At 57.3% G+C, this 448704-nt stretch carries 443 protein-coding genes, 5 tRNA genes and 1 other RNA gene (1 of these 449 only partly in view); 238 read left to right on the plus strand and 211 right to left on the minus strand.

Features of this window, described 5'->3' with window-relative positions:
* Positions 1 to 260 precede the first annotated feature (260 nt).
* Both ACR0J5_RS00005 and ACR0J5_RS00010 read left to right on the plus strand, forming a co-directional pair.
* Positions 261 to 437 (plus strand): hypothetical protein, encoded by a 177-nt coding sequence (locus ACR0J5_RS00005; protein WP_480649786.1) that lies wholly within the window; start codon positions 261 to 263, stop codon positions 435 to 437.
* A gap of 207 nt (positions 438 to 644) precedes the next feature.
* Positions 645 to 1889 (plus strand): cation:proton antiporter domain-containing protein, encoded by a 1245-nt coding sequence (locus ACR0J5_RS00010; protein WP_480649787.1) that lies wholly within the window; start codon positions 645 to 647, stop codon positions 1887 to 1889.
* A 361-nt stretch (positions 1890 to 2250) separates the two neighbouring features.
* On the opposite strand, the gene ACR0J5_RS00015 is transcribed toward ACR0J5_RS00010, so the two are convergent.
* Positions 2251 to 2922 carry a DUF3800 domain-containing protein gene (locus ACR0J5_RS00015; RefSeq protein WP_480649789.1) on the minus strand — a complete coding sequence of 224 codons (672 nt, stop codon included), beginning with the start codon at positions 2920 to 2922 and terminating at the stop codon, positions 2251 to 2253.
* A 290-nt stretch (positions 2923 to 3212) separates the two neighbouring features.
* On the opposite strand from ACR0J5_RS00015, the gene rpsJ reads away from it, so the two are divergent.
* From rpsJ to ACR0J5_RS00035, 4 genes are read left to right on the plus strand one after another with little or no spacing between them, the layout of a single operon-like run.
* Entirely contained in the window at positions 3213 to 3527 is a 315-nt protein-coding gene (gene rpsJ / locus ACR0J5_RS00020; protein WP_008756422.1) for a 30S ribosomal protein S10, read from the plus strand.
* An 18-nt stretch (positions 3528 to 3545) separates the two neighbouring features.
* On the plus strand, positions 3546 to 4271 hold the full coding sequence (rplC, locus tag ACR0J5_RS00025) for a 50S ribosomal protein L3 (RefSeq protein ID WP_480649790.1): 726 nt from the start codon (positions 3546 to 3548) through the stop codon (positions 4269 to 4271).
* Positions 4268 to 4885 (plus strand): 50S ribosomal protein L4, encoded by a 618-nt coding sequence (gene rplD / locus ACR0J5_RS00030; protein ID WP_008756644.1) that lies wholly within the window; start codon positions 4268 to 4270, stop codon positions 4883 to 4885. The genes rplC and rplD overlap by 4 nt, the downstream gene beginning before the upstream one ends.
* Positions 4882 to 5178 (plus strand): 50S ribosomal protein L23, encoded by a 297-nt coding sequence (locus ACR0J5_RS00035; protein WP_009176651.1) that lies wholly within the window; start codon positions 4882 to 4884, stop codon positions 5176 to 5178. The genes rplD and ACR0J5_RS00035 overlap by 4 nt, the downstream gene beginning before the upstream one ends.
* Before the next feature lie 89 nt (positions 5179 to 5267).
* Here ACR0J5_RS00035 and ACR0J5_RS00040 read toward each other — a convergent pair whose 3' ends face one another.
* Together ACR0J5_RS00040 and ACR0J5_RS00045 are read right to left on the minus strand one after the other, a co-directional pair.
* Positions 5268 to 5816, minus strand: coding sequence for a hypothetical protein (locus ACR0J5_RS00040; protein ID WP_480649793.1), 549 nt, complete (start codon positions 5814 to 5816; stop codon positions 5268 to 5270).
* Positions 5809 to 6096 (minus strand): hypothetical protein, encoded by a 288-nt coding sequence (locus tag ACR0J5_RS00045; protein ID WP_480649795.1) that lies wholly within the window; start codon positions 6094 to 6096, stop codon positions 5809 to 5811. The genes ACR0J5_RS00040 and ACR0J5_RS00045 overlap by 8 nt, the downstream gene beginning before the upstream one ends.
* Positions 6097 to 6806: 710 nt before the next feature.
* Between ACR0J5_RS00045 and rplB the strand changes: the two genes are divergently transcribed.
* The 5 genes from rplB to rplP are packed head-to-tail and all read left to right on the plus strand — an operon-like array spanning position 6807 to position 9451.
* Positions 6807 to 7649: a 50S ribosomal protein L2 gene (rplB, locus tag ACR0J5_RS00050; RefSeq protein WP_008757664.1), complete on the plus strand. Its 843-nt coding sequence runs from the start codon at positions 6807 to 6809 to the stop codon at positions 7647 to 7649.
* A gap of 3 nt (positions 7650 to 7652) precedes the next feature.
* On the plus strand, positions 7653 to 7931 hold the full coding sequence (gene rpsS, locus ACR0J5_RS00055) for a 30S ribosomal protein S19 (protein WP_005980699.1): 279 nt from the start codon (positions 7653 to 7655) through the stop codon (positions 7929 to 7931).
* A 3-nt stretch (positions 7932 to 7934) separates the two neighbouring features.
* Entirely contained in the window at positions 7935 to 8315 is a 381-nt protein-coding gene (rplV, locus tag ACR0J5_RS00060; protein WP_039538267.1) for a 50S ribosomal protein L22, read from the plus strand.
* The gene (rpsC, locus tag ACR0J5_RS00065) at positions 8315 to 9025 is read left to right on the plus strand and encodes a 30S ribosomal protein S3 (RefSeq protein ID WP_480649797.1); all 711 of its coding nucleotides are present in this window, start codon (positions 8315 to 8317) and stop codon (positions 9023 to 9025) included. Before rplV ends, rpsC begins: the two co-directional genes overlap by 1 nt.
* A gap of 12 nt (positions 9026 to 9037) precedes the next feature.
* Positions 9038 to 9451: a 50S ribosomal protein L16 gene (rplP, locus tag ACR0J5_RS00070; protein WP_058283513.1), complete on the plus strand. Its 414-nt coding sequence runs from the start codon at positions 9038 to 9040 to the stop codon at positions 9449 to 9451.
* Positions 9452 to 9535: 84 nt separating this feature from the next.
* Here rplP and ACR0J5_RS00075 read toward each other — a convergent pair whose 3' ends face one another.
* On the minus strand, positions 9536 to 10000 hold the full coding sequence (locus tag ACR0J5_RS00075; protein ID WP_480649798.1) for a hypothetical protein: 465 nt from the start codon (positions 9998 to 10000) through the stop codon (positions 9536 to 9538).
* 161 nt (positions 10001 to 10161) lie between these two features.
* Here ACR0J5_RS00075 and ACR0J5_RS00080 point away from each other — a divergent pair, with 161 nt between their 5' ends.
* The 4 genes from ACR0J5_RS00080 to ACR0J5_RS00095 all read left to right on the plus strand — a co-directional run bounded on the left by ACR0J5_RS00080 (position 10162) and on the right by ACR0J5_RS00095 (position 12370).
* A complete protein-coding gene (locus ACR0J5_RS00080) occupies positions 10162 to 10710 on the plus strand; it encodes an amino acid synthesis family protein (RefSeq protein ID WP_480649800.1) in 549 nt (182 codons plus the stop codon).
* A gap of 127 nt (positions 10711 to 10837) precedes the next feature.
* Entirely contained in the window at positions 10838 to 11296 is a 459-nt protein-coding gene (locus tag ACR0J5_RS00085) for a flavodoxin domain-containing protein (protein WP_480649802.1), read from the plus strand.
* Between the two features lie 43 nt (positions 11297 to 11339).
* The gene (locus ACR0J5_RS00090) at positions 11340 to 11960 is read left to right on the plus strand and encodes a 2OG-Fe(II) oxygenase family protein (protein WP_480649804.1); all 621 of its coding nucleotides are present in this window, start codon (positions 11340 to 11342) and stop codon (positions 11958 to 11960) included.
* Positions 11961 to 12163: 203 nt separating this feature from the next.
* Entirely contained in the window at positions 12164 to 12370 is a 207-nt protein-coding gene (locus tag ACR0J5_RS00095) for a cold-shock protein (protein WP_480474053.1), read from the plus strand.
* Between the two features lie 98 nt (positions 12371 to 12468).
* Here ACR0J5_RS00095 and ACR0J5_RS00100 read toward each other — a convergent pair whose 3' ends face one another.
* Positions 12469 to 12804 (minus strand): hypothetical protein, encoded by a 336-nt coding sequence (locus ACR0J5_RS00100; RefSeq protein WP_480649806.1) that lies wholly within the window; start codon positions 12802 to 12804, stop codon positions 12469 to 12471.
* A 278-nt stretch (positions 12805 to 13082) separates the two neighbouring features.
* On the opposite strand from ACR0J5_RS00100, the gene rpmC reads away from it, so the two are divergent.
* The 21 genes from rpmC (at position 13083) to rplQ (ending at position 24704) form a co-directional block, all read left to right on the plus strand.
* The gene (rpmC, locus tag ACR0J5_RS00105; protein ID WP_010437082.1) at positions 13083 to 13289 is read left to right on the plus strand and encodes a 50S ribosomal protein L29; all 207 of its coding nucleotides are present in this window, start codon (positions 13083 to 13085) and stop codon (positions 13287 to 13289) included.
* Between the two features lie 4 nt (positions 13290 to 13293).
* Positions 13294 to 13524 carry a 30S ribosomal protein S17 gene (rpsQ, locus tag ACR0J5_RS00110; RefSeq protein WP_008757253.1) on the plus strand — a complete coding sequence of 77 codons (231 nt, stop codon included), beginning with the start codon at positions 13294 to 13296 and terminating at the stop codon, positions 13522 to 13524.
* Between the two features lie 76 nt (positions 13525 to 13600).
* Positions 13601 to 13969 (plus strand): 50S ribosomal protein L14, encoded by a 369-nt coding sequence (rplN, locus tag ACR0J5_RS00115; protein WP_008757934.1) that lies wholly within the window; start codon positions 13601 to 13603, stop codon positions 13967 to 13969.
* A 2-nt stretch (positions 13970 to 13971) separates the two neighbouring features.
* Positions 13972 to 14283 carry a 50S ribosomal protein L24 gene (rplX, locus tag ACR0J5_RS00120; protein ID WP_068340764.1) on the plus strand — a complete coding sequence of 104 codons (312 nt, stop codon included), beginning with the start codon at positions 13972 to 13974 and terminating at the stop codon, positions 14281 to 14283.
* Positions 14276 to 14836 (plus strand): 50S ribosomal protein L5, encoded by a 561-nt coding sequence (rplE, locus tag ACR0J5_RS00125; protein WP_480649808.1) that lies wholly within the window; start codon positions 14276 to 14278, stop codon positions 14834 to 14836. Before rplX ends, rplE begins: the two co-directional genes overlap by 8 nt.
* A gap of 19 nt (positions 14837 to 14855) precedes the next feature.
* A complete protein-coding gene (gene rpsN, locus ACR0J5_RS00130) occupies positions 14856 to 15161 on the plus strand; it encodes a 30S ribosomal protein S14 (RefSeq protein ID WP_068340744.1) in 306 nt (101 codons plus the stop codon).
* Between the two features lie 13 nt (positions 15162 to 15174).
* Complete coding sequence (rpsH, locus tag ACR0J5_RS00135; protein ID WP_039523381.1) at positions 15175 to 15567, plus strand: 30S ribosomal protein S8; 393 nt, start codon at positions 15175 to 15177, stop codon at positions 15565 to 15567.
* 11 nt (positions 15568 to 15578) lie between these two features.
* Complete coding sequence (rplF, locus tag ACR0J5_RS00140; protein WP_170440485.1) at positions 15579 to 16112, plus strand: 50S ribosomal protein L6; 534 nt, start codon at positions 15579 to 15581, stop codon at positions 16110 to 16112.
* 11 nt (positions 16113 to 16123) lie between these two features.
* Positions 16124 to 16483, plus strand: coding sequence for a 50S ribosomal protein L18 (rplR, locus tag ACR0J5_RS00145; protein WP_039523386.1), 360 nt, complete (start codon positions 16124 to 16126; stop codon positions 16481 to 16483).
* A 116-nt stretch (positions 16484 to 16599) separates the two neighbouring features.
* Positions 16600 to 17169 (plus strand): 30S ribosomal protein S5, encoded by a 570-nt coding sequence (rpsE, locus tag ACR0J5_RS00150; protein ID WP_480649811.1) that lies wholly within the window; start codon positions 16600 to 16602, stop codon positions 17167 to 17169.
* Between the two features lie 12 nt (positions 17170 to 17181).
* Positions 17182 to 17370 carry a 50S ribosomal protein L30 gene (rpmD, locus tag ACR0J5_RS00155; protein WP_480649812.1) on the plus strand — a complete coding sequence of 63 codons (189 nt, stop codon included), beginning with the start codon at positions 17182 to 17184 and terminating at the stop codon, positions 17368 to 17370.
* Positions 17371 to 17486: 116 nt separating this feature from the next.
* The gene (locus tag ACR0J5_RS00160) at positions 17487 to 17870 is read left to right on the plus strand and encodes a hypothetical protein (RefSeq protein WP_480649814.1); all 384 of its coding nucleotides are present in this window, start codon (positions 17487 to 17489) and stop codon (positions 17868 to 17870) included.
* 191 nt (positions 17871 to 18061) lie between these two features.
* On the plus strand, positions 18062 to 18277 hold the full coding sequence (locus ACR0J5_RS00165) for a DUF1127 domain-containing protein (protein ID WP_480649816.1): 216 nt from the start codon (positions 18062 to 18064) through the stop codon (positions 18275 to 18277).
* A gap of 174 nt (positions 18278 to 18451) precedes the next feature.
* A complete protein-coding gene (locus ACR0J5_RS00170; RefSeq protein ID WP_480649818.1) occupies positions 18452 to 19315 on the plus strand; it encodes a hypothetical protein in 864 nt (287 codons plus the stop codon).
* A gap of 143 nt (positions 19316 to 19458) precedes the next feature.
* The gene (rplO, locus tag ACR0J5_RS00175; protein WP_480649819.1) at positions 19459 to 19932 is read left to right on the plus strand and encodes a 50S ribosomal protein L15; all 474 of its coding nucleotides are present in this window, start codon (positions 19459 to 19461) and stop codon (positions 19930 to 19932) included.
* Positions 19933 to 20041: 109 nt separating this feature from the next.
* Complete coding sequence (gene secY / locus ACR0J5_RS00180) at positions 20042 to 21406, plus strand: preprotein translocase subunit SecY (RefSeq protein WP_480649821.1); 1365 nt, start codon at positions 20042 to 20044, stop codon at positions 21404 to 21406.
* Positions 21403 to 22050, plus strand: a complete 648-nt coding sequence (locus tag ACR0J5_RS00185) for an adenylate kinase (protein WP_480649823.1) — start codon at positions 21403 to 21405, stop codon at positions 22048 to 22050. The genes secY and ACR0J5_RS00185 overlap by 4 nt, the downstream gene beginning before the upstream one ends.
* Positions 22051 to 22261: 211 nt before the next feature.
* Entirely contained in the window at positions 22262 to 22630 is a 369-nt protein-coding gene (gene rpsM / locus ACR0J5_RS00190) for a 30S ribosomal protein S13 (RefSeq protein ID WP_170332212.1), read from the plus strand.
* 15 nt (positions 22631 to 22645) lie between these two features.
* Positions 22646 to 23035: a 30S ribosomal protein S11 gene (rpsK, locus tag ACR0J5_RS00195; protein ID WP_008757289.1), complete on the plus strand. Its 390-nt coding sequence runs from the start codon at positions 22646 to 22648 to the stop codon at positions 23033 to 23035.
* Positions 23036 to 23151: 116 nt separating this feature from the next.
* Positions 23152 to 24168 carry a DNA-directed RNA polymerase subunit alpha gene (locus ACR0J5_RS00200; protein WP_480649825.1) on the plus strand — a complete coding sequence of 339 codons (1017 nt, stop codon included), beginning with the start codon at positions 23152 to 23154 and terminating at the stop codon, positions 24166 to 24168.
* 116 nt (positions 24169 to 24284) lie between these two features.
* A complete protein-coding gene (gene rplQ / locus ACR0J5_RS00205) occupies positions 24285 to 24704 on the plus strand; it encodes a 50S ribosomal protein L17 (RefSeq protein WP_480649827.1) in 420 nt (139 codons plus the stop codon).
* Positions 24705 to 24761: 57 nt separating this feature from the next.
* Here the strand turns inward: rplQ and ACR0J5_RS00210 are convergent, their stop codons facing one another.
* Positions 24762 to 25745 carry a TAXI family TRAP transporter solute-binding subunit gene (locus ACR0J5_RS00210; RefSeq protein ID WP_480649829.1) on the minus strand — a complete coding sequence of 328 codons (984 nt, stop codon included), beginning with the start codon at positions 25743 to 25745 and terminating at the stop codon, positions 24762 to 24764.
* A 142-nt stretch (positions 25746 to 25887) separates the two neighbouring features.
* On the opposite strand from ACR0J5_RS00210, the gene ACR0J5_RS00215 reads away from it, so the two are divergent.
* From ACR0J5_RS00215 to ACR0J5_RS00255, 9 genes are all read left to right on the plus strand, one after another.
* Positions 25888 to 27273, plus strand: coding sequence for a trypsin-like peptidase domain-containing protein (locus ACR0J5_RS00215; RefSeq protein WP_480649831.1), 1386 nt, complete (start codon positions 25888 to 25890; stop codon positions 27271 to 27273).
* Positions 27270 to 28580: a replication-associated recombination protein A gene (locus tag ACR0J5_RS00220; protein WP_480649833.1), complete on the plus strand. Its 1311-nt coding sequence runs from the start codon at positions 27270 to 27272 to the stop codon at positions 28578 to 28580. The genes ACR0J5_RS00215 and ACR0J5_RS00220 overlap by 4 nt, the downstream gene beginning before the upstream one ends.
* 95 nt (positions 28581 to 28675) lie before the next feature.
* Entirely contained in the window at positions 28676 to 29719 is a 1044-nt protein-coding gene (locus ACR0J5_RS00225; RefSeq protein WP_480649835.1) for an RluA family pseudouridine synthase, read from the plus strand.
* Positions 29716 to 30387, plus strand: a complete 672-nt coding sequence (locus tag ACR0J5_RS00230; protein WP_480649837.1) for an HAD-IA family hydrolase — start codon at positions 29716 to 29718, stop codon at positions 30385 to 30387. The genes ACR0J5_RS00225 and ACR0J5_RS00230 overlap by 4 nt, the downstream gene beginning before the upstream one ends.
* A gap of 4 nt (positions 30388 to 30391) precedes the next feature.
* Positions 30392 to 31099, plus strand: a complete 708-nt coding sequence (locus tag ACR0J5_RS00235; protein WP_480649839.1) for an ATP12 family chaperone protein — start codon at positions 30392 to 30394, stop codon at positions 31097 to 31099.
* A 208-nt stretch (positions 31100 to 31307) separates the two neighbouring features.
* Complete coding sequence (locus ACR0J5_RS00240) at positions 31308 to 32324, plus strand: amino acid ABC transporter substrate-binding protein (RefSeq protein ID WP_480649841.1); 1017 nt, start codon at positions 31308 to 31310, stop codon at positions 32322 to 32324.
* Positions 32325 to 32452: 128 nt separating this feature from the next.
* Complete coding sequence (locus ACR0J5_RS00245) at positions 32453 to 33721, plus strand: amino acid ABC transporter permease (RefSeq protein ID WP_480649843.1); 1269 nt, start codon at positions 32453 to 32455, stop codon at positions 33719 to 33721.
* A gap of 1 nt (position 33722) precedes the next feature.
* On the plus strand, positions 33723 to 35078 hold the full coding sequence (locus tag ACR0J5_RS00250) for an amino acid ABC transporter permease (protein ID WP_480649845.1): 1356 nt from the start codon (positions 33723 to 33725) through the stop codon (positions 35076 to 35078).
* Between the two features lie 12 nt (positions 35079 to 35090).
* On the plus strand, positions 35091 to 35882 hold the full coding sequence (locus ACR0J5_RS00255; RefSeq protein ID WP_480649847.1) for an amino acid ABC transporter ATP-binding protein: 792 nt from the start codon (positions 35091 to 35093) through the stop codon (positions 35880 to 35882).
* Positions 35883 to 35927: 45 nt separating this feature from the next.
* Here ACR0J5_RS00255 and ACR0J5_RS00260 read toward each other — a convergent pair whose 3' ends face one another.
* Genes ACR0J5_RS00260 through argB form a run of 3 tightly spaced genes read right to left on the minus strand, consistent with a single transcriptional unit; the run spans position 35928 to position 37991 of the window.
* Positions 35928 to 36425: a SixA phosphatase family protein gene (locus tag ACR0J5_RS00260; protein WP_480649848.1), complete on the minus strand. Its 498-nt coding sequence runs from the start codon at positions 36423 to 36425 to the stop codon at positions 35928 to 35930.
* Positions 36422 to 37108 carry a ferredoxin gene (locus ACR0J5_RS00265; protein ID WP_480649850.1) on the minus strand — a complete coding sequence of 229 codons (687 nt, stop codon included), beginning with the start codon at positions 37106 to 37108 and terminating at the stop codon, positions 36422 to 36424. The genes ACR0J5_RS00260 and ACR0J5_RS00265 overlap by 4 nt, the downstream gene beginning before the upstream one ends.
* A 19-nt stretch (positions 37109 to 37127) precedes the next feature.
* The gene (gene argB / locus ACR0J5_RS00270; RefSeq protein WP_480649852.1) at positions 37128 to 37991 is read right to left on the minus strand and encodes an acetylglutamate kinase; all 864 of its coding nucleotides are present in this window, start codon (positions 37989 to 37991) and stop codon (positions 37128 to 37130) included.
* Between the two features lie 116 nt (positions 37992 to 38107).
* Between argB and ACR0J5_RS00275 the strand changes: the two genes are divergently transcribed.
* Positions 38108 to 38833, plus strand: coding sequence for an SDR family NAD(P)-dependent oxidoreductase (locus ACR0J5_RS00275; protein WP_480649853.1), 726 nt, complete (start codon positions 38108 to 38110; stop codon positions 38831 to 38833).
* 110 nt (positions 38834 to 38943) lie between these two features.
* Here the strand turns inward: ACR0J5_RS00275 and yihA are convergent, their stop codons facing one another.
* From yihA to rpmH, 8 genes are all read right to left on the minus strand, one after another.
* A complete protein-coding gene (gene yihA, locus ACR0J5_RS00280; RefSeq protein ID WP_480649855.1) occupies positions 38944 to 39597 on the minus strand; it encodes a ribosome biogenesis GTP-binding protein YihA/YsxC in 654 nt (217 codons plus the stop codon).
* Positions 39594 to 40331 (minus strand): MOSC domain-containing protein, encoded by a 738-nt coding sequence (locus ACR0J5_RS00285; RefSeq protein WP_480649857.1) that lies wholly within the window; start codon positions 40329 to 40331, stop codon positions 39594 to 39596. Before ACR0J5_RS00285 ends, yihA begins: the two co-directional genes overlap by 4 nt.
* The gene (yidC, locus tag ACR0J5_RS00290) at positions 40328 to 42151 is read right to left on the minus strand and encodes a membrane protein insertase YidC (protein ID WP_480649859.1); all 1824 of its coding nucleotides are present in this window, start codon (positions 42149 to 42151) and stop codon (positions 40328 to 40330) included. The genes ACR0J5_RS00285 and yidC overlap by 4 nt, the downstream gene beginning before the upstream one ends.
* Before the next feature lie 123 nt (positions 42152 to 42274).
* Positions 42275 to 43819 (minus strand): putative bifunctional diguanylate cyclase/phosphodiesterase, encoded by a 1545-nt coding sequence (locus ACR0J5_RS00295; protein ID WP_480649861.1) that lies wholly within the window; start codon positions 43817 to 43819, stop codon positions 42275 to 42277.
* Positions 43820 to 43891: 72 nt separating this feature from the next.
* A complete protein-coding gene (gene ttcA, locus ACR0J5_RS00300) occupies positions 43892 to 44785 on the minus strand; it encodes a tRNA 2-thiocytidine(32) synthetase TtcA (RefSeq protein ID WP_480649862.1) in 894 nt (297 codons plus the stop codon).
* Positions 44786 to 44830: 45 nt separating this feature from the next.
* Positions 44831 to 45055, minus strand: coding sequence for a membrane protein insertion efficiency factor YidD (gene yidD, locus ACR0J5_RS00305; RefSeq protein WP_480649864.1), 225 nt, complete (start codon positions 45053 to 45055; stop codon positions 44831 to 44833).
* Complete coding sequence (gene rnpA / locus ACR0J5_RS00310; RefSeq protein ID WP_480649865.1) at positions 45052 to 45477, minus strand: ribonuclease P protein component; 426 nt, start codon at positions 45475 to 45477, stop codon at positions 45052 to 45054. The genes yidD and rnpA overlap by 4 nt, the downstream gene beginning before the upstream one ends.
* 26 nt (positions 45478 to 45503) lie before the next feature.
* Positions 45504 to 45638, minus strand: a complete 135-nt coding sequence (gene rpmH, locus ACR0J5_RS00315; protein ID WP_005980833.1) for a 50S ribosomal protein L34 — start codon at positions 45636 to 45638, stop codon at positions 45504 to 45506.
* A 298-nt stretch (positions 45639 to 45936) separates the two neighbouring features.
* Between rpmH and ACR0J5_RS00320 the strand changes: the two genes are divergently transcribed.
* The 4 genes from ACR0J5_RS00320 (at position 45937) to ACR0J5_RS00335 (ending at position 49633) form a co-directional block, all read left to right on the plus strand.
* A complete protein-coding gene (locus tag ACR0J5_RS00320; protein ID WP_480649866.1) occupies positions 45937 to 46668 on the plus strand; it encodes a TVP38/TMEM64 family protein in 732 nt (243 codons plus the stop codon).
* 4 nt (positions 46669 to 46672) lie between these two features.
* Positions 46673 to 48091, plus strand: a complete 1419-nt coding sequence (locus tag ACR0J5_RS00325) for a dihydrolipoyl dehydrogenase family protein (RefSeq protein WP_480649867.1) — start codon at positions 46673 to 46675, stop codon at positions 48089 to 48091.
* Between the two features lie 18 nt (positions 48092 to 48109).
* Positions 48110 to 49492, plus strand: coding sequence for a sensor histidine kinase (locus ACR0J5_RS00330; RefSeq protein WP_480649868.1), 1383 nt, complete (start codon positions 48110 to 48112; stop codon positions 49490 to 49492).
* A 64-nt stretch (positions 49493 to 49556) separates the two neighbouring features.
* Positions 49557 to 49633: transfer RNA gene (locus ACR0J5_RS00335), tRNA-Arg, on the plus strand.
* A gap of 290 nt (positions 49634 to 49923) precedes the next feature.
* On the opposite strand, the gene ACR0J5_RS00340 is transcribed toward ACR0J5_RS00335, so the two are convergent.
* Positions 49924 to 50718 carry a lysophospholipid acyltransferase family protein gene (locus ACR0J5_RS00340; RefSeq protein ID WP_480649869.1) on the minus strand — a complete coding sequence of 265 codons (795 nt, stop codon included), beginning with the start codon at positions 50716 to 50718 and terminating at the stop codon, positions 49924 to 49926.
* Between the two features lie 1782 nt (positions 50719 to 52500).
* Here ACR0J5_RS00340 and ACR0J5_RS00345 point away from each other — a divergent pair.
* The gene (locus ACR0J5_RS00345; RefSeq protein WP_480649870.1) at positions 52501 to 52929 is read left to right on the plus strand and encodes a helix-turn-helix transcriptional regulator; all 429 of its coding nucleotides are present in this window, start codon (positions 52501 to 52503) and stop codon (positions 52927 to 52929) included.
* Positions 52930 to 53173: 244 nt separating this feature from the next.
* Positions 53174 to 57661 (plus strand): beta strand repeat-containing protein, encoded by a 4488-nt coding sequence (locus ACR0J5_RS00350; RefSeq protein ID WP_480649871.1) that lies wholly within the window; start codon positions 53174 to 53176, stop codon positions 57659 to 57661.
* Positions 57662 to 57982: 321 nt separating this feature from the next.
* Here the strand turns inward: ACR0J5_RS00350 and ACR0J5_RS00355 are convergent, their stop codons facing one another.
* From ACR0J5_RS00355 to xrtT, 7 genes are all read right to left on the minus strand, one after another.
* Positions 57983 to 58642 (minus strand): hypothetical protein, encoded by a 660-nt coding sequence (locus tag ACR0J5_RS00355; RefSeq protein WP_480649872.1) that lies wholly within the window; start codon positions 58640 to 58642, stop codon positions 57983 to 57985.
* A 3-nt stretch (positions 58643 to 58645) separates the two neighbouring features.
* Positions 58646 to 60046, minus strand: coding sequence for a selenium-binding protein SBP56-related protein (locus ACR0J5_RS00360; protein WP_480649873.1), 1401 nt, complete (start codon positions 60044 to 60046; stop codon positions 58646 to 58648).
* On the minus strand, positions 60030 to 60353 hold the full coding sequence (locus ACR0J5_RS00365) for a hypothetical protein (RefSeq protein ID WP_480649874.1): 324 nt from the start codon (positions 60351 to 60353) through the stop codon (positions 60030 to 60032). The genes ACR0J5_RS00360 and ACR0J5_RS00365 overlap by 17 nt, the downstream gene beginning before the upstream one ends.
* Positions 60354 to 60423: 70 nt before the next feature.
* Positions 60424 to 61980: an ATP-binding protein gene (locus ACR0J5_RS00370; RefSeq protein WP_480649875.1), complete on the minus strand. Its 1557-nt coding sequence runs from the start codon at positions 61978 to 61980 to the stop codon at positions 60424 to 60426.
* Positions 61974 to 62657, minus strand: coding sequence for a response regulator transcription factor (locus tag ACR0J5_RS00375; protein WP_480649876.1), 684 nt, complete (start codon positions 62655 to 62657; stop codon positions 61974 to 61976). The genes ACR0J5_RS00370 and ACR0J5_RS00375 overlap by 7 nt, the downstream gene beginning before the upstream one ends.
* 153 nt (positions 62658 to 62810) lie before the next feature.
* The gene (locus ACR0J5_RS00380; protein WP_480649877.1) at positions 62811 to 64889 is read right to left on the minus strand and encodes a VIT and vWA domain-containing protein; all 2079 of its coding nucleotides are present in this window, start codon (positions 64887 to 64889) and stop codon (positions 62811 to 62813) included.
* The gene (xrtT, locus tag ACR0J5_RS00385; RefSeq protein ID WP_480649878.1) at positions 64886 to 66340 is read right to left on the minus strand and encodes an exosortase T; all 1455 of its coding nucleotides are present in this window, start codon (positions 66338 to 66340) and stop codon (positions 64886 to 64888) included. Before xrtT ends, ACR0J5_RS00380 begins: the two co-directional genes overlap by 4 nt.
* Positions 66341 to 66505: 165 nt before the next feature.
* Between xrtT and ACR0J5_RS00390 the strand changes: the two genes are divergently transcribed.
* Positions 66506 to 66847 carry a hypothetical protein gene (locus ACR0J5_RS00390; RefSeq protein ID WP_480649879.1) on the plus strand — a complete coding sequence of 114 codons (342 nt, stop codon included), beginning with the start codon at positions 66506 to 66508 and terminating at the stop codon, positions 66845 to 66847.
* A gap of 98 nt (positions 66848 to 66945) precedes the next feature.
* On the opposite strand, the gene ACR0J5_RS00395 is transcribed toward ACR0J5_RS00390, so the two are convergent.
* Positions 66946 to 67869 carry a LysR family transcriptional regulator gene (locus tag ACR0J5_RS00395; RefSeq protein WP_480649880.1) on the minus strand — a complete coding sequence of 308 codons (924 nt, stop codon included), beginning with the start codon at positions 67867 to 67869 and terminating at the stop codon, positions 66946 to 66948.
* A gap of 294 nt (positions 67870 to 68163) precedes the next feature.
* On the opposite strand from ACR0J5_RS00395, the gene ACR0J5_RS00400 reads away from it, so the two are divergent.
* A complete protein-coding gene (locus ACR0J5_RS00400) occupies positions 68164 to 69816 on the plus strand; it encodes a BCCT family transporter (protein WP_480649881.1) in 1653 nt (550 codons plus the stop codon).
* Positions 69817 to 69969: 153 nt separating this feature from the next.
* Here the strand turns inward: ACR0J5_RS00400 and ACR0J5_RS00405 are convergent, their stop codons facing one another.
* Entirely contained in the window at positions 69970 to 70749 is a 780-nt protein-coding gene (locus ACR0J5_RS00405) for an IclR family transcriptional regulator (protein ID WP_480649882.1), read from the minus strand.
* Positions 70750 to 70992: 243 nt separating this feature from the next.
* Here ACR0J5_RS00405 and ACR0J5_RS00410 point away from each other — a divergent pair, with 243 nt between their 5' ends.
* From ACR0J5_RS00410 to ACR0J5_RS00435, 6 genes are all read left to right on the plus strand, one after another.
* Positions 70993 to 71742 carry an SDR family oxidoreductase gene (locus ACR0J5_RS00410; RefSeq protein WP_480649883.1) on the plus strand — a complete coding sequence of 250 codons (750 nt, stop codon included), beginning with the start codon at positions 70993 to 70995 and terminating at the stop codon, positions 71740 to 71742.
* Between the two features lie 15 nt (positions 71743 to 71757).
* On the plus strand, positions 71758 to 72603 hold the full coding sequence (locus ACR0J5_RS00415) for a fumarylacetoacetate hydrolase family protein (RefSeq protein ID WP_480649884.1): 846 nt from the start codon (positions 71758 to 71760) through the stop codon (positions 72601 to 72603).
* Positions 72600 to 73889, plus strand: a complete 1290-nt coding sequence (locus ACR0J5_RS00420) for an L-fuconate dehydratase (RefSeq protein WP_480649885.1) — start codon at positions 72600 to 72602, stop codon at positions 73887 to 73889. Before ACR0J5_RS00415 ends, ACR0J5_RS00420 begins: the two co-directional genes overlap by 4 nt.
* 63 nt (positions 73890 to 73952) lie before the next feature.
* Complete coding sequence (locus ACR0J5_RS00425; RefSeq protein WP_480649886.1) at positions 73953 to 74927, plus strand: sialic acid TRAP transporter substrate-binding protein SiaP; 975 nt, start codon at positions 73953 to 73955, stop codon at positions 74925 to 74927.
* 59 nt (positions 74928 to 74986) lie between these two features.
* Positions 74987 to 75529, plus strand: a complete 543-nt coding sequence (locus ACR0J5_RS00430) for a TRAP transporter small permease (RefSeq protein ID WP_480649887.1) — start codon at positions 74987 to 74989, stop codon at positions 75527 to 75529.
* Positions 75520 to 76803: a TRAP transporter large permease gene (locus ACR0J5_RS00435; RefSeq protein WP_480649888.1), complete on the plus strand. Its 1284-nt coding sequence runs from the start codon at positions 75520 to 75522 to the stop codon at positions 76801 to 76803. The genes ACR0J5_RS00430 and ACR0J5_RS00435 overlap by 10 nt, the downstream gene beginning before the upstream one ends.
* Before the next feature lie 2 nt (positions 76804 to 76805).
* On the opposite strand, the gene ACR0J5_RS00440 is transcribed toward ACR0J5_RS00435, so the two are convergent.
* Positions 76806 to 77864, minus strand: a complete 1059-nt coding sequence (locus tag ACR0J5_RS00440; protein WP_480649889.1) for a LacI family DNA-binding transcriptional regulator — start codon at positions 77862 to 77864, stop codon at positions 76806 to 76808.
* A 181-nt stretch (positions 77865 to 78045) separates the two neighbouring features.
* Here ACR0J5_RS00440 and ACR0J5_RS00445 point away from each other — a divergent pair, with 181 nt between their 5' ends.
* The 7 genes from ACR0J5_RS00445 to ACR0J5_RS00475 all read left to right on the plus strand — a co-directional run bounded on the left by ACR0J5_RS00445 (position 78046) and on the right by ACR0J5_RS00475 (position 85280).
* Positions 78046 to 79362: an ABC transporter substrate-binding protein gene (locus ACR0J5_RS00445; protein ID WP_480649890.1), complete on the plus strand. Its 1317-nt coding sequence runs from the start codon at positions 78046 to 78048 to the stop codon at positions 79360 to 79362.
* Positions 79363 to 79488: 126 nt separating this feature from the next.
* Positions 79489 to 80436, plus strand: a complete 948-nt coding sequence (locus ACR0J5_RS00450) for a carbohydrate ABC transporter permease (RefSeq protein WP_480649891.1) — start codon at positions 79489 to 79491, stop codon at positions 80434 to 80436.
* A complete protein-coding gene (locus ACR0J5_RS00455) occupies positions 80433 to 81371 on the plus strand; it encodes a carbohydrate ABC transporter permease (protein WP_480649892.1) in 939 nt (312 codons plus the stop codon). Before ACR0J5_RS00450 ends, ACR0J5_RS00455 begins: the two co-directional genes overlap by 4 nt.
* Positions 81368 to 81556 carry a hypothetical protein gene (locus tag ACR0J5_RS00460; RefSeq protein WP_480649893.1) on the plus strand — a complete coding sequence of 63 codons (189 nt, stop codon included), beginning with the start codon at positions 81368 to 81370 and terminating at the stop codon, positions 81554 to 81556. Before ACR0J5_RS00455 ends, ACR0J5_RS00460 begins: the two co-directional genes overlap by 4 nt.
* Positions 81557 to 81560: 4 nt before the next feature.
* Entirely contained in the window at positions 81561 to 82658 is a 1098-nt protein-coding gene (locus tag ACR0J5_RS00465; protein ID WP_480649894.1) for an ABC transporter ATP-binding protein, read from the plus strand.
* Positions 82651 to 83646 carry an ABC transporter ATP-binding protein gene (locus tag ACR0J5_RS00470; RefSeq protein WP_480649895.1) on the plus strand — a complete coding sequence of 332 codons (996 nt, stop codon included), beginning with the start codon at positions 82651 to 82653 and terminating at the stop codon, positions 83644 to 83646. The genes ACR0J5_RS00465 and ACR0J5_RS00470 overlap by 8 nt, the downstream gene beginning before the upstream one ends.
* 11 nt (positions 83647 to 83657) lie before the next feature.
* Complete coding sequence (locus ACR0J5_RS00475) at positions 83658 to 85280, plus strand: dihydroxyacetone kinase subunit DhaK (RefSeq protein ID WP_480649896.1); 1623 nt, start codon at positions 83658 to 83660, stop codon at positions 85278 to 85280.
* A gap of 68 nt (positions 85281 to 85348) precedes the next feature.
* On the opposite strand, the gene ACR0J5_RS00480 is transcribed toward ACR0J5_RS00475, so the two are convergent.
* From ACR0J5_RS00480 to ACR0J5_RS00520, 9 genes are all read right to left on the minus strand, one after another.
* Positions 85349 to 87148, minus strand: coding sequence for an NAD(P)-binding domain-containing protein (locus ACR0J5_RS00480; RefSeq protein ID WP_480649897.1), 1800 nt, complete (start codon positions 87146 to 87148; stop codon positions 85349 to 85351).
* Positions 87149 to 87296: 148 nt separating this feature from the next.
* Positions 87297 to 89036: a sigma-54-dependent Fis family transcriptional regulator gene (locus ACR0J5_RS00485; RefSeq protein WP_480649898.1), complete on the minus strand. Its 1740-nt coding sequence runs from the start codon at positions 89034 to 89036 to the stop codon at positions 87297 to 87299.
* A gap of 133 nt (positions 89037 to 89169) precedes the next feature.
* On the minus strand, positions 89170 to 90687 hold the full coding sequence (locus tag ACR0J5_RS00490; protein ID WP_480649899.1) for a mannitol dehydrogenase family protein: 1518 nt from the start codon (positions 90685 to 90687) through the stop codon (positions 89170 to 89172).
* On the minus strand, positions 90687 to 91460 hold the full coding sequence (locus ACR0J5_RS00495; protein WP_480649900.1) for an L-iditol 2-dehydrogenase: 774 nt from the start codon (positions 91458 to 91460) through the stop codon (positions 90687 to 90689). Before ACR0J5_RS00495 ends, ACR0J5_RS00490 begins: the two co-directional genes overlap by 1 nt.
* Positions 91457 to 92461: an ABC transporter ATP-binding protein gene (locus ACR0J5_RS00500; protein WP_480649901.1), complete on the minus strand. Its 1005-nt coding sequence runs from the start codon at positions 92459 to 92461 to the stop codon at positions 91457 to 91459. Before ACR0J5_RS00500 ends, ACR0J5_RS00495 begins: the two co-directional genes overlap by 4 nt.
* Positions 92462 to 92473: 12 nt before the next feature.
* On the minus strand, positions 92474 to 93304 hold the full coding sequence (locus tag ACR0J5_RS00505; RefSeq protein ID WP_480649902.1) for a carbohydrate ABC transporter permease: 831 nt from the start codon (positions 93302 to 93304) through the stop codon (positions 92474 to 92476).
* 12 nt (positions 93305 to 93316) lie between these two features.
* Positions 93317 to 94183, minus strand: coding sequence for a carbohydrate ABC transporter permease (locus ACR0J5_RS00510; protein WP_480649903.1), 867 nt, complete (start codon positions 94181 to 94183; stop codon positions 93317 to 93319).
* A gap of 106 nt (positions 94184 to 94289) precedes the next feature.
* Positions 94290 to 95591, minus strand: a complete 1302-nt coding sequence (locus tag ACR0J5_RS00515; protein ID WP_480649904.1) for an ABC transporter substrate-binding protein — start codon at positions 95589 to 95591, stop codon at positions 94290 to 94292.
* A gap of 95 nt (positions 95592 to 95686) precedes the next feature.
* Positions 95687 to 96712: a LacI family DNA-binding transcriptional regulator gene (locus tag ACR0J5_RS00520; RefSeq protein ID WP_480649905.1), complete on the minus strand. Its 1026-nt coding sequence runs from the start codon at positions 96710 to 96712 to the stop codon at positions 95687 to 95689.
* A 120-nt stretch (positions 96713 to 96832) separates the two neighbouring features.
* Here ACR0J5_RS00520 and xylB point away from each other — a divergent pair, with 120 nt between their 5' ends.
* The gene (gene xylB / locus ACR0J5_RS00525; protein ID WP_480649906.1) at positions 96833 to 98269 is read left to right on the plus strand and encodes a xylulokinase; all 1437 of its coding nucleotides are present in this window, start codon (positions 96833 to 96835) and stop codon (positions 98267 to 98269) included.
* 141 nt (positions 98270 to 98410) lie between these two features.
* The gene (locus ACR0J5_RS00530) at positions 98411 to 99865 is read left to right on the plus strand and encodes a DUF1963 domain-containing protein (protein ID WP_480649907.1); all 1455 of its coding nucleotides are present in this window, start codon (positions 98411 to 98413) and stop codon (positions 99863 to 99865) included.
* A 60-nt stretch (positions 99866 to 99925) separates the two neighbouring features.
* Here ACR0J5_RS00530 and ACR0J5_RS00535 read toward each other — a convergent pair whose 3' ends face one another.
* The 10 genes from ACR0J5_RS00535 to ACR0J5_RS00580 all read right to left on the minus strand — a co-directional run bounded on the left by ACR0J5_RS00535 (position 99926) and on the right by ACR0J5_RS00580 (position 115145).
* On the minus strand, positions 99926 to 102577 hold the full coding sequence (locus ACR0J5_RS00535) for a molybdopterin-dependent oxidoreductase (protein WP_480649908.1): 2652 nt from the start codon (positions 102575 to 102577) through the stop codon (positions 99926 to 99928).
* Entirely contained in the window at positions 102577 to 102909 is a 333-nt protein-coding gene (nirD, locus tag ACR0J5_RS00540; protein ID WP_480649909.1) for a nitrite reductase small subunit NirD, read from the minus strand. Before nirD ends, ACR0J5_RS00535 begins: the two co-directional genes overlap by 1 nt.
* The gene (gene nirB / locus ACR0J5_RS00545) at positions 102906 to 105341 is read right to left on the minus strand and encodes a nitrite reductase large subunit NirB (RefSeq protein WP_480649910.1); all 2436 of its coding nucleotides are present in this window, start codon (positions 105339 to 105341) and stop codon (positions 102906 to 102908) included. Before nirB ends, nirD begins: the two co-directional genes overlap by 4 nt.
* A 4-nt stretch (positions 105342 to 105345) precedes the next feature.
* Positions 105346 to 107025: an ABC transporter ATP-binding protein gene (locus ACR0J5_RS00550; protein WP_480649911.1), complete on the minus strand. Its 1680-nt coding sequence runs from the start codon at positions 107023 to 107025 to the stop codon at positions 105346 to 105348.
* A 5-nt stretch (positions 107026 to 107030) separates the two neighbouring features.
* Positions 107031 to 108113 carry an ABC transporter permease gene (locus ACR0J5_RS00555; RefSeq protein WP_480649912.1) on the minus strand — a complete coding sequence of 361 codons (1083 nt, stop codon included), beginning with the start codon at positions 108111 to 108113 and terminating at the stop codon, positions 107031 to 107033.
* Between the two features lie 72 nt (positions 108114 to 108185).
* Positions 108186 to 109550, minus strand: a complete 1365-nt coding sequence (locus tag ACR0J5_RS00560; RefSeq protein ID WP_480649913.1) for a CmpA/NrtA family ABC transporter substrate-binding protein — start codon at positions 109548 to 109550, stop codon at positions 108186 to 108188.
* A gap of 269 nt (positions 109551 to 109819) precedes the next feature.
* Positions 109820 to 110989 (minus strand): CmpA/NrtA family ABC transporter substrate-binding protein, encoded by a 1170-nt coding sequence (locus ACR0J5_RS00565; RefSeq protein ID WP_480649914.1) that lies wholly within the window; start codon positions 110987 to 110989, stop codon positions 109820 to 109822.
* A complete protein-coding gene (locus ACR0J5_RS00570; protein ID WP_480649915.1) occupies positions 110986 to 111570 on the minus strand; it encodes an ANTAR domain-containing response regulator in 585 nt (194 codons plus the stop codon). The genes ACR0J5_RS00565 and ACR0J5_RS00570 overlap by 4 nt, the downstream gene beginning before the upstream one ends.
* Before the next feature lie 162 nt (positions 111571 to 111732).
* On the minus strand, positions 111733 to 114153 hold the full coding sequence (locus ACR0J5_RS00575; protein WP_480649916.1) for a DUF3857 domain-containing transglutaminase family protein: 2421 nt from the start codon (positions 114151 to 114153) through the stop codon (positions 111733 to 111735).
* Positions 114154 to 114533: 380 nt separating this feature from the next.
* On the minus strand, positions 114534 to 115145 hold the full coding sequence (locus ACR0J5_RS00580) for a TetR/AcrR family transcriptional regulator (protein ID WP_480649917.1): 612 nt from the start codon (positions 115143 to 115145) through the stop codon (positions 114534 to 114536).
* A gap of 146 nt (positions 115146 to 115291) precedes the next feature.
* Between ACR0J5_RS00580 and ACR0J5_RS00585 the strand changes: the two genes are divergently transcribed.
* Positions 115292 to 115756: a (2Fe-2S)-binding protein gene (locus ACR0J5_RS00585; protein ID WP_480649918.1), complete on the plus strand. Its 465-nt coding sequence runs from the start codon at positions 115292 to 115294 to the stop codon at positions 115754 to 115756.
* A 3-nt stretch (positions 115757 to 115759) separates the two neighbouring features.
* The gene (locus tag ACR0J5_RS00590; RefSeq protein ID WP_480649919.1) at positions 115760 to 117937 is read left to right on the plus strand and encodes a xanthine dehydrogenase family protein molybdopterin-binding subunit; all 2178 of its coding nucleotides are present in this window, start codon (positions 115760 to 115762) and stop codon (positions 117935 to 117937) included.
* A gap of 131 nt (positions 117938 to 118068) precedes the next feature.
* Here ACR0J5_RS00590 and ACR0J5_RS00595 read toward each other — a convergent pair whose 3' ends face one another.
* On the minus strand, positions 118069 to 119100 hold the full coding sequence (locus tag ACR0J5_RS00595) for an NADP-dependent oxidoreductase (protein WP_480649920.1): 1032 nt from the start codon (positions 119098 to 119100) through the stop codon (positions 118069 to 118071).
* A 211-nt stretch (positions 119101 to 119311) separates the two neighbouring features.
* Between ACR0J5_RS00595 and ACR0J5_RS00600 the strand changes: the two genes are divergently transcribed.
* The 3 genes from ACR0J5_RS00600 (at position 119312) to ACR0J5_RS00610 (ending at position 121231) form a co-directional block, all read left to right on the plus strand.
* Positions 119312 to 120133, plus strand: coding sequence for a DUF2189 domain-containing protein (locus ACR0J5_RS00600; protein WP_480649921.1), 822 nt, complete (start codon positions 119312 to 119314; stop codon positions 120131 to 120133).
* 105 nt (positions 120134 to 120238) lie between these two features.
* Positions 120239 to 120364, plus strand: coding sequence for a hypothetical protein (locus ACR0J5_RS00605; protein ID WP_480649922.1), 126 nt, complete (start codon positions 120239 to 120241; stop codon positions 120362 to 120364).
* A 144-nt stretch (positions 120365 to 120508) separates the two neighbouring features.
* Positions 120509 to 121231, plus strand: a complete 723-nt coding sequence (locus ACR0J5_RS00610; RefSeq protein WP_480649923.1) for a serine aminopeptidase domain-containing protein — start codon at positions 120509 to 120511, stop codon at positions 121229 to 121231.
* Positions 121232 to 121367: 136 nt separating this feature from the next.
* Here ACR0J5_RS00610 and ACR0J5_RS00615 read toward each other — a convergent pair whose 3' ends face one another.
* Genes ACR0J5_RS00615 through ACR0J5_RS00635 form a run of 5 tightly spaced genes read right to left on the minus strand, consistent with a single transcriptional unit; the run spans position 121368 to position 124974 of the window.
* Entirely contained in the window at positions 121368 to 121742 is a 375-nt protein-coding gene (locus ACR0J5_RS00615; RefSeq protein ID WP_480649924.1) for a nuclear transport factor 2 family protein, read from the minus strand.
* Positions 121739 to 122635: an alpha/beta hydrolase gene (locus ACR0J5_RS00620; protein ID WP_480649925.1), complete on the minus strand. Its 897-nt coding sequence runs from the start codon at positions 122633 to 122635 to the stop codon at positions 121739 to 121741. Before ACR0J5_RS00620 ends, ACR0J5_RS00615 begins: the two co-directional genes overlap by 4 nt.
* Positions 122632 to 123117 carry a flavin reductase family protein gene (locus tag ACR0J5_RS00625; RefSeq protein ID WP_480649926.1) on the minus strand — a complete coding sequence of 162 codons (486 nt, stop codon included), beginning with the start codon at positions 123115 to 123117 and terminating at the stop codon, positions 122632 to 122634. The genes ACR0J5_RS00620 and ACR0J5_RS00625 overlap by 4 nt, the downstream gene beginning before the upstream one ends.
* Positions 123114 to 123791: a glutathione S-transferase family protein gene (locus ACR0J5_RS00630; protein WP_480649927.1), complete on the minus strand. Its 678-nt coding sequence runs from the start codon at positions 123789 to 123791 to the stop codon at positions 123114 to 123116. The genes ACR0J5_RS00625 and ACR0J5_RS00630 overlap by 4 nt, the downstream gene beginning before the upstream one ends.
* Positions 123784 to 124974, minus strand: a complete 1191-nt coding sequence (locus ACR0J5_RS00635; RefSeq protein WP_480649928.1) for an LLM class flavin-dependent oxidoreductase — start codon at positions 124972 to 124974, stop codon at positions 123784 to 123786. The genes ACR0J5_RS00630 and ACR0J5_RS00635 overlap by 8 nt, the downstream gene beginning before the upstream one ends.
* 101 nt (positions 124975 to 125075) lie before the next feature.
* Here ACR0J5_RS00635 and ACR0J5_RS00640 point away from each other — a divergent pair, with 101 nt between their 5' ends.
* The 4 genes from ACR0J5_RS00640 to ACR0J5_RS00655 all read left to right on the plus strand — a co-directional run bounded on the left by ACR0J5_RS00640 (position 125076) and on the right by ACR0J5_RS00655 (position 129320).
* Complete coding sequence (locus ACR0J5_RS00640; RefSeq protein WP_480649929.1) at positions 125076 to 125693, plus strand: helix-turn-helix domain-containing protein; 618 nt, start codon at positions 125076 to 125078, stop codon at positions 125691 to 125693.
* Positions 125694 to 126362: 669 nt separating this feature from the next.
* Positions 126363 to 126704, plus strand: a complete 342-nt coding sequence (locus tag ACR0J5_RS00645; RefSeq protein WP_480649930.1) for a hypothetical protein — start codon at positions 126363 to 126365, stop codon at positions 126702 to 126704.
* Positions 126694 to 127974 (plus strand): type II toxin-antitoxin system HipA family toxin, encoded by a 1281-nt coding sequence (locus tag ACR0J5_RS00650; protein WP_480649931.1) that lies wholly within the window; start codon positions 126694 to 126696, stop codon positions 127972 to 127974. The genes ACR0J5_RS00645 and ACR0J5_RS00650 overlap by 11 nt, the downstream gene beginning before the upstream one ends.
* Positions 127975 to 128108: 134 nt before the next feature.
* Positions 128109 to 129320, plus strand: a complete 1212-nt coding sequence (locus tag ACR0J5_RS00655) for a toll/interleukin-1 receptor domain-containing protein (protein ID WP_480649932.1) — start codon at positions 128109 to 128111, stop codon at positions 129318 to 129320.
* 472 nt (positions 129321 to 129792) lie between these two features.
* Here ACR0J5_RS00655 and ACR0J5_RS00660 read toward each other — a convergent pair.
* The 6 genes from ACR0J5_RS00660 to ACR0J5_RS00685 all read right to left on the minus strand — a co-directional run bounded on the left by ACR0J5_RS00660 (position 129793) and on the right by ACR0J5_RS00685 (position 132919).
* Positions 129793 to 129867, minus strand: a tRNA-Phe gene (locus ACR0J5_RS00660).
* 79 nt (positions 129868 to 129946) lie between these two features.
* Complete coding sequence (locus ACR0J5_RS00665) at positions 129947 to 130129, minus strand: DNA gyrase inhibitor YacG (RefSeq protein WP_480649933.1); 183 nt, start codon at positions 130127 to 130129, stop codon at positions 129947 to 129949.
* Positions 130126 to 131148 carry a ribonuclease E/G gene (locus ACR0J5_RS00670; protein ID WP_480649934.1) on the minus strand — a complete coding sequence of 341 codons (1023 nt, stop codon included), beginning with the start codon at positions 131146 to 131148 and terminating at the stop codon, positions 130126 to 130128. The genes ACR0J5_RS00665 and ACR0J5_RS00670 overlap by 4 nt, the downstream gene beginning before the upstream one ends.
* Positions 131145 to 131723, minus strand: coding sequence for a Maf family protein (locus ACR0J5_RS00675; RefSeq protein ID WP_480649935.1), 579 nt, complete (start codon positions 131721 to 131723; stop codon positions 131145 to 131147). The genes ACR0J5_RS00670 and ACR0J5_RS00675 overlap by 4 nt, the downstream gene beginning before the upstream one ends.
* 11 nt (positions 131724 to 131734) lie before the next feature.
* A complete protein-coding gene (gene infA, locus ACR0J5_RS00680; protein WP_005978431.1) occupies positions 131735 to 131953 on the minus strand; it encodes a translation initiation factor IF-1 in 219 nt (72 codons plus the stop codon).
* Between the two features lie 90 nt (positions 131954 to 132043).
* Complete coding sequence (locus tag ACR0J5_RS00685) at positions 132044 to 132919, minus strand: carbon-nitrogen hydrolase family protein (RefSeq protein WP_480649936.1); 876 nt, start codon at positions 132917 to 132919, stop codon at positions 132044 to 132046.
* Between the two features lie 176 nt (positions 132920 to 133095).
* Here ACR0J5_RS00685 and ACR0J5_RS00690 point away from each other — a divergent pair, with 176 nt between their 5' ends.
* On the plus strand, positions 133096 to 133389 hold the full coding sequence (locus ACR0J5_RS00690; RefSeq protein WP_480649937.1) for a hypothetical protein: 294 nt from the start codon (positions 133096 to 133098) through the stop codon (positions 133387 to 133389).
* Positions 133390 to 133474: 85 nt separating this feature from the next.
* On the opposite strand, the gene ACR0J5_RS00695 is transcribed toward ACR0J5_RS00690, so the two are convergent.
* The 8 genes from ACR0J5_RS00695 to ACR0J5_RS00730 form a co-directional block, all read right to left on the minus strand.
* Positions 133475 to 134068 (minus strand): GNAT family N-acetyltransferase, encoded by a 594-nt coding sequence (locus tag ACR0J5_RS00695; protein WP_480649938.1) that lies wholly within the window; start codon positions 134066 to 134068, stop codon positions 133475 to 133477.
* Positions 134061 to 134459: a ketosteroid isomerase-related protein gene (locus tag ACR0J5_RS00700; protein ID WP_480649939.1), complete on the minus strand. Its 399-nt coding sequence runs from the start codon at positions 134457 to 134459 to the stop codon at positions 134061 to 134063. The genes ACR0J5_RS00695 and ACR0J5_RS00700 overlap by 8 nt, the downstream gene beginning before the upstream one ends.
* A 2-nt stretch (positions 134460 to 134461) precedes the next feature.
* Entirely contained in the window at positions 134462 to 134914 is a 453-nt protein-coding gene (locus ACR0J5_RS00705) for an arsenate-mycothiol transferase ArsC (RefSeq protein ID WP_480649940.1), read from the minus strand.
* Between the two features lie 3 nt (positions 134915 to 134917).
* Entirely contained in the window at positions 134918 to 135397 is a 480-nt protein-coding gene (locus ACR0J5_RS00710) for a UPF0262 family protein (RefSeq protein ID WP_480649941.1), read from the minus strand.
* 99 nt (positions 135398 to 135496) lie between these two features.
* The gene (gene hisD / locus ACR0J5_RS00715) at positions 135497 to 136798 is read right to left on the minus strand and encodes a histidinol dehydrogenase (RefSeq protein WP_480649942.1); all 1302 of its coding nucleotides are present in this window, start codon (positions 136796 to 136798) and stop codon (positions 135497 to 135499) included.
* A 115-nt stretch (positions 136799 to 136913) separates the two neighbouring features.
* On the minus strand, positions 136914 to 137390 hold the full coding sequence (locus tag ACR0J5_RS00720; protein ID WP_480649943.1) for a DUF2948 family protein: 477 nt from the start codon (positions 137388 to 137390) through the stop codon (positions 136914 to 136916).
* Positions 137387 to 138655, minus strand: a complete 1269-nt coding sequence (gene murA / locus ACR0J5_RS00725) for a UDP-N-acetylglucosamine 1-carboxyvinyltransferase (protein ID WP_480649944.1) — start codon at positions 138653 to 138655, stop codon at positions 137387 to 137389. The genes ACR0J5_RS00720 and murA overlap by 4 nt, the downstream gene beginning before the upstream one ends.
* 6 nt (positions 138656 to 138661) lie before the next feature.
* Positions 138662 to 138817, minus strand: coding sequence for a hypothetical protein (locus tag ACR0J5_RS00730; protein ID WP_480649945.1), 156 nt, complete (start codon positions 138815 to 138817; stop codon positions 138662 to 138664).
* An 83-nt stretch (positions 138818 to 138900) separates the two neighbouring features.
* Between ACR0J5_RS00730 and ACR0J5_RS00735 the strand changes: the two genes are divergently transcribed.
* Positions 138901 to 138975: transfer RNA gene (locus ACR0J5_RS00735), tRNA-Thr, on the plus strand.
* A gap of 70 nt (positions 138976 to 139045) precedes the next feature.
* On the opposite strand, the gene ACR0J5_RS00740 is transcribed toward ACR0J5_RS00735, so the two are convergent.
* Positions 139046 to 139840: a carbon-nitrogen hydrolase family protein gene (locus tag ACR0J5_RS00740; protein WP_480649946.1), complete on the minus strand. Its 795-nt coding sequence runs from the start codon at positions 139838 to 139840 to the stop codon at positions 139046 to 139048.
* A gap of 127 nt (positions 139841 to 139967) precedes the next feature.
* On the opposite strand from ACR0J5_RS00740, the gene ACR0J5_RS00745 reads away from it, so the two are divergent.
* From ACR0J5_RS00745 to ACR0J5_RS00820, 16 genes are all read left to right on the plus strand, one after another.
* On the plus strand, positions 139968 to 140876 hold the full coding sequence (locus ACR0J5_RS00745; protein ID WP_480649947.1) for a LysR family transcriptional regulator: 909 nt from the start codon (positions 139968 to 139970) through the stop codon (positions 140874 to 140876).
* A 92-nt stretch (positions 140877 to 140968) separates the two neighbouring features.
* Positions 140969 to 141931 carry an agmatinase gene (gene speB / locus ACR0J5_RS00750; RefSeq protein WP_480649948.1) on the plus strand — a complete coding sequence of 321 codons (963 nt, stop codon included), beginning with the start codon at positions 140969 to 140971 and terminating at the stop codon, positions 141929 to 141931.
* A gap of 22 nt (positions 141932 to 141953) precedes the next feature.
* Positions 141954 to 143030 carry an ABC transporter substrate-binding protein gene (locus tag ACR0J5_RS00755; RefSeq protein WP_480649949.1) on the plus strand — a complete coding sequence of 359 codons (1077 nt, stop codon included), beginning with the start codon at positions 141954 to 141956 and terminating at the stop codon, positions 143028 to 143030.
* A 72-nt stretch (positions 143031 to 143102) separates the two neighbouring features.
* Positions 143103 to 144161 (plus strand): ABC transporter ATP-binding protein, encoded by a 1059-nt coding sequence (locus ACR0J5_RS00760; RefSeq protein WP_480649950.1) that lies wholly within the window; start codon positions 143103 to 143105, stop codon positions 144159 to 144161.
* 10 nt (positions 144162 to 144171) lie between these two features.
* Positions 144172 to 145011, plus strand: a complete 840-nt coding sequence (locus ACR0J5_RS00765) for an ABC transporter permease (RefSeq protein ID WP_480649951.1) — start codon at positions 144172 to 144174, stop codon at positions 145009 to 145011.
* The gene (locus tag ACR0J5_RS00770) at positions 145008 to 145793 is read left to right on the plus strand and encodes an ABC transporter permease (protein WP_170755832.1); all 786 of its coding nucleotides are present in this window, start codon (positions 145008 to 145010) and stop codon (positions 145791 to 145793) included. The genes ACR0J5_RS00765 and ACR0J5_RS00770 overlap by 4 nt, the downstream gene beginning before the upstream one ends.
* Positions 145794 to 145800: 7 nt before the next feature.
* Positions 145801 to 146388, plus strand: coding sequence for a nitrile hydratase subunit alpha (gene nthA / locus ACR0J5_RS00775; protein WP_480649952.1), 588 nt, complete (start codon positions 145801 to 145803; stop codon positions 146386 to 146388).
* A 9-nt stretch (positions 146389 to 146397) separates the two neighbouring features.
* The gene (gene nthB, locus ACR0J5_RS00780; RefSeq protein ID WP_480649953.1) at positions 146398 to 147060 is read left to right on the plus strand and encodes a nitrile hydratase subunit beta; all 663 of its coding nucleotides are present in this window, start codon (positions 146398 to 146400) and stop codon (positions 147058 to 147060) included.
* 25 nt (positions 147061 to 147085) lie between these two features.
* Positions 147086 to 147433, plus strand: coding sequence for a nitrile hydratase accessory protein (locus tag ACR0J5_RS00785; RefSeq protein ID WP_480649954.1), 348 nt, complete (start codon positions 147086 to 147088; stop codon positions 147431 to 147433).
* A 31-nt stretch (positions 147434 to 147464) separates the two neighbouring features.
* Complete coding sequence (locus ACR0J5_RS00790) at positions 147465 to 148109, plus strand: glutathione binding-like protein (RefSeq protein WP_480649955.1); 645 nt, start codon at positions 147465 to 147467, stop codon at positions 148107 to 148109.
* Between the two features lie 96 nt (positions 148110 to 148205).
* Positions 148206 to 148793, plus strand: coding sequence for a hypothetical protein (locus ACR0J5_RS00795; RefSeq protein WP_480649956.1), 588 nt, complete (start codon positions 148206 to 148208; stop codon positions 148791 to 148793).
* Positions 148790 to 149458, plus strand: a complete 669-nt coding sequence (locus ACR0J5_RS00800; protein WP_480649957.1) for an ABC transporter ATP-binding protein — start codon at positions 148790 to 148792, stop codon at positions 149456 to 149458. The genes ACR0J5_RS00795 and ACR0J5_RS00800 overlap by 4 nt, the downstream gene beginning before the upstream one ends.
* A complete protein-coding gene (locus tag ACR0J5_RS00805) occupies positions 149455 to 150624 on the plus strand; it encodes an ABC transporter permease (RefSeq protein WP_480649958.1) in 1170 nt (389 codons plus the stop codon). Before ACR0J5_RS00800 ends, ACR0J5_RS00805 begins: the two co-directional genes overlap by 4 nt.
* Positions 150625 to 150637: 13 nt before the next feature.
* On the plus strand, positions 150638 to 151408 hold the full coding sequence (locus ACR0J5_RS00810) for a DUF4198 domain-containing protein (protein WP_480649959.1): 771 nt from the start codon (positions 150638 to 150640) through the stop codon (positions 151406 to 151408).
* Entirely contained in the window at positions 151405 to 151740 is a 336-nt protein-coding gene (locus ACR0J5_RS00815) for a hypothetical protein (protein ID WP_480649960.1), read from the plus strand. The genes ACR0J5_RS00810 and ACR0J5_RS00815 overlap by 4 nt, the downstream gene beginning before the upstream one ends.
* A gap of 2 nt (positions 151741 to 151742) precedes the next feature.
* A complete protein-coding gene (locus tag ACR0J5_RS00820; protein WP_480649961.1) occupies positions 151743 to 152642 on the plus strand; it encodes a metal ABC transporter substrate-binding protein in 900 nt (299 codons plus the stop codon).
* Positions 152643 to 152693: 51 nt separating this feature from the next.
* Here the strand turns inward: ACR0J5_RS00820 and ACR0J5_RS00825 are convergent, their stop codons facing one another.
* The 12 genes from ACR0J5_RS00825 to ACR0J5_RS00880 all read right to left on the minus strand — a co-directional run bounded on the left by ACR0J5_RS00825 (position 152694) and on the right by ACR0J5_RS00880 (position 164908).
* Complete coding sequence (locus ACR0J5_RS00825; RefSeq protein WP_480649962.1) at positions 152694 to 152861, minus strand: metallothionein; 168 nt, start codon at positions 152859 to 152861, stop codon at positions 152694 to 152696.
* Positions 152862 to 152871: 10 nt separating this feature from the next.
* Positions 152872 to 153198, minus strand: a complete 327-nt coding sequence (locus ACR0J5_RS00830) for an ArsR/SmtB family transcription factor (protein WP_480649963.1) — start codon at positions 153196 to 153198, stop codon at positions 152872 to 152874.
* Between the two features lie 215 nt (positions 153199 to 153413).
* On the minus strand, positions 153414 to 154520 hold the full coding sequence (locus ACR0J5_RS00835) for an asparaginase (RefSeq protein ID WP_480649964.1): 1107 nt from the start codon (positions 154518 to 154520) through the stop codon (positions 153414 to 153416).
* A gap of 99 nt (positions 154521 to 154619) precedes the next feature.
* Positions 154620 to 155606 (minus strand): formylglycine-generating enzyme family protein, encoded by a 987-nt coding sequence (locus ACR0J5_RS00840; protein WP_480649965.1) that lies wholly within the window; start codon positions 155604 to 155606, stop codon positions 154620 to 154622.
* Between the two features lie 144 nt (positions 155607 to 155750).
* Positions 155751 to 156491, minus strand: coding sequence for a maleate cis-trans isomerase family protein (locus ACR0J5_RS00845; RefSeq protein ID WP_480649966.1), 741 nt, complete (start codon positions 156489 to 156491; stop codon positions 155751 to 155753).
* Entirely contained in the window at positions 156488 to 157570 is a 1083-nt protein-coding gene (locus tag ACR0J5_RS00850) for a pyridoxal phosphate-dependent aminotransferase (protein ID WP_480649967.1), read from the minus strand. Before ACR0J5_RS00850 ends, ACR0J5_RS00845 begins: the two co-directional genes overlap by 4 nt.
* A complete protein-coding gene (locus tag ACR0J5_RS00855; protein ID WP_480649968.1) occupies positions 157567 to 159216 on the minus strand; it encodes a hydantoinase B/oxoprolinase family protein in 1650 nt (549 codons plus the stop codon). The genes ACR0J5_RS00850 and ACR0J5_RS00855 overlap by 4 nt, the downstream gene beginning before the upstream one ends.
* Positions 159213 to 161306, minus strand: coding sequence for a hydantoinase/oxoprolinase family protein (locus ACR0J5_RS00860; protein WP_480649969.1), 2094 nt, complete (start codon positions 161304 to 161306; stop codon positions 159213 to 159215). Before ACR0J5_RS00860 ends, ACR0J5_RS00855 begins: the two co-directional genes overlap by 4 nt.
* Positions 161307 to 161636: 330 nt before the next feature.
* A complete protein-coding gene (locus tag ACR0J5_RS00865; protein ID WP_480649970.1) occupies positions 161637 to 162383 on the minus strand; it encodes a porin family protein in 747 nt (248 codons plus the stop codon).
* Between the two features lie 183 nt (positions 162384 to 162566).
* Positions 162567 to 163796 (minus strand): serine/threonine transporter SstT, encoded by a 1230-nt coding sequence (sstT, locus tag ACR0J5_RS00870; protein ID WP_480649971.1) that lies wholly within the window; start codon positions 163794 to 163796, stop codon positions 162567 to 162569.
* Between the two features lie 213 nt (positions 163797 to 164009).
* Complete coding sequence (locus ACR0J5_RS00875; RefSeq protein ID WP_480649972.1) at positions 164010 to 164477, minus strand: cysteine hydrolase family protein; 468 nt, start codon at positions 164475 to 164477, stop codon at positions 164010 to 164012.
* 17 nt (positions 164478 to 164494) lie between these two features.
* Positions 164495 to 164908 (minus strand): VOC family protein, encoded by a 414-nt coding sequence (locus ACR0J5_RS00880; RefSeq protein ID WP_480649973.1) that lies wholly within the window; start codon positions 164906 to 164908, stop codon positions 164495 to 164497.
* A 363-nt stretch (positions 164909 to 165271) separates the two neighbouring features.
* Here ACR0J5_RS00880 and ACR0J5_RS00885 point away from each other — a divergent pair, with 363 nt between their 5' ends.
* Positions 165272 to 165958 (plus strand): endonuclease III domain-containing protein, encoded by a 687-nt coding sequence (locus ACR0J5_RS00885; RefSeq protein ID WP_480649974.1) that lies wholly within the window; start codon positions 165272 to 165274, stop codon positions 165956 to 165958.
* A 369-nt stretch (positions 165959 to 166327) separates the two neighbouring features.
* Here ACR0J5_RS00885 and ACR0J5_RS00890 read toward each other — a convergent pair whose 3' ends face one another.
* The 3 genes from ACR0J5_RS00890 to ACR0J5_RS00900 all read right to left on the minus strand — a co-directional run bounded on the left by ACR0J5_RS00890 (position 166328) and on the right by ACR0J5_RS00900 (position 167984).
* On the minus strand, positions 166328 to 166639 hold the full coding sequence (locus ACR0J5_RS00890; RefSeq protein ID WP_480649975.1) for a hypothetical protein: 312 nt from the start codon (positions 166637 to 166639) through the stop codon (positions 166328 to 166330).
* Positions 166640 to 166652: 13 nt separating this feature from the next.
* Positions 166653 to 167138, minus strand: coding sequence for a Panacea domain-containing protein (locus ACR0J5_RS00895; protein WP_480649976.1), 486 nt, complete (start codon positions 167136 to 167138; stop codon positions 166653 to 166655).
* A gap of 432 nt (positions 167139 to 167570) precedes the next feature.
* A complete protein-coding gene (locus tag ACR0J5_RS00900) occupies positions 167571 to 167984 on the minus strand; it encodes a hypothetical protein (RefSeq protein WP_480649977.1) in 414 nt (137 codons plus the stop codon).
* 123 nt (positions 167985 to 168107) lie between these two features.
* Here ACR0J5_RS00900 and ACR0J5_RS00905 point away from each other — a divergent pair, with 123 nt between their 5' ends.
* From ACR0J5_RS00905 to ACR0J5_RS00915, 3 genes are read left to right on the plus strand one after another with little or no spacing between them, the layout of a single operon-like run.
* On the plus strand, positions 168108 to 169601 hold the full coding sequence (locus tag ACR0J5_RS00905; protein ID WP_480651406.1) for a recombinase family protein: 1494 nt from the start codon (positions 168108 to 168110) through the stop codon (positions 169599 to 169601).
* The gene (locus tag ACR0J5_RS00910) at positions 169601 to 170494 is read left to right on the plus strand and encodes a plasmid partitioning protein RepB C-terminal domain-containing protein (RefSeq protein ID WP_480649978.1); all 894 of its coding nucleotides are present in this window, start codon (positions 169601 to 169603) and stop codon (positions 170492 to 170494) included. The genes ACR0J5_RS00905 and ACR0J5_RS00910 overlap by 1 nt, the downstream gene beginning before the upstream one ends.
* Positions 170491 to 171390, plus strand: a complete 900-nt coding sequence (locus ACR0J5_RS00915) for a plasmid partitioning protein RepB C-terminal domain-containing protein (protein ID WP_480649979.1) — start codon at positions 170491 to 170493, stop codon at positions 171388 to 171390. Before ACR0J5_RS00910 ends, ACR0J5_RS00915 begins: the two co-directional genes overlap by 4 nt.
* Positions 171391 to 172085: 695 nt before the next feature.
* On the opposite strand, the gene ACR0J5_RS00920 is transcribed toward ACR0J5_RS00915, so the two are convergent.
* On the minus strand, positions 172086 to 172877 hold the full coding sequence (locus tag ACR0J5_RS00920) for a dCTP deaminase domain-containing protein (RefSeq protein WP_480649980.1): 792 nt from the start codon (positions 172875 to 172877) through the stop codon (positions 172086 to 172088).
* A gap of 48 nt (positions 172878 to 172925) precedes the next feature.
* Here ACR0J5_RS00920 and ACR0J5_RS00925 point away from each other — a divergent pair, with 48 nt between their 5' ends.
* Entirely contained in the window at positions 172926 to 173390 is a 465-nt protein-coding gene (locus tag ACR0J5_RS00925; RefSeq protein WP_480649981.1) for a deoxycytidylate deaminase, read from the plus strand.
* A 351-nt stretch (positions 173391 to 173741) separates the two neighbouring features.
* Here ACR0J5_RS00925 and ACR0J5_RS00930 read toward each other — a convergent pair whose 3' ends face one another.
* The gene (locus ACR0J5_RS00930) at positions 173742 to 174512 is read right to left on the minus strand and encodes a hypothetical protein (protein ID WP_480649982.1); all 771 of its coding nucleotides are present in this window, start codon (positions 174510 to 174512) and stop codon (positions 173742 to 173744) included.
* Between the two features lie 90 nt (positions 174513 to 174602).
* Between ACR0J5_RS00930 and ACR0J5_RS00935 the strand changes: the two genes are divergently transcribed.
* The 5 genes from ACR0J5_RS00935 to ACR0J5_RS00955 all read left to right on the plus strand — a co-directional run bounded on the left by ACR0J5_RS00935 (position 174603) and on the right by ACR0J5_RS00955 (position 178013).
* Positions 174603 to 174806 carry a helix-turn-helix domain-containing protein gene (locus tag ACR0J5_RS00935; protein WP_480649983.1) on the plus strand — a complete coding sequence of 68 codons (204 nt, stop codon included), beginning with the start codon at positions 174603 to 174605 and terminating at the stop codon, positions 174804 to 174806.
* 390 nt (positions 174807 to 175196) lie between these two features.
* A complete protein-coding gene (locus ACR0J5_RS00940; protein WP_480649984.1) occupies positions 175197 to 175667 on the plus strand; it encodes a ParB N-terminal domain-containing protein in 471 nt (156 codons plus the stop codon).
* Between the two features lie 216 nt (positions 175668 to 175883).
* Positions 175884 to 177242 (plus strand): site-specific DNA-methyltransferase, encoded by a 1359-nt coding sequence (locus ACR0J5_RS00945; RefSeq protein ID WP_480649985.1) that lies wholly within the window; start codon positions 175884 to 175886, stop codon positions 177240 to 177242.
* On the plus strand, positions 177239 to 177622 hold the full coding sequence (locus tag ACR0J5_RS00950; protein WP_480649986.1) for a DUF5681 domain-containing protein: 384 nt from the start codon (positions 177239 to 177241) through the stop codon (positions 177620 to 177622). Before ACR0J5_RS00945 ends, ACR0J5_RS00950 begins: the two co-directional genes overlap by 4 nt.
* Positions 177615 to 178013: a DUF5681 domain-containing protein gene (locus ACR0J5_RS00955; protein WP_480649987.1), complete on the plus strand. Its 399-nt coding sequence runs from the start codon at positions 177615 to 177617 to the stop codon at positions 178011 to 178013. The genes ACR0J5_RS00950 and ACR0J5_RS00955 overlap by 8 nt, the downstream gene beginning before the upstream one ends.
* Before the next feature lie 106 nt (positions 178014 to 178119).
* On the opposite strand, the gene ACR0J5_RS00960 is transcribed toward ACR0J5_RS00955, so the two are convergent.
* Positions 178120 to 178329: a hypothetical protein gene (locus tag ACR0J5_RS00960; protein WP_480649988.1), complete on the minus strand. Its 210-nt coding sequence runs from the start codon at positions 178327 to 178329 to the stop codon at positions 178120 to 178122.
* 230 nt (positions 178330 to 178559) lie between these two features.
* On the opposite strand from ACR0J5_RS00960, the gene dcm reads away from it, so the two are divergent.
* From dcm to ACR0J5_RS00975, 3 genes are read left to right on the plus strand one after another with little or no spacing between them, the layout of a single operon-like run.
* Positions 178560 to 179792, plus strand: coding sequence for a DNA (cytosine-5-)-methyltransferase (gene dcm / locus ACR0J5_RS00965; protein WP_480649989.1), 1233 nt, complete (start codon positions 178560 to 178562; stop codon positions 179790 to 179792).
* A 31-nt stretch (positions 179793 to 179823) separates the two neighbouring features.
* Entirely contained in the window at positions 179824 to 180240 is a 417-nt protein-coding gene (locus ACR0J5_RS00970; protein ID WP_480649990.1) for a very short patch repair endonuclease, read from the plus strand.
* 18 nt (positions 180241 to 180258) lie between these two features.
* Positions 180259 to 181509 (plus strand): type II restriction endonuclease, encoded by a 1251-nt coding sequence (locus ACR0J5_RS00975; RefSeq protein ID WP_480649991.1) that lies wholly within the window; start codon positions 180259 to 180261, stop codon positions 181507 to 181509.
* Positions 181510 to 181774: 265 nt separating this feature from the next.
* On the opposite strand, the gene ACR0J5_RS00980 is transcribed toward ACR0J5_RS00975, so the two are convergent.
* The 4 genes from ACR0J5_RS00980 to ACR0J5_RS00995 are packed head-to-tail and all read right to left on the minus strand — an operon-like array spanning position 181775 to position 186350.
* Entirely contained in the window at positions 181775 to 182959 is a 1185-nt protein-coding gene (locus ACR0J5_RS00980) for a glycoside hydrolase family 88 protein (protein WP_480649992.1), read from the minus strand.
* 17 nt (positions 182960 to 182976) lie between these two features.
* On the minus strand, positions 182977 to 183552 hold the full coding sequence (locus tag ACR0J5_RS00985) for a DUF1349 domain-containing protein (protein ID WP_480649993.1): 576 nt from the start codon (positions 183550 to 183552) through the stop codon (positions 182977 to 182979).
* Positions 183549 to 184565, minus strand: coding sequence for a LacI family DNA-binding transcriptional regulator (locus tag ACR0J5_RS00990; protein WP_480649994.1), 1017 nt, complete (start codon positions 184563 to 184565; stop codon positions 183549 to 183551). Before ACR0J5_RS00990 ends, ACR0J5_RS00985 begins: the two co-directional genes overlap by 4 nt.
* Before the next feature lie 12 nt (positions 184566 to 184577).
* Positions 184578 to 186350 carry a GMC family oxidoreductase gene (locus tag ACR0J5_RS00995; RefSeq protein WP_480649995.1) on the minus strand — a complete coding sequence of 591 codons (1773 nt, stop codon included), beginning with the start codon at positions 186348 to 186350 and terminating at the stop codon, positions 184578 to 184580.
* A 129-nt stretch (positions 186351 to 186479) separates the two neighbouring features.
* Between ACR0J5_RS00995 and ACR0J5_RS01000 the strand changes: the two genes are divergently transcribed.
* From ACR0J5_RS01000 to ACR0J5_RS01070, 15 genes are all read left to right on the plus strand, one after another.
* Positions 186480 to 187493 carry a substrate-binding domain-containing protein gene (locus tag ACR0J5_RS01000; protein WP_480649996.1) on the plus strand — a complete coding sequence of 338 codons (1014 nt, stop codon included), beginning with the start codon at positions 186480 to 186482 and terminating at the stop codon, positions 187491 to 187493.
* A 70-nt stretch (positions 187494 to 187563) separates the two neighbouring features.
* A complete protein-coding gene (locus tag ACR0J5_RS01005) occupies positions 187564 to 188349 on the plus strand; it encodes an enoyl-CoA hydratase-related protein (protein ID WP_480649997.1) in 786 nt (261 codons plus the stop codon).
* 31 nt (positions 188350 to 188380) lie between these two features.
* A complete protein-coding gene (locus ACR0J5_RS01010) occupies positions 188381 to 189568 on the plus strand; it encodes a CaiB/BaiF CoA transferase family protein (RefSeq protein WP_480649998.1) in 1188 nt (395 codons plus the stop codon).
* A 7-nt stretch (positions 189569 to 189575) separates the two neighbouring features.
* Positions 189576 to 191078 (plus strand): sugar ABC transporter ATP-binding protein, encoded by a 1503-nt coding sequence (locus tag ACR0J5_RS01015; RefSeq protein WP_480649999.1) that lies wholly within the window; start codon positions 189576 to 189578, stop codon positions 191076 to 191078.
* A 107-nt stretch (positions 191079 to 191185) separates the two neighbouring features.
* Positions 191186 to 192937, plus strand: coding sequence for an ABC transporter permease subunit (locus ACR0J5_RS01020; RefSeq protein ID WP_480651408.1), 1752 nt, complete (start codon positions 191186 to 191188; stop codon positions 192935 to 192937).
* 3 nt (positions 192938 to 192940) lie between these two features.
* Entirely contained in the window at positions 192941 to 193912 is a 972-nt protein-coding gene (locus ACR0J5_RS01025; protein WP_480650000.1) for an ABC transporter permease, read from the plus strand.
* Positions 193909 to 195390, plus strand: a complete 1482-nt coding sequence (locus ACR0J5_RS01030) for an aldehyde dehydrogenase family protein (protein ID WP_480650001.1) — start codon at positions 193909 to 193911, stop codon at positions 195388 to 195390. Before ACR0J5_RS01025 ends, ACR0J5_RS01030 begins: the two co-directional genes overlap by 4 nt.
* A 1-nt stretch (position 195391) precedes the next feature.
* Positions 195392 to 196546: a fumarylacetoacetate hydrolase family protein gene (locus tag ACR0J5_RS01035; protein WP_480650002.1), complete on the plus strand. Its 1155-nt coding sequence runs from the start codon at positions 195392 to 195394 to the stop codon at positions 196544 to 196546.
* A 13-nt stretch (positions 196547 to 196559) separates the two neighbouring features.
* Positions 196560 to 198065: an aldehyde dehydrogenase (NADP(+)) gene (locus ACR0J5_RS01040; protein WP_480650003.1), complete on the plus strand. Its 1506-nt coding sequence runs from the start codon at positions 196560 to 196562 to the stop codon at positions 198063 to 198065.
* Between the two features lie 8 nt (positions 198066 to 198073).
* Positions 198074 to 198952: an SMP-30/gluconolactonase/LRE family protein gene (locus tag ACR0J5_RS01045; RefSeq protein WP_480650004.1), complete on the plus strand. Its 879-nt coding sequence runs from the start codon at positions 198074 to 198076 to the stop codon at positions 198950 to 198952.
* A gap of 148 nt (positions 198953 to 199100) precedes the next feature.
* On the plus strand, positions 199101 to 200024 hold the full coding sequence (locus tag ACR0J5_RS01050; protein ID WP_480650005.1) for a dihydrodipicolinate synthase family protein: 924 nt from the start codon (positions 199101 to 199103) through the stop codon (positions 200022 to 200024).
* 319 nt (positions 200025 to 200343) lie between these two features.
* Positions 200344 to 200598, plus strand: a complete 255-nt coding sequence (locus tag ACR0J5_RS01055; protein WP_480628390.1) for a DUF3489 domain-containing protein — start codon at positions 200344 to 200346, stop codon at positions 200596 to 200598.
* Positions 200595 to 201020: a DUF2924 domain-containing protein gene (locus ACR0J5_RS01060; protein ID WP_480650006.1), complete on the plus strand. Its 426-nt coding sequence runs from the start codon at positions 200595 to 200597 to the stop codon at positions 201018 to 201020. The genes ACR0J5_RS01055 and ACR0J5_RS01060 overlap by 4 nt, the downstream gene beginning before the upstream one ends.
* Positions 201020 to 202648: a recombinase family protein gene (locus ACR0J5_RS01065; protein ID WP_480650007.1), complete on the plus strand. Its 1629-nt coding sequence runs from the start codon at positions 201020 to 201022 to the stop codon at positions 202646 to 202648. The genes ACR0J5_RS01060 and ACR0J5_RS01065 overlap by 1 nt, the downstream gene beginning before the upstream one ends.
* Before the next feature lie 546 nt (positions 202649 to 203194).
* Positions 203195 to 203506 (plus strand): hypothetical protein, encoded by a 312-nt coding sequence (locus ACR0J5_RS01070; RefSeq protein WP_480650008.1) that lies wholly within the window; start codon positions 203195 to 203197, stop codon positions 203504 to 203506.
* 1276 nt (positions 203507 to 204782) lie between these two features.
* Here ACR0J5_RS01070 and ACR0J5_RS01075 read toward each other — a convergent pair.
* Complete coding sequence (locus ACR0J5_RS01075) at positions 204783 to 205478, minus strand: response regulator transcription factor (RefSeq protein ID WP_480650009.1); 696 nt, start codon at positions 205476 to 205478, stop codon at positions 204783 to 204785.
* 78 nt (positions 205479 to 205556) lie between these two features.
* Between ACR0J5_RS01075 and ACR0J5_RS01080 the strand changes: the two genes are divergently transcribed.
* The 5 genes from ACR0J5_RS01080 (at position 205557) to ACR0J5_RS01100 (ending at position 211626) form a co-directional block, all read left to right on the plus strand.
* On the plus strand, positions 205557 to 207065 hold the full coding sequence (locus ACR0J5_RS01080; RefSeq protein WP_480650010.1) for a sensor histidine kinase: 1509 nt from the start codon (positions 205557 to 205559) through the stop codon (positions 207063 to 207065).
* 769 nt (positions 207066 to 207834) lie between these two features.
* The gene (locus ACR0J5_RS01085; RefSeq protein ID WP_480650011.1) at positions 207835 to 208008 is read left to right on the plus strand and encodes a hypothetical protein; all 174 of its coding nucleotides are present in this window, start codon (positions 207835 to 207837) and stop codon (positions 208006 to 208008) included.
* A complete protein-coding gene (locus ACR0J5_RS01090) occupies positions 208009 to 209037 on the plus strand; it encodes an AraC family transcriptional regulator (protein WP_480650012.1) in 1029 nt (342 codons plus the stop codon). It begins immediately after the preceding gene.
* A 360-nt stretch (positions 209038 to 209397) separates the two neighbouring features.
* A complete protein-coding gene (locus ACR0J5_RS01095; protein WP_480650013.1) occupies positions 209398 to 209799 on the plus strand; it encodes a hypothetical protein in 402 nt (133 codons plus the stop codon).
* Between the two features lie 426 nt (positions 209800 to 210225).
* Complete coding sequence (locus ACR0J5_RS01100) at positions 210226 to 211626, plus strand: MFS transporter (RefSeq protein ID WP_480650014.1); 1401 nt, start codon at positions 210226 to 210228, stop codon at positions 211624 to 211626.
* 191 nt (positions 211627 to 211817) lie between these two features.
* Here ACR0J5_RS01100 and ACR0J5_RS01105 read toward each other — a convergent pair whose 3' ends face one another.
* The 5 genes from ACR0J5_RS01105 to ACR0J5_RS01125 form a co-directional block, all read right to left on the minus strand.
* Complete coding sequence (locus ACR0J5_RS01105) at positions 211818 to 214721, minus strand: autotransporter outer membrane beta-barrel domain-containing protein (RefSeq protein ID WP_480650015.1); 2904 nt, start codon at positions 214719 to 214721, stop codon at positions 211818 to 211820.
* Positions 214722 to 215456: 735 nt separating this feature from the next.
* The gene (locus ACR0J5_RS01110) at positions 215457 to 215846 is read right to left on the minus strand and encodes a hypothetical protein (protein ID WP_480650016.1); all 390 of its coding nucleotides are present in this window, start codon (positions 215844 to 215846) and stop codon (positions 215457 to 215459) included.
* A gap of 162 nt (positions 215847 to 216008) precedes the next feature.
* Complete coding sequence (locus tag ACR0J5_RS01115; RefSeq protein WP_480650017.1) at positions 216009 to 216419, minus strand: hypothetical protein; 411 nt, start codon at positions 216417 to 216419, stop codon at positions 216009 to 216011.
* A gap of 107 nt (positions 216420 to 216526) precedes the next feature.
* A complete protein-coding gene (locus ACR0J5_RS01120) occupies positions 216527 to 216886 on the minus strand; it encodes a hypothetical protein (protein ID WP_480650018.1) in 360 nt (119 codons plus the stop codon).
* Positions 216887 to 217942: 1056 nt separating this feature from the next.
* Positions 217943 to 218551: a methyltransferase domain-containing protein gene (locus ACR0J5_RS01125; RefSeq protein WP_480650019.1), complete on the minus strand. Its 609-nt coding sequence runs from the start codon at positions 218549 to 218551 to the stop codon at positions 217943 to 217945.
* A 355-nt stretch (positions 218552 to 218906) separates the two neighbouring features.
* Between ACR0J5_RS01125 and ACR0J5_RS01130 the strand changes: the two genes are divergently transcribed.
* Positions 218907 to 219098 carry a hypothetical protein gene (locus ACR0J5_RS01130; RefSeq protein WP_480650020.1) on the plus strand — a complete coding sequence of 64 codons (192 nt, stop codon included), beginning with the start codon at positions 218907 to 218909 and terminating at the stop codon, positions 219096 to 219098.
* Between the two features lie 11 nt (positions 219099 to 219109).
* On the opposite strand, the gene ACR0J5_RS01135 is transcribed toward ACR0J5_RS01130, so the two are convergent.
* Both ACR0J5_RS01135 and ACR0J5_RS01140 read right to left on the minus strand, forming a co-directional pair.
* Positions 219110 to 220429: an HlyD family type I secretion periplasmic adaptor subunit gene (locus ACR0J5_RS01135; protein WP_480650021.1), complete on the minus strand. Its 1320-nt coding sequence runs from the start codon at positions 220427 to 220429 to the stop codon at positions 219110 to 219112.
* Positions 220430 to 220440: 11 nt separating this feature from the next.
* A complete protein-coding gene (locus tag ACR0J5_RS01140; RefSeq protein ID WP_480650022.1) occupies positions 220441 to 222159 on the minus strand; it encodes a type I secretion system permease/ATPase in 1719 nt (572 codons plus the stop codon).
* A gap of 291 nt (positions 222160 to 222450) precedes the next feature.
* On the opposite strand from ACR0J5_RS01140, the gene ACR0J5_RS01145 reads away from it, so the two are divergent.
* Complete coding sequence (locus ACR0J5_RS01145) at positions 222451 to 227076, plus strand: glycosyl hydrolase family 18 protein (protein WP_480650023.1); 4626 nt, start codon at positions 222451 to 222453, stop codon at positions 227074 to 227076.
* Between the two features lie 155 nt (positions 227077 to 227231).
* On the opposite strand, the gene ACR0J5_RS01150 is transcribed toward ACR0J5_RS01145, so the two are convergent.
* On the minus strand, positions 227232 to 228260 hold the full coding sequence (locus tag ACR0J5_RS01150; protein WP_480650024.1) for a helix-turn-helix domain-containing protein: 1029 nt from the start codon (positions 228258 to 228260) through the stop codon (positions 227232 to 227234).
* A 388-nt stretch (positions 228261 to 228648) separates the two neighbouring features.
* On the opposite strand from ACR0J5_RS01150, the gene ACR0J5_RS01155 reads away from it, so the two are divergent.
* Positions 228649 to 229578, plus strand: a complete 930-nt coding sequence (locus ACR0J5_RS01155) for a winged helix-turn-helix domain-containing protein (RefSeq protein ID WP_480650025.1) — start codon at positions 228649 to 228651, stop codon at positions 229576 to 229578.
* Between the two features lie 507 nt (positions 229579 to 230085).
* Here ACR0J5_RS01155 and ACR0J5_RS01160 read toward each other — a convergent pair.
* The 5 genes from ACR0J5_RS01160 to ACR0J5_RS01180 form a co-directional block, all read right to left on the minus strand.
* Positions 230086 to 231048 (minus strand): antibiotic biosynthesis monooxygenase, encoded by a 963-nt coding sequence (locus ACR0J5_RS01160; protein ID WP_480650026.1) that lies wholly within the window; start codon positions 231046 to 231048, stop codon positions 230086 to 230088.
* Entirely contained in the window at positions 231045 to 232415 is a 1371-nt protein-coding gene (gene guaD / locus ACR0J5_RS01165) for a guanine deaminase (RefSeq protein WP_480650027.1), read from the minus strand. The genes ACR0J5_RS01160 and guaD overlap by 4 nt, the downstream gene beginning before the upstream one ends.
* A 374-nt stretch (positions 232416 to 232789) precedes the next feature.
* Positions 232790 to 233146: a hypothetical protein gene (locus tag ACR0J5_RS01170; protein ID WP_480650028.1), complete on the minus strand. Its 357-nt coding sequence runs from the start codon at positions 233144 to 233146 to the stop codon at positions 232790 to 232792.
* Positions 233147 to 233742: 596 nt separating this feature from the next.
* Complete coding sequence (locus ACR0J5_RS01175; protein ID WP_480650029.1) at positions 233743 to 233985, minus strand: hypothetical protein; 243 nt, start codon at positions 233983 to 233985, stop codon at positions 233743 to 233745.
* 108 nt (positions 233986 to 234093) lie between these two features.
* Positions 234094 to 235317, minus strand: coding sequence for a hypothetical protein (locus tag ACR0J5_RS01180; RefSeq protein WP_480650030.1), 1224 nt, complete (start codon positions 235315 to 235317; stop codon positions 234094 to 234096).
* Between the two features lie 1983 nt (positions 235318 to 237300).
* On the opposite strand from ACR0J5_RS01180, the gene ACR0J5_RS01185 reads away from it, so the two are divergent.
* Positions 237301 to 238650, plus strand: a complete 1350-nt coding sequence (locus ACR0J5_RS01185) for a site-specific DNA-methyltransferase (protein ID WP_480650031.1) — start codon at positions 237301 to 237303, stop codon at positions 238648 to 238650.
* Here the strand turns inward: ACR0J5_RS01185 and ACR0J5_RS01190 are convergent.
* Entirely contained in the window at positions 238578 to 239018 is a 441-nt protein-coding gene (locus tag ACR0J5_RS01190) for a hypothetical protein (RefSeq protein WP_480650032.1), read from the minus strand. The genes ACR0J5_RS01185 and ACR0J5_RS01190 overlap by 73 nt on opposite strands.
* Before the next feature lie 118 nt (positions 239019 to 239136).
* Here ACR0J5_RS01190 and ACR0J5_RS01195 point away from each other — a divergent pair, with 118 nt between their 5' ends.
* From ACR0J5_RS01195 to ACR0J5_RS01205, 3 genes are all read left to right on the plus strand, one after another.
* Complete coding sequence (locus tag ACR0J5_RS01195) at positions 239137 to 239310, plus strand: helix-turn-helix domain-containing protein (RefSeq protein WP_480651410.1); 174 nt, start codon at positions 239137 to 239139, stop codon at positions 239308 to 239310.
* 398 nt (positions 239311 to 239708) lie between these two features.
* A complete protein-coding gene (locus ACR0J5_RS01200) occupies positions 239709 to 239969 on the plus strand; it encodes a DUF2924 domain-containing protein (protein ID WP_480650033.1) in 261 nt (86 codons plus the stop codon).
* Complete coding sequence (locus ACR0J5_RS01205; protein WP_480650007.1) at positions 239969 to 241597, plus strand: recombinase family protein; 1629 nt, start codon at positions 239969 to 239971, stop codon at positions 241595 to 241597. The genes ACR0J5_RS01200 and ACR0J5_RS01205 overlap by 1 nt, the downstream gene beginning before the upstream one ends.
* Before the next feature lie 183 nt (positions 241598 to 241780).
* On the opposite strand, the gene ACR0J5_RS01210 is transcribed toward ACR0J5_RS01205, so the two are convergent.
* Together ACR0J5_RS01210 and ACR0J5_RS01215 are read right to left on the minus strand one after the other, a co-directional pair.
* Positions 241781 to 241855 (minus strand) — tRNA-Gln (locus ACR0J5_RS01210).
* Positions 241856 to 242060: 205 nt separating this feature from the next.
* Positions 242061 to 242582, minus strand: coding sequence for an SH3 domain-containing protein (locus ACR0J5_RS01215; RefSeq protein WP_480650034.1), 522 nt, complete (start codon positions 242580 to 242582; stop codon positions 242061 to 242063).
* A gap of 138 nt (positions 242583 to 242720) precedes the next feature.
* Between ACR0J5_RS01215 and ACR0J5_RS01220 the strand changes: the two genes are divergently transcribed.
* The 4 genes from ACR0J5_RS01220 (at position 242721) to ACR0J5_RS01235 (ending at position 249224) form a co-directional block, all read left to right on the plus strand.
* Positions 242721 to 243707 carry a 2-hydroxyacid dehydrogenase gene (locus tag ACR0J5_RS01220; protein WP_480650035.1) on the plus strand — a complete coding sequence of 329 codons (987 nt, stop codon included), beginning with the start codon at positions 242721 to 242723 and terminating at the stop codon, positions 243705 to 243707.
* Between the two features lie 108 nt (positions 243708 to 243815).
* The gene (locus ACR0J5_RS01225) at positions 243816 to 245228 is read left to right on the plus strand and encodes an FAD-binding oxidoreductase (RefSeq protein WP_480650036.1); all 1413 of its coding nucleotides are present in this window, start codon (positions 243816 to 243818) and stop codon (positions 245226 to 245228) included.
* Between the two features lie 121 nt (positions 245229 to 245349).
* Positions 245350 to 246582, plus strand: a complete 1233-nt coding sequence (locus ACR0J5_RS01230; protein ID WP_480650037.1) for a hypothetical protein — start codon at positions 245350 to 245352, stop codon at positions 246580 to 246582.
* A 134-nt stretch (positions 246583 to 246716) separates the two neighbouring features.
* Positions 246717 to 249224, plus strand: coding sequence for a GcvT family protein (locus tag ACR0J5_RS01235; RefSeq protein WP_480650038.1), 2508 nt, complete (start codon positions 246717 to 246719; stop codon positions 249222 to 249224).
* Between the two features lie 42 nt (positions 249225 to 249266).
* On the opposite strand, the gene ACR0J5_RS01240 is transcribed toward ACR0J5_RS01235, so the two are convergent.
* The 3 genes from ACR0J5_RS01240 to ACR0J5_RS01250 form a co-directional block, all read right to left on the minus strand.
* The gene (locus ACR0J5_RS01240; protein WP_480650039.1) at positions 249267 to 249602 is read right to left on the minus strand and encodes a carboxymuconolactone decarboxylase family protein; all 336 of its coding nucleotides are present in this window, start codon (positions 249600 to 249602) and stop codon (positions 249267 to 249269) included.
* A 68-nt stretch (positions 249603 to 249670) separates the two neighbouring features.
* On the minus strand, positions 249671 to 250324 hold the full coding sequence (locus ACR0J5_RS01245; RefSeq protein WP_480650040.1) for a DUF938 domain-containing protein: 654 nt from the start codon (positions 250322 to 250324) through the stop codon (positions 249671 to 249673).
* Entirely contained in the window at positions 250321 to 251394 is a 1074-nt protein-coding gene (locus ACR0J5_RS01250; protein ID WP_480650041.1) for an NAD(P)/FAD-dependent oxidoreductase, read from the minus strand. Before ACR0J5_RS01250 ends, ACR0J5_RS01245 begins: the two co-directional genes overlap by 4 nt.
* 119 nt (positions 251395 to 251513) lie before the next feature.
* On the opposite strand from ACR0J5_RS01250, the gene ACR0J5_RS01255 reads away from it, so the two are divergent.
* On the plus strand, positions 251514 to 251909 hold the full coding sequence (locus ACR0J5_RS01255; protein WP_480650042.1) for a hypothetical protein: 396 nt from the start codon (positions 251514 to 251516) through the stop codon (positions 251907 to 251909).
* Positions 251910 to 251912: 3 nt separating this feature from the next.
* On the plus strand, positions 251913 to 253145 hold the full coding sequence (locus ACR0J5_RS01260) for an HlyD family secretion protein (protein ID WP_480650043.1): 1233 nt from the start codon (positions 251913 to 251915) through the stop codon (positions 253143 to 253145).
* A gap of 31 nt (positions 253146 to 253176) precedes the next feature.
* Here ACR0J5_RS01260 and ACR0J5_RS01265 read toward each other — a convergent pair whose 3' ends face one another.
* The gene (locus tag ACR0J5_RS01265; RefSeq protein ID WP_480650044.1) at positions 253177 to 253554 is read right to left on the minus strand and encodes a winged helix-turn-helix transcriptional regulator; all 378 of its coding nucleotides are present in this window, start codon (positions 253552 to 253554) and stop codon (positions 253177 to 253179) included.
* Between the two features lie 181 nt (positions 253555 to 253735).
* Between ACR0J5_RS01265 and ACR0J5_RS01270 the strand changes: the two genes are divergently transcribed.
* Positions 253736 to 254506, plus strand: a complete 771-nt coding sequence (locus tag ACR0J5_RS01270) for a nuclear transport factor 2 family protein (protein ID WP_480650045.1) — start codon at positions 253736 to 253738, stop codon at positions 254504 to 254506.
* Between the two features lie 90 nt (positions 254507 to 254596).
* Here the strand turns inward: ACR0J5_RS01270 and ACR0J5_RS01275 are convergent, their stop codons facing one another.
* The 7 genes from ACR0J5_RS01275 to xdhA all read right to left on the minus strand — a co-directional run bounded on the left by ACR0J5_RS01275 (position 254597) and on the right by xdhA (position 263981).
* Complete coding sequence (locus ACR0J5_RS01275) at positions 254597 to 255670, minus strand: BMP family ABC transporter substrate-binding protein (protein ID WP_480650046.1); 1074 nt, start codon at positions 255668 to 255670, stop codon at positions 254597 to 254599.
* A 36-nt stretch (positions 255671 to 255706) separates the two neighbouring features.
* On the minus strand, positions 255707 to 256627 hold the full coding sequence (locus tag ACR0J5_RS01280) for an ABC transporter permease (protein ID WP_480650047.1): 921 nt from the start codon (positions 256625 to 256627) through the stop codon (positions 255707 to 255709).
* Between the two features lies 1 nt (position 256628).
* Positions 256629 to 257711 (minus strand): ABC transporter permease, encoded by a 1083-nt coding sequence (locus ACR0J5_RS01285; protein WP_480650048.1) that lies wholly within the window; start codon positions 257709 to 257711, stop codon positions 256629 to 256631.
* A gap of 63 nt (positions 257712 to 257774) precedes the next feature.
* Positions 257775 to 259292, minus strand: a complete 1518-nt coding sequence (locus ACR0J5_RS01290; RefSeq protein ID WP_480650049.1) for an ABC transporter ATP-binding protein — start codon at positions 259290 to 259292, stop codon at positions 257775 to 257777.
* Positions 259289 to 260224, minus strand: a complete 936-nt coding sequence (gene xdhC / locus ACR0J5_RS01295) for a xanthine dehydrogenase accessory protein XdhC (RefSeq protein WP_480650050.1) — start codon at positions 260222 to 260224, stop codon at positions 259289 to 259291. The genes ACR0J5_RS01290 and xdhC overlap by 4 nt, the downstream gene beginning before the upstream one ends.
* The gene (xdhB, locus tag ACR0J5_RS01300) at positions 260224 to 262626 is read right to left on the minus strand and encodes a xanthine dehydrogenase molybdopterin binding subunit (protein ID WP_480650051.1); all 2403 of its coding nucleotides are present in this window, start codon (positions 262624 to 262626) and stop codon (positions 260224 to 260226) included. Before xdhB ends, xdhC begins: the two co-directional genes overlap by 1 nt.
* Entirely contained in the window at positions 262623 to 263981 is a 1359-nt protein-coding gene (gene xdhA / locus ACR0J5_RS01305; RefSeq protein WP_480650052.1) for a xanthine dehydrogenase small subunit, read from the minus strand. Before xdhA ends, xdhB begins: the two co-directional genes overlap by 4 nt.
* A gap of 342 nt (positions 263982 to 264323) precedes the next feature.
* Between xdhA and dnaE the strand changes: the two genes are divergently transcribed.
* From dnaE to ACR0J5_RS01320, 3 genes are all read left to right on the plus strand, one after another.
* A complete protein-coding gene (gene dnaE / locus ACR0J5_RS01310) occupies positions 264324 to 267824 on the plus strand; it encodes a DNA polymerase III subunit alpha (protein WP_480650053.1) in 3501 nt (1166 codons plus the stop codon).
* 85 nt (positions 267825 to 267909) lie between these two features.
* Positions 267910 to 268128, plus strand: a complete 219-nt coding sequence (locus tag ACR0J5_RS01315; protein WP_480650054.1) for a YMGG-like glycine zipper-containing protein — start codon at positions 267910 to 267912, stop codon at positions 268126 to 268128.
* Positions 268129 to 268181: 53 nt separating this feature from the next.
* The gene (locus ACR0J5_RS01320; RefSeq protein ID WP_480650055.1) at positions 268182 to 268502 is read left to right on the plus strand and encodes a hypothetical protein; all 321 of its coding nucleotides are present in this window, start codon (positions 268182 to 268184) and stop codon (positions 268500 to 268502) included.
* 9 nt (positions 268503 to 268511) lie between these two features.
* On the opposite strand, the gene ACR0J5_RS01325 is transcribed toward ACR0J5_RS01320, so the two are convergent.
* Together ACR0J5_RS01325 and ACR0J5_RS01330 are read right to left on the minus strand one after the other, a co-directional pair.
* The gene (locus ACR0J5_RS01325) at positions 268512 to 269195 is read right to left on the minus strand and encodes a hypothetical protein (RefSeq protein ID WP_480650056.1); all 684 of its coding nucleotides are present in this window, start codon (positions 269193 to 269195) and stop codon (positions 268512 to 268514) included.
* A gap of 14 nt (positions 269196 to 269209) precedes the next feature.
* Positions 269210 to 269404: a SlyX family protein gene (locus ACR0J5_RS01330; RefSeq protein ID WP_480650057.1), complete on the minus strand. Its 195-nt coding sequence runs from the start codon at positions 269402 to 269404 to the stop codon at positions 269210 to 269212.
* 124 nt (positions 269405 to 269528) lie between these two features.
* Here ACR0J5_RS01330 and hisS point away from each other — a divergent pair, with 124 nt between their 5' ends.
* The 3 genes from hisS to hisG are packed head-to-tail and all read left to right on the plus strand — an operon-like array spanning position 269529 to position 272794.
* Complete coding sequence (gene hisS / locus ACR0J5_RS01335; protein ID WP_480650058.1) at positions 269529 to 271016, plus strand: histidine--tRNA ligase; 1488 nt, start codon at positions 269529 to 269531, stop codon at positions 271014 to 271016.
* A gap of 3 nt (positions 271017 to 271019) precedes the next feature.
* Positions 271020 to 272108 (plus strand): ATP phosphoribosyltransferase regulatory subunit, encoded by a 1089-nt coding sequence (locus tag ACR0J5_RS01340; protein WP_480650059.1) that lies wholly within the window; start codon positions 271020 to 271022, stop codon positions 272106 to 272108.
* Positions 272105 to 272794 (plus strand): ATP phosphoribosyltransferase, encoded by a 690-nt coding sequence (gene hisG, locus ACR0J5_RS01345; RefSeq protein WP_480650060.1) that lies wholly within the window; start codon positions 272105 to 272107, stop codon positions 272792 to 272794. Before ACR0J5_RS01340 ends, hisG begins: the two co-directional genes overlap by 4 nt.
* Here the strand turns inward: hisG and ACR0J5_RS01350 are convergent.
* Entirely contained in the window at positions 272791 to 273222 is a 432-nt protein-coding gene (locus ACR0J5_RS01350; RefSeq protein ID WP_480650061.1) for a DUF1489 family protein, read from the minus strand. The two genes, hisG and ACR0J5_RS01350, sit on opposite strands and share 4 nt — an antisense overlap.
* Positions 273223 to 273350: 128 nt before the next feature.
* Here ACR0J5_RS01350 and ACR0J5_RS01355 point away from each other — a divergent pair, with 128 nt between their 5' ends.
* Positions 273351 to 275633, plus strand: a complete 2283-nt coding sequence (locus tag ACR0J5_RS01355) for an adenosylcobalamin-dependent ribonucleoside-diphosphate reductase (RefSeq protein ID WP_480650062.1) — start codon at positions 273351 to 273353, stop codon at positions 275631 to 275633.
* A 135-nt stretch (positions 275634 to 275768) separates the two neighbouring features.
* Here the strand turns inward: ACR0J5_RS01355 and ACR0J5_RS01360 are convergent, their stop codons facing one another.
* Both ACR0J5_RS01360 and ACR0J5_RS01365 read right to left on the minus strand, forming a co-directional pair.
* Entirely contained in the window at positions 275769 to 277703 is a 1935-nt protein-coding gene (locus tag ACR0J5_RS01360; RefSeq protein WP_480650063.1) for a TniQ family protein, read from the minus strand.
* 189 nt (positions 277704 to 277892) lie between these two features.
* Entirely contained in the window at positions 277893 to 278957 is a 1065-nt protein-coding gene (locus tag ACR0J5_RS01365) for a hypothetical protein (protein WP_480650064.1), read from the minus strand.
* 332 nt (positions 278958 to 279289) lie between these two features.
* On the opposite strand from ACR0J5_RS01365, the gene ACR0J5_RS01370 reads away from it, so the two are divergent.
* Positions 279290 to 280270, plus strand: coding sequence for a DUF2971 domain-containing protein (locus tag ACR0J5_RS01370; protein WP_480650065.1), 981 nt, complete (start codon positions 279290 to 279292; stop codon positions 280268 to 280270).
* Between the two features lie 520 nt (positions 280271 to 280790).
* Here ACR0J5_RS01370 and ACR0J5_RS01375 read toward each other — a convergent pair.
* From ACR0J5_RS01375 to ACR0J5_RS01390, 4 genes are all read right to left on the minus strand, one after another.
* Complete coding sequence (locus ACR0J5_RS01375; protein WP_480650066.1) at positions 280791 to 282734, minus strand: UvrD-helicase domain-containing protein; 1944 nt, start codon at positions 282732 to 282734, stop codon at positions 280791 to 280793.
* Positions 282727 to 285036: an AAA family ATPase gene (locus tag ACR0J5_RS01380; protein ID WP_480650067.1), complete on the minus strand. Its 2310-nt coding sequence runs from the start codon at positions 285034 to 285036 to the stop codon at positions 282727 to 282729. The genes ACR0J5_RS01375 and ACR0J5_RS01380 overlap by 8 nt, the downstream gene beginning before the upstream one ends.
* Positions 285037 to 285650: 614 nt before the next feature.
* The gene (locus ACR0J5_RS01385) at positions 285651 to 287384 is read right to left on the minus strand and encodes a carbamoyltransferase family protein (RefSeq protein WP_480650068.1); all 1734 of its coding nucleotides are present in this window, start codon (positions 287382 to 287384) and stop codon (positions 285651 to 285653) included.
* On the minus strand, positions 287381 to 288562 hold the full coding sequence (locus ACR0J5_RS01390; protein WP_480650069.1) for a sulfotransferase: 1182 nt from the start codon (positions 288560 to 288562) through the stop codon (positions 287381 to 287383). The genes ACR0J5_RS01385 and ACR0J5_RS01390 overlap by 4 nt, the downstream gene beginning before the upstream one ends.
* Before the next feature lie 65 nt (positions 288563 to 288627).
* Between ACR0J5_RS01390 and ACR0J5_RS01395 the strand changes: the two genes are divergently transcribed.
* The 4 genes from ACR0J5_RS01395 (at position 288628) to ACR0J5_RS01410 (ending at position 291692) form a co-directional block, all read left to right on the plus strand.
* Complete coding sequence (locus ACR0J5_RS01395; RefSeq protein ID WP_480650070.1) at positions 288628 to 289527, plus strand: LysR family transcriptional regulator; 900 nt, start codon at positions 288628 to 288630, stop codon at positions 289525 to 289527.
* Between the two features lie 119 nt (positions 289528 to 289646).
* On the plus strand, positions 289647 to 289943 hold the full coding sequence (locus tag ACR0J5_RS01400) for a YciI family protein (protein WP_480650071.1): 297 nt from the start codon (positions 289647 to 289649) through the stop codon (positions 289941 to 289943).
* The gene (locus tag ACR0J5_RS01405) at positions 289940 to 290797 is read left to right on the plus strand and encodes a class I SAM-dependent methyltransferase (RefSeq protein WP_480650072.1); all 858 of its coding nucleotides are present in this window, start codon (positions 289940 to 289942) and stop codon (positions 290795 to 290797) included. The genes ACR0J5_RS01400 and ACR0J5_RS01405 overlap by 4 nt, the downstream gene beginning before the upstream one ends.
* Positions 290790 to 291692, plus strand: a complete 903-nt coding sequence (locus tag ACR0J5_RS01410) for a DMT family transporter (protein WP_480650073.1) — start codon at positions 290790 to 290792, stop codon at positions 291690 to 291692. The genes ACR0J5_RS01405 and ACR0J5_RS01410 overlap by 8 nt, the downstream gene beginning before the upstream one ends.
* 203 nt (positions 291693 to 291895) lie before the next feature.
* Here the strand turns inward: ACR0J5_RS01410 and ACR0J5_RS01415 are convergent, their stop codons facing one another.
* The 5 genes from ACR0J5_RS01415 to ACR0J5_RS01435 all read right to left on the minus strand — a co-directional run bounded on the left by ACR0J5_RS01415 (position 291896) and on the right by ACR0J5_RS01435 (position 296086).
* Complete coding sequence (locus ACR0J5_RS01415; RefSeq protein ID WP_480650074.1) at positions 291896 to 292192, minus strand: hypothetical protein; 297 nt, start codon at positions 292190 to 292192, stop codon at positions 291896 to 291898.
* 5 nt (positions 292193 to 292197) lie between these two features.
* Positions 292198 to 292641, minus strand: coding sequence for a hypothetical protein (locus ACR0J5_RS01420; RefSeq protein ID WP_480650075.1), 444 nt, complete (start codon positions 292639 to 292641; stop codon positions 292198 to 292200).
* A gap of 9 nt (positions 292642 to 292650) precedes the next feature.
* Entirely contained in the window at positions 292651 to 293079 is a 429-nt protein-coding gene (locus ACR0J5_RS01425; RefSeq protein WP_480650076.1) for a hypothetical protein, read from the minus strand.
* A gap of 243 nt (positions 293080 to 293322) precedes the next feature.
* Positions 293323 to 294795 (minus strand): hypothetical protein, encoded by a 1473-nt coding sequence (locus tag ACR0J5_RS01430; RefSeq protein ID WP_480650077.1) that lies wholly within the window; start codon positions 294793 to 294795, stop codon positions 293323 to 293325.
* A 1-nt stretch (position 294796) separates the two neighbouring features.
* Positions 294797 to 296086, minus strand: a complete 1290-nt coding sequence (locus ACR0J5_RS01435) for a M16 family metallopeptidase (RefSeq protein ID WP_480650078.1) — start codon at positions 296084 to 296086, stop codon at positions 294797 to 294799.
* 291 nt (positions 296087 to 296377) lie between these two features.
* On the opposite strand from ACR0J5_RS01435, the gene ACR0J5_RS01440 reads away from it, so the two are divergent.
* Complete coding sequence (locus tag ACR0J5_RS01440) at positions 296378 to 297022, plus strand: DUF928 domain-containing protein (RefSeq protein ID WP_480650079.1); 645 nt, start codon at positions 296378 to 296380, stop codon at positions 297020 to 297022.
* A gap of 2 nt (positions 297023 to 297024) precedes the next feature.
* On the plus strand, positions 297025 to 298929 hold the full coding sequence (locus tag ACR0J5_RS01445) for a CHASE2 domain-containing protein (protein WP_480650080.1): 1905 nt from the start codon (positions 297025 to 297027) through the stop codon (positions 298927 to 298929).
* Between the two features lie 18 nt (positions 298930 to 298947).
* Here the strand turns inward: ACR0J5_RS01445 and ACR0J5_RS01450 are convergent, their stop codons facing one another.
* Positions 298948 to 300639 (minus strand): caspase family protein, encoded by a 1692-nt coding sequence (locus tag ACR0J5_RS01450; RefSeq protein WP_480650081.1) that lies wholly within the window; start codon positions 300637 to 300639, stop codon positions 298948 to 298950.
* A 398-nt stretch (positions 300640 to 301037) separates the two neighbouring features.
* Between ACR0J5_RS01450 and ACR0J5_RS01455 the strand changes: the two genes are divergently transcribed.
* Positions 301038 to 301547 (plus strand): hypothetical protein, encoded by a 510-nt coding sequence (locus ACR0J5_RS01455; protein ID WP_480650082.1) that lies wholly within the window; start codon positions 301038 to 301040, stop codon positions 301545 to 301547.
* 286 nt (positions 301548 to 301833) lie between these two features.
* The gene (gene rpsD / locus ACR0J5_RS01460) at positions 301834 to 302454 is read left to right on the plus strand and encodes a 30S ribosomal protein S4 (RefSeq protein ID WP_170374584.1); all 621 of its coding nucleotides are present in this window, start codon (positions 301834 to 301836) and stop codon (positions 302452 to 302454) included.
* 125 nt (positions 302455 to 302579) lie between these two features.
* Here the strand turns inward: rpsD and ACR0J5_RS01465 are convergent, their stop codons facing one another.
* The gene (locus ACR0J5_RS01465) at positions 302580 to 303041 is read right to left on the minus strand and encodes an Lrp/AsnC family transcriptional regulator (protein WP_480650083.1); all 462 of its coding nucleotides are present in this window, start codon (positions 303039 to 303041) and stop codon (positions 302580 to 302582) included.
* A gap of 102 nt (positions 303042 to 303143) precedes the next feature.
* Between ACR0J5_RS01465 and ACR0J5_RS01470 the strand changes: the two genes are divergently transcribed.
* The 4 genes from ACR0J5_RS01470 (at position 303144) to ACR0J5_RS01485 (ending at position 307454) form a co-directional block, all read left to right on the plus strand.
* Positions 303144 to 304559, plus strand: a complete 1416-nt coding sequence (locus ACR0J5_RS01470) for an aminotransferase class V-fold PLP-dependent enzyme (RefSeq protein WP_480650084.1) — start codon at positions 303144 to 303146, stop codon at positions 304557 to 304559.
* Between the two features lie 65 nt (positions 304560 to 304624).
* Positions 304625 to 305710 (plus strand): histidinol-phosphate transaminase, encoded by a 1086-nt coding sequence (gene hisC / locus ACR0J5_RS01475; protein WP_480650085.1) that lies wholly within the window; start codon positions 304625 to 304627, stop codon positions 305708 to 305710.
* Positions 305707 to 306627, plus strand: a complete 921-nt coding sequence (locus ACR0J5_RS01480) for a prephenate/arogenate dehydrogenase family protein (RefSeq protein ID WP_480650086.1) — start codon at positions 305707 to 305709, stop codon at positions 306625 to 306627. The genes hisC and ACR0J5_RS01480 overlap by 4 nt, the downstream gene beginning before the upstream one ends.
* Complete coding sequence (locus ACR0J5_RS01485; protein ID WP_480650087.1) at positions 306624 to 307454, plus strand: extensin-like domain-containing protein; 831 nt, start codon at positions 306624 to 306626, stop codon at positions 307452 to 307454. Before ACR0J5_RS01480 ends, ACR0J5_RS01485 begins: the two co-directional genes overlap by 4 nt.
* On the opposite strand, the gene ACR0J5_RS01490 is transcribed toward ACR0J5_RS01485, so the two are convergent.
* Positions 307451 to 308452, minus strand: a complete 1002-nt coding sequence (locus ACR0J5_RS01490) for a DUF2125 domain-containing protein (RefSeq protein WP_480650088.1) — start codon at positions 308450 to 308452, stop codon at positions 307451 to 307453. The two genes, ACR0J5_RS01485 and ACR0J5_RS01490, sit on opposite strands and share 4 nt — an antisense overlap.
* Before the next feature lie 67 nt (positions 308453 to 308519).
* Here ACR0J5_RS01490 and ACR0J5_RS01495 point away from each other — a divergent pair, with 67 nt between their 5' ends.
* The 4 genes from ACR0J5_RS01495 to ACR0J5_RS01510 all read left to right on the plus strand — a co-directional run bounded on the left by ACR0J5_RS01495 (position 308520) and on the right by ACR0J5_RS01510 (position 312724).
* A complete protein-coding gene (locus tag ACR0J5_RS01495; protein ID WP_480650089.1) occupies positions 308520 to 309050 on the plus strand; it encodes a gamma-glutamylcyclotransferase in 531 nt (176 codons plus the stop codon).
* Between the two features lie 70 nt (positions 309051 to 309120).
* Positions 309121 to 310299, plus strand: a complete 1179-nt coding sequence (locus tag ACR0J5_RS01500) for a biopolymer transporter ExbB (protein WP_480650090.1) — start codon at positions 309121 to 309123, stop codon at positions 310297 to 310299.
* Positions 310300 to 310302: 3 nt separating this feature from the next.
* Positions 310303 to 311961: a peptidoglycan -binding protein gene (locus tag ACR0J5_RS01505; RefSeq protein WP_480650091.1), complete on the plus strand. Its 1659-nt coding sequence runs from the start codon at positions 310303 to 310305 to the stop codon at positions 311959 to 311961.
* A gap of 361 nt (positions 311962 to 312322) precedes the next feature.
* A complete protein-coding gene (locus tag ACR0J5_RS01510; protein WP_480650092.1) occupies positions 312323 to 312724 on the plus strand; it encodes a BUD32 family EKC/KEOPS complex subunit in 402 nt (133 codons plus the stop codon).
* A 53-nt stretch (positions 312725 to 312777) separates the two neighbouring features.
* Here ACR0J5_RS01510 and clpA read toward each other — a convergent pair whose 3' ends face one another.
* Complete coding sequence (clpA, locus tag ACR0J5_RS01515; protein ID WP_480650093.1) at positions 312778 to 315102, minus strand: ATP-dependent Clp protease ATP-binding subunit ClpA; 2325 nt, start codon at positions 315100 to 315102, stop codon at positions 312778 to 312780.
* A gap of 175 nt (positions 315103 to 315277) precedes the next feature.
* Positions 315278 to 316045: a hydroxyacylglutathione hydrolase gene (gloB, locus tag ACR0J5_RS01520; RefSeq protein ID WP_480650094.1), complete on the minus strand. Its 768-nt coding sequence runs from the start codon at positions 316043 to 316045 to the stop codon at positions 315278 to 315280.
* Positions 316046 to 316106: 61 nt separating this feature from the next.
* On the opposite strand from gloB, the gene ACR0J5_RS01525 reads away from it, so the two are divergent.
* From ACR0J5_RS01525 to ACR0J5_RS01560, 8 genes are all read left to right on the plus strand, one after another.
* Positions 316107 to 316841 carry a methyltransferase domain-containing protein gene (locus tag ACR0J5_RS01525; protein ID WP_480651412.1) on the plus strand — a complete coding sequence of 245 codons (735 nt, stop codon included), beginning with the start codon at positions 316107 to 316109 and terminating at the stop codon, positions 316839 to 316841.
* Positions 316842 to 317143: 302 nt separating this feature from the next.
* A complete protein-coding gene (locus tag ACR0J5_RS01530; RefSeq protein ID WP_480650095.1) occupies positions 317144 to 317704 on the plus strand; it encodes a F0F1 ATP synthase subunit delta in 561 nt (186 codons plus the stop codon).
* Positions 317705 to 319243: a F0F1 ATP synthase subunit alpha gene (atpA, locus tag ACR0J5_RS01535; RefSeq protein ID WP_480650096.1), complete on the plus strand. Its 1539-nt coding sequence runs from the start codon at positions 317705 to 317707 to the stop codon at positions 319241 to 319243. It begins immediately after the preceding gene.
* Positions 319244 to 319258: 15 nt separating this feature from the next.
* Positions 319259 to 320137 (plus strand): F0F1 ATP synthase subunit gamma, encoded by an 879-nt coding sequence (locus ACR0J5_RS01540; protein WP_480650097.1) that lies wholly within the window; start codon positions 319259 to 319261, stop codon positions 320135 to 320137.
* A 20-nt stretch (positions 320138 to 320157) separates the two neighbouring features.
* On the plus strand, positions 320158 to 321582 hold the full coding sequence (gene atpD, locus ACR0J5_RS01545) for a F0F1 ATP synthase subunit beta (protein ID WP_480650098.1): 1425 nt from the start codon (positions 320158 to 320160) through the stop codon (positions 321580 to 321582).
* 12 nt (positions 321583 to 321594) lie between these two features.
* Positions 321595 to 322005, plus strand: a complete 411-nt coding sequence (locus ACR0J5_RS01550; protein WP_480650099.1) for a F0F1 ATP synthase subunit epsilon — start codon at positions 321595 to 321597, stop codon at positions 322003 to 322005.
* 117 nt (positions 322006 to 322122) lie between these two features.
* A complete protein-coding gene (locus ACR0J5_RS01555; RefSeq protein WP_480650100.1) occupies positions 322123 to 322473 on the plus strand; it encodes an H-type lectin domain-containing protein in 351 nt (116 codons plus the stop codon).
* Positions 322474 to 322669: 196 nt separating this feature from the next.
* Complete coding sequence (locus ACR0J5_RS01560; RefSeq protein WP_480650101.1) at positions 322670 to 323848, plus strand: hypothetical protein; 1179 nt, start codon at positions 322670 to 322672, stop codon at positions 323846 to 323848.
* An 84-nt stretch (positions 323849 to 323932) separates the two neighbouring features.
* Here ACR0J5_RS01560 and ACR0J5_RS01565 read toward each other — a convergent pair whose 3' ends face one another.
* Positions 323933 to 324952 carry a ribose-phosphate pyrophosphokinase gene (locus ACR0J5_RS01565; protein WP_480650102.1) on the minus strand — a complete coding sequence of 340 codons (1020 nt, stop codon included), beginning with the start codon at positions 324950 to 324952 and terminating at the stop codon, positions 323933 to 323935.
* A 107-nt stretch (positions 324953 to 325059) separates the two neighbouring features.
* On the opposite strand from ACR0J5_RS01565, the gene ACR0J5_RS01570 reads away from it, so the two are divergent.
* The gene (locus tag ACR0J5_RS01570) at positions 325060 to 325662 is read left to right on the plus strand and encodes a DsbA family protein (protein ID WP_480650103.1); all 603 of its coding nucleotides are present in this window, start codon (positions 325060 to 325062) and stop codon (positions 325660 to 325662) included.
* Between the two features lie 8 nt (positions 325663 to 325670).
* Entirely contained in the window at positions 325671 to 326465 is a 795-nt protein-coding gene (locus ACR0J5_RS01575; RefSeq protein ID WP_480650104.1) for an alpha/beta fold hydrolase, read from the plus strand.
* Here the strand turns inward: ACR0J5_RS01575 and ACR0J5_RS01580 are convergent.
* The 8 genes from ACR0J5_RS01580 to ACR0J5_RS01615 form a co-directional block, all read right to left on the minus strand.
* A complete protein-coding gene (locus ACR0J5_RS01580) occupies positions 326462 to 327496 on the minus strand; it encodes a threonine aldolase family protein (protein ID WP_480650105.1) in 1035 nt (344 codons plus the stop codon). The genes ACR0J5_RS01575 and ACR0J5_RS01580 overlap by 4 nt on opposite strands.
* A complete protein-coding gene (locus ACR0J5_RS01585) occupies positions 327496 to 327969 on the minus strand; it encodes a YcgN family cysteine cluster protein (protein ID WP_480650106.1) in 474 nt (157 codons plus the stop codon). Before ACR0J5_RS01585 ends, ACR0J5_RS01580 begins: the two co-directional genes overlap by 1 nt.
* Complete coding sequence (locus tag ACR0J5_RS01590; RefSeq protein WP_480650107.1) at positions 327966 to 328898, minus strand: bifunctional riboflavin kinase/FAD synthetase; 933 nt, start codon at positions 328896 to 328898, stop codon at positions 327966 to 327968. The genes ACR0J5_RS01585 and ACR0J5_RS01590 overlap by 4 nt, the downstream gene beginning before the upstream one ends.
* A 77-nt stretch (positions 328899 to 328975) precedes the next feature.
* The gene (locus tag ACR0J5_RS01595) at positions 328976 to 329464 is read right to left on the minus strand and encodes a ClbS/DfsB family four-helix bundle protein (RefSeq protein WP_480650108.1); all 489 of its coding nucleotides are present in this window, start codon (positions 329462 to 329464) and stop codon (positions 328976 to 328978) included.
* Between the two features lie 89 nt (positions 329465 to 329553).
* Complete coding sequence (locus ACR0J5_RS01600; RefSeq protein WP_058275996.1) at positions 329554 to 329997, minus strand: MaoC family dehydratase; 444 nt, start codon at positions 329995 to 329997, stop codon at positions 329554 to 329556.
* 100 nt (positions 329998 to 330097) lie between these two features.
* Positions 330098 to 330973, minus strand: a complete 876-nt coding sequence (locus ACR0J5_RS01605; RefSeq protein WP_480650109.1) for a TIGR01459 family HAD-type hydrolase — start codon at positions 330971 to 330973, stop codon at positions 330098 to 330100.
* 228 nt (positions 330974 to 331201) lie between these two features.
* Positions 331202 to 332122: a manganese-dependent inorganic pyrophosphatase gene (locus ACR0J5_RS01610; RefSeq protein ID WP_480650110.1), complete on the minus strand. Its 921-nt coding sequence runs from the start codon at positions 332120 to 332122 to the stop codon at positions 331202 to 331204.
* A 111-nt stretch (positions 332123 to 332233) separates the two neighbouring features.
* Positions 332234 to 333205: a TraB/GumN family protein gene (locus ACR0J5_RS01615; RefSeq protein WP_480650111.1), complete on the minus strand. Its 972-nt coding sequence runs from the start codon at positions 333203 to 333205 to the stop codon at positions 332234 to 332236.
* A gap of 133 nt (positions 333206 to 333338) precedes the next feature.
* Here ACR0J5_RS01615 and ACR0J5_RS01620 point away from each other — a divergent pair, with 133 nt between their 5' ends.
* The 6 genes from ACR0J5_RS01620 to ACR0J5_RS01645 all read left to right on the plus strand — a co-directional run bounded on the left by ACR0J5_RS01620 (position 333339) and on the right by ACR0J5_RS01645 (position 339138).
* Positions 333339 to 334013, plus strand: coding sequence for a DUF2161 domain-containing phosphodiesterase (locus tag ACR0J5_RS01620; protein ID WP_480650112.1), 675 nt, complete (start codon positions 333339 to 333341; stop codon positions 334011 to 334013).
* 152 nt (positions 334014 to 334165) lie between these two features.
* Positions 334166 to 334453: a co-chaperone GroES gene (locus ACR0J5_RS01625; protein ID WP_155144864.1), complete on the plus strand. Its 288-nt coding sequence runs from the start codon at positions 334166 to 334168 to the stop codon at positions 334451 to 334453.
* Between the two features lie 55 nt (positions 334454 to 334508).
* On the plus strand, positions 334509 to 336152 hold the full coding sequence (gene groL / locus ACR0J5_RS01630; protein WP_480650113.1) for a chaperonin GroEL: 1644 nt from the start codon (positions 334509 to 334511) through the stop codon (positions 336150 to 336152).
* Between the two features lie 183 nt (positions 336153 to 336335).
* Complete coding sequence (locus ACR0J5_RS01635) at positions 336336 to 337178, plus strand: DMT family transporter (protein ID WP_480650114.1); 843 nt, start codon at positions 336336 to 336338, stop codon at positions 337176 to 337178.
* A 38-nt stretch (positions 337179 to 337216) separates the two neighbouring features.
* Positions 337217 to 337990 (plus strand): alpha/beta fold hydrolase, encoded by a 774-nt coding sequence (locus ACR0J5_RS01640; RefSeq protein WP_480650115.1) that lies wholly within the window; start codon positions 337217 to 337219, stop codon positions 337988 to 337990.
* Positions 337987 to 339138, plus strand: coding sequence for an alpha-D-ribose 1-methylphosphonate 5-triphosphate diphosphatase (locus ACR0J5_RS01645; protein ID WP_480650116.1), 1152 nt, complete (start codon positions 337987 to 337989; stop codon positions 339136 to 339138). The genes ACR0J5_RS01640 and ACR0J5_RS01645 overlap by 4 nt, the downstream gene beginning before the upstream one ends.
* 60 nt (positions 339139 to 339198) lie before the next feature.
* On the opposite strand, the gene ACR0J5_RS01650 is transcribed toward ACR0J5_RS01645, so the two are convergent.
* The 4 genes from ACR0J5_RS01650 to ACR0J5_RS01665 all read right to left on the minus strand — a co-directional run bounded on the left by ACR0J5_RS01650 (position 339199) and on the right by ACR0J5_RS01665 (position 341797).
* Positions 339199 to 340266 (minus strand): 5-(carboxyamino)imidazole ribonucleotide synthase, encoded by a 1068-nt coding sequence (locus ACR0J5_RS01650; protein ID WP_480650117.1) that lies wholly within the window; start codon positions 340264 to 340266, stop codon positions 339199 to 339201.
* Positions 340267 to 340269: 3 nt separating this feature from the next.
* The gene (locus ACR0J5_RS01655) at positions 340270 to 341025 is read right to left on the minus strand and encodes an NAD(P)-binding domain-containing protein (protein WP_480650118.1); all 756 of its coding nucleotides are present in this window, start codon (positions 341023 to 341025) and stop codon (positions 340270 to 340272) included.
* On the minus strand, positions 341022 to 341507 hold the full coding sequence (gene purE, locus ACR0J5_RS01660) for a 5-(carboxyamino)imidazole ribonucleotide mutase (RefSeq protein ID WP_480650119.1): 486 nt from the start codon (positions 341505 to 341507) through the stop codon (positions 341022 to 341024). The genes ACR0J5_RS01655 and purE overlap by 4 nt, the downstream gene beginning before the upstream one ends.
* Positions 341508 to 341572: 65 nt before the next feature.
* Positions 341573 to 341797: a YdcH family protein gene (locus ACR0J5_RS01665; RefSeq protein WP_480650120.1), complete on the minus strand. Its 225-nt coding sequence runs from the start codon at positions 341795 to 341797 to the stop codon at positions 341573 to 341575.
* 164 nt (positions 341798 to 341961) lie between these two features.
* On the opposite strand from ACR0J5_RS01665, the gene ACR0J5_RS01670 reads away from it, so the two are divergent.
* The 4 genes from ACR0J5_RS01670 (at position 341962) to ACR0J5_RS01685 (ending at position 344453) form a co-directional block, all read left to right on the plus strand.
* The gene (locus tag ACR0J5_RS01670; protein ID WP_058280036.1) at positions 341962 to 342375 is read left to right on the plus strand and encodes an Hsp20 family protein; all 414 of its coding nucleotides are present in this window, start codon (positions 341962 to 341964) and stop codon (positions 342373 to 342375) included.
* Between the two features lie 5 nt (positions 342376 to 342380).
* Positions 342381 to 342605, plus strand: a complete 225-nt coding sequence (locus tag ACR0J5_RS01675) for a DUF1150 family protein (RefSeq protein WP_480650121.1) — start codon at positions 342381 to 342383, stop codon at positions 342603 to 342605.
* 88 nt (positions 342606 to 342693) lie between these two features.
* Entirely contained in the window at positions 342694 to 343581 is an 888-nt protein-coding gene (locus ACR0J5_RS01680; protein ID WP_480650122.1) for a PhzF family phenazine biosynthesis protein, read from the plus strand.
* The gene (locus ACR0J5_RS01685) at positions 343578 to 344453 is read left to right on the plus strand and encodes a hypothetical protein (RefSeq protein ID WP_480650123.1); all 876 of its coding nucleotides are present in this window, start codon (positions 343578 to 343580) and stop codon (positions 344451 to 344453) included. The genes ACR0J5_RS01680 and ACR0J5_RS01685 overlap by 4 nt, the downstream gene beginning before the upstream one ends.
* Here the strand turns inward: ACR0J5_RS01685 and ACR0J5_RS01690 are convergent.
* The 5 genes from ACR0J5_RS01690 to trxB all read right to left on the minus strand — a co-directional run bounded on the left by ACR0J5_RS01690 (position 344450) and on the right by trxB (position 350490).
* Entirely contained in the window at positions 344450 to 345307 is an 858-nt protein-coding gene (locus ACR0J5_RS01690) for a hypothetical protein (RefSeq protein ID WP_480650124.1), read from the minus strand. The genes ACR0J5_RS01685 and ACR0J5_RS01690 overlap by 4 nt on opposite strands.
* A 114-nt stretch (positions 345308 to 345421) precedes the next feature.
* Positions 345422 to 347140, minus strand: coding sequence for a bifunctional sulfate adenylyltransferase/adenylylsulfate kinase (locus ACR0J5_RS01695; protein WP_480650125.1), 1719 nt, complete (start codon positions 347138 to 347140; stop codon positions 345422 to 345424).
* A 216-nt stretch (positions 347141 to 347356) separates the two neighbouring features.
* Positions 347357 to 349027: an adenylate/guanylate cyclase domain-containing protein gene (locus ACR0J5_RS01700; RefSeq protein ID WP_480651414.1), complete on the minus strand. Its 1671-nt coding sequence runs from the start codon at positions 349025 to 349027 to the stop codon at positions 347357 to 347359.
* Positions 349028 to 349085: 58 nt separating this feature from the next.
* The gene (locus ACR0J5_RS01705) at positions 349086 to 349544 is read right to left on the minus strand and encodes an RES family NAD+ phosphorylase (protein WP_480650126.1); all 459 of its coding nucleotides are present in this window, start codon (positions 349542 to 349544) and stop codon (positions 349086 to 349088) included.
* A gap of 4 nt (positions 349545 to 349548) precedes the next feature.
* The gene (trxB, locus tag ACR0J5_RS01710) at positions 349549 to 350490 is read right to left on the minus strand and encodes a thioredoxin-disulfide reductase (RefSeq protein WP_480650127.1); all 942 of its coding nucleotides are present in this window, start codon (positions 350488 to 350490) and stop codon (positions 349549 to 349551) included.
* Between the two features lie 214 nt (positions 350491 to 350704).
* On the opposite strand from trxB, the gene ACR0J5_RS01715 reads away from it, so the two are divergent.
* Positions 350705 to 351205 (plus strand): Lrp/AsnC family transcriptional regulator, encoded by a 501-nt coding sequence (locus ACR0J5_RS01715; RefSeq protein ID WP_480650128.1) that lies wholly within the window; start codon positions 350705 to 350707, stop codon positions 351203 to 351205.
* A 116-nt stretch (positions 351206 to 351321) separates the two neighbouring features.
* Here ACR0J5_RS01715 and ACR0J5_RS01720 read toward each other — a convergent pair whose 3' ends face one another.
* The 5 genes from ACR0J5_RS01720 to lgt form a co-directional block, all read right to left on the minus strand.
* Positions 351322 to 352104, minus strand: a complete 783-nt coding sequence (locus ACR0J5_RS01720; RefSeq protein ID WP_480650129.1) for a Hint domain-containing protein — start codon at positions 352102 to 352104, stop codon at positions 351322 to 351324.
* A 325-nt stretch (positions 352105 to 352429) separates the two neighbouring features.
* A complete protein-coding gene (locus ACR0J5_RS01725) occupies positions 352430 to 352558 on the minus strand; it encodes a hypothetical protein (RefSeq protein WP_480650130.1) in 129 nt (42 codons plus the stop codon).
* Positions 352559 to 352827: 269 nt separating this feature from the next.
* Entirely contained in the window at positions 352828 to 353586 is a 759-nt protein-coding gene (pgeF, locus tag ACR0J5_RS01730; RefSeq protein ID WP_480650131.1) for a peptidoglycan editing factor PgeF, read from the minus strand.
* The gene (locus ACR0J5_RS01735; protein WP_480650132.1) at positions 353583 to 354650 is read right to left on the minus strand and encodes a class I SAM-dependent methyltransferase; all 1068 of its coding nucleotides are present in this window, start codon (positions 354648 to 354650) and stop codon (positions 353583 to 353585) included. The genes pgeF and ACR0J5_RS01735 overlap by 4 nt, the downstream gene beginning before the upstream one ends.
* On the minus strand, positions 354647 to 355534 hold the full coding sequence (gene lgt / locus ACR0J5_RS01740; RefSeq protein WP_480650133.1) for a prolipoprotein diacylglyceryl transferase: 888 nt from the start codon (positions 355532 to 355534) through the stop codon (positions 354647 to 354649). The genes ACR0J5_RS01735 and lgt overlap by 4 nt, the downstream gene beginning before the upstream one ends.
* Before the next feature lie 97 nt (positions 355535 to 355631).
* On the opposite strand from lgt, the gene ACR0J5_RS01745 reads away from it, so the two are divergent.
* The 4 genes from ACR0J5_RS01745 to ACR0J5_RS01760 all read left to right on the plus strand — a co-directional run bounded on the left by ACR0J5_RS01745 (position 355632) and on the right by ACR0J5_RS01760 (position 357890).
* The gene (locus ACR0J5_RS01745; protein WP_170384762.1) at positions 355632 to 355880 is read left to right on the plus strand and encodes an accessory factor UbiK family protein; all 249 of its coding nucleotides are present in this window, start codon (positions 355632 to 355634) and stop codon (positions 355878 to 355880) included.
* Between the two features lie 326 nt (positions 355881 to 356206).
* A complete protein-coding gene (locus ACR0J5_RS01750; RefSeq protein WP_480650134.1) occupies positions 356207 to 356707 on the plus strand; it encodes a type III secretion system chaperone family protein in 501 nt (166 codons plus the stop codon).
* 36 nt (positions 356708 to 356743) lie between these two features.
* Positions 356744 to 357559 carry a pyrroline-5-carboxylate reductase gene (gene proC / locus ACR0J5_RS01755; RefSeq protein ID WP_480650135.1) on the plus strand — a complete coding sequence of 272 codons (816 nt, stop codon included), beginning with the start codon at positions 356744 to 356746 and terminating at the stop codon, positions 357557 to 357559.
* Entirely contained in the window at positions 357552 to 357890 is a 339-nt protein-coding gene (locus tag ACR0J5_RS01760) for a tRNA-binding protein (RefSeq protein WP_480650136.1), read from the plus strand. Before proC ends, ACR0J5_RS01760 begins: the two co-directional genes overlap by 8 nt.
* A gap of 100 nt (positions 357891 to 357990) precedes the next feature.
* On the opposite strand, the gene ACR0J5_RS01765 is transcribed toward ACR0J5_RS01760, so the two are convergent.
* Positions 357991 to 358569, minus strand: coding sequence for a thymidine kinase (locus ACR0J5_RS01765; RefSeq protein WP_480650137.1), 579 nt, complete (start codon positions 358567 to 358569; stop codon positions 357991 to 357993).
* Between the two features lie 354 nt (positions 358570 to 358923).
* On the opposite strand from ACR0J5_RS01765, the gene ACR0J5_RS01770 reads away from it, so the two are divergent.
* Complete coding sequence (locus ACR0J5_RS01770) at positions 358924 to 359385, plus strand: hypothetical protein (protein WP_480650138.1); 462 nt, start codon at positions 358924 to 358926, stop codon at positions 359383 to 359385.
* 118 nt (positions 359386 to 359503) lie between these two features.
* Here ACR0J5_RS01770 and ACR0J5_RS01775 read toward each other — a convergent pair whose 3' ends face one another.
* On the minus strand, positions 359504 to 360325 hold the full coding sequence (locus tag ACR0J5_RS01775) for a hypothetical protein (protein WP_480650139.1): 822 nt from the start codon (positions 360323 to 360325) through the stop codon (positions 359504 to 359506).
* Between the two features lie 211 nt (positions 360326 to 360536).
* Positions 360537 to 361661 (minus strand): beta-ketoacyl-ACP synthase III, encoded by a 1125-nt coding sequence (locus ACR0J5_RS01780; protein ID WP_480650140.1) that lies wholly within the window; start codon positions 361659 to 361661, stop codon positions 360537 to 360539.
* Between the two features lie 169 nt (positions 361662 to 361830).
* On the opposite strand from ACR0J5_RS01780, the gene ACR0J5_RS01785 reads away from it, so the two are divergent.
* Genes ACR0J5_RS01785 through ACR0J5_RS01795 form a run of 3 tightly spaced genes read left to right on the plus strand, consistent with a single transcriptional unit; the run spans position 361831 to position 366384 of the window.
* Complete coding sequence (locus ACR0J5_RS01785) at positions 361831 to 362298, plus strand: MarR family winged helix-turn-helix transcriptional regulator (protein WP_480650141.1); 468 nt, start codon at positions 361831 to 361833, stop codon at positions 362296 to 362298.
* Complete coding sequence (locus ACR0J5_RS01790; protein ID WP_480650142.1) at positions 362295 to 363332, plus strand: efflux RND transporter periplasmic adaptor subunit; 1038 nt, start codon at positions 362295 to 362297, stop codon at positions 363330 to 363332. The genes ACR0J5_RS01785 and ACR0J5_RS01790 overlap by 4 nt, the downstream gene beginning before the upstream one ends.
* Before the next feature lie 10 nt (positions 363333 to 363342).
* Positions 363343 to 366384 carry an efflux RND transporter permease subunit gene (locus tag ACR0J5_RS01795; protein WP_480650143.1) on the plus strand — a complete coding sequence of 1014 codons (3042 nt, stop codon included), beginning with the start codon at positions 363343 to 363345 and terminating at the stop codon, positions 366382 to 366384.
* Positions 366385 to 366611: 227 nt separating this feature from the next.
* On the opposite strand, the gene carB is transcribed toward ACR0J5_RS01795, so the two are convergent.
* Positions 366612 to 369956 carry a carbamoyl-phosphate synthase large subunit gene (gene carB / locus ACR0J5_RS01800; RefSeq protein WP_480650144.1) on the minus strand — a complete coding sequence of 1115 codons (3345 nt, stop codon included), beginning with the start codon at positions 369954 to 369956 and terminating at the stop codon, positions 366612 to 366614.
* Positions 369957 to 370133: 177 nt separating this feature from the next.
* On the opposite strand from carB, the gene ACR0J5_RS01805 reads away from it, so the two are divergent.
* From ACR0J5_RS01805 to aspS, 4 genes are all read left to right on the plus strand, one after another.
* A complete protein-coding gene (locus ACR0J5_RS01805; protein ID WP_480650145.1) occupies positions 370134 to 371261 on the plus strand; it encodes an aminodeoxychorismate synthase component I in 1128 nt (375 codons plus the stop codon).
* A complete protein-coding gene (locus tag ACR0J5_RS01810; RefSeq protein ID WP_480650146.1) occupies positions 371216 to 371863 on the plus strand; it encodes an aminotransferase class IV family protein in 648 nt (215 codons plus the stop codon). Before ACR0J5_RS01805 ends, ACR0J5_RS01810 begins: the two co-directional genes overlap by 46 nt.
* The gene (locus ACR0J5_RS01815) at positions 371860 to 372531 is read left to right on the plus strand and encodes a CPBP family intramembrane glutamic endopeptidase (protein ID WP_480650147.1); all 672 of its coding nucleotides are present in this window, start codon (positions 371860 to 371862) and stop codon (positions 372529 to 372531) included. Before ACR0J5_RS01810 ends, ACR0J5_RS01815 begins: the two co-directional genes overlap by 4 nt.
* 78 nt (positions 372532 to 372609) lie before the next feature.
* Positions 372610 to 374385 carry an aspartate--tRNA ligase gene (gene aspS / locus ACR0J5_RS01820; RefSeq protein ID WP_480650148.1) on the plus strand — a complete coding sequence of 592 codons (1776 nt, stop codon included), beginning with the start codon at positions 372610 to 372612 and terminating at the stop codon, positions 374383 to 374385.
* Positions 374386 to 374614: 229 nt separating this feature from the next.
* Here the strand turns inward: aspS and ACR0J5_RS01825 are convergent, their stop codons facing one another.
* Positions 374615 to 375331: a response regulator gene (locus tag ACR0J5_RS01825; RefSeq protein ID WP_480650149.1), complete on the minus strand. Its 717-nt coding sequence runs from the start codon at positions 375329 to 375331 to the stop codon at positions 374615 to 374617.
* Between the two features lie 134 nt (positions 375332 to 375465).
* Between ACR0J5_RS01825 and mce the strand changes: the two genes are divergently transcribed.
* Positions 375466 to 375870 (plus strand): methylmalonyl-CoA epimerase, encoded by a 405-nt coding sequence (mce, locus tag ACR0J5_RS01830; protein WP_480650150.1) that lies wholly within the window; start codon positions 375466 to 375468, stop codon positions 375868 to 375870.
* Positions 375871 to 375886: 16 nt separating this feature from the next.
* Positions 375887 to 376162, plus strand: a complete 276-nt coding sequence (locus ACR0J5_RS01835) for a DUF1467 family protein (RefSeq protein WP_480650151.1) — start codon at positions 375887 to 375889, stop codon at positions 376160 to 376162.
* A gap of 3 nt (positions 376163 to 376165) precedes the next feature.
* On the opposite strand, the gene ACR0J5_RS01840 is transcribed toward ACR0J5_RS01835, so the two are convergent.
* Both ACR0J5_RS01840 and ACR0J5_RS01845 read right to left on the minus strand, forming a co-directional pair.
* The gene (locus ACR0J5_RS01840) at positions 376166 to 376855 is read right to left on the minus strand and encodes an EI24 domain-containing protein (protein WP_480650152.1); all 690 of its coding nucleotides are present in this window, start codon (positions 376853 to 376855) and stop codon (positions 376166 to 376168) included.
* Positions 376852 to 377430, minus strand: a complete 579-nt coding sequence (locus ACR0J5_RS01845; protein ID WP_480650153.1) for a nitroreductase family protein — start codon at positions 377428 to 377430, stop codon at positions 376852 to 376854. Before ACR0J5_RS01845 ends, ACR0J5_RS01840 begins: the two co-directional genes overlap by 4 nt.
* Positions 377431 to 377567: 137 nt before the next feature.
* On the opposite strand from ACR0J5_RS01845, the gene ACR0J5_RS01850 reads away from it, so the two are divergent.
* Positions 377568 to 377843, plus strand: a complete 276-nt coding sequence (locus ACR0J5_RS01850) for a DUF167 domain-containing protein (protein ID WP_480651415.1) — start codon at positions 377568 to 377570, stop codon at positions 377841 to 377843.
* Here the strand turns inward: ACR0J5_RS01850 and ACR0J5_RS01855 are convergent.
* On the minus strand, positions 377831 to 378079 hold the full coding sequence (locus ACR0J5_RS01855; protein WP_480650154.1) for a hypothetical protein: 249 nt from the start codon (positions 378077 to 378079) through the stop codon (positions 377831 to 377833). The two genes, ACR0J5_RS01850 and ACR0J5_RS01855, sit on opposite strands and share 13 nt — an antisense overlap.
* Positions 378080 to 378201: 122 nt before the next feature.
* Between ACR0J5_RS01855 and ACR0J5_RS01860 the strand changes: the two genes are divergently transcribed.
* The 5 genes from ACR0J5_RS01860 to ACR0J5_RS01880 all read left to right on the plus strand — a co-directional run bounded on the left by ACR0J5_RS01860 (position 378202) and on the right by ACR0J5_RS01880 (position 380140).
* Positions 378202 to 378909 (plus strand): M48 family metallopeptidase, encoded by a 708-nt coding sequence (locus tag ACR0J5_RS01860; protein ID WP_480650155.1) that lies wholly within the window; start codon positions 378202 to 378204, stop codon positions 378907 to 378909.
* Positions 378906 to 379274: a YigZ family protein gene (locus ACR0J5_RS01865; protein ID WP_480650156.1), complete on the plus strand. Its 369-nt coding sequence runs from the start codon at positions 378906 to 378908 to the stop codon at positions 379272 to 379274. Before ACR0J5_RS01860 ends, ACR0J5_RS01865 begins: the two co-directional genes overlap by 4 nt.
* A 69-nt stretch (positions 379275 to 379343) precedes the next feature.
* Positions 379344 to 379595 (plus strand): DUF6455 family protein, encoded by a 252-nt coding sequence (locus ACR0J5_RS01870; RefSeq protein WP_480650157.1) that lies wholly within the window; start codon positions 379344 to 379346, stop codon positions 379593 to 379595.
* 15 nt (positions 379596 to 379610) lie between these two features.
* Positions 379611 to 379883, plus strand: coding sequence for a DUF6455 family protein (locus ACR0J5_RS01875; protein ID WP_480650158.1), 273 nt, complete (start codon positions 379611 to 379613; stop codon positions 379881 to 379883).
* A complete protein-coding gene (locus tag ACR0J5_RS01880) occupies positions 379880 to 380140 on the plus strand; it encodes a DUF6455 family protein (protein WP_480650159.1) in 261 nt (86 codons plus the stop codon). The genes ACR0J5_RS01875 and ACR0J5_RS01880 overlap by 4 nt, the downstream gene beginning before the upstream one ends.
* On the opposite strand, the gene ACR0J5_RS01885 is transcribed toward ACR0J5_RS01880, so the two are convergent.
* Positions 380141 to 380383, minus strand: a complete 243-nt coding sequence (locus tag ACR0J5_RS01885) for a CDGSH iron-sulfur domain-containing protein (RefSeq protein ID WP_480650160.1) — start codon at positions 380381 to 380383, stop codon at positions 380141 to 380143.
* 219 nt (positions 380384 to 380602) lie between these two features.
* On the opposite strand from ACR0J5_RS01885, the gene ACR0J5_RS01890 reads away from it, so the two are divergent.
* Both ACR0J5_RS01890 and ACR0J5_RS01895 read left to right on the plus strand, forming a co-directional pair.
* On the plus strand, positions 380603 to 380800 hold the full coding sequence (locus ACR0J5_RS01890; RefSeq protein WP_480650161.1) for a hypothetical protein: 198 nt from the start codon (positions 380603 to 380605) through the stop codon (positions 380798 to 380800).
* A 91-nt stretch (positions 380801 to 380891) separates the two neighbouring features.
* Positions 380892 to 381248, plus strand: coding sequence for a diacylglycerol kinase (locus tag ACR0J5_RS01895; protein ID WP_480650162.1), 357 nt, complete (start codon positions 380892 to 380894; stop codon positions 381246 to 381248).
* 11 nt (positions 381249 to 381259) lie between these two features.
* Here ACR0J5_RS01895 and ACR0J5_RS01900 read toward each other — a convergent pair whose 3' ends face one another.
* Positions 381260 to 381655 (minus strand): hypothetical protein, encoded by a 396-nt coding sequence (locus ACR0J5_RS01900; RefSeq protein WP_480650163.1) that lies wholly within the window; start codon positions 381653 to 381655, stop codon positions 381260 to 381262.
* A gap of 104 nt (positions 381656 to 381759) precedes the next feature.
* A complete protein-coding gene (rimO, locus tag ACR0J5_RS01905; protein ID WP_480650164.1) occupies positions 381760 to 383148 on the minus strand; it encodes a 30S ribosomal protein S12 methylthiotransferase RimO in 1389 nt (462 codons plus the stop codon).
* A 96-nt stretch (positions 383149 to 383244) separates the two neighbouring features.
* On the opposite strand from rimO, the gene ACR0J5_RS01910 reads away from it, so the two are divergent.
* Positions 383245 to 385212: an AsmA family protein gene (locus ACR0J5_RS01910; protein ID WP_480650165.1), complete on the plus strand. Its 1968-nt coding sequence runs from the start codon at positions 383245 to 383247 to the stop codon at positions 385210 to 385212.
* 36 nt (positions 385213 to 385248) lie between these two features.
* Here the strand turns inward: ACR0J5_RS01910 and ACR0J5_RS01915 are convergent, their stop codons facing one another.
* Genes ACR0J5_RS01915 through ACR0J5_RS01930 form a run of 4 tightly spaced genes read right to left on the minus strand, consistent with a single transcriptional unit; the run spans position 385249 to position 389810 of the window.
* Entirely contained in the window at positions 385249 to 386745 is a 1497-nt protein-coding gene (locus tag ACR0J5_RS01915; RefSeq protein ID WP_480650166.1) for a phosphomannomutase/phosphoglucomutase, read from the minus strand.
* A gap of 14 nt (positions 386746 to 386759) precedes the next feature.
* The gene (gene kdsA / locus ACR0J5_RS01920; protein WP_480650167.1) at positions 386760 to 387593 is read right to left on the minus strand and encodes a 3-deoxy-8-phosphooctulonate synthase; all 834 of its coding nucleotides are present in this window, start codon (positions 387591 to 387593) and stop codon (positions 386760 to 386762) included.
* A gap of 5 nt (positions 387594 to 387598) precedes the next feature.
* The gene (locus ACR0J5_RS01925) at positions 387599 to 389173 is read right to left on the minus strand and encodes a KpsE/RkpR family capsule polysaccharide export protein (protein WP_480650168.1); all 1575 of its coding nucleotides are present in this window, start codon (positions 389171 to 389173) and stop codon (positions 387599 to 387601) included.
* Positions 389151 to 389810, minus strand: a complete 660-nt coding sequence (locus tag ACR0J5_RS01930) for an ABC transporter ATP-binding protein (RefSeq protein WP_480651417.1) — start codon at positions 389808 to 389810, stop codon at positions 389151 to 389153. The genes ACR0J5_RS01925 and ACR0J5_RS01930 overlap by 23 nt, the downstream gene beginning before the upstream one ends.
* Positions 389811 to 390038: 228 nt before the next feature.
* Between ACR0J5_RS01930 and ACR0J5_RS01935 the strand changes: the two genes are divergently transcribed.
* Together ACR0J5_RS01935 and ACR0J5_RS01940 are read left to right on the plus strand one after the other, a co-directional pair.
* Positions 390039 to 390626: a uracil-DNA glycosylase family protein gene (locus tag ACR0J5_RS01935; RefSeq protein WP_480650169.1), complete on the plus strand. Its 588-nt coding sequence runs from the start codon at positions 390039 to 390041 to the stop codon at positions 390624 to 390626.
* Complete coding sequence (locus ACR0J5_RS01940; RefSeq protein ID WP_480650170.1) at positions 390619 to 391407, plus strand: SseB family protein; 789 nt, start codon at positions 390619 to 390621, stop codon at positions 391405 to 391407. The genes ACR0J5_RS01935 and ACR0J5_RS01940 overlap by 8 nt, the downstream gene beginning before the upstream one ends.
* A 32-nt stretch (positions 391408 to 391439) precedes the next feature.
* Here ACR0J5_RS01940 and yghU read toward each other — a convergent pair whose 3' ends face one another.
* Positions 391440 to 392318: a glutathione-dependent disulfide-bond oxidoreductase gene (yghU, locus tag ACR0J5_RS01945; protein WP_480650171.1), complete on the minus strand. Its 879-nt coding sequence runs from the start codon at positions 392316 to 392318 to the stop codon at positions 391440 to 391442.
* Between the two features lie 229 nt (positions 392319 to 392547).
* Between yghU and ACR0J5_RS01950 the strand changes: the two genes are divergently transcribed.
* Positions 392548 to 393066: a YHS domain-containing (seleno)protein gene (locus ACR0J5_RS01950; protein WP_480650172.1), complete on the plus strand. Its 519-nt coding sequence runs from the start codon at positions 392548 to 392550 to the stop codon at positions 393064 to 393066.
* A gap of 63 nt (positions 393067 to 393129) precedes the next feature.
* On the opposite strand, the gene ACR0J5_RS01955 is transcribed toward ACR0J5_RS01950, so the two are convergent.
* Together ACR0J5_RS01955 and metF are read right to left on the minus strand one after the other, a co-directional pair.
* The gene (locus ACR0J5_RS01955) at positions 393130 to 393783 is read right to left on the minus strand and encodes a DnaJ domain-containing protein (RefSeq protein WP_480650173.1); all 654 of its coding nucleotides are present in this window, start codon (positions 393781 to 393783) and stop codon (positions 393130 to 393132) included.
* 192 nt (positions 393784 to 393975) lie between these two features.
* Positions 393976 to 394842, minus strand: a complete 867-nt coding sequence (gene metF, locus ACR0J5_RS01960) for a methylenetetrahydrofolate reductase [NAD(P)H] (RefSeq protein WP_480650174.1) — start codon at positions 394840 to 394842, stop codon at positions 393976 to 393978.
* Between the two features lie 94 nt (positions 394843 to 394936).
* On the opposite strand from metF, the gene ACR0J5_RS01965 reads away from it, so the two are divergent.
* Together ACR0J5_RS01965 and ACR0J5_RS01970 are read left to right on the plus strand one after the other, a co-directional pair.
* Positions 394937 to 395842, plus strand: a complete 906-nt coding sequence (locus ACR0J5_RS01965; protein WP_480651419.1) for a LysR family transcriptional regulator — start codon at positions 394937 to 394939, stop codon at positions 395840 to 395842.
* A 96-nt stretch (positions 395843 to 395938) separates the two neighbouring features.
* Positions 395939 to 396724, plus strand: a complete 786-nt coding sequence (locus ACR0J5_RS01970; protein ID WP_480650175.1) for an inositol monophosphatase family protein — start codon at positions 395939 to 395941, stop codon at positions 396722 to 396724.
* 48 nt (positions 396725 to 396772) lie between these two features.
* Here ACR0J5_RS01970 and ACR0J5_RS01975 read toward each other — a convergent pair whose 3' ends face one another.
* Both ACR0J5_RS01975 and putA read right to left on the minus strand, forming a co-directional pair.
* Entirely contained in the window at positions 396773 to 397516 is a 744-nt protein-coding gene (locus ACR0J5_RS01975) for a rhomboid family intramembrane serine protease (protein ID WP_480650176.1), read from the minus strand.
* Positions 397517 to 397558: 42 nt separating this feature from the next.
* On the minus strand, positions 397559 to 400960 hold the full coding sequence (gene putA / locus ACR0J5_RS01980) for a bifunctional proline dehydrogenase/L-glutamate gamma-semialdehyde dehydrogenase PutA (RefSeq protein WP_480650177.1): 3402 nt from the start codon (positions 400958 to 400960) through the stop codon (positions 397559 to 397561).
* Positions 400961 to 401063: 103 nt separating this feature from the next.
* Between putA and ACR0J5_RS01985 the strand changes: the two genes are divergently transcribed.
* Entirely contained in the window at positions 401064 to 401552 is a 489-nt protein-coding gene (locus tag ACR0J5_RS01985; protein ID WP_480650178.1) for an Lrp/AsnC family transcriptional regulator, read from the plus strand.
* Positions 401553 to 401582: 30 nt separating this feature from the next.
* On the plus strand, positions 401583 to 402146 hold the full coding sequence (locus tag ACR0J5_RS01990) for a tetratricopeptide repeat protein (RefSeq protein WP_480650179.1): 564 nt from the start codon (positions 401583 to 401585) through the stop codon (positions 402144 to 402146).
* A 16-nt stretch (positions 402147 to 402162) separates the two neighbouring features.
* Here ACR0J5_RS01990 and ACR0J5_RS01995 read toward each other — a convergent pair whose 3' ends face one another.
* From ACR0J5_RS01995 to ACR0J5_RS02020, 6 genes are all read right to left on the minus strand, one after another.
* Positions 402163 to 403155, minus strand: coding sequence for an ABC transporter ATP-binding protein (locus ACR0J5_RS01995; RefSeq protein WP_480650180.1), 993 nt, complete (start codon positions 403153 to 403155; stop codon positions 402163 to 402165).
* Positions 403152 to 404186, minus strand: a complete 1035-nt coding sequence (locus ACR0J5_RS02000) for a Gfo/Idh/MocA family protein (RefSeq protein WP_480650181.1) — start codon at positions 404184 to 404186, stop codon at positions 403152 to 403154. The genes ACR0J5_RS01995 and ACR0J5_RS02000 overlap by 4 nt, the downstream gene beginning before the upstream one ends.
* Positions 404183 to 405022 carry a carbohydrate ABC transporter permease gene (locus ACR0J5_RS02005; RefSeq protein WP_480650182.1) on the minus strand — a complete coding sequence of 280 codons (840 nt, stop codon included), beginning with the start codon at positions 405020 to 405022 and terminating at the stop codon, positions 404183 to 404185. Before ACR0J5_RS02005 ends, ACR0J5_RS02000 begins: the two co-directional genes overlap by 4 nt.
* Before the next feature lie 10 nt (positions 405023 to 405032).
* On the minus strand, positions 405033 to 405947 hold the full coding sequence (locus ACR0J5_RS02010; protein ID WP_480650183.1) for a carbohydrate ABC transporter permease: 915 nt from the start codon (positions 405945 to 405947) through the stop codon (positions 405033 to 405035).
* Between the two features lie 66 nt (positions 405948 to 406013).
* Complete coding sequence (locus tag ACR0J5_RS02015; RefSeq protein ID WP_480650184.1) at positions 406014 to 407267, minus strand: ABC transporter substrate-binding protein; 1254 nt, start codon at positions 407265 to 407267, stop codon at positions 406014 to 406016.
* Between the two features lie 21 nt (positions 407268 to 407288).
* Positions 407289 to 408176, minus strand: coding sequence for an N-acetylmuramic acid 6-phosphate etherase (locus tag ACR0J5_RS02020; protein WP_480650185.1), 888 nt, complete (start codon positions 408174 to 408176; stop codon positions 407289 to 407291).
* Between the two features lie 169 nt (positions 408177 to 408345).
* Here ACR0J5_RS02020 and ACR0J5_RS02025 point away from each other — a divergent pair, with 169 nt between their 5' ends.
* The 8 genes from ACR0J5_RS02025 (at position 408346) to ACR0J5_RS02060 (ending at position 417250) form a co-directional block, all read left to right on the plus strand.
* Positions 408346 to 409221, plus strand: a complete 876-nt coding sequence (locus tag ACR0J5_RS02025) for a glucosamine kinase nucleotide-binding domain-containing protein (protein WP_480650186.1) — start codon at positions 408346 to 408348, stop codon at positions 409219 to 409221.
* Positions 409208 to 409957, plus strand: a complete 750-nt coding sequence (locus ACR0J5_RS02030) for a GntR family transcriptional regulator (RefSeq protein ID WP_480650187.1) — start codon at positions 409208 to 409210, stop codon at positions 409955 to 409957. The genes ACR0J5_RS02025 and ACR0J5_RS02030 overlap by 14 nt, the downstream gene beginning before the upstream one ends.
* Positions 409958 to 409976: 19 nt before the next feature.
* Positions 409977 to 411005: an SIS domain-containing protein gene (locus tag ACR0J5_RS02035; RefSeq protein WP_480650188.1), complete on the plus strand. Its 1029-nt coding sequence runs from the start codon at positions 409977 to 409979 to the stop codon at positions 411003 to 411005.
* Positions 411002 to 412138 (plus strand): N-acetylglucosamine-6-phosphate deacetylase, encoded by a 1137-nt coding sequence (nagA, locus tag ACR0J5_RS02040; protein WP_480650189.1) that lies wholly within the window; start codon positions 411002 to 411004, stop codon positions 412136 to 412138. The genes ACR0J5_RS02035 and nagA overlap by 4 nt, the downstream gene beginning before the upstream one ends.
* A 104-nt stretch (positions 412139 to 412242) precedes the next feature.
* A tRNA-Gly gene (locus ACR0J5_RS02045) sits at positions 412243 to 412317 on the plus strand.
* Between the two features lie 128 nt (positions 412318 to 412445).
* Positions 412446 to 414266, plus strand: coding sequence for an ABC transporter transmembrane domain-containing protein (locus tag ACR0J5_RS02050; RefSeq protein WP_480650190.1), 1821 nt, complete (start codon positions 412446 to 412448; stop codon positions 414264 to 414266).
* 156 nt (positions 414267 to 414422) lie between these two features.
* Entirely contained in the window at positions 414423 to 416312 is a 1890-nt protein-coding gene (locus ACR0J5_RS02055; protein WP_480650191.1) for an acyl-CoA synthetase, read from the plus strand.
* Between the two features lie 14 nt (positions 416313 to 416326).
* The gene (locus ACR0J5_RS02060) at positions 416327 to 417250 is read left to right on the plus strand and encodes an alpha/beta hydrolase (RefSeq protein ID WP_480650192.1); all 924 of its coding nucleotides are present in this window, start codon (positions 416327 to 416329) and stop codon (positions 417248 to 417250) included.
* Positions 417251 to 417256: 6 nt separating this feature from the next.
* Here ACR0J5_RS02060 and ACR0J5_RS02065 read toward each other — a convergent pair whose 3' ends face one another.
* The 16 genes from ACR0J5_RS02065 to ACR0J5_RS02140 all read right to left on the minus strand — a co-directional run bounded on the left by ACR0J5_RS02065 (position 417257) and on the right by ACR0J5_RS02140 (position 434676).
* Entirely contained in the window at positions 417257 to 418093 is an 837-nt protein-coding gene (locus ACR0J5_RS02065; RefSeq protein WP_480650193.1) for an alkaline phosphatase family protein, read from the minus strand.
* Between the two features lie 138 nt (positions 418094 to 418231).
* Positions 418232 to 419869 (minus strand): ABC transporter ATP-binding protein, encoded by a 1638-nt coding sequence (locus ACR0J5_RS02070; RefSeq protein WP_480650194.1) that lies wholly within the window; start codon positions 419867 to 419869, stop codon positions 418232 to 418234.
* The gene (locus tag ACR0J5_RS02075) at positions 419866 to 420681 is read right to left on the minus strand and encodes an ABC transporter permease (RefSeq protein WP_480650195.1); all 816 of its coding nucleotides are present in this window, start codon (positions 420679 to 420681) and stop codon (positions 419866 to 419868) included. The genes ACR0J5_RS02070 and ACR0J5_RS02075 overlap by 4 nt, the downstream gene beginning before the upstream one ends.
* Positions 420681 to 421637 (minus strand): ABC transporter permease, encoded by a 957-nt coding sequence (locus tag ACR0J5_RS02080; protein WP_480650196.1) that lies wholly within the window; start codon positions 421635 to 421637, stop codon positions 420681 to 420683. Before ACR0J5_RS02080 ends, ACR0J5_RS02075 begins: the two co-directional genes overlap by 1 nt.
* Before the next feature lie 15 nt (positions 421638 to 421652).
* Positions 421653 to 423239, minus strand: a complete 1587-nt coding sequence (locus tag ACR0J5_RS02085) for an ABC transporter substrate-binding protein (RefSeq protein WP_480650197.1) — start codon at positions 423237 to 423239, stop codon at positions 421653 to 421655.
* A 121-nt stretch (positions 423240 to 423360) separates the two neighbouring features.
* Positions 423361 to 425352, minus strand: a complete 1992-nt coding sequence (locus tag ACR0J5_RS02090; protein WP_480650198.1) for a CocE/NonD family hydrolase — start codon at positions 425350 to 425352, stop codon at positions 423361 to 423363.
* A 51-nt stretch (positions 425353 to 425403) separates the two neighbouring features.
* Positions 425404 to 426507, minus strand: coding sequence for a glycerate kinase type-2 family protein (locus ACR0J5_RS02095; RefSeq protein ID WP_480650199.1), 1104 nt, complete (start codon positions 426505 to 426507; stop codon positions 425404 to 425406).
* Positions 426507 to 426944 (minus strand): D-aminoacyl-tRNA deacylase, encoded by a 438-nt coding sequence (gene dtd, locus ACR0J5_RS02100; RefSeq protein ID WP_480650200.1) that lies wholly within the window; start codon positions 426942 to 426944, stop codon positions 426507 to 426509. The genes ACR0J5_RS02095 and dtd overlap by 1 nt, the downstream gene beginning before the upstream one ends.
* Before the next feature lie 25 nt (positions 426945 to 426969).
* Positions 426970 to 427638, minus strand: coding sequence for a nitroreductase (locus ACR0J5_RS02105; protein WP_480650201.1), 669 nt, complete (start codon positions 427636 to 427638; stop codon positions 426970 to 426972).
* A gap of 95 nt (positions 427639 to 427733) precedes the next feature.
* The gene (locus ACR0J5_RS02110) at positions 427734 to 428819 is read right to left on the minus strand and encodes a TFIIB-type zinc finger domain-containing protein (RefSeq protein WP_480650202.1); all 1086 of its coding nucleotides are present in this window, start codon (positions 428817 to 428819) and stop codon (positions 427734 to 427736) included.
* A complete protein-coding gene (locus ACR0J5_RS02115) occupies positions 428816 to 429358 on the minus strand; it encodes a hypothetical protein (RefSeq protein ID WP_480650203.1) in 543 nt (180 codons plus the stop codon). Before ACR0J5_RS02115 ends, ACR0J5_RS02110 begins: the two co-directional genes overlap by 4 nt.
* Positions 429359 to 429361: 3 nt before the next feature.
* Complete coding sequence (locus ACR0J5_RS02120) at positions 429362 to 430510, minus strand: SPFH domain-containing protein (RefSeq protein WP_480650204.1); 1149 nt, start codon at positions 430508 to 430510, stop codon at positions 429362 to 429364.
* Between the two features lie 22 nt (positions 430511 to 430532).
* The gene (locus ACR0J5_RS02125) at positions 430533 to 431519 is read right to left on the minus strand and encodes a DUF2927 domain-containing protein (protein WP_480650205.1); all 987 of its coding nucleotides are present in this window, start codon (positions 431517 to 431519) and stop codon (positions 430533 to 430535) included.
* Entirely contained in the window at positions 431494 to 432684 is a 1191-nt protein-coding gene (locus ACR0J5_RS02130) for a toxic anion resistance protein (protein WP_480650206.1), read from the minus strand. The genes ACR0J5_RS02125 and ACR0J5_RS02130 overlap by 26 nt, the downstream gene beginning before the upstream one ends.
* A 30-nt stretch (positions 432685 to 432714) precedes the next feature.
* Positions 432715 to 433629 carry a 5-bromo-4-chloroindolyl phosphate hydrolysis family protein gene (locus tag ACR0J5_RS02135; protein WP_480650207.1) on the minus strand — a complete coding sequence of 305 codons (915 nt, stop codon included), beginning with the start codon at positions 433627 to 433629 and terminating at the stop codon, positions 432715 to 432717.
* A gap of 174 nt (positions 433630 to 433803) precedes the next feature.
* Complete coding sequence (locus ACR0J5_RS02140; RefSeq protein ID WP_480650208.1) at positions 433804 to 434676, minus strand: pseudouridine synthase; 873 nt, start codon at positions 434674 to 434676, stop codon at positions 433804 to 433806.
* Here ACR0J5_RS02140 and ACR0J5_RS02145 point away from each other — a divergent pair.
* Complete coding sequence (locus ACR0J5_RS02145) at positions 434675 to 435133, plus strand: nucleoside deaminase (protein WP_480650209.1); 459 nt, start codon at positions 434675 to 434677, stop codon at positions 435131 to 435133. The genes ACR0J5_RS02140 and ACR0J5_RS02145 overlap by 2 nt on opposite strands.
* Here ACR0J5_RS02145 and ACR0J5_RS02150 read toward each other — a convergent pair.
* Positions 435123 to 435815 carry a metal-dependent hydrolase gene (locus ACR0J5_RS02150; RefSeq protein ID WP_480650210.1) on the minus strand — a complete coding sequence of 231 codons (693 nt, stop codon included), beginning with the start codon at positions 435813 to 435815 and terminating at the stop codon, positions 435123 to 435125. The two genes, ACR0J5_RS02145 and ACR0J5_RS02150, sit on opposite strands and share 11 nt — an antisense overlap.
* A 60-nt stretch (positions 435816 to 435875) precedes the next feature.
* Here ACR0J5_RS02150 and ACR0J5_RS02155 point away from each other — a divergent pair, with 60 nt between their 5' ends.
* On the plus strand, positions 435876 to 436526 hold the full coding sequence (locus ACR0J5_RS02155) for a ceramidase domain-containing protein (RefSeq protein ID WP_480650211.1): 651 nt from the start codon (positions 435876 to 435878) through the stop codon (positions 436524 to 436526).
* Here ACR0J5_RS02155 and ACR0J5_RS02160 read toward each other — a convergent pair.
* Together ACR0J5_RS02160 and ACR0J5_RS02165 are read right to left on the minus strand one after the other, a co-directional pair.
* Positions 436523 to 437086, minus strand: a complete 564-nt coding sequence (locus tag ACR0J5_RS02160; RefSeq protein ID WP_480650212.1) for a DUF4202 domain-containing protein — start codon at positions 437084 to 437086, stop codon at positions 436523 to 436525. The genes ACR0J5_RS02155 and ACR0J5_RS02160 overlap by 4 nt on opposite strands.
* 146 nt (positions 437087 to 437232) lie before the next feature.
* Positions 437233 to 437391 carry a hypothetical protein gene (locus tag ACR0J5_RS02165; protein WP_480650213.1) on the minus strand — a complete coding sequence of 53 codons (159 nt, stop codon included), beginning with the start codon at positions 437389 to 437391 and terminating at the stop codon, positions 437233 to 437235.
* A 219-nt stretch (positions 437392 to 437610) separates the two neighbouring features.
* Between ACR0J5_RS02165 and gatC the strand changes: the two genes are divergently transcribed.
* From gatC to rnpB, 5 genes are all read left to right on the plus strand, one after another.
* Positions 437611 to 437898, plus strand: a complete 288-nt coding sequence (gene gatC / locus ACR0J5_RS02170; RefSeq protein WP_170325838.1) for an Asp-tRNA(Asn)/Glu-tRNA(Gln) amidotransferase subunit GatC — start codon at positions 437611 to 437613, stop codon at positions 437896 to 437898.
* A 3-nt stretch (positions 437899 to 437901) separates the two neighbouring features.
* The gene (gene gatA, locus ACR0J5_RS02175) at positions 437902 to 439389 is read left to right on the plus strand and encodes an Asp-tRNA(Asn)/Glu-tRNA(Gln) amidotransferase subunit GatA (RefSeq protein ID WP_480650214.1); all 1488 of its coding nucleotides are present in this window, start codon (positions 437902 to 437904) and stop codon (positions 439387 to 439389) included.
* A 40-nt stretch (positions 439390 to 439429) separates the two neighbouring features.
* Positions 439430 to 440143, plus strand: a complete 714-nt coding sequence (locus tag ACR0J5_RS02180; RefSeq protein ID WP_480650215.1) for a hypothetical protein — start codon at positions 439430 to 439432, stop codon at positions 440141 to 440143.
* A 67-nt stretch (positions 440144 to 440210) separates the two neighbouring features.
* A complete protein-coding gene (locus tag ACR0J5_RS02185) occupies positions 440211 to 440798 on the plus strand; it encodes an N-acetylmuramoyl-L-alanine amidase (RefSeq protein WP_480650216.1) in 588 nt (195 codons plus the stop codon).
* Positions 440799 to 440929: 131 nt separating this feature from the next.
* Positions 440930 to 441329, plus strand: an RNA gene (gene rnpB, locus ACR0J5_RS02190) — RNase P RNA component class A.
* A gap of 9 nt (positions 441330 to 441338) precedes the next feature.
* On the opposite strand, the gene ACR0J5_RS02195 is transcribed toward rnpB, so the two are convergent.
* The 3 genes from ACR0J5_RS02195 to ACR0J5_RS02205 all read right to left on the minus strand — a co-directional run bounded on the left by ACR0J5_RS02195 (position 441339) and on the right by ACR0J5_RS02205 (position 443214).
* On the minus strand, positions 441339 to 441671 hold the full coding sequence (locus ACR0J5_RS02195; protein ID WP_480650217.1) for a GYD domain-containing protein: 333 nt from the start codon (positions 441669 to 441671) through the stop codon (positions 441339 to 441341).
* Positions 441672 to 441735: 64 nt separating this feature from the next.
* Positions 441736 to 442545 carry a DUF2182 domain-containing protein gene (locus ACR0J5_RS02200; protein WP_480650218.1) on the minus strand — a complete coding sequence of 270 codons (810 nt, stop codon included), beginning with the start codon at positions 442543 to 442545 and terminating at the stop codon, positions 441736 to 441738.
* A gap of 33 nt (positions 442546 to 442578) precedes the next feature.
* Complete coding sequence (locus ACR0J5_RS02205) at positions 442579 to 443214, minus strand: DUF1326 domain-containing protein (RefSeq protein WP_480650219.1); 636 nt, start codon at positions 443212 to 443214, stop codon at positions 442579 to 442581.
* 283 nt (positions 443215 to 443497) lie between these two features.
* On the opposite strand from ACR0J5_RS02205, the gene rpmG reads away from it, so the two are divergent.
* Entirely contained in the window at positions 443498 to 443665 is a 168-nt protein-coding gene (rpmG, locus tag ACR0J5_RS02210) for a 50S ribosomal protein L33 (protein WP_010441901.1), read from the plus strand.
* A gap of 199 nt (positions 443666 to 443864) precedes the next feature.
* Positions 443865 to 444371, plus strand: a complete 507-nt coding sequence (locus ACR0J5_RS02215) for a hypothetical protein (protein ID WP_480650220.1) — start codon at positions 443865 to 443867, stop codon at positions 444369 to 444371.
* A 136-nt stretch (positions 444372 to 444507) separates the two neighbouring features.
* Here the strand turns inward: ACR0J5_RS02215 and ACR0J5_RS02220 are convergent, their stop codons facing one another.
* Together ACR0J5_RS02220 and ACR0J5_RS02225 are read right to left on the minus strand one after the other, a co-directional pair.
* On the minus strand, positions 444508 to 445287 hold the full coding sequence (locus ACR0J5_RS02220) for a Bax inhibitor-1/YccA family protein (RefSeq protein WP_480650221.1): 780 nt from the start codon (positions 445285 to 445287) through the stop codon (positions 444508 to 444510).
* Positions 445288 to 445468: 181 nt separating this feature from the next.
* Positions 445469 to 445678 (minus strand): DUF1127 domain-containing protein, encoded by a 210-nt coding sequence (locus tag ACR0J5_RS02225; protein ID WP_480650222.1) that lies wholly within the window; start codon positions 445676 to 445678, stop codon positions 445469 to 445471.
* 127 nt (positions 445679 to 445805) lie between these two features.
* On the opposite strand from ACR0J5_RS02225, the gene ACR0J5_RS02230 reads away from it, so the two are divergent.
* Entirely contained in the window at positions 445806 to 446687 is an 882-nt protein-coding gene (locus tag ACR0J5_RS02230; protein WP_480650223.1) for a LysR family transcriptional regulator, read from the plus strand.
* On the opposite strand, the gene ACR0J5_RS02235 is transcribed toward ACR0J5_RS02230, so the two are convergent.
* On the minus strand, positions 446684 to 447640 hold the full coding sequence (locus ACR0J5_RS02235) for an NADPH:quinone oxidoreductase family protein (RefSeq protein WP_480650224.1): 957 nt from the start codon (positions 447638 to 447640) through the stop codon (positions 446684 to 446686). The two genes, ACR0J5_RS02230 and ACR0J5_RS02235, sit on opposite strands and share 4 nt — an antisense overlap.
* 313 nt (positions 447641 to 447953) lie before the next feature.
* Here ACR0J5_RS02235 and ACR0J5_RS02240 point away from each other — a divergent pair, with 313 nt between their 5' ends.
* Together ACR0J5_RS02240 and hisN are read left to right on the plus strand one after the other, a co-directional pair.
* Entirely contained in the window at positions 447954 to 448325 is a 372-nt protein-coding gene (locus ACR0J5_RS02240; protein ID WP_058280151.1) for a helix-turn-helix domain-containing protein, read from the plus strand.
* Between the two features lie 45 nt (positions 448326 to 448370).
* Positions 448371 to 448704 carry the start of a histidinol-phosphatase gene (hisN, locus tag ACR0J5_RS02245; RefSeq protein WP_480650225.1) on the plus strand. Its footprint extends 458 nt past the window's final position, so the window shows 334 of its 792 coding nt (coding positions 1-334); it begins with the start codon at positions 448371 to 448373; its stop codon lies beyond the right edge, outside the window.

A 448704-nucleotide genomic window follows, 5' to 3' on the forward strand; every position in this document is an offset into this window, starting at 1 on the left:
TCGAGTAAGGCGCGAGGGTGCGGAGATTATTCGTCGAATAATCTCGGACCCAACCGTTGACTCAAAGAAGGCCGTCCCAAACAGGGGCGGCTTTTTTAGTTGGAAAGACAACCTTTGGTCCTGCTGGCGTTTCGCAAATCAATCATCTGCCGTGCAACGTCTGGACGTCTTAATCAAATGCACATGCTTGCATAAGTCTTGGCGCCTATCTCGGTGAGGGAAGACACAGCGCAATTCCCCCAGCACAGAAAGGCTGCAACATGTTTGGCGACACTTTTTTCACCTATGCAACCCGGCTTATGCATAGCGGCGACCTTGATGATATGCAGGATGCCATTTTGTGCGAACCTGTCCCCGAGGCTGAGCATGACCAGAAGGATACCGACACCCCGCAGGAGCCTGAGGACCGTGTCATTCCTTTGGCGCGCTGCGCCTGACATTTGGCTATTTAAAACATGGGGCCGCTTCTGAGGGAGCGGCCTTTTGCATTGGCAAACCTGGCGGGGCTAACCCCTTATAGCACGCGACCGGTCGCGCATGCCTCGACGGCGGGTTGATGGTGCGTTATCGTACAAGGCTACCAAGCCTCGTCGTTGAACGGGGTGTTTCCGTAAGGCACATTTGTTCGCAGTTCTTTGACCCCAATGGAAAATTACCTGCTCTTGTCCTTTGTCCTGCTGGGTGCAGGCATCGCCATCGTGCCAATCGCCGTGTGGCTTGGGCTGGGTTCGGTGCTTGGATTTCTGATCGCGGGTATGTTGCTGGGGCCAACGCTGTCCGTCCTGAACGTGAATATCGAGAACCTCGAACAATTCGCTGAATTCGGCGTCGTCATGATGCTGTTCCTGATCGGGTTGGAACTGGCCCCGAAAAAGCTGTGGGATCTGCGGCGCAGGCTGATTGGATTGGGCGGTCTGCAAATGGTGTGCACGACCCTGGCCATCATGGGGCTGGCCCTTGTCTTGGGTCAACAATGGCAGGTTGGGCTAACGGTGGGCCTGATCTTTTCGCTGTCATCCACGGCCATTGTCCTGCAGACCCTGCATGAAAAGGGGCTGCTTATGGGCAGTGGGGGGCAGTCGAGCTTTTCCGTTCTGTTGATGCAGGACATTGCTGTCATCCCGATCCTGGCATTTCTGCCATTGCTGGCGATGCCTGATCTGGCGGCTACGGGCCTGAACACCGTCAGCCATGGGCCCGCGACAAGCCCGGGCTTTTCTCTGAATCTCGTGCAGGGCCTGCCGGAATGGCTCAGGGCGGTTGTGACGCTGGGGTCGATCTGTCTGGTAATCGTCGGCGGCGCTTACCTCACCGGCCCTGTGTTTCGCTATGTGGAATCTGCCAATTTGCCCGAGCTTTTCACGGCCATGGCCCTGACGCTGGTGGTCGGCGTGGCGGTGCTGATGATGGTCGTTGGGCTCACCCCGGCACTGGGTGCCTTCATCGCCGGTGTTGTTCTGGCCAACAGCGAATACCGCCACGCGCTTGAGAAAGAGATCACGCCGTTCAAGGGCCTGTTCCTTGGTCTGTTTTTCGTCAGTGTCGGAGCGTCCGTGGACTTCCGCCTGATGCTGGATCATCTGGGGCTGGTGGTTGGGTTAACCCTGGGCGTTATGGTCATCAAGGCGGTTGTTCTGCTGGGTTTGGGGCGATTGTTCGGCGTCTCGGGTGCGAACAACTGGCTGTTTGCGTTGGGGATGGCGCAGGCCGGAGAGTTCGGGTTTGTGCTGCTGTCCTTCTCGGTCGCCACCCATGTTCTGAGCGCGGACGTGGCGAACACGCTGATCATTGTGGTTGCCCTGTCGATGGTACTGACGCCGTTATTCTTTGTGCTTTACGAAAAGGTGATCGCGCCGAGATATGAGGCAGGGCAGGCGGTGGAGGGTTAGGGTTTTCGGTCGGGCCCTGCGATAACGTGTCGTTCGGCGTTGAGCTAATCGCACCGATCGCGAAGTAAATCGGTTTTTGCTTCACGATCCGCGAAGGTGGCCGCACCGTCGACGTCGTGTCGAAGACTATTGAATAGCTCTGAAAGAGCAATGAGAGCCTATTCTATTGAAAGAAAGAAGGCCGTCCCACATCGGTGTGGCCTTTTCGATTGAAGCACAACCATTCTACTGGATGGGGCGCTGGAGCGATTAACTTGTAATCTACAATTTGTTCGCTATATTCGAGCTAAAGGTTCCCCCCCGATGATAAGAACCCAAGGGGTTCTCCGTGAGGTAGTTGGGGGGGTCAAATTCTCTAATATTAGTGGCGTATTCCGGTTCGGAATATATCAAATTCGCTTTGAATCAAATGGCGGATGGTTTCATATGTACTGGTATCTCCGTGTTCCCATTTTCTATAGATCGCCCAATTAAGATAGTCTGCAACTTGAAGGCCATAATGTGCTTTGGACGCGTGATGCATAACTCGATAGGGCGTGTCGGCAGGCAGCATTTCTTTGAGGACTGTCTTAAGCCCTTTTTCTATCGCCCTGCGCTTGCGTGCGACGGGAATTGAGTCGGTAATTACCACGAGTTCGCCGATTCCTTCCTGACTTTTACCCACGACATACCTTAGCAGGTACCCTAACATCCGCGGATAGAACTTTTCAGGGGCTTGCAACGCTGGACCAGTCTTTGACTTTTCGACCAGAACTGAGTCGACTGAGTTTTCTGCCAACCCTTGAGCTAGCATATCAAAAACGCGACGCCTCACGTGGGCATTGTCGTCGGCACAATGAAAATGTTGAAGTTCAATACGAGGTTGGATGCGATGTTCGATTAAGTCGTATTTGTAGGTATCCAAACTTGTGTGTAGCCGGAAAGGCCTTCTCATACTGACCGACGTAATACTGAAGAACTTTGTTCCATTTCTGGAAAAGTCGAAATTCCCACCCTCATCGAGAAAAATGTACAGCGTTGAGAGATCTTCCAATGCCCGCTCCTAAAAAGTGCTTTATCTTCTTGTGACGTAACTAAGAGGTTGTGTCGAGAACAGAGGTGTTCGCTTCTCACGCAAGTGACTTATGGCGGGACAGAAACTATCTTTTTCAAACCCACGGAAACCTAATTCCCCCTTGCCAAACCCCACCAACCCCACTATCACGCGCGAGTTCTCGATAAGAACGTCAAGGCGGGGTGATTCCCGCCTTTTGGGTTCGATGAGGGTTGGCGATGCGCGTCTGTCCTCCTCTCAACCTCAACGCCTGATAAAAGGCTGTATCTATGCAAAGCCAAAACATCCGTATTCGGCTGAAGGCATTTGACTATCGCGTTCTGGATGCCAGCACGCAAGAGATCGTCAACACTGCCAAGCGGACCGGCGCGAACGTGCGTGGCCCGATCCCGCTGCCGAACAAGATTGAGAAGTTCACGGTTCTCCGTGGCCCTCACGTTGACAAGAAATCCCGCGACCAGTTCGAGATCCGCACGCACAAGCGTCTGCTCGACATCGTTGATCCGACCCCCCAGACCGTTGACGCGCTGATGAAGCTCGACCTCGCTGCTGGTGTGGATGTCGAGATCAAGCTGCAGTCGTAAGATCGGAGGGTATAGATTATGCGCTCTGGTATTATCGCAAAAAAAGTTGGCATGACCCGCCTGTTCATGGAAGACGGCAAGCAGATCCCTGTGACCGTTCTTCACTTGGACAACCTGCAGGTTGTTGCACAGCGTACCGCTGACAAAGACGGCTACACCGCCGTTCAGCTGGGCGCCGGTGCTGCCAAGGCAAAACGCACCTCGAAAGCCATGCGCGGTCACTATGCCGCTGCCAAGGTTGAGCCCAAGCGTAAGCTGGCCGAGTTCCGCGTCTCTGCTGATGGCCTGATCGATGTGGGCGCCGAGATTTCGGCAGAACACTTCCTGGAAGGTCAGAAAGTTGACGTTTCGGGTACCTCGATCGGTAAAGGCTTTGCCGGTGCGATGAAGCGCCACAACTTCGGTGGTCTGCGCGCCTCGCACGGTGTTTCGATCAGCCACCGTTCGCACGGTTCGACCGGTCAGTGTCAGGACCCGGGCAAGGTTTTCAAAGGCAAGAAGATGGCCGGTCACATGGGTGCTGCCCGTGTAACCACCCAGAACCTGGAAGTCGTCAAAACCGACGCGGACCGGAACCTGGTCTTCATCAAAGGCGCCGTTCCCGGACCGAAATCGGGCTGGGTCACCGTCAAGGACGCCGTGAAGAAGAAAGCACCGGAAGGCCTGCCTTTCCCGGCTGCTGTGAAATCGGCTGCAACCGAAGCACCTGCGGAAGAAGCTCCCGCGGAAGGTGGTGAAGCATGAAACTTGATGTAATCAAACTGGACGGCGGCAAAGCCGGCGACATCGAGCTGAACGCCGATCTGTTCGGCCTCGAGCCGCGCGCGGACATCCTGCACCGTGTGGTCCGTTGGCAGCGCAACAACGCGCAGGCCGGCACCCACAAGGTAAAGACCCGCTCGGAAACCAGCTACTCGACCAAGAAGATCTATCGCCAGAAGGGCACCGGTGGCGCTCGTCACGGTGACCGCAACGCGCCGATCTTCCGTGGTGGTGGTATCTACAAAGGCCCCGTCGTACGTTCGCACGGCCACGACCTGCCCAAGAAGTTCCGCAAGCTTGGCCTGCGCCACGCTCTGTCGGCCAAAGCCAAGGCAGGTGAACTGGTTGTGATCGAGAACGCCGAAGCCGAAGGCAAGACCGCCGCTCTGGCCAAACAGGTTGCAAACCTGGGCTGGAAACGCGCTCTGGTCATCGACGGCGCGACCGTGAACGAAGGGTTCCTGAAAGCGTCCAAGAACATCGAAGGTCTGGATATCCTGCCGTCGATGGGCGCAAACGTCTATGACATCCTCAAGCGTGACACTCTGGTGCTCACCAAAGCGGCTGTCGAAGCACTGGAGGCTCGTCTGAAATGAGCGCGAAGGCAGAACACTACGACGTGATCCGCAAGCCGATCATCACCGAGAAGTCGACCATGGCGTCCGAAAACGGCGCGGTTGTCTTTGAAGTGGCGATCGACAGCAACAAGCCGCAGATCAAAGAGGCCGTTGAGGCGCTGTTTGGTGTGAAGGTCAAAGCGGTGAACACCACTGTGACCAAAGGCAAGGTCAAGCGGTTCCGCGGCCAGCTGGGCAAGCGGAAAGACGTCAAAAAAGCATATGTGACCCTGGAAGAGGGGAACACCATCGACGTGTCCACCGGTCTCTGATCGGATCGCGTTTGTGGAGAGAGCTAAAGGCCCCCGCGAAAGCGGGGGTTTTTTTGTTGGTATTAGTAGTTTTTGAGTGGCGAGCGCGGTCAAAAATCAGCTACTGGCAACCCAAGTTCCGGACCTACTTTCAACTTAACAGCGGTTCTAGCAAGAGCTGCACCGGGGCTGGTGATGAGTACCCAAGTCGCGAAGGCAATTTTGCTATTGGGACTGGCTTCTAGAAGACGTCCAATACTGACTTCTGCGATTGCAACCCACATTCTAGCTTCCTCTAGAGTGGGTCGGCAAGTAGGATCATAGTCCACACGCTTTCTGGCATCCTGCAAGCGAACAAAAGCAGCAGCGAAACCTTCGATTTCTTCCGGAAAGCCGATGGACTTGGCTTTTGAACAGGCATCTTTACACGAGCCATGCGAAAGACCACGGTAGACTTCTACCCAAGCGCGGTTGGGGCGGTCTTCACGGTTTTCGCCAACCAAGCTGTGCGCCGAAACTCGTGCAAGCGCATGGTAAACGGCAAAATATGCTGTGCTGATTGCTCTTCGTAGATCGGTCTGGCTAACGTCTTCGTCCCTGGGGGCGAGCAGTTTGTTTGCAGTTGCCACCAAGCTCTCGGCCAACTGTTCGTCAGGCATGTACCTCGTGTCCAATTGACGGTGTGACTACAGGGAAGAATTTGCTCCACTTGTCGCCTTTTTCGGCAAGTGATCGGCGCATTTTTCCTGTTAGTCCAAAATATCCTTGGGCGAATTCTGTGGGATCCACTGTTGTGCTCACAATAAGAGTAACCCGTATTTCACGGGCTTCAGTGTCGATTATTACGTCTTCAATTTTGATGTCTGCTATCAATTCTGCAGGGAACGCCTCAGTGACAGCAGCTTCTAACCGCTTGAGCACTTGGTTCGGAATATTCATTTGTTATCTCCCTATGACACCACGATTGCATGGCGCGGTGCACATTCAAAGAAAAAAATGATGTGACTCGTTTGTTGACTACGTAATATTGATTTTAGGTATAAACAATAGCTTACCACAGCAAACGTAGGGGCAGATTGTCGCTTGACGCCACACCCCGAAGTATGTTGCTTGGTCTTTGGATGCCCGTCGTCATCTCTATTCCTCTCCGGCTTCTAAGGTGAAGACCTAAGAGGGGTTTTCACGAGCGCAGACTTAAGTCTGCAGTCGTGATTAAGGAGAAATTCTATGACGACATGTAGTTGGCCGAAACCGGTACGCGTTCGCGCGTATACCCGGTTTCGGAACGGGCGCTGGGAATACGTAGTATCCCATTGCCGGAGTTATCCGTCGTAAGGCGCTGCAACGCCAATGACGTTCTGTAGATAAGATGGCGGGCATCTACCAACAATAGACTAAGGTGGCAAGTGAGAATAGGTGAACAACTATTTTGTGAATTCTTCGCAATGTTGCCGTTGTGATTCACTTTCTCCCTATAGACACCCACCCCCAACCCTGTTACACGCTCCCAATCTTACGGCCTCGGATTCGTTCCGGGGCCTCTGATATTTGTAACCGGGGACCTTCGGGGCCCTTCACCTTGGGCACCTACGGGGGCCTATCACATAGCAGGGAAATCCCCTGCACTTGCTAAACGGAAGACAGAAAGCATGGCACTCAAGTCGTACAAGCCGACGACGCCGGGCCAGCGCGGGCTGGTGCTGATCGACCGTTCGGAGCTTTGGAAAGGACGTCCGGTCAAGTCTCTCACTGAGGGTTTGACCAAATCGGGCGGCCGGAACAACACCGGACGGATCACTTCACGCCGCCGCGGCGGTGGCGCAAAGCGTCTCTACCGGATCGTTGACTTCAAACGGAACAAATTTGATGTCGCGGCAACCGTCGAGCGGATCGAATATGACCCGAACCGGACCGCATTCATCGCACTGGTAAAATATGAAGACGGCGAGCAGGCATATATCCTGGCTCCGCAGCGTCTGGCTGTTGGTGACAAAGTCGTGGCATCCGCCAAGGCTGACATCAAGCCGGGCAACGCAATGCCGTTCTCGGGCATGCCCATTGGTACCATTGTCCACAACATCGAGATGAAGCCTGGCAAAGGCGGTCAGATCGCACGTGCGGCCGGTACTTACGCGCAATTCGTTGGTCGCGATGGCGGCTATGCTCAGATACGTCTGAGCTCGGGCGAGCTGCGCATGGTCCGTCAGGAATGCATGGCCACCGTCGGTGCCGTGTCCAACCCCGACAACAGCAACCAAAACCTCGGTAAAGCCGGTCGTATGCGCCACAAGGGCGTGCGTCCGTCGGTTCGTGGTGTTGCAATGAACCCGATCGATCACCCGCACGGTGGTGGTGAAGGTCGTACCTCGGGTGGCCGTACGCCGGTTACGCCTTGGGGTAAGGACACCAAGGGTAAGCGTACCCGCAACAAGAACAAAGCGTCCCAGAAGCTGATCATCCGCTCGCGGCACGCCAAGAAGAAGGGACGTTAATCCATGTCTCGCTCTGTTTGGAAGGGTCCTTTCGTCGATGCTTACGTGCTGAAAAAAGCCGAAGCAGCGCGCGAGTCGGGCCGCAACGAAGTCATCAAAATCTGGTCGCGTCGTTCCACCATTCTGCCCCAGTTCGTGGGTCTGACCTTTGGTGTGTACAACGGCCAGAAGCATATTCCCGTCAACGTCTCGGAAGACATGATCGGTCAGAAGTTCGGTGAATACTCGCCGACCCGTACCTATTATGGCCACGCCGCAGACAAAAAAGCGAAGCGGAAGTAAGTCATGGGCAAGGAAAAGAACCCCCGCCGCGTGGCTGAAAACGAAGCAATGGCGAAAACCCGCATGCTTCGCACCAGCCCGCAGAAACTGAACCTGGTTGCGCAAATGATCCGCGGCAAGAAAGTTGAGAAGGCTCTGACCGACCTGACTTTCAGCAACAAGCGTGTCGCGCAGGACGTCAAAAAGTGTCTGCAATCCGCAATCGCCAACGCCGAGAACAACCACAACCTGGATGTCGACGAGCTGATCGTTGCCGAAGCATGGGTTGGTAAGAACCTGGTCATGAAGCGCGGTCGCCCGCGTGCCCGTGGCCGTTTCGGCAAAATCATGAAGCCGTTCTCGGAGATCACCATCAAGGTGCGTCAAGTTGAGGAGCAAGCCTAATGGGTCATAAAGTAAATCCGATCGGCATGCGCCTTCAGGTCAACCGCACCTGGGACAGCCGCTGGTACGCCGACACCAAGGACTACGGTGATCTTCTGCTGGAAGACCTCAATATCCGTGAGTTCATCAACAAAGAGTGCAAGCAGGCCGGTGTTGCCCGTGTGATCATCGAACGTCCGCACAAGAAGTGCCGCGTTACAATCCACACGGCTCGTCCCGGTGTCATCATCGGCAAGAAAGGTGCAGACATTGAAGTTCTGCGCAAAAAGCTTGCTCGTATGACCGACAGCGAACTGCACCTGAACATCGTCGAAGTGCGCAAGCCCGAGCTTGACGCGCAGCTGGTTGCCGAGTCCATCGCTCAGCAGCTGGAACGTCGTGTTTCGTTCCGTCGCGCCATGAAGCGGTCGGTTCAGAACGCCATGCGCATGGGCGCCCTGGGTATCCGGGTGAACGTCGCGGGTCGTCTGGGCGGCGCCGAAATCGCACGGACCGAGTGGTACCGCGAAGGCCGCGTGCCTCTGCACACTCTGCGTGCCGACATCGATTACGCACATGCCGAAGCGATGACCCCCTACGGGATCATCGGGATCAAGGTCTGGATCTTCAAAGGTGAGATCATGGAGCACGATCCGCAGGCACGTGACCGTAAAGCACAGGAACTCCAGGACGGCCCTGCACCTCGTGGTGCTGGTGGCGGTCGTCGCTAAGGAGGGAGAGATATGCTTCAACCAAAGCGTACTAAATTCCGCAAGATGCACAAAGGCCGGATCAAGGGTCTCGCCAAAGGCGGCTCTGATCTGAACTTTGGCACCTACGGCCTGAAAGCTCTTGAGCCTGAGCGTGTAACTGCACGCCAGATCGAAGCTGCACGTCGTGCCATGACACGTCACATGAAACGTCAGGGTCGCGTCTGGATCCGCATCTTCCCCGACACTCCGGTCACGGCTAAGCCGATCGAAGTTCGTATGGGTAAAGGTAAGGGTTCGGTCGACCGCTGGGCCTGCAAAGTCAAGCCTGGCCGCGTGATGTTCGAGATCGACGGCGTCAATGACGACATCGCCCGCGAGGCCCTGCGCCTGGCCGCGATGAAGCTGCCGATCAAGACCCGCGTCGTGGTTCGCGAAGACTGGTAAGACTATCGGGGGTAACCCTGGTTTCGAAAAAGGCCCCCGGCGTGTTCGCGCCGGGGGCCTTTGTGCTTTCGGACGTAGTGGGTGTTATGTTGGATCGGGCTCGGCCGAGTTGCGCGAGGCCAGCACTTGCCAAACCCATGCCAGGATCAATGTCATCCCGACATGCGCGATAAACGAGGACTGGGTATAGGCACCGAATCCCATCATGAAGCTGCGGCCAACCGCCGGCGCCAAGATGCCTTGCGCAGCAAACCACAGCGCAATTCCCGCCAGCGCGCCGGACGGAATATAGCCCAATCCGGTGATTTTCTTCATGGTCCAAACAACTCCGGCAAAGCCGACGGCACCGATGAGGAAGTGCACCGCAAAAGCGACCCCGTAGGGCAGCGCGAGGCCGGTGAATTGAGCGGTGAGCGCGACGACAAGATTGGCTGGCTGAAGGGCGACGCCAAACAGAAGCGGGGAAACAAGCCAGGCATAGAGCTCAAAGGCAAGTTCGCCGACCAACCCGGCAATAAGAAGGCTTGGGGCAGAGGGAAATTGGGGCATGGCGGTAGATCCGGTATCGTGAGGGCGACAGGCACAGACCATCTATGTATTCAGCTGCGCATTGCTAGCGCTAAAGGTTCAAGAATTAGAGAGGGTTTACAGCACACTTGCCTCTTCTGAGTCAGCGCTTAGGCTACGCGGCACGTCTGAGGGAGGGCTCCATGGTTCAGCTGCGTAAGAAGATGTTCGTCAAAGAAATCATAACCACCGATCAGTTGGGCCAGCCAGGTGAGCCGATCAGCCGGGTTGCGGCGTTGGCAGTGATGCGGAACCCTTTGGCCGGGCGGTTCTTGGATGATCTTTCAGAGTTGTTCGAAATCGGTGCAATTCTGGGCCCCGAACTCGCCGCCGAGGCGATTTCTCAACTGGATGGCGCTCCAGTCTCTTATGGCAAAGCTGCCATTGTCGGCATGAACGGCGATCTGGAGCAGGGCGGGGCGGTGATCCACCCCAAACTGGGGGCACCCATGCGGGCCGCTGCGGGCGGGGGCGAGGCGGTGATCCCCTCGAACGCCAAGCTGGGCGCGCCAGGTTGCGCGATTGATCTGCCGCTGGGGCATAAGGACAACCCTTGGTCTTTCGATCATTTCGACACGATGACGCTGACCATTCCGGACGCTCCGAAACCGGACGAAATTGTCTTGTGCCTTGCCTATGCGGATGGTGGCCGGCCCATCCCGCGCTGCGGCAAAGGTCCGGTGCAAAGCTAAAGGCCACCATTGCTCTTGCAGATAGCCCGCTGACCGCTAATTTGCCCTCTACCGACTCGAGCTGAGGGAGAGATTTGCCCGCTTCGTCGTAGGCAAAATCAATACAGCGAAACTCGGGGCCTATCTCATGCACCTTCATCTTCTTCACGGTACCGAAACCGGTACGTCTGAATTTCTGTGCGAAGACCTTCAAACCGCTTTGCCCGATCAGGTCGACTGCACGGTTCAAAGCCTTGATGATCTTTCACCAGCCGACATGAGCGCGGATCGGCATTATGTTCTGGTTCTGTCGACCTTTGGGTCAGGCGAATTGCCCTTTACGGCCAAGGCGTTCTTTGAAGCCCTGCGCAAGCAGACCCCTGATCTGAGCCACGTGCGCTTTTCTGTGTTCGGATTGGGCGACACGACATTTGATACGACCTTTAACCACGGGTCTGAGCACATGATGAATCAGATGCTGGCCTGCAACGCCCGGATGATCGGGGAGCGTTACCTGTTTGACACGTCCTCAGGCGACAAGGCCGAGGATGTGGCGCTGGACTGGCTGAAAGGCATATTGGCGGACCAGCAGGTCGAGCAGGGCTAGTTCCCCTCTCGCACTTGGGGGCGGGCTGGTTTATAGGCGGGTCATGCCACAGATTGAATCACTCTTCGTGACCCGCCTTTACCGTGCCTCTCTGTCCGAGTTCGATCCCAAGATCGACGCGGAGGAGCTTGAAAGCTCGTGCCTTGTCATCGCCGAAGACGATGAGGCCGGGCAGGAATGGTGTGAAGAGAACGGCTATCCTGGGTATACCAGCTATGCCTCACTGACCGACCTGCCGTGGCGGTTCCCGATCTTTGCCGATCTGGTCGCCGCGCTGGACCAACACGTCGCGGCCTTTGCCAAGGATCTGGAGTTTGATCTGGGCGAGGGGGAATTGAAACTGGAAGACCTCTGGATCAACATCCTGCCCGAGGGCGGCATGCATTCCAGCCACCTGCACCCGCACAGCGTGATCTCGGGCACGACCTATGTGGCGATGCCCGAGGGGGCGAGTGCCTTGAAGCTGGAAGACCCCCGCTCAGGCCGCATGATGGCCGCGCCGACGCGTTTGAAAGGAGGGCGGAGGGATTTGCAGCCATTCATCTATATGAAGCCTCAGGTGGGCGACGTGTTGCTGTGGGAAAGCTGGCTGCGCCACGAGGTGCCGATGAATATGGCCGAGGATGAGCGGATTTCGGTGAGTTTCAATTATAAGTGGGAGTAAGGCTGAGCTGACAATGCGATCACGCTTTTCAGAAGGTTTGGAATAAACCTTGCAATGTTCAGTGGATTGCCCCATGTGAACCATGCATACGTTTTTCTATTTCGACCACTGTCTCCCATTATTTGGCGTTCAGTCTCTCGATCCAGACCGACTACGCCGCGCTGTCGCAATTCCGCGGACGGCAATTCAAAGGAGATACGGATATGGCCAATGGCACCGTAAAATGGTTCAACACAACTAAAGGTTTTGGCTTCATCGCACCGGAGACCGGTGGCAAAGACGTGTTTGTACACATCTCAGCTGTCGAGCGCTCGGGTCTGACCGGTTTGGCCGACAACCAGAAAGTAACATTCGACATCGAACCCGGCCGTGACGGTCGCGAGTCGGCTGTGAACATCGCTCTGGCATAAGTCGCCAGACTTAGGCAGTTAAAGACGCGGTCCTGTGCAAACGGGTCCGCGTTTTGCGTTTGTGGGACACATGGTCATGTTTAACTGGACCAGATCCCTTACCTTAAACCGCATTGCTTCTTGGATAGACGAACGGTTTTCTTGAGCTGGCTATGTGTTTTTCTTTGAGATTGTTTGAGGCTTTCCATTTCTTTCGTGCGGGACTCGCCAGAATACATCGCTTCTGTCCACAATACGTAGAGTTCGGGCGAAAGGTTCTGTTGGGCGATTTGAGCCATGCACCGACATTGATCGATGGACATGCCGTTTAGTCGGTTGTCCGTATTCGCCTTGTCGCAAACCTTGGTGCTCGAGATTGCTTGGGCTTGTACCGAAGCGGCGCCTAGAACCAGGGAAACGACCAATAAACTAGTCTTCATAACTAAGCCTTCCAATTTCCAATGACTTACCTGTATTTCGCACTTTTCAACTACTTTTGCTCGGCACGCAATATCAGAGCATACTGGATGCAGGATGCACCAAATTGAGCGATGAAGTGTGAATTGGACTTACACCAAACTTCCTCTTGCCACCCACCCCCTAACCCCCTATAGAGCGACATCCTGCGATCTCCCGGCGTTGTCGGGCGATTCGTATGTCTATAATTCATCCACCAGGTCCAAGGTGACCCTGTCAGGGGGCCTTCTGGTGTTTTGAGCAAAGGAAAAAGGCGATGAACGCCCAAGAACTGCGTGACAAGACCCCGGACCAGCTCCGCGAGGAACTGGCCAACCTGAAGAAAGAAAGCTTTAACCTGCGCTTTCAACAGGCCACCGGTCAGCTGGAAAACACAGCCGGTATCAAAGCGGCCCGCCGCAATGCTGCCCGCGTCAAAACCATTCTGAACGAAAAGGCCGCTGCCGCGGCATCCGAGGAGTAATCAGATGCCCAAGCGTATCCTGTCCGGCACCGTAACCAGCGACGCCAACGAACAGACCGTAACCGTATCCGTCGAGCGCCGCTTTACGCATCCGGTTCTGAAGAAAACCATCCGTAAGTCCAAGAAATACCGGGCTCACGATGAAAAGAACGCCTTCAAGGTCGGCGATACAGTCCGCATCATCGAATGCGCGCCGAAATCGAAGACGAAACGTTGGGAAGTTCTGGAGGCGTAAGCCCCCGGGATTTTCCCATTTGTCGAAACCCTGGGGGATTTAACTAGACCAGCCCCCACAGGTCGGGAGAAACCACATGATCCAGATGCAGACCAATCTGGATGTCGCTGACAACTCCGGCGCACGCCGAGTTCAGTGCATCAAGGTCCTGGGTGGTTCCAAGCGTAAATACGCCTCCGTCGGCGACATCATTGTCGTCTCGGTGAAGGAAGCCATCCCGCGCGGCCGCGTAAAGAAAGGGGACGTCCGTAAGGCCGTCGTCGTACGCACCGCCAAGGAAGTCCGTCGCGAAGACGGCACCGCGATCCGTTTCGATCGCAACGCCGCCGTCATCCTGAACAACAACAACGAGCCAGTCGGTACCCGTATCTTTGGCCCCGTTGTTCGTGAACTGCGCGGCAAGAACTTCATGAAAATCATCTCGCTGGCTCCGGAGGTGCTGTAATCATGGCTGCTAAACTCCGCAAAGGCGACAAGGTCGTCGTGCTGGCCGGCAAGGACAAGGGCAAAGAGGGAACTATTTCCTCGGTTGACCCCAAGGCCGGTAAAGCTGTTGTCGAAGGCATCAACATTGCCATCCGTCACACCCGTCAGTCGCAAACTTCGCAAGGTGGCCGTCTGCCCCAGGCAAACCCGATCGAATTGTCGAACCTGGCGCTGCTGGACAAAAACGGCAAAGCAACCCGCGTTGGCTTCCGCATGGAAGGCGACAAGAAGGTCCGCTTCGCCAAGACCACAGGGGACGTGATCGATGCTTGATTCCGCAACCTACACCCCGCGTCTGAAAGCTCAGTACGTTGAAACCATCCGTGCCGCTCTGAAAGAAGAATTCGGCTACAAGAACGACATGCAGCTGCCCAAGCTGGACAAGATCGTTCTGAACATCGGTTGTGGTGCTGAGGCGGTCAAAGACTCGAAGAAAGCGAAAGCTGCTGTCGAAGACCTGACTGCGATTGCTGGTCAACAGGCCGTTTCAACCAAGGCGAAGAAGTCGATCGCGGGTTTCCGCGTCCGTGAAGACATGCCGCTGGGCGCGAAAGTGACCCTGCGCGGTGACCGGATGTACGAATTCCTGGATCGCCTGATCACCATCGCGCTGCCGCGCGTTCGTGACTTCCGCGGTGTTAAGCCGTCTTTCGATGGTCAGGGCAACTTTGCCATGGGCATGAAAGAGCACATCGTGTTCCCGGAAATCGACTTCGACAAAGTCGACGAGGTCTGGGGCCTGGATATCGTAATTGCCACCACAGCGAAAACCGACGCTGAAGCAAAGAGCCTGTTGAAAGCTTTCAACATGCCCTTCAACGCTTAAGCGCCGCGAGGATTGAGACATGGCTAAAAAAGCAATGATCGAACGCGAGAAGAAGCGCGAACGCCTGGTGGCCAAATATGCCGCAAAGCGTGCCGAGCTGAAAGAAATCGCGAATGACGAGAGCCGCCCGATGGAAGAGCGTTTCAAAGCGCGTCTGAAACTGGCGAAACTGCCGCGCAACAGCTCGGCAACCCGTCTGCACAACCGTTGTCAGCTGACCGGTCGTCCCCACGCTTACTACCGTAAGCTGAAGGTCAGCCGTATCGCGCTGCGCGAGCTGGGTTCTGCTGGTCAGATTCCCGGCATGGTGAAATCGAGCTGGTAAGGGAGACATAGATATGAATGATCCTATCGGCGATATGCTCACCCGTATCCGCAACGCGCAAATGCGCGGCAAGTCCACCGTTTCCACCCCGGCTTCCAAGCTGCGCGGTTGGGTTCTGGACGTGCTGGCGGACGAAGGTTACATCCGTGGCTATGAAAAGACGACCGGTGAAAACGGTCATCCGGCCATCGAAATCAGCCTGAAATACTACGAAGGCACCCCTGTCATTCGCGAACTCAAGCGGGTTTCGAAACCCGGTCGTCGCGTCTACATGGGCGTCAATGACATCCCGCAGGTCCGTCAGGGCCTGGGCGTGTCGATTGTCAGCACTCCGAAAGGTGTGATGTCGGACCAGAACGCACGCTCCAACAATGTTGGCGGCGAAGTGCTTTGCACCGTCTTCTAAGGAGGTCTGCAATGTCTCGTATTGGTAAAAAACCGGTCGAGCTGCCCAGCGGCGTTTCCGCCTCTGTGTCGGGTCAGACCATCGAAGTCAAAGGTCCGAAAGGCACCCGCAGCTTCACCGCAACTGATGACGTAACGCTGTCGGTCGAAGACAACGTTGTGCAGATCAACCCTCGTGGCATGTCCAAGCGTGCCCGCCAGCAGTGGGGCATGAGCCGCACCATGGTTGCCAATCTGGTAACCGGTGTGACCGAAGGCTTCAAAAAAGAGCTGGAGATCCAGGGTGTTGGTTACCGGGCTCAGATGCAGGGCAACACCCTGAAGCTGAACCTGGGCTACAGCCACGATGTTGATTTCACTGCTCCGGAAGGTGTCACCATCACCGCGCCGAAGCAGACCGAGATCGTTGTGGAAGGTATCGACCAGCAGCAGGTGGGCGAAGTCGCGGCCAAAATCCGCGAATGGCGCCGTCCCGAGCCGTACAAAGGCAAGGGCATCCGCTATAAGGGCGAGTTCATCTTCCGCAAGGAAGGCAAGAAGAAGTAAGGACGCAGACAATGGCAAACAGCAAAAGAACCCTGTTTCTGAAGCGCCGCCTGCGCGTTCGGAACAAACTTCGCAAAGTCAACGCCGGCCGTGTACGCCTGTCGGTTCACCGCTCGAACAAGAACATCAGTGTTCAACTGATCGACGACGTTCGTGGCGTGACCCTGGCTTCGGCCTCGACCCTGGAAAAAGATCTGGGTGTTGTTGGCAAGAACAACGTCGAAGCGGCCACCAAAGTGGGCGCGGCCATCGCCGAGCGTGCCAAGAAGGCAGGCGTCGAAGAGGCCTATTTCGATCGTGGTGGCTTCCTGTTCCACGGCAAGGTGAAGGCAGTAGCCGACGCCGCGCGTGAAGGTGGTCTGAAGATCTAAGACCTGCGGGCAGCCTTCGGGCTGTCCCGATGATCCGGGGGCCCTGACGTCAGTCGGGGCTCACTTGGATTGAAGAAAACGGCGCCGTATGCGCCACATGAGAAAAGGGATGCCAAATGGCAGAACGTGAAAACCGTCGGGGCCGTGGCCGCGACCGTGAAGAAGCACCGGAATTTGCAGATCGTCTGGTCGCAATCAACCGTGTGTCGAAAACCGTAAAAGGTGGTAAGCGCTTTGGCTTCGCCGCTCTAGTGGTTGTCGGCGATCAGAAAGGCCGCGTGGGCTTTGGCAAAGGTAAAGCGAAAGAAGTACCTGAGGCCATCCGCAAGGCGACTGAACAAGCCAAGCGTCAGATGATCCGCGTGCAACTGCGCGAAGGTCGGACCCTGCACCACGACATCGAGGGCCGTCACGGCGCTGGTAAAGTGGTTATGCGCACCGCACCTGAAGGTACTGGTATCATCGCCGGTGGTCCGATGCGTGCTGTGTTCGAAATGCTGGGCGTCAAGGACGTTGTGTCCAAGTCGATCGGCTCGCAGAACCCCTACAACATGATCCGCGCCACCATGAACGGCCTGCAGAAAGAGCAGAGCCCGCGTTCGGTCGCGCAGCGTCGTGGCAAAAAGGTTGCCGACATCCTGCCCAAGCGGGACGAAGCACCTGCTGCTGCTGAAGCAGAAGCATAAGGAGAGCGAGTCATGGCAAAAACCATCGTCGTCAAGCAGATCGGTTCCCCGATCCGCCGCCCCGCCGAACAGCGCGCAACCCTGATCGGTCTGGGCCTGAACAAGATGCACAAAACCCGTGAGCTGGAGGACACTCCTTCGGTGCGCGGCATGGTCAACAAGATCCCGCATCTGGTTGAGATCATCCAAGAGCGCGGCTGAGCGCGATCTCTTTTAAGTTTTGAAAGCGCCTCTGACTGCGGTCAGGGGCGTTTTTTGTTGCGATATGACCAAATAAGTCTAGGTTTGATACTTGTTTTTCAGACAGGAAATTTGACATGAAACTTTATCTGATCGCGATTTGCGCGATTTTCGCCGTAACCGTATCTTTCGCCGACTGCCCCTCTAAAGCCCCAAAAATCAAAAAGGGCTTTCTCTCGGATGGTGACCAGAAAGTGACTGCGGCTTGGCTGCAAAAAAACCTTTCGGGACGCAAAGTGGTCTATCAGGGCAATGAAGTGGAAACCTATTTGGCTAACGGCTCTTACTCTTATAGGGCTGGTGGGCAGTCCTATGACGCGGCTACTTACAAGTTTTATGAGAATGGAATGCGCTGCATCGGATATTCGACTCCGCGATTTGATCTCTACGTCGTTAACAACGGAAAACTGGTCCTGGTAAATGCCCAAAAGCAGCGGTTTGTAGGTCAAATTCGCAAATAGCGCTTGGGGCTTTGCCTTGCGAGACTCAAACGCCGAACTTTCCTCCAATTGACCCATGCAATGATTGCAAGGCGGCTAGACCGAAACATCCGTTGTTAGCGTTACCCATCACCCCTATCTGAGCGTTGTCCCAAACAGGAACGTATCAACTACCCGTGGAATTCGCCTCGGGCTCAGAAAGGAATGAAACTATGGCAAACACTGCAACATTTACCCGCGAAGGCTTTGGCCTGACCGCCCGCATCGCAACACTCGTCGCCCGCGTCAAAGAAACTTACGCGCTGCGTGCAGAATACAACCGCACCTATTCGGAGCTGCAAAGCCTGTCCGACCGCGAGTTGAACGACATCGGCGTCCGCCGCTGCGACATCCGCGATATCGCGCGGGATCACGTTTACTGCTCGTAAGACTGAAAAACACCACTCACTCAGAGGCGCCTTATGGCGCCTCTTTTCGTTTTGGGTGCGGAGATTTGATGGACGCCCCACGATTTTTAGCGGACCTGTTGAAAGGCAAACGGTTATCTGTCAATTGAGGGATGGTCGGCTTGGGCTGATGGCTGTCAGGAAAGGGCGTGCCTCGTGCGGGAATATCAGATCGGTATGCTGTGGATCGATGGCGCGCTGAGCTTTCTGGAACAGCTTTGTATAAAGTCCTTTCTGGATGCCGGTCAGCATGTACGCCTGTACACCTACGGTCCGGTCACAAATATCCCCGATGGTGTCGAACGTCGCGATGCGCGCGAAATCCTGCCCGACAACGAAGTTATTCTGCATCAGCGCACGGGTAGTCCCGCATTGCATTCCGACAAGTTCCGCGTGCAAATGCTGGCTCAGGAAGACGACATCATCTGGGCGGATACCGATGCTTATTGCGTAAAGCCCTTTACCACTGAGAATGGGCATCTGCATGGCTGGCTGGCACCTCATGAGATCAACGGAGGCGTGTTGGCGCTGCCCAAGGACAGTGCCACCCTCTATGATCTGATCGAATACACCAATGATCCCTACAGGATCCCCCATTGGTTGCCGCCAAAACACCGAGGACCGCTGATCCGGGAGGCTATCGCCGGGAACCGGCTGCATGCGGGTGAAATGCCTTGGGGGGTTTGGGGGCCGCGTGCCTTGACATGGCTTTTACAGCAGAACAAGGAAGCGCGGTTCTCAAAGCCGCAAGAGGTTCTTTACCCAATCGGGTACAAGGACAGACGGACCATGGCTCGAGCTTCGGGCGGGGCTGAGAAGTTTTTGACGGACAATACGATGTCAATCCATTTTTATGGCCGACGCATGCGCGCGTTCATTCGCCATAGGTTCGATGGCGTTCCGCACCCCGATAGTCTGGTTGGGCAGCTTGTCGCAAAACACGGTATCGACCCGCATGCGGCCCCGATAACTCGCAAAGTGGCGGATGACATGGAAGAGGTTGCGCAGGACGAACTGTGACCCACGCCACCTATGGGCTTGCCAATTCAGGGTTGCGGGCCTATACGCCTCCGGTGGATTTCCGTCCATGAGAATCAAAACCAAGAAATGCCGTGTTTGGCCCATCACGCTTCGGGGGTCATATCCGGCTAAGGAGAAGCGATATGAAACTGAACGAATTGCGCGACAATCCTGGCGCCAGCCCGAAACGCACCCGTGTTGGCCGCGGTCCGGGTTCCGGCAAAGGTAAAATGGGTGGCCGTGGTATCAAAGGCCAGAAATCCCGTTCGGGTGTGGCCATCAATGGCTACGAAGGCGGCCAGATGCCGCTGTACCAGCGCCTGCCCAAGCGTGGCTTTAACAAGCCGAACCGCAAGGCATTCGCCGTTATCAACCTGGGTCTGATCCAGAAATTCATCGACGCCAAGAAACTGGACGCCAAAGCCGCGATCACCGAGGACGCGCTGGTTGCCTCCGGCCTGGTGCGCCGTAAGCTGGACGGTATCCGCGTTCTGGCCAAAGGCGAAATCAGCGCCAAGGTGAACCTGGAAGTGACCGGTGCTTCGAAAGCTGCCGTTGAGGCAGTTGAGAAAGCGGGCGGTTCACTGACGGTCACAAAAGCTGCTGCGGCAGAGTAAGCGCTTGTGAGCGGGCCAAGACCCGCTTACATAGACCTCAGAGTTTTCCTAGACGCCGCCCGAGCCGGAAAACGGTTCCGGGCGGTGTTTTCATAAGAGAGACCGATTTATGGTATCAGCAGCAGAACAAATGGCAGCCAACACAAGCTGGGCTGCTTTGGGCAAAGCCACCGATCTGCGCAACCGCATTCTGTTCACGCTTGCATTGCTGATCGTCTATCGTCTGGGCACCTTTATTCCGGTTCCGGGCATCGACGGCCAAGCACTGCGCGAGTTCATGGAGCAAGCGGGGCAGGGCATCGGCGGCATGGTTTCGATGTTTACCGGCGGGGCGCTGGGGCGGATGGGTATTTTTGCCCTTGGCATCATGCCCTATATTTCGGCTTCGATCATCGTGCAGCTGCTGACATCCATGGTTCCCGCGCTCGAGCAACTCAAGAAAGAGGGTGAACAGGGCCGCAAGAAGATCAACCAATATACCCGTTTCGGCACCGTGGCGCTGGCCACTGTACAGGCTTATGGTCTGGCGGTTTCGCTGGAGTCGGGCGATCTGGCGACCGATCCGGGCATGTTCTTCCGCATGTCGACCATGATTACGCTGGTCGGCGGTACCATGTTCCTGATGTGGCTGGGTGAACAGATCACCGCGCGCGGCATCGGTAACGGCATCTCTCTGATCATTTTCGTTGGCATCATTGCCGAAGTTCCGGCCGCGCTGGCGCAGTTTTTTGCCAGCGGTCGCAGCGGTGCGATCAGCCCCGCTGTGATCGTGGGTGTGATCGTAATGGTCATCGCCGTGATCACATTCGTGGTGTTTATGGAACGAGCCTTGCGCAAGATCCACATCCAGTATCCGCGCCGTCAGGCCGGTATGAAAGTCTACGAGGGCGGCTCCAGCCACCTGCCGGTCAAAGTGAACCCGGCGGGCGTTATCCCGGCAATCTTTGCCAGTTCCTTGTTGCTGCTGCCGGTGACGATCTCGACCTTCTCGTCAGGCGCGACCAACGGGCCGGTCATGTCGTGGCTGCTGGCCAACTTTGGCCCCGGACAACCGCTGTACCTGCTGTTCTTCGCCTCGATGATCGTGTTCTTCGCCTATTTCTACACGTTCAACGTGTCATTCAAGCCGGACGATGTGGCGGACAACCTGAAAAAGCAGAACGGTTTTGTGCCGGGTATCCGCCCGGGCAAGAAAACCGCCGAGTATCTGGAATACGTGGTCAACCGCGTGTTGGTTTTGGGTTCGGCCTATCTGGCGGCGGTCTGTCTGCTGCCTGAAATCCTGCGCAACCAGTTCGCCATCCCGTTTTACTTTGGCGGCACCTCGGTTCTGATTATCGTCTCGGTGACCATGGATACGATCCAACAGGTTCAAAGCCACCTGCTGGCGCATCAGTACGAAGGGCTGATTGAAAAATCCCAACTGCGTGGCAAGGGCAAGAAACGCGGTAGAAAGGCTCCGTCCCGTCGATGAACATCATTCTTCTCGGCCCCCCGGGGGCAGGCAAAGGCACGCAAGCACGTCATCTGGTTGAAACCCGCGGCATGGTACAGCTGAGCACTGGTGACATGCTGCGTGAGGCCAAGGACAGCGGCACCGAAATGGGCAACCGCGTGGCCGAGGTGATGGCCAAGGGGCAGCTTGTAACAGATGAGATCGTGATCGGCCTCATCCGCGAAAAGCTGGACGCTGGTGCCGAGGGTGGTTTTATTTTTGACGGCTTCCCTCGCACGCTGGCGCAGGCCGATGCGTTGGGCGAGTTGTTGGAGAGTACCGGCAATAACCTTGACGCAGTGATCGAGATGGAAGTGGACGATGCGGCGCTGGTCCAGCGGATCACGGCGCGTTCTACCTGCGGCGGTTGTGGTGAGGTCTATAACGACATCACCAAGCCGATCCCGGCGGATGGCAAATGCACCAATTGCGGCAAAGAGAATGACTTCAAACGTCGTGCGGATGACAATGAGGAAAGCCTCAAGACCCGCTTGATGGAGTACTATAAAAAGACCTCGCCGCTGATCGGCTACTACTATGCCAAGGGTCAGCTGACCAAGATCAATGGTCTGGGCGAGATCGACGAGGTTCAAGAAGCAATTTCCAGCGCGCTGGACGCCTAGGAATACTCGTAGTTGAATATGGGCTTGACGGCGTGGCCAAAAGCCCATATCGACCCCCATCCCTAAAGGGAATCAAGACTGCGTGAGGGATTCGTCCTAACCGCCCCGACCACCTCGAATAATACTGGACCCTCTGGCGTCACTGCCACGGTCAGGTGTTGTGAAAAAAGGTTCCGGAGCTACGGAACCGCAACAAAAAGGAAAGTGACACGTGGCACGTATTGCCGGCGTAAACATCCCGACTGCAAAGCGGGTACCAATCGCCCTCACATATATCACCGGTATCGGCAACACCTCGGCCAAAGCGATCTGCGAAGCCGTGGGCATTGAAGCGACCCGTCGCGTCAACGAACTGTCCGACGCCGAAGTTCTGAAAATCCGCGAATACATCGACGAAAACTTCACCGTTGAAGGTGATCTGCGTCGTGAAGTTCAGATGAACGTCAAGCGCCTGATGGACCTGGGCTGCTATCGCGGTCTGCGTCACCGCCGCAACCTGCCGGTTCGCGGTCAGCGTACCCACACCAACGCTCGTACCCGCAAAGGCCCCGCAAAGGCCATTGCCGGTAAGAAGAAATAAGGGAGGGTCTGACTGATGGCACGTGATAAGACTCGCGTTAAGCGCAAAGAGCGTAAGAACATCGCATCGGGCGTTGCCCATGTGAACTCGACCTTCAACAACACCAAGATCCTGATCTCGGACGTACAGGGCAACGCCATCTCGTGGTCGTCTGCCGGTACCATGGGCTTCAAAGGATCGCGGAAATCGACCCCCTACGCCGCTCAGATGGCTGCAGAAGACGCAGGCAAGAAGGCGCAGGAACATGGCGTCAAGACGCTGGAAGTCGAAGTTCAGGGCCCCGGTTCGGGTCGTGAATCGGCTCTGCGTGCGCTGGCTGCCGTGGGCTTCAACATCACGTCGATCCGCGACGTGACACCGATCGCTCACAACGGCTGCCGTCCGCCGAAGCGTCGTCGCGTCTAAGCGATTTGGAATTAGGCTGGGGCTGTGTTTTTTTGCACGGCCCCAGCACGTCATTTTGAACCTCGGGCGTCTGCACCTTGTTGGTCATGGGGCGCGGACAGGAATGGAGGGATTACATGATCCACAAGAATTGGGCAGAATTGATCAAGCCGACCCAACTGGACGGCAAGCCGGGCAACGACCCTGCACGTCAGGCAACTCTGGTTGCCGAACCGCTGGAGCGTGGCTTTGGTCTGACCCTGGGCAACGCGCTGCGTCGCGTTCTGATGAGCTCGCTGCAAGGCGCGGCCATCACCAGCGTTCAGATCGACAACGTCCTGCACGAGTTCTCCTCGGTCGCGGGTGTGCGTGAAGACGTTACCGACATCATCCTGAACCTCAAGGGCGTTGCCCTGCGCATGGAAGTCGAAGGCCCCAAGCGCCTGTCGATCAATGCCAAAGGCCCCGCAGTTGTCACCGCTGGCGACATCAGCGAAAGCGCCGGTATCGAGGTTCTGAACCGCGATCACGTCATCTGCCACCTGGACGATGGCGCCGACCTGTTCATGGAACTGACCGTCAACACCGGCAAGGGTTACGTCTCGGCTGAGAAGAACAAGCCCGAAGACGCGCCTATCGGCCTGATTCCGATCGACGCGATCTATTCGCCGGTCAAAAAGGTTGCCTATGATGTTCAGCCGACCCGTGAAGGTCAGGTTCTGGACTATGACAAGCTGACCCTGAAGATCGAAACCGACGGTTCGATCACTCCCGAGGACGCGCTGGCCTTTGCCGCGCGCATCCTGCAGGATCAGCTGTCGATCTTCGTCAACTTCGACGAGCCGGAATCGGCTGGTCGCCAGGACGAAGACGATGGTCTGGAGTTCAACCCGCTGCTGCTGAAGAAAGTGGACGAGCTGGAGCTGTCGGTCCGTTCGGCAAACTGCCTGAAGAACGACAACATCGTCTATATCGGCGATCTGATCCAGAAGACCGAAGCCGAGATGCTGCGCACTCCGAACTTCGGCCGCAAGTCGCTGAACGAGATCAAGGAAGTGCTGTCCGGCATGGGTCTGCACCTCGGCATGGATGTCGAGGACTGGCCGCCCGACAACATCGAAGATCTGGCCAAGAAATTCGAAGACGCGTTCTAAGCGCGTCTTCTCAAATGCCCGGGGTTCCGGGGACTGTATGGGCGATGATGCCCCAAGGAGAGCCGGTGACACGCATCGCCGGCCAGACAAAGCAAAACGCAAGAAGGAATTGAAAAATGCGTCACGCACGTGGTTACCGCCGCCTGAACCGTACTCATGAGCACCGCAAGGCTCTGTTTGCGAACATGGCTGGCTCGCTCATCGAGCATGAGCAAATCAAAACGACCCTGCCCAAGGCAAAAGAACTGCGCCCGATCATCGAAAAGCTGGTCACTCTGGGCAAACGCGGCGACCTGCACGCCCGCCGTCAGGCCGCAGCACAGCTGAAAGAAGACAAAGACGTCGCCAAGCTGTTCGAAGTTCTGGGCCCTCGCTACGCCGAGCGTCAGGGCGGTTATGTCCGCATCCTGAAAGCGGGCTTCCGCTATGGCGATATGGCGCCGATGGCGATCATCGAATTCGTGGATCGTGACGTCGACGCCAAAGGCGCGGCTGACAAGGCCCGCGTTGCTGCGGAAGACGCCGCAGAAGAATAAGAAAGCATCGCTTTCAAATGAAAACCCTCGCGTCCTGAACGCGGGGGTTTTTCTTTTCTACCTGATCCATCCTTGTTCCCGATAATACCGCTCTGCACCCGGATGCAGGGGGGCAGGTAAGCTGTCACGGATCATCGCTGATGGCGTCAGCCCGCTCAATAAGGGGTGCTGTTGCTTAAGGTTGTCCAGGTTCTCAAAGGTGAATTTAACAAACGCATAAGCATCTTCTTCTGGCAATTGCGTGTCTGTTAAGAACGCCATTTTGTAAGCTATTGTTTGTGTGTGAGTGTCTTGCGTTAGGTAGGCATTTCTGGGGATTAGACTTTTACTGATGTAGCTGTGGTTCTTGGTCATTGCGTCGATGCGATGGTCCGAAAAGCTGATCAGGCGGATGGGGCAGGATTCTGAAAAATCCTTCATCCAGCCGGAAGGAAAAGTGACCGCTAACGCGACAGCATCAATCCTGCCGATACAGAGCAGATCGCCCAGCTTTTTCGTCCCACCGTGTGGTAAGTTTGAAAAGCCTGAGAAGTTCCAGTCGCGGTTCCGAAGTAGGTCTCTCATCAAAGGGACTGCAAGCCCACCAATGGCCACCGATTTTCCGTTGAGATCGGTGAACCTTTTGATAGGTGCGTCTTCTTTGACGAATATATTTAAAGCCATGCTATGGACTGAGAACAAAGATCGCAGCTCTGTATCCGGCCCCACGTTTTTGTATTGCCTGAACCCAAGCAATGAATCGCGAACCTCATCGGAACGGGCAATGACAATATCGTATTTATCTCGCCGCAAGCCATGTAAATTTTCGACGGATCCGCTGGATCTGGCCGCGCGGCATCTGTAGCCGTCTGCGTGTTGGGCAAATGAGGTGCAGACTTCCTTGCTGACACTGAAGTCCACGCTTCCTTGTGGGCCACTTCCTATTATCAGCTTGGGTCCGGCCAAAGCGGTCAGCGGGAGCACTGCCATCAAACCTGCCGTAAGTATTAGCCGGGATGCCATTGTAACAAGACGTTTAAGTAAATCCGATTTTTCCGACATAATTCAACTGCTTCGTTACTTTGAGGTTCCGCCGACACTTTCAATCCTTCGCATCCAAGTCAACGCGATGAATTTACCAACACGCTTGCATTCCCCACACGGGCCTCGCATATCCGATGGGCAGTCAATCGACGGAATGGTCATGCGAAAAACCCTGTGCTCACTGCTGCTGGCGACACTGGCCATGACAGCCCATGCCGAAACCAAAGTGCCCACATCCCAGGCCGAGATCAGCCTCGGGTTTGCGCCGGTGGTCAAAGAGGCCTCGCCCGCGGTCGTCAATATCTATGCCAAGATCGTGCGGCAGGGGCGTGGCAACACGCTGTTTTCCGACCCGTTCTTTCAGGATTTCTTTGGCCGCGGCTTCAATGAGCCGCGCCAGAGGGTACAGAACTCGCTGGGGTCTGGTGTGATCCTGTCGGATGATGGCTTTGTGGTGTCGAACTATCACGTGGTCGGGACGGCCACGGAAATCAGGGTGGTCACAACGGACCGGCGTGAGTTTTCGGCGCGCGTGGTTCTGGGCGACGCGGAAAGCGATATTGCCATTCTGCAACTGGAAGAGGCCAAAGACCTGCCTTTTCTGCACCTGCGCGATTCCGACCATGTTGAAGTGGGGGAGCTGGCGCTCGCCATCGGCAACCCCTTTGGCGTGGGGCAGACGGTGTCGTCGGGCATTATCTCGGGGCTTGCGCGCACCGGGACGGCCACGGGAAATGGGCGGGGCTATTTCATTCAGACCGATGCGGCGATCAATCCGGGCAACTCGGGCGGCGCGCTGATTGATGTGAATGGCGATCTGATTGGGATCAATACCTCGATCCTGACCCGTTCGGGCGGGTCGAACGGTATTGGTTTCGCGATCCCGGCCAATCTGGTGGCCGAGTTCCTGCGGCAGGCCAAAGACGGCAATGACAGCTTTGTCAGCCCGTGGGCCGGTATGGCGGGCCAGCACATGAGCGCGGACATTGCCGAGTCTCTGGGTCTTGTGATCCCCATGGGCGTGGTGATTTCCGATCTGCACCCGCTGAGCCCGCTGGCCGATGCGGGGCTGCGTGTGGGTGATGTGGTGACCCATGTGGACGGGGATGAGGTCAACTCACCCGCCGAGATGAAGTTTCGCATGTCCGTGGCCGGGGTGGGCGGCACGTCTATCGTGACCCGGCTGCGCGGCGACGCGCAGGAGGATATCGAAATCGCGCTGGTCAAAGCACCCGAGGTTCCGGCGGCCGAGGAAACCCTTCTGGACGACCGAACCGTCATGCCGGGGCTGAAACTGTCGCGGATCAATCCTGCGGTCATTGCCCGGATGGGGTTGCTCCTGTCGCAAACCGGTGTGGTCGTGGTGGATGCGGGCCCCTATGGCGGCCGGTCCGGATTGCGCCCGGGCGACGTGATCGACAGCGTCAATGGCACACAGGTTGAGCGCCCCGCCGATGTGGTGAGCGCGCTGACCGATCCGGGGCGGCGGATCAATCTGAGCATTCTCAGGGGCGGTCGTCAGATCTCGTTGCGGTTCCGGCTGTGAGCGATCTGTTCGACACCGGGGCCGACCAGCCCGCGCCGTCTGCGCATCGTCCGCTGGCAGATCGGTTGCGCCCGCAGACCCTGGCCGAGGTGATCGGGCAGGAGCAGGTGCTGGGGCCTGATGCGCCCTTGGGGGTGATGTTGGCGTCGGGCAGCTTGTCCAGTCTGGTGTTCTGGGGTCCTCCGGGTGTTGGCAAGACGACCATCGCACGGCTGCTGGCGCAGGAGACCGACCTGCATTTTGTTCAGATCAGCGCGATTTTCACGGGCGTTCCCGACCTGAAAAAGGTGTTCGAGGCCGCCAAGATTCGTCGCCAGAACGGGCAGGGCACCTTGCTGTTCGTGGATGAGATTCACCGTTTCAACAAGGCCCAGCAGGACGGGTTTCTGCCGCATATGGAGGACGGCACGATCCTTTTGGTGGGGGCGACGACCGAGAACCCCTCGTTCGAGTTGAACGCCGCTGTGCTCAGCCGGGCGCAGGTGCTGGTGCTGGAACGCCTCAGCCTTTCCGATCTGGAACGCCTGACCCAGCGGGCCGAGAAAGAGTTGGGCCGCGCGCTGCCCCTGACCGGCCCCGCGCGCGAGGCGTTGCAGGAAATGGCCGATGGGGACGGGCGGGCGTTGCTGAACCTGATCGAACAGGTTGCGGCTTGGAAGGTGGATGCGCCGCTGGACCCGGATGCGTTGTCGACCCGTCTGATGCGGCGCGCGGCGAAATACGACAAGTCCGGGGATGAGCATTACAACCTGATCTCCGCCCTGCATAAATCGGTGCGCGGATCGGACCCGGACGCGGCTTTGTACTGGTTTGCCCGGATGCTGACTGGGGGTGAAGATCCGCGCTATCTGGCGCGTCGGATTACGCGGATGGCGGTTGAAGATATTGGGCTGGCCGACCCGCAGGCGCAGGCGATTTGCCTGCAATCATGGCAGACCTATGAACGCCTTGGCAGCCCCGAAGGCGAGCTGGCGCTGGCGCAGGCGCTGGTTTATCTGGCGCTGGCCCCCAAATCGAACGGCGCCTATGTGGGCTACAAGGCGGCGATGCGGCTGGCCAGGCAATCCGGCAGTGAACCGCCGCCCAAACACATCCTGAACGCGCCGACCTCGCTGATGAAGGATCAGGGCTATGGCGCGGGTTATGCCTATGATCATGATGCCGAGGATGGGTTCTCGGGCCAGAACTATTTTCCGGACGGGATCGAGCGGCCCGAGCTGTACCAGCCGGTCGAACGCGGGTTCGAGCGCGAGTTGAAAAAGCGTCTGGACTATTTCGCCAAGCTGCGGGCGCAGCGCAACGGTTGACTCTTTGTCCATGGCGCGCCACAGACGCGCATGTTTTCAAAGGCACCGAATGGCATGCAATCCGCGCGGACCCGCCGCGTGAAGGGGATATCGGTATGAGTGGCGTACAAATGATCACCGTGGCAGAGGGTGACGGCGACCAGCGGATCGACCGTTGGCTGCGCCGCCTGTTCCCGCATGTCAGTCAGGGGCGCATCGAAAAGATGTGCCGCAAGGGTGAGCTGCGCGTTGAAGGCGGACGGGTGAAAGCCTCGACCCGGCTTGAGGTTGGGCAGGTCGTGCGCGTGCCGCCCTTGCCCGATGCGGATCACAAACCGGCTGAGGTCAAGCGCCGTATCTCGGATGCGGATGCAAAGATGATCCAGTCCTGTGTGATCTATCGCGACGATCACGTTCTGGCGCTGAACAAACCGCATGGTCTGCCGGTTCAGGGCGGCAGCGGTCAGACGCGTCACGTGGACAGCCTGTCCGAGGCGCTACGTTTTGGCTATGACGAAAATCCCCGCCTTGTGCACCGGTTGGACAAGGACACCTCGGGCGTTTTGCTGCTGGCGCGCACCCGGGATGCGGCCAAAGGGCTGACGGCGGCGTTCCGGCATCGTGACACGCGCAAGATTTACTGGGCTTTGGTTGCCGGTGTGCCGACCCCCTATCTGGGTGAGATCAAGACCGGTCTGGTCAAGGCTGCGGGTCACGGCAAACAGGGCGAGGGCGAAAAGATGATCCCCGTCCACCTGAACGAGATCAACGACACCCCCGGCGCGAAACGGGCGCATACGCTATATGCAACGCTCTACCGGGTGGCCGGGCGCGCGGCTTGGGTCGCGATGGAGCCGATCACCGGCCGCACCCACCAGTTGCGGGCGCATATGGCGGCGATCGGGCATCCGATCATTGGCGATGGGAAATATGGCGGCTCGGGTCAGGAAAATCTGGGCGATGGCTGGGGTGCGCAGCTGGGCGGGATCATCAGCAAAAAGCTGCACCTGCATGCACGGCAGGCAAGCTTCCAGCATCCGGTAATGCGCAAGACCATCACCGTCACGGCGCCCTTGCCCGATCATATGAAACACAGCTGGGACACATTCGGCTGGACCGAGGATCTGGCCAAAGACGACCCGTTCGAGGAATTGCAATGAGCGCACCCTTGCGCCTGGTCCTGTTCGATGTCGATGGCACTCTGGTCGACAGTCAAGGCAGCATCGTCGCAGCGATGACAGCCAGTTTCAGCGCTTTGTCTTTGCCTGTGCCGGATCGAAAGGCGATCCTGTCGATTGTGGGTCTGTCTCTACCGAACGCGATGGCGCAACTGGCGCCGGAATGTTCAGACAGTGTTCAACACTCTCTGGTCGAGGGATACAAGCACGCCTATCACGCGCACCGTCTGGAACAGGGGGTGGCCAGTTCGCCGCTTTACCCAGGTGCGCGCGAGGTGATCGAGGCATTGCATGCGGTGCCCGAGGTGTTGTTGGGCGTTGCCACCGGCAAGTCTAAACGCGGGCTGGATGCGTTGATCGAAGGGCACGGGCTGGAACGCTATTTCGTCACCCGGCAAGTTGCCGATCATCACCCGTCAAAGCCGCACCCATCAATGATTGATACCGCCCGTGACGAGACCGGGGTTGAGGCCGTAAATACGGTCATGATCGGAGATACCCGGTTCGACATGGACATGGCCCGCGCAGCCGGGGTTGCCGGTATCGGAGTGACCTGGGGTTATCATGGCCGGTCCACTCTGGATGGGGCAGCCCGCATAATCGAAACCTTTGACCAGTTGCCCGCCGCGCTGGATGAAATCTGGACCTGACATCATGAGTGACTGGAAACCCAAACGCTTCTGGACCGAAAGTGCGGTTGTCGAAGCCGAGGGCGGCTATACCGTGGAACTGGACGGTCGCCGCGTGAAGACGCCGGCAAAGGCGGGTTTGATCCTGCCTACTCAGGACATGGCCCAAGCAGTTGCCGCTGAGTGGGACGCGCAGGAAAAGGTAATAGACCCGACCGTGATGCCCTTTACCCGGTCGGCCAACGCAGCGATCGACAAGGTGCACCACCAACACGCCGAGGTTGCGGACATGCTGGCCGACTACGGCGATTCGGACCTGTTGTGCTATCGTGCGACCCACCCGCAAGAGTTGCAGGACCGTCAGGCTGCGCAATGGAACCCCGTTCTGGACTGGGCTGCGGGCGCGCTTTCGGCCCGTCTGATCCCGGTCGCGGGGGTTCTGCATCACCCGCAACCCGAGGCCGCGCTGACCACACTTCGTCAACGAGTTCATGGGCTTAACGATTTTCAGATGGCGGCCTTCCACGATCTGGTCAGCCTGTCCGGGTCACTGATCCTTGGGTTTGCAGCCGCCGAAAGCTGGCGCGATGCGGAACAGATCTGGCGGATTTCACGGTTGGATGAGCTGTGGCAGATCGAACAATGGGGCCATGACGACGAAGCTCATGCCGTTGCGGAAACAAAAAAAGCAGCTTTTCTGCACGCCAAACGGTTCTTTGACCTCTCTGAGTGATCCTTCAGAGCCGGTTTTTCGAACCTCTGACGAGTCATCTCTGGATTGACCCATCGTTTTCCCTGATCGGGGCCTTGACGTTTGTTTATGAATGCGCCCAAACTCATGCCCACTAAAGGGGAGACACCTTTGGGGAAACCTTATCGGTGCCAGAGGTGCCGGACAGAACCGCCTCATGATCGGGGCGGACAATCAGGAAGAGGTAAAAATGAAAAAATCCGTAATCTTGGGCGTGGCAACCATCGCCGGCCTGGCTGCTGGTGCAGCTGCGGCGGGGACTGCCGATGATGTCAAGGCACGCGGCAAGCTGAACTGCGGCGTGGCAAGCGGTGTTCCCGGTTTTGCCAGCCCGGATGCCAACGGTGAGTGGCAAGGTTTTGACGTGGCTGTCTGCCGCGCAGTTGCCGCCGCTGTTCTGGACGATCCGACCGCAGTAGAATTCATTCCGACCACCGGTAAAACACGTTTCACCGCGCTGGCTTCGGGCGAGATCGACATGCTGGCCCGTAACACCACCTGGACCTTCAGCCGTGACGTCGACCTGAAATTCGAATTCGTCGGCATCAACTATTACGATGGTCAGGGCTTCATGGTTCCCAAGGCTCTGGGCGTCAGCTCGGCCAAGGAACTGGACGGCGCGACTGTCTGCATTCAGACCGGTACCACCACCGAGCTGAACCTGGCGGATTTCTTCCGCATCAACAACATGAGCTACGAGCCGGTTCCGATCGAAACCAACGCCGAAGCTCAGCAGCAGTACCTGGCGGGTGCCTGCGACGTCTATACCACCGACGCTTCAGGTCTGGCCGCAACGCGTGCCACCTTTGAAAACGCCAATGATCACGTGATCCTGCCTGAAATCATCTCGAAAGAGCCGCTGGGCCCGCTGGTCCGCCACGGCGACCATGAATGGGGTGATGTTGTCCGCTGGACTCTGAACGCGCTGATCGCGGCAGAAGAAATGGGTGTGACCTCGGCCAATATCGATGAGATGGCCGCTGGCACCGACAACCCCGAAGTGAACCGTCTGCTGGGCAGCGAAGGCACTCTGGGTGAGATGCTGGGTCTGGACGCAACCTGGGCACAGCGCGCGATCAAAGCCGGTGGTAACTACGGTGAAGTATTTGCCAAGAACATCGGTGAAGAAACCCCGATCGGTCTGGCACGCGGCCTGAACGCACAGTGGACCGATGGCGGTCTGCTGTACTCGCCGCCGTTCCGCTAAAACCCACGGAAAAGGGCGCAGGGCAACCTGCGCCCTTTTTCCATCCATAACAAACACGCCCGCATAGATTGAACGAAGAACAACTTCGTCGGCTAATGAAACGGGATGCACGGGGAAAAACATAGGTCATGACGACACTCACTGACCCGCCGAAGGAGCACTTCCGGCTGTCGATGCTCCTTTACGATACGCGGTATCGATCTGCGACCATTCAGGTCATTGCTCTGATCGGTTTCATGCTTTTGGCAGCCTGGCTTGTTTCAAACGCTATTCACAATATCGAAGCATTGGGCAAACCTGTTGGCTTTGACTTTTTCAGCCAGCCAGCCAGCTACGATATCAACCAGCGGCTGCTGGAGTATGACTCGCGCGATACCCATTTGCGCGCAGCGCTTGTTGGTCTGTTAAACACGCTGGTTGTTGCCGTGCTGGGCTGTATCACCGCGACGATCCTTGGTGTGATCATCGGTGTTCTGCGCCTGTCCAACAACTGGCTGATTGCGCGCATCATGACGGTGTATGTCGAGATGTTCCGCAATGTGCCGGTCCTGCTGTGGATCGTGTTCGCCATGGCCATCCTGATCGAAAGCCTGCCCGCGCCACGCGCGTTCCGGGGCGAGGACCCCGAGGCAACGATGAAGCTGTTCGACTCGGTCGCCATTACCAATCGCGGGGTTTACATCCCCGAGTTTCTGTTCTCGCGCAGTTTGGGTGACATCCACTTCTTTGGCACCTCCAGCCTGCGCTTTGACGTTTCACTGGACCTGATCGCGTTTCTGATCGTGATTGGCGGCAGCATCTTTGCCATGCGCAAAGTGTCGGCCTGGGCCAATGCAACGCAGGAGAAAACCGGCGACCGTCCGACCACCTGGCATATCCAATTGGGCCTTCTGTTCGTACCATCAGCCATCCTGCTGACCGCGCTGGGTTTCCACCTTGGTTATCCTGAGCTGAAGGGGTTCAACTTCACCGGTGGCACTCATCTGCGGAACTCGCTGATTGCCCTATGGCTGGCCTTGTCGCTGTACACGGCGGCGTTCATCGCCGAGATCGTCCGTGCCGGTATTCTGGCTATCTCGAAAGGTCAGACCGAGGCCGCATCTGCGTTGGGTCTGCGCCCGAACCGCACGATGCGTCTGGTGATCCTGCCGCAGGCGCTGCGCGTGATCATCCCGCCGATGATCTCGAACTATCTGAACCTGACCAAGAACTCGTCTCTGGCGATTGCGGTTGGATATATGGACATCACGGGGACGCTGGGCGGCATCACCATGAACCAGACCGGCCGCGAGCTGGAATGCGTTCTGCTGCTGATGCTGATTTACCTGTCCATCTCGCTGAGCATCTCGGCGGTGATGAACTGGTACAACAACCGTGTCAAACTGGTGGAGCGGTAATATGAGTGATGTTTCATTTGTCCGCACGGAAATGCTGCCGGAACAGGCACCACCGGCCTCTGAGGTTGGGGTGCTGGGCTGGATCAGGCATAACCTGTTCTCAAGCTGGTTGAATGCGATCCTGACAATCCTGTCGCTGGCTCTGATCTACTACGTGCTGTCGAACATCCTGTCGTGGACGTTCGAATCCGTCTGGAATGCCAATTCCCTTTCGGAATGCCGCGAGATCATGATGGCCACATGGGGCGACACCCACGGCCATGCCTGCTGGGGCGTAATCAAGGACCGGTGGCTGCAGCTGCTTTATGGTTTCTACCCGCCTTATCCGGCGCATCCGGATGCAACATGGTCGAACCCGCCTGAAAGCGGTGGCTGGCCTGCCTATTTCCGGCCAAACCTGACCTTTATCCTGCTGATCGTTGCCATCGCACCGGTGCTGTTCACCAACGTGCCGCGCAAACTGCTGATCGTCACAGCGGCCTATCCGTTCCTGTTGCCCTGGCTGATGTGGGGCGGATCGATCTGGGGGCCGCTGATGGTCGCTGCGGGACTTGCTATCGGTTACTTTGCCTACAAGCTGGCGCTGCCAGTTGCAGGGTCGCTGATTGCGCTGATCCTTGCTGTGGCTCTGCCGATCCTGTGGTGGTTGTTTGCGGCTGGCGCAGTGGCGGATGCCATCAATTCGGTCATCCCGATTGGCATCGCCACGGTCGAAAGCCGTGATTTTGGTGGCTTCATGCTGGCGATCCTGCTGGGGGTTGTGGCCATTGGTGTCTCGCTGCCCATCGGCATCGTACTGGCGCTGGGCCGTCAGTCGGATCTGCTGATCGTCAAATACCTGTGCGTGGGCTTTATCGAGTTCATCCGGGGCGTTCCGCTGATCACGCTGCTGTTCGTGGCTTCGCTGCTGCTGAACATCTTCATGCCGCCGGGCACCAATTTCGACATCATCCTGCGGGTGATGATCATGATGACCCTGTTTTCGGCTGCCTATATGGCCGAGGTGATCCGGGGTGGTCTGGCCGCCCTGCCGCGTGGACAGTATGAAGGGGCCGACAGTCTGGGCCTGAACTACTGGCAGGCGCAGCGGCTGATCATCATGCCTCAGGCGCTGAAAATCTCGATCCCGGGCATCGTGAGCACGTTCATCGGTATCTTCAAGGATACGACGCTGGTGTCGATCATCGGTCTGATTGACGTGATTGGATTGTCCAACGCGATCCGCGCCGATACCGCCTGGAATGGCGTCTACTGGGAGCTGTTCGCCTTTATCGGCGTCCTGTTCTTTGTCGTCTGCTTCTCCATGTCCCGTTATTCCATGTATCTTGAGCGCAAGCTCAATACTGGCCACCGTTAAGGAGTTCAAACTATGTCTGAACTTGCAATTGAACGCGAAATTGACCGCTCCAAAATGCAGGTGAGCGACGAGGTCGCCATCGAAATCACCAACATGAACAAGTGGTACGGGTCTTTCCACGTGCTGCGCGACATCAATCTGACCGTCAATCAAGGCGAACGGATCGTGATCGCGGGGCCATCGGGGTCAGGTAAATCCACTTTGATCCGCTGCCTGAACGCTCTGGAGGAACACCAGCAGGGCACGATCATGGTGGACGGGACTGAGCTGTCGAATGACCTGAAGAACATCGACAAGATCCGCTCCGAGGTTGGGATGGTGTTTCAACACTTCAACCTGTTCCCGCATCTGACCATTCTGGAAAACTGCACGCTGGCCCCGATCTGGGTGCGCAAGACGCCCAAGAAAGAGGCCGAAGAGCGCGCGATGCACTTCCTTGAGAAGGTGAAAATCCCCGATCAGGCGCTGAAATACCCGGGTCAGTTGTCGGGTGGTCAGCAGCAGCGAGTGGCGATTGCGCGGTCCTTGTGCATGATGCCGCGGATCATGTTGTTCGATGAACCGACATCGGCACTGGACCCCGAGATGATCAAAGAGGTGCTCGACACCATGATCGAACTGGCCGAGGAAGGCATGACCATGCTGTGCGTGACCCACGAGATGGGCTTTGCCCGTCAGGTCGCCAACCGCGTGATTTTCATGGATGCCGGTCAGATCGTGGAACAGAACGAACCAGAAGAGTTCTTTAACAACCCGCAGAGCGAACGGACCAAGCTGTTCCTGAGCCAGATTCTGGGTCACTGATCCGGGCGAAACAGATGAAAAGGCGGGGTTTTGCCCCGCCTTTTTTCATTCCAGCAAGTCACGTGGGATAGTGAACCCCAGCACGTCACCGCTGTTCCAGCGCACCCGCGCCCATTCTTCGACATCAAAGCGGATCACGGTGGTGGCACAGGTTGGATAGTCGTGAAACCGGGGATGATCCGGCGCGCGCTGGACAATTCGGTTTGCAAAGTAGCCAATTCCGGGATTATGCCCCAGCATCAGCACGGTTGGCCCAGTCGCGTCGGACAATTGGCGCAGAATATCTTCAGCATCAGCGTGATACAGGGTGCGATCAAAATGGACGTTTTCGGCCTCTAGCCCCATCTGCTCCCATGTTTCTCGGGTGCGGGTTGAGGTTGAACTTAGCACCTCATCCGGCAGCCAGCCGTTTTGGCGCAGCCAAGCCCCAATAGCTGGGGCTGATTTGCGCCCACGCTTGTTCAGGGGACGGTCATGATCGCCGAGGGTGGGGTCACCCCAACTGGATTTTGCGTGGCGGGTCAGGATCAGTGTGCGGGTCATGACGGGTGAAAGGCGCGCATGTGATGGGCGGATTGTTCCGGGTCACGACCGGCCCCAGCGCTGACCGGGCAGGACAGGCGCGCCAGGCAGCCGCTGGTCAGGCAGGTTTGTCCTTCGGCAGTGGAGAGATGGCCGTGGCAGGCATTAACGTCATAGAAATCTTGGGTGTTCAGCGCTTGGACCGGGCAAGATGTTGCACAGGGGGCGGGACAATCTGTGCAAGGTGACGTGCCGCTGCCTTCGGGGATGTCGAATTCCCGTCCGAAATGCAGCGCCCCCCGGTATGAGATCATCATCCCCACTGTTTCATGCACCAAAGCGCCAACCGGGCTGTTGAACGTGCGGCCGGATTTCAACGCCCAGTCGATGAAGGGGGTGTAAGGTGGCCCGCCAAACGGAAAATATGCCTGCGCGCCCAGATTCTGCGCCATCTGTCCAATGACGCGACTGGACCAACGGTCAACCGGGTCGGGCCCCGACCATTCTGCGGATGTTTTCAAGACGGGCCAGAAAGCCGCACCCGCGCCCAAAAGAACCAGAGTTCCCCCGTCCAGACCCTTGGCGCCACTCAGTCGTGGATGCGTTGCGCCCATGACGATCAGGCCTGCTTGATGCGCCGCACGCATGACCCAGCCATAGCTGACTGCCGCCGCGTAAGAGGATGGGGGGGGATATCCGGTCATCTCTCCTCGGCGGGTTACGTCAATCGGGCCGGATCAGGGATCCGGCGCCGTGCTCGGTGAACAGTTCCAACAATACGGCATTGGGCGCGCGCCCGTCCAGAATGACAACAGCCCGTACGCCGCTGTGCAGCGCGTCCAGCGCCGTTTCGGTCTTTGGGATCATCCCGCCTGCGATCGTGCCGTCCATGGTCATCTCGCGGATCTGACCGGCCTTGAGCTCGGTCACGACCTCTCCGCCTGCGTTTTTCACGCCCGAGACATCGGTCAGCAGCAACAGCCGGTCCGCCTTGAGGGCCGATGCGATGGCACCCGCGGCGGTATCGCCGTTGATGTTGAAGGTTTCCCCGTTCCTGCCCGCACCCAACGGCGCGATGACCGGGATCACATCATGTGAAAACAGGTTGTGCAGAATGGCCGGGTTCATTTCGGCAGGCGAGCCGACAAACCCCAGCGATGGATCGGCCTGATCGCAGACAATCAGGTTCGCATCCTTGCCCGACAGCCCCACAGCAGTACCGCCCTGACCGTTGATCGCCTGAACGATACGCTTGTTCACAAGACCGGACAGGACCATTTCAACCACTTCGACGGTGGCTTTGTCGGTCACCCGCTTGCCGTTCACGAACTCGGACTGGATATTCAGTTGGTCCAGCATCGCGTTGATCATCGGTCCACCGCCATGCACGATCACCGGGTTCACGCCGACCTGACGCATCAGCACCACGTCGCGGGCAAAGCTCTCCATCGCTTCATCGCTGCCCATGGCGTGGCCGCCCAGTTTGATAACGACAACTGCACCGTCATAGCGCTGCAGATAGGGCAAAGCGCTGTTCAACGTGGCAGCGGTGGCGATCCAGTCTCGGTTCATGTCTCGTGTCTTCATGTCATGTCCTCTTCTTCACGTGTTAGGCGTTTTGGCGGCGTAAGCCAAGATCGCTGTTGTGGGTCGCAATGGCGCTGCTAGGGTGCCGGTGCGCCCTGAATCAGGAGGCATGTCCGATGGAACAGAAAACTCTTGTCTTGACGGGGGCAAGCCGGGGGATCGGTTTTGCGACGGTACGCAGGTTCCACGCCGAAGGCTGGCGGGTGATCACATGCTCGCGCCATCCTGTGCCCGACGACTGCCCTTGGGACGGCAAGGAAAATCATGTGCAACTGGATCTGAGCGACCCGGCCGACACGATCAACGCGGTTGGCCTGCTGCAAGAGATGACAAACGGCAAGCTGCACGCGCTGGTCAACAATGCCGGTGTATCGCCCAAAGGCCCGAACGGAGAGCGGCTGAGCACCCTCAACACCGACCTCATGACCTGGGGGCAAGTGTTTCATGTCAATTTCTTTGCGTCGGTCGTTCTGGCGCGCGGGTTGAAAGAGGAACTGGCCGCCGCACGCGGGTCCGTGGTGAACGTGACATCCATCGCCGGATCGCGGGTGCATCCGTTTGCAGGTGCAGCCTATGCCACATCCAAGGCGGCGCTGGCGGCTTTGACCCGTGAAATGGCGCATGATTTCGGACCGATGGGTGTGCGGGTGAACGCGATTGCGCCGGGTGAGGTCGAAACCTCGATCCTAAGCCCGGGCACAGATAAAATTGTGGAAAAACTGCCGCTGGGCCGGTTGGGCCAACCCGAAGAGGTCGCGGCGGCCATCTATTTCCTGTGTTCGCAGGAAAGCTCATACATCTCGGGCGCGGAAATTGAGGTGAACGGCGCGCAGCACGTCTAAAGCGCTTCGGGTTTTACCTGAATCACTCTGTGACACGAATGTCCCGAGAACGCCGCAGGCGTGGCAGGGTATTCGAGTCTCAAGTTAAACCCGAAACGCTTTATGGGGCTTTATTCCAACCCTGCGATGATTGAGCGGAGTGTCGGCACTCCGTCCCCTTTTTCCGATGAGGTCAGCACGATTTCAGGAAAGGCTGCGGGATGTTTCGACAGTGCGCCCCGGACCTGTTCCAGCACCTTTTCGCGATCCTTGGTTTTGACTTTGTCGGCCTTGGTCATCACGCATTGGAACGTCACCGCGCTGGTGTCCAGCAGCTTCATAATTTCTGCATCCACCGGTTTGACCCCGTGGCGCGAGTCGATCAGAACAAAGGCACGGCGCAGGGTCTGACGGCCGCTGAGATATTGTTTCAGCAGGCGCTGCCATTTCTCAACCACCTTAACCGGCGCATTGGCATAGCCATAGCCGGGCAGGTCCACCAGATATAGTTCGGGGCCTTGGGTGAAAAAGTTGATCTCTTGCGTCCGGCCCGGCGTGTTCGACGCGCGGGCCAGACCCTTGGTGCCGGTCAGCGCGTTAATCAGGCTGGATTTCCCCACGTTTGAGCGGCCTGCAAAACAGACCTCAAGACGGTCGGGCGCGGGCAGGCCGTTCATGGCGACCACGCCTTTGACGAACTCGGATTCGCCGGCGAACAGCTTGCGGCCCCGCTCAAGCGCGAAGTCGTCCGGTTCATCGGCTAGGGGGAAGGGCAGGGTGCTCATAGCAGTTGAACCTTGTCTCCGACTGAGATTGCGCCGCCTTTGACAACCTCGGCATAGATGCCGAAATCCTGATGGCCCCAGCTGTTCAGCGTGCCCAGCGTGTCGGCATCCCGCACACCCGTTTCGGGGTTGGCGGTTGTGGCCAGACAGCGGGTGATGCGTTCGCGCACGTCGAATACGGCCTCACCGATCTGAACCTGACGGCCCAGCCAGTCGAATTCTTCCCACAGCGGCAGGCCATCGAACCAGATATTGCCTCGCCAGCGTTCGGTCGACAGGTCTTGCCCCAGCTTCTGTTCCACCGCGCGGTGCGAGGCCATGTTGCACAGGCTGATCGAGGGGAAATCGCTGTCGGTCATGCCGCGCCCGAGCACCCGAATGATCCGGGCCGAGGCCGCCCGATCCGCGGGCATCAGGGGTTTGACCCAGTCCAGAAATACCTCTTGGTCGGTATCGGGTTGGAAGTTCAGATCAGGGCGGTCCGGATGGGTCAAGGTCACCCGATCCCCGTCCAGACGCGCAGCAATGGCCATCAGCATCGGCGCCTTGGCCCCTCGGCTGAAATTCGGGCAGGGCACCCATTCCGAGCCATCCGCCTTGGACGCCTCATGCGCGACCGCCCAAACGCGATCCCCGGGCATGGTCTGCCCGGGGTTCACGGTTACGGTTTCGACGGCTTCACGACCATGGCTTTTGATCGGATGCCGCCAAAGCTGGGTGACTTGGCCCGTCATTTGTCATCCGCTTTTGGTGTGCGCTTGAAGCTGGACTTTATGTTGCCAAACACGTCCGGCTTATAGCCCTGGCTGCGCATGATTAGGTATTGCTGGGTGAAGGTGATCGTGTTGTTCGCGATCCAGTAGACCACCAACCCACTGGCAAAACCACCCAGCATGAACATGAACACCCACGGCATCCACGCAAAGATCATCTGTTGCGTCGGATCGGTTGGTGCCGGGTTCAGCTTTTGTTGCAGCCACATCGAGATACCCAGCAGCAGGGGCAGGATGCCGATAAAGATCAGCGCCATAAAGCTTTCGGGTTGCGGCGCAGCCCAAGGCAGCAGACCAAACAGGTTCATGATCGAGGTCGGGTCAGGCGCACTCAGGTCGCGGAACGGGCCAAACCAAGGGGCCTGACGCAGTTCGATGGTGACAAAGATCACCTTATACAGCGAGAAGAAGATCGGAATCTGCATCAGGATCGGCAGACAGCCCGCAGCGGGGTTCACCTTTTCCTTCTTGTACAGCTCCATCATGCCTTGCTGCATCTTCTGACGGTCATCGCCAGCGGCCTCTTTCAGGGCCTCCATCTGCGGCTGCAGTTCCTTCATCTTCGCCATCGAGACGTAGGATTTGAACGCCAGCGGGAACAGGATCGCCTTGATGATCAGGGTCAGGCCGATGATCGACCAGCCCATGTTGCCGATCAGCAAATTGATATTGTGCAGCAGCCAGAAGATCGGCTTGGTCAGGAAAAAGAACCAACCCCAGTCGATGCTGTCGATGAACTTCTGAACGCCTTCCGACTGGTATTCACGAATGGTTGCCCATTCCTTGGCACCTGCGAACAACTGCGTGGTCACCTCTTCGGTCGCGCCGGGGGCGACGGTCAGGGTCGGCAGAACGGTTTCGGTTTGATAGATTTTGCGGCGCGAGTCGTATTTCGCGGCGGCTTTGAAAGGTGTGCCCGGCTCAGGGATCAGGGTGGTCATCCAGTAGTGGTCGGTGAAACCGATCCAGCCGTTTTCCTTGACCTGATACACCTCGGCCTGCGCGCGTTCGTTCGGGTCGATGTCGAAATCGCGGACATCGCCATAATCGATCTCGGCCAGGGTGCCGTCGGCCATGCCGATCACGCCTTCATGCAGGATGAAGAAGTTCTTCAGCCCCGGCAGGTCGCCGTCTTCGCCGATGCCGTGGCGGGCCAGAATGCCGTAGGGGGCCATCCCGACCTCAGCGCCCGAGTTGTTTTCGACCGATTGCGTGACCGAGAACATGTAGTTCTCATCGACCGAGATCGTACGGCGGAAGGTCAGACCCGTGTCGTTTTCCCATTTCAGGGTAACTGGCGTGTCTACGCCCAGTGTCTCACCGTCTTCAACCGTCCAAAGCGTGTTGGGTCCGGGGACATCCGCGCCACCCACGCCTGCGCCGGGGGCCCAACCGTATAGGGCGTAGTAGGCAGATTCCGATCCGACGGGATAGAGCAGTTCGACAATCGGTGCACCTTCGTCGATCGAGACTTTGTAATCCTTCAGGAACAGTTCATCGATGCGACCGCCGGACAGCGAAAGGCTGCCTTGCAGGCGGGGGGTGTCGATCTCAATACGCGGGGCTTCGTCATCAGGCAGGGTTTCCTCGGCCGCCGCAGTCGCTTCGCCCGTGGTGCCGGCGGCGCTGGGGGTCTGAACCTCATCACCATCAACAGCAGCGATTTCCGACCCTTCCGGCAGGGTTGTCTGTTCCGGAGGCGGGAACAGGACGAACCAAACAAGGATCACCAGAAAGCTGAGCGCGGTTGCAAGGATAAGATTCTTGTTCTGATCGTCCATCGGGGACAGCCACCTTAAGCAGTGAAACACACCCGGTGGGTTCAACAGAGTGCGGGCCCAAAGGTCAAGCGGATTCGCCTGTCATTTCGTCACGGATCGCGTTTCTGTGGCGTAAATCGACGATTATGGCCCGGTCTTGCGCCCGATCTTGGGCATCCCGATGACCTTGTTCTGATGCGCAGCTATCCAATCCAGCGTCTGTTCGAAGGGCATCGGCTTGCCAATCCCAAAGCCCTGAACATGGTCGCATCCCAATTGGGCCATCAGCGCGTGCTCTCCCTTGGTTTCGACGCCTTCGGCCAGAGTCTCGAGATTCAGCCGCTCGGCCATGGTTAGGATGGCGCTGACCAGTTGTTGCTGGCCGGAGTCCCGATCCGCCTTGGCAACAAAAGTCCGGTCAATCTTGATCCGCGAGACATTGAAGCGCTTGATCGACGCGATCGAGGCATGACCGGTACCAAAATCATCCAGATCGATGCAACATCCCAGATCAGACATGCTGACAACGTTGCGGGTGATCACATCGTCCGGGCGGCGTGAGAATACGGTTTCCAGAATTTCAACCGCCAGACGGTCCGGTGTCAGATCATTCTGGTCCAGTTCCCATTTCAGGCGATCAATCAGGGCCGGGTCGCGCAGCTCATCTGACGAGAAGTTCACCCCGATCCGCGGCACAACAACTTCGGCGCGGTCCCATTCACGCATGGCTGCAAATGCGTGGTGCCGCATGGTTTGCCCGAGCCGTTCCATAAGTTCGGCCTGTTCCGCGAACGGTAGGAAAATCTGCGGGCTCAATACACCCTTTTGCGGATGTTCCCAGCGCGCCAAAGCCTCAAATCCCGTAACCCGGCCGGTATCGGTTGAAATCTGAGGTTGAAACCACGGGCGGATTTCCCCGTTATCCAGCGCCGCCAGGAAGTCCTTGCGCAGGTTGGCGCGGATATGCGAACGGCGGCGGGTTTCGTCGGAATAGGCGCGAATGGTTGATGGTCCGTTTCTCTGCGCTTCGCTAAGGGCGGCTGAGGCCGCGTCGATCCAGCCCTCGTAGGCGCCATCCGCCACGCTGGACAGCAGGCTGAAACCAATTGAGCAGGACACATAGACACCTGCGCCATTCAGCGTAAACGGTTCTTCGACGACGGCCTGCATGCGTCCTGCCATCTGAATGCAGGCCTCAAGGTCCAACTGTCCTGAGGGCTGCAAACCGATTGCGATCTTGTTCTGATCCAGTCGTGTTACGATGTCATGTGAACGCAGGATCGAAAGAATCCGGCGACCGAATTGCTCGGACAAATGATTGGCCGCCGCATTCCCATGCAAATCCTGAAACTCAGCGTAGTCATCCAGCGCCACAAGAAGGCAGGCGGAATCTGTGACATCTGTCGTTGATGTCTTGAAAATCTGCTCCAACTCGGTGGCGAAACTGTCCAGCGCCATGATCCCGCCGGGTGGGTTCCGGCGCTGATATTGCCGGTCGGCGCGCGCCTCAAACGCGGCGACACCCATGAAAACAAGAGGCAGACCCAGTGCGGCCATCACCAGAGCCCTTTCCCCGCCGATCCAGAATGTGGCCAGGGTTATCGCGGGAACAAAGGCCAGTGCAGATGGCCCGCTGAGCGCGGAGAGTATAGTATTGAGAACGCGTTCGACAGTGAGGTGTTTCCACATCGGTTTTCCGGGCCTCTACGTTTCGGCATAGAACGATAGAGGTGACCGTAGAAAACCAATCTGAGTCAGACGTTAACGCAACTGTGGAATTTCGCCTGAATTTTCGTCTTTTTTGCCGGGTTTCAGCGTTAGGTTGGCAAAATCGAACAATTTCGGGTCTAAAAGATGTGAGGGGCGCGCATTGGTCAGGGCCCGGAACATGACTTGACGACGACCGGGGCTGTTCTTTTCCCACTGATCCAGAATCTGTTTCACCTGCTGACGCTGCAGCCCGTCCTGACTGCCGCACAGATCGCAGGGAATGATGGGGTAGTTCATCGCATTGGCGAATTTCTCGCAATCGGCCTCGGCCACATGGGCCAGCGGGCGGAACACGAACAGGTCGCCTTCTTCATTCACCAGTTTTGGCGGCATGGTCGCCAGACGCCCGCCGTGGAACAGGTTCATGAAGAAGGTCTCAAGAATATCGTCGCGGTGGTGGCCCAGCACGACGGCGGAACACCCTTCCTCGCGTGCGATGCGATACAAGTTGCCGCGGCGCAAGCGTGAACACAGCGCGCAATAGGTGCGGCCCTGCGGAACCTTGTCCATCACGACAGAATAGGTGTCTTGATATTCAATGCGATGGGGCACCTGCATGCGTTCCAGAAACTCTGGCAGGACGGTTGCGGGAAAGCCGGGCTGACCCTGATCCAGATTACAGGCCAGCAGATCGACGGGCAGCAAACCGCGCCATTTCAGCTCATACAGCACCGCCAGCAGGGTATAGCTGTCTTTGCCACCCGACAGACAGACCAGCCAGCGCGGCGGTTTGCCGTCCTTGTCATGGGCTGCAGGGTCCACCATCCCATAATGCTCGATCGCCTCACGGGTCTGGCGCACGATGCGCTTGCGCAGCTTTTTGAACTCGGTGGTCGAGGGCGCGCCGGAAAAGAGCGGGTGGATATCGTCAGCTTCGTCAAACATGGGCGGGGCCTATCGCAAAATGGGTCAACCGGGCAAGGGGCGGGGTTATTCGTCGGGCACCGGATCATAGCCGTCACCGCCCCAGGGATGACAGCGCCCGATCCGCCGGGCGGCCAGCCACGCGCCCTTGATTGCGCCGTGTTTTTCGAGCGCTTCCAACGCATAGGCTGAACATGTGGGCTGATACCGGCAATTGAAACCGACCCACGGACTGAACACCAACCGATAGGCTTTCACGGGCAGGGCAAAGAGGCGGGCCAGCAGGGTCATTTTCGATCGCCATGCAGCTTGCGCAGGGCATAACGCAGATCACCCAAAAGCGACTCATAAGGCCGGTCTGCAGTGACCTCAGCACGTCCGATCAGCACGTAATCCCAGCCGTCCAGCCCGTGATTGGGCAGAACAGCCCGTGCGGCCTCGCGCAGGCGCCGCTTGGCGCGGTTGCGGGCCACGGCATTGCCGACCTTCTTGGAGCAGGTGAACCCGACGCGAATCCCCGCGGCCTCATCCGACGCGCGCTTGCGGGCTTGTACCATCATGGACGAGGTGCCCTGACGTCGCGCCCGTGCTGCCTTCAGGAAATCGGACCGGTTTTTGAGGACAGTCAATGCATCAGGCGCGCAAACGGACGCCGCCGGGGGCTGTACCCTCGGCTGGTGTTTACCATCCTCAGGGGCCTCCGGCGGCGTCATGTTCATAACCTGAAAGGTCGAGCGGCTTACGCGCTCAACGATTTGCGGCCACGTGCACGGCGCGCGTTCAGGATCTTGCGGCCGGCCTTGGTGGCCATGCGCGCGCGGAAACCGTGGCGGCGTTTGCGAACCAGGTTCGAAGGCTGATAGGTGCGTTTCATCGCTCCGTCTCCAATCTAATGCGGTGGGGTGCGGCGCGGATTCGCCTGGCCCTAGTGTTCGAAGCCCGTCCTCTACTGTCTGGCGCGGGGTAAGTCAAACCCCTAGGTGGGGGTTTTGACGCCTTTTGCAACAATTCTGTAGCCGCACAGGGCAAAAGGTTTCAAAATAGCGGTTTTGATCCCCCAAACCCTCACATTCCCTGTCGGAAACATCAAGGCCGCGTGAGGCCCCTGTTGTGCTGAACCCGGAAAGCGCATGTTGATCGCAGACATGAAACGCACGAAACCGGACGATCCCATGAGCGATACATCTCAGGCCCCGCGCAACGGGCTTGCGCGCCATATTCCCTTGCTGGTGATTCTTGCCGTCGCTGCGGCGGGGTTTTTCACGCTGGGCGACTATCTGACCTTTGAGACCCTGCGCGACAATCGCGAATCCCTGCTGGCATGGCGCGACGCGCATTACGGGTGGATGGTCGCCGCCTTCATCGCGGTCTATATCGTGATCGTTGCCTTTTCGCTGCCGGGTGCAGCTGTCGCCTCGATGACCGGCGGGTTCCTGTTCGGTCTGTTTGCAGGCACCGTGTTCAACGTGGTTGCCGCCACCATCGGAGCTTCGGCCATTTTTCTGGCGGCACGCTGGGGGTTGGGTGAATCCCTAACAGCGCGGCTGGAATCCTCGGAAGGCACCATCAAAAAGCTGAAAGACGGGCTGCGCGAGAATGAAATCTCGGTCCTGTTTCTGCTGCGTCTGGTTCCCGTGGTGCCGTTCTTTGTGGCCAATCTGGTGCCTGCTCTGGTGGGTGTGAAATTCCGCAACTTCCTGATCACAACGGCGCTGGGCATCATTCCGGGGGGCATCGTTTATACCTGGATCGGCGTCGGACTGGGCGGCGTGTTTGACAGGGGTGAGACACCAGATGTCTCGCTGCTGTGGGAGCCCTTCGTGATCGGCCCGATCATCGGCTTGTGCGTATTGGCTGCTTTGCCGATAGTCATCAAAGCCGTCAAAGGCAAAAAGGACGCCTGATCCCATGCAAGACTTGAAAACAGATATCCTGGTGATCGGAGCCGGGTCGGGCGGGTTGTCCGTTGCGGCCGGGGCCAGCCAGATGGGTGCCGACGTGATCCTGCTGGAAGGTCACAAGATGGGCGGCGACTGCCTGAATTTCGGCTGTGTCCCGTCCAAGGCGCTGATTGCCAGTGGCAAGGCGGCTTATGGTCAGGCGCATTCCTCTGCGCTGGGCGTGGCGGATGTGGTGCCTCAGGTGGATTATGCCGCAGCCAAGGACCACGTACACGGTGTGATCGCCCAGATTGAGCCGATGGACAGTCAGGACCGGTTCGAGGGCTTTGGCGTCAGGGTGATCCGCGAGTATGGCAGTTTTGTCTCGCCCACCCAGGTGCAGGCAGGGGATCACCTGATCACCGCGCGGCGGGTTGTGATCGCGACAGGTTCATCGCCCTTGGTGCCGCCTATCCCCGGTCTGGATCAAGTGCCGTATTTCACCAATGAGACGATCTTTGATCTGCGCGAAAAGCCCGAGCATCTGTTGATCATCGGCGGCGGCCCCATCGGGATGGAGATGGCGCAGGCACATATCCGACTGGGCAGCAAGGTCACCGTGATAGAAGGCATGGCTGCGCTGAGCAAGGATGACCCCGAGGCGGCGGCTGTCGTATTGGACACCCTGCGGGACGAAGGCGTTGCGATCCATGAACAGGCGATGGTCGCGCAGATCAGGCAGAATAACGGTGCGGTCGAGGTCGTGACCGAGAATGGCGATATCTTCGCGGGCTCGCACTTGTTGCTTGCCGCCGGGCGCAAGGCCAACATCGACCGTCTGAACTTGCAGGCTGCGGGGATTGAGCCGACCCGGACAGGTATCAAGGTCGACGCATCCCTGCGCACCACAAACCGCAAGGTCTATGCCATCGGGGATGTGGCGGGCGGGCTGCAATTCACCCATGTGGCGGGGTATCATGCGGGTATCATCATCCGCTCGGCCCTGTTCGGGCTGCCGTCCAAGGCCAAAACGGCGCATATCCCTTGGGCCACATATACCGACCCCGAACTGGCGCAGGTTGGCATGACCGAAGCGCAGGCGCGTGATCAGCATGGCGACGGGGTGGAAATCGCGCGCTTCGATTATCATCACAACGACCGCGCCATTTCCGAGCGTAAGACGAAAGGCCTCATTAAGGTCATGGTCGTAAAAGGCCGACCGGTCGGGGCCACAATCGTAGGGCATCAGGCCGGGGAGCTGATCAACTTGTGGTCGCTGGCGCTGGCCAATAACCTGAAGATGGGACAGATCGCCGCGATGGTTTCACCCTATCCGACGATCGGAGAGCTTAACAAACGGGTGGCGGGTGCCTATTTCTCGCCAAGGCTATTTGAGAATCAAACGGTTAAACGCGTGGTGGGTTTCGTCCAGCGCTGGATACCCTGATCAGGAAGGGAGAGCAGATTGAACTCACTGTCGGGCCGATTTCTGATCCTGACGACGGTCTTCGTGATGTTGGCCGAGATTTTGATCTTTGTTCCTTCCATCGCGCGCTTCCGCGAAGACTTTCTGCTGAACCGGCTGGAACGCGCGCAGATCGCCTCATTGGCTTTGCTGGCCGATGACATGCTGGCCGATGATCTTGAGGCTGAGCTTCTGGCCAATGCGGGTGTCTATAACGTCGTGCTGCGGCGGGACGAGGTGCGGCAGCTGATGCTATCCTCGCCCATCCCTGATCAGGTCACTAATACCTACGATCTGCGCGACGCGACCCCATGGATTTTGATCCGGGACGCCGTGGCCCGCCTGTTCACCCCCGAAAACGAAGTGATCCGCGTGATCGGGGAACCGGTCAAAGGAGCCGGCTTGTTGATCGAGGTCACGACAGACAGTGAACCCTTGCGTATGGCAATGACCGACTATGGGCTGCGCATTCTGGGGCTGTCCTTTGTCATTTCTATCATAACCGCGTTCTTCCTGTTCCTTGCCGTGCGGGTGGTGCTGGTGAAGCCAATCAAAGGCGTCGTCGGCTATATGCAGCGCTATGCAAGCGCGCCCGAGGATGCGCGCGGCATCATCACGCCCAATTCCAAAGTCACCGAGCTGCGCGAGGCCGAAGAAGCGCTGGAGCAGTTGCAAAAGGAACTGACCCAGGCCCTCAAACAGCGCGAGCGTCTGGCCCAACTTGGCGGCGCAGTTGCCAAGGTCAGCCACGATTTGCGCAATATTCTGACTTCGGCCCAGTTGTTTACGGATCGGATCGAATCGAGCGATGATCCTTTGGTCAGTCGCATGGCGCCGAAACTGGTGAACTCGATCACGCGCGCGGTCTCCTTGTGCGAAAGCACGCTGGCCTTCGGTCGCGCCGAGGAGCCTGCACCGACCCTGACCATGGTCCCCTTGCACAACGTGGCCGAGGATGTCGTCGCCAGCGAGCAGCTTGCTGTTGCAGATGCCTGTGTCGAAATCGTCAACGAAGTACCCGACGATCTGATCGCCCGCGCGGATCCCGAGCAGATTTTCCGGGTGATGATGAACCTTGTACGCAACGCGCGCCAGGCCCTTGTGGCGTCCGGCAAGCCGGGCAAGATCACGATTGCAGGCTGTACCTATGAAAACGACTGGTGCCTGGAAATCAGGGACAATGGCCCCGGATTGCCCCCTAAAGCGCGCGAGAATCTGTTTACTCCGTTCCAGGGCGGCGTGCGCAAAGGCGGCTCGGGTCTTGGTCTGGCGATTTCACAGGAACTGGTGCGCGGGCACGGCGGCGATCTGGTTCTGGCCGAGACAGGGCCGCAGGGAACGACCTTTGAAATAAGGCTCCCGCGGGGCGACGTGACTTTTTAAAATATTTTTGCAGAATCGACTTGCACGTCCTTCGGGGTAGGTCTAAACACCGCCTCACCAACGCGGACCGATAGCTCAGCTGGATAGAGTACTTGACTACGAATCAAGGGGTCGGGGGTTCGAATCCTCCTCGGTCCGCCATTGGTATCTTGTTGTATATCATGACACAAACTCGACCCAACAGTCATAGTGCGACCAGAGCAGGGTGTAATCTCAGCATAAAATGGCGGGCCAGGTAGAAAAGCCCTCATGCAACGAAATAGGGATTGAGCTGCAGATCTGCACGATGACGTGTTTCAGAAAATGTCGGCGGAGAGCCCAAGTTGCAAAACGCTGCGCAGTATCGGAATGGCTATTGTATACGCAAAGCGGTCAATGAAGGCTATCGATCCAGTCGATCTACTGGCATGAAAATAGCGTCTCCTAGATGGTTAACGTCGTACCCTATCATCGAAAACGACCATCATCGCATTTCTCAATCTAGACACATCCTCGTCTACAGAAGCGGACGGATCGCATTCGAATGACGGCAAAACCTCGACCCGGATCGTTCCACTTTTAGGCAGGTGTTTGCCGCGAGGTAACAAGCGATCGGAATCGTGAATGACGATCGGCCGGATTGTCCTACCCGTACTGCGCGCGGCCAATACGGCACCTGCCTTGAATGCGCCAAGACTTTCGGACCGGGTGCGCGTGCCCTCGGGAAACAGCACGACAGAGCATCGTGCAGGCATTCCGTGGATGGCGGCAGTAAGTGTTTCAAGCGCTACACGGCCGCTCCTGCGGTCAACTTCAACAAGCCCGGCGCCTTTGAACCCGCGGCGCAAAAGGGCCGCGTCACAAAGTTCCTTTTTGGCGGCAAAGGTGATCCACTTGGCGTCCGGCAAAGCATCCATCAGGGCGAAGCCATCCAGGTGGCTGCGGTGGTTGATCACAATGATGCTGCCGGTGTCAGCTGCCAACATTGCCACTTCTTCCTGTGTCATCTCAGTTCGGATGCTCAGCAGCCACAAAAGCCGCGAACAGGCACGTTTGACCAGCCGCCAATACCAGCCGCGAAAGCCTCGCCGTTTTGCACAAAGCAAGGGTACAAACGCAACGTAAAGGAAGTAAACAGGGCCCAGCAGGAATAACGCTGTGCGCTTTATGATGCGCAAGCCGGTCGAGCCTATCGCCGCTGGTCCGGCGCCTTCGTCCAGAGATTGGGGTGACATGGGATCCGTCACAAGTGTCGCTTTCCTAGTGATAGTCACGAGGGTCCTTCTTTTGGCTTTCGCAGCCTGCCCTCTGCGCGCGTGGCCCAATATGCACCCAGCGTATTGCCTCTATGAGGCAATGGCGAAGGTACATCAACAGTAAGTCGCGTATTGGTGATTGGCCTCATTGGTTGGTTTGAGCCCAACAAGTGCACTCCATACCTTGCACGAATAGCTAGACAGCGCTTGTTGTGGTGGTTCGACCCTAGAACGTGTACGTCTGATTTGTCCCGCGTCACGAACGCCTGCGCCACCAACAGCAAAGGTGAGGTGTTAGTTAGGTCCAAATTGGGGCGAGTTAACGACTGTTTCGGTGACATGCGCTGCATGGCAACAAGATGTGTGCCAAGACTGCTAAGATATGCTGCGTCAGCACAGTCCAGAAAGTGAACTGCGGCTCTGTCCGCGAGGCAACCTTTCGTGCTCGTTCCAATGAACGGCCATCACTCAACAAGAGATCACTTCACCTAGAACCGCTTCAAGGATTCTCGAAAACTGCCATCGCATCATCAAACATCCAATGGTTGCGGAATCCGTCGCTCGTTTCATTGCTCTCCGTAGACCGCGAAGCGGACAACGCTGACCTTTTCAGCGCTTACTTCGGTGCGAGGTTTCTGAAACTGATGGCGCAACGCAACAACAATGCCCGGATCTTATACTCTGCCAATCCGGTAAGCGTGTCGTGAAGTATCTGAGGAGCCGGACTGCAAACAGCCGTTTCAGCGTGGATTTCAAGACAAGGCCCAAGCCGACGGTAGCCGATGTCTACGCCGCCGGTCAGGTCAAAGAACGCACATCGGTAATGCAGAGCAAAACACAATAGCCTGTTCGGTTCGAGATCACTGAAGGCACCGGGAAATTGCTCGCGAGATGGATGGAGGAGTCCCCAATGGTCGGGCCCGACTGCTTCTGGCCAGAAGACTCCCATGAGCGCCAGAATATATCTATACGTCATTGCGCTCAGCTTGTTCGCGATTGGGTCAAATCTATTGGCTTGGAGCCGAGCGACTGCGGCACGCATTCGATGCGCAGAACCATGGTTTCAAACACTTAACAAAAGACCGGCGATCTGAGAGCAGTTCAATTCTTGCTCGGACATACAAAGATGGGCCGCACGGTGCGATATCTTGGCAATCTCGGGAACCGTTGAAGTCTAAATAAGTGGGCAGTCTTCGTAGGTGGTCTTTTGCTGTCCGTCATCGATCAGTTGAGATGCAGTGGCTACAGCCCACTATTGGGACATGTGCCGCAAGTGCAAACAAATCGATCGAATTTGCGGAACGCGGACGATGCCACTACTTGCGACCTTACTATGAATGGCTTTTGTCTGCGCTTTGTCGCCCCACGAGAACTGGCAATAGCGAAAAGGTGTCATTCGTCGCTATTGCGGGAGTGAAAGGGGTGCCCTCAACAAAGGGCGTGCATGCACCATGGAAAATGCTGTCTTCGCAGAGCCATAACGCCTAGTGATGTTCCCACCGCGCGCGCGAATCAAGCCACTTAGTGAAATCTGAATTTGATTTGCAGACTACCGTGTTTTTCCCTCGAAGCGGGTGGCGCTATAGGAATGACCGAGGTTTTTAGTGAAGACATAAAGCCCGAATGTTGAGCACAATGCCATTCAAGGGCTTGCGCGCTTTTCAGGTTTTACATAGGCAGCCGCGACACTTCTCAACTGCCTTGGTTCCTCTGATGCCTTCGAAAAAACGTCTGACTTTCTCGTTCTTCGCCTCTCTGTTTTGCGCTTGCGTAATGCTGTTTGAAGATATTGGCGAAGCGATGGGTGTGGCCTGGATCGATGAATGGGATGACATCCACGTCTGGGAAGTGCTGATCATGCTGTCCCTGTTCGGTGCGATCATGGTGTTGGGGAATGAGGTCCTGAAAATGCGCCGCTATCAGGAGACCTTGGAGGACAAGATTGCCCGCGCGTCCGGCGCGTTCGAGGACCTGTTGAATGCCTATTTCGAAGAATGGTCTTTTTCGGATGCCGAACGCGAAGTGACCCGGCTTTTGATCAAGGGATGCTCAACCGCAGAAATGGCCGAGATTCGCAACGCCAAGGAAGGCACGATCAAGGCTCAGACCAACGCGATCTACAAGAAATCAGGGTATGCCGGGAAAGCCCAACTCCTGAGCGCGCTGCTGGAAGACCTGACCGATGGCGGGTCTGTTGCATGACGGTCTTGGTGGTGTTCGGCGGCAAATCCAGCCGATTGCAGGCATTACGTCTCAAAATGGCGCAAGAGCCAACGAAATAAGCATAAACTAAAGTTCTAAAGTGCTGTCTCAGCCATAATCCTGCCTCTATTCGTCCTTTAACCGCTGCCTTGCGCATGCCTAATACAGGAACGCAATTAGGGTGCACTTCGGGGCAAACCGAGGGCACGGGGAATGGAAACATAGCCAGGTGAGGCGGGGTTTTATGCTGACCGAGCAGAAGAAACGCGCGTTTGCGCGCAGTGGTCGTTTGACGAAATTCAAAGGTAGGGTCGCCAGCATCGCGCCCTCGCTTTTTCTAAGCACAGTGTCCGTTGTGGCGCTGTCGGTTGGCAGCGGCAGCGCCCAGGTCGTCTCGACCGCGCAAACCACCCCCTTGGTCAGCGCTTTGGATCAGGACATTACGATCACAGATACCGGATCGATCACAGCAGACCCTCTGTCGGGGCCGGGCCTGGTCGTCGTCAACGTGCCGGATTACACCAGCGACCTGACCAATGACGGGCTGTTGTCGGCACCGGAAGGGCTGAACCGGACCCGCGCCGGAATTGACATAAACGGGAACCTGTCCGGTTCGGTTTTGAACTCGGGCACGGTCACAATGGGCGCAGCCCTTGGCGATTCCGCGAATTTGAAGGGGATCGATATTCAGGATGACGTTACCGGCGCCCTGCAAAACACCGGCACAATCCGCATAGAAAACTCTGCGCTGACCTTCGCGACGGCTGCCGGCATTCAGACGGGTGCTGTGGCCGGATCGCTGTCCAACTCAGGCACGATTGAGGTCAATGCCGACGCAAGCAGCCGGGTAGCGGCAGATGGTATCCGGTCAACCAGCGTAGACGGGACACTAAAAAACACGGGCAGCATCGCGGTTACGGCCTCGACCGACGGTTTTAGCGCCAATGCCGATGGTATTCAGGTCGATCAGGCTGCCGGTCAGGTCGTCAACTCAGGGCCTGTCCACGTTGCCGCGTCAAGTTTGACCGGAAATGCAGGTGGAGACGGGATCGAGATAAACGATCTTTCGGGACGCCTGAACAACACCGGAGCAGTCACTGTACAGATTAGCGGCGGCACAAACGCAAACGCCGACGTCATCGAAGTTCTGAGACTTTCGGGTCATTTGGAAAACAGCGGCGCCCTGACGGTTGGCGTCAACACAGCGAATGGCAGCGCTTTTTTCGATATCATAGAGGTCAGCGACGGCGGCAGTGGCATCACCGGATCGGTGAACAATACCGGAGCTCTGAACGGGGTGGCCAACGGCTCAAGGGTCAGTGTCGATGGGTTTGACGTTGGGGACATTGCCAGTGCCGGCACATTTGCCAACAGCGGTACAGTGAGTGTTCAGGCGATTGCCAATGCAAGCAGCGCTTTTGCCGATGCGTTGAACTTTGTTGATGTGTCGGGAACTGTGACGAACACAGGCACGCTGGACGTAAGGGCGGATGGTGTCACAAGCGCAGGTGCCCGCGGGATCTGGGCCAGCCACATTGATGGCTCTCTGTCAAACAGCGGCAGCATTTCCGCCCGGGCCGAAGCCACAAGCGGAAGTGCAAAAGCAATCGGGATTCTGGTCGATGACGTAAGCGGAAGCGTCACAAACACCGGCACGCTGACTGTTTCAGCCATCGCGTCGTCGGGCGCGAATGCCATAGGTATCGAAGCCGGCGACTTGACCGGGACACTGCAAAACAATGGCACGATGACAGTCACTGCGACCGGGGACAGCCCGGACGCACAGGGCATTTTGGTGCAGGACATCGGCAGTTCAGGGATTCTGAGCAATTCCGGGGGGCTCACGGTCAGCGCCCTGAACGCATCCAGCGGTGAAGCCTATGGCATTGTCGCCCAAAACGTCGCGGGTACGCTGAACAACTCGGGTACACTGGATCTGACGGTCTCTGCCACAAGCCACGCGACAGCCTACGGGATCGACACCCGGGATGTCACGGGCAGTCTGACGAATTCGGGCACAATCCAAATGAAAGTGCAGGGTTCCAGCATCGAGGTCAGCGGCTTTCGCATGTCGAATATCGCCGGGTCCGTGACCAATAGCGGTACAATCGCAATCAACACTGACGGATCCGATGCGCGTGTCGAAGGTATCTCGGCGAACTCGGTTTCCGGTGCCCTGCTGAACAGCGGCTCGATCAGCATCAGCGCCAGCAATGCGACACAGGCCAATGTCCAGGCAATTGGGGTCGGCAATATCTCGGGCCGGTTGCAGAATTCCGGCAACCTGACGGTTTCCGCCTCGGCCACGTCGTCGGCAGCTGCCGTTGGCATCAATGTCGGTGTTGTTTCGGGCAAGTTGATGAACTCGGGTACGATTGCCGCGATGGCAGATGGAACCAGTGCATTTGCAGAGGGCATCAATCTGCGGGACGTATCGGGTACACTCGAAAACACCGGTGTCATTCAGGTTCGTGCCGTTGCCGGGTCATCGGCACATGCAAATGGGATCGACATGAACGATCTGACCGGGCAGGTCACAAATTCAGGCGCGATACAGGCCTACGCAGAAGGCGCTTTTGCCTTCGCGGATGGCATCGAAATGGATGATGTCACGGGTCAGTTCCATAACTCGGCGGCCATCACAGTCGCAGCAGTCGGAACCTCATCTGCCAATGCGGCGGGCCTGGAAATCAATGACATCACCGGTAGCGTCAGCAACTCGGGCGCGATTCAGGTCAGCACCATCGGCAGGTCTTCGTCCGCCTATGGTGCCGGGGTCCAAATGGATGTGCTTGCCGACGGTGGTTCGTTTTCGAATTCGGGGACGGTCTCTGTCGCAGTTGAATCACGCGGGGCATTTGTCACCTCGGCGTTTGGCGTAGAAGGAGGTGACGTCGACGGCGCATTCTCAAACTCTGGCTACATAGATATTGCTTTGCAAACTCAGGGCGGGTTTGTCGCCGAAGCTTTTGGTCTGGATCTGGGCGACATCTCTTCAACCGGTTCCTTTTCCAATGCCGGAGCGATCCGGGTCGGGGCAACAGTTCAGAGCGTGGCCATCGCCTCTGCCTACGGGATAGACATAACCGACATTGGCGGAAGCTTTCAAAACTCCGGCAATGTAACGGTATCGCTTGATGTGGATGGCGCGTCGCAGGCAGAGGCTGTGGGCATCGAACCAAACACTATCCTGACCGGGGGGACCTTCAGCAACAGCGGCTCAATCGCGGTCAGCGCAACCACGCGATCTGCGCTGGATACGGTTGCGCTGGGGATTGATGCCGATGACGTCAATGGAACCCTGGAAAACAGTGGCAACATCAACGTCTCAGCATCCGCAGAAGAAAATGCCGTCGCAATCGGGATTTTTGCTGAACAGCTGTCATCTGACGGCGTGATAACGCATAGCGGCGCGATTGAAGTATCAGCGGATGGCCCCGTTGCCGAAGCGCATGGCCCCGTTGCCGAAGCGCATGGTCTCTATGTCGATGTTGCAGAGGGCACCGTCAACATAACCGGTGATATCTCGGCCACGTCCTCTGGCGAAAGCTATGCGGTGTTTTTGGGCGATGGCGGCGGCACGCTGAACGTCGAGACGACCGCGGATATCGACGGAACACTCAGGGTCAGCGACCACGACGTCAACCTGACAAACACAGGTGGCAGAGTGGTCTACCAATTTCAGGACGACGACACCGCGCAGGGTACGTTTACCACCCGCGTCACCGATCCCGGCCAGGGCTGGTTTGTGGACGGCGAAGGCGGTGCAGCGCCCGTCTACGCCTCTTTTGATGCAGACGAGGTTCAACCGAACCTGAACCAATCCTTTGAAATTGCAGGCTTGTCCTATGACCTTGCCCGTCAGGTGCAGGGGGCCTCTGGCCTGAGCAACGCTGAAGGAACCGCGCCCGGTACAAGAGGGAGCGGTCTGATCGAAGAAACCCGCCCCTATTTCCTGATCAGCGGCAGCCAAAGTGACGCGGACGCGGGGTCGGACACGGCAGCTTTGTCCTCGAACATGTGGAGCGTCAGCGCAGGCGTGACGCGCGACCTGGGGGCAGGTCTGCGATATGGGTTTGGGGCCAGCTACCTTGAAAATAATGGGTCCTTTGGCACTGCATCCTTCGACACATCCGGCGTTTTTCTCAGTGGTATAGTCGCCCAGAACTTCGGGTTTGCCGATCTGAGTTTTGGGCTGGGGTACGGTCATCTTGACCACAAAGAAACGCGCGCCATTGAAGGTTCCGATGCAGACGCCGACTATTCCAGCAACATGCTTACGGCTCTGGTTGTGGCGCAGCGGGACTATGCGCTGGAAAACGGTGCTGTAATCACGCCCCGGGCGAGCTTCCTCTATGGTCGCCAGGACTTGGACGGATACACTGAAACGGGTGCGCCCGCCAATGCGACGGTCGGAGAGCGAGACGTCAATTTCAGTGAAACACGGTTGGGCGGAAGCTATTCGACGTCTGTAGCAGGCGGAGTGCTATCAGCATCGGTCGCTGCCGTTCACCGTGACGCGGATGCGCCGTCTGCGGTTGATGTGACAATCTTCGGCAATACGCTTGTTTTGGCGTCTGGTGGTAGCGGCAATGAAACCTTTGGCGAGGTTGGCCTGAGTTACCAAATGGACTTTGATCACGGTGGCACCTTGAACCTTGAGGCCCGGTCGACCCTCGGCGCCGATGTGTCAACTCAGGCGGCCTGGGCATCCTACGAGTGGCGGTTTTAGTCGGTTGCTGATCAACACCGCATGCTCCCTTAAAGGCTGGTCTGTCGACCGGCCTTTTTTATTCTGGTTACTGCCAATCAATGCCGAATTGCCTTTTCACCCAATGTATCGATTAGGGGGTTAAGCCATTGAAATACAAAGCCGTTGAGTCGCCGCCAAAGGGTGGCACAGGCCGGTCATCCGACTTGTGCGGTCACGCTGCAGTGCGGGCAAACTCAAGCGTTTCCTGAGGTCCGCTGTGCGAACACAGCAACCCTACAACCAAACGCGGCTGAGAAGTCGCGTTACGGATTATTCGACCCTGCAACTCAGCTTGGCAGCTTAATGAGTGAGCAACAACGAGATCGACCCCACAAGGATCAAGCTCAGCGCCCAAACTATGTCCAAGTTGAACCACCCTTTTGAGAGAAACCGCAAGCCCAGCCAATGATACACGCCGAACGCAAGCAGGCCGCCTGAGGCTGTCATGGCCAAGGTGTGGGCCAATGCGACACCAACAGCGATTTTGGCGTTTCCAGTCATCAGATTGGCCGCCGCCGCGTGGCCTGCGTCAGTGGCTATCGTGCGACAGATGCCCAGGTAGATTGGGACCAACATCAGCCCTGCACCATGTGCCATCGCGGCCAAAAACGACCAGAGCGCAAGCCGCGACGGAGGCACCCGCGCAAGAATCCTTGGATGGCGACGGTTGAACAACAGGTAGACGCCCAGGCCGATCACGAGAAAGGCCGCGAAAATCTGAATCTCACGCTGCCATTCGGCCAGAAAGAGCAGCGCAGTGAAGGGGAAAAGAATGGCGCCCATCGCAACCAGATGCCCGGCTGCCAAAGCGATCAATGCCCTGAACAGACTGTTGCGGCTTTTGTCCATCAGCGCCGCAGACACCGCCAGAGGCCAACCCATGCCCGGATTGACCCCGTGGTATATGCCTGAGGCGACAACAGCCCACCAAAGGGCTGTTGCCGTATCTAATCCGTCCACGCGTCAGACGGAAGGATAGCAGAAGCTATCGGTTGAGCAGTCTCCGCCTTCCAGGCGGATCTGGTGGCTGCGGTAGCCTTTGGGAAACTCGACAAAGAAATCCTTGTCCAGTTCCAGACCACCGTTTTCTCCGACATTGGCCATGACCATCTGTCCGCCCTCATCGTCTGGGTAGAACTGATCATCCCACGTAGAATACAGCGAGTTGGTCCAATAGACCCGCTTACCGTCGCGGCTGATCTCGACCATCTGGGGGCCGTAAACAAAATCCTTGCCGTTAGGATGTTTCGCACCGCGCGCAATCCCGCCAAGTTCGACCTTGCCTGTCAGCTTGGGATTCATCGGGTCGGACACATCATACTGATGCATTTCGCCCTGACCCCAGCACGCGACGTAGAGATACTTGTCGTCCAGGCTCAGGTCGATATCGGTGACCAATGGAGGGACAGCTTCAAAGCCCTGCAACAGCGGCGGAAGGTTTTCAGCCTTTTCTGGCCGGGGATCAATCGTGATCGTCTTTTTTGCCTCGAAAGTCCCGTCATCCTTCTGCCACCATGTGAAAATCGCGCCTTGCAGATTTGTGGTGTCCACGACGACACCGCAAAAGCCATAGTCTTTTGCCGGATCATGGGCAGGCCTGATTTCCAAGGCCATCTGGTGATTTTCACCCAAGTCTATGGTTTGAACGTTGCGGCGTTCGCGCAGGTTCCAGAAATGGATCTTGTGCCCGTATTTGTTGGACAACAGATCCTCGGCCACAATCCCGTTTTCAAACTGTGGCGGCAGCCCCCATTCAGAACTTACCATGTAGTCGCGTGGAAGGTTCCACCAAAAGTCATAGTGCTTGTCCTGTTCACCGCGGTCCATTTCGTAACGGCCAAGAATATCAAAGGTCTCGCAATCCATGATGAAGATGCCCGGAGGGCCATCCGTGCCGTCTTTGCCGCCTCCGCCAAGCGTTGAAACATAAATCCCTTCGGGACCGCAGTGGATTGTGTGTGGGCGGGAATAACCCGTTTTGGCGAACACCTCTTCGGGTTCGATGATCTTGTGAATCTTCGCCTTCAGAGGTTCCTTCACGTCGATCACGTAAATGCGCGAGGACCGAATACCCGGTACGATCAGATACCTGCGTTCCAGAAAGGCATGCCCTGTCAGGGGCGAAAGTGCAGAAGAGCACGCGTTCCAGCCAAAGTGATGAAACTCATCACCTTTGTTGGGCATAATGAGTTGATGGACGATTTGGCTGTAGGTCTTCGATTTCGGATCAACATCTACGACGGCCAGACCATCCGGCTGTGAGCCGTCCGGGCTGAGCATCAATGTGAAGGCGAGCGTTTCCGCTGGCGCTTCCATAGCAAGCTTCGGTGTCGCATGAAAAGTCGGGTCAGGTCTCAGGTTCATAGCTGGCTCCTCCCAGGCCACAGGCGCCAAATCTGAATTTGTCTGGCATAGCCCCCGGCAGAGCATGCCACATATTCAAGATTCGTAAAAACGCCTCAAGCTCAGCGTCTTGAGTTTGTTCTTTTGAAGCGGCTCTACCAATGGCCGTATAGAACGCTTTTTCAGTCCTCAGAGCCGACGCAATATAGGCCCGGCCCAAGGCCACCCGCTGCAGCCACGCAGCTTCCCAAAACCGGAAATTTACAAGCAGCGGCTTCCTTCGTTTGGTGGGACAGGTCGCATGGTTAAAACCAACCGGCTCTGCCACGATTATCGGTTCCAACCTGATTAGCGATGTGCACCTGATCGCAGAGGCTGTGTTGGTGCCTCAAAAAGACTCAGAACCTTATCCGAAAACTCGCGCCTTGCTTTGGCGTCATGACTTCGATCACAGCGTCCGCCCGATTCAGTACAGCCGCGACAATGGACAGGCCCAAACCAGTACCACCCTGATCCCGTCTGGTTGTGAAGAAGGGGTCAGTAATACGCGCACTGTTTCGCGCGGATATCCCCTTACCGTTGTCGGCGACAATCAGGCTGTTCGAAGCCGCGTCAAAGCGTATGTCGACGCGCGTTGCGCCGTTCTGGAACGCGTTTTGCAAGAGATGGTGCAAAACAATCTGCCCCTGGGCTTTGGACAAAGGCAGCTGGGTTTCCGGTGGGGCATGCAACTCGACTTCGCATTCCGAAAACTCGGCAGATGCAGCTTGTACAATATCCGTAAGTGGCGTCGGTGTCGGATCGGACTGAATACTGGCCCGCGCCAGTTCGCGCAGACGCACCAGCAAAGCGTTCATGCGCAAACCTTCTTCCTGAATGTTTTGAACCAGTTTCTGATTGCGCTCTCCGGATACTGCAGAAGGCCCGTCCGACAGCAGCTCAGCTGCACCGAGAATTGCGGTGACCGGAGATTTCAGCTCATGCGTGACATGGCTCGTGTAGGTCTCGATTGCGGCAGACCGCTCCGACAAGGTCGCAGCCATCGAAACGACGTTGTGGCCCAGATCCGCCAGTTCCTGCACGCCATAGTGTTCCACCGGGTCCGGTGTCGGTTTCAGCCCGCTGGCGACATCCCGGCTTTGGCTGCTGAGATCACCAATTGGTTTCGAGATCAGGCGCCACAACATCCAACCTACCGCAATGGCAGATAACAGCATGAATGCCGCAACAGAGGTCAGCGTGAACCTTTCTTGAAACAGGAACTTCCTCAGGTCCATAGGCGTACGCGAAAGATAAACGGCCCCGATGACCCTGTCGCCCAGGATCACGGGATGGGCGACAAACACACGGTAAGACGTATCCCGGCTGATCGAATTCAGCACATGCTGCCCAGAGGAATCATCCCGATACCGCAGCACCGAAACAGTGTGGCCCAACAGGGCTTGAGACACCTCTGGGACGTGCGAAAAAGACCCGCTGACTGATCCGCTGCTGGCAACGACCTGACCTGCGTAATCCATGAAGACATAACCCGAAAGAGTGGTCTTTTTTGCCGATGTTGCCAGCCGCGACAGCGATCGCGAAACTGCTTTGTACGGCGCGATGAGAGGGTCCTCAGGTGAAACCGGTTCGGGCCGGGGTGGGGCGACGGCACCGCGCAGCAGGTCCAAGCTGGGTGGGATAGGGTGAAAATCCTGTTCCAGGCGCTTGATCTGTTCGGGTGACAAGCGATGGCCAACGTCTGGCGCGGGCTGCAGTTCCGAGAAAGCCGCAGCATACACCTCGGCAAAGATGACTGCCTGAGACAGCAGGCTGCGCTCAGTCTCACGCGCGAACTGGTTGCTGGACAAACGAGCCCCAAGGACGCCGATGATCGGAAGCGTCACCAAAGCAATGCAGACCATTGCAATGACCAGCGCCAGTGATGGCCGCCATTTTTGCTTGATGCTCAGCACTGACAGACGCCCAGTTTCACGCCAACTCCGTGGACGGTCTGGATCATGTCGGGATAACCCAGAGCGCGCGCTTTTTGACGGATATTGCGGATATGGCTATCGACCGTTCGCCCGGACAGGTAGGTGTTGTGACCATAGACCAGTTCGATCAGTTGCGTGCGTGAATAGACCCGGTTTGGCGTTTTGGCCAAGATCGTCAGGACCGAGAACTCTATTCCGGTCAGCTGCATCTCGGCATCCCCAAGGAGGCAGAGATGTGCGTTGTGGTCCAGCCGCAAGTCCTGAAAGATTGTCACGTCATCCGGAGATTTTGTGTCAGATGCGCGGGCAAGGATGGCCTTGATCCGCAGCACCAGTTCACGCGGGCTAAAGGGTTTGGTCACATAGTCATCGCCACCAAGCTGAAACCCAAGGATGCGGTCGATCTCATCATCCCGGGCCGTCAGAAACAGGATCGGCACGGTTGAGCTTTTGCGCAATTCCTTGCAGGCCTCTAACCCGTCCATGTCAGGCATGCCGATATCCAGAACAACCAGATCAGCAGGGGTTTTGCGAAACTGCTCCAACGCTGCTTGACCGGTGGCTGCCTCGGTGGTTTGAAAACCGGAATCTTCCAGCGCAAAGCGAACGACATCGCGGATACGGGCATCATCATCTACGATCAGGATGGTGTTCACAGTATGGGTCCGCCATAGAAGTTTTACCGAGGTCACGTTCAGAGATCATACTGCCCTTGGCTGGGTCAAGTGGGGCGTGCACCAGCGGTCTGTGCCATTTGAAATCATCGCTCAGCCACCAGGCATCCGTGCGTAATTTGTAAGGGACGTTCCTCATGCCGCGGTCCTCCGCCCTCGGGTCAAACGCAGTGCGCCCAGGGCTGCAAGGACGATCAGCCCTAAAATCGTCTGAGGTTCAGGTGTGGACGATCCGCTGAACGCGGTCTTGGGGTAGGCATTGGCGTCGACGCCCGCTACCTGAGGCAAGGCCACCCTAGTGGTGCCTGCCGGCGCGTCGCCTTCATTCACAACTTGTTTTGACACCGCAACAAAAGAGGTGAACCGCGTCTGAAGATTGAACTTCAACCCAAGATCGGTGATCTGCGCCTCAAGCGTCTTGGGATTGCCCGCCTGCACGGCCATCGCCCGGTCCAGATCGGCTATTTTGGTCCGCGCCCATGTCAGCGGGATCGCAGCACCCTGATGCGTGTCACCTTCGGGATCAGACACGGTGGGCAGAACTGTTGAGAGTGCCATCTGCGCCTTTCTGCCCTGCACAAGGCCATTGATCTTGATGTCGGCAGGCCCACCGCCTTCGTAGCGCGCCAGAACCCGCACCGAACCGCCGTCGAACAGATCGGGTATCTGTTTGGGGACCACTTCGCTGACAGTCAGCCCGCCCCAATCAATGGAAATATCTGTCAACACAGGCGATTTCAGATCGCGGGCCAGAGTGTCCGCGACATCTGAGGCGCGCTGTGTCGGATCGACATAGCGGGCATAGCCACGGCCTTCCTCGGCCATCGCGTCCAGAAGGTAGCGATTGACAGCCGTGCCCACGCCAAAGGCATAGATGCGTGCGTCTCCGATTTGGTGCCGGATCGTGCGTATGACATCCGCTTCACGCCCGATGTAGCCATCGCTGAGGAATACGACGATGCGCAAAGTGTTCTCGGGTTGCCGCGTTGCAAAAGCGTGACGGATGGCATTGTCTATTTCGGTGCCACCCCCTGCGCGCAGGCCCTGCACATAGCGCAAGCCAGAGCGGATATTGCCGCGCGTGGCGGGAACGGCCTGAGATGCGAAGTCGGAGGCGTTCGAAGAAAACCGGATCACGCGAAAGTAATCCTCGGGGCGCAGACCCTTTAATGCGGCTTCCATAAAGCGCTTGCTGGCATCCAGAGGCGCACCGCCCATCGATCCCGAGGTATCCAGAACAAAGACCAGTTCCCGTGCAGTGATTTGATCTGGCTGTGGGACCTTCGGCGGTTCGATCAGCAGTGATACAAAGCCGCCTTGTTCATCGTGATGGGCCAGAACACCGGCTGTCGTTTCATCGCCACCAAGTTCATAGCGCAGAACAAGATCGCGGTTATCGATCACCCGCCCGTCCTGAAATGTTGCGCGCAATACTCCTTCGGATCGCTCGACCTCAAGATCGTGGGTCGCGCTTATGAGGTTGGATACCGGAACCGCGCCGCGCAGGTTCAGGTCCAGCGACACGCGTGCCGGTTCAATTGCATCCGGGTTCGACAGACGCGGAACCTGCGGGTATTGCGGCAGCTCGGCAACCGTCCAGCCATCGATCTGAGTTGCGGTGGCCAGGGCCTCGTTTTCGAAATCCGTCAACACAATGTCGTCGGAGATCGGGTCGAAATCCTTGGCCCCCTGATAGCGCGGTCCAACGATCAGGGGCAGCACCAGCTCATACGCGTCGTCGATCTTGGGAACGGCCTGCACATAGCTGAGCGTCACCGTAATCGGCTGCCCCGGCATCAGATTGGCAACTTTCTGCGTAAACATATTGGGACGGTGCTGGGTCAAAAGCGCTGCGGCCTTGCCGTCTTGCTTTGCGGTTTCAAAGGTCTGTTCTGCCCGCTGTTTTTGTTGAATCTGAGCCTCGACAATTTCGTCCCCGACCTGCATCTGCATCGCGTAGACGGCAGCATTTTGGTTAAGCGGGAACAGGTATTCCGCCGAGATCGGAACGTCCGAGGGGTTTGCGAATACCTGTCGCACCTGCACGGTTGCCATGTCGCCCTGAACATCCACGGACAGGTCCGATTTCAGCATTGGCAGGTCCAGTTGACCGGCTGCCCCGCTGCCGACCAGCCGACCGGCGATTTCGTCGTCAGGCTGAGCGGACGCAACTCCCGGCAGTAGCAGAAAAACAAAAGCAATGTGGCGTATCATATGTCCGTTCCTTTGATGGTTTGAATGTCCAGGGCTGCAATCGTGGCAGCGTCGAGTTGCGCGCGTAGCGTTGTGTCCAGCGCCCATGGGGTGATCCTTTGCACGCTGCTCCAGGTGCCGCCGGAGCCGTTCAGCCAGCGCCAGATCGCCTCACCAACGCTGGGAGTGACATGTCCGTTTTGTGAGACGTAGCTGACCGCAACCAGCCACTGGTTGCCGTCCGGGCCGGTGGCCTTGTAATAGGCGCTGGGAACCCCGTCGTAGCGCGTGCCCAGAAACCGAACCTTGTAGCCAAGGCCCCGCAGGCAGATTTCCGGAGCATGCAAATGCCGCAGCGGTGCGCGGGTGCTGACAACGTTCAATCCCAGTGGACCAAACTGAGCTTTCTGCGCCTGCCCGCCATAGGCTTCGAAGAAGTAAGCCTCCATCGCGGTCAGAGGCTCGTATCGCGCGAGATGCCCGTGGATTTGTGCGGGCAGGTTCGGTGTTACCACATTGCCCGAAACATCCACGGGGTTGGCTTTGAGAGAAACGATTGCCGCGCTGCTGATCAGACACGCAACCCCGGCCAGCGCTTTGATGGGCTTTGGCAGTGCCATCTGTATGGTCCGAGATCGGCCTTTTTGCGACCCCGCATTGCGGGGGCGGTAGAACAGTGCGAAAGGTGCTATTGTCAGGCCAAGTGTCCCCAGCCCGATAAGGCTGTGCCATGGCTCGGCCATGACATCCAGATCATGCGCAAGCCCAACGGCCAGAACCGAAATGCGCAGGCTATTGCCCAAAGTGGCACAAGTGATCACGGCCAGCAGGCTGAGGCCACCAACTTGCCAGCGCGGTCTCAACACGGCGTTTTGGGTGACCACAAAAGCCAGCGACAGCAAAAGCCCCGACGCGCCAGAACACGGCAAGTCCACCAGAATATCCCGTTGTTCTAAGGTGATGCGCACCCCGTCGCAGACAATATCTGAATACAGGGCGCTAAGTATGCGGCAGGACACGTCTGCTGAAACCATTTGCAACGGGAATCCAAGGGTGCGTTGCAAGACCATTTCGGTTGGGAGGGAAAACAAGAACAGCGCCGCCATCCAGAAGGGCGACAGTGCGAAGGGACGCCGATTGAGATGCAACACTCCAACCAGCGCAAACACATCCAAGGCAAGGGCGAGTGCGCTGAGGATGTTGACCGCCAAGACCTGCCCAAAAAACCGGATCAAGGCTGCCAGTAACAAAAGGGCAATGGCCGGTATCTGAGAGCTTGTGCCGTTCGGTCGTCCGCTCAGCAGGCTCGCCCCCGCAAGGCCAACGATCAGCAGGACATAAACATAGCCGTACGACCCGTAGGCGGGGCTAAGCCAACTTCGAACAAGCCATTGCGCAGGTTGCGCAGCAAGAATGACCGAAGCAATCGCAAAGGCACACCAAGCCAAGGTATCTGTGGTTAAATGTTTCATGCCGCCAGATGTGACCGGCGAATACGCATTTCCCCTGCCCAAGATGTGCAGTTTTTGATGAGACGCTCTGCGGCTCAGGGTGCAATGGTTTTCACCGCGCAGCGGGGGTCAACGTCCGAAAACCAAGTGGGGCCATGAGCGTTTTTTGGGCGGAGGGATGTCCAGATGGCCAACTCTGGACGTGTTCTTGCTGCTTCGCTCCCTAGGTTGCGGTGCTGTCAAGAACGAGCCATACCGGACGTCGTGTCGCCACCAGCTGCGCTGCAAAACATCACGACGCTGACACCGCCGTTGGTCGAAAACATGAACCTGCGTGTTTTGGAGCTTTTGGTCTCGGGCCTGTCGCGAATGTTGATGGTTTTTGCCAGAGAGCAAGGGCTTCAGAACCTGCCAAAATCAATTGCCGAGCTCAGCGGAAGAATTCTGTTTGAGAAAACCACCAAACACATAAGACGTGTTGGTGAGAAAAACGTGCAGTGGACCACGGATCATCATCTGGTTTCTTAACAAGAGCCATGGCGAAAACACCTACGGTCCGCTTCCGTGTCGCGGTTGGCATGCGGGCTTAGGGGTTAACTTAGACGGTCGCTCTGGCGATCTGGTTCTCACGCCCGGATTTCACCAAGAATCCAGTCACGCAACTCACGCAGCTTGGGCGAGGCGTCTGGTCGGACGGTGGTAATGAAATACCCGCGTTTCGTTTTGTAAGTCTGTTCCAGCAATGGGGTTAACTCGGCATCGCGAACCAGATCGTCAATCAGGCCGTACCACGCTAATGCAATGCCCTGCCCATCCTGAGCGGCACGGATCACCATCTCGTAATTGTTGAACACTGTGCCTTTCCCAATGTCTGTGGCGTCTACATTCTGGGCGTTTAACCATTCTTCCCAAGTGCACCAGTCACTATCGCGCGAAGGTGGAACAAGATGCAGCAATTGTGAGGCAGTCTTCAGGTCGGCGGGGGATCTGATATGCGCATTTGCGTTTTTGAACGCAGGGCTGCAAACAATTCCAACTGTCTCTTCGAACAGCAACTGCATGCCGGGCTCGATCTGGTCCAGATTAGCCATATGGACAACCAAATCGGTTTCGTGCACCGCCGTCTGACGCGGTTGATCCGAAGTGAGAATACTGATCTCGACATCGCCAAGGCTTTGGCGGATCGCCGGAAGGCGCGGCAAGAGCCAAAAATACGCAAACGCGAAATCTGATGAAATCAGCACCCTCTCTTGCTTTCCGTTTTTCGAAAGCGTGTTGAACTTGTTTGCCAGCTCGGCCATCGGATTCTTGACCCGCCGGTACAGCGCGTCGCCATCGCGGGTCAAGGTGACGCCCTTCGCGGTACGTTCGAACAGGGTTGTGCCCAACGCGGTTTCCAGATTGCGGATACGCTGGCTGAGACTGGGCTGGGAAACTTTCATGTCACGCGCTGCCGCTGAGAGCTGGCCCCGTTGGCACACGACCATGAAAGCGCACAGGTCGGCTGCACTACGGGCCAAAAGGCTATAGGAATTTCCTTTATCGTCCATCAGATATTTGCACTTTTGTCATAAATTTTTCTGTTTCATCCTTCGTCTCTATAGTCAAAGCCTAGAGCCAACCTGGCCGTGGGCGATCTGAGCGCGTCTGCCACTCATGTGTCAAGGAGCGAGTGCGGAAGGCTGAAAATGCGTCATGTGCCAGACTCGCACGGCGCCCGCGCTCAAAGATGTGAACGGCGAAAGGATGAAAGAGTCTGTAGGGTTGTCAAACCTTTCGGGCAAAACGGCAAGCAGCGTGAAAGGATAATCGCGCGCTTCAATTGACGACATGGGAGGACCTAAATGTCAATCAAACCACCCTTAACCGACCTGCCGATCAAGACGGCAGATAGCGGTTTTTATTCGGGGTTCAGCGTCGATGTGACGGTAACGTCGAAGATCATTGTGGGCCTTCTGGTCATCTGGGCCGTTGCCTTCCCCGAGCAGGCAGGTGCCGTGCTCAGTGGGTTCAACAGCTTTATCCTGTCGAACTTTGGCACGTGGTACATCTATGTGATGGCCTTGTTCGTAATCGTCTGCATCGTTCTGGCCATCTGGCCAAGCGCGGGCCGACTAAAGTTGGGGCAGGATACGGATGAGCCCGAGTTTTCAAATTTCTCGTGGTTCTCGATGATGTTCGGCGCGGGTATCGGTGTCGGCATGCTGACATGGGCCGTGGCCGAGCCGGTCTATCACTTTCAGAACAACCCCGAGGTGATCCAGGGAATTGTCGAAGGCGGGACCGAGGAAAACTTTCTGAACGCCTATAAGTACTCTTACCTGCATTGGGGCTTCTCGGCCTGGGCGTCTTACGCCATCGCCGGTCTGGCGCTGGCCTTTTTTGCCTATCGCCGGGGCCTTCCGCTGACCATCCGGTCGGCGCTGACGCCGCTTTTCGGGTCCAAACTGTCTGGCCCTCTGGGCAGCCTGATCGACATCGTGGCCGTGATTGCGACCATTCTGGGCGTGGCGCAGACGCTGGGCTTTGGGGTCGAGCAATTCGTGGCAGGCATGAGCCGCATTGGCATCGGCAGTTGGCTGTTGAACAGTGAAGGTAACGCCTCGTCGCTGGGAATCATCGTCGCCATCGTGGTGATCATGGGTGCGTCGACCCTGTCGGCGCTGTCCGGCGTCGGTAAGGGCATCAAATGGCTGTCGAACCTGAACATGGGTCTGTCAATCTTCCTGCTGGCCTTCCTGATGATCTTCGGATCCACATGGTTCGGTCTTCAGGCACTGATCCTGGGTACCTGGGAATATCTGATCGCCTTGCCGGGCATGATGTTCCGCGTCTATTCCGGTGACGGAGCGGGCGGTGTGGCAGACAATCTGGAAGGCTGGCAGGGGGCTTGGTCGGTCTTCTACTGGGCTTGGTGGGTTGCGTTTGCTCCCTTCGTCGGCTTGTTCCTGGCGCGTATTTCGCGCGGACGCTCCATTCGCGAGTTCGTTCTGGGCGCGCTGATCGTTCCGGCGATCATGTGCTTTGTCTGGTTCTCGTTCGCTGGTGGCACCGCGATCGAGATGGAGCTGAACGGCGGCGCCAATGGCGAGATTTTCGGCGCCACGGATGGTGACAAGATCTTTGCGATGACCGGCCTGATCCTGGGCGAGGTTCTGGGCTGGGCGATGGCTGTCATCATCGTTGTGCTGCTGATGACCTATCTGGTGACCTCGGCGGACTCGGCGGTGCTGATCGTCAACACTATCAACGCGGCGGGCGATGAAGGACCCAAAGCGCGTCCGCACATCATCTTCTGGGGTGTGGCACTTGGGGCGGTTGTTGCCGCACTGTTGCTGGTGGGTGGTCTGACGGCCATTCAGACGGCGATGGTGATCGGGGCGCTTCCGTTCTCGTTGGTCATGGTGCTGATGTCAGTGTCTCTGATCAAGGCGATCTATAATGATGGCAAGCGCGAAGCAGCGAATATTCCGACCACGGCCAACGCGGCGGAATAGGGCCTGATACAGACTGAAAGCAAGCCCGGCATTGTCCGGGCTTGTTGCATTTTGGGTGCTGTCGCCAAACAGTTTGGAACGCTTGTTCACCCGGCGGATACCGTCTGGCTTGGCCGCGCGCATAATGGTTAGGTATTCGTTCGAAAAAACAGCTTATGCCGACCGACCGGCGTAGAAATCGGTCAGTTCGTCAGCCAGCGCCTTGTACATCTCATGAACTTCTTCGATGTCGGGGACCTCAAGCTGGTCAATGCGCTCCACAAAGGGGCAGTTGATGACGCAAATTGACATGCCTTCCTGATTGAAGACGGGGTAGGCTAGGTTCGTAACGCCGATGGCCGTCGCCGAAGGCATCCGTTCGTAGCCCACTTCGCGGATACGGGCCAGGTGCTCAAAGAATTCGGGCCGATCAATCTCGGGCTCGCCCTGCGCAAGCCGGTGGCTGTCGAGAAGGGCTTCGATTTCATCGTCGCTTCGGAACGCGGCCAAAACGCGGCCGGTGCCGGTGTTGCCCAAGCCGACCACGGTGCCAACACGCAGCGAAAAAACCCAGTTTCCGGGGGCGGCGACCGAAGTGACAATGACGATGTCACCATTGCTTTCCATGCCCAAATGACAGGACTGCCACGCGCGCCGGGTCACGGCCCTCATGCGCGGCGTCGCGACTTCGAGCAAACGTTCTACCGGCGGGTGCCGCTGAGATACGGCGTACATTTTCAGGCTCAGCGAATACAGGTCGTTGTCTTTGGAACGAATGACATATCCGCGCCGTACCAGAGTGGACAGCATGCGGTAAATCTCGCTTTGTGAACGGTCAAGTGCCCGCGCGATATCGCCCTGCGAAACGCCTTCCCCGTGGGATGATAAAAGCTCGATGATATCAAGCCCTTTTTCAAGGGCTGGCGCGCGATATTTGTCCGCTGTCTCAGCCACGGTTTTCTCCCTCAGCGGCGCTTGAATTGACTTCTTAAACCATCTTCCGGATAGCCGCACAAAGTCAATGTTGATTTACAAATGAATTTGTGATTTGCATATGAATTGAAAAATGGGAGCTACCGAATGGGGCAGGGGCAAGGAGGACCGGGCCGCCGCTTTTCGAAACGTGTTAAAAATAACGTCGCGCGCCAGGTTAAGCCTGAGAGTTGCGCGGCAGAAAATACGAAGACCGAGGATGACATGACGCATGCACAGGGCCGTTTGGCCGGTAAGAAAGCTTTGGTAACGGCGGCGGGTCAGGGCATTGGCCGCGCCAGCGTCGAGAAATACGTCACTGAGGGCGCGCAGGTTATTGCCTGCGACATCAACGACGCGATGCTGGCTGAGCTGGCGCAGATCGACGGTGTGACCGCGCTCAAGCTGGATGTGACCGATGCAGACGCGGTGGCCAGCGCGATGGCGCAGGTCGGTCCGTTCGATGTGTTGTTCAACTGCGCGGGGTTTGTGGGCGCGGGCTCGATCCTGGACTGTGATGAGGCGCAGTGGGATTTCAGCTTTGACTTGAACGTTAAGGCGATGTTCCGTCTGGCCAAGCTGGTGCTGCCGGGCATGTTGGAGAATGGCGGCGGGTCGATCGTCAACATGTCGTCGGTGGCCTCGTCGATCAAAGGGGTGCCCAACCGTTTCTCGTATTGCGCCTCGAAGGCGTCGGTGATTGGGTTGACCAAGTCCATCGCAGCCGATTTTGTGACGCGTGGCATCCGCTGCAACGCGATCTGTCCGGGAACCGTGGACAGCCCCAGCCTGCATGACCGCCTGCGTGCGATGGGTGATTACGATCAGGCCCTAAAGGACTTTATCGCGCGCCAGCCCATGGGGCGTATCGGCGATGCCAACGAAATCGCGGCGCTGGCGGTTTATCTGGCCAGCGACGAATCTGCATTCACGACCGGACAGACTTTTGCCATCGATGGCGGCTGGACCGTTTGAACAAGGAGACTTTTGATGAAACTGCTGCGTTACGGTACGACAGGACAGGAAAAACCCGGCCTTCTGGATGATAGTGGCGCGATCCGCGATCTTTCCGGTGTTGTGGGCGATATTGCAGGTGATGTGCTGAGCGATGACAGCCTTGCGCGCCTGCGCGATCTGGATGTGGCCACCCTGCCGGTGGTCGAGGGCAACCCCCGCATCGGAGCCTGTGTCGGGCAGGTGGGCAAGTTCATCTGCATCGGTCTGAACTATGCCGATCACGCCGCTGAATCCGGCATGGCCCTGCCCGAGGAGCCGGTGATCTTTTTCAAGGCCACCTCGGCGATTATGGGCCCCGATGACACGGTGGAAATCCCCCGCAACTCGGTCAAGACCGATTGGGAGGTCGAGCTGGGCGTGGTCATCGGAAAAGAGGCCAAATACGTCTCGGAAGAGGACGCGCTGGACCATGTGGCGGGCTATTGCGTGGTCAATGACCTGTCCGAGCGTGACTTTCAGCTGCACCGCTCTGGCCAGTGGGTCAAGGGCAAGTCGGCGGATACGTTCGGCCCCATCGGCCCGTGGCTGGTAACGCGGGATGAAGTGGCGGACCCGCAGAACCTGCCGATGTACTTGGAGGTGAACGGGCATCGCTATCAGGACGGCTCGACCAAGACGATGCATTTTGGCGTGGCGACCGTCATTTCGCACCTGTCGCAGTTCATGTCGCTGCAGCCGGGCGACGTGATCTCGACCGGCACGCCTCCGGGGGTTGGCATGGGGCAGAAGCCGCAGACCTACCTGAAACCGGGTGACCGGATGGAGCTGGGCATCGAAGGGTTGGGCGTGCAGCGTCAGGCGGTTGAGGCCAGTAAATGACACGTATCACGGGCATTCGGACCGAAGACCTGCGCTTTCCGACCTCGGAGAGTTTGGACGGATCGGATGCAATGAACCCCGATCCCGATTACTCGGCAGCTTATGTGGTGCTGGAAACCGATGGCGATCACGAAGGCCACGGGCTGACCTTTACCATCGGGCGCGGCAATGAAATCTGCGTTGCCGCGATCCATGCGCTGGGGGCTTTGGTCAAGGGGCTGGAATTGGACTGGATCGCCGAGGATATGGGCCGGTTCTGGCGCCATATCACCGGCGACAGCCAGCTGCGCTGGATCGGGCCGGACAAGGGTGCGATCCATCTGGCCACCGGCGCTGTGGTCAATGCAGCGTGGGATTTGTGGGCCAAGGAGGCCGGCAAGCCCGTCTGGCAACTGGTCAGCGAAATGAGCGCCGAAGAGATCGTGCGCCTGATCGATTTCCGCTATCTCACCGATGCGATCACCCCGGATGAGGCGCTGTCCATGCTGCGCGCCGCCGCGCCGGGCAAAGCCGTCCGCATCGCCACGCTGAGGGCCGAAGGCTATCCCTGCTACACGACTTCGGCCGGGTGGCTGGGCTATCCCGATGACAAGCTGCGCCGCCTGTGCCAGGAGGCCAAGGATGCCGGTTTTACCCACACCAAGTTCAAGGTTGGCCGCGATCTGGACGACGACATCCGCCGCCTGACAATCGCGCGCGAGGTGTTGGGTGAAGACATGAACATCATGATCGACGCCAATCAAGTGTGGGAGGTCGATCAGGCCATCGATTGGGTCAAGGCCCTGTCCTTTGCGCGGCCCTTCTTTATCGAGGAACCCACCAGTCCCGATGACGTGTTCGGCCACAAGGCGATCCGCGAAGGTGTTGCGCCGGTCAAGGTCGCAACCGGCGAGATGTGCCAGAACCGGATCATGTTCAAACAGTTCATCAAGGAAGGCGCGATTGACATCGTTCAGATCGACAGTTGCCGGATGGGCGGGTTGAATGAGGTGCTGGCCGTGATGCTGATGGCCGCGAAATACGACCTGCCGGTCTGGCCCCATGCCGGGGGCGTGGGCCTGTGCGAATATGTGCAGCACATGTCGATGATCGATTACGTCGCGATCTCGGGCGAGAAAGACAGCAAACGTATCGAGTATGTCGATCACCTGCACGAGCACTTCGTCGACCCCTGCGTGGTGAGGAACGGGGCTTACATGGCTCCGACGCAGCCGGGCTTTTCGATCGAAATCAAACCCGAAACACTCAGAGATTTCCGCTTTTCACAACCATTGGCAGCGGAATAACCCCGACCGCCCGATCGGACGCAAGAAACCGACGGGCGTTTTCATAGAAACATGGAGGAAAATATGTTCAACTTTGGCAAAACGGCCTTTGGGGCCGCCTGTATTGTTGCGCTCAGCGCAACGGCTGGATTGGCACAAGAGACACTGCGCTTTGGCCATGTTTACGAGGCGTCGACCCCGTATCACGCCGCAGCTGTCCGCGCGGCAGAACTGCTCGAAGAAAAGACAGATGGCCGTTACAAAATGGAAGTGTTCCCGGCCTCGCAACTGGGCAAAGAAGCGGCGCTGAACGAGGCGCTGTCGCTGGGCACGGTCGATGCGATCTATACCGGCGTGGCGTTTCTGGGTCAGTCCTATGGTCCGATCAGTATCTCGGATTACCCATTCACCATGCGCTCTTACGATCACTGGAAGGCCTATGTGAATTCGGACCTGTTTGGCGAGATGGCGGATGAATACAAGAACATCTCGGGCAACACGATTGCGACGATGACCTATTACGGCGCCCGCCATGTCACCTCGAACAAGCCGATCCTTGCGCCGGGCGACATGGAAGGTCTGAAAATCCGCACGCCGAATGCGCCAGCCTATCAGATGTTCCCCGAAGCCACGGGTGCAAACCCCACGCCGATGGCCTTTGCCGAAGTGTATCTGGCCCTGCAGCAAGGCGTTGTGGATGCTCAGGAAAATCCGCTGCCCACCATCCAGTTCAAGAAGTTCTACGAGGTGCAGTCAAACATCAACCTGACCGGTCATATCACCAACTCGCTGGCCGTTGTGGTTTCGCCCGTGACGCTGGGCAAGATGGGGGATGACGGTCAGGCGCTGATTGACGCGCTGGCCGAGGCCGCGTCGGCCACGTCGGATGAAATCGTGCAATCCGAGGCCGAACTGGCCGACTGGTTCCGCGAGCAGGGCGTGACCGTCAACGAAGTGGATCGTGCGCCCTTTATGGCCGCAGTTGCACCGCTGCTGAGCAGCGACTCGGTTCCGTGGGATGCCGAGACTTTTGAGCGTCTGCAGGCGATTCAGGAATAAGCCAATCTGTTGGGCCCGGTTCTGCACCGGGTCCGACCACTATTCAGAAGGTGTGCCTGATGACTCAGACCGAGACCCCGCCCGAGATTGATTTCGACGCGCTGGCCGCAGAAGACGATGCGCATTTCCGAGACTATCGTATCACCGTGCCGGATTATGGCTTGCTGGCGCTGTTTGCGGTGTTGTTCGGTGTGGTGTTCCTGCAGTTCTTTACGCGCTACGTTCTGAATGATTCCATCGCCTGGACGGAAGAAGCCGCGCGGTATCTGCTGATCCTGCTGGGCTTTGCCGGGGCAATCCGGTGTCAGGCCGTGGGTAGCCATATCGTTCTGGAGTTTGTTGACAAATACTACGGCCGGGGCCTCGGTTGGGTGCATCTTTTTGCCTTAATGGCCACTATTGTCCTGTTTGCTGTAATCATCTGGTCGGCGTTTGAACTGATCCAGCGCACCTCGTTCCAGCAAATGGTCTCGCTGCCGTTTCCGAAATACTACCTGCACATCGCCGTTCTGGCACTGGCGATCGGCAATCTGGGCGTTGTTGCCTACCAAATCGTCTCGCGGCTGAAACAAATCGCAAAGGGGGGCGATACATGGGCCTGATCATTCTTTTTGTCACGCTGTTCGGCCTGATGCTGCTGCGCGTGCCGATTGCGTTTTCGCTGGCGATGTCTTCCTTTGCCTACATCCTCTATTCCGGTCTGCCACCTGTGTTGTTGATGCACAATATGGTCAATGGCATGGACAGTTTCCCGCTGCTGGCGATCCCGTTCTTCATTCTGGCCGGGGCACTCATGAACTCAGCTGGGATCACCGCACGAATCTTTGGGTTTGCCCGTGCCATTGTCGGCTGGATGCATGGCGGGCTTGGGCATGTGAACGTGGGCGCCAGCATCATCTTTGCCGGCATGTCCGGCGCTGCGGTTGCCGATGCGGGCGGTCTTGGCGCGATTGAGATCAAGGCCATGCGCGAAGCGGGCTATGACGATGACTTCAGCGTCGGTGTGACGGCTGCCTCGTCCACCATCGGGCCGATCATTCCGCCCTCGCTGCCTTTGGTGATCTTTGGCGTCATGGCGTCCGTGTCGATTGGCAAGCTTTTCGTCGCCGGGATCGTTCCGGGCCTGCTGATGGCCGCTGCGCTGTCGGCAATGATCTGGTGGATGTCCCGCACGCGGAATTACCCGCGCGACGTGAGCTTTAGCCCTGCGGTCATCGCAACGCGGTTCAAGGCGGCCTTTCTGCCGCTGATGACTCCGGTCATTATCGTGGGTGGCATCGTCTCGGGTGCTTTCACTCCGACCGAGGCGGCCATTGGGGCTGCCGCCTATGCGCTGATCCTTGGGACAGTGGTCTATCGCACCCTGACCGTTCGGAAACTGGCGGTGATTTCTCTGGAAACCATCGAGACAACAGCGGCGATCATGATGATTGTGGGCGCGGCGTCGGTCTTTGCTTGGATTTTGACGGCCAATCAGGTCGCCGCACATTTTGCGGAATTCGTGCTGTCCTTCACCGACAGCAAGGCTGTTGTATTGCTGCTGATCATGGCGGTTGTTCTGATCGTCGGCCTGTTCATGGAGACCATCGCCGCGATCTCGATCCTTGTGCCGGTCTTGATGCCCGTGGCCGCGCAGTTTGGCATTGATCCAGTGCATCTGGGTATCATCGTCATCCTGAACCTGATGCTGGGGCTGTTGACCCCGCCGGTCGGAATGGTGCTGTTCGTGCTGTCCCGAGTGTCCAAGGTGCCGTTCGAGCAATGCGTGCGCGCCACCCTGCCGTTCCTTGTGCCGCTGCTGGGTGTTCTTCTTCTGCTGACCTTCGTGCCCTCGCTGGTCCTGTGGTTGCCGGAACAGCTGTACGGCGCGCCTTAGGATCAGGGGGCGTTCGCTGTGCCCGAGTGCTGAGCCGGGAGGAGATTTTCCTGGATCAGGATTTCTATACGGATCTGCTCTTGCGATCTCATGATCTCTCGCTTGTCACAGCGCGCCCGTAGCAACCGAACCGAACTGCGTACCAGGTGGCCCGGGTTTTGAACGATCAGGGCATCCACTTCACCTGCCAGCAGAGCTTGGCGCGTGCGCCGCGTCAGCTCGTGAGCGACGACCGTAAGCTCTTTTGGGTCGGTTTTTTCGCGCAGAGCGTCGAGAGGCGTCCGGGCCTCGGAGCTCATGATGTAAGCTGCGACAATGTCCGAATTGTTGTTCAGAGTATTCGCAATAATCTCATGCGCGCGGGTTTCGTCCCCATGCGTTTCCAGCGAGGGCAGGGCGATCAGATTTGGATAATCGCGTGTCAGTACCTGATCAAAGCCCCGACGACGTTCGAGGCTGTCGCGGGCGTTCATCGTTTCCGACACAACCACTATTTTCCCTTCACGCCCGCAAATGAAGCGGCCCAAAAGACGGGCAGCGGTTGCACCGGCTGCGTGATTGTCGATTCCCACAAAATCGGTCCCTGACAATTTGCGCTGGCCGGAAATCAAGTGAACCACCTGCACGCCTTTTTCCTGCAGTCTTATCGTTGCGTCGCGCACTTGCGGAGATTCCGGCGCCATCAACGCAATCCCGTCCACGTCTTCCGGTCTGACCTTCAACAAGGTCTGCGCGATCAGATGTGGATCTGCCTGAGAGATTTCCCGATGCGCAATTTCCAAGCCTTCAGCCGACAGACCCATGTTGGTTTCTGAAATACGGTCACGCAATTCGGATATGAACAAATCTCCGCGGCGAGGTAGCAGGAACTGAAACCGGTAGTGTTTGCTTTTGGCCAGGTTGGCGGCTGAAAGGTTGCGGACGAACCCGATTTCCTCGATCGCCTTATTGACGGCCTCCACCGTCTTTTTTCGCACGCCCGGGCGTTCGTTCAGAACGCGGTCGACCGTTGCAAGGCTGACGCCTGCAGCTTTTGCCAGGTCTTTGGTTGTCGGGCGCATGATGTGATCTTTGCTTAGAATTCCAAGGGAGTATTTGCTGAAACACAAGGGACATGCAAGTGAATTGAGGTACGTGCCTCAGAAATGTCTTGATCTGAGGTACGTACCTCAAATATCAATACTCCCACAAATGAGTCGCCGCCTGAAACATCGGCGCAGGTCAGTTGGGAGGAACTACCAGATGAAAGCGAACTTGAAACACACCGTGGCTGCAGTGGCATTGATGGGCGCGGCAGGGACCGCACAGGCCGAAGATCTGACACTGTGCTGGGCGTCATGGGACCCGGCAAATGCTCTGATCGAGTTGAGCAAGGATTTCGAAGAGAAATCCGGCCACAGTATGAACTTTGAATTTGTGCCCTGGCCCAACTTTGCGGACCGGATGCTGAATGAGCTGAACTCGGGCGGCAAGCTGTGCGACCTGATGATCGGCGACAGTCAGTGGATCGGTGGCGGTGCCGAAAACGGGCACTATGTCAAACTGAACGATTTCTTCGACGCCGAAGGCATCACGATGGATGACTTCATTCCGGCAACTGTCACGGGGTACGCGGAATGGCCTAAAAACACCCCTAACTATTGGGCTCTGCCGGCGTTCGGGGACGTGGTTGGGTGGACCTATCGCAAAGACTGGTTCGAACGGCCCGAGCTACAGGCCGAATTCAAGGAAAAATACGGTCGCGATCTGGATGTTCCCAACTCTTTGGAGGAACTGAAAGACATCGCGCAATTCTTCCAGGGGCGCGATATTGACGGGACAACCGTTTATGGCGCCGCAATCTATACTGAGCGCGGATCCGAAGGCATCACGATGGGTGTCACGAATGCGCTCTACAATTACGGTTTTGAATATGGAAATCCCGATAGCCCTTATGAGTTGGACGGTTTTGTAAACTCCGAGGACGCTGTGGCGGGGCTTGAGTTTTACAAGGATCTCTACGATACAGCCACGCCTCCGGGCTCATCGAACTGGTACATGGGTGAGAATATCGACGCCTATAAATCCGGTCAGGTCGCCCTGCAGATGAACTTTGCCTTCATCTGGCCGGGGGTTGAGGCTGACCCGAACGTGGGCGGCGGCAAATCCGGCTACTTCCCGAATCCCGCAGGCCCGAATGGGCAGTTTGCGCAGCTGGGTGGGCAAGGGATTTCAGTCGTGTCCTATTCGGACAAGCAGGACGCAGCCCTTGAATACATTAAGTGGTTCGCGCAGCCCGAAATCCAGGCCCGCTGGTGGGAACTGGGTGGCTATTCGGCCCTTAAGGCCGTGGTTGAAGATCCCGATTTCGCGACCAGCCAGCCCTATGCGCAGACCTTCCTCGACTCGATGGCGATCGTAAAGGATTTTTGGGCTGAACCGGCCTATGCCGAATTGCTTCTGGCGATGCAGCAGCGGGTGCATGACTATGTCATCGCGGGCAATGGCACCGCGCAAGAGGCGCTGGATGGTCTGGTAGACGACTGGACGGAGACCTTCGAGGACGAAGGCAAAATCTAAGCCTGTCTTCCTGTCGGGTCTCTGCTCGGGCCCGGCTCTCCCTCTCCCGGTTGGTGTCGCATCAACCGGGAGCAATCCGTCAACTTCGGTGGCCATCTGCCTGCCCGCCGATGAAGGACCAAAACCATGATACACACTCCGATGGATAAGATCGCCGACGCGACGCCCGAGCCGATGGCCCGGAAAGTGCGGGGGCTGTCAGATCGGGCCATCGCCTGGATTTTCGTTGCGCCGTCCATCTTCCTGCTGCTGGCCGTCAACATCTTTCCGCTGATCTGGACCATCCGGCTGAGCTTTACCAACTACAAGGTAAACCGGCCCAACCGTGAAATCGACTTTGTCGGCCTGCGCAACTACGAGCGTATCCTGACCGATAGCGATACGTGGATGACGATGCAGGCAACCGCGCATTTCCTGATCTGGACAATCGTCTTGCAGGTTCTGATCGGCTTTGCGCTGGCCTATCTGCTGAACATGAAATTCAAGGGCAACGACATGTGGACCACGATCATCGTGTTCCCGATGATGCTCAGCCCCGCCGTCGTAGGGAATTTCTGGACCTTCCTGTATCAGCCGCAGATCGGCCTGTTCAACTATGTGGTGACGTTCTTCACCGGTGGTGATCCATCCAGCTTTTCGATGATCGGGGATGTGAACCTTGCCCCCTGGGCGATTGTGATCGCCGACACATGGATGTGGACGCCCTTCGTAATGCTGATCTGTCTGGCGGGTCTGCGGTCTATCCCGGACTCGATCTATGAGGCGGCGGAATGCGACCGCGCCAGCAAATGGCGACAGTTCTGGACGATCACGATCCCGATGGCGCTGCCGTTTCTGATGCTGGCCGTGCTGTTCCGTGGCATCGAGAATTTCAAGATGTTCGACCTTGTGGTGCAGCTGACCGGCGGTGGTCCGGGCAACACGACCACCCTGACCTCGATCGACCTCAAACGTGAAGCGTTCGAGAAATGGCGCACCGGCTATTCCTCGGCCTATGCGGTCATCCTGTTCGTCACCGTCTTTGGACTGGCTTCGATCTACGTCAAAGCCCTGAACAAGGTAAAAGAAAGATGAGCTTTTCAGTCACAGAGCCGTCCAACCGGACGAAGTGGGTCGCAGGTACCGCCGTGATACTATACGCGGTCATCACGATCCTGCCGCTGATGTGGATCATCGCCACCGGGTTCAAATCCCCTGCGGACTCAATCGCCTATCCGCCCAAAGTCGTGTTCGAGCCGACGCTGGAAGGCTACGTCAACCTGTTCACCCAGCGCACGCGCCTGAACCAGGAAGATCTGGCCGCGCTGCCGCCACCAGAGACATGGTACGATGAAATGGTGCGCGAGCAGGGGCAGGTGATCACCGGCGCATCGCGCTATGGCGAGCGGTTTCTGAATTCGGTCATCATCGGGTTTGGTTCGACCTTCCTGTGCATGGTGCTGGGCACTGCTGCGGCCTATGCGTTCAGCCGGTTCCGGGTGCCGCTCAAGGATGATCTGCTGTTTTTCATCCTGTCGACCCGGATGATGCCGCCGATTGCGGTGGCGATCCCGATCTTTCTGATGTTCCGGCAGTTGGGGCTGAACGACACGCATCTGGGCATGATCCTGCTGTACACGGCGGTCAACCTGTCCCTTTCGGTCTGGTTGCTAAAAGGGTTCATCGACGAGATCCCTGTGGAGTATGAAGAGGCCGCATTGATCGATGGATACACCCGCTTTCAGGCTTTCTACAAAGTGGTGCTGCCTCAGGCCGCAACCGGTATCGCCTCAACCGCGATCTTCTGCCTGATCTTTGCGTGGAACGAATACGCTTTTGCTGTCCTGCTAACCTCGGGCACTGCGCAAACCGCGCCGCCCTTTATCCCGACCATCATCGGTGTTGGTGGCAAGGACTGGCCCGCCGTGGCCGCCGGGGCGACGATCTTTCTGGTGCCGGTCATGGTCTTCACCATCCTTTTGCGCAAGCATCTGTTGCGTGGGATCACATTCGGAGCGGTACGCAAATGAGTAGCTTTATCAACGGCCTGCTGCGGCTGCGCCGTGGTCCTTGGGAAATGGTGGCCTCGATCCTTATCGCGTTGGGTGTGATCATGCTGATGCAGCCTTTCGTGCTGGCCCTGTTCTCCTATTCCTTCATTGTCACGCTGATTGGCACGGTGATGTTCATCATCGTCAGCCACTTCCCGGAGTAAACACATGGCACAGATCAGAATTGAAAACGTGCGCAAAGATTTCGGGACGTTTACGGCCGTGCAGTCCTCAAGCTTCACCATCGAAGACGGCGAATTCTTCATGCTGCTTGGCCCTTCGGGTTGCGGCAAGACCACGACTTTGCGCATGATGGCGGGGCTTGAGTTGCCCACCAGTGGAGAGATTTACATCGACGGCGAAGAGGTGGGTATGAAACCCGCCAGCCAGCGCGATATTGCCTTTGTGTTCCAGATGTTCGCGCTCTACCCGCATATGAATGTGGGCAAGAACATCAGCTATCCTTTGCTGAGCCAGGGCATGCCCAAGGCACAGGTGAAAAAGAAGGTGGACGAGGTCGCGCAGATTTTGGGGATCACCGATATCCTGAAAAAACCGGTCGGCGGCCTGTCTGGAGGCGACCGCCAGCGCGTGGCGCTGGGGCGTGCCATCGTGCGCGACCCCAAGGCGTTTTTCATGGATGAACCTCTGGGTGCGCTGGATGCAGAATTCCGCGAACATATGTCCGAGGAACTGCGCGCCCTGCATGACAGGATGGGGGCGACCACGGTTTACGTGACGCATGATCAGTTGGAGGCGATGCAGATGGGCGACAAGATCGTGGTCATGAACCACGGCGTTGTCGAACAATTCGGTGTGCCGCAGGATATCTATGACTGGCCCGCCACGATGTTCGTGGCCAGTTTCATCGGTTCACCAGCGATGAATTTCCTGAGTTTTCATGGCATTGTTGGCAGCGGTACCCAATCGGTCGATCTGGGGGGCAGCCAAATCCGCATCCCCGAACAACATGGTGGCGCGCGTGGCGATCTGGCGCTGGGCGTTCGGCCTGAACATGTACACCTGGACGACAGCGCGACTTACCGCGGTGAGGTGATGGCGACAGAATATCTGGGCACCACGCAGATCGTAACGCTGGATACGCCGAATGGTGAAATCAAGGCGCGTATCCCGTCAAGCACTCGCGCAGAGGTGGGCGAGAAGACCGGATTGCGTTTCGATGAACGCACGATCACCGTGTTTGAAACCGAAAAGGGCAGGGCGCTGTTGTCCGCCGGAAACGAGGGAGTTCTGCATCATGGCTGAGGTCGAGCTTCGCAATGTGACAAAAACCTATGGCGATACGGTTGCGTTGGACGGCGTGTCGATGACCATTCCGGACGGGGCCTTTGTCGTCCTGCTTGGGCCGACCGGCGCAGGCAAGACAACCACACTGCGCATGGTTTCCGGACTGGATAAACCGGATAAGGGCGACGTGTTGATGAACGGCCAATCGCTGAACGGGCTGACCCCGGCACAGCGCAACATTGCCATGGTGTTCCAGCAATACTCGCTCTACCCGCATCTGACGGTCTATGAGAATCTGGCTTTCCCGCTGCGCTCGCCGTTGCTGAAAACCCCCGAGGATCAGATCAGGGTAAAGGTCCAGCGCGTGGCCGAGACGTTGCAGATTGCGCATAAGCTGGACAACAAGGCGACGGCCTTGTCCGGCGGCGAAATGCAGCGTGTTTCTATCGGACGCGCCCTTGTACGTAACCCCGAGGTTTATCTGATGGACGAACCGCTCAGCTCGCTGGACGCAAAACTGCGCGCCGATTTGCGGGTCGAACTGAAAAGCATTCAGGCCGATAGCGGCGCGACGCTGCTGTATGTGACACATGACCAGATCGAAGCGATGACCATGGCGACCCATGTGGGTGTTCTGGATCACGGCAAGCTGGTTCAGTTCGGCACCCCGCGCGAGATTTACGAAGATCCTGTCAGCATCTATGCGGCCAGCCGCTTGGGCCAGCCCCGGATCAATATCCTGCCCGCCGATATCTTTGGCCACGCCCCAACAGGGGCCAAATCCATCGGTCTGCGCCCCGAGCAAATCGGGCAGGGCGATGGACAGGACAGTCTTGTGACGCGGGTCGAGCATCTGGGCGATCAGACGCGTCTGCATCTGTCCTTCAAAGATCACGATCTGATCACGGTCACAGATGCACATACCCCGCTGAAGTCAGGCGATATTGTTAAGATCGCCCCCAATAAACCATTTTTCTTTGACGCCTCAGGCGCCCGGATTCAGTGAAAGAGACCGACATGACCCACTTCATCAACAAAAAAGAAGACATCGTCGCCGAGGCCGTGGATGGCGTGATCGCTACCTCTGGGGGCCGTCTGGCGCGGTTGGATGGTTACCCGCATATCCGCGTAGTCGTTCGTACCGACTGGGACAAATCCAAGGTCGCGCTGGTATCGGGCGGCGGATCGGGGCATGAGCCGGCTCATGCGGGTTTCGTTGGCGAGGGCATGCTGACGGCTGCGGTTTGCGGTGATGTGTTCGCCTCGCCGTCGGTCGATGCGGTTCTGGCTGGGATTTTGGCCGTGACAGGCCCGGCAGGGTGCCTGCTGATCGTAAAGAACTATACCGGAGATCGGCTGAACTTTGGCCTTGCCGCGGAACGTGCCCGGGCCTTTGGCCTGAACGTGAACATGGTGATCGTGGATGATGATGTTGCCCTGCCGGACCTGCCGCAGGCGCGCGGCGTTGCGGGCACGCTGTTCGTGCACAAGATTGCCGGCGCGCTGGCCGAGAATGGCGCTGATCTGGATGCCGTGACCACGGCTGCAGAGCGGGTGATTGCGGGGACGTCATCCATCGGCATGTCTCTTGATACCTGCACTGTACCGGGTGCCCCAAAAGAGGATCGCATCCCATTGGGCAAGGCCGAGCTTGGTCTGGGCATCCATGGCGAAGCAGGCATCGAACAGGTCGATTATTCGGACGCGAAAACGGCCATTGCGATGATGGTCGAAAAACTCAGCTCAACCATGAAGCCGGATCAACGCTATGTGGCGCTTTTGAACAACCTCGGTGGAGCGTCGGTTTTGGAGATGTCCATTCTGGCGCATGAGTTGGCGAAGTCAGACATCGGCCCTCAGATCAGCCACATGGTTGGACCGGCGGCGATGATGACGTCCCTTGAAATGCGGGGCTTTTCGATTTCGATCTATCCGGCCCCGGCCGAGGATCTGATGGCGTTGCAGGCCAAAACCCCGCTGAGCGCCTGGCCCGGAGTGAACGCCGTGGTTGAGGTGCCTGTGCTGGATTTGCCGGATGGGCTTAAGCCAATCAAGCCGCTTGCGTCCGATCACCCCGAAACCCGATCCTTCCTGACCCGCTGTTGCGAGATATTGATCGCGGCAGAGGCCGACCTGAACGCTCTGGACGCCAAATCCGGGGATGGCGATACGGGCTCGACCCTGGCCGGTGCCGCGCGCGCCTTGATCACAGCGATGGACAGGTTGCCTCTGGCGGATCACACGCAGCTGTACCGCGCAATAGGGCAAGAGCTCAGCCAGACCATGGGCGGGTCTTCGGGTGTGTTGCTGGCGATCTTCTTTGCGGCGGCTGGGGATGCGGCGTCCAGCGGTCAGACGATGCGGGATTCCCTGCACGTTGGTCTGAGCCGTATGCAGGAAATCGGAGGCGCGCAACCGGGCGACCGAACGATGATTGATGCGTTGAAACCCGCGCTGGACAAACTGGAAAGCGGGTTGCCGGATGCGGCAGTGGCTGCCCGTGCAGGTGCTGACAAAACCGCGACGATGCTGCGGGCGCGGGCAGGTCGCGCGTCCTATATCAATGCCGACCAACTGCGCGGCCACGTCGATCCCGGCGCCGAGGCTGTCGCACGGTTGTTTGAACGGTTAGCCGGATGACCAGACGCCCCGAGCCGCGATGACGGCTTGGGGCCTTTCTTTAAGGCGCAGGTCTCACTCCTGCCAATCTAACTGAGATGGTACACCTCTTGGAGGTCATAGACAGGTGTTGGGATACCCTCCATCCGGGCCTTTATCTGCAACGACAGGAACTGTGAGTAATGTCGGGACTGATGCAGGTTTCCACCATGCATCCAAAGGTTTGAAACCTGAGTCGGCTTCCACATGTTACGCTGCTCGCCTTCCCATGGTCCCGGGTCCTTGGTCGTGTCAGAGCCCAGCCCCCAGCATTTTCCAAGCCGATCCGCCATATCCTGGCCCATCAGATCGGCGACCCAGCCGTTCATCGAATTGTACCCGGTCGCATAGACCACCAAATCGGCATCCAGATGTGTTCCGTCGTCAAGGATTACTCCGGTTTCATCAAGCGCTGTTACCTGACCGCGTTTCAACTTGATCTCGCCATCAATGATTAACTGGCTGGCCCCGATATCGATGTAATAGCCCGATCCGCGGCGCAGGTATTTCATGAACAGCCCGCTGTCGTCATCGCCCCAGTCCAGCCAGAACCCGGCCTTTTCCAGCCCGTCGTAGAACTCTTTGTCTTGCTCTTTCATCGCGGCATAGGCGGGAATCTGAAACTCGTGCAGAATGCGATAGGGCAGCGATGCAAAGATCAGATCGGCCTTTTCAGTGGTCATGCCAGACTGCACCGCGCGTTCGGAATAGAGATCGCCCAGCCCGATCTCCATCAAACTGTCCGAGCGCACGATATGGGTCGAGGACCGCTGCACCATGGTCACGTCGGCGTCGTTTTCCCAAAGCGCTGCGCAGATGTCATGGGCTGAGTTGTTGGACCCCACCACGACGACTTTCTTGCCCGACCATCTGTCTGGCCCGTCATGTTCCGAGGAATGAACCTGCTCACCCTTGAACACATCCATGCCGGGGAAGTCGGGCATACGTTTCTTGCCGGACATCCCTGTGGCCATGATCAGTTGCTTGGGCCTCAGCACCACCTCTTCACCGTCCCGGTCCACAATGATCGTCCATTCACCCTTGTCTTCGTCGAAGGTGGCGGATTTGGCCGTTGTGCGCGTCCAGTAGTTCAGCTCCATCACCTTCGTGTACATCTCAAGCCAGTCACCGATCTTGTCTTTGGGTGAGAAGACGGGCCAGTTTTCCGGGAACTTGATATAGGGCAGATGGTCGTACCAGACCGGATCGTGCAGGCAGAGGGATTTGTAGCGATTGCGCCAACTGTCGCCGGGCCGGTCATTCCGTTCGATGATGATCGTCGGAACACCAAGTTGGCGCAGCCGTGCACCCATGGCGATACCGCCCTGACCGCCGCCGATGATAACGCAGTAGGGCTGGGTCTCGTAACCCAGTTCGGCCTCTTCCTGCGCTCGTTCTTCGGCCCATGTGGTCCGGTGTTTGCCAGCCCCATGCTTGGCGCCCAGCGGACGGTTGAATCCTTTGGGCTCTTCATGTCCTTTCAGCTCGACCATCGTGGTCAGCAAGGTCCATATCTTGCCATCCTTGAGGCGGATCAACCCGTAGCCACGCGCCACTTCGGTCTCGAATTCGATCCATGCGGTGGTCACGCCGCCATCCTCGGTGGGCATTTCACCTTCGGCTATTGTCCAACCGTTTGGCTTGGTTGTGGCCAACTGGTGCGAGAGCATATCTGCAACCTGCGCCTTACCTTCGACTGTTTTGATGTTCCAGGTAAAGCTGACCAGATCGCGCCAATAGCAATCGTCCTGAAACATCTCGCAGGCGGCATCGATATCACCTTTGGACAAGGCCGCCCCGAAATCGTCCAGAAACCCCTGCACCTGATCCGAGAGTGTTGTGTCGAGCATGTCATCCTCCCTATCTCCACAGAGCAGAAGGCTGGCAAATCAGCGCCCCGTCGGGCAAGCGGATTTGGCGGTTCAACACGTGGTCCGGCCCAAAAATGCCATGGCTTGTTGCGCGTGCAACAAGGGCGCAACACGGGTGCATGTGCGTTCAAGCGGGTGGAACAAGCCCGGCCTTTCGCATCCGACGCAGGATTGTCGACCGGTTCACACCAAGCCGCCGCGCCACCTGGGACATGTTCCAATCGCAAGCGCGCAAAAGCGCTTCCAGATCATCGGAGTCCTGCGTTTGCGTGTGGGCAAGCGCCGGTGCGGGCAAATCCGTTAAATCGATGATGTTGTCCTCACACAGGGCGACTGCACTGTGCAGCAGATGCTCCAGTTCACGAATATTGCCGCGCCACAGCCGTGATTTCAGATCAGCGCGCGCGACTGTCGACAGGCGAATATCATGGCTGGCAAACCGTCGAAGCAGGCGATCAATCAGCCAATCCAGATCCGCCCGGTGGCGCAAAGGCGGCAGGGACAATGTGGCCCCTGCAATCCGGTGCAGCAGATCTTCGCGCAGACTGTCGTGCAATCCCGCCGGGGGCTGCCGGCATGAGGCGATGATCCTCAGATCGGACCGCCGTTCCAGTACTGCCAACAGAGAGGACTGCGCAGGCTTGCTCAGGTCTTCGACACCGCGCAGAAACAGCGTGCCGGGATCGACGGCATGGCAGAAATCGAACGTCTGAGTGTCGCAGCAGATCACAGTGTGGAAATCCTGTGTCGCAGGATCGGCCATGTGGATTGCGCGTGCCAGCTTGGTCTTGCCTGTGCCGCTTTCACCAGTCAGCAACAGCGGCAGGTTGGTCGGAGCAAGGCGGGCAGCAGTGTTCAAAAGCTGCTGAAGGTCCGCATCCGGCCCCGCAAAACTGCCAAGGGCGCCGGGCAGAATCTGTTCGCGTTTGCGCAGGGCAGCCGTCATCTGTGGCGTCTGCGGTGCCACGGCATGACCATAAAGCGCGCGCCCGTCCTTGAGGTGCAGAACACGGTCTTCGGACGGTCTGCCGCGCATGAATTCGGGCATGTCATCCACACTGATTTCAAGCCAGTCCTGCAAGTGCGACCCGATCAGGTGACCGGAACCGTCCGGGTCCAGCGCGCGGCGGGCGCCCGAGGTCATACCGATGATCTTGCCGCTGCCGTCCACGGCAACCGCCGCTTCGGGATCGACCTCAAGAAACTCGGGGCTGGCTGAAAACCGCAGGACCCAATCGCGCCGGGTCGACGCCATCAGGTTTGCCATCTCGACGCGGCGGGCGGAATTCGTCACCAGCGTCATAGCAAGATTCTGCGAAGCCTTGGGTGAAGGGCCCCGCAACAAAGACACATCGAGAACCGCAGCAAGCCCGCCCTTGGTGTCAAAGATGGGGGCCGCCGTGCAGGACAGCGGTGTATGCGTGATCGAAAAATGGTCGCCCTGATGGATCGTCACCGGTTGGCCTGTGACAATGCACGACCCTACACCGTTCGTTCCGGCCAATTCCTCGGTCCATTTGAAACCCAGGTGAAGACCCGCATTTCTAAGTTCATCTTCGAAGTTCCGATCCCCAAAGAAATCGACGCAGACGCCCTCTGCATCCGCAAGCAGCAAGACATAGTTCTGCCCCGCCACCTGCGCAAACAACGACTGTAGCCCCGAGCGTGCCGTGGCGATCAGCCGTTCGGATTGCTCCAGATGTTCGCGGAACTGGGTGTCCGGAAGGATATGCGCGGGTTCTTGTCGCGTCGGGTCCATGCCATAGGTTTCGACGCAGCGCTGCCAGCTATCCGCAACAAGACGATCGCGTCCTGTGTCGAACCCATTCAGAACGCGGTCAATCTCGTGTGTATGGTGGCGATCCAACGGTTTTTGATCCTCTCAACCCAACAGCAAAGTAACATGGGGAAGGATTCGCGCCTACGGGCAGGTTTCGCAGGCACTTTCCCCGCGGCTCAGAGGTGGCTACGGGATGTCTGTGAGTCGAACTGCACTGCCTTTAGGATTGCGATCCCTCAGATGGTCGGCCGTTGGTCAGGTATTCCGCTATGGCCGCGCGGCATCCGCGCTGCCAGATCGTCGTCAACCATCCGGCAAAGGCGTTGGAAAAGCCTGTGTCCCGGCCAAGCTCTCCGTAATACTGGCGCTGTCCCACCCAGTGGGCAGGATCGCTTTTGGCGGCCAAAGCAGCGTTTTGAAGAGTTGCCCATTCGGGGTCATTTGCTGCGATTTCCGAGCCGTCTTCGCGTATCCCGGCGCACATCCGGCACCAGAATGCCTCGGCCAGGGCCAGCCCGCTTGTGGAAGACCCTGTTGCCAGCCCATCGCGCAGCGACGGTAGAAGGAACCCGGGATGTCGAGAGGACCCGTCGAATGCAACGCGCCGGGTGGTGTCGTGGATTGCTGTATTGGCAAAACGCGTCTCAACCAGCGAAAGATATTCCTGCGTGCTTGTCCCGGGGACAGTCTCGACATGTGGCAGAATTTCCTCTGCCTGAACCTTTCCGAAAAAGGCTGAAATGTCCGGGTCCTGCATGCAATCGGCAATTGTCGGTATGCTGAGTATCTCACCGACATTGGCAAGCAATTGATGGCCGCCATTCAGAATGCGCAGCTTCATGGCTTCGTATCGGTGGACATCCTGAGTCAGCGTGACACCAACCTCTTCCAGCGGTGGCCGCCCTGCGCAGAAGTTATCCTCGATCACCCATTGGCGAAAGTTCTCGTGCGAGACCGGTGCGCGATCATCGACACCCAGATTTCGGCATTGCGATAACACCTGTTCTGTCGTCGCAGGGACGATGCAATCGACCATCGAATTGGGGAAGGTGACGTTTTTCTCGATCCAGCCGGCCAGTTCGGGGTCAGACAAGCGGGCCAATTCGACAACGCAGCTGCGCAAGATTGCCCCGTTGCCCTGAAGATTGTCGCAGCTCAGCGCAGTGAAGGGTTCGATCCCTTTTTTGCGCCGCTCATGGAGGGCGGCGACAATGGCGCCAAAAACGGTGCGAGGCTGCGCGGGGTTCGCTGCATCATGCAGAATATCCTTGTGATGTCTGTTGAACGCGCCGGTGTCAGATTCCAGATAATACCCGCCTTCAGTCACCGTCAGCGATACAATTCTGATCGTGGGATCAGCCATTTTGAGGATCAGTGCTGCATTGTTTTCCTCAATGGGCAGATAGTCGATCATTGGGCCGATCACCTCGGCGGACATGCCGTTGGGGTCCAGCTCGATCAGCGTCGTCAGATGGTCCTGGGCCTGCAGGCGTTCTCGCATCTCGGCGTCATAGCTTCGCACACCGGCACCGATGATCGCCCAGTCAAGGGCCTGTCCTTTTTGCATCAGTCGATGAATGTACCACGCCTGATGCGCGCGATGAAAATTGCCCAGACCGATATGGACGATGCCAGCCGTCAGATCTGCTTTGCGATACACTGGCCGTTTGATGCTGTTGGGTAACTCATCAAGGGTCTCACGTGTAAGCCTGATTGCTGTGTTGGCCAGAGGTTCCATCAGCTCATCCAATTTCCGCCATCCACGTTATAGGTTTGCGCCACGATATATTCCGCCTCATCCGAGGCCAGAAACACCGCCATACCGGTCAGGTCTTCGGCCCGCCCCATGCGGCCATAAGGGACGGCCGCGCCAACCTCGCGTTTCTTCTGACCCGGCGCTTTGCCTTCGTGCCTTGCAAAAAAGGCGTCGACCCCGTCCCAATGCTCGCCGTCGACAACGCCGGGTGCGATGGCGTTTACGTTGATGCCGTGATTGATAAGGTTCAGCCCGGCCGATTGGGTGATCGAGATCACTGCGGCCTTGCTGGCGCAATAGACGGCGACCAAAGGTTCCCCCCGTCGACCTGCCTGCGAAGCCATGTTGATGACGCGCCCTTTGACCCCGTGTTCAATCATGTGTCGCGCAACCGCCTGCAAAGTAAACAGGGTGCCTGCGACGTTGATGTCAAAGACCCTCTCATAGTCAGCGCGCTGGATGTCCGTGATCGGAGCAGCAGTGAAGATCGCGGCATTGTTGACCAGAATATCGATCGGTCCGAACCTTTCGGATACGCGGGCTATGGCGGTGTCTATGCTGCTCTGGTTCGTTACATCCATGTCAACGGCCATTGCGGCGGCCCCGATATCTGTCGCAGCCACCTGTGCCCGCTGATCATCGATATCGGCTATGGCGACACGGGCACCTTCGGCCACATAGGCTTTGGCAAAAGCCAGCCCAATGCCACGCGCGGCCCCGGTGATCAGGGCGGTTTTGCCTGCCAGACGAGTCATGCGATCCGCAGGCCTTTCGCATCAAACCGGTGGATCACATCAGCGCGCGGGGTCAGGTGAATGCGGTCGCCATGGCGAAACCCGACCTCGCCATCTGCGCGCACAGTGATCGTTTCGGCCAGTCCGGTTTCGTGGACGTGAAAGAAAGTGTCCGAGCCCAAATGTTCGGAAACGCTGACCACCCCGGACCAATCCCCTTCGGTTTCTGACACTGCGATGTGCTCGGGCCGTATTCCGATGGTTTGGGCGCCGTGTTTCGCGGCCTCGGGCCCTTCGATGAAGTTCATCTTGGGGGACCCGATGAACCCGGCGACAAACAGGTTTCGCGGTGTCCTGTACAGCTCGAGCGGGCTTCCGACCTGTTCGATCACCCCGGCCTGCAGGACGACGATCTTGTCGGCCATGGTCATGGCTTCGACCTGATCGTGAGTCACATAGATCATCGTGGTAGCCAGACGTTCGTGCAGCTCGCTGATTTCCAGCCGCATGCCAACGCGCAAGGCCGCGTCGAGGTTTGAGAGAGGTTCGTCAAACAGGAACGCGGCGGGTTCGCGGACAATCGCACGCCCGATGGCCACCCGCTGACGTTGCCCACCCGACAATTGGCCGGGGCGGCGGTCCAGATAGTCGGACAGGTTCAGCACGCTGGCGGCACCTTCAACGCGCTTGTCGATCTCGGCCTGATCCAGCTTGGCCATGCGCAGCGGAAAGGCGATGTTCTTGCGCACGGACATATGCGGGTACAAAGCGTAGGACTGGAACACCATCGCCAATCCGCGCTTTGCAGGCGGCACATCCGTCGCATCAGAACCATCAATGTCGATGGAGCCGCTGGTGATGTCCTCCAACCCCGCGATCAGCCGCAGCAAGGTAGATTTACCGCAGCCCGAGGGGCCGACAAAGACCGTGAACTCGCCATCTTCGATGGTCAGGTCCAGTGGGGGGATGACCTGCACATCGCCGAAGCTTTTGGTCACGGACTTGAGTTGGATATGTCCCATGTGTCGTGTTCCTTATTTCACAGCGCCGAAGGTCAGGCCGCGGACAAGTTGTTTCTGACTGAACCAGCCAAGGATCAGGATCGGAGCAATCGCCATGGTCGAGGCCGCGCTGAGCTTGGCAAAGAACAGGCCCTCGGGGCTGGAATAGCTGGCGATGAAGGCCGTCAGGGGCGCGGCGTCTACAGCTGTCAGGTTGAGGGTCCAGAACGCCTCGTTCCACGCAAGGATGAAGTTCAGAAGCACGGTTGAGGCGATGCCGGGGATGGCCATGGGGGTCAGCACATAGAGGATTTCCTCTTTCAACGTCGCCCCGTCCATCCGCGCGGCTTCCAGAATTTCACCCGGAATTTCGCGGAAATAAGTGTACAGCATCCAGACGATGATCGGCAGGTTGATCAGCATCAGGACAACGACCAGACCTCCGCGTGTGTCCAGCAGACCCAGACGGATGAACAGCAGGTAGATCGGGTAGAGAACACCGACCGCCGGCAACATCTTGGTGGACAGCATCCACAGCAGAATGTCCTTGGTCCGTTTTGACGGCACGAATGCCATTGCCCATGCGGCGGGAACGGCGATGATGACACCCAGAATGGTGGAGCCGCCTGCAATGATGACCGAATTCCACAGGAACCGCATATAGTCCGAGCGTTCCTGCACAACGGCATAATTCTCCAGCGTCCAGTCAAAGTTCAGGAACAGGGGCGGGCTGGCAATCGCCTGCGCCTCGGTCTTGAAGCTGGTCAGGATGGTCCAGAGGATCGGGAAGAAGATCAGCAGACCAACAGCCCAGGCAAGGACTGTGTTCAGCGATTTACGGCGGGGTGTGACGGCGCGGGCCATGGGTTTACCTCCTCACGCGTCCAGGTTCTTGCCGACGATGCGCATCAGGAAGATCGCAACGATATTGGCAAGGATGATGGCGTAGACACCTCCGGCTGATCCAAGGCCGACATTCTGGCTTTCCAGCACGCGCTGGAAGATCAGGTAGGTGAGTGTACGGGTGCCGAACGCGCCGCCGGTGGTCACGAAGATCTCGGCGAAGATCGACAACAGGAAGATCGTCTGGATCAGGATCACGATGGTAATCGCACGGCTGAGATGCGGCAGCACGATGTGATAGAAGCGTTTCAGCGGGGGCGCGCCATCCATCTCGGCCGCTTCCAGCTGTTCACTGTCCAGCGATTGGATCGCGGTCAGCAGGATCAGCGTCGCGAAGGGCAGCCACTGCCATGAGACGATCATGATGATCGAGGTCATCGACGCCTCGGACAGCCAGGAGATCGGCTCGGCCCCGAAAAAACGCCACAGATGGGCCAGCAGGCCATTCACCGGATCCATGAACATGTTCTTCCAAACCAGCGCGGATACGGTGGGCATGACAAAGAACGGGGCAATTACAAGGATGCGCACGACGCCCTGACCCCACATCGGCTGGTCCAGCAGCATTGCCAGAAGAATGCCCAGAACGACCGTAATGACCAGTACGCCGCCGACAATCACCAGCGTCGCCTGTACGGCAGGCCAGAACGAACTGGAGGACACGAAACGGACGTAGTTGTCGAACCCGACCCAGCCCAGATCGCCACCGCGCAGCGGCAGGTATTTCTTGAAGGAAAAATACAGCGTCATCGTCAGCGGTACCAGCATCCAGCCAAGCAAAAGGACCACAGCAGGTGCCATCATCAGGCGCGCAACGGATCGGGAGTGTTGAGTTGCCATAACGCAAACCCTCTCTTTTCAGGCGTAGCTTAGCCTGCGAGAAAAACGCGAGTCGTGGAAGGGTGGGGCGGGGGCAGATCGCTGCCCACCCGCCGGGGAGGAGGCCTTAGTACCCTGCGGCTTCCATTTCTTCGGCTGTGAAAGCCTGCGCTTTGGCCAGCGCTTCCTCAACCGTTTGCTGTCCGGCATAGACGGCCGAGAATTCCTGGCTGACCTGCGTCGCAATACCTGCAAATTCCGGGATCGCCGCGAACTGGATGCCAACATATGGCACCGGTTTCACCGTTGGGTTGTTCGGATCAGCTGACAGGATCGAATCCAGCGTCTTCTGGGCGAACGGAACCTTCAGGTATTCGGGGTTCTCATACAGAGAGGTCCGCGCACCCGGTGGCACATTGGCCCAGCCCTCATTTTCGGCAACCAGTTCGATATAGTCTTTCGAGGTCGCCCATTCGATGAACTGCTTGGCCGCGTCTTCCTGCTGGGTTCCGGCCGGAACCGCCAGCGCCCAGGCCCACAGCCAGTTGGACCGTTTGCCCAGACCGGTATCCGGTGCCAGCGCAAATCCAACGCTATCCGCAACCGTTGAGTCCTCGGGGTTGGTCACGAATGACGCCGCAACCGTCGCGTCAATCCACATGCCGCATTTACCCTGCTGGAACAGCGACAGGTTTTCGTTGAACCCGTTGGTCGCATAGCCTGCCGGACCGGATTCGTTCATCATTTCGACGTAGAAGTTCAGCGTATCGGCCCATTCGGGCTGGTCGAATTGCGGTTTCCAGTCCTCATCAAACCAGCGCGCGCCGAACGAGTTCGACATGGCCGTGATAAACGCCCCGCCTTCACCCCATCCGGCCTTGCCGCGCAGGCAGATGCCGTTGATGTCATTGTCGCGGTCCGTCATGGCCGCTGCGGCCTCTTTGATGAACTGCCACGAGGGCGCGTCAGGCATTTCCATGCCCGCCTTGTCCATCAGGTCGGTGCGATACATGATCATCGAGCTTTCGCCGTAGAACGGTGCTGCATACAGCGTGCCTTCGTGGCTGAGGCCCCCTGCCATCGCGGGCAGGATGTCATCGACATCGTATTCCTCGGACATGCCGTCCAGTGGCACCAGCCAGCCATTCGCGCCCCAGATCGGCGTCTCGTACATGCCGATGGTCATGATGTCGAACTGGCCGCCTTTGGTGGTGATGTCGGTGGTCACGCGCTGGCGCAGCACGTTTTCTTCCAGCGTCACCCATTCCACATCAATGCCGGTCGCTTCGGTGAATTTGTCCGTATAGCCCTGCATCCGGATCATGTCGCCGTTGTTTACGGTGGCGATCGTTATGGATTGCGCATGGGCTGCTGCCGTGGCGACGAATGTCAATGCAGTCGCCGCACGAAGTGCGTGTTTCAGATACATCCCTGTCCTCCCTGAGCTTGGATGTCGTGCAGAGAGACTAGGATTTAAATTGTCGCGGCGTCAATAAAAACTTTACGCGCGTTAAAAAATGAAAGTCACGCAGAATCCCGCAACACCAACCGCGCAGGGAAAAGGGTCTCTGTCCGGGATGAGAGTTTCCCACCGTTTTCAATAAGTTCGAAAAGGGTTTCGACACTTCGTGCGGCTACATTGTCATAGTCATGCGCGGCGGTGGTCAGAGACGGGCATGTAAACTTGGCAAACGGGTGGTCGTCATTTGAGGCGACGCGAAGTGTGCAACCTTCTCTGCGCCCGACCCGAATCCCCTGTTCGTAACACGCCGCAAGAAAGCCGATTGCAAGACGATCGTTGCTGCACAAGACCGAGTCTGTCTTCAGCCCCCGCTCGTCCAGCACTTTCAGGGCGCCCCTGTGGCCGATCTCTTCAAACGCCCAGCCCTTGCCATCGACCTTGATGATATGAGGTTCGAACCCCAGGCGTTCCATAACGTCGATATACGCCTTTCTGCGCTTGTTGGCATTTGGGTTCGCCGGTGTGCGCATCTCAAAGAAAGAGGGGGGTTCGCCCGTCCGGGTCATGTATTCGACGGTCCGGGACACAAAGCTGAAATTGTCTGATCCGATGAATGCGGCCCCCAGTCCATCCAGGTTACTGTCAAACAGGACGGTCGGCACATTGGCGCAGAATTTTTCAATTGCCGATCGGTCCGAAATCCGCCCCAGAGGGGCCAACAGAACGCCTGCGGGTTTCAGAGATTGCAGCCCGTCCAGAATGTCGTTCTCGAGCTTTTGTTCGCCATGAGAACTGAAAAGAGACGGGCGATACCCGGCCGCGATACAGCTTTGTTCTAGAAAGCGCGCGATCTCGGCAAAGAATGGGTCGGCAAGGTAGGGTACGACAATACCAATGTTCTTGGTCAGCTTTCTGTTCTGGTTCACCGCATAAATATTCGGGCGATAATCGAACCGTTCCAGGGCCTCTTCGATGCGGGCCCGCGTCGTAGGGCGGACGCTGTCGGGATCGTGAAAGTACTTGGATACCGTGGGCCGCGAGATGCCGCTCAGGGCCGCAAACTCTTCCATATTCTTAATCTTGGTCATGCCGTTCTGCCTGCGGGTTCTGTCCGTCTTGATCTTATCATAGTTTTACATATTCTTTCCGCGCGCTAAAAAATCAATAGCCAGACAAGACACAAGTGTTTGTGTGGGCAAGGGGTTCGAATGTATCTGGGGATCGATATCGGAACGTCGGCGGTCAAGCTTGTCTGTGCGGATACGGATCGCATTCTTGCGACATCATCAACGGGGATGGACACGTCCTCGCCGCAGCCCGGATGGTCCGAGCAGCACCCGGACCTATGGTGGCAAGCGACGCGTGACGCATTGCGTCAGCTTGCGGAACACATCCCACTGTCCGAGGTCAAAGCCATTGGGTTGTCTGGTCAAATGCACGGGGCGGTTTTGCTGGATCGGGATCTGCGGCCGATCCGACCGGCAATCCTGTGGAATGATAGCAGGGCGGCACTCCAATGTGATGACCTGCGCGCCGCCGTGCCGCAGATTGGTCAAATCGCAGGCGTCCTGCCTCTGCCGGGATTTACCGCACCCAAGATTGCCTGGTTGAAGCAAAACGAACCGGATCAGTATGCAAAACTGGCTCATATTCTGCTTCCCAAAGACTACGTCGGCTTGCGGCTGCACGGAGCGCTTGCGACCGATACCTCCGATGCCGCCGGGACATTGTGGCTGGATCAGGCATCGCGGTGTTGGAATGCTGAAATAGCTGAGGCCACGGGGGCGTCGTCCGAGTGGTTGCCGCAGGTTTTCGATGGCCACAGTGTTGTTGGTGCCGTAACCAAACAGGCAGCGTCTGAGACAGGATTAAAACCCGGCGTGCCCGTCGTCGCCGGAGGCGGGGATGCGGCGACCGGAGCAGTGTCGTTGGGGGCTACTGAGCCGGGGCGGGGTTTTATTTCACTTGGAACGTCGGGGCAGCTTTTCGTGGCGGACCGGGTCTACAAACCCAATCCTGAACGCTATGTGCATGCCTTCGCGCATACACTGCCCGACCGTTGGTACCAGATGGCGGCGATGCTGAACGGGGCCAGACCGATTTCCTGGATTGGCGGTCAACTGGGGCTGTCCGCTGCCGAGGTTGTCGCGCTTGCCGAAACAGCGGGTGGGGATCGCGTGCCGATTTTCCTGCCTTATCTGACGGGCGAACGCAGCCCTCTGGGTGATCCGCACATCCGGGCGTGTTTCTTTGGTCTTGAGGATGCGACAACCCGCGCCGATATCTGCCGTTCCGTGGTAGAAGCGGTTGCATTTTGCTTTGCAGATGCCGTGCAAAGCTTTGGCGATACCATGGATAACTTGCCAGAGTTGGCCGCCATCGGAGGAGGTAGCCGATCGGACCTGTTGTTGACGCTTATCGCAACGGTCACCGGAAAACCCATCGTTCGTTCGGATGGCGCAGAATCCGGCCCGGCCTATGGCGCGGCGCGGTTGGCAGCCTTTGGTCGCGGTGCGTTGGGCAGAAATGACCTGGCCGAGCGGCCAGTGACCACAGACAGGTTTGACCCACAGGACGTGCCCGCATTGTCAGAAAGGCTGACGCGATACCGCCGCTTGTATAGTGCAGTTAAGAACGTGAATTGAGCCTTGCGGATCGCTCAGCCAATACCTTGATTCCACGTCTATTTCCTTCGAACACCTCTTGCCACACATGTGTTTTCCCGTGCAGGTTGTTGCAAATGGATCCTTTACTGGTTCTCTGTTTCAACAAGGTAAAGAGGCACAATGCCCGAGCACAACAAGCTGGCTTTGAGACTAAAGCACTTCTTGCAGAAAACACTGGGTCGCAAGTACAGCAGCCCAAGCACCTCTGACACGGGCAGGGATTTCGTTACCGATGCCGCCAAAGGAATAGTGGCGCAAGTTCAGCACGAGTCCAGCTTGCGAACCGCGCGTGGAAAAGAGCCGGTATCCGTCCGCCTTGTTCCACAGGTTCCGGTCAGAGATGTGGATGCTGCGGCGGGTTGGATCGGTGGCGGGGCGTGTTTGCCTGCTGGAACAAGCTGGCCAGTTATCGACTCCCCCACACAGCTTTTGGCCCAGATCAATTGTAGCCAGTTGCCGGACGATCTTTGGCAGGGGTTGGGGCCGCGCGAAGGCTGGCTTGCCATCTTTCTGGATCCGTTAAGCTTTAAGCTGACGGCGCTTCATTTCGAACACGTTGGCCCCTTTCTTCCCTCACCCGAGGTTGATGAGACATGCTATATTCTCGGCATTGATACCAGCCGAAGATCGCCGAACCAAACCTGGCGTTTTGCGCGGTGGCCCGTGGATATTGTCCCCGTTCGGGATGGGCAGGACGATCCGCGATCATCAGGGCGTTGCAAAATCGGCCATGAACGTTACCGGGAGCGGCACGACATCGTTGAAAAACAGCGCGTGCCTTTCGATTGGCCAACAACGCAGATTATGATCACAAAAGCGCTTGCCTTTATCGAACCTAGGGTCGGTTCGGGTGATCTGCCAGATCATTTAAATCCATCGAGTCTGGAACAGAAAAAGCTGCAGATTGAACAAGCCCGAAGAGACGGCGCATCCGAAGAGGAAATCGCCAGAATGTCGCTGGATTACGACGAGGCGCTGGCTATGGTGGCCTCACATGAATTTCGGTCGGAAAATGGCCCGCGCGTTCTCAGCGCGTTGAGGGCGATAAAGGCCAAAGTCGATGCAATTGCCGTGAACGACGTCTTCTCGCAGGAAAAGATCGCGCCGCTCATGACCGAACTGCAGCAACTGACCTGGATGCATATCAAGACACCTCCCTGGACCATGTCCCAGGTGGAACGTTTGAAGGTCGGTATTCAGGCTTTTGAAATCCCTCTCACGACACATGACCCAAAACCGACAAACGGCTGGATTTATGAGTACGAGCAAGAGTTGTTGGATGCAGCAAAAGTCGCTTACTTAAGACGTGACGATGCATTGCCGGACGCGTTAGTCTCGGACTGCGAAGAGGTTTGGAAGGCTCAGGCCCGTCATGAAATGGGGGGGATGGGGCACACGCCTTGGGGCTTTGTTCACGAGTTCAACCCCAGAACTGAGGTTACGTTGCTCGAACTACCATCCAGCGACTTGATCGGTTGGATGTTTGGGGACGTAGAGAGCCTGGTTATCACCATTAAAAAGAGCGCCCTGAAAAGGGGGGATTTTTCAGATTTGCATTTGCAGCTTACGAACTAGCACAGCGAAGATCGAAAAACGTTAACAGGCCCTTCTTTCCCGGCGGCGGGATTGCCCCCCTTAGTCTTGTCGACAATTTTCAGGCTCTCTGTTCAGAGGCTTGGCATGTTTCGAGATCAAATCGGCCAGTTCTGGGCGGCATGAGCCGCAGTTCGTTCCGGCCTGCAGCGCTGCGCCGATCTGGTCCACTGCGATAAGCTGTTGGTTGTGGATGGCCCGGACGATGGATTTAAGTCCCACCTGAAAGCATGAACAGACGATCGGGCCCGCGTCTTGTGACCCGTCGGCTGATCGACCGGACAGGACATGGCCGGGTGGGACGTCGGGCAGGGTGGCAATATAATCCCGCATCAGCGTGACAGGCGTACGCGACACAAAAAGCGCGGCCAATAATTGCTGGTCGTCTGAAAAGGCAATTCGGAACCATCCACGTTCGGTGTCTTCGGCTGAAACCGATGCGGCCCGGGGCAGGCCGAACCATTCACGGGCGCACGCCTCCCAATCTTGGACGGTCTGATAACCGGCAAGTTCCGCTCGGTAGCCCTTTTCCGTTTTGGTCGTCGCCCAGTAGTCTGCTTTTGGCGCAATGGCCGCGGTCGATACTGCAAAACCGTACCATTTCGCTTTCATGGGGCGAATGGCCACGGCGGTTGCCTTGCTTTCCGGTTGGCCCGAGATCGGGTCGGTCACACTTGGGATCAGGGCATCCACGCGCGCACTTGGCGCCGTTTCACCTGTCCAGTGAATCGGCGCAAAGACCTGACCGGGTTTGACGGTGTCTGTGATGCGAATTCGAAAAATACCCTTTCCGACAGCGCTTTGCACTTCGACCAAATCGTCAGGACCAAGGTTCAAACACTGCGCGTCTTTGGGGTGAACCTCGACAAAAGGTTCAGCCAGATGCGCTGACAGGCGAGGCGACTGACCGGATCGGGTCATGGTATGCCATTGATCGCGGTTACGTCCCGTGTTCAACAGCAGCGGGTACCGTTCGGACAAGTCTGCCTTGGCTGGTGTGTAGGTCACGGCCACAAAGCGGGCTTTTCCGTCGGGATGAAAAAATTGCCCATCGCCGAAAAAGCGTTCGCTTTCCGCCTGTGGCGCAACGGGCCAGCGCGTTGGTTCCAGCGCGGCGTATGCGTCATAGTCGATATCCGCAAACCCGGAGATATCGAAATCTCGACCAAAGGATTGTGAAAGGGCTGACAGTCTGGCGTATTCCCGGAATATCTGGGCTGGCGCGCTATAGTCGAAAGCCGTTTCCCACCCCATGCGGCGGCCCACCTCTGCAAGGATGTCCCAGTCTGCACGCGCCTGCCCGGGTTTTGCCAAAACGGCGCGCTGTCGGCTGATCGTGCGATCCGAGTTTGTGACCGTGCCATTTTTTTCCGCCCAGCCCGTCGCCGGAAGAACCACATCGGCAAGGCGTGCGGTGTCGGTGCGAACAGTCAGGTCACTTACGACGGTAAAGGGACAGTTCGAAATTGCGGTCCTTACGCGATCCGCATCGGGCATTGTGACAGCAGGGTTGGTGTGAATAACCCAAAGCGCCTTGATCTTTTGATCTTCGACGGCGCGAAACAGGTCGACGGCTTTCAGCCCCGGTTTGTCTGGCATGGACGGGGCGTTCCAGAATGTCTGAACCGCCTGTCGGTGCGCTTCGTTTTCGATGTCCAGATGGCAGGCCAGCATGTTGGCCAGACCGCCGACTTCTCGCCCGCCCATCGCGTTGGGCTGCCCGGTGACCGAGAAGGGGCTCATCCCGGGGTGCCCGATCCGGCCTGTGGCCAGGTGGCAGTTCAGGATCGCATTTACCTTGTCCGTGCCGGATGACGATTGGTTCACGCCCTGGCTAAAGATCGTCACCACGCGTTGGGTCTTGATCCAGAGGTCGCAGAACGTGTCGATTTCTGCTTGGGTTAACCCCGTGACCTCGGGGTCATCCTGACGCGCCGTTCGCAACGCATCCGAAAACCCGGCGGTCCGTTCCAGAAACTGCCTGTCGAAATGCCCCCCTGCTTGAATCTTGATGAGCAGCTGATTGAACAGGGACACGTCACTGCCGGGGTTCAGCGCCAGATGCATATCCGCCTGATCGCAACTGGCCGTCCGGCGCGGATCGATCACAACTATCTTCGTGCCACGCGCCTGACGCGCCGCCAGAATACGCTGATAGAGAACCGGGTGACACCAGGCGAGGTTCGATCCCACGAGCACAACCAAATCGCACTGATCCAGATCCTCGTAATTTCCCGGTACGGTATCTGTCCCGAAGGCGCGTTTTTGCCCGGCCACCGTTGAGGCCATGCAGAGCCGCGAATTGGTATCGATATTTGCCGAGCCCATGAAGCCTTTCATCAGTTTATTGGCGACATAGTAGTCCTCGGTCAGCAATTGGCCTGAGACGTAAAAGGCAACACTGTCGGGCCCATGAGTTCGGATAGCCGAGGCAAAGCGATCTGCAACCAGTTGCAACGCATTGTCCCAAGTCGTATCCGCGCCAGACACCTTTGGTGCCAGCAAACGGTGATCAAGCCCGACTGTTTCGCCCAAGGCCATGCCTTTTGAACATAAGCGGCCTCGGTTTGCAGGATGTTCGGGGTCACCCCGAACGGCCAATCCACCGGCGCCGTCCGGACGCAGCAGGACACCACAGCCGACACCGCAATAGGCGCAGGTCGATCGAATCTCGGGCAGGCCGGTGCCGTCCATCAGGCGGCGCTCCGCCGTGTCACGGTGCTGTCGTCCAACAGGATGCGACCGTTTTCCAGACGCACGGGGTAAGTTGTGATCTGTCCATCGTCAGCGCCTTGTGCTTTTCCGGTGTTCAGATCAAAGACCCAATTGTGCAAAGGACAGGTCACGGATTGGCCATGCAAGATCCCTTCGGACAGAGGGCCGCCCTTGTGCGGGCAGCTATTGGTTGCTGCGAATATTTCGGCCTCGGCGGTTCGGAAGACGGCGATGCACCCGATATGGGTTTTCACCAGCCGCGCCCCGCGCAGGGGGATATCGTCGATATGCCCGATGTCGATCCAGCTCATTCTGCGGCCTCCAGTGTGAAATCTGCAATTGGCGCGTAGGTCTGCGCCTTGTCCTTGACGTGTTCCGCCCATGGGTCCTTGCGGTAGATGCTTTGCGACAGCTCGAACCGGTCCACCAAAGCGGCACGGTTTTCAAGATCGTCGACGACCTGCACTTTGACCCAGTTCATGCCGACCTTGCCCAACCATTTGTACAGCCGGTCCAAATACTTACCGCCTTCGCGATAGGCTTGTGTGACGGCCATCACCACCTCAATCGCTTCGTCTTCGGTGGGCACCTGACACAGCAATTCGGTTTCGCGCACATCCATCCCGGCGGCCCCGCCAATGCTGATCTGAAAGCCAGAATCCACGCAGACCACGCCAATGTCTTTGCACGTCGCCTCAGCACAGTTGCGCGGGCAGCCCGACACGGCCAGTTTCAGCTTGTGTGGCGTCCATGATCCCCACAGGATTTTCTCAAGCTTGATGCCAAGGCCAGTGCTGTCCTGCGTGCCGAACCGGCAGTGATCGGTGCCGACACAGGTTTTGACCGTGCGCAGGCCCTTGGAATAGGCGTGACCCGAGACCAGGCCGGCATTGTTCAGATCCGACCAGATCGCAGGCAGGTCCTCGCCCTTCACCCCCAACAGGTCGATCCGCTGCCCACCCGTGACCTTGACGGTCGGCACGTCATACTTGTCGGCAGCATTGGCAATGGCGCGCAACTCTTCCGGTGTCGTGATCCCTCCCCACATGCGGGGCACGACACTGAATGTGCCGTCCTTCTGGATGTTTGCGTGTTTGCGTTCGTTGACGAACCGGCTTTGTGGGTCGTCTTGGTATTCCAGTGGCCAATCCGCCAGCAGGTAATAGTTGATCGCCGGACGGCAGACATGGCAGCCGTTGGGCGTGGTCCAGCTGAGTTCCTGCCAGACAGCGGCCTGGCTTTTCAGTTCTTGCCCCTTGATCAGACGACGTACATCCTCATGCGTCAGATCGGTGCAACCGCAGATCGATTGCGCGGCAGGCATTTGAAAGTCGTCGCCCAAAGTGACCTGCAATACCTGTTCCACCAGTCCAGTACAGGTGCCGCAGGACGCACTGGCCTTGGTGCCTGCACGAACCGCGCCCAAATCATTGGCGCCTGCGTTGATCGCCTCGACAATCTCGCCTTTGCATACGCCGTTGCAGCCGCAAATCTCCGCCTCAGGCGGCAATGCTGCAACGGCTGAGAGAGGGTCCGCAGTGTCGCCTCCCTGATAGGCGGGTCCGAAGATCAGCGTCTCACGCATCTCGTCGATGCTGGTGCCGTCCTTGATCAACCCGAAGAACCAGCTGCCATCGGCGGTGTCGCCATACATGACTGCACCAACCAACCGATCCTCTTCGATAACGAGGCGCTTGTAGACGCCGCGCGAAGGGTCGCGAAACACGATATCTTCACGCCCCGGCCCGTCAGCGAAATCGCCGGCACTGAACAGATCGCAGCCCGTGACCTTCAGCTTGGTCGAGAGGGTTTTCCGCGCGAATGCGGAGTCTTCTTCCAACAGAGCACGCGCCGCCACTTTCGCTTGATCGTAGAGCGGAGCGACGAGGCCAAAGATCTCTCCGCCATGTTCGACGCATTCACCCACGGCATAGACATCCGGGTCCGAAGTCAGCATTTGATCGTCCACATGGATGCCGCGACCGGTGGCTAGCCCGGCCTCATGCGCCAGCGCCGTGTTGGGACGGATACCCACCGCCATAACCAACAGGTCACAGGGCAGTTCGGTCCCGTCATCCAGCAGCAGAGCGCGAACCTTGCCATCTTGCCCCAGAACTTCCTTGGAATTCGCCTGTAGGCAGATCTTGATGCCTTTGTCTTCCAGCGATTTCTTCAGCAAGTAGCCTGCGGCCTCGTCCAACTGACGCTCCATCAGGTGGCCCATGATATGCACCACCGTAACGTCAACGCCATGGGCGGCCATGCCTGCTGCGGCCTCAAGCCCCAGTAAACCGCCGCCGATCACGACCACCTTGTTGTCAGGCCCCATGCCCATCATCCGCTGGGTGTCTTCCAGATCACGATAGGCAATCACACCGTCCAACTCGTGACCGGGCAGAGGGATCATGAATGGGTCAGACCCGGTCGCAATCACCAGCTTGTCGTAGGGAACGTGACCGTTCTCACCCTCGACCACCTTCATGTCGCGGTCTATCTTCGCGACCTTTTCACCAAAGCGACAGGCGATGCCGCGCTCGGCATACCAGGCGTCGTCATGGGTGACGATCTCTTCATAGGTTTTCTCACCCGACAGAACCGGGCTCAGCATGATGCGGTTGTAGTTCCCGCGCGGCTCGGCGTTGAACAGGGTGATGTCGAACGCATCGGGCGCGACGTCGGTCAGGTGTTCCAGCACCCGACCCGAGGCCATTCCTGCGCCAATGACGACCAGTTTTTGTTTCATGGGTTCACTCCGCTGCAATCGCCTTTGGGGCGGGTGTTTTTGGCTTGGCGCCGTGTTCGTATTCTTCAAGGAAATCGAGGACTTCCTGCCGGTAGGCATAGTAATCCGGGTGCTCCAACAACGCCTTACGGGTCCGCGGACGCGGAAGGTCGACCTTGGTGATCTTGCCGATGGTCGCCTGCGGGCCGTTGGTCATCATCACCACGCGGTCGGCCAGCAGGATCGCCTCATCCACATCATGGGTCACGCAAATCGCGGTAACCTTGGTGCGGGACCAGACCTCCATCAGCACTTCCTGCAATTCCCAGCGTGTGAGGCTGTCGAGCATCCCGAAGGGTTCGTCCAGCAGCAATAGCTTAGGAGACAGAGCAAAGGCGCGGGCGATGCCGACGCGTTGTTTCATCCCGTTCGATAGATCAGAGGCGGATTTATCCATCGCATCGGCCAGACCGACGCGTTCCAGATAATACTCCACCACATCCTGACGCTCGGCCATGCTGGCCTTGGGGTAAACCTTGTCGACTCCAATCGCGACGTTTTCCTTGGCGGTGAGCCATGGAAACAGGTTGGGCGATTGGAACACCACAGCGCGTTCCGGATCGGCTCCTTCGACGTGACGACCATCCAGCTTGATCGCGCCTTTCGAGATATCGTTCAGCCCGGCCGCCATGGTCAGAACCGTGGACTTGCCGCAGCCCGAATGGCCGATCAGCGAGATGAACTCACCCTTGTCGATCTTCAGGTCAAAGTCCTCGACCACGGTCAGTGGACCTTTGGGTGTCGGGTAGACCTTGTGCAGTTGTGAGAAGTCGAGGAAACGGCTCTCAATCATCCCTCTTTGGGCCTCGGCCACCGCTGTCGGCACGCCGTGGATCGGGGTAACATCCGGCAGGATGCGCGAGCCTTCGACCTTGGCCTCAATCCCCACATCCATCAGGTATTTGGTGACATCTGCGCGCAGGCGTTTGAACGTCTCGTCGTTGTTCATCGCCCCCCGCTCGCGCGGGCGCGGGATCGACACGCGGAACTCTTGTCCCAATGTCCCGTCAGGGTTCAGTGCAATGATACGGTCGGCCAGAATGATCGCCTCATCAACGTCATTGGTGATGAGGACGCAGGTCTTTTTGTCGGCCTCCCAGATATGTTCGATCTCATCCGCCAGATTGGCGCGCGTCAGTGCGTCCAATGCCGACAGAGGCTCATCCAGCAACAAAACCTCGGGGTTCATAGACAATGCGCGCGCTACGTTGACCCGTTGGCGCATCCCACCCGACAATTCCGCCGGGCGGCGCATTGCGGCGTGGCTAAGGCCCACCATCTTGACGTAATGCGCCACTTTCTCAGCTTTCTCGGTCTTGCTGAGGCTCGGGAAAACCGTATCCACCGCCAGACCCACGTTGCCGCTGACCGTCAGCCACGGCATCAGCGAATAGTTCTGAAAGATCACGCCACGTTCCGGTCCGGGGCCTTTGATCGGGGCGCCTTTGAAAGTGACCTCTCCGCTAGTCGGGGTATCCAGTCCTGCCATCAGGTTGATCAGGGTGGTTTTGCCGGTGCCGGAAAAGCCGAGGATGACCAGAAACTCACCCTCTTGCACATCCAGATCGATGCCTTTCAGCACATCCGCGCGTGCAGTGCCTTCGCCAAAGGATTTCGAGGCGTTTTTGAAACTTAGTATGCTCATCACGCTCACCGGTTGTTGGTAAAGGTAAACAGGGATTGCAGCGCATACATCACCCGGTCCAGCAGGAAGCCGATGATGCCGATGGTGAAGACCGCAACCATGATCTTGGCGAGCGAACTGGACGAGCCGTTCTGGAACTCATCCCAGACGAATTTGCCCAGACCGGGGTTTTGCGCCAGCATTTCCGCTGCGATCAGAACCATCCAGCCGACACCCAGCGACAGGCGCAAACCGGTAAAGATCAGCGGCAGGGCCGAGGGCAGCACCAGCTTGGTGATCTTGGTGTAGGTGTTCATCTTCAACACCTTGGACACGTTCACCAGATCCTTGTCGATCGAGGCAACACCCAGCGACGTGTTGATCAATGTCGGCCACAGCGAACACAGGGTCACCGTGATGGCCGAGATCAGAAAGGACTTGGCGAACCAGCCGTCATTGGTCACGTAAACGGCTGAGACGATCATTGTCACAATCGGCAACCATGCAAGCGGCGAGACGGGTTTGAAGATCTGGATCAGCGGATTCAACGCGGCGTTAGCGGTCGGCGACAGGCCGGCAGCGATCCCAAGAGGAACGGCCACGACAGTCGCGATCAGAAAGCCGAAGAATACGGTTTTGATCGACGTCCAGATTTGCTGGTAGTAGGTCGGAGCCCCGGTAAAAGCGACGTCTTTCACCTTTTCGGGCTGGCCGGCATCTATGAATTTCTGATTGCGCTTTTCAACCATCGCCTCGAACTTGGCGCGTTTGGCGGCCTTCGCCTTGGCGTCTTCGTTCAGGCTGACCATTTCGCTCCAAACCTGCGCAGGGCCGGGAACCGCACCCAGCGAGGTTTGCACTTTGGGCGCCAGTGTCGCCCAGAGCAGCAGGAAGGCGCAGATTGACAACAGGGGAACGATCAGCAACCGCCAAATCTCGGTCATCTGTGCGCGCGGGTTATCCCCGGCGGCAGCCTTCAGGACGGGCGTGGCCCAGCTGAGGCCCAGAACCTGAAACCATTTGTCGGCGGTATTGATACGGGTGAAAAGGCGGGCGCGACGTTCTTCTTTGGCGGCGTCTGCGTTGAATTCGGGATCGACCGTTGTCATTTGTTGTGTCCTTGCGATGGCGGGGCACTTGTGGCGCCACGCCCGACCGCAGCCGGGCGTAGCGGTTCCGGGTTAGCCTTGTACGTCCGAACCGACGATCTTCTGTTCGCCCTTCAAACCGATGGACAGGCTTTCGAGATAGGCGTTGGGGGTGCGGCCGTCATAAGCGATGCCGTCGATGATATCCTCGGCCGGCGTCGGGGCTTTGTAGCCGTCGCTGTCCCAGGGGAAATCGGCCTCATTCGCCAGGCCTTCATCGACCAGCAGGCGGGCGGCTTCCAGATAGATATCGGGTTTGTAGACGGACTTGGCGACCTCATCATACCAGCTGTCGGGCTTGGCATCCGCGATCTGGCCCCAGCGGCGCATCTGCGTCAGGTACCAGACAGCGTCCGAATAGAACGGGTAGGTGGCGTTATAGCGAAAGAACACGTTGAAATCGGGAACTTCGCGTTTGTCGCCCTTTTCGTATTCGAACGTACCCGTCATCGAATTGGCGATAACGTCATAGTCCGCGCCCACATATTCCGGACGGCTGAGGATTTCGACCGCTTCGGGGCGGTTGGCGTTATCGTTTTCATCCAGCCATTGTGCTGCGCGGATCAGCGCCTTGGTCACGGCCAGAGTGGTGTTCGGATATTCTTCGGCAAACTCCACGGTGATGCCAAACACCTTCTCGGGATTGTTCTTCCACAGCTCATAATCGGTGATGACCGGAACGCCGATGCCCTTGAACACGGCCTGCTGGTTCCACGGCTCACCCACGCAATAGCCATAGATCGTACCGGCCTCCAACGTCGCGGGCATTTGCGGCGGCGGGGTCACGGACAGGAACACATCCGCGCCGATCTGACCGGTCACGTTTTCAGGGCTGTAGTAGCCCGGGTGCAGACCACCTGCGGCCAGCCAATAGCGCAGTTCGTAGTTATGCGTGGAAACCGGAAAGACCATGCCCATGTTGAACGGCTTGCCTTCGGATTTGTATTTCTCAACAACCGGAGCCAAGGCTTCGGCGCTGATCGGGTGCTGTGGGCGACCATCTTCCATCACCGGGATGTTGGGCTTCATCTCTTCCCAGATTTCGTTTGAGACGGTGATGCCGTTGCCGTTCAGGTCCATCGAAAAGGGCGTGATGATATGTGCCTCGGTCCCGTATCCGATGGTTGCGGCCAAAGGCTGCCCGGCCAGCATATGTGCGCCGTCCAGCTGCCCGTCGATCACACCATCCAGCAGCACTTTCCAATTGGCCTGCGCCTCAAGCGTCACGAACAGACCTTCGTCCAGAAAATACCCCTGCTCATAGGCCACGGCCAGCGGGGCCATATCTGTCAGCTTGATAAAGCCAAAGGTCAGTTCGTCTTTTTCCAGCTCCAGTTCAGCAAAAGCCGGAGAAGCAAGCGCCGTGGTTGCAGCAAGGCTCAGAAGTAGCTTTTTCATCTCGATCCCTTTCGGTTCAGCCCAACCTTGTGGGCAAACAAAAAAGCCGCCGACACACACCGCCGGGAGGAGTTGGCGGTTGGTCGAGCGGCTTTGCTCTTGTCAGATGCCCGGGATTGCGGGCGAATTCCTTCGGTGGGCGTCGTTGCCTTCCGATGTAGTGATTAAGCCACCCGACCTGCGCGGCGTCATCACTTTTCGCTAGTTCCGGGGAGATTTTCTGCGATGCAGCAAGAAATAATGCTGCACTGCGAAAAAAATGGGCACAATTAGGCCGTCGGTTCGAAAATACGGCGGTCGAAAAACACGTTTCGGGGTAGAATCAGGCTGCCATTGACCGAAGCCACCGCAGTCGACTCGGTGAGCGCACCCTCCAGTTTTTCCGATGCACCGGGCGTTTCGACGCCCAGTGATTTGAGTTCCCGGCGGTACAGGTCGCTGCGAAAGACTTTGGCGGCCTGTCGCTCAGCGGTGCCTGTGTCCAAACCGTTTCGTCTTGCAAGTTGGTGGGCGACCCACTTTGCCTGACTGCGCCATGGAAAGGTCGCCGCGCCATCGAAGAATTCGACGAATCCTTTGACCGAGCGTTGTTCTCCACCTGCGGAAATCGTGAATTCGCCCAACAGGGCGCGATCGATCAGCTCGGGCGAAAGGTTGAGGTACGCTTTGCGTGACAACATATCTGACGCGGTCGCTCTGCTTTCCGGATCGGCAAGCCATCGGCCGGCACGCCAAACGGCCCGCATCAGGCTGCCAAGCAGATGTGGCTCTGTCTCGGCCCAGTCTGTTCTGACAGCCAGAACCTTTTCTGGCGCACAGGTCCAGATCGCCTGCCCAGGCAGCAACAAACGTCCGACATTGTCATCAACTGCGACAGAGCCCCAGGGCTCTCCGACGCAAAACGCGTCGATCTCACCGCTTGCCAGCGCCTGTGCCATGAGTGGCGGTGGGACAGTGCGGATTTCGACCTGTTTCGATGCCAGTGCGGTGCCTGCAACCCAATAGCGCAACAGTTCAACATGCATTGAGAAAGGGAAAGGCACCCCAAAGACCAGAACGTCACCGGCGGCCTTTGCCAGCGTCGCTCCGGCAGTTTCGGCATCGTTAAAGTCGAACTCATACCCAAGATCGACCAGCCGAGCCGCCAATTTGGTTCCAACACCAATGACATTGCCATTCAGGGAAAGAACGGACACAGCCGACAACGGTGTCGCGATGCCACCAAGACCCAAAGCCATTGCCACAGGAACCGGAGACAACAGATGTGCCGCATCGACATGGCCAAAGGCCAGCATATCGCGCAACGATGACCATGAGGGGGCAGGCCGCAGATCAAGCGAGATCCCCTCTGCACGATCGAACCCCATCTCGCGGGCCACAATCAAGGGCGCAGCGTCGACCAGCGGCATATAAGCGACGGGCAGGCTGACGGTTCTCATGACAACAACCCCGATGCTGTCACCAAAGCCTCAGCGACATCCGCCACGCGCCGGTTCTGGTTCATCGCGGTTTTGCGCAACAAGGCATAAGCTTCGTCCTCCTGAAGGTTTTTTGCCTTCATCAGCAAGCCCTTTGCCCTATCTATCAGCTTACGCTCTTGCAGTGCGCGGCGGGTCTCTTCCAATTCCACACGCATCTGACGCAGCATTTGGAATCGCGCGATAGCGGTGTCCATCACGGGTTTCAGGCGCTCGGTCTGGAGACCGTCCACCACATAGGCCGAAACCCCGGCCTCGACTGCGGCCTTGGCCAGACCGCCTGCGGCACCGGATACAAACATCGCCACCGGACGCTCCATCGGGCCTGAGGCAACGGTCAGCTCCTCCAACATGTCCCGGGATGGGTTGTCGATATCGATCAGCACGATGTCGGGGCTGTGGGTGGCGATCTTGCGCGCAAGCCCCGATACGTTGCCAATCACAAAGACGTCCACATCACCGGAATCCTTCAAGGCATCGACAATAGCAAGCGCGCGGTCCTGATTTTGTTCGACCACGACAACGGTCAGATTTTGGGTCATAGCCAGTCAGGTGGGCCGAGGGGGTGCCCGGGACAATTTCAAAAGCGCTGATCTTATTGCTGATCGGCGCTTCTGCTTAATAAATCGGCGTTTCCTGGGTGCATTGCAGAAAGACTGCGCAAATGGTTTGCAAGATCGACCGGAATCTGAGGCGCGCACAATCTACAGGCTGGGGTCCATGATGATCAATGCGATCATGGCATAGAAAGGCGCGCACAAAACAAGTACGCCAATGGCGGGCCAGCCGAATCTGGAGTTCTTGCGAATGACGACCGGGTAATCGGAATTCAGCTTTTTCACCTGCACCACCATCGGAAGCCAGGCCAGCAGGGTTGCGCATGTAAAGAGCAGAAGCCAATCCGATACATCCGAGTCCAAATCGGGTTCGTACCACGAAAAGATAGTCCCCACGAGCAGGATTGCAGCCAGCCCCATTGCCGATCTGTGATGGGTTTTAGTCTTGTCCGACCAGGCCGCGATACGGGCAAACAGACTGAAATTTGTGACTGGGTTAAAGACAGCCCGCCAGAACGGAGATACAGGCTGTTCCCCGACATCTCGGATCCATTGCCAGTTCTTAAAGCTCCAGAAGGTCGGATAGACACCTATTGTTCCGATCGTCATCACGATGAATTTGGTAACTGATACCGGGTGATAGACCTGATCCTTGCGCCATTCCACATCCCTGTTTCGTGTCAGAACGGCACCGGTTAACGCTATCAGGCCAACCCCAAAGAAATACACATAGACGGCCAGCATGCCGTCTTCGGTGTCGTCCAACCAATTGTTCGCAGCGACGGCGTCATGCGAAAGGTCAATTGTAAGAGAAACCTGTGTGTCGTTCCGGGCGTCTCGAATGTCTGCCATGGAAGCAGGAAAATCGCTCGCGGTAATCCTGTCTGCTTTTGAGATATAGGTTATTTCTTTGGTATATACGTCGTTCAGGAAGTGCTCGGTGCGATTGTATTCAAATGCTGGTTGCTCAAAGCTTTGCTCGGCAGCGTCTATGGCCCAAGTGTCGTCCAGCAAAAAACGCATCGATTGTCTGGTCCGCGTTGGATGCGAAAGTGCATACGGCATGGTGCGCGCAGCGCCTACAAAATTGGGCATGTCGAAAAGCAGGTCACCCGTATCGGCATAGAACTCGTTGACATCAGGTGTGTCGCTGTCTTTCCAGGCCCCCGGAATGCGGTATTGCCCCGTAATGACCAGCTCACCCGCGGTTTCGTCAATGTCGACCTGCAGATCGGCAATTGCTTCGGTTTGTGGACGGCTGTTCTGGTAGAATTCCAGGAAGGACTTGTTGGCTGCCTTTGGTCCCAGCTTTTGGTACCAGGACAGCATCGCGTCCGCAGAACCCATGCGGTATCTGGAAACGCTGGTCAGTGTTATCGTGTCGGGGTCAGACACCACGTCGTACGTGTCGGTGAAATCCCTGTACAGCTCGGGCTTGGGCGCTTCGACTGGAACAAGGCCGGGGCCATTTTCTGCAACGACAAGACCTTTTCCAAAATCGGCCTGCTGAAGGTGATCAAGATCGCCCAGTTGCACACCGCGCGTCGGATCAAGGAAATAGGTTCGGCCCGCAAGCACAGCTGACACAATGACATGATCGAATGCACTGTGAGAGGGCGGAAAATCCTCAATCGCGTGCCGGCGGTCAAAATCAACCAATACCGGAGATGCCTCAATCCCAAGCTCGGCCAACAAAGCGATAAGAAGGACGACCATGTCCTTGCAGTCACCAAACCGGTTGCGCAGAACCTGATCTGGCTGACGCGGTACAAAGCCACCCGGTCCGATTTCTATGCCAAGATAGCGGATTTCACGTTGGACGAAATCCAGGGCCGCGCGCAGACGGTCTTTGTTGGAAACGTGCTTGTTTCGGATTTCGGTGGCAATTTGCTGCAACTCGGCGGATTGCAGGTTGCTGACGTCATAGAAGGGCGCGAAATGTGCACCGACTGCCGCCCAGCTGTCATAGCTGCTGAGGTATGTCGTAGGGTATGGTATATACCAGCTGGGCAAGTCGTCATCGACATCAATCGCCGGAATGTTGTCCTGGACCCAAAGGTATTCGGTCTCATCCCCAATGTCCGAGATGGCGGGGAGGCGAGGGTCTCTGAAAGACCGATCCTGTATTTCGGTGTGGTCAGGGACGAGTACGCGTTTGTATTGGTATTGAACCGGTGCGCCGTATTGCAGTTGCACACGGGCTGAAAACTCTGAACCCAGCGCAGGGTTCCGGCCGTGGATGGTGTAGGAATAGTCCAGAATGTCTCCGGCGCGCACATCGGGGACTAGGTAGGACAGCACCATTTCGCCGTTGTAAATCAGCTTATCACGGTCGACTTCCGCGCGATACATGTCGAACAGTGAGCGGTCCAGTATATCTGACACTACGCCATCACGTACGCGGTGCAGGTGGTGGAACGAAACAACCTGATAACTGGGATCAAACCTTATCGAGAGGGATGAGTTTTCTTCCACCGCGTTGGGGGTCGTCAGTTGTTCGGCGTAGTGCAGAAAGGCATGGGTATCGGATTCGCTATGCCTGATTTGGGTGTCGACCAGCAAATACATGACTTCGCGGTCCCGGCCCAAAGGAAACTCTGCTTCTGGGCGATCTATCTTGTTGATCCAGGATGCAGGCGGTTCAATTGTCAGGTAACGCGTGACGTTCTGTGCCCATGCTGACGAAGTGCAGAAAACGACGAGCAAAAAAGCAAAAATACGTGCCATTCCAACAGGAATACCTTCTTGTTTTCAATGCAGTGGTTTTAACAACCTTGTTTTGGTCCGAGAAAGAGGTCTCGTGCGTTTTGTAAAACTGGCATGTCGCGTGTGACGAAAATACCAAGGGTTTCGGCTATCGACTTAAGCGAGAAATGCAGGAACAGGGGATGGTATTGAAGCCGTCTGCGGTGGGCGGCATTTCGGGCATGAAGGCCGCCATTCATGATCTAAGGGCCGTATACCCCATACCGGCACAACACCATTTCCACGGTGCTGTCGATCACCTTTTGCATATCTTCTGCACTGATAACCGCGTCCGAGAAGACATACGGCCAAAAGGCACGTGCTTTCAGCAGGCCCACAAATTCCTGGGCCGCGGCATCCGGGTCTTCGATATGCAGCGCACCTGCTTTTGCGGCGTCAGACAGGAACTGGCTGAACACGCTGTGGGCATCGATTTTCATCTGGCTGTTTTGGACCACCTCGGGGTTGCGCAGGTTTTCGCTGATCAGCATCCGCGCGGTTCCCATGACCTCGTACGAGACGAAAAGCCGGCCCTCGGCTTCGGCCAGTTCGGTCAGTTGCTGCCGGATGTCACGCGCGGGCGAATAGGTTATGTCCAGTTCGGCCGCCATCCGTCCCCACATCAGTTCCACGATGGCGGAGAACAAGTTCTCTTTGCTTTCAAAGTGCTTATAGACCGTCCGCTTTGACACTTCGGCACGTGTTGAGATGCGATCCATGCTGGCGTCACTGAATCCCCGCTCCTGAAATTCGGCAATGGCAGCTTTGATGATCTGCTCTCGTTTGAGCTGGGTCAGAGAAGTGGGCGTGTTCATGTCGTTCCGGCTTTGGTCTGCGGGCAACCTACCGGCATTTTGGCAGGCTGTAAACTTTGGCGTTTACTTTGCGATCTTTTGCGCTAAGGTACACTCTTGAGTTTACACCAGACAGGTCGTCTTCCCCCAACAGGAGATCCCCATCCATGACCATTTCCCTGAAATTGAATGGCAAGACCCATCAGGTCACGTCCGAACCGGGCACCCCGCTGCTGTGGGTGATCCGGGATGAGCTGAAACTGACCGGAACCAAGTTCGGCTGCGGTGTCGCCTCGTGCGGGGCGTGCACCGTTCACCTGAACGGGGAACCCGTGCGGTCGTGCCAGACCTATATCGAAGATGTCGAGGGTGGCGAGGTGACCACCATCGAAATGATGGAGCAGGACAAGATCGGTGCTGCTGTTCAGCAGGCCTGGCTTGAGCTGGACGTTGTCCAATGCGGATATTGTCAATCCGGCCAGATCATGAGCGCCGTGGGACTGTTGCGCGAAAACGCGTCGCCCACGGCGGAAGAGGTCGACGATTACATGCATGGCAATGCCTGCCGCTGTGCCACCTACCAACGCATTCGCGCAGGCGTTCTGCGCGCATCTGAAATCCTGGAGGCGTAAGAGATGACATCCACTCTATCCCGCCGCGGCTTTCTGAAATCCGCCGCCGCCGCAACTGCCGTTCTGTATGTTGGTGCAAATGCCCAAGGGGCTTTGGCCGCCGGTTCATCTGCCGATGCCATGCTCAACCCCTTCGTCAAAATCGGTGAGGATGGCCGGGCCATCGCGATTGTCAAACATGTGGAATTCGGGCAGGGCGCGGCCACGGGTTTGACAGCACTGATCGCCGAAGAACTTGGCGTCACCATGGACCAGATCGACTATGAATTCGCGCCGTCCAACCCGCAGGTTTACAACAATCTGCTCTTTGGCCCGTTCCAGGGCACGGGTGGCTCGACGGCCATTGCAAACTCTTACCAACAATATCGCAACGCCGGTGCCGCCGCGCGTGAGATGTTGATCGCGGCTGCGGCCGAAGCGTGGGATGCTGATTCTTCAAGTCTTGATATCGTCGACGGTATGATCACCGGTGGCGGTAACTCCGCCCCATTGGGCGCGTTCGTGGCTGCCGCCGCCACGCAGGCAGCCCCGGAAGCGCCGCGTTTGCGCGAGGCCTCTGAATGGAAGATCATCGGCAAGGATCAGACGCGCCGCGTTGACAGTGCCGTCAAGGTCAACGGCAGCGGCCAATATGCGATGGACCTGCAGTTGGACAACCAGATGGTTGTCATGATCTCGCGCGCTCCAAACTATGGGGCAACCGTGGCCGGTTTTGACGACAGCGGCGCGAGTGAGGTCAAGGGCTTCATCATGGCGCAGGCGCTGCCCAACAAAGCAGGCGTTGCGGTTTATGCCGAAAACACCTGGTCGGCGATGCAGGCGCGGGACGCGATTACCGTGGATTGGGACATGTCGGGCGCAGAAACACGCTCGTCGGATGAGATCAAGTCCGAGATCATGGCCGCACTGGCGGCAGAGCCCGAACTGAACGTGAACAAGGCCGATGCTGCGGCTGTGTCCGCAGCGATTGACGGGGCCGCGACAGTGCTGGAGAAAGAGTTCTATTTCCCATTGCTGGCCCATGCTCCGATGGAGCCGCTGACCTGCACGATTGAACAAACCGCCGATGGGGACATCGTTCTGCATGACGGGGCCCAGATGCCCACCGGTCCGCATATGGCTTATCAGCAGATCTTTGACCTGCCTGCCGAGAAAATCCACGTCAACTCCATGTTGGCAGGGGGATCGTTTGGTCGTCGTGCCACACCGGATGCGGATTATCAGGTTGAGGCCGCGCTGGCCTTTGTCATCACCGACCGCTCGCGCCCGGTCAAACTGGTCTGGACGCGCGAGGATGACATTCGCAGCGGCTATTACCGCCCGGCCAATGGCCACAAAGTGCGCGTCGGGCTGGATGCGGATGGCAATATCATCGGCTGGGATCACCGCGTCGCGGGCCAGTCGATCATGATCGGCACTGCGTTCGAGGCGTTCGCGGTGAAGGATGGCGTTGATGGTTCGGTCGTTGAGGGTGTCCACGAAAGCCCCTATCAGATCCCGGGCCTCGCTATTGGTTTGACCTATACGAAAAAGGCAACGTCTGTTCTGTGGTGGCGGTCGGTCGGGCATACCCATACGGCCTATGTGATGGAAACCATGATGGATCTGGCGGCGCGGACGGCGGGCCGCGATCCGGTTGAATACCGTCTGGGGTACCTTGGCGGCGACGCCCGCAAAGCCAACGTTCTGAAAGTCGCCGCAGGGAAGGCGGACTGGGGCAATGCCAAAGCGGGCATCACTCAGGGGATCGCGGTGCACAAATCATTCGGGTCCTATGTCGGCATGGTCGTCGACATTTCGGGCAATCTTGAAGATGGCATTCAGATCGAAAAGGTCACCGCTGCGGTCGACTGTGGCGTGGCTGTCACCCCTGATCAGGTCAAAGCTCAGATCGAAGGGGGCATCGGCTATGGTATCGGTCACGTGATGCGCGGCCAGATTACGCTGGATGGTGGTGTGGTCGAGCAGTGGAACTTCCCAGATTACGAGCCGCTGCGCATTTCCGACATCAAGGCGATTGAGGTGCATGTCGTGCCGTCCGCCGAGGCTCCGACCGGTGCCGGTGAACCCGGTACGCCGCCGGCCGCGCCAGCCTTGGCAAACGCGATCGCGACCCTGACGGGCGACGACCTGTTTGTGTCGGTCCTGCCGATGAGTGAAAACGGCGTTTCTTTCGCCTGATCAGGCGGAAAGGAAGGTTGCGCAATCAACAATGAAAGGGGCGGTGCCATGTGTGATGGCGTCGCCCTTTTTCTGTTCGTGATGTTCTTGGCACGGATATTGCTGCTACATCGGCGCAAGGGCGTCCGACCCTAACCGACCTTCACAACCATTTTGCCGAAATTGCCGCCATCCAGAAGTTGGTTGAAGGCGTCCGGCGCGTTCTCCAACCCCTCAACGACGTGTTCCTTATAAGCAATCGAGCCGTCTTTGAGCCACCCGGTCATGTCGCGCACAAACTCTTGGTACACATCGGGGCCAAAACTGTCGAAGATGATGAAACCCTGCATCTTGACCTTCATCCGCAGCAGCGTGCCCATGATGGCGGGGGCCATATCCGGCCCCTCGGGCAGGCCAGGCAGGTTGTACCACGCGACAATCCCGCAGACAGGCACGCGGGCAAACGGGTTCAAAAGCGGCAAAACCGCATACAGAACCTTGCCGCCAACATTTTCGAAATAGACATCGATGCCATCGGGGCACGCACCGCGCAGCTGCTCGGCCAAATCCTCTGCCCTGTGGTCAACGCACGCATCGAATCCAAGGTTTTCCACAACATGCGCGCATTTTTCGGGCCCGCCCGCGATGCCGACCACACGGCAACCTTTGAGCTTTGCAATCTGGCCAACCGTTGCACCCACCGGTCCCGCCGCAGCGGCGACAACCACTGTCTCGCCTGCCTTGGGCTCTCCGATCTTCAAAAGGCCCGCATAGGCGGTATAGCCGGGCATACCCAAAATCCCCAACGCCCAGGATGGGTTTTCCGGCGTCTTGCCCAGATTGACCACCTGTGTGCCATCCGAGACGGCATAATCCTGCCAGCCGCTCATGTTCAGCACATAATCACCGGCCTCAAACCCGTCCAAGTGGGATTCGACCACTTGCGCCACGACCTGAGCCGTCATGACGCCACCGATGGCGACAGGCTCGGCATAGGATTTTGCATCATTCATACGCCCGCGCATATAGGGGTCCAGCGACAGAAACTCGGTCCGTACCAACATCTGGTCTGGGCCCGCTATGGGGATGTAGGTGGTTTCAAGGCGCAGCGTATTGGCGTCGGGCCGTCCTTTCGGACGTTCGGTAAGGACGATACGGCGATTGATGTCGGATGATTGTGGCATTGGATATCCTGACTGAATACTGAGGCGCTGTGTAACAATGCAAGATCGTCCGAAACTGTCCAGAGTGAAAGAGGACTGGTATGCTTCAAAGGCTGCCGCATGAGGGTTCGACGCCAAACCGCAAAACCCGCCACAGGGCGTTTTCATCGACCGATACTGCACCCTTGCCCAAAAACGGCGTGTGACGCACACTTAGCTCAGGAGGACCGCCGTGACATCCGAAACCGCAAAAACTTCGCCAGTGAAAGAGCAAAACCCGCAGCAGCGCGGATTGCCCGTAGTGAACCGTGTAACGGCTGATGATATCGCGGCATCGCTGAAGGCCGGATTTTCCGACTTTCTGTCACGTCCTGTCCTGAGCGGCTTTTTCGGTCTGTTCTATGCGATTTTCGGCCTGCTGTTCGTATGGGGCCTTGTCTGGCTTGGTCAGATTTGGATGATTATTCCCGCCGCGGTGGGCTTTCCTCTGATCGCGCCATTCGCCGCAGCCGGGCTTTATGAAATGTCCCGCCGCTTGCAGACCGGCGAAAGCTTTGGCTGGTCCGAGATTCTGGGCGTCATGGCCAATCAGCGCAAACGAGAAATGGGGTGGATGGCCTTTGTCACGCTGTTCGTTTTCTGGGTGTGGGTCTATCAGGTGCGGCTTTGGCTGGCGATCATCCTGCAGAATGCCTCTTTTTCGAATTTCGACGGGTTTCTGCACACGGTGTTCTTCACCCCGCAAGGATGGATTTTTCTTGCCATCGGGACCTGCATCGGCGCGTTTTTGTCGGCTGTTTTGTTCTCGGTCACCGTTATTGCCATGCCCATGCTGCTGGAGCGGGAAACCAACTTTGTCTCGGCCATGCTGACCTCCCTTCGTGTTGTCGCGGAAAGCCCTGTTGTCATGCTCGGCTGGGCCGCCATTATTTCGGTCACCATGTTGCTGTCGATGGTGCCCGCATTTCTGGGCCTGATCTTCACGCTGCCGATCCTGGGCCATACAACCTGGCATCTGTATCAGCGCGCCGTGCAGCTACCGGCAGAGGACTGATCACAGCACTGTCACACAGGTTTGACCCAGGCGTCAGCCGTGCTGTGTTACGCAAGATCGGCAGCCCTGGGGTTGCATCCTTGCAACGAATGTAAAGGCAAACACATGATCCGAGCCGCCCTTATCACCGCCAGCCTGTTCTTTGTGGCCGCCTGCGATGGCCCAACCGGTGGCAGCGCCGAAAACCAAACACGCGAATTCGAAGACAGCTTTCGCAACAGTGGCAGCTAATGCCATCGCGTCGGGTTGAACACGGTTTAGCCCGGCGTTTTGAGAACCCGATCTGTCCGTAAAAATGGTCCCGGCTCTGACGGGCGCGCCGGAGCATCAAACGGAAGATCTGTTGCCCTGTCTGCCAATCCTCACGGTGTTCCCATGATCAGATCATTCCTTATCTTTGTTTGCGCAATGCTGGTAAGCGCTGCTGCCGCTGCCGAAACTGTACAGTTCAAGGCCCAAGATGGGGTTGTTGTCACCGCCGAATTCCAAAAGCCCTCCAAAACCTATGACACCGTTCTCGTCCTGTTTCACATGGCCGGGGCCAGCCGGGGTGAATATACCGAGATTGCCCGGCGCCTGAACGGGCTTGGTTATGCGACGCTAGCCGTCGATCAGCGGTCCGGCGGCAGGTTTAGCGGTGTCAAAAACGAAACAGCAGCCAGGGCAGGGGGCAATGTGGCCTACACTGCCGCCATCCCCGACATGAAGGCAGCAGCAGCCTGGGCACGTCAAAACGCAAACGCGCGAAAAATCGGGGTCCTTGGGTCTTCTTACTCTGCGGGTTTGGTTCTTGTGCTGGCTGCGGAAGATGCAGGTTTCGCAGATGCCGTCATGGCGTTTTCTCCGGGTGAGTATTTCGGTGGCAAAGACTATGTCTCAAAACGGCTTGGCACGCTGAATGCACCCGTGTTTCTTACATCGGCTCGAAATGAAACGGGTCAGTGGAAGCCATTCGCGGCGAAAATCGACGGCCCCGTCACCGGGTTTACGCCAGCAGGCCGGGGGCGTCACGGCGCATCCGCGCTTGTTAGTGGCAATGGCAAGGAATACTGGACAGCACTGACCACGTTTCTCGAGACACATTTACCACCCGGCTGAGCGCGCATCGGTTGCTAGGGACAAGGTATCCGACCCTGATTGGGCACCAAGGTTCTTGAAACGGCGCAGCGTTATGTCCGGGTGGGAACAGAGCGACGATAACGCTGCGTGGTCAACGGAGGGCTAAGGCGGCTCGTTAGCTGGTTCGCTGTTTATAATACGTGTCTTTGTGTACGATCAGCCCGTCGCGATAGGTCAGGATATCGACACTGAGAAACTCTTCTTTTGTGCCATCCTTATGCGTCGCGGTGCGGCGGTATTCACAATAGGCTTTGTTGCCGGAAATTGCGCAATCCAGCGTTTCCCAGTGGACGTTCTCGACTTTTTCGAACAACGCGGAAAAGGCCCCGCGGATTGTCTCGGCCCCTTCAAGGCGCACGCCATGCTCTTCGGGGCCGACGGCGTGGTCAAATGTTGCATCTTCGGCGAAGTGCTTCATCACGGCGTCGATGTCATTGGCGTTGAAGGCATCACCGACAGAGTCGACGAGATCTCGGGTCAAAGCAGTCATGCGTGTGGTCCTTTTCCTTGAAGCATAGAGCACGTGTGTTTGAAGAAGGGGCTTGCCGGGTCAACCAGCGTGTTCAGTTCGTCAAAATGATCGACGTCGGGCACGACATAGAGGCCAATCTGGCGGTCTGCGGTTTCGTATTTTTCGACATACATGCGCGCTTGACGGTGGAATTCGTCCGTTTCTGCGCCACCGACAACGACCAGTTGCGGTGCATTTGTAACTGGGGGATGGCTGGTCATCGGGCTTTCGGCCTCGGCCTCTTCGGGGGTCATCCGGATGCCGGCATTGAGCGCTTCTGTCAGACGCACCGGTTCGAGGTAGCTAAGCGGTGACACCGGGATGCCGGATTTGAGCAGATCCGTAGGAAGATCATCGTCAAACGCAGGCCAGTTGGTCGCCATCATCATTTGAGTGATGTGACCTCCGGCCGAGTGGCCCATCACGGTGATATTGTCCGGATTGAGGCCCAGATCACGCGCATTGCGCCAGATAAATGCCAAGGCTTCGCGGATTTCTTCGGAAATACGGGTGATGGTCACCGATGGGCAAAGATCATAGCCGATGACCACAACATTGATCCCAGCCGCGACAAAGGGCGGAGCGATGAAGCTGTAAATCGACTTGTCGCCACGCTGCCAATAGCCGCCATGCACATAGACCAGCGTTGGCGCATCCACATACTGACACCGGAAAACATCCAGCTTTTGCTTCTCGCCTTCCCCGTAACGGATATCGAGGCTGCAATCGGATGAGGCGCGCGCGGCCTCGCTGTCGCGGCTCCAGGCCGGAATGACGGTGGCTTCGTAATCCGGTCGTCCGGCCCGCAGGTTGTATTGCGCGTCGAACTCATCGGGGCCGAAACGGGTGTGGTAGGTCAGATGATCGCTCATGACAAAGCCTCGGGTTGGGGCGCAGAGAAGAATGCGCCACGGCAAAAGACAAGTGGTGGAACGGGCACATGGGTGTAGTTGATGACGCGGCCCAGAAGGATCTCATGATCGTCTGCATCGACCCTGCCGTGAACCGTGCATTCCAATTGCGCCGAGGCACCTGGGATCAAAGGCGTCTCGCTGCCCGGTGTCCACTCGGTGTCGGTGAACCGGTTTTCGACATCGCTGGCGAAGTGCATGGCAAGGTTTTTCTGATCGGCCGACAGGATGTTGACCGCGAAATGAGCCGATTGCGACAGCGTCGGGAACACCCGGCCTGACTTTGCGATGCAAACCGAGATCACCGGCGGCTGCAACGAGACCGAGGTAAAGGAATTGGCCGTCAGACCCCATGGCGCGCCGTCCGCGTCATAGGCGGCGACAATGGTCACCCCTGTTGGAAAGGCGCCAAGGGCGCGGCGATAGTCTCGGATATCCATCATAGCACTCCTTCGCTGGCACAGGCTTTTTCCAAAGCAGCCCATTCATCGGGGTTGGTCCCGAACGGGCGCATGACGTGAGCCTGATAGGCGGGGCGCTCTGCCAGCCGTTGATACCATGCCTCAACATGCGGCAAGGGCGGGCGGTCGACTTCGACATTGAAATAGCGGTAGGCCACGCATCCCAATGGGATATCCGCCATCGTAAAGCTGTCGCCGCAGACATAGGTGCGATCCGTAAGATGCCGATCCAGAATGGTCAGGGCCTCATGCGCTTCATCGCGCAGCTTGGCGATCTTTTCGGGATCACGCTGATCGGGTTGCGTGCGCACCGTTGCAAAGAACAGATAGATCACCGGCCCAAAGGCGCGGCTGGCCGACCACTCCATCCACTGATCCGCAATCGCGCGGGTCTGAATGTCGGCGGGGCTGAGCGTCCCTGCGCCGTAGCGGTCACAGAGATAACGCACGATGGCGAGGCTCTCCCACAGCGCAAAATCCCCGTCACGGATCGCCGGGATCATCTTGTTGGGATTGATCTGTGCGTACATTTCGGTGTCCAGCTTGCCAAAGCTGCCCCCGGCCAATTGCAGCGTATACTCCAACCCCAGTTCATTCGCGGTCCAGATCACCGGAATGACGTTTGATGAATAGGGACGCCCCCAAATCTCAAGCATGTTCCAGAATCCTTTTCTGGGCGATGGACTGCGTGCCAAACCTTGGGACGACGTGTTCGAACAAACGATGCCAACTGGCCAGGATCTTTTCGTAGGGCACACCGGTGTATTGCTGCATCAGCATAAGGTGATCGAGGCCGATGGTTTCCTGCCGTTCCGCAAACCGATCCGCGACGTATTCGGCGTCGCCCACCACTATGATCCCGCGTTTATTGAGGAAGTCGAACCAGTCCATATCCTCATCTTCGGAGGTCATCTCTTCGCCGACATCCAGGTAACCGTGCTTGGTCCATTCGCCCTTGGGACGCGAGCCGCCGAGGAATTCGTAATAAGCATTGATCGGACCGCGGATCGTGTTCACCGCTTCTTCCATGCTTTCACCGACGTAAAAGGCTGTACAGACACCAACGCCTTCGCCCAGCTTCACCTCGCGCCCTTCGCGTTTCGACAGGGCCTGACGATAAGGTTCCCAACAGGCCAGCGTCGCCTTTGGTCCTGCCGCCATCGAAATCACACCCCAGCCACGCTCGCCAGCCAGTTTGAATGTCGGCGGGGCATTCGACATCAGCCAGACCGGCGGATGCGGGTCGGAATATGGGCGCGGATGCACATACATCGCTTTGTATTCGCCATCCTCACCGTGATAACGCGGGTCCAGAGGGTCAAAGAACCGGTTGGTCTCTTTCCAGCCGGGGACGGGAAACTGATAGAATTCGCCGCGATGGGTGAATGCCTCGTTGGTCCAGGCTTTCAGGATAATCTCAAGGCTCTCCTGATACAGCCGCATCACCTTGGCATTGTCGCGCCGGTCCGCATCCTTGTTGAACTGGAGGGTCGAGCGTTCGTTGATGCCCTTGGCAACGCCGAAATCGAACCGGCCTTGGGTCATATTGTCCAGCATCGCGGCATCTTCAGCCACGCGCAAAGGATGCCAGTCCGGCAAAATGATGGGGGCTGTTCCGACCCGCAGTTTCTTGCAATGTGCGGCGACATGGGTGCCCATCTGGATCGGGTTGGGCGGCGCATTCATGTACCCGTTGTGGGCAAAGTGATGCTCGGTAAACCATGCGGTTGTGAAACCAGCCTGCTCGGCCAGCGAACACTGTTCGAGGATCATTTCCAGCGTACGAGCCCAGGGAATCGTCTCACCAGGGCTAAAATTAGCAATCAGATCAAAGCGCATGGTGTCCTCCCAAACAGTGGCGATTAGTTGATTTTTTGTTCGCTTTTCAACTAAGTTGATTTTCTCTCGAAAAGTCAACTGAAAACCATTAGTGGAGTGTTATGGATCAGGATGTCGACCAGAGTGATGCCCAACGGCTTGGCAGTGAAATCCGCGAGGTGCGCAAAGCCCGCGGTCTGACCTTGCAGGATCTTTCAAATGAGGTGTCCTGCTCAAAAGCCTACCTCAGTCGGATTGAATTGGGATCGGCGAAGGTTTCGTCAGAGTTACTGGGCGAAATCAGCAAAGCGCTGTCCGTTGATCCAAGTTGGTTTTTCCCTAAAAAGACCGGTCAGGGGCCGCTTGAGCGCAAGCATGTTGTAAGGGCCGAAAATCGCCGCGCGTTGTCAGGAATGTACACCCGGTCGACCGAAGAGTTGGGGTTCGAGGATGAGCTTTTGTCCAGCACGCTTGCGGGTGATTGCTACATGATACTGTCCCGCTTCCGCCCGGGCGCTGGCACCCCACCTGAGCCGTTAGAAGGCTATTCCTTTGAGGGTGAACAACACGCGATTATCTTGACCGGCGAGGTCGAGTTGCACTTGGGTGACGAGGTGATCGTGCTGCGCGAAGGGGACAGTTTTTCTTACCCCTCACGGATCGCGCACCGTTTCCGCAACCACACGGACAAAGAGGCAACAATGGTCTGGGCAATGTCGCCGATCCGGATCACCTGGTGACGCATAATTGGGGATCGTCTGAACGACGAAATACGTGTGGTTATAGTGGTGCCGGGGGCGTAATCGAACCGCCGACACAAGGATTTACAATTTTCCTAGGTTCCTATGCAAGCACTACCAAGTCGGTTCATTCCATCGCAATAGGCATTTCCATTGAACGGCTTGCAGTCTTCAGAGCCAATATCTGCCCGCTAAGTCATTTCATCCTAGCCTCGGCGCCCTCGGCCCCCATCCTACATGCCGCGCTGTCACGAGCGCATGCGAGGGAACGGCCCTGACCGTTGACAGGGCGGCGCGTCCGGCCAGAACGCGGCCCCTACTTTCGAAAACGAACAGGAAGACACCTGAAGACCGTCACGCACCAAAGCGCGAGGGATCAAAGCCGCATGGCCGAGACCGCTACAAAAGCGGGCTTGGTTTACGAGAGCCCGGTCCTGCTATGCCAAAGGCCACGCAGGGCGCGCCCTACCGGATTTATCCGCAGAAAGTATCAGATTCTGATACTTTTCGAGTTCGGATCAGGATTTGTCCAGTGAATCGCTGAAAACTGCTTTATATAGCGACTTACGACGCCAAAAGTGCTTTAAAAGGCATTTTTTTGACAATATCTGCCAATAAGTGTATGCTTTAAAAGGCAGTAAAATAACGATAAGAGGCTTTAGAAAGCACATGGCAAGAAAGAACCTTCTCCTGGAAGCACCGCCCTATGAGGTCGAACAGGCCATCAGACGGCTGGGCACCAATCTCCGCACAGCACGGCTGCGCCGCAACCTGACCATTGAGCAGGTCGCCGAAAAGATTGGCACCGGCCCGCGCGCCGTCATGGACGCTGAAAAAGGCAAGCTCGCGACCGGCATGGCGGTCTATACGGCGCTGCTATGGAGCTATGACCTGCTGCACCCGTTCAAGGAGCTTGCCGACCCGCTAACCGACAGCGAGGGCCTTGCTCTTGACCAACTAAGTGGCCGCGAGCGGGCACGCTCCGGCAAAGGGCTCGACAATGACTTCTAAGCCCGGCGCTAGCGAATGCTTTGTCTATATCATGCTGCCCGGAACGAACAGCTTCGTAACAGCGGGGCGTTTCGTGCTGGAACCGGACCGGACAGGTGTGCCGGTCGGTCGTTTCGTCTATGGCAAAAGCTATCTCGATAACCCGGATGCAGTGCCGATCGATCCGATCGAACTCAAGCTGACGGGCACGACCTATCAGACCGCAGCCCTAAAAGGCGTGTTTGGCGCGCTGCGTGATGCCGGGCCCGACTATTGGGGGCGGCGCGTCATCGAAAAACACGCGGGCATGCCGCAGCTGGGCGAGATCGATTATTTGCTCTATGCGCCTGATGACCGTGCTGGAGCGCTCGGCTTTGGTCTGGGAGCAAAACCGCCCGCACCGCAAAGAAAGTTCAACAAGACACTCGATCTGGAAAAGCTGATCGGGCTCGCCGATGCGATCATAGACGGAGAGGACGTTCCTGACGGGCCGGAAGCCGGACAGGTCGAGGACCTGATGTTGATCGGTACCTCAATGGGCGGTGCCCGTCCGAAGGCCGTGGTCGAAGATGATGAGGGCCTGTGGATCGCAAAATTCAACAGACCTGATGATAAATGGAACTACGCGCGCGTGGAGCACGCGATGCTTGAGCTCGCCCGTGCCTGCGGCCTCCAGACGGCACAAAGCCGCGTCGCCAGCGTTGGTGATCGCGATGTTCTGCTGGTCAAACGCTTTGACCGCGAACGCACTGATCAAGGTTATCTGCGCGCCCGCATGATGAGCGGCCTGACGATCCTGCGCACAGAGGACACGCATCAGCATCGTGACCGCTGGTCCTATGTGCTGCTTGCCGAAGAGCTGCGCCGCCTAAGCGCGCGGCCCAGGGATGACGCGCGCGAGCTATTTGCGCGCATGGTCTTCAACGCGCTGATCTCGAATACTGACGATCACCCGCGCAACCATGCAGCGATTGCGAGAGACAAGGATTGGCGGCTTTCAGCGGCCTACGATCTGACACCTTCGATACCGATCAGCGAAGAACGGCGCGACCTTGCTATGACCTGCGGAGACTATGGCCGGTACGCGAATGCGGAGAACATGCTTTCGCAATCCGCCCGCTTCCACCTCACCTCGGACGAAGCCACAGCGATTATCGACGGGATGGAAGAGCAGATCAAAGCGACCTGGTATGAAACCGCGCGCCGCGAAGGTGTCGCTGGGGCGCACTGCGAGGCCATCAGCAAGGCTTTCGCCTATCCGGGCTTTCGGCTGAAGCCGCAGGACCCGTAAAACCGCTAGGACATCACTTGTTCAACCAGAAGATTAAGTGATAAAATTCAAGCAAGTATGGTTGTCTGAATTCTCGGCAAAGAGCCAAGGCTTCTGTATGTTTTCAACAAGAAAAAGAGAGGCCTGGCAGAGTAATGATTAGTTTCGAGATCGGCGGTCGCCGCGTCAAACCTGAGAACATTGCTGACGCACTGGAAGCGGCAATGCTCGAAGCCATTGCAGGACAGATACGGGAAAAGATTGGCTCGATCCGCGATCCGAAGACGGGAGAATTTCCGACAATCGTCATGCGCGGAGAGTCCCTTGATAGTCTCTCTATGCATGTTGAAGGCTCACCGGCCCTTATCGAGGCCGTGCGATCCCGGATGGAAGATGATGAGATGCTGGAAGAGCAAATTGACGCTGGCGATACGACCATTCCAAAGGTTTTCCTGTCCTACACCCATGAGAACATGGAACTTGCCCGCAATGTTGCACAGACCCTGCAATCAAACGGCATAGATACCTGGTGGGACCAGTGGTGTATCAACGCTGGTGACAGCCTGCGTCAAAAGATCGACGAGGGTCTTGGTGAGTGCACTCACTTTCTGGTCTTGCTAACGCCTGAATCCATCAAAAAGCCCTGGGTCAATCAGGAAATGGATGCAGGACTGGTACGCAGGCTCAATAGCAAATGCCGGTTTCTGCCGATACGCTATCAGCTTCCAGCATCGGAGCTGCCGCCTTTATTGTCCGGCATGCATGCACCCGAGATTGGCGATGACGGCGATATTTCCCAGCTGATTTCTGATATTCACGGTGTTACCCGCAAACCGCCAATCGGCCCCAAGCCGGATGCAGTTGTGTCCTCAGAAGAGACTGAGACTGGCTATTCTCCCGCAGCCAATGCCGTTGCCAAGCTGTTCGTGCGACAGTCCCGGCATGGCAGGTTCGCAGACCCGCAGATCAACGCTGAGGACATAGCAGAGCAAACCGGTTTGAGCCTGGACGACACGCAAGACGCGCTGTTTGAACTCTCGCCATTCTTTAAAGACACATCCATCCATGTTCTGGTAAAGGGCGCGCTGTTTGCAGAATTTGATCGCCATTGGATGGAGTGGGACACGAGAGACGATGCCCTGCGGCTCGCTGCGGACATTATGAATGATGAAGACTTTCCATCTGATTGCGGCGAAATAGCAGAGCGTTATGGCTGGGAGGCGCGCCGTCTGAACCCGGTTGCCGCCTATTTGCACGAGCGCGATTTGATCATGGACTACAATGTCATGGGGAACGGCAATTTTGACATGATCCGCATCGTTGGCAAGGAAGGCCCGCTCCGCCGCTTCATAAAAAGCCGTCGGTAGCAGCCCTAGTATTTTGTATCGACAAGAAACCCCGTGCGCCCGCCGCACGGAAATGCAGCCTGCAAAGCATCATAAGCACCCCTTCATGCCGCGCGGCTTAAACCGTCGCGAGGCGGCGTACTACGTTGGCGTGTCGGCGCGGTCTCGCACTTTGGTTCCCAGGGTGTTCTCGATGAACGCATCAATAGATTCATACGGTTGCTTGTCGTCAGGCACATGCTCCTCCAATTACTTGATGTTAAAGTGAAAAAACAAGACTATACAGCATCCCGCCTTACGTGAATGGACGACGTCAAAGTTATCCACAGGACGAGATATGGAACGAAGGCCATTGTACACGACAGGACACCGCGAGAAGGGTTCGGAAAAGCCCAAACCAAGAACAAAATTGTCCCACTTTTCCCGCCCGCACATAGCGGTGGGACAAAAAGCCCATCTAAGCCATTGATATTATTCAATCTGGAAAGTGTAGTGGTGCCCGGGGGCGGAATCGAACCACCGACACGAGGATTTTCAATCCACTGCTCTACCCCTGAGCTACCCGGGCACGGGAACGGCGACTGCCGATGGGTGGAGGCGTTCTATGACTTGCTACCGGCAGTGTCCAGAGGCTTTTTGACATTTTTTCAATGTGGCCGAACTTGCCCGGTTTCTTCATCCGAAACGTCACTGTCCATCTCTTCTTCGCGCTGGGATGGAACGGCGTAAGACCCGTTCAGCCATTTGGCCAAGTCAATGTCGGCACAACGTTTTGAGCAAAACGGGCGGAATTTGACGACAGCCTCGTCGCCGCAGATCGGGCAGCTCATTTCAAGATCTCCGCAAGGGGGATACGGGCCCGTTTCCGCTGCAATTCGTAGTTCCCCAACGGGGTCCAGCCGGCCAGAGTGGTTTCGATACCATCGACTTTGAATGCGGCGCGCAGTGCGGATTCGAAGCCGCGGCGGTCCTTCTTGGGCATCGGAGCTGGGTCCAGGGTTATCTGCCCGCCAAGGCCGCGGATGCGCAGCGCGCGGGCCAGAGTTTTGGCGCAGGCAAAATTGGCTTTGACCCCCGCCGCCAGCGACGTGTCTGACCCTGTGTTCACGTCAACAGCTACCATGGCGCGTGTGGGTTGGATATAGAGATGCCCGCCGCCGGGAAGCGGTTCGGTGATACCACGCGCCACGTCCAGCGCTTCAAGCACGGTGTGGGTTTCGAACCCTCCGGACTGGGTCACAACCTCGGCCGGGTCGGTCCAGTCGCGCCAGGCCAGAACATGGGGGCCGTCGCCCGCCAGCAACATCCCGGGCTCGGTACCGGCGTCGTTCAGCACCTCTTCGGAGTGGACCAGCATCGCGTTGATATCTTCGGCGATTTCACCTGCGTCCTCACCTGCGCAGCAGGACCGCAGGATCAGGCCATAGTCGCTGCCCTCCATACACTCATGCGCGATCTCAAGCAGGCGGTCACGCTCATCCTCATCCCGAATGCTGCGCGAGATATTCAAACCCGGCGCATCGGGGGTGACAATCGCATAGCGGCTTTTGAACAGAATGCGATCCGTGACCGGTAGCGCCTTGCCCGGTTCGGCATAGCCGGTCACCTGAACCAGTTTCATTGCGCCGGGGGGCAGGCCCTTGACCTGTCTCAGAAAGGCGGGGCCGTCCGGGGTTGTCAGGAACATACCGCCCTGACCTTTGACCGGACGGTCGGCGCGGGCGCGATAGATAGTGCCGGGGGCAGGGGCGTCTGCGGCAATCAGGAAATCGTCCAGCTTGCCATCCACCATCAAGGCAGCGGCTTCGCGGTTGTCGATATGGTCCAGAACGATGGTGCGACCCTTCATGATGCCTCACGATACAGGGGATAGCCGATGCCTTGCAAAAGGGCGGCGGTTTCAGACAGGGGCAGGCCAACGATACCGGTGAATGAGCCCGAAATCCACGGGATGAAGGCACCAGCGGGGCCTTGGATCGCATAAGCGCCTGCTTTGCCCTGCCAATCGCCGGTTGCCAGATAGGCGTTGATCTCAACATCCGACAGGCGCTTGACCTTGACCTGGGAAACCACTTCGCGTTGCAGAACCCGATCGCCACGGCGCACAGCGACCGAGGTGATCACACGGTGCCGACGACCGGACAGGGCATGTAGGAATTCCGCCGCCTGACCGGCATTTTCGGGTTTTCCCAGAATACGGCGACCCAACGCAACCGTAGTGTCGGCGCACAGGGTGATGTCATCGCCATCGGCCTGAACCGCCTGAACCTTGGCGCGCGTGATGCGGCTGCAATAGGGTAGCGGCAGCTCGTCCTTCAGGGGTGTTTCGTCGATGTCGGGCGCGCGGATGGCATCGGGCTGCACGCCAAGCTGGGCCAACAGGTCCAGCCGTCTTGGGCTGCCCGATCCTAAGATAAACGCCATTTTGGCAGGCGTTACTTGAAGCGGTAGTTGATCCGACCCTTGGTCAGATCATAGGGGGTCATCTCGACCTGAACCTTGTCGCCGGCCAGAACACGGATGCGGTTCTTGCGCATCTTGCCTGCCGTATGTGCGATGATCTCATGGCCGTTTTCCAGCTCGACCCGAAACGTCGCATTAGGCAGGAGTTCCTTCACGACACCGGGAAATTCGAGCGTATCTTCCTTGGCCATGTTGTCTCCACATTTACGTTGCACTCGCAGAATCTGCGAGGATGTGCGCTTAAATGAGCCTATTTCGGGCTTATTTCAAGGCCGGAATCGCTAAACGGCCGAGATTGTGACCGATTCGACTCGGGGGGATTGTTCCTCCCAATGGGTTCGGTTCAGGACATGGCCATTGGCGCGAACCTCGGCAATGGCGGACAGGTCAATGTCCGCATAGGTCCAGCCGGGCTGGTTCAGAGTACCTTCGGCCAGTACCCCGGTGGGGGGGAAGCCTTTGTCTGGCGGGCCAAAGATGCCGCCAGTGCCGGTGTTCATATCCACGGCTTCGGACCAGTCATTGTTCCCGACCAACGATGCCATCACCGTAACGCATTGATTTTCCAGCGCCCGTGACATGGCCCCAATCCGAACGCGCCAATAGCCCGCTAATGCCTCGGTACACGAGGGGACGAGGATCAGATCAGCCTCGCGCAACGCGCGGCCCAGCAGAGGGAATTCGCTGTCGTAACAGATCAGAACGCCGATCCTGCCCAGCTTTGTGTCGAACAGTTTCAACGGGCCACCGGCGGCGATGTCCCAGTCCTCACGCTCGAACCGGGTCATGATCTGCTTGTCCTGATGGTCCTGCCCACCATCGGGCGCGTACAATTCGGCCCGATTCACCGGACGCCCCGGCCCATCTGTAACCGGAGCAGACGCGCCCAGAATGTAGGTGTTGTATTCGTGCGCCAAACGCCGATGCAGCGCTTGGGCGTCTTCCATCCTGTCAGAGACCGCGCGGATCGACCGCTCCAGATCGCCCGCGACCTCAGCCCCATCCAGCGTCGACAACTCCATCGCGCCATATTCGGGGAAGACCAGCAATTCGGCCCCCTGTTTGGCGGCGTCGCTGACCCAGCGATCCAGCTTGTCCTCATACTGGGCCCAACTGTCGAGCCAATCGAGGGTGTAGGCAGCAGTTGCGACTTTCATAGGGTGTTCCTTGCGGTTCAAATTTTCGGGCAAAATTTAGGTGTGAGTTTGCGGGCTGTATAGCCCAATCCCGACCCTGAGGGTTTTGAATGACCGATTCCGCTTTGGGCCCGGTTTTGGCATTGCTCGGAGCTGACATTCGTGCGACTGGATGAGGCATATGCTGAGGTGAAACAATGGCGAAACTCGTTTTTGAGATATGGAAATGCGAAAAATACCACAGCTTTGAATGCAGCCCGGTAAGTGAAGCCAGTGACAAGCTGCGCGCTAGTGTAAGTCCGAATGCCGAGCTGCTGTATTCGTTCTCGGCAGAAACGGATCACGAAGCCATGCAAAAAAACTACGATTTTCAAGAGTTAGGGCTATATAAACCCGGCGGATTTCCAGATAGGTGCTTTACAGAACAAGAAGAAAGAGAACAGCAGATCTATTTGAACTTGCGGAGTAATAAGTCAGCAGAAATTGGCTAATACCCCAAGAGGTTTGCATAGTTTATCTCCGCGGCGCCGATCCGGAAACATGGGCGGCAAAGTCTGCGTAGCAGACAAAGAGTACCTACAAATCCCGTATCCAAAACTGCAGCGGCTTCTGGGTCTCGGCCTGTTCCCCTACGTCCTTCCACGAAAACTGCGCGACCACACCGGGCAGCGGCCCATAACCTCGCGCGTGCCAGAAGGCATCCAGAGGTCGGTAGTTTTCGGGCCGCATCGGATGATCAGCCGGGCGCTGGACGCCGCAGAAGGCGCATTTTTTGAAACCCAGCGCACGGGCATGACCCTCGCGCAGGTCAAAGAACTTATGGCCCACGCCTTGTCCGCGATAGTCCGGCAGCAGAACGGATTCGGCGCAGTAGAAAATCTCGGACAGGTCCAGACCTGTTCCTTCGAACGCGGCGGCGAAATCGTCGGCATGGTCGGTCAGGGGCGCTCCGGTTGAGGCGCCGATCAGGCGGTCGCCGTCGAACGCCCCGACGACAATGGCGCGCGCGCTGTCGCGATAGGATTGCAGATACTTCCGCTCATACTCCAGATCGCCGTCGTAAAGGTACGGCCAGACGCGAAACACCTCAATCCGCAGGCGGGCCACATCGTCCAGAGCGGTCTCAAGCGCCGCTCCGGTCAGGGGGCGGACGTCAGTGACCTCAGCCATTTGAGACCTGTTTGGTCCAGTCGGCGAGGTTGTAGAAGGTGGTCACGCGGGTGATCTTGCCGTCCTTCAGGTCAAAGAATGACCCCGCGGGCAGGCGGTAGGTCTGGCCATGCGCCTCGGGCAAGCCTTCGTCGGTTTGCAGATAGGTGCCGTTCACGATGAATTCGGCCGCCGCGCGGGTGCCGCTCTGGGCGTCGAACACCACGATGTCGGTCAGGTTTTCGCGGTAGCAGCGGTTCATGTGGTCGCAGAAGGCTGCGAATTTCTCTTTGCCGACACGAATCTGGCCTTCGTTGACGTGATGGGCCACGTCGTCGGACAGGCAGGCCAGCATGCCGTCAACATCACCTGCGTTGAAGGCTTGGAAATAGGTTTCGACGGTCTGGTTCATGGTCACTCCGTTGGTTCGCCCCAGCGGTCTTTGAGATGCTTGATGATCTGATCGCGGGTTTGTCGGTAGTGATTTAGCTTTTCTTCGCGGCTCTCGCCCAGTCCGGTAGGGTCCATTATTGGCCAATAATCGACATCCAGGTGAAAAATCCGGGTTAATTCCAGCGCACGGCGCTGGCTGGCAGGCGACAGAGCCACCACAAGGTCGAACGAGCTGAGGTCATCGCCCCATTCCTGCATCTCATCAAAGGACCGGGTTCTGTGGCGCGACAGCTCGACATTGATCTCATGACACACCGCGATGCAAAAACCGTCGATCTCAAGATCGTTGCGGACACCGGCAGATTGCACATAGGTGCCGGTGCCATAGAATTTCTTCATGATGCCTTCGGCCATCGGGGACCGGACCGAGTTGTGGTCGCAGCAAAACAAAACCGACTGCGGCAGAGGCGTCACCCGTCACCCCCCGAAGTGCAGCACGCAGATCAGCGTGAACAGGCGGCGGGCGGTGTCTGTGTCAATCTCCGCTTTTCCTTCCAGGCGTTCCTGCAACACGCGGCTGCCTTCGTTGTGGATGCCGCGCCGGGCCATGTCGATGGTTTCGATCTGACTGGGCGGCAGGGATTTCACCGCGTCGAAATAGCTTTCGCAGATCTGGAAATAGTCTTTGACCACCTGCCGGAACGGGCCAAGGGACAGGTGGAATTCGGCCGCTTTTTCTGCGGCCTCGGTGGCGATGTCAAAAACCAGCCGTTTGTCGCGGATCGACAGCTGCAGGTGATAGGGGCCATCCGGCACGACACGCTCATCCCGTTGGGGCAGGGCAAAGCTGTTGTCTTCCAGCAGGTCAAAGATGGCGACCTTGCGCTCCTGCTCGATCTCGGGGGTCGGCGGGGGCAGGTTTCTGTCATCCAGTTCGATATGCGAAATGCGGCTCATCTTTACGGTCACAGTTTTTCGGGTCTGCCCAGACCTATAACACGGTCAGGCATTCGGCAACGCGCAGAAACGCCACATTGCACGCGCCTTTGCGTCACATCAGCCGTTGAGACGTTTCAGCCGCGCGGTCACGGACAGGCCATGTGCCTCAAGGCTTTCTGATGTCGCCAGTTGCTCAGCCGCAGGGCCGATGGCGCGCAGGGCTTCGGGCGTCATCTGGCTGAGGGTCGTGCGTTTGAGGAAATCCATGACGCTGAGACCGGAAGAGAACCGGGCGGATCGTGCAGTGGGCAGCACGTGATTGGGCCCGCCCACATAGTCACCGATGGCTTCGGGCGTGTACTGGCCCAAAAAGATCGCGCCTGCGTGAATTGTCTTCTCACTCAGTGCAACGGGGTCCGCGACGCAAAGCTCAAGGTGCTCGGGGGCGATACGGTTTGACAGGGCGGCGGCCTCGTCCAGATCACGCACGGTGATCACGGCACCAAAGTCGCGCCAGCTGGCCCCGGCGATGGCGCGGCGCTGCAGGGTTTCCAGCCGCTTGTCGACAGCCCCGGCCACGGCCTGGCCAAAGGCGGCATCATCGGTGATCAGGATCGACTGCGCGCTTTCGTCATGTTCGGCCTGGCTCAGCAGGTCCAGCGCGATCCAGTCTGGATCGTTGTCCTTGTCGGCGATGACCAGAATCTCGGACGGACCCGCGATCATGTCGATCCCGACCTTGCCAAAGACCCGACGTTTGGCTGCCGCGACAAAGGCATTGCCCGGACCGGTGATCTTGTCCACGGGTTTCACGGTTTCAGTGCCATAGGCCAGTGCCGCAATCGCCTGTGCGCCGCCCATCCGGTAAATCGTATCCACACCCGACAATTGCGCAGCCAACAGGACCAGAGGGTTCACGTGCCCGTCCGGTGTCGGCACTGCGATGGCCAGCCGCTCAACGCCCGCCACCTTCGCCGGGATGGCGTTCATCAGAACCGACGACGGATAAGAGGCCAGCCCGCCCGGCACATACAGCCCCGCCGCCGACACCGCCGACCAACGCCAGCCCAGGGTTGCCCCGGCTGCGTCAGTCCATTGCTGATCTTCGGGCATCTGCTTTTCGTGATAGGCCCGAATGCGGTCTGCGGCCAGTTCCAGCGCGGCGCGGTCAGCGTCCGAGACCTGCGCGACCGCCTCGGCCACTTCGGCTGCGGAAAAGGCCAGGGTTTCCGGAGTCAGGTCCAGCCGGTCGAATTTCGCGGTCAACTCCAGAACGGCGGCATCGCCCCGGCTGCGCACATCCTCGATGATTTCGGCGACGACGGCATCCACATCCGGGCTGTCTTCGCGCTTGGCCGAGAGCAGGTCTTGGAAAGCGGCTTCAAACTCGGATGAGGTGGTATCAAGGAAAACGGGCATTGTCTGGCTCTCCGGGGGCGTTTCCCCCCGGACATATCGCCGGGGTTGCGTGGTCTCAACCCTCGCTATGTGTCGCAGGTTGCAAACGCGCAGTATTGGCGCGCTTGTACTTCGTTTATTCAGGATGATGCGGGGCCTGACCGGAAGGGGCCTGATAGGGGCGCGTCACATCCTTGAGCGTCGCGTCCACCGCCTCGACCCGCAGGCGAATGGCCCCGTCACCGGCCAAAGTCAGCAACACCTGACCTGCGCCATCTTCGCCGGGTTCGAAATCCACGGACAGCAAGGACAGGATCATGTCCTTGTCGCTGCGGTCGATCCCCTGACTGGCCACTGACAGCACTGAATCGAAGACCAATACTGACTGCACACGCTCGAACGGGCGGTCGCGGCGGCTGGCGGCGTCTTTGTCTTCCCAGCGAAAGCGGTTCAGCAGCAGGCCAAAGCGGCGCTGCGATGGATGCCATGTCATCTCGGTCACCGGGAAAACGGCATCCTGCGTCAGGGTCGAGATCACCTGCAGGTCATCCGCATCCTCGGCCCCAAGGTTCAGCGGGGCCTCGCGCCCATCGTGAAAACTTGCGTCTGTCATTGTCCCTTGATCCGTTCGATTTTGGCACCCACGCCTTCCAGCTTGCGCACCACATGCTCATATCCGCGGTCCAGATGATAGACCCTGCTGACCGTGGTTTCCCCTTCGGCCGCCAACCCGGCCAGAATCAACGAGACCGAAGCCCGCAAATCCGTCGCCATCACTGGCGCGCCTTTCAGGCGTTCAACACCTGTTACGGTGGCGGTGCCACCATGCACCTCGACATTCGCGCCCATACGCACCAGTTCGGGCGCGTGCATAAAGCGATTCTCGAAAATGCGTTCTTCAAGAACGGACACACCTTCGGCAGTGCACATCAGCGCCATCATCTGCGCCTGCAAATCGGTCGGGAAACCGGGGAAGGGCTCGGTCACCACATCCACAGCACGCACGCGGCCGTTTTTGCGTGCAACCTTCAGCCCTTTTTCCGTTTCCGTCACGCTGACCCCGGCAAGGTCCAGCTTTTCAGCAAAGGAGTCGACCAACCGCATCCGTCCGCCCAACAGCTCAACCTCGCCGCCGCAAATGGCAGGGGCCAGCATGTAAGTACCCAGCTCAATCCGATCTGTCACAACCTGATGGGTCGCTCCGTGCAGGCGATCCACGCCCTGAATTTCGATGGTCGAACTGCCTTCGCCCGAAATCTGTGCGCCCATCTTGCGCAGGCATTCGACCAGATCGACGATCTCAGGCTCGCGCGCAGCGTTTTTCAGAACCGTGGTGCCCTTGGCCAGCGTCGCCGCCATGACGATATTCTCGGTCGCCCCGACCGAAGCAAAACGCATCTCATGCACCGCGCCTTTCAGCCCGCCGGGCGCCTTGGCATGCAGGTAGCCGTCCTTCAGTTCGATCTCGGCCCCAAGCGCCTCAAGCCCTTCGACATGCAGGTCCATCGGGCGCGCACCGATCGCGCAGCCACCGGGCAGGGACACAACGGCCCGACCAAAGCGTGCCAGCAAGGGGCCCAGAACCAGGTTGGAGGCCCGCATCTTGCGCACAATATCGTAATCCGCCCGCTGGCTGGTCAGATCATGACTGGACATGGCAATGACCTGACCGTCCTGCAGCGCCGAGACCTCGGCCCCCAGCGATTGCAGCAAGGCTGTCATTGTCTTGATGTCACTCAGCCGGGGCGCGTTCGTCAGTGTCAGCGGTTCTTCGCTGAGCAATGTCGCAGGCATCAGCGTCAGACACGCGTTCTTGGCCCCCGCGATCGGTATCTGACCGTTTAGCGGCCCGTTGCCTGTTACCAGAATCGAATCCATCTGCTCTTATTCCTCGTCCTTATCAGCTTTGTCCTCGGATACCGCCCGCGCCTTGGCCTGCGCCTTGCGCCGCGCCATATTCGCCTTTAGCGCAGCCTTCAGCCGCGCTTCGCGCGCATCCCCGGATTTGCTTTGTTTTTTTGGTGAATTTTTATCTGTCATAATCTTTCTCTACAGGAGGCGAAAAAAACCGTCCAGACACCCTTGCGCCCCGTTTCGTTTGAGTCTAATCACCCGCCCACAGCGCTGCTGTAGCTCAGAGGTAGAGCACTCCCTTGGTAAGGGAGAGGTCGAGAGTTCAATTCTCTCCAGCAGCACCATTCCCCAGAAAATTTTAGGTTTGGCGCAGGGTCGATCCTTTTGGTGGTCTCTGAACGGTCATGCGCAGCGTCACGGGCGCGCCAGCTCAAGCGACAGCGTATCGGACAGGTAAGGGTTGTCCGCACGGGATTTTGCATATTCCTCAGGATCGATCCGGGCTGAGATAAGAGCGGCTGAATCTTGCGGTGCAAAGGCCAAACTTTGCCCGTCTGGGGCCACGATCGAGGACATGCCCTGATAGCTATAGCTTTCATCGATGCCCGCATGATTGACGTAGACAATGAAAACCTGATTTTCAAAGGCGCGCACTGGAACAACATGTTGGGTAATGAACGCGCCAGCAGGTCCTTCGGCCATGGCGGTCGGCACGATAATCACTTGCGCGCCAGCCTGTGCCAGCCTGCGGGTGTTTTCCGGAAACTCGACGTCATAGCAGATCAGAAAACCCAGTTTCAGGCCGTGCATGTCGGCCAGGATAGTTGACCGCCGGGGCGTGTGGAAAATCCCTTTCTCGTAATCGCCGTAAAGGCAGTTCTTTCGATAGATCAGCGGTCTATCTGGATCTGCGCTGTTGATGATGACGGCACTGATGTACCGCTGGTCGCCGTCGGCTTCGGGGAACCCGGTGACAAGGCTGATGCCGAGATCACGCACCAGCTGCTGCAGCTTTTGCACCCAGAGGCCGTCTTTTGGTTGCGCCAGGGTCCGCAACGCGGCGCCGCGACCATATCCGGAAATGGCCAGTTCGGGTGCGACCAGCAAATCTGTGCCGTCCGCTTTGGCATCGCGCATGGCCTGTTCCAACTGAGACAACCGGTCATCGGGGGTGCCGCCCGCCTGCATCTGAAATGCGGTGATTTTCATATCCGGCCCCTTACTTTGGCGCTGTTGGATCAAATTTTCAGCTTTTCTTCGCGCGACCGTATTCAGAAAGGCAATATTTACAAATAGCGCGTTGCAAACGGATACATTTCTCGGGCTCAATGCAAGGATGAAAATCACCGGCTCAGACATCCATTTATTGACAGTGTTCGACAGTGTTGTGCGTAATCGGGGCTTTTCGGCCGCGCAGGTGGAACTTGGCCTGAGCCAGCCCACGATCTCGAACCACATTACCGCGTTAGAGGAGCGTTTGGGCGTGCGCCTATGTCAAAGGGGACGGCGTGGGTTCCTGCTGACCGAGAAGGGGCAGATGGTGCATCAGATCGGCATGGCTTTGCTTGGGTCGCTGGATGAACATTCGACCCATCTGGCCGCGTTGAAAGGCAATCTGGTAGGCCGTTTGAAGCTGGCGGTGGTAGATGCCACCACAAGTGACGCGAATTTCAAGCTGCCGCAGGCGATCAAACGGTTCACCGAGGCCGCGCCAGCCGTTCGGATCGACCTTACAATTTCGGAGCCGCAAGAGATTTTGCAGGGTATTCTGGATGGAAGTTATCATATCGGATTTGGCAGTTTTGACAATGTCAGCAACGGGTTAGGCCTGACGGATTTATACCAGGAAAACCACGCGCTGTATTGTGCGGATGCGCATCCCTTGTTTGATGCCCCGGCGGAAATGATCACCGAAGATGTCATTGCGCGCCAGGCCTGGGTGCATCGCGGATACTGGAATCAGCAAAGGCGGAAGACCCTGAATCCGTCCGAGCGGGACCTGTTCGTGCAAGAGATTGAGGCACAGCTGATCCTGGTTCTGAGCGGCGCCTATATCGGCCTTTTGCCCCTGCATCTGGCCATCCCGCTCGAACAGCAGGGTCGTGTTCGGCGCCTGCCCAACGCCAACGAAGACTATACCTGCTCCATGCAGATCGTCACGAGATCGGGAAGCCTGCCCAAAGTCAACGAGCTGTTTGTTTCACTTCTCGAAGAGATTTATGAGGGGGATTACATTGCCAAATGACAATGTAAGAGTTTGCGTAACGGTATTTTTTGCCCGCTCACGTCTGGCTAGGGTGCGAGGGAAATCGAATGTTCAGCGTGACAGGACCCACAATGCCAGACACCGCAAGGCCGCATTTCAATCAACCTCTGGGCGGGAACGAAATGCCGCGTTTCGGGGGCGGGACCACGATGATGCGGCTGCCGGCGCAGGACACGGCACAGGGGCTGGACGCTTGTTTTGTGGGGATACCGATGGATATCGGGACCTCAAACCGGACCGGAACGCGGCATGGTCCGCGCGCGATCCGCGCCGAAAGCTGTATGCTGCGGCCGTTCAACATGGCCACGGGGGCTGCGCCCTTTGCCAATATGCAGGTGGCCGATATTGGCGACGTGGCGATCAACACGTTTGATCTGAAGAAAACCATGGACATCATTACTGATGCCTATGATGAGATCCTCAGCCACGATGTCGTTCCAATCACGCTGGGCGGTGATCACACGCTGAGCTATCCGGTGTTGCGGGCCATTGCGCGCAAGCACGGGCCGGTGGCGTTGATCCATGTGGATGCCCATGCCGATACGAACGATGAGATGTTCGGCGAAAAGATCGCGCATGGCACCCCTTTCAGGCGGGCGGTCGAAGATGGGCTGCTGCAGAATGACAAGGTGTTTCAGATCGGGTTGCGCGGCACGGGCTATGCGCTCGACGATTTTGACTGGGGCCGCAAACAGGGCTTTACCGTCATTCCGGCCGAGGAGTGCTGGCACAAGTCTTTGGCCCCTCTGATGAAGGATATCCGTGCCAAAGTCGGCGATACGCCAACCTATCTGACCTTTGACATCGACAGTCTGGACCCGGCCTATGCGCCCGGAACCGGGACTGTCGAAATGGGTGGGCTGACCAATATACAGGCGCTTGAGATCGTGCGCGGCTGTGCCGGGCTGAACCTTGTCGGAACTGATCTGGTCGAAGTTTCACCGCAGTATGATGTCAGCGGATGTACTGCGCTGATCGGGGCGAACCTGGCCTATGAAATGCTGTGCGTCCTGCCCAAAAACCGGGCCAACTGAACAAAACCAACAGGAGATCACAATGCCAAAAACCTTTTCACGCCGCCGATTTCTGGGAACCGCTGCCGCAACCGGCGCTGTCGCGCTGGCTGCGCCGGCCATCGTTCAGGCGGCGCAACCGCTGAAGGTCGGAACTTATGGCGGCTTCTTTGAAGACAGCTTCAAGCAGTTCATCTACCCTGAATTCACCAGTGCCACTGGGATCGAGGTGAACTCGGTTGCCGTACCTACCGGTGAGACGTGGCTGGTGCAGATCAAGAACGCTGCTCGCGCCAAAACCGCCCCGGCGGATGTGTCTCTGATGGCAGGCATCCCACGCAGCCACGGGGCAGATCAGAAAGTGTTCAAAACGCTGGACGATTCCAAAATTCCGAACCTGTCGAACATGCCTGATCGGTTCAAGGACCGGTATGACGATGGTACCCTGTACGGCGTTGGCGCGGTGTCGTGGTACATCACACTGTGCACCAATTCGGACGAAATCCCGCAGGCCCCGGACAGCTGGGCCGCGCTGTGGGATGAGACCTACAAGGACCAAATCGGCCTGCTGGGTCTGGCGTCGAACTCGCACATGCTTGAGGTGACGGCGGCCACTTTCTTTGGTGGCACGGATATTCTGGACACCAAGGAAGGTATCCAGCAGGTGTTCGACAAACTGTCCGAACTCGTCCCCAATGTGCGGCTTTGGTACAAGGACGAAGGCGCGTTCCAGCAAGCGCTGCAGGACGGTGAGATTCCGATGGGTCAGTATTATCACGATGTGGCGGGCCTTGCTGCCGCCGAAGGCTTCCCGGTTGTGTCCACCTTCCCGAAAGAAGGTGCGGTTGTGGACTCGGGCTATTGGATCGTGCCCGAACACGCCCAGCCGGTCGACGAGATTCACGAATTCATCAACTTCATCTCGGCGGCTGAAACGCAGGCCCTGTTGTCGCGCAACGTAGGCACCGCGCCGGTCGTCGATCCCGCCCTGACCGATTTGACCGAAGAAGAACTGGCCGCCGTCAGCAGCCCCAAGGCGCCGATTGTGCCGCGCTATGACATCTACAAAGATCACGCGAACTGGATTTCCGACACCTGGAACCAAATGATCGCGGGATAACACCACTCACGATACTGGCCCGTCCCGCGCAGGTGGGGCGGGCCGTTTCCCTTGTTGAAAGAAAAGACCCATATGCCAGGTTTAAGCATCGAAAACGTCACCAAAAAGTTTGGCACAGTGACGGCCGTTACAGATGTGAACCTTCAGTTCAATACCGGCGAGATGATCTGTTTTCTGGGGCCGTCTGGTTGTGGCAAGACCACTCTGCTGCGGATGATCGCGGGGCTGGACGAACCCACGCAAGGTACGATCCGGTTCGAGGATCAGGACCTGACCGGCGTGCCCGTCCATCAGCGCAATATCGGCATGGTGTTTCAGTCTTTTGCGCTCTTTCCGCATTTGAATGTGGGCGAAAATATCAGCTATGCGATGCGCATTCGGGGCCATTCCCGGTCAGAATGCGAAGACCGCGCACGGCAGTTGCTGGACATGGTTCACCTGCCGGGGCTTGAGGATCGTAAGATCTCGCAATTGTCCGGCGGTCAGCGTCAGCGCGTCGCCATCGCGCGGGCCTTGGCCCTGAATCCGCAGGTGTTTCTGCTGGATGAGCCGATGTCGGCGCTGGATGCCAATCTGCGCGAGGTCATGCAGATCGAGCTGCGCAAACTGCAGCAAGAGCTTGGGATCACCACCGTCGTCGTCACCCATGACCAGACCGAAGCGATGACGATGGCTGATCAGATCGTGGTCATGGGCAAGGCGCAGGTGCTGCAGACCGGCACCCCGATGGAGATCTACAAGACCCCGGTCGACAAATTTGTCGCCGGTTTCATCGGCACCAGCAACCTGTTGCCCGCAAAAATGTCGGGACCTGACAGCGTGCATGTAAACGGGACCGATCTTACGGTGGGCGGCAACACAGGCCATTTTGCCCAAGGTGATGACGTTTTACTGATGACCCGACCCGAAGAGGTGTTCGTGCATCACCCCTCGGACGTGGATTTGGCCAATTCGGTCACCGGCACAGTGACATTCGTGCGTGATATCGGGGCCACGATCGAAATTTTGGTGGATTGCGCCGGGCACGAGGTGATCTCGGTCCTGACGCCAAAGGACTGGCCCAATGTGAAAGTGGGCGATCAGGTCCACGTGGAAATGCCCGCTGCGGCCTGCAGCGTGCTGGCGGTGTAAGGGGGGAGGGATGCAGACAAGCGCGCTTTCCCGCTATATCGGGCTGATCCCGTCCTCGGTGATGATCGGGGCGTTTTTCGTGATCCCCTTTGTCCTGATCCTGCTGACCAGCGTGTCTACCCCGACCGATGACGGAGGCTATGCCACCAGCTTTGACCTGCAGCATTTTGAACGGTTCCTGACGTGGTTCTATATCGAACGGGCGCTGTTCTCGGCCGGTCTTTGCGCGCTGATCGCGGTGCTGAGCTTGCTGATCGCGTATCCCTTCACCTATTTCCTGACCACGTTCCCGCCGCGCTCGCAAACCTTTTGGCTGATCTACATTCTGGCGCAGCTGTCGCTGTCCGAGGTGCTGATCGCGTTCAGCTGGCAAATCCTGCTGTCCCGCACCGCAGGCGTGGCCAATATCCTTGTCTGGATCGGGGTGATTGAGAAAAGCTTTGCCATGACGCCCTCGGCGGGCGCTGTGGTGGCCGCGCTGGTCTATCTGACCGTGCCGTTTTCGGTTCTGCTGCTGTTTCCCGCACTCAGCCGGTTGGACAAAAGCCTGATCGAGGCTTCGCGCACACTGGGGGCCTCGCCCTTGCGGACGTTTTTCACCGTGATCATTCCGGTTACGCGGCCAGCGATCATCTCGGGCGGGGTGACGGTGTTCGTGCTGACGCTGGGCGCCATCATCGTCCCGCAGGTGCTGGGCAAGCCCGAACACTGGACGCTGTCGGTGCTGATCACGGATCAGGCGATTTTCAACTTTAACATGCCCTTTGCCTCGGCTTTGGCAGTGGTGTTGCTGGTTCTCAGCGCGACTGTGATCTGGCTGGTCACGAAATTCTCGGGGAAAAAGGCATGAGGGCATTGCGCAGCATCTATCTGGCGCTGTTTGCGCTGTATCTGATCGGGCCGATCCTTGTGATCGCGGCCGTGTCTTTCAATGCCAAAAAGTTCCTAGCCTTCCCGCCGCGCGGCTTTTCTTTCCGCTGGTACGCTGAGGTTTTCGTGGCAAATGATTGGTTCACAGCGTTGAAAAATTCGCTGTTCATCGCCTTTGCCTCGGCCAGCCTTTCGGTTCTGATCGCGATGCCGGTGGCCTATTTCGCGTGGCGCTATGGGCTGCGCTATGCCAAGGCACTGCTGGCGCTTGGGGTGGCACCGTTCATCCTGCCGCCCGTCATCATGGCGCTGGCCTTCCTGCTGTTTTTCACCGGAATTGGTCTGAACGGGCTGATGATCAATGTCATCATCGCCCACGCGGTGTTCCTGCTGGCCCTGCCTTTGGTGACGATCTCGCTGGGGTTGGAAAGCGTCGATCACGCGCTGATCGAGGCCAGCCAGACCATGGGTGCCTCAAACGCCGTCGTCTTCCGCACGGTGATCCTGCCGATTGCCGCCCCTTTTGCCTTTGCGGGGTTTGCGTTCTGCTTTGTCCTCAGCCTGAATGAATACATCATCGCGCTGATGACCGTGGGCTTCTCGGTCGAGACCTTGCCGATCAAGATTTTCAACGCCCTGCGCTATGGGTACACGCCGGTCATTGCGTCGATTGCGGTGATCTTCATGGTGATCAACATTGTAATTTTCGCCCTGATCGCGCGGTTCTCGAACCTTGCGCGCATTCTGGGCGCGATGGAGTAACCGCCCCATGCCCCATGATCACGACCCGCTGGAAGAAGGCCCCGCCTTGCGCGTACGCGCGCTGGAAGAGTTGATGGTGGCCAAGGGATTGGTCAAACCCGAAACGCTCGACAGTATTGTCGAGTATTATGAACGCGAAACCGGTCCGCGCAATGGCGCGGCTGTGGTGGCGCGGGCCTGGACAGACCCGGACTACAAAGACTGGCTGCTGCGCGATGGAACCGCCGCAATCAACGCAATGGGGTTCAGTGGGTTTCAGGGCGAACATATCCGCGTGGTCGAGAATTCCGCTACAGTTCACAACGTGATCGTTTGCACCTTGTGCTCCTGCTATCCATGGCCGGTACTGGGCCTGCCGCCCACATGGTACAAAAGCCCCGCCTACCGATCACGCGTGGTGCGGGAACCTCGGGCCGTTTTGGCAGAGTTCGGCGTCACATTGCCCGAAGAGGTGCAGGTCAAGGTGTGGGACAGCACCGCAGAAATCCGCTATCTTGTTCTGCCGCGTCGGCCCGACGGGACAGACGGGCTGTCCGATGCGGACTTGGCTAAGCTTGTGACCCGTGACGGCATGATCGGCACGGCGTTGGTTTAGGGGCGGCGTATGGATGGCATTCACGATATGGGCGGGATGCACGGGTTCGGGAAAATCCCGCGCGACAAGGACCGTGCCTTTGATCATGACTGGCAAAAACGCGCCTTTGCCCTGACCGAAGCCTTGGCCTGGTCGGTTCCCTTTTGCGCCGATCAGCACCGTTATGCGATTGAGCGTCTTGCACCCGACGACTATCTGCGGCTGGACTATTTTGAGAAATGGGCAATTGCAGCCACTGCTCTGGTTCGGGAGGCGGGTCTGGTGGACGCGCAAGAGGTGGCTTTGGGCCGCAAGACGTATGACATCCCGCATGATGACCATCCCGCAGTTGGCCCGGCTGAGGTTCTGGCCGCGACCAAGGCGGGGGCTGAGATGACATTCCCGTCCGCCACGGCTGCTCCGCTGTTTTCTGTTGGCCAAACGGTACGTGTTCTGGCCAACAGCCCCGCCGGGCACACCCGTGTCCCGCGCTATGTACGCAACCATCTGGGCAAAGTCATTGCTGATAACGGGGTTTTCCAATTCGCCGATGCAATGGCCGCAGGGCAGGGTCCCCAGCCACAGCATTGCTATACAGTGGAGTTCCTGGCCTCTGATCTTTGGGGCGACGCGGCAGAGCCCAATGGCCGCGTCTGTCTGGACCTGTGGGAGAGTTATCTTGCAGCCGTTTGAAGACCATAAGCACGCGCTTGCATCGATGCGCCAATCGATCCCGGGCTTGGGCGAAACTGGGCCATTGTTCTGGGTCCCATGGCAAACCCGGGTTTTTGCGCTTGTCGTGGCTATGGTTGAACAGGGGTTCTTTCCCTGGGCCGTCTTTCAAACCCGGTTTGCAGCTTTGATCACAGAAATGGAAAAGCATGAGGCCGCGCATACGGCCAGATCGGTTGAAAGCCGGTATTTTGAATGTTGGCTGCAGGCGGTAGAGGAAACGCTGGCCGATCAGGGAATGCTGGGGGCTGCGGACATCGATGATAAGATGGATAGCTTGCGCCACTCAATCGCTGAGATCAGAGCCGCCCAGACACATCACGCGGACGGGTGAACGGCTGAAAATGAAACGATAGGAAAAGCAGATGGCGATCCTGTATCATGCACCCCTTACATGCTCATTGGCAGCGCGGTTTGCGGCGGCAGAGGGCGGCGTTGATCTGAACATTTCCCCCGTCAACCTGTCGACCAAGAAACTGGCCTCGGGACAGTCGCTCTTTGACATCAACCCGATGGGGCAGGTGGCGGTTCTGGAGTTGGACGACGGGAGCAGGCTGACCGAAACCTCGACCGTGATTGCCTGGATTCAGGCGCAGTCGGCCAATGATTCTTTTCGGATCGATCCTTTGGACCCTTCGTATTTTCAAATGCTGCGCTGGTTGACTTTTTGCGCGACGGAACTGCACAAAGGTCTGTTTCGCGTCGTCTTCTATCAAGAAGCCACCGAAGAGGTAAAACACCGCGTTCGCGCGTTGGTGCCGAGACGTTTTGAAATCCTTGAACGTCAGCTGAGCGAACACGACTTTTTGCTGGGTGACAGGTTTTCAGCCGCAGACGCCTATCTGACCTGGTTTTTCGTTTTGTCCGATTACGCTCAGGTCGATCCGTCCCCGTTTCCGCAACTGGACGCATACCGCCAGCGCGTATTGGGGCGTACGGCGATTCAAGAGCTGATTGAGGCGGACAGGCAACTGGATCGGGACCTGAAACAGAACCTTTTCGCCGGTTGAAGCCACGCGACGCACGACAATTGCTGAAATGGTCAGGCTAAAATAGATCCAAACCGCAATTCTTTACGTATTCGAATTAGTTTGGGACTGAGATTAGTGCGTCAAGAATTTCTGTTAGCCGCGGTGTTCTGTCTGGGCGTCGGCATTTTTGCCGGTGTTTTTCTGTTGTCGTCAGAAGGTGCGGGTCGCGCGTCAGACACAACGGCCTATTCCGTATCGGGCATGCCCGGGATGACGGTCGCCGTGGCGCATGAACTGTCGGACGAACTGACACCAGCCTTGTTGTTGGTCGTGTACAGCGCGTTTGCCGAAACGCAGGAAGACGCAATCTATGACACGCTGGCCGAGGTCACGCATGGGGATGCGCTGGAATACCTCTACCTTGAGCGGGTCGGCGCAATGGCAGGCGGCGGGTTGGAGGAGGCGGATCAGACGATCCACGAAATTAACATGGTCAGCAGCGATGTAGCGCGCGATGGCGCGACGCTGGCCATTGACGCCACATGGCAGGTCATCGGCACAGTGGGACATGCGGAACACCTGCACGTGCGGGGTAACACCTACAGCGCAGATCTCTCGATCTCTCCGGTCGAAGGGGCGTGGCGCATAACCGATTTCAAACTGCGTGAGGTCAATCGCGATGCGGCAGGTGAAACGTTCCTGGCCCCGGAAGATGATCAATGATCCGCATCGATGACCTTGCCTTTGAATACGCGTCAGGCGGGTTTCGCCTGCACATTCCCCGGTTGGAACTGACCGAGGGCGAACGGCTGGCCATTGTGGGCCCAAGTGGCAGTGGCAAGACGACCCTGTTGAACCTGATTGCCGGAATTCTGCCGCCGGATGCGGGGCAAATCTCGGTCGCTGGTGTGGACGTTGCCACGCTGACCGATGTCAGGCGGCGTCAGTTTCGCGCCAGTCATATCGGTTTTGTCTTTCAGGATTTCGCGCTGCTGGACTATCTGACCGCCCGGCAAAACATCCTGTACCCCTATCGCATCACTCCGGCGTTGCGACTTGATGCCAGCGCCCGCAACCGGGCAGAGGATTTGGCCAATGCCTGCGGGATTGGTGACAAATTGGACAGGCATCCCGCCGCGCTTAGCCAGGGCGAGCAGCAGCGGGTCGCGATTTGCCGGGCATTGGTGACGCAACCCAGCCTCATCCTTTCAGATGAGGCGACGGGCAATCTTGATCCCGAAAGTAAAGGGCGCATTCTCGATCTGTTGTTCGAACAGGCGTCCCATGCGGGCGCGACCCTATTGGCCGTAACCCATGACCATGAACTGCTGCCACGTTTCGATCGGGTGATTGATTTCGCGCAATATCGCGAGGTGGCGGCGGTATGAATGCGGTGTTTCTTGCCTTTGCCTATCTGCGGTTTCACTGGGCGCGCAGCCTTGTTCTTGTGGTCACTGCCGCCCTGATCATGTTCGTGCCGATTGCCACGCAAATCCTGTTGGCCACCAGCCAAACCGCCCTTGTCGCGCGAGGCGAGGCGACCCCGCTCTTGCTGGGCAGCCGTGGGTCGCAGCTGGATCTGACCATGGCTGCGCTCTATTTTTCCGACGAACGGCCCGATCCGATTGCCATGCGCGAAGTGGACGCGATCTGGGATGGTGGGTTGGCCTTGCCGATACCGGTGCATACTGCCTTTTCCTCGGACGGGTTTCGCATTGTCGGCACCACGCTGGACTATTTCGACTTCCGGGGCCTCACCCTGTCCGACGGGCGCGGCCTTTCATTGCTGGGCGATGCCGTGATTGGTGCATCGGTGGCCGAGGCGCTGGGCAAGGGCGTTGGCGACAGTCTGGTATCGGCCCCCGAAAACCTGTTCGATCTGGATGGAACCTATCCACTGGAAATGCCAATTGTCGGTGTTCTGGCCCCGACAAATACACCCGACGACCAGGCGATCTTTGTCGATATCAAAACGGCCTGGGTGATTCAGGGGATCGGCCACGGGCATGAAAACGTGGTCACTGCCGCAGATGTCGCCGCAGGAACTGCAGCGCTGGCAGATGCCGCCGTGGTTCAATACCAACGCATCACGCCTGAAAACATTGACAGATTTCATTTTCACGGCACGCAGGCCGGTTTCCCGGCCACTGCGGTCATTGTCGCCCCCTATGACACACGGGCATCCACGATTTTGAAAGGTCGTTATCTGGATCGCGACAACCCAAATCAGTTGGTCGAGCCTGCCCGCGTCATTCAGGGATTGGTCGATCGCATCTTCCGGATCAAAGCGCTGTTGAACGTCGTCACCGCGATCATTGCCGTTGCGGCAGTCGCAGCGGTCGGGCTGGCCGTTTTCCTCAGCTATCGGCTGCGTGCACGGGAAATCGCGACGGCTGTCAAGCTGGGGGCCCGACGGGGGATGGTTCTGCGCCTATTGGCGGCAGAGACCGTGACGTTGCTGTGTGTGTCAGGGTGTATCGCGGCCCTTGGGGCCGTATTGGTTTCACGAAATGCCGAGACGTGGGTGGGTTGGCTGCTCTCGCTTGGTGCATGAGAAAGGGAGAATAATGGGAAGACATATTGTTTTAGCGGCTTTGGTCAGCAGTATCGCAGTGTCACCGGCGCTGGCCCATTACGGCATGATTATTCCCAGCGATCCCATGATCAGCCAGGAAGACGGGCGCAGCCTGTCGCTGATCATGTCGTTCTCGCACCCGTTCGAACTGGACGGTATGACACTGGACAAGCCCGCGGCCTTTACCGTCACGCATGAGGGGAGCACGACCGACATCCTGAGCAGCCTTCAGGACGCAACGGTCATGGACGAACAGGGGTATACGCTTGACTACCCTCTGGAACGTCCGGGCACTTACATTTTCGCGATGGAGCCCGAACCTTATTGGGAGCCTGCCGAGGATGCGTTCATCATTCACTACACGAAAACCTATGTGACGGCCTATGGCGATGATGAAGGCTGGGACACCGAACTTGGCCTGAAAACCGAGATTGTACCCTTGTCCAAGCCCTTTGGACTGTGGGAGCACAACGTGTTTCAGGGCATTGTGAAAATGGACGGTGAGGCGGTTCCCTACGCCGAGGTTGAGGTTGAATTCCTTAACGACGGAGCAGGCGCCACCGTCCCTGATGAGCTGATGATCACCCAAACCGTAAAGGCCGATGCCAATGGCGTGTTTACCTATGCCGCGCCGTCTGACGGCTGGTGGGGGTTCGCGGCGCTCAATACCGCGGATTACACCTTGCCGCAGGATGGAGAAGACAAGGCCGTTGAGCTGGGCGCGGTGATCTGGGTTCATTTCGAAGACTGGACCGGCCAGTGATCCGCGCGTTTGGTTTGGCGGCGCTTTGTGCCGCTGCCCCTGTGGCTGCGGTCGCACACGGTCTTGTCGTTTTTGCGTCTGTCGACTGTGACGTGGTAAATGTCGAAGCCAAATTCTCGAATGGCAAGCCAGCCCGCAAAGGCGATGTGCGCGTGTTGGATGGCCAAAACGACGTGTTGGCGACGTTAACGCTCGGCAGTGACGGCACCGCGCAGATCCCGCTGGCCAATGTCGACCATTCCACCGGTTTGGTGATCGAGGTCGATACCGGCGGGCATGACAATTACTGGATTGTAACGCCCGAGGATATTGCGCGTAAATGCGGGAGCTGAGGATGAAGCGTTTTTGGGGCCGCGCTGTAGCTGCCTTTTCCATGCTGATAGCAGTGGGTGCAGCGGCGCAGGAACGACCGCAGGTGGTCGCGGTCAACTACCCTTTGACTTATTTTGCCGAGCGTCTACTGGATGGATCCGCTGATGTTGTGTTCCCGGTGCCCGACGGGGTTGATCCGTCCTTCTGGCGGCCCTCGATCAGCGATATCAGTAGGGTACAATCGGCGGACCTGATCCTGTTGAACGGTGCGGGGTTTGCAACATGGGTTGATCGCGTATCGCTGCCGCGATCCCGTTTGGTGGACACATCTGGGGCGATCAAGGATCAGTTCATCGTCACCGAAAGTATCACCCACAGCCATGGCGACGGTGGCGAGCATTCACATGAAGGTCTTGCCGCGTACATCTGGCTGGATCCGACTTTGGCGGCTGCTCAGGCCGAAGCGATTGCGCAGGCGATCGTGTCGCGCAATCTTGCCCCGCCCGACGAGGTGTCAGCGCGTCTGGAAACGCTGCGGGATGATCTTGAGGCATTGGACCAGAGTGCCCGGAATGCGGTTTCCCAAATTGGCGGGAGTGTCGTGATCACGACGCATCCGCGGTACCAGTATTTCGGGCAGCGCTACAATCTGCGGATTAAATCGCTGGACTGGGAGGCCGGTGCCAGCCCTGATGCGGAACAGCTTGCCGTGCTGCGTGATCTGAAACAACAGACCGGGGCGCGAATTTTGATTTGGGAAGCCAAACCAGATGCTGCAGCCCTGCAGGCCGTTAGCGCGTTGGGTCTGGAAAACGTGGTGCTACCGCCATTGGCGCATCCAGCGCCCGACGGCACGTACCTAGAGGTCTTGGCCCAGGCTCTCTCTGATCTCTCGGAAATTGGCCAGCGTATCAACAACTGACGGGGGGGCATCCACACTTTAGAACAGCGTGGATGCCGCTGAAATCAATACTCACGCGTCGCAGGCACAACCGCTGTGGCCACATCCAACGCCGTCAGGGTGGCCATTCGCGCAGTTGTCACTGCAATAGTTGCGGTCGTTTTTCTTGACCGCATCCTTGATGTCCACGATGCAAACGCAGGTGTCGCAGGCGCATTTCTGTTGGGTAACTGTCGTCATAGTTCTTCTCCTATACGATGTCGTCCATTGGGTCTTGGGCATGTGTGAAAACATGCTCGATCATGATCGTCAGAACGCGGCGGACACAGGCATCTGCCATTGTGTAAAAAACCTGCTTGCCGCGTCTTTCCGATTTCAGAATCCGGGCCGACCGCAGCAGCCTCAGATGATGACTGGTCAGTGACGGAGACGTGCCAAGCTTTGCGGCGATGTCCCCCGCGGACCGCTCTTGTTCCATACAAGCGATTACGATCGACAAGCGCGTCGGGTCGGCGAGGAGCCCGAAGGTCTCCGCCAACTGAGTCGTTTGGTCAATATGCAGGTCTGCGCTTGTCATGGAAACATTTAAACACTTGTTGAATTGTTGTCAATAACAGAGGCAACTTGAGGCTGTCCGACCGAACTCGCAATAGCGCAATCTGCGCGCTATTTGTGGTGAGAAAAAGCACAGCTGCCCAGCGGTGAAATCGGGCGCAACCTTTGCTGGTGCCCGTCGGTTCGAGAACACTCCGGCTTGCGCTGGAACCGGCCTGCTTAGCCCGGTATGGGTGTCTATTGCTTGAAAAGCTTCTTCAACGCTTTGGTGTCCGGCCCGTGATGCAAAAGACCGGCGATCAGCAACAGGCGCGCTTTGGCTGCGGGTAAGTCTCCGGCCAGAATAACGCCGGCCTTTTGCAGGGTTTCACCGCCCCCGGCATCTCCGTAAACGGGTTCGACATTGCCGTGATAGACACGCGTCGCGATCACCACCGGAATGCCTTTTTCCAGTGCGTATTTGATCGCGCTGAACATGTTCGCATCCACATTGCCCGCACCGACCCCGTTAACCACAAGCCCCTGTGCGCCGGTGTCAACCGCGTGGCGCAGCAATCTGCCGTCCGATCCTGAATAGGCCATGATCACCGGCACATCCGGCAAAGAGGATGGTAAAGGATCGGGCAGGGGGACATGCACGCGGTGCAGGCGATCATTGAGCCTTTGCACCTGACCGTTGAACACATAACCCAGATACCCTTTTTCCCCTGAATTGAAGGTCTGAACATTGGTTGTCTGGGTCTTACGGACATGACGGGCCGAGTTGATGTATTGGTTCAACGTAACCGAAACCCCCCAATCCTGCGCGTTCGGAGACAGCACCTGTACCACGGCGTTGTACATGTTTCCCGGGCCATCGGGGTTGGGGCTTGAGGCGTTGTTCATCGCACCTGTAAACACCACTGGTTTTTTGCTTTTCAGCGTCAGATCGACGAAAAATGCGCCTTCGGACATGGTATCGGTTCCATGCGTGACCACGGCCCCCTGAATGTCATCGCGCGACAGGATCTGGTCCAACCGCACACTTAGCTGCGCCCAGTCCATCGGTGTCATCTGCGACGAGTCGATATTGCTGAATTGGTCTACACCGATATTGGCCAACTTTGACAATCCGGGGACCGCGGCAACAAGGTCCTTGGCCGAAACGGCGGGCACGGCGCCACCTGTGTCGGGATCGATCCGTTCGGCTATCGTGCCGCCGGTTGCTACGATGGCGACGGAGTATAGATCTTCGGACTGCGTGGCGAATTGCAGTTCTGGGCTGTGTTGTTCGGCTTGCGCCGGTACATTTGTCAGAACGCCGAAACTCAGAACGAACGGTGTCAGGTTTCGCAGGATATTCATTGTCAGCCTTTCAAAGAACAGGACCGCACGCTTGGGGTCGTGCCCCCAAATAAGTCATCCATTGTCGAAAGTAACAACGAATTTCTGCTGTTTGCGGGCTCAGTTCGTCTGAACGTCTTTGACCACGCGAAAGCCGATATGATTGGTGCCCAGGCTCAGCTCAGCCGGTTGGCGCCCGGCGGGGCGGTAGCGACGGCAGAAGTTCGGGGCACACAGCCATGACCCTCCTTTGACAACCCGCATCGGCCCCATGGCCGAGTTGGCATAACGTTTCGCAAACTGCGCATCGGGCCCCTGAGGGTCGGGCTCTTCAGAGGGGATATGGCCTGGAATCCACCAATCCGATACATGCTCCCACACATTTCCGGCCATGTCATGCAAGCCAAACCCATTGGGCGCAAAGCTTGCAACCGGAGCCGTGCCTGGATGACCGTCCTCGGCCAATTGCTCATTGGGGAAGCGGCCCTGCCATGTGTTGGCTTTCCAGCCTTGCGCAGGGTCGTACGAGTCGCCCCAGGTATAGTTCGCGCCCTCTAGCCCACCGCGTGCGGCATATTCCCATTCGGCTTCGGTCGGAAGACGTCCTCCGGCCCATTTGGCATAGGCGGCGGCATCTTCTGGTGAGATTTGCACGACCGGGTGGTCGTCCATCCCATTAATGGAGCTGCCGGGGCCGGTTGGGTTTTGCCAGCTAGCACCGGCCACGTAGCGCCACCACAGATTGGGGTTCTCGCGGTCGACATGTTCCGAGGGTTGCGCAAAGACCATGGATCCAGGGGCGCGCAAATCGTCGGGAACGTTTGGAAACTTGTCCTTGTCCAAACCCTTTTCAGCGGTCGTTACATAGCCGGTATCCGCCACGAATTCCGCAAACTGGGCATTGGTGATTTCCGTTCGACTTATGCGGAAACTGCTGACATCTACCGGATGCACGGGGGTTTCTTCGGGCCGGTAGCGTTCAGACCCCATCAAAAATGAGCCAGCAGGAATATCGACAAAACCGTCGTCACGGGACCAATAAGAGTAGCCGGCTGTTGCCAGCACACCAATGATTGCGACACCCGCGACCGCTTTTGTTTTCCACATACCGCAAACCTCTCTGGCCTGAATTTTCGGGGAGCTCAAAATCTCAAGTATTTGTATATCTTGTTTCAATTCGATTTTCGGGTCATGCGCAACCCAATTCGCCGGGTCCGGGTTGGGTTTGCCATCAGCTTTGAACCTTGCAATCTATCTGCAACGTTGCAACAGCTGACCGAACCCTGTGATGGGATCCGCAAGGCCCACCATCTGCAGCGCCTGAAACATTATCGCCTGGTTTGATGTGATCACAGGTTTGCCAACTGCCTGTTCCAGCCGGTCGATGGTTTCAACGCTGCGCATGTCGGTGCAGGACAGGACCAGTGCCTGAGCGTTTGGATGATCCGCTGAACGGCCCAACTCAAAAACGGCATCCGGGTGCAACGCGCCCTGGCCTTCGTTGTCCAAAGCCTCGGCAATCTCGGACCGGTGGACTGTTTCGAAACCCAAGGTCGCGAGAAAATCCACCGCCATGTCGTTAATTGCGGGCACATAGGGAGAGGCGAAACCGATGTGTTTCACCCCCAACGTGTTCAGCGCATGGGCCAGCGCCCCGGCGGCAGTCACCGTTTTGGCCCCGCTATTGGCGCTGATGCGTCGGGCAAGGTCCCGGTCAAAAGCTGGACCATGGGTCAAGGTCGCCGACGTGCAGCCATAGAGAACCACATCCGGCTTCGCCCCGGCCAAAAGGCGCAAGGGCTCCTCCAGATCGGCGGCCCCGAGATCGTGCATTTGGGCCTCATCGGGAATTTCATCTTCGTCATACCCGCCCATCCGGGCCACGTGCAGTGAAATGCCCGCCGGGGCTATCAGGGCCAGATCGGGTTCGAGATTGGTGTTGGTGAACGGAACCAGCACCCCCAACCGGGCGCGTCCTCGGGATATGGTCATGTCTGGCCCTCTGATTTCCAGCGTTTCAGGATGGTGATTGCTTTGCCCATCGCCTCGCGTGGGCCGACGGTCATGCGCAAAGTGTGCGGCAAGCCCGCGCCCCCTTGAGGGCGTAGGAAAACGCCCTCGGATCGTAGTGCGTTGTCCGCACTGGCTGCGGCCTTGGGACTGCCCATGTCCAAGAGCAGGAAATTGGTGAAACTGGTGTACGGGCAGAAGCCCGCATCCTGCAAATCAGTGGCGGCCTGATCCCGAAAGGCGGCGGTCATCGCGCAGGTCTCGCGCACATAGCTGTCATCCTGCACCGCCGCTATAGCCGCAGCCTGTGCGCTAGCCGGAATGTTGTTCGGGTTCATGGCCTTGCGCATCTCAGCCGCAATGGCGCTCGGAAACAGCCCCCATCCAACGCGAAACCCGGCCATGCCGTAAGCTTTGGAGAAGGTGCGCAGAACGACCGTGTTGCCCTTATCCACCATATCGAAACACCGTTCACTAAGGTGGTCGGCGAATTCGCCATAAGCTTCATCGATCACCAGCAGGATGTCAGGCCGTAATCCTTCTCGCAGGCGGGTGAGCTCGGATTTGGGAATGCGCGTCCCGGTCGGGTTTCCGGGGTTTGCAACAAAGACGATCCCGGTATCCGGCTGGACTGCGGTCAACAGTGCTTCCACGTTGACAGTGGCATCCGTTTCCGGGGCCGTGTCAAACCGAGCAGCCGCCAGTCGCGCGGCTGTCTGAAAGAAAGGATAGGCGTGGGCAGGGGCCAGCACCGCCCGATCCGACCCGGCGAACACCCGCGCCAGACATCCAATCAGGTCGAGCGATCCGTTCCCGCACAAGATATCCCCGGGGTCGATCCCGTGCCTGTTGGCCAAAGCGTGGCGCAGGTCGCTCCAGTCAGGGTCGGGATACAGCATCGACGTGCCCATGGTTCCCATCGCGGCCTCTTGCACCTTTGGGCTGGGCGGGCGCAGGCTTTCGTTTTGCGACAGTGAGATCAGCGGTTTGTCGGCGGGCGCGTTCAGATCGGCCAGCGCGTAGGGCGACATGCGCGCGATATGCGCGTTTGGGTGGGTCATGAGGGCCTCCGATACAACGTGCGTGCGGCCTTGTCGCTGACAAGCCCCGCGCGGATATCGGCTTGCAGCGCTTCGTCTGATCGGTCCTGCGGCGGTCCGAAACCACCGCCACCCGGCGTTTCGAAAACCAGCGTCTCACCAGCCCTGATCCGAACCTCGCCTTTGCCCGGAAGCGGTCGGTGTCCGGGTTGCACCGTGATGCGCCCGGGGGCACCGTCCAACCCACCATCCCGACCCTGCGCAGGGTTTCTGATCCGCTCGACCGACAGAAACAGCATCAGGTCCTGATCCTTTGCGGCGCTGAGTTCGATATGCTGGCCCAACCCGCCCCGCAATCGTCCGGCACCGCCAGAATCAACCCGCAGCTCTCGCCGGTGAAACAGGACCGGGGCTGTGGCCTCGGTCGTTTCGACCTGACTGCCCCAGACGCCGCTGGGAAAGGCCGTGGCGGACAGGCCGTCCAGATGCGGGCGCGCACCGGTGCCACCATTGAAGACCAGTTCCAGCGCAAAGAGATCGTCGCCGCGATCCACCGCCTCCGGCGCGTGGCGCAGGGGCAGGTCGTACATGCAAGATGCGCCCTCAGCCGGAACTTTGTCGGGCAGGGCTTGCGACAGGCAGCCATAGACCAGATCAGGCGTCATCTGCCCCAGCGTGTGCCGCATGGCCACCGGGGCCGGAGGTTGCGCGTTCAGGATACACCCCTTGGGCCCGGTCACACGGAACAGGTCAAGCGAGCCTGCATTGTTCGGGATGTCCGCCCCGATAATGCAGCGCAGGGCAAAGACGGAATAGGCGGTCGCATAGTTCAGCGGCACATTGATCCCCTTGCCCACACAGCCTGCGGTGCCGTCGAAATCCAGCAGCAGGTGATCGTCGGCAATGGTAAGGGCAGCGTGCAATTCGATCTCATCTTCGTACCCGTCGACCGTCAGCACATGCCGCCACGTGCCCTTGGGCAGCGCAGCGATGGCGTCCAGAGTGCCACGACGTGAGGTTTCGATGATGTAATCCGACAGGGCGCGCAGGTCCGATAGCCCGAATTCCTGCATCATCTGAACCAGCCGCACCGATCCGGCCTCACAACAGGCAATCAGCGCATAGATGTCTCCCTCATTGGCGATGGGCTCGCGCGAGTTCGCTTTGACGATCTCCAGCAACAGGGCGTTCACCTCGCCCGCGTCGACCAGTTTGCACGGAGGGATCAGCAGCCCTTCGTCGTAGATGTCCGCGCCTTCGGGCCCCATGCCCAACCCGCCCAGATCGACCAGATGCGAGGTGCAGGCCGTGTACCCGATTACCGCCCCCTCAAAGAACACCGGCATCATCAACAGAAAGTCGTTCAGATGGCCCGAGGCGATCCACGGATCGTTGGTCATGTAGATGTCGCCGGGCTTCATCTGGCTTTGGGAAAAGCGGGCGCGCAGGGTTTTGACGGCCTCGGCCATGGTGTTGATGTGCCCCGGCGTGCCGGTTACGGCCTGTGCCAGCATCCGGCCCTGCGCGTCAAAAATCCCGGCCGAGATGTCGCCGCATTCACGGACAATGGGGCTAAAGGCCGCGCGGATCAGCGCCTGTCCCTGTTCCTCGACCACGGCCAGAAGGCGGTTCCACATCACTTGCAGGCGGGTATCTGATGGGATCATGGTTGAACCTCCGTGGGCCGGGTCAGCCAGATATTGCCCTGGCCATCAATGGTGGCGCTGAAATCGGCGCTGACGAATGTGGTTGTTTGGGCCTCGATGATCAGGGCCGGGCCGTTGAGCGTTGCGCCGGGCGTCAACTTGGACCGGTCGAACACGCCCGCTGCACGCCATTGTCCGGTGACATCGCACAGGATTTGGCGGTGTTCGGTTGCCGTGACCTGCTGTCTTGCCGGTGGGTCAGGATACGGCTCATGCGCTGGGGCGGGAGAGGAGACGGACAGCCCCCAGTTCAGGATTTCGATGCTCATGCCCGGCACGATCCGGCTGAATTGTCGGCTGTATTCGGTTTCGAACGCCTGCCGCAAAGCGCTAAGGTCCGCCGGGGTCAGCGCGCGGTCGGGCAGGCGGATTTCGATCTCATGCCCTTGCCCATGATAGCGCATATAGGCCACCCTTCGTTGCAACAGCGTGCCCATGGGGGCTCCGGCGCGGACGACCTGTTCGGCCTCTGCCTTCATGTTTTCAAAGAAACGGTTCAGCCCGTCTATGTCCAGGTCATCCAGCCGGGCATAGCGGGATCGGATCACCTCGTAAGAGACAGGAGCGAACAGGAACCCAACGGCCGAGCCGACACCCGGATCACGCGGGACCAGTATGCGCCGCATTTGCGCGCGCCGGGCCACGCGTGTGGCGTGCAAGGGGCCGTTGCCACCGAATGCGATCATCAACCGGGCGCTCAGGTCTTTGCCGGATTCCACGGCATGCATGCGGCCTGCGCTGGCCATGCTTTCATCGACGATCTCGCTCACCGCAAAGGCTGCCTGATCGGGGCTTAGGTCCAGCGGGTTCCCAACATCCTGCGTCAGGGCCTGCGAAGCCGCATTCGCGTCGATCCGCAGGCGCCCCTCGGCAAAGCGCCCCAGTTCGATCAGACCCAGAGTCAAGTCGGCATCAGTGACAGTTGGCGTGTTGCCGCCTTTGCCAAATGCCGCAGGGCCGGGATCGGACCCCGCGCTGTGGGGGCCGACCTGAATGCGGCCCAGACGGTCGACACTGGCGATTGAGCCGCCTCCGGCACCGATCTCGATCATCTCGATCACCGGGATGCGCACCGGCATGCCCGAGCCCTTGATGAACCGTTCCGCGCGCGAGATTTCAAACTTGCGTGCTGTCTGAGGGCGAAAACCGTCGATCAGGCACAGCTTGGCTGTGGTGCCGCCCATGTCAAAGGACAGAACATCGGTTTCGCCGGTTGCTTCGGCGATGCGGGCGGCCAGAACGGCCCCTCCGGCGGGGCCGGATTCCACCAGACGTATCGGCAGCCGGGCGGCAGTGTCCAGCGTGGTCATGCCACCGCCTGCCGTCATCATCAGGATCGGACAGTTAAGACCAAGCTGGCGAAACCGAGCTTCAAAATCCTGCAGGTAACCGGCCATGAGCGGTTGCACATAGGCGTTGGCGATTGTGGTGCACAAGCGGTCAAACTCACGCGCTTCGGGGCTGACCTCATGGCTCAGCGAGACGACCAGATCGGGCATGTGCCGGGCCAGCAGGTCGCGCAGGGCCAATTCATGCGCGGGGTTGGCATAGGCGTGCAGCAGGCAGATGGCGACGGCCTCAACCCCTAGCGTCTTCAACGCCTCGACCAAAGGCGCAACGCCTGCCACGTCCAGCGGCTCCAACTCAAGCCCCGTGGCATCCATGCGCCCGCCGATGGTCAATGATCGGGTGCGGGGTACGATCAGGTCCGGCTTGACCAGATCAATCGCATATTGGCTATAGCGCCGCTCATACGCGATTTCGAGGATGTCGCGAAATCCGCGCGTGGTGATGGTGGCTGTAGCGGCTCCGCGCCGCTCGATGAGGGCGTTGGTGGCCAGTGTCGTGCCGTGGATAAATCCGCGAACCTGCGCCCAATCGGCCCCCGCGCTGTCCAGCACATGGGTTGCGCCTGCAACCGCGCCAAGCGCGGGGCGCTGCGGTGTGGTGGGGGTCTTGGTGGTCGCCGCCACGCAAGAGGCATCGTCCAAAAGGACGGTATCGGTGAACGTCCCACCGATGTCGATTGCCATACGCAATCCATCTGTCATGGTCATTGAGGTATCAGCCTGAAGAAGGGAAACAGACCCGCGCCGGGTCAGATGAAAACGGTCTGTTCCGGCGGGTCAGGCGACCAGATCGCACCCGGTTTCGCGACGCATCATCGGTTGTCGAAGCGTGGGTCTCACTGCCTTGGGTCCTTATCTTCTGACAGAATGGACTGTGGGCGAAACCGCCCCCGTTCGTCAACAATTCTTTGGCGAGTGGGGCGGCACGGCGAAAAATGCAAGACGTTGCGCCGCCCCTCACGTCGCATGGTGCGATAGGTCATCTGCATCCATGATGCATTGGAGAGATGGATAGTGGGCCGATCCGTCCCCTCAGAACCGGTAGGCAGCCCCGATCAGTGGCCCGGACTGGTCAAAGGAATAGTCGCTGCCGTCAATGTCGTGATCAAATGAGATATAGCGGTATCCGCCGCGCAACAACCACCTGTCGTTGATCTCATAATCCGCCGTCAGCAGAACGGACCACGTCTCGCTGCCGCTGCGAAAGCCGCCATAGTCGACATAGGCCGTACCGCTCCAGGCATCGGAAAGGGCAACGCGGGCGCGAACACCGACAACAGGGTCGAACCAGCTGTCATCGGCGGTGTTGCTTTGCGAGGCTCCGCCTCCTGTGGTCAAGGCGAAATCTGTATCGGTGCTGTACCACCTGAATCCACCTGCCAAATCAACCTGCATCGCCTGGTCGTCGCGCACCCGGTAACCCAGCAGACCGGTCAGAAACTGCGTTTTGACCGAGCTGTCCAGGGATCCTCCGGCAGGGCCGCTGCTGCCGAAAGACAGGTTGGTGTAATTGTAGTCGGCCAGAACGCTCCATTGACCGTTGGTCGCTGAGATTGCGCCCATAAAGGCGAAATCCAGGTTTTCCAGCGCGTCCGAAAAGCTGAGCGTGGCGTCCAGAGTGCCCTGGGGTGTCTCGAAACTGGTCTCGGTCTCGGGCATGAACAGATAAATCGTCGCCTCATAGGACCAGTCGGAATCTTGGGCCAAAACGGAGGAACCGATCAGCGTGAAAAGTGCCGCGCCAAACGCTTTTTGCCCTGTGCGATGAAAATGTGCCATTCTATCCCTCCGGTTTCTATTGCTTTGATTTGAATGTGTTTTGGCCGATAGACTAACGGCTAATATATTGCAATATTAACATTTTTATCGGTGTCCGCTCAAGCAGTCACTGTGAACTTCTTTGAAGTTGGCCCGCAGCGGCTGATCTGTTTCGGCCGCTGCAGGCCAGTTTTTGTCGGGCGTTCAGGCCGCGACCTGTTCCATCGGCAGTTTACTTGGGTAGGGATCCCCTTGCTTGTACGACCCGGCCGCCGTGAACAGCACATCGGTGGAAGAGTTCAGCCCGGTTTCAGCCAAGTCCTGCAACACGCCGATGATAAAGCCGATGCTGACCACCTGCATCGCGGTTGCGTTGTCGATGCCAAACAGGCTGGCTGCCATCGGGATCAGCAAGAGCGACCCGCCCGCAACGCCCGATGCTCCGGTCGCGGCAATGGATGCGATGATGCTGAGGAACAGCGCCGAGAGGAAGTCGACCTGAATACCCATCGTGTGCACGGTTGCCAGCGTCATCACCGTGATGGTAATCGCCGCGCCAGCCATGTTGATCGTCGCACCGATGGGGATGGTGACCGAATAGGTTTCCTCATCCAGACCCATGCGGCGGCACAGTTCCATGTTCACCGGAATATTGGCGGCCGAACTGCGCATGAAAAACGCGGTGATGCCGGATTCCTTGAGGCAGGTGAAGACCAGCGGATAGGGGTTCTTGCGGATGCGCAGGAATACGATCAGCGGGTTCATCACCAGCGCCATAAACGCCATGCAACCGATCAGAACCAGCAGCAGGTGACCATAGCTGGCCAGGGTCGCAAATCCGGTTTCTGCAATGGTCGACGCCACGATGCCAAAGATACCAATGGGGGCAACTCGGATGATGGCCGCGACGATCTTGGTTATGGCACTGTCCAGATCGGACATGATTGTCTTGGTCGTGTCGCTGGCATGGCGGAACACCAGCCCAAGGCCCACAGCCCAGGCCAGAATGCCGATGTAGTTCGCCTGTGCCAGCGCGTTCACCGGATTGTCGACGATTTTCAGCAGGATGTTCTTGACCACTTCGGCCAGACCGTCCGGGGCCTCAAGCAATTCGGGTGTGCCGGTCAGGTGCAGGGTCACCGGGAACAGATAGCTGGCGGCCACCGCTACCAGAGCGGCGGCAAAGGTTCCCAGGATGTACAGCAGTACAACTGGCCCCATGCGGGCCTGACTGTCTTTTTTGTGGTTGGTGATCGCGGCGCAGACCAGGATCAGCACCAGAACAGGTGCAACCGCTTTCAGCGCATCGACAAAGAAGTCGCCCAGCAACCCAACGGCCGATCCAGCGGCTGGCCAAAATGTGGCGAGAAGGGCACCAGCCACAAGACCGATGATGATTTGCGTAACCAGGCTACCGCGCAGAATGAAATTCATGGGGACCATCCTGTATGAACAAGGGCCTGCCGGGCTCGTCCGTTTCGGCAGACACGGTTAAAAATGAAGGGATGAGGGGAATATGGCCGCTCTGAAACCGATTTAAACGATGGCGCGCTTTACGTATCGTAAGTCCAATTACCTGTTCGCACCGAACTGCGCTGAAATTAGAATAAGTTTCAGTGGTATATAAGAATTTTATCCTGTCCCATGTCAGGCGATTTCTAAATGATTCTTCATGATCTGACCAAAGTGATGACGCCATAAATCCAGCCCAAGCTTACCGCTGCGATCAAGGGAAGACCCGACAACTGCATCTGCGATCATGGTCGGCTGAAGCCCCGCATCGAACAGAGCGAACCCTGCGGCCAGCACACAGGTTTCTGCCTGAATACCGCACACCAGAACGCGGTCGATATTCCAGGCGCGGAACTGTTCAATGACCTCTGGCGGCGGCCCGTACCCGTATTTCAAGACGGTCTTGTCTGTATGAACAAGGCTGTCATCGATCGAGCGGGGCTTCCATCCAAGCTGTTTGAAAAAGGGTACCTTTGCTTCGTCATTGCGTTCGACCGTAGCGATGGATGGAAAGCGCGTCGCAACATGCTGGCAGCGTTCGACCAACCAGTCCGGCGGGTCAAAGCTGGGTTGAACATCTACGACCAGTACAGCTTGTTTCAACTGCGGCTCCTTTGGTTTCAGACCGCTTGGTGAACCTCGATGATATTGCCTTCGGGGTCGTGAAAGAACAGCTGATGCCATTCCTTGGCAAAGGCGGTTCCGTAGTCCGAGTAGTGAATTCCGTTGTCGTCCAATAGCTTTTTGAACGCCTCGATATCATCGGTGCGAAAGGCGATATGGCCGCGCTCAACCGGGTTGATCGCCTCGCCATGTTTGAACGCAACATCCAGATTTCTTTCGGCAAGATGCATTTGCATCGTGCCATCGGTGGCAAAGCGGATTTTACCGCTGTAGCCCGAGCTTTCGGTTTCATCCGAGCGGGGGAAATTCTCGATCGGAATATCCGCAAGCCCAAGGACCTGAGTATAAAAACGGTGCAACCGCTCGACATTATCCGAGACATAGTTGATGTGGTGAAATTCAAGCTTCATGACGCGCGAGCCCTTAGGTTGCCAAGTGTTGCTCACCAAATCCCAAGAACCACAGGCTGGCAAGTCATGACTATCTGGCCAAGCAGCGGCACTTTGGAAGAATGAAGCCAAAAAGGAACCATGGCACTTTAGAGTGTTTGCAGCTGGGCGGTCCTTCCCAAAAGCTATTTGAAAGCAGGGACTTCCACGTGAGAAACGTACCGTTTAGACGTGCTTTAACGTCGATGGGACGGAAATCCGAAGGCAGATCAGCAGCTTTTCGAAGAGTCTCCTTTTTTCCAAGTAAGGTATTTCGCGACCCAGTGTTGATGTTCGCTACTTGTTCACGATCCTGCTATATTGCTCACCATGCAGCTACTCTTGATGCCTGACGAACGTACTGATCGTTTGATCGCAATCCATCGACGGCTTTCTTGCTGTTTTGGCCAGCCCGGGCCGTATTTCCTGCTGGAGCCTGTGTCACAACTGGTCGTGGGTCTAATTGGTGGAAGGACCCGCGGGGAGGTATCGGCTGCGGCCTTTCTCCGCCTTCGCGAAGGATTTAGGAATTGGGAAAGCCTTCGGGACGCGCCTGTCGACGAAATTCGGCGTTTAATCTCTGAGGTCACGTTTTCTGACGTTAAGGCAGCAAGGCTGAAAAAAGCACTTCAGGCAGTCACCGCTAGCCAGGGTGCGTTAACGCTCGATTTTCTTGAGGTGTTTTCGGTGAATTATGCCCTCGGTTGGTTGGAGCAGCTGCCGGGCGTTGGCCGGAAAACAGCCGCGGCTGTCCTGAACTTTAGCACCCTAAGAAAGCCTGCTATCGTTCTGGACACCCATCATTTGCGTGTTCTCTGCCGTCTTGGCATGATCGGGCGTTACGATAGCACTGTCGAGGTCTACGAACGACTGGTTCCAATACTGCCCCGCGACTGGAACGCCAAGGATATCGATGACCATCATCAGCTCGTCAAAATGCTTGGCCAAACGCTGTGTCGTCCAACACAACCGGTGTGTTTTCTGTGCCCATTGCGTGAACTTTGCATGACTGGTTCGGCTAAATCAGGCTAGTTCGAAAGCGAAGGCAAGACAGGTTGTGAAAGGCCGCGGTCAGGTACTGTTGCTGTGTTCAACTCAAATTCTCAGCGCGAAGATCACTGAAATGCTTCGTCACTTCTCTGCACTTTGATCTATAGACTCATCCAAAGCCACCAAACTCGTACCGCCGGAATCGCGAACTGAGACTGCGGCCGGAAATCAACCATTGTTGCGCTCACATTCGGGTCTCAGCTCAAAACGCCAAAAGCTAAGTCTCTGAAAATTTGCTACAATCGGCGGCTTATTATTCAGTGCGTGATTTTAGGGAAAATCATGGCTGGGGTGGTAGGATTAAAATTTTTCAAAAATACATTAAATTACAGATAGTTACGACCGTACACCTCAAAGAATGTTGCGGGATTTGTTGCGGGAAATTCCGCGCTGCAGCATCCGAATTTTCAATCTGGTTTCCGTCTGCAACTGTTCGAGAGTTGGCGGAGGAGACAGGTCTAGACCACGTGTCACACCGTAGATGTTTGGAATTGCTCGCCGGAATTGCTCGTATGAACTCATCCGACCACCGGCCAATGCTCTATCAAGATAGGTGCGGAGATGATCTTTTCGCATCGCCACTGGTTGAGCCATCGCAACCGCGAGATCAACAAATTGGATTCTACCTAGAAGGCCTTTGACCTTCCTCATTTTTCTGCTCAAGAGATACCTCTTGCTACTCGGTTATGCCTTCAAACCTTTCGGCAATGGTCCGGTTTTCGATTCTCATGCCGACGTTTACCCGTACCTTAGCATCTTCCATGGTTTGTGACCAAGGTGTACCGGGCTGGTGTGTCATCTCAACTAACTCAAAACTGGGTACATCGAGATACAATGGAAGGTGCTTTTCGATTGTATCAATCGCGGCGTTGTCTGAGATTTTCGGGAGTTCTCGTTTTACGCGCTTTATGGGATCAAAAGCACTCGCCAGTTCGCGTATTGGCTGATCGCCAAACTTCTTGAACGACCCTCTTAATACTCTCTGTACCGGTCCATAATCCCACGCTTCAAATTCTGTCGAGATGAGCGGCGCACCGTGCTCAACTAGGTGGTGCCCATGAAGAAAATAGCAGATTTTTTGGATGTCGATCTGCGTAAGGTCATATCCCGCTTCCCAAGCTCTCTCGAGGACATAGTTCGCAACTGCTCTGGCATCATACATTTGTTTTTCCTGTTTTTGCCTGCGCGCAGCCTAGGCGAAGATGAGTGATTTGCCTAGGTGGGCTGATTCTTCACGTGTGAGAAAAGTTGCTCGAAAACAGCTACAAAAGGGTTGGAATCCGTACCTGTGAGCCATCAAAAATGTTGCGGGATTGTTGCGGGATCCCTCAACATTTTTTATTCAATAAAATTAATTACTTACGTGAAAATGGCTGTGCAGGCAGTTTGCAGCTAGCCAGTCTCACCCAAAATTCCCTGAAAACAGGGAATTTTACAGGGAAAACGCACCGTTTTGGCGCTACTTGAGGTCCGTAGGTCTGAAATCTGCAAACAGATCAATGGTTTGTGGGCGAATTCCCTGAATGTCCAAACAGGGAAGCTTTTGCGCCTTTTCAGTGAAAACTCAGGGTACTGCAGGGAAAGGGTGGCTCTTTCAAGTTTCCTTTCCCATGATTTCGTCCGTCGTTGTCAGCATTCGAACAAGAGATTTCCGGAGACACGCAAGCTCTAAAGATATGCAAACTTCGCTTCGGCCGCAAAGAGCCATAACAGTTATAGCGACTTCGTCTGAATGCCGCATGAGTTCAATCAGGTGTTCGCCAGCGGGTCCATTGGCTCCGGCAAGCCAGTTCTTTGCGGTTCGCTCTGAGACACCTGCCCAGTTCATTGACGCTTTTACCGCCCGGTGTGATCCTCCAAGTTCGCGTTTCAGCGCCGCCGCTAATTCCAGTCGATAGTCTAATTTGTTCATCTGCCAATGTCCTGGTTTGGAAAAGTGTTGCCCATCTTCGGAAATACTTTTCCGAAGATGGGCGATTAAGCTTTGGCGCACAGGAATCACGGCCATTCCCGACAGTTGTGTAATTCGACGAATGGAGGTGCGTTGCACTTGAATTGGCGCGACGATTTTTACGAGAGCTCCGACGCTCCTGAAACGCGGCGCGCTATCCGCGGGGCGCAATACGTGCGCATGTCGACGGAACACCAGCGCTATTCGACTGAGAACCAATCCGATGCCATTGCTCAGTATGCCCGACAACGAGGTATTGATATCGTTCGAACATACTCGGATGAAGGTAAGAGTGGCCTGCGAATCCAGGGGCGCGACGGGCTGAAACAGCTCATCGACGATATACAGTCCGGGCGTGCCGATTTCGAAACAGTTCTCGTCTACGACATCAGTCGCTGGGGTCGGTTTCAGGATGCTGATGAAAGCGCCTACTACGAGTACATCTGCAAACGCGCCGGTATTTCCGTCGTGTATTGCGCTGAACAATTCGAAAACGACGGCAGCCCGGTCTCGACAATTGTCAAAGGCGTTAAGCGCGCCATGGCCGGCGAGTATAGCCGGGAGCTTTCTCAAAAAGTATTCACCGGACAGTGTCGCCTGATTGAAAGAGGGTATCGGCAGGGCGGGCCACCCGGTTTCGGTCTGAGGCGTATGCTGATTGACGAACATGGCGAACCGAAAGGCATTCTCAAACAGGGACAGCACAAGAGTATTCAGACGGACAGGGTCACTCTGGTTCCGGGCCCCGCGGAGGAGGTTGCCATTGTCCAGGAGATATTCCGATCATTTGTCGACGATGGGAAATCGGAAGCGGACATTGCAGAAAGCCTGAATTCCCGTGGAATTCTGACCGACCTGGAGCGCGCCTGGACCCGCGGTACCGTGCATCAGATTTTGATCAACGAGAAATACATCGGAAACAACGTCTGGAACCGAAGTTCTTTCAAGCTGAAGAAACATCGCGTTCAAAACGATCCAGATATCTGGGTCAGGGCAGAGGGTGCGTTCGAGGCGATTGTCGATCCAGAACTTTTTGCTGCAGCAGGAGCAATCGTCGTAGCGAGATCAGCCAGACTGACTGACGATGAAATGCTGGAAGGCTTGCGCGATATTCTTCAGGCTCAGGGATATCTGTCAGGCCTGATCATCGATGAAGCAGACACGCTTCCTTCAAGCGGCTCATACCGTACGCGTTTTGGCAGCCTGCTTCGGGCTTATCAGCTTGTCGGCTTTCAGCCTGATCGCGATTACAGATATGTCGAAATCAACAGACGCTTGCGGGACATTCATCCTGACATCGTTGCACATACGATCGCAGGAATTGGCGAGGTTGGCGGAAATGTGGAACGGGATCCCGTTACGGATCTTCTGACAATTAACAACGAGTTCACTGCGTCGCTCGTCGTTGTGCGATGTCACGAAACCAACGCCGGGTCTCTCCGCTGGAACATCCGTTTTGACACGAGTCTGAAACCCGACATCACTGTTGCCGTCCGGATGGATCGGCCCAACAGGAAACCACTCGACTATTACCTGCTCCCGGGTATCGACATTACATTGCCACGCCTTCGGCTTGCTGAAAACAACGGCCTGTCACTTGACGCCTACCGTTTCGACACACTCACTCCGTTGTCTGAAATGGCGGTTCAGGTCCCAATTCCGGAGGCCGCTTGATGACTTACCGTGCTTCTCAGATCGCGGAATTGATCCCCATTGATCTGATTTCAGTCGTTAATCCCCGCATTCGCAACCGAAGGGCCTTTGAAGCTATGGTCGACAGTATCGCAGAGCTGGGGCTGAAGCGGCCAATCACGGTTGCAAAAAGAGATGGCGAGGATGGACTTCGCTATGATCTTGTATGTGGTCAGGGTCGGCTCGAGGCTTTTAAGGAACTGGGCCAGGACGAAATCCCTGCAATTGTGATCACTGCAAGCAACGAAGATTGCCTTGTTATGAGTCTTGTTGAGAATCTGGCGCGACGCCATCATAAGGCCCTGGATCTACTCCGTGATATCAAAGGCCTGAAAAACAGAGGATATTCAGACGCGGAGATCGCGAAAAAAACTTATCTTTCAATGAAATATGTGCGGGGTGTTCTCCGGTTGCTGGAAAGGGGGGAACACCGGCTGCTCAGAGCAGTAGAAAGTGGCAAAATTCCTGTGAGTGTTGCCGTCGATATTGCGGATGCGGAGGACAGCAATATTCAGGTCATTCTGCGTCAGGCTTACGAAAACAATCTGTTGCGCGGTGGTAAACTCCTTGCCGCAAAACGTTTGGTAGAAGCTCGCCAAAAACATGGCAAAGGGCAGATTGGTACAGATAAACGGCAAAGGCGATCATTGTCCGTCGAAAGCCTGCTGCGCACATACCAGAATGACGTTGAAAAAAAGCAGGTTTTGCTTCGTAAAGCGACGGCAACCCGCAATGAACTGATGTTCATCACAGAAGCTCTTCGGACTTTGCTGAACGACGAGAATTTCGTGACGCTGTTGCGGGCGGAGAGTCTTGCGACACTTCCCAAAAAGCTAACGGACAGGCTTTCTTCAAGGACGGGAGAGATACAATGATGCGCGATAAGCTGGAAAAACCCATCGAACTGGCGTTCGAAAAGGAGCTGGTTCGGATCGCGCTGGATCGTATCTGCCCGCTCTACGCCGTTCAGAAAGGTACAAAGGAGACGGTTAAGTACGCTCAGGTTGCTGCATCAATCAGGGAAATTGGTCTTGTCGAGCCTTTGGTCATCGCGCCTGACAAATCCGACCCTGAAAACTACATTTTGCTTGATGGGCATCTCCGGCATGCGATTCTGCTGGATCGCGGTGCGAAAGACGTGCTTTGTCAGATCTCCACTGACGATGAAGCCTTCACCTACAACAAACGCATCAGCCGGCTCGCTACGATCCAGGAACACAAAATGATCCTGATGGCTCTTAAGCGAGGCGTTCCGGAAGGGCGACTGGCGCGCGCTCTCAATATCAACGTTAAAACACTTCAGGAAAAGAGGCGCCTGCTGGACGGGATTTGTCCGGAGGCGGCCGAATTGCTGAAGGACAAACAGGTTACACTGACGAGCTTTCGAATTCTCAGAAAGATGAAGCCGCTGCGTCAAATCGAGGCTGCGGAATTGATGGTGACAATGAACAAATACACGGTGAACTACGCACGTTCGCTGTTGGCAGCAACACCTGAAAGTCAGTTGGTTAATCCCGATAAACCCAAGGCTGCGAAAGGTGTTTCACGCCAGCAGTTGGAGTTGATGGAGCGCGAGTCTGCCAATCTGGAACGTGAGCTGCGATTGGTTGAAGATACCTACGGATCCGATCATCTCGATCTGGTTCTGGCACGCGGATACGTTTCGAAACTCGTCAGCAATGCTCGGATTACGCGATACATTGAAATGCACCACGCCGAGTTTCTGCCTGAGTTTGAAAAGATAACGGAGACGGAGGCCCTGACTTCCTGATCTGAGTGGTTTTGGTCAATTAGGGCCGGATCACGACCGGGGACCCGGACCCAATGAAGCGCGGGGACCGCAGGAGACGCCGCACGGTGGGGCGGATCGAGTGCGGAGGTGGGGATGGCGGCGACCCCGTGCGGAGCCCACTATTCCGGTATTGTACACCCGGCTGATACTGTGAGTTTGCTCACAAATTTGCAGCGCGTTGGATAGTCAACCCACCAACGCGCTGCATTTTGGCTGGATAAGGGCCGTTATGTTAAATCGTGAAGTTACAGCCTAGATTTCCTCCGGTTCGCTGGTCGCTCGCGATGTATTGGCCGCTGATGTGTGCCCAGAAATCTGAGGTAGCATTCGGCAGATAGCCAGCCAGAAGCGGTCATTCCACGGCCACCACTTTTGGGAGAAAGCAGACGTTCTGTGCTGATCAAAGTTTGTAAAGTCGGTCACAGAGCCATCGTTTGCTGCATACAAAAAGCCTGCTGCAAATGTGAAGTTTACAACACCAATCCACCCCACGTGCAGTGGGCTGCTGCTCAGCAGCGCCTGAGATCGCCGAGCTGATGTACCAAAGACCAATCACGCACTGGCTTTCTATTTGGACCACTCAAATTGGCATGTTTTCAGTCTACTGATGAAAGCTACAGACTGCTGTGGAATTTATGATCCAACGTGAGCCTGCATCGGTGGACGTCGTCTTTTCACTTGGTGGGCTCAGACTTGGCATCGTTGGGATCAGTTATGTTATCTAAGGGAGCAATTTCACCTTCCAACGAAGCAGCCTCAGTGTTTTGAACCTTGTGTGCGAGGGACGCTACCTGCGCTATTAGCTCAACTATTTCTTCCCTCAACTGCGAGGTCGTTTGTCTACTGTCGAAGACAGCGGGCAAGACCCAAGATACAGCAAGTTGCAGAAGCGCAAACATAAGCGCAGCCAGGCCCACCCAAGTGAGCGCCGAATTGCGCATCTTTTCCATCGCAACTTCTCCTGCCTTGTCAGCCACCTTATCGGCATTCAAGAACTGACGCCCAAAGGTCGTCATAGCGGTCTTGCGAACTTCGTTTTCATAGTTTTCAACGGTGGGCCCTTGTTGGAGCTCCGACACTGGCGAATGCTTGAAGAGTGAAACCCGCAAAAATACATCGCCCTTACTGATTGCAAAGGGAACCTTGCTGAAGTTGAAGAGGGTAGTGGAGACAGGGCAATCCCACCCCGGGTCCACGACACCGACGGTCAACGCCCAAATACCCTTGTGCGTCATGCTGGTTTTGTAGGATACGTGCGCGGTAATGTCAGCGGGAAGGCTAAAGACCTCAGCCGAAGTCACCTGAACCATCTCATTGGGTTGCAGGTTGTATGGGCCAACGATCTCTTGGCCCTCATCGTTGAAAATGCTGCCAACCGTGAGGTCGAAGCTGGATGCGCGCTTTTTGGGGTTACCCTCTCGAAAGAACTTCTTATTATCTAGTTCTTTTCCCGCAAGTAGTGTCATTTGGTCCTCTAAAAGTGACTTCGGCTTCAATACCTGGAACGATATGCCATGGAACTGATGAAATTTGACAAAGACTTTTTACGACGGTGCAACGAACTCCACGAGTTCAGCCACGACCCCCACCGTCAAGTCGGTGCGGTCATCATCGATGCTGATGGGCAGATATTGTCAGAAGGTGCAAACGCGCCCCCCAAGTCCTTAGGGCTGTCACCGGCCGATAGCTTACAGGCTATCGAGGGCGATCCAGATTGGAAGTACTTCGTGCTGGAACACGCGGAGCGGAACGCCATTAACTCGGCGCTTGCGAAGGGCGTAACGTTAGATGGCACAACAATGTATGCTTCACTGTTTCCATGTGCGGACTGCGCCCGAGCAATCGTCGCAGCAGGTATAACCCGCCTAGTGGTGCCAAACCTCGGAGGCGACACCGAGCGGGATAAAAAATGGAAGACGCACTACCTCTACGCAAAAGAAATCTTTCGCTTGGGGGGCGTAAAAGTCGATTTCGAATAGCAACGCACAATATTCGGGTTCTCATGGAAGTTTTAATACCTGTCTATCCGGCAGTGAAGTCTTGAGATAACGCGGGCTTGGGCCGGACGATCATGCCTTGTTTGCAAACTCGTGAAATTGGAGCAACGGCAGCAATGGGCTCTTCTGTCCGAAGTTTTTCAAGGCGTGAAGGTCCGCTTTCAGGAAGCGGCCTTGAGAACTGCTATACTCGCTGTCTGCGCGTTGCTGCCCTATGTGGTCGGTGTCGTATTTTGTGATCGGCTGACCTGAGGCCGCCGAAGACATTGATTGTAGGCGCCATTTAGGTTCGGATTTTTGGGGGTCGTAAACTGAAGACTAGGTTCAGTCGTGTCAGCGAGTTCTTTCCCTAGTCCAGACTGCATAATCCAACTGTCGTGGCGACCAGTCGCATCCTCGTATAGCCAGCACTGAGATCACGTTTTGCAGCAGCGATCTAGCGAACTCCGGCGTGACGCGTTCAGGTTTCATGTTCGTCGCATTAGCGATGTAGCGCTGAACCATCCGGTCCGGTTTGATCAGGTTGTCGTCACCTGCAAGCATCCGAAAGTAGTCAAATGAAATCCCGCTTCCCTGACCCGGAATGTCGCGGACCTGCTTTTCGACCAAAGTCAGCCGGGTTTCGGTCATGTCCCCAAAATCTTCGATCCCGTTTTCTTTCAACACTTCAGCAAATTGACGCACTGCTACTGCTTTTAGAATGCCAGAGCGAGTCGATGTGCGCTGCCGGTTGCTGAAGAGGTCATCAGCCATCTGTTCCGGCGTCAGGCCATCAAACAGCGCCAGAAACTCACTGATGGTGTGCTCGCCGGTTGAGCGAGGCGCATCCGGCGCCAGCGACTTCGTCCAGCCCTGGCGCTCGCAAAACCCGGCCACCGTGTTTGCGGTGGAGGTGTATGTGACGCCAATAGAAAACACCGCATCGATTATACAAAGCGGCAGGGAGGCGTAGAAGAACTCCGCGGGCAGGGGCAGCGGCTTCAGACCGGTTTCAATGATATAGTTCGCGACCAGATTTGCCTGGTCTTCAATTGTCACCCCAGGCTCGCCAACCGCTGTTTCTGAATTCAGCATATCAATTCCTTTGTCGTCGATCAGTGACATCGACAAATGCTTTCTGAAGGGTGGAAGTCAACATAAAATGTCACTGATCGTCTGTAGACGGATCGACGACATCCCGTGCCTTTGGGGGTCATGGATGTTCGTGACCGTCTCAGTGGAAACATGCGGCGTCTGCGCCGGTCGAAACACTGGTCGCAGGAAGAGCTCGCGCATCAGTCCGGCATCCACAGAACCTACATCAGTGATCTCGAACGCGGGGCCAGAAATCCCACGATAGAAGTGGTGGACAAGATAGCTGTTGCGCTGGGCGTACCCTGCGGCGAGCTACTGGACTGAGCCGAAGCCGAATCACGTCAGGGTTGAGAGGCCGCGGTAGGGCCCCGAGTGAACCGTTTGCCCGGTGCGAAATCACGGCGAAACCGGCCTGAATGTCATTTTTGTATAAGCCATTTATAATTCTGGCATCTCTACCAAAAAAAGTTCTTGAAATTCCCGCCGGACTTTCCTTTCTGGTGTTCAGCAAGACGCATCCACCGGGTGATCTTGCCTATCAACGGAAGCTGGCAGGTTTGCTGAACCTGCCGGATGTCGGGCTCAGACCCGGCAATTCCGTAAGCGCCTATGAGGCTGCTTACGCATCAACGGAGTTAAGCGGTGACTATCACCGCATGAAATTTCGAAGCCGCCGGATGGTCCGGAGGCAAATGGTGTGTGAGGAGTACTCTGATGCATGCTTCAAAACTGGAACTGCAGGTTCCGAAAATGCCGGTGACAAGCCGGTGGAAAACAGAGCAGGTTTCTCCAAAGAAACTTGTGGATTATGGTCGCGAATACATGCCGCTTCACAGCGGCGAGCAGATCAAGGTGATCGCTGATACGATCCGTAAATTTGGTTTTGCTCTGCCAGTTGTGACAGATGGCCGGGACTCCATTATCTGGGGACCTGGTCGTGTGAAGGCGGCAATAAGACTCAGGTATTCGACGATTCCGACTATTCCACTTCAGTGGATGACCGAGCAGGAAAGGCGCCTGCTGAGTATTGGCATGATCCGCTTTGCCCGTCTCGGAAACTGGTCGCCGGAGATCCTGGATATTGATGTGCGTGGCCTGAGAGAAACGCAGCTGAACACCGAATTCAAGATCAATGGTGGCTTCTGTGACGCGCGTGGAAACATGTACTATCCGAAGCTGCGCTAAACAGCCTGACCTGAACAAGCGCATACTTTATTAGCTTGTTCACGCGCACAGCGAAGTGATCGGTGGGGGGCCTGCCGATCTTGTGCCGGGAGTTTCCGGCCCTTCGCAGGGATCTGTTGATCCGGCCTCTTCCTGAAACAGCGCAGACCGGTTCCCCGAACGGGGATCTGATCTCTGTCAGGGCGAGCCGGCTGCGCGCATTTGAAAGGCCCCGAAATGGCTGACATTAAATCTCTGCCGGAGGGAACCCGGCTGAAGATCGTATATCGCAAAACGGTTGATCTGATCCCCTATGCCGGCAATGCCCGCACGCACAGTGACAAGCAAATTGATCAGATCGCAGCGTCGATCCGACAGTTTGGCTTTACCAATCCTGTGTTGATCGACGAAAAAGGCGGCATCATTGCCGGCCATGGTCGTGTCGCTGCAGCTAGACGGCTTGGCACTGCCGAGGTGCCGACAGTTGTACTGGCGCATTTGTCGGACGCAGAACGTCGTGCCTATGTCATTGCTGACAACAGACTGGCTGAACTGGCCGGCTGGGATCGCGACATCCTGAAAATCGAATTCCAGGCGCTGGAAGAGCTGGAGCTGGATTTCGATCTGGAAATCACCGGCTTTGAAACGGCCGAACTGGATCTGTTGCTGGATGACGATGATGAAGAAACAGCGGACCCGGCCGATGAGGTGCCGGAGCCCGCTGCAGAACAGGCAATCACGAAGTCCGGTGATGTCTGGATTCTCGGCACGCACAGACTGATCTGCTGTGATGCACGTGATCCCGAGACATATGCAAGCCTGATGGGCGACGATCGTGCGCGCGCTGTGTTTACCGATCCGCCTTACAATGTCAAAATCGATGGTCATGTCTGCGGCTCCGGTGCCGTGAAACACCGTGAGTTTGCAATGGCAGCCGGTGAGATGGATTCAAGTGCCTTTACAGCCTTCCTGGAAGCGTCACTCGGCGCTATGGCTGGTGTCAGTGTCGATGGTGCTATTCACTTTGTCTGCATGGATTGGCGCCACATGCCGGAGCTGCAGTCAGCCGGTTCCAAAACCTATTCAGAGCTAAAAAATCTGATCGTTTGGGCCAAGACCAATGGCGGCATGGGTACGTTTTACCGGTCGAGACATGAGCTGATCTACGTCTGGAAAGTCGGAACCGCTCCACATCTCAACACCTTCGGCCTTGGTGAGAAAGGCAGATACCGGACGAATGTCTGGGACTATCCTGGTGTGAACAGCTTTGGTGGCAATCAGAAAGATCTGGAACTGCACCCGACGGTTAAGCCTGTGGCGCTGGTGGCGGATGCGATCAGAGATGTCACTCGACGCGGTGATATCGTGCTGGACGGCTTTGGTGGCTCCGGCACGACCCTGATAGCTGCGGAGCGCTGTGGCCGCAGAGCCCGCCTGGTGGAACTCGACCCTATCTATTGCGACGTTATCTGCCGCCGCTTTATGGCGCAGACAGGGCAGCAAGCCGTTCTGGAAGCCACCGGTGAGACATTTGCCGAGACGGCCGCTCATCGCGCTGAAGAGGCAATGGCTCTTGCCATGGAGGCTGCAGAATGAGTGACCAGACCAAAACTCAGGTGGGCTATATGCGCCCGCCTGAACACAGCCGCTTCAAAAAGGGGAAATCCGGAAACCCAAAAGGCCGACCCAATAAACAGGATGATATTCTGTCTCTGACGCAAAAGGTGCTGAAGCGTAAAGTCAGGCCTAAAGGAGCAGAAAAGCAGATGCCGATCAGCGAAGCCCTGATCCGTAAACTGAGGGAACTGGCGCTGTCCGGTGATCGGCGTGCCATGGACCTGCAGCGGCGTATCCTGGAAGAGGCTGGTGCCGCCCAAGCTGCTGAGTTTGATCCGAAGGAGAAAAAGCAGCGGACCCTGAATGCGCTACGGAAGATGGGTGTCAATGTCATCGACGATGGAGGTGGAAATGACTGACGCCTACGATATCGGCTATGGCAAACCCCCGAAATCCAGTCAGTGGAAAAAAGGACAGTCTGGCAATCCGAAAGGTCGGCCGAAGACCCGTTCCGATCTGGTGAAAGACGCTGCAGCGATCCTGTCGGAGCCTGTTGCAGCCCGCACACCGGATGGCCGGACTGTGTCGCTGGACGGATATGAAGCTGCCTACCTGGCGCTCTGTAAAAAAGGTCTCAAAGGTCATGTGCCGTCCCTGATCAAAGCGATCAACATTATGCTGGAGGTTCAGCCGGAAATGGATGCCAGAGAAAACCAGGACAAACAGCGCCGCGAAGAGATACTCGCCAGGCTGGAAAAAATGGGTGTCGATGTCAGTGGCGCCAGGCGCGCATCTGCGGATGCTGGCTGAAAAGTTATGCCACTGGTTTTAGCGTCCAGACACGACCCGGATCAGGGGCGGCTGTGTTTTACCCGTCGCCCCTATCGAACACAGTCCCAGGTGTGTCGACCGGGTATCAGCGATTCTGGCCAGCCAGTCGCGCTATGGCCCGTATGCGGGCGTCAGCGTGGTTCAGCAAGGTCTGAATGGACCGTATCAGCTCGTCGGCCTCTTCCGCACCTATCTGCGGGTGCTGGCCCTTCAGGGCCAGCGAGGCCGCATCCTCCAGATTGCCGGTCAGCCTGGCAAAAACAAAACTGAGCTGTTCCCGGGTTACGTCGTCCATGACTGCAGTACGGCTTGCCGGGCCATGGAAGTCGAGCGATATCTGCACTACCTTCGGATGTATCGCAAAATCGCGGCGAGCATCCTGATGAGCCTCAGGTCCCGACCTGCGTTAACTTCAGATTCATCCCGATGTTTCCAGAATGTTCTTGCTTCGCGGGACCCTGGTCGCCATAGTGACAAAAAAATTCCCCGCGGGTATCTGAAGCGCGGGAGCAGAGGGCGAGCAGAATGACCGAATTTGAATTGTTGTTGCAGAAAACCGGGCATTCGGTTTCTGAGGCCGCGGAAATACTGGGTTATTCTGAAAGTCACATCTACCGCTGGAAACGCGGAGAGGAAACCCCGCGTGAGGGGGTGATGAACCTCCTGCGAATGGAGGCCGAGGCGCGCCAGCCAGACACGTCCGGCACGGCTTTTTCGTTCATTGACCTGTTTGCCGGTATCGGCGGCCTGCGAAAGGCGATGGAGAGCGTGGGCGGGCGCTGCGTGTTTACGTCTGAATGGGACAAATACGCTCAGCAAACCTACGATGCAAACTTCGCAGATAATCGCCCCATCGCGGGCGACATCACGAAAATCGGAGCCGAAGAAATCCCGGAACACGATGTTCTGGTTGCGGGCTTTCCCTGTCAGCCATTTTCGATTGCAGGGGTGTCAAAAAAGAACGCGCTGGGCCGCGCCCATGGCTTCGACGATGAAACTCAGGGCACGCTGTTTTTCGATGTGCTGCGGATCCTGAAGCATCACCGTCCGGCGGCATTCATGCTGGAAAACGTGAAAAACCTGCGCAGCCACGACAAGGGCCGGACCTTTGAGGTCATCATGAGGAAACTCCGGTACGAGCTGGGCTACTTTGTGCCCGACCCCCGGGTGATTGATGCAGCCCACTTTGTGCCCCAGCACCGGGAGCGGATCGTTATTATAGGATTCCGCGAGGAGGTATCGTTCAGCTTTGATGATGTTGCTCTGCCGTCACGCGGGGCGCGTCGAATGCGGGACATTCTGCATCCGGAGAACGGTCTGGAGAATCCTGAAGGGCATTTCACGCTCGGCAATGATGCCACCGTCAGTGACAAATACACGCTGACTGACAAGCTCTGGAAATACCTGCAGGACTATGCTGCCAAACACAAAGCTAAGGGCAACGGGTTTGGCTTTGGTCTTGTAAACGGCGACAGCATCGCCAGAACTCTGTCCGCCAGATACTACAAGGACGGATCCGAAATTTTGGTGAGCCGTGGCGAGGGGAACAATCCCCGCAGGTTGACGCCGCGCGAGTGCGCCCGCCTGATGGGCTATCCTGAGGACTTCCGGATCCCGGTCTCGGATACACAGGCCTACAAGCAGTTTGGGAACTCGGTGGCCGTGCCGGTATTTGCCGAGGTGGCGCGGATTATGGAGCCGCATGTCCGCGCAATCCTGGAAGGGCAGGGGACGGTACCTGTTCGCGAAGCTGGCTGACGTCCACGACCGGCAAACCCGCAGCCGCAACATGGCGGCAATCCGGGGTGCGGATACCAAACCGGAACTGATCATCCGGCGCGGGCTTCATGCCCGCGGATTCCGCTATCGCCTGCACGGCCGCAAACTGCCCGGGTGGCCGGATCTGGTGCTGCCAAAATATCAGGCCGTGATCTTTGTAAACGGGTGTTTCTGGCATGGTCATCAATGCCCGCTGTTCAAATGGCCAAAAACGCGCGAAGAGTTCTGGAGGGGCAAGATCGGCGGGAATGTGCAGCGGGATCAGAAGAACTTTGCTGCCCTTCGGGCAGCGGACTGGCGCGTAGCAATCGTGTGGGAATGCGCCCTGAAAGGAAAAGGCAGGCTAAACATTGCGGATGTGATTGACACGCTCTCGCAATGGTTGTCCTGTGGCGACGCGGAGCTTGATATTGAGGGGCTCCGGTAGCCATTCAGGGAGCAGTATTTGTCCGGGCACGGTTTTCTGTCGAAGTATTTTGTTGGTGCCGGTGCAAAAGTCCTGCGCGGCACGGAAGTTGATCCCAAAGTCTCCCATGGCCATGAGTTCCAGGGCGTTGATGTGTTCCGGGCATTTGTCGGGACCCCGGAAGACCGGGAAAAGATCCCGGTCACCTATATCTGGATCGACGACAGTGGAGATGATCCCATCAGGCTGAACCTGGCCGGCTCCTGGTACAACAGCCGAAAGCGGCAACCACACCGAACAGCGGAGTACAGGCTGTACTATCCGGCGGCTTCGGAGCCGGTTGTCTATCGCGCGTCTGCCGGAGACACTCTGTTTCTCTGCATGACCGCTCAGCGCCACGTACTGGCCGTTCTCTGCCCTGCTGGCAGTTCAATTGAACAACAGCTCCTGTGGCTGTTTGGACTGGCTCTCACCGGAGACTATGAGCTCAGCCAGCGGGACATTGGCAACGAAGGGGGCAGGGACGTTGATTTTGCCGCCCGGATCATTCTGGATGCGTTGGGCATTGAGCAAGAGGACGTCGAACCGCCTGCCTTCGAGCGGCTCGTTCGCAAGTTTGGTCTGGCGTTCCCGTCGACTGCGAAATTCTCGAAATTCGCGCGTGACAGTCTGTCCGGTGTTGATCCCGTCGGATCTCCGGACGAGGCCCTGTTGGCCTGGATGGAGCATGAAGAAGCGCTGTTCCGTTTCATGGAACGCGAGATCGTCGCGGATCGGTTAAAGACAGGGTTCTTCGATGAAAGCGGTGCTGATGTGGAGGGCTTTCTGAAGTTCTCGCTAGGGGTGCAGAACCGCCGCAAGTCACGAGCCGGATATGCGTTTGGCCATCATACCGAAGCCATTCTTCAGGCCCATAGCCTGCGCTACAAACGTGAAGCCACGACTGAAAAACGCAATGCCGCTGACTTCCTGTTTCCGGGCGAGGAAGAGTACGCAAATAACAGCTATCCGGAAAGTGGTCTCACGATGCTCGGTGTGAAAACAACCTGCAAAGACCGTTGGCGCCAGGTTCTGGCTGAAGCCAAACGGATTTCTGAAAAACACCTGCTGACACTTGAGCCCGCGATTTCCCGCGCGCAGACAACAGAAATGCAGGCTCAGAACCTGCGCCTTGTTTTGCCGCAAGGGTTGCACGGGACATATCACGCGGACCAGCAACCCTGGTTGTTGAGTGTCACCGGCTTTCTCGATCTGGTTCAGAAGCGCGGATCCGGAGATGTATTGCTATGACGGATTCACCGGTAGTGCTCTATGCCGGGCGCACGAGGGATAAGCGGGGACTCGCATCTCCCTTTTAGACCTCTCGCCTACATGCCTTCCGGCCCAGAGCTGACCTTGCGTATAAAGGCTGAATGCTGCGTATGCAGCCCGCATTGCCGGCTTTCGCTGCGGGCGCATGATCTCAGTTTTCTTTAGCCCTAAGGCTGCAGACAATGCGAGTATTTTCTGAGGTCAAGCAAAAGTGCGCCAACCAAATTGATACTCCGTTCAAGCGCTACGACAACTTCCCATACTTCTCGATGAATTTGCCAGGGAACGCGATCCGGTTCAGGGCTTCAGCAAAGAAATAGTCCCCAAACATCACTGCAGCGTCTGGGCCGATCTTGTGCGGCTCCGAATAGCAGCCATGCTTGAGAATGCCGCGATGAGCATCTTCCGTCGCCAAATAACCCTCACAAAGTCCCTTGATCAGGAATTCTGCCTTGCCACGCCAATAAGCGGCAACGCCTTCGTCAGGGTGCATATCGGCAAGGTCCAGCAGACCCGCAGCCATGATCGCACTTGCGGCGGAATCTTCAGGCACATCAGCACCAGTCGCGTCATAGTCGTAGGGCGGTACGGCTTTGTCTCCGAGGGCTTCGAACCATTTTTCAGAAATCGCGATTGCCTGGTTGAGGTAGTCAACATTCCCAGAGTTGGCAGCAGTGACTGCAAGCCCCATAACAGCCCAACCCGTTCCGCGAGACCAATAGCTGTCATCATGGGCGCCTTGGAACGTATAGCCGCGGAGGCGTTCGCCGGTCGTTGTGTCGTATTCAACGGCGTGGAACTGGGTGTTGTCGTCACGGTTGAAAGACAGCATCGTCATTTTGGCGTGTTCTTCCGCGGCAAGACGGAAACTTGCGTCGTCGGCCTCTTTGCCAGCCCAGTAGAGCAAAGGAATATTCGCCATTGTATCGATGGCTGAGGCAGCACGACCACGAGGGTCGGTCATCGGACCCCAGGATGACACGTAAGAGCCGCGTTCGGTGACGACCAGTCGCGATCTCAGCTTGTCGGCCGCGCGCAATGCAGTCGCACGATGACGTTCATCACCGGTAATCCGGTAAAACGGCATGGCGGAGCTGAGGAAAATGAAGCCGATATCGTGCGTGTTTCCATCGCTGGCGCGCTCTTCGACCAAAACCATGCGATCGGCAGCAAGTTTGAGATACTTGTCATCGCCTGTGTGCAGGTAACTTGTTAGCAGCAGGCCAACCCAAAACCCGCAGAACCAGTTGCCGTGGCTCCAGTTTTCTCCGGTATATCCTGCAGAAATGCTCACGGACATTGTGTCCCATGACCCGTCGGGATGCGTCACATAGGGAAACGCAGCACCAATCGTGGTTTCGTCTTCAAGTGTCTTCTTCGCGATCAGGTCGAGCGCTTTAGTGATGTGAGGAGCCACAGTGTCTGACATTTTGCTGTCTTTCTTGTTTATCCGTGTAGCGGATTTTCGATTGGAGATGAGAGTGAGAAGTTGATGAAACGAGCTTTGAAACCAGCTCGTTCCGGTGAGCAGGCCATCGGGCCAATCATGGCTTTGTCTGACATTGGGAAATCGGCCACTCGCATCAGTTGCCACGTACTGTCCGGCGTCAGAAAATGAGCAATAACTGCGTTGTTTTCCACCGTAAGCCGAACCGTTTGCGGGCCCGATATCAAGGGCTGGCCTACCACGGACCAGTCGGAATTGCCGCGTGTTACAACTATCGAGAAATTGGTCATGCCGTCGGAGTGCTCGATGCCGCACTTGATCCAGTTTTCATGATCCACCCGCAGCATGACACCGGCTTGATCGTACAGCGTTTCGTAATCACCTTCGAAGGTCAGTGTGGCCGTGAAAGACCTGGGTGCTGAAAGCTGCCAAAAATGCCCACTGTCACGCACAAACCCATAATGCGTGTGCCGCCAAAAATCGGTTTTTGCGCCGGTCGTGACGCGCAAAGTACCGTCTTCAAGCGCCCAATCGGCAGGTGGATTGAGCCAGCTGCCCTTAAACAGGTCAGTCATAGTGCAGTTCCGCAGCTTTCACGTACGACCAACCTGGGCGGGTACGTGATGTCCAGGGGATTGCCATCGCTTCGATCAAGCGACCAGTTTTGCAGGGCTTGCCCCACCATCTCGCCGAGTTTCGCGGCTGGGGTCGCGACGGATGTCAGTGGCACGGGCTGTAAAGCTGCTTCGGGAATGTCGTCATAACCGATAACAGCCAGATCTTTTCCGACCGTGAGCCCCGCGGCACTGATTGCGTCCATCATGCCAATTGCGACAAGGTCGTTATAGGCGATCAGAGCAGTTGGTGTGTCATCCCCTTCCAGTAGCGCTTCAACCGCAATGCGACCGAAATCTCGCGTCGAGCCCCCGTTGCGAATGTAGTTTTGCTGAAGATCCAGCCCATGGCTCATCAACGAAGAGGCAAAACCAGCATAGCGTTCAGAATACGCAAAGTTCTTTTGATAGCCCCCGATGAAGCCTATTTTCTCATGACCGAGAGCGACGAGATGCTCTGTGGCAAGTTGCATACCCACCATTGGGTTGGCGCCCACGTAGTCAAAAGGCGTTTTTCCAATGCGGCGGACTGCCATGAAAAGCGGGCGGCGGCGGTTCTCAAAATCGGCAAGATCCACATGAGTGGTGCCAGTCGCAGGCACAAGTACCACGCCCGCGATATCAGAGTTCCATAGATCGCTTAGGAGTTTGCTTTGACGCTCCACAGAGTCATGAGATGACAGAATAGATGTGTATGCGCCTGCATCGACAAGAACCTGGTCCAGACCTTCGTATAGCTCGTGAAAGTAAGGATTGGAGATATCATCGACAACCAGAGCGAACTGTCGGCCCTTGGAGTTTCTTATGACGGGGGTTTTGCGAGCATAACCTGAAGCCTCAATCGTTTCGATGACGGCTTGGCGGGTTTCGTCCTTCAGGTTGCCCTTTCCCTGAACGACGAGGGATACGGTGGCGGGTGAAACCCCCGCCATTTCCGCGACATCCCTGAGTGTTACTTTTTTCGATCCCGCCATCCTGACGCCCCACTATGCTGGTTCGGCGGCAGGGAAGAATGTTCTTTTTGGAACCTCTTGATGCAGGGGCGGTTCGCCCAAAATCATGGCTGCCGCCTTCTCGCCGATCATAATCGCAGGTGCGTTGGTATTTCCACTGTTGAGGTAGGGCATGATTGAGTTGTCACATACGCGAAGGCCCTCAAGACCATGTACCTTCAGTTCTGGGTCGACCACGGCCATGTCGTCTGTGCCCATTTTGCACGTGCCAACTGGGTGATAATCTACTGACGCAAATTCGCGCGCGTATTCCAGTATTTGTTCCGGCGTTGTCGCATCTTTGCTTGGATAGCGCTCGCGCTTGATATGTTGAGCAATCGCCGGTTGCGCCAGAATCTCGCGCACATGTCGTACAGCCTGCACCGACATGTCGCGGTCGAATTCGGTGTCATGGTAATTGGGGTCGATAACAGGCATATCATCCGGGTTCGCCGAACGCAGGGTAACTTCGCCCCGACTTGTTGGCCGCATGTGACACGTATTGATCGTCAACCCGTGGCCGGGGACAAATGTCCTTGCGCCGTTGACCACATACGCGGGGAGGATATGCGTCTGAAGGTCGGCACGACCTGTGCCATGCACGTCGATAAAACAGCCGCCCTCGGCCACAGGAGACGTCGGCGCTCCGGTTTTGTAGAGCGCGTATTGGATGCCATGTTTGATATTTTGGGGGAATTTATGCTGCCCATCGTACGAAATCGGTTTCTGCAGATCACAAACCACGTAAGTATTCAGGTGGTCCTGATAGTTCTTGCCTACACCATCCATGTGATGCTGCATGTCGATGCCGTGGGTCTTAAGTTCGTCGGTCGGGCCGATGCCTGACAACAGGAGTAGCTTTGCAGTGTTGATTGTGCCCGATGTGATAAGCACCTCACGATCACACCGAGCCGTCTCGACCTTGCCATCCTTGATGTACTCAACGCCAACAGCACGGCGGTTCTCCACGATGATCCGTTTGCTCTGAGCGTGCGTGATAACCGTCAGATTCGACCGCTTCATTGCCGGATGCAGATAACAAACTGCGGCTGACGCACGACGACCTTCGTGCTGTGTCACCTGGTACAAACCCGTGCCAAGCTGATCATCCCCATTAAAGTCCGGGTTCAGCTTATGGCCCGCTTGCTGCGCCGCTCGAATATAGTCTTTGCAGATGATGTGTGGAGATCTTTGATTGGAAACCCGGAGCGGCCCGTCTGTTCCGTGATATTCATCAGCTATTGTATCGTTATTCTCTGCGCGGCGGAAATAAGGCAGCACGTTTTCGTAGGACCAACCTGCATTTCCAGCTTCGGCCCAACTGTCGTAGTCTTCTTTCTGTCCCCGGATGTAGATCATACCGTTAATTGAGCTGGAGCCCCCGAGGGTCTTCCCGAGCGGGAACCATAGTTCTCGGTTGTTGAGGTGTTTCTGCGGAGCGGTCGAGTAGCAGTAGTTGACGCTTGGCTTTTGCAACATGGCAAACCCGCCCGGCATGTGGATCATCGGGTCTTTATCCGGACCTCCCGCCTCGAGGACGAGCACTTTGTTGTCGGGGTCCGCAGACAGTCGGTTCGCCAGGACACAGCCTGCTGATCCAGCACCAACAATTATGTAGTCATACATCTCGAACACGCCTCCCATCGTGAAGAGTTTCCCAGATGTATAGAAACACTTCATCCCGCGCGCAAGAAATTTAGTAAACAAAAGAAATTTAATTATGAAATATCCGCAGAAAACCTCAACAATCTTGGAGATATTTTCCAAATTTTAAGGATTCTTTATCCAATATTGTTTAGTAAAAAATTTAGTATTTAGTTGACTGGTGAAATCGAATTGGTAGGGTCATCGCGTCAGGTCGATTCGTGATCGCTTGTTTGCTTTGGGAGGAGCATCGTGCGTCAATCGGGACAAGCAGGCGAGCTGACAGGGCGCAAAATCAAATTCCTAAGGGAGGAAATCATGATTAACAGACGGAAACTTCTGTCTTTCTTTTCGACCGCAGCGCTGGGTCTCGGTCTGGCTGCGGGCTCTGCCGCGGCAGAGGGTTGGACGATCGGCTTCAGCCAAGACACGATGGATCACCCCTGGCGGGCTTACATGGTGACGTCCGCTGAGGCGCAGGCGAAGAAGTACCCTGAGATCAAGGAATTCATCTTCACTGATGCGGGTGGATCGAACGAAAAACAAATCGCCGATGTTGAAGACCTGATCTCGCGCGGCGTTGACCTTATCATGATGAGCCCGCGTGAAGCACAGGCTCTGGTCCCCGCTGTTGAGGCGATCAAGGAAGCTGGCATTCCGCTGGTTGTGCTCGACCGGGAAATCGTGGGTGAGGACTACGACGTTTTCATCGGCGGCAACAATCTCCAGATTGGCGATGAGCTGGGCAAGTACACCAAAGCAAACGCACCAGCGAACTTCAAATATCTGGAACTGGAGGGCATTCCCGGCGCAACCCCGACGATTCAGCGCCATGAGGGTTTCACAGCTCAAATTGAAGGCGGCGCAGAGCGGCTTGATGCGCAGCCTGCCAACTATGATCTGGCACCGGCCATTCCAATCATGGAAGACTGGCTGACCAAGTATAAGGGCGAATTCCAGGTGATTTACGCCCACAACGACCCGATGATTCTGGGTGCGATCAACGTGCTCAAAGAAGCGGGTTACCAACCGGGCGAGGTTTTCCTGGTCGGCGTTGACGGTCAGCGCGAGGCGTTCGAAGCGATCAAAGACGGCTGGCTGCAAGCTACCGCAATCTATGCGACTGGTGGTTCTCTCGGTCTGGACATGGCCGTGCGGGTCTTGAAAGGCGAGTCCGTCCCAAAACGGATCATTACGGAAACACCTGTCATCACTGCCGAAAACGTTGATGACTTCTACGACCCTGACTCCCAATACGTTCGCTAAGAGCGTATAAATTCAGGTCCCCTCCTAAATGGTGGGGGCCTGCTTTCCCACCAATCTCTGGAAGAAGTCTATGTCCGACGCCGTCGATAAAACGGTGGTGAAAACCGCTTTGTCTGACAACATCGTCAGCTTGCGGCTAAACCGACCCTCAAAGCGCAATGCCATAAACAACGAGATGCTGCAGCTGCTTGCAGACGAGATCCGAGCGGCTGAAGCGAACGGTCATATTCGCTGCATTATCCTGTCGGGCGGGCCAGAGTTCTTCTCGGCCGGCGCAGACATAAAGGAAATGCAGGCAGACGGGATCGTTGCGATCCAAAATCGGTCACGGATGGAAAATTGGTCGGTTCTGGAAACGACACGAATTCCGATGGTCGCAGCCGTAACCGGTATGTGTCTGGGCGGAGGTCACGAGTTGGCGATGCTCTGCGATGTGGTTGTAGCTTCAGAGAAAGCGACGATCGGACAACCCGAGATTAAACTGGGGCATATTCCTGGTGACGGAGCGACACAGCGTTTGCGCAGGCTTGTGGGTAAATATGCCGCCATGCAGATGATCCTAACTGGGGAAGCTGTGGACGCAAATACCGCTCTTTCCTTGGGTTTGGTGTCCGAGGTTGTCACACATGATCAATGCGAAAGCCGGGCACGAGAAATTGCTGAGTTGATCGCGCGCCATTCTGGAATGGCCCTTGGTTTGGCGAAAGATGCGGTCAAGGCGGCAGATGAATTGCCTTTGTCCTTGGGACTGGAACGGGAACGTCGCAACATTGCATTGGCTTTCACAACGAAAGATCAAAAAGAGGGTTTGGATGCCTTCTTCGAGAAACGCGCACCTGATTTCAAAGATCAATAAGTAACAGCGCACAGAAACAGGAACCTAAATCATGCAGCTCGATGGTATTCGAATTGTCAGCTTCAACCACTTTCTCATGGGACCTCTGGGCATCCAATTCCTCGCAGATTTGGGGGCCGAGGTCATAGCGATTGAGCCAATCAAGGGTGCATTTCAACGACACTGGGGCGGTAGTGATGCCAAGAAAGCGGGCGGTGAAACAACCCTCGAACTGGTTGCAAATCGAAACAAGAAGAGCGTGTGTCTTGATCTGAAAGACCCCGAAGCGCTTGAGATCGCGAAGAAGCTTGCGGCAAGTGCAGATGTTGTAGCCGAGAATTTCCGTCCGGGTGTCATGGACAAACTTGGTTTGGGCTATGATGCGCTAAAAGCAGTGAATCCCAATGTGATCTTCGCCTCCGCCAGTGGGTTTGGACCCGATGGTCCCTATGTCAACCGACCCGGCCAGGACATGATCGCGCAATCCCTTTCAGGGTTAGCCTGGATCACGGGCAAGGAAGGTGAGGTACCGCGGCTTGTGGGCACCTCTGCTATTGATCATCACGGCGCGATGATCTTTGCCGCAGGCATCCTTGGCGCTTTGGTCAAAAAAGCTCGTACGGGTGAAGGCGGTCGGGTTGACGTCAATCTGTTCTCTGCCGCGCTCAACCTTCAGGCTGAATCGCTGGTTTGCTACTTCAACGGGGACAAACCCGAAGGATCGCAGCAGCCCAGCCACGTTGGTAGCTGGTACCATGAGGCTCCCTACGGTATCTACGAGACGGCGGACCGCTATATCGGATTGTCTCTTGGCAACTTGCCTCTCATGCTTGAAGCCATTGGTGCGACAGGTGAGTTTCAGGCCGAGCAAAACGAAGCCTACGCGCGGCGCGAGGAAATCTCGAAATTCTTCGCTGGTAAACTCAAAGCAAAAACCTTTGCGGAATGGGCTGAGATTTTTGAGGCGCGCGATATCTGGTTTACACAGGTGAACGACTATGACGATCTCGCCGATGATCCTCAGCAACTCCATAACGGAGACCTTATGAAGGTCGAGGCGTGGACCGGTGAAGAGATCACATTGGTGGCCAACCCCGTGCGCTATGATGGGAAAACCGCACCGGTGACCTTGGCACCACAGAAACTGGGGGCACAAACCAATGAGGTCTTAACCGATCTGGGGTTGAGCCAGGAAGAACAAGACGCGCTTTCCGAAAAAGGCGCGATAGGGTTGGGGTAAACAAGAAATGCTTCTGGAAGCAAGAAGCGTCAGCAAGTTCTATCCGGGGGTGAAAGCGCTCAAGGATGTGGACTTTAGCATTGACGCCGGAGAAGTTGTGGCAGTCGTTGGTGAAAACGGCGCAGGCAAATCAACGTTAATGAAGATTCTGGCAGGGGCGATTGAGCCAAACGAGGGTGAGCTGCGCCTCGATGGCAAACCCGTGCAATTCGATGGACCACTCGACGCCCAGAAACGCGGTATCTGCACGATCTATCAAGAGCTGATGATCGTGCCGGAGCTGTCCGTCGTCGAAAATGTATTTCTCGGACACCTCAAGAAGAAAGGCGGCATTCTGGATTGGACCGCAATGCGCAGCGAGGCCCGAGAGATTCTGACACGGCTTGGCTTGACGGCTTCGCTGGATGCAAAGGCTGGTGACCTGAGCGTTGCGGAACAACAACTTATCGAGATTGCCAAATCCATGAGCCGTAAGTCTCGGCTGCTGATCATGGATGAGCCGACGGCATCACTTTCAAAAGAAGAAGTCGCAAGCCTGTTTGACCTCGTGCGGTCGCTCAAGGCCGAAGGTATCGCAGTCATTCTGATCACGCACCACCTTCACGAGATTTTCGAAATCTGCGACCGGCTCATTGTGTTGCGGGACGGTGACTACGTCGGCGCGTCGGACATAGACAAGATAAATGAGGCCGGGCTTGTTGAGATGATGTTGGGCCATGCGGTCGAAACCTACGACGACAGTCACCGCGACATGGTTAAAATGGACGAGGTGGTTCTGCAGGCGCGAGGCTTGACCCGAGCACCGGATATCAACTCGGTTGATCTGACATTGCATCGCGGCGAAGTGCTTGGGATCGCAGGCCTTATGGGGGCGGGCCGTACCGAACTGGTGCGTGCTATTTTCGGTGCGGACAACCTGGACAGCGGCACTATTGAGATAAACGGCACTGTCTCCTATGTCTCCAATCCGCGAAAAGCGCTTGATTTTGGCCTTGGACTGGCGCCGGAGGATCGCAAGACGCAAGGGCTGGTTCTGTCTATGCCGATCGGACAGAACGCAACGCTGCCGTCTCTTTCGGATCACGTCGGACCATTGGGTTTGAACCTGCGCAAGGAAAACGCGACCGCAAAGGACCTTTGCGAGAAACTGTTCGTCAAATATGCCAGCCTTTCACAACCCGTAGGCAATCTAAGTGGCGGCAATCAGCAAAAGGTGGTTTTGGCCAAACTGCTGGGTGCAGGAACCGACATTTATCTGTTGGACGAACCGACCCGCGGCATCGACATCGGCGCGAAAGAGGCAATCTTCGATCTAATCTGGGATCTTACGGCACAAGGCAATTCCGTGATCATCATATCTTCGGTCATAGAAGAACTGATCCGGGTCTGCGACCGCATCGTGTGTCTGCATCTGGGCCATGTCACCAACACCTATGAACGCGGGGACTATGATCTCAACCGGATCATGCTGAACGCGATGGGCAAATCCGAAGCGGGAGTAGCCCAATGATGGACGTTGTCAAAACCTTTGTATCCCGAGGGAACTTTGTCATTCTCGTCGCTTTGGTGGTGGCGGCCGGGCTTGTGTCTGAACACTTCTGGACACTTGAAAACATCATGAACGTGATCCGGGCTGCCTCGCTGATCGGGATTATCGCGATCGGGATGAATGTGGTCATCATTGGCGGCGGCATCGACTTGTCGGTGGGTTCAGTGGTGGCGCTTACCGGTGCGGTTGCGGCCAGTTTCTGGGTCGCAGATGCGCCTTTCATCTTGTTTATCCTTGTGCCGCTGCTTGTTGCTTTGGCCGTCGGATTCGCCAACGGCGCGCTGGTGAGCTGGGTTGGGCTGCAGCCCTTTGTGGCGACACTTGTTTTGATGACTGTCGCGCGCGGGGCCGGCCTGGTCTATACTGGAGGTCAGCCGATCTATGCTAACTATCCTGACGTCTTCATGATCCTGTCGCGCGGTGTTGTCTTCGGCATCCCTGTGCCGTCTGTCATCTTTTTGGCCGTCACGATCCTGACTTGGTACATCATGCGATGGCGCGTGTTTGGTCGCGAGGTCTACGCAATTGGTGCAAATGAAACGGCAGCACGCCTTTCTGGGGTCAATGTCAGCCGCGTGAAGTTCAAGACATACCTGTATTGTGCCTTACTTGCTGGGCTTTCCGGGTTGGTTTTGACCAGCCGGATGGAATCCGGCGAGCCGGGACAAGCAGGTATCTTTTGGGAATTGGACGCCATTGCAGCCGTAGTCATTGGAGGTACGTCCATCCGCGGTGGCAGCGGGTCCGTTTGGGGTGCTTTTGTTGGCGCGCTGATCATCGGGATCGTTGCCAACCTGTTCAACCTGCTTGGTGTTGGCCCCGCCTGGCAACAAGTGGCAAAAGGCGCGATCATCATTCTGGCCGTGATGCTCCAAGCAATCAGCGACCGTGGGGCATCAAGCCTGAAATGGCGGGATTTTATCCCCGCATTGGGTGGGTTCAGCACATGGCTTAAGCCCCTTGCCGCACTGGTGGCGCTGCTTGTGGTCCTCAACGGGACACTCTATGCGACGGTCTCACCTCTGTTTCAAATCGACTTGGCAAAGGCGCCGTATACCCGTGCCAACAATCTGGAACTGACACGCGTCTATCACCGTGCGATCCCGCTCTATGAGGAAGTGATCGAACGGTTTCCCGACAGCGAATATGCGCTCTTGTCGCGTGTTGGTATTGCGAATTCTGCACGCGGTGGGGGTGACCTCGAATTGGCCGAAACATCTTATGCGACCCTTTTAGAAGAGGTGACATCTGGTGCGATCCCCGAGGATATGAAGTTTGACATTCTCAGAAACTATGTCGCCCTGTTGCAAGAAACCGGGGATGGCGAAAAGTTTGAGGAAGTTTTCGCACTTCTCGAGGCTGGATTTCCAGATACCGACGCGACGCGTGAAGGTCGGGTGTATTTGGAACAACTGCAAGCCGCAGCCGAAGCAGCCGAAAGCGGTGGTATCCCAGAAAATGCACCGGTTGTTGTGACAGCGGAAGGTGTGATCCTGCCGGAAACGGTCAAGTTGGGCGAGCGTTTCGACATCGAAATACTGGTTGAGCCAAATGGCGATCAGGCTGCTGACTTTTCGATCATGACGGCGCTCAACTTCTGGAAAGGGTTTCAACTCGTAAAGGCTTCGCCCAACCCGCGCTCAAACACCGAGTTCTGGGGCCGGCGCGCTTGGACATATGGGCAGATCTTCGAGCCGATGACCATAACGGCGACTTTGGAAGCCATCAAAGCCGGAGAGTACCAGTTGGATCTCGACATCGAACGCAGCTTCGACGTGCTGGAATTCGGTATCGTGAAAAACATCACGGTGGAGGAATAAGAAATGACTAAGTTCTTCAAAACATACCCTTTCGTCGTGGTGCTGGTTCTAATGGCCGCAGTGTTCGGCGTCCTTTCACCAACTTTCCTCGACCCGGGCAATCTGACAAATATTCTGAAGCAGGCGTCGCTTTTGGGATTTGTCGCGCTTGGAATGTGCTTTGTGCTTATCGGAGGAGGGCTTGACCTCTCGGTCGGTTCGGTTGTTGCGCTGTCATCGGTTCTGATTGCAGGGCTTTCCGCAACGCTACCCCCAATCGTGGGCATCCACGTCGCCCTTCTCGCGGGAGTTCTTGTAGGTGTCTTGAACGGCTATTTCGTAACAGCTTTCAACTTTCAACCGATCATCGTGACCATTTCCACAATGGCTATTGTTCGCGGTATCGCCATGGCCTACTCGGACAGTCGTCCGATATTCGGAACACTGCCTGATGAGCTGTTTCTGCTCGCTGACGGCGTCGTCCTGGGGCTGCCAGTTCCCGCCGTGTTGTTCTTCGTCGCATGTGCGATTTCCATCTTCTTCCTCCGCTACACCGATCTTGGTCGGCAGATATATCAGGTCGGTGGTAACGAAGAGGCCGCACGCCTTGCGGGCATCAATGTCGCGCGAGTGAAGATCATAACCTACGCGATCAGTGGCTTTCTGTCCGCGTTCGCAGGCCTCATGCTGGTCGCGCGTATGCAATCGGGCGAAGCCGTACGAACAGGTATCGGTTGGGAGTTAGATGCAATTGCTGCCGCTGCGATCGGTGGTGTTTCTCTAATGGGAGGCATCGGAACAGTCGTTGGCACGCTTTGCGGAGCACTCATCATCGGCATGATGGCGAACGCATTCAACCTTCTTGGCGTCAATCCTTATTGGCAGCGGATCGTGATTGGTATCGTCTTGGCGGTCGCCGTCGCCAGCTATTCCAGCGGTAAATTGAAGGACCTGATCAAACGCTTTCGCCCCAACTCAACAAAGGTGAACTCATGACACAGACACTTCCGGTTAGCATTCGAGAAAATAGTTTCTTCATAAACGGTGCTTGGCAAGAGGGTAGCGATAGAGAGCGTTTGGAACGGGTCAGCCCGGGGCATGGCGTGGTCGTGAGTTCAGTTGCGCTGTGCACGCAAGCCGATGTGGATACTGCTGTCGCAGCCGCGCGTGAAGCGTTCGAGGCAGTTTGGTGTGAAACCCCCGGCGCAGAACGCGGCCGTATTCTAATCAAAGCTGCACAGGGCATCCGCGACCGTCTGGATGAGATGGCGTATTGGGAGACGTTGGAAACCGGAAAACCGATCAGCCAGGCCAAGGCCGAGATTGAAGCAGCCGCAGATCACTATGAAGCGGCGGCTGGTATGGCTCGCATGGTGACAGGAGAGACCCACAACGCCTATGGCGAGGGGATGATTGGGCTTGTCACCAAGCAGCCAATCGGCGTCGTTGGGCTGATCACACCCTGGAATTTCCCGTTTATCGTGCTCGCAGAACGTCTGCCCTTTATTCTCGCTGCTGGTTGCACGGTTGTTCTGAAGCCTTCCGAAATGACCTCGACCACCAGCTTGATCTTCGCCGACATCCTGACCGAGGCAGGTTTGCCCGACGGAGTTTACAACGTGGTGACAGGTACCGGCCCCGTCGTTGGCGAAGCCCTGTCGAACCATCTGGACATCGATATGATCTCGTTCACTGGGTCTACTGCCGTGGGTGAACGCGTGCTTGCGGCATCCAAATCAAATCTCAAAAAAGTAGGGTTGGAACTGGGCGGGAAGAACCCACAGGTCGTTTTTGCGGACGCAAACCTGGATGACGCGGTCGATGGTGTTGCCTTTGGGCTTTGCTTCAACGCTGGCCAATGCTGCGTGTCCGGGTCCCGACTGATTGTTGAAGCATCTGTTGCCGAGGATTTTAAGACAAAGCTGATCGAAAAACTGTCTCGGGTGAAAATCGGTGATCCGCTTGATCCGGATACGCAAATGGGTGCGATAGTCACACCGCAGCACTTCAACAAAATCCTCGGGTATATCGAAAAAGGGCAATCAGAAGGCGCAACACTCGATACCGGCGGCGACACCACGTCGCCATCGGGTGGCGAATTCATAGTGCCCACCGTTTTTTCCGGCGTCACGCGGGATATGGCAATTGCACGGGACGAGATTTTTGGACCGGTTGTGTCGGTGATGACCTTCGAAACCGTGGAAGAAGCCATATCGATTGCGCTCGACACGGACTACGGCTTGGCAGCCTCCGTCTGGAGCAAAAACATCGACAAAGCGCTTGGGGTGATCCGCAAGATGCGCGCGGGCCGGTGCTGGGTGAACACAACTATCGTAGGTGGGCCTGAACAGCCCATGGGTGGGTTCAAGCGATCTGGAACGGGCCGGGAATGCGGCATGATGGGTGTCGAGGAATATATGGAAACCAAGTCGATCCATGTCGCTTTAGGTGATCGCGAGCATTGGATCGGTTGACATGGTTAGTTCGAATTTGAAGGAGATTTCCGGTTCATTCGTAGGCCGTGTTTGGGTGCCGAATGTCGGGCCAGTGTTGGTCGCCTTGCGCGATGGAGATCTGTTCGACATCACCTCGCGAGAGGTGCCTACCATGCGTGATCTACTGGAGATGGATGCCCCAGCGGCTTATCTTGAAACCGCAGATGGTAAACATCTTTCATCGCTGAACCAGCTTGAAGCCGACAGCATTGCGGCTGAATGTGACTCGCTTCAAATGCACTTGTTGGCGCCGAACGACTTGCAAGCGGTCAAAGCTGCCGGCGTCACTTTTGCGAGGTCAATGGTCGAACGAGTTATTGAAGAACGTGCCGCTGGCGATCCACAGGCTGCGGAGGCCATTCGCTCTCGCATCGGCGATCTGATCGGTGCCAGCTTGTCAAATATCAAACCGGGTTCTCAGGAAGCAGAGAAGGTCAAACAGGCGCTAATCAAAGAAGGGCTTTGGTCGCAATATCTGGAAGTTGGCATAGGACCCGATGCAGAGGTCTTTTCCAAGGCCCAGATACTTTCCGCCGTGGGTTGGGGCGCGCCGATCGGGCTTCATCCAAAATCAGTTTGGAACAACCCAGAACCCGAAATCGTATTGGCTGTGAACAGCAAAGGAATTATCCAAGGGGCCACCATTGGCAACGATGTGAACTTGCGAGATTTCGAAGGCCGCTCTGCTTTGCTTCTGTCCAAAGCTAAGGACAACAACGCGTCCGCTTCCATTGGCCCATTCATCCGTCTTTTTGATGACGGTTATTCGCTGGATGATGTCCGTTCCGCCGAGTTGACGATGACTGTCACGGGTCAGGACGGGTTTGTGCTGAACGGACAGTCGCGGATGTCTGAAATCAGCCGTGACCCGGCAGATATCGTGGCCCAAACCATCAATGAAAACCACCAATACCCCGATGGCTTCATGCTGTATCTCGGGACGCTTTTTGCTCCCACCGATGACCGGGACGTCCCGGGCGAAGGTTTCACACACAAGATGGGCGACCGGGTTGAGATTTCTGCGACCGGCCTTGGCACGCTGGTGAACGATGTTCGCAAAAGCGGACAGTGTATGCCTTGGACCTTTGGCCCCTCCGCCCTCATGCGCAATCTGGCCGCGCGCCACCTGATTTGAGGAACTTACCTAAATGCTGACTGGCAAACACTATATTGCAGGAAACTGGGTTGAAACCGATGGGCGTTTCTCATCGCAACCCGTGACCGGTGAACCCAATGAGTTTTCGGTAGGCACCCCTGCCTTGGTCGAACAAGCGGCTCGGGCTGCGGAAGATGCATTTGAAATCTACGGTGCAACGTCGCGCGAAGACCGCGCAGTTTTCCTTGAAAAGATTGCTGACGAAATCGACTCACGTGGTGACGCCATCACTGAAGTAGGCAGCGCAGAGACTGGTCTGCCAGAAATGCGGCTACAAGGCGAACGTGGACGTACCGTGGGCCAATTGCGCCTCTTTGCCAGCCACATTCGGGCCGGGGATTATCTTGATCGCCGTCATGATGAAGCGTTGCCAGATCGTGCGCCAATGCCACGTCCGGAACTGCGTATGGTGCAGCGTCCTATTGGGCCTGTAGCGGTGTTCGGAGCCTCGAACTTTCCGCTTGCCTTCTCGGTCGCTGGGGGCGACACCGCCAGTGCCTTGGCGGCGGGCTGCCCGGTCATCGTGAAAGGGCATTCGGCGCATCCTAGAACATCCGAAATTGTCGCCCAAGCCATCGCCGCAGCCATAGAGACTTGCGATATGCCGAAAGGCGTATTCTCCCTGATACAGGGAGGCCGGCGCGATGTCGGCGAGGCTCTGGTCCAGCACCCGCTGATCAATGCCGTAGGCTTCACGGGCTCTCTCGGTGGGGGACGTGCGTTGTTTGATCTATGTGCGGCCCGCGCTACACCGATCCCGTTCTTTGGTGAGCTTGGCTCCATCAACCCGGTGTTTGTGCTTCCAGAAGCTGCCAAAGCACGTGCGGCCGATATCGGTGCGGCATGGGCCGGATCGTTGACCATGGGTGCTGGTCAGTTTTGCACTAATCCCGGCGTTGTTTTTATCCAAGACAGCGCGGCGGATGCGTTCATTACTGCCGCTGCTAAGGCACTTGCCACCACTGATGAACAGGCCATGCTGACGGATGGCATTGCTGAAGCTTATCGTCAGGGGGCAGCACAGGTCCAACGGATTGAAAGCCTGCGTGAAGTGATCGGCACCCATTGCGAGGGGCGCGCGGCATCACCCTATCTGTTCGAAACCACATTGGACACATGGGCGGCAGAACCGCACTTGGCCGAGGAAGTCTTCGGTCCACTTGGCATTGTAGTGCGCCTACCATCGCCTGAGGACTTTGCACCTACTGCACGGACATTCGTCGGACAGCTCACCGCAACATTGCAGATGGATGCAGGCGACACCGACTTGGCAGCATCGCTTGTTCCAATCCTGGAGCGCAAAGCGGGACGCATCCTCGCCAACGGCTTCCCGACCGGTGTCGAAGTCAGTGACACGATGGTTCACGGCGGTCCGTACCCGGCATCGACCAACTTCGGCGCAACCTCGGTCGGGACCCTCTCAATCCGCCGGTGGCTTCGCCCTGTCTGCTACCAGGCGATGCCAGACAGCATCTTGCCAATAGACGCCATAGGATAGGAAAACTCATGCAGATCGACGTTCTTCTTGATCTAAAGACCACTCTCGGTGAAGGCCCACACTGGGACGTCGATCTGCAGCGGTTGTTCTTTGTCGATTTGGCGGACGGTCGGATATTCTCCTGCACGGCAGGTGGAACCGAGATCAGAGCCTGGGACGTACCCGGGAAGGTCGGTGCGCTGTCGCTCCGTAAAGATGGGTCAGGTGCCGTTATTCTGCTGGACAACACATTCAGCTTACTGGATTTCGAAACCGGTGATGTGGAAACAATTGCATCGGTTGAAGAAGACAAACCAAACAACCGATTGAACGATGGCAAGACTGACAGGCTTGGTCGCTTCTTGGCGGGGTCAATGGAAATGGGCGAGGAAGAAGCGTCTGGGGCGCTCTATCGCCTTGATCCTGATTTCAACATCCAGAAACTGGACGAGGGTTTTGTCGTCTCAAATGGCCCTTGTTTCTCGCCTGATGACAAGACGTTCTATTTTCAGGATTCCTGGGCGGGCGAAATATGGGCCTATGACTATAATCTTGCCCAAGGAACAATATCGAACCGACGGGTCTTTGCAACGCTCGACACTTCGGATGGTGGAGGAGCCGATGGCTCGACGGTGGATGCCGAAGGCTTTCTCTGGAACGCCAAGGTTTATGCCGGAAAACTCGTGCGATATACTCCTGATGGCGACATCGATCGTGTGATCGACATGCCCGTGAAGAAAGTCACAAGCGTGAACTTTGGCGGGCCAAACATGGACGTACTTTACGTTACATCAATGGCAAAACCACCTTTGCCCCGTTTTCCCGGAGACGGTGTTTTGCGTGGTTCGCTCTTCGCCGTTCGGGGCCTTGGGATCCAAGGTGTTCCAGAGCCCAGGTTCGGGGCTTGACCGGCATGAACAAGCGACAAAAACCAAGGGGTCTCTTTGCTGTTTGGCGACGGTTCCGTGTCCAGCTTCGCCTTATTGATCGCCGAATGAAACGTAACTCAGAGGCCGGCATCAAACCTGTAGAAATCGAATACTGGCGGAGTTTAATGTGAGTGATATATCGCTGACGGGCGTAATCCCGGCCACTTTGCTGTGCTTCAACGAAGACCTGTCAATTGATGAGGCAAGCAGCCGAAAACACCTGGCAGATGTTGCCAAAGTTGAGGGTGTTTCAGCGATCACCGTAAATGGCCACGCCTCAGAAGTTGGAAGCTGCACGTTCGATGAACAGGCCCGCATTCTCGACTTCTCGCTGGACGAGGTGGGTGACTGTGTCCCGATCATCTCGGGCGTATACGCAGATGGTTCTCTCGAAGCGGCCAGACTGGCGAAAGCTTGGGACAAAGCAGGTGCGTCGGCTTTGCTCGTCTTCCCGTCGAACGTTCTTGGCATGGGAGGGTATCAGAGGCCAGAGATGGCAATTGAGCATTTCAAGTACATTGCTGATGCTACGGATTTGCCGCTCATCGCGTTTGTTTACCCTGTGCAGTCCAACCTGCATTTCACCTTCGAAGGGTTGGAGCGGCTTTTTGACGAAGTTCCGACTGTCAAAGCAATAAAGGACTGGTGCAACGATCCGAAACGGCATGAACGCCACATTCGCGAATTTCAGTCGCGTGCAAACCCTGTGAACGTGCTTACGACCCATTCGTCTTGGCTGATGAGTTCTCTTTCTTTGGGTGCCGCAGGTCTTTTGTCTGGGGCAGGTAGCGTTGTCGCACCGCTTCAAGTTGCGCTGTTTGAAGCAATCCAGAATGGCGATCTTACGGGCGCACGCCAGGTCAACGACAGACTTTACCCCTTTCAACAATACTTCTATTCGGACCCGTTTCTGGATATGCACAACCGAATGAAGCACCTGCTTTACCTCAAGGGCAAGGTTCCAAACTCTTTTGTTCGTCCGCCACTTGTTTCGCTGAAGGAGCAGGAGATCAGTCAGGTGAAGGCTCTGGCCAATCTCAAGCCCGATTAACCAGAGCTGGACTAACTTTCAGTGGCGTCAATGTCCGCATTGTGGTTAGAACAACTGTTCAAAACTTGCTGCAACATTCCGAACTTGAGTTATTTCCCTAAGTGAGCCACTCAATGTCTGTTGATGACCGCTTTGACCAAATCAATTTCACGCATTTGCCAATGCAGCGAATGACCGCTTCTCGCCATGTTACCTTAAACAACTGGACTTTGGGCTGTTTGGAAGCGGTACTGACGACGGTCAAGATTCGCCCGGGTCGCCCGGGCTCCACTCAGTACAGGGCGCAGGATCAGTCTGTGTCTGCAAAGTGGAGATAACGATGACAATTGCATCCGGAACAAAAACCAAAACGTCACCTGTCAGATTGGCCCGAAGTGGCCCCACGCGTCAGCAACAGTTACAGAAACTGCTGTCCCGTAAGGCAGGTGCCACAATTGCGCAGATTCAAAAGGCCTTTGGCTGGCAACCGCATTCCGCACGCGCGGCGATTTCGATGATGCGCAAGGCGGGGCATATTGTTGAGCGATCTGGATCTGACAAAGGTACGGTCTATCGGATTGTGAAGGAGGCGTGAGCATTGTGGATGCAAGCCCCACTATTAGCGACCTTACGCAAGTACTCGCTGACATCGAAAATCTGGACCGTTCTGGCTGCCTTGATCAGTGGCGGGAAGTGTTCGGTCGGCCGCCCCCAAAATACCTGTCCCCGCAGTTTATGAAACGGGTACTGATCTGGGCGCAGCAGAACCGGGAACTGGGTGGGTTGTCTGTGAAGACAGAACGCCGGCTGCATCAAATCGCGCTGGGAAAAATACCGCCACCTGCTCTGAAACCGGGATCACATCTGATGCGGGAATGGAACGGACGAACCTATCAGGTTGAAGTGGTCGATGGTGGTTTCGTCATGGACGGCAAAACGTGGCGTTCCCTGCCAGCCATTGCAAAACACATTACCGGAGCGCACTGGTCAGGCCCGCGCTTCTTCGGGGTTCAGTGATGCGACGTATCCGCTGCGCCATCTACACTCGGAAAAGCTCGGAGGAGGGGCTGGAGCAGGACTTCAATTCGCTGGATGCCCAGCGGGAAGCTTGCGAAGCTTATGTTGCCAGCCAGAAACATGAAGGCTGGGAGTTGCTGCCGGATTACTATGATGACGGTGGTATCTCGGGCGGCCATCTTGACCGCCCGGCGTTGCAGCGATTGATGCAGGCTGTTGACGAGAAACACGTGGATCAGATTGTTGTCTATAAGATCGACCGGCTGACGCGCTCGCTTGCTGACTTCGCAAAGCTGGTCGAACGCCTTGATACGGCAGACGCGTCTTTCGTGTCCGTTACCCAGTCCTTCAATACGTCTACCAGTATGGGGCGCCTGACACTCAACGTGTTGCTCAGCTTCGCTCAGTTCGAACGGGAAGTCACGGCTGAACGTATCCGGGACAAAATCGCAGCCTCTAAACGCAAGGGCCTGTGGATGGGCGGGAATGCTCCGCTCGGGTATCAGGCTGACGGCCGGACGCTCAAAATCGACGAAGAGGACTCGGCAACAATAAGAGTGCTCTACGAACTCTATCTGGAGCATCAAACCATTCTTGATGTCAAAGAGCGGGCGGAGGCACTGGGGCTCCGGTCCCGGCGCCGGGAACGCCCGGGCGGACGCGTGACAGGCGGTAAGTTTTTTGACCGCGGACACATCCATCATTTGCTCAGCAATCCGATCTATGCCGGCCGTATCCGACATAAAGGACAGGTCTTTGAGGGGCAGCACCCTGCCATTATCGACCCGGAAGTCTGGAGCCACGTGCAACAGCTACTTACAGATGGTGCGGCCAGGGAGCGTGGAGTAAAGCAGAAGGCAAAGCAGTCCCTGCTGGCCGGAAAACTCTTTGACGAGACCGGAGATCGGCTGACACCCAGTCATAGTCGCAAAAATGGGAAGCGTTTGCGGTACTACATCTCCGGGCGACTGGTGACTGATCGCAGTCAGAAGCATCCTGATGCATGGCGGTTGCCTGCAGAGCAGCTTGAAAACGTACTGGCCGAAGTGGTCAGACAACATCTGAGCCGACCGAATGCAGTGATATCAATGGCGCTGGATATGTCGGCGGTCGAAATTGCTTCAGCAGCAGAGCATCTCAGAGATTGCCAGTCCGTCAGGAAATGCCTCGACCTGATTTTGCGGGCAGATCTGCGACAGGGGTCCCTGACCGTGCAACTGGATCCCCGGGCACTCGCCCGAACGATGGAGTGCAGGGCGGATCAGGTTGATGCCGAAGAACTAACTATCAAAGCGCCATTCCGTATGCGCCGCAGAGGTGTGGAGCTGAAACTGCACCTGGGCGATGCACCGCCTGAGATCGATCAAACACTTGTCCGCAATGTCATCAAAGCGCGCCGGTGGTTGGCGATGATCATTGATGGCAGAACGTTTCCAGAAATCGCGGAAGAAGAGGGCACGTCCAAACGCCGGGTGCAGGATGTCGTCGATCTGGCAATGCTGGCGCCTGATGTTCTGGAGGCCATCGCTGCAGGCGAACAGCCTGACGGTCTGACCACGGATTACCTGATCAAGTCCGGCTTCCCGGCTATCTGGTCAGACCAGCGCAAGCAGTTCGCTGCGCTCTGATCTACAGACTCTCCCAAAGTCACCAAACTCGTACCGCCGAAATCGCGAACTGAGACTGCGGCCCGAAATCGACCATTGTTGCGCGTAAACTCGGGTCTCAGCTGGAATAGCCGGATGATAACCTGCTGAAAATACGCGCCAATAGGCCGCCAAATATTCAGTGCGTGATTTTAGGGAAAATCATGGCTGTGCACGCAGTCTCGAGCTGTCCAGTCTCGAGCAGAATTCCCTGTTATCAGGGAATTTACAGGGAAAGCTTGTGAATTCCGCCATTTTCGACGCGGTGGATTCGCAAGTTGCTCGTCAAATCATTGGCTTGCGTGAGTTTTTCCTAGATCACTTAACAGGGAAACTTTGATCAAAAATCAGGGATTCTTTAAACGCCAACAGGGAAGAAAATAGTGGGAGTGGGCCAAATTAATTGTGGTCCTAGCCGGAAACCTACATTCACGCGAAATGCAGCGAATGGCCGTAGCGAGCCCATCGCGATTATTGCTATTTCATGCTGCGTGCGCATTTGCGAACAGCCAAACGCCAGCGTTTCGGTTGATCTGGTTCATCATTGCAATCGTCATTTTGATCTATACGCGGTTCGCGGTGGCAAACCCCTTGCCGCACTTCTTTGCGCCAATTGCTACTTTGACCTCGCAAAGTCAGGTTTGTCTGGACTTCGCCAGCTACCTGATCTTATCAGGCATTTGGATGGCCTGGCGGGGAAGGCTCACAGCGGGCAATATAGCACTTGGCATTCTGGCACCGCCATTCGTCATCTTCTTCTTTACTTTCCAACTCACAAACTTGATCGGAGAGACAAGCGGCGTTGCGCAGAAGTTCGTCCTAGGAACTCATGCGAATTGAACACCGAGAAACTGGCTTGAGTTTGCACGATACAGGCGAACAAGAGCTGTCGTTCTAGTCAAAAAGAACAACAGGTTGGATTGCCCCGATTCGAGAAAACTCATCCGAAAGTCATACATTCGATGTCAGTTTTGAGCGATGGAAAGCTAGTATCCTCGCCAATCGCAAAGCTGGCTAAGCAACTTAGGAATTCATGTTTGCGTCCAAAACAACATCAAATCCGGCTCAAGACTCCGTATCGCAGAAGTCATATGCTTCTTCGTGAAGCTTGTTGTTGTCTTTCACATGAACCCAGAAGTGAGAAGCACTGCTTTGTTTTGTGAGCGGGCTGCCGCCGCCATTTGACTTGAATCTAATCTTACACTTGTCGGTAGAGCAAGAGAAGGACTCGGTTGTTCCGGTATGAACTTTGCCGGAGTCTGTCTCTACATCGTTTTTGTTGCCCCCGTAGTCATAGACTTTGACTTTGAGGACGTGGTGTGAGTTCGAGCAACTCGTTACTTTGAACGAACCCGCATTTGCCATGGTGCCTGCGCATACGATGAGAACAAAGGGTACAACAAACCGTAAATTGATCGAATTGGTATGTAGATCAGTCACTTTCAATATCCTTTCGCTATGCAGTTCGGGCAAGGAGTGCCATGTATACGCCCTGATCCGCATCACCATGTTCGAGTTCACTCAACTACGGAAACGGCGGTTGAGATGAGGCAATCAGGTCTCAGACATTGGGATCGAGCCATACCTGTAATAATTCATTGTTCGGCGAACCTGTCCATGGATGTAAGTCTCGGATACCTTAGACTAAATGTATCATGCGCAATCTCTGCCTTGGCCGTGGCCGTTTAGTAAAATGCCAGGCCATTTTGGTAGGGTGCAGTCGCTACGGAAACGTACTCTATATGTTTCATTCTGCTGACGAGCTTGATCAGTTTGTCGGGCTTTTGATACAATATCGATTGCTCGAAAGATTGGTCTGCTCGACCAGTCACCGAGTCCAAAATTGAAACAGATGTGAATCGGAGCAACCCAAAAGGGGGGGTGGGAAGGCGTAACCCTCTTAAGTTTAGAACACTTAGTCTCTATTCGTCACGCCAACCGAATACCTTCTCGAACACTGTAGTCTTGCAGCCTTAGGAGGCTAAGGCGCCTTCTTTTGGAACAAGCGCAATCGAAGACGTTAGCGTTTCGGATTTCTCTTTTCAAACCTTAGTGTGAACTCGACACCCGCGCGAACTTACAATTGGTCAAGCAATGTGTTTTGAACTCACGCGAACTACGGATCCAGCCGGTATCCCTTACCCCAAATAGTGACGATATGACGGGGGGAACTGCTGTCTTCTTCGACTTTTTTACGCAGCCGATTGATTAAGTTATCTATTGCTCTGTCATCTGGGCCGGCATGTTGGCGCATCCGCGAAACGGCCAACAGATCGTCACGCGTGAATACGGTCCCGGGACTTGCGATCATAAAGCGAAGTATCTCGGTCTCGGATGATGTCAGGCTTACTGTAAACCCTGTCGAATGGCGCAAACGTCGTTCTTGAGCTTCAAATTCCCAAGGGCCCAATTTTGTGCCGGCAATGGCTTTAGGGCTCGCTTTGGTGTTCCGTCTTAGTACGGCCCGAATGCGCGCGTGCATCTCACCCATATTGAATGGTTTGATAATGTAGTCGTCAGCGCCCAGCTCCAAAAGCGCGATTACGGTTTCGCTGTCGGATAGTGCGCTTACTATAATAACCGCAGAGTCGGACTGATCGACGACTTCTTTACAAAACACTCTTCCGCTGGCGCCGGGAAGAATGATGTCTATCAGGCAAAGGTCCGGTGCAAAATCGCGCAAGGCGTCACGGCCCGAGCGTGCGTCGATTACATGGGTGACAGCAAAGTCCTGCTCTTCTAGGAACTTCACAATCTGTTCAGCAAGATCGCCGTCATCTTCGACCAAAAGTACTTTAGTTCGGGTGGACATGCTTTCTCCAATAGCATCTTATTCGGTCAAAGATGCAGGCACTTCCACGAATTTGGAAGCAGAAAGGTCAGTTACCTAATGTTCAGATTGAACCTCGGAGTGCAACTCGCACTCATTCTTGCCGGAGCAATGATGGTATCGCTATTGGCCGTTGTTGCGGTTGATCGGATCAATGACAACTTCCGCCAAGAAAACGATTACTTTGGCGAGGCGGATAGTTTGGCAGCCACCCTTTTGTACCAACACTCGCGCTTATCGCGAAGAGACTTTGAAACAGCGGTTTCGCTTGCACAACATCCAAGCAATTGGGTGTATTACGGGCCTTGGGACGGTTTGCACTGGATGGACGAACGCGACGAAGAATGGGAAGGTTCTTTGTCGGATTTTACCTGGTTGAGGGATCTGGGGCTCGCGGAAATTCAAGTTGGCGCTCGCACTTTTGACTTTTTGCCAAAATTTGCACCCCTTGCACGTGGCGAAATGCCCCCAGTACGTCATGCGCCTCAAGTGCTTTCTCTAGGAAATGCCCCGCGCCGCATGATGCACCCCCCACCTGAGGATGGGAAACCGCGGCCGTGGGTCTATGAGCCGTACATGGAAGGCACTCCCGAAGCAGCTGAAGCGGCTGCGTACGTACACCCATTAGGCTGGCAACCCGGCGAAGTATCTGTCTATACCATCGCGCTAAAACCAAAAGATGACGTCAATTGGATTGTTGTTCACAAGTTCTTGAGGCCACCGCCTTTAGGTGGAACTATCAGTCTTGCGGTTTTCTCGCTGATTGCTGGAACCATCGTTGCGGGTGTTGCATTGCTTGTCGGGGGCCGCGTCATGAGGCCATTCCGACGCCTGGCAGCGGATGCAGAACTCTTGGGTCGTGGCGAGTCTGTCCCCGAGATACCTGTGACGGGTTCGAAAGATACGCGCGAAATCGTTTCTGCATTCAACAACATGAACACACGCCTGAACCAGTCGATCGACTATCAAATGGGATTGCTACGTTCGTTGGGGCACGATCTGGCAGGACCATTTGCCGAAATCGGCCGTCTTTCTGAGAATGTTAAGCCGAATGAAACACGCACCCGGATCGAGCAGTGTCTTGGACGCGTTCAGTCAATCGTAGAGGCGATTTTGTCCTTCTCACGCGCCGTTATGCGAGATGGGGAAATGGAGCAAACCGACATGGCCGCGTTGGTCAACACCATTATCGACGAACAATCAGACAAAGGCGCAGACGCGATTGCCACAACTCCTGAGCGCCTGATCGTGACGTGTAGAACCAACGCCATAGAACGCTGTCTGCGCAACCTGGTCGAGAATGCAATAAAATACGGCGGCTCGGTACATGCGAGTCTGACGGTCGAGGGCCGGGAGGCGGTGATCACTGTTGATGATTCAGGCCCCGGAATTGCAGAAGAGGAAATAGAAAGCGCCTTTCGCCCCTTTGTTCGCCTATCACATGATACCAACGGGTCCGGCCTTGGCTTGGCGATTGCCAGGACAATTGTCCTTGATCACGGTGGATCGATCTCGCTTTCGAACCGCCAAGAGGGCGGTTTGAGATCTGTTGTTCGTTTGCCAATTTGAAGATCTGCTAGCGGGACATGCTGAAATTCAAACAAGAAACACATTTTCCTAAATATCTGCACTTTAAGCACTAGAAAAGTATTACTTAAAGCGTCCTCGCACGTTTGGTTTCCAGCAACCTTTCGATAGGTTTTTTACGCTTTTTCAGCAGCATTGGCGATTTTTTTCCTTGCCTTGCGGCCGTGATGCGCGCTGCTACTACGTGCGATCTGAGTTTGTCAGAGTACCTATGTCGGGCGCTCGTCTTTTAGTGTGTGTCCAGCAGGGTTGAGACCCGCGCGTTTTGCAACGCTCGTCTAAAGGCCCTATGTCATCCTTTTCGTTGGGTTTACCCCTTAACCTGCGCGATCACCGCATCGGATTTTCGCCGAGCCCGAGTTATTTTGATAACCCTATGACTGTCCTCGATGAATTGAGGGTTAAGATGAGGCTTGAATACAAGCAAAGATTGCACGCGATCTAACGAAGAACTCGGCTCCGGCGTACCATTCGTCTCTTTTAGAAGCATCTAGCCTTGACCGATCCGGCAACGAAGTCCGACGCTTAGCTCCCTGTGTCAGAGCCATAGCCACGTGGTGATAGGCGTTTCCCTTCCGTCGCCTACATCGTGAGAAAACAACACATAAATCACACCATTACAATTTGTTACATTTGCTTTCCGATCGACTGCGATAGCTTTCAGGCAACAGATAAATACCTAATCGGACAGGCAAATCGAATTGCGATCTATGCGGAACAGCGAATCGTAGTTCGCAACAAGGTGGCAAAAATGCTGACCACTGAACGGGCAATGATTGTGGCTTTAGATTCACCCTCAGGTAGATCGTTTTTTTCTCAATGTGCCCGTTGGTCTGAAGCCATGTTCAAGCAAGCGGAAGTGGATCAAAACGCCGACGATCAGGTGACTGCCTACCAGAAGCACTCAACATACCAGTGGCAATAAATGACTCAGACATCGCCTATACCAACTCTTCAAGTGAATGCTGATACCACCGGATCCATGAGGTCATTTGAAGCTTGGAGACAAGCCGTCAAGTCGATCTATGAAGTGGATCCTCACGTCGACTCTGAGATTGTAAGAGAACAAGTGAATGGGTGGTTGCTGGATGACCTCGTTTTTACTGAAATCAAGTTCTCGCCACAGAGTCTTCGACGTGATCTATCCCTTTCAAGGGATGCTAACTTCTTGTCCTTGCAGATCTACACGAAGGGTGGATGCAGCGCCATTGTTGACGATCAGACAATCAACGTGTCGCCCGGGGAAGTCCACGTGTTTGACTTTTCTCGCGAGTTTCATTCGATCGCTCAAGAATCTGATATGGTGGGTGTATTCATCCCACACAAAATGATCGGCTATGATCCATTGCGGCATCCGCCCCATATCTGCTTTTCGCTTCAATCCTCGATTGGCTCTTTCTTGTCGCAGATATTCTTTTCAATTTTTGACAAGCTGAGTGACATCAAAGAAAGCGAAGCAAAGACTTTGGCTTATAGTTTTTGTGGGGTAATTCAAAAACTGGTCGTTTCAGAAAATCTGCCATCTACGAGCGTTCAAAAAACACGGCATGACAGGCTATCCGAGATACGGACCTATATAGCAAGTAACCTCTCCGATACTGAGCTGGGCGTGGATAGAATTTGCAGTGTTTTTAACATGTCGAGACCTACTCTTTATCGGGCGTTTGGCCCTTTGGGTGGTGTTGCAAATTACATTTCGCAACGTCGTCTGGACAAGGCGTATCATATTCTGGCTTCGGGCTCGGTTGGGGACAATCGGGTTAAGCATGTCGCCGAACGCGTCGGTTATCACGATCCGGCCCACTTCAGCAGACTCTTTAAGAAGCGTTTCAGTTTGACGCCGACAGATGTGGTGAAGAAAACCGACATAGATTCTGCAAGCCTGTTGCCGTCGGATACTCTCATTTTAGATGCTGAGCATGGGGAGCTGAGCCGTTGGCTAAGACGAATTTAGGCGGCTTCGTAAAACTACCAGACAGCTGGTGAATTGAGCCCGTTTCAGGGGCGAAGCGGTTGCGCGCGGTCTGCCAAAAAAAACGCCAATTCGAAGGGCTTCAAGCGATTTCAGTTCAGGATCGCCTCGTACAAATTTCCAAGTTTGATCCGCTACTTGGCGAGATAGCCTGGAACCCAAAATGTGCATGAGACAAATCGCCAGCATAAGATGAAATATGCATCCATCGACAAACTCTACGGTGTCGTTTGAATGTGAACTTGGTGCGCAGGACATCCAAACAACATTCAAAAATGGAACCGCACCGCGGTAGCCCGGCTATCAGGTATAGAAATGATGCGCTTCGAGGAGTTAAAGACAATGAAAGTTACTTCGCCTGTTTCAACGAAGAAGAATCGTAATTCCAGTGTGGCAGGATACGCTGCAGCACTGACGCTCTGTGTTGCCCTTCTTCCCGCAAAGAGTTTTGCGTTTGATGGCCACATCGATTTTCACAACTGTTCCGGTTCAGGTGATTACTTCAAAGCCTATTTGTACAACGGTGTTGATCTTTCGGACGAAACCTACGTGACGGAAGGAAAAGTTGAGGTCGGATCTAGTAAGGATCTGCATTGCAACGACCCCTCCGGCTGTACCGTAAAGCTGAAGACGAACGCAAATGAAGAAAAGATCACAAACTACGATCATAAGAACATGTACGTCCTCACCGACTCAAGTGGCGAGGTGAAGGATCATGGTCATGAAAGCTCGATTTGCGACTGAAGGAGTACTCTGGTTGTAGGTTAGCGTTTTGGGGATCGAACTAACGTCAACGGTCTGAGAGAACTCCGCGGGACATCAAACCAGTGATTTGGTGTCCCGCGACATAGCAGGAGTACGAGTTCTGACGCGTACAATCACTCTTTTCAGAATGACCGGTTGCACAACTTGGGCAGAGCTTTAGCCCAAGCCGTACGAAACCAAAAAACGACTCCACATCGGTTCTGAGCGCATGAATGACATGCGGTGCCCGGTATCGTTACAAAGGTGTGTTGCGGGCAGTTTTTGGAGCTTGGAGCCACTTTTTTACATAGATGCAATAAGTTGTACCTGCGTTCGTTTCCATTTCAGTGAGTGCCACCGGAAAATTGACTTCTAACAGTGATACAAAAATCCAATTGGGAATGAGACATACGTCCATAGACAGGCTTGGCGCATTTCAGCCGCTATCTTGGCATGATGGATAGTCGCCGGGTAAAAATAACGATCGCGTTCGGAAGCCTTTGCGGTCTTGTTCTGTTGGATGAAACCATCCTCAGTGTAGCCTTACCGTCAATCCGCGAAGAATTTCAGCTCTCAACTTCCGCTACGCATTGGATTGTCAACGCCTACATGCTGGCGTTCACGTGCCTTGCAGCGGTTGGGGGCAAACTTATGAACATCTTTGGTCTCAAGCCAACGCTGTTTGTAGCAGGCCTCGTATTCGCAGCAGCTTCAATGGCGGCGGGCTTCTCCCAGGATGCTGCCATGCTCTTAACCATGAGAACACTTCAAGGCATTTGTGCTGCTGTATTCTACCCGCTTTCGTTTGCTGGTGTTGTGAGTATTTTCCCGGCTGAACAGCATGGAAAAGCGATTGGATTTTTGGCGTCGGTCGCCACCGTGTTCCTCGCCTGCGGTCCGGTCGTCGGTGGCGCCATCGCAAACTATCTCGACTGGCGTTGGATCTTCTGGATCAACATACCGGTTGTCGTGTTGACCACAGTGGTCATATGCGCGACGTGGAAGAAGCTTGACCACGAAAATGGCCCAAAGAATGTCGACGGTGTCGGGCTCGTCTTTATGCTTATCGGTATGCTGGGTTTGATTTTTGGTCTCATGGAGGGGGCTGACTACGGTTGGAGCAATCCGATGATACTGGTTTGCTTGGTTCTCGGCTCGGCGGCATTGCTCTTTTTCTGGCGCTTCGAAGGCTCACATCCGGACCCGCTGATTGATGTCGGATTGTTCAATACCAAAAGGTTCGCAGCTTGTGAGATTTCGATCCTGGTAGGACAGTTTTCAAAGATGACTGTTGCACTTTATGTGCCGCTCTATCTTGTGGATGAGTTAAAAGTTTCACCGATGCTGGCAGGTTTCAGTGTACTTTGTGCCGTGGGTCCATTCCCAATTCTTTCGCCCCTTACCGGCAAGATTGCTGATAAATACGGCTCCGGCGTTCCGATTGTCTTTGGGACGTTCTTTTTGAGTTTGGCAACCATTGCTATCGGCGCGTCAATGTACTTTGAGAGCTTTCGGATGCTGTTGCTGGCCCTGGTATTTTGGGGCGTAGCAATACCTTTTGCGTTTATTGTTCCGTCTCGCCTAACAACTATTTCCGTACCAGTTCAAAAACAGGGTGAACTCAGCGGCTTGACCACAACTATGCGTTTGATCGGGTCAACACTTGGTGTGACTGCAGGGAGCGTTTTTCTTCGGAGCGGTAGCGGTTTTTCTACCGTCTTTTGGCTGTCCGGAGCCCTATTTTTGGCGACCAGCATCTTTTGTGTGTGGGCTCTGAAAAAATCTCCGCATTTACCGGATCAAATAAGGGCCACGCAAAACAGGTAAAACACTAGGCGGTGGCGCAATCTTTGCAATGAGTAACGATCTTGTACGTCCGCTTGTTCGCATGCTGTTGCGTCTGACGCATGGATTGCAGGAAACTTGGGATTGCAATCGGCGCAGCAATATCCGCCAACGGTAAACCCGCCCCCGTGATTGACAACATTCTCGTCAGACTTGGTTCAACGAGCTAGGCGTTAGAAGTTGAATTCCCAACCGAAGAGACCGCCGAATGAATAGTTGTCCGAGCCGCTTCCAAGGCCGGTCTCGCCGCTTAACTCAACAAAGAGTGTGCTTCGTGGTGAGACGTTGACGTTTCCACCTAGTGTAAGTCCAGCGGTATTTTCAGCCCGCTCGGTTATGATGGCGTTTTGGGCGAAAGTGACGCTCGTTTGGTTGTCGAAGGAATGGTAGTAGTCGAACTGACCATAAATAATTGATCCTGACCTCAGCTCTTTTTCTGCACGCAGGCCAAACCGGGCAGTCAACGTTTCGCTATCGTCAAAAGATCCGGCCTGACTGCTCCCGACTAAGTTAAAAACGTCGTCTGAGCTGACATCACTGTACATTAGCTGTGCTTGTGGAACGAGGGTAAAACCCGCATCGAATACAATCGGCTTTCCAACTTCGATTGACAAACCATAGCCACGTCCGTCTGTGTCCACAGATGCCCCACCTTGCGGTTTGATTGTGCTATCGAATAGGGCGTATTGGAATTGACCATCGACGTAGAGCTGATCGTTCGAGATCCATAGCGCGCTTATGGTTGCACTATATGCTTCGGTATCGATATCGGCGCTGGTTAAGTCTGTGCTAAGGTGGGTGGACAAGGTAGATGCAGAGACTTCGATCCCCGCTACAATTCGACCGTTCGCCGCCTCGATCACCGGCAATGCCGCACCATAGCGCAAATCGCCACTGTTTGTTGTCACCCTTCTATCATCAATCGAATAACGATCGCGCTGCCCTTCAGCTTGTATCCAAATGATAGGGCGCTTTGCCGTGGTTAGCTCATTGAGCGCTCTGGTGACCGTATTCTCATTAAACCCGCTCTGCCGGCCAGCACTCATCAGCCGTCCCAAAGCTGTGCCAAAGGCAATGTGATCACTGAATTGTTGTGCGGCAGTTGCGTAAATCGCTCCGCCCGGATTACTGAGTAGTTCCCCACGTGAGTCAAAAGGCGTCAGCCGAAAAATGCCACTGGCTGCGTCATAGTTGAGACGATACACCATCAGACCATCGCTGATGGCTTGTTCCCCGGTGTTGGTTACAAAATCGGCATTGACAAGCCGGAAGTCATTTTCCGAACTCTCGCCAGAAACGCTTATCAAATCATATGTTGTTGCGGTGCCGTTCCCACTTCCCAATTTAATTACCCACAGCCCCATGGACGTCCCGGTGCTGCTACCGGATAGTTGAAGTGTGTCGCTTGCCTGGTTGGTCAAGTCGACATCTAAGGCTATCACCCCGTTACCGGTTAGATCTGTGTCGAATGTTAAATTGTCACCTGCTTGGCTATTGGCAAGCGCGACTATTCCGTTGTTAACAACCGAACCGCCAAGATAGAAGTCTCCCAATTTGTCGGTGTCAAAGATGAAATACCCACCGGACGCAATATTGACATCGCCTTCGAAGGTGAATTCTGCATCTTGCGATGTGATAGCGCCGCTCTCGATTTCGATCCGATTAAGCTGGTCTGCAACAGCTGTCTCAAGTCTTAGATCGGCATTCTCACGTACTTTCAGGATCTCCCAATTGCCGAACCGATCTGCGTCAAGCACATTCCGGTAACCCGACAGGATGAGCTCATCCTGCTCTCCGGCTCCGCCATCAAAAACACTGGCTTGACTGATGTCTGAACCGCCGTGAATCTCTAGGACATCCCGACCTTCACCAAGCCTTACAGCGCCCGCTAAGGATGAGCCAGAGTGTAACGTTAAGTGGCTATTGGCGTCGAGAACCTGAATTGCTTCGCCTGAATCTGAAAACACCGATGCACCATTCAACAAGTCAATATTTATTGAATGACCCAACTGGCCTTGCGCGAAGAAGGCTGCGCTGTCCTCGCTTGTCAATGCCCCTGAAATGTTGGCAGTCGTTGTCCCAGCACCGAAGTTTGTAACGTTGATACCGCTGTTGCGGCCATGCGTTCTACCTGTAGCTTCGATCAACAAATCGCCGCCATTGTAGTCTACATATGCTTGAATGCCATTTTGTTCGTTGCCGATCGTATCGACAGAGTAAATCTGAAAAATCCCTACTCCGTTTTGCGTCGCAGATATACCGTTTGAATCTCCGCGAACCGTGCCGGATGAACGGATTATAAGGTCGCCTCCGCTGTTTGCGGCGTAAATCCCGTGGTCAATGGACCCTGTTACCGTACTCACATCAATCAGAGTTGACCCGAAGCCCCGGTTTTCCGCGTAAATTCCATTTTCATAACCGAGGATAGTCCCATCAGATGCGACAGAAAGGTTGTCTCCGTCCGGAAGCACAAACGCCAAGATACCGTCGCTATCCAAACTGTTAACGTTACTGGCTGCGATGTTGATACTACCTTCTCCACGTTGAAATGCTGCAATGCCTTCAGAGGTCCCGGTAACAACCCCATTCGTTTGAATCGTGACATCGCCCGAAGTGCCGGGTTGGTTTATGGCTCCGATCCCATAACCTAATGCAGCCGAGATCGTAGAATTGTTTGCATCCACAAACGTGATTTCATTGCCAATCAAGATAAATGCACCCGTAAGAGGGCGAGAACTGACCCCTGGGGTTTCGATGCCAAACATAGGTGTCGTAGAAATGTTGAGTGAGTTTCCCACGATAAATTGTGTGCTATCCGCTCCTGGGTCCGCTGCGTTGGAACAAACGTACCTATCGCCACCGATTTGAGAGCAACTCCCGGCAATAGCCTTGCCTTGTCCGAAAGGGAACACCGTTAGCAAGGCTCCGAGCGCTGTGCTCGACATAAAGACTGCAAAAAACTGAGAAGTAAAAAAACGTATTCTATCGGGTGCTAATGCTGCAGTGCTACGGGCTTGGGATTCTAAGTGCTCCGATAGGGTGATATGACTTGTATTGCTTTGCATGAAGTCCACCATTTTGAGGAAAATGCGCAGTCTTTGTCAAAGGCTTGAGGCGGCCCTGATGAAGGTGCAATTGGGGGGGTCGGCACCATTTGGTGTACACCTTATCTGACAAAGACTGCTCTCATATTGATACGAAATGCCATGTCACAACTGGGCCAATCATGTGAAAATGCCAAGAAATACAAAGGTTTGCTGTGATACGAATGTGCTAGTAATTTTGAACTATATATCGGCCCTGCGCACGAATTTTGAGCGTGATCAACAAGTTAGCGACTGCCCAAATTTGACGAAAAAGTGCTATTCTGGGCAATTCACTCGCCAATAGTCTTGTATAGATCTAGCTGAGAGGCCCGTTTCGGTTTCTCATGCCCAAAACGTGTTTGTAGCCAGCGATTTTAGAGGATTTGTGAGACAAACCTGGACTGCCCCAACCAGCATGGCAAACCACCAAATTTTGGAACCTGAGGAACGCGAATTGCAAATCAGGTTTGTAGATTAAATAGATGATCTCAAGGACAAGGGAGGTTGCATTTATGATGCCACACGGCATGTCGCTTCGTAATTAGATCAGACACGCTGTCGTTGTGAAGTGAAACTACCGTCACAAAAACACACGAGTCTTGATCAGCTGAAACGGTTCTATCAGGTTGAAATCCGACCGGATTCAAACTGATCCTGACAGTTCCTGCGTTAAAACGCTTAGTGTATTGCAAGCATCCTGCAGTTTGTTGTTTCCAAATGAAACTACTATTCCGCGCATTTCACGGTGACTTCGATATGCATAGCTGAGACATCGCGGTTCGAGCATTTGCACGTCGCATTGTCATCAGTGTATTCTGCAGTATCGCATGAGCCGTCAAAAACGTTTTCTTCTCTTTTGCAGTGCAAATACGTTGGCGCCGCAGAAGATGAAGCGCTGCAAGTCGCAGTAATTTCCAATTTTTTAGTATCAGTTAGCGATCCTGAGCTAAGCTTTTCTGTTGTTGTACACTCGGTTGAGGCGCATGTGACGGATTTGTGCTTCGTCGCCAGGGCCGGGCTCACTGAGGCGGCAACACCAAACAGAAAGAAAAGAACGAATTTAAACCGAACAGGGTAGAGGAAAGGTTCAGCCTTTATCAACTTAGATTGGATCATCCGCTTTTCCTTCTTGATGCAGTAAGCTGGGAAACGCTGGTAAATGGCGTCTGGCCAAAGCAGGCAGTATCTGCAGCAGGGCGCTTAACGCGGCGAAGTATGGTATGCTCGACAGTATCACCGCTGGCGTTTGCAATACAAATCCAGCCTTTTTCGGTTTATCTAGTTGCAAATGCTCGCATCCAAGCTGATGTCCATTTTGTGACTATCATGTACGTGGACGTACCACGGAGACTGGCTCGTGTCTTTTTCCTTGGTGTCAGACCCGCTGTGAAAGGTAATTTTACACTTTTGCGCTTTGCAATAGAAATCACCCGCAGTGCCTGAATGGAGTGTCTTGCTCGTATAAGGTTTAGATACGGGCGTGATGGGATTATCGTAGTTAAAGGACTGAACCTTAACTTCATGATGAGAATTGGAACAGTTCTTTACGAAGACCTGAGTATCTACAGTGATCTCTTTCTTTTCATCAGCCAGAGCTGCTTCTCGAACTGCAGAAAGCCCTAATACCAGAGCTACAGATATCGCCAAAGCCGCAAACTGTGTGGTCTGGAGTTTTCTGCGAAAAACCATACGAGTGACCTCCGATACTGCTTCTGGCTACGGTGATTTATCATCAACGCTATTCTGCCAGACAAAAATCGGCATGGCTGTGCCGAAAGACCAATACATTCAGGACGCTACTTGCAAGCGCTGTTGGAATCTTCGACATGCGTAAATGACTCTGCGTCTACATAAGTAGAAACACTGGTGCTACTAGTTGTTTTTTTGACAACACTTGCGTCAGTGATAAAAACCAGAGTGCATTCGCTCGTAGCGCAGTTCGCAACGGTGCTTTCCCCAGGATCGATCTGAGCCTTAATTGTTGCCGTTGCTGAACCGATGAAATGGTCAAAGGTTGCAACCTCGACGGGACGAGATGAATTCGCACAGTTCAGGATGTCTATTTTTGTATTTGCCGTTGCCTGTGTCCCGGCCAGACAAATCAATAAGGCAGCGCCCTTAAATGCGATAACATGCTGTTCCAGTGATTGATGCATCTTTGTCTTTTCGCCTGTACGCTTAGTGTAATTCTGTTTTTATCACATCGCCGAACTCAACAAGGCTCGTGATATAAGCGAACCTCTCCAAGTTCCGAGTTGAAGCTAAAACATTTCACGGGACACGCGAGTTGTCGATGTACAGCTGTCTCGACTTTATCGGGATTATTGTATCTTCAGTCGAGTTATCGGACGACGGCTGCTCGAAATAGTGTACGAAATCTGACCTTAGGGTCGACCTGCTCCCCGAAACCTCCATCTTTCCGATGTAGAGTCCGTTTAACCTTTCGAAGGAAAAATCGAACCCGAAAGAGCCGTTTAACTGAGACACAATCATCAGGATTTTCGAGAAAGGCGAAGCCGGGCCAGCCGACTTGTCGATGTCGAGCCGAAGACCGCCAGGCAGACAACCCCCGGACAAGCTTGGTAATGAAGGCCGTTGAAACAAATCGACCGAGCGTTGGCTGCTGGCGGATAGGGTTGCTGCTCGAACACCCCAGCATATCAAAGACTTGGTGCCAAATCTGCCGACTATCCCGCACATAGGATGTAACATCATTCCGAAGTTTTTACGGTGGCTAGTTCTCCAGCCGGTCGATCCTTAGATGGGCGGGCAACAACAGCATCAACTGGCGCCAATTTGGTTCAGGATTGCCGCGATAAAGCGCCTTCAAAAAGAGTTTCAACGGCAGCCTGCATGATAAACTTCGGAACGAAGAGAAATGCGACAGTCTGGACGACGCCCGGCGCATGCTGCCGCTCTGGCGCGATGACGCCAACTCGCACTCAACACCTGGCGACCAGACGCTCGTACGAGCTCGTCGAATGCTTGAACAAATTGAAGGCTCCGCGCCCGCCTCGAAACCAAAGGTTATGGAATCCAAGCCTGCAGACTCGCGTTACGAATTGGAGAGTCGTGGGGGCAGGTCAGACTTGATGCTTGAATCCTGAAGCAATTGGTTTCCAAAGGTACACCCCAGTTTCAGTGCTTTAGGCTAGGATCTTCATCTCTTGAACAAAAAAAGAAGACCGACGAGGGCCGTTTGCATTCCCAACTTACTTTTTGACTAAAAAGGCAAGAGAAGTTCTTGCACAAGGAACTCTGACGACGCACTGAGCCTCACTCTCTAAAAACATGTTTTTTACATCGACCTGGAGATCCTCGGAATCAGCGCATTCCGCTCTTTGCATTTCTTGTAAAGCTCTGGGTCGTCTACATGTGTGAATAACAGTGCAAAGCGACCCACCCAACTTCGTGATACGCAGCAACTCTGAGAATGTGGCCCGCAGACCAGTCAAACTGCTATAATCCTGGATACATGCAACTACGTCAAATCTACTGTCGGTGAAGTTTAGCCCTTCAATTGTGCATTGCCCCGTCATTCTCGATAGTTTTTGTTCACGGTTCAGGTATTGAGTGAACGACCCGATCTGTGTTCCAGAAATGTCAAAGTCTATATCATCGTGCAGTTGATCTAGTGTGGAGTCCGCTTCTGTCCCAATGACGAGCAGGTGATCACTTGGATTCAATCGGGATCTCACAAGGGCTCCAAGTACGGCTTTTGAAATCGTTGAGCCTCGTATTGATGAGAGTTCGATTTGTGATGACCCACCCTGTGCCAAAATAGCAGACAAATCCGCCCTATAGACTTCATTCGAATCCATACGATGTTAGCTCCTTCAAGACTTGGGAAAAATAATGAAATTCTCAATACTGTATCGGAATGCGAACTATTTCAGTTGTGCACTTCAGCTCTTTTATGGCTTTGAAAGTCAGAAGTATTGGTATGTGAGGCCTTGCATCATCCAAACAAGGCCTCACATTGGGGCGAGGGGGTTGGCCCCTATCGTGAGTGGTTATTCAGGTACTCGAGAGCCATTTATAGCGACTCTTAATTGCTGCGCGTTTTGATATTCGCGTTAGTACTTCTTTGTACCCAATCATCTTGTATTTAGAGTATTTCAATCAAATCATAATATCTATATTTGATCCATAGACTGTCGTCTCGAAGTTCAATAGATGCCTGTCTCAGCTCGCAAAGTGTTTGCGCTGAAAAATATCACTAATTTTCTTGATGACATCGGAGATTTATTGACTGATTTCCATTTTCATATGGCAGTTATTTTTATTTGCCAAGATACGATTTTACTTTTTGCGCTGGGTCTGGATGTTTGGATACTTAGATTTAGCGCTGTTGATCAGGGGCTTTGATTTTCTGCGCTCTAGCTCTCTTTCATCGAGTGTGCGATTTGATCCAGGATCGGTTTGGAAAGATAGGCCAGAACTGTTCGTTGCCCTGTTGAAATGAAGGCTTCGGCAGGCATGCCGGGGATCAGATCAGTATCGCCCAATTTGGCAAGTTCACCCTCGGTCACTTGCAGTCGGACATGATAATAACCACGCTGTAGCGCGTCGTCGAAAGTCTGATCAGCTGCAATAGTGTGCACCTTCGCTGAGAGCTTGGGGGTCTGGCGCTGATCAAGGCTCGGGAGGCGAATGGTGGTTTCCTGGCCAAGATACACTTGGTCGATGTCAGTTGGATCGACTTTGGCATCAATTACCAGCTGATCATTCTTCGGAACGATTTGGAGGATTGTCGAAGCAGGCGGGATGACCCCGCCTACAGTATGAGCATCAAGTTGATGCACAAAGCCAGCCAGAGGGGCGCGAACGTCAAGCCGACCCAACTGATCTTCCAGAGAGATTCGTTGCAGATTTTTCTCGGTGATCTCGGCTGTCACACTCTGCAATTCATCTAGGATTTCTTCTCGGTTTCTTTCTTCATTTTGCAGCCACTTCATGTTTGTTTCGCTTATTGTTTCATTGAGGCCTGCGATTTGAGAGCCTAACTCACCATATTCGCCAGACAGGCGTGTCTGATCTCTTTTCAGTTGTGTGATCCTGTTTTTGGTTACGAGGTTCTTTTCAAACAGTTTCTGAGAATCTTTCAGTTCCTCATCTACCAGCTCAAGCTCACGTTGTTTCGTTTCAAGCCTTGTCTCCAATCCATTGATTTGCTTTTCAAGCTGTTCAATTTGCTCTTTAAACTGGCCTCTGAGCTTGTCCAGACTCCCGCTGCGAGCGGTCAACAACTTTAGCTGTGTGGTTTTGATTTCTTCATAGGAGTCATGGCTCATGTCGTATTTTCGGTCAGGAAAGTTGACGGTGCTCTCTTCTTCGAACTCGGCTTTCAATCGAGCGCTTTGTGCCTCCAGTTCGATAAGTTGACTGGTGAGGATGGTATAGTTGTTTCGGACAAGTGTATCATCCAAGCGAATAAGCACTTCACCTGCAACAACTTCTTGACCTTCTTCTACCAGAATCTCACCCACAATACCGCCCTCTCGGTGAGAGATCTGTTTAACGTCACCTTCGACAACCACCTGTCCATGTGCAATCACCGCACTTGAGATTTTTGTCGATGCAGACCAGAGGCCCCCAATTCCAACCAGCAGGAAAATGGTTGCGCCAGCCAAAATCACATGCCGTCCAATGCTCTGTTCGAGCAGCTGATTTTTTTGAGCCTTGTCTTTCGTTTTCATGTGGAGGGTCATTAGGCAGCCCTTTCTGATTTGAAGGCCACCAGCGAATTGCCCATGATTTCGTCTTTCGGCCCGTTCGCCACGATACGCCCGTCTTTCAGGCATGCCACTTTGTTCATCGATGCAAGAACCTGAGGTCTATGTGCGACCAGGACCACAATGGACCCTTGCCTTCGCATCTCAAGCAGTGCTTTTGCCAGAGCCGCTTCGCCAAAGGTGTCCAAATTAGAATTGGGCTCATCGAGCACCAGAAGGAACGGCTTTCGAAATAGTGCGCGGGCCAAGGCAATGCGTTGTTTTTGACCGCCGGATAGCTGATACCCGTCTGATCCGATGGTCGTGTCATAACCTTCGGGTAAATCAAGAATCAAATCGTGGACATTTGCGGTTATCGCAGCTTCGATAACCTCCTCAGATGACGCGTTGAGATCAAAGCGTGAGATATTTTGCGCCACTGTTCCGTCGAACAGGCTGAGCTCTTGCGGGAGATAACCGATAAACTGACCTCTTTCAGTGTCGCTCCACTGATCAAGGGTCGCGCCATCAAGGCGGATGTCCCCCTTGAAGGTGCCGGCACTGCCGGTAATCGCTTTGACCAGAGTCGATTTGCCGGAGCCAGACGGCCCCAAAATCGCCATGCCATCACCTGCTTCGAGCTCTAGTGAAGCGCCTAGAATCACGGGATCTTTCGCCCCGGCAGGCCCACAGTAAACTTGTTTGAGTTCCAGTCGATTCTGGGGACGCCCTAGTTTTGTAGTTGGTACAACAAGACGGTTTTTACTCATGAACGCGTTCAGCCTTGCAAAGCTTTGACGCGCTGAAACGAAGCCACGCCAGTTGGCTACGGCCTGCTCAACCGGAGCCAGCGCGCGCGAGGTCATAATTGACGAGGCAATCATCACCCCGGGTGATATCTCTTGCCTTATTGCAAGCCAGGCACCAGCCGCCAGGATAGTCGACTGTAGGATCAACCTGATCGTCTTGATCGCCGAGCTGAAAAAACCTGTCCAGTCTGCTGCGATGCGCTGTCCCTGAAGCTGCTCTAGATTGGCTTGTTCCCATCTCTGCGCCAGCGCTTGAGACATTCCCATTGCGTGTATTGTTTCGGCGTTTCGGCGACCTTCTTCCACCAGTGCCGCGCGTTGTGACCGCAAGAACGCGGCAACGCTAGCCGGCTTGTGCGCCACCACTTCGTTGAGCACCATAAGCAAGCAAATCACCGCTGCGCCACCGAGTGCGACATAGCCCAAAATCTCATGAAACATAAAGACGATGCAGAGATAAAACGGAAGCCACGGGACATCGAAGATTGCGGTAGGTCCCTGTCCCGAAAGGAAGGTTGTTGTGCTTTCCAGGTCTTGGACTGGCGTAACTCTCTTACCTCCATTGTCAGGGTCAAGAGGTTGTAGGTTAGAAAGTGTGTAAACGGTTGCAGACAATTGGGCGTCGACTTGCTGACCCATCCGAAACAATATCCGCGCGCGCAGTGCCTCAAGGAAGCCAAAAAACAGATAAAGAACTAATGCCAATCCTCCGATGGCAACAAGCGTGGGAACAGAGCCGCTAACCAGAACTCGGTCGTATACTTGTAGCATGAATATCGGGCCGGTGAGCGCAAGAACGTTTACGACAAAACTGATTCCAGCAACGCTGAGAAACCAACCGCGAAGAGAAACAATAGAGTCCCTTATGCTTAGTTGGTTCTTGCCTGGTTTACTTTTATTACGCATTGCTGACTCTTCCCAATATTGACATATTTAATACGATCCGTATTGATACATTTTGAGACATTTAGAATCAAAACCAGTATCTAATTTCGGTTTCTTTATTTCTTTGATTTCGAACTCAAATTAACTTTTATTTATAGTTTCTTAATCTAGGCAACTATTTGCTAATCCGTTCCAATTGAAGCCTTTTGCCGCTCACAATTAGGGTCGGGCGCATTTTCCATTGCGAGGTCAATTACAGATTCGTACCGCTTTGTGCTGTTAAGGAAAACCTCACGATGGGATGAGCCAGAGATGGAAAACACTTTTGAAGAATTTCTCGACGCACTTCTTGCTTTTGAATCAGGATGGGATCGGGATCGCTATGATGCAGGGGTGATTCAGGATCACCAACTTGATCAATGGGCCAACGGAACCGTGCAACAGTTCTTTCCGCAATATTCAAGTTGGTCTGATTTGACGGCCGATGAATGGGAAGCGATGGCGTATCGGTCTTTGAACAGCTTTGGGTTTGTGGGCTACCAGTTTGGAGAGGCGTTGCTGATTGACTTGGGTTACTACGATGACGACCTCTACTATGGTAACGGAGCTGCGACCAATACTTGGGATGGTACCTGGACAGGCAAGAATGGGGTGGAGTCTCTTGAAGACTTCATGACCAAGGACGCCCAGGATGTCGCAATTCGTGAAGCGTTTGGTCACAATCTGGAAATTATTAATGAAGGTCTAGCCGCAGCCGGCCGCACGCTGGACGAATTCATCGGTACGACGATCGACTATACGACTGAAGGCGAAACAACACCGGTTCCTGTTACGCTCACGGGTATTCTGGCCTCTGCGCATCTTCGTGGCGCGCCTGCGGTTGTCGATCTGTTCTTAACGGGTGGCTTAAGCAACGATGAGTTTGGGACATCAATCCTGCAGTATATGCAGCAGTTTGGCGGCTTTGATGCGCCGCAAAGCGATGAGCTGATCTCGTATTTTCAGGACCGTCTAACCGGAGATGAGGGTCTTGGCGTTCCGGGTGAACCGACCATGGGCAATTCTGAAACCGGGTCGGCGGGTGTCGATGCCGGTAGTGCGGATGTGTCTATTGATTGGGCCTGGGGCAGTAACGCAGTTGAAACGGATTTCGATCCGGCATCGGATACCATCTTTGTCGGGTGGTTCAACGCAGATCAGATTGATCTCACTGAAGTTGATGGGAATGTGGTTTTCTCTGTTCCATCGAACAACCAGACAACAACACTTCAGGGAATCAGCCTAGCAGATCTGACCCCTGAGAACTTTACAATCATGGACGGCACCGCCGCAGCCGAGATCCTGTCATTGATAGGCCGGACCACCGATGAAAGCACGGGCGACGATATCGATGATGCGTCAAACGACGACGACGGCAGTCAGCCAGATACAGACACTGGTGGAGAAAGCGGGGGCGATACGGGCGGCAGCACGGGTGGAAACACCGGAGGCGATTCCTCTGCTGGCGCACCCATTATCGCTGCCTATTTCCCGGAATGGGGAATATACGAGCGCGATCACAATATGACGGATGTGCAGGCGCAGAACATTACGAATCTCATCTACTCGTTTGTAAACGTCAACAGCGCATTCGAGATCGAATTGCACGATCCATGGGCCGCAACAGGCGTCGCTTTCTCTGCTGAGGATAGTATCGACGGCGTCGCGGATACCTGGGACCAACCGGTTGCTGGCCATTTCAATCAGCTTGCTGAGCTGAAAGAAGCAAACCCTCATCTGACGACCCAGCTTGGGATCGGAGGCTGGACGCTTTCCGGAAATTTCAGCGACATGGCTGCCACGGCTGAGGGGCGCGCAACCTTCATCAACAGTGTTTTGGACTTCCTTAAGGAAAATACGATGTTCGATGGCATCGATTTCGATTGGGAATACCCGGGAGGTGGAGGCCTCAGCACCAACTCTGTTCGGTCTGAGGACGGCGCAAACTTTACATTGCTTGCTGCAGAAACCCGCGCAGCTCTGGATCAGCTGGAGGCGGAAACCGGGCGTAGCTACACCATGTCGGCAGCGCTTCCGGCGGGGCATGACAAGATCGCCAATCTCGACATCCCCGGGCTGGCTGCGAGCCTCGACTACATGAATATCATGACCTATGACTTCTACGGTGCGTGGCAGAACACGACCGGGCATCTGGCTGGAATGTATGATCTGACTGGTGCCAACTATGATGTCACAACAGCGATCAATCTCTATCTGGAAGCGGGTGTTGACCCAAGCCAGATTGTTCTTGGCCTGCCTGCCTACACACGTGCCTGGCAGGGTGTGTCGGTCGATAATCCGATAGATGCCTGGAATGGCCCAAGTGGCGGTGGTGCGCCCGGCACTTATCCCGGATCAGAGCCAGCCTACTATGAATACAGGGACTTGCTCGATGAGTTGCAAGCCTTGGACAGCGACTGGGGGCTTTACTATGACGACGACGCCCAGGCGGCATTCCTGTACAATCCGACGCTGGGTATCTTCAGCTCGTTCGAAACACCGTCAACCATCGCGCTGAAATCCGAATGGGCGCAGTCTCTGGGATTGGGTGGCGTCATGTTCTGGGACACGTCCGGCGACAGCAACGGCTCAGAAAGCTTGATCACCGCGGCCTATAACTCTTGGTTCGAAGGCATGACCTTCGACGAGATTTCGGCCGCGTCTTCGTTGGAGTTCGATGACGTGTTCGGGGGGGACGGTGTTGTCGCCCCGATTGCTGAAACAGGCACAGCGCCAAGCGATTTGCCTGACGGACCCGGGGCCGGCGGCGACGATACCGATGCAGACACTGGCGGCAGTGACGCAAGCGACGGTGAGAGCGACAATGACGGAGAGGCCGGCAACGGTAACTCCGGCGGTGATCAAGTCAGTCCATCCTCGGTGCAGGTCGTGCTCGACACGGTTTGGGCCGGTGCCCTCAGCGCCACTCTTAGTGTTCATGCACAAGACGACATGGACGGTTGGACCCTCAGCTTTGAATATGCAGGTGATATCCAGGATATTCAGGGGGCGACCATCATTTCGCATGAAGGCAACGTCTATACCGTTCAACCCACTGGCGACAACGCAGAGGTGGAGGCGGGCGAAACCGTGAACTTCAGTTTTTACGGTGTCGGATCGTCCACGGAAATCACGCCGGTCGGTTTGGATGCCGATGAGGGTGATGCCAGTGACAGCCCTCATGATGACTCGGGTGATCACACGGGGGACGACATGGGCCATGGCGATGACGGTGCCACCGATGACGGTATGGATCATGATGATGGCATGGATCATGATGATGATATGGATCACGATCACAACGGGGACGACGGCGCTGTAGACCACGGCGATATGGACCACGACGATATGGATCATGGAGGCGGGTCCGGGTTTACGGACATCACGGCCTTTGGATCTCATCACGATGCCAGCGATCATACAGAGCACTCTGAGCTTGAAGGCGGACGCACTGCCATCACCACGGAAGCCTTGGTTGCCTACAACGCCCTTCGGAATTTCCTGGGAATCGAAGATACCGATCTGGAAACAATCGGAAACTGGGCATTTGCCAATGATCTGACCAACAACGACACGGCCTGGGATATGGACGTTTTCGGGGTAGGGCTGTTCTATGCGATGCAAGGCGCCAAAGTGGGCTGGATCGCGGATGAACACTTTGATCCCCTCATTCTTGCCGATGTTCAGCGGACTGCCCGTCTAGGGACAGTTGAAGAAACCATGGCAATCGTTGACCAGTATGACCACGATGGCTTTGTCGAGTATCTTGCCGAGAACAATCTGGTCGATCACTTCGTCAATACCCTAAAGATGGAACCGCACTATGGCGGGTGGATGCATTCTAGAACGCATGGCGATCTGGTGTTCCCGGAAAGCGAGGGTGCAACCGCCCATGACGTGAACCATCTTACGATCCTGGACGACAGTCAGACCGCTGTATTCATGAATGACACATTCGAGTATCCGCAATGGCCCGCGTTGAACGTCGCGGAAGAGGTCGTGATTGACTACTTCCAAAGCATGGTCACACTTTCGGATCCTCTTGGGGAAGGAATAGCAGAAGGAACAGGAGGTGATCCGGTTGACAATCATCAGGACGACACTGATGCCGATGATGGCAGCGGTCAGGAAACAGGTGATGGCTCCAATCCGGGCTCTGACTCCAATGGAGACTATGGCAATGGCACTGCAAATGTGACTGCAGCCACGGCAACGGTTGCGATAGACTGGGATTGGGGAGTGCACAGCACTGAGACTGGCTTTGATCCTCTAACAGACACAATCTACATCGGATGGTTTGGCGCCGATGCGATCGACGTCTCAGAGGTGAACGGAAGCACCGTGTTTTCGATCCCGACAAACAACCAAAGCGTGACCCTGCAGGGGGTCTCTCTGGATGATCTGAGCCTGGAGAACTTTACCATCATGGACGCCGAAGCGGCCTCGGAAATCCTGTCACTCGTTGAAAACGGAGCTGGAGAGAACATTTTTGCGCCGGACGCCACCGAGGGATCAAATCCGGCCGACGATTTCACGGGGGCCTCGGGCAGTGAAGATGGCGATTTAGTGCCAATGGATCAGGATGATCCCGGAAATGGCGTTCAGGACGTTGTGAGCATTGAATGGGCCTGGGCCGCTGAAGAGTTCATTTCGGGCTTCAATGCCGCAGAAGACGTTTTGGATTTCGGAGCAATGGCGGCAAGCAGCATTGGCATAACCGAGGTTGATGATGATCTTCACATCGAAGTTCTTGGGAATGGGGGTCAGAAGTATATCCTGGAGGACACCCAAGCCGAAGACCTGACCTCAGAGAATCTTTCTGCATCCGATTGGAACGGCGATGTACTTAGCAGCGTAGCCCAACAATTGGCAGCTCTTGGGAATGATGAGATTCTGTAAGGCGCTGCCAAGAGCTCAGTAGTGTGTCTATGGATTTGCAGGGCAAGTCGTAGATAAAAAAGATAAAAGCAAAATGTGGGCGATGCCGAACTTCGGTTTCGCCCACACTTTTCAACGTTGGACTGTCAGAAGGGTCCTCATACTGTGATGCTACATCACATGTTCGACAGCCATTGATTGAGACGCCCGAATTCAGTTTCTGTTCCCGAAACGATCTCGGGCTTAAGTACATTTTCTACTGAGATATAGTTTGTCATTATCTGAGTTGGGGTTGAACCGAAGCGCCGACGAAACAAGCGGCTGAAATGAGCTGAATCCTGATAGCCCAGCCGATCCGCTACGTCCTTTATCCGGCTTTGTCCGTGAGAGCCCGAGGCGAGTAGGTAATAGGCTCTATCCAGGCGACGTTGTGAAATATAGTTAGCCACGCCACCAGAACGGGCGAATATGCGGTACAGAGACGGCCTGGAGATATTAAAGGTTCTGCATAGGTGTTCAGCGCCTAAGTCCGCCTGCGACAGATTGCGAGCAATATAGGACTGCATCTCGGCAAGTCGTTCCTCACGGTTTTTCTTCGATTCAGTCTCGATGCGCTGTTCTGGTAGCAAAAGCCCTTGCAGCAAGGCACAGAATCCTTCGGAAAGAGCGCGGGCATCGCTTTGCTGAACCTGATCCAATTGATCAAACAACGCGGAAAAAACCTGCCACAAAAAACGTCCGACGTTTGATGTGCGAGAGAAACACATGTGAGGGGCATGTCTGCCGGGATCATAGCCGATCATTTCGTGCGGAACGACAACCCCGACAACATCTGAAGCTTCTGCAGTCGAGTAAAACTCGCGCGAAAAGTCCAGTATATGTATCTCATCCGGTCTGATCTGAATTGAACGATCATCAATGATGGCGTCGCACCCACCTTTCAGATAGACCTGCAGTGATACAAAGTTTGAATCGCGCGCATGCAACGCATCGTGTTTGAAGCTTTGCTTTGAAAATCGCACATCAGAAAAGACAAGTTCATCGAACAACCATGCGTTGACGCTTTCTTTTGTGCCGTCTGCGTCCGAGTCCGGATCGACGGCGTACACCGGCCTTACGGCCTCACGCCAGGCATCAAATATCTGCGCCGAGCCGAACAGATCAGAATTGATCTGTAAAGAAGGGATAAGTGTGTCCTGCACCATGGCAATTTCGCCTCTTCGCTACTTTTCTTTGTTTGCCTGTTCGTGTTCATGTGCCTTCGTGAAAATACTACCTGCGCGTGTAGGCTTGGACATCAAAATGCCTCTGTTTTCCTTGGTTACGTCGCGACCTGGTTCCAAAGGCGACTGTATTTGAGCATTTTGCCTGCCTGCCGCCGCCATCGTGGGTAAGTTCACGGGCTTGATAGACTCTCATTGCGATTGCAGAGCATCTGATGTGTCGTCGATTTCCTTTAGGGTATGTTGCACTGGCGCCGATTAAGGCTCTCCCCTCAAAATTCCCAATTCTCCAACTTGAAGTTGAGTTGGACAGGAAACATCACAGAAACTACATATAATTTACAACTAAAGTCACATGGAGTTGCGAAACATGCGGACTGATCCTCAAAAGATCAGCTACGGGCGATGGAGCTTCGAACCCAATCGAAACCTACTTTTTGTTGACGGCGAAATTGTCCGGCTGCAGCGCGGTGTTTTGAGCTTGTTTCAGTACCTCGTCCACCATGAGGGTCGTGTCGTAACGAAGGAAGAGCTTATTGAGGCCGTGTGGGACGGCCGAGAAATTTCCGATGCCGCATTGTACAACCGTGTTGGCGCATTGCGAAAGGCACTGGTGGATGACAACAACTCGGAGCGCTGTATCCAATGGGAATACGGTCGGGGGCTGCGCTTTTTGCGTCCAAAGGGGTCGCACATTGAAGCCGAACCCGAGGCGCGTTCGCCGCTTCAGCCTACGCCTCCTGAACACAAACTCCCGACTTCTACTTATCGTACCCTAGCAACCAGTCCGATCGAGAACTGGCGCTACATACTCGGAACGTACAATACCTTCTATCGGACACCATCATGGCCCGGAATGATCAAGGTCGGCGTCACTGTGTTGAAAGAGTCCGACGATCACGTCGCTGTTTGGACGTCGGAGCGGGGCGAAGATCCACAAGTTGGTATTCGTCAGAGAGCGCGCTATCAAGGTTCGGCGGTATTCATTAACGGACGGGTATACGTTACGGAACAAAACTCGGAACCACCGCATTCTGTATGCCTTTCGACGTTGGATGCGCCACATGCGTACAGGCCTGACATTATGAAAGGTTTGATGCATGGTAGCTCTTGGAGGTTAGGGGGTGCGCCTTACGCAACAAGAGTTGTTTGGCAGCGCGTTCCTCCGGAAGAGGGTCTACGCGGGGCACTTAAAAAATCGGGCCCTTATCCCAACGATACGCACCTGATCGAGCCAGCTATCTTGAAGAGCGTTGGTCCCGACTGTCTAACTTTCCACGATCAAACGAGCGAACTGTGAAGGGTGCTGGGGGCAGGACCTGCTAATCTTGCGCCAGGTATTTGGGTTTGGGCAGTTCAGTGAAGATACAGTCTGACGCCAAATGTTGAGACGATGATCCATCGACAGCCAAGGGGAGCTGTGAAAAACCGTATGGACGAGCAAGACCTCAACTCAAAGACCCAAATGAGAAAAAAGAATGTATCTAAATCTGAACGTGCCCGAGCAGAAACGAACTAAAGCTGCAAGGTATATAATGAGATTTCTACAGGTCTTTTTTGGCTGAACGCTCGTCAAAACAGTCACTCTGCCAGCGGCACCTTTCGTATCTTGAACGTTTTTTACCGGAGTTTTGGTAGGACGAGATTTTTCTTTGGCGGGAGACAGCGGAAGCCGACCTTCTCATGCGGAATATACAGCCTGGCCCTGGGAAAATCGGATTTGTGACTGTGTTTCAAGGCTGAGCGCCCAAAGCGAAATCGCGGTTTGGCGAAACAGGCTACTTTTGGGTTTTCTTGCACACCGCCGCTAGTTATCGATGAAACCAGATCCCGCCGAATAGAACAGCGCGACGAACAAGATGTAGAACAGAATATTCAAACCAAAACCTATGAATGACTTCATCCGATCGTTGGCGTTCTTGTGGTCGAGCCAAAAGCTAAGGACGCGGGTCACCACTGGTAGCAATAACCACGTCAGAATTACGACACTCATCACGTTCGAAACAAACATAGAAACGGCGAACGGAGTGTTACCCATCAAGGGCATGACATAGAGCGTGAGCACCATCACAGTTGGGTAAAGGACCAACAAAACAACCATCGCCATTCTGAGCTGTGTAGGCCCAGTGTCACTGGTTCCAGCGGCGTTGGAAATCCATTCATTCATTCCGGTGCCCATTCGCCTTACCTGAACCCTTCTGAAAAATGGCTGGGCCTTTTTTACAAGCTGTTCATGTGCACTGGACGTAAACCAATTCTCAAGGTGCTCCACTGTATCGAACCGGAAAACCACCACCCACTCGGACTGAAGATCAGAAACTGGTTCGATCAACTCTGTCGCGAGGAAACCGGGAAACTTCGCCGCCGCAGCGTCAACTTCTTTCTGCCAATTCCTGTAATCGTTTTCGAAGCCGGGATTGAGCGAATGTGAAATCACAACAGTAACTTGTGAATCGTCGGTCTTTTTGTAAACAAAAACCTGTTCTGTGACAGCATGCCCAAATTTGATCTCAGAATCCGCAATCGCTTTGCGATATGAAGCGTCTTCCAGTAACGATCTTAAGCTTTCAACGCTGCTGTAAGACAAAACCTGGACCCATTGATCTTTTTTGTCATCAATAGGCTTCAGGAAGTCACCGGAAAGAAAATTATCGTATTTGCCCGCGATACTGATCAGTTCTTCGTGCCATTGCAGGTATTGCTCTTCATCAAGGCCGCTGGACGGCAGCGAGAGCAATACTGTTCCTGTTTTTCCAGTATCCTGCATCATAGACTAGGCCGCGACGCCCAAGGTGTTTCTTTTTCGTACAGGCATTGGCCGCTTACATATGTTGCTTCGACCGAACGCTCATCACCCAACATCATCATGCCGAACGCCTCTGTCTCCAGGGTTTGCAGCTCCTGAGCACTGGGTGATAGGCTGGAATCCACAGCAACACTCTCGGCTCGGAATGACAGGACAGGTGTTGATCGTGGGTTCAGGACTACAAAGTCTGCATATTTCCCAATATCAAAACTACCGATCTCGTCATCAAGTGCGAGGGCCTTGGCGCCGCCGAGGGTGGCAAGATACAGACCTTTGAAGGATGAAAGTTTCTGTGATTGTAACGCAGAAACTTTGTACGCGTCATTCAGCAGTCTCAGCATCGAGAAACAGTCGCCTGCGCCCACATCCGTTCCAAGGCCAACATGTATCGGAGTTTCGGTAGACTTGGCTTTTTCAATCCTAAACAGCCCACTACCCAGAAAAAGATTGGATGAGGGGCAAAATGAAATTGAAGCGCCAGAACGCGCCATTCTTTGGAACGCGTCATCGCTAAGGTGTATCGCGTGCCCGACGGAAAACTTTGGGCCGACTATTCCTGCACGTTCATATACGTTCAGGTAGTCCTTGGCTTCGGGAAACAACTCAGCCACTCGAGCTATTTCACTATGGTTTTCCGACATATGGGTGTTGACCCACGTGTCCGGGTATTCTGCTTTGAGCTGCCCAGATTTCTCAAGTTGCTCTCTTGTAGAGCCAAGGGCAAACCGCGGGGAAATCGCGTATTTGTTGCGGCCTTTCATGTGCCAGGTTTCGATAAGCTTCTTGCTGTTGGTATAAAAGGACTCGGGCGTGTCGAGATATTCAGTTGGAGCCAGCCCCGGGCGATCCATACCTGTGAGCCCTGCAATCATGCAGATGTTCTTAGTGCTGCACGCTTCAAAAAACGCATCGACAGACTGAGGAAACGTGGTTGTAAAGACCTGAGCCGTGGTCGTGCCGTTCGCGAGCATTAGGTCAAGAAATCGATCAGCTACTTCTCGGGCATAGGCCTTTTCGCGAAATTTCATTTCCGTCGGAAACGTATACTTCTCCAACCATTCAAGTAACTGCTCACCAAAAGCGGCAATCATTTCCGTTTGCGGATAATGTATATGTGTATCGACAAATCCGGGTAAGATGACACGGTCTGTGTAAACGGTTTTAGGAATATTTTCGTATTTGCCGCCAATATCCGAAAAGGGACCAAAGTCTACGATCTTTTCGCCGTCAATGATCAATAAACCATCTTGCAAGTATCGAATAGACTCCTCGAAGTCCCGGTAAAAAGGGTCACCAAGAAAGTCTAAAAATGATCCTCTTATCGCCTTCATGCAAGTCTTCCCAGTACATTAGATGGACTAGGGTTGTTTCATCGCATCCAACTTGTCGATGGATGCTTGTCTCAGATTGTTATGGATATCTGGATCTCCGAAAAAGGCGACGGTCATCGGACAATTATTGAGGCACCAAAGGAGATATTGTATTTATCGGCGGGTGAGCTTTCGGCATCATTTTCTAGAATGATCCAGGCCTGTTTTGCTTGCGGGGTTTCTGCCCAACTGAACTCTCTGACATTAGACTTTGGAGCATCCGGGATGCTTCGGTACTGACGTAAGCTAAGTCTAGTTGCCCCGCCTTATCATATGAGGAGCTAGCTCTGCTCCCAATAGTCCGCCGTTCAGATCTGAATTTAGATCCGCATAGATCAACCGCATACTTCTGATTCAGAAGTGCTGGCTTCTATGTTGTGTTTACTTGAGACATACACATACCATGGGCTTCGGCTCGTATTTTTATTCAACCGCCCGACGTCGCTATACAACAGCACGTCACATTTATCATCGCTCTTGCAATAAAACTCTTTTTCACTGCCCGAGTGAACTTTGCCCTTCGAGTCAATACTAGTTTCATGAACTGCGGAAACCTTAACATGTAAAACATGATGAGAATTGCTACAGTTATAAATCGTAATATAGATCTTGTCAGAAGCCTGCGCAAAGGTACCAGACAACACACCCAGAGAGGCAACAGCCATCATCAATGGCTTTTTCAGATTTGGCATATTGAGTGTCTTTCGTTTTTCATTTGAGTTCGTCGTTTCAGTGATCGCTCAAAGTTGCTGGACGATGATATTTGGGTTAGCACCAGACTATGCCGAAGAAGCTTTGCGGCCTCTGACAGGTTCAGACGCACCTAATCTGACATCACGTTAGTTACATGCTGCTCCAATTTTGAACTTTGCCTTTTCGGTGCTTCCGTTCTGGCAGACACACTCTCTGGAGTCCGGGTGATTTTGAATTTCGATTGAGCAATTTGCCAATTTGTTTGAAGACTCGCAGGTCAGTTCTTCCTCATTCGGGTATTTCGGATTGGTACATGTCACTTTGAACGTTTTGGGTGTTAAGGCGTCGACAGTGTCTGAATAGGCGCACGTGGCCTCGTTGCAATGATAAACATGTGTATTTCCATGTGCATAGGTGGCAAACATGAATGCGCAACACAGTGCTGAAAGTGTCAATGGAAGTTTCATTTCTTTCTCCTGTATTCAGCACCTTGCTGAGCTGAAAGGGTAAAGAAATGCATGCGATCTCTCACATTTTTGCGTGGATACATTACTATCCTTAACCCTTCCGCACAGGTGCATCGGCCTTTTTTTGATCAGGCCTGTTTTCCTCGGATTAGCCAAGCATGGCCTTCTAGCTTCCTCCGGTCGATGGATTGTCGTTTCAAAAAACCGATGATGTTTGTTCCACGGATCAGCTGAAAAAATAGTTTTTTATCCACGCCGAACTTAGGTTCAAACGGAGTTGTTGCGTGAAGATCTGGCCCATTCGGTGAAGGCCGGATTACCGCCGCTGAATTCCAATGTAAGGTGGGTGGTGTTGGTGTCGGTTGGGCCATCCGCGATCCGTGGGAATCGCTGAGGGCAAGAATGCAAAGTTACATTATGATTGTTTCAAGGTAGAGTGACACAAAAAGGGATTACCGATCTTTAGACTAACCAGGCTCCTATTCGATTACCACTCGAGTACTGCTGGCAGGCAATTGACTATCTGAAGTGTTCAGCGAAACGATATCCTTGACGATACTCATCGCCATGAAAGAGAAATGGGAGCTTGCGTCTCTGAGATTTTGTTTTGGAATCCAATAGTTTTCACCGTCAACCTTTGCAGAAATCGCTGCCTCTCGGGACGATCCTTCATTTAACAAAAAAATTGGAGCCGACGATCCATCCGGAGCAGCCAGCGTTAGAACTCCACCGTCTAGGTCCAAAAAGTTCTGACGAACAATCTCTCCTAGATAGCCAATCGTTTCATGTGGGGAACGAAGTTCGATGCCAGTTTTGTCCTGTGAGAACAGCGTGATGTTACTACGAGCGGGATCAAGAATAAAATTCAAGCCAGTATCATCGCTGACCACAATTTGCGGCTCGGCGACCCTAAGCGCTTCGACAAAGTACTTAAAACTTGCGAACTCACAAATGTTCGTAGGGTCATTTTTGAAGCTTGCAAATGGTGCCGAACGCAAAAGCGTCAAGTGATCGGGACACTGACTGGGGGGCTGATACGACTGCAAGTCTCTACAAATGCCCTGGCTTTCGATCGACAGTCTACCGCTTTTTTCCTGGCACGTTTTCGTGGCCAAGCTAAGTGTTTGCTGAAACTCGGTTTTGGTGATCGCTAGTCGGTTTACTAAGACCATCAGGATGAGGCTTAGGCTTCCTCGGTTTCTCCCTTGGGTGAAAAACAATAGGGTTTGATCTGAAATCCGAGTATTCATCGCCACAATAAAGTCGTCCGTCTCCAATGAGGTGGCGTTAGCGTTTACGTCCCTTGATATCCCGACCGAAGGACTAACGGATAGTTCAATCCCTTCTTCATCGGCGCTTAAACCAAATGGAATTTCGATGTCGGGATCAATATCGAACTCAGAACCGAAATCTGCCGAATAGTCTCCAAGAGCCGAGTAGTAGAGTGGATAGCGTTTGGCGGCACGAACAATATTCATCAACAATACACTGTTGTAAGACTCAGCAAGGCCTTCGTTGTAACTTATGCCGGTTGTAGCAGCGATGTTACCACATGCAGAGATACCGCTGAGCGCTAACCCAAGCGCCAACGATACCAGGCTTTTAACTGAGTGCCTTTTAGTTGTATCAGCGTAGGATTTATCGCTCACGCCGCCAGTTTGCTTCGCTCGAATGCTTGGCGTTCGCAAATTCGTTCTTTGCATTTTCTGCCCGTTTTTTGCTCAACTTCAGCAGGATTTAATGCTCGCTCTTACTCGGTTTGCTTAAGATGCTGCTAAAGTGACTACTGCTCTGCCTACTTCAATTTATTGCGACAAATTGGGACCCCTTGTCGATGGACGTATGTCTTGTTCGGCCCTGTAAATCTGTATCATCACTCCAAGGTCCGGAGTGTCGCTCAAGCTCCTCCGCACCAAGCCGGCAAATTGAGCCGCTAGAAGTGGCGTCCGAGCCGCAAGGAGATGCGACTCGGCTATTGTTCTACTTGTTGCAGGTCGAGCTGTTGTGACCGTGCGCAGTGATTTTTTTGTCTGAGTCAACCAAAACATACATGTTTTTGTGGCTATAGTTCTTTACGTCAACGACATCTGAAGCAGTCTTTAGTCTGGCGGTACAGTTAGGCTGCGTCTGACAAGACAAAGTGTCACTCGCGCCTGCCGAGATGTTTGCATCTTCAGTCGCGACCAAAAATGAAAGGTCATCACTATTATAGATGTAAGCGTGAACAGAGTGCTCTGACTCAGAGCAGTTCCTGAAATCAATCGAACCGTTGTTAGCATAACCCTTTTCGGGCACTAAAACGGCGCTAAGGGTTAGCGCAGCAGCTAGGCCGGGCGCAACGTAACATGAACTGCTCTTTCTAACAGCTGCAAGCAAAGTGCTCTTCATTTTTTGTCTCCTCGAAGCACATCAATGTAAGGCCCCTTGGTGGGGCAACACCGGACAGTTCTCTTAAACGAGAAGTTATGGGATTCACGTCCAATGCCTCGAGCATTCTCGGGCTTGGTTCTTGGTTCTGTCGATGGATCAGGATTGCAACTTTTGTGCGACGATTGTCTCAGGCATTGACTGTCTTTTGGAGGATGCGCCCACGGCTTGAAGGCGCAATGCTGCTAGGTGGGACTTCTATCGACACAGGTAGATCGCGACATAGTCTTTTGCCCGAAACGCATTGGCTGCACTCAGGGTTAACAAGGGCGTAATGGACTATAGCGTCATTGCTACCTAAAGCCATTTGCGGCCGGTAGACGGACCAATTCCGATACAATACCCGGGTCTAAAATGAGAGGCCCGTCCATGGTCAGATTTCGTCTTTGGCATAATATGGCCCCATATCTGTAGTTGGACTTCAAAGAAAAAGAGAGGCAAAATCATGTCAGGTGTTCAAAGTCTGAAAACTATGTGCTTAGCAGCTACGATTACTATTCTGGCGAACAATGTTTCGCAGGCCGGTAGCACTGATGTAAAAGCTAGAAACTGCTCTCAATCTACAACGTCTATAAACGTCAAGACTAAGTACTCTGTAAACACGACAGGGGACGATCCTTATAAATACGATTCTGTGTCTGGTTTAGCACCTGGTTCGGAACACTCTTTGAAATGCGGCAGCCCCTGCGATGAAATAACGATCACAACGAATGCTGGCGGAACCGATACAAAAAAGAAATACAGCCATAAGAATTTATACGTGCTAGCAGATGGCGACAACGTGTCGGCAGGTCACGATTCAAGCACATGTAACGGATAATCGGACCCACGTTTCCTGTCTTGTGTCACACCGACCAAGAAAGGAAGTTGAGGTGTCCAATTCTACGCCAACGTTGCCTTTTCGGGGCGCATGTTCGATTTTCCAGCGCCTCTCCTGGCCAGCCAAAAAACGTGCGTAACTCGGTCAGTAGATCTGAAAACAAAGAATTTTGGCGCCCAAACTGCAAGTAGCCTCCGCAGCTCTATCTGGTTTGTTCGGTATTGAATCTATCACAGCGATAGTTACATTGATCTTAACTATAAAATGGCCGGAATGATCTTGACGTTGATTGAGATTGAACCGGGACAGCGCCTGGCTGAAATACGTGCCCAGACATATATCACGTTAGAATGCGCTTACGTGGACCCGAAGTGAAACCCGGGGCCGCATTGTATCTGACGTTTTGACTTCGGCTCCGTTTATGTGAGGAGCTAGGTCATTGACTGCGCTGAAGATAGTTTATCAATCCCCGAGATCACTGCAGCCGAGGGACAGGAACCCTCGAACGCATTCGAAAAGCCAGATCCGGCAGGTGATGCGCTCGATTGAGCATTTTGGGTTTACCAACCCCGTTCTTGTTGATGAGGGCAATCAGCTCATCGCGGGACATGGCCGTGTTGAGGCAGCCAAACAGATGGGTCTGGAGCAAGTCCCAACGATTTGTCTGTCAGGCATGAGCGAAGAGGACATTCGGGCTTATATCATAGCGGATAACAAGCTTGCCGAGAATGCAGGCTGGGATGCTGATCTTCTGGCGCTGGAATTCCAATACCTCGATGAGTTGGAAATCCCATTTGATCTCACACTAACGGGTTTTGAATTGCCTGAAATTGATCTGAGCATCCAAAAGCTAAGGCTGGGTGATACAGAAGAGCAGGATACGTTGGATCAAATTCCGACCCCAAGTGGGAATTCGCCGGTAACCCGCGAGGGTGATATCTGGCACATTGGCCCTCATCGCCTGATCTGCGGTGATAGCACCAATGCGGAGACCTATGCGGCTTTACTGGGGCCAGAACGCGCGCAGGTGGTCTTTGCAGATCCACCTTACAACGTTCCCATAAAGGGTCACGTCTCGGGCTTGGGGTCGGTGCAGCATCGAGAGTTTGCGATGGCGTCCGGTGAAATGTCGCCAGAAGGGTTTCAGAGCTTTTTGACCTCTGTATTCCAACACCTTGCCTCTTATAGTGAAGACGGTTCCATTCATTTTCAGTGCATGGACTGGCGCCATATGCGAGAAATCCTCGGGGCAGGGGAGGTGGCTTACTCCGAACTGAAACATCTCTGTGTCTGGTCTAAGACAAATGGTGGGATGGGATCGCTATACCGGTCACAGCATGAGTTGGTGTTTGTATTCAAGTCGGGGGCCGGCAAACACATCAACAATGTCGAGCTTGGCAAGAATGGCAGGAACCGGACAAATATATGGACCTATGCCGGGGCCAATAGCTTTGGTTCGGGGCAGGGCGACCTTGAGATGCACCCTACCGTCAAGCCTGTGGCCTTGGTGAGGGATGCCATTCTGGACTGCTCGCATCGCGGCGGGTTGGTGTTGGACCCATTTTGCGGGTCGGGATCCACGCTTATTGCGGCTGAGCAATCGGGTCGTCGTGGATATGGGATCGAGATTGATCCAGCCTACTGTGACGTGATCCTGCGCCGCCTGACGGATACATTTGGCCTGATCCCGCGCCTTGGTGAAGACGGGCCGGTGTTTCAGGAGGTGGCGAGCGAACGCGAAAATGATGGCGCCAGTGCGGCGGCAGAGCAGGAGTTGGCCAATGTCTGATAAAGGCTACAACGTTGGCTACGGTCGGACAATTCAATCTTGTCGCCCGCAAGTGCCCACCACAGATGCCCGCGAGCCATCGTGATCCAAAGTGAACCAGAGGGCAGGTCGTAAAAATCCTTCAGTTCGCGAATGTCTTCTTTTGCAGCCTGAATTCCGCGCCCGGCCTGGGTCATCGTTGTCATAAGGAAATCCCAGTCGTCTGTCAGACACAGCGCATGATCGGCTAGGTCAAAGTCGACAGGGATGACCGCGTTCTCCAGGGCATAATCAACATGTTTGCCGCCAGAGCCTAGCTTTACATATCGCACATCTGGTGGGTTCAACTGGTCTTGCATGTGCCGCGCTTTGTCGTCGATCGGTGACATAGAAACGCTTCGTTTGGGAGAGAAGTCAACAGAGTATGTCACTGATCGTCTGTAGACCGATCATCTGCATCACTGTCCAAGACATAATATGGATGTATGTGATCGCCTGGCAAAAAACATGCGACGCTTGCGGCAGATGAAAGGCTGGTCGCAGGAGGAGTTCGCGCATCAGGCGGATGTTCACCGGACTTATATTAGTGACCTTGAACGTAGCGCGCGCAACCCGACGATCACCGTTGTTGATAAGCTGGCTGTTGCGCTTGGTGTCTCGCTAGGTGAGTTGTTGGACTAGGTCTACGGATTGACTGGACATCGATCCAGCACAAGCCCGTTCGTCCACTTTGCGCAATCCAAAGTTGGTGTTTTGCTTCAGGTTCGCCCGTTCTGACGGGCCAAATGCTCAATCGCCCGCATGCGCGCGGCCGCGTGGTGCAACAGAACCTGAAGGGACTGAACAAGCTCTAGTGCTTCTTCTGGTCTAATCTCCGATCGTTGACCTCTGAGAGCTTGCGATGCCGCGTCCTCCAGACTACCCGTTAACTTTGCAAAAACGAAATTGAGCTGTTCCCGGGTTGTGTCGTCCATGGCGGCAGTACCGCTTGCCGAGCCATGGAAGTCGAGCGATTTCTTTAACTATCTGCGGATGCACGCCAAAAAACGCTTTGAGCAATCCACATCAATTTTTGGCACATGGCACAACTAATTGAAGTCGCAAACTTGTCTGTGAAGACAGAACGCCGGCTGCATCAAATCGCGCTGGGAAAAATACCGCCACCTGCTCTGAAACCGGGATCACATCTGATGCGGGAATGGAACGGACGAACCTATCAGGTTGAAGTGGTCGATGGTGGTTTCGTCATGGACGGCAAAACGTGGCGTTCCCTGCCAGCCATTGCAAAACACATTACCGGAGCGCACTGGTCAGGCCCGCGCTTCTTCGGGGTTCAGTGATGCGACGTATCCGCTGCGCCATCTACACTCGGAAAAGCTCGGAGGAGGGGCTGGAGCAGGACTTCAATTCGCTGGATGCCCAGCGGGAAGCTTGCGAAGCTTATGTTGCCAGCCAGAAACATGAAGGCTGGGAGTTGCTGCCGGATTACTATGATGACGGTGGTATCTCGGGCGGCCATCTTGACCGCCCGGCGTTGCAGCGATTGATGCAGGCTGTTGACGAGAAACACGTGGATCAGATTGTTGTCTATAAGATCGACCGGCTGACGCGCTCGCTTGCTGACTTCGCAAAGCTGGTCGAACGCCTTGATACGGCAGACGCGTCTTTCGTGTCCGTTACCCAGTCCTTCAATACGTCTACCAGTATGGGGCGCCTGACACTCAACGTGTTGCTCAGCTTCGCTCAGTTCGAACGGGAAGTCACGGCTGAACGTATCCGGGACAAAATCGCAGCCTCTAAACGCAAGGGCCTGTGGATGGGCGGGAATGCTCCGCTCGGGTATCAGGCTGACGGCCGGACGCTCAAAATCGACGAAGAGGACTCGGCAACAATAAGAGTGCTCTACGAACTCTATCTGGAGCATCAAACCATTCTTGATGTCAAAGAGCGGGCGGAGGCACTGGGGCTCCGGTCCCGGCGCCGGGAACGCCCGGGCGGACGCGTGACAGGCGGTAAGTTTTTTGACCGCGGACACATCCATCATTTGCTCAGCAATCCGATCTATGCCGGCCGTATCCGACATAAAGGACAGGTCTTTGAGGGGCAGCACCCTGCCATTATCGACCCGGAAGTCTGGAGCCACGTGCAACAGCTACTTACAGATGGTGCGGCCAGGGAGCGTGGAGTAAAGCAGAAGGCAAAGCAGTCCCTGCTGGCCGGAAAACTCTTTGACGAGACCGGAGATCGGCTGACACCCAGTCATAGTCGCAAAAATGGGAAGCGTTTGCGGTACTACATCTCCGGGCGACTGGTGACTGATCGCAGTCAGAAGCATCCTGATGCATGGCGGTTGCCTGCAGAGCAGCTTGAAAACGTACTGGCCGAAGTGGTCAGACAACATCTGAGCCGACCGAATGCAGTGATATCAATGGCGCTGGATATGTCGGCGGTCGAAATTGCTTCAGCAGCAGAGCATCTCAGAGATTGCCAGTCCGTCAGGAAATGCCTCGACCTGATTTTGCGGGCAGATCTGCGACAGGGGTCCCTGACCGTGCAACTGGATCCCCGGGCACTCGCCCGAACGATGGAGTGCAGGGCGGATCAGGTTGATGCCGAAGAACTAACTATCAAAGCGCCATTCCGTATGCGCCGCAGAGGTGTGGAGCTGAAACTGCACCTGGGCGATGCACCGCCTGAGATCGATCAAACACTTGTCCGCAATGTCATCAAAGCGCGCCGGTGGTTGGCGATGATCATTGATGGCAGAACGTTTCCAGAAATCGCGGAAGAAGAGGGCACGTCCAAACGCCGGGTGCAGGATGTCGTCGATCTGGCAATGCTGGCGCCTGATGTTCTGGAGGCCATCGCTGCAGGCGAACAGCCTGACGGTCTGACCACGGATTACCTGATCAAGTCCGGCTTCCCGGCTATCTGGTCAGACCAGCGCAAGCAGTTCGCTGCACTCTGATCTACAGACTTTTCCAAACACACCAAACTCGTACCGTCGGAATCGCGAACTGAGACTGCGGCCCGAAATCGACCATTGTCGTGCGCACGTTCGGGTCTCAGCTAATAGTGCCAGCGGATAACCTTCTGAAAACACGCCGCAATCGGCGGCCAAGTATTCAGCGTGCGATTTCATGGAAAATCATGGCTGGGGTGGTAGGATTCGAACCTACGATACACGGTACCAAAAACCGCTGCCTTACCACTTGGCTACACCCCAACGGTGAGGCGCTATCTACGATTGTTGGTTGCAGGGTGCAAGGGGCTTTGAGCGAAAAAATTAGGCTGGCCGCAAAAATAATTCGGAGGTCAAATTTCAGGATTTGCGTTGCTGGTTTCAGGGAATGGAAAACCCCGCATCTTACCGATCTCAGACATCCTGCGTCGAGACGGTTGAGGCCAGTCAACACGCCCCTACAAAGTTGCTATTCGCGGATTTCCGACGGATCAACGCCCCATAGGTTGGATTTCAAGGTCCAGCCACGGTAGCCGCCGGCCGAAATATGGCACCAGTCCAGGGTGCAACTGCCCAGGCGAGCCACAACGCCGGATTCGAATTTGGCACTGACCTGTGAATTGGGGTCGGGGCTGGTGTAGACGGGCAGCAGCTCGGATTCGATCAACACGGTGCGCACGCCGGACAACAAGGCGTAATGCACCCACCCACCGGCACCGTCGCGGTCCTGAACCTTGCGCCAGTTTCCATACTCGGCGGTGATCTGCAGGGGCATCCCGCGGCGTTTGAAGACCCAGTCGATTCGATGCGTCAATGACGGACCCCTGCGCACGTTGCCTTCGGCGGCTTTCATCGAGACGTAGCGCGGCAAGGGGAGGTTGGTCACTGGTCCACGATTGTCCTGTGCCGTGGCCACGACACTGCCCAACAGGACCAAAAATACGGACAAAACCACCAAAAGGCGGCGATTTACCGATAGAAGACCACTCACTGACTGCCTGCTCTTGTGCCTGTTGTTCGGGTTTCGAAAAAAGGTCGTCTCAATGCGTTGGGGGTTCTTGTGCCCCGCCTTAACCTGCGCCACGATGCCATGGCGCGCGAGTGATTGCAAAGCGGTGGGAGGACGAAGGTGCCAAGAGAACGTCTGAGTGTTGTTGTAACGCGACGGTTGCCTGAGGCAGTAGAGACCCGGCTCAGCGAGCTGTTTGATGTGAAACTGCGCGATGACGATACCCCTATGTCTCGCGAAGAACTTGTCGCCGCAGTGCGCGAGGCGGATGTTCTTGTGCCAACAGTGACCGACACGATTGACGGTGGTCTTCTGGGGCAGGCGGGGGAAAGGCTGCGGCTGATCGCCAATTACGGGGCAGGGGTCGACAATATTGATGTGGCCACGGCCCGTCAGCGCGGCATTCTTGTGTCCAACACGCCGGGCGTGCTGACCGATGACACCGCGGATATGACCATGGCGCTGATCCTGTCAGTGACCCGTCGAATCCCCGAAGGTCTGTCGGTGATGCAAAAGGGCGACTGGGGTGGATGGGCACCCACTGCCTTGTTGGGGGGGCGGATCGGCGGGCGTCGTCTGGGCATTCTGGGCATGGGTCGGATCGGTCAGGCTGTGGCGCGCCGTGCGGCGGCCTTTGGCATGCAGGTGCATTATCACAACCGCCGACGTCTGCGCCCCGAGATCGAGCAGGAGCTTGAGGCGACCTATTGGGAAAGCCTCGATCAGATGGTTGCGCGGATGGATGTGATCTCGGTCCATTGCCCGTCCACACCATCGACCTTTCACCTGATGAATGCGCGGCGGTTGAAGTTGATGAAGCCGACAGCAGTGGTTGTGAACACCTCGCGGGGTGAAGTGATCGACGAAAACGCGCTGACGCGGCAGATTCGCTCTGGCGACATCGCGGGGGCCGGGCTGGATGTGTATGAACACGGCACTCAGGTGAACCCGCGCTTGCGGCAATTGCCCAATGTTGTGTTGCTGCCGCATATGGGGTCGGCCACGTTGGAGGGTCGGATCGAAATGGGTGAAAAAGTCATCATCAACATCAAAACATTTGAAGATGGCCACCGTCCGCCGGATCAGGTCGTGCCATCCATGCTGTAACGCCCTGAGGTCCTTGGCTGACTTGGTTGAACCCCAATTCAGTCCCTCTAGATACTAGCAATGTCGCGAGGGCGGCGCGCTGGGCGAATAATGTAAGGGAGAGACAAGATGGTGCAGGCAGTTGCGTTGCCCCGGAATGAAACAGGGATTGAAACAGCTGTCAGTATCCTCAAGCAGAAATTCGGGGATCGGCTGCAAACCGGGCAGGCGATCCGCGAGCAGCACGGGCACACCACGACCTGGATCGACAACCAGTCGCCGGATGCTGTTGTATACCCGCACACGACCGAGGAAGTCTCTGAAATCGTCAAGACATGCGCCCAGCATAAAGTGCCGGTGATTGCCTTTGGCACCGGTACCTCGCTTGAAGGGCATGTAAATGCGCCTGCGGGCGGGATTTCCGTCGATCTCACTCAGATGAACAAAGTGCTGGCGGTCCATGCCAGCGATCTGGATTGCGTCGTCCAGCCCGGTGTCACGCGTGAGGATCTGAACACCTATCTGCGTGATCAGGGCCTGTTCTTTCCCATTGATCCGGGCGCCAATGCCTCGTTGGGGGGGATGGCGGCGACGCGGGCCTCGGGCACCAATGCGGTGCGCTATGGTACGATGAAGGACAATGTCCTCAGCCTTGAGGCGGTGATGCCGGACGGGCAGATCATCCGCACCGGACAGCGGGCCAAGAAATCCTCGGCCGGGTACGACCTGACCCGCCTGCTGATCGGGGCCGAGGGCACGCTGGGCATCATCACGGAACTTACGCTGCGCCTTCAGGGTATCCCCGAGGCGATCACCTCGGCCCGGTGTTCTTTTTCAACCGTCGATGCCGCGTGTCAGGCCGTGATGATGACGATCCAATACGGCGTGCCCGTCGCGCGGATTGAGCTGCTGGATGAGCTGTCGGTCAAGGCTGCGAACGCCTATTCCGGGCTGGACCTGCCCGAAACCCCGCTGCTGTTGCTGGAGTTCCACGGGTCCGAGGCGGGCGCGGTCGAACAGGCCGAGACCTTTGGTCAGATCGCCGAAGAATTCGGCGGTTCAGATTTTGCGGCCACGTCGACGACCGAAGAGCGCAACAAGCTGTGGCAGGCGCGGCACGACATGTACTGGGCCAGCCTGCAACTGCGCCCCGGCGCGCGGGGCATTTCCACCGATGTCTGTGTTCCGATCTCGCGTCTGGCGGAATGTGTCACGGCCACGCGTACCAAAGCGCAGGAGCTTGGCCTGCTGGCCCCGATCGTCGGGCATGTGGGCGATGGCAATTTCCACACGTTGCTGCTGATCGACATGGACAACGCGGATGAGGTCTCAAAGGCCGACGGGTTCGTCGGTTGGCTGAACGATCTGGCAATCTCGATGGACGGCACCTGTACGGGCGAACATGGCATCGGTCAGGGCAAGCGCCCCTATCTGGTCAAGGAACTGGGTGGAGCGGTGACGTTCATGAGCGCGATCAAAGCGGCGCTGGATCCTGAAAACATCATGAACCCGGGCAAAATCCTGCCCCCGGACACAGTGTAACGGGTCGCACAAATCTCAGACCCAAGCCATAAGGCTGCCCCAATTTGAGTCTAGCCGTTGCGCAAAAGAGCAGCTTTGAATTCGGATTGAAAAAATGGACTTTCTGAGGGTTTTGGGATTTGTGATGATCCTTGTCCTGGTCATCACGGGCCTGGACTATTACCAGCAGTACAAAAAGCACGACGGGACGTTGTCGGCGACCGGCTATGTGGACACGATCAAGGACCGTTTCGCGCAAATTCAGACCGGGCGTGATGCCAAGACGGCCGAGGCCGAGCGCAAGCATCAATGGGAGCTGGGTGCAAAACCCTATTTGCCTGCGCCTTCCGACCAATGGGCGCGCTTTGAGCTAACCGACGCCTCGAATGCGGCGGTTGCATCAGTGCTGGCCGAATACAAGCCGACGCCGCTGATCAGTTCGGTTGCAAATACGGCTGAATTGCTGCGCCTGTCGGGTGGCGACAAACAGGACATCCTGCGCAAACTGAGCGAAACCGGCGCGGTCTATTCCAGCGGTGACGAACTTGCCTGGTTTGACATCAGCCTGAAACCCGCAGCGGCACGGAACACGCTGGCCGGGCTGGCCTTGGCCCGCCAGCAAAGCTTTATGGATCTGGCGGTGATCAAAAATGGTTTTGCCGTTGTCGATGGCGTGGCCTTTATTGAGATCGAACAGGACCTGACCTCTCCGACCGAGGCGCTGGGCTATCGCAAAATCACAGGTCGGATCGGAATCGACGAAGAGGTCGTGATCCGACTGCACACAAATGCTGACGATGCCTCGATCCGCGCGCTGCTGGAAGGGCTGGACTACGCTGCGCTGAACGCGCTTTTGACCTATCCGTCTCCGGTCGTGGGGCAGGGGTACGTGATCCCCGCGGACCGCCAGTCCGACCTCGCGGATCAAATAGATCGACTTTATGCCGAAATGAAGCTGGTGCAGGAGAAAACAACGGACGACAAGCTCAAGAACCTCGATGTGGCGGCGCTGATGGTGAACCAGATGACGGCCTCCGGGTTCGAAAGCGAAGGGCTGATGGACATCACTGGCGGTGAGGTCTTTGAGAATCAGGACGTGCTGCAAATCGGTTATGGTCGTGCGCTGCAATTGCTGTTCGAGTCCGAAGAACGGCAGGCCGCTTTGGAGGATGACATCACTTCAGAAGCGCCGGGTTTGTTGGGTTTTCTGCAAGATCAGGTGCCCGCGCAAACACCAACAGACGCCGCAGAGCCCGCAGAGAAACCTGCCCAAGAGGAACCGACACCCCAGCCCGTGCGGGTCCATAAAGGGGGTTTGGGCGACTCCTGCGCAAAGTTCGGCAGCGGCAAGCGCTGTTCAGCATCAGGGCAATAGGTGCAGGCAGTCAGTCGCACGGTCCATTTGCGACAACACGTCGTTTTCATATCACCACTGGTCGGGTGAATATCGCGCTCGGTGTGCGAACTGAGTCATATGGTGTCAACTGAGTTCAAGGGGAGACACCCGGTATGAAAACCCAAGTCAAAGCACTGGTTGTTGGCGGCGGCGCCGTTGGGACCTCGATTGCATATCATTTGGCCAAGGCGGGCTGGGATGATGTGATGTTGATCGAACGGGATGAACTGACGTCTGGTTCGACCTGGCACGCGGCTGGCCTGCTGCCGCTGTTCAACATGTCTTATGCGACCACCCACATTCACAAGTATTCGGTCGATTTCTACAAAACGCTTGAGGAAGAAACCGGCCTGAATGCGGGCTTTGCCGTCGTCGGCAACCTGCGCATGGCGCAGACGCAGGAACGTATGGACGAATACATGCTCTATGCGTCCACTGCCGAGACCTGCGATGTCGCTTACGAATGGCTGACACCTGATCAGATCAAAGAGCGCTGGCCGCTGATCGAAACCAGCGACTTGAAAGGTGCGATCTACCACACCGAAGATGGTTATATTAACCCCGCCGACGTGACGCAGGCGATGGCCAAGGGTGCCCGTCAACGCGGCGTCGATATCGTCCGCAAGATGCAAGCCGATGCGTTCCACTGGAACGGTACCCACTGGGAAGTCACCTGCACCAAGATGGTCGAGAAAGGTGGCAACCTCGTGCCGTCGGATGAGCAGGTCGTGATCACCGCCGAGCATGTCGTGACCGCGTCGGGTAACCACGCACAGCGCACCGCCAAGATGCTGGGCATCAAGATGCCTGCAATCCCGGTCGAGCATACCTTTATCGTCATGGATAAAGACCCCGAGCTGGTAAAATGGCGTGAGGCAGGCAACCCCGAACACCCCGTTGTTCGCGACGCCGACAACGAATCCTACGCGCGTGAAGAGCGTGGCGGATGGATTCTGGGTATCTACGAACACGGCGCGCCTGCGCAGTTCGAACATGGCGTGCCGGACAGCTTCCGCGCCGACCTATTCCCACTGGATCTGGACCGGATCGCTGATCAGTACATGGCGATGGCCGAGCGCGTGCCGTCCTGCGCCGAGTCCGGTCTGAAAGACGACTTCAACGGCCCGATCTGCTACACGCCCGATGGCAACCCGCTGGTCGGCCCCGCGCCGGGTCTGCGCAACATGTGGCTGGCCGAAGGTTTCTCGTTCGGGATCACCGCCGCGGGTGGCACCGGCTATTACCTGGCGCAGATGATGGTCGATGGCGAAGCCGAGATCGACATGGCCTCACTGGACCCGAAACGCTACTCGTCCAACTGGATGACCACCGAATTCGCGGCGCGCAAGAACGAAGAGTGCTATGAGCACGTTTACATCCTGCACCACCCGGATGAAGAGCGTGAAGCCTGCCGTCCGCTGCGGACTGTTCCGGCCTATGACCGCCAGAAAGCGCGCGGGGCTCAGTTCGGCTGGGTCAACGGCTGGGAACGTCCGAACTATTTCGGCCCCGTTGATGCGCCGGACAATTTCGACAAGGAAAGCCGTTCGTTCCGCCGCGGTGGCTGGTGGCAATATGCCGTCGAAGAGGCCAAGGCGATACGCGAAGGCGTTGGCCTGATCGACGCGTCGGCCTTTACCAAGCATGTCGTCAAAGGCCCCGGTGCGACCCAGTTCCTGGATTGGTTCACCTGCAACAAGCTGCCCAAGGTCGGTCGTATCAACCTGACCTACGCGCTGACCTCGCACGGGACCACCCGCACCGAATACACCATCGTCCGCAATGGCGAGAACAATTATTACATCGTCTCTGCCGGTGCCTGGACCGAGTATGACGCCGACTATCTGCGCAAGGCGGCCGAGGACAAGATGGAGGAGTTCGGCTATATCGAAATCCAGGACGTGACCACCCAGTGGGGCGTCTTTGCCATCGCCGGACCCAAGTCGCGTGACGTTCTGAAAGAGGTCATCATAGACGCCGATCCGGAAACCGCTCTGTCCAACAAGCGCTTTCCTTGGCTGTCGGCGCGTCAGATCGAACTGGGCATGTGCCCCGTGAACGCAATCCGTGTGGCCTATACCGGTGAGCTGGGCTGGGAACTGCATCACCCGATTGAGATGCAGAACTACCTGTTCGACCTGCTGGAAAAGGCCGGTGAGAAGCACGGTATGAAACTGGTCGGTGCCCGTGCACAGAACTGGCTGCGTCAAGAGAAATCCTATCGCGCCTTCGGCACCGAACTGGGCCGCGATGCTACCCCGCTTGAGGCCGACCTGCCGCGCTTTGTCGATCTGTCCAAGGATTTCTACGGCAAGGCCAAGCTGGAAGAGACCGGTGTGCGCGTCAAGTGCTGCACCCTGCTGATCGACGGACCGGAGGATGCCGATCCGTGGGGTCGCGAGGTACTGTACACACCCGAAGGTGAGCGTGTGGGTCGTCTGACTTCGGGCGGCTATTCGGTCGCCTTCGAGAAATCCATCGGCATGGGCTATGTGAAGCCTGAGCTGGCGGTCGAAGGCACCAAGCTGCAAGTTAAAATTCAGGACAAGCTGTGGGATGCGGTCGTCACCTGCGACAGCCCCTATGATCCAAAGAACGAGGTCATCCGCAAGGACGGTTGATCAAGCTGAGGCCCCGGTAATAACCGGGGCCTTTTCGTTTATTCAGGCAGACAATTCGTCAAAACATTCCAGCGCTTTGGCGGCATACATCATCGATGGACCGCCGCCCATCTGCACCGCCATGGCAAGAACGTCTGATACCTCTTCCCGCGTTGCACCTGCTTTTGCCAAAGCCTCCGTATGTAATGTGATGCATGGCTCACACCGAATGGCGATGGACATTCCTAACGCGATATATTCCTTGGTTTTGTAATCGAGCGTTCCGCCTTCTTTGACGGATTTTCCCAAGGCTCCGAAAGCTTTTGCGGTGTCCGGAATCGCCCCGTTGAGGTTTCGCAGACCTTTACGGGTGTTCATCAGTTTGTCTTGCCAGTTCATGTTAGTCCTCTCATCACATATTGTAAGTGGAATATGATTTGAGAGGCTGGCCCGGGCTTTGATCTTGATCAGGTACCCGGTTTTTCGGCGATGAATGCGATATTGTTTGCGGGCATCTCCACCACTTTCAGGATCGTCAGGCCCTGCGCCTGGATATAGGCGGCAATGTCCTTGTCATTCTTATAGCCAATATCCGCATCTTGCTGCACCAGCGCATCGTGGAACCGCTGATCACCGTCGCTGGTGAGCTGCCCGGATCGCTTGAAGGGCCCATAGAGCACAAAGCGCCCGCCGGGGTTCAGCGCCATCGCAGTTTCGGTCAGAATCGTTTGGGTTTCTGGCCAGCTGATCAGGTGGGTCAGATTGATCAGGACAATCAGGTCGTGGTTGCCGAAATCCTTGTGCCACCCTGCCGCTATGGCATCCAGTTCTTTTGCAGGCGCAGTATTTCCCAGTTCGGACCCATAAGCGTCGATACTGACGCGGCGCTCGGGTTCGATTTCTGTAGGTTGCCAACTTAAGCCCGGCAGGCGCTGGGCAAAGGCGGCAACGTGTTGACCGGTCCCGCTGGCGATTTCCAAGGCACGACCAGAGTGCGGGGCCCATTCTTCAAGCAGATCACATAACACGCCCGCATTGCGTGTTGCGGCAGGGGCCACCATGCGGCCGTTCTGACCTTCGGTGGCAACACTGGCGTTGGAGGGCAGGGATCGTTTGGTCATCGGCGCAGTCTTTCCGGGCTGAGGGCGGCAATTACATCATGATCCAAAACCGGGGCTGTACCGGTTACAAGGTCTGAGACCAATTGCGATGCGGCCGGTGACGTCAAGAACCCGTACCCTCCCTGACCTGCGCTCCAGACAAACGAGGGGTCATCGGGGTCCGGCCCCAGGACAAGGGTTCCATCCGGTGCAAAGCTGCGCAATCCGGCCCAGTTTGTTTCCACCCGGGTGACGGGTTCGGTGACCATCTCTTCGTACCGGGCCAGACCTTCGGCCAGCACCATATCGTCGGCATAGGCGTCATGGGGCGGCACGGGGTCGGCCTCGGATGGCGACACCAATAGCTTGCCCGCATCGGGTTTGGCGTACCATGTCTCGCCAGCACCCAACATCATGGGCCAGCCGGTCACATCATGCCCGCCGGGTGCGGGCAGGCGTGCCATTGATCGGCGCTTGGGCGTTATCCCGATCGGCAAAATTCCGGCCAGAACGGCGATTTCGTCCACCCACGCACCTGCGGCGTTGACAAGGGTCCTGGCCTCGATAGTTTCGTTCGCGGTGACCACCCAATTCCGGACCTTGCGGATGGAAGTGACTCTTTGCCCCGTCAGAATCTGACCACCGGCGTTGCGGATTGCCCGGGCGAAATCCTGCAACAACCGGTCGGTATCGATGTCAAAGGCCACGTTGCTGATCGCGGCAAAACCAAGTGTCCGGGGATTTAGGATCGGCACGCGGTCTCGCGCCTGATCCACCGAAATGACCTGCATATTCAGATCCGCCGCATCGCGCTCGAATGTCTCGGCTTGGGTCTTATGACCGATCAGCATCAACCCGCGCGGTGTCAGATACCCGCCATTCTCGGATCGCAAGAAATCTGCGCCGGCTTTGTTCAACTGCACAACAGACGAAGGGCCATAGCTTTCTTCGAACAGAGCGGCAGATCGGCCCGAGGCGTGGTACCCCAGCGCATCTTCGGCCTCCAGAACGGTCACGCGCCCATGCTGCGATAGGCGGGCACCGGCGCTCAGGCCCGCGATCCCTCCGCCGATGATCAGAAAATCTATCATGTGGTCCCTGTTGGTTGCGTGCTGCCTGTCACGCGCGACTTTGTCGGTAAACATTAAGCAGGCTTGAATTTAAGCATCAACCCATCCAAAGAAGAGACAAGCAGAAACAGGAGGGCAGGGTGAGTACCGCAGATCTACACCCGATGGCCACGGGGCATATTCCGTCCTACGTGACCCAGGCGGACGGAAGTGACTATCTTTTGACGTTCATGTTCATTTTCACCGTGATCGTGATCATTCTGATCGGGGTGGGATATTTCACCTTGCATTCGATCCCCGAAAAACTTGCACATGAATCCAATCACCCGCAGTTCCAGCTGGTAGGTATATTGGCTCTATTGGCGCTGTTCACCCATAACGGGTTGTTCTGGGTCGCTGCAATATTGGTTGCCGGGTTCCAATTCCCGGATGTGGCCGCCCCGCTCAGGGCCATTGCAGATGCTATACGATCCCTGGGCAAGAACGACGTCGAACCGGCGCAGCCCTCAGAACCCACCGCGCAGCAGGAGCAGTAAGACATGCTTGAGACACTGATCTGCGCGCTGGTAACGGTGCTGCCTGACTACCTGTTTCGCCGGTTTGTTCAGGGCAAACGGATCGGCCATGAAATCACGCTGTTCACCATGTGGTATGAGCTGCGCTGGGGCCTGACCACCTGTGCCATTCTGGCGCTGACCGTGATCACCACCTTGTTCTATTTCCATCCGGCCAGCAAAACGGCGGCGTCGTTTTTCCGGACCGTAACGATCCTGCCGCAACTGGGTGGGCGGGTGTCCGAGATTTATGTGCAAAACAACCAGCTGGTTGTTGCCGGGCAACCCATTTTCCGGATCGAGGATTTCACCCAGACCGCCATGGTCGAAGCCGCCCATGCCGAGATCGCGCAGGTTCAGGCCTCGTTGAAAGTGGCAGAAACCGATCTGGCTGAAGCCGAGGCCGGGATCGCCGGTGCCCGTGCCGCGCTGGACCAGTCGCTGGAGGACCTTGAGCGCAACACCACCCTGCGCGACGAAGGGTCCAGCGCGGTGAGACTGGCCGAGATCGAACGGCTGGAAAACCTTGTGGCCCAGCGCGAGGCGCAGTTGACAGCAGCGCAATCGCAACGCGCCGCGGTGGTTCAACAGATCGAAGAGCTGATCCCCGCGCAACTGGCCAGCGCCAATGCGCAGCTGGACGCCGCCTTGACCGAGCTGGACAAAACCGTGATCAGTGCGGGCGTGACGGGCCGGGTTGAACAGTTCGGCCTTCAGGTCGGGGATTACGTCAGCCCTCTGCTACGTCCGGCGGGTATCCTTGTGCCGTCCCATTCCGGCCATGACCGGTTCCAGGCCGCGTTCAACCAGATGTCCGCGCAGGTCATCAAACCCGGCATGATCGGAGAACTGGGCTGTATGACCAAACCCTTCACCGTCATCCCCATGGTCGTGGTCGAGGTACAGGACGTGATCCCGTCCGGCCAGATCCGCCCCTCGGACGAGCTGCGCGATGTGCAGACCAACACGGTGCCGGGCTCAATCCTTGTTTATATGGAGCCCTTGTACAAAGGCATGGCCGATGACATCCCTCCGGGCAGCAACTGTTTGGCCAATGTCTATACGGACAACCACGAACGGTTGGAGCATGAAGATCTGGGCTTTTGGCAATCGGCTGCCCTGCACGTGATCGACACGATTGGTGTGGTCCACGCGGCGGGCCTGCGGCTACGCCTGATCCTGATGCCGGTGAACACGCTGGTTCTGACCGGGCATTGATCCTTGCGCAGCGTCCTTTGGTAGGGGGCGCTTAGCTTTCCTGGGACCGCTCGTATTCCATGCGGGCGGTCCGCACCTCATCCATCTGTTCATGTGACCAGTAGACCAGCGGCTTTAACCGCTCCAAAAGGCTGCGGCCCAAGGGCGTTAGCGCGTAAGATACGGCCACCGGTGGTCCCGGATCGACCGTTCGCGTCAGGTACCCATCGCGCTGCAGGCCGCGCAGGTTTTCCGTCAGCACGCGTTGTGTCACGTCACCGATACAGCGTTTGAGTTCCCCAAAACGCTTGGGCTCATCCTCAAGCGCGAGGATGATGATCATGCGCCACTTACCCGTGACATTGGACAGGACGGATCGGATACAGCAATCCGATGCCTCGGCTTTTGAGTTTACGCCTATTGGCAGCATTCCGACCTCGGGTGCGAAAGTAATACCAGCTTCAACAACTGTACCAGTCTTATGAAGGATAATTCCTGAAAATCATAGTAGTTACTTCAAGGTAACCAAGTGGGCTGAACGTGCGTAATTGATATGTGGTGCGAAAATAATACTAACTATCACGGCAACGCGAATCAAAAGGACGCCCTCAATGACACCCAAGGAAATCGTACTCGCCTTGTTTTCGGCAGCATTTGTCGAGCATGACCCCGAAGCCGCCCGCGAATTGGTGACGCCGGGCTATATCCAGCACAATCTGCAAGTGCCCACTGGTGCAGAGGGTTTGATGGGTTTGATCCCTTTGGTGGAACAATCGGGAATGACAGTCACGACACACCGCGTGATCACTGAAGGTGACATGGTTGTGCTGCACAACACTTATGAGAATGCCGACGCTTTTGGCGCATCCTCGCTGGCGGCATTTGATATCTTTCGGGTGGAAGATGGAAAAGTGGCCGAGCATTGGGACAATTTGCAACCGGTGCCGACAACCACGGCGTCTGGCCGGGGCATGACGGACGGGCCGACGGAAATTGTCGACCATGATCAGACGGAAAAGAACAAAGAGCTTGTTCTTGGTTTCGTGCGCGATGTTCTGGCCGGTCAGGCACCGGAGAACGTCACGAACTACATGAACCCCGAGGTTTATATGCAGCACAACCCGTCAATCGATGACGGTCTGGATGGCCTGATGGCCGCAATCGAGGCATTCGCGGCACAGGGACAGGTCATCACCAAGTTCGAGCCGCAGTTTGCCGTGGCCGAGGGGAACTTTGTATTCGTCGCCACAGACGCCATCATGGGCGGGCAGCCGTGGGCCTTTTTCGATCTTTGGCGGGTCGAGGACGGCCTGATTGTAGAACATTGGGACGTGGTGTCGCCCATCCCCTCGGAAATGGCTCATGAAAACGGAAAGTTCTGACGGTGGGATGACCCGTACAGATCACAATGCGCCCTGAATGAAAAAGGCCCGCGATAGCTGCGGGCCTTTCTGTTCTGATTATGCCGTGGCTTACTGCGGGATTTCGCCTTCCAGCCCTTCGACATAGAAGTTCATGCCTGCCAGCGTGCCGTCATCTGCGGTCTCGCCCTCGGCCAGCCAATCGCTGCCGTCCTGCTTTTTCAGCGGGCCGGTGAAGGGGTGGTATTCACCTGCGGCCATAGCGGCCTTCAGGGCCAGAGCCTCTTCTTTGACATCGGCCGGAACGGCGTCCGAGATCTCGCCGATGGCAACCATACCTTCACGGATGCCATCCCAGGTGTTTGCGCTTTCCCATGTACCGTCCATCACGGCCTGCGTGCGCGCAATGTAGTACGGCGCCCAATCGTCAATGATTGACGACACGCGCGGGAAGGGGGCATATTCGCTCATGTCAGATGCCTGACCGAAGGTGACGACATTTCCTGCCTCTTGCGCGGCGGCCTGCGGCGCGGTCGAGTCGGTGTGCTGCAGGATCACGTCCGCGCCCTGTTCGATCAGAACGGTGGCGGCGTCGGCCTCTTTCGCTGGGTCAAACCATGTGTAGGCCCAGACGATCTTGAACTCGACATCCGGGTTCACTTTCTTTGCGTGAACATAGGCCGAGTTGATGCCGCGGATCACTTCGGGGATCGGGTAGGATCCGATGTAACCGATGATATTCGACTTGGTCATGTTGCCCGCGATATGGCCCTGAACGGCGCGCCCTTCGTAGAAACGGGCCGAATAGACCGAGACGTTGTCGGCGGTTTTATAACCGGTCGCGTGCTCGAATTTCACATCCGGGAACTTCTTGGCCACGTTGATGGTCGGGTCCATATAGCCGAACGAGGTGGTGAAAATCAGATCAGCCCCTTCCAGTGCCATCTGCGTCATCACACGCTCAGCATCCGGGCCTTCAGGAACGGATTCGACAAAGACGGTTTCAACCTTGTCGCCAAAATGCTCTTCGACCGCGAGGCGGCCTTTGTTGTGCTCATAGGTCCAGCCGCCGTCGCCCACCGGGCCGACATAGACGAAGCCGACCTTGGTCTTGTCTTCGGCCACGGCACCCGTCGCCAGACCCAGCGCCATGGCGGCGCTTGCCAGTAGAGTGGTGAATTTCATGTGTTACTCCCCAAGTTGGTTCAGTTTGTTTGGCCTCTAGTGCGAGGCATGGAAGGTCCGGCCCAGTGAGGCAGGTGCGCTGCTCTTGTCGGCCGAAAGGATCACAAGCACAAGGATCGTGATGATGTAGGGCGACATTGCCAGATACTCGACCGGAATGGCAACGCCCGCTGCCTGCAAATTAAGCTGCAACACGGTGATGCCGCCAAACAAATAGGCACCCAGCAAGGCCCGCCAGGGCTTCCAGCTGGCAAAGACCACCAGGGCCAAAGCGATCCAGCCGACACCGGCGGTCATCCCTTCGGTCCATTGGGGGACGCGGATAAGGCTGATATAAGCGCCACCCAGACCCGCGCAGGCCCCACCGAACAGGATCGCCATGATGCGGATCTTGATGACCTTGTAGCCAAGCGCATGGGCGGCATCGTGGTTTTCCCCCACCGCACGCAGGATCAGGCCGACGCGGGTGTATTTCAGCGTGGCCCAGACCGCCGCAGTCAGCGCGATACCGACATAGAGGATCGGATCATGCTGGAACAGGATCGGGCCGATCACGGGCAGGTCGCTCAGCACCGGGATGTGGATTTCATCCATGCTGGGCGGTTTGATACCCACATAGCTCTGGCCCATCAGCGCACTAAAGCCGAGGCCAAACAGCGTCAGGGCCAACCCGCTGGCAACCTGATTGGCCAACGCCACCTGCGTCAGCAGGACAAAAAGCAATGACAGCACCGCGCCCCCGATGGCGGCGGCGATAAAGCCCAACCAGGGCGAGCCGGTCTCGACCGAGATCGCGAACCCGCTGATCGCGCCAACGATCATCATCCCCTCGACCCCAAGGTTCAGAACGCCTGCTTTCTCAACGACCAACTCTCCGATCGCTGCCAGCAGCAACGGGGTTGCGGCCACCATGAGCGACGCGATCAGAAGGACGGGATTGATTTCGCCTAGGTCCATGTCATGCCACCTCGCTGCGGGCCGCACGGATGCGGTAGTTTGTCAAAAGGTCGAAAGCCAGCAGGAAGAACAGCAGCATCCCCTGAAACACCTGAATGGCGGCGGCAGGCAGGCCCAGCTGAGACTGCGCGATCTCACCCCCGATATAGGTCAACGCCATCAGACCTCCGGCCAGCAAAATACCCACCGGATGCAGGCGGCCCAGAAAGGCAACAATAATGGCGGTAAAGCCATAGCCTACGTTGAAATCGATGCTGACCACGCCGGATGGGCCCGAGACCTCGAACATCCCCGCCAGACCGGCCAGCGCACCGGCCAGACCCAGGCAGAATAGGATCAACCGCGCCGGGTTCACGCCTGCGAATTTAGCGGCACGCGGGGCCTCTCCGGTCAAACGGATGTGAAAGCCCAACATGTGCCGGTTCAGCAGCACATAGGCAAAGATCACCGCGATCAGAGCCGTCACGACACCCCAATGCATACCCGATCCTGCGATCAGTTCGGCGTTATGGGCGCTGTCATAGGATTGTAGGTTTCGTGAACCGGGAAAGCCAAATCCTTCGGGATTTTTCAGCAATCCCAGTGAAACCGAGGCCAACATCTGCTCGGCCACATAAACCAGCATCAATGAGACCAGAATCTCGTTGGTGCCAAAACGGACCTTCAGAAAGGCCGGGATCATCGCCCAAAGCCAGCCGCCAAAGGCACCCGCAAGCACCATGATCGGAAAGACGAACCACGCATCAAGCGGGTAAAAGGCCAGACCGGCCCCGGCGCCAAAAATAGCACCCATGATGTATTGCCCTTCGGCCCCGATATTCCAGATGCCGGCCCGAAACCCCAGCGACAAGCCAATGGCGATCAGCACAAGCGGCGCCCCCTTCACCAGCAACTGCGGGCGATAGTAGAACGCAAATTCACCAAACAGCGGTTCCCAGAAAATGGTGCCAATGGCCTCGATCGGGTTCTTGCCCAGTATGGCGAACAAAACGCCCCCGAACACCATCGTTGCCAGTACCGCAACCAGAGGGGTGGCATAGGACCACGCCTTGGATGGCTGCGGCCTCTTCTCCAACACAATCATCTGCTCGTGCCCCCCGGCTCTTCTTCTCGTTGCAAATACGGCCGCCGGAGGCGGTTCAGCGCGTCACACATGCGCCACCTCCATGCCATGCGCGCCACCCATCATCAGGCCGATCTCATCCACCGTCAGACCCGTGGTCGGGCGGGGGGCGCTGAGGCGGCCTTCGTTCAGGGCCGCAAAACTGTCCGAGATTTCCATCAGCTCATCCAGGTCCTGGCTGATGCAGATCACTGCTGTCCCTTTGGCCGCCAAATCCAGTATGGCTTGCCGGATCGCGGCTGCGGCCGCTGCATCCACACCCCATGTCGGTTGGTTCACCACCAGAACATCGGGGTTCTGCAAGACCTCGCGGCCGATCACGAATTTCTGCAGATTGCCGCCCGACAGCGACCGGGCCGCATTGTCCGGCCCCGGCGTGCGCACGTCAAAAGCGCTGATGATCTTCTCGGCAAAGCTCTTACTCTCGGCCCATTTCAGGAACCCGTTGCTTTCCAGCCCTTCGCGCACCGACCCGGTCAGCAAGGCGTTTTCCGTCAGGCTCATGTCCGGGGCCGCTGCGTGGCCCAACCGCTCCTCGGGCGCGGTCAAAACGCCCAGTTTACGGCGCGCCGTCGGACCCAGTTTGCCAATGTTCTGGCCGTTGAACTTGATCGCGTCGGCGGTGGTCGTGATCTCACCCGACAGCACACCCAGCAGTTCATCCTGCCCGTTCCCGGCGACGCCGCCGACGCCCAGAACCTCGCCTTTGCGGACCGTCATATGGACATTCTTCAGCGCCGTACCAAACTCCGAGGGCGACGGCACCGACAAGCCGCTCACATCCAGCGCAACTTCGCCGAACTCACGCCCGGACCGTTCGGGCGTTTGCAGGGTCGAGCCCACCATCATCTCGGCCATATCCCGCGCCGAGGTCTCGGAGGGCACGCATTCACCCACATTCTTGCCCAGGTGCAGGATCGTGGCATGGTCGCACAGGGTTCTGATCTCTTCCAGCTTGTGCGAGATATAGAGGATCGAGGTGCCCTCGGACCGCAATTTGTTCAGTGTTTCGAACAGAATTTCGACCTCTTGCGGGGTCAGAACGCTGGTCGGTTCATCCATGATCAACAGCTTGGGGTCCTGCAAAAGGCAGCGAATGATCTCAACCCGCTGACGCTCACCTGCGGACAGATCACCAACAGTGCGATAAGGGTCCAGCGGCAGGCCATAGGTCTCGGACACTTCGCGGATGCGAGAGGCCAGATCGCCCATCTTAGGCGGGTTCTCCATCCCCAGCGCAATATTCTCGGCCACGTTCAGCGCATCAAACAGGGAAAAATGCTGGAACACCATCGCGATCCCGTCTGCGCGTGCGGCGCGGGGCTCGGGTGGCGTAAAGGGCTGGCCGCGCAGCAACATTGTGCCGCTGTCGGGTTTCACCAACCCGTAGATCATTTTCACCAGCGTGGATTTGCCCGCACCGTTTTCCCCCAGCAGGGCGTGGACCTCGCCCTCGCCAATGTCAAAGGACACCTGATCATTGGCGACGACGCCGGGATAGGCTTTGGTCAGCCCTTGCAGGCTAAGGAGTGGAGGGGTCACGCGCTCAGGTCCTTCTTCAACTCATTCTGCCGGGCAGGGCGCAGCAATTGTGCGGCGACGCCCACGGCGATCATCTGCGGGTGCTTGCCCAGTGTTGGATCCCCAATCGGGCAGGTAATCCGACCGATTTGCGCGGGCGCATGCCCAAGCGCCGCCAGCCGCGACCGGAATCGCGCCCACTTCGTAGCCGAGCCGATCAGGCCAGCAAAGCGGAAATCATGCGAAAGCAGCCGGTTGCACAGCTCTAAATCCAGATTGTGTGAATAAGTCAGCACAAGATGCTCGGCATCGGGGGGGGCGTGACGCACCAGTTCGGCCGGTTTGGCAGCCGGAACCGGGGTTACACCGGCTGGAATGTCGGTTGGAAAACGCGCGGGCCCTGTGTCGATCCATGTGATGGCCAGATCGGGCAGGGGGGCGAGAACACCCACCAGCGCCCGCCCCACATGGCCTGCGCCCCAAATCCACAGATTGCGCGTGGGCTTGTGAACCGGTTCCACCATCCAGCCGTCGATCAGCTGCGGTTCAGGTGCGATGCCCTGTCCGCGCGCGGTTGCCAGCAGGCGTTTGACAGACAGGGGCATAGTTGAAGTCCCGGTCGGGCGCGCAATGACCTTGTCATCCAGCGCCTCTACCGCTGCTGCGTCGTAAATTTCGCTCAGCAGGGAAACCGCGCCGCCGCAGCACTGGCCCAGTTCCGGGCCAAGCGCATGGTGCGTCAGGCGCATTGGTGCGGATTGCTTGCGCGCGGCCTCGGCGGCCTGAAACTCCAGCGTTCCACCACCGATGGTTCCGCTTTGCCCGGTTCCCCAGACCAGCATGGCTGCACCGACCTCGCGCGGGGATGACCCTTTGATCGCTGCGATGACAACCCGGGTGACTTTCCCGTGGGTTTTGACCGCCTCCCTCAACGTCTCAAGGTCAAGTCCCATCAGGCCCCTCCCTTTACCCTTTGGATGCCGTGCCAGACCTGCTCTGCCGTAGCGGGCGCATCCAGCGCCGGATAGTTGTCGCCGCAGGCCGCCACCGCGTTGGACAGGGCCAGCCAGGCCGAGATACCCAGCATGAAGGGCGGCTCCCCAACCGCTTTTGAGCGATAGATCGTGTCCTCGCGATTCTCACCATCCCAGAGTGCGACGTTGAAAATGTCAGGCCGGTCCGAGCAGGCCGGGATTTTATAGGTGGATGGCGCGTGCGTGCGCAGGTTGCCCTTGCCGTCCCAGACCAGTTCCTCGGTCGTCAGCCAGCCTGCGCCCTGCACATAACCGCCTTCGACCTGACCTATGTCCAGCGCAGGGTTCAGCGAGGCCCCCGCGTCATGCAGGATGTCAGTACGCAGGATGCGGTTTTCGCCGGTCAAAGTGTCCACGGCAACTTCGGTGACGGACGCGCCATAGGCGAAGTAGAAAAACGGGCGGCCTCGACCTGCGATCCGGTCCCATTCGATCTTGGGGGTTTTGTAGAACCCGGTTGCCGACAGGCTGATGCGGCCCTGATAGGCCAGTGCTGCGGCTTCGGCGAAGGTATAGCGTTCCCCGCCAACCGAGACGTGCCCATCCGCGAAAGTAACTGCCGATGGATCAGCCTGATGCCGCTCGGCCAGATAGTCGGCCATCCTGTCGCGGATCGTGTCGCAGGCAGCCTTAACGGCCATCCCGTTGAGGTCGCTGCCCGACGATGCCGCGGTGGCAGAGGTGTTCGGCACCTTGGCAGTATCGGTCGCGGTGATTTTCACCATCTCCAACGGGATGCCGAACCGCGATGCGGCGACTTGCGCGACCTTCTGAAACAGCCCTTGCCCCATCTCGGTGCCGCCATGGTTCAGGTGGACCGAGCCGTCCTGATACACATGCACCAGAGCGCCCGCCTGGTTCAGGTGGGTCAGCGTGAAGGAAATCCCGAACTTGACCGGAGAGAAAGCGATGCCCTTTTTGATCACGCTGTTTTCGGCATTCCATTTCGCGATGGCGGTCTTGCGCGCAGCATAGTCGCTTGATTTCAGGAGTGCGTCCGTCATGCCGTGCAGTTCGAAATCGCTGACCTCCATACCGTAGGGCGTAGTGTTGCCACCTGCGGGCAGAGGGCGAACCGGGGCGTCACCGGTTTCCACAGCGCCCCGGCTGGTCAGGTCTTCGTGCGGGTCGGGATGGCTCAGTGGTTTCTCATGCGGCGCCTGATCAGCCACTTTGTGCGCCGGTTCATAATAGTTGCGACGGCGCAGTTCGATCGGGTCCAGACCCAAGACATGCGCCGCGTGGTCCATCACGCGTTCAATGCCGACCATGCCCTGCGGGCCGCCGAAACCGCGATAGGCAGTGGCGGATTGGGTGTTGGTCTTTAGCCGGTGGCTTTCGATCCGCGCGTTGGGCAGCAGATAGGCGTTATCCGAATGCAGCATCGCGCGGTCGGCCACGGGCAGAGACAGATCCTGCGCCCAGCCACAAATGACGTAGTGGTGGAACGAGACGCCCTGAATGTGGCCGTTCTGGTCAAACCCGGCCTTGTAAGCGATGCGAAACGCATGACGCTTGCCGGTGATGATCATGTCATCGTCGCGGTCATAGCGCATCTTGCAAGCCTTGCCCGTGGCACGCGCAGCCACCGCGCAGGCGACGGCCAAAGCGTTGCCCTGACTTTCCTTACCGCCGAACCCTCCGCCCATGCGCCGGGTTTCGACGCGGACCGCGTGCATGGGAACGCCCAGAGCATCCGCCACTTTGTGCTGTATCTCGGTCGGGTGCTGGGTTGAGCTGTGCACCAGCATATCCGCGCCCTCATGCGGCACGGCCAAAGCGGCCTGGCCTTCCAGATAGAAATGCTCTTGCCCGCCAAGCTCGAAACTCCCTTCGATGACATGACGCGCGTTGGAAATGGCGGCATCTGCATCGCCTTTGGCATAGATGCGCGGGCCGTCCTCGAACCGGCTGTTGGCGGCAAGGGCCTCTTCGACCGTCAGGATCGGGGTTTCTTCTGCATAGTCGATCTTGCCCAGACGCGCGGCTTTGCGCGCGGCCAGATGGCTGGTCGCGACGACCAGAAACACCGGCTGGCCGATATAGTGCACGGTGCCATCGGACAGCAACGGCTCATCATGGATTGAGGGCGAGACATCGTTTGCAAAAGGCAGGTCATCCGCCGTCATCACCTGCACCACGCCATCGGCGGCCTTGACGGCGGTCAGGTCCATCGCGGTGATCGTTCCCTTGGCAATCGGGCTGAGGCCAAAGGCCAGATGCAGTGTGCCTTTGGGCGTTGGAATATCGTCGACATAGCGCGCGGCACCTGCCACATGCAGCGGGGCCGCATCATGGGGGAGGGGTTTGGCGACGCTCATGCCGACACCTCCAACACGCTGGTGACTTCGCCCTGATCTTCGAGGAAATACCGCTCCAGCATCGCTTTGGCGCTTTCCAGACGATAGGTTGCCGAGGCGCGCATGTCCGTGAGTGGTGAATAATCGTCGGCAAAGGCAGGCAGCGCGGCGTCAATCGTCTCGCGTGTCCAGGGTTTGCCGATGAGTGCGGCCTCGACATGGGTTGCCCGTTTCGGGATGCCAGCCATGCCGCCAAACGCGATGCGCGCGTGGGTGACGGTGCCGTCCGAAACGGTGATGTTGAAGCACCCGCAAACGGCCGAAATATCCTGATCGAACCGTTTGCTGAGCTTGTATGCTTTCAGGCGATCCGCCTGACGGGGAAAGCTGACGGCTTCGACGAATTCGCCCGGTGCTTGGTCTTGCTTGCCGTAGTCGATGAAAAACGCTTCCAGCGGAAGAGACCGGCGGGTGTCGCCCTTGCGCAGATGCAAGGTCGCGCCCAAAGCGATCAGGGCGGGTGGGTTGTCTCCGATGGGTGAGCCATTGGCGATATTGCCCCCGACGGTCGCCGCGTGGCGGACCTGAACGCTGGCATAGCGGCGGATCATTTCGGCGTAAGAGGGATGGTGGTTTGCCAGCACGGCGCCCATGCGGTTCATGTCGACCATCGCGCCAAAGCGGATTTCCTCATCGGTGACAGTGATCTGTTTCAGATCCTCGCATCGGTTGAGGAAAATCACAGGTTCCAGATCGCGCAGTTGCTTGGTGACCCAAAGGCCGACATCCGTTGCGCCGGCGACCAAAGTCGCATCCGGGTTTTCCGCGTAAACAGCGGCCAGTTCATCGGATGAGCCCGGCAACATCGATGCGGTTGACGCAGCAATTGGTTTGTCTTTCACCCAAACCGGAACGGGGTGTTCTTCGGCGGCTTTGGCGGCTCGGATGATCGGCGCATAGCCCGTGCAGCGGCACAGGTTGCCCGCAAGCTGGGTGTCATGATCCGTCGCGCCGTTCGTGTGGCTGGCAACCATCGACATGACAAAGCCCGGCGTACAGAAGCCACATTGCGAGCCATGCAGGTCGACCATGGCCTGCTGAACGGGATGCACCTCGCCATTGGGGCCGCTTGCGCCCTCGACGGTGCGGACGGCCTTGCCGTGCAATTGGGGCAGGAACAGGATGCACGCGTTCAGCGCTTTTGCCCCGCCCTCGTCCGTCACCATCACGGTACAGGCCCCGCAATCGCCTTCGTTGCAACCTTCTTTGGTGCCGGTCAGGCCGCGATCCTCGCGCAGCCAGTCCAGCAGGGTGGCCGTCGGATCGACATCCGCCAGTTCCACTGTCTCTCCGTTCAGAAGAAACGTGATGTTCATTCGTGAAACCCGTCGCGTTACCCGGTTGCGCCCCTGCGGCCCTCCTTCGATGCGACGTAGAAAGAGTGGCGGGCGTAAAGCTTGCCGTCAGATGTTAGAAACAGCGCCCCTGATCTGGCAAGAAAAACTGTATATATTATACAGTATTATAGCCAATTCATCTGTCACTGCCCGGTTCAAGCGCCGTTCAGTTGGTTGGAATTGCAGCGCTTTTGCAAATGGCGCCATGTCCTTCCTGAAGCACCTTCTTGAAATTTCGAATAATCGCTGTCGATTTTTTAGGCGATCCAAATATGCGGTTGGTGCTTTTGCAGCCTGTCCACCTGCGATAGCCTGAGCGGTATGAGCAGTACCCCCCGATTCATTCATCTTCGTGTCCATACGGAATACTCTTTGCTGGAAGGCGCTGTGCGGCTGAAAAAGCTGCCTGGCCTGTGTGAGAAGGCAGAGATGCCCGCCGTTGCGGTGACCGACACCAACAGCATGTTCTCGGCCCTTGAGTTTTCGGTTACGGCCAGTGGGGCCGGAATTCAGCCGATCATGGGGTGTCAGGTTGATCTGACCTATGTGCAGGCGCAGCCGGGGGAAAAGCCCAAAGCGCCCGCGCCTTTGGTTTTGTTGGCTCAGTCTGAGGTCGGGTATGAGAACCTGATGAAGCTCAGCTCGTGCCTTTACGTGGATAAGGGCGGGCAGTTGCCGCAGGTCACTCTGGACGAATTGGCCGAGCGGTCGGATGGTTTGATCTGTCTGACCGGTGGGCCGGACGGACCGGTGGGGATGCTGTTGCAACAGGGCCAACGCCCGGCGGCTGAGGCGCTGGTGGATCGGCTGGCGGCGATGTTCCCGGATCGGCTGTATATCGAGTTGCAGCGTCATCCGGGCGAAGGTGGCCAGCCCGAGGCGGAACGCCTCACCGAGCGTGGTCATGTTGAGATGGCCTATGCCAAGAACCTACCGCTTGTCGCAACCAACGACGTCTATTTCCCGACGACGGACATGTATGAGGCGCATGACGCGCTGATCTGTATTGCCGAAGGCGCTTACGTCGATCAACAAGACGGCCGTCGCCGTCTGACCGCGCAACACTATTTCAAGTCGCAGCAGGAAATGGTGACGCTGTTCGCCGATCTGCCCGAGGCGATTGAGAACACGGTTGAGATCGCGCGCCGTTGCGCCTTCATGGCGTATCGTCGCGACCCGATCCTGCCGAAATTCGCGGATGATGAGGTGGCCGAACTGCGCCGCATCGCCAATGAGGGCCTGCAGAAACGTCTTGCGGTGATCCCGCATGCGGTGACGCCCGAGGAATATCAGGAACGGCTGGATTTCGAGCTGGGCATTATCGAAGGCATGGGCTTTCCCGGCTATTTCCTGATCGTTGCGGACTTCATCCAATGGGCCAAGGATCACGACATTCCGGTGGGGCCGGGGCGCGGGTCGGGTGCGGGCTCGCTGGTGGCCTATGCGCTGACGATCACCGACCTTGATCCGCTGCGCTATTCCCTGCTGTTTGAGCGGTTCCTGAACCCCGAGCGGGTTTCGATGCCCGACTTCGATATCGACTTTTGCATGGACCGCCGCGAGGAAGTGATCCGTTACGTTCAGCAGAAATATGGGCGCGACAAAGTGGGGCAGATCATCACCTTTGGTGCTTTGTTGTCGAAGGCCGCTGTGCGCGATATCGGGCGGGTGTTGCAGATGCCTTACGGGCAGGTGGACCGCCTGTCCAAGATGATCCCGGTGGAAGGGGTCAAACCCGTCTCGATCGAAAAGGCGCTGAAAGACGAACCCCGCCTGCGCGAAGAGGCGCGCAACGAAGAGGTCGTTGACCGGCTGTTGACCTACGGCCAACAGGTCGAGGGGCTGTTGCGCAATGCCTCGACCCACGCGGCAGGGGTTGTCATCGGGGACCGTCCGCTGGACGCCTTGGTTCCGCTCTATCAGGATCCGCGTTCGGATATGCCCGCGACCCAGTTCAACATGAAATGGGTGGAACAGGCCGGTCTGGTGAAGTTCGACTTTCTGGGCCTTAAGACGCTGACGGTGATCCAGAACGCGATGGACATCATCTTCAAATCCGGGCGGCCTTTGCATATCGCTGCTGATGGTACGGAGCTCTACGAACCGGCCGAAGGGGCCGAGAACCAGATCAACGCCATCCCGCTGGATGATGAGGCGACGTACAAGCTCTATTCGGCGGCCAAGACGGTTGCGGTGTTTCAGGTGGAATCCTCGGGCATGATGGATGCGCTCAAGCGGATGAAGCCGGACTGTATCGAGGACATCATCGCCCTCGTGGCGTTGTATCGGCCCGGCCCGATGGAGAACATCCCCAAGTTCTGCGAGGTCAAGAACAAGCTCAGCGAACGCGACACGCTGCACCCGTCCATCGACCATATTCTGGACGAAACGCAGGGCATCATCGTCTATCAGGAACAGGTGATGCAGATCGCACAGGAAATGGCGGGCTACAGCCTTGGCGGCGCCGACCTGTTGCGACGCGCGATGGGCAAGAAAATTCAAGAGGCGATGGACGCCGAGCGGCCCAAGTTCCTCAAAGGCGCTGCCGAGAATGATGTGGACGAGGCCAAGGCGACCGAGGTTTGGAACCTGTTGGACAAGTTTGCCAATTACGGCTTCAACAAATCCCACGCCGCCGCCTATGCGGTGGTCAGCTATCAGACCGGCTGGCTCAAGGCGAACCATCCGGTTGAATTCATGGCCGGTGTCATGAACTGCGATATCCATCTGACCGATAAGCTGGCGGTTTACTTTGAAGAGGTCCGCAAAGGGCTTGAACTGCCCTATGTCCCGCCCTGTGTGAACCGATCGCTTGCGACCTTCGACGTGGTGAACGGAGAGTTGGTCTATGCGCTGGGCGCGTTGAAAAACGTGGGCGTCGAGGCGATGAACCTGGTCGTTGAAGGCCGGGCCGATAAGCCGTTTGTCAACCTGTTCGATTTCGCCCGCCGGGTCGATCTGAAAAAGGTCGGTAAACGCCCGCTTGAGATGCTGGCCCGCGCGGGGGCGTTTGATCAGCTCGACAAGAACCGCCGCCGCGTGTTCGAAAGCCTCGATCCGCTGGTGCAGTATTCGGCGGCGATCCACGAACAGAAGAACTCGAACCAGGTGTCGCTGTTTGGGGAGGCGGGCGATGACCTGCCTGAACCGCGCCTGTCGCCCACGCCCGACTGGCTGCCTGCCGAACGGCTGAGCGAAGAGTTCAAGGCCATTGGGTTCTATCTGTCGGGCCATCCGCTGGATGACTATATGCCCGCGCTGAAACGCAAGCAGGTGATGACGCTGGACGAGGTGACCGAAAAGGCGCGCTCGGGCCCGTTCATAGCCAAGATGGCCGGCGTAGTTGCCGGTCGTCAGGAGCGGAAATCGGCGCGCGGCAACCGGTTCGCTTTTGCTCAGCTCTCGGACCCCAGTGGTGCGTATGAGGTCACGCTGTTCTCGGAAACGCTGGAGAAATCGCGCGAGTACCTTGAGACCGGCGCGCAGGTGGTCCTGACCGCCGAGGCCACGATGGAGGCGGATCAGCTGAAACTGCTTGGTCGCTCTGTCGGGCCGGTGGACACCGTGGTGGCCGATGCGGGGGCGACGGGGCTGCGGATTTTCGTGGACACGCCCGGCGTTCTGGCAACTGTTGCAACCGTGTTGGAGGAAGCTGCGGGTGCGGCCAAGCGAGCCTCGAAAGGGCCGATCCATATCTGTCTGATCGACCCCGGATTACCCGGAGATGTCGAGATGGATCTGGGGCAGGATTTTCCGATCAATCCGCAGATCAAGGGCGCGATCAAGTCGTTGGACGGCGTTACCGAGGTACAGGAAATCTGACCTTCCCGGTTGTTGCCTCAGCGTTTTTACACCGCTAGGCTGAGGTCATGCCCGTTTTAGAGGCGTGCCACGGGAGGGCACTGATATGGCAATTTCGACCATTGGTTTCAAAACGCTAACTCTTGCAGCGGCGGCGTCGCTGGCGCTGGCTTCGGCATCAGCGGGTTTGGCGGACGATAAAAAGAAGAAAAACACGATCGAAGGCGCGGTGATCGGGGCCGGTGTCGGCGCTTTGATCGGCGATGGCAAAGGCGCTGCGATCGGTGGCGTGGCCGGGGCCATTATCGGACATAACTGGAAGTGATGACGATGCGGTTTAACAGTTTGAAAACTCTGGCTTGTGCTACAGTTCTGACGATGCCGGGTCTGGCGGTGGCCGATGAGGCAGCTGACCAGATGGTGCAAGAGGCTCTACCTGTGATGCACTACACTTGCGCTTCAATCGCCGAAGAGGCGGACGGGGACGAAGCCTTTGTCGTGACGGTTGTCGAGAAAATGACGGCCCTGTCGCTCTATAACCGTCAGATCAATATCGAGGATCACGCGACCACGGATGAGGAAAAGGCCCAGTTGCGCGAGACTTTCATTGCAGCGCTGTCAGAACGATGCGCTGCTGACAAGGATGCCTTGTTGGGCGGCGTGGTCGATAGTGCGGTGAAGTCAACGCTGGGGCTCTAGGCGCGGACGCTAGAGCGTGCCCACCGCGCAGCGCACAAGTCCCCAGCCTTTGTCCATCCCGGCCTGTTTGAGGCCGGTGACGAGGCGGTCGGACAGGAACAGCAGCGCGGGCACTTTCGGGTCCAGCCAGAGATCGGGTCCGGTGAGGGCCTCGGGGACGACGACAAGTTCGTTCTCTTGATCGCCTCTCGGCAGGTAAACAAGGCCGCTTCCTATGTTGTTGAGAGGCGCGCGGTCATCCCCCTCCGGTCCAAGCGCCTCATAATTGCCCATCGATCGTTTATTGCCGACATTCAGCAGGAAATAGGGCTCGGGCGTTGTCAGTTGGCTTTCGTCCGGGGACAGGATGGTCAGGGGGTGGAATACTGTTTCGCCCAGATCAAACTGCTCCAAAACCGCTTTTGCGGTTTCAGAGATAAGTGGATAGCCGCCACCGCTCATAAAGGGTGGCGGGCAATACCCAAGAGTATTGTTGTAGTACCAGACTTCCCCAACTTGCTCGGTCGTTAGAATTTCCCCGCGTTTCCAACCCAGGTCGGATTCTCGAACCATCTGTTTCGACCATTCGACCCGTTCGGGTGTCTGGGTCAAACGCCACTCGCCGAACTCTTTGCGGCTCAAGGCATGAACGGAATTGATGTCGTTCAACGTCGTGGCAATCCACACGCAGGGTTCGTTTCTGTCAGCATCCACCAACGGTGCACCCTTCAATAGTGCGGCGGGCGTTCGTCGCCGAAGATGACCCCGCCGGACCCCTCCTGCGCCCGTTCGGCCTCGCGCTGCAACAGCATCTCGACGCGCCGGGTCAGGCGGTCGATCTCGGATTGCTGGGCCGTGACGACCGTGTTCAGTTCTTCGACCGTGCGGGTCAGGTGGGCGATCTGTTCTTCCAGATGCTGCATGGGGCTCTCCTTTGGGCGTGGTCATAGCGGCACGGGCGGGCCATGACCAGTCAAAGCGCGCCTTGCCCCGATGCGGGCCATGGGATAGACCGCGCGCGGAAGATGACCGCGAAGGACGCCCCACATGGCCAAGCCCAAGAAACAGCCCCGCCCCAAGGCCGTCACGCCGAAAGGGTTCCGCGACTATTTCGGCCAGGAAGTCTCGCAGCGCACCGAGATGCTGCGGACGATTGCGGATGTCTATCATCGCTATGGGTTCGACGCCTTGGAGAGCAGCGCGGTTGAGTCGGTCGAGGCGCTGGGCAAGTTCCTGCCCGACGTGGACCGCCCGAACGAGGGCGTGTTTGCGTGGCAGGAGTTTGACGAAGGCGGCAATGGTGACTGGATGGCCCTGCGCTATGACCTGACCGCGCCTTTGGCTCGCGTTTACGCGCAGCATCGCAACGACCTGCCAACGCCCTATCGCCGCTATGCGATGGGTCCGGTCTGGCGCAACGAAAAACCGGGGCCGGGGCGGTATCGTCAGTTCTATCAATGCGATGCGGATACGGTTGGGACGGCTTCGATGGCCGCGGATGCCGAGATTTGCGCGATGTTGTCGGATACGTTGGAAACGGTTGGTATCCCGCGCGGCGACTATCTGGTGCGCGTGAACAACCGCAAGGTTCTGAACGGCGTGCTTGAGGCGATGGGTCTGGGCGAAGACGCTGCCGCCCGAGACAACGTTCTGCGCACGATCGACAAGTTCGACAAGGTGGGCGAGGCTGGGGTGCGTGAGCTGCTGACCAAGGGCCGTCTGGATGCCTCGGGCGCGTTTATTGACGGTGTTGGCCTCAGCGATGATCAGGCCGAGCCGGTGATTGCCTTCCTGACCTCGAAGGCTGGGGATGCCGCCGGAACGCTAGCCAATCTGCGCGCGGCCGTGGGCGACAGCAAGATCGGCGCGGACGGGATCGCAGAATTGGAACAGATCGGTGCGCTGCTGGATGCAGGCGGCTACGGTTCGGACCGGATCGAGATTGATCCTTCGGTCGTGCGGGGCCTCGGCTATTATACCGGGCCGGTTTATGAAGCCGAGCTGACGTTCGAGATTTTCGACGAGAAAGGCCGCAAGCGGCAGTTCGGCTCGGTCTCGGGCGGGGGTCGCTATGACGATCTGGTCAAGCGCTTTACCGGGCAGGAAGTGCCTGCCACCGGAGTGTCCATTGGTGTCGATCGCCTGCTGGCGGCTCTGCGCGAAAAGGGGCGGATCGCGGCGCAGGCGACAGGCCCTGTGGTTGTCACCGTGATGGACCGTGACCGCATGGCCGACTATCAGGCCATGGTCGCCGAACTGCGCAATGCGGGCATCCGGGCTGAGGTTTATCTGGGCAACCCCAAGAACTTTGGCAATCAGCTGAAATATGCGGACAAGCGGAACTCGCCCATCGCTGTGATCGAAGGTGGTGACGAAAAGGCCAATGGAATCGTCCAGATCAAAGACCTGATCCTTGGGGCCAAGATCGCCGAAAGCGCCACGCTTGAGGAATGGAAAGAACGCCCCAGCCAGTTCGAAGTGCCGCGCGGCGATCTGGTCGCGAAAGTGCGTGAAATTCTGGACAGTCAGGACTGAGCCATGCCCAACCGTTCCCAGATACAGGCCCGTGCCGCGATGATGCGTGTCCGGTTCGAGGCCGCAGGCGCGCAGATCGTGGACCCGCCGCTGCTGCAACCGGCGGGTACGCTGCTGGACCTCTACGGTGAGGATATTCGCGCGCGCGCTTATGTGACTTCGGACGCGCTGCGGGGTGAGCAGATGCTGCGCCCCGACTTCACGCTGCCCGTGGTGCAGATGCACATGCGCGAGGGGGCCGAGCCCGCGCGCTATACCTATTCCGGTGAGGTGTTCCGGCGGCAGGAACACGACCCGGACCGTTCGAACGAATATATCCAGGTCGGGTATGAGGTGTTTGACCGCGAAGATCCCGCCGGGGCCGATGCCGAGGTGTTCTCGCTGATCGCCCTGCAACTGCGGGGGCTGCCCTTGCGCGCGGCGACCGGGGATATTGGCATTCTGACGGCTGCGGTTCAGGGGCTGCGCACGACGGACCGCCGCAAGGCGGCCTTGATGCGGCATCTCTGGCGTCCCCGTCGGTTCCGTGTCCTGCTGGATCGTTTTGGGGGCCGCAAGCCTGACCTGGAAAGCCGGGCTGCGTTGCTGGATGCGGATGATCCGCTGAACACCGACGCGCCAATGATCGGCAAGCGCACTGCGCCCGAGATACTGGAACGGATCGAGGCCCTGCGGATCGACCGTGATACAGGCGTGATTTCCGAGACCGAGATGGGTGGTCTGGATTCCCTGCTGGCCGTGCGCGAGACGATGCCCTTTGCATTGGAACAGTTGCGGGACGTGGCCGTGGACCTGCCGCAGATCACCCCCGCTTTGGACCGTCTTGAGGCGCGGGTGGCCGCCCTGCAGGCGCGCGGCGTGGATGTTGAGCGGCTGGATTTCGAGGCGTCGTATGGCCGGACCTCGATGGAGTATTATGACGGCTTTGTCTTTGGCTTTTACGCCGAGGGTCGCCCGGACCTGCCGCCGATCGCAACCGGGGGGCGCTATGACGCGCTGACCCGGCAATTGGGCGACGGGGCCGAAATCCCGGCCATTGGCGGCGTGATCCGCCCTGACCTGATGCTTGAGATCGAGGAGGACACGCAATGAGCCTGAAACTGGGCGTGCCCTCAAAAGGCCGGTTGATGGAAAAGACCTTTGGCTGGTTCGAAAAGCGCGGCATCACCCTGTCGCGCAGCGGGTCAGACCGGGAATATGCGGGCAAGGTGGATGGGATCGACGGTGTGTCGCTGATTCTGCTTTCAGCCGGTGAAATCCCGCGTGAACTGGCCGCAGGGCGCATTCATCTGGGTGTGACCGGCATCGATCTGGTGCATGAAAAACTGCCCCGGTGGGAGCAGCAGGTCGAAGAAATCTCGCAACTGGGTTTTGGCAAGGCCGATCTGATCATCGCGACACCTGCCTGCTGGGTGGATGTGGATACGCTGGACGATCTGGATGCGGCGGCGGCGGCCTTTCGCAAGACGCATGGCCACCGTCTGCGGATTGCCACCAAATACCACCGGCTGGTGCGTGAGTTTCTGACCGATGCGGGCGTGGCCGATTACACTCTGGTCGACAGCCAGGGCGCGACCGAGGGCACGGTGATGAACGAAACCGCCGAGGCGATTGCCGATATCACCTCGACCGGTGAGACATTGCGGGCGAACCACCTGAAAATCCTGTCGGACGGACTGATCCTGCAATCGCAGGCGACGCTGTGGCGCAGCCGGGCCGCGAAATACGAGGCCGACGACAAGGCCGTTCTGACCGAGTTGCTGGATCGGCTGCGTTAAAGCACGCCGATCTCGGCCAACGCGCGGTTCAGATCGTCGGGCAGGGCGTCATCCTGCTCGCGGCCCTTGGGCAGGTCGGCGGGGGTGTCTTCTGGTTTCAGATAGCGCCAACCCTGAAATGGGCGTTTCAGGGCGTTCTGTGTGCGATGCACTTCGGGGTCCAGAACGATGGCGCAGCGGCGGATGCCGTCCTCACCCCGTACCTCGTCCAGTCGCAGGATACGCTGGCGGCATTGGATCACGCCCTTGATCACCCAATAGATTGATCCGCCGTTCAGAATCTCGGCCTCTCGCTTGGGCCACATGCGGGTGACATGGCGCGGACAGCCGTCCTGATACAGCGGTTTGCGGCTGTCCTGCCACGCCATCAGCGTGTCGACGCTTTCCGATCCAACCGACAGTTTGATGAGGTTCACGTACTTATCCACAGCTTTCCCACAGAGTCGTCCCAAGGCCACCTTTATATTGTAGCTTGTCGCGCCCCATCATCAAGGAGTTGTGGTTTGGATGCGGTTTGCGGTACTGTGTCCGCCTCACAGCAAAATAGGATTCGCCAATGAGCCGCTTTGCCGCCCCCATCGCCGAGCAGATCTGGGACATGAAATACCGCTTTAAACAGGCGGATGGCACACCCATAGATCAGACGGTCGAGGACAGCTGGCGGCGCATCGCCCGCGATCTGGCGCGAGTGGAAAAAGATCAGGATCATTGGGAAGAGAAATTCTATGCCGCGCTGGAGGATTTCAAATACCTTCCTGCGGGCCGCATCACCGCGGGTGCAGGCACCGCGCGGCAGGTGACCCTGTTCAACTGCTTTGTCATGGGCACCGTACCCGACAGCATGGGCGGCATCTTTGACATGCTGAAAGAGGCCGCGCTGACCATGCAACAGGGCGGCGGGATTGGCTATGACTTCTCAACCATCCGCCCGCGTGGTGCGGATGTAAAAGGCGTTGCGGCGGATGCGTCTGGGCCTTTGTCCTTCATGGATGTGTGGGATGCCATGTGCCGGACGATCATGTCCGCCGGTTCGCGCCGGGGGGCGATGATGGCCACCATGCGCTGCGATCACCCGGACATCGAACAGTTCATCACCGCCAAGTCCGACCCCGCCCGCCTGCGCATGTTCAACATGTCCGTGCTGGTGACCGATCCCTTTATGGAGGCGGTCAAGGCCGATGGCCCGTGGGAGCTGGTCTTCGATGGCAAGGTCTATCACACCGTGCAGGCCCGCGATCTGTGGAACAAGATCATGCAGGCCACCTATGATTATGCCGAGCCGGGCGTGATCTTCATCGACCGGATAAACGCCGCCAACAACCTGAGCTATGTTGAAACCATCGCGGCCACCAACCCCTGTGGCGAGCAGCCCCTGCCGCCCTATGGGGCCTGCCTTTTGGGATCGATCAACCTTGCCCGGTTGGTGGCGGAACCGTTTGAAGATGCCGCCCATCTGGACGAGACCGCGCTGCAAGAGCTGGTCGCCACAGCCGTACGCATGATGGACAATGTGGTGGATGCGTCGAAATTCCCGCTGCCCGAACAAGAGGCCGAGGCGCAAGCCAAGCGCCGCATCGGTTTGGGCGTGACTGGACTGGCGGATGCTCTGCTGATGCTGGGCCTGCGCTATGGCTCCGACGAGGCGGCGCGTCAGACCGAGCGCTGGTTGCACGCGATCGCCCGCGCCGCGTACCTGGCGTCGGTCGATTTGGCAAAGGAAAAGGGCGCGTTCCCCCTGTTCGATGCCGAGAAATACTTGGCTAGCGGCACGATGCAGCAGATGGACGAGGACGTGCGTGATGCAATCCGCGAACATGGTATCCGCAACGCCCTGCTGACCTCAATTGCGCCGACCGGGACGATTTCCTTGTACGCGGGCAACGTGTCTTCGGGGATCGAGCCGGTCTTTGCTTATGCCTACACGCGCAAAGTTCTGCAAAAGGATGGCTCGCGCACCGAGGAAGAGGTCGTGGACTATGCCGTGCAGATGTGGCGTGACAAGTTCGGCGACAAGGACCTGCCCAACTACTTCGTCAACGCGCAAACGCTGTCCCCGTCCGATCACGTCAAGATGCAGGCGGCAGCGCAGAAATGGATCGACAGTTCGATCTCCAAAACGATCAACTGCCCGGAAGACATCAGCTTTGACGCGTTCAAGGATGTGTACATGCAGGCCTGGGATCAGGGTTGCAAAGGCTGTACCACCTATCGCCCCAATGACGTGACCGGATCCGTCCTGACCGTGTCGGAAAGCGCAGATACCGCACCGGGCGAAAGCGCGGCGGCCCCGCATGAGGTGGATGGAGGCGAGGTCGTCTACATGTCTGAACCTCTGGACCGCCCGCAATCGCTGGAAGGATCGACCTACAAGCTGAAATGGCCCGACAGCGAGCATGCGATCTACCTGACCATCAATGACATTGTCATTGGTGGCCGCCGTCGCCCGTTCGAGGTGTTCATCAACTCGAAGAACATGGAGCACTATGCCTGGACGCTGGCGTTGACCCGCATGATCTCGGCCGTGTTCCGGCGGGGCGGGGACGTGTCCTTTGTCGTTGAAGAACTGAAGGCCGTTTTCGACCCGCGCGGCGGGGCGTGGGTGTCCGGCAAGTACATCCCCTCGATCCTGGCGGCGATCGGCGGGGTGATCGAACAGCACATGATCAATATCGGCTTTTTGGAAGGCGAGGGCACAGGGCTGAAATCCGACCCGCAGGCTCAGGTCGTCAATATGGACGCGCCCCGCGGCAAAGCCTGCCCGTCTTGCGGGCAGTTTGAAATGGTCATGGTCGAAGGCTGCATGACCTGCCGCAGCTGCGGCCATTCGAAATGTGGGTGAAACGGGCGCCGCTAGTGTCACGAAAGCATAAGAGTGCCAATTTAAGGCATAAGAATGCTAGATCGCTGTCAAGACTATTTTGGCAGATGTTCAGCATTGGACAAAAGGGCGGTTGGGTGTTTCCTTGCCGCTTTTCTATTTTGGTGGATCACCGAGGGCTTTAAATACGGCTTCCAGCCGGTATATCGGTCCGAAATTTTCGGCCTCTGTTCTAAAGGGCTTCACGCCTGCACGCTTTAGTTCGACTAAGAGGCTCTGCCAGTTACGACGATAGAGCCCAGCCATTAATCGTGGAGTAGCAAACTCGCGGTGGAAGGCAGACATATCTGAGGTAGTGAAGTAGGTCTGGAGCCGTCGGGTTCGGGGGTTTCGGCATTCGCTGACCTGTACATAACCGCAAGAGATCAGGCGCTTCAGGTTGCTTGGTCGGCTGAAACCCACCTGTTTTGAGAATTCTTCTATCGACATCGCCTCCAAAGGCGAAGCTTGCAGCATCGAGGAAACTTCTTCATGATCCACGAGAAGCGCTGCATAGCCTTTGAATGAAACAAGTTGACCTACGCGGTGCAATTGCCCGTTTTGGATCGCTCGGACGATTTCTGCCGGGTTGATCTTCAACCTTTGAGCGGATTTTGCAATAGAAACCCAAGGGGCCGTAGCTTGTATGAGCGGACATGATCTTGAGAACAGCGAAGTGAGAAAAGCTGCACCAGTGTCAGGATCCCAGATTGTTTTTACATCATCAGTGCTCAAGCTCGGCCGCAGTATTTTACCCCGGACGAGAAGGTCGAATTGCGAGCGGCTCATGTGCAGGCTGGCGGCGAACTCCTTTGCTGACACCAAGCGCTTCAGTTTGCGCAGCAGGTTTTCGGAACCATCAGCGTCAAAAACCTCCCACACATCTGGACGAGCGGATGGTGCGTCTGATGCAGGTATTACTTCGGCGGCGGCAAGCATTTTACGCATGCGACGCTGATCGATCTGATATTCTCGGGCTGCGGTGCGAACGGAATGCAGGCGGCGTTTTGTGGGCGTCGCTCCCAGTAAGTTTTCGCCTTTGGTAAGTGGCCAGGTCTCAATCATGTGCTCTCGCAGAATTTCTCGAAAGGGAGCGAAATCTGGATCTTCCATCGTGTCATAGGTCAGTCGTTCAAATAGCTTTGGGTAGATTTTCTTGGCGCCAGCTTGTGGACCGAGCGGCAGATAATGGAGCTTTTGCAGGGACTTCTTGATGCTTTCTGGCCCAAATTTCGCGACTTCAAACCCGCGGGCGTAAGGATGCCAAGCCCTAGAATTTTCTTGATCAGGCAGGCGTTGAAGCGCATATCCCAGAGCCTGACAAAAGCTTGCGGCAGCATGCAAGGGATGGTCATCCAACCAGTTTTCTTGTTTGTGATAGTTCAGTCTTTCTGCGAGCCAAACATCAAAATCTGTGGGTTCGCAGGTGGAATATCCGGGAGGGCTAGCAAGGAGTTTTGGCAGGATTTCTTTGAATCGGGGGGGTGAGTCGTATCGCAGTGTCGGCTTTGGCTCGTACCAAAGGGGCACAAGGGGAGTTTGGTGGCGCAGGCAAATTTGAACGTGAGGTATCGACCATTCGCCTCGCAAAGCCATAGCGTGCTCTATAGGGCCTGAAGCCGATTTTGCATCCTCGGCAAGACAGGCCAGGCACCCACGGACTTGCGGACCTTTTAGTGTTTTGGAGCTAAATAGATGTCCTCGAAAATCCATAGACCGATGCCGAGCTTTGCGCGGCGTCCAAGCTTCCAATGCCTGGGCGGGTGCCTTCGCCAAGGCGGCGATTTGGTATAGGCAATCGGTGTTGCCATCGATGGCGGACTGGAAAGATATCCCATGGTCGCGGCAGAATTCAGCGGCGCTTAAACCATTGCATGCTGCCAATCGGGACGTGAAAGAAGCAAGGGATTCTCCGGGCCGGACATCGCAAGTAAGAGGGAGATTCATCGGGATAGCGTCTTCCGCCAGTTGAAGATTCGAATGTTGTAGAGTTTTGATTTGTTCGCCGCAGGTCTGAAGCAGAAGTCCTGCTTGGTTTAATCGCGGTTGCATGGTCGTCTGAACCTGCCAGTTTCAGCCCTAACCCTGATGGTCAACCGTGCAACTGATACGAGCAGCATAGTTTTCCCTTTTTGGCAGAAAGATCTTCCTTTTTTAGTCGAAGTGGTCATTTGTCCATCGCGTAGAGAATGGCAAAATAAAGCTCATTCTAGTCGATGCGGCCTTTCGTATGAGAGGCGGCTATCTGTCGAGAAATGCGCGCACTAGTGGATTCGTGAAAACGCTGTCCGGCATACTTTCCCGCCGGTATGGGATATCGAACTTAATCAACTTGTCGGACTCGCGTGAAGCAACGATGCCAATGCTCTCGCTCATGTCCTCTAAAATATCACCGATTGCCTCAAAAGCCTCCAACGCCTTCCATTTCCCAAATTCACTCCAAAGCGCTTCGTGCACCTTGATCAAGCTTTCATAGAACGGAGCAAACCATGCAAACTCCGTCCCTTCGGTGAGTGCAGTCGGATGTGTTTCTGGGGTCTCCTGCGCAGCGGCTGCACCCAAGTAGTACGAAGAATACTTTAGCAGGTCGCCTAGCTTACCATACACTTCTGCAGAAACTTTCCCGACATCTCCATGAGTTCGATATGCCTTGATCATCTCGTAGCATTGGCTTCTGGTATCGCTCAGCACCTCAATCAAGGTTTCGAGATACCCGTCTGAGGGGTCATAGCCGATCGAGCCCGTGATACGGCATACTGCGTATTCATCCCATGCGGCCAGAATTACCTGCCAGCGCATGTTGTCTAGGATGTTTTTGTGCTTTTTCTGGAGAAGATAGCCAGGGAAAGACCTGTCAAATGCTGCCGTCACCTCCACATGTGCGCACTCGTGCGCAACTAAATGAAGTGATTGCCAAAAGTACTCAGTTTCCTCCCCCGGCTGCTCAAGGATGCTGAGCGCGTAATTCGCATTGAGGACAAGGTGCGTTTTGATAACTCCGTTGCGAATGACTGCGGGTGCCATTGCGACGCCGATAGCGGCACCTTTAGTAGCGGTGAGTTGGTAGGTAGTCTCATATCCGCGATCAAGCTCCGCCAATGCCATGTCGTAGTCGAAAGCAATCGTCACTCCATCCAAGTCGGTTAGGTCAATGGATCGGCTGATTACGCTGAGGATGGAGTGCAACTTTCCCATTGCCTCTTTGGCGTAGCTCTCATCTACAAACCCCCTAGCGATAAACTGAAGGTTGCTCGGAATTGTAATATCTTCCGGCATCTCGTCAGCCGTGCCCTCTTCATCTTGCATGAATAGTTACCTCCTGCCTGCAAAGCTCAAATTGCCTCTCTACATCAAGATATGGAAAAAAAACGCAGGTACGCAACTGCATCTAGGCAAGTAACTAGGCGACAGTGAGGACGCCCTTGTTATCAATATTGTGCCAGAAACCCACACCAAACAAACTCCGCCACATTGAATTGTCTCAGGGGCAACGAAGCACCCATCGACGCAGTAGTCCGAGTTGAGTGCGGCAGGTGGCTGCTTTGAGTCCAAATAACCCAATGTGCCGCATAGCCCAACAAATAGCAGACCATTAAAAACTGAACGTAAAACAGATTCGTACTAGAAAGGAATTTTCATTGGAAACTTGGAAGCGACAGTTCATAAAAAAACTTTTTCATTATGACGTCGATCGCTTGGATATCGAAGGTGCCTACATGGTCAAGCACCCCCATGTTCCATCCTCTCTTTATAAATTTCGATCATTTACCGAATCCCACAAAGACGCGTTTCTCAACAATACACTTTGGACAGCATCGGCTGGCAAGCTCAATGATCCCAACGAATGCGGGGCATTTTTCCGCCCCGATGCGATGGTCGTTGACGATCTAAGTAGAGAAGAGCTCGAAGCTCGGGTTAAAGAACTACGAACAAATAGTTCCAAGGTCTCTCAGCACTATAATGCAGGGATTCGGCGACCAATTACGTCATCTGAATTCATGGAGAAGCTAATGGATGAGGTTTTTCTAACTCATCCGCATGAACATGAGGAAGAGGTAAGAAAAACTCTAAAGTTTGTGCAGGATTGGGCAAACCATAAGCTGGTTCAAGAAACCTCTGAAGGTATGAGAAAAAACGTTGGCGTTTTGTCTTTATCAGCAACATTGAGATCAACACTCATGTGGTCGCACTATTCAGATTCGCACAAAGGATTCGCAATCGAGTATGATTTTGGGGCGCTCAACTACAGCGATTTGAGACGTAGAATGTGCTATCCTGTCTTTTATTCAAAGAAGCAGAGGGACATTACGAACTATTTGCGCAAGAGGCCGGGAGAGGAGCGGTTTAACAACTTATTCGGTCATTATATTGCGATTATCAAGGAAGACGACTGGGCTTATGAAAAAGAATGGAGAATTGTAACGCTAATTGGTGAGTCTTACGCAACGAGGCCACTACCAATGCCAAAACCTAGAAGTGTTATTCTTGGTAGGAATTGTTCAGATGAAAACAAAAGATGGATGCATGAAATCTGTTCGGATCGTAGCATCCACTTGACGCAAGTGTCGGCAAGCGACAGGGGTGGAAATTTAACGTTGGAAACGATAGCGAACCGATAAAGGCGTGTGTGCTTGTAGGAAGTTTTGAAGAGTTTGGCATGCGATCTTCTGAAAAGAGCCGTTTGAATAGCCACCTTGAATGACCCGTTCGTTGCGCGTCTCGGACACTCACGGAGGTTACACCGAACGGCGGCCGTGATGGCCTGGAGAAACCCCAAGCCTTCAGATCGTGACCGGGCTTCCATCCAAACGCGCCTGCACTGGCTAACGGACTGAAAAGGGGCGCCATATTCTCCCTGCTGCCCGAGTGCACAGAATTTTCTTTTTCCGAGCTAGCTGATCAACGCGGTCGCAAGTCGACGAACCACCCCGTTTCCGCCTCAAAGGATCACGTTCTATATTGCCCAGGTCTAACCTAGGGAAACACTAAGCCACCAAAAAGGAAACTCACGTGCATTCGCGAGAAACGCTTGCTCAGTTTCCCCGCGGTGTCTTGATAGCGCCCCTAAGATATTTGCTACTTAGCCGGGTGCCAGCGTGCAATTTGGTTAGAATTTCGAGTATCCGCTCACTAGATATGTCATTCAATCAAGACCATCTCTTCCTCTTTAAAAAGCCCGCCATCAAGAACTGTAGCTTGAACAGCCGCCGGATTGTCTGTGTATGCGACAATAGCCAAACTGTCTTTTGCCCTGCTTGCGGTCACATAGAAAAGCCGACGAGTACGATCCAAAGCGTTGTCAATTCCAGCCGTTTCGTTGTCGATATCTCTTTTACTTTTCTCCTTTGCGCCGAAAAGTTTATCGTAGCTGAATAAGAATCCCCTTGCCTCAGCATCGTTAATAACGACCATAACGCGTGGAAACTCCAAACCTTTTACACCCTGGTGCGTGTCAAACCCCGTCAAGCCATTTACATACGAAATATACAATCGGGCTTGGCTCAATGGTGCAGCAAGTGCCGCGCGCCAGGCTGCTATTTCTTTTTCCCACTCATCCGGTTCCCACTCGTCCGGGTCTCTATCTTCATACTCAGACGGTCTCCCTCCAACAAACGGTGTGAATGCTCGAGGCACAGAAAACATTCTCACCGCAGCAGTCAAATTCAACAACTCTTGCAATGAAGGGTCAGGATTGACCTGTATTAGTTCACGAAATTTCTCAACTGCATCTTTTGCCTCTTGCAGAACACCTTGTTGCCGTTGGCCGGCACCCTTGAGCGCTTCTTTTGAAAGAAGGGGTGATCTATCTTGTAGAATTCTGGATATCGCGAACTCATCCCCTTCAGTTATTGCGTCAATCAGATCGGAAATATCAGAGCAAAAAAACCGTAACCCCGGCAACGACCCTTCAAGAAGACCAGTTCGAAAGGCGTCATTGTTTACCTGATAAAGAGGATCGAACAGATCGCTGAAACCCATTCTTGCCGCAGCCATATGATGTTCAAGTATGAGTGTTTTGACTGAAGAGCTTCCATTACTCGCATCTGCGGTCCATAACCCATCGCCGGAGGCTTGCGCCATCAACATACGTACTTCATGCTCCAAATCGAGAGGATGTTCTTGCTTCAAGCGGTTTACGATGAATATCCTAACGCACCCACCAGGTTTATCTTCCCTCGCTCTCTGACGTTGCTTATCAACCGGGGAACGAATTTGATTTATCAAATCAACAATCCGAGATCGGCTTCTGTGGTTCATTTTCTTCGCAGGTTGCGCCCACTCTGCCGGAATAAAATCTTGCTTTCCCAAGCCCTGATGCCCATCAGCATAAATCCTCTGCATTGTATCCCCTAAAAGACCGACACAGAAGCTACCACGATGATTTTCTTCAGTATGCAATATCGCTTCTAGAAGATGACGATTGGTATCTTGGCTTTCATCAATCAATAAAACCGGAAAGCCATCGACGAGTACCTGCTGGATCGTGGGTTTCTCTAATAGTAAGCTGGTGACTATCTTGAGAACTTCCCCGTGGCTGAGCGAGTCTCTGCCACTGTTATCGCCTGATGGATTATAGACAAACTCTGGAATCTCGTTGAGCGTGGATAGCCTTTCCATTTTTGACGAAATTGAGCGTTCGGTATCCACGAAAATTTTTGTATCTCGGCGTCTTCGGTTTGCTTGTTCTGCCTCCATAGTCGCAATGGATGAAGCGAGATCATTTTCCAACCACTCACGTATGTCGGACTGATGATCGCGAATTAACTGCCATGCGAACGAATGTATTGTATTAACAACTACTAATGGGTCTTGTTTAGTTCTTTCAACAATCTCGTCACGGGCAGCCTTAGTGAACGTGATGACAGCAACTTTTTTGCCTCTCACTTGTAGCCACCTACGATTAGCCAAAGAGGAATCGTCAACCGACCGAAGGTAATCAATAGCCTTCACAAGAGATTTAGTTTTACCCGAGCCAGCTCCCGCAAAAAGGAAAAAACTTTTTAGAGAATCGAGATTTAGGCAGTTTTGTATTTTCTCATCAACCGCATCGTCCACATTGTCATCGTTCACTTGCTCAGTCATTGTCGGCTTCTCCAGCCAATACGTCTGACTTTTTGGTTTGAAGTCGCTGTTCCAGCCATCCCAAACCCTCTCCGATATAATTTGGAGGATTTATTTTTTCGAACCCATCACCACTCAGTACATCAAGTGCAAATGAAGCCTTGCTTCCATTTTCGAGCGCGCAGAACATCTCCTTTGCAACTGCGTTCCAGTCAGGCAGGTATGCGAGGGCTTCTCGGAATTTTTTTGTCATTCCGTACCCGTCAAGGCTTTTGAAATATTCTTCATTCTCAAGCGCGAGCGAATCTTCAAATGTGCTGGGGATTATCTCAATGGTGTTATCCCCCTGTTTTTTCTTGATTGCAGTTTGATATGCAACACGAACGGCAAACAGAGGGTCTGAACACTCAATTTTCTTTTTGGATGGTAGATTTACCAACTCATCTAGACTTGACTTCTTCGGAAGCCATTTCTTGAGGGTCGCATTAGTCGTGACTTGTTCATCACCCATTTGAGGCAATACAGATTTTAGCTTCGCATTTTCACCCTCACCTTTTTTTGAAGCATCAATGTCCGTAATCACTAGCGTCAGTAAACCAAGCTTGTTGATTAACTCTTCGAGCCTATGTGCGTGGCTACCGTTGATTTCCAAGAGTGTGACGAAGCACTGATGTAAAAAGGAAAAATGTTCCCTGATAAAGAGAGGAACTAACATTCTTTCTGCTGAACCTTCTATAAGTATTGCAGCATCGGCAAAAAAAAGGTCTGAGTGCTGAGTCCGGAGATATCTTGTGACAAAGTCCTGGGTGTCTTTTTCGTTGTCCCCGAAAACCTCCTTGAGGTTTACCACTGTCGAGGTGGGCACTTTTGTTACCATGCCTGCTGGTAGCCGACGAAAATACCTCAAGCAATTGAACGGAGTTTCGTGCGCGACATGACTTGAGTGAGTGCTGATAACGAGTTGAGTCGTTAGGTGAGGGCTCTTGCGCAGTCGATCATGATCACGCAGTACTTGATAGGCTTTCTTAATGAAGACTTGTTGAACTTGAACGTGCAGGTGTGCCTCTGGCTCTTCAAGCAACACTAGGTGAATTGGTTCAAAAACAGTATCATCAGATTTCTCTGCCTTTCCAACTCGCATCCAGGCATCCCGGAAGCGCATAAGTTTGAAAACCATTGAAATCAAGTTTTGATAGCCCAGCCCATTTTGATTTTCTGGAAGTCGCATCAACCGGTGCGACGAGGACGGTCCCATCGCATAGGAGACTGTAGTTCTATGCTGAAGAATTTCCCCAGCCTTTAACTCGGAAGAAACTTGAATATGCGGGTCAGTGACACCTGGATAGTTCATTCCTTCGACTTCTTTAAAAGCCGGTTTGAATGCTTCGTCTATCCTCTGATCGAAAGCTTTCCTCGCTGTATCAATGGCTTCTAGTGCGCCAAGATCATCTGGTGACGGATTCTCAGTAGGATCAAGGTGCTTTTCATGATAGTAGCTCAGTTGACTGGAGAGCTTTCTTCCCGGAAATGCTTCTGACCTATCGTCCGCACCACTCACTTCTCCATCGTCGCTCATGCCACGCTGTGCGGGTTCAAAATTCACCCTGATTAACTTATCTAATGGATCTTCTTTCAATTGTCGTGCTGATGGGTTGAGCAGCTGAGGGCGTGCGCGCATTGCCTCTGGTTTCTCTATTTTCTTCGGGTCAAGAGGGTATACGCACAGTTTAAAGCGTTTGGGTATTTGGCGTTCCAAATACTCTGGAAGGTCAGACGGCCAAAACGGCATCTTGGGCTCGACATATTCGCTATTGCATTCTTCAGCTTGAGCTTTTGCCCTCGCAACTGCGGCCTCGAAAAGCTCTTTCGCCTCACCTCTTGCTTTACGGAAATCGTCAAAAAGCTCTTCGATATTCGATGGCTCAAGCCTTAGGCGAATTCCAATCAAACCACCTGACCAATTCAGGTTGGGCATCATTGAGCTAACATAGTGAAATTCACCGTCTGAAACTTTTAGCCATAGGTCCAGATGAGGAAGTAAAGAAACCCATTCTTCCAAATTTGCTGGTGCAGCAACGCCGGAGGTTGGGTCATAATTCTCCCAGATATCGCCAATCTTCTCGAGCTCGGGAATGTGGCTCAAAGTGAAGTCATGAATTCTGAATGCTCTTCCGGACTGGCTCAGAAATTTTCGCATCGCGAGCATAGCGGAAGTCTTTCCGCTGTTGTTCGCCCCGACAAAGATGGTTTTTTCCGGAGAGAACTCTATCCTTGTTGCAAGGAGTTTTCGAAAATTTCCAACCTCAATAAAATCAATTTTCATTGGCTAACCTCTTGTGTTGTCAGCATTTTAGGGGATGTGAAGTCGTGCACAACTAAAAAGCGCCTTCTGTGGGCGGCATTTTTTCACATACGAGATTCGGCACATTGCGCAATCGCTGTCACCGCCGAGTTGGATCACGAACCGGAGCATCAAATGTTTCGTTGAGCGGGAAGCGCAGCTCTTTGTCACCCAGATTTGCCGCTTCCAAATGTGTTACCAGTTTCACGTATTCATCCTTTGAAACAGTGAGGCCGCAACCAACAGGGGCCTTCGACCCTTTCTTGAACACAACTGTCCCACGTCCGACATCCTGTCGGCTTGGCCGGCGTAAGAAGCGGAAACACCATCGGGGTATCAAAATAGCCTTGAGATTGATGGGCAGATTTACAGCGACGACGCCGGATGCAACTTCCAAGACTGTCCGAACGCACAACCCTGCGCTGATTTCTTGGGCTGTAACGGACCGCGAACATCGCTGAAGGGGTGTTATGTGAAGCGATCTCTGGTTGAGTAGGGCATCCGGCACCAAACGGCCCCGGAAAAGTTGAGCAATTGACGATAGCCGGAAATTCAACGTCGGTCAGATAAGGCTAGCGAAGCCCAAAGGGCAAAGACTATTGAGCTGCTATGCTTTGGCTGACCTTAGCAGCTTCGACCCCTTTGCGTACCACGAATGGCCCCAATGCCAAAACGTCTATGCCGGTAGAATAAAAACAACGAAGGGCATCGGTTGGCGACTCGACAATCGGCTCTCCCATAACATTGAAACTTGTATTCAATAGGACAGGATGGCCCGAAATTTCGCCAAAAGCCGAAATCAAGCGATGATATTCCGGGGCTACTTTCGAATCTACCGTCTGGAGGCGGGCTGACCCATCCACATGAACGATTGCGGGAATGTGGGCTTGCACGTCATCGCGCACGGGTGCAACTTTCAGCATGTAGGGAACGTTAACATCGATATCAAAGTACTCCTGTGCTCTTTCTTGGACCACCGAAGGCGCGAATGGTCGGAACGGTTCCCGATGCTTCACCTCTGCATTGATTTTTCGTTTCATGTCCGGCTTCGTCGGATCGGCTAGAATGCTACGTGCGCCAAGGGCGCGGGGGCCAAATTCCATTCTGCCCTGAAACCAACCGACAATCATTCCATCATGCAATACGCTCGCAATCTCGCCGTAGACATCGTCCGATTTTTGATACGGTACCTTTGCTGACTGCAAGGCCATTTCAATTTCTTCTTCCGAATAAGCGCGCCCCAGATATGGTGTGCTGTGTATTATTCTTTTCTCTGACTTCAGCGTTTTTGAATGCACATACGCGGCTGCCCCAATACTAGTGCCATTGTCTCCGGCGCCCGGCATCAGGAAGATATCTTCGAAAATTCCTTCTCGGACAATCCTGCCATTAACCACGCTATTGAGAGCCACACCGCCAGCAAAAACCAGATGTTTCTCTTCAGTACGTTGTCGAAGCTTGCGGGCAATCTTTAAGATTGTTTCTTCAAGAACCAACTGGAACGCGGCAGCAACATCAATATGATGTTGTAGAATTTCTTGTCCTGGCAGGCGTGGCGATCCGAACTGCTCAAGAAACTGTCGGCTGAACAGGCGTCGCCCGAGAGCTGGGAAATCAAACCATTTCAGGTCCAGCCTGACGCTCAGATCGTCTGATACGTCAACCATGGACGCAACCACGTCATAAAAGCGAGAAGGATCTCCACACGGGGCGAGCCCCATGGTTTTTCCCTCATCATAGTTTGCTTGGAATCCACAAAACTGAGTTGCAACAGAATAAAAGACTCCGAGTGAGTGAGGGAAAAAGCTTTCCCCGAAAGCCTCAACTTCGTTCTTTTGAGCTCTACCTACCCATGTTGTTGACCATTCCCCCCAACCGTCAATTGATAGTAATGCTGCCCGCTCCCACGGCGATGCGAAGTAGGTCCCTGCTGCATGAGCCAGATGATGATCAATGAAATGGACTTTGGGGCGATGTGCCGACCATTCTGGCCAGGTGTCGTTGTACCAATCCCAGAACGTCAGATGGCGCTGCTTCAGGCGTTCAAATTCGTAGTCAAGAAAATCGCCCTTGCGTTCTTGCAGTGCCGAAGCGTAGGCCAATTTTGCGTGATCCGCTTTTCCCGGATTTATTGAAACTGCAATATGATGGATTTCATCTGGTGATGTACCGGTTTGCTCCAGAGTTTCATTGATCGATAAATTCGGGAAGCTCTGCGTGTGCTTGGATCGTGAGAGCCGCTCCTCTTCAACTGCGAATGCTATTTCGCCATCCTTTATCAGACATGCCGAGGAATCATGAAAAATATAGTTCAATCCAAGAATATTCATTGCGCAGCCTCCAATGATCTTTTTGAAAGAGTCGCTCGCCTTACAAATTCGCTATAGAATTCGAAGCCTTCTTCCGAGCACGTAAGGTTCTCGTAACCACTGTTTCGCTTGTCTTGCTTTGCCTGAGCTTGCTCCAGATACCTCAGGAATTCTTCGCTCAAATTGATGCTGAATTGCTTGTAGATCCGCGTGGTCGTCCCTTGAATATCTGTTGTAAAGTCTTGAAATGATACGAGTATAGCCTGACGGCGCAGCCGATACTCGTTCCAGAATTCGACAAACTGGCGGCATTGATCGCGCCTAAACGCTGTGTTCATTTGGTTCCAGCCAATACGGGGCGTTGGGTCGACCCCATGCTTGACTTGAGTGCATGTCACAGACATCGTCAGGTAGGAATTGAGCATCGGCTGCGGCTCACGGCAAATCATCAAGAGCCGGGCGTCCGGCAGCCTGTCGATCACAGATCGACAAAACTCAACCGACTCGTTTTCTTTTGCGAGAAAAATCTCTTCATCGCCACGATAAAAGTACACCTTTCGGATGACGCGCAAAAAGGTCGAAATCATTATGTCTTTGTCAGCGTTGGAAAGGCTGTCAAAGCGAGAGACTCGATCCAAAACCGGTTTGAATGGGAACCTACGAAAAACAAAGTAATGGTGGAAAAACCGCTCTTCCAGGAAGATGCCAAATTCTTCGTAATTCCCAAGCACATGTGCATGGATTTTTTTACAGGTGTTTCCCAGCTCAGTATTTGGCCAATAGCTTCGATTTTCCAACCAGGGGCGAAGGCCCAGCCAGTCCATCAGAATCCAAAATGTTATGTAAGGGTACCGCCACTCCAGATGTTTGACGCTTAGAAAGCTATCCTTATCTTCGGATAACGTGCGTAATAAAAACGTAGTTCCGCTTCGAGGTTGCGAAATAATGAATATGGGCTCTCGAATATTCTGATCGTGATAGGTCGCGAATAAGACTTCATCCGCCACCCAGAACAAAGCCCATACCGGCAAGAGCGCTACCTCTCTGAGCAAATATAGAAGCATACTCATTCGTTGCCGGAGTGTGATTTCCGGTGCGGTCAAAGTTGCGATAATTGCTACCCGGAATGACGTCCAGTTTGGAAACGGTAGGACAGTAGCTGAAACAACATACGTTAAGATCAATACCAAGAAGATCATTGACGACCTCTCAAAATAAGTTTCATGACATGGGTAGCGCTCGCGCTAGAGATGAGGAGCCCGAAATGGCGCAACCCCCTATTGCAGGAATTCATGCTCAGATTGACTGGCGATCGCTGCGAATCGTCCTTGAGGTTGCGCGATCCCGATCACTCAAAAGCGCCGCCACCAATCTTGGAATGACCGAAAGTACAGTTTCCAGATATGTGAGTTCCGTTGAGAACCGCCTCGGCCTGGACCTATTTGAACGAACTCCCAAGGGGATGATGCTGACGAATTCAGGAGAAAGCTTGTTTGAGCGACTGCAACAGGCCGAATTCGAAGTCGAGGCCGGATTGGAGCAAGCACTGGGCACCCAAGCCCTTCCCGCCGGGGTTGTTCGCCTAACCACCGTACCGTTGATCTCCAATCGGCTATTGACCATGCACGCGCATAAACTGCTGAAGCAAAACCCAAAATTGAAGCTGGAATTGGTCGGCGTGCCAGCAGATCTGAGCATGATGAGCCGAGAGGCGGATCTGGCAATCAGGTTGTCCCGGCCTGTGACAGAACTGGATGTTCTGACGCGAAAAATTGGCACTCTCGAATATGGTGTATATTCGGCAAATCCCGAATTGCACCCTAGAAATGATGCAAGCGCTTTACCGTGGTTGTCTTACGAAGCTGACATGACCCAACTCCCTAACGCCAAGTGGATCAGCAATTACTCTGAAGTGTCTGGGGAAGCCGTTAGTAACATCAGCTTTAATGATGCAGAAGGCTTGGTTGGCGCGGTGATGGCGGGTCTAGGTAAAACGTTGCTTCCCAAAATAGTTGCGGCCGACATTTCTCAAGTCTCTGAGCTAACTGGGTATCGAGATCTGCCAAAGCGCGAACTGTGGCTCCTGACGCATCCGAACCTTGTCAAAACGCAACGTGTGCAGGTGGTGACGGCTTGGTTGGAGCAAATATTCTCTGAGGTATAGGGGCTACAAACCAAAGCCTGAGGCTCTGGGGCAGCAACAATTGCAATCCCTACTTTCAGTTCTTGATGTTTTAAGAACCGCGGCCATCGCCATAGTCTCGCCGAAAAGGGAGATGTCAGATGCGGTTCATCGTTCAATTCACAGACAACGAAGATTTTGCCCACAAGCGACAAGAACACATGAAAGATCACTTAGCGTTTCTCGGGCGGAACAAGGAAACGGTCCTCAGCGCGGGTCCATTGTTCGATCTGATTTCGGGTGCAGGAGCTGGCGGTCTGTGGGTTGTGGAAGCGAAGCACGAGGCTGCGGTCCAATCCCTGGTTGAAGAAGACCCATTCTACCCGACGGGCTTACGGCAGGATATCAGGATATTGCAGTGGAAAGTTGTCTTTGAAAATGGCGAGGCTCAACTATGAAAACTGACTTGAGCAAGAACAATCCGTTTTCAAGCTATCAATCAAACTTCGCAGAAAATTTCACATTTGGCCCCAAGTTCGACGACTGGGTGTGTGAAACGATGTTACCAATTCTTCATGGGGAACAAAGAGACGGAAAGCAACAGTCTCTCGCGGATGTTGGTGCCGGGCCCTGTTATTGGGCAATGCTGTTTTTGGAACGCAGCCCTGGCATCAGGATTACTGCGATTGATCCGTCACCCGATCTTATAGACGTGCAAGCCCGACAAGTTGCGAACCGAAATCCTGACGCTGCCAATCGATTGTCCAGAAAATGCCAATCAGCACAGGAGTTTGCCAAGAGAGTTGGCGATTCCGGAGAGCCGGACTTATTTGACTGTATCTACTTCATGCAATCCGCCCATTATGTGGGACATGACGAATTCAAAGAAGTCTTCGGAGAGTTGGCTTCCTCGCTACGCCCGGGAGGCAGAATTGTAATTCAGGCAAGGAACATGACACCTGAATGGTATCCTTGGGCATTTCCGGATGAATGGCTACCGGCAGTCGAGAATGAGTTGCATGCTACGGACATGTTTTTTCGTGCGGATCGTTACGCGGATGCATTTGAAGCTATGCGGGACACTTTTTCAAAAGTCGAAGTTACTGAATCTGTCACAAACGTAGAAGTGCCAGCGGACAATTATTGGCAAAGGCTGGAAGATCGTTGGATCCCCACGTTTATGAGTGAACGGATAATCAACTCTTCGGTGCATCGTTTGGGGATTGATGGCATGAAATCGCGCTTCAAGAGTGAAGGGCGCGAAAGTGTTTGCTGGACAGAGAAATACGCCGTGGTCAGTGCTCATGTCTAATTCTGCCACGGTATTGCCCGGGCGCCAGGACAATATCCTGCTCGGTTCTATCTACATTTGCATCTCTGCGGCAATGTTCGCAGCGGCTGGCGCGGCAGTGAAGCTTGCATTGCAGGATATTTCACCGGTGCAACTGGTTTTTTGGCGCAATCTCCTGAGCATGCTGATATTCGGAGGCTTTCTAGTAGCGTTTCGCCCTTCAGCTTTTAGGGACCTGAAAAGCAAGCGAGTTGGACTTCATTTGCTCCGGTCGTCACTTTCTCTTGCAGTATTGTATTGCTATTTCTACGCAGTGTCGCAGATCGAACTCGCTACCGCAGTGTTGCTGCTTTCTACCAGCCCTGTGTTTGTGCCTATCCTAGCACTAGTATTCCTGCGGCGAATTTCTGCAACTACGGTTTGGATGGGAGTACTAGTGGCATTCTTTGGTGTTGCCCTCGTCGTCGACCCAACGTTGCAATATAGCTTTGACCTCAGAAACTATTTCGGAATGGGTGCCGGATTGATGTCCGGACTGTTGGGTGGTGCAGCGACTGTCGTGATATGGAAAATGTCCGACACCGAGTCTCCGGATCGCCAGATGGTCTACTTCACAATAGTCAGCTTCGTTCTTTCCATCCCGCTTTGCTTGCTCAATTGGCAAACACCGCAACCGGAAACATTCCTGCCAATTATTGCCCTTGGATTTGCAACAACGTTTGCCCAGTACTACTTGTCTAAAGGTTGCGAAGTGGCACCCGCAGACAAGATCAACACGTGGAATTACTTGTCGATCGTGATTGCGGCTCTAGCAGCGTATGTCGGCTGGAATGAGAAATTAACAATGCCGACTATTATTGGTATGTTGTTCGTAGTCATTGGGGCGCGAATAGCTAGTAAGACATTTAAGAAATAGTGACACTCGAAATTGACTTGCGGCTCTAGCAATTGCAACAGGATTTCGTAGCACCGTAAGAATACGCAGGGCGCACCTAGTGTTAGCCGGACAAAGCCGCGAATTCGCAAGCGAACAATGGGCCAGCGACAATGTTTCGAAAATTCTGTTTTTCAGAGCGACTTGGGCTGTCTTACAAGCGCGAACGCTACAGAAATTGCCTGTTACTCCGGGACCGACATCTTTTTGAATTCCTCGACCGGCATTATCACAAACTGTCCGTGGTCATCATCCGTAACAAATATCGGCTGACGATCGTAGGCTGCGATCAACAAATCCATGTTTTCTTGCAACTGCGGTGTGGTGATCTCCAGTGGGTCCTCATTGGTTGTACTGGGCGAGAGGGCATCATTCAGCACCTGCATTGCCTGCTCCACTATAGAAACGTCATTTTCCGCCGCCAGCCTTTGTAGAAAATCAAAGGACGCTTTGGGCAGCTTGTCCAGGGGTAAGTCGCTCATGCTCGCTACCTCCCTAGCTGATAATACTGGTTGATCGCGATCCGGCCATCATGATCCGCGGCCAGTCTCCGTTTTTGCCAAAGATAATAGGTAGACCGTGCAATACTGGGGCCAGCGATGTTCTTTATAGCTTGGTGGATTTCCAACCCAGAAAAGCCCGCTTCGAGCATTTTGGTGGCTAAGGCTACGCGATCGGGAGTCTTACATACTCGGCGTCCTGGCTTGGCGCCATTGGAGCGCGCATAAGATATATGCAGTTTGTTTTGATGCGTGCCGATCTGCCTTTCGATCTCAGTCAAAGAGCGTAACGCTGTGGTGACTTGTTGACTAGAATATACAGTTTCATGGCCCAAAGGTTGCTCGGAAACACGTTTTCGCAAGTTTTCAATATAAGCAGAGGCCTCTATCTCAAAAGCACGGGTCTTCGTACGATCTCTTTTCTTGGTCATTTTAAGGCTTCACAGCAACTTTTTGAGTGATTGAACTGGGAATACGTAACTATCGTCAAACAAAGCAGCGCGAATTTTTCGACGCTGGATGAACGCTAGTACTTTTCCAAGCTTCCCCGAAAACCAGGGATGATTGGCTGCCGCAGGATCTAACGAAACAATTTTGTTGAATATCTTCCATTCTCGACGACTGAACGCAAAGAGAACGCAGTTGGCGATGATGCAGGCTAAGAGAGTGACCAGCCACCCGAGCGCGACGGCAACCTTTAGGGGGCCGGTTGGCAAAGTCACAATGAGAATGGCAAACCCAATAAGCGCTCCGTGCAAGAAACACGTCCAGTCTTCAAATAACGCACGTCTATTGCGTGTTGACGTCCATTCGTCCCCAATTTTTGTCCACAATTTACTTTTTTGGAATTTCTCTTCAACCGAATGCATCTGTTAGCCTTTGAGTAAACCAAGCAAAAAATCAAATTCAGATCTCAGAGATTTTCTACCTTCGCGAAGTGTTTCCAACCACTTTACAGCGAGGCGGTTTTTTCTGTCTGTTTTCTGGCCCGGGAAGTTCTCTGAATAGTGTTTGTCCAACTCTTCCAGAAATTCGTAAAGAGCTTCGCTTTCTTCGCCTTGGCGAGGCAATCCTCGGCCTAACAAAACCCACTTTCCTTGAACTTGGCATGCTTATGGCTTTACACGAATGTTGGGAAATTTTTCCTTTAAAAACCAAATAGTTGAGCGCGATTCGTTTTTAGGGGTCCCAATTTTGGCACTCTTATGCTTTTCCGACATCTGGACGTTTGACAGCCGATCAAGACAATAGCTGAGCCGGGCGCTTTTGGGCAGGGCGCAATAGCCGGACGATTTAAGGGGGGTTGCCGGTGCGGTACCCCCTCCGATCAGGATGAGAAGATAGTCATCCAAAGGCGGCAATAGCTTGTCTGAATCTGCGGCGACTTCGGTCAGAGAGATCGTTCCGAACGCCTGAAAAAGCGGGAGACTGATGCTGCCGTCAACACCTTTGGGGTGCTCGTGCAGGTACTGCCATGCAGCCCAGACAGGATCGCTGTAGAAATCGCTGTAGTACGTTCTGTCCAGCCTCCCGAACTGTATCTGCAGACCTTCCTGATCGATAGATCCGCTGCGTGTCTCGCCGTAAATTTGCTGCATTGTACTGTAGACCGTCGGCCAATTGGGAGCTTCGACAGTTGCGCTGAGCGACATAATCGCTCTGTTTTTACCCATTACGATGAAATCCGTCCGCGGATCGTAAGCGGCGCGCATTTCCTGCCGAATAACTCGGAACATTTCCGAGCCTTGATTGGCCCCCACGTAATCCAACAAGACGTTAGCGCCAACCTGACTGGTCTCATCCGTGAATTCTTGCGCCTTGACGAGCAAGATCAGCATTTCGCTGGAGTCAGGATCGGGGAAATGAATGGTCCCTTTCGGCAGGGCAAATTCCTGTTCCCCTTCACCCGACAATAGTTTGGCCCATTTCGAGAAGGGCAGTTTCCATTCTGCCTTTGGAAGCTTTTGGATCAGCCTTGTCATGCGACGTTCCACTTCGGGATTTTCTGAGCGCAGAATGGCCTGAGAGGGGCGCCCAAATCGGACGTCTTCGCCGTTTTTTGCTTCGCCGTGCGGGTGCTCAAGATACACCGAGATTTCGCCGAGAACATGGTCTGGCCGTCTTGTTATGATTGAATCGATTGGGCTGACATATTGAAGTTGCCGCGCGTACCAGCCGCTGCTGTACGCGGGTTCCAGCAGGATATTCTCAAGGTGCACAAGGGTTTCGGGAAAAACCTCGTTTGGGGCCGAGACCGTCAGCAGAAGATGACGTTTATCGGAATCGACATGTTGCCTGACCCCTTTCAAGTCCAGAAATGTGCCAATTTGAAAGGAGGAGCGGCTGGACGTCCCCCCTGTTGCGATGCTCGCAAGGCTCGCCCTCAGCGCCGAGACACGTTCCAGTGTTGGCTCGTCGATATCCCACACCAGGGTCAATGCCGACATACCATTGTGAAGTGGATTAAGAGTGGCGGTGCGTGTCTCGCCCGTCGCCGCGATCAGTTCTGCCGCGGCCTGCTGTGTGTGTAAAAGGCTGGTAAGGGCAAAGGCAAACGCGACGAAATGGGTTTTGATCGTTGTCATTCTAGTTCACTTTTTCAGCCAGAACGACGGAAATGGCCGAGGGTTGCATAACCTTTTCCGCGAAATCGATGACTTCCTGATCCGTCGTCATGCTTAGTATTTCGGAAAATTTCGAAGGGGTGATCGGTGGAAAGCCGTCAGCCGCCAGGTTTTTGAGAAAAGACATGAACGCCACCGGACGGCGCATGGCGTTTTGGGCATAGACGATATCTTGTTGGCGGGCCTGGCGTATCTCTTTCCTGGTGATTGGCTCATCCAGCAAGGTCGCCATGGCATTGTTAAAGCTTTCATGCGCTTCGGCCAGGGTGAAACCCGGCATCAGCTGCATATCCACTGTCAGTTCAAGATCGGCATTTTTCGCAAAGAACCAATCTGCGTCGATGTTCAGAAACCGTTCGTCTTCATGGTAGAGCGCCTTGGCAAGACGGTCGCCAATAATGGTGGACGTTATGAAAAACGCCCCCTGCATATCAAAGCTGGAGGGGTGGTCCTGAAAGTCCACGAATTTCGCAATTTGAATCGTGTCGTGCAGCAATCGATCCGATTCCAGCCTTTCAACAAACTGAAGTTGCGGATCGGGCTTATGATCCAGCCACGGCTTTGGTGGCACGACCGAAGGTTCGGTATCGCCAAATATCCGCTCGATAAGTTCGGCGGCGGTCTCGGGTTCTATCTTGCCCGAAACAATCAGGGTCACGTTGGAGGGCGCGTAATGCTCTTTGTGGAACTGATAGGCCGCCTCAAGGCTCAGCTTGGGTAGGTCATCAATGGTGTTGTTGGCACGTCCACGAGGGGTTCCGTAGAGGTTCTGCAAGGCGATCCGTCTGAGCCACCGAAACGGAGACTGCCTTTCCCGCAGCAGTGTTTCGCGCTGAACGATCTCAATTTCACTTTTTGCAAAACCTTTTGGCAATTCGGGGGTGTCCAGAACAGCACGGGACAACCTAAGCAGCTTTTCTGTTTCATCAGGCATGCCAGAGTTTATGTAGACTGTTGCGACATTGTATGTGGTGGCAAAGATATCGCGTTCTCGGGGCCGTCTCAGTACCGCAGAATCCGCAGAGAATGCGGCCAGATGCTCGGTCAGGTGGGCTGTACCGGAAGGCTTGGGGTCATCGTAGGAACCGGACAGAACGATCAGTTGAACGTCCACGCGGTCGAAGGCATCGGTGGGCACGACATAAGCGGCGTAAAGGCCGCCCTTTTCCGGCAGTGAGATGACGCGCTGAGCGTGGGCCGTGCCAGCTAAGGTTAGAAAAACAAGAAAGAATACGAAAACAGCGGCGCGCATCATGAGCCTTGGCAATATGTCATAAGAATTTGTCAACCTGCGCCCATCTATCCTTTGAATCTGCAAATGGATTGCGCACCGCATGACGACAGTTGTGGGGCCAATCCAGGCAGGAAAAGCATGTTGCTTTCGGGCAGATTGTGCAAGTTAGAAAAAAACTGCCAAGAGTTGTGTTGCCCTGTGTGACACACTCCAAACCCTTCGAAAACTGGACTTACAGTGTATTCCGGCCTAGGCTGAAGGTCGATTTCATTTCATTTTCGCTTTTTCGAGAGACGCAGTGTGTCTTGTTTGAATGTAGCCATAACGGGTTTTGTTCTGGGGCTGGTTTTGAGTTTTTCGACTGGTCGGAACGCCCTTGCTGATGCCAATTCGGAAACGGATGAAAGCTCAGAAAGCGTCGTTTTCGTTCCCCCGGACATAGGTGTTCCCCAAGATCGTATGGGTGCAGGGACCAGAGGGGGATCTGCGACCGAGAACGCCGAAAACCTCAAGCTCTTGGTTCCGCAAGGTGGCGGGCTTACCACCTTGCCCTGGCCGCCTTTGGTCTGGCGTTTGCAACAGGGTCACCGAGGTGACCTGATTGTCGGTTTGAAACCCATTGATTCAACCGGTGTGGAACTGATGCTCACCGGGCCGTTCCCGCCAGGAGACTTTGGACTGAACCTAGAGCGCGTGGGTTACCAACTGGAACCTGATCGGGTTTACGAATGGTCTGTCGCGCTGCTTGATCAAAACTCTAACGCAGTTATTGCCCATTCAAAAAGCCTGATTGAGCGTGTTCCAGACCGGTTGAAAAACGACAACCCGGCTGCCGCCGGAATATGGTTCGATGCGTTGTCAAACGTGGTTGAGATAAGCCTGAGCGGTCGGGTGAATGCGCTAAACCCCGGGCACCTGGATTTGCTACTTTCGACCGCTGGTGTTGATCGTTGACGGTGAACTCTTCGTGGAAGCTGACATCGTCTTTGATGCCCTTGTGGCGACGTTGGGCCGTCGTAGGGATCATTACGATCCTTTTGGGTGGTCTGTTGGTCGGTTTGCGCAGCAAGGGCAAGTTAGAGCCGTTGGAGCTGTTGCAATATGACTGGACCACCTCGGTCTTGGCAAAAGGCCAGAGTGTTCCCGATGTTGTCCTTATCTCAATCTCGGACAACGAACTTGGCAAATGGGGCTGGCCGGTTGCAGACATGCAGATCGCCCAATTGGTTAAGACAGTCCTAGATGACGGCGCTGCGGCTGTCGGCATAGATATCTACCGCGACCGTCCTGCCGGAGAAGGGCGCGAGGATCTGATCGAAATTCTGAAATCCCCTCGGGTCTTTGTGGTGTCGAAACTGCCAAGCGGCAAAGATGCCGGGATCACCGCACCAGAGGGCGCGCAAGCCGGGTTTTCGGACATTCCCATAGACCCGGACGGGGTGGCGCGGCGCGCACTGCTATTGGTCAACACGGCGGACGGGATCGCGTTGTCTCTGCCGCTTAGAATGGCGTCGGCTTTTTCAAACAGACAGGCGTTGCAGACTAGCGCGTCGAACCCTCGTAACCTGTCCTTCGGGGACACCGACGTGGGCCCCTTGGAGCCCGGGACAAACCTGTTCCGAAACGTTGATACGGCGGGGTATCAAATCGTCATCGACTATCAGAACGCTTTGCCCGTAGTGCAACATATTCCAGCAATGGACGTGCTGGCAAAAGGTGCCGCAGGGCAATTTGAAAACAAGGCTGTGATCATTGGCGTCACCAGCCACTCGGTCAAAGACTATTTTTTGACACCGCTGAATCGGTCAACCGGGGCCGATTTTGCATTCGGGGCCGAATTGCATGCAGCCATCGTTCAACAACTGATCGATTACGCAAGGGGCGCGCGTCCGGTCTTGCGCTCGCTGAACGATCAGGCCAGTGCAGTATTGGTTTTCATGTCAGTCTTTCTGGCCGCTAGCCTTGCAGTGTTTATGCGCAAGACACTCTATGCGATGGGATGTGCCGTGTTGGGGGGCACGGTCTTGTTCCTTGGCCTGTCGTTGTTCCAGAAGAATGCGCTATTGATGCCGGTTTCCGCTTCCTTTTTGGGTTGGGCTATTGGATTTCTGGCCGGGTTCACTGTCATCGCAGTGGTGTCTCGCAACCAGCGAAGGGTCATCGCACAGGTGTTTTCCTCACACCTGTCGGACGCGCTTTCGCAGGAAATCTGGCAGCAGCGTAAAAAGCTGTTATCTGGTGGTAAGCCGAGATCGCAGCGCCTGTTTGTCACCGCGCTGCTGGCGGATATCGAAGGGTCCACCCGCATCGGAAACGCGATGAATGCCGGTGACTTCATGGCTTGGGTGTCGCGCCTGTTGGACCGCTTGGGCGAAGTGGCCCGCGATCATGGCGGTTTTGTCGAGAAATTCACGGGGGACGGGATATTGGTGATCTTTGGCGCTCCGGTGCCGAGTGAAACCGATGCAGAGCATCGCGCCAACGCTTTGGCCGCGCTGCGCTGCGCGCATGCCTTGCGCGCGGCAACACTCGCACTGAACACGGGCGATGGCCAGCCGCCGCCCTACCGGCTGCGCGTCGCACTGAACAGCGGTGAGGCGATCGGCGGTACGCTAGGTGTCAGCGGTTCGCTGCATTACAATGTGATCGGCGACACCATCAATGTTGCTGCACGTCTGGAAAACCGGATCAAGACACTGTCCCCAGACGCCGAAGGGTTTCGCCCGGTTTGCATGACACAGGCGACCGCCGATCTGATTGATGCGCAACGGGATTGGCCGGTCCTCAGCAGCTTTCGCCATGACGACGGCGCGACAGAGATTTTGGTTATCGAGGCCAAAGCCCCCAAGTCCTTACTGTAAAACGCAATGGCTAAATAGTCACCGCCGGGTGACTTTCACATCCACGAACCAATTCTTGTCAAACCTGCCGGCAGTGAAGGTCAGGGACTTTCCCTTTTTGAAACTGGCAGGCAGGGTGTGATTGATCGAAAACGGCTTGACCGATGAGCTTTTAAACAAAAAGTTGGTGCGTCCTGAAACACGCAAAGCCCCTGTATCCGACAGAGACGACTTATAGTTCTTGGATCGTGATGACCCGCCCAACGCGTATTCTCTGGCGTTGATCAGGCGAAAGCCGTTGGCAGACTTGCGGTATTGCAATTGCAGGACAAGCTTGGTGCTTGATCCCGCATCACTGCCCTTGGGATCCGGGCGTCGCCTTATGTCGACGATGTAGTCCCCGTAGAAAGGGTTCGCGCTGCTGGTGCCCGAATTGGGCAGAGCAGCGAGCGTTGTGTCTTTCTTCTGGGCTTCGCTGCGCGTCACCGGTTCGGGTCCGGCTGCGTTCTTCAGCACGGTAAAGCTCTGAGCCGTCAGGTATCCAGTGCGGTCCGTGCCACTTTGGGCCTGAAACCGTCTCAGCGCGTCGCGTGAGCGGGTTCCGAAAATGCCGTCAACAGGCCCGGCGGAATAACCTAACGCATTCAGACCGCGCTGGATGTTGCGGTAGTCAGTTCGGCCAAGGTTCAATGCGGTTTCGGCGCTTTGGGCGGTATTGCTCTCGTCTTTTGCCAAAGCCGCCTGATCTTCGGCAGAATCTGAAGGCTCAGAAGCCGACTGCGCCGCGGGTTGCGTGGCTGCCGGGTCCGGTTGCCTGTCGAGGTTGCGTGCCATTTCCGCCGCGTCCCGCCCCGCCTGCGTTTCAGGATAAAGCTGGGCGATCATCTCGAGCGCGCCTTTCCTTACCGCATCGTCATCCAGACCTGTCGCTTCGTTCAAAATTCGCCGGGCGGATTGCTCCCTCTCATCCGTCGGGGGGGCTGTGTTTTGATTTGTCGCGGCCGAGGGAATCTCAACGGCCGCTGGGACAAGGAAAATATCATGCCCGGGTAAAGAGCCGTAAGTGAACGGTTCCTGATACCCTTCTGTTTGGTCAAAGACTGAATCCCGGACTTTCCGAAATAGTTTCCCAAGCTCCAGACCCGGAACCTCGATGTGTTCCAGAATGGCTTGCGCATACGGGCTGTTGCGGCCGTCCCCATCAAGCGCCAGAGTGCTGCCACGTGCGGAATAGCCGACAAGTACGCCACCCGGATCGATACGACCCAACCCCTGACCAATGGATCGGGTTGCCGTGGTACGAACCATATCCGAGACAAAGGGGTTGTTCCGGCAGGCATCGACAAGGACCAGTTTTAGCCCCTTGGATGACGATACCGCATTCAGCATCGTTTCCAGCCGGATGGCTTCAAACTCCACGTCTTTATCGCTTTTCAACTCAGCATTCGTCGGGATGAGGTAATTGGTGTTGTCAATCTCGATCCCGTGCCCTGCGAAATAGACCAGCACCACCTCAGCATCGGTGGTTTTTTCAGAAAAATCCCGTAGCGAAAGCCGCATTTCGCGATAGTCCAGATTGTATTTCTCTGTAACTTCGAACCCGATCCGGCCGAGCGCATCTGCGATGTCCCGCGCGTCGTTGACCGGGTTCGGTATGTTCGAGACATGCTCATATTCCGCATTGCCAATGACCAGGGCGATGCGCTTTGCATCAGAGGCAATCGCTGTCATCAGCAAGAACGCAATCGCAAGAATCAGGCTTTGGCGAAGCCGACCCCGGCAACAGGCTGAATGATTTTGACGCGTAATCATGGCAAATATCTGAGCTAATTCTTCCGATACTATACCAGATTTACTGTTTTGCGGCGATGTGTTCGACGCCAAGGTGTCCCAATACATGATTCTCAGGGGCTTTGGGCGCCGATTGCGTCAGCTTGGACCGGCTTTGATGTGAAAAAGTCTTAATGTGATTTCTTATTGGCTGAATTGGCTTGCCGCCTTTGACTATTAGCTGAATCTCTTTGGCAACAATTTCGTGAACGTCGCTGAAAGGTCTCTTTTACGCCTTATTCTTCGTTGATAAGGAATGCTCAGTGAGCATGTGTGTGTTGATAGTGCAGGCGGGTACAATGAGAACCGGACAAAGCGGTCGAGCAGCAATTTTCTGGAACCAGACGGAAATAGACGGGCTGGAGGCAGCGCCTTTGTCCTTTCTTGAGATTGGGGCTGCGTGGTCATGGCGCGGACAGGCGCGTTACCTGGTCGAAACATCCGGACAAGCACCCGAATGGACCGGCGATGATCGCGGCAACAGCGCGGCAACACTGGATCATTGCGCTCGGGTTGAGGACCTCTCGGCAGAGGCAAAGGGTCTGTTGAGCCTGACCAATGGTGCGCAGACGTTTACCGCAGCTTTGTATCCTGTTTTGGGTCAGGCTGTTCCCATGCTGATTTTCGAAGGAGACTGCCCCGAGCGGGATCAGGACTTCTGGATCAGTGATATCCGAGAGAGCAGTGTTCACGCCGGTGGTTTGTCCTCGGCGGCTGGCACAGTAGTTGCGTTTCCGACCCGGCATGCAGAGGGCGCAAGCGGCTCAGAACAGAAAGTTGCGGCGACAAGCAGGTTCGCTGCCGAATAGTCTGCGCCTGAATTGGCGTATTCTTCCCTAAATTTAGCAGTGGCACGGTATGGTCTGTTGACTCTGCCGATCCCATGGATATAAGCGCGGCTTCATTGGTGTTGGTGGCCCCCGTAAGGGGATGCCTGTCATGGGGGAAACCTCAAGAGGACAACGCCCTTTATAACCCGGCATGATGCTGGTCTGAACTGTAACCATACGGTCCGAGCGGAGACGCTATTTCGGCCCGAAAAGTGGGAACCGGTTTTCGGATCAAGCTGAAATGCCACAATAAAGGAGATCAGCCGTGACCAAACGCACGTCTGCCAAGTACAAAATCGACCGCCGGATGGGCGAAAACATCTGGGGTCGTCCGAAATCCCCGGTCAACCGTCGTGAATACGGCCCCGGCCAGCATGGCCAGCGCCGCAAGGGTAAACTGTCGGACTTTGGTCTGCAGTTGCGTGCCAAGCAGAAGCTGAAAGGCTACTATGGCGACCTGACCGAGAAGCAGTTCCGCCGCATCTACGCCGAAGCCGAGCGTGTCAAAGGCGATACCGGTGAAAACCTGATCGGTCTGCTGGAGCGCCGCCTGGACGCTGTTGTGTACCGCGCTAAGTTCGTACCGACCGTTTTTGCCGCACGTCAGTTCGTGAACCACGGCCATGTCAAAGTGAACGGCAAGCGGGTCAACATCCCGTCCTACCGTGTCAAAGAAGGTGACGTGATCGAAGTGCGTGACAAATCCAAGCAGCTGGCTGTTGTTCTGGAAGCTGTTGCGCTGGCCGAGCGTGATGTGCCTGACTACATCGACGCCGACCATTCGAAAATGACCGCGACTTTCGTTCGCGCACCGGGTCTGAGCGATGTGCCTTACCCTGTCATGATGGAACCGAACCTGGTCGTCGAATTCTACGCGAAGAACTGATCTTCGCTGACAAATGTGATCCAAAGGGCCGCGCTTTCAGCGCGGTCTTTTTTTGTTTGTGGGGGGCTCTGCCCCCGTCGCGGTGCGACTCCCCCGGGATATTTGGGGACAGGTGAAAATGCGGATCAGAGGGGAAGGGGGCGGCCTTCGGCGATGGCCTCCATCGCGAAATACGATGTGACGCTGTCCAGTTCGACCTTTTCGATCAGGCGTTGGTAGACCTTGTCGTAGGATGCCATATCCTCGGTCACGACTTTCAACTGATAGTCATAGTCGCCGCCGATGCGGTGGAAATCGACCACTTCGGGTATGGTCAGCACGTGGTTGCGGAAGGCTTGCAGCCAGTCCGCCGAGTGGTGCCGGGTGCGCAGCATGACGAAGACCACAAGGCTGAGCCCCAGCTTTTCGCGCGCAATCTGTGCGGTTGATCCAGTGATCACGCCGTTTTCGTTCAGAGCCTTGAGGCGACGCCAGCAGGCGTTTTGGGACAGGCCGACCCGGTCTGCCAGTTCGCGTTGGGATAGCGTGGCGTCGGTTTGCAGCTCTTGCAGGAGGCGTTTGTCTATATGATCTATTTTTTCTGACATTTCTAATCATATGACACAAAATTTTCGGAAAGTGTGAGAAAAAATGTGAAATTTTTCCAACCAGAGTCAATCATATTAGTCCGGCAATATGGAGCCTGGATCATGACCTTGTCCAAATTTCGTGCAGACCTTGAGACTGCCAATCGTATGTCCCGCCTGCGCGACGGGTTGATCGGAGAGAACGTTCTGATCCCGGGTCTGCATGGGGATGTACCGCTGGTTTATGCGGATTACGTAGCTTCGGGGCGGGCGCTGCGGCAGGTGGAAGACTTTGTTGCCGAACATGTGCTGCCTTTCTATGCCAACAGTCATACCGAGGCGTCATATTGCGGTTCCTACATGACGCGTCTGCGCCGCGATGCGCGGGCTGAGATTGCCCGCATCGTTGGGGCCGCTCAGGAGGATGCCGTGATCTTCGCCGGGTCTGGCGCGACTGCGGGTTTGAACCGTTTAGTGAATTTGCTGGGGGTTGAGGCCGCTGACGCGCCGGTCGTCCTGATCGGACCGTATGAGCATCACTCGAATATCCTGCCTTGGCGCGAAAGCAAGGCGCAGGTGGTTGAGATACCCGAAGGTTCAGAGGGCGGTGTGGATTTGCAGGCGTTGGAGCAAGCTCTGGTTGCGCATGCAGGTGCGGATCTGATCATCGGAGCGTTTTCGGCCGCATCAAATGTCACGGGGATTATCACGGATACTGACCCGGTGACGCGCCTGCTTAAGGCGCATGGGGCCCTATCTGTGTGGGATTACGCCGGCGGGGGGCCGTACCTGCCGATCGATATGGGGCCTGCGGATGCGCGCAAGGATGCCATTGTGGTATCTCCGCACAAGTTTCCGGGCGGGCCGGGCGCGTCTGGGGTGCTGGTCGTCAACCAGAAAGCGGTGACGCGGACATGCCCCAGTTGGCCGGGCGGGGGGACGGTCAGTTTCGTCTCGCCCTGGCGGCATGATTATAGCGCGGATTTGGCCACGCGAGAGGAGGCCGGGACACCCAACGTCATTGGCGATATTCGGGCCGCACTGGCCTTTATTGTCAAAGATGTGGTTGGCACGGATGAAATCGAACGGCGCGAGGCGCGGTTCAATCGAATGGCGGTTCAGGGGTGGCAGGACAACCCCAACCTGACCTTGTTGGGTGCCAAAACTTCGCATCGGCTGCCGATCTTCTCATTCCTTGTGGGGGACAATTCCGGGCGGCCGGTTCACCAGCAACTATTCACCCGAATGCTGAGCGACATTTATGGCATTCAGGCTCGCGGTGGGTGTGCCTGTGCGGGGCCTTACGCGCATCGTTTGCTGGGGATTGATCGCGACGCCTCGGATCAGTTGCATGCGCAGCTGTCGGCGGGGGAGGAGATGAAGAAGCCCGGCTGGGTGCGGTTGAATTTCTCGTATCTGATGAGCGAGGAGACGGTTCAGCTCATCATCGACAGCGTCAATGAGCTGTCCCGCAGGACCGAGGAATTCGCGCCGCTATACAGCGCCGACCCGGCGACGGCCCGCTTCAAAGCGGCGTGACGGAATTGCCGCTTTTCTCAAGGCGTTGAGACAGGTATGAGAGGCTTCAATAAACGGAGCCTCTTATGACAAAGATCACCCCTCAACCAGGCATTATGGACATCGCGCTCTATCAGGGCGGCCAGTCGCATGTGGCCGGGGTTGAGCATGTGATCAAGCTGAGTTCGAACGAAAATCCGTTTGGTCCCAGCCCCAAGGCCATAGAGGCGGTGCGCGACAGTGCGGCCACCCTGCATCGTTATCCCAGCACCGATCACGCTCCTTTGCGGACGGCAATCGGGTCACGCCACGGGCTGGACCCGGCGCGGATCATTTGCGGTGTGGGCAGCGATGAGGTGCTGCAATTCATCGCCCAGGCTTATGCCGGGCCGGGGGATGAGGTCATCTATACCGAGCATGGGTTTTCCATGTACCCGATCATCGCGCGGATGGCGGGTGCAACGCCCGTGGTGGTGCCCGAAAAGGACCGTCATGTAGATGTGGACAATATCCTGTCTGCTGTCACTGCGCAGACGCGGATCGTGTTCGTGACCAATCCGGGCAATCCGACTTCGACCATGATCGCTGAGGCTGAACTGGTGCGGCTGGCCAAGGCGCTGCCGCAAACCTGCCTGATGGTGATCGACGGGGCCTATGCCGAGTTTGTCGACGGGTTCGATGGCGGTGCGTCGCTGGTGGATCGGTTCGAGAATGTGATCATGACCCGGACCTTTTCCAAGGTGTATGGCCTGGGCGGTATGCGTGTCGGGTGGGGCTATGCGGCGCAGTCCATCATCGATGTGCTGAACCGGGTCCGCCAGCCGTTCAACCTGTCGCTGACGGCTTTGGCCGCGGCAGAGGCGGCGGTGAATGATGTGGAATTCCTGTCCTTCTGTCAGGCCGAAAACGCCCGCTTGCGAGCTTGGTTGTCTGACGAACTGGCCAAGGTCGGTGTGCCGTCGGATGCGTCCTGCACCAATTTTATTCTCGCACGGTTCGCCGATCGGGTCGAGGCCGAGGCCTGTGACGACTACCTGAAAACTCAGGGTCTGATCGTGCGCCGCGTGGCGGGGTACAACCTGCCCAATGCACTGCGCATTACCGTGGGCGATGAAGACGCTTGTCGCCGCGTCGTCGCGGCGATCACCGCATTTAAAGGGGGCACTGCATGAGCCAGGTTTATGATCGTGTCGCCCTGATCGGTTTGGGCCTGATCGCGTCGTCCATGTTCTGGGCGATCAAACGCGCTGGACTCGCAGGTGAGGTTACCGGTTATGCCCGGTCCGAGACGACGCGTGAAACAGCGCGGCAGATCGGTTTATGTGACCGGGTGTGCGACACCGCGAGAGAGGCCGTGGAAGGCGCTGATCTGGTGGTGCTCTGCGTGCCTGTTGGCGCAATGGGTGCTGTGGCCGCTGATATCGCGTCGGTTTTGAAGCCGGGCGCCACGTTGACCGACGTGGGGTCCGTTAAGCGCCATGTGATCGAGGCGGTATCGCCTCATATCCCCGAGGGCGTGCACTTCATCCCCGCACATCCGCTGGCCGGGACAGAGCATTCCGGCCCTGAATCGGGCTTTGCCGAGCTGTTTGACAACCGCTGGTCCCTGCTGGTTCCGGTTGTGGGCTCGGACCCTGAGGCCATTGCTCGCCTGCGGGCGTTGTGGGAAGGCATGGGTGCCAATGTTGATGAGATGGATGCCGATCACCACGATCTGGTTCTTGCCGTCACCTCGCACGCGCCGCACCTGATCGCTTATACGATGGTGGGTGTGGCCGACGATTTACGCCGTGTCACCGATAGCGAGGTTATCAAGTATTCGGCGGCGGGGTTTCGGGATTTCACGCGGATCGCGGCCTCGGACCCGACCATGTGGCGCGACGTGTTCCTGACCAACAAGGACGCCACGCTGGAAATTCTGGGGCGCTTCACCGAAGAGCTTTTTGCCCTGCAACGTGCGATCCGAACCGGGGATGGGGAGCAGCTGTTTGACTATTTCACCCGAACTCGTGCGATCCGACGCGGCATTATCGACGCGGGTCAGGATACGGATGCGCCGGACTTTGGGCGTGGGGCTAAAAGTTCATGAGGCATGTTTGGGCAGGGTTGGTGATCGGATGTCTGGCAGCCACGGCGGGCCTGTCCCAATCCTCTCCTCCTGAACAGTCGTTGATTCCTGTCGCGCGGCCCTCAGCGCCGGTGGTTCTGGCCTTCGCCAGTCCCGATGCTTCTGCGAATATTCGGCCCGTCTTGCGGCCACAATCCCCACAGGTACTGGCCGTGGCGGCGCGCCCGCTGGATGTGCCCCTGCTGGGGCCCGATACGTCACTGATGCCTTATCTGCGCCCCAAAGCGCTGGAGCAACAGGCGTTTCTGAAGAAACGCAAGCTGCGCAAAAGCTCGGTCTGTGGCGACATCGATGTTCAGGGCAAGCCCGTCGGCAATGTGCCGGGCCGGATCAAGGCCTGTGGTATCAAGGATGCGGTTCAGATCACATCGGTCTCGGGCGTAAAGCTGAGCCGCCCGTCGACAATGGATTGTGGCACCGCCATCGCGCTGAACAAATGGGTCGACAAATCGGTCAAGCCAACGTTCAAACGGCGTGGTCCGGTGGTCGAACTACAGGTTGCCGCCCATTATGCCTGCCGGACCCGCAACAACCGCAAAGGCGCGAAAATCTCGGAGCATGGCAAAGGCCGGGCCATCGATATCTCGGGCTTTAAAATGGCGGATGGAGAGGTCGTGACCGTCCTGAGCGGCTGGCGCAAGAACCCGTCAAAGCGTCAGCTGACCAAGATCTGGCGTGCGGCCTGTGGCCCTTTTGGCACCGTTCTGGGGCCGAATGCCGACCGGTATCACAAGGATCATTTCCATCTGGACACCGCGCGCCATCGTCGCGGGCCATACTGTCGCTAACGCAGGATCAGACGCGGGGCAGGTCCCAGCGGCAAAGGTCCGAGCGCAACAAAGCCGTCGCGGAAATTCAGTTGCAGGTCCAGCGCGTTGGGATTGCCGCCCAATCCTGCCATGAAGTTCAACGCCCGCGTGACCGGATCAACCGCCTGGTCGGGTAGGGCACCCGCCGCGTTGGCCATGGCGATCATGTCGCGCCAGTTTTCGGCCTTGATGGCGATCTCGCCCGTGGGGATACCCTGTTGGTCGACCTCCAACTCGCCAGCAGCGAACAGACGCAGGGCGCCCCATTTCATCTCGGCCAGACGCAGATCAATATGGGTGGGTTGTGGCCTGCTTTCCTCCAGCGCCGAGCGATCCCAAGGTTTGTCGAAGGTTGCGGTCATGTCCAGCTCAAGCGTCTCGAACGCTTGCGGCAGGGTGGTGGCCGAGCGCATCAGCTCTCGCAGGTCGTCGCCGGGGGTAAAGCCGTCGATCCGGGCGCCGATCACGTAAGCCTCGGGGGTTTCGGTCTGTTCCATAACCAGCGCCAACGTTTCCCCGCCCGCCAATGCCTCGGCGTCATCGGTGACGGACCATGGGCCTGCGGTCAGCGCCATTTTCTCAAGCACCAGCGCGACGCCGGGTTGCAATTGCAATTCTGCCTGCAGATCGCCTGCTTGGATGGTCGCTGTCTGATCGTAATAGGACAAACGCTGCGGTGTTTCGGCAAAACGCAGCACCTGACGACCGGGCCAGATTGCGGGGCTTTGAAACTCGATCCAGTCCGCGCTCCAGGCGGTGCCGTTCACTGGATCAGCCAGCGCGGGGCTGTTCAGACGTGTCATGTGGTGGAACGGATACCCAGCGGTTTCCACATCCGAGAAATCCGCCTGCCAGCCCTGTTCCTGCTGTTTGTCGAACCATGTGGTGATCGCATTGCGCAGCCCGAACCCGGCGACGAACCAATAGGCGCTCCACGCAACAAAGATGAAAATGATAACCCGCACCAGACCGCGCATGACAGATGGCCCTTTTTCCCGCCTTGGAATTGATGTTTATAGGCCGAAACGGGCAAGGACCAGTGCTATGACGATGTGGGTTTTCGGATATGGATCGCTGCTGTGGAATCCGGGCTTTCCGGTGGCCCGCAGCGAACGCGCCACGTTGCACGGCTATGCCCGGTCTTTCTGCATGAGCTCGATTCACCACCGCGGGACCGAGGATCATCCCGGCCTTGTGCTGGCGCTGGATGAACAGGCAGGCGCGCAGTGCAAGGGGCTGGCCCTGGCGGTTGAGGCGGGGCACGAGGAGCGCACCCTGCACGAATTGCGCGAACGCGAGCTGATCTCATCCGCCTATGTTGAAAAGATGCTGGATGTGCATCTGAACACGGGCGAAGTTGTGAATGCCGTGACCTATGTGATCGACGCGGATCACGTTCAGTATTGCGGCGGCATGCCGCTTGAGGAACAGGCCCAGATCATCGCCCATGCTGTCGGCGGGCGCGGGCCGAACACCGAATACCTGTACAATACGGCCGAACATCTGGCCGAGATCGACCTGCGCGATCCCGATCTTGAGTGGTTAGCGCAACGGGTGCGCGACATCACTTCATAAACCCTTGGCGTCACCGGCGTTATTTCGCTAGATTCAGCGCAGAGCAGGCAAAATACCGGGAACCACGCGCATGGCGCAGGCACATCAGGGCGCGAGACCGCATTTCTCGCAACCCATTCGTCAGATCGTTACGATGCTGGTCGCAATCGGTCTGGCGGGGTTCGGGGTTTTTATGGCGCTGCCCTATGTTCTGCCGGTTTTCTACGCCAACCCTTACCTGAACGGCTTTATCCTGCTGGTGTTTTTCGTCGGTGTGCTGGCCTGTTTCTATCAGGTAACACAGCTGATCGGGTCGGTGCGCTGGATCGAAGCCTTCGTCGGCGGAGTCGTCCGCGAAGACGCGCGCACACCGCAATTGCTGGCGCCGCTGGCATCACTTCTACGTGTGCGGGGCGCGCGGTCGCAGATCAGCTCGACCTCGACCCGGTCCATTCTGGATTCCGTGGCCGAGCGGATTGAGGAAGAGCGTGAGATCACGCGCTATATCACCAATGTTCTGATTTACCTTGGCCTTTTGGGTACGTTCTTTGGCCTGGCCACAACCGTGCCCGCCATTGTCGACACCATCCGCAGCCTGAACCCGCAAGAGGGTGAAGAGGGGCTGGCCGTCTTCAACCGCCTCATGGTCGGGCTGGAATCGCAATTGCAGGGCATGGGCGTGGCCTTTGGCTCGTCGCTGCTGGGTCTGGCCGGATCGTTGATCGTTGGCCTGTTGGAGCTATTCGCGGGACACGGTCAAAACCGGTTCTATCGCGAGCTTGAGGAATGGCTGTCCTCGATCACCCGTGTCGGTTTTGCCGGCAGTGATGAGGGCGGAGCCGAACTGGCCGTTCTGACCCCGGTGCTGGACGCAATGTCCGAACAGATGAACGCGCTTCAGGATCTGTTCACCGCGCAAGAGGCCGACCGCGCGGCAGTGTCGTCGCGGCTGGGGCAGTTGGCGGATTCCATCGGTGAGATGAATCAACGCCAGTCGAACAACGATGGCGTGACGGCCGCGCTGGAACGGGTGGCTTTGGGACAGGACGCCTTGTTGGATCACATGCGCGAACAGGGCACCGGCGACGGCATCGACGCCGAAAGCCGCATGCGCCTGCGGTCGATGGATGTGCAGTTGCTGCGTATTCTCGAAGAAATCTCGGCCGGTCGCCAGGAAAGCATGAGCGAGCTGCGCAAAGACATCGAACTGCTGGTCAAGGCGCTGACCTTGCCCCGAGGCGCCGTGCGCACCGCTCCGGACGGAGAGTAAGCTATGGCTCTTTCCCGCCGCACAGGTCAGCGTTTCCAAGGCTCGGTCTGGCCGGGTTTTGTGGATGCGATCACCGGGTTGTTGATGGTGCTGACCTTTGTGCTGACCATCTTCATGGTGGTCCAGTTTGTGCTGCGCGAGACGATCTCGGGTCAAGAGGATGAGTTGACGGCCCTGTCGGACGAGGTTGCGGCGCTGGTCGGGGCCCTCGGTCTGGAAGAGCAGGAAAATAGCCGGTTAGAGGCGCGGCTGGGGGTTCTGAACTCGACCTTGTCGCAGGTGGAAGGCGAATTGGTGCAAACCCAAATTCGCCTGACGGATTTCGAAGATCAGGTGGCCGCGCTGTTGCTGGATCAAGAGCGTGCGCAGGGTGAGATTGCCGATTTGCAGGATCAGCGCGAGGCGTTGAACCTTGCCCTGGCCCAAAGCCGGGCCGAGATTGACGAACAGACCGAGGCCGCGCGCCTTGCCGCCGCCCAACGCGAAGCGCTTGAGGCTCTGGTCGCCGATCTGGAACAAAGCGATGCCGCGCAAGCGACCCAAATCTCAGAGCTGGAAGAACAGCTGAGCGCGGAAGAGGCCGCTAAGCTGGCCGAAGCTGCCGCCGCCGAAAACCTGCGCAACCGTCTGCAGAACGCGGATGCTGAACTGACGGCCATGACGCTGGCCTTGGAAGCGCAGCGCAGAGAGGCCGAGGAAACCCTGACCCTGCTGGCCGCAGCGCAAGCCGCCAAAGAGGCTTTGGAGCAGCAATTTGGTGAGTTGAACGGCGAAGACCTGCGCGCCCGGCTTGACGCCGCCCTGGCCGCCCAAAGCGAAGCACAGGCCGAGGCGCAGGAACAGCGCACATTGGCCGAAGACCGTGCGGCCCTTTTGGCCGTGGCGCGCGATACGCTGTCGGCAGAACAGGCAATTTCGGAAAAAGCGCAACGCGAAACGGCCTTGCTGAACCAGCAGATGGCGGCGCTGCGCGAACAACTGGGTGGATTGCAGGCGCTGCTGGACGACTATGAAGAGCGCAACGCGGCCGCCGATATCCGCATTCAATCGCTGGGTCAGGACCTGAACGCAGCCCTTGCGCGGGCCGCGTCCGAGGAACGCCGTCGCCGTCTGCTGGAAGAGGCTGAACGGATCAGGCTGGAGGCCGAGGCCGAAGAGCTAGCCGCCCAAGCCGAGGATCTGGCGGCGCAGGCAGAAGACTTGCAGCAATACCGGTCCGAGTTTTTCGGCCGCCTGCGCGAGGTTCTGGGCGATGAAGACGGCGTGCGGATCGAAGGCGACCGCTTTGTCTTCTCATCCGAGGTGCTGTTTGACACCGGATCGGCCGTATTGTCCCCGGTCGGCCAGCAAGAGGTCGCCAAGGTTGCCGCCATCCTGCGCAGTGTCGCGGCGGAAATCCCCGAGGGGCTGAACTGGGTGATCCGGGTGGACGGGCATACGGATAACGTGCCTCTGGCCGGAACAGGCCGGTATCGCAACAATTGGGAGCTGAGCCAGGGGCGTGCCCTGTCCGTGGTGCGTTATATGGTCGAGGCGCTGGGTATTCCGCCCAACCGGCTGGCAGCCAATGGGTTCGGTGAATTCCAGCCCGTCAACCCGGCGGACACGCCAGAAGCGCGCGCCCAGAACCGGCGGATTGAGTTGAAACTGACCGAAAGATAGCGGCGGGGCTCGGGTCTGCTGTATTGTCTTGAAACGCGCCGGTTTCAGACGTTTTTGGCCCGCGCGCATGATGAAAAACGAGAGCACAGCCCCTATATCTGCACCATAGGTTGAACAGGTGCAGATGGTGCAAGAAGACACTTCAGATCTGGAACAAGCTGTGAAAGACGCCCTGCGCGCGCCATACCAACGCATGGCGCGGCATCAAACCCGCAATGGTTCAGCGTTCTGGCTGAAACGTGTGGAACGTTCGAGCCCCTTTCTATGGCTGGTAAAGGGTCTGCCGCAAAAGGCGTTTGACCGGGATCGGCGCTCTCACCGTCTGCTGTGGAGTTGGGGAGCTCCCGTTCCCGCGATCCTGATGGAAGGCGACGGCTTTCTTGCGATCGAAGATGCGGGCACCAGTTTGACCAAGCTTTGTCAGGTCATTTCCGTTGCGGAAAAAGAAAAAGCATGCAGCGCGGCGGGACAAGCTTTGGCCCGTCTGCACGCAGCCGACCTCGCCCATGGGCGACCCGCCTTTCGGGACATGTGCTGGGACGGGCACCGCATCCGGTTCATCGATTTTGAGTATTTCACTCCTGCCAAAGCCGGGCGGATCAGAAAAGCGCGGGATATTGGCATAGCGCTTTTGTCTGCGATGTCTCAGGGCCTAAAGGGGCCGCGCTATGCCTATCGGTTGGCGTCTGCGTATTACCGGGCTGCGTGGAGTCAAAAAGCAGCTCGCATAAGATCGCCAATTTCCGATCCCGGCTTTCGCTAGCACGGTACGTTAAAAAACCCGCCTCAGAGGGCGGGTTTTCTTTGTCTACCGGATCAATCCGCCGTCAACAGCGGAGGCTTGTCGCCCGGAATACGCGGCTGATCTGGACCGAAGATTTCCAGGTTCAGTTCACCCTTCTTGACCGAGACACGCACCACACCGCCTTTGGCCAGCTTGCCGAACAGCAGCTCCTCGGCCAGAGGTTTCTTGATGTGCTCCTGAATGACACGGCCCAGCGGGCGGGCGCCCATCTTGTCGTCATAGCCCTTGTCAGCCAGCCATTCGGCGGCTTTGCGGGTCAGGTCGATGGTCACGTTGCGGTCCAGCAGCTGCGCTTCCAGTTGTAGAACGAACTTTTCGACCACCTGCAGGATCACCTCTTTCGGCAACGGCGCGAAGGAGATCACGGCATCCAGACGGTTGCGGAATTCCGGCGTGAACGTGCGTTCAATCGCGGCGGTGTCTTCGCCTTCGCGGCGGTCACGGGCAAAGCCGATAGCCGCTTTGGCCTGTTCCTGCGCACCAGCGTTCGAGGTCATGATAAGAACCACGTTGCGGAAATTCACCGTGCGGCCGTTGTGATCGGTCAACTCGCCATGGTCCATCACCTGCAGCAGGATGTTGAACACGTCCGGGTGCGCTTTCTCGATCTCGTCCAGCAGCAGCACGCAATGCGGATGCTGGTCGACGCCGTCGGTCAACAGACCGCCCTGATCGAACCCGACATAGCCCGGAGGGGCACCGATCAGACGGGAAACTGCGTGTTTCTCCATGTATTCCGACATGTCAAAGCGCAGAAGTTCGACGCCCAGCGTATCTGCCAATTGCTTGGCGACCTCGGTTTTACCCACACCGGTCGGGCCGGCGAACAGGTAGTTGCCGATGGGTTTTTCAGGCTCGCGCAGACCGGCACGGGCCAGTTTGATCGCGCTGGACAGCGCCACGATGGCATCGTCCTGACCGAACACCACCCGTTTCAACGAGGTTTCAAGGTCCTTCAGAACCTCGGCATCATCCTTAGTGACATTCTTGGGCGGAATGCGGGCGATCTTGGCCACGACGGCCTCAATCTCTTTGACGCCGATGGTTTTGCGACGCTTGCTTTCCGCGACCAGATGCTGCGCGGCACCTGCCTCATCGATGACGTCGATGGCCTTGTCGGGCAGCTTGCGGTCATTGATATAGCGCGCGGCCAGCTCCACCGCGGTTTTGATCGCGTCGGCGGTATATTTGATCTCGTGATGCTCTTCGAAATAGGGTTTCAGACCACGCAGGATTTTCACGCTGTCTTCGACCGAAGGTTCATTCACGTCGATCTTCTGGAACCGGCGGCTCAGCGCGCGGTCCTTTTCGAAATGCTGGCGGAATTCCTTATAGGTGGTCGAGCCCATGGTGCGCAGCTTGCCGCCCTGCAGCGCAGGTTTCAGCAGGTTCGAGGCGTCCATCGCGCCGCCCGAGGTCGCACCGGCACCGATCACGGTGTGAATTTCGTCGATGAACAGCACCGCGTCGGGGTGATCCTCCAACTCGGTCACGACCGCCTTCAGGCGTTCCTCGAAATCGCCGCGGTAGCGGGTGCCTGCCAGCAGCGCGCCCATGTCCAGCGAGTAAATCGTGGTCTCGGACAGCACATCGGGGGCCTCGCCCGCGACGATCTTATGGGCCAAACCCTCGGCGATGGCGGTTTTGCCAACGCCCGGATCACCCACCAGCAGCGGGTTGTTCTTGCGGCGGCGACACAGCACCTGAATGCAACGCTCAACCTCAGAGGCGCGGCCAATCAGCGGGTCGACATCGCCTGCGCGGGATTTTGCGTTCAGGTCAACGCAATATTTCGCAAGTGCGCTTTCTTTCTGCTCACCATCGCCCGAGCTTGCCTGAACCTCATCCTCGACTTGATCTGCGCCCGAAACCGAGCGATTTTCGCCATAGGCCGGGTCTTTGGCGACGCCATGTGCGATGAAATTCACCGCGTCATAGCGGGTCATATCCTGTTCCTGCAGGAAATAGGCCGCATTGCTTTCGCGTTCGGCAAAGATGGCGACCAGAACATTCGCGCCGGTCACTTCGGTCCGGCCCGAGCTTTGCACGTGGATCGCCGCCCGCTGAATGACGCGCTGGAAGGCGGCCGTGGGCACAGCCTCGGACCCGTCGATGTCGGTCACAAGGTTTGAAAGGTCTTCGTCAATGAATTCGACCAAAGTGCCGCGCAGTTCATCCAGATCGACACTGCAGGCCTTCATGACGCGAATGGCGTCCGGTTCTTCCAGCAGCGCCAGCAGCAGATGCTCTAGCGTGGCGAATTCGTGTCGCCGTTCGTTCGCAGCCGCCAGGGCCGCGTGAATGGCTTGTTCTAATGTGCTCGAGAATGAAGGCACGCGGGTGCTCCTCTGTCTTGGGTCGGAAGGGGCGCGGGCTTTAGGCCGGATCCCCATCCCAACCATGTCCTCATACTATTAGAGTTTGGTTGATCGCGGCCCGGCTTCAAGGGTTTTCTTTCACTTGACAGTCACATTTCTTGTGACCGTGGCCGCGAAGTGGGGAAAATAGGCATCAGAATCTGTCTTTTCTAGCCCTGATTTCCGCAAACACGGCAGCAGGGTCTGCACCGACCATCCCAAGATGGGTCTGAATCGATGGATCGGTGGCGCGTAAAAAGGGGTTTGTCGCCTTTTCCAACGCCAGAGTCGACGGAACCGTGGGCCTGTTTTCGGCGCGCGCTGCATCGATTTCGGCGGCACGTTTCTGCAGTGCGGCGTTGTCCGGATCCACCGTCAGCGCGAATTTGGTGTTTGATTGCGTGTATTCGTGGCCCGAGCAGACCAGCGTATCGTCGGGCAGGGCGGCCAGTTTTGACAGCGACGCCCACATCTGCGGTGCGGTGCCTTCGAACAGGCGACCGCAGCCCATGGCCATCAGGCTATCGGCGGTGAAAACAGCCGCGCTCTGCGGCATATAGAATGCGATATGGCCCACAGTGTGGCCCGAGACATCCATGACCTGGACGGGTTCACCACCCACCTCGAACGTGTCGCCATCGCCAACCTGCTGGTTCAGCGGCGGCAGGCGGTGGGCGTCTGCGGCAGCCCCGATCACTGTGGCGGGGTGTTTTTCCAGGATCGCGGCCAGGCCGTCCACATGGTCATAATGGTGATGCGTCAGCAACACGTGGCTCAGGGTCCAGCCACGTTTGTCCAACTCGGCCAGAATCGGTTCGGCTTCGGGCGCATCGATCAAAGCGGTGTTGCCGCTATCGGCATCATGCGCCAGAAATGCGTAATTGTCGCTGAGACAGGGGATTGTGACGATCTCAAGAGGCATGGTATTTTGCCCTTTCGTTGCTAGACTGCGCTCAGCTAAGCCGATTGACCGGGTGTCCGCAATGCATCTTGATGTGCAGGATCTGAGGAATTTCTACTACCGCAGCACATTGGGTCGCGCGGCGCAGGCGGCCATTCGTGGGCGGTTGCTGGAAATCTGGCCCGAGGCCAAGGGGCAGACAGTTGTGGGGTTCGGTTTTGCCGTACCTCTTTTGCGCCCCTATCTTGCCGATGCGCGGCGTTTGATCGGCCTGATGCCGGGACCGCAAGGGGTGATGCCCTGGCCTGCCGGGATGCCGAATGTATCGGTTCTGACCGAAGAAACCCTTTGGCCTGTTGAAACCGGGCATGTCGACAAGCTGGTTGTGATGCATGGGCTTGAGACCTCGCAGCGGCCAACGGAACTGTTGAACGAATGCTGGCGGGTTCTTGGGCCTGGCGGTAAGGCGCTGTTCATTGTGCCCAACCGGGCCGGGCTGTGGTCGCGAACAGATAGGACGCCGTTTGGCTTTGGGCGCCCTTATTCTGCCTCGCAACTGGAAAATCAGCTCAAGGCGCATCACTTCCTGCCGGAAAGCCACTGTTCGGCTTTGTACATGCCGCCGTCGTTCCGGCGGTTCTGGCTGAAATCCGGCAGCTTGATTGAAAAAACCGGACAGCGTGTGCCAACCGTCATGGCGGGAGGCGTGCTGATGGTCGAAGTCACAAAACACATCCGCCCACCCAGCGGCAGTGTCACGAAAGATGCGGTGCGGCGCCCGATCAAAGCGCTGGATGGGTTGTTGAAGCCTGCCTAAGAAGCCAGCATCGTTGGGGTGCAAAAGTTGCGGGAAAAAAGTCACAGGAATCGCAAAAACCTGCATATTCGTAACATTTTTCAACTGGGCTAGGGGGTTCAAACCGTCGCACTTGGCGTAAGTGCATGAAAGTTAACGGTTTGTGGATAATTCTGTTACCGCTATAGCGTATTGCTTGGTTGGAACACCTCTGCTACATCCCCGGTGATTTTGATCCCCGCCCTTCATGGACGGGGTTTCCTCACGCCCCAAGGTAGCGGCCGCTACTCAAAACAGGGGCCTCAAATATCGGAAGGGTGGACGTGTCCGAACCAGCTTCGATTTCCACAGGCATCGCCGAGCGCTATGCCACCGCAATCTTTGAGATTGCAAAAGAGAACAATGACCTTGCAGGTCTGGAATCCGGCATCAATGATCTGGCAGCCGCTTTGGGCGACAGCGCAGACCTGCGCGACCTGATCGCATCCCCGCTGGTTTCGCGCGCTGAGCAAGAGGGCGCGATCACCGCAGTTGCCGACAAGATGGGCCTGAACGCCATCCTGCGCAACACGCTGGGTCTGATGGCACAGAAGCGCCGCCTGTTTGTTGTGCCACAACTGGTGCAGGTGCTGCGCGATATGCTGGCCGAAGAGCGTGGCGAAGTGACCGCCGATGTCGCCTCGGCCAAGGCGCTGACCAAAACCCAACTGGAAAAACTGTCCAAAACGCTGTCCGAGCGTGTGGGCAAGACCGTGACAATCAATGCGACCGTGGATGAAAGCCTCATCGGCGGTCTTGTCGTTAAAGTGGGCTCGAAAATGATCGATAGCTCGATCCGTTCGAAGCTGAACTCCCTACAGAATGCAATGAAAGAGGTCGGATAAATGGGAATCCAAGCTGCAGAGATTTCTGCAATCCTGAAGGACCAGATCAAGAATTTTGGTCAGGAAGCAGAAGTGGCCGAGATCGGCCGCGTGCTGAGCGTCGGTGACGGGATTGCCCGTGTATACGGTCTGGACAACGTGCAAGCCGGTGAGATGGTCGAATTCCCCGGCGGCATCATGGGCATGGCGCTGAACCTGGAAAGCGACAACGTTGGTGTCGTTATCTTTGGCTCCGACCGTGACATCAAAGAAGGTGACACTGTTAAGCGCACCAACTCGATCGTGGACGTTCCGATTGGTGACGAACTGCTGGGCCGCGTTGTGGACGGTCTGGGCAACCCGCTGGACGGCAAAGGCCCGATCAATGCCTCCAAACGTGGCGTTGCTGACGTCAAAGCCCCCGGCATCATCCCGCGTAAATCGGTGCACGAGCCGATGGCAACCGGCCTGAAATCGGTTGACGCGATGATCCCGATTGGCCGTGGCCAGCGAGAACTGATCATCGGTGACCGTCAGACCGGTAAAACCGCCGTGGCGCTGGACACCATTCTGAACCAGAAAGTCTACAACGACGCAGCAGGCGACGACGAGTCGAAGAAACTGTACTGCATCTACGTGGCTGTTGGTCAGAAGCGTTCGACCGTTGCGCAGTTGGTGAAGAAACTGGAAGAGTCCGGCGCGATTGAATACTCGATCGTTGTGGCTGCAACCGCGTCCGACCCGGCGCCGATGCAGTTCCTGGCGCCTTACTCGGCGACCGCGATGGCCGAATACTTCCGTGACAACGGCCGCCACGCGTTGATCATCTATGATGACCTGTCGAAGCAGGCTGTTTCCTATCGTCAGATGTCCCTGCTGCTGCGTCGTCCGCCCGGACGTGAAGCGTATCCGGGTGACGTTTTCTACCTCCACTCGCGCCTGCTGGAGCGTTCGGCGAAGCTGAACGAAGATTTCGGTGCAGGCTCGCTGACCGCTCTGCCGGTTATCGAAACGCAAGGTGGTGACGTTTCGGCGTTTATTCCGACCAACGTGATCTCGATCACCGACGGTCAGATCTTCCTGGAAACCGAACTGTTCTACCAGGGCATCCGCCCTGCTGTGAACACCGGTCTGTCGGTTTCGCGTGTGGGCTCGTCGGCCCAGACCAACGCGATGAAATCGGTTGCGGGTCCGGTTAAGCTGGAACTGGCTCAGTACCGTGAAATGGCAGCCTTTGCGCAGTTTGGTTCCGACCTTGACGCTGCAACCCAGCAGCTGCTGAACCGTGGTGCGCGTCTGACCGAGCTTATGAAGCAGCCGCAGTACTCGCCGCTGACCAACGCGGAAATCGTCTGCGTCATCTTCGCGGGCACCAACGGTTACCTCGACAAGATCAGCGTCTCGGATGTTGGCCGCTATGAGGCCGGTCTGCTGGCGCATCTGCGCGGCAAGCACGCCGACCTGCTGAAGTGGATCACCGACGAAGATCCCAAGATCAAGGGCGAGGCTTCCGACAAGATCAAGGCTGCGCTGGACGAATACGCCGCAACCTTCGCTTAAGGGAGAGGCGGGCATATGCCAAATCTTAAGGACCTTAAAAACAGGATCGAGTCGGTCAAATCGACCCGCAAGATCACCAAGGCCATGCAGATGGTCGCGGCTGCAAAACTGCGCCGCGCCCAGGAATCTGCCGAAGCCTCGCGCCCCTATGCCGAGCGGTTCAATGCCGTGATGGCGGGGCTGGCGGCGTCGGTCGGGGGCAGCGACAGCGCCCCCAAGCTGCTCCGTGGTACGGGCAGTGATGATGTCCATCTGCTGGTTGTGATGACAGCTGAACGCGGCCTGTGCGGCGGCTTCAACTCGAACATCGCCAAGCTCGCCCGCCAAAAGGCGGAAGAGCTGCGCGGCAAGGGCAAGACGGTCAAGGTTCTGACCGTCGGCAAGAAAGGCCGCGACGCGCTCAAGCGTGATTTGGGCGATCTATTCGTTGGACATGTCGACCTGAGCGAGGTCAAGCGCATTGGCTACACCAACGCGCAGGACATCGCCAAAGACATCCTGTCCCGCTTTGATGGGGCTGAGTTCGATGTTGCCACGATCTTCTACTCGAAGTTCGTCAACGTCGTGACCCAGATCCCGACGGCACAGCAAATCATCCCCGCCTCGTTCGAAGACGAAGCGGCTGGTGACGACAGCGGTGCCATTTTCGACTACGAGCCCAGCGAAGAGGCCATTCTGGCCGACCTGCTGCCCAAGGGGGTTGCGACCGCGATCTTCTCGGCTCTGCTCGAAAACGGAGCGTCTGAACAAGGTGCACGGATGTCCGCAATGGACAACGCGACACGCAACGCGGGTGAGATGATCGACAAGCTCACGATCCAGTTCAACCGCTCGCGTCAGGCCGTGATCACCAACGAGCTGATTGAAATTATTTCCGGCGCTGAAGCGCTGTAGAGACATACCGGAGACGAAACATGGCGAATGCAAAAGGCAAAGTCACACAGATCATCGGGGCCGTCGTTGACGTGCAGTTCGAAGATCAGTTGCCTGAAATTCTGAACGCGCTGGAAACCACCAACAATGGCAAGCGCCTGGTGTTGGAAGTTGCTCAGCACCTGGGTGAAAACACCGTCCGCACCATCGCGATGGACGCGACCGAAGGTCTGGTCCGTGGCGAAGAAGTAACCGACACCGGCGCACCGATCTCGGTTCCGGTTGGTAACGCAACTCTGGGCCGCATCCTGAACGTGGTCGGCGAGCCGATCGACGAAAAAGGCCCGGTCGAAGCATCTGAGGCCCGCGCGATCCACCAGCCCGCACCCGAGTTCGACGAACAGTCGACCGAGTCGGAAATTCTGGTTACCGGCATCAAGGTTGTTGACCTGCTGGCCCCCTACGCCAAAGGCGGTAAAATTGGCCTGTTCGGCGGTGCCGGCGTTGGTAAAACCGTTCTGATCATGGAACTGATCAACAACATCGCAAAAGTGCACTCGGGCTTTTCCGTGTTCGCGGGTGTTGGTGAACGGACCCGTGAAGGGAACGACCTGTACCACGAGATGATCGAATCGAACGTGATCAAGCCCGACAACCTGTCGGAATCGCAGGTTGCGCTGGTTTATGGTCAGATGAACGAACCTCCGGGAGCGCGTGCACGTGTTGCTCTGACCGGTCTGACCCTGGCCGAGCAGTTCCGCGACCAGTCCGGTACTGACGTTCTGTTCTTCGTCGACAACATCTTCCGCTTTACGCAGGCGGGTTCCGAAGTTTCGGCTCTGCTGGGTCGTATTCCGTCAGCCGTGGGTTACCAGCCGACGCTGGCCACCGACATGGGCGCCCTGCAGGAACGCATCACCTCGACCAAGTCGGGCTCGATCACCTCGGTGCAGGCGATCTACGTGCCTGCGGACGACTTGACCGACCCCGCGCCGGCAACCTCGTTTGCGCACTTGGACGCGACCACCGTTCTGAACCGTGCGATCTCGGAAAAGGGTATCTACCCGGCTGTTGACCCGCTCGACTCGTCGTCGCGTCTGCTGGACCCCGCAATTGTGGGTGAGGAGCACTACGCAGTTGCGACCGACGTTCAGCAGATTCTTCAGCGCTACAAGTCGCTGCAGGACATCATCGCCATCCTCGGCATGGACGAACTGTCGGAAGAAGACAAACTGACCGTGGCTCGTGCCCGTAAGATCGAACGCTTCCTGTCGCAGCCGTTTGACGTTGCCGAAGTCTTCACCGGTTCGCCGGGCGTTCAGGTTCCTCTGGACGTGACCATCGCCTCGTTCAAAGCTGTTGTGGCTGGCGAATACGATCACCTGCCCGAAGCGGCCTTCCTGATGGTTGGCGGCATCGACGAAGTGATCGCCAAAGCGGAAAAGATGGCCGCAGAAGCCGCCTAAGGAGTATCCCTGATGGCAAACACGATGCAATTCGACCTCGTCAGCCCCGAGCGGAGCCTTGCTTCGCTTGAGGCCACCGCGGTCCAGATTCCCGGCGCGGACGGCGATATGACGGCGATGCCCGATCATGCCCCCACCATCACCACACTGCGCCCCGGTCTGCTGAAGGTTGAGGCACCTGCAGGAGCCAGCGAATACCTGGTTACCGGCGGGTTTGCCCAGATCAACGGCGACAGCCTGTCGGTTCTGGCAGAAAAGGCAATTCCGGTGACCGAAGTAACCCGGTCCCATCTGGATGACCTGATCGCCGAGGCTCGCGCCTCGCACGAGGCAGCCAAAGCAGGCGATGATCAGTCCATAGTCGACGACGCTGCCAAGCTGCTGGCCGATATGGAAGCTCTTGGAACGCATATGAGCCTGTAAGGTTCATGCAACTCTGATGAATTAAGACGGCCCTGCGAGATCGGGGCCGTTTTTTTATGCTGATTTCGCCTGAATCGCGGGCTAGGATTCAGGAATTGAATAATAAAGATGATGTAGATGAGAATATTTCGAACCCACCCGGTCGGAATCGACCAAGGCGAGGCAGTGCTATTTTCCGATTTCGCCGATGGTGGCGAGATGTGGACGGGTGACGGGCCCCGGGAACGGCGTAAACAAATCACCTTCGGTCAAGCCTTTCGGTCTCCACCGGTCGTGCAGCTGAACGTGTCTTTGTGGGATGTCGACACAACATCCGCTTTGCGCGCTGAAGTGGTGGCCGAGGACATCACCGCTGAGGGGTTCGCCGCCGTTTTTCGAACATGGTCCGACACACGCATCGCGCGGATACGGGTTACGTGGACCGCGATGGGGGACGTGGCCCATTTGGATGATTGGAATATCACCTGACGCTATTTGCCCACGCAACGAATGGGCATAAGCCTAAAATGCAACTATAGCGCACAGCTATGATTACCGGGACGGGCGCAATTGACGGCTCATCCTCTTGTGCATATGAGACGGTTTTGACGGCTTTGGGCGCGCGAAATAGATGTTTTCCGGTGGCCCCCCTTGCCAGACGTTGCTGACCCAGGAGATCGCGCCCTTGAAACTGCTTCTACATATCGGGACCGAAAAGACCGGCACGACGCTGTTGCAGCAATGGCTGTACCACAACAAGCATGCGCTGTCGAAACAAGGCGTTTTTCTGAGCAAAGTCTGTGGGTTTGGCAATAACCGCAAGCTTGTGTCGTTCTGCCAGACAATACTTGATGACTATAGCCAAATGGAAAAACTCCAGTCTATGGAGGAAAAAGCACTTTTTTTTCAGAGCTTTGCTGAGGATTTCAGGGCCGAAGTTGCCGAGGGTGCCAAAGATCACAAGATCATGGTGATCACGTCAGAACATTTTCACAGCCGTATAAAGACATCCCAAGAGCTTGAATCCCTCAGTGTGCTTCTTGAAGACATTTTTGAGAGCGTGAAAGTCATCTGCTATCTTCGCCCGCAGTGGGACCTGAGAGAAAGCTTGTATTCCACTTCGGTCAAGGGCCGAAACGCGTCGTCGCTGGAACAGTTCCAAAGGGATATCGACACAGAAGATCATTACTACAACTATTTTAATCTTGTAAACTTTTGGGCCGGAGCGTTTGGCAAAGACAATATCGATCTGCGCTTATTCGATAGGTCTAAGTTCGCCCAAGGCGATCTGCGCAAGGACTTCTTGACAGCGCTGCCAATCGAAATCGATCAATCTGAGCTGTCCTTTGAGATAGAAAGCGCCAATGAAAGCCTGACGTTCCTGAAAAGCTGCGCCTACCGCGGGGTTAACCGCTCAATCCCCTACCAGAAAGAAGCAGGCGACATTAACCCTGCGAACATGCAGTGGAAGAAGACGCTTTTTGAGTGCGGGGCTTTGGATCAGGGAAAGCTACTGGATCCGGGGCGTGAGGACTTTTTTCGCCAATTTGAAGAGAGCAACCGGCGCCTGGCTGAGGCGTATTTTCACGACCGTGACGTTTTTCCGAAACCGGAAAAGCGACACAAAGAAGAGACTGTGTTCACACTGGAAGACGTGGGCAAAATTGTCGAAGATATCGCTGCCACAACCGCCGCAGACTTCGCCGCGGTTTATGAATCGGCCAAAGTGCCAGATGACGGGCTGCAGATCGAAAGCCCGCTGAATGCCAAGCTAAAGGCTGCAATCCGGGAGCGGGATCACGCCCGACGCTATCCCTGGAAATACCTGGTGTCGTCTCTTAAGGCGCGTCTAAAAGGAAACTAGCAGGGCAGAGTTCTTACAGGCGTCCCGCGGGGATTGAACCCAACCCGCCCCAAAGGTGGGGTGGGCAATGCCACCCCAGCCATTTTAGTCCATATGGTACAGCGACTCGTAGATCGGAGTCAGGGTCTTGTCCTCGAACAGCGAAGACACGGAAGTGCCGTTCCAGATGTTCAGGATGGCCTGCGTAAAGATCGGCGCGGTGGGAACGATGCGGATGTTCTTGGCTTTCGCAACTTCCGGTGTCGGCTGAATTGTGTCGGTCAGCACCAGCGATTTCATCACCGAGTTGGTCACACGTTCGACCGCAGGGCCGCTCATGACGCCATGGGTGATGTAGGAGTGGACCTCTTTCGCACCGTTGTCCAGCAACACCTGCGCCGCCTTGCATAGCGTTCCCGCGGTATCGCACATGTCATCGACGATCAGGCAGATCTTGTCTTTCACGTCACCGATCACGGTCATCTCGGCCACTTCACCGGCCTTTTCACGGCGTTTGTCAACAATCGACAGCGGCGCCTCGATCCGCTTGGCCAGCTCACGCGCACGCGCCACGCCGCCCACGTCGGGCGAGACGACCATGATCTCATTCATCTGGTCCTTGAACTGGTTTTTCACATCCAGCGCAAAGATCGGCGAAGCATAGAGGTTGTCCACCGGAATGTCGAAAAAGCCCTGAATCTGGGCTGCGTGCAGGTCCATGGTCAGAACCCGCTCAATCCCCGCGCCGGTCAGCATGTTGGCGACCAGTTTCGCGGAAATGGGCGTACGAGCCTTAGTGCGGCGATCCTGACGGGCATAGCCGAAATAGGGGATCACGGCAGTAATTCGCTGGGCTGAAGACCGACGCAGCGCGTCGGCGATGATCAGTAGCTCCATAAGGTTGTCATTGGCGGGGTTCGAGGTCGGCTGGACGATGAACATATCCTCGCCGCGCACATTTTCGAAGACTTCGACGAAAATCTCGCCGTCATTGAACCGTTCGACACGCGCATCGACGAGGCCCTGATCGACACCGCGATACAGGCTCATGCGGCGGGCAATGGATTCGGCAAGAGGAAGGTTTGCGTTCCCAGCGATAAGCTTGGGTTCGTGGAGTGTCGGCATCGGCTGAGGTCCCCGGGCAGCAATAGCAATGTGACAGATTCGTGATGTTGACACCGCTTAGCATGGCCTTAACGTCCAGCAAAGGTAACGCAGCGGAGAAAGTGAACATGGCCACCATTGACTACTATTTTGCGACAATTTCGCCATTCACATATTTGGCAGGAGGACGGCTGGAAGAGGTCGCAGCCAAACATGGGGCTACAATCAATTACAAACCGCTGGATATCATGGCACTGTTCGGGCGTACCGGTGGGACGCCTCCCAAGGATCGGCATATCTCGCGCACCGAGTACCGCGCACAGGATTTGCAGCGGCAGGCCAGGAATCTGGGCATGGACTTCAACATTCAGCCTGCGCATTGGCCGACGAATATGGCGCCGTCCTCATATGCGGTGATCGCCGCTGCCCAAGACGGATCGGGCGACGTGGGCAAGCTGGTACAGTCCCTGCTGCGGGCCTGTTGGGCCGAGGAAAAGGACATCGCACAGGATGATGTGATCCGCGATTGCCTGTCGCAGGCCGGATTTGACCCAAACCTTGCCGATAGCGGTCTGTTGGTAGGCGCGGATACCTACGCGGCCAATCTGGAAGAGGCCGTGGATCGCGGTGCCTTTGGCGCGCCCTTCTATGTCACTGAGGACGGTCAGCGGTTCTGGGGGCAGGATCGGTTGGACGATCTGGATCGGCATCTGGCTGAGACCAAAGGGTAACGGGCCGCTTGTCCCCCATCCATGTCCGCACGTTGGGGCAGGGCGCACGAAAGGTGCTGGCCCTGCACTGCACTATTGCGCATTCGGGCGCGTGGACTGGTCTGTCTAACGCGCTGCAAGATGAGGCGACGCTGTTCGCCCCCGATATGCTGTCGCACGGTCGCAGCCCCGATTGGGACGGGCAGGGACAATTCTTTGACCTGTCAATCGAAATGGCCGCTGCGCAACTGACTGAGCCGATGGACATCATCGGCCATTCCTTTGGCGGTATGCTGGCCTTGTATCTTGCGATCACCCGGCCTGACCTGATCCGTAGTGCAGTACTGATCGAGCCGGTGTTCTTTTCCGTGGCCAGACAGGACGTCCCGGATCTGGTCGAACAACATGACCGTGCGGCACAGCCCTACACTGAGGCTCTGGCAGGCGGAGATATGGAACTGGCCGCGCGTCTGTTTAATCGGATGTGGGGTAACGAAGGTGGGCCCCGATGGCCGGATCTGCCCGAACGGACGCGCGCGGCGATGATCCGGGGCGTCCATGTCGTCCCCGCTTCCAAAAAGGTGTTGTTCCAAGATCAAAAGGGGCTGTTGGAACCTGGCGTTTTGAATCAGGCATCCATGCCGATACTGATCCTCAGCGGGTCTGAGACGATCCCGGTCATGCCCGCGATAAGTCAGGGATTGCAACAGCGTCTGCCCAACGCCTGCACCGCCGTGATTGAAGGTGCAGGTCATATGGTTCCGATTTCACACCCTCAGGCCACGGCGGACGCCATACGGTCCTTCTGGAATCGCATGAGTTAAAGTAGGGCGATGAAACGGTCGATTTCCGCCGCGCTGATCGACCAGTCGCAAACCAGCCGGCAGGCCAGAGTCTCGGTGTCATCCGCGCCTTCCAGTTCTCCACCCCAAAGGTGATAGACGGCCCCGGCCTCGTGCAACTGTTTGTGCTGTGCGCGTGAGAATTTGGCGAAGATCATGTTCGCCTGCGGTTCGTGCAGAAACGATGCGCCCTTGGCACGCAGTCCATCGGCCAGTCGGGCACCATTGTCATTGGCCTGACGCGCCATCTGCAGCCACAGGTCATCCTGTAAATAGGCTGCCATCTGCGCCGACAGATACCGGTGTTTCGAGAACAGATGCGCCCCCCGTTTGCGGCGCAGTTCAAACTCCCAGGCTTTGGCCTCGTCGAAAAAGACCACCGCTTCGACCCCCATCAACCCGTTCTTGGTGCCGCCAAAGCTGACCGCATCCACACCCGATTTCCATGTCATCTCGGCCGGAGAGCAGTTCAGTGCCACCAGCGCATTGGTGAATCGCGCGCCGTCCAGATGTACCGGAAGGCCAAATTCCTTGGCCACGCCACACAGCGCCTGCAATTCCGCCAGCGAGTAGACCGAGCCCCGCTCGGTCACCTGCGTGATCGACACCGGCCCGCGCTGAGGCCCGTGCACGCCGCGGGTCTCTTCGGCCATGATGGCACCGCGCAACGCCTCAGGCGTCATTTTGTCCCCGCCGGGCACCAGCGTCAGCTTGGCCCCGCTGTAGAATTCCGGCGCGTTGCACTCATCCTCGTGGATATGGGCGACAGGCGAGCAAAAGATCGTCTCCCATGGGTTGGAGAGTGTCGCCAATGCCAGAGAATTCGCCGCCGTCCCGGTTGCCACTAGGTAGACCGCCGCGCCGGGGGCCTCAAAGATGCCGCGAATACGGTCGCGCACCTCGTTCATAAGCGTGTCTGCCCCATAGGCCATCTGATAGCCCTCATTGGCGGCGTTCAGCGCGGCCATGACCTGTGGGTGAACCGGCCCGGAATTGTCAGAGGCGAAATACATCAGTTGGGCTCCTCGATGATATAGTCTTCCCACTCTTCAAGCGGCGTTTCGAACTCGGACACCGTGCGGCCCTGAACCGAAACTCCGGCGGCATGCACGCTGTCCGGCGTACCAGATATCAAAGGGTGCCAGTCGTAAAGGGGTTTGCCCTCCCACAGCAGGCGATAGGCGCAGGTCTGTGGCAGCCAATAAGCGTGCTGGTCGATATTGTCGGGCTTCATCACGATACATTCCGGCACGAATTGGTGGCGGATGTCATATTGGGTGCAGCGGCAGGTTTCATCATCCAGCAGACGGCAGGCAACGCAGGTCAGGGCGACCTCTCCGGTATCCTCATCTTCCAGCTTGTTCAGGCAGCATTTGCCGCAGCCGTCGCACAGCGCCTCCCACTCGCGCTGGTTCATTTTGGTCAGCTTTTTGCGTTCCCAGAAACGGGAGCTCAGGCCGTCGCGGTCAATCGGGTCGGTGGTCATAGCGCTGCCAGCAGGGTGCGTGCCTTTGCACAATCGGCATCCATCTGTGCGATCAACCCGTCCAGACCGTCAAAGGTCATCTCGGGGCGCAGGTATTCCACCAGCCCGACAGACAACGTCGCGCCATAAAGGTCGCCCGAGAAATCGAACAGGAAGGTTTCGATATTGGGAATCTCGCCATTGAACATCGGCCGTGTCCCGACCGAGGCCGCGCCGAGATAGCTGCCCTGATGCGGTCCATCCAACACGTCGACCAGCACCGCGTAGACGCCGAATTTCGGTGGGTGCAGGCCCTCGATGGACATGTTGGCCGTTGGAAAGCCCAGCTCGCGCCCGCGCTGTTCGCCGCCAATCACCTCACCCTCGATACGGTGCCAGTGCCCCAGCATCGCCGCTGCGTCCTGCGGGCGACCTTCGCTCAGCGCGGTGCGGATCGCGGTCGAGGATACAACGCTCTCGGTGCGCTCCATCAGGGGGGCGATGGTAACGCCAAACCCCATCTCTTGCCCAAAGCGCCGCAGATCGTCCGCCGTTCCGGCGCGACCTTTACCAAAGCAGAAATCGGCACCGACCACCACATGCGCCAGACCCAGCCCGTCGCAAATAACGCTCCGCGCAAAGTCTTCGGGTGTCAGGCTGGCCAGGGCCGCGTTGAAGGGCAACTCATACAGTTTCTTCACACCCAATTTTTGCAAACGATGCGCGCGGGTTGCGCCGCGCATCAAGCGAAAAGGGGGGGTGTCGGGGGCGAAATACTCGCGCGGATGCGGCTCAAACGTCAGTACACCCAGCGGTGCATCGGGGGCAGCACTGCGCGCCAGTTCGATGACCGAGCGGTGGCCGATATGGACGCCGTCAAAATTGCCGATCGCCACGCTGGCGCCGCGGTCCTGAGGTTCGATAAACTGATAATCCCGGATGATCTGCATGCGCAGTGGGTACTGTCCCTCAGCCCTATGTTCAAGCGCTTGATGTCAATAATACGCACCAGGCCAGCCGGTTCCAATCAAGACCTAAGCCGACCCCGTATGTATTTCGCCGCCGATCTGAAATGACTGGCTCCGGCGGCCTCGGCCCATCGGCCCGGTGTCCAGTTGTTTTTGGCACCTTTCATGGGCCCGCCATACAGCTGCGCGTCCGAATGCGTTTCGATGAAATCCATCAGTCTGCGATTGCCCGTATCAAGTGACTGGACCGCGTCTTCCCACGAAAGGTCTGTCTGCGTCCGGCGCAGCTGGGCATTGTAACGGCGAAGCTCGTTCCATTTGTACCCTTTGGCCGGGAAATGCACCTCTTTTCCCGCTTGCCCGTCCGCATACCAACCCAGAAACAAGTCGATCCAATGTGCCCGGTGGCCGATGATGTCCTTGATGGATGTATCTTCTTCATCCTTATCCAGGGCCTTCTGGGCATCCAGTGTCCCGATCAACGCTTGCAGTTTGGCGTATTCCTTAGCGGTGACTGCCTGAAGGTCTGCTTTGTTTGACGCGGCCATGATACACTCCTTGGAGGTTCGATCCCCGTCCAAGTGTATTGTGTCGCGCCACAACAAGTATGATGTATGTCAAAGGTTGCAGGGATGGCTCAGTCGAACTTGCGTGACGGGGCCAGCACCATAGCCTCGCCCACCAGCACTTTCTTGCCGTCCACAGCGCAGTGACAATCCAGCTTCACCCGACGTTTGGCGAAATCGATGTCGATCACCTTAACCTCGGCATAGACCATGTCACCCGGGCGGACCGGAGCCAGAAATTTCAGCGACTGCCCCATATAGACCGTGCCGTGACCCGGCAATTGCTCACCAATCACGGCCGAGATCAGCCCCGCCGTTAGCATCCCATGCGCAATTCGCCCCTCAAAGATCGTGTCGCGGGCATAATCGTCATCCAGATGCACCGGGTTCCGGTCGGTCGAAACCTGCGCGAACATCTCAATATCTTCGTCCGTCACCACTTTGCGCAGGTGGCGGGTCATGCCCATTTCGATGTCTTCGATACAGATCGTGCCGCGCGGAAGATTGTCCAACATGTCGCCCTCACTTACATCTTGCGGGCAACAAAAAAACCAAAGCTACCCAAGTTCGGTAACTTTATTACTTCGCAGTCGCAGAAAATCAAGCTTTTTCTATCTACCGCAAGCGACCAATTGTATATGTTGGATTGATATTTTCCCTTTTGATGTAATCGGTTAGGGACTCGTGATGGGGGTGGTGCGACGTTTTGGTCTCGGCCGCAGCCAGTCCGCCTGAAATGAACAGAGAATCAATCCCCTCTCCCATGCCGCCCAGAATGTCGGTGTGGGGGCCATCGCCGATCACCATAATATCGCCATCGGGGATGTCATGGCCCAACTCTTGCAGTCGACGGCGGGCCAGATCGTAGATCGGCGGATGCGGCTTGCCGAAATAGAGGCTCTCGCCGCCCATCTCGGTGTACAGCTTCGCCAGTGCCCCGGCGCACCATTCGCGAACCTCACCCCGGTCGACAACGATGTCAGGGTTGGCACAGAGCAGCTTCATCCCCTTTTGCTTGGCATAGAGGAAATCCGCGCGGTTGACGTCAGGGTCCGCCATAGGATCGAACGGGCCGCAGCAAACGATCCCCTCTGCCTGATCCAGCGGCACACGCTCAATGTGAATCGGGTGGTCCAATAGTTTCAGCGGCTCAAAGAACCCGGCATCGCGTTGCCATTCGCCCATGAAATAGACCTTTTCGCCAACCGCCCCTCGGAACATGGCCGAGCGTGCGGAATCCCCGCTGGTGGCGATGGTGTCATAGGCATCTTCGGGCACACCGAACTGCGCCAGCTGATCCGCAACGCCCGCGCGCGGTTTCGGAGAGTTTGTCACCAACACGACAATTCCGCCTTTGGCGCGATAGGCTTGCAGGGCGGCGACAGCCTCGGGGTAGGCGGTGATGCCATTGTGAACGCAGCCCCAAAGATCGACAAACAGCGCTTTGTAGCGATCAGAGACTTCGGACAATGCGTGGATGATCTGCGTCATGATGGGCCCCTGTTGGCACGGCTGGAAACGTGCCTAAGCCTATGGCAGAGCCTGAGCCGTTTGGCCAGTAGGGGGCGTTGCCCCCGCCGCCCGTTGCGGGCGACTCCCCCGGGATATTTTCAGACAGATGAAGCAAGGGATCCTTCATTCATCTGTCCTCAAATATCCCGGAGCGCGAGGCAGAGCCTCGCAAGAAAAAGGCGCCCCGCAGGGCGCCCTTGGATCGGATCAAACCTTGAGGTTCGGAATGATCTGCTTCTTGCGGCTCATGATGCCGGGCAGAACAACCGCGTCGCCGTCAACCGATGCGCCAAAGCTTTTTTCGGCGACCCCTTTGACCAGATCGTTGGGGACCAGCAGGGTGGCTTCTTCGTTCAGGATGTCGACAACAAACAGCAGAACCTGATCGACGCCGTCTTCTTTGGCAACATCGACCATCGATGTGGCAAGGCTGTCTTTGCGGTCCAGTACGACGCCCGGCGCGGTGGTTTCCAGAACCGAGACGCGGAACTTGGTTCCGTCGACCTCATATTCCTTGCTGTCCATGCGGATCAGTTCAGCGTCCGAGAAAGACGACACATCCGATTTCGCCGCAAACATGTCAGCCGCATAAGCCGAGACGTCCAGACCCAGCTCAGCCGCCAGTTTTTCGGCCACTGCGCGGTCATGCGCGGTGGTGGTGGGCGAGCGGAATTCCAGCGTGTCCGACAGGATGCAGGTCAGCGCTGCGCCTTTGATGGCGTCGGGCATTTTGGCGGCGTCGTCGCCCATCAGGTCAACCATGATGGTCGCGGTGCAGGCCAGCGGGCGCACGGTGATGTCGATGGGGCCTTTGGTTTCCAGACCGCCGACCAGCTTGTGATGGTCGATGATCGCGCGGATGTCGGCGCTGTTGACGCTGGCGGGCAATTCGGCGGGGTTGTTGGTGTCGACGATCACGACCGGGGCATCCGCGTCCACGTCCTCGATGATGCGCGGCTTGGGCAGGTCCCAGCGTTGCAGCATAAAGGCGGCTTCGGTGTTGGGTTCGCCCAGCAGAACGGGCTCGGCCTGTTCGTTTTTCACTTCGTTCAGATACCAGGACCACAAGATCGGTGAGCCAGTGGAGTCGGTGTCGGGGGATTTGTGGCCAAATACAAGGGTTGTCATGTCAGCGTCCTGCGGATGATAAATTTGCGCGCCTTATAGGGCGGACTGCCGGGGTTGTCACCCGGCAGAGTTTACGCTGCGACGGTTGGTCTGGATTCTGCCAGCTTTGGCTCAGAAAGGTGCGCGGGTCAGAGAATATCCGGCCTGTTGCAGCTGGTTCAGTAACCCATGCGTGCCACTCAGATGTCCGGCCCCAACGGCGATTACGGCGGTTTGGTCCTGAATGCCCAGGATCCGAGGCATCCAGTTGTTGTTGCGGGCGATCAGCAGATGATCCTCGAACGCGCTCCATTCTTCCCGGAACTCTGCTTCGGTCAGGTCCGCATATTCGCGAGCAATAAGGCGGGACACTTCGACGGCCTTCAGGTGTTGCTCATCGAAATAGGCCTCGGCCAAGGTGGCCAGTTGGTCGTCGCTGTTTTTGAAGGTGCCGACCATGCGGGACAGCGATTGCACCTGTTTTTCCAAAGGGTGGAGATTGAACAACCCGATGATATCATCGACGCTTTCCAGCGAATGCTGGGGAATGCCGTGTTCCAGGGCCAGATCGGCGAGGCGAGAATCCATGCCGTGATCCGCGTTTTCCTCGCCTGCCAAACAGGCGGGCATCGCCAGCATCATCCCCAAAAACCATGGGCGCATTTTGGCCGCCATCCAACCGGGCACGCCCCGTTCAGCCAATGAGACGGACAGCGCCTGCCAGTCCTCGGGCGTCATCAGGTCGATGAGTGTCGGCCCGGAGGTGATCATGACCGGGCTGAAATCCTCGGCCAGATTCCGTTGCCAGGCATCCATCTCGTCCTGAACGATCTCGAAGTAAAACGCATCTGCCTGGCTCAGGGTTGGTGTCAGGCGTTCGATAATGGCGGTCATGCGTGCATCATTCAGGTGCAGGGTTCCAATAAGATGCAGGACCGTTTTGTCCTTTTGGGCGATCCAGTGGTTGCCTTGGGGGAAAGGCGTATTGGTCAGGGTGTTTTCCAGCTCGGCCTGGGCTTCGGGGGGTAAATCCTGGGTCAGGTCGCGCCCTTCGCATGCAGCAAACAGGGTGGATGGAAGCAACAGACTGAGTGCGAGCAACATGAGGCGCATTTGGAATTTACCTTTGAAATCAGCATTGCGGCAACTCTGCCTCGCACGTGTTCGAGGCGCAAGTTCGATCTGATTGCGGGGCTTATCGGCTGGCAATCTGTGGCAAATCGCCTAGCATGCGGCCATGGACCGCGAGCAGGACCTTTACCCTCCAATCAAGGCGCTGTTGCAGCGTCAGGGCTACCTTGTCAAAGGCGAGGTCGGGGCCGCTGACATTGTTGCCGTGCGCGATGACGACGACGTTGTCATTGTTGAGTTGAAGCTTAGGTTCTCCTTGGCTCTGTTCCATCAGGCGATCACGCGTCTGAAAGTGACCGATCAGGTCTATATCGGTGTCTGCAAGCCCACAGGCCGCACCGCGCGGCGCGCCTTGAAGGACAATTTGGCCCTTTGCCGTCGTTTGGGGCTGGGCCTGATCACAGTTCGGGCCGATGGCGCGGTCGAGGTGCAATGCGATCCCGGCCCCTATGCGCCGCGCAAGAACAAGGCCAAAGCGGCGCGCCTGTTGCGTGAGTTTGACCGGCTAGAGGGCGACCCGAATGCAGGCGGGGCCACGCGGCACGGCATCGTCACCGCGTATCGTCAGGATGCGCTGAAGTGCGCCGCACATCTGGCCGAGTTTGGCGCTACCAAAGGGGCCGAAGTGGCCAAGGCAACCGCCGTACCCACCGCGACGCGCCTTATGCGTGAAAACCACTATGGCTGGTTTGAGAAGGTTGAAAAGGGTGTCTACGGCCTGACCGACGCGGGGCAGGAAGGGTTGAAACACTGGGCCTATAGTTGGGAACAGCCGGACTGACGGCTCAGATCAAAAAATCTTTCACAGCTTGTTGACTCGGGGATTTTGACCCCCTAGCTATGCGTCGTTATCACTCGGCAAGCATGAGTGCTAACGCCTCGCCAGTCGGCGAGGGGAGGATAAACAAACTTTGAGCCCAAGGAGCTGCAAAGATGGCATTGAAACCGCTTCATGACCGCGTGCTGGTTCGCCGTACCGAAAGCGAAGAGAAAACCGCAGGCGGCCTGATCATTCCTGACAGCGCTAAAGAAAAGCCCAGCGAAGGCGAAGTCGTTGCAACCGGCGAAGGCGCACGCAAGGACAGCGGCGAGCTGATCGCAATGGCTGTTAAAGCCGGTGACAAGATCCTGTTCGGCAAATGGTCGGGCACCGAGGTCAACGTCGGTGGCGAAGAGCTGCTGATGATGAAAGAAAGCGACATCATGGGGATCATCGAGTAAGCCGCGCGCTTCACTCTGATCTTCATCTCAATACATTTTCTCAAGGAGAAACGATATGGCTGCTAAGGACGTCAAGTTCGACACCGATGCCCGTAACCGTATGCTGTCCGGTGTGAACATCCTGGCCGACGCGGTAAAAGTGACCCTGGGCCCCAAAGGCCGCAACGTGGTTCTGGACAAATCCTTTGGCGCGCCGCGCATCACCAAAGACGGTGTTTCGGTTGCCAAGGAAATCGAACTGGAAGACAAGTTCGAAAACATGGGCGCGCAGATGGTGAAAGAAGTCGCCAGCCGCACCAATGACGAAGCCGGCGACGGCACCACCACCGCAACCGTTCTGGCACAAGCCATCGTTCGCGAAGGTCTCAAGCAGGTTGCAGCTGGCCTGAACCCGATGGACCTGAAGCGCGGCATCGACCTGGCCACCGCCAAGGTTGTTGAAGGCATCAAAGATGCATCGCGCGAAGTCAAAGACTCGGCCGAAGTTGCTCAGGTTGGCACCATCTCGGCCAACGGCGAAGCCGAAATCGGCAGCCAGATCGCAGACGCGATGCAGAAAGTTGGCAACGAAGGCGTTATCACCGTCGAAGAAAACAAAGGTCTGGAAACCGAGACCGACGTTGTCGAAGGTATGCAGTTCGACCGTGGCTACCTGTCGCCTTACTTCGTCACCAACGCAGACAAGATGATCGCAGAGCTCGACGACTGCATGATCCTGCTGCACGAAAAGAAACTGTCCTCGCTGCAGCCGATGGTTCCGCTGCTGGAGCAGGTGATCCAGTCGCAAAAGCCGCTGCTGATCATCGCGGAAGACGTTGAAGGCGAAGCGCTGGCAACTCTGGTTGTCAACAAACTGCGCGGCGGCCTGAAAATTGCTGCTGTCAAAGCACCGGGTTTCGGCGATCGCCGCAAAGCCATGCTGCAGGACATCGCAATCCTGACCGGCGGTCAGGTCATCAGCGAAGATCTGGGCATGAAGCTCGAGTCCGTCACCATGGACATGCTGGGCACCGCCAAGAAAATCGAAATCACCAAAGACGAAACCACCATCGTTGACGGTGCAGGCGAGAAAGCCGAGATCGAAGCACGTGTTGCTCAGATCCGCACTCAGATCGAAGAAACCTCGTCGGATTACGACCGTGAAAAGCTGCAAGAACGCGTTGCCAAACTGGCAGGCGGTGTTGCTGTTATCCGCGTCGGCGGCATGACCGAAGTGGAAGTGAAAGAGCGTAAAGACCGTGTGGACGATGCTCTGAACGCAACTCGCGCTGCTGTTCAGGAAGGCGTTGTTGTGGGCGGTGGTGTTGCACTGGTTCAGGCCGGTAAAGCGCTGGAAAACCTGGAAGGCGCAAACGCTGACCAGAGCGCGGGCATCAACATCGTTCGTAAGGCAATCGAAGCGCCGCTGCGCCAGATCGCCGAGAACGCAGGTGTCGACGGTGCGGTTGTTGCGGGCAAAGTCCGTGAATCGTCCGACGCAGCATTCGGCTTCAACGCACAGACCGAAGAATATGGCGACATGTTCTCGTTCGGTGTGATTGACCCTGCCAAAGTTGTCCGGACCGCTCTGGAAGATGCGGCATCGGTTGCTGGCCTGCTGGTCACCACCGAAGCGATGGTTGCAGACCGTCCGGCCAAAGAAGGCGCGGCACCTGCCGGCGGCATGCCCGACATGGGCGGCATGGGCGGCATGATGTAAGCACGGCGAATTTCCGTCAGGAAATTTTGCCGATCCCGACAGGCGCTTGGTCCATGGGGCCAAGTTGCCGAATGGGAAGCCGCAGAGCTTATGAACGGGGTCGCCTTCGGGCGGCCCCATTTCGTTTCGCAGCGCGCCAGAATGTGAGTGTGCAAACGCGGCAGAACCCGGTATGCGGTTGATATGAAACTGTTCCTGCTGACCGCTTTGACCATGGTTGCCTTTGCCGCCAATTCGATCCTGAATCGTCTGGCTATCGACAGCGGGGCAAGCGACCCTGCGGGGTTCGCCGTCATGCGGGTTCTGGCCGGTGCCGTTGTTCTTGCTGCTTTGGTCTGGCTTCGCGGCGGGGGGATGCCACTTGGCAGTCCGCGCCGGATTGCAGGGGCGGGGTCACTGTCGCTCTATATGATCGGGTTTTCGGTCGCGTATCTGACGCTGGATGCGGGTCTTGGTGCGCTGATCCTGTTTGGCGTTGTGCAGATCACGATGTTTACGGTGACGTCGGCGACCGGAGCCACGCCAACCTTGCGACAGGTCGCGGGGGCCGCAATCGCGCTGGGCGGGCTGGCCTTTGTGCTTTGGCCGTCGGGGGCGGTGCAGGTCGATTTGACCGGAGCCCTTCTGATGATCGCGGCGGGTATTGGGTGGGCGATCTACTCGCTGGTTGGACGCTCTGAACCGGACGCCCTGGCGGGAACGGCGGCGAATTTTGTCGTGGCCTTGCCAGTGACCGGTCTGGCGCTGTTGCTGATCGGTGGGGCGTGGCACATGACCGCTGCGGGCTATCTGCTGGCGGCTCTGTCTGGCGGCGTGACTTCGGGACTGGGATATGCGCTATGGTACCGCGTTCTGCCGCAGCTTGCGGCCACGACAGCGGCGGTCGTGCAACTGAGCGTTCCGATCATAGCAATTCTGGGTGGTGTTCTGCTGTTGGGGGAAACCGCCAGCTTGCGCCTTGTTCTTGGGGCGGTACTGGTTCTGGGCGGCATCGGGCTGGCGGTGCTGCGCCTGAAAGCGCGCTAGGGGTTTCATCGACTGCGCATAGCGCTTATCTGGCGGCTATGAGATACGTGCTCGCCCTGTTCCTGTTTCTTGTTCCAGCCGTGGCCCAGGCTAAATGCGTGGTGCTGCTGCATGGGCTTGCCCGGACCGAGGCGTCGTTTACCGTCATGGACCAACTGTTTCAGGCGCATGGTTACACCGTGGTTCGGCCGGGCTATCCCTCGACCGATCTGCCCATTCCAGAGCTTGCAGAGCAGACCCTGCCGGATGCGTTTGCAGGTTGCGGTGATGACACGGTGAATGTGGTGGCCCATTCCATGGGTGGTATCCTGTTGCGTTACTGGTTGCAGGACAACCATCCTGAAAACCTCGGTCGTGTCGTTATGCTTGGCCCGCCCAACCAAGGCAGCCAACTGGTGGACGAACTGGGCGCATATGAAGTGTTCGGTATGCTCCACGGCCCGGCAGGGCTTGCGCTGGGCACCGGGCCCGAAGGCATTCCCAGCATGCTGCCACCGGTGGATTTCGAGCTGGGCGTGATCGCGGGCGAGCATTCGCTGAACCCTGTGTTTTCCTCGATGATCGAGGGTAAGGATGACGGAAAAGTCTCGATCGAGACCACCAAGGTCGAAGGGATGGCGGATCACATTGTCTTGCCGGTGACGCATACATTCATGATGAACAACCCCCGCGTCATGGCGCAGGCACTGCATTTCATCGAGTTTGGTCAGTTTGACCCGCAGATCACATGGCTGGACGGGGTGTTGGATGTAATCGACGAAATCTGTATCGGGCAGGATTGCTCGGAGCCCGCATCGGAGCCTTCTGAATGACCGCATTGAACCTGACCCTGACCGGCGCAGAGGTGCTGCTGCCGGACGAGGGCCTTGCGCGCGCTGAGCTTTCTATCGCCGAAGGTGTCATTCAGGTTGATCGCGCGGGACGCGAGATCGACCTCTCGGGTTACCTCGTGCTCCCTGGCATCATCGATCTGCATGGCGACGGGTTCGAACGTCATATTGCGCCACGCCGTGGGGCGATGAAGCAGATGGACGAAGGTATCCTCGCGGTCGAGGCTGAGCTGGCCGCCAATGGTATCACCACCGCCGTTCTGGCCCAGTTCCACAGCTGGGAGGGCGGCGTGCGCGGCCCGGAATTCGCAGGGCAGGTGTTTGATGCCATCGCCTCGGTCAAGGGGCGAGTGGTCACGGATCTGATGCCCCAGCTGCGGTTTGAAACCCATATGTTGGACGATTATGACGGGCTGCCCGACCGCATCACCAAATGGCAGGTGCCTTATGTGGTGTTCAACGATCATCTGCCGCATGACCGTCTGTCTGAAGGGCGCAAGCCCCCTCGTCTGACCGGTCAGGCGCTAAAGGCCGGGCGCAACCCAGAGGCGCATTTTGAGATGCTGCTGTCGATGCATGCGCGCGGGTCAGATGTTCCCGCTGCGCTGGATCGCCTTTGCGCAACACTGGCAAGCCAAGGCGTGCGGATGGGCAGTCACGATGACGCCACCGCAAAAACCCGCGCGGACTGGCGCGCGCGGGGCGCGCGGATCGCCGAATTCCCCGAAACGCTTGAGGCGGCCGAGGCTGCGCGGTCCGCAGGTGACCATATCATACTGGGTTCGCCCAATGTGGTGCGGGGCGGCTCACATAAGGGCAATGTCAGCGCGCTTGATCTGATCTCGATGGGCTATTGCGATGCGCTGGCCTCAGACTATCACTATCCCAGCCCGCGCCGAGCGGCGTTAATGCTGGCCAAATCCGGTCTGGTCGACATGGCCGGGGCTTGGGCGCTGGTTTCATCAGGCCCGGCACGGGTCCTTGGTCTGGATGACCGGGGGACTCTGACCGCCGGAAAACGCGCCGACCTGACCATACTGGACGCCAATACACACCGCGTCGCCGCGACGCTGGCAAATGGCCGCATCAGCTACATGGCCGGAGATATAGCGACGCGGTTCATCCGCTGATCCGCGCTTCATCTGGCTAAAAATATCCCCGCCGGAGGCATCGCGCGTCAGCGCGAGTCCCTAGCGGATCACGCGGTTGAAATGGCCCATCTTGCGGCCTGCCTTGACTTCGGCCTTGCCATAGAGATGCAGCGCCACGTCCCGTTCCTGAGCTAGGTCCGGCACGCGGTCCATATCGGCGCCGATCAGGTTTTCCATCACCACATCCGTGTGGCGCTGCCCATCGCCCAAAGGCCACCCGGCCACGGCGCGGATATGCTGTTCGAACTGATCCACGGCGCAGCCATTCTGCGTCCAATGGCCCGAGTTATGCACGCGCGGCGCAATCTCGTTCACGATCAGACCGGCGGGCGTGACAAACAGCTCAACCCCCATGACACCCACATAGTCCAGCGCGTTGAGGATATTGGCCGCAAGCAGCACCGCATCCGTGCGTTGCGCGGGGCGCAGGCGGGCAGGGACAGTCGTGGTGTGCAGGATACCGTCGCGGTGCACGTTCTCGCCGGGATCGAAACAGGCGACCTGTCCGTCCAGCCCGCGCGCGGCGATGATCGACACCTCGTGGCTGAATTCAACAAACCCCTCAAGGATTGCAGGGGCCCCGGCCATATCGACCAAGGCGGTCTCGGCATCCTCGGGTGCGCGCAGTCGGGCCTGACCTTTGCCATCATAACCAAATCGACGGGTTTTCAGGATCGCAGGGGTTCCGATCTGATCAATCGCGGCTTTCAGGCTGTCCAGATCGGTGATGTCCGCAAAAGGCGCGGTTTGCAGACCAAGCCCTTGCAGAAAATTCTTCTCGGTCAGCCGATCCTGACTGACCCGCAGCGCCTCACGCCCCGGACGGATCGGGCGATGCGCCTCAAGCAAGTCCAGCGCTTCAGTCGGTATGTTTTCAAACTCATAGGTGATGACATCGACGGACTCGGCAAAAGCTTTCAGCGCGTCGGCATCGTCATAGGCCGCTGTGGTCACACGGTCGGCGACCTGCCCGGCAGGCGGGTTGGCGCCGGGTTCATAGATATGCGTCACAAACCCCAGACGGGCCGCCGCAACGGACAGCATTCGGCCCAGTTGTCCACCGCCAAGGATGCCAATCGTGGCACCGGGTGCAAGCATGTCGGTCATTCTTCAGGTCTCCAGCCGTTTGCCGATTGCCGTCAGCGCGTCGCGCAGCGCCTCATGGGCCTTGTCTGTTTGCAGGGCCTGCGTCATCTGCAGGCTCAGGGTACCATCCGTTGCCAGCGCATCGCGCTCTGACGCCAGCCGTCCGGCCTGACCCTTGTCCATGGTCGCAAGAAAGCCTGCGATCAATTGGGTTGTATAGAATTCCGCGCCGTCGGCATCACCGGTCTGTTCGGCCAGCCAGCCCGCGCCGGTGGCCAGCAGGTCCAGAATACCGGGAACCATCGCGCAGATCGCGAAGTGAGCATTCAGAGAGGCTTCGCTGGCCACTTTCACTACCGGGTTCTCGGGCGATAGCAGATCGACCAACAGCTGATCGTTTCCGTATGCCGCCATGGGGCAGCCGCCCTGTTCCAAAAAGCCCAGCGGGATCGTTTGCACAAAATCCCCGGCAGGCGCGCAAAGTGATCTGAGCTCTGCTTCGGACACTGCAGCCATGACCGATATGATCCGGTGGTCCGGGCGAAAGGTCAGGGGCTCAAGCACATCGGGCGCGATATGGGGGCGCAGGCACAGGAACACGATATCGGATTGATCGATCACCGATTGCGGATCACCGACCGTCGCATTGATGTCCGACTTCAGCGCGGCTGAGACCGAGGCGTTGCGTTCGGTCACATGGATCTCGTGCCCTTTGCCTGCCAGCAGGCGCGCAATCGGCGCGGCGATATGGCCCGTGCCAATGAACCCGATGCGGCTCATCCCTGCGGCTCTTCCGGGATCGAGGCTGACAGGGCCTCGCGCCACGCATCCAGTCGCTGGGCCAGAGCGTCATCTTGCAAAGCCAGAATGCCTGCGGCCATCAGACCCGCATTGGCCCCGCCAGCGGCGCCAATCGCCATGGTTGCGACCGGAAAGCCCTTGGGCATCTGCACGATGGAATAGAGCGAGTCGACCCCCGACAAGGCACGCGTCTGCACCGGCACACCGATCACCGGCACGCGGGTTTTCGAGGCCATCATACCCGGCAAATGCGCGGCCCCACCGGCCCCGGCGATGATCACGTCCAGACCGCGCGCAACGGCAGTCTTTCCATACTCCCACAAACGATCAGGGGTGCGGTGGGCCGACACGATGCGTTTTTCATACGCGATGCCCAGCTCGTCCAGAATATCTGCGGCCTCTTTCATGGTGGGCCAGTCTGACTGGCTGCCCATGATGATCCCCACTTTCACATCGCTCATCCGCTTGAATCCCTGCCTTCTGAGAGAGCGCGCACTATAGCCAAATCCGACTTCGTGGCAATGCGTCAGGCGATGATGTCAGGGGTCAGGCGATCTTCGATCAGGCGAATGATGTCCTTGAGCCGCAGTTTCTGCTTTTTCAACCGCTTGATGGTCAACTGGTCGGCCGTCCCGGTGGATTGCAGCGCCTCGATCGCTTCGTCCAGATCGCGGTGCTGGCGGCGAAAAACCTCCAGTTCGACCCGCAAGACGTCGTCTGTTTTCATCGAAATATCGGTGGGCGCGTTCATGAGCGACTCAGTGCCTTTTGTGGTGCTTGACACACAAGATAGTGTGTCAGGCTTTATCCGGCCAGACCTTGTGGACATCCCGGCATATTCCCATATTCTATTCTACGCGGTTGCCAGAACGGGGCCGCACCCACACGTCGCTTTGGCAAAAAAGGACGAAATACGTGTCAAAACTTACTCTGGGCTCATACCCGCATCTTTTGGGGTTCGAGCAGCTGGAACGCCTTCTGGAACGGTCTGCAAAGGCCGGTAACGAAGGGTATCCGCCCTATAACATCGAACAGACCTCGGATTTTTCGTACCGCATCACTCTGGCGGTGGCTGGCTTCGCCGAGCAGGATCTGTCGATCACCATCGAGGATCGCCAACTGGTGATCCGGGGCCGTCAACGCGACGACAGCGAGGGGCGTATCTTTCTGCACCGTGGCATCGCGGCGCGTCAGTTCCAGCGCATGTTCGTGCTGGCCGACGGGGTCGAGGTGGGCGAGGCGATCATGGAAAACGGTCTGCTGCATGTGGATCTGACCCGCGCCGTGCCTGAAACCGTGGTGCAAACGATCAACATAAGAAAGGGGTAAGAGCAATGAATACACCGATTGAACTGAACACCGAAGGCGACCGTATCGTCTATGTGAAAGCTGTCGATGTCGCTGATCTGCCTTTGGAAGTGCGTGAGCAGGCGGGCGATCTGGATCAGCTTTATGCGGTCCACGATTCCGATGGTCAGCAACTGGCGCTGGTCGCCGATCGCAAGCTGGCCTTCAACCTCGCGCGCGAGCATGACTTTTCCCCGGTGGCCGTGCACTGATCTGCACGATTTCCCCGTGACATCTGCCGCCCCGCAGGCGAGATATGCGGACCTGTGACGGTTCGCATATCAGATAGGGGCAAGACTAATGAGTTGGTTCGACTTTGACTGGGTGGACGCCTTCAGCGACCGCGCCTTCGGCGGCAACGGCTGCGCTGTCGTCCATGGCGGGGCCGGTCTGCCCGACGATGTCTGCATGGCGTATGTGCGCGAGACCTCTCTGGTCGAATGCACCTTTACCGGCCCGTCCGAAGTAGCGGACATTCGGGTGCGGTATTTCCTGGCCAGCCGCGAGATTCCCTTTGCCGGACATCCGACTATTGCCACAGTTGCCGCCATGCGGTCGCGTGGGGTGTTTGAGGGTGACGCGCTGACGCTTGAAACAGGCGCGGGGATCGTCTCGGTCCGCCTGGTTGGGGATGAGATTGAGATGACACAGGTCGCGCCGCAATTCGGCGAGGTTGTCCCGGTTGATCTGGTTGCCGCTGCTGTGCAACTGCCCGAGGACGCCATCATCGCGCCCCCGCAATTTGTGTCGACCGGTTTGCCCTTTTGCATCACGGTTCTGCGCGATCACGACGCCCTGCGTGCGGCAAAACTGGATACCGGCGTCTTGCCCAAGATCACCGCAAAGGCCGGGTTTTCCGGCTCTGACATGGCTGAGCCCTTTCTGGTCACACTCAACGGCGCGACAGATCAGGGCGATACGTTCTCGCGCCTGCTAATGGCGCCGCCGAGCCCGCCCGAAGACCCGTTTACAGGGTCAGCCACCGGCGCGATGGCGGCTTATCTGTGGAAACACGGGTTGATGGCCAAAGACAGCTTTGTGGCTGAGCAAGGCCACGATATAGGGCGTCCGGGACAGGCGACCGTGACGCGGGTTGGTCCGCCTGAGGCGATGACCGGGATCAAGGTCGCCGGTCGCGGGTATGTTCTGATGCGCGGTCAGGTCGATTTACCGAGCGCTGCATCATGACCCAGCCCGCGATTGCCATCCTGCCTTACGGGCATCGATTGGGGCCAAAACTGGCCTCGGTTCCTTTGTCCGATCTGATCTGGCCCGAAGGGTGCCCGGATCGCCTGACCGGCAAAACCGTGGGCGATCTGGAATCCACCGATCACCTGATCATGTATCCCAATTCCACCGTGCATCTGCGCCTGCGCCGCGGCACCCGTGCGCGGATTTCGCTGATGATGGGGGAGCCCTCGGCCATCCACGCCAAACACGACCGTATGTTGCGCTGGACCTGGCGGCGGTTTTTTCGGGTGCTGACCTTTCACGACGTCCTGTTGCAGACGTTACCCAACGCCGTGTTCCTGCCCTATGGCGTCACTATGGTGCCCGACTGGCGCGACGTTGATGTGCAGAAAAGCAAATCCTGCTCGCTGATCGCCTCGGCCAAGCGCGATCTCGAAGGGCACCAACTGCGACATTCGGTGATCGATTGGGTGCGAGAGACCGGCGCGGATGTCGACATCATGGGGCGTGGCTATACGCCGTTTGAACACAAGTCCGACGGGCTGGCGCCATACCGTTACTCTGTCGTGATCGAGAATGTGCGCGAGCGGAATTATTTCTCGGAAAAGCTGACGGATGCGATTCTGTGTTCGACTGTTCCGATCTATTGGGGCTGCCCGAATATCGGTGATTTCTTTGACACCTCCGGCATGATTATTTGCGAGTCCGAGCAGGATATTCAACGCGCGCTTCAATCTGTGTCCGTTCAGGATTTCGACAAGCGCTTGCCGGCATTGCAGGCGATCCAGTCCAAAGCAGATGACTATGGTGATTTCCACGCCCGAGCGGTGCGAACCTTGCGTGCGCAGCTGTCCGGCGGATCGACCTAGTCGGAGGGCGCAGCAGGGGCCAGCCAGCCGACGCGCCGGATCGGTTGGTCGGCAGGATCAAGCCCGTGTCGCTCGCACAGCCTGTGCAGGTAAGAACCGGGGACAGGCAAGCCATTGGTTTTCTGCGCCATAAACCTCTTCTGATGCCCATAAATGTGGACAGAATTGACGGCGCTATGCTCAATTTCTGCGGTCTGTATGCGCGGATCATGCAATTTCCACAGGTCATGCTTGGATAGCGGATAGAACGTATCGGTCGGCATGGCGTGGTGATCCTCGCCGGTTTTGCGCAGAAAATGCTCAAAGGCTTTGGGGCCGGAACTGCCCCAGGGCAGGGCCTCAATCCCCCAGGTTTCACTGTTTCTGACACGCTGCCGGTTGCGGCGGTGCAAGGGGCCTCCGCGCCAGGGCTGTGTTGGATTGGGTGATGTGAGAAACTCCAACATCTGGGCGAGGGTTTCAGAGTTCGGGGGCAAACGCAGGACGCCGGTGGGAAAGGTGCCGGTATGTGCGGTCGCGAACACAAAGGGGGCGGTGAAATCGAACGCCCGGACGCAATAAGCATCCTGATCCACCCAGATGAAGTCGGTTTTCTGCGACAGGTGCAGGCGGAAGAGGTCGGAAAACACCGCGACCCTTAGTCGGTCGCCTGCAGGCATTTCGAATGGGGCGGGCCAGAGGATGTCTTGGGCCGGGCGTTGTTCAGCCCCCTTGGGGACGCCTTTGACCTTATCGCCGGTATAAAGGATGAACCTGTGGCCCCGGTCCAGATAGGATTGGATGCACAGCGCCTCAAGCCAGCTGAGGTCTGATCCGAACCAGAAACTGGCGATGGTGGGCAGGGTGGTGGTCATGAGGTCCGTGCGCTTGCGTCGGGCCACTGCAGCAATTGCGCTGCGGCTTGTCAATCACGGCCAATAAAAAACGGCCCCCGGAAACCGGAGGCCGCTCGCAGTTCTCAGCAGTTCTTAGGACCCGGCGATCAGGCCCATGCTTTCCAGCTTGAGCAGCACCTGATGGGCGCAGTTGTCGACATCGACATTCTCGGTCTCGACGCTCAGCTCAGGGTTCTGCGGCACGTCATAGGGGTCTGAGATGCCCGTGAATTCCTTGATCTTGCCTTCACGCGCCAGCTTGTACAGGCCCTTGCGGTCGCGGCGTTCGCATTCCTCGATGCTGGTGGCGACGTGAACCTCGCAGAAGGCACCGAACTGTTCGATCTCTTCGCGCACGGCGCGGCGGGTGGTCGCGTAAGGCGCGATCGGCGCACAGATGGCGATACCGCCGTTCTTGGTGATCTCGCTGGCCACGTAACCGATGCGGCGGATGTTCAGGTCGCGGTGCTCTTTGGAGAAGCCCAGCTCAGATGACAGGTTCTTACGAACAATGTCGCCATCCAACAGCGTGACCGGACGACCGCCCATCTCCATCAGCTTGACCATAAGCGCGTTGGCGATGGTGGATTTGCCCGAACCCGAAAAACCGGTGAAGAACACGGTAAAGCCCTGCTGGCTGCGCGGCGGTTTGGTCTTGCGCAGCTCGGCCACAACCTCGGGGAAGCTGAACCATTCAGGGATTTCCAGACCCTCAGACAGACGACGGCGCAGTTCGGTGCCCGAGATGTTCAGGATCGTGACGTTGTCCTTATCTTCGATCTCGTCATTCGGCTCGTACTGGGCGCGTTCCTGCACATAGACCATGTGTTTGAAATCGACCATTTCGATGCCGATCTCGTCCTGGAATTTGCGGAACAGGTCCTGCGCGTCGTAGGGCCCGTAGAAATCTTCACCGGCCGAGTTCTTGCCCGGGCCTGCGTGGTCACGACCCACGATGAAATGGGTGCAGCCATGGTTGGCGCGGATCAGGCCATGCCAAACCGCCTCGCGCGGGCCAGCCATACGCATTGCAAGGTTCAGCAGTGACATCGAGGTGGTCGAGGCCGGGTATTTGTCCAGCACCGCCTCATAGCAGCGCACGCGGGTGAAATGGTCGACGTCGCCCGGTTTTGTCATGCCGACAACCGGGTGGATCAGCAGGTTTGCCTGCGCCTCTTTCGCGGCGCGGAAGGTCAGTTCCTGGTGCGCACGGTGCAGCGGGTTGCGGGTTTGGAACGCAACGATGCGGCGCCAGCCCAGCTTGCGGAAGAAGGCGCGCAACTCGTTCGGGGTGTCGCGGCGGGCGCGGAAATCATAGTGCACAGGTTGCTGGATACCGACCACGGGACCGCCCAGATAAACTTTGCCTGCAGTGTTGTGCAGGTAGTTGACCGCCGGGTGCGCATCGTCGTCGGCGCCAAAGACCTTTTCGGCCTCGCGCGCTTTGTCCGGGGTCCAACGGTCGGTCACGGTCATGGTGCCAAGGATGACGCCCTCCTGATCGCGCAGGGCGATGTCCTGACCCAGTTCGATGCTGGCGGCAAAGTCTTCGCTGACGTCCAGCGTGATCGGCATCGGCCACAGGGTGCCGTCGGCCAGACGCATGTTGTCGACGACGTTGTCATAGTCTGCCTCGGTCAGGAACCCTTTGAGCGGGTTGAAGCCGCCATTCATCAGCAGTTCCAGATCGCAAATCTGACGCGGGCTCAGGTCCCAGCTGGTCAGATCGGCAGCTTCTACTTTCAGTTTCTGCGCCGACTCGTATGAGACATATAGTTCTGGGATCGGAGCCAGATTGCTTAGCATCGTCATTAGAATACTCTTATCGAAGTTCGGTATAACCGGTGGATCAGGGATGTTTGTGGGCCATGTGCCCCGACTGTGGGGCGAAGTCCATATAGGTGCACGAAATAAAGGACGATATGCGCGGTTTTCATCCGGAATAGAAGGATTTTTCGGTTAAAATGGCATTATGCGACAAAATTTCCGCAATCGGATCGTCATCGCCGAGATTTAGTACATTCGTTCCTACTCGGCTGGGGTCCGCTCAAGGTCCGAGGCACGCGCTACCGGCAGGGCGGGAATCGGGCGAGTTACCCCGCGCAGATCGAACGATTTGATTTTGTCTGTATCGCCATCAAACCCCGCGGCCTGCAGCAAGTCTGAGGATACCAAAAGCTCAACCCCAAGTGCTTTGGTCTCACCCTCCAGCCTGCTGGCTACGTTGACTGCATCTCCGATGATCGTGCGGGCGGCGTTTCCGGCTGCGCCGATCTCACCCAGAACCAGATCACCCAGGTGCAGACCCATCCCAATGCGAATGCGCGGGCTGCCTTCGCCAGCTAACTGTTCGTTGAACCGGTCCAGCGCTTTGCTGACATTGGCGGCGGCTTCTAGCCCCGCGCGGGCCGAGCTTTCGGTATCGGGCGTTTCAAACACGGCTAGCAGACCATCGCCCATATACTTGTCGACGACGCCCCCATCGGCAGTGATCGCAGGGACGATCGCATCAAAGAAGCGGTTCAGCAAAAAGACGATGTCATAGGGCAATTGACCGGTTGTGCGCGAGGTAAAGCCGCGCATATCCAGAAACAGAACGGCCAGCTTGCGCTCTTGCCCCTGGCTGGCATGGGCGCGCTTGCGTCCGCCATCGGGGCGAAAGATGCGAAAGGCGGTCAGGGCCTCGGTCGGACGGATTTGACAGGCCAGCCGCGCGCTGTTGGGCGCACCGACTGCGGCCAGGCTGCGGGCTTCGACTTCGCTGGGGTCGGGCAGGGCGTCTGCCCCGTCCTCAACAATCACGCGGCAGGTGGTGCACCGGCCTTTACCGCCACACAGGGCCGTATGCGGAACGCCATTGGCCTGCGAGATTTCAAGCAAGGTCATGCCTTTTTCGGCAACAACCTCGGGGCCTTCGACGTATTTCACGCGCACCGAATGCCGCCGTCGCCACAACTTGCGAATCCCGAACACTGTCATTGAGACGCCCAATGCGATCCAGAAAGCCGTCAGCGCGTTGTCCGTGACGCTGAACATGGATTCGAATTCTTCCGGGGTGGGCCAGTTATAGTGATCGATATATTGCTCGCGCAGGAATGGGTCGCCGAAATCGACCCAGATGCGCCGGCCCTCGGTCAAAAGCCCTGCCAGCGCGAAAGAAGGGACAAAGACCGCTACGCCGATCAGGTAGGGGACTGTCGCGGCCCACCACCGGGTCAGCCGCAACCACATATGCAGACCGATGCACCCGTGCAGCCACACGATCAGCAACAGCAGGCTTTGCATCCAGACCGCAGGTCCGGGCCACATCAGGGCGATGATATAGCCCATCTCGTCATTGACGTCATAGACCTCGTGCGCATAGCGCGTCTGAACGATGTGCGAGATCAATTGAAGCGGGATCAGCAGGCCTAGAACCACCTGAACTGCGGTGCTGAATGGCATGCGCATCGTGCGGCGCTGGCTGATCGAATAGAGCGCCAGCCCTGCGTGGACAAACAGGGCCAGATACAGGATCACGCTGCCCAGATCGTGCCGGGTTACCGCGTGGCGACCCTCTTGCATGTTGTGCAGATAGTCGGTGTGAAACAGCCCCAGCCCGATGTTAATGAAATGAAAGAAGGCAAAGGCGAACAGGATCAGACCGCTGCCGATCCTCAGCCGGGTTGCCCACCCGCCTTGCCATAAAACGCTTTTCAACCAGGTCACCTGCCGTCGCTTTGCCTAGGCCCGAGTCTGATACGCGCGCGCCGGTGGGTCAAGAATAAGACGGAACCCAAGGGGTCGGTGTGCCATCGGTGTGGATCAGAGATGGTGTGACGTTGAACAGCACCAAGTGGCTGAGTTCAGGCCGCGAGCGGGAACTGTAGAGCATGCCATCCGCCCCGGTCGCCCGCGCCGCATCTGAAAACTGCCATGTCGGGGAATACCCCTGCGCTGCATGACTGTCTTGCCAGACGATTGAGGCATCGCGCCGACCGCGCAGGTCGACCAGCCGTGCGCCGGTTACGATGGCCTTTTGCAGCACCCTTGGCGGGTCGCTATCCGTAACATAGCGCCGGATCGCAACCCCGGCCCCTTCGGCGCTGAGTGAGGCATAAAGCGCCGTCTGCCCTGCATAATGAAAACGCCCCTCTGGCGCCTTTGCAGGGGCCAGAGGGGCGTTGATTTGCGATTGATACAGAATTCTCCAGACCGGGCCGGAGAATTCCAGCACGGTGTTATTCCTGCTCCGCCAGGAACCGCTCGGCATCCAGCGCGGCCATACAGCCCATGCCGGCGCTGGTAACGGCCTGACGATAGATGTGGTCGGTCAGATCACCGGCGGCAAAGACACCGGGAATCGACGTCTCGGTCGAGCCCGGCTTGGTCACGACATAGCCGCCCATATGGGTGTCCAGCGTGTCCTTGACCAACTCGTTGGCGGGCGCATGGCCGATGGCAACAAAGACGCCTTTACACGGGATCTCGGTGACTTCTCCGGTTTTGACGTTTTTGACGCGCACACCCTCAACACCCAGTGGTGCGTCGGTTCCCACGACTTCTTCGAGTTGATGGAACCACAGCGGTTCGATCTTGTCGTTCTTCATCAGCCGGTCCTGCAGGATTTTCTCGGCCCGCAGTTCATCGCGACGGTGAATCAGGGTGACCTTGCTGGCAAAGTTGGTCAGAAACAGCGCCTCTTCCACGGCGGTGTTGCCGCCGCCGATCACGACGATTTCCTGCCCGCGATAGAAAAATCCGTCACAGGTGGCACAGGCAGACACACCAAAGCCCTTGAACTTCTCTTCAGACGGCAGACCCAGCCATTTGGCACGTGCGCCGGTGGCGAGAATAACCGCGTCGGCAGTGTAAATGGTGCCGCTGTCGCCCTTGGCGGTAAAGGGGCGTTTGCTGACATCCAGATCGCTGATGATGTCGCCGATGATTTCACACCCCATCGCCTTGGCATGGTCCTGCATGCGGACCATCAGATCGGGGCCCTGAACTTCGGTGTCACCGGGCCAGTTCTCAACCTCGGTTGTGGTGGTCAGCTGACCGCCGGGCTCAATGCCCTGAACCAGAATCGGTTCCAGCATCGCGCGGCTGGCATAGACGCCCGCAGTATAACCGGCCGGTCCCGACCCGATGATCAGAACCTTGGTGTGACGTGTTTCGGCCATGGTACCCCCAACTCGATTTGCCTGACGGGGGCGCGTGGCCCCTGGCGGTTGGATATAGCGACCCGTGTGCGGCGCTTAAAGCCCCTTCCTGTTTCACGTCCGCGTTGCGCGCTGCGAATGGCTCGCGTGGCGCAAACAATATTGCGCAACCGTGAAAGATTATTGCGCATCCTCTGGGTGCTGATATAACAACCGAAAAAATCAGGAGCTTTTGATGGTCGCGATACGGCTGGATGAGATTGACCGTAAGATTCTGGCAGAGTTGCAGGCCGATGGCCGAATGACCAATGTCGAGCTGGCCAAACGTGTGGGCATTTCGGCCCCTCCGTGCTTGCGGCGGGTGCGTACGCTGGAAGAATCGGGCCTGATCCGTGGCTACCACGCCGAGGTCAACGCGCGCGAACTGGGCTTTGAGGTTCAGGTCTTCGCCATGGTGGGCCTGGAAAGCCAGGCCGAATCCGAGCTGAGCGCGTTTGAAGAACGTTGCCGCGAATGGCCGCTGGTCCGCGAATGCCACATGCTGAATGGCGAGGTGGATTTCATTCTGAAATGCGTGGCCCCCGACCTGAGCAGCTTTCAGCAATTCCTGACCGGAGATCTGCTGACCACGCCGAATGTAGCCAGCGTCAAGACGTCGCTTGTTATCCGCGGCGCCAAGGACGAGCCCGGCGTTCCCTTTGATGTTCTGGAAGAACGAATGAGCCGGATGGCATAGCCACTGCCGATTTTGAATGCGGTTTTGTCGGTGGCAGAAAGGCTGCCACCGCTGTGTAGATCATCCAACTGATTATTAACTGCATACTGCCCCCACATTGCAGAATTTGATCGGTTTCAGGCGCTTATGGCGTCCACCTCTCCGTCACCGGCACGCGGCATGACCAGCGGCCCAAAATCGCTGAGCGTTTCCACATGCGCAAATAAGTTCAGATAGATCGACTTCAATGATCGGCTGACCTTGCGGATTGTGTTTTCACCGGGGTGATAGGATTCGAACTGCAGCCCATCGACCCGGATCACAGCGTGTCGCTTCAGACAGATATGAAACAGCTCGATCGGAGTCGGCGGCAGCGTCTCGATGACACTGGTGCCGTCCTGAAACTCGTGAACCGGGGTCAGTACCTGATCGTCGCCGTGCAGATGACGCAGATGCGCGGGTGTTCCCAATAGCCGTGCAGCTGGACCTGCGATCACACCGGACATGGGTTTCTGCATCCCGAACGTATCCGCCATGATCCGCGTCAACGGGCGCGTCCGACCCCGCGAATCCTCGCGTCCGGGCACAAGGGTGACAGACCCCTTCCACAATACAGTTTCCGATTTTCCGTTTTGCGTCAGAACCGTGTCGCCGGGCATCAGGTCTTCGATGGCCATCGGGCCGAATTCGGTTTCAACCAGTGACCCGCGTGTAAAGGCGCAGAACGCGTCTTCGAACATCGGCAGGGCGGGCGCGATGTGGCGGGTCTGAACGACGTCACCATTTTTCATCAACGTGCTGACCTCATAGCGCCGCAGCTGCGCTTTTTTCTGGGTCGTTGGTCTTGGTGTATCGCGCAGCAACGCCGACGTTTCGACAGCGTTTCTGGCAGCGCGCGATAACGAACGTGGAATATCCATTCTTATTCCGTCCCCTCTAACATCCGTTTGGGCAAGCTGAACCCCCGCACAGGCCCGCCCACTCGGCTTTTCTTTTGTCTTGAAAGAAACAGGTAATCGCAGGGCGACGCGTGTTCAGGACACATGTCGATACGCAATTCCCTACGATTCTGGTCACCAACCTGACCCCCCAGACAAACTCACACAAACGCAGGCTAAATTGCCAGCGCACACACGCCCCGGTATTGCGCCGCGCAGAAATCTGCGACGCGATGCATATCGGATCGGAGCACCCCTCCGACGCACATATCCCCTGAACCGGCAGCTTGGTTCAGGGGTCTTGATGTCAGCGTTGCGTTGCCAAACGGCGCGCGACCCTGACGGAATGGCTGGATACCTTTTTCCAAGGCATTTCCAGCTTTTGCTCTCTGGTGGCCGCAACAACGGCGCTGAGAAAGCGGGATTTCATTTTCATTTTATGTCCTGCTCGTTTTGGGCCTGATGGCCTGTTTTTCCTCTGGAGCCTTAATGTGAACGGCCATTGAGGCGGCGATAAGGCTGATAAGGGATGAATTCAGGACATAGAACGGTTCGCATTTCCTTTGTTTTGGATTTGTCACGGACTACCTGAGATTTCGCGGGTAACCGCATGAGACCGGACAATAAAAGTAAAATTGTTGCGACTCAGATAGCCAAAAAAATGTGGCGAAAAAGCGGCGTTTTCGCCGCATTCTGGGCGTGGTCTTAAAGTTTTATGGCAGAAATCAGGCGACCGTAGTCTGCCTCTTTCGCGTGGGTCGACCGGCGGTACGAGTAGAATCTGTCCGGATCAGAGTATGTGCAGTGCCGTGTCCATTCGGCCTGACCAACCCCGGCTTGCCGCAATCTGTGCAACCCAAAAGCGGGCAGGTCGAATTGCAGCCTGTCCCCCTCGCCATTGGCGAAGAATTGCAGGTTTTCCACTGAATCCGCGGCGAATTCCTCAAGGAATTCAGGCCCGACCTCATAAGCGCGCTGCGAGATGGACGGGCCAATAACGGCAACCGTGTTTTCCCGGTTTGCCCCAAGCGCCTCCATCGCGTCCAGCGTGGCCTCAAGAACGCCGTCCAAAGCGCCACGCCAACCGGCATGCGCAGCCCCGATCACGTTTGCGTCAGAATCCGCAAAAAGAACCGGTTGGCAGTCGGCGGTCAGAATCGTCAGGGCCAGACCGGGGGTCGCTGTGACCACTGCATCGGCCCTGGGCTTGTCGCCATTGATCGGAGAATCGACGGTCAGAACGGTTGGAGAGTGAACCTGATGCACGCCAACCAGTGCGTCGGGGGTGACATCCATCGCCTGCGCCACCCGGTTGCGGTTCACAGCGACCGCCTCGGTCTGGTCGGACGAGCCATACCCACAGTTCAGCCCTGCAAAAACCCCGGATGAGGCCCCGCCGCGACGGCTGAAGAAACCATGGCGCATGGGGGACAGCAGGTCTGAGGTCAAAATTTCCAGAGTCATGATTCCAGTCCCGGTGGTGGCGTGGAGGATGCGGGGTAGAGGCCCAGCACTTTGAACAGATTTCCCATTTCTTCGGGATGGGTCAACCGGCGATGTGCGGCCACCAGCGCGTCCAGCTCAGACCCGCCGACAGAGCGTGCTAATGCCTGCGCGCGTGTACTGATACCCAGCCGTTCGAGAAACACGCCCTGCGGCGTCAGGCGCGTATGGGCGCATCCCGCAGCGCGGCTTGTCGCGGCCAGCGGCTCGAAATCCACATGCGCCGTCAGGTCCGCCTGACCCGGTGCGTCCAGCGGGTCAGCGCGGGTATGGGCCTGCAACGCCTGAAACGTATCGCCCAACGAACGCCAGTCGCCATAGTCAATGATCAGACCGGCCCCGCCATGGGTCGCGATGCGTCCTGCAAGGACGGCAATGACAGGGATTGCAGCCGCGCATAGTTCGACCAGATCACCGTCTTTGGTATCCTCCAGCCGGTCCGTCAGGGCCACCTGGTCCGCCTGCGGCCCCAGCCCCCAGACCAGCGCGTCGTTATCCCGACCTATCAACCTTTCGCGCCAGCCGGGTCCGTCGCGCAGGAATTGGCGGATGGGCAGGGCGTCGAAGAACTCATTCGCGACCAGATACAGGGGCGCTTCGGGCAAATCTGTGACCGAGTCGATCCACCGGTGCGCAAAGCCCTCCAGTGTCTTGGCCTGACGGGTCCGTAGTGCGGGGGATGCCTCAAACAGGACAATCTCGGCCGCGTCGTGAAATCCGGGGACGCGGGCCGTGGCGCGCAGCATGTCTGCCATGAGGGTGCCGCGTCCGGGCCCAAGCTCGGCCAGAACAAAGTGGTTTGGTTGCCCCTGATCCAGCCAGCTTTGCGCCAGAGACAGACCGATCAGCTCTCCGAACATCTGGCTGATTTCAGGGGCGGTGATGAAATCCCCCTGTTGGCCCAGCGGGTCACGGGCTGTGTAATAGCCATGTTTGGGGTGCAGCAGGCACTCGGCCATGTAATCGGCCACGGTCATCGGGCCGTCCTGAGCGATCCGCGCCAGCAGATGCGCGTGCAGGCTCATTTCGCGGCTCTTGCTCGCAGCACGAACCACAGGCCCAGTGCGATCATCGGGAGCGACAGCAATTGACCCATGGTCAGGCCATATCCGCCCAGATGAAAGGCCAGACCCAGCGGATTACCTGCCGAGACGAACTGCGCATCCGGCTGTCGAAAGAACTCGACCACAAAGCGCGAGGCCCCGTAGCCGGCCATGAACAGGCCCATGATCAGGCCGGGCTTGCGAAAGGCCCCGCGCCGGTAAGCCAGCCAGAGCAGGGCGGCCCCCAGAAAAAGCCCCTCAAGCGCGGCCTCATAGAGTTGCGAGGGATGGCGGGCACAAAAGCCCGCGACCACGCCGGGGCAGTCCTGAGCAGCGGCACCGGGAAAAATCACGGCCCACGGCAGTTCGCTCGGGCGGCCCCAAAGCTCGGCATTGACGAAATTCGCCAACCGCCCCAGCAACAATCCCGGTGGCACAGCATGCGCAATCAGGTCGGCCAAAGACAGAACGGGGATTTGGTGACGTCGCGCATAAAGGTACGAGGCAACGACCACACCCAACAGCCCCCCATGGAAGGCCATGCCGCCCTGCCAGACCTTCAGGATGTCTGCCGGGTTCGCAAGGTAATAGGCGGGCTGATAAAACAGCACAAAGCCCAGCCGCCCGCCCAGAATCACGCCCAGAATGATCCAGGTGATCAGATCTTCGAGCTGTTGGGGCTTCATCGGCGGCGTATTGCGCGGCCACAGAGCGGGGCGGCGCAGCGCCATCACGCCCAGCCGCCATGCAATCAGGATACCGGCGATATAGGCCAGCGCATACCAGCGCAGCGCGAACTCCATCCCGAACAGTGAGATCGAGAAAAGCTCGGGCGACAGATCGGGGAAATTCAGAACAGCCTGCATGTGCGTCTCATTGCCCGGGGTTTACAGGGCAAGTCAACCTTGAGCCTGACGCAAAGTTTACCCATATAGAGATCAACCGCGATTTCGGAGAAAAGCCATGCAAACCCGCAACAAGATCCTCGACGACGTATCTCAGCTGATGACCAACGCTATGGGCGTGGCGCAGGGCGCGCGGGAAGAGGCCGAGAATGCGATGAAGTCCATGATCGACCGCTGGCTGGCCGACCGCGATTTCGTCACACGCGAAGAGTTCGACGCTGTTCGCGCAATGGCCCAGAAAGCGCGCGAGGAAAACGCCGCGCTGGAGGAGCGTATTGCCGCGCTTGAGGCCAAGCTGGACAAGTGACGCCAGCGGTCGGGGCATCCTGACTGAAAATTTCGGCTAAAGGTTTCCGCCGCGCAATCCGGGCTTGGGTTGTGCGGTGTTGTGTATCTTGCCGCCTTGCAGAATTTAATCAAGACAAAGCTGCGGCCTGCGCCAATATTTTGATCGCCGTTGCCATTCGTCCACAACTTATTGCTGTTATCCCCAAGAAATAGGGTTGCCAGAACCCATCTCGCGTCGCACCATATTTAGTACAGGCCCACGGGGGAAGCCCGGCTTGTAGAGCAGGCAACTAGCGCTGGGGCGCTGCCAGCCCCAACAATGCTAGAGATTAGTGAGGTGGCATTATGGCCCTTTCCGAGCAGTTTCTCGAAGAAGACCTTCATCCGATCGATATTGTTGAACATCTTGCCGAACATCACGACTGGGATTTTGACCGGATCGGGGATGATCAGATTGCCATGGCGGTCGAAGGGCAGTGGCGTACCTATTCGATCACTTTGGCCTGGTCGAACTATGACGAAACACTCCGCATGGTGTGTTCCTTTGAAATGGAGCCGCCGTCCGAGCGTGAGAGCGAGCTGTATGAGTTGCTCAACAGGATGAATGATCAGTGCTGGGCCGGGGCGTTTACCTACTGGGCCAATCAAAAGCTGATGGTCTACCGCTATGGTCTGGTTCTGGCCGGTGGTCAGATGGCCAGCCCCGATCAGATCGACACGATGATCACTGCCGCCGTGCTGAGCGCCGAGCGTTATTACCCCGCGATCCAATTGGTCACATGGGGCAACCGCACGCCAGAAGACGCGATGCAAGTCGCCATTGCAGAGGCGTATGGCCGCGCGTAAAGCTTTGCCCCAAACCGATTAGGGGGAGGGGCAATCATGGACATGTCACGCGTCGCGGAACAGGGGCTGGTGCTGCTGGGCTGCGGCAAGATGGGATCGGCCATGCTCGCCGGATGGCTTGAGCATGGCCTTCCTGCGTCAGCGGTCTGGGTAATTGACCCGAACCCTTCGGACTGGCTGAAGACGCAGGGTGTCAACATCAACACTCCGCTTCCCGAAGCCCCCGCCGTGGTGCTGGTGGCCGTCAAGCCGCAGATGATGGGTGAGGCCCTGCCAGCGATCAAGGCGCTGGGCGGGGGTCGCAGCCTTTTTGTGTCGGTCGCGGCGGGCACGTCGATTGCGACTTTTGAAAACGTTCTGGGGGCAGGTACGCCGATTGTGCGGGCCATGCCCAATACACCGGCTGCCATTCGGCAGGGGATCACGGCGCTGATCGGCAATGCGGTCGCGTCAGACGGTGATGTGGCGCTGGCTGAAAACCTGTTGTCGGCGATTGGTGAGACTGTTCTGCTGGAAGACGAGGCACAGATGGACGCCGTCACCGGCCTCAGCGGGTCTGGCCCGGCCTATGTCTTTCACCTGATCGAAACGCTGGCCGCCGCGGGGCAGGCACAGGGGTTGCCGCAGGAACTGGCGATGAAACTGGCCAAGTCCACCGTGGCCGGGGCAGGGGCGCTGGCTATGGCGGCCGATGAAGACCCTGCACAGCTGCGCGTCAACGTGACCTCGCCCAACGGCACAACGCAAGCCGCGCTTGAGGTGTTGATGCACGAAGAACAAGGCTTCCCCGACCTGCTGCAACGCGCCGTCAAGGCCGCCACCGACCGATCTAAGGAGCTGTCTCGTGAGTGAGATCACCTTCGACGATTTCCTGAAAGTCGACATTCGTGTGGGCGAGGTCATCCGCGCCGAACCCTACCCCGAGGCACGCAAACCCGCGATCAAGATGTGGATCGATTTCGGGGACGAGATCGGTGAGCGGAAAACCTCGGCCCAGATCACTGCGCATTACGATCCGGCGACTCTGGTGGGCAAGCAGGTCATGGCGGTGGTGAATTTCCCGCCACGCCAGATCGGCAAGTTCATGTCCGAGGTTCTGGTGCTGGGTCTGCCCGACGAAAACGGTGAGATCGTCCTGATCGGTCCCGACGGCGCGGTGCCCGTCGGTGGGCGGATGCACTAGAGCGTTTCGGGTTTTACCTGAATCACTCTGTGACACGAATGTCCCGAGAACGCCGCAGGCGTGGCAGGGTATTCGTGTCTCAAGTTAAACCCGAAACGCTTTAATGGCCGACGGCCTCGCGCCAGTGTTTGCGGCAGAGTGAGACATAGGTCTCGTTCCCGCCAATCTGAACCTGAGCGCCTTCGGTGATGGTGTTTCCGTCTTCGTCCTGACGAATCACCATAGTCGCCTTGCGGCCGCATTTGCAGATGGTGCGTACCTCGCGCATTTCATCGGCCAGGGCCAGCAGGGCGGCTGATCCAGGGAAAAGCTGCCCCTGAAAATCCACCCTCAGCCCATAGGCCAGCACCGGCACGCGCAGATCATCCACCGCGCGGGCCAATTGCCAGACCTGATCTTCGGTCAGAAACTGTGCCTCATCCACGAAAACGCAGGCAACCTTGCCACGGTTGAGGCGGGCTTCAATCATCGTGAACACGTCATCGCGCGCCGAAAACGTATCGGCGTCAGCCGAAATCCCAATGCGCGAGGCGATCTTGCCCACGCCTGCGCGTCCGTCCAGTGCGGCGGTCATCAGATAAGTATCCATGCCCCGTTCACGGTAATTGTGCGAGGCCTGCAGCAACACGGTCGATTTGCCCGCGTTCATGGTGGAATAGTTGAAATACAGCTTTGCCATGGGGCGGGTCTAAAACGCCTGCCGGGCGACGGCAAGATGTCATAGCTTGTCGAAAAACTGACGTCGCCGATGCCTTTGCAGAGGCTGAGCCGTAGCTCAAAGGGGATGGATCCTCTGCGTTAACACCAACGACGCCATCGGCCTATATGTGGCCAATACAGAGCGAGGATAAAAATTCCCCCGCAAACACTCACTACCAGCCGGAACGGCCGCCACTCACTCACAAAACCCCTGCATATCTGAGGGATAGTCAATTTATGACATTTGAACTAAAACTCAGGTATGGGAAATTTTCTGACCCTTTCCCCCACAGTGGCAGATGTTGTGGGTGGGGCAGGTAACAAAGGGTAAAAGATGGCAGATATCGGGGCCTATCTCAAAAAACACACCGAAGCGTTGGTGAAGGACGTGGGCATTGAAGCCGCGTGTGAAATTACCGGCAAATCCAAGGCGACCTTGGGCCGCTACTATTCGGACAATGCCGAGCATGCAGATCGTTTCATGCCGGTGGACGCCGTTGCCCGGCTTGAGGCAGTGTCGGGCTTTCCGCATGTCACATCGGCGCTGGCGGATCTGAAGAACATCACGCTGTCTTATGACGGGCGTAACACGGATACTCCGCGCACAGGAGGAGTGAATTCGGACGTCATCGCGCTCAGCCAGCGCTTTGCCATGCTGATGACGGAATACCAGGCCGCCATCGAAGACGGCATCATCACCGTGAACGAGGCCAAACGTCTGCTCAAGGAAACCAGCTTGTTGCAGCAGGTCTTGATTGAGATGAAGCTGCATCTGGAAGAAGAAAGCGTGAGTTAGGGCTACTCACCAACCTTCTGGTTGCGGATACCTTCTGACACGGGCTTCAAAGGTCTGGATTGCGGGACAAACCTGCCATTCACTCTCAAGAGCCGGATGTCTGCGCAAAAGGGTACAATCAGTTCTGCTCAATCCAGCTGAAAACGACGTCGCGGACGTATTGATCAATCGCGATCCAATTCATGGGTCTGGAGTCTTCTCCGACCCAAATTTCATAAGAAAAATTTAGATTTTGCTCCAAAAGGTAGTGAACCTCGCAAGTCGGACTGACGCAGGTCATTCGAATTCTGGAGCCAATTGGACTCAGGTAAGCTTCAGGAAACAACCAACCACCGTCGATAGGAAATGGGCTTTCAGCAACTCGGTGGACAAACCCGTCATTTACCTCCACCCCTTCTGAAGAAATAGTTTGCCCCCAGAATGCCTCACTATCTTCGGCAGCTTTTGTCCCAATTGTAGACAGTCTAATGGAACGGACACGCACACCTTCGACGCCGGGGACTCCAAATTGCCCGTGACCTAGCCTTGGGTCCATGAACCCTCCCCAGAGGCTGGAAGCGATTATCGGTTCTGTCCTGCAGGATAGAGTTTCCAATCGGTTCCCGCTAACTAACCAGCCGCTCGGATTTGGAAGCAAAAATACCGTTCGGGCTAGTACGGTCCCATCTTCACTTACCTTTGAACGAAGTGAGATTTCTACTTCATCACCGTAACACTCAGCGAGATCAATTTCATTGGAAGAAGCTGTTACAATCATCTGCTCAGAAGCAGCGTCCTCGGCTAGTGCCCCAGTTTCGATTTCTGCTGGGAAAGCCTGCCCACTACCTTCGTATCCGAGTGTATTTGACAGATATGCATATGCCTGTTGGCCCCCAAGCCAAATAAACACCGTACAAAATGAGAGCAATGCACGCCTCCGGCGTTTTTTCAATAAATTCAATTTCGTGCACTCCACTGGAAGTCGCCACGGCGATCCAGTTGATGCATGCATGGATTGATAGTGCGGTCAATGTTGTTCTTAATAGTTGCTCATGTGATTGTGCCTGTAAGTTGATTGCAAAGCCGACATTTATCCATCGAGCAGCATTGGTCGAATTGGGCTCAAAGCAGACAGTCGAACATTCCTTCGTGCGAGTTCTGGAAACAGCCCACTACCCGTGCCGCTTTACGATCACAGACCCAACCGAATACCCGGCGCCGAAGGAGCAGATCAGGCCGACATCTCCGTCCGTCAGATCGTCGGAATACTTGGAAAACGCAATGATCGACCCGGCTGAGGACGTATTGGCATAGTCTTGCAGGATATTGGGTTGCTCGCCCGCCTCGGGTTCGCGGCCCAGAACCTTTTTGCCGATGAAATCATTCATCGTCTTGTTCGCCTGATGCAGCCACAGACGTTTCAGGTCGGTGCTGGTGATGCCCTCGGATTCCATGTGGTCCGAGATATGCTTGCTGACCATCGGCAGCACTTCCTTGAAGACTTTGCGCCCGTTCTGCATGAACTGCATATCGCGGCGGTCGACCACCCCATCGGGGCGCGAGCGGCGCAGGAAGCCGTTATTGTTGCGGATATTGTTCGAGAATGACGTCGCGCAGCGGGTCGAGAGAATCTCGAAATGCGGGCCTTGCGCGTCGTCCATCCGCTCGATCAGGGTGGCCGTCGCCACGTCGCCAAAGATAAAATGGCAATCCCGGTCGCGCCATTCCAGATGGCCCGAGCAAATCTCGGGGTTCACCACAAGGGCCGAGCGGACCGAACCGGACCGGATCATGTCGGCCGCCGCCTGAATGCCAAATGTGGCCGAGGAACAGGCGACATTCATGTCAAAGCCAAAGCCGTTGATCCCCAGCGCCTGCTGAATCTCGATCGCGATCGCGGGATAGGCGCGTTCGTGGTTCGATGCGGCGCAGATCACCAGATCGACGTCGGCAGCCGTGCGCCCGGCCTGCGACAACGCCTTGTTACAGGCATCAATCGCCATTTCGGTCATGATCCCCGGCTCATCATCACTGCGCTGACGCAGCATGGGGTGCATCACATCGGGGTCCAGTACGCCTGACTTGTTCATCACATAGCGGTTTTCAATGCCGGACGCCTTGACGATGAACTCTTCTGACGAATGCTGCATCGGCTCGACCTCGCCTGCGGCAATCGCGGCGGCATTGGCAGCGTTCTGCTTGTCGGCATAGGCATTGAAGGCGGCGACAAGCTCGGCATTGGTGATGACGTTTTCGGGGGTGAAGACACCTGTGCCGGTGATCGCGGGCGTATACATGGCTGGTCCTGGACGTTTCGAATCCGCCTAAAATGCAGCCCAGCGCGGATTTGATCAAGAGATACTGACCTAACGGAACGCTGCCCCCCCCAGTTCTGTTATCACTTCAAATCTTGAATAGTTCGAAAAACGAAGTATATCTCACGCCAAACCAAGCCGGAGCCTTTCCATGTCCGATGACATCAGCGCCAGACTGGGACGTCTGAGCCCCGAAATCCAGGCCATCATGGGTGTCTATGCTTTGTACTGGAAGCTGGAAGAGACCTTTGACTGCGCCGAGACGGATCTGACCCATGCCGAATCCCATCTATTGATCAAGCTGGATCAGCCTAAACGCATGGGTGTTCTGGCCGCAGATATGCTGAGCGTGCCCTCGACCATAACGGCAACGGCTGATGGCTTGGAAAAACAGGGGCTCATCACCCGCCAACGCGACCCCGAAGACCGGCGCGCCTGGTTGCTGGTGCTGACCGAACAGGGCGAAGAGGCGCGCAACATGCTTGTCACAATGGCGGGCGATCTTTTCCGCAGTGCATCGGGTCTGGATGACGCCGAAACGGCAGAGTTCGCGCGGCTGGCGCGCAAAATACGAGACACCATTCTGAAAACGGGTATCCCCGAGGGGCTAAAGAAATGAAACTTATGTCCATTCTGAGTGCCGGACTGATCACGCTGGCGTCCACGACCATGGCGCAGGACACCGTCAAACCGGTCAAGCTGATGCAGGTGCATGAGGCCTCTCCGGGCTTTTCGCGCCAGTTCTTTGGCCGTGTGGCTGCGCGGCAAACCGTTGATCTGGCCTTTCAGGTTGCGGGCCAGATTGTTGAAATGCCGGTGACCGAAGGCTTTGTGATTCCAAAAGGGCAGTTGATTGCACAACTGGATCAGGAGCCGTTTCAGCGCCGCTATGACCGCGCGGTTTTGCAAAAGGATCAATCCGACCGAACTCTGGCCCGCCTGTCGCGCCTGCGTGGCACAACGGCCAGCCAGGTCGCCGTTGATGACGCCGAAACCGCCGCGCAGCTTGCTGAAATCGCGGTGCGGGATGCGCAGTATGACCTTGAGCAGGCCACGCTGACGGCCCCGTTCGACGCGCTGGTCTCAAGCCGCGCGGTTGAGGCATTTACGACCGTGACCGCGGGCACCCCGATTGTGCGTATCCACGACATGTCCGAACTGCGGATCGAAGTCGACGTGCCGGAGATTCTGTTTCAAAGATCGTCTCAGGAGGATGAAATCTCGATTACGGCGAAATTCCCGGCCAGCGATCAGGTCTTTCCCCTTGAGATTCGCGAATATGATGCCGAAAGCTCAAGCGTTGGTCAGACCTTCCGCATCCAGTTCGGCCTGACCCCGCCTGAGGGGTTGCAGATTCTGCCGGGCTCATCCGTGACGGTGAATGTGCAGGTGCAGGATGCGTTGACCGGAATCATCATTCCCACATCGGCCGTTGTTGCGGATGTGAATGGCGAACTGGGCGTTATGGTTTTTTCTCCGGTCGGCGCGGATGAGGGCACCGTGCGTCGCGTGCCCGTCTCGCTCGCGCCGACTCAGTCCGGCGAAGCTCGCGTTTTGACTGGTTTGTCGGACGGGGATGAAATCGTGGTGGCCGGTGGTGCGGCCCTGACCGACGGTCAGACCGTGCGCCGGTTCACCGGTTTCGCGAATTGAGGGTGGGCAGATGAATATCGCACGCGCCTCTATCGACCGGCCCATCTATACGTGGCTGATCATCCTGATCGCCCTGTTCGGCGGCATCTGGGGGTTCTTGTCCCTCGGGCGGTTAGAAGACCCGGCCTTTACCATCAAAAACGCCGTGATCGCCACGCAATATCCCGGCGCCACGGCCGAACAGGTCGCGCTTGAGGTCTCGGAACCGCTGGAATCCGCCATTCAACAGATGGCCGAGGTCGACACGATCACCTCGGTCAACCAGCCGGGCTTTTCGCTGATCGAGGTTGAGGTCAAATCCACCTATGACGGCACCGAACTGCCGGAGATTTGGACCAAACTGCGCGCCAAGGTGCGGGACGCCGCCCGCGATCTGCCATCCGGTGTGGGTGCGCCGCTGGTGAATGACGGGTTTGGCGATGTGTTCGGCCTGTTCTATGCGGTCACCGCCGAGGGGTTCTCGGACGCCGAAAAACACGAATTGTCCACCTTCCTGCGGCGCGAGCTTTTGACGGTTCCCGGCGTCGCGGATGTTGAGGTCATGGGCCTGCCGCAAGAGGCGATTTTTGTCGAACCCGATCTTGCGATCTCGGTCAATCAGAACGTCCCCATTCCTGCGATTAATGAGGCCATCGCCAATGCGGATTCGGTGAACCCTTCGGGGTCGGTGCGCACAGATGCGGATCGAACCACGATCCTGACTGCCGAAGGGTCGGATACTGTATCCGCCATTGCGGGTTTGTCTTTGGGCTCGCAGGGTCAGGTGATTAACCTCTTTGATATGGCGAATGTGTTCCGGGCGCGTCAGACCGACCCCGAAGTCATGATCCGTTTTAACGGTGTCGAGGCGTTCACGCTGGGCATCGCGGGCCAATCGGATGAGAATATTGTCGAAGTTGGCCAGCGCGCGGACGCCAAGTTTGCCAAGTTGAACGCGCAAATCCCAGTAGGCGTAGAGATCCTGCCGATCTATCAGCAGCACGTGGTGGTCGAGCAGGCATCGAACGACTTTCTGGTCAATCTGGCGATGTCGGTTGCCATCGTGGTCGCGGTATTGGGCATCTTTATGGGCTGGCGCGCCGCCGTGGTGGTGGGCAGCACCCTTTTGCTGACCGTCGTCGGCACGTTGATGTTCATGTCCATCTTCTCGATCGAGATGGAGCGGATTTCGCTGGGCGCGCTGATCATCGCCATGGGGATGCTGGTCGACAACGCCATCGTTGTGGCCGAGGGCATGCAGATCGCCATGCTGCGCGGCAAAAACTCGCGCGATGCGGTGGAAGAGGCGGCGTCCAAGACACAAATCCCGCTGCTTGGCGCCACGGTGATCGGCATCATGGCCTTTGCAGGGATCGGCCTGAGCCCGGATGCGACCGGAGAGTTCCTGTTCTCGCTCTTTGCGGTGATCGGAATCTCGTTGATGCTCAGCTGGGTGTTGGCTTTGACGGTAACGCCGCTTCTGGGGCACTATTTCTTCAAACAGGGAACCGAAGGCGAGACCGATGCTTATGGCGGCATCATGTTCCGTGTCTACGGGGCAATCCTGCGCTGGGCGTTGCGGATGCGGTGGCTGGTGATCGCCGCACTGATCGGGGTGACGGCGGCTTGTTTCGTGGGCTTTGGCCTTGTGAAACAGCAGTTCTTTCCCGATTCAAACACGCCGTTGTTCTTTGTGCATTACAACCTGCCGCAGGGCACCCCGATTGCCCGCACCGCCGAAGACATGGCCGTGTTCGAGGATTGGCTAGCCGAGCGTGAGGATGTCGTCTCGGTCGCTACATTCGTGGGGCAGGGCGCCACGCGGTTCCTGCTGACCTATTCGGCGGAAAAGCCGAACCCAAGCTACGGGCACATGATCATCCGCACCAATACTCTGGACGAAATTCCAGCGTTACAGGCTGATCTTGAGGCATTTGGCTCGGCCCAGTTCCCCGAGGGCACATTCCGCACCAAACGTCTGATCTTTGGTCCGGGCGGCGGTGATCCCATTCAGGCGCGGTTCTCGGGCAGTGATCCGGCCGTACTGCGCGCATTGGCTGATGAGGCCGTGCTGAAGATGCGCGAAGCCTCCCCCAACGCGCTGAACGTCTATCACGACTGGCGCGAGCAAGAACTGGCGGTTCAGCCGATCTATGCGACCGAGCGCGCGCAAACCGCCGGTGTCGCGCGTGAGGATATTGCCGCCACGCTGCAGTTTTCGACCGATGGGCTTCCGGCGGGCGAATTCCGTGAACGCGACCGGCTTATCCCTATCATCCTGCGCCGTCCGGCGGATGGGGATTTTTCGATCGTGGATCAGGTCGTGTATTCCGATCAGTCTCAAAGGTTCGTGCCGATCGAACAGATGGTCGATGGGTTCGAATACCAGGCGCTCAACACTCTGGTCCATCGGCGCGACAGGGTGTTGACGATCACAGTGGGGGCCGACATTCCGCCCGACTTGACCGCGGCGCAGGTCCATTCCGAGGTCCGCGCGGTCATCGAAGGGATGGAATTGCCACCGGGCTATCGGATGGAATGGGGTGGTGAGTTTGAAAATGCCGGTGACGCCAATGAAAGCCTGGGACGTCAGTTGCCGCTGAGCCTTTTGATCATGGTGTTGATTTCGGTGCTGATCTTCAACGCGATCCGTCAGCCGATCATCATCTGGCTGTTGGTACCGATGTCGGTAAACGGCGTGGTGATCGGCCTTTTGGGTACGGGGTTGCCGTTCACCTTTACCGCGTTGTTGGGGCTGCTCAGCCTTTCGGGGATGCTGATCAAGAACGGTATCGTTCTGGTCGAGGAAATCGATCTGGTGCGCGTCACTGGCAAACCCCTGCGCGAGTCGATTGTCGAAGCCTCAGTCTCGCGTCTGCGTCCGGTAATGCTGGCGGCGATCACCACCATTCTTGGGATGGCGCCGCTATTGACCGATGCGTTCTTCAGGTCGATGGCGGTGACGATCATGGGTGGTCTGGCCTTTGCCACGATCCTTACAATGGTGGCGGCACCGGTGTTTTACCTCGTTTTCTTCGCGCGCGCGGAAAAACGCGAGGCCGCGTCTGCCTGACACTTTCGGGCGGCTGTTTCAGTCGCCCGAACCCTCTGCCGAACAGTCCTGTCTTAGATCAACGGGATCAATGGTACGTCACACCCGGCAAGAGCGATCAGAGTGGCGAATACAAACAGCTTGCGCATTTCTTTTTCCTTCTGCCCGATTGCAGAAAAAATGCGCGCCCGAGAACCTATGGTCAACGGGCGCGTAAATTCTTTTGTATTTAGGCAGGTTCGGGCCGGTCAGCCTTGCAGCGATTTCACCTCAACATCCCCTTCGGCCTGCGCCTTGATCGCCAGCGCCGCGGCATGGCTGGCAGCGGCAGTGGTGAAATAGGGGATTTTGTCATACAGCGCGATGGAGCGGATGGACTTGCTGTCCTCGACCGCCTGTGCGCCTTCGGTGGTGTTCATCAGCAGCTGGACCTGACCGTCTTTAAGCATATCGCCTACATCGGGGCGACCCTCATAGACCTTATTGACCACGTCGCAGGCAACGCCCTGTTCCGCCAGCCAAGCCTGTGTGCCGCGGGTTGCGACCAGAGAGAAGCCTTGTTCCGTCAGAACCTGCGCGGCCTCCAGCATCGCGGGTGTCTTGTCCGCGTCCTTGATCGAGATGAACGCCCGGCCCGAGGACGGCAGCACCATACCGGCCCCCATCTGCGCCTTGAGGAAGGCACGCGGGAAGTCGCGATCCCAACCCATGACCTCACCGGTTGAGCGCATTTCCGGGCCCAGAATGGTGTCGACGCCGGGGAAACGGGCAAAGGGCAGTACAGCCTCTTTCACGGAGAACCACGGCATGTCCGGGTCGGCCAGCGTCATCTGGTCGGCGATCTTGGTATCCTGACCTTCTTTATACGCAGGGCGCATCGGGAAGGCCGACAGTTTCTCACCGGCCATGATGCGCGCCGCGATGGAGGCAATCGCGCTGTCGGTGGCTTTGGCCACGAACGGCACGGTGCGCGAGGCGCGGGGGTTCACTTCGATCAGGTAGATGTCACCATCCTTGATCGCAAACTGCACGTTCATCAGGCCGACAACGTTCAGCGCCTTGGCCAGTTTGAACGTTTGCTCTTTGATCTGCTCGATTATGTCCTTGGACAGCGAGTAGGGCGGCAGCGAACAGGCGCTATCGCCCGAATGCACGCCGGCCTCTTCGATATGCTGCATGATGCCTGCGACATGCACGTCAGTACCGTCGCACAGCGCATCCACGTCCAGCTCAACCGCACCAGCCAGATAGCTGTCCAGCAGAACGGGGCTGTCGCCCGAGACCACCACGGCCTCGTTGATATAGCGCCGCAGCTGATCCATATCGCGCACGATTTCCATCGCACGGCCACCCAGAACGTAAGAGGGGCGGATCACCAACGGGAAGCCGATCTCTTCGGCGATCTCCAGCGCCTGCTCATCGGTCGCGGCGATGCCGTTCTTGGGCTGTTTCAGCCCCAGATCGTTCACCAGAGCCTGGAAGCGTTCACGGTCTTCGGCCAGATCAATCGCGTCGGGCGTGGTGCCGAGGATCGGAATGCCTTCGGCCTCAAGCGCATTGGCCAACTTCAGCGGCGTCTGACCGCCGAATTGAACGATCACACCGTGCAGGGTGCCATTTTCCTGCTCTTTCGTCAGGATTTCCATGACGTGTTCAAAGGTCAGCGGTTCAAAGTACAGGCGGTCCGAGGTGTCATAGTCGGTCGAAACCGTCTCGGGGTTGCAGTTGACCATGATGGTCTCATAGCCCGCGTCGGTCAGCGCGAAACAGGCGTGACAGCAGCAATAGTCGAACTCGATCCCCTGACCGATCCGGTTGGGGCCGCCGCCCAGAATGACGACCTTTTTACGGTCGCTCGGGCGCGCCTCGCATTCGACCTCACCCATCATCGGGGCCTCATAGGTCGAGTACATATAGGGCGTCTGCGCCTCGAACTCGGCGGCGCAGGTGTCGATGCGTTTGAACACGGCTTTGACGCCCAGATTGCGGCGGGCGCGGCGGACGTTGTCTTCGTCGCGACCTGTCAGATTGCCCAGACGCGCATCGGTGAAGCCCAGCATTTTCAGCTTGCGGATGCCGTCCTCGGTCACCGGCAGGCCGTCTTTGCGGACCTGACGCTCGGCCTCGATGATCTCGCGGATACGGGCCAGGAACCACGGGTCGAACTTGGTGACGCCGAAAATCTCGTCATCGGTCAGACCGTGGCGCATCGCCTGCGCGATGGTGCGCAGCCGGTCAGGCGTCTGCTGGCTGATCGCCTTGATCACGGCGGCCTTGTCGTCGGCCTCGTCCCAGACACCTACGTTCAGGCCGGGGATTTCGACCTCATCAAAGCCGGTCAGACCCGATTCCATCGAGGCCAGCGCTTTTTGCATCGATTCGTGGATCGTGCGGCCGATGGACATCGCCTCACCCACCGACTTCATCGCGGTGGTCAGGTAGGGTTCCGAGCCCGGGAATTTCTCAAACGCGAATTTCGGGATTTTGGTGACGACATAGTCGATGGTCGGCTCGAAGCTGGCAGGCGTGACCTTGGTGATGTCGTTGTCCAACTCATCCAGCGTATAGCCGACGGCCAGCTTCGCGGCGATCTTGGCAATCGGGAAACCCGTCGCCTTGGAGGCCAGCGCCGAGGAGCGCGACACACGCGGGTTCATCTCGATCACGACCATTCGGCCATCTTCGGGGTTGATCGCCCACTGCACGTTCGAACCGCCGGTTTCGACCCCGATTTCGCGCAGAACGGCGATCGAGCCGTTACGCATGATCTGGTATTCCTTGTCGGTCAGCGTGAGCGCTGGGGCCACGGTGATCGAGTCGCCGGTGTGCACGCCCATCGGATCGACGTTTTCAATCGAACACACGATGATGGCGTTGTCGGCGGTGTCGCGCACCACCTCCATCTCGTATTCCTTCCAGCCCAGCAGACTTTCGTCGACGAGGATCTGGTTCACGGGCGAGGCATCCATGCCCGAACGGCAGAAATGGATATAATCCTCACGGTTATAGGCCACACCGCCACCGGTGCCGCCCAGAGTGAACGCGGGGCGGATGATGGCGGGCAGGCCGATCTCTTCCAGCTCATCCAGCGCCATCTGTACGCCTGCATCCAGATCGGTCGAACCGTCTTCGCGCTTGGGCGCGGTCACGATGGTTGCCTTGGGGTTTTCAAGGCCCAGCCGGTCCATCGCTTCGCGGAACAGGGCGCGGTCTTCGGCCATTTCGATGGCGTCGCGCTTGGCGCCGATCATCTCAACGCCGAACTTCTCCAGCACACCCATCTCTTCCAGCGCCAGCGAGGTGTTCAGGCCGGTCTGACCGCCCATCGTGGGCAGCAGGGCATCGGGGCGCTCTTTCTCGATGATCTTGGCGACAACTTCGGGGGTGATCGGCTCGATATAGGTCGCGTCCGCCAGGCCGGGATCGGTCATGATGGTGGCGGGGTTTGAGTTCACCAGGATAACCCGGTACCCTTCCTCGCGCAGCGCTTTACACGCCTGCGCGCCGGAATAGTCGAACTCGCAGGCTTGACCGATAACAATGGGACCCGCCCCAATGATCATGATCGACTTGATGTCGGTTCTTCTCGGCATGGCCACGTTCCTTCGATTATCCGCGAGTCAGGGCACCGCCCAAGCGCCCAAATTGTCCTGCGTTATAGGGACAGCGCGAAAAGGTTCAAGGGGTATCGGAAACAGGGACGAAATTGCCGCTTTCCCCTCTTTCCCTCACCGCCGTATCCTCTATATCGCGCAGCACGGCAAATGAGGATGCAATTGCGTATTCGTTTTGATCAGGGCCCGGCCGGGCAGGGGACCACCTTCAACCGGCCAACCGACGTGATCCGCGCGGAAACGGCGGAGGACGTGCCCCACGCGTTGGAGGCGCTGGATACCGCACGCGCAGATGGTGCCTGGCTGGCGGGCTATGCCAGCTATGAACTGGGCTATGCGCTTGAGCCGCGACTGGCTGACCGGATGCCTGCGGACCGTCGCCTGCCTTTGCTGTGTTTCGGTGTTTATGACGCACCCGGCCAAAGCGATCTGCCTCCGGCTGCGGGGGGTGTGACCAGCTTTGCGCCCCGCTGGGACGAGCCGCGCTATACACGTGCCTTTCAACAGGTGCATGACGCCATAGGTGCCGGTGACATCTATCAGGCCAACCTGACCTTTCCTATCGACCTGACGGTTGAAGGCGACAGTGGGGCGCTTTATGCGGCCTTGGCCTCGGGTCAGCCCGTGGGGCATGGCGCATTGGTCCAGCAGGACGGGCTGCCCGACCTGCTCAGCCGCTCGCCCGAGCTGTTCTTTCGCACCGATGCCGATCGTATGATCGAAACCCGCCCGATGAAAGGCACCCAACCCCGCAGCGAAGATATGGCCGAGGATGCGCGCCGCCGCGATTTCCTGTCGCGCGATGAAAAGAACCGGGCCGAGAACCTGATGATCGTGGACCTGCTGCGCAACGACATAAGCCGCGTGGCGCTGCCCGGTTCGGTGAACGTGCCCGAGCTGTTCAAGGTCGAAACCTATGCGACCGTGCACCAGATGATCTCGCTGGTGCAGGCGCAGCTGCATCTGGGGGCCGAGCTGTCGGATATTCTGATGGCGCTATTCCCCTGCGGCTCGATCACTGGTGCGCCCAAGATTCGCGCGATGGAGATTCTGTCTGACCTCGAACCCTGGTCGCGTGACATCTATTGCGGTGCCATTGGCTGGGCCGCGCCGGACGGACGGTCGGAATTCAACGTGGCCATCCGCACATTGATGGTCGAGGATGGCAAAGCCACGCTGAATGTGGGCGGCGGCGTCGTCTGGGACAGTACGGCCCCGTCCGAATATGAGGAGGCGCTATGGAAAGCCCGCTTCGCCCACCAAATGATCCTGACTTCCGCGTAATTGAAACGCTTGGGTTTCGTCCCGGTCAAGGCTTCGTGCGGCTGGGCCGACATCTGGCTCGGATGGCCCGCACTGCCAAAGCGCTGGGCATTCCGTTCAACGCAAAACGGGCTGAGGACTGTCTGAACAGCGTGGCAGGCCCAAGCCCCTTGCGCTGCCGGTTGACCTTGGATGTTGACGGGGGACTGGACGTAACAACCGGGGCGTTGACCGAGAACCCTCCAGTCTGGAGCGTCGCGATTGCGCGGACACGTTTGAAAGCGTCTGACGTTTGGTTGCGACATAAGACAACGCAGCGCGCTGTGTATGACAACGCCCGCGCGTCTTTGCCCGATGGCATCGATGAGCTGATTTTCCTGAATGAGCGCAATGAGCTGTGCGAAGGCACGATCACCAACCTGTTCGTGCACATGCCCGATGGTCGACGCCTGACACCGCCTCTGTCCAGTGGCGTACTGCCCGGCGTTCTGCGCCAGGACTTGCTGGATAATAAACAAGTTACCGAAGCCGTCCTGACCTTGACCGATCTGAAAGAGGCAGAGAAGGTTTTTGCAGGAAATTCCCTGCGTAGTCTGATCCGGGTGGAGTTGTTAGAAGAGTGAGCAAGCAAACCGATTGGGCCGACAGCGCTGTACCGCACATGCGGCTGCGGTTTGAGTTTGGGCTGTTCTTTGTCGCCGTGCCCGTTCTGATCGCGGTGCTTTTTCCGCCGGACTGGATGTTCCCGTCTCTGTTCACCTTCACGGCCATCGGCATCGTTCTGCTGCACAATACACCCGGCTTTGCCTGGGCCGAACTTCGCTATAACTGGCGCAACTGGTCCTGGGCCGGGGTGGCCGCCTTCACCGGGGCAATGACGGGGTTTTGCGCCGCCCTTGTGATGGCAACCCGGCCCGAGGCCGCCTTCTTCTTGTTGCGTAACCGACCCGAGTTTCTGCTGGTGATCTGGGCCTTTTACCCGCTGGTCTCGGCCCTGCCACAAGAGCTGTTGTTCCGCGTGCTGTTCTTCCGCCGCTACCGCGCGATCCTGCCGGATGGCAGCGCGGCCTATCTGCTGAACGCGGCGCTGTTTTCGCTGGCCCATCTGATGTACTGGAGCTGGATCGTCGCCATCATGACCTTTGGCGGCGGGCTTTTGTTCACATGGGCGTACCGCAAGCGTGGCTCGTTTTTCTACGCGGTGCTGCTGCACGCGATTGCAGGCAACATCATCTTTGCGGCCGGTTTGGGTGTCTATTTCTACTCAGGCAACGTGCAAAGGCCGTTTTGAACGGGATACCTGCCTTGACTTTCGCGCCCCAACGGGGTGTATCGGCGCGACGAATTCTGCGCCCGAAGGGATATTTTCATGCACGCCTATCGCAGCCACACCTGCGCCGCTCTGACCGCCGCCAATGTCGGTGAAACCGTCCGCCTGTCCGGCTGGGTGCATCGTGTCCGAGATCACGGCGGCGTGCTGTTCATCGACCTGCGCGACCATTTCGGCGTGACGCAAGTGCTGTGCGACGGCGACAGCGCGGCCTTTGCCGAGCTGGAAAAGGTGCGGTCCGAGTGGTGTATCCGCATCGATGGCACCGTCAAAGCACGCGACCCCGAACTGGTGAACCCGAAACTGCCCACCGGCGAGGTCGAGGTTTACGTGCGCGAGCTGGAAGTGCTGGGCGCGGCCGACGAACTGCCCCTGATGGTCTTCGGCGAACAGGAATACCCCGAAGAAACCCGCCTGCGCTATCGTTATCTGGACCTGCGCCGCGAGGCGATGCAGCAGAACATGACCCTGCGCTCGGACGTTGTGTCCTCGATGCGCCGCCGCATGTGGGATCAGGGCTTCCGTGAGTATCAGACGCCGATCATCACGGCCTCGTCCCCCGAGGGCGCGCGTGACTTCCTGGTGCCTTCGCGCCTGCATCCGGGCAAGTTCTATGCGCTGCCGCAGGCCCCGCAGCAGTTCAAGCAGCTGATCATGGTGTCGGGCTTCGACAAGTATTTCCAGATCGCGCCCTGCTTCCGCGATGAAGACCCGCGCGCCGACCGTTCGCCCACCGATTTCTACCAGCTTGACCTTGAGATGTCCTTTGTCGAGCAGCAGGATGTGTTCGACACGATCCAGCCCGTTCTGACCGGTGTGTTCGAGGAATTCGGGGGGGGTCGCAAGGTGGATCAGGAATGGCCGCAGATCTCCTACAAGGACGCGGCCCTGTGGTATGGCAGCGACAAGCCCGACCTGCGGAACCCCATTAAAATGCAAGTGGTCTCCGACCACTTCCGCGGGTCTGGCTTTGCGATTTTCGCGAAGCTGTTGGAGCAGGACGGCACCGAAATCCGCGCCATCCCAGCGCCGACCGGTGGCAGCCGCAAGTTTTGTGATCGCATGAACGCATTCGCCCAGAAAGAGGGCCTGCCCGGCATGGGTTACATTTTCTGGCGCGATCAGGGTGAGGGGATGGAGGCCGCAGGACCGCTGGCCAAGAACATCGGCCCCGAACGCACTGAGGCGATCCGTCAGCAGCTGGGTCTGGGCGTGGGCGATGCAGCGTTCTTCCTGGGTGGCAAGCCGAAAGCCTTTGAAAAGGTTGCGGGAAAGGCGCGTGATGTGATCGGCGAAGACCTTGGCCTGACCGAAAAAGACCGCTTTGCCTTTGCGTGGATCGTGGATTTCCCGATCTATGAGCAGGACGAAGAAACCGGCGCGATCGACTTTGAACACAACCCGTTCTCGATGCCCCAAGGCGGCATGGAGGCGCTGAACGGCAATCCGCTGGACGTGCGTGGCTATCAGTATGATCTGGCCTGTAACGGGTATGAGCTGGTCTCGGGCGCGATCCGCAACCATAAGCCGGAAATCATGCTGAAGGCCTTTGAACTGGCGGGCTATGGCGCGGATGAGGTGAAATCGCGCTTTGGCGCGCTGTTCAATGCCTTCCACTATGGCGCGCCGCCGCACGGGGGCTGCGCTGCGGGCATCGACCGGATCGTGATGCTGCTGGCCGATGAGGCCAACATCCGCGAGGTCATGATGTTCCCGATGAACCAGCGCGCCGAAGACCTGATGATGGACGCGCCGTCCGATCCGACCTCGGATCAGTTGATGGAACTGGGTCTGCGGATCATCCCGCAGGAGTAACCCTGTTTAAACCCCTTAGAGGCCCGTCGCAGACCCTGCGGCGGGTTTTTTCTTGGCGGTCTGTACGGCTGCGCCCAATCCGCGAGCATGACCCTTACCATCACTTACTGCTTGCAGTACGCAAGGCTGTGCGCCGCTTGCCACCCGTATGTTCCGTGCGGTTGTCCGGGTCTGGCAATAGGCCCAGATGATCAGGATTGTTGCGGTCAGAAAATAGGCGGTCACCATCTCAAATCGCCTCACGCTGTTCCAGTCGGGCCTGAACGATGCCGGCGACCTGAGCGGCCAGAGCTGTCACCGGTGCACCGCTGGCGCGGGATTCCGCTAGCTTCTGAGCGGCATCTGCCAGAATCGTATCCTCGGCATCCCGGGCGACCCCACGCAGGAATTGGGCTGCGTAATCCAGTGTAAGATGATCATTTGGTCCAGCCAGAACATCCGCGATATGCGCCATATCGTCCTGATAAGCCATTGGGTCAGGGCAAATGACCTCATCCCGCACGGCGTGCAGGCTGTTGGGGCGGCGGTCTTCGGGCAAGCTTTCCAGAACGAATTTTTGGAAATGCGATAGTGATTTCAGTGGCTTGTGCAGGAACCCGTCCGCGCCAGCCTTCAGGGCGGCATCTTCGGCATGGTCATCGCCCGACATGGCCAGAATCGCACCGATCCGCGGATTGGTCTGGGTGAGTTCCGCAATCAGTTCTGCCCCGGACCCGTCCGGCAGGCCAATATCCACCAGAATGACCGAGGGGCGGTAAATCTGCAGGTGCCGCCGCGCGGATGTCAGGCAATCGGCGCGCCGGATACGCGCGCCCGAGTGCAGGCACATCAGGCGGATCGCGTCGCAGGCGTAACGGCTGTCTTCGACAACCAGAATGGTTTGACCCAGCAGCGGCCGCGTGGCCGTCGGCTGCGCGGGAGAGGCGAAGGGGCTCGAATCGTCCATGGCAGAACTCCTAATCAGCAGATGCCTCACGCTAGGAACTTCTGGCTAACACGACGTTAACGGCAATTTGGCGCACTTGTTCTTTGGCTGAACTGCCCTCATAACCGCTGCAACGCAGAATGGAGGAGAGTTCTATGATTGGTCGTTTGAACCATGTTGCCATCGCTGTACCCGATCTTGAGGCCGCGTCCGAGCAATACCGCAACGCCTTGGGGGCCAAGGTCGGTGCGCCTCAGGACGAACCTGATCACGGTGTGACCGTGGTGTTCATCGAACTGCCCAATACCAAGATCGAACTGCTGTATCCGCTGGGCGAGAACAGCCCGATCAACGGATTTCTGGAAAAGAACCCGTCAGGCGGCATTCACCATGTCTGCTATGAGGTCGATGACATCATCGCGGCGCGTGATCATTTGAAAGAAACCGGAGCCCGCGTGCTGGGATCAGGCGAGCCCAAGATCGGTGCCCATGGCAAGCCGGTGCTTTTCCTGCACCCCAAGGACTTTAACGGCTGCTTGGTTGAGCTAGAACAGGTTTAACACACGCGAGGCTGTCATGACGATCACTGCTGCTCTGGTTCTTTTTGCCGTCATCTGGTTCATGACGCTGTTGGTGGTGCTGCCGATCCGCATCAAGACGCAGGGCGATCTGGGTGAGATCGTTCCGGGCACCCATGCCGGTGCGCCGGAAGTGCATCACATGAAGAAAAAGCTGTGGATCACCACCGGGATAACGGTGGTGCTGTGGGTGGTTATTGCAGGGATCATCATCTCGGGCGTGATTTCGGTGCGCGACTTTGACTGGCTGAACCAGCTTGAGCCGCGCGGCTAGGCGTCAGGCGGACAGTTTGTGATAGATATGGGTGAAGGTCGCGGCCCCGATGATCGGGATCACGAGGTTCACCAGCGGCACTGACAAGGGGATCGCCATCAGCGTCCCCGCCATCCAGATCGTGGTGATATGCTTGGCCCGCAGCTTGCGCGCTCCGTCACGCCCGATGCGGCGCAGGGCGGCTAGAGTGAAATATTCCCGGCCCAGCAGAAACCCGTTCATCGCCCAGAAGATAAAGGGCGCCAGCGGCGTGAAAATCGCGTAGAGGATCAGCGCCAGCAGGTTGGCGACGATCAGCAGGCCCATAAAGCTGAGCGCGTCCCGCAACCCCTCGCTAAAGGGGATGCCGGGTACGGCGGCTAAGGTGGGATAGTGTTTGTCCTCGACCGCCTGCGCGACCTCTTCCAGAAACATCGAGATAATGGCCGAGGCGACGGGCATCATCAGAAACACAGGCAGGATCAGCACCACGAAGATACCGGAATAGCTTAGCACGTCATTCAGCCACGGGACTGCCCCGATCCAGGGCAATGAGATTTCACTCCCCGACGCCCGGTTTATCAGCCAGATCGCCACGGCACAGGCCGCGATCAACAATGCAATCGTCAGCCCCACACCGCGCAGCAGGACGGCACGGAACTTGGGGTCTCCGATCTGGCCAAGGGCTGCGAAAAACGCGTTGAAGATGATCATTCCGAGACCCACTCGGTCAACTCAGCAATGTCAGGGCGGGGGCGTTCGGGTGGGGTGGTGCCCTCGGTCGCGATATGGATCAGGCCCGCGACCCGTTCATTGTCTTGCAGGCCGAAAGCCTGACGGCAGAACGCGGGGTCGTGGGTTTGCCAGCCTGACAGCCAGTTTGCGCCCCAGCCAGCGGCAAGGGCCGCGTTCAACAGCGCCAGACAAACGGCCCCTGCGGAATAGGTCTGTTCGATTGCAGGCACTTTTTCCGACGGCTTTTGTACTTCGATCACCGCGACGGCCAGATGGCCCATGTCGAACTGGCTTTGGGCTTTGGCGATCTCTTCGGGGGTTTTGCCCAACTTCTCACCGCTGTGCCGTGTCAGTTCGGACAGGCGTGGCATCGCGCCTTTTTCCAGCACGATGAAGCGCCAGGGCTCCAGCTTGCCATGATCCGGGCTGCGCGCGGCGGCGGTCAGCAGCGGCAACAGCTCGTCCCGTGTCGGGGCCGGGGCGACCAGAGTTTTCGCGGGGCGCGACCGGCGTGATTGCAGGAATTCCAGAGCGGCCGGGTTTTTCAAGGACATATGTTAACTTCCTTTACATGAGCAGTGTGTATCTGGTTGAACATCTGGCCCGTTTCAAGTGCAAACAGCTGGATATGCGGGATCAATTTCATTCCCCGCGCGCCCATGCAAGTGTGTTTGCAGGCAGGAGGGACAAGATGGCCAAACCAAAGCTGCGCGATGTGCCGGATCTAAGCGCCTATGCCGTGCCGGGCACCGCGTTGGCAGTCCGAGTGACACCCAAAGCGGCAAAAGACAGTATCGCGCTGGATGGCGGGAAAATCCGCATCACCGTGACCGCGCCGCCGGAAAACGGCAAAGCCAATGACGCGGTGCGCCGGATATTGGCGATGGCTATGGGGATCGCCCCGTCCGATCTGACCCTGAAGCAGGGGCCGACGTCGCGGGACAAGCTTTTCGTTTACGCGCCCTGATCTGGACGTTCGTGAATCTGGTAAACCCCTTCGGGCAGGTCCAAAGCTGCCGCCAGGTCGCGAACCTGTTCCGGCGACAGGGTTATCTTTTGCATCTGGTCCGTCCGGGGGTCCAATTGCTCCAGCGTTACACATTCGGCAAAGCTGTTGATGACGACATCCTCTTGCAACGGCTTGGGGCCATCGTCGACCAGAGTGATGACTGTCGAGTCGAATTCATGCTCAATCGAAAACATGTTGGCAGAGTGCCGGGCGAAGCTCGGCAATGCAACCCGTTCGCGCATAAACCGGGTGTGGCGGTCCAAGTAGGAGCGCGCTATGGTTTCGCAAACGGGATCGCCGTTTCAAAGGAATTTCTATGCGTCGTCTGACCTATCTGCTGTTTTCACTGGTGCTGGCGGCGTGCAACGCGGGTGGCCTGCGCGTGCAGCCTGTGACCGAGTGGTCGCCGGACACGCAGGATTTCCGGGTTGAGGCCGAAGCCTTTCGCGAAATCAGCCAGACCGTGGGCAAAGAGGCGCGGGCCGAGTGTCTGCGGCAGGGCCGGGTGAGAAACTGCGACTTTACGATCCTGGTCGATCTGAATCCGAACGCTCCGGCAAATGCGTTTCAGACTCTGGATGATAAGGACCAGCCGGTCATCATCTTTACCCGGGCGATGATCCAATCCGCAAACAACGCCGATGAACTGGCTTTTGTAATGGGGCACGAGGCGGCCCATCATGTTTTGGGGCATATCGATCAACAATCCAAAAACGCCCGGGAAGGCGCCGCGATTTTCGACAGGCTGGGAAAGCTCTATGGCGAAGACGGGGCGCAGCTTGAGCGCTCGCAAAAGCTGGGCGCTGAGGTGAATGTGCAGATCAACGTCAAACAGTTTGAACTGGAGGCGGACCAACTGGGCACAATCATCACCCATAATGCCGGGTATGATCCTTTGGTCGGTGCAAAGTTTTTTGACCGTATCCCGGATCCGGGGGATCAGTTTCTGGGCACGCACCCTCCGAATGCGGATCGGGTGCAGATTGTTTTGGAAACCGCACGGCAACTGGGTCTGACACAATGACTGTCGTGACACGGCTGGGCGTGATCCTCACCGACAGGGGCTCGAAATACGCGGTGTCGGGCGCACCAGTGACGACGCGCGCCGATGTCGATGCGGTGCTGCAGGCGCTGAAGGCAGACAAAGCCTATGCCAAGGCAACCCACAACACCTGGGCTGCTGTTCTGCCCACAGGGGCGCTCAAGGCCGATGACGGCGAAAGCGGTGCCGGCATGGTGATCCTGCGCATGTTGGAACGAGCGGGAATGGACGGCCACGTGGTGATTGTCACCCGTTGGTATGGCGGCAAGAAACTGGGCGGAGACCGTTTTCGTCGCGTACAGGACGCCACGCGCGCCTATCTGGACCATATCGGCGTGGGGCCTTGACCTGAGTCAAAGGCCCATCCGCAGCTTTCGGCTATCCTGTTAGGGACGTGCGACAGGAGAGGATCAGCTATGGCGGATCAGGACGTATTGAAACTTCACGCCGGTCTGGTCGACCGGATGGCAACCAAACTTGGGGTGGACCTGCAAGAGGCGGCGATCAGTGGGGATGTTTCCATCGATCAACTGACCGACGCTGTCTTGAGATGCACGGATTGCCCGAACCCCGGCCACTGCCAGAGTTTCCTGAACGAAATGGGTCAGGCGACACAGACACCTGAATACTGCCGGAATCAGAATCTTCTTGGCAAACTCGTGCCGTAACGACCGGAGTGCCCCATGCCCCATCTCGGAGAGATCATGACCCACCTGCGCCTTGTCCTGCGTATGGGGCGGGCGACGGGTACGGATATGGTTGCGGCCCATTCCAAAGGGCACCTGACACAGCAGGATTGGGCCGAAATGATTCAGTATTGCCGGGGCTGTGGCTGGGCCAACCAATGCCCGGATTGGCTGGATCAACATGAAAACATCGTCGGTGCTCCGCAGACCTGCAAAAACCATCAGCGGTTTGCGGCGCTGAAGACGCGGTTAGAACAGGAAACAGCATGACACGTTCCGTTCTGGGTGATGTCGAAAAACACTTCTGGCTGACCCGATCCGTGGCACGCTGCATGAACGTGTCTTTCACCGAAGCCATGGCCGATGGCCGTCTGACCCCGGACGAGTATGCCCGGATGATCACCCGGTGCAGGGCGTCGAATTGCAGTGAGGACTGTGTTCTGTGGCTGGCACAGCAACAATCCGAGGCCAGCGCGGCCCCGGAGTTCTGTGCCAATGCGGATCAGTTGAACGCGCTGAAGCGCTGATCAGAGCTTGGAATGCGACCCGTCGCAAAGCGGTGATTTCTTGCTGTGCTTGCAGCCACAGAAAAACACCTTTTTGGTGCTGTCTGCGGTGTATTTTATCGGCTCGAAACTTGTGTCCTTGTGGGATCCATCGCAAAACGGCTGCCTTTTGGACTGCCCGCAGGAACACCAGAAATAGCTTTTGCCCTCGGTCACCTCAACAGGGTAGGGGTCTTTTTGGGCGATAATGGGGGTGTCTGACATGTGGCTACTCCGTCTTTGCTGATGTCACTGCAACAAGAGTAGGCCGATCCGTGCAAAACGGTAGTCTTTGCTCAGAAATCTGCGTTGTCTGAGGGGGTTACTGGCAGTGTTCCGCCTTCATCACGTGTTTGTGATTGAATCCGTTGCCAAAATATCACCGAAGTCGTATTCTGAGACTGGCCCCGAATTCTTGGGCAATATCAGGAAATTAATAAAGGAATGACGGATATGAAAATCAAGTTTTTTGCCGTTGGTGCATTTGCCCTGGTCCTGGCTGCGTGCTCGCAGCAGGAGGAGCCAGCACCGGTTTACATCACCCCTGAATATGACAAGTTCGGTACGCCGAGCTGCCCGGCAGGTACCGAGCTGGCCACCACCGAAGCTGGTCAGACCGTGTGTAACCCGGTCGCACAGTAAGAATTCCGCGGGCGGCTTTTGCTTTAGGCCGCCCGCATCTATAATCAGTCGCAGCCGCCCCCGGGGCGGCTTTTTTATCGTCAGAGGGTCAATGAGAAACTTCTTTACACGTCTCAGGGATCGCACCGTCTGGAGCTGGCAGGGTCTGGTGGCCACGTGGCGCGATGAATATTCGTTTCGGGTCTGGGGCTGGGCGAATCTGATTTCTGCCGGTCTGGTGTTTTTGCTGCCACTGGACAGCGGTATGCGCACGCTGATCCTTGTTTTGGGTTTGCTGGTATTGGTGGCAGAGCTGTTCAATACCGCGATTGAACGGGCGGTTGACCACACCTCGACCGAACAGAACACTCTGGCGGGTCAGGCCAAGGACGCCGCCAGTGCAGCCGTCGCTCTGACGGCTGTGACGGCGGGCGTCGCATGGGTGGCCGGGGTGGTCAGCCTGTTTTAACAGAGGCGGCGTCAGTGACGCCGCTTGTAATACTTGAACCCCCGATGCCGGATGCCATAGCGTTTGGGGATGTAATAGGGCGACACGTGTTTTTTGCGGAACCCGTGTGCCGACCGATGATGTCGTTTGACCGGTTTGCGATAGTAAACCCGCGGTTTTGATTTATGCAGATGGACCTTGGGCTTTTTGCCTTTGTGGTGAACCTTGACCTCGGGCTTATGCTCTTTGGTCACGCCATAATAGCGGTGAACCTGATGCTGGCTTTTGTGCAGAAGGTTCTGAGGTTTGGTCCCGACCACCAGAAACCCGCCCGAGCGGACCTGGTCAGCGACAGCAGGCATCGCAAAGACATGGGCGGCAAAGACCACCGCCAGACATTTCAGGCCATAGAGGCGCAGATAAGACATTGGACTCTCCTTACTACAAGGCAGTTCGTCCTGTCATGATCCGCCATCGGGGGGCAAAACGCCAATAAACTCGGCTCACGCTTCGACTATCGGGGGTGACCGGATCAGACGAGCTTGCCCCAGAGGTCATATTCCCCGGCTTCGTCCACCTCGACCCGGACAATGTCGCCGGGTTTGAGGTCTTCGAACCCTTCATCGATGAACAGATTGCCGTCGATCTCGGGGGCATCCGCCTTGGTGCGGCAGGTGGCGGCCTCGGCATCGACTTCATCTACGATCACGTCGATGGTCTGGCCGACCTTTGCGGCCAGCTTGGCCTCGGAAATGGCCTGCGCCTTTTCCATGAAGCGGTCCCAGCGGTCCTGCTTGACCTCGGCCGGGACATGATCTGGCAGGTCGTTCGACCGTGCGCCATCGACGTTTTCGTATTGGAAGCAACCGACACGATCCAGCTGCGCCTCATCCATCCAATCCAGCAGGGTCTGGAACTCGGCCTCGGTCTCGCCGGGGTAGCCGACGATAAAGGTTGACCGCAGGGTGATGTCCGGGCACGTGGCGCGCCAGGCGGCGATTTCGTCCAGTGTTTTGGCCGCCGCCGCCGGGCGGGCCATGCGTTTCAGAACGTCCGGATGGGCGTGCTGGAACGGAATATCCAGATAAGGCAGCACATTGCACCCGGCATCCGCCATCAGCGAGATCAACTCGCGCACATGCGGGTAGGGGTAGACATAGTGCAGACGCACCCAGGCATCGAGCTGCCCCAGTTCGCGCGAAAGATCGGTGATGTGGCTGCGCACCTCGCGGTCTTTCCACGGGTTCACGTCGTATTTCCGGTCCAGCCCATAGGCCGAGGTGTCCTGCGAAATCACCAGCAGTTCGCGCACGCCATTGTCGACCAATTTCTCGGCCTCGCGCAGAACGGCATGTGCCGGGCGGCTGGCCAGTTTCCCGCGCATGTCAGGGATAATGCAGAACTTGCACTTGTGGTTGCAGCCCTCGGAAATCTTGAGATAGCTGTAGTGGCGCGGGGTCAGCTGCACGCTGGCGGCGGGGAGCAAGTCCACAAACGGATCAGGATCGGGCGGCACGGCGCTGTGAACGGCATCCAGAACCTGTTCATATTGATGCGGGCCGGTCACGGCCATGATGCGGGGATGATGCTCGCGGATGTAATCCGGTTCCGCCCCCAGACAGCCGGTCACGATGACCTTGCCGTTTTCCACCAAAGCCTCGCCAATGGCGTCCAGCGATTCAGCCTTGGCGCTGTCGAGGAAGCCGCAGGTGTTCACAATCACGGCATCTGCCCCGGAATAATCCGGCGAAATTCCGTACCCTTCGGCCCGCAAACGGGTCAGGATACGCTCACTGTCGACCAGAGCTTTGGGGCAGCCAAGGGACACCATGCCGATGGTGGGCTGATTCAAACGTGGCGTCTCGGGCATCCGGGCGGCTGGCGCCAGATCGGGGCGGAGGTTTGGCGGGTTTGTACTCATTGGGCGGCATATAGTGGGGAACGCTTCCCCTTGCAAATGATGGCTGAGCTTTGAATGATCTTTTCAACGCATGCCAAAAAAGCGGAGAGCAGAAAAATGAAGTGGCTGTTGCGCATCCTGTTCCTTTTCGTGGTCGCATTTGGCCTTGCGATTGGCGCGCTGTTGCTGATGCCGGGCGACAAGCTGGCCACGATCCTGGCCGAGCAGGTCAAGGCCAAAACCGGGCGAGAGCTTAGCCTGACCGGTGAGGTCAAACTGTCGTTCTGGCCGGTTCTGGGAATGGAGACGGGGCCTGTCACCTTTAGCAACGCCCCCTGGGCGGCATCGGAACCGATGCTGAGCGCGAACAGCCTGGCCGTCGGCGTCGATGCTGCGGCCCTGCTGAATGGTGAGTTTCGTATCCGCCGCGTCATTGCTGATCAGCCCGTGCTGCGGTTGGAACTGTCGGACGGGCGGGGAAACTGGGAGCTGAGTGCCGCTGGCTCTCAGCCCAGTGCCCAGGCCAGTTCAGGGCAAGCCACCGCGCCCACGCAGACCTCGTCACAGGGCGCCGTCACTCTGGATCGCCTGGAACTGACAGATGCGCGGTTGCTTTACATCGAAAACGGCGTGAAGACCTTCGATTTCTCGGGCGTTGATCTGTCTGCCAGTTGGCCCGATGTTTCCGCACCGATGATCATGGCGGCGCAGATGGGCGTGCCGGGGGGGACGGTCAATGTCGACCTCAAGATACCGAACCTGCCCGCCTATGCCTCGGGCGCGGTGGCACCGTTGCAACTGGCCCTGACCGCGCCGGGCGGAGAGTTCGGCTTTGACGGCCGCGTTAACCTGGCCGGAGAGATGGACGGCAGTCTTGAGGTCAAGACGACCAATACCGAACAGATGCTGGCGGCGTTCGGGCAGGCGGGCGTTGGCGTGCCCCGGGGATTGGGTCGTGTGGCCGATGTCTCGGGGCATATGACTTATACAAGCGATGGCCGTGCATCGCTGCGCCAGATGGTGGCACAGCTGGATAACAATCGCTTCACTGGCGATGTGGACGTCGAGATCGCGGACCCGCCCAAAATCACCGCGCGTCTCAAGACCGGCGATCTGGATTTGTCGCGTTACAATGAGACATCGGATTCCGGGGGCGGCGGCTCTGCTACGGCCCCTGCAACCGGCAGTGGATGGTCAACTGACCCCATCGACGCCTCTGCGCTGGCGCTGGCCAATGGCGAAATCCGCCTGACCGCCGCATCCATCGCGGTGCCTGATCTGACGCTGGGCCCAAGCGACCTGACGCTTAGCCTGGATCGATCCCGGGCGGTTCTCAAGATGAACCCCGCCACTTTGTTCGCGGGCACAGTGACCGGGCAGGTGGTCGCCAATAATCGAAACGGGCTGTCAGTTGGCGGCAATCTGAAAGCCGACGGTATCAACCTGCAGCAAGCTCTGTCGACCGCGCTTGATGTCAATGGGTTCACGGGAACTGGCTCTGGCAGTTTCGACTTTCTGGGCGTGGGGCAAACCGAAGATCAGATCATGCGCTCTCTCAGCGGGAAGGGCGGCCTGAATGTGGGGCAAGGCGTGATTTCGGGCTTTGATCTTGACCGGTTGATGGGACGGGGCAAGGGCACTGGTGGAACAACGGTTTTCAACAGTCTGACGGCCAGCTTTACGATGGATCAGGGGGTTCTGACCAACAATGATCTGTTGATGTCGCTGGATAACTTCCGCGCTGATGGCAAAGGGGTGGTCAATATCGGGGCGCAGACGCTTGACTATTTGTTTACGCCGACCGCGTTACGGGCCAATTCCGGCCAAGGCATTTCGGTGCCAGTTCGCATTGTCGGTCCTTGGAGCAACCCGTCGATCAAACCTGATCTGACCAAGGTGATCGAAGCTGCCGCCGAAGGGCAGTTGAAAGACCTGGAAGACGACGCCAAGCAAAAGGTGCTGGATAAGGTCGGTGATGAGTTGGGGACTGTGGTCACCGACAGCGAAAGCGTCGAAGATGCCCTGAAGAACAAACTGGAGGAAGAGGCCAAGAAGGGCCTGCTCAAACTGTTTGGTGCAGACTAAAAGGGGTGCCCTCGGGCACCCCTTAATTGGTTTGGATCAGATGGTTTGATCGTAATCGCCAACGCCGGGTTCGGTGCGGATCACCGCATCGATATCGGCGAAGATGGCGCGCATTTCATCTTCGCTGTCACTGCTTTCGCAGACCACAACCAGATTTGGCGTGTTCGAAGAGGCGCGCACCAGCCCCCAGCTGCCATTGTCCAGAATGACACGTGCGCCGTTGACCGTGACCACCTCTTTGATCGCGCGACCAGCCAGAGTTTCCCCTGCATCGGCCTTGGCGACCAGCTTGTCGACCAGACGTGCAAGGATGTCGTATTTCTCGGTATCCGCCGCATAGGGGGACATGGTCGGGGTCGACCATGTCTTCGGCAGCGCCTTGCGCAGATCCGACATGCTTTTGTCCGGGTTGCGGTCCATCAGCTTACAAATCTCCACCGCCACACGCATGCCGCAGTCGTAGCCGCGCCCGATAGGCTCGGCCAGAAAGTAGTGACCCGATTTTTCAAACCCAGCCAGCGCGTTGATTTCCTTGACCCGGCGTTTCATGTGGCTGTGGCCGGTCTTCCAGTAGTCGGCCTTGACGCCACGGGCCTGCAATTCGGGGTCGCTGGCGAACAGGCCAGTGGATTTCACATCGGCCACAAAGGTCGCATTGGGGTACAGCTTGGCCAGATCGCGGGCCATGATCACGCCAACCTTGTCGGCAAAAATCTCCTCACCCTCGTCATCGACAACGCCGCAGCGGTCGCCGTCGCCGTCAAAGCCAAGCGCCATGTCGGCACCGCTGGATTTCACGGTATCGGACATGTCGTGCAGCATCTCCATCGCTTCGGGATTGGGGTTGTAGTTGGGGAAGGTGTAATCCAGCCGGGTGTGGCTGGGCACAACCTCGACGCCCATCCGCTCGAATATCTCGGGCGCAAAGGCCGAAGCGGTGCCGTTCCCGGTCGCGCAAACCACTTTCAGCGGGCGTGACATTTTGAAATCGCCAACCAGATCGTCGATATAAGCTTCTTTGACGCCATCAACGAACTCGTATGACCCGCCCTCATGTGGCTGGCCTTCGCCATTCAGCACAATGTCGCGCAGTTCCGACATTTCATCAGGCCCGTGGGTCAGAGGACGCTCAAAACCCATCTTCACCCCGGTCCAGCCATTGGGATTGTGGCTGGCGGTGACCATTGCCACAGCAGGCACATCCAGATGGAACTGGGCGAAATACGCCATCGGGCTAAGCGCGGGGCCAATATCCTTGACCTGAATTCCTGCCTGCATCAGCCCAAGGATCAGCGCGTTCTTGATCGCCAGCGAATAGTCGCGATAGTCATTGCCGACCGCAATGACCGGCGCGATGCCGCGTTTGCGCATCTGAGTGCCCAGACCAAGGCCCAAAGCCGTCATGCCGGGCAGGTTGATCTCTTCGGGGTATTTCCAGCGGGCGTCATATTCGCGAAACCCCGTGGGTTTGATCATCGGGTCGCGCAGAAAGCTCCAGGTGTTTGGGGTCACCTCGGGGATGGGTTTGGTCATACTATCGCTCGTGCTTAAATCTGAATGGGGTTGGCTTTGGCCAGCGCGTCAAAGCGCATCAAAGTGTCAATCAACTGGGGCATCTGATCCAGATAGATCATGTTGGGCCCGTCGCAGGGTGCGTTGTCCGGGTCCTGATGCGTTTCCATAAACACGGCCCCCGTCCCAACGGCGACCGCAGCCCGGGCCATGACCGGCGCAAATTCGCGCTGACCACCGGATGAGCCACCTTGACCGCCGGGTTGCTGCACCGAATGGGTGGCGTCCATTACCACTGGGTAACCCGTCTGCGCCATTTGCGGCAGCGAGCGCATGTCTGCCACCAGCGTGTTATAGCCAAAGGACGAGCCACGCTCAGTCAGCAGGATATTCGTATTCCCGGTGCTTTCGATCTTGGCCACGATATTGGGCATTTCCCAGGGGGCCAGAAACTGCCCCTTTTTAACGTTGATCACAGCGCCCGTATTGCCCGCAGCCAGCAGCATGTCGGTCTGACGGCACAGAAAGGCCGGGATCTGCAGCACATCCACAGCCTCGGCCGCGATTGCGCATTGCGCTTCGGTGTGGACGTCCGTCAGAACCGGAATGCCCATCGTCTTGCGGATGTCATCCAGCACCTTCAGCCCGGCATCGATCCCCATGCCGCGCGCGCCGGACAGAGAGGTCCGGTTCGCCTTGTCGTAAGAGGCTTTGAAGACATACTGCGCACCGGCGGCATCGCAGGCCTCTTTCATTTTTCCCGCGATCATCTGGGCATGATCGGCAGTTTCAAGCTGGCAGGGGCCCGCAATGATCGTCAGAGGCAGATCATTGCCGACCGTGAGATCGGAGATTTTTACATGTTTCATGTGTCTTACGAGGATACCTGTTCACGAAGGACCGACGCGGTAAGCGAGATCATCAGGTAGATACCAGCAAACAACAGGAAAGCCAAAATCGTATTTTCGAACTTGCGCGGATAGCTGGGTTCCTGACTGGCCACAGGGTTCACCGATACGGTCAGATAGCGCACCTTGCGGTTGGCCTCGGTCCGTGTGGTTTCCATCTGTTCCAGTGCGGTTTGCATCATCAGATCCCGGGCGGCCAGATCGGCCTGCGCCATCTGGATTCGAACGCTCAGCCGCGCCAGCGAGTTTTCGCCTGCCGATGCATCCAGCATTTCGGCGTTCAACTCGGCCAGAACAGCCTCAAGCCGTTTGATGTCGGCCTGTACGCCTTCGACCTTGGCCTGGTTGGGGCGCGCATTGTCCAAAAGCGCAGCCAGTTGCAGCTCTTTTTCCTGCAGCTCAAGCTCGATCGCGTTGATCCGTCCGCGAAGGCCCGCCAGCACATTTTCCGGGTCCAGAACCGCGCCCTGCAGTTGCAATTCAATCAGTTCTTCCTGCGCTTTGCGCCGTTCTTCCTGCGCCATTTCGAACCCCGCGCGTGCATCGCGCATCTGGTCTTCGCGCTTCAGTTCGGTCAGCCCATTGATGGTTTCTTCAGCATAAGACAGCAGCAGATCAGACAGTTCGACAGTAATTTCAGGTGTGGGGGCCGCCACTTCCATTCGGATGATCCCGTCACTTGGGTCATAGCCAATGGTGATCATGCGTTTATAAAGCTTGTAGGTGTCCTCAAGCGTCGCATCCTGCGGCAGCCGCTGAATCGGGTCGATCCAATCTTGCTTGAAAATTGCGGAAAAATTGGTGTCTTCTTCCAATCGCACAAGGGCGTCTTTGGATTCCAGAAACTCCTGCGTTGCGACCGAATCCTGCGCCGTCGCATATTGGGTTCCCGCCAGAAAACCACCAAAGGATGCACCGCCGCCATCGGCCTGCAAAATCGAAAACGCCGAGTCGCTGGCATACATTGGCGTTGCAAAACGATAAAAATAGGTGCCCACGATCAGGGTCGGCAGCAAGACGAAAAAGGCCAGACGCGCAAACAACGCAAACAGTTTACGTTTGCGGCGGCGCGCGATTTCCTTCTGAATCTCACCGATTTCCAGATTGCGCCTTTCCGCAGGGCTGAGCTCTGGCCCCGGAAGACTCTGAGGGTTTTCTCGGACGGTTTGCGGCAGCTGGATGGTGATTTTATCCCGCGCCTGATCTTTGGAATCTTTGCGCTCGGCCGCCAGGTCCAGCAGGTTGGCGCGCTCAAACGGATCGATGCCTTTTTCGCGTAGCAAGCGCACTGCATCATAGTCCGACGTTGCCGCCAGCCCGTTTTTATCTGCCAGACGCCGCGCCACGCGCAATTGTCGCCCGGTCAGCCCTTCGCGTTTGATCGCTTCGATGTCGGTCGCGGGCGCGCTGTCATTTGCGGCCTCAGAGGGTTGCGTGGCCTCTCTGATACGCGACATCGCGTCAGCGCGGGCCTCTGCCGAGTCCGCGTTCTGACGATTGCGCCGCCAGCGGTATTTTTTAGCCTTGGGTTTGGTAGTCATATAGCTCTCGGGCCTCTTCCAAGGTGTCGAACATGTAAAGCTGGCCATCCAGAAGAACGGCGGCTTGCTGGGCGAATTTTTCCAGAACTTCGGGGCTGTGGGACACGATCACCAGCGTCGTGGTGCGCAGCCGTTCCCGCAGAATGTCACCGGCTTTGCGGTTGAATTCCACATCCGTGGTTGCTGGCATGCCCTCATCGATCAGGTACATGTCAAAATCCAGCGCCAGCATCAGCGCAAATGTAAACCGCGCCCGCATACCGGAGGAATACGTGCCCATCGGTTGGTTGAAATACTCACCCAGACCGCACAGCCAGCTGCAATATGCCTCGACATAATCGGGGTCCATCCCATAGATTTTTGCGATATAACGCGCGTTTTCCAGCGCCGAGAGCCGCTTGGCCACCCCGCCCGCAAAGCCCATGGGAAAGGAAATCCTGCAGTCTTTGCGGATCACGCCCTCATCCGGTTTCTCAAGCCCCGCCATCATGTTGATCAGTGTCGTCTTGCCGGTGCCATTAGGCGCCAGAATGCCGATCGAGCGCCCAAGCTCAATCCGGAACGAGACCTGATCCAGAATCACCTTTCGGCGGGTTCCGGTCCAAAAGGACTTACTGACATTCTCGAACTCAAGCATCCGGGGCCTGCTGCTCATCTTTGTGTTGCACCGGGTGGGCCGGTGAAGGAACGGATAATTTATTCGTCCATCTTGGCTACATTATGTCGAATTATGAAACAAATGATCAATGCGTACCGCAAACGCCTGTTGGTATTGTGACTTGTGTATCGGTTGGCCCGGTGTGGCACATTGACTATCTTTCATCTCGACCGTCCCCCAGTTTGACGCCGGAAACCTTACGATCTGATGAATTCACTACAGAAAGAGATTGAAGCCTGCCGTATCTGTGCCGACCGGTTTCAGGCCACACATACAGCGCACCAGCCCCGCCCGGTGGTCTGGTTCCGGCAGGGCACACCGCTTTTGGTCGCAGGGCAAGCTCCTGGCGCACGGGTGCACGAGTCGGGCCGCCCCTTTACCGACCCGTCGGGCGACCGCCTGCGTGACTGGCTGGGGATCGATGACACAGTGTTTTACGACCGCACGAGGGTGTCCATCGTGCCAATGGCGTTCTGCTTTCCCGGTTACAACGAACGCAAGGCGGACCTGCCGCCGCCTCCGGTCTGCGGCAAGACCTGGCATGATCGGGTGATGGAAGAACTGGGCCAGGTGCCGTTGACCGTTCTGGTTGGGGGTCATGCGCATAAGTACCATCTGGGCACCCGCGGGTCGGTAACTGAGACGGTGAAGCGCTGGCAAGACTATGCGCCGCAGGTCTTTCCCTTGCCTCATCCCTCGTGGCGGAATACGGCATGGTTGAAGAAAAACCCGTGGTTTGAGGCCGAATTGCTGCCGGTTCTGCGTGCACGGGTGCAAGAGGTTCTGAATGACTGAAACAACCGCCCTTGATGCCGCACATGCCGCGATGCAGGCCAACCCGCAGGATGATGCGACGCGGCTTCGGTTCTTTGAGCGGCTCGCGGATAGCGAGTTGATCATGCTGCTGACCGAGGAAGCAAAGGGCGACAACATCTCGCCCGAGGTTTTCGATGTGGCTGACGGTCGGTTCGTTTTGGTGTTCGACACCGAAGAACGCCTTGCGCGCTTTGCCAACCGGACGGTGCCTTATGTGGCGCTGTCAGGTCGGATTCTGGCCGGGCTGTTGTCAGGGCAGGGGATCGGATTGGGCCTGAACCTTGAGGTCGCGCCCTCATCCATGCTGATCCCGGCCGAGGCGCTGGGCTGGTTGGCAACAACGCTGGAACATGCGCCGGAACAGGTGCAGCAGCATCTGGCCGAATTCCTGCCGCCCGTGGGGTTGCCGGATGATCTGCTCACCGCGTTGGATACGAAACTGGCAACAGCTGTGGGATTGGCCGAGGCTGCGTTTCTTGTCGGAACCAAGGCGCAGGATGGCGGGGCGGGGCATTTGCTGGGCTTTGTCGGTGCGGTCGAAGGGGCCGAAGCCGCCCTGGCCAAAGCGGCGTCAGAGGCGCTGACATTTTCGGGCATCGAAGCCGGGGCGATGGATGTCGGGTTCTTTGGCGTGGATGATCCCGCTGCAGCCCTATTGGCGCGTGTCGGGTTGAAGTTCGACCTGCCACAGCCCCAAGAACGCGCGGTCACCCTGGGCGCACCGGGCAGTGACCCGGACAAGCCGCCGGTGCTGAGGTAACCCCGCACCCCTTGGGGTGCGGGGCAAAGCTTTTAGTCTTCGGCAGGGGCCAGCTTGTCCTGCGTGCGGGTTTCAAAGTCGCTGGCGTCGTGACGTTCGTGCAGTTGTGTGTGCGGCTCACCAAAGGCTCGGTTGACCATTCGGCCACGCTGAACCGCCGGGCGGGCGTCAATCGCTTTGGCCCAACGCATCACGTTTTTGTAGGATTCGACATCCAGGAATTCGGCGGCACTGTACAGCCGACCCAAGACCAGCTGACCGTACCAGGGCCAGATCGCCATATCTGCGATCGTGTAATTCTCGCCCGCGATATAGGTGTTGTCGGCCAGTTGACGGTCCAGCACGTCCAGCTGACGCTTGGTTTCCATGGTAAAGCGGTTGATCGGATATTCGAACTTTTCCGGCGCATAGGCATAGAAATGGCCAAAGCCACCGCCCAGATAAGGCGCGCTGCCCATTTGCCAGAACACCCAGTTCATCACCTCGGTCCGTTCCGGGCCCGATTTCGGCAGAAAGGCGTCGAATTTCTCAGCCAGATGGAACAGGATTGAGGCGCTTTCGAAGACGCGCAGCGGTGCGTCCCCTGACCGGTCCCATAGCGCCGGGATTTTAGAGTTCGGGTTGGCATCGACAAACCCCGATCCGAATTGATCACCCTCACCGATATTGATCAGCCACGCGTTGTATTCCGCGCCTTCGTGACCCAGCGCCAGCAGTTCTTCCAGCATGACGGTGACTTTGACGCCGTTGGGCGTAGCCAGCGAATACAGCTGCAGCGGGTGCTTGCCGACCGGCAGGTCCTTGTCGTGGGTCGCTCCGGCGATGGGGCGGTTGATATTGGCAAACTGGCCGCCGCTTTCGCTGTCCCATGTCCAGACTGTAGGGGGCGTGTAGGAAGATTGCTCGGTCATCTGTCGTCTTTCTCAGCAAAGTTCGGGTGAATTGTCCGTCCGTTCCAACAGCTAATGTTGCAAAGCGCCGAGTCCAACCCCGGATGTGCAGGCAGTTTTGTAACAATCAGGGCGGAACCTCTCACGTTTGTTCATTCGACCTCACAGCGACGCGAGGAGGACTGCCCAACGCGGCGAAAATACCTATCCTCTGATCAACGCGAAACCCAAGGACAAAAGGATTGACCACATGAGACGCTTTGCCCTGACCCTTGCAACTGCTTTGACCCTTGCTGTGCCTGCCTTTGCAGGTGACCAATATGTAGACGGCACCGGTTTTGCCGTGTCGGGATATGACGTTGTTGCCTATCGCAGCCTGGATCAAGCACCGGTCGGCCAGTCCCAGCCCGCGGCCGTGCGCGGCAACGCAGACTATACGGCGGAATACAACGGCGCGACCTGGGCGTTTGCATCGGCTGAAAACCGCGACAAGTTCATTGAGAACCCGGCTTACTACGCGCCTCAATATGATGGCCACTGCGCCTATGGCGTCTCCAAGGGCGGCAAAGTTCCTGCGAACCCCAACCTGTGGCGGATCGTTGACGACAAACTGTACCTGAACATCACCGATGTTGTTGTTGGCTTCTTCGAAGAAGACATTCCGGGCAACATCAATCTGGCCGAAGGCAACTGGCCGGGCATCGAAAGCGCCGCGGCATCAAGCAGCGTCATTCCGAAATTCACCTCAAAAGGTCCGGTTGCGAACTAATCGACCACTCACGCAAAACAAAAGCCCGGCTGTTTGGCCGGGCTTTTTTGTTGGGTTGTTGGTTCAGACTGCCAGCCAGAATTCGTCCCGCATCTGCTGATTGGCATCGAATTTGATGCGCACGCTTTTGGCGCCGGGAAACTTGCTGGCAGTGATCGTCTCGGGGATCACCACCTCACCGCCACCTGCATCGTTGGACTGAAAGCTGAGAACTTCGGTTTCCATACGCCGAGCCGATGCCAGAAAGGATGTGGGCAGCGCCACGCGGTTGGCCCCCTCGCATACTGGTGTAGGCACGAAATAGGTCAGGTGGCGACCGTAGAACCCCACCGCGTCGGGCACGTGATCCGAGTCTGTTTTGTCGTGCGCATCTGCCTCAGCCTTCGATCCGTCCGGGCTGTGCGACAGGGCTGTGTTCAGCAACACGCGGCAGGCGTCGATATCTGAACGCTCTAGTTCGACGACGCGTTTGCGCAACTTAGGCCGCCGGGGTTTGCCAGTGGACTGACCCTTGGTTGTCAGCCCTTCACGGCGCAGAAAGTCATAAGCCTCTTTCGCGCGGGCGAAATGGGTACAATCCCCGTTTCTGTGATCTGGATGCGCACGAAAGGCGATGTGACGCCAAGCGTCCCGAATGTCATCTGACCCTGCGCTTTGGTCCAGTCCCAATGCGGACAGCGCATCGGCGCGCGCATTAATTTTGTCTACTGGCTCCATACTCAAAGCAACTCTTTAAAGAAACACCACAATCCCAGTGTGCGGAGGCTCACGTTTTTGTCAAACTTTAATCAGTTTTTATTGCGTTTGTTGGAACAGTGGTGGTGCTTGCGTGGTATTGTTCACATCGCGATTATGAAAAAAGCCCGGCTCCAAAAGGAAACCGGGCCAAGGCAGCCAACAGGGATAGTGTCAGGCTACGTTCTGCAATTCAGTATTAGGTGTGATGCCAAGGGCAAAACACACATTGCGTGTCAGTTCGGGGCGGTTCAGTGTGTAGAAATGCAGCTTGTCCACGCCGCCATCGATCAGGTCTGAACACAGCTCAGTGCAAAGGGCCGTCGCCAGCAGGTCCTCACGATCATCGCGGATCGCTTTTTCAAAGGCGTTTTCGACCCAATCGGGAATATGCGTTCCGCACCGGCGGGCAAACTTACGCGCGCCTTTCCAGTTCTCAACCGGAAGGATGCCGGGCACGATGGGTTTGTCGATTCCGGCTTTCTCGCAGGCGTCGCGGAACCGGAAAAATGTCTCGGCCTCGAAAAAGAATTGGGTCAGGGCCTCATCCGCACCCGCGTCCAGCTTGGCTTTCAACCAATCGATATCGGCAGAAAAGTCGCGCGCCTCGGGGTGTTTGTCGGGATAGGCCCCTACACGGATGTTGAATTTCCCCGTGTCTGCAAGGGCTTCGATCAGCTCGACGGAATGGGAAAACCCGTCAGGGTGTGGGGTGAACCGGTCCTGACCTTTGGGCGGATCGCCCCGCAAAGCCACGATGTTCTGAACCCCTGCGCGCGCAAATGTATCGGCAATTGCCAGCGTTTCTTGTCGCGACGCCTCCACGCAGGTCAGATGCGCCGCCACCGGCAAGCCCGAGGATTTGTGCAGCGTGGCTACCGCATCGCGTGTCAGTTCCCGCGTGGTGCCGCCTGCACCATAAGTGACCGAGACAAAACGCGGGTTCAGCGGGGCCAGAGTTTGCACCGTATCCCAAAGGCGAAACGAGGCCTCAAGCGTTTGGGGCGGGAAAAACTCGAATGAAATCTCAGGTGTCGTCATGTCTGCCTCATCGGTCCAATTTGATGCCCTTGTGCCAGTTCGCGCATTGTGAGACAAACTCATATTACTCAAGAACAACATGAGTCTCACTGCAATGCACATTGAATTCCGGCACCTGCGCACGATCAAGGCGATCCATGAATGCGGGGGGCTTGCCCGTGCGGCGGATCAGCTGAACATCACGCAATCGGCCCTGAGCCATCAGATCAAGGGCCTGGAGGATCAGGCAGGGGTGGAGCTGTTCCTGCGGCGCTCCAAGCCGATGAAACTGTCAGCGGCGGGGCTGCGCCTGTTGAGGCTGGCGGAACAGATCTTGCCGCAGGTTGAAGCGACACAGCAGGAGTTTTCCTCGCTGCGCGATGGGCGTACGGGGCGGATGCACATTGCCATCGAATGCCATGCCTGTTTCGAATGGCTGTTTCCGGTGCTGGAATCCTTCCGTAAGTCCTGGGGCGATGTGGATGTGGATATTCGCCCCGGCCTTGCCTTTGACGCCCTGCCTGCGCTGCAAAAGGAAGAGGTCGATCTGGTCGTCTCGTCCGACCCCGAGGACCTGCCGGGCGTCGAATTCATCGAATTGTTCGACTATGACGCGGTGTTTGTTGCGGCCTCATCCCACCCTCTGGCGCAGAAAGACTATATCGAGGCAGAGGATTTCCGCGGCCAGACCCTGATCACCTACCCGGTTGAACGGACGCGGCTGGACATTTTCAGCCAATTGTTGATCCCCGCGCGGGTTGAGCCCGCCGCGATCCGTCAGGTCGAACTGACCGCCGTCATCCTGTTGCTGGTTGCATCGAACCGGGGCGTTTCTGTTTTGCCCGATTGGGTGGTGCGCGAGGTGAAGTATAATTCCGACTATGTCACCCGTCCGCTGACCAAAGACGGGATCACCCGCAGGCTTTACGCGGCGGTGCGCTCCGAGGATCTGGAAAAACCCTTTGTTCAGGAGTTGATCGAACTGGCCGGAAACGAGGCGCGCAAGCTGCAATCGCAATAGGCGCAAAACGCGGGTCTGCTATGCGCATCAACCCCCTTGGCAAGGGCGCATTGCCCCAGTATACGCGCGGTTTGACCGGACAGGAGCCTTGAGACAATGGTTGGCAGTGCAAATCTCAACATCATGATTAAAGCCGCGCGCAAGGCGGGGCGGTCTTTGGTCAAGGATTTCCGTGAGGTCGAGAACCTGCAAGTCTCGATGAAGGGTGCGGGCGACTTTGTTTCCAAGGCTGATATTGCGGCCGAGGCGATCCTGAAAGAGGAACTGCTGGGCGCGCGTCCCACCTATGGCTGGTTGGCCGAAGAGGGTGGCACCATCGCGGGCGAAGACCCGACCCGCCGCTGGATCGTTGACCCGCTGGACGGCACCACCAACTTTCTGCACGGCCTGCCGCATTGGGCGATCTCGATCGCGCTGGAACATAAGGGCAAGATCGTATCCGGTGTGATCTATGACCCCGCCAAGGATGAGATGTTCTTTGCCGAAAAAGGCGAAGGCGCATGGATGAACGATATGCGTATCCGGGTCTCGGGCCGTCATCGCATGATTGAATCGATCTTCTCGACCGGTCTGCCCTTTGGTGGCCGCTCGGACCTGCCGGCCACGTTGCATGATCTGGCGCGTCTGATGCCTGCCTGCGCTGGTGTGCGCCGTTGGGGCGCTGCGGCGCTGGACATGGCTTATGTGGCTGCTGGTCGGTATGAGGGCTTCTGGGAACGTCGCCTGAATGCCTGGGACGTGGCTGCCGGGATCATCATCGTGAAAGAGGCGGGCGGCTTTGTGCAGGCTCTGAACCCCGAGGGCAGCGTGCTGGAAGATGGCGAAGTCATCTGCGCGAACGAGCCGATCTTTGACCAATTCGCCAAGGTGATCCGGGGTTAAGCCCCCCCTCAGAATGACAAGAGCGCGTCCGAATTCAGGCGCGCTTTTTTATCGGCGCGGTATCTTTGGAATGCGGGACCGGGACAGTTTGTATTTGTGTTCCGGGTGGGGCGGATGGCCGTGGGTGCGGCCCCAATAAGCGGGACCACCGCGTTTCAGCCAAAGCGGAATGCTCAGGATCAGGCCGACGACGAACCCCCCGGTATGGGCCCAATAGGCCACGCCGCCTTCGTCGGGGTTGCTGGTCAGGCTGCCCATGAACTGTATGCCCAGCCAGATGCCCAGCATGATAAAGGCCGGTATCGTGAAGACCCTGAAATAGACGATCAGGATCAGCAGAATATCCACCCGCGCCTTCGGGAACAGCAGTAAGTATCCGCCCATCACCCCGGCAATCGCACCTGATGCGCCGATGGTCGGCACCACCGAGTCGGGCGCAGTGGCGACATGGATCAGACCGGCCCCGATGCCAGCGGCCAGATAGAACAGCAGGAAGGGTAGGTGCCCCATCTCATCTTCGAGGTTGTCGCCGAAGATCCACAGAAACAGCATATTCCCCGCCAGATGCATCCACCCTCCGTGCAGAAACATTGAGGTCACGAGCGTTTCAAACGCAAACCCGTCAGTGATCCGGGCGGGGATGACCGCATAGTCGAAATAGAACCGACTGATCAGGCGATCGTTATCCATGATGCCCACATAGCTGAGGAAAATCAGGACATTGGCCGCCATCAGCAGGTAGACAACATAGGGCGTGCGCCCCGAGGGGTTATGGTCGCGGATCGGAAACATGGCGCGACGCTGGGCTTTTCGCGGCCCAGCGTCAAGGCCCGGTTACGCCGCACCCCCAAGCAGGGCAGCGTTGCCGCCTGCGGCAGTTGTGTCGACGCAGACATGACGCTCGCCCAGTACCCGTGCGCGGTCGGGGCGACCGGGGATCAGCGGCAGGATGGGGCCGGTGCGGCGGGCCAGGTGGCGTTCGATCTCATGCCCGGTTTCGTCGTCGCCCCACCACAGAACGCCCGAGATCCCGACAACGTTTTCAAGGCGGTGCAGGTCAAGCATACCCGTGGCGCGGATTGCGGTGCCGCCCAGGGCTTCGACCGCCTCGGCCTGCGCTTTCACAGCGTCGGGGCCGGGGCCCATGCACAACAGGGGCGCACGCGGGGTTTCGCTGAGGCGGTTGGATTCGCCGGTGGGACCGGGCAGGGATTGGATGCAGGTTGGGGCAGGCTGCCCCTGCGGCGCGGGCGGGTCACTCATGGTGCTGTCCCACTGCGCCGCGCTCTCTTGCCGGTCTGGCGCACAGAACCGGGCCATATAGTTCGGTCCGCCCGCTTTGGGGCCAGTGCCCGACAGCCCCTCGCCCCCAAAGGGCTGTGAGCCGACAATCGCGCCAATCTGGTTGCGGTTCACATAGATGTTGCCCGCGTGAACGGCCTCGGTGATGTGCTGCACGCGGTCGTCAATGCGGGTGTGCAGGCCGAATGTCAGGCCGTAGCCGGTGGCGTTGATGTCAGAGATGACCTGATCGATCTCGGACGCTTTGAACCGCGCCACATGCAGGACGGGGCCGAAGATCTCGCTTTCCAATGCTGCGATGCCCGTCACCGCGATCAGGGTGGGGGCGATGAAGGTGCCCTCGGGGGGCGTCGCCATCTCTTTCAGCACCCGGCCTTCGCGCCGGGCCGTGGCGATGTGATCCGTAATACCCTGCCACGCATCCTGATCAATCACCGGCCCGCAATCGGTGGAGAGCAGCCATGGGTCCCCGATCCGCAAAGCGTCCATCGCGCCGGTCAGCATTTTCAGCAGGTCATCTGCGATGTCCTCTTGCACATAGAGGCAACGCAGGGCCGAGCATCGCTGCCCCGCCGACTGAAACGCGCTTTCGATGATCGATTGCACGGCTTGTTCGGGCAGGGCGGTACTGTCGACGATCATCGCGTTCAGCCCGCCGGTTTCCGCGATAAAAGGCGTGCCGGGCCGCATGTTGCCCGCCATCGCGGCCCGGATTTTCAGGGCCGTCGCGGTCGAGCCGGTAAAGGCCACGCCGGACACGCGCGGGTCCGAGGTCAGCGCGGCGCCAACCTGTGGCCCGCCCGGAAGCAATTGCAACGCATCACGCGGAACGCCCGCCTCATGCAGCAATTGCACGGCCCGGTGCGCGATCAGCGGGGTTTGTGGGGCCGGTTTGGCCAGAACCGCGTTGCCAGTCGCCAGGGCGGCGGAAATCTGGCCGGTGAAAATCGCCAGCGGAAAGTTCCACGGGCTGATGCAGGTGAACGCACCCGCTGGCTCTGCATCGGGGATGTTCGCCGCGTAGTAGCGCAGAAAATCCACCGCTTCGCGCAGTTCGGCCACGGCGTCGGGGATGGACTTGCCAGCCTCGCGGGCCAGCAGGGCGAAGAGCTCACCAAAATGGGCCTCATACAGATCGGCGGCGGCGTTCAGGATACGTGCCCGGTCGTCCGCAGGGGCCTGCCATGGGCAGGCTGAGGCCAGCGCCAGTTCCACGTCGCGGGTGCTGGCCTGGCCAACGACGCCGGGCCGGTCCTGTGGCAGGGCAGGGTTGGTCACGGGCTGATCCTCTTCCGGATGCGCATCGTCGGACAAAAGCGGTCGCGCGTGCCAGTGATGGGCGCGGAACGCGTCACGGGCGGCGTCGATCCGATCAAGCGTCGGCGTATGGTGCAGGTCGAACCCTTTTGAGTTCGGGCGCTCTGGCTCAAACAGCTCGGGTCCAGTCGGCAGGGGTGGCGGTGGGGTCTCAACCGTCACAAACGGGTCGGCTGCCACCTCTTCCGGTGGCACGTCCTCATCCACGATCTGGTTGACGAAGGACGAGTTCGCGCCGTTTTCCAGCAGTCGCCGCACCAGATAGGCCAGCAGGTCGCGATGCGCGCCGACCGGCGCATAGATGCGGCAGCGGGTATTGTTTTGGCTTTTGACAAGGTTGTGCAGGGTTTCGCCCATGCCGTGCAGGCGCTGGAATTCAAATGGTTGGTCGCTGGCCATATGCAGGATCGCGCTGACCGTGTGCGCATTGTGGGTGGCGAATTGCGGATAGATGCGGTCGGTCATGCCCAGCAGTTTACGGGCATTGGCGATATAGGACACATCCGTCGCGGCCTTGTGGGTGAAGACGGGAAAGCCATCGACCCCTTCGACCTGAGCGCGCTTGATCTCGGTATCCCAATAGGCGCCCTTGACCAAACGGACCATCAGTTTGCGGTCGTGGCGTTCGGCCATGTCATACAGTGTGTCCAGAACGATCCCGGCGCGCGGGCCGTAGGCTTGCACCACGATCCCGAACCCGTCCCACCCTGCAAGGGCGGGTTCGGCCATCACCTCTTCGATCACCTGTAGCGACAGGGACAGGCGGTCGGCCTCTTCGGCGTCCACGTTCAGGCCCATGCCAGCGGCCTTGGCCAACAGGCACAGGGCGCGCAGGCGCGGGACCAGCTCATCCATCACCCGCTGTTCCTGTGCCAACTCATAGCGGGGGTGCAGGGCGGATAGCTTCACCGAAATCCCCGGATTGGCGCGGATGTCGTCATGGGTGCAGGCATCGGCAATGGCCGCAATCGCGCGCGAATAGGACAGGTGATAGCGGGCGGCGTCCCCCTCGGTGCGGGCGGCCTCACCCAGCATGTCGTAAGAATAGGTATAGCCCTTGTCCTCCATCCCGCTGGCGCGCTTCATCGCGGATTGGATTGTCTCGCCCAGAACGAACTGACGGCCCATTTCCTTCATGGCGCGGCCCACGGCGGTGCGGATCACCGGTTCACCCAGTCGCTTGATCGCCCCGCGCAGGGCGCTGACGGGCGCGGCCTTGCCTTCGTCCAGTACCTTACCTGTCAGCATCAGCGCCCAGGTCGACGCGTTCACCAATGACGACGAGGATTGCCCCAGATGTTTCCCCCAATCCGAGGGCGCGATCTTATCCTCGATCAGCGCGTCGATCGTGTCGGGATCGGGGACCCGCAGCAGCGCCTCGGCCAGACACATCAGCGCGACGCCCTCATCGGTCGACAGGCCATATTCGGCCAGAAACACCTCCATCATCCCCGGTGAGGTGCTGGAGCGGATATCACGCACCAACTGCGCAGCCGCCGTGCAGATGGCGGCCCGGTCTGAGGCCGTCAGATCGGCCTGCGTGATCAGGTGGTTCAGGACTTCGGACTGATCGGCATAGGTCTGGCCGTCAATATGGGTGCGCAGGCTGTGTGACATGTATCCTCCGGTGCTTTCAGAGAGTATACAGTCGATTTTTCGGGACAATCGCCCGAAGTTGTGATTTCAGAAGGCGAGTGTCCTGAAATGAAAGGCTTTTGCGATGCAAATGAACCGTCCCGATCTTGACCGTTTTGACCGGTCGATTCTGGCGATTCTGGCTGAGGACGGGCGCATCCCCGTGGCCGACCTGGCCCGGCGCATCGGGTTGTCGAAATCCCCGACTCAAGCACGTGTGAAGAGGCTAGAGGCCGAGGGGATTATCACCGGCTACCGCGCGCTTTTGGACCCGATCCGCCTTGGGCTGGACCACGTGGCCTTTGTTGAGGTGCGCCTGACGGATACGCGCGAAAAGGCACTGGCCGAGTTCAATGCAGCCGTCCGCAAAGTGCCTGAGATTGAGCAAGCCCATATGATTGCGTCGAATTTCGACTATTTGCTCAAGATCAGAACGGGTTCGATGTCGGAATACCGCGCGGTTCTGGCCGAGAAAATCTCATCCCTGCCGCATGTGGCCAACACGTCGACCTTTGTGGCGATGGAGGCGGTGAAAGAAACCGGTGTGTCCGGCGCGATTGAAGGGGCGGGTTGACGAACAGCCACGGTGCGTCACCATTGGTGCATGAAACAGATCGCCATCGCCGCATCCCTGTTGGTCATGTCCACCGCTGCCTACGCGCAGGACTGCCCAGCCGCCCCCGACCACAGTGCCGGGGTCAGTGACGTGATTTCACAAATCCAGCAGGCCGAGTCCGAGCAGGCCGCCCGCGCCCTGTCAGGCCAGCTATGGGCATTATGGGCGGATGCCCCGGACGCCAGCGCGCAAGAGGTGCTGGATCGGGGTATGGCGCGTCTCCGGGCCTCGGATCTGGTGGGGGCAATTGCGGATTTCGACTGGTTGATCGCCTATTGCCCGGCTTATGCTGAAGGCTACAACCAGCGGGCCTTTGCCTACTACCTGGGCAATGATTTTGAGGCGGCGCTGCCGGATTTGGATAAAGCGATTGAACTGTCGCCCAACCATGTGGCCGCGATCAGCGGCCGGGCGCTGACCTTGCTGGGTCTGCAACGCTTGGATGAGGCACGCGCTGCGTTGCAGGACGCGCTGGAGTTGAACCCCTGGCTGTCCGAACGTCATCTGATGGCCGAAGGCGGCCCGCTGGCGCCCCCGGGCGAGGAAATCTGACCGCGCCGTTTACCGATTAACGCAGTCTTTGTCCTGCGGCATCAAAGCGATAGGCTTTGTCCGCAGAATAGGCAAAGCGCAACTCTTGCCCTTCGGAAATCGCATGCTGACCAAACAGGCGCGCCGTGACGGCGTGGTCATGTACCGTGGCAATGACGTTGGTATCCCCGCCCAGTTTCTCGACATGGCTGACCCGCGCGGCCAAAGGGCCGTCATCGGACAGGAACAGGTCTTCGGGGCGTATACCAATGGTGTTCTGGCCCCCACCCAAAAGGGTCTCGGGCAGAAAGTTCATCGATGGCGCGCCCAGAAACCCAGCAACGAACTGGTTGGCGGGGTTGTTATAAAGCTCCATCGGACTGCCGATCTGCTCAACCCGTCCGTCACGAAGAACGACGATCTTGTCGGCCAGTGTCATCGCCTCGGTCTGGTCGTGGGTGACATAAATCATTGAGGCATCCAGCGCCCGGTGCAGGTTGGCGATCTCGATCCGCGTGTTCATGCGCAACGCCGCGTCGAGGTTGGACAGCGGCTCGTCAAACAGGAACAGCTTCGGTTCGCGCACGATGGCGCGCCCGATGGCGACGCGTTGGCGCTGACCGCCGGACAGCTCGGACGGGTAGCGGTCCAGATAGTCTTCAAGGTTCAGCATCCGGCTGGCGGTGGCGACGCGTTCTTCGATCACCGCTTTGGATTGCTTTTCCTGTTTCAGCGCCAGCGTCATGTTCCCGCGCACGTTCAGGTGGGGGTAAAGCGCATAGCTTTGGAACACCATCGCGATGCCGCGTTTGGACGGCGGCACCAGATTGACGGTCTGGCCGTCAATATTGATCTCGCCCGAGGACGCATCCTCCAACCCCGCGATGACGCGCAGCAGGGTGGACTTGCCGCAGCCCGAGGGGCCGACGAAGACGACAAATTCACCCTCTTCCACCTCAAGCGAGATGTCTTTGAGGACATGCACCTCGCCAAAGGACTTGTTCACATTGGTCAGGGTCAGAGCGGTCATGATGCGGGCTCCTGCAGGGAAACGGGCTGGCCGGTGCGGATGCTTTCATCGGCGGCCAGACAAATGGCAAGGGATTGGACGGCGTCAGCCATATGGCGCGTCAGGTCGATATCGTCAGCGATGGCGCGCAGCATGTACGCCTGTTCGGCGTCACACAGTTCCTGATGGCTGGGCTCATCGGGCATCTCAACCGTGCGGTCGCCGCCCGGTGTATGGATCAGCAACCCGCCGACCTTGGTGTGGCCGTCTATGTCTGCCGACGCGCCCTTGTTGCCGTCGGTGATCGAGACCGATCCGTTGGGCGAGACGATATCTTTCACAAAAAATGCGGTCTCGGACATCATCGGGCCCCATCCGGCCTCATACCAGCCGACCGAGCCGTCCAGAAAGATGACCTGAAACTGGCCGTAATTATACATGTCCTCGGCGATCTCATCAGACAAGCGCAGGCCCATGCCATGCACGCGGACGGGCTGCGCGTCGGTGATCTGGCACATCACGTCCACATAGTGCACGCCGCAATCCACGATGGGTGAGGTGGTCTGCATCAGCGCCTTATGCGTCTCCCACTCAGCGCCCGAGGATTGCTGGTTCAGGTTCAGGCGAAACACGTAAGGCCCGCCCAGGTCGCGCGCCTCAGCGATCAGGCGCATCCACGAGGGGTGGTGGCGCAGGATGTAACCCACGACCAGCTTGCGGTTCAGGCGGGTGGCGGTGTCCACCACGCGCCGTGCATCGACCACGTTGGTGGCCAGCGGTTTTTCCACAAAGACATGCGCACCTGCCTCCATGGCCGCGCAGGCGAAATCGGCGTGGCTGTCGGAATAGGTGGCAACAACCACCAGATCGGGTTTGGTTTCGGCCAGTGCGGTCTGGAAATCCGAATAGGCAGGGTACTGGCCCAGCTCGGGGTGGTCTACGCGGCCAGACCGGTTCACCAGCCCCACGATTTGCGCGTCCGGGTGGTTGTGATGGGCCAGCGCGTGGCTGAGGCCCATGTTTCCAAGGCCAGCGATCAGAACTTTGGTCATTTGACAGCTCCGGATGTGATGCCGCGGATCAGCTGGCGTGAGAAGATGACGTAAAGCACCAGCACCGGCAGGATCGCCATCGACAATGCCGACAGAACCGCGTTCCAGTCGGTGACGAATTGCCCGATAAAGACCTGACTGCCCAGCGTGAGCGTCTTGGTTTCCTCAGCCGGGGCAAGGATCAGCGGGAACCAGAGGTCATTCCAGATCGGGATCATGTTGAACACCGCCACGGTCGCCATCGCGGGCCGGACCAGAGGCAGCACCAGCCGGAAAAAGATCGTGTATTCCGACAACCCGTCGATGCGGCCTGCGTTCTTCAGATCGTCACTGACCTGCCGCATGAATTCGGACAGGATGAACACCGCCAATGGCAAGCCTTGCGCGGTATAGACCAGAATCAGCGACCAAAGCGTGTTGACCAGCCCGGTGGCCACCATCATCTCAAGGATCGCCACGGTGCCGATGCGGATCGGGATCATGATCCCCAACGCCAGATACAGCCCCATCAGCAGGTTGCCTTTGAACTGGTACTCCGACAGCGCATAGGCCGCCATGGCCCCGAACAGCAGGATGAAAAACAGCGACGCCACGGTGACGATCATCGAGTTCTGGAAATAAAGGAAGAAATCCCCCTGCTTCATCACCGTCTCATAGCCGATCAGTGAGAAGCTTTCGGCATTTGGCAGGGCCAGAGGTTCGCGAAAGATCGCACGGCGGGATTTGAAGCTGTTGATCAGGATCACAAAAACCGGGAACAGGGCGATCAGCGTATAAAGGATCAGCGCCCCGTGCATTGCGGCGGTGTTCAGCGGGTTATGGCGTGCTTTGTTCATCGCTGGACCCTCACATCTGATACCGGCGCATCCGGGTCTGGATGCCGAAAAGGTAGATACAAACGCCCACCAGAATGATCGCGAACATTGCCCCTGCGATGGCCGACCCCATATGCGGATCGCCCAGTTGCAGCTGGAAGCCAAAGAAGGTGCGGTACATGAAGGTGCCCAGGATATCGGTCGAGAAATCCGGCCCCGCCAGCGCGCCTTGGGCGGCATAGATCAGGTCGAACGCGTTGAAATTGCCCACGAAGGTCAGGATCGAGATAATCCCGATCGAGGGCAGGATCAGCGGCAGCTTGATTTTCCAAAACGCCGAAGCCCCTGTGATGCCGTCAATCTCTCCGGCCTCAAGGATTTCTTCGGGAATGGTCAGCAGGGCGGCATAGATCAGCATCATCGGGATGCCCACGAATTGCCAGACCGAGATCAGCGCCAGCGTGGTCAGCGCATATTCCTCTTTGCCCAGCCACGGTGCGAACAGGGATTTCAGGCCCACCGCGTCCAGCATTGACGGTGCGATGCCCCAGATGGGAGACAGGATCAGTTTCCAGGCAAAGCCCACGATCACAAAGCTCAGGATCGTCGGGATGAAAATCGCTGACCGATAGAGCGCTGAGAACCGCAGGCGTGGATGGCTGAGCAGGGCCGCCAGTGCGATCCCGATGGGGTTCTGCACCAGCATATGGATCAGGAAGAACCAGAAGTTGTTGCCCAAAGCGTTCCAGAACTGCTCGGACCAGATGGGATCGAAAAACAGGGTTTGAAAGTTCTGCAAGCCCACGAACACACGGCTTTGGTCCACCTCGGAATAAAGCGCCAGCCGCAGCGTGTTGAACAGCGGGAAAATCATCACCGCCGTATAGACCAGCACAGCAGGGGCCAGAAACACGACGATATGCCAGCGGAAGCGGGGGCGGTTCATGGGTCAGCTTTCAAAGGGGTTTCGGGTGTACCCGGGCGGGCGTTTCCGCCCGGGTAGGTGGTCAGTTTACTGATGCGGGGCGTACCAGGAGGCCAGGCCCTCTTGCAGTTCGGCGCCCAGTTCCTCGGGCGATTTGGCGCCCTTGATGGCGGCAACAGATGCGCCCCAGGTCTCGTTCTCAAGGTTCGGAGTACCGCGCGACAGGATTTGATAGGTCGAGCGGATGGTCGATTCACACTCATCCCGCCAGCCGACGATTTCCTTGGCCAGCGGATCCTGCAGTTCAACAGGCGTGCTGGACAGCGGGAAGAAACCGGGCAGGGCGTTGCCAAAGATCTCGGCGAACTCGGGGCTTGCGACCCAAGACAGGAAGGTTTCGGCCGCTTCGGGGTTCTCGGTGGCGGCGTTCATGCCGATGCCGATATCAGTGTGGTCCGAGATATAGCAGGTATCGCCCGCGTTGCGGACCGGCGGCTTGAACGCGCCCATTTCGAAATCGGCCAGCCCGTTGAAGCCAGAGATTTCCCACGATCCGGCGGGATAGATCGCGGCGCGGCCCAGTGTGAAGATGTTTTGGCTGTCGGGATAGGTCTGCGCCTCATAGCCGTCGCCCATATATTCACCCCAACGGGCCAGCGTGGCGTAGGGTGCGGTCCATGCCTCATCCGTCAGCTTCTGTTCACCGGCGATCAGGGCCTGGCGGCCTTCTTCACCTTTCCAGTAGTTGGGCCCGATGTTGTTGTAGCCCATCGTGGCTGCTTCCCACTGGTCGTTGGTACCCATCGCAATCGGGATATAGGTGCCGTCTTCCTTGATCTTGTCCAGCGCGGCAAAGAACTCATCCTCGGTGGTGGGAACCTCGATGCCCAGCTCGTTGAAGGCGTCCTTGTTGTAGATGAAGCCGTGGATCACCGAGGCCATCGGAACGCAGAAGCTGACCGCGCCGTCGTCGGTCTGCCAGGCCGACTTGGCCACGTCCGAGAAATTTCCCATCGCCTCAACGCCGGAAAGGTCTGTCAGGTGGCCCGCCTCATACAGTGCCAGCGAGGCGTCGAAGGGGCGGCAGGTGATCAGGTCACCAGCGGAACCCGCATCCAGTTTCGAGTTCAGAACAGCGTTGTATTCAGCCGGAGCGGACGGGGTGAACTGGACCTTGATACCGGGATGGGCGGCCTCGAACGCCGGAATGATCTGGTCCTGCCACAGTGTCAGGTCATCATTGCGCCAGCTTTCGATGGTCAAGGTTACGTCTTCGGCCATCGCGCTTGTGGCCATTAGGGTCGTGCCCAGCAAGGCCAGTTTCAGGTTCTTGTATCTCATAGGTAGTCTCCCGGTTGATTGTTATACGTTTTCGGTCAAAGCGGCGGCCAGAATGCCATCTGTTGCGGTCAGCTTTGCGCAGGCTTCGTCATGCGACAGGCCCTGCGCGGCGATGAGGATGGCCGGCTTGACGTCCCCGCCCGCCGCTGTCAGCGCCTGTTGCGCGGTATCTGCGTCAACCTTGGCGATCCGCGCGACGATGCCGGCGGCGCGGGCCCGCAGTTTGTCATTGTCGGCGCGCAGATTGACCATCATGCCGCCGTGAACATGTCCAAGCTCGACCGCCATAAGCGAGGACAGCATGTTCAGCGCGATCTTCTGCGCTGTTCCCGCGCCCATGCGGGTTGATCCCGAGATCAGTTCCGGCGGTGTGGCCAGCAGGATCGGAATGTCCGCCCCTAGCAACAGGGGGCTGCCTGCGTTGTTGGCGATGCTGATGACGTTTGCGTTGCGTTCGCGGGCAATCTCCATCGCCGCCAGTGTATAGGGCGTGGACCCGCTGGCCGAGACGGCGATCACGGTGTCTTTGGGGCCAAGCGCGTCTAAGGCAGTCTCAAGATCATCGGTGCCGTCTTCAGCGGCGCCCGGCATTTCGACCCCTGTGGGCAGGCCACCCGCCATGTGAATGCGCAGACGGGCAGGGGGGATTGAAAATGTGCCGCCAAGTTCCTGCGCATCTGCCGCCGCCATCAACCCGGACGAGCCTGCGGCGACATAGTGCAATATGCCACCCGCGCGGATCGTCTGGGCCATGGCGCGCGCTCCGTGAGTGATGGTGTCCAGCGCATCGCGAACGGCAGCGGCAGCTGCGATCTGACCTTCTGCCAAGGCACGCGCCGCGACGTGCAGATTACCTTTGGTCAGGCGGTCGGCATCCGGGTGCAATTGTTCGGTCAGCGGCAGCGTCAAGAGAATCCCCCATATTTGCGTTATACGATACCTATCTAATACCACTTGTCCATTCTTTTCTTTTGATATGAAATTTCTCCCGATTTTTCAGCTTTCTATAACGCTAAGTAAGGTTGTGGGGCGAGAATTGGGCTTCCTTAATAGCCAAAGGTATTATAATGGTATTGCCATGACTGAGTCTCAGAGTAATGCCATTCTGGCCATCGATGGCGGGGGAACGCGGTGCCGGGTTGCCTGTGAAATCAATGGCGTGACCTATAGTGTTGAAACCGGATCAGCCAATGTTTCGTCCGATTTTGACGGGGCGCTTGTGCAGATTCGTGCGGGGTTGGATGCGCTGTCCCAGCAGGTTGCCGTCGACCCATCCGAGATGTCCGCGTGGCCTGCCTTTGTCGGTCTGGCCGGCGTGACCGATGGGAATATCGCAGGGCGTCTGCGGGACGCGCTGGGGTTGGCCTGCGCACGGGTCGAGGATGATCGCCCCGCTGCCGTTCGCGCTGCGCTGGGCGCAGAGGATGGTCTGGTTGCCCATTGCGGCACCGGCTCGTTCCTGGCCGTCCAATCCGGGGGCAAGATGCGGTTGGCTGGGGGCTGGGGCTCGGTTCTGGGGGATGAGGCGTCGGCCCAGTGGGTGGGGCGCCGGGCATTGTCTGAAACGCTGGATGCCTGTGATGGAACACAAGAGCAGACCGATCTGACCCAAGGGCTACTGAACCGGTTCGATGGAACGGCGGGCATTGTGGCCTTTGCGGGCTCGGCGACGCCTGCCGCGTTTGGTGCGCTGGCACCACGTGTCACATCCGCCGCCCAAAAAGGCGATGCGGTCGCACTGCGGGTTATGCAAGGCGGGGCCGACTACATTGCCCAGACCGCCCACCGGCTGGGGTGGCAATCGGGCGGCGCGATTTGCCTGACCGGCGGAATCGCCCGGCACTATGCACCCTATCTGCCTGAAATCATGCAATCGACCATCCGACCCCCATTGGCCGAGCCGCTGGTTGGGGCCTTGGCCCTTGCGAAGGAGATACGGCATGAGCATCGCTGAGTTCCTGCGCGCCGATCACTGGCTGAGCCCGGACAAAGGTCCGCGCTATGTTCAGCTGCGTCGCAGGCTGCAAGAGGGGATCGACAGCGGGGTGCTGGCCCCAAACGCATCCCTGCCGTCCGAGCGTGAGTTGGTGGAAATCACCGACCTGTCCCGTGTCACGGTGCGCAAAGCAATTCAGGAACTGGTGCAGGAAGGCGTGATCGAACAGCGGCAGGGCTCGGGCTCGTTCATCCGTGAACGCGTGCCGCGGGTTGAGCAATCGCTGACACATCTGACCTCATTCACCGAGGATATGTCGAGCCGGGGCATGCAGACGACCTCAAAATGGTTGGAGCGGGGTGTTTTTGCCCCGACGCGCGAAGAGATCGCAGCGCTCAGCCTGAAGGACGGCGAACAGATCGCCCGCATTTACCGCTTGCGCGAGGCGGATGGCCGACCGCTGGCGCTGGAGCGCGCTGCGCTGCCGCTGGACATTCTGCCCAACCCCATTGAAGTCACGACCTCTCTGTACGAGGTGTTGGACGATCTGGGTCGCAGACCGGTGCGGGCGGTGCAGAAAATCTCGGCCCTCAACCTGGCCGCGCGCGAGGCGGAGTTGCTGGATGTCCCCGAAGGCGCTGCCGGGCTGAACATCGAACGGATTTCATTCCTCAAAAACGGGCGTGTCGCGGAACTGACCCGCTCGCTCTATCGCGGGGACGCTTATGATTTCGTCGCCGAATTGCGTTTGTAACCGGAAAGGCCGGAACAGAATGTCTGAACACAGCTCGAAAATGCGTCAGGAAATCCTTGAGATTCCTGATGCCTTGGACCGCCTTTTGACCAACGGGGCCGCCAATATTCGCGATGCGGCCGCGCAGGTCCGTCAGGGCGATCCCCGGTTCATGATAACGGTCGCGCGGGGGTCGTCCGATCACGCCTGCCTCTACCTGAAATATGCAGCCGAGTTGTTGTTGAACCTGCCCGTGGCCTCGGTGGGGCCATCGGTGAATTCGATCTATGGCACCGACCTGCGAGCAAAGGGCGCTGTGTGCCTGTCCGTGTCGCAATCGGGGCAAAGCCCTGACATCGTGGGAATGACACGGTCGCTGAAATCGTCGGGCGGGGTGACGGTTGCGATTACCAACAACGAAAACTCTCGGCTGGCTGGGGTGACAGACGCGGTGCTGCCCTTGCATGCCGGGCCAGAGCTGAGCGTGGCCGCGACCAAGACCTTTGTCACCTCGCTGGTGTCCGGGCTGTGGTTGCTGGCCGAAATCAAGGGGGATGGCGAACTGTTGGCGGCGATCCAGCGCTTGCCCGGGCATCTGACAAAGGCGGCGCAGAATGACTGGTCGGCGGCGGCCAAGGCGATCACGGGGCGGTCCCTGTTTACGCTGGGGCGGGGCCCGTCTTTTGCGATGTCGAATGAGGCGGCCTTGAAGATCAAGGAAACCTGCCAGATCCATGCCGAAAGCTATTCCGCAGCCGAGGTTCTGCACGGGCCGGTTTCGATAGTGGACGAAGGGTTTCCCACCATCGTCTTTGCCGCCGGGGACGCGGCCGAGCAGACGACCGCCGACGCGGCGGACGCGCTGGCGGGCAAGGGGGCAACGGTGTTTGCCGCCACCGATCGCGTGACCCGCGCGCACAGCCTGCCCGTGACGCGCACAGATCACTGGCTGACCGATCCGATCACGACGATCACATCGTTTTATTCTATGGTCGAGGCCGTCGCCCGCGCCCATGGGATCGATCCCGACGCCCCACGCCATCTGAGAAAGGTGACCGAGACGGTATGACCACAGGTTCACTTACATTCCGCAACGGGGCCCTGTTTGACGGCCGGCTTTTGCACTTCGATCAGATGTTTGTCTTTCGCGACGGTGTGCTGGTCAAGAATGCCCCGGATCAGAAGGATAACGCCGAAGGGCAGGTGATCGATCTGAACGGCGACATCCTGTGCCCCGGATATGTTGATTTGCAGGTCAATGGCGGCGATGGGGTGATGTTCAACGACGACCCCTCGGACGATACGATCCGTCGGATTGCCAGCGCGCATCGCCGCCTTGGTGTGGCCTCTTTCCTGCCGACGCTGATCACCGACACGCCCGAAAAAACACAAGCTGCCATCGCCGCAGCGATAGAGGCCGTGCGCGACGGCGTTCCCGGCGTGGCAGGTCTGCATCTTGAAGGACCGCATTTGTCTGTGGCGCGCAAGGGTGCGCATGACGGTAGTTTGATTCGACCGATGGACGAGGATGATCTGGCCGCGCTGGTGGCGGCAGCGGCGAAATTGCCCTGCCTGAAGGTGACGCTTGCCCCGGAATCGGTTACAGAGGCGCAGGTGCAGCATCTCGCAGATGCGGGCATCCTGATCTCGCTGGGGCATACGAATGCGAATTTTGCTACATGCCAGCGCTATGCGGCGGCGGGTGCGCGCTGTGTCACTCACCTGTTCAATGCCATGAGCCAGATGGGTAACCGAGAGCCGGGGCTTGTGGGGGCCGCATTGGCCAATGGCGGGTTGTCGGCAGGTTTGATCGCCGATGGCATTCATGTCCACCCTCAGGTTATGCGGGCGGCGTGGGCTGCCAAAACCGCGCCCGGTCAGGTTTTTCTGGTCAGCGATGCCATGGCGGTTGCCGGAACAGATCAGGCCGAATTCCAGCTGGAAGGCCGCCGCATAACCCGGCGTGACGGGCGTCTGACGCTTGAAGACGGGACATTGGCCGGGGCCGATCTGGATTTGACCACGGCCATCCGCACGCTGGTCACACAAGTGAATGTCCCGCTGCAGGACGCGCTGACCGCAGCGACCAGCTATCCGGCATCTTTGGTTGGTCAGCCAGTCAAACAGCCTCTGTGCTATGACAGCCTGATCCGGATTTCGTCGGATTTGACCCGCTGCGAATGGCTATCCAAGCCGGGCTAAAGCAGCGGCTTTTGCCGGTTGAACCCGTCAGTGCAGAAATTGATTTTCGCGGTCGAACGACGCTTGACGCCATCAGGTGCATCGCTTAAACCGACCAACGCTGAGCGGGCGTCGTATACTGGCTATTACCTCAGCCTTCCAAGCTGATGAAGCGGGTTCGATTCCCGCCGCCCGCTCCAGATCAGCCCCAAAATTCTGCGTCAAATGGCCCTGATTGATGGCCGTTTTCACACGTGGTTCTTGACCCGGCCTGTTGCGACCGCCAAGAAGCGATGACGTGAACGCGAACCAAAGTTAAGGGCCCCGCATGGCAAGAAAAGCCTCAGCCAGTCCAGCACAGCAATCTGCTCCGGGGGCCAGCGAAGAACGCGCAAGGTCCAGAAAGATCAGCGTCCTTGGATCGCTGTGGCCGTTCATGCGGCCCTATCGCTTGTTGATGCTCGGCGCGACTCTGGCCTTGGTGCTGACCGCCAGTATGACACTGACCCTGCCGTTGGCAGTGCGGCGTGTGGTGGACAATTTCCGCATCGAAGATGGTGAGCTGCTGGATTGGTATTTCCTAGCCGCCCTTGGTATCGCCGGTGTCCTCGCCGTTGGAACGGGCCTGCGCTATGCGCTGGTGACGCGGTTGGGTGAGCGTGTGGTGGCCGACATCCGCAAGGCGGTGTTCGACCGGGTCATCGGCATGAGCCCCGAGTTTTACGAACGCATCATGACCGGAGAGGTCCTGAGCCGCATCACCACGGATACAACGCTGATCCAGTCGGTGCTGGGCTCGTCCGTCTCCATCGCGCTGCGCAATATGCTGTTGTTCATCGGCGGTCTGGTTCTGATGCTGCTGACCTCGGCCAAGCTGACCGGGCTGGTGCTGTTGCTGATCCCTGTTGTGGTGGTGCCTATTCTGTTGTTGGGGCGGCGTCTGCGGGTGATCAGCCGTGAAAACCAGGACTGGATCGCGGCCTCATCCGGCAATGCGGGCGAGGCGCTGAGCGCGGTGCAAACCGTGCAGGCCTTCACCCACGAAAAGGCCAGCCGCAAACTGTTCGGCGATATGACAGAAACCTCGTTTGTCGTTTCGCTGCGCCGTATTCAAACCCGCGCTGTTCTGACGGTCATCGTGATTTTTCTGGTCTTCTCGGGCATCGTCGGCGTGCTGTGGATGGGCGCAAACGACGTCCGCAACGGTGTGATGACCGAGGGTGTGCTGATCCAGTTCGTCATATATTCGATCATCATGGCGGGGTCCGTTGCGGCCCTGTCCGAGATCTGGAGCGAGCTGCAACGCGCCGCCGGCGCGACCGAGCGTCTGGTTGAACTGCTGAATGCGCAGGACGCTGTTGTTGACCCGGCCAAACCGGCTGCTCTGCCCACGCCGCTGCGCGGGGAAATCCGGTTCGAAGATGTGACTTTCCGCTATCCGTCGCGACCCGACATCGTGGTGCTGGACGATATGACCTTGCAGGTCAATCCGGGGGAGACCATCGCCTTTGTCGGCCCGTCAGGTGCAGGCAAGACAACCGTGATCCAGATGATCCAGCGGTTTTATGACCCAACCTCGGGACAGGTGAAGCTGGACGGGATCGACCTGCGCGACATCGACCGCGCCGATTTCCGGCGTCATATGGCGCTGGTGCCACAGGACCCGGTGATCTTTGCCGCCTCGGCCCGCGAGAACATCCGCTTTGGCCGTCTTGATGCCTCAGATGCCGAGGTCGAGGCCGCCGCCCGCGCCGCCGCCGCGCATGATTTCATCGCGGCCTTGCCCGAAGGCTATGACAGCTTTGTGGGTGAGCGCGGCGTGATGCTGTCCGGGGGGCAGAAACAACGTATCGCCATCGCCCGCGCGATCCTGCGCGACGCGCCTGTCCTGCTGCTGGATGAGGCGACCTCGGCCCTGGATGCAGAAAGTGAGCGCGCGGTACAGGGGGCGGTGGACCAGATGCGCGCCGGGCGCACGACACTGATCGTGGCGCATCGTCTGGCGACGGTGAAAAAGGCCGACCGGATCGTGGTGATGGAGGCCGGCCGTATCGTGGCCCAAGGCACCCATGACGATTTGGTGGCGCAGGATGGTCTTTACGCCCGTCTGGCGCGGCTGCAGTTCACCGATGGCGTCGCGGCCGAATAACGTGACGTAGGGCAAAACCCGTCGCGCCGTAGCGTAATTCTATCCCTTTGTGGCCTGCGCAGCTAAGCCCTTTCTTGAACCTGCACGATTTTGCTTCCATCTTGGCGGTGGACACAAAACTCGTGCCGGACACGGGAGAGATAAGGGAGGAACCACATGGCCTTTGTGGGAATGGAAGACAAGATACAGATGGAGCAGGAAATGTCGTGGGAGGAGCGCGACGTTCCGGTCACTTTCCATCAATTGCTCTCACGCACGGCCGAGAAGTTTCCCAACAATAACGCGATCAGTTTTCAGATCTTCTCGGGCCCGACCGACAAGGCCGAAACGCTGACCTGGTCTGACCTGCTGGGCAAGGTCAATCAGGCGGCCAACCTGTTCCGCTCGCTGGGGGTGGGCGAAAAGGACGTGGTGGCCTATGTGCTGCCGAACTGTAATGAGACGCTGATCACCATGATGGGCGGTGCGGTGGCCGGGATCGTCAACCCGATCAACCCGCTGCTTGAGCCCGAGCAAATCGCCGCGATCCTGCGCGAAACCGGGGCCAAGGTGGTGGTGACGCTGAAATCTTTCCCCAAGACGGATGTGGCGCAAAAGGTCGAAGAGGCCGTACGGCATGCCCCCAAGGTCGGCACCATTTTGGAAATCGACCTCAACCGCTATCTGACGCCGCCAAAGTCGTGGATCGTGCCTTTCCTGCGCCCCAAGATGGGCGACAAAGAACATCTTGCCCACGCAAACTACAAGAATTTCAATCACGAGCTGGCCAAACAGCCTACCACGCTGACATTCGAAGACAGCAAGGAAGACCGCGTCGCCTGTTACTTCCACACCGGTGGTACGACCGGCATGCCCAAGGTGGCGCAGCACAAATATTCCGGCCTGATCTACAATGGCTGGCTGGGCAATACGCTGCTGTTTGACGAGAATGACGTGATCATGTGCCCGCTGCCCATGTTCCACGTCTTTGCGGTGCATGTGATTGTTATGGCTGCCGTGTCCTCGGGGGCGCATGTGATCTTCCCGACGCCGCAGGGCTATCGCGGCGATGGCGTGTTCGACAATTTCTGGAAACTGATCGAACGCTGGAAAGTCAGCTTCATCATCACCGTTCCCACCGCGATTGCCGCCAAGATGCAGCGCCCAGTGGATGCGGATATTTCCAGTGTGAAAACGGCGTTTTCGGGCTCGGCCCCGCTGCCGGTCGAACTGTTCCGCCGCTTTGAGGAAGCAACCGGCGTCACCATCGTCGAAGGCTATGGCCTGACCGAGGCCACCTGTCTGGTGTCGTGCAACCCGGTGGATGGTGAGAAAAAGATCGGCTCGATCGGGATTCCCTTCCCCTATACGGATGTCAAAATCCTGCAGGATGGGCCTGATGGACCTGTGGAATCCCCCGCCAATGAAATTGGCGAGATCTGCATCTCGAACCCCGGTGTCTATGCGGGCAATACCTATACCGAGGCCGAAAAGAACGTGAACCTTTACCACTATGACAAGTACCTGCGTACAGGCGATCTTGGGCGGTTCGACGAGGATGGGTATCTGTGGATCACGGGTCGCGCCAAGGATCTGATCATTCGCGGTGGCCACAATATCGACCCGGCCGAGATCGAAGAGGCCCTGCTGGGTCACGACGCGGTCGCCTTTGCGGGGGCTATCGGCCAGCCGGATGCGTATTCGGGTGAAGTGCCTTGTGCCTTTGTCGAACTGGTCGAAGGCGCCAGCGTGACCGAGAAAGAGCTGATGGAGTATTGCGGCGTCCATGTGCATGAACGCGCGGCGCAGCCTAAACATATGACTATTCTGGACGAGCTGCCGAAAACCGCTGTGGGCAAGGTTTTCAAGCCCGAACTGCGCAAACAGGCGATCACGCGCATCTATAACGGCGCGCTGGAAGAGGCGGGGCTGGGCGCGCGTGTCGTGTCCGTGATCGACGACAAGAAACGAGGGCTTGTTGCACAGCTTGACGCCAACGGCGCATCCGACGACGATGTCAGCAAAGTGCTGGGGTCATTCACCCGGCCGTGGGAATGGGCTGACTAACCGCCGGAGGGACAATGGATTATGAACGTCTGATCGATGAAGAAACCTGGACGTTCATAAGACGAACGGCGGAAAGCTATCCGGACGACGCGGTTGATCTGACGATTGAGGATCAACGCCGCGTTTACAACGCGATGTGCAAGGTTTTCCGCCAACCCCGGCCCGACGGGCTTGAGGTTGAGGACAGGTCGGGGATGGGCGTTCCCGTTCGGGTGTATTCGGCAGGCGATCCGACTCGCACGGTCGTCTATTTCCATGGGGGCGGTTTTGTTGTTGGCGGGCTGGACAGCCATGATGACGTCTGCGCCGAGATTTGTGCGCAGACCGGCTATCGGGTTGTGGCCGTCGATTACCGCCTGAGCCCCGAGAATGCGCATCCCGCCCAGTTTCAGGACAGCTGGATCGCGACCAATTGGGCCGCGACCGAATTTGGCGATCCGTTGATCCTGGCAGGCGACAGCGCGGGCGGGAACCTTGCCGCCTCTGTCGCGCATCATGCGCGTGGGCGGTTGAATGACGTTCTGGGGCAGGTGCTGATCTATCCGGGGCTGGGCGGGGATCGCTCAGCCGGGTCGTACATCGAACATGCCCACGCGCCGCTTTTGACGCTGGAGGACATCGTTTTCTATGAACAGATGCGCTGCGATGGTGCGCCGCCCACAGATGACCCAACCTATGCACCCCTGCAGGACACCGATTTCTCGGGCCTGCCGCCAACCGTGGTGGTGACGGCAGATTGTGATCCGCTGCGCGACGACGGGGCGATCTATTGCGAACAGATCACGGTAGCGGGCGGGCGGGCGCATTGGATCAACGAGCCAGGTTTGGTGCATGGCTATCTGCGGGCGCGAACCTCGGTCAAACGCGCCGCAGACAGCTTTGAGCGGATATCGGTCGCCATTGAGGCATTGGGCCAGCAGGTCTGGCCCTACGACTGATCCCCCTTACGTCAGAAAGGGCGTGGCCTTCATCGTGTCAGCAATCGGTGCCCCCATACGATTCAGAATCGTTGGGGCCAGTTGAAGCTGATCGATGACAGCGTCAGCCTCGGGGCCTTCTGCATCGCCAAAGTAATACAGCGCGGTTTCCTGTTGCAGCGGGCTGCGCCCGCCGTGATGCCCGCGTTCGTCCTGACCGTGATCGGCGGTCACGATCACGTCGTAACCCAACTGCCGCCAGCGCGGGATGAAGGGGGCCAGCATCTCGTCCATGACAAAACAAGCGTGGTCCATTTCCTCGCAGTCGTGAAAAAAGCGGTGGCCCATGCTGTCCAGCGTGCAGGTGTGCAGGATGCCGTAGTCCAGGCCGAACCGCAGGCACATATTCGTCAACTGGGCGAACAGGTCCACGTCACACGGCGTCATCTGGTTCGCCTTGTTGTACCCGGTCATCGAGTGGAACCGACCGTGGTTGATGGTCTTGCTGTCCGGTTCGTCATATTCCACGTCGCGGACGTAATCGAAGGGGTGGCGGTTAAAGAACTGCGACCAATAGCTGTGGGTGACCGCCCCTGTCACACCCCCGGCTTCGCGCACCTGGCTGAAAACGTCCTTGTGGCTCAGGCGAAAGACGTTGCCATTGCCGGTGCAGCCATGTTCCTGCGGGGTGACGCCCGTGTGGATCGAGGCATAGCAACTGGCCGAAGTTGAGGGCAGGACCGCGCGCAGTTTCCAAACCCGCGCTTCACCACTGTCGACCCACCCTTCGAGATTACCGAACAACCGGCGAAAGTTGCGCCACGGGACACCGTCCAGAATGATGAGGAGGAGTTTGCGGTCCATCGTCTGACCCTTTTCTTTAGAAGTTCAGCCAAGCCTATGAGATTCGCAGCCCGCAAGCCGCCTGTTCGCGCCCCGAATAGCAAAATCCCGACACCTGTTTGTGACAAGCGCCGGGATTTCTTTGTTTTCTGGGCGGGCTCAGTTCCCGGCGCTTTCCATTTTGCGGTGGGCGACAACCTCTTCCAGCCAGCCCAGATGCATTTCCGGGACAGAGCTGAGCAGCAGGTCCGTATAGTCGTCGAACGGCGGGCTCAGCACCTCGCTCTTGGACCCGTACCGCGCCACGCGGCCTTGATACATCACCGCGATACTGTCGCTGATGGCCCGTACCGTTGCCAGATCGTGGGTGATGAACAGATAGGCCACATCCTCGATCTGTTGCAGGTCCAGCAGCAGTTTCAGGATGCCATCCGCCACCAGCGGGTCCAGCGCCGAGGTGACCTCATCACAGATGATCATCTTGGGCTTGGCCGCCAGCGAGCGCGCGATGCAGACACGCTGTTTCTGACCACCGGACAGCTCGGCCGGATAGCGATCGATGAACTTTTCGCCCAGTTCGATCTCATCAAGCAACTCGATAACGCGTTTGCGTTTCTCGTCCCCGCGCATGTTGAAGTAGAACTCCAGCGGGCGGCCGATGATCGTGCCCACGGTCTGACGCGGGTTCATCGCCACGTCAGCCATCTGGTAGATCATCTGCAACTCGCGCAGGTCCTCAAGCGAGCGCCCTTTCAGATCGGGGCTCAGCTTGCGCCCGTTAAAGGTGATCTCGCCGTCGCGCGGCGGCAACAGACCGGTGATCACCCGCGCCAGCGTGGACTTGCCCGAGCCGGACTCCCCCACAACCGCCAGGGTCTGCCCCGGATGAAGCTCGACATTGACGTTGTGCAGCACGTCGAAATTCAACCCTTTATAGCGCGCGGTGATACCGTCAACGCTGAGCACCGGTTCCGATGTGGGCTTTTTCTCTTCATGCTCGATGGACCGGACCGAGACGAGCGCCTTGGTATAGTCCTCTTGCGGGTTGTTGATGATCTGGTCGGTGTTGCCATATTCGACCGTGTTGCCCATCCGCAGAACCATGATGTCGTCGCTGACCTGCGCCACGACCGCCAGATCGTGCGTGATGTAGAGCGCGGCAACGCCGGTATCTGCGATGGCCTCTTTGATCGCCATCAGAACGTCGATCTGTGTGGTCACGTCCAGCGCTGTTGTGGGTTCGTCAAACACCACCAGATCAGGTTCGGGGCACAGGGCCAGCGCCGTCATGCAGCGCTGCAGCTGACCGCCCGACACCTGATGCGGGTAGCGGCTGCCGATATTGTCCGGGTCAGGCAGACCCAGCTTGGCAAACAGCTCACGCGCGCGGGCCTCGGCCTGTTTGCGGCTGAACTTTTTCTGCTCGACTGCGGCCTCGACCACCTGATCCATGATCTTCTTGGCGGGGTTGAACGACGCTGCGGCGGATTGGGACACATATGTGACCTCACCCCCGCGCAGCTTGCGGATGTCGCCAAAGGACGTTTTCAGGATGTCACGCCCGTTGATCCAGACCTCGCCGCCGGTGATCTTCACGCCGCCCCGGCCATAGGCCATCGAGGCCAGACCGATGGTGGACTTGCCGGCGCCGGATTCCCCGATCAGACCCAGCACCTTGCCGGGTTCGAGGTCAAAGCTGACCCCGTGCACGATCTCGATGTCATGGGGCTTTTCGCCCGGCGGATAGACGGTCGCGCCGATCTTGAGGTCGCGGACCTTGAGAAGGGTATCACTCATCCCCGGCCTCCTTTCAGCGATGTGGTGCGGTTCAGAACCCAGTCAGCCACAAGATTGACCGAGATTGCCAGCGTCGCGATGGCCACAGCCGGGTACAACGCCGCGCCGATGCCATAGACGATACCGTCTTTGTTTTCCTTCACGATGCCACCCCAGTCAGCCAGCGGCGGCTGAACGCCCAGGCCCAGGAAGGACAGGGTCGAGATGAAGAGGACCATGAAGATGAACCGCAGCCCGAACTCCGCCACCAGCGGTGACAGGGCATTGGGCAGGATCTCGCGGAAGATGATCCACATGCGACCCTCACCGCGTAGCTTGGCGGCCTCAACATAATCCATCACGTTGATGTCCACCGCGACCGACCGCGACAGGCGATAGGGGCGTGTGGCGTCCAGCAGGCCCATCACCAGAATCAGGATCGGAACGGTGACCGGAACAATCGCCAGGATCACCAGCGCCAGGATCAGCGTCGGGATCGACATGATCAGGTCAACCGTCCGGCTGAGCACCTGATCCGCCCATCCGCCCAGAACAGCGGCCAACAGACCCAGAGAGGTGCCGGTAACAAAGCTGAGGATCGTGGCAGCGGCGGCGATAAAGATCGTCGTACGCCCGCCATAGATCATGCGCGTCAGCAGATCGCGCCCGATATTGTCGGTGCCCAGAAGATGCTTGGCGCTGGAGGGCTCCCACACGTCGCCGACCACTTCGGCCATGCCATAGGGGGCGATCAGCGGGGCGGCGAAGGCAATGAAGAAATACAGCCCGGTAAAGAACAGACCGATCATTGCCGAAATAGGGATATTCTTCATCATTTCGGATGCCTCAGTCTTGGGTTGGCAAGGATCGACACGATGTCTGCCACCATGTTCAGCCCGATATAGACGGCGGCAAAAACCACACCGCAGGCCAGAACAACCGGCACGTCACGTTTCGTCACCGAGTCCACCAGATATTGACCCATGCCGGGATAGACGAACACCACCTCAACCACGACGACGCCGACGACCAGATAGGCCAGGTTCAGCATCACAACGTTGACGATGGGCGAGATCGCGTTCGGGAAAGCATGGCGCGCGATGACCTGAAAGTTCGACAGGCCCTTCAGCTCGGCCGTTTCGATATAGGCCGATTGCATCAGGTTCAGGATCGCGGCGCGGGTCATGCGCATCATCTGCGCCAGAACCACCAGCGTCAGGACGAATGCGGGCAGCGCGATGGCGTTCAGCTTTTCACCGAACGACATGGAATCGTTGATCATCGCCAGCGATGAGAACCATCCCAGTTTCACCGACACGAAGTAGATCACCACATAACCGATCAGGAATTCCGGTATCGAAACCGTGGTCAGGGTGATCGCAGAAATCAGTTTATCCGGCCAGCGATTGCGGTACCGGACGGCCAGAAGGCCCAGAAAGATAGCAAGTGGAACCGACACGATCGCAGCGGCACAGGCCAGAAACAGCGTGTTGCCCAGACGTTTTCCGATGCTTTCGGCGATGTCCAGCTTGTTGGTCAGGGACTGACCCAGATCGCCCTGCAAAATGCCACCCAGCCATTCGAAATAGCGGGTCAGGGCAGGGCGGTTGAGGCCCATTTCCTCGCGCAGGTTTGCCAGCGCTTCGGGGGTTGCGGATTGTCCAAGGACAGCTTGCGCCGCGTCCCCGGGAAGGGCTTCAGTGAGGCCGAAAATCAGAGCCGATGCACCGAAGAGGAGCAGGAGTCCCAGCGCAACGCGCTGGGAAACCAATTTGACGATAGGATGCATGATCCGTGGGTCCTATCAGGCGAACCACAGTTTGCGGGACATGTTGCCGTTCATCATTTCCTGGGTCGGGTCGCTTTCCCAACCGGCCAGCTGGTTGCTGACGCCTTCGACAAAGTCGTTGAACATCGGGCAGATCAGGCCGCCTTCGTTGCGGACCATCTGACCCATCTGGCTGTAGATGTCCTTACGCTTGTCGTTGTCCAGTTCGGCACGGGCCTGGAACAGCATCTCGTCAAAGGCCGGAACCTTGAAGCGGGTGTCGTTCCAGTCTGCGCTCGACAGATAGGCGGTCGAGTACATCTGATCCTGCACCGGACGCCCGCCCCAGTAGGACGCGCAGAAGGGCTGAACGTTCCAAACCTCGGACCAGTAGCCATCATTGGGTTCACGCTTGATTTCCAGTGGGATACCGGCCTGAGCCGCCGTCTGCTGGAACAGCGCAGCCGCGTCCACCGCACCCGGGAAGGCGCCATCGGCCACACGCAGGATGATGGGCGAGCCGTCATGGCCGGACTTCTTGTAATGCTCGGCTGCTTTTTCGACGCTGAACTCGCGCTGCGGGATCGAGCCGTCGAACAGCGGATAGGCCGCGTTGACCGGCATGTCGTTGCCCACGGTGCCATAGCCGCGCAGAACCTTGTCGACCAGTTCCTGACGGTTTATCGCGTATTTCAGCGCCAGACGCAGCTCGTTCTGATCGAACGGCGCGGTGTCGCAATGCATGATGAACACATAGTGCCCACGACCGGCGGTCGAATGCACGGTCAGGTTGGGCGCGCGGCCCAACAGGTCAGCCACTTTGGGCTCGACCCGGTTGATCGCGTGAACCTGACCGGATTGCAGCGCCGCCGTCCGGGCGGTGGCATCGTTGATCACAACCACTTCGACACTGTCGAAGTTTCCGAAATCCGGGTTCCAGTGGTTGGCGAATTTCTTGTAGACGTGGCGCACGCCGGGTTCGTTGACCTCAACCTGATAGGGGCCGGTGCCGATCCCTGCGGCCGGGTCTTCCATGCCGCCATCGGGCTGTACGATCAGGTGATAGTCGGCCATCAGATAAGGCAAATCGGCGTTAGGCTCGGTCAGGGTGACCTGGAAATTGTCGCCATCGGCCTTCATCGATTCGATGCCCTTCATGATGCCCAGGGCACCGGACTTGGAATCCTCGTTCGAGTGACGCTCCATGGTTTTCAGCACGTCTTCGCTGGTCATGGTCTTGCCGTTGTGGAACTCGACACCCTGACGCAGCTTGAAGGTCCAGACCTTGGCGTCCGCGCTGCCTTCAACGCTTTCGGCCAAGCGGGGTTCGATTGTGCCATCTGGTGCAACTTCGACCAGCTGATCGCCGAATTGCTTACCATTCTGGAACGGAACTGAGCTGGCATAGGTCGCCGGGTCCAGCGAGTTGGTGGATTCGCCACCCTGCAAGCCCAGCTTCAGATCGCCACCTTTCTTCGGACCTGCCGCGCGTGCAGCATCGGCAAACATCGTGCTGGCGACGGCGGCGGACACGCCCAGAGCCGCGGCTTTGCCCATGAATTCACGGCGGGTCAGCTTGCCAGCTGTCACCTGACTTGTCATGTGAGTGATTTGTTCGTTCATTATGGTCTCCCAGTTGATTGGATTATCGCCCTTAAGGGCTTTTTATTGACGCATGAGTCAAAGTAGGCGGAATTCGGTTGAGCGGGCAAGGACAAATGTCCTGCACCCATATCTGCGAATATCACATTTGATCGCGTGGAACGGCATCCTCCAGTTGCTTGCTTGATACCAGTTTGCCCCCCTCAAACGCGTCCAGACGTGCCCTAAGGAAAAAGGTGTTCTTGTCTGACCACATCTCGCATGAGGTTTCGGTGCGCAGTTCTATTTCGCCTCGGCGGACTTCCTGCGTCCATTTGCAATAGCCTTTTGCCGACAACGGATCATCGGGGTGGATGGTCCAGCGTTCAGAGGCGGTTCCGCCATGGATCAGGCCGTGGTCTTCGTTCTGGGCCAGACCAAAGTCATCCTCGATGATCAGATGGGTTTCACCCGTGTTCATATCGGTTTCCACCCGCCGCGCATTCTTTGGCTCACGTATTGCGGTGCGGTTCAGCGGTGTTGCCGCCTCGGGCGGTGGGAATGCGTATTCGTCAGCGTCCGACGGGCGTTGCGGCAGGGTGATCTCACCCCCGGTCAGGTGCAGTTCGGCGCGTTCGGGTGAGGGCCAGATCAGCGGCCAGTAGGCGCTGGAGATCGCGACCCGCAGCCTGTGCCCCTTGGGCACGCGATAGGCGATGTGGTCCAGATCCAGCGTCACATCATAAGCGGTGCCCGGGATCAGTGGGGTCGGTTCCGCGTGGCTGTCAAGATGGGACAGGTTCAGCACGCCATAGGTGATCCGCGTCGACGCTCCGTCCGGGTGCACGTGGTTCAGTCGAACGGCGATCTGGGCTTGGGGGCGGTCGGCGCTCAGCCGCAGGTGGATGCGCGGGGCGCCGACGATGTCCATATCCTGATCCAGCGGCGCGCCGTCGAAACAGGCGGATAGCGCGTCATCCGCGCGCTGATCCCCCGGCATGTCCGGCCCCAGCCAGATGGCGCAGAATTCACCACTTTCCAAGCCGCAGGTTTGCGGCGATTGTACACGCGTATCCAGTGGGCCATCGCGCCCAAGCCCGGCATCAGACAGGGCCAGCGCCAGCGTCGATAGATGCGAGGTGGCACCCTCGGCCTCGGCAATCCATCGCCCTGACCGTTCGCTATACCAGCGCTGAGGGCGGACACCGTCCATCAGATAGGCGCGGTAATCGGGGTCGTTCTCGACGCCGGTGTCGTGACCTTTCAACCAATGATCCCACCAGCGCAGCGCCTCTTGCAGAAAGCCGATCCGGGGTTCGGGCACCGCGAAATGCGGGTACTTATGCACCCACGGGCCCACAATGCCTTTGACGGGCGCGGTCAGCTCCTCGACCAGCAGCGGGACGGTGTTCTTGTAGGAATCGCCCCATCCGCCAACAGCCAGCGTAGCCGCCTTGATTGCGCTGAAGTCTTCACAGATCGAGCCGTGTTGCCAATAGGCATCCCGCCTTTGATGGCGCAGCCAGACCGAGGGCAAAAACGGCTCATGCTTTAACCGGTCCAACCAAAGCTCACGCCAGTTCGGGCGCAGATCGGGGTCGGGCGGGCGCGAAGAATAGGACCACATCGTCGCGCCCCAGCCCAGGTTCTCATTCAGAAGACAGCCACCTTTGTAGTGGATGTCGTCGGCATAACGATCCGCGGTCGAACACAGAGTGATGATTGCCTTCAGCGGTTCGGGTTGCAGGGAGGCCACCTGCAGCGCGTTGAACCCGCCCCAGCTAATCCCCATCATGCCAACCGCGCCGGTGCACCAGGGCTGCTGCGCCAGCCAGTTGATGGTCGAGACGGCATCGTCCAGCTCTTGCTGGGTGTATTCATCCTCCATCAACCCTTCGCTGTCGCCATTGCCGCGCATGTCGACACGGATGCAGGCATAGCCGCGCTCGGCAAACCAAGGGTGGGTCAGGGCATCGCGCACCGTGGTGCCGTCGCGCTTGCGATAGGGCAGAAACTCCAGAATGGCGGGAACGGGATGTTCATCCGCATCCGTCGGACGCCAGACACGCGCCGACAGGCGGCAGCCAAACGGCATCTCGATCCCTATGTCAGGAATATCTTCTATGGTGCGTAGCGCATTGGCAGGCAGCGTCATGTGATAAGTGTCCGAGGGAATCGCAATTCAGGTTCGGTGAAAATCGTCAGATCATTCGCGGATTGCGACAAGCACATCCATTACATTTGTCCCGGTGGGCCCGGTGAACAGCAACGCTCCGACCTTGTCCAGATAGCTGCCACTGTCTGCCAGCTTCAGGGCCTGCTCTGCCCCATCGCCCCAGGTGGTACCATCAACAACGGCCCCTGCCGCCGATGTGGGGCCATCGGTGCCGTCGGTTCCGCCGACAACGACCATCAGGCCCTCTGTCCCGGCAATCTCATGCGCCAGGGCAAGGGCCAACCCCTGATTACGCCCGCCGCGTCCGGGGTTTTCGGGCAGGACGACCGTGGGTTCCCCGCCAAAGACCATGACGCCCTTGGGCATGGTGCGCAGGCGCTCCCCCAGATTTGTGGCAACGTTCAGGAAGTCGTCGTGCAGGCATTCTTCGTTGGCCAAAACCGTCAGGCCCGCCTCCTGCGCCAGATCGACTGCTGCCGCGCGGGCATGGGCGTTCGACGCGACGATCTGAGTGCTGGCCTCAAACGGGCAGCTATCGGGTAGGGCGCCGATCCCCGATCCGATCACATTCAGGTCGTCCCCCGGCACGTCCGAGATCGCCAGAACCGTCGCTTTCGCGCCCTTGAAATGGGACAGCAACCCGCCGCCCTTGATCCGCGACAGCTTGCGTCGTTCGGTGTTCATGGCAGTGATGTCCAGCCCCTCGGCCAGCAGTCTTTTGTTCAACTGCTCCAGATCGGCAAGCGTTTTGCCGGGCACCAAATCCTCGGCCAATGAGGACGCGCCCCCCGAGACCAGCAACAGCAGATGCGTGCCCGGCTGCATCGCCTCGACCGCCTCTCGCAGGGCCTGGCCGCCTTGCAGGCTGCGCGCGTCCGGCACGGGATGAGAGGCTTCGATCACCTTCACATGATCCGGCAGGTCGCGCCCGTGATCGTCCTTGGTGACAACCAGTGTGGGGCGCGGGCCATAATGTTCCAAGGCTGCGCGGGCCATGGCAGCGGCCGGTTTGCCCACGGCAAGTATCTGATCGGGCGCGGGAATATCGCCTAGCGCCTTGCGGGTCGCCGCGTGGCCCCCCACCGCATCAACACCGGCCTGCCAGATGTTAATTGCCTGTTCTTTTCTGTCCATCAACTTTCCATCCAAATCGTGACCGGCCCGTCATTGACCAGTTCAACTTTCATATCCGCACCAAATGCGCCGGTTTCGACGGGCACGCCATGGGCCGCAAGACGCTGGGCGAAAATCTCATACAGGTGTTTGCCCAGATCCGGCGGGGCGGCCTCGGAAAAACCGGGCCGGTTACCGCGCGAGGTATCGGCAGCCAGCGTGAATTGGCTGATCACCAGCGCCGAGCCTTCGATGTCTTTCACCGAGCGGTTCATCTTACCCGCGTCATCCTTGAAGATCCGCAGTTTCGAGATTTTGGCCGCCAGTTGATCCGCCTTGCCTTCGTCATCGCCCTGCATCGCACAGACCAGAATCATCAGGCCCGGCCCGGTCCGGCCAATGACCTGACCATCGACTGAAACGCTGGCGCTGGACACCCTTTGTAAGACCGCGCGCATCTTTACTCTCCAACCGATACGGAGTTTAGCCCTGCCATTGGACGAGCTCCTCTAGCCCGGCGCGGTCGGTTCGAAACCCGTTGGCCGGGTGGTCCTTGTCCGCATAGCCAAATGAGATACCGCACAGGATCAGGCGATCCTCGGGGATGTCAAAAAAGCGCCGCAGAAACGGGCCGTAGCTGGCCAATGCCGCCTGAGGGATCGTGGCGATGCCAAGCGCCTGGGCGGCCAGTGAAAACGCAGTCACAAAGCCACCGCAATCCAGCGCCCCATAGGCACCCAGTTCCGCCGGGCTGGACAGGATCGCGCAATGCGGTGCCCCGAATAGCGAAAAATTCTGCATCATCTGTCGGGCCGACGCCGCGCGGTCGCCCCGTTCCACTCCGACCGCCTCGTACAAGGCCCAGCCGCAGGCGCGGCGGCGGTCCTGATAGACCCCGGTATAGGATGCCGGAAAGGGCAGGTCCGGGGCGGGCGCGCCGGTCATCGCCTCGGCCTGCATCGCGTCGCGAAACCGGTCGGTCTCGGCCCCGCTGGTGACAATCACATGCCAGGGTTGGGCGTTGCACCAGCTTGGCACGCGCGCGGCACTGGTCAGGATTTGTTCGATCTGATCTTTGGGAACCTGATCCGGCAGGAACGCGCGACATGAATGGCGCGCGCTGAGCAACTGATTCAGATCGGATAAAGTCACACGGCCCTCCCCACCCGATGTTGACGCGGCGCAGAATGGCGTCTGCTCAGGCGAAGTTCAAGCGCTAACAGCTTTGAAGGTCCGAGGTGCCGCCTTTACTGAGACGTTGCCATCAAATACCCGACACCGGCGGCCACCAGCAGGCCCAGAATGACAGCGATGGCGATCTTGATCGCCGACCAGGGGCGTTCGCCCTGCACGCGGCCCGTGCGCCCGTTCACCACAAAGCGATAGGTTTGGCCGCGATATTTGTAAGCCGCCATCCAGACCGGTAGCAGGATGTGTTTGAAGGTGACATCCCGCACATCGGTATCGATCGCGTGTATCCGCTGGCGGTCACCGCCTATGTCAAATCGCACGTCCCGCTCAATCACCCGCGCCATGTGCCCGCGCGCCTCGGTATAGCCCTCTTGCAGCTGGACCGTGTACGCTTCGGCCCGGAAACCGGCCAGATATTGCGGCTGATAGGGTTCCAGCGCCGGCAGGTCCCAGGGCTCTAACGCATCCGTGTATGTCTTGGGCAGCGAGTGTGACGCCAGCACCAGCACATCGTCAAAGAACCGTTTGACCCGCCCGGATTTTGGCGACCAGCGCACCTTGGGGACTTGTTGCTGCACCCGCTTGCCATCCCGCATGACGGTCCGGGTCTCATAGTAAACCGTGCCGCGTTCGCCGCGATAGCTGGATTGCGTATCCGCATCAAAGGTCCAGTAGGGCACATAGATCCCCTGCATCCTGCGCCCCTTGCGGGCATAGTCCTTGAGCCCGTTCGGCGCGAACCAGAGCCGCCCCAGCCAATCGCCCATCGCCTTGTGCGCCGTGCGTTCATCCAGCGCAAACGGCAGCACGCCACGCGGTTTGATATGCCGATTCACCCCGGTATCCGTCACCACGGGCGTGGCACAAAACGGGCATTCCGCCGCATGGGTGGCCGGGTCGAACTCGACCTGAGCGGCGCAGTTGGGGCAGGATAGAACGCGCGTTTCTTCAATCTCGCTGTCGGGCAGGCGGTCGGCGACGGCGGCATCGAAATCCAGTTCTTTCAGGCTGGCTCCGCCCCATGGGCCAGCGCTGATAGCGTCCGAATGCCCGCAATGGTCACAGGTCAGCGTGCCATCGGTCGGGTTGAATCGGTAATCCGCGCCGCATTGGTCGCAGGGGAAACGGTGTTCTTCGGTCATTGCTGAACCTCGGCAGGCCGAACAGGCTTTCCCGGGCCGATGATTGCGCGGATCACGACAGCCACAAAGATGCAAACGGCAATAAACAAGAGAGAGTTACGCGCCAGAACCTGCCATCCATAAGGCGTCAGTATACCATCAACAGATTTCACGAAATCGCCGCCCCCGATTTGAGAATCGAAATTATCGTTGTGCGATTGATGCCATCCTCTTAGCCGACCGATTGCAATACTCAGCAGAACAAGACCTGTGCTGATCGCTCCCCCCCAACTAGCTGCCCGGAAAAAAGTAACCGGCTTGCGCATCATCTTACGCAGGGCGGGTGCGACGAAAACCCATGCGATCAGAAAAGCCGAGGGCACACCAAATAAGGTCAATAACTGAAATAGAGACCACAGAGTGGCGTCCCATCCGCTTTGGAAAAGATCAAAAAGCATCGGCGCGCCAATAACGCAAAACCATCCGAGTATTGCGCTCAAGTTAATGGCGCGCCTGATCTCTTGCTGCGAATACGCGGATATGTCGGCTTTCGCCGTCACCAATCACGCGCCCGGCGGAGGTGGCGGCAGGATCGTGAACAGCTGCGCCAGTTCCTGTACATCCCCCGCCTTTTTCCACCCGTCCTGACCGGCGGTCCAGACATGAGTGTCGCGGGTGATCTCGCCGTCGGTTGCCATGCGCCCCATCTTGGCCTTGGAAAACGGGCCGCTGGTCTGCCCATCCACCGCGATATGCCACACATGCTCAACGGGCGGAGGAGGCGGCGGTGCCATTTGCGCAGCCGGTTGCGGGGCAGCGGGGGCGGAACCGCCCCATGGGCCGGACGGCTGACCCGCTGCCATGTTTGCCATTTGCTGCGCCATGGCCATTCCCATGCCCATGCCAAGACCTGCGCCCATGCCGCCGCCCTGACCGGGGTTGTTGGCCGCAGCCGTCATTGCCTCGGCAGCCGAATACTGGGTGAACTTGCCCAGATCGCCCGCCAGCCCCATCGAGGTCCGCTTGTCCAGCGCCGCCTCGACCGCAGGCGGCAGCGAGATGTTTTCGATATAGAATTCGGGCATCTCCAACCCGTAGCCGTCCAGCACCGGCGAAACCTCCGCCGCGATCAGCTTACCCAGGTCGGCGGTATTGGCCGCCATATCCAGTACCGGGATACCTGAGGCGGCGATCACACGGCTGAATTCCTGCACGATGATATTGCGGACCTGAAAGCTGATCTCATCCATGGTGAATTCGCCATCGGTGCCGACAATTTCCACCATGAATTTCGCAGGGTCCTTGACCCGGGTCGTATAGGTGCCGAATGCCCGGATGCGCGTCGGGCCAAACTCCGGGTCACGCAGCATGATCGGGTTCTTGGTACCCCATTTCAGGTCATTGAACCGGGTCGTGTTGACGAAATAGACCTCGGACTTGAAGGGCGACTGAAAGCCGTGGTGCCAATGCTGAAGCGTGGTCAGGATCGGCATGTTGTTGGTTTCAAGCATGTAAAGACCCGGCGTGAAGACATCCGCCAGTTGGCCTTCGTGCACAAACACGGCGGCCTGACCTTCGCGCACGGTCAGCTTGGCGCCGTACTTGATCTCATGCCCCTCACGTTCGAACCGCCAGACCATGGTGTCGCGGGTGTCGTCGACCCAGTGAATGACGTCGATGAACTCTCCGGTCAGAAAATCGAAAATACCCATGTGGGCCTCCTTATCCTTGGGCTCAGAGCGGCTGGCCCATCAATTCACGTGCAATAATGCGGGCAACGGGGCGGGCGTTCTCGACCGTCACGCCAGGGGCGAGCCGAGGATCGTACAGCATTGCCAAAAGCTTTTCGTCATGGCTGGTCAACAGCGCAAATTCGTCGTCATCATTGAAGATCGACGGTCGTGCTGCGCGGCTGTCATTCGACAGGCCAAGCCCCTGTGCCATTTCCTCGTGGATGCAACTGCGCCGCAAAAGATCAGGCAGCTCGGTTCGGATCAGAACCACCGCCCTTACAAATTGGTTCGGCGACCGGTTGGTGGGCGAGGCGATGACGAAACAGTCGATATTCGCGCGGGGGTTTGCAACCAGATCCAGAACCGGCTGGCTAACCCCGGGGGCAAGTTCTTTGAGCCGCGAGACAACGTAGCCGCTGTCATCCTTGCCCGCAAAGAACACGTGGAAATTCGGCTTCCACGCAACGACCGACATCGGGTGATCCGTGAGCCGCGCCAGCCGTTCCGTATAGGCCGCGACCAGTGCGGTATCCTGTTCGCGCTGCTCGGGCGCGACGGTGGGGGCAAACTCGACCTGCACGCGAATTGGATTGCTCCAGCGGCTTAGCTGTCCTTCGGTGCTATAGGTCGTCGCGGTCACCGCGTGATCGGGGTATTCATTGTAAAAGGCAATCGCCTCAAAGTTTCGTTCCAGATCACTGGCGTCATAGGGCGTGTCTGGTCCGCCGCCATCCGTTCTCAGCAAGCCGCGCGTGACCAGATCGCGTTCAACACGCTGATAAAACCGCGCCAGATCCTGGCTGGCGGCCGAAGGCGGGACATAGGCATTGGGGGCGGGCGCAGGCGGTTCGGGACGCGGTTGCGGGACAACCGACGACGTCAGGGTTTCGTCGCAATTGGCCAAGGCCAAAAGCGCGACAAGACCCAGCGCAAATCTGCTTGTCCTGAACGCCCGCACGACCTTAGCCCGGCACAGCCGTTCCGGCATTGTCGCCTGTTCCGTCCTTGCGCGCCTTGGCTGCGGCCAGTGTATCGCGCAGTTCGGTCTCCATCTTTTGCAGCTCTTGCTCGGCAGCGGCGCGTTTGGCCTTACCTTCATCCGCAATCGCAAGGCTTTCGTTGATGGTCCCGATCAGATCGGCATTGGCTTGTTTGACAGCTTCGATGTCAAAGACGCCGCGCTCCATCTCTTCGCGGATCATCTTGTTCGATTGCCGCAGATTGGCCGCGTTCGAGGTCAGCAGTTCATTGGTCAGATCGTTAGCCTCGCGCACGGCCGAGGCCGCCTCGGCGCTGCGCTGAATGGTGACGGCCTGCGCCAGCTGCGTTTCCCAAAGCGGTACGGTGTTGACAAGGGTCGAGTTGATCTTGGTGACCAGCGACTTGTCATTTTCCTGCACCAGACGGATAGAAGGCAGGGACTGCATCGTTACCTGACGGGTCAGTTTCAGGTCATGCACCCGACGCTCCAGATCATCACGCGCGGCGCGCATGTCACGCAGCTCTTGCGCTTTCATGACCTGTTGATCTTCGGGCGCGGCCTGAACCTCGGCCTCTTTTTCGGGGATGTCGTGGCTGTCCAGCTCGGTCAGCTTTTCCTCACCCGCCGCGATATACAGCGCCAGTTCGTCATAGAAACCCAGCGTCTTTTCATAAAGCAGGTCCAGAGACTTGATGTCTTTCAGCAGAGTATGCTCGTGGCTCAGCAGATCGTCGGTGATGCGGTCGATCTGGCCCTGAACCTCTTCGTATTGCGCGGTGAACTTGGCGAAAGGCGCTGCCTTGCCCAGCAGTTTTTCCCACCAACTGCGTTCGCGGCGCACGTCCAGTTCGCTGACGGAAAAGCCGCGGATGGTGGTGACGATGTTGCGCAGGCTGTCGCCCGCAGGGCCCACATCCTTGTTGCGCACATCGGCCAGCATGGCCTGGCTAATTTCCTGCAATTCGGCCTGCGCCGACGATCCAAAGGCGACGATCGAGTTGGTGTTGCCCATGTCGATCTCATCCATCCGCTTGCGGATCTCGGCGCTGACGGGTTCGTCGGCCTCTTCGAGCGAGACAACCTCGGCCGCAGGCTCGGGCAGGGCGACGGCCGTCACCTCTTGCACCAGGGTTTCGGCCTCAACCGCCTTGTTCTTGATCGCATCGGACATGGGGTAATCCTTTCTCAAATACTGGTCCGGTCAGTCCAACCGGACGCCTTCGCGCTGCAGGCGTTCGCGCAGCACGTCAATTTCAACCGTCAGATCGCTGCGGTCATCCAATAGCATCTTGCGGGTGCGGGCCGCGAAGTTCTTTTCCAGATCGTCCAGCAAGGCGGTGTAATCCGTCAAAGCCTGCGCATCGCGGGTGCGGGCGTAAACATCGGCGAACTTGACCGTCGCGTCCCGCGCGCCCTGCAGATAGACGGTCAGGTATTTGCGGGCACCGGCCAGATCGCGCGGGTCCTCTTCGACCGTGCGGAACAGATCGCGGGCGGTGTCCTGAAACCGTTCAACCCGCGCCTCGACCCGACGGTCGCCCGCGCGTTTGATGGCATCGGTCATCTCGGTCAGGTGGGTTTCGGCATCTTCAACCACGCGGGCGACGCGGTCTTGCTGGAATGTATCGATCCCTTCCATGCCTTTGTCTTTCATTGGATCGATCCCGAAAGACACGGAATGCAGGGCTGCAGCGACGCCGCCAAACAGGATGGGCGCGATCAGGCTGGCCTGCGCCGCCGCCTCGGCATCCAGATATTCACTGCGATACGCGGCCAGTGCTGTGCCAAGCCCGGTCAGAGCACTGGCGAAAATCTTGCGCGGAAAAGCAGGACGTCGCGCTGTGCGGCGGGCATTGTAGGCGGCCTCGGCCCGTAACCCTTCGCGCAGCAGAAAGGCGGCACCGGTCAATAGACCCGCCGCGACCAATCCGATGGTCATGCCGATTGCGCCGTCATTCAGCGACAGAAACACCAGCGGTATTGCAGGCAGAAACAGGATATTCGCCCGCGCACCTGCGGGTTCGACCCGCGCGCCGTGAAACTGCCCGCGTGCGGGTTGATCATCCTCGGACCCGCCGCCCTGAGGGCTGAATTTTCCGCCATACCGCTTGGCCATCGGTCAGAGGCCCCCCAGCAAACCGGTACAGACGCCGAATAACAGCACAAGCAGGGCTGCATAAGCCAGCTTTTGAACTCCGGTCCCTGACATGGCGCCCCCCAATTGCAGCGTTCACAGAAAATTTAGGGGATGCGCGGGCTTGGCGCTAGGGGGAAGGTTGCAAAACCCGCCTCAGATCCGGGATTTTTTGCCGATCGGTGCCCGTTTTCTTTGCGGTCGGGCCGGACGTTTCGGCTTGGTTTCAGGTTCCGCCTCCAGCCCCAACTGGTCGCGCATAACCCGGCGGCGGATTTCCTCGACCTCGCCGGGTTTCAGGTTGCCCAGTTGAAACGGACCGTAGGACACGCGCAGCAGGCGGTTCACGGCATAACCGATATCCTCCATCGCGCGGCGGATCTCACGGTTCTTGCCTTCGCGCAGACCGATGGTCAGCCACGCATTCGCGCCCTGCTGACGGTCCAGCGAGACATCCATGGGCAGGAACCGCTCGCCTTCGATCACAAGTCCTTTGCGCAGGGGGGCAAAATCCTCGTCCTTGGGGCGTCCGTTCACCCGCACGCGGTATTTGCGCAGCCATCCGGTTGAGGGCAGTTCGAGCTTGCGCTTGATACCGCCATCGTTGGTCAACAGCAGCAAGCCTTCGGAATTCAGGTCCAGCCGCCCAACGCTCATGACGCGGGGCATGCCCTCGGGCAGGTTGTCAAAGATCGTCGCGCGGCCTTTTTCGTCGCGCGTCGTCGTCACCAGCCCCGAAGGTTTGTGATAGAGCCACAGGCGCGAAGGTTCAGGCTCGGACACCGCTTTGCCATCCACGGTGATCCGGTCTTTGCCGGTGACGTTCAAGGCGGGGCTTGTGATGGTCTTGCCGTTTACACTCACACGACCGGCTTCGATCATGCGTTCCGCTTCACGGCGCGAGGCGACGCCTGCGCGGGCAAGGACTTTGGCGATCCGGTCGCCGGGAGGAGGGGTTTTGGTCATCCGCAGCCCATAGCGCATCCCGCCGCCTTGCGAAAGACAGGTTTCTGATGCAGTCAGGGGCATGGAGTTCAGATCGCATATGGACAAGGCGCTGGCCGAGGCACGCGCGGCAGCCGATCGCGGAGAGGTGCCGGTGGGGGCTGTCATCGTGCAGGGCGACCGCGTGGTGGCCACGGCGGGCAACCGTACGCGCGAGTTGAACGACCCTACCGCGCACGCGGAAATCCTGGCCCTTCGCGCAGCCTGTGCCGAGGCCGGGTCGGAACGCCTGCCGGATCATGACCTTTATGTCACGCTGGAGCCGTGCGCCATGTGTGCGGCCGCTTTGGCGGCGGCGCGTATCCGGCGCATCTACTATGGGGCCGCCGATCCGAAATCAGGTGGCGTGGCCCACGGCGCGCGGGTCTTTACGCACACACAGGCCCACCACACGCCCGAGATTTACGACGGCATCGCTGGGCAGGAGGCCGCCGATTTGCTCAAAGCGTTCTTTGCCGCGCGGCGTGACCCTAAAGCGTGATGGGTTTCATCAGATCCGGTTCGATCACATCGACGCCGGGCAGGCCGTCGATCAGCGCCTGCGCGGATTGCTCCAGAATCGGGAAGGTCTTGTAGTGGCAGGGAATCACGGTCTTGAAGTTGAAGTACCGTTTGGCCGCATAGGCCGCACCCTTCATATCCATGGTGAAATGCCCGCCCGCTGACAGGATGCCAATATCGGGTTTGTAGTAATCCCCCATCCAGTCCATATCCGCCATGATGTCGGTGTCGCCCGAGACATAGAGCATGTGCCCCTCGGACGCGATCATGAACCCGACCTCGCTGCCGCCCGTGCGCAGCCCATCGGGGGTCGAAAAGGTTGAACTGTGCGACGCGGGCACCATCGATACCATCACCCCGTTCAGGTTCACCGTGCCGCCCTTGTTGAAGCCAATGGTTTCGATACCTTCCGCCTCGGCCCAATAGCCCATCAGGTCGTACTGTCCGACCACGGGCACCTTGAGGTGTTTGGCCAGCGACACAACATCCGCCACATGGTCGAAATGCGTGTGGGTCAGCAAGATATGCGTTGCCCCGTCCAGCGCGTTGTCGTGATGATGGTCCTCAAGCACCGGATTGCCGGTTAGCCATGGGTCGATCAGCAGAACCTGCCCGCCGGTTTCGATGCGAAAGCTGCCGTGGCCCAGCCAAATGATGTTCATGAATTCATCCTCCCAAAACAAACTGTTGGCATCAACTTAGCATCGGCTATGTAAAAGTTCATGGACTGGTTTCAGGAAATCGACGGATATTGCGAGCGTCTTACACCCGCTTATTGGGCCGAGCCGATCAACGCGGTGACAAACGGCGCGTTTCTGATCGCGGCTTTCATTATGTGGCGGCGGGTGCGCGGACAGGGAATGCCGCTGGCGATGGTGCTGGTGGGTATTCTGGCCGCCATCGGGATCGGCAGTTACCTGTTTCACACCCATGCGCAGGTCTGGGCGGCGCTGGCGGATGTCGCGCCGATCCTGATTTATATTCTGGTCTATATCTTCGCGATCAACCGGGATGTCTGGCAGATGCGATGGCTGCCCGCCGCGCTTTTGACGGGCCTTTTCATCCCCTATGCCGCCGCAACGATTCCGTTGTTTCAGTTTGTGCCGGGTCTTGGTGGATCAGCCGCGTATGCGCCGGTGCCACTGCTGATCCTGATCTACGCTTTTCTGCTGCGCAACCGCACACCAGACACCGCCCGAGGGCTAGCCATCGGGGCTTTTATCCTGATCGCCTCAATCACCTTCCGCGCATTGGACGAGCCGCTCTGCGGTCAGGTGCCGCTGGGCACCCATTTCATGTGGCACATCCTGAACGCCACCATGCTGGGCTGGATGATCGAGGTTTACCGGCGTCACATGATCCGCCTTCGTTAATCGCGGAACGCGGCGGCCAGAGGATCAGGCAGATCGAATTCAGCCAGCACCTGCGCCCTGCCATCTGCTGACATTTTGCGGGCGGTTTTCTCAACGATGCTCTGGATTTTCTCGGCCGAATGTTTCTCGGCAAAGGGGGCGAAATACCATTTCAGAAAGACGAAACAGATCACGTCTTCCAGCGCCTGAACTTCGTCATCGCGCTTGATGCCCTGTTTGCGCAGCATGCGCCCGGCGGTTTCGATCTCGTCTGCGCCGTATTCTGCCTGCCGCATCAATTCCATGACGACCTCGGCATGATGCACGCCCTGCGCCTTGCGCCAGGCCAGGTATCCGGCGCGGCCTTCGGGGTATTCGCTGCGCGCCAGTTTCCAGCGTTCCACATGCTGACCGCGGGCTGCGATCTGTAAAACGTCCGAGGCATCGGGGAACAGCCGGTCCATCTCGGCGCTCATGCGCTGACCGTATAACAACTCGACCGGCTGGCCGTCATCGAGGTTGGGATCCTGGCTGTTGGCCGCGTCTATCGCGTCCAGAACTGCTTGCTTTCGCGCGTTCATCTTCCGCTCCGTTGGCTTGCCGTCCCAGCTGTGTGGTTCGGCGCATCATGATCTCAATACTAGCGGTAGGATGTAACAATCGCGGTCGTCAATTGCAGATTTGCCGGGCCGGACATCATTTGCCCGACCCGGGCAGGGGGGGCATGTCATTTGCCCAGTGTATTCTGATCTTGGGTCACCGGCTGCGAGACGGGTTCGGGAAAGGTCAGGTCGCGCGTCAGGCTGTCCATGGTCGGGCCAAATGCCTGTGCCTGTGCTGCAAGAACAGTGGTGGCCAAAACGAATGCGGTTGCGAAGGTTTTCATTGTCTTACTCCGGTTTGAGGTTGTGCCGTGCTTTACGAAATGAACCGTTCAGTTCATATTTTCAATGGTAAAAATGAACTAATTGGTTTACTTTTTCGTATAGGGGATATGCAAATTTGAATGGCAGCCATCGGGATCGGGGCCATATCCCGCCTTCGGCGCTCTTGCGACCGGGTGCGCAGACGGGTAAATGCCCCCTAACGCATATGAGGTTTTCCGATGTCGATTGACCAAAGCACCGCCGCCAAGGTGGCCAAACTGGCCCGGATCAAGGTCGAGGATGACGCGCTGCCCGCGCTGGCGTCCGAGTTCAACACCATCCTTGGGTTCATCGAACAGCTCAACGAAGTGGATGTCGAAGGCGTCGAGCCGATGGTCTCGGTCGAGCCTATGCGCCTGAAACGTCGCGAGGATGTGGTCACCGACGGAAACCAGCAGGACAAGGTTCTGGCTAACGCCCCCGACGCGCGCGAGGGCTTTTTCGCAGTCCCCAAAGTGGTGGAGTAAGACATGAGCGATCTGAACAAACTGGGTCTGGCCGAGGCCCGCGACGCGCTGCGCAAGGGTGACGTAACCTCGGTCGAGCTGACCGAATCCTGCCTGAAGGCCATCGATGACGCCGACGCGCTGAACGCCTTTGTCCACAAAACGCCCGAGATCGCGCTGGAGCGCGCCAAGGCAGCGGACGCACGCATCAAAGAAGGCGACGCGCCCGCAATGTGTGGTCTGCCGATCGGTATCAAGGATCTGTTCTGCACCAAGGGCGTGCCCTCGCAGGCGGCGTCCAAGATTCTGGACGGGTTCAAGCCGGAATACGAATCCACCGTCTCGCAGAAGCTGGCCGATGCCGGATCGGTGATGCTGGGCAAGCTGAACATGGACGAATTCGCCATGGGGAGCAGCAACGAAACCTCAACCTACGGCAATGCAGTCAGCCCGTGGCGACGCGGCAATGATGATGCGCAACTGACGCCGGGTGGCTCGTCCGGTGGGTCGGCCTCGGCTGTGGCTGCCGATCTGTGTCTGGCGGCAACCGGCACCGATACGGGCGGCTCGATCCGCCAGCCTGCGGCCTTTGTCGGCATCACCGGGATCAAGCCGACCTATGGTCGCTGCTCGCGCTGGGGCATCATCGCCTTCGCATCCTCGCTGGATCAGGCCGGTCCGATGACCAAGAACGTGCGGGACGCAGCGATCATGCTGGAAACCATGTGTGGTCACGATGCCAAGGATTCCACCAGCGCCGATCTGGCCGTCCCGAACTTTGAGGCGATGCTGACCGGCGACATCAAGGGTAAAAAAATCGGTATCCCGAAAGAATACCGTATGGATGGTATGCCTGCCGAGATCGAAAAGCTCTGGGCAGACGGAGCCGAAATGCTCAAGGCTGCGGGTGCCGAGATCGTCGATATTTCCCTGCCGCACACCAAATACGCGCTGCCCGCCTATTACGTGATTGCGCCTGCTGAGGCGTCCTCGAACCTCGCCCGCTATGACGGTGTTCGTTATGGCCGCCGCGCGCAGCTGGCGCAGGGCGATGGCATCACCGAGATGTACGAGAAAACCCGCGCCGAAGGCTTCGGCCACGAGGTGCAGCGCCGCGTCATGGTCGGCACCTATGTGCTGTCGGCAGGTTTCTACGACGCCTATTACAACCGCGCCCGCCGCGTGCGCACCCTGATCAAGAAAGATTTTGAGGATGTCTTTGCCGCAGGTGTCGACGCGATCCTGACCCCGGCCACCCCGTCGGCCTCTTTCGGTCTGGGTGAAATGACCGAGGCTGATCCGGTGCAGATGTACCTCAATGATGTGTTCACGGTGACGGTGAACCTGGCTGGTCTGCCCGGTATTTCTGTTCCCGCCGGTCTGGACAAACAGGGCTTGCCCTTGGGTCTGCAACTGATCGGACGTCCTTGGGAAGAGGGCGATCTGCTCAATACAGCCTATGCGCTGGAGAACGCCGCCGGATTTGTGGCCAAGCCGGGGAAATGGTGGTAAATCTCTCGTCAGGCAAGACAACGCAAGACGGAGCAGCTGAATGCGCTTACTGCTTTTGATCCCCGCAATCGGGTTGGTGGCCGCCTGTAACACGGTGGCCCCGATCGGTGGTCCGGACTTCAACACGCCCTCTTACCAGGCTCAGCGCGAGGCGCAGCTGGCCGGGCAGGGCACTGGAGGAAGCCTGCTGCTTGGCCCCGCTGAGGTGTCTGAACAACAACTGGGCGCACCGGGCACGGTCGCGCCCCTGCCGACTGGCGACAATGCGGATATTGCATCGGCAACGGCGGCGGCTTTGGCCAGCACATCGGGTCAAGGCACCATCGCTCCGGCCCAGGCACCACTGGTGGCCCCCGCCAACAATGCAATCTCGGATGAGCAGGATTTCGAAGCGGTCTCGGGTCGTCGGTCCATCGAATCCGATGCAGCTCTGATCGAACAGAATCGCCAGACCTATGAGGTGGTCGCGCCTACCGCAGTCCCGCAGCGCGGAGCGGATGGTCAGCCCAATATCGTCCAATACGCCCTGAATACCTCGAACCCTGTCGGGACCCAGCTGTACAGCCGCGCAGGCTTCAACCTGCAGGCCAAGGCACAGCGGAATTGTGCCCGGTTTCCCTCGGCCGATCAGGCACAGATGGAATTCCTGGCAAATGGCGGCCCGCAACGCGACCGCAAGGGGCTTGATCCGGATGGGGATGGTTATGCCTGCAGCTGGGATCCAAGCCCGTTCCGCAGTGCCGTCAACAACTGAGCCGCGGGCGCCGATCTGGCGCCCATCCCCCAATTTTGGTGCGCGCAGGGACGGGTTAAAACCGTCCATGGTGGTAATCCATTATACCGCGATGACCAGCGCACAGGCGGCGCTGGATCGGCTGTGCGACCCGCAATACGAAGTGTCCGCCCACTACCTGATCGGCGGTGATGGCATGCTCTGGCAGATGGTCCGGGAAGAGGACCGCGCCTGGCACGCAGGCGCGGGCGAATGGCACGGGCAGGGGGATGTGAATTCCCGCTCAATCGGGATTGAGTTGGACAATCGTGGCGATCATCCGTTCTCTGAACCGCAACTGGCCATGTTGGAAACGCTTCTGCCTGCGATCATGACACGCTGGGACATACCAAAAACGGGCGTCATCGGCCATTCCGACATGGCACCGGGGCGCAAAATCGATCCCGGCCCACGGTTCCCATGGCAACGGTTCGAACGCCAGGGCTTCGCAGCCCCGCGCCACAAGGGGACAGGCCCGGAAAACCCAACACAGCAGAGTTTTCGCAGCGCCGCCAACGCAGCCGGGTACACCACCGATGCTGACGATGACACGCTGCTGGCCGCTGTGCGCCTGCGCTATCGTCCTTGGGCCAAAGGCCCGCTACACCCGGACGATATCACGCCGCTGATCGGATAACCCTGATCCGCCCTTCATCTGGCCAAAAATATCCCGGGGATGAATTGGCCAAAGGCCAAGAAGGGGCTGGCCCCTTCCTCCTACCGATCCACCCTTGACGCCGCCGGGCCTAAAGCCTACCCAGCCCACGCGCGGAGGGCCGGATGGCCGCTGGGGCTCAAGGGCCCGAGAGGAAAGTCCGGACTCCACAAGACAACGGTGCCGGGTAACGCCCGGGCGGGGCAACCCGACGGAAAGCGCCACAGAAATCAGACCGCCTGAGACTTCGGTCACAGGTAAGGGTGAAACGGTGGGGTAAGAGCCCACCGCGCCGCTGGCAACAGTGGCGGCACGGCAAGCCCCACCGGGAGCAATGCCAAATAGGGTCCCCGCGCGGGCCGGTCGGCGTCTGCCGATACCGCCGCTAAGCCTGTCTTGGCCCAGAGGGACCGGGTTGGCAGCTCGAGCCGCGCAGCAATGCACGGCCTAGAGGAATGGTCATCGAAGGGGGCAACCCCGGAACAAGATCCGGCTTACAGGCCCTCCGCGCATAGTCCCTGATCAGCGCCCCGGCGGCGTATAGGCCCCTGTCAGCTTGGCTGCTTTTTTTTGGATGGCTGCAAAATCCTTGGCTTTCCACGCCCGAACGGTTTCCACTTTTGAAACCGCGCCCGAGGCCGCAACCGCCATACCAACAGCAACCGCATCGGCGCCATCGGGCACTTCGCTGATGACCACAACGTCATTGTCGCCCGTGGTGACGTAAAACGCCAACAGCTTGCCCCCAACCTTTTTCAAAAGCTCTTTGACGGGCTTGGTCCGATCCGAGGGTTTCTTCAGCATCCCTCTGGCGCCTTCCTGCGAATAAGATGCATAGGTAATGAAAACGGGCATATGAGCCTCCTGACTAAGTTGATGGACCTTTGATTGGGCCGGTCCATGGGGCCGAAAATGCGTGTTAAGCTGCTGCGATCAGGGGTTCTGCCATCAACCAGAGGCCAAATCCGATCAGCGCCACACCGGTCAGCGGAACCAGCCATGTGGCGCGCGGCATCAGTTTCTCGACCGCCACATAAAGCGCGATGCCGACGATCCAGTAGAGGTTCATCACCCCGCCCACGAACAGCAGCAGCATCAGGGCCCAGCAACAGCCCAGACAATACGCCCCATGCAGGGCCCCGGTGCGAAAGGCACCATAGGCCCCAGGGCGGTTGTGATCGGCCAGAAACTGCGCCGGGCTGCGGCAATGGCGCAGGCAAGCGGTCTTGAGACTGGACAGCTGATAGACCCCGGCCGCAAGCAGCACACATCCCGCAAACACGCGCGACCGAACCGTCATCATCGGTCCGTCCGACAGCCCGGCTAACTCAAGCCCCCATTGCGCCCCCGTGGCCAGCAGGCTGAAGACAGCCCAGGCCACCAGATAGCCAGTCAGAAAATACAGGCTGAACCGGGCGGCATTGGCATGATCCGGGCCCACCCTTTTGATCGCAGTATAAAGCAGAACAGTAGGGGCCGCGCTGGGGGTCATCATCGCAATCATCATCACCCACCACATCAAAAAGATCAGCACGGCGTAAGAGGGTGACCATTGCACCCCGGCCCCCATCTGCATCGGATTGCCAATCGGGCGGGCCATGCGCGTCATGTCAATGGCGTTCATATTCATGCCGATCCCGGCAATCGTATACCAGGATGCGCCCAATACGATCAGTAAGACACACACCAACACCACGCTGCGATCCTGCCGCAGCACGCGATCAATCATTCCGTTCGGGGGCGTTGTCATGGCAAGCCTGGGTTATGCGCCCAGAACGCCGTGGCCCGAGATGTTGAGATGCGCCAAATGGGCATGGGTGGCCTCAAAACCCAAGCTGATCGCGCCGCCTTTGGTCTTGCCTGTGCCAGAGGCCGCCTCGGCTGTGCGATACTCAAACCCGTTGGGTAAATGGAACGCGGCGCGATGCGGGGCACCGGATACAATGTGCGGGATCGGGTTGACCTCGACATCGAAGACGCCGGCGACCTTGGCGTAGCCCGTGCGCTCTTCGCGGCTCCAGTCCAGTTCAATCGGAGCGTACAGAGTGTCGTGTTTCGTGGGGGCCATGGCGCTGAACACATACCACATCGTGGCCATTTCGTCGGTGTCTTCGCCCGTCATGATGGCTTGCAGGGCTGCCTTCTGATCGTCTGAGGCGCTGTCATCGATGATCAGTTGCATCTGACCATTGCCTTCGTGAATCGGTCCGGGCCAGTGATAAACACCCGCCGCCCGAACACCGGCAAGGTCGGTGGCACCATAGTGGCCGGACTCGATATCGAATACGACCAGAGCTTCGCAGTTTCCGTGGGTGGGCAATACGCTGAACTGGCACGGGCAGCCAAAGTTACAGTTGCAATTGGCCAGTTCCTCGGCCTGAAGTTTCCATTCCGTCATGATAACCCCCCTTAACATGCATACGAAAAATCACTGCTGTCAGTGGGTCTGGCCTGAACTCGCTGCCATGCGAACCGAGCTTGTCGTCGGCTTTTGGATAGGGTGCAATTGCGCGACCATATCACAGAACCGTGATCGCACCAAACCGCGCTGCGCCGCGCAATAAGGAATTGTGCGCTTTGCTGACGGAATCCGGTTGACTCGGGCGCGGTAGCGGGTAAAAGCGCACGCTCATAGGAATTCAACCGAAAGGCCCCTGCCTTTTCGGACGCAGGAGATAACCATGGCGAAGCCGACGACAATCAAGATCCGTCTGAACTCGACCGCGGGCACGGGCCACTTCTACGTGACCAAGAAAAACGCACGCACCATGACCGAGAAAATGACCATTCGTAAATACGACCCGGTCGCTCGGAAGCATGTCGAGTACAAGGAAGGCAAGATCAAGTAATCTTGCCGTCCAGCTTGGACAGTTTCAAAGGGTTCTGCCACGGCAGGGCCCTTTTTCTTTGCGTCTTCGGCAAGCCGGGGTGTTGAGCAGGCCGTTGCAACGAAGCATCAGGCCAACAGGCAATCAGATGCGCGGTGGGTTGCTTTTTGTCTAGGCTTACCCCTACGCTTCAACAAACCGATCCAAAATGTTGGCCGTCATGAAAAAAATCTTGTTATCCACAGCAACTATTCTGGCCCTTGCGGCCTGTGAGGACCCTTATAACCGTGAAGGCGTTGGGTTTACGGGGATCGATGGTGAACCCCGCACAATCTCGGACGTGCCCGGAGCGGCCGCTTTCTTGCCGCCTGCGACCAATGTCCCGGCCGAGCTGGCCGTTCTGCCCACGATCCCCGTCGTGACCGATCAAACCGAGGCTGAGAAAGTCGCCCGCGTGGCCATCGACAATGGTGGGCGCAGCGACACAAGCGCCGTTGTCCTGACCGGATCGGACACCAATCTGTTCCTCAGCACCGTCAGCGTGAACGGAACCCTGTACGGCGTCCTGCGCACGGCCAATAACAGCACCCGCGTAGATAATGGCATCGGCGCAATCTTTGGGCGTGATGCTGAGCAGTTCACCGGATGCTTGCCCGCAGGCGATGTATTCCGCAAGGGCTCGTCCGAGCGGAGTTCGGGTTTTGCCGTGCCGCTGAACTGCAGCTAAGCCAAATCGCATTCGAATAAGAAAGGCCCCATCGCAGCGATGGGGCCTTTTTTGTGTCGTGGCGTTGGGTGATTGTGGAAAGAAAAAGGGCGGACCGTCGGGTCCGCCCTTGAAACGTTTGCTTTCGTAGCCAGCGCTATTCTTGCTGCCCCATGAACATCAGCAGGAACTGGAACATGTTCAGGAACGAGATGTACAGGCTCAGCGCGCCGTCAAAGGCGGCTTTGTCCAGCCATTCCTGATCACCGTGCATCGCGTGCGCGACATAGGTGTTCTTGATGTCCTGCGTGTAGAACGCGGTCAGACCGGCAAAGATCAGGATACCAATGGCCGAGATGGCGTACATCATCGCCGGCGATTGCAGGAACAGGTTGATGACCATTGCAACCAGCAGGCCGATCACACCCATAATCAGGAAAGTGCCCATGCCGCTCAGGTTACGCCTGGTGGTGTAGCCATACAGGCTGAGGCCAGCGAAGGCGATCGAGGTCACGATAAAGGTTTGCGCGATCGAGTAGGGGGTGAAGATCATGAAGATCGAGCTCATCGACACGCCCATGACGGCGGCAAAGATGAAGAACCCCAGCTGTACAGCCGCTGCTGAGCCACGGCGCATCAGAGCGCCCCAGCCAAAGAACAGGAAGGCCAGTGGCGCGAACATGATTACCCATTTCAGCGGCGACAGGAACAATGCGCCACCCAGGCTGGTCAGGTAGCGATCAGCGCCGATCTGAGCCACCGCATTGGTGGGATCAGCTGTGACGGCAAGGCCCGCGATGGCCCATGCGGCAAGCGCAGTGATCAGCATGCCCACGGACATTGTGCCGTAGACTTTGTTCATATGTGCGCGAAGACCCTCGTCAATCTGGGTCGCGCGCGCGCCGGACGTTGTCCGGATCGTGTCAAATTGTGCCATTCAGGTCTCCCTTAACGTAATTCTTTTGTGGCCTGGGGAACCAGACCTCGCTCCTCGCAAATATCGGCAACTGCGCGGCCTGTTTCAAGGCTTTAGCGTTGAATTCCGGTGAAAACGGCCAACAAAAATGGCGACCTGCGGCAGCGGGTCGCCATTCATGGAGATAAGATGAGTATCAGAGTCATTTTTGCCAGAAGTCCGGCGCATCCCATAGTGGGCGGGCAGCCTCGGCTTTGGCCTCTTCGCGGGTGATTCCAATATCTTCCAGCGCGCGGGCGTCCAAACGGGCCAGGGCGCGACGTTGACGATAGAGCGATACGGCGTCCAGCAGCAATCGCAGGCCAAAACGGCGGTGGTGCGGGCGGTGTCTGTGCAGAGCAATTTGGGTCATATCTTTTGTCCTTTTGCTGTTTTCCGATGGATCGAGGTGATCACATCAATTTCCTTGATTTATATGCCCTATCATGACACATTTTAAAAATGAATGTTTTTGAAGTGATGCATAAGGATTCGTGAAGATGCGAAATTTGGACATTACAACACTCCGATCCTTTGTTGCGGTGGCTGATCAGGGTGGCGTGACCCGGGCCGCCGGGTTCCTGCACCTGACGCAATCTGCCGTTTCGATGCAGCTCAAACGGTTGGAAGAGTTGCTGGGGCTGGAATTGCTGGATCGTTCGGGTCGGACCATTGCGCTGACAGCCTCGGGTGAGCAGTTGCTGGCCTATGCCCGCCGTATGATCGCGTTGAATGATGAGGTGATCTCGAAACTCACCGATCAGGCGTTCGAGGGTGAGGTTGTTCTGGGTGTTCCGCATGACATCGTCTATCCGGCCATTCCGCGCGTACTGCAGCGGTTCAACGCGGATTTCCCGCGCGTGCGGGTGCAATTGGTGTCGTCTTATTCATTGCAATTGAAGGATATGTTCAAGAAGGGCGAATGTGACCTGATCCTGACGACCGAAGCAAGCGCGAGCGATGGTGCTGAAACGGTTGCCGAACTGCCGCTGCGCTGGATCGGAGCGCCGGGTGGTTCGGCGTGGCGCAAGCGCCCGATTCCCCTTGCCGTCGGGCGTCGCTGCATGTTCCGCCCGCAGATAATAGCTGCGTTGGATGAGGCCGGGCTGCCTTGGGAGTTGTCGGTCGAAACCGAAAATGATCGCACGATTGAGGCCACCGTGTCTGCCGATCTGGCCATCCATGCCATGCTGGACGGGACCGAAGCGGCACATTTGGTTCAGATTGACGATGGAGGGGTGCTGCCCATGCTACCGGCCCATATGATCAACCTCTATGGCGGTGAAACAGGGCGTGGCCCGGTGGTCGAGGCTTTGGCCGATCTGGTGCGCCAGAATTTCCGCATGCTGGGCAGTGCGCCGCTGAAAGCCGTTGTTGGTTAAGGCGTGATCACGACCTTGCCGGTCGCGCTGCGGTCGCGCAGCAGTTGCAGGCCCGCCTCTGCTTCGGTCAGGGGCAGCACGTGGCTGATATGCGGCTTGATCCGCCCCTCTGAGTGCCAGCGGAACAGCGTCTCAAAGCTGTTTCGCACGATCTCGGGCCGGAAGGTCAGGTATCCCCCGATGTAAAAGCCGATCACCGTCAGGTTCTTGACCAGAAGATGGTTGGCCGGGATCTGCGGCACCTCGCCGCCCGCAAAACCGATGGGCAGCAAACGGCCTTCGGGGTTGGTGGCGCGAAAGGCGGCTTTGAAGACCTCTCCTCCGATGGCATCGTACACGACATCTGCGCCGCCAAGCTCTTTCACACGCGCGCGCAGGTCCTCGGATGCGTCGATCAGATGATCCGCACCGGCGGCGCGGGCAACGGCCAGCTTATCCACCCCGCGGGCCTGCGCGATGACGGTCGCGCCCATCAGCTTGCCAATCTCAACCGCCGTCAGGCCCACACCACCGGCGGCTCCGGTCACCAGCAGCGTTTCACCGGGTTGCAGCCGCGCGCGGTGATCAAGCGCAAGATGGCTGGTGCCATAGGCAATCTGGATGGCGGCGGCATCCTCAAAACTGGTGGAGTCAGGCAGGGGAATCGCCCGGTCGGCGTCAAAAACGCCGAACTCGGCCAAACCACCTTGACCGGAATAGACTGCGATTCTGTCTCCGACCTTCAGATGCGCAACATCTGGCCCCAGGGCGTCGATCACACCGGCGATTTCCATTCCCTGCGTAAACGGGGCAGGTGGGGTATCCTGATACGTGCCTTTTTGCATCAACAGGTCTGCAAAATTCAGCCCGCATGCCTTGATAGCAACCCGAATCTGTCCTTGGCCGGGCGTGGGTGTATCTATCTCGCAAAGCCGGGCGGCTGCTCCCTGTGTTTCAATTCTATAGGCCAGCATGAATGCGCTCCTGTGGTTTGGCGCATTGGTCCGTGTCGCCCTTGGAATGTCAATCTGTGACCCTGCAGAACCCGGCGGTCGGCATGACCGCAAAAAGACGTGTGCAGGCATAGTGCGATACAACCTTAATCCACTGCACTTTAGAACCGATTCAACCTTCTTGAAAAAATGCTGAAAAAGCGCAATATTAGATCAGGTGCTGATTTGGGGATGCCTTCCTGATTAGGGAGTGATTAAGGGCGGCTCGCTAGTGTTGCGGTAGTAAGGCATGTCGCACACCCGAATTGGTTGTGTGTAGTAGAGGAGAATTCGGATGACTCATCACGTCGATGTCCATGTGGGCAAGCGCGTCCGGCATCGCCGCTGGCTGATTGGAATGACCCAACAGCAGTTGGCGCAGCAGGTAGGTATCAAGTTTCAACAAATCCAGAAGTATGAAACAGGTGCCAATCGTATCAGCGCATCCCGCCTTTGGGACATCGCCGAAGCATTGGACGTTCCTGTCAGCTTTTTCTTCGAAGGTCTGGAGGAGGCCGAGAAGGAAGCAACTGGCAAGAAATCGGTGCCAGCTGACCTGATGGGCGATAAAGAGGCTTTGGACCTTGTCCGTTCCTACTATGCCATTCCGGAAAACCAGCGCCGCCGCCTGTTTGAACTGGCTCGGGTCCTCAGCGACGTCGCCTGAGCGAACGGGGTTGACTCTGACACGCGCGGACCGCACGGGTAGCGCATGCAAGAGACACCGATAAGCGATCTGGATGTAGCGAATGAAATGGCCGACGCAGCGCGTGCGGCTATTTTGCCGTTGTTCCGTCAAGCCAACCTGGAAACAGACAACAAGCTGTCACAAGGGTTTGACCCTGTGACGGTTGCGGACCGCAATGCCGAACAGGCAATGCGGGCAGTTTTGGCCAAACACCGCCCTGATGACGGTATTTTTGGCGAAGAATTCGGTCAGGTGCAGGGCAGCAGCGGCCGGACCTGGGTGCTGGACCCCATAGACGGCACCCGCGGCTTCATCAGCGGTACGCCGACATGGGGCGTTCTGATCGCACTCAGCACGC

It is taken from the genome of Ruegeria sp. BE1, from assembly GCF_056538885.1.

What these genes read in the sequence shown, in the direction of transcription:
- ACR0J5_RS00005 (WP_480649786.1), top strand. Translation starts at nt 261, where the DNA reads ATGTTTGGCGACACTTTTTTCACCTATGCAACCCGGCTTATGCATAGC.
- ACR0J5_RS00010 (WP_480649787.1), top strand. Translation starts at nt 645, where the DNA reads ATGGAAAATTACCTGCTCTTGTCCTTTGTCCTGCTGGGTGCAGGCATC.
- rpsJ (WP_008756422.1), top strand. Translation starts at nt 3,213, where the DNA reads ATGCAAAGCCAAAACATCCGTATTCGGCTGAAGGCATTTGACTATCGC.
- rplC (WP_480649790.1), top strand. Translation starts at nt 3,546, where the DNA reads ATGCGCTCTGGTATTATCGCAAAAAAAGTTGGCATGACCCGCCTGTTC.
- rplD (WP_008756644.1), top strand. Translation starts at nt 4,268, where the DNA reads ATGAAACTTGATGTAATCAAACTGGACGGCGGCAAAGCCGGCGACATC.
- ACR0J5_RS00035 (WP_009176651.1), top strand. Translation starts at nt 4,882, where the DNA reads ATGAGCGCGAAGGCAGAACACTACGACGTGATCCGCAAGCCGATCATC.
- ACR0J5_RS00040 (WP_480649793.1), bottom strand. Translation starts at nt 5,816, where the DNA reads ATGCCTGACGAACAGTTGGCCGAGAGCTTGGTGGCAACTGCAAACAAA.
- ACR0J5_RS00045 (WP_480649795.1), bottom strand. Translation starts at nt 6,096, where the DNA reads ATGAATATTCCGAACCAAGTGCTCAAGCGGTTAGAAGCTGCTGTCACT.
- rplB (WP_008757664.1), top strand. Translation starts at nt 6,807, where the DNA reads ATGGCACTCAAGTCGTACAAGCCGACGACGCCGGGCCAGCGCGGGCTG.
- rpsS (WP_005980699.1), top strand. Translation starts at nt 7,653, where the DNA reads ATGTCTCGCTCTGTTTGGAAGGGTCCTTTCGTCGATGCTTACGTGCTG.
- rplV (WP_039538267.1), top strand. Translation starts at nt 7,935, where the DNA reads ATGGGCAAGGAAAAGAACCCCCGCCGCGTGGCTGAAAACGAAGCAATG.
- rpsC (WP_480649797.1), top strand. Translation starts at nt 8,315, where the DNA reads ATGGGTCATAAAGTAAATCCGATCGGCATGCGCCTTCAGGTCAACCGC.
- rplP (WP_058283513.1), top strand. Translation starts at nt 9,038, where the DNA reads ATGCTTCAACCAAAGCGTACTAAATTCCGCAAGATGCACAAAGGCCGG.
- ACR0J5_RS00075 (WP_480649798.1), bottom strand. Translation starts at nt 10,000, where the DNA reads ATGCCCCAATTTCCCTCTGCCCCAAGCCTTCTTATTGCCGGGTTGGTC.
- ACR0J5_RS00080 (WP_480649800.1), top strand. Translation starts at nt 10,162, where the DNA reads ATGGTTCAGCTGCGTAAGAAGATGTTCGTCAAAGAAATCATAACCACC.
- ACR0J5_RS00085 (WP_480649802.1), top strand. Translation starts at nt 10,838, where the DNA reads ATGCACCTTCATCTTCTTCACGGTACCGAAACCGGTACGTCTGAATTT.
- ACR0J5_RS00090 (WP_480649804.1), top strand. Translation starts at nt 11,340, where the DNA reads ATGCCACAGATTGAATCACTCTTCGTGACCCGCCTTTACCGTGCCTCT.
- ACR0J5_RS00095 (WP_480474053.1), top strand. Translation starts at nt 12,164, where the DNA reads ATGGCCAATGGCACCGTAAAATGGTTCAACACAACTAAAGGTTTTGGC.
- rpmC (WP_010437082.1), top strand. Translation starts at nt 13,083, where the DNA reads ATGAACGCCCAAGAACTGCGTGACAAGACCCCGGACCAGCTCCGCGAG.
- rpsQ (WP_008757253.1), top strand. Translation starts at nt 13,294, where the DNA reads ATGCCCAAGCGTATCCTGTCCGGCACCGTAACCAGCGACGCCAACGAA.
- rplN (WP_008757934.1), top strand. Translation starts at nt 13,601, where the DNA reads ATGATCCAGATGCAGACCAATCTGGATGTCGCTGACAACTCCGGCGCA.
- rplX (WP_068340764.1), top strand. Translation starts at nt 13,972, where the DNA reads ATGGCTGCTAAACTCCGCAAAGGCGACAAGGTCGTCGTGCTGGCCGGC.
- rplE (WP_480649808.1), top strand. Translation starts at nt 14,276, where the DNA reads ATGCTTGATTCCGCAACCTACACCCCGCGTCTGAAAGCTCAGTACGTT.
- rpsN (WP_068340744.1), top strand. Translation starts at nt 14,856, where the DNA reads ATGGCTAAAAAAGCAATGATCGAACGCGAGAAGAAGCGCGAACGCCTG.
- rpsH (WP_039523381.1), top strand. Translation starts at nt 15,175, where the DNA reads ATGAATGATCCTATCGGCGATATGCTCACCCGTATCCGCAACGCGCAA.
- rplF (WP_170440485.1), top strand. Translation starts at nt 15,579, where the DNA reads ATGTCTCGTATTGGTAAAAAACCGGTCGAGCTGCCCAGCGGCGTTTCC.
- rplR (WP_039523386.1), top strand. Translation starts at nt 16,124, where the DNA reads ATGGCAAACAGCAAAAGAACCCTGTTTCTGAAGCGCCGCCTGCGCGTT.
- rpsE (WP_480649811.1), top strand. Translation starts at nt 16,600, where the DNA reads ATGGCAGAACGTGAAAACCGTCGGGGCCGTGGCCGCGACCGTGAAGAA.
- rpmD (WP_480649812.1), top strand. Translation starts at nt 17,182, where the DNA reads ATGGCAAAAACCATCGTCGTCAAGCAGATCGGTTCCCCGATCCGCCGC.
- ACR0J5_RS00160 (WP_480649814.1), top strand. Translation starts at nt 17,487, where the DNA reads ATGAAACTTTATCTGATCGCGATTTGCGCGATTTTCGCCGTAACCGTA.
- ACR0J5_RS00165 (WP_480649816.1), top strand. Translation starts at nt 18,062, where the DNA reads ATGGCAAACACTGCAACATTTACCCGCGAAGGCTTTGGCCTGACCGCC.
- rplO (WP_480649819.1), top strand. Translation starts at nt 19,459, where the DNA reads ATGAAACTGAACGAATTGCGCGACAATCCTGGCGCCAGCCCGAAACGC.
- secY (WP_480649821.1), top strand. Translation starts at nt 20,042, where the DNA reads ATGGTATCAGCAGCAGAACAAATGGCAGCCAACACAAGCTGGGCTGCT.
- ACR0J5_RS00185 (WP_480649823.1), top strand. Translation starts at nt 21,403, where the DNA reads ATGAACATCATTCTTCTCGGCCCCCCGGGGGCAGGCAAAGGCACGCAA.
- rpsK (WP_008757289.1), top strand. Translation starts at nt 22,646, where the DNA reads ATGGCACGTGATAAGACTCGCGTTAAGCGCAAAGAGCGTAAGAACATC.
- ACR0J5_RS00200 (WP_480649825.1), top strand. Translation starts at nt 23,152, where the DNA reads ATGATCCACAAGAATTGGGCAGAATTGATCAAGCCGACCCAACTGGAC.
- rplQ (WP_480649827.1), top strand. Translation starts at nt 24,285, where the DNA reads ATGCGTCACGCACGTGGTTACCGCCGCCTGAACCGTACTCATGAGCAC.
- ACR0J5_RS00210 (WP_480649829.1), bottom strand. Translation starts at nt 25,745, where the DNA reads ATGTCGGAAAAATCGGATTTACTTAAACGTCTTGTTACAATGGCATCC.
- ACR0J5_RS00215 (WP_480649831.1), top strand. Translation starts at nt 25,888, where the DNA reads ATGCGAAAAACCCTGTGCTCACTGCTGCTGGCGACACTGGCCATGACA.
- ACR0J5_RS00225 (WP_480649835.1), top strand. Translation starts at nt 28,676, where the DNA reads ATGAGTGGCGTACAAATGATCACCGTGGCAGAGGGTGACGGCGACCAG.
- ACR0J5_RS00230 (WP_480649837.1), top strand. Translation starts at nt 29,716, where the DNA reads ATGAGCGCACCCTTGCGCCTGGTCCTGTTCGATGTCGATGGCACTCTG.
- ACR0J5_RS00235 (WP_480649839.1), top strand. Translation starts at nt 30,392, where the DNA reads ATGAGTGACTGGAAACCCAAACGCTTCTGGACCGAAAGTGCGGTTGTC.
- ACR0J5_RS00240 (WP_480649841.1), top strand. Translation starts at nt 31,308, where the DNA reads ATGAAAAAATCCGTAATCTTGGGCGTGGCAACCATCGCCGGCCTGGCT.
- ACR0J5_RS00245 (WP_480649843.1), top strand. Translation starts at nt 32,453, where the DNA reads ATGACGACACTCACTGACCCGCCGAAGGAGCACTTCCGGCTGTCGATG.
- ACR0J5_RS00250 (WP_480649845.1), top strand. Translation starts at nt 33,723, where the DNA reads ATGAGTGATGTTTCATTTGTCCGCACGGAAATGCTGCCGGAACAGGCA.
- ACR0J5_RS00255 (WP_480649847.1), top strand. Translation starts at nt 35,091, where the DNA reads ATGTCTGAACTTGCAATTGAACGCGAAATTGACCGCTCCAAAATGCAG.
- ACR0J5_RS00260 (WP_480649848.1), bottom strand. Translation starts at nt 36,425, where the DNA reads ATGACCCGCACACTGATCCTGACCCGCCACGCAAAATCCAGTTGGGGT.
- ACR0J5_RS00265 (WP_480649850.1), bottom strand. Translation starts at nt 37,108, where the DNA reads ATGACCGGATATCCCCCCCCATCCTCTTACGCGGCGGCAGTCAGCTAT.
- argB (WP_480649852.1), bottom strand. Translation starts at nt 37,991, where the DNA reads ATGAAGACACGAGACATGAACCGAGACTGGATCGCCACCGCTGCCACG.
- ACR0J5_RS00275 (WP_480649853.1), top strand. Translation starts at nt 38,108, where the DNA reads ATGGAACAGAAAACTCTTGTCTTGACGGGGGCAAGCCGGGGGATCGGT.
- yihA (WP_480649855.1), bottom strand. Translation starts at nt 39,597, where the DNA reads ATGAGCACCCTGCCCTTCCCCCTAGCCGATGAACCGGACGACTTCGCG.
- ACR0J5_RS00285 (WP_480649857.1), bottom strand. Translation starts at nt 40,331, where the DNA reads ATGACGGGCCAAGTCACCCAGCTTTGGCGGCATCCGATCAAAAGCCAT.
- yidC (WP_480649859.1), bottom strand. Translation starts at nt 42,151, where the DNA reads ATGGACGATCAGAACAAGAATCTTATCCTTGCAACCGCGCTCAGCTTT.
- ACR0J5_RS00295 (WP_480649861.1), bottom strand. Translation starts at nt 43,819, where the DNA reads ATGTGGAAACACCTCACTGTCGAACGCGTTCTCAATACTATACTCTCC.
- ttcA (WP_480649862.1), bottom strand. Translation starts at nt 44,785, where the DNA reads ATGTTTGACGAAGCTGACGATATCCACCCGCTCTTTTCCGGCGCGCCC.
- yidD (WP_480649864.1), bottom strand. Translation starts at nt 45,055, where the DNA reads ATGACCCTGCTGGCCCGCCTCTTTGCCCTGCCCGTGAAAGCCTATCGG.
- rnpA (WP_480649865.1), bottom strand. Translation starts at nt 45,477, where the DNA reads ATGACGCCGCCGGAGGCCCCTGAGGATGGTAAACACCAGCCGAGGGTA.
- rpmH (WP_005980833.1), bottom strand. Translation starts at nt 45,638, where the DNA reads ATGAAACGCACCTATCAGCCTTCGAACCTGGTTCGCAAACGCCGCCAC.
- ACR0J5_RS00320 (WP_480649866.1), top strand. Translation starts at nt 45,937, where the DNA reads ATGAGCGATACATCTCAGGCCCCGCGCAACGGGCTTGCGCGCCATATT.
- ACR0J5_RS00325 (WP_480649867.1), top strand. Translation starts at nt 46,673, where the DNA reads ATGCAAGACTTGAAAACAGATATCCTGGTGATCGGAGCCGGGTCGGGC.
- ACR0J5_RS00345 (WP_480649870.1), top strand. Translation starts at nt 52,501, where the DNA reads ATGCTGTTTGAAGATATTGGCGAAGCGATGGGTGTGGCCTGGATCGAT.
- ACR0J5_RS00350 (WP_480649871.1), top strand. Translation starts at nt 53,174, where the DNA reads ATGCTGACCGAGCAGAAGAAACGCGCGTTTGCGCGCAGTGGTCGTTTG.
- ACR0J5_RS00360 (WP_480649873.1), bottom strand. Translation starts at nt 60,046, where the DNA reads ATGAACCTGAGACCTGACCCGACTTTTCATGCGACACCGAAGCTTGCT.
- ACR0J5_RS00380 (WP_480649877.1), bottom strand. Translation starts at nt 64,889, where the DNA reads ATGATACGCCACATTGCTTTTGTTTTTCTGCTACTGCCGGGAGTTGCG.
- xrtT (WP_480649878.1), bottom strand. Translation starts at nt 66,340, where the DNA reads ATGAAACATTTAACCACAGATACCTTGGCTTGGTGTGCCTTTGCGATT.
- ACR0J5_RS00390 (WP_480649879.1), top strand. Translation starts at nt 66,506, where the DNA reads ATGGCCAACTCTGGACGTGTTCTTGCTGCTTCGCTCCCTAGGTTGCGG.
- ACR0J5_RS00395 (WP_480649880.1), bottom strand. Translation starts at nt 67,869, where the DNA reads ATGGACGATAAAGGAAATTCCTATAGCCTTTTGGCCCGTAGTGCAGCC.
- ACR0J5_RS00400 (WP_480649881.1), top strand. Translation starts at nt 68,164, where the DNA reads ATGTCAATCAAACCACCCTTAACCGACCTGCCGATCAAGACGGCAGAT.
- ACR0J5_RS00410 (WP_480649883.1), top strand. Translation starts at nt 70,993, where the DNA reads ATGACGCATGCACAGGGCCGTTTGGCCGGTAAGAAAGCTTTGGTAACG.
- ACR0J5_RS00415 (WP_480649884.1), top strand. Translation starts at nt 71,758, where the DNA reads ATGAAACTGCTGCGTTACGGTACGACAGGACAGGAAAAACCCGGCCTT.
- ACR0J5_RS00420 (WP_480649885.1), top strand. Translation starts at nt 72,600, where the DNA reads ATGACACGTATCACGGGCATTCGGACCGAAGACCTGCGCTTTCCGACC.
- ACR0J5_RS00425 (WP_480649886.1), top strand. Translation starts at nt 73,953, where the DNA reads ATGTTCAACTTTGGCAAAACGGCCTTTGGGGCCGCCTGTATTGTTGCG.
- ACR0J5_RS00430 (WP_480649887.1), top strand. Translation starts at nt 74,987, where the DNA reads ATGACTCAGACCGAGACCCCGCCCGAGATTGATTTCGACGCGCTGGCC.
- ACR0J5_RS00435 (WP_480649888.1), top strand. Translation starts at nt 75,520, where the DNA reads ATGGGCCTGATCATTCTTTTTGTCACGCTGTTCGGCCTGATGCTGCTG.
- ACR0J5_RS00440 (WP_480649889.1), bottom strand. Translation starts at nt 77,864, where the DNA reads ATGCGCCCGACAACCAAAGACCTGGCAAAAGCTGCAGGCGTCAGCCTT.
- ACR0J5_RS00445 (WP_480649890.1), top strand. Translation starts at nt 78,046, where the DNA reads ATGAAAGCGAACTTGAAACACACCGTGGCTGCAGTGGCATTGATGGGC.
- ACR0J5_RS00450 (WP_480649891.1), top strand. Translation starts at nt 79,489, where the DNA reads ATGATACACACTCCGATGGATAAGATCGCCGACGCGACGCCCGAGCCG.
- ACR0J5_RS00455 (WP_480649892.1), top strand. Translation starts at nt 80,433, where the DNA reads ATGAGCTTTTCAGTCACAGAGCCGTCCAACCGGACGAAGTGGGTCGCA.
- ACR0J5_RS00460 (WP_480649893.1), top strand. Translation starts at nt 81,368, where the DNA reads ATGAGTAGCTTTATCAACGGCCTGCTGCGGCTGCGCCGTGGTCCTTGG.
- ACR0J5_RS00465 (WP_480649894.1), top strand. Translation starts at nt 81,561, where the DNA reads ATGGCACAGATCAGAATTGAAAACGTGCGCAAAGATTTCGGGACGTTT.
- ACR0J5_RS00470 (WP_480649895.1), top strand. Translation starts at nt 82,651, where the DNA reads ATGGCTGAGGTCGAGCTTCGCAATGTGACAAAAACCTATGGCGATACG.
- ACR0J5_RS00475 (WP_480649896.1), top strand. Translation starts at nt 83,658, where the DNA reads ATGACCCACTTCATCAACAAAAAAGAAGACATCGTCGCCGAGGCCGTG.
- ACR0J5_RS00480 (WP_480649897.1), bottom strand. Translation starts at nt 87,148, where the DNA reads ATGCTCGACACAACACTCTCGGATCAGGTGCAGGGGTTTCTGGACGAT.
- ACR0J5_RS00490 (WP_480649899.1), bottom strand. Translation starts at nt 90,687, where the DNA reads ATGGAACCTCTGGCCAACACAGCAATCAGGCTTACACGTGAGACCCTT.
- ACR0J5_RS00495 (WP_480649900.1), bottom strand. Translation starts at nt 91,460, where the DNA reads ATGACTCGTCTGGCAGGCAAAACCGCCCTGATCACCGGGGCCGCGCGT.
- ACR0J5_RS00500 (WP_480649901.1), bottom strand. Translation starts at nt 92,461, where the DNA reads ATGGGACATATCCAACTCAAGTCCGTGACCAAAAGCTTCGGCGATGTG.
- ACR0J5_RS00505 (WP_480649902.1), bottom strand. Translation starts at nt 93,304, where the DNA reads ATGGCCCGCGCCGTCACACCCCGCCGTAAATCGCTGAACACAGTCCTT.
- ACR0J5_RS00510 (WP_480649903.1), bottom strand. Translation starts at nt 94,183, where the DNA reads ATGGCAACTCAACACTCCCGATCCGTTGCGCGCCTGATGATGGCACCT.
- ACR0J5_RS00515 (WP_480649904.1), bottom strand. Translation starts at nt 95,591, where the DNA reads ATGTATCTGAAACACGCACTTCGTGCGGCGACTGCATTGACATTCGTC.
- ACR0J5_RS00520 (WP_480649905.1), bottom strand. Translation starts at nt 96,712, where the DNA reads ATGACCAAGATTAAGAATATGGAAGAGTTTGCGGCCCTGAGCGGCATC.
- xylB (WP_480649906.1), top strand. Translation starts at nt 96,833, where the DNA reads ATGTATCTGGGGATCGATATCGGAACGTCGGCGGTCAAGCTTGTCTGT.
- ACR0J5_RS00530 (WP_480649907.1), top strand. Translation starts at nt 98,411, where the DNA reads ATGCCCGAGCACAACAAGCTGGCTTTGAGACTAAAGCACTTCTTGCAG.
- ACR0J5_RS00535 (WP_480649908.1), bottom strand. Translation starts at nt 102,577, where the DNA reads ATGGACGGCACCGGCCTGCCCGAGATTCGATCGACCTGCGCCTATTGC.
- nirD (WP_480649909.1), bottom strand. Translation starts at nt 102,909, where the DNA reads ATGAGCTGGATCGACATCGGGCATATCGACGATATCCCCCTGCGCGGG.
- nirB (WP_480649910.1), bottom strand. Translation starts at nt 105,341, where the DNA reads ATGAAACAAAAACTGGTCGTCATTGGCGCAGGAATGGCCTCGGGTCGG.
- ACR0J5_RS00550 (WP_480649911.1), bottom strand. Translation starts at nt 107,025, where the DNA reads ATGAGCATACTAAGTTTCAAAAACGCCTCGAAATCCTTTGGCGAAGGC.
- ACR0J5_RS00555 (WP_480649912.1), bottom strand. Translation starts at nt 108,113, where the DNA reads ATGACAACGGTCGATCCCGAATTCAACGCAGACGCCGCCAAAGAAGAA.
- ACR0J5_RS00560 (WP_480649913.1), bottom strand. Translation starts at nt 109,550, where the DNA reads ATGAAAAAGCTACTTCTGAGCCTTGCTGCAACCACGGCGCTTGCTTCT.
- ACR0J5_RS00565 (WP_480649914.1), bottom strand. Translation starts at nt 110,989, where the DNA reads ATGAGAACCGTCAGCCTGCCCGTCGCTTATATGCCGCTGGTCGACGCT.
- ACR0J5_RS00570 (WP_480649915.1), bottom strand. Translation starts at nt 111,570, where the DNA reads ATGACCCAAAATCTGACCGTTGTCGTGGTCGAACAAAATCAGGACCGC.
- ACR0J5_RS00575 (WP_480649916.1), bottom strand. Translation starts at nt 114,153, where the DNA reads ATGTATTTGCTGGTCGACACCCAAATCAGGCATAGCGAATCCGATACC.
- ACR0J5_RS00580 (WP_480649917.1), bottom strand. Translation starts at nt 115,145, where the DNA reads ATGAACACGCCCACTTCTCTGACCCAGCTCAAACGAGAGCAGATCATC.
- ACR0J5_RS00585 (WP_480649918.1), top strand. Translation starts at nt 115,292, where the DNA reads ATGACCATTTCCCTGAAATTGAATGGCAAGACCCATCAGGTCACGTCC.
- ACR0J5_RS00590 (WP_480649919.1), top strand. Translation starts at nt 115,760, where the DNA reads ATGACATCCACTCTATCCCGCCGCGGCTTTCTGAAATCCGCCGCCGCC.
- ACR0J5_RS00595 (WP_480649920.1), bottom strand. Translation starts at nt 119,100, where the DNA reads ATGCCACAATCATCCGACATCAATCGCCGTATCGTCCTTACCGAACGT.
- ACR0J5_RS00605 (WP_480649922.1), top strand. Translation starts at nt 120,239, where the DNA reads ATGATCCGAGCCGCCCTTATCACCGCCAGCCTGTTCTTTGTGGCCGCC.
- ACR0J5_RS00610 (WP_480649923.1), top strand. Translation starts at nt 120,509, where the DNA reads ATGATCAGATCATTCCTTATCTTTGTTTGCGCAATGCTGGTAAGCGCT.
- ACR0J5_RS00615 (WP_480649924.1), bottom strand. Translation starts at nt 121,742, where the DNA reads ATGACTGCTTTGACCCGAGATCTCGTCGACTCTGTCGGTGATGCCTTC.
- ACR0J5_RS00620 (WP_480649925.1), bottom strand. Translation starts at nt 122,635, where the DNA reads ATGAGCGATCATCTGACCTACCACACCCGTTTCGGCCCCGATGAGTTC.
- ACR0J5_RS00625 (WP_480649926.1), bottom strand. Translation starts at nt 123,117, where the DNA reads ATGATGGATATCCGAGACTATCGCCGCGCCCTTGGCGCCTTTCCAACA.
- ACR0J5_RS00630 (WP_480649927.1), bottom strand. Translation starts at nt 123,791, where the DNA reads ATGCTTGAGATTTGGGGGCGTCCCTATTCATCAAACGTCATTCCGGTG.
- ACR0J5_RS00635 (WP_480649928.1), bottom strand. Translation starts at nt 124,974, where the DNA reads ATGCGCTTTGATCTGATTGCTAATTTTAGCCCTGGTGAGACGATTCCC.
- ACR0J5_RS00640 (WP_480649929.1), top strand. Translation starts at nt 125,076, where the DNA reads ATGGATCAGGATGTCGACCAGAGTGATGCCCAACGGCTTGGCAGTGAA.
- ACR0J5_RS00645 (WP_480649930.1), top strand. Translation starts at nt 126,363, where the DNA reads ATGGCAAGAAAGAACCTTCTCCTGGAAGCACCGCCCTATGAGGTCGAA.
- ACR0J5_RS00650 (WP_480649931.1), top strand. Translation starts at nt 126,694, where the DNA reads ATGACTTCTAAGCCCGGCGCTAGCGAATGCTTTGTCTATATCATGCTG.
- ACR0J5_RS00655 (WP_480649932.1), top strand. Translation starts at nt 128,109, where the DNA reads ATGATTAGTTTCGAGATCGGCGGTCGCCGCGTCAAACCTGAGAACATT.
- ACR0J5_RS00665 (WP_480649933.1), bottom strand. Translation starts at nt 130,129, where the DNA reads ATGAGCTGCCCGATCTGCGGCGACGAGGCTGTCGTCAAATTCCGCCCG.
- ACR0J5_RS00670 (WP_480649934.1), bottom strand. Translation starts at nt 131,148, where the DNA reads ATGAAGGGTCGCACCATCGTTCTGGACCATATCGACAACCGCGAAGCC.
- ACR0J5_RS00675 (WP_480649935.1), bottom strand. Translation starts at nt 131,723, where the DNA reads ATGGCGTTTATCTTAGGATCGGGCAGCCCAAGACGGCTGGACCTGTTG.
- infA (WP_005978431.1), bottom strand. Translation starts at nt 131,953, where the DNA reads ATGGCCAAGGAAGATACGCTCGAATTTCCCGGTGTCGTGAAGGAACTC.
- ACR0J5_RS00685 (WP_480649936.1), bottom strand. Translation starts at nt 132,919, where the DNA reads ATGAAAGTCGCAACTGCTGCCTACACCCTCGATTGGCTCGACAGTTGG.
- ACR0J5_RS00690 (WP_480649937.1), top strand. Translation starts at nt 133,096, where the DNA reads ATGGCGAAACTCGTTTTTGAGATATGGAAATGCGAAAAATACCACAGC.
- ACR0J5_RS00695 (WP_480649938.1), bottom strand. Translation starts at nt 134,068, where the DNA reads ATGGCTGAGGTCACTGACGTCCGCCCCCTGACCGGAGCGGCGCTTGAG.
- ACR0J5_RS00700 (WP_480649939.1), bottom strand. Translation starts at nt 134,459, where the DNA reads ATGAACCAGACCGTCGAAACCTATTTCCAAGCCTTCAACGCAGGTGAT.
- ACR0J5_RS00710 (WP_480649941.1), bottom strand. Translation starts at nt 135,397, where the DNA reads ATGAGCCGCATTTCGCATATCGAACTGGATGACAGAAACCTGCCCCCG.
- hisD (WP_480649942.1), bottom strand. Translation starts at nt 136,798, where the DNA reads ATGCCCGTTTTCCTTGATACCACCTCATCCGAGTTTGAAGCCGCTTTC.
- ACR0J5_RS00720 (WP_480649943.1), bottom strand. Translation starts at nt 137,390, where the DNA reads ATGACAGACGCAAGTTTTCACGATGGGCGCGAGGCCCCGCTGAACCTT.
- murA (WP_480649944.1), bottom strand. Translation starts at nt 138,655, where the DNA reads ATGGATTCGATTCTGGTAACAGGCAACGGGCCGCTAAACGGTCAGATA.
- ACR0J5_RS00730 (WP_480649945.1), bottom strand. Translation starts at nt 138,817, where the DNA reads ATGACAGATAAAAATTCACCAAAAAAACAAAGCAAATCCGGGGATGCG.
- ACR0J5_RS00740 (WP_480649946.1), bottom strand. Translation starts at nt 139,840, where the DNA reads ATGAAAATCACCGCATTTCAGATGCAGGCGGGCGGCACCCCCGATGAC.
- ACR0J5_RS00745 (WP_480649947.1), top strand. Translation starts at nt 139,968, where the DNA reads ATGAAAATCACCGGCTCAGACATCCATTTATTGACAGTGTTCGACAGT.
- speB (WP_480649948.1), top strand. Translation starts at nt 140,969, where the DNA reads ATGCCAGACACCGCAAGGCCGCATTTCAATCAACCTCTGGGCGGGAAC.
- ACR0J5_RS00755 (WP_480649949.1), top strand. Translation starts at nt 141,954, where the DNA reads ATGCCAAAAACCTTTTCACGCCGCCGATTTCTGGGAACCGCTGCCGCA.
- ACR0J5_RS00760 (WP_480649950.1), top strand. Translation starts at nt 143,103, where the DNA reads ATGCCAGGTTTAAGCATCGAAAACGTCACCAAAAAGTTTGGCACAGTG.
- ACR0J5_RS00765 (WP_480649951.1), top strand. Translation starts at nt 144,172, where the DNA reads ATGCAGACAAGCGCGCTTTCCCGCTATATCGGGCTGATCCCGTCCTCG.
- ACR0J5_RS00770 (WP_170755832.1), top strand. Translation starts at nt 145,008, where the DNA reads ATGAGGGCATTGCGCAGCATCTATCTGGCGCTGTTTGCGCTGTATCTG.
- nthA (WP_480649952.1), top strand. Translation starts at nt 145,801, where the DNA reads ATGCCCCATGATCACGACCCGCTGGAAGAAGGCCCCGCCTTGCGCGTA.
- nthB (WP_480649953.1), top strand. Translation starts at nt 146,398, where the DNA reads ATGGATGGCATTCACGATATGGGCGGGATGCACGGGTTCGGGAAAATC.
- ACR0J5_RS00785 (WP_480649954.1), top strand. Translation starts at nt 147,086, where the DNA reads ATGCGCCAATCGATCCCGGGCTTGGGCGAAACTGGGCCATTGTTCTGG.
- ACR0J5_RS00790 (WP_480649955.1), top strand. Translation starts at nt 147,465, where the DNA reads ATGGCGATCCTGTATCATGCACCCCTTACATGCTCATTGGCAGCGCGG.
- ACR0J5_RS00800 (WP_480649957.1), top strand. Translation starts at nt 148,790, where the DNA reads ATGATCCGCATCGATGACCTTGCCTTTGAATACGCGTCAGGCGGGTTT.
- ACR0J5_RS00805 (WP_480649958.1), top strand. Translation starts at nt 149,455, where the DNA reads ATGAATGCGGTGTTTCTTGCCTTTGCCTATCTGCGGTTTCACTGGGCG.
- ACR0J5_RS00810 (WP_480649959.1), top strand. Translation starts at nt 150,638, where the DNA reads ATGGGAAGACATATTGTTTTAGCGGCTTTGGTCAGCAGTATCGCAGTG.
- ACR0J5_RS00820 (WP_480649961.1), top strand. Translation starts at nt 151,743, where the DNA reads ATGAAGCGTTTTTGGGGCCGCGCTGTAGCTGCCTTTTCCATGCTGATA.
- ACR0J5_RS00825 (WP_480649962.1), bottom strand. Translation starts at nt 152,861, where the DNA reads ATGACGACAGTTACCCAACAGAAATGCGCCTGCGACACCTGCGTTTGC.
- ACR0J5_RS00830 (WP_480649963.1), bottom strand. Translation starts at nt 153,198, where the DNA reads ATGACAAGCGCAGACCTGCATATTGACCAAACGACTCAGTTGGCGGAG.
- ACR0J5_RS00835 (WP_480649964.1), bottom strand. Translation starts at nt 154,520, where the DNA reads ATGAATATCCTGCGAAACCTGACACCGTTCGTTCTGAGTTTCGGCGTT.
- ACR0J5_RS00840 (WP_480649965.1), bottom strand. Translation starts at nt 155,606, where the DNA reads ATGTGGAAAACAAAAGCGGTCGCGGGTGTCGCAATCATTGGTGTGCTG.
- ACR0J5_RS00845 (WP_480649966.1), bottom strand. Translation starts at nt 156,491, where the DNA reads ATGACCATATCCCGAGGACGCGCCCGGTTGGGGGTGCTGGTTCCGTTC.
- ACR0J5_RS00850 (WP_480649967.1), bottom strand. Translation starts at nt 157,570, where the DNA reads ATGACCCACCCAAACGCGCATATCGCGCGCATGTCGCCCTACGCGCTG.
- ACR0J5_RS00855 (WP_480649968.1), bottom strand. Translation starts at nt 159,216, where the DNA reads ATGATCCCATCAGATACCCGCCTGCAAGTGATGTGGAACCGCCTTCTG.
- ACR0J5_RS00860 (WP_480649969.1), bottom strand. Translation starts at nt 161,306, where the DNA reads ATGACAGATGGATTGCGTATGGCAATCGACATCGGTGGGACGTTCACC.
- ACR0J5_RS00865 (WP_480649970.1), bottom strand. Translation starts at nt 162,383, where the DNA reads ATGGCACATTTTCATCGCACAGGGCAAAAAGCGTTTGGCGCGGCACTT.
- sstT (WP_480649971.1), bottom strand. Translation starts at nt 163,796, where the DNA reads ATGAATTTCATTCTGCGCGGTAGCCTGGTTACGCAAATCATCATCGGT.
- ACR0J5_RS00880 (WP_480649973.1), bottom strand. Translation starts at nt 164,908, where the DNA reads ATGAAGCTTGAATTTCACCACATCAACTATGTCTCGGATAATGTCGAG.
- ACR0J5_RS00885 (WP_480649974.1), top strand. Translation starts at nt 165,272, where the DNA reads ATGCCTGACGAACGTACTGATCGTTTGATCGCAATCCATCGACGGCTT.
- ACR0J5_RS00895 (WP_480649976.1), bottom strand. Translation starts at nt 167,138, where the DNA reads ATGTATGATGCCAGAGCAGTTGCGAACTATGTCCTCGAGAGAGCTTGG.
- ACR0J5_RS00900 (WP_480649977.1), bottom strand. Translation starts at nt 167,984, where the DNA reads ATGGCCGTGATTCCTGTGCGCCAAAGCTTAATCGCCCATCTTCGGAAA.
- ACR0J5_RS00905 (WP_480651406.1), top strand. Translation starts at nt 168,108, where the DNA reads ATGTCGACGGAACACCAGCGCTATTCGACTGAGAACCAATCCGATGCC.
- ACR0J5_RS00910 (WP_480649978.1), top strand. Translation starts at nt 169,601, where the DNA reads ATGACTTACCGTGCTTCTCAGATCGCGGAATTGATCCCCATTGATCTG.
- ACR0J5_RS00915 (WP_480649979.1), top strand. Translation starts at nt 170,491, where the DNA reads ATGATGCGCGATAAGCTGGAAAAACCCATCGAACTGGCGTTCGAAAAG.
- ACR0J5_RS00920 (WP_480649980.1), bottom strand. Translation starts at nt 172,877, where the DNA reads ATGACACTACTTGCGGGAAAAGAACTAGATAATAAGAAGTTCTTTCGA.
- ACR0J5_RS00925 (WP_480649981.1), top strand. Translation starts at nt 172,926, where the DNA reads ATGGAACTGATGAAATTTGACAAAGACTTTTTACGACGGTGCAACGAA.
- ACR0J5_RS00930 (WP_480649982.1), bottom strand. Translation starts at nt 174,512, where the DNA reads ATGTCACTGATCGACGACAAAGGAATTGATATGCTGAATTCAGAAACA.
- ACR0J5_RS00935 (WP_480649983.1), top strand. Translation starts at nt 174,603, where the DNA reads ATGGATGTTCGTGACCGTCTCAGTGGAAACATGCGGCGTCTGCGCCGG.
- ACR0J5_RS00940 (WP_480649984.1), top strand. Translation starts at nt 175,197, where the DNA reads ATGCATGCTTCAAAACTGGAACTGCAGGTTCCGAAAATGCCGGTGACA.
- ACR0J5_RS00945 (WP_480649985.1), top strand. Translation starts at nt 175,884, where the DNA reads ATGGCTGACATTAAATCTCTGCCGGAGGGAACCCGGCTGAAGATCGTA.
- ACR0J5_RS00950 (WP_480649986.1), top strand. Translation starts at nt 177,239, where the DNA reads ATGAGTGACCAGACCAAAACTCAGGTGGGCTATATGCGCCCGCCTGAA.
- ACR0J5_RS00955 (WP_480649987.1), top strand. Translation starts at nt 177,615, where the DNA reads ATGACTGACGCCTACGATATCGGCTATGGCAAACCCCCGAAATCCAGT.
- ACR0J5_RS00960 (WP_480649988.1), bottom strand. Translation starts at nt 178,329, where the DNA reads ATGGACGACGTAACCCGGGAACAGCTCAGTTTTGTTTTTGCCAGGCTG.
- dcm (WP_480649989.1), top strand. Translation starts at nt 178,560, where the DNA reads ATGACCGAATTTGAATTGTTGTTGCAGAAAACCGGGCATTCGGTTTCT.
- ACR0J5_RS00970 (WP_480649990.1), top strand. Translation starts at nt 179,824, where the DNA reads ATGGCGGCAATCCGGGGTGCGGATACCAAACCGGAACTGATCATCCGG.
- ACR0J5_RS00980 (WP_480649992.1), bottom strand. Translation starts at nt 182,959, where the DNA reads ATGTCAGACACTGTGGCTCCTCACATCACTAAAGCGCTCGACCTGATC.
- ACR0J5_RS00985 (WP_480649993.1), bottom strand. Translation starts at nt 183,552, where the DNA reads ATGACTGACCTGTTTAAGGGCAGCTGGCTCAATCCACCTGCCGATTGG.
- ACR0J5_RS00990 (WP_480649994.1), bottom strand. Translation starts at nt 184,565, where the DNA reads ATGGCGGGATCGAAAAAAGTAACACTCAGGGATGTCGCGGAAATGGCG.
- ACR0J5_RS01005 (WP_480649997.1), top strand. Translation starts at nt 187,564, where the DNA reads ATGTCCGACGCCGTCGATAAAACGGTGGTGAAAACCGCTTTGTCTGAC.
- ACR0J5_RS01010 (WP_480649998.1), top strand. Translation starts at nt 188,381, where the DNA reads ATGCAGCTCGATGGTATTCGAATTGTCAGCTTCAACCACTTTCTCATG.
- ACR0J5_RS01015 (WP_480649999.1), top strand. Translation starts at nt 189,576, where the DNA reads ATGCTTCTGGAAGCAAGAAGCGTCAGCAAGTTCTATCCGGGGGTGAAA.
- ACR0J5_RS01020 (WP_480651408.1), top strand. Translation starts at nt 191,186, where the DNA reads ATGAACGTGATCCGGGCTGCCTCGCTGATCGGGATTATCGCGATCGGG.
- ACR0J5_RS01025 (WP_480650000.1), top strand. Translation starts at nt 192,941, where the DNA reads ATGACTAAGTTCTTCAAAACATACCCTTTCGTCGTGGTGCTGGTTCTA.
- ACR0J5_RS01030 (WP_480650001.1), top strand. Translation starts at nt 193,909, where the DNA reads ATGACACAGACACTTCCGGTTAGCATTCGAGAAAATAGTTTCTTCATA.
- ACR0J5_RS01035 (WP_480650002.1), top strand. Translation starts at nt 195,392, where the DNA reads ATGGTTAGTTCGAATTTGAAGGAGATTTCCGGTTCATTCGTAGGCCGT.
- ACR0J5_RS01040 (WP_480650003.1), top strand. Translation starts at nt 196,560, where the DNA reads ATGCTGACTGGCAAACACTATATTGCAGGAAACTGGGTTGAAACCGAT.
- ACR0J5_RS01045 (WP_480650004.1), top strand. Translation starts at nt 198,074, where the DNA reads ATGCAGATCGACGTTCTTCTTGATCTAAAGACCACTCTCGGTGAAGGC.
- ACR0J5_RS01055 (WP_480628390.1), top strand. Translation starts at nt 200,344, where the DNA reads ATGACAATTGCATCCGGAACAAAAACCAAAACGTCACCTGTCAGATTG.
- ACR0J5_RS01065 (WP_480650007.1), top strand. Translation starts at nt 201,020, where the DNA reads ATGCGACGTATCCGCTGCGCCATCTACACTCGGAAAAGCTCGGAGGAG.
- ACR0J5_RS01075 (WP_480650009.1), bottom strand. Translation starts at nt 205,478, where the DNA reads ATGTCCACCCGAACTAAAGTACTTTTGGTCGAAGATGACGGCGATCTT.
- ACR0J5_RS01080 (WP_480650010.1), top strand. Translation starts at nt 205,557, where the DNA reads ATGTTCAGATTGAACCTCGGAGTGCAACTCGCACTCATTCTTGCCGGA.
- ACR0J5_RS01085 (WP_480650011.1), top strand. Translation starts at nt 207,835, where the DNA reads ATGCTGACCACTGAACGGGCAATGATTGTGGCTTTAGATTCACCCTCA.
- ACR0J5_RS01090 (WP_480650012.1), top strand. Translation starts at nt 208,009, where the DNA reads ATGACTCAGACATCGCCTATACCAACTCTTCAAGTGAATGCTGATACC.
- ACR0J5_RS01095 (WP_480650013.1), top strand. Translation starts at nt 209,398, where the DNA reads ATGAAAGTTACTTCGCCTGTTTCAACGAAGAAGAATCGTAATTCCAGT.
- ACR0J5_RS01105 (WP_480650015.1), bottom strand. Translation starts at nt 214,721, where the DNA reads ATGGTGGACTTCATGCAAAGCAATACAAGTCATATCACCCTATCGGAG.
- ACR0J5_RS01110 (WP_480650016.1), bottom strand. Translation starts at nt 215,846, where the DNA reads ATGATCCAATCTAAGTTGATAAAGGCTGAACCTTTCCTCTACCCTGTT.
- ACR0J5_RS01115 (WP_480650017.1), bottom strand. Translation starts at nt 216,419, where the DNA reads ATGGTTTTTCGCAGAAAACTCCAGACCACACAGTTTGCGGCTTTGGCG.
- ACR0J5_RS01120 (WP_480650018.1), bottom strand. Translation starts at nt 216,886, where the DNA reads ATGCATCAATCACTGGAACAGCATGTTATCGCATTTAAGGGCGCTGCC.
- ACR0J5_RS01125 (WP_480650019.1), bottom strand. Translation starts at nt 218,551, where the DNA reads ATGGATTCGAATGAAGTCTATAGGGCGGATTTGTCTGCTATTTTGGCA.
- ACR0J5_RS01130 (WP_480650020.1), top strand. Translation starts at nt 218,907, where the DNA reads ATGCCTGTCTCAGCTCGCAAAGTGTTTGCGCTGAAAAATATCACTAAT.
- ACR0J5_RS01135 (WP_480650021.1), bottom strand. Translation starts at nt 220,429, where the DNA reads ATGAAAACGAAAGACAAGGCTCAAAAAAATCAGCTGCTCGAACAGAGC.
- ACR0J5_RS01140 (WP_480650022.1), bottom strand. Translation starts at nt 222,159, where the DNA reads ATGCGTAATAAAAGTAAACCAGGCAAGAACCAACTAAGCATAAGGGAC.
- ACR0J5_RS01145 (WP_480650023.1), top strand. Translation starts at nt 222,451, where the DNA reads ATGGAAAACACTTTTGAAGAATTTCTCGACGCACTTCTTGCTTTTGAA.
- ACR0J5_RS01150 (WP_480650024.1), bottom strand. Translation starts at nt 228,260, where the DNA reads ATGGTGCAGGACACACTTATCCCTTCTTTACAGATCAATTCTGATCTG.
- ACR0J5_RS01155 (WP_480650025.1), top strand. Translation starts at nt 228,649, where the DNA reads ATGCGGACTGATCCTCAAAAGATCAGCTACGGGCGATGGAGCTTCGAA.
- ACR0J5_RS01160 (WP_480650026.1), bottom strand. Translation starts at nt 231,048, where the DNA reads ATGATGCAGGATACTGGAAAAACAGGAACAGTATTGCTCTCGCTGCCG.
- guaD (WP_480650027.1), bottom strand. Translation starts at nt 232,415, where the DNA reads ATGAAGGCGATAAGAGGATCATTTTTAGACTTTCTTGGTGACCCTTTT.
- ACR0J5_RS01170 (WP_480650028.1), bottom strand. Translation starts at nt 233,146, where the DNA reads ATGCCAAATCTGAAAAAGCCATTGATGATGGCTGTTGCCTCTCTGGGT.
- ACR0J5_RS01175 (WP_480650029.1), bottom strand. Translation starts at nt 233,985, where the DNA reads ATGGCCCAACCGACACCAACACCACCCACCTTACATTGGAATTCAGCG.
- ACR0J5_RS01180 (WP_480650030.1), bottom strand. Translation starts at nt 235,317, where the DNA reads ATGCAAAGAACGAATTTGCGAACGCCAAGCATTCGAGCGAAGCAAACT.
- ACR0J5_RS01190 (WP_480650032.1), bottom strand. Translation starts at nt 239,018, where the DNA reads ATGTCACCGATCGACGACAAAGCGCGGCACATGCAAGACCAGTTGAAC.
- ACR0J5_RS01195 (WP_480651410.1), top strand. Translation starts at nt 239,137, where the DNA reads ATGCGACGCTTGCGGCAGATGAAAGGCTGGTCGCAGGAGGAGTTCGCG.
- ACR0J5_RS01200 (WP_480650033.1), top strand. Translation starts at nt 239,709, where the DNA reads ATGGCACAACTAATTGAAGTCGCAAACTTGTCTGTGAAGACAGAACGC.
- ACR0J5_RS01205 (WP_480650007.1), top strand. Translation starts at nt 239,969, where the DNA reads ATGCGACGTATCCGCTGCGCCATCTACACTCGGAAAAGCTCGGAGGAG.
- ACR0J5_RS01225 (WP_480650036.1), top strand. Translation starts at nt 243,816, where the DNA reads ATGGTGCAGGCAGTTGCGTTGCCCCGGAATGAAACAGGGATTGAAACA.
- ACR0J5_RS01235 (WP_480650038.1), top strand. Translation starts at nt 246,717, where the DNA reads ATGAAAACCCAAGTCAAAGCACTGGTTGTTGGCGGCGGCGCCGTTGGG.
- ACR0J5_RS01240 (WP_480650039.1), bottom strand. Translation starts at nt 249,602, where the DNA reads ATGAACTGGCAAGACAAACTGATGAACACCCGTAAAGGTCTGCGAAAC.
- ACR0J5_RS01245 (WP_480650040.1), bottom strand. Translation starts at nt 250,324, where the DNA reads ATGACCAAACGATCCCTGCCCTCCAACGCCAGTGTTGCCACCGAAGGT.
- ACR0J5_RS01250 (WP_480650041.1), bottom strand. Translation starts at nt 251,394, where the DNA reads ATGATAGATTTTCTGATCATCGGCGGAGGGATCGCGGGCCTGAGCGCC.
- ACR0J5_RS01260 (WP_480650043.1), top strand. Translation starts at nt 251,913, where the DNA reads ATGCTTGAGACACTGATCTGCGCGCTGGTAACGGTGCTGCCTGACTAC.
- ACR0J5_RS01265 (WP_480650044.1), bottom strand. Translation starts at nt 253,554, where the DNA reads ATGCTGCCAATAGGCGTAAACTCAAAAGCCGAGGCATCGGATTGCTGT.
- ACR0J5_RS01270 (WP_480650045.1), top strand. Translation starts at nt 253,736, where the DNA reads ATGACACCCAAGGAAATCGTACTCGCCTTGTTTTCGGCAGCATTTGTC.
- ACR0J5_RS01275 (WP_480650046.1), bottom strand. Translation starts at nt 255,670, where the DNA reads ATGAAATTCACCACTCTACTGGCAAGCGCCGCCATGGCGCTGGGTCTG.
- ACR0J5_RS01280 (WP_480650047.1), bottom strand. Translation starts at nt 256,627, where the DNA reads ATGGACCTAGGCGAAATCAATCCCGTCCTTCTGATCGCGTCGCTCATG.
- ACR0J5_RS01285 (WP_480650048.1), bottom strand. Translation starts at nt 257,711, where the DNA reads ATGATTGTGTTGGAGAAGAGGCCGCAGCCATCCAAGGCGTGGTCCTAT.
- xdhC (WP_480650050.1), bottom strand. Translation starts at nt 260,224, where the DNA reads ATGGGACTTGACCTTGAGACGTTGAGGGAGGCGGTCAAAACCCACGGG.
- xdhB (WP_480650051.1), bottom strand. Translation starts at nt 262,626, where the DNA reads ATGAGCGTCGCCAAACCCCTCCCCCATGATGCGGCCCCGCTGCATGTG.
- xdhA (WP_480650052.1), bottom strand. Translation starts at nt 263,981, where the DNA reads ATGAACATCACGTTTCTTCTGAACGGAGAGACAGTGGAACTGGCGGAT.
- dnaE (WP_480650053.1), top strand. Translation starts at nt 264,324, where the DNA reads ATGAGCAGTACCCCCCGATTCATTCATCTTCGTGTCCATACGGAATAC.
- ACR0J5_RS01315 (WP_480650054.1), top strand. Translation starts at nt 267,910, where the DNA reads ATGGCAATTTCGACCATTGGTTTCAAAACGCTAACTCTTGCAGCGGCG.
- ACR0J5_RS01320 (WP_480650055.1), top strand. Translation starts at nt 268,182, where the DNA reads ATGCCGGGTCTGGCGGTGGCCGATGAGGCAGCTGACCAGATGGTGCAA.
- ACR0J5_RS01330 (WP_480650057.1), bottom strand. Translation starts at nt 269,404, where the DNA reads ATGCAGCATCTGGAAGAACAGATCGCCCACCTGACCCGCACGGTCGAA.
- hisS (WP_480650058.1), top strand. Translation starts at nt 269,529, where the DNA reads ATGGCCAAGCCCAAGAAACAGCCCCGCCCCAAGGCCGTCACGCCGAAA.
- ACR0J5_RS01340 (WP_480650059.1), top strand. Translation starts at nt 271,020, where the DNA reads ATGCCCAACCGTTCCCAGATACAGGCCCGTGCCGCGATGATGCGTGTC.
- hisG (WP_480650060.1), top strand. Translation starts at nt 272,105, where the DNA reads ATGAGCCTGAAACTGGGCGTGCCCTCAAAAGGCCGGTTGATGGAAAAG.
- ACR0J5_RS01355 (WP_480650062.1), top strand. Translation starts at nt 273,351, where the DNA reads ATGAGCCGCTTTGCCGCCCCCATCGCCGAGCAGATCTGGGACATGAAA.
- ACR0J5_RS01360 (WP_480650063.1), bottom strand. Translation starts at nt 277,703, where the DNA reads ATGCAACCGCGATTAAACCAAGCAGGACTTCTGCTTCAGACCTGCGGC.
- ACR0J5_RS01365 (WP_480650064.1), bottom strand. Translation starts at nt 278,957, where the DNA reads ATGCAAGATGAAGAGGGCACGGCTGACGAGATGCCGGAAGATATTACA.
- ACR0J5_RS01375 (WP_480650066.1), bottom strand. Translation starts at nt 282,734, where the DNA reads ATGACTGAGCAAGTGAACGATGACAATGTGGACGATGCGGTTGATGAG.
- ACR0J5_RS01380 (WP_480650067.1), bottom strand. Translation starts at nt 285,036, where the DNA reads ATGAAAATTGATTTTATTGAGGTTGGAAATTTTCGAAAACTCCTTGCA.
- ACR0J5_RS01385 (WP_480650068.1), bottom strand. Translation starts at nt 287,384, where the DNA reads ATGAATATTCTTGGATTGAACTATATTTTTCATGATTCCTCGGCATGT.
- ACR0J5_RS01390 (WP_480650069.1), bottom strand. Translation starts at nt 288,562, where the DNA reads ATGATCTTCTTGGTATTGATCTTAACGTATGTTGTTTCAGCTACTGTC.
- ACR0J5_RS01395 (WP_480650070.1), top strand. Translation starts at nt 288,628, where the DNA reads ATGGCGCAACCCCCTATTGCAGGAATTCATGCTCAGATTGACTGGCGA.
- ACR0J5_RS01400 (WP_480650071.1), top strand. Translation starts at nt 289,647, where the DNA reads ATGCGGTTCATCGTTCAATTCACAGACAACGAAGATTTTGCCCACAAG.
- ACR0J5_RS01405 (WP_480650072.1), top strand. Translation starts at nt 289,940, where the DNA reads ATGAAAACTGACTTGAGCAAGAACAATCCGTTTTCAAGCTATCAATCA.
- ACR0J5_RS01410 (WP_480650073.1), top strand. Translation starts at nt 290,790, where the DNA reads ATGTCTAATTCTGCCACGGTATTGCCCGGGCGCCAGGACAATATCCTG.
- ACR0J5_RS01415 (WP_480650074.1), bottom strand. Translation starts at nt 292,192, where the DNA reads ATGAGCGACTTACCCCTGGACAAGCTGCCCAAAGCGTCCTTTGATTTT.
- ACR0J5_RS01420 (WP_480650075.1), bottom strand. Translation starts at nt 292,641, where the DNA reads ATGACCAAGAAAAGAGATCGTACGAAGACCCGTGCTTTTGAGATAGAG.
- ACR0J5_RS01425 (WP_480650076.1), bottom strand. Translation starts at nt 293,079, where the DNA reads ATGCATTCGGTTGAAGAGAAATTCCAAAAAAGTAAATTGTGGACAAAA.
- ACR0J5_RS01430 (WP_480650077.1), bottom strand. Translation starts at nt 294,795, where the DNA reads ATGACAACGATCAAAACCCATTTCGTCGCGTTTGCCTTTGCCCTTACC.
- ACR0J5_RS01435 (WP_480650078.1), bottom strand. Translation starts at nt 296,086, where the DNA reads ATGCGCGCCGCTGTTTTCGTATTCTTTCTTGTTTTTCTAACCTTAGCT.
- ACR0J5_RS01450 (WP_480650081.1), bottom strand. Translation starts at nt 300,639, where the DNA reads ATGACAGCGATTGCCTCTGATGCAAAGCGCATCGCCCTGGTCATTGGC.
- ACR0J5_RS01455 (WP_480650082.1), top strand. Translation starts at nt 301,038, where the DNA reads ATGAGAACCGGACAAAGCGGTCGAGCAGCAATTTTCTGGAACCAGACG.
- ACR0J5_RS01465 (WP_480650083.1), bottom strand. Translation starts at nt 303,041, where the DNA reads ATGTCAGAAAAAATAGATCATATAGACAAACGCCTCCTGCAAGAGCTG.
- ACR0J5_RS01470 (WP_480650084.1), top strand. Translation starts at nt 303,144, where the DNA reads ATGACCTTGTCCAAATTTCGTGCAGACCTTGAGACTGCCAATCGTATG.
- hisC (WP_480650085.1), top strand. Translation starts at nt 304,625, where the DNA reads ATGACAAAGATCACCCCTCAACCAGGCATTATGGACATCGCGCTCTAT.
- ACR0J5_RS01480 (WP_480650086.1), top strand. Translation starts at nt 305,707, where the DNA reads ATGAGCCAGGTTTATGATCGTGTCGCCCTGATCGGTTTGGGCCTGATC.
- ACR0J5_RS01485 (WP_480650087.1), top strand. Translation starts at nt 306,624, where the DNA reads ATGAGGCATGTTTGGGCAGGGTTGGTGATCGGATGTCTGGCAGCCACG.
- ACR0J5_RS01490 (WP_480650088.1), bottom strand. Translation starts at nt 308,452, where the DNA reads ATGCGCGGTCTGGTGCGGGTTATCATTTTCATCTTTGTTGCGTGGAGC.
- ACR0J5_RS01495 (WP_480650089.1), top strand. Translation starts at nt 308,520, where the DNA reads ATGACGATGTGGGTTTTCGGATATGGATCGCTGCTGTGGAATCCGGGC.
- ACR0J5_RS01500 (WP_480650090.1), top strand. Translation starts at nt 309,121, where the DNA reads ATGGCGCAGGCACATCAGGGCGCGAGACCGCATTTCTCGCAACCCATT.
- ACR0J5_RS01505 (WP_480650091.1), top strand. Translation starts at nt 310,303, where the DNA reads ATGGCTCTTTCCCGCCGCACAGGTCAGCGTTTCCAAGGCTCGGTCTGG.
- ACR0J5_RS01510 (WP_480650092.1), top strand. Translation starts at nt 312,323, where the DNA reads ATGGAAGGCGACGGCTTTCTTGCGATCGAAGATGCGGGCACCAGTTTG.
- gloB (WP_480650094.1), bottom strand. Translation starts at nt 316,045, where the DNA reads ATGCCTCTTGAGATCGTCACAATCCCCTGTCTCAGCGACAATTACGCA.
- ACR0J5_RS01525 (WP_480651412.1), top strand. Translation starts at nt 316,107, where the DNA reads ATGCATCTTGATGTGCAGGATCTGAGGAATTTCTACTACCGCAGCACA.
- atpA (WP_480650096.1), top strand. Translation starts at nt 317,705, where the DNA reads ATGGGAATCCAAGCTGCAGAGATTTCTGCAATCCTGAAGGACCAGATC.
- ACR0J5_RS01540 (WP_480650097.1), top strand. Translation starts at nt 319,259, where the DNA reads ATGCCAAATCTTAAGGACCTTAAAAACAGGATCGAGTCGGTCAAATCG.
- atpD (WP_480650098.1), top strand. Translation starts at nt 320,158, where the DNA reads ATGGCGAATGCAAAAGGCAAAGTCACACAGATCATCGGGGCCGTCGTT.
- ACR0J5_RS01550 (WP_480650099.1), top strand. Translation starts at nt 321,595, where the DNA reads ATGGCAAACACGATGCAATTCGACCTCGTCAGCCCCGAGCGGAGCCTT.
- ACR0J5_RS01555 (WP_480650100.1), top strand. Translation starts at nt 322,123, where the DNA reads ATGAGAATATTTCGAACCCACCCGGTCGGAATCGACCAAGGCGAGGCA.
- ACR0J5_RS01565 (WP_480650102.1), bottom strand. Translation starts at nt 324,952, where the DNA reads ATGCCGACACTCCACGAACCCAAGCTTATCGCTGGGAACGCAAACCTT.
- ACR0J5_RS01570 (WP_480650103.1), top strand. Translation starts at nt 325,060, where the DNA reads ATGGCCACCATTGACTACTATTTTGCGACAATTTCGCCATTCACATAT.
- ACR0J5_RS01580 (WP_480650105.1), bottom strand. Translation starts at nt 327,496, where the DNA reads ATGTATTTCGCCTCTGACAATTCCGGGCCGGTTCACCCACAGGTCATG.
- ACR0J5_RS01585 (WP_480650106.1), bottom strand. Translation starts at nt 327,969, where the DNA reads ATGACCACCGACCCGATTGACCGCGACGGCCTGAGCTCCCGTTTCTGG.
- ACR0J5_RS01590 (WP_480650107.1), bottom strand. Translation starts at nt 328,898, where the DNA reads ATGCAGATCATCCGGGATTATCAGTTTATCGAACCTCAGGACCGCGGC.
- ACR0J5_RS01595 (WP_480650108.1), bottom strand. Translation starts at nt 329,464, where the DNA reads ATGGCCGCGTCAAACAAAGCAGACCTTCAGGCAGTCACCGCTAAGGAA.
- ACR0J5_RS01600 (WP_058275996.1), bottom strand. Translation starts at nt 329,997, where the DNA reads ATGTTGGACAATCTTCCGCGCGGCACGATCTGTATCGAAGACATCGAA.
- ACR0J5_RS01605 (WP_480650109.1), bottom strand. Translation starts at nt 330,973, where the DNA reads ATGACGCAGATCATCCACGCATTGTCCGAAGTCTCTGATCGCTACAAA.
- ACR0J5_RS01610 (WP_480650110.1), bottom strand. Translation starts at nt 332,122, where the DNA reads ATGACAACCCTTGTATTTGGCCACAAATCCCCCGACACCGACTCCACT.
- ACR0J5_RS01615 (WP_480650111.1), bottom strand. Translation starts at nt 333,205, where the DNA reads ATGTTGCTCGCACTCAGTCTGTTGCTTCCATCCACCCTGTTTGCTGCA.
- ACR0J5_RS01620 (WP_480650112.1), top strand. Translation starts at nt 333,339, where the DNA reads ATGGACCGCGAGCAGGACCTTTACCCTCCAATCAAGGCGCTGTTGCAG.
- ACR0J5_RS01625 (WP_155144864.1), top strand. Translation starts at nt 334,166, where the DNA reads ATGGCATTGAAACCGCTTCATGACCGCGTGCTGGTTCGCCGTACCGAA.
- groL (WP_480650113.1), top strand. Translation starts at nt 334,509, where the DNA reads ATGGCTGCTAAGGACGTCAAGTTCGACACCGATGCCCGTAACCGTATG.
- ACR0J5_RS01635 (WP_480650114.1), top strand. Translation starts at nt 336,336, where the DNA reads ATGAAACTGTTCCTGCTGACCGCTTTGACCATGGTTGCCTTTGCCGCC.
- ACR0J5_RS01640 (WP_480650115.1), top strand. Translation starts at nt 337,217, where the DNA reads ATGAGATACGTGCTCGCCCTGTTCCTGTTTCTTGTTCCAGCCGTGGCC.
- ACR0J5_RS01645 (WP_480650116.1), top strand. Translation starts at nt 337,987, where the DNA reads ATGACCGCATTGAACCTGACCCTGACCGGCGCAGAGGTGCTGCTGCCG.
- ACR0J5_RS01650 (WP_480650117.1), bottom strand. Translation starts at nt 340,266, where the DNA reads ATGACCGACATGCTTGCACCCGGTGCCACGATTGGCATCCTTGGCGGT.
- ACR0J5_RS01655 (WP_480650118.1), bottom strand. Translation starts at nt 341,025, where the DNA reads ATGAGCCGCATCGGGTTCATTGGCACGGGCCATATCGCCGCGCCGATT.
- purE (WP_480650119.1), bottom strand. Translation starts at nt 341,507, where the DNA reads ATGAGCGATGTGAAAGTGGGGATCATCATGGGCAGCCAGTCAGACTGG.
- ACR0J5_RS01665 (WP_480650120.1), bottom strand. Translation starts at nt 341,797, where the DNA reads ATGAACGCGCCCACCGATATTTCGATGAAAACAGACGACGTCTTGCGG.
- ACR0J5_RS01675 (WP_480650121.1), top strand. Translation starts at nt 342,381, where the DNA reads ATGAATACACCGATTGAACTGAACACCGAAGGCGACCGTATCGTCTAT.
- ACR0J5_RS01680 (WP_480650122.1), top strand. Translation starts at nt 342,694, where the DNA reads ATGAGTTGGTTCGACTTTGACTGGGTGGACGCCTTCAGCGACCGCGCC.
- ACR0J5_RS01685 (WP_480650123.1), top strand. Translation starts at nt 343,578, where the DNA reads ATGACCCAGCCCGCGATTGCCATCCTGCCTTACGGGCATCGATTGGGG.
- ACR0J5_RS01690 (WP_480650124.1), bottom strand. Translation starts at nt 345,307, where the DNA reads ATGACCACCACCCTGCCCACCATCGCCAGTTTCTGGTTCGGATCAGAC.
- ACR0J5_RS01695 (WP_480650125.1), bottom strand. Translation starts at nt 347,140, where the DNA reads ATGACGATGCTAAGCAATCTGGCTCCGATCCCAGAACTATATGTCTCA.
- trxB (WP_480650127.1), bottom strand. Translation starts at nt 350,490, where the DNA reads ATGGCCGAAACACGTCACACCAAGGTTCTGATCATCGGGTCGGGACCG.
- ACR0J5_RS01715 (WP_480650128.1), top strand. Translation starts at nt 350,705, where the DNA reads ATGGTCGCGATACGGCTGGATGAGATTGACCGTAAGATTCTGGCAGAG.
- ACR0J5_RS01720 (WP_480650129.1), bottom strand. Translation starts at nt 352,104, where the DNA reads ATGGATATTCCACGTTCGTTATCGCGCGCTGCCAGAAACGCTGTCGAA.
- ACR0J5_RS01725 (WP_480650130.1), bottom strand. Translation starts at nt 352,558, where the DNA reads ATGAAAATGAAATCCCGCTTTCTCAGCGCCGTTGTTGCGGCCACCAGA.
- pgeF (WP_480650131.1), bottom strand. Translation starts at nt 353,586, where the DNA reads ATGACTCTGGAAATTTTGACCTCAGACCTGCTGTCCCCCATGCGCCAT.
- ACR0J5_RS01735 (WP_480650132.1), bottom strand. Translation starts at nt 354,650, where the DNA reads ATGAGCCTGCACGCGCATCTGCTGGCGCGGATCGCTCAGGACGGCCCG.
- lgt (WP_480650133.1), bottom strand. Translation starts at nt 355,534, where the DNA reads ATGCAGGCTGTTCTGAATTTCCCCGATCTGTCGCCCGAGCTTTTCTCG.
- ACR0J5_RS01745 (WP_170384762.1), top strand. Translation starts at nt 355,632, where the DNA reads ATGCAAACCCGCAACAAGATCCTCGACGACGTATCTCAGCTGATGACC.
- ACR0J5_RS01750 (WP_480650134.1), top strand. Translation starts at nt 356,207, where the DNA reads ATGGCCCTTTCCGAGCAGTTTCTCGAAGAAGACCTTCATCCGATCGAT.
- proC (WP_480650135.1), top strand. Translation starts at nt 356,744, where the DNA reads ATGGACATGTCACGCGTCGCGGAACAGGGGCTGGTGCTGCTGGGCTGC.
- ACR0J5_RS01765 (WP_480650137.1), bottom strand. Translation starts at nt 358,569, where the DNA reads ATGGCAAAGCTGTATTTCAACTATTCCACCATGAACGCGGGCAAATCG.
- ACR0J5_RS01770 (WP_480650138.1), top strand. Translation starts at nt 358,924, where the DNA reads ATGGCAGATATCGGGGCCTATCTCAAAAAACACACCGAAGCGTTGGTG.
- ACR0J5_RS01780 (WP_480650140.1), bottom strand. Translation starts at nt 361,661, where the DNA reads ATGTATACGCCCGCGATCACCGGCACAGGTGTCTTCACCCCCGAAAAC.
- ACR0J5_RS01785 (WP_480650141.1), top strand. Translation starts at nt 361,831, where the DNA reads ATGTCCGATGACATCAGCGCCAGACTGGGACGTCTGAGCCCCGAAATC.
- ACR0J5_RS01790 (WP_480650142.1), top strand. Translation starts at nt 362,295, where the DNA reads ATGAAACTTATGTCCATTCTGAGTGCCGGACTGATCACGCTGGCGTCC.
- ACR0J5_RS01795 (WP_480650143.1), top strand. Translation starts at nt 363,343, where the DNA reads ATGAATATCGCACGCGCCTCTATCGACCGGCCCATCTATACGTGGCTG.
- carB (WP_480650144.1), bottom strand. Translation starts at nt 369,956, where the DNA reads ATGCCGAGAAGAACCGACATCAAGTCGATCATGATCATTGGGGCGGGT.
- ACR0J5_RS01805 (WP_480650145.1), top strand. Translation starts at nt 370,134, where the DNA reads ATGCAATTGCGTATTCGTTTTGATCAGGGCCCGGCCGGGCAGGGGACC.
- ACR0J5_RS01810 (WP_480650146.1), top strand. Translation starts at nt 371,216, where the DNA reads ATGGAAAGCCCGCTTCGCCCACCAAATGATCCTGACTTCCGCGTAATT.
- aspS (WP_480650148.1), top strand. Translation starts at nt 372,610, where the DNA reads ATGCACGCCTATCGCAGCCACACCTGCGCCGCTCTGACCGCCGCCAAT.
- ACR0J5_RS01825 (WP_480650149.1), bottom strand. Translation starts at nt 375,331, where the DNA reads ATGGACGATTCGAGCCCCTTCGCCTCTCCCGCGCAGCCGACGGCCACG.
- mce (WP_480650150.1), top strand. Translation starts at nt 375,466, where the DNA reads ATGATTGGTCGTTTGAACCATGTTGCCATCGCTGTACCCGATCTTGAG.
- ACR0J5_RS01835 (WP_480650151.1), top strand. Translation starts at nt 375,887, where the DNA reads ATGACGATCACTGCTGCTCTGGTTCTTTTTGCCGTCATCTGGTTCATG.
- ACR0J5_RS01840 (WP_480650152.1), bottom strand. Translation starts at nt 376,855, where the DNA reads ATGATCATCTTCAACGCGTTTTTCGCAGCCCTTGGCCAGATCGGAGAC.
- ACR0J5_RS01845 (WP_480650153.1), bottom strand. Translation starts at nt 377,430, where the DNA reads ATGTCCTTGAAAAACCCGGCCGCTCTGGAATTCCTGCAATCACGCCGG.
- ACR0J5_RS01850 (WP_480651415.1), top strand. Translation starts at nt 377,568, where the DNA reads ATGGCCAAACCAAAGCTGCGCGATGTGCCGGATCTAAGCGCCTATGCC.
- ACR0J5_RS01855 (WP_480650154.1), bottom strand. Translation starts at nt 378,079, where the DNA reads ATGTTTTCGATTGAGCATGAATTCGACTCGACAGTCATCACTCTGGTC.
- ACR0J5_RS01860 (WP_480650155.1), top strand. Translation starts at nt 378,202, where the DNA reads ATGCGTCGTCTGACCTATCTGCTGTTTTCACTGGTGCTGGCGGCGTGC.
- ACR0J5_RS01865 (WP_480650156.1), top strand. Translation starts at nt 378,906, where the DNA reads ATGACTGTCGTGACACGGCTGGGCGTGATCCTCACCGACAGGGGCTCG.
- ACR0J5_RS01870 (WP_480650157.1), top strand. Translation starts at nt 379,344, where the DNA reads ATGGCGGATCAGGACGTATTGAAACTTCACGCCGGTCTGGTCGACCGG.
- ACR0J5_RS01875 (WP_480650158.1), top strand. Translation starts at nt 379,611, where the DNA reads ATGCCCCATCTCGGAGAGATCATGACCCACCTGCGCCTTGTCCTGCGT.
- ACR0J5_RS01880 (WP_480650159.1), top strand. Translation starts at nt 379,880, where the DNA reads ATGACACGTTCCGTTCTGGGTGATGTCGAAAAACACTTCTGGCTGACC.
- ACR0J5_RS01885 (WP_480650160.1), bottom strand. Translation starts at nt 380,383, where the DNA reads ATGTCAGACACCCCCATTATCGCCCAAAAAGACCCCTACCCTGTTGAG.
- ACR0J5_RS01890 (WP_480650161.1), top strand. Translation starts at nt 380,603, where the DNA reads ATGACGGATATGAAAATCAAGTTTTTTGCCGTTGGTGCATTTGCCCTG.
- ACR0J5_RS01895 (WP_480650162.1), top strand. Translation starts at nt 380,892, where the DNA reads ATGAGAAACTTCTTTACACGTCTCAGGGATCGCACCGTCTGGAGCTGG.
- ACR0J5_RS01900 (WP_480650163.1), bottom strand. Translation starts at nt 381,655, where the DNA reads ATGTCTTATCTGCGCCTCTATGGCCTGAAATGTCTGGCGGTGGTCTTT.
- rimO (WP_480650164.1), bottom strand. Translation starts at nt 383,148, where the DNA reads ATGAGTACAAACCCGCCAAACCTCCGCCCCGATCTGGCGCCAGCCGCC.
- ACR0J5_RS01910 (WP_480650165.1), top strand. Translation starts at nt 383,245, where the DNA reads ATGAAGTGGCTGTTGCGCATCCTGTTCCTTTTCGTGGTCGCATTTGGC.
- ACR0J5_RS01915 (WP_480650166.1), bottom strand. Translation starts at nt 386,745, where the DNA reads ATGACCAAACCCATCCCCGAGGTGACCCCAAACACCTGGAGCTTTCTG.
- kdsA (WP_480650167.1), bottom strand. Translation starts at nt 387,593, where the DNA reads ATGAAACATGTAAAAATCTCCGATCTCACGGTCGGCAATGATCTGCCT.
- ACR0J5_RS01925 (WP_480650168.1), bottom strand. Translation starts at nt 389,173, where the DNA reads ATGACTACCAAACCCAAGGCTAAAAAATACCGCTGGCGGCGCAATCGT.
- ACR0J5_RS01930 (WP_480651417.1), bottom strand. Translation starts at nt 389,810, where the DNA reads ATGCTTGAGTTCGAGAATGTCAGTAAGTCCTTTTGGACCGGAACCCGC.
- ACR0J5_RS01935 (WP_480650169.1), top strand. Translation starts at nt 390,039, where the DNA reads ATGAATTCACTACAGAAAGAGATTGAAGCCTGCCGTATCTGTGCCGAC.
- ACR0J5_RS01940 (WP_480650170.1), top strand. Translation starts at nt 390,619, where the DNA reads ATGACTGAAACAACCGCCCTTGATGCCGCACATGCCGCGATGCAGGCC.
- yghU (WP_480650171.1), bottom strand. Translation starts at nt 392,318, where the DNA reads ATGACCGAGCAATCTTCCTACACGCCCCCTACAGTCTGGACATGGGAC.
- ACR0J5_RS01950 (WP_480650172.1), top strand. Translation starts at nt 392,548, where the DNA reads ATGAGACGCTTTGCCCTGACCCTTGCAACTGCTTTGACCCTTGCTGTG.
- ACR0J5_RS01955 (WP_480650173.1), bottom strand. Translation starts at nt 393,783, where the DNA reads ATGGAGCCAGTAGACAAAATTAATGCGCGCGCCGATGCGCTGTCCGCA.
- metF (WP_480650174.1), bottom strand. Translation starts at nt 394,842, where the DNA reads ATGACGACACCTGAGATTTCATTCGAGTTTTTCCCGCCCCAAACGCTT.
- ACR0J5_RS01965 (WP_480651419.1), top strand. Translation starts at nt 394,937, where the DNA reads ATGCACATTGAATTCCGGCACCTGCGCACGATCAAGGCGATCCATGAA.
- ACR0J5_RS01970 (WP_480650175.1), top strand. Translation starts at nt 395,939, where the DNA reads ATGGTTGGCAGTGCAAATCTCAACATCATGATTAAAGCCGCGCGCAAG.
- ACR0J5_RS01975 (WP_480650176.1), bottom strand. Translation starts at nt 397,516, where the DNA reads ATGTTTCCGATCCGCGACCATAACCCCTCGGGGCGCACGCCCTATGTT.
- putA (WP_480650177.1), bottom strand. Translation starts at nt 400,960, where the DNA reads ATGTCACACAGCCTGCGCACCCATATTGACGGCCAGACCTATGCCGAT.
- ACR0J5_RS01985 (WP_480650178.1), top strand. Translation starts at nt 401,064, where the DNA reads ATGCAAATGAACCGTCCCGATCTTGACCGTTTTGACCGGTCGATTCTG.
- ACR0J5_RS01990 (WP_480650179.1), top strand. Translation starts at nt 401,583, where the DNA reads ATGAAACAGATCGCCATCGCCGCATCCCTGTTGGTCATGTCCACCGCT.
- ACR0J5_RS01995 (WP_480650180.1), bottom strand. Translation starts at nt 403,155, where the DNA reads ATGACCGCTCTGACCCTGACCAATGTGAACAAGTCCTTTGGCGAGGTG.
- ACR0J5_RS02000 (WP_480650181.1), bottom strand. Translation starts at nt 404,186, where the DNA reads ATGACCAAAGTTCTGATCGCTGGCCTTGGAAACATGGGCCTCAGCCAC.
- ACR0J5_RS02005 (WP_480650182.1), bottom strand. Translation starts at nt 405,022, where the DNA reads ATGAACAAAGCACGCCATAACCCGCTGAACACCGCCGCAATGCACGGG.
- ACR0J5_RS02010 (WP_480650183.1), bottom strand. Translation starts at nt 405,947, where the DNA reads ATGAACCGCCCCCGCTTCCGCTGGCATATCGTCGTGTTTCTGGCCCCT.
- ACR0J5_RS02015 (WP_480650184.1), bottom strand. Translation starts at nt 407,267, where the DNA reads ATGAGATACAAGAACCTGAAACTGGCCTTGCTGGGCACGACCCTAATG.
- ACR0J5_RS02025 (WP_480650186.1), top strand. Translation starts at nt 408,346, where the DNA reads ATGACTGAGTCTCAGAGTAATGCCATTCTGGCCATCGATGGCGGGGGA.
- ACR0J5_RS02030 (WP_480650187.1), top strand. Translation starts at nt 409,208, where the DNA reads ATGAGCATCGCTGAGTTCCTGCGCGCCGATCACTGGCTGAGCCCGGAC.
- ACR0J5_RS02035 (WP_480650188.1), top strand. Translation starts at nt 409,977, where the DNA reads ATGTCTGAACACAGCTCGAAAATGCGTCAGGAAATCCTTGAGATTCCT.
- nagA (WP_480650189.1), top strand. Translation starts at nt 411,002, where the DNA reads ATGACCACAGGTTCACTTACATTCCGCAACGGGGCCCTGTTTGACGGC.
- ACR0J5_RS02050 (WP_480650190.1), top strand. Translation starts at nt 412,446, where the DNA reads ATGGCAAGAAAAGCCTCAGCCAGTCCAGCACAGCAATCTGCTCCGGGG.
- ACR0J5_RS02055 (WP_480650191.1), top strand. Translation starts at nt 414,423, where the DNA reads ATGGCCTTTGTGGGAATGGAAGACAAGATACAGATGGAGCAGGAAATG.
- ACR0J5_RS02060 (WP_480650192.1), top strand. Translation starts at nt 416,327, where the DNA reads ATGGATTATGAACGTCTGATCGATGAAGAAACCTGGACGTTCATAAGA.
- ACR0J5_RS02065 (WP_480650193.1), bottom strand. Translation starts at nt 418,093, where the DNA reads ATGGACCGCAAACTCCTCCTCATCATTCTGGACGGTGTCCCGTGGCGC.
- ACR0J5_RS02070 (WP_480650194.1), bottom strand. Translation starts at nt 419,869, where the DNA reads ATGAGTGATACCCTTCTCAAGGTCCGCGACCTCAAGATCGGCGCGACC.
- ACR0J5_RS02075 (WP_480650195.1), bottom strand. Translation starts at nt 420,681, where the DNA reads ATGAAGAATATCCCTATTTCGGCAATGATCGGTCTGTTCTTTACCGGG.
- ACR0J5_RS02080 (WP_480650196.1), bottom strand. Translation starts at nt 421,637, where the DNA reads ATGCATCCTATCGTCAAATTGGTTTCCCAGCGCGTTGCGCTGGGACTC.
- ACR0J5_RS02085 (WP_480650197.1), bottom strand. Translation starts at nt 423,239, where the DNA reads ATGAACGAACAAATCACTCACATGACAAGTCAGGTGACAGCTGGCAAG.
- ACR0J5_RS02090 (WP_480650198.1), bottom strand. Translation starts at nt 425,352, where the DNA reads ATGACGCTGCCTGCCAATGCGCTACGCACCATAGAAGATATTCCTGAC.
- ACR0J5_RS02095 (WP_480650199.1), bottom strand. Translation starts at nt 426,507, where the DNA reads ATGGACAGAAAAGAACAGGCAATTAACATCTGGCAGGCCGGTGTTGAT.
- dtd (WP_480650200.1), bottom strand. Translation starts at nt 426,944, where the DNA reads ATGCGCGCGGTCTTACAAAGGGTGTCCAGCGCCAGCGTTTCAGTCGAT.
- ACR0J5_RS02110 (WP_480650202.1), bottom strand. Translation starts at nt 428,819, where the DNA reads ATGACCGAAGAACACCGTTTCCCCTGCGACCAATGCGGCGCGGATTAC.
- ACR0J5_RS02120 (WP_480650204.1), bottom strand. Translation starts at nt 430,510, where the DNA reads ATGGGTATTTTCGATTTTCTGACCGGAGAGTTCATCGACGTCATTCAC.
- ACR0J5_RS02125 (WP_480650205.1), bottom strand. Translation starts at nt 431,519, where the DNA reads ATGCCGGAACGGCTGTGCCGGGCTAAGGTCGTGCGGGCGTTCAGGACA.
- ACR0J5_RS02130 (WP_480650206.1), bottom strand. Translation starts at nt 432,684, where the DNA reads ATGTCCGATGCGATCAAGAACAAGGCGGTTGAGGCCGAAACCCTGGTG.
- ACR0J5_RS02135 (WP_480650207.1), bottom strand. Translation starts at nt 433,629, where the DNA reads ATGGCCAAGCGGTATGGCGGAAAATTCAGCCCTCAGGGCGGCGGGTCC.
- ACR0J5_RS02145 (WP_480650209.1), top strand. Translation starts at nt 434,675, where the DNA reads ATGGAGTTCAGATCGCATATGGACAAGGCGCTGGCCGAGGCACGCGCG.
- ACR0J5_RS02140 (WP_480650208.1), bottom strand. Translation starts at nt 434,676, where the DNA reads ATGCCCCTGACTGCATCAGAAACCTGTCTTTCGCAAGGCGGCGGGATG.
- ACR0J5_RS02150 (WP_480650210.1), bottom strand. Translation starts at nt 435,815, where the DNA reads ATGAACATCATTTGGCTGGGCCACGGCAGCTTTCGCATCGAAACCGGC.
- ACR0J5_RS02155 (WP_480650211.1), top strand. Translation starts at nt 435,876, where the DNA reads ATGGACTGGTTTCAGGAAATCGACGGATATTGCGAGCGTCTTACACCC.
- ACR0J5_RS02160 (WP_480650212.1), bottom strand. Translation starts at nt 437,086, where the DNA reads ATGAACGCGCGAAAGCAAGCAGTTCTGGACGCGATAGACGCGGCCAAC.
- ACR0J5_RS02165 (WP_480650213.1), bottom strand. Translation starts at nt 437,391, where the DNA reads ATGAAAACCTTCGCAACCGCATTCGTTTTGGCCACCACTGTTCTTGCA.
- gatC (WP_170325838.1), top strand. Translation starts at nt 437,611, where the DNA reads ATGTCGATTGACCAAAGCACCGCCGCCAAGGTGGCCAAACTGGCCCGG.
- gatA (WP_480650214.1), top strand. Translation starts at nt 437,902, where the DNA reads ATGAGCGATCTGAACAAACTGGGTCTGGCCGAGGCCCGCGACGCGCTG.
- ACR0J5_RS02180 (WP_480650215.1), top strand. Translation starts at nt 439,430, where the DNA reads ATGCGCTTACTGCTTTTGATCCCCGCAATCGGGTTGGTGGCCGCCTGT.
- ACR0J5_RS02185 (WP_480650216.1), top strand. Translation starts at nt 440,211, where the DNA reads ATGGTGGTAATCCATTATACCGCGATGACCAGCGCACAGGCGGCGCTG.
- ACR0J5_RS02195 (WP_480650217.1), bottom strand. Translation starts at nt 441,671, where the DNA reads ATGCCCGTTTTCATTACCTATGCATCTTATTCGCAGGAAGGCGCCAGA.
- ACR0J5_RS02200 (WP_480650218.1), bottom strand. Translation starts at nt 442,545, where the DNA reads ATGATTGATCGCGTGCTGCGGCAGGATCGCAGCGTGGTGTTGGTGTGT.
- ACR0J5_RS02205 (WP_480650219.1), bottom strand. Translation starts at nt 443,214, where the DNA reads ATGACGGAATGGAAACTTCAGGCCGAGGAACTGGCCAATTGCAACTGT.
- rpmG (WP_010441901.1), top strand. Translation starts at nt 443,498, where the DNA reads ATGGCGAAGCCGACGACAATCAAGATCCGTCTGAACTCGACCGCGGGC.
- ACR0J5_RS02215 (WP_480650220.1), top strand. Translation starts at nt 443,865, where the DNA reads ATGAAAAAAATCTTGTTATCCACAGCAACTATTCTGGCCCTTGCGGCC.
- ACR0J5_RS02220 (WP_480650221.1), bottom strand. Translation starts at nt 445,287, where the DNA reads ATGGCACAATTTGACACGATCCGGACAACGTCCGGCGCGCGCGCGACC.
- ACR0J5_RS02225 (WP_480650222.1), bottom strand. Translation starts at nt 445,678, where the DNA reads ATGACCCAAATTGCTCTGCACAGACACCGCCCGCACCACCGCCGTTTT.
- ACR0J5_RS02230 (WP_480650223.1), top strand. Translation starts at nt 445,806, where the DNA reads ATGCGAAATTTGGACATTACAACACTCCGATCCTTTGTTGCGGTGGCT.
- ACR0J5_RS02235 (WP_480650224.1), bottom strand. Translation starts at nt 447,640, where the DNA reads ATGCTGGCCTATAGAATTGAAACACAGGGAGCAGCCGCCCGGCTTTGC.
- ACR0J5_RS02240 (WP_058280151.1), top strand. Translation starts at nt 447,954, where the DNA reads ATGACTCATCACGTCGATGTCCATGTGGGCAAGCGCGTCCGGCATCGC.